Annotated in this window: 414 protein-coding genes, 7 tRNA genes, 1 other RNA gene and 2 riboswitches (2 of these 424 cut by a window edge); of the genes, 275 read left to right on the forward strand and 147 right to left on the reverse strand. The window is 63.4% G+C overall.

All coding sequences use genetic code 11. From position 1 onward, the window contains the following. The 3 genes in view from ACIPY2_RS00595 to ACIPY2_RS00605 are tightly spaced (at most 53 nt apart) and all read right to left on the reverse strand, a layout consistent with a single transcriptional unit that may run on beyond the window. Positions 1–181, reverse strand: the beginning of a protein-coding gene (locus ACIPY2_RS00595) for an ABC transporter substrate-binding protein (protein WP_400264467.1). The gene continues 1166 nt to the left of window position 1, outside the view; only the first 181 of its 1347 coding nucleotides appear in the window; the start codon lies at positions 179–181; its stop codon lies beyond the left edge, outside the window. Positions 182–234: 53 nt separating this feature from the next. Continuing rightward, entirely contained in the window at positions 235–1149 is a 915-nt protein-coding gene (locus ACIPY2_RS00600) for a carbohydrate ABC transporter permease (protein ID WP_400264468.1), read from the reverse strand. Next, complete coding sequence (locus ACIPY2_RS00605) at positions 1146–2123, reverse strand: carbohydrate ABC transporter permease (protein ID WP_400264469.1); 978 nt, start codon at positions 2121–2123, stop codon at positions 1146–1148. The genes ACIPY2_RS00600 and ACIPY2_RS00605 overlap by 4 nt, the downstream gene beginning before the upstream one ends. Positions 2124–2350: 227 nt before the next feature. On the opposite strand from ACIPY2_RS00605, the gene ACIPY2_RS00610 reads away from it, so the two are divergent. From ACIPY2_RS00610 to ACIPY2_RS00655, 10 genes are all read left to right on the forward strand, one after another. After that, entirely contained in the window at positions 2351–3295 is a 945-nt protein-coding gene (locus ACIPY2_RS00610) for a P1 family peptidase (RefSeq protein WP_400264470.1), read from the forward strand. Between the two features lie 196 nt (positions 3296–3491). Beyond that, entirely contained in the window at positions 3492–3713 is a 222-nt protein-coding gene (infA, locus tag ACIPY2_RS00615; RefSeq protein ID WP_011775571.1) for a translation initiation factor IF-1, read from the forward strand. 69 nt (positions 3714–3782) lie between these two features. After that, positions 3783–3896, forward strand: coding sequence for a 50S ribosomal protein L36 (gene rpmJ / locus ACIPY2_RS00620; protein ID WP_011775570.1), 114 nt, complete (start codon positions 3783–3785; stop codon positions 3894–3896). A gap of 196 nt (positions 3897–4092) precedes the next feature. After that, on the forward strand, positions 4093–4470 hold the full coding sequence (rpsM, locus tag ACIPY2_RS00625; RefSeq protein ID WP_021472434.1) for a 30S ribosomal protein S13: 378 nt from the start codon (positions 4093–4095) through the stop codon (positions 4468–4470). A 51-nt stretch (positions 4471–4521) separates the two neighbouring features. Then, positions 4522–4923: a 30S ribosomal protein S11 gene (rpsK, locus tag ACIPY2_RS00630; protein WP_021472435.1), complete on the forward strand. Its 402-nt coding sequence runs from the start codon at positions 4522–4524 to the stop codon at positions 4921–4923. Positions 4924–5069: 146 nt separating this feature from the next. Next, positions 5070–6080 carry a DNA-directed RNA polymerase subunit alpha gene (locus ACIPY2_RS00635; protein ID WP_347108054.1) on the forward strand — a complete coding sequence of 337 codons (1011 nt, stop codon included), beginning with the start codon at positions 5070–5072 and terminating at the stop codon, positions 6078–6080. A gap of 66 nt (positions 6081–6146) precedes the next feature. After that, positions 6147–6710: a 50S ribosomal protein L17 gene (rplQ, locus tag ACIPY2_RS00640; protein WP_400264471.1), complete on the forward strand. Its 564-nt coding sequence runs from the start codon at positions 6147–6149 to the stop codon at positions 6708–6710. An 18-nt stretch (positions 6711–6728) separates the two neighbouring features. After that, complete coding sequence (locus tag ACIPY2_RS00645; protein ID WP_400264472.1) at positions 6729–7619, forward strand: tRNA pseudouridine synthase A; 891 nt, start codon at positions 6729–6731, stop codon at positions 7617–7619. A gap of 72 nt (positions 7620–7691) precedes the next feature. Further along, positions 7692–8153: an SRPBCC domain-containing protein gene (locus tag ACIPY2_RS00650; protein ID WP_400264473.1), complete on the forward strand. Its 462-nt coding sequence runs from the start codon at positions 7692–7694 to the stop codon at positions 8151–8153. 97 nt (positions 8154–8250) lie between these two features. Next, positions 8251–9498, forward strand: coding sequence for a glycoside hydrolase family 26 protein (locus tag ACIPY2_RS00655; protein WP_400264474.1), 1248 nt, complete (start codon positions 8251–8253; stop codon positions 9496–9498). A 109-nt stretch (positions 9499–9607) separates the two neighbouring features. On the opposite strand, the gene ACIPY2_RS00660 is transcribed toward ACIPY2_RS00655, so the two are convergent. The 9 genes from ACIPY2_RS00660 to ACIPY2_RS00700 form a co-directional block, all read right to left on the reverse strand. Beyond that, on the reverse strand, positions 9608–10492 hold the full coding sequence (locus ACIPY2_RS00660) for a type II secretion system F family protein (RefSeq protein ID WP_400264475.1): 885 nt from the start codon (positions 10490–10492) through the stop codon (positions 9608–9610). A 12-nt stretch (positions 10493–10504) separates the two neighbouring features. Continuing rightward, positions 10505–11446 carry a type II secretion system F family protein gene (locus tag ACIPY2_RS00665; protein WP_400264476.1) on the reverse strand — a complete coding sequence of 314 codons (942 nt, stop codon included), beginning with the start codon at positions 11444–11446 and terminating at the stop codon, positions 10505–10507. Between the two features lie 2 nt (positions 11447–11448). After that, positions 11449–12891 carry a CpaF family protein gene (locus tag ACIPY2_RS00670; RefSeq protein WP_400264477.1) on the reverse strand — a complete coding sequence of 481 codons (1443 nt, stop codon included), beginning with the start codon at positions 12889–12891 and terminating at the stop codon, positions 11449–11451. Then, positions 12888–14087, reverse strand: coding sequence for a CpaE family protein (locus ACIPY2_RS00675; RefSeq protein WP_400264478.1), 1200 nt, complete (start codon positions 14085–14087; stop codon positions 12888–12890). The genes ACIPY2_RS00670 and ACIPY2_RS00675 overlap by 4 nt, the downstream gene beginning before the upstream one ends. Then, positions 14084–14851 (reverse strand): Flp pilus assembly protein CpaB, encoded by a 768-nt coding sequence (locus tag ACIPY2_RS00680; RefSeq protein WP_400264479.1) that lies wholly within the window; start codon positions 14849–14851, stop codon positions 14084–14086. Before ACIPY2_RS00680 ends, ACIPY2_RS00675 begins: the two co-directional genes overlap by 4 nt. 53 nt (positions 14852–14904) lie before the next feature. Further along, positions 14905–15945 carry a pilus assembly protein TadG-related protein gene (locus ACIPY2_RS00685; RefSeq protein WP_400264480.1) on the reverse strand — a complete coding sequence of 347 codons (1041 nt, stop codon included), beginning with the start codon at positions 15943–15945 and terminating at the stop codon, positions 14905–14907. Then, positions 15933–16340, reverse strand: coding sequence for a TadE/TadG family type IV pilus assembly protein (locus tag ACIPY2_RS00690; RefSeq protein ID WP_400264481.1), 408 nt, complete (start codon positions 16338–16340; stop codon positions 15933–15935). The genes ACIPY2_RS00685 and ACIPY2_RS00690 overlap by 13 nt, the downstream gene beginning before the upstream one ends. A 107-nt stretch (positions 16341–16447) precedes the next feature. Next, on the reverse strand, positions 16448–16642 hold the full coding sequence (locus ACIPY2_RS00695) for a Flp family type IVb pilin (protein WP_400264482.1): 195 nt from the start codon (positions 16640–16642) through the stop codon (positions 16448–16450). 344 nt (positions 16643–16986) lie between these two features. Then, positions 16987–17613, reverse strand: coding sequence for a prepilin peptidase (locus tag ACIPY2_RS00700; RefSeq protein WP_400265080.1), 627 nt, complete (start codon positions 17611–17613; stop codon positions 16987–16989). A gap of 315 nt (positions 17614–17928) precedes the next feature. Between ACIPY2_RS00700 and rplM the strand changes: the two genes are divergently transcribed. The 3 genes from rplM (at position 17929) to glmM (ending at position 20409) form a co-directional block, all read left to right on the forward strand. Further along, entirely contained in the window at positions 17929–18372 is a 444-nt protein-coding gene (rplM, locus tag ACIPY2_RS00705) for a 50S ribosomal protein L13 (RefSeq protein ID WP_347108042.1), read from the forward strand. A 38-nt stretch (positions 18373–18410) separates the two neighbouring features. Continuing rightward, a complete protein-coding gene (rpsI, locus tag ACIPY2_RS00710; RefSeq protein ID WP_400264483.1) occupies positions 18411–18917 on the forward strand; it encodes a 30S ribosomal protein S9 in 507 nt (168 codons plus the stop codon). Between the two features lie 127 nt (positions 18918–19044). Then, positions 19045–20409, forward strand: a complete 1365-nt coding sequence (glmM, locus tag ACIPY2_RS00715) for a phosphoglucosamine mutase (RefSeq protein WP_400264484.1) — start codon at positions 19045–19047, stop codon at positions 20407–20409. A gap of 61 nt (positions 20410–20470) precedes the next feature. On the opposite strand, the gene ACIPY2_RS00720 is transcribed toward glmM, so the two are convergent. Next, entirely contained in the window at positions 20471–21244 is a 774-nt protein-coding gene (locus ACIPY2_RS00720) for a D-alanyl-D-alanine carboxypeptidase family protein (protein WP_400265081.1), read from the reverse strand. 64 nt (positions 21245–21308) lie between these two features. After that, positions 21309–22280, reverse strand: a complete 972-nt coding sequence (gene coaA, locus ACIPY2_RS00725; RefSeq protein ID WP_400264485.1) for a type I pantothenate kinase — start codon at positions 22278–22280, stop codon at positions 21309–21311. Positions 22281–22419: 139 nt separating this feature from the next. On the opposite strand from coaA, the gene glmS reads away from it, so the two are divergent. The 8 genes from glmS to ACIPY2_RS00765 all read left to right on the forward strand — a co-directional run bounded on the left by glmS (position 22420) and on the right by ACIPY2_RS00765 (position 35072). Beyond that, positions 22420–24303, forward strand: coding sequence for a glutamine--fructose-6-phosphate transaminase (isomerizing) (gene glmS / locus ACIPY2_RS00730; RefSeq protein WP_400264486.1), 1884 nt, complete (start codon positions 22420–22422; stop codon positions 24301–24303). A gap of 4 nt (positions 24304–24307) precedes the next feature. After that, complete coding sequence (locus tag ACIPY2_RS00735; RefSeq protein WP_400264487.1) at positions 24308–24655, forward strand: holo-ACP synthase; 348 nt, start codon at positions 24308–24310, stop codon at positions 24653–24655. A gap of 20 nt (positions 24656–24675) precedes the next feature. Continuing rightward, on the forward strand, positions 24676–26220 hold the full coding sequence (locus ACIPY2_RS00740; RefSeq protein WP_400264488.1) for an NAD(P)H-hydrate epimerase: 1545 nt from the start codon (positions 24676–24678) through the stop codon (positions 26218–26220). A gap of 86 nt (positions 26221–26306) precedes the next feature. Continuing rightward, positions 26307–28565: a glycogen debranching protein GlgX gene (glgX, locus tag ACIPY2_RS00745; RefSeq protein WP_400264489.1), complete on the forward strand. Its 2259-nt coding sequence runs from the start codon at positions 26307–26309 to the stop codon at positions 28563–28565. Further along, positions 28562–30874, forward strand: a complete 2313-nt coding sequence (gene treY, locus ACIPY2_RS00750; protein WP_400264490.1) for a malto-oligosyltrehalose synthase — start codon at positions 28562–28564, stop codon at positions 30872–30874. Before glgX ends, treY begins: the two co-directional genes overlap by 4 nt. 59 nt (positions 30875–30933) lie before the next feature. After that, complete coding sequence (gene treZ / locus ACIPY2_RS00755) at positions 30934–32700, forward strand: malto-oligosyltrehalose trehalohydrolase (RefSeq protein WP_400265082.1); 1767 nt, start codon at positions 30934–30936, stop codon at positions 32698–32700. Between the two features lie 82 nt (positions 32701–32782). Continuing rightward, positions 32783–33820, forward strand: a complete 1038-nt coding sequence (gene mgrA / locus ACIPY2_RS00760; protein WP_400264491.1) for an L-glyceraldehyde 3-phosphate reductase — start codon at positions 32783–32785, stop codon at positions 33818–33820. A gap of 166 nt (positions 33821–33986) precedes the next feature. Further along, positions 33987–35072 (forward strand): inositol-3-phosphate synthase, encoded by a 1086-nt coding sequence (locus ACIPY2_RS00765; RefSeq protein WP_400264492.1) that lies wholly within the window; start codon positions 33987–33989, stop codon positions 35070–35072. A 233-nt stretch (positions 35073–35305) separates the two neighbouring features. Here the strand turns inward: ACIPY2_RS00765 and ACIPY2_RS00770 are convergent, their stop codons facing one another. Both ACIPY2_RS00770 and mshA read right to left on the reverse strand, forming a co-directional pair. Next, the gene (locus ACIPY2_RS00770) at positions 35306–36994 is read right to left on the reverse strand and encodes a formate--tetrahydrofolate ligase (RefSeq protein WP_400264493.1); all 1689 of its coding nucleotides are present in this window, start codon (positions 36992–36994) and stop codon (positions 35306–35308) included. A gap of 91 nt (positions 36995–37085) precedes the next feature. Continuing rightward, positions 37086–38330: a D-inositol-3-phosphate glycosyltransferase gene (mshA, locus tag ACIPY2_RS00775; protein WP_400264494.1), complete on the reverse strand. Its 1245-nt coding sequence runs from the start codon at positions 38328–38330 to the stop codon at positions 37086–37088. A gap of 133 nt (positions 38331–38463) precedes the next feature. Here mshA and ACIPY2_RS00780 point away from each other — a divergent pair, with 133 nt between their 5' ends. After that, a complete protein-coding gene (locus ACIPY2_RS00780) occupies positions 38464–38991 on the forward strand; it encodes a GNAT family N-acetyltransferase (protein ID WP_400265083.1) in 528 nt (175 codons plus the stop codon). Here ACIPY2_RS00780 and ACIPY2_RS00785 read toward each other — a convergent pair. Then, entirely contained in the window at positions 38972–40384 is a 1413-nt protein-coding gene (locus ACIPY2_RS00785; protein ID WP_400264495.1) for a 6-phospho-beta-glucosidase, read from the reverse strand. The genes ACIPY2_RS00780 and ACIPY2_RS00785 overlap by 20 nt on opposite strands. A 47-nt stretch (positions 40385–40431) precedes the next feature. Here ACIPY2_RS00785 and ACIPY2_RS00790 point away from each other — a divergent pair, with 47 nt between their 5' ends. The 6 genes from ACIPY2_RS00790 to tsaD all read left to right on the forward strand — a co-directional run bounded on the left by ACIPY2_RS00790 (position 40432) and on the right by tsaD (position 45713). Then, positions 40432–41526 (forward strand): carbohydrate kinase family protein, encoded by a 1095-nt coding sequence (locus ACIPY2_RS00790; protein WP_400264496.1) that lies wholly within the window; start codon positions 40432–40434, stop codon positions 41524–41526. A 63-nt stretch (positions 41527–41589) separates the two neighbouring features. Next, entirely contained in the window at positions 41590–42855 is a 1266-nt protein-coding gene (alr, locus tag ACIPY2_RS00795; RefSeq protein ID WP_400264497.1) for an alanine racemase, read from the forward strand. Next, positions 42852–43424 carry a tRNA (adenosine(37)-N6)-threonylcarbamoyltransferase complex ATPase subunit type 1 TsaE gene (gene tsaE, locus ACIPY2_RS00800; protein ID WP_400264498.1) on the forward strand — a complete coding sequence of 191 codons (573 nt, stop codon included), beginning with the start codon at positions 42852–42854 and terminating at the stop codon, positions 43422–43424. The genes alr and tsaE overlap by 4 nt, the downstream gene beginning before the upstream one ends. Further along, positions 43424–44095 carry a tRNA (adenosine(37)-N6)-threonylcarbamoyltransferase complex dimerization subunit type 1 TsaB gene (gene tsaB / locus ACIPY2_RS00805; protein ID WP_400264499.1) on the forward strand — a complete coding sequence of 224 codons (672 nt, stop codon included), beginning with the start codon at positions 43424–43426 and terminating at the stop codon, positions 44093–44095. Before tsaE ends, tsaB begins: the two co-directional genes overlap by 1 nt. Then, a complete protein-coding gene (gene rimI, locus ACIPY2_RS00810; protein WP_400264500.1) occupies positions 44095–44598 on the forward strand; it encodes a ribosomal protein S18-alanine N-acetyltransferase in 504 nt (167 codons plus the stop codon). Before tsaB ends, rimI begins: the two co-directional genes overlap by 1 nt. Continuing rightward, a complete protein-coding gene (gene tsaD, locus ACIPY2_RS00815; RefSeq protein WP_400264501.1) occupies positions 44595–45713 on the forward strand; it encodes a tRNA (adenosine(37)-N6)-threonylcarbamoyltransferase complex transferase subunit TsaD in 1119 nt (372 codons plus the stop codon). Before rimI ends, tsaD begins: the two co-directional genes overlap by 4 nt. A 13-nt stretch (positions 45714–45726) precedes the next feature. Here tsaD and ACIPY2_RS00820 read toward each other — a convergent pair whose 3' ends face one another. After that, positions 45727–46878: a glutamate--cysteine ligase gene (locus tag ACIPY2_RS00820; RefSeq protein ID WP_400264502.1), complete on the reverse strand. Its 1152-nt coding sequence runs from the start codon at positions 46876–46878 to the stop codon at positions 45727–45729. 333 nt (positions 46879–47211) lie between these two features. On the opposite strand from ACIPY2_RS00820, the gene ykgO reads away from it, so the two are divergent. Both ykgO and ACIPY2_RS00830 read left to right on the forward strand, forming a co-directional pair. Then, a complete protein-coding gene (ykgO, locus tag ACIPY2_RS00825; protein ID WP_124090477.1) occupies positions 47212–47334 on the forward strand; it encodes a type B 50S ribosomal protein L36 in 123 nt (40 codons plus the stop codon). Positions 47335–47411: 77 nt separating this feature from the next. Then, the gene (locus ACIPY2_RS00830) at positions 47412–48224 is read left to right on the forward strand and encodes a shikimate 5-dehydrogenase (RefSeq protein WP_400264503.1); all 813 of its coding nucleotides are present in this window, start codon (positions 47412–47414) and stop codon (positions 48222–48224) included. Between the two features lie 30 nt (positions 48225–48254). Here the strand turns inward: ACIPY2_RS00830 and ACIPY2_RS00835 are convergent, their stop codons facing one another. After that, on the reverse strand, positions 48255–49487 hold the full coding sequence (locus ACIPY2_RS00835; RefSeq protein WP_400264504.1) for an SAM-dependent methyltransferase: 1233 nt from the start codon (positions 49485–49487) through the stop codon (positions 48255–48257). A 67-nt stretch (positions 49488–49554) separates the two neighbouring features. On the opposite strand from ACIPY2_RS00835, the gene ACIPY2_RS00840 reads away from it, so the two are divergent. The 9 genes from ACIPY2_RS00840 (at position 49555) to ACIPY2_RS00880 (ending at position 63379) form a co-directional block, all read left to right on the forward strand. Then, positions 49555–49983, forward strand: a complete 429-nt coding sequence (locus ACIPY2_RS00840) for a hypothetical protein (RefSeq protein WP_400264505.1) — start codon at positions 49555–49557, stop codon at positions 49981–49983. Positions 49984–50179: 196 nt separating this feature from the next. Beyond that, on the forward strand, positions 50180–50476 hold the full coding sequence (groES, locus tag ACIPY2_RS00845) for a co-chaperone GroES (protein WP_011775524.1): 297 nt from the start codon (positions 50180–50182) through the stop codon (positions 50474–50476). 86 nt (positions 50477–50562) lie between these two features. Next, positions 50563–52176 (forward strand): chaperonin GroEL, encoded by a 1614-nt coding sequence (gene groL / locus ACIPY2_RS00850; protein ID WP_400264506.1) that lies wholly within the window; start codon positions 50563–50565, stop codon positions 52174–52176. Between the two features lie 168 nt (positions 52177–52344). Continuing rightward, positions 52345–53979, forward strand: coding sequence for a LuxR C-terminal-related transcriptional regulator (locus ACIPY2_RS00855; protein ID WP_400264507.1), 1635 nt, complete (start codon positions 52345–52347; stop codon positions 53977–53979). Positions 53980–54116: 137 nt separating this feature from the next. Next, complete coding sequence (locus ACIPY2_RS00860; protein WP_400264508.1) at positions 54117–55244, forward strand: flavin-containing monooxygenase; 1128 nt, start codon at positions 54117–54119, stop codon at positions 55242–55244. 265 nt (positions 55245–55509) lie between these two features. After that, entirely contained in the window at positions 55510–57573 is a 2064-nt protein-coding gene (locus ACIPY2_RS00865; RefSeq protein ID WP_400264509.1) for an acyltransferase family protein, read from the forward strand. Further along, positions 57570–59657, forward strand: coding sequence for an acyltransferase family protein (locus tag ACIPY2_RS00870; protein WP_400264510.1), 2088 nt, complete (start codon positions 57570–57572; stop codon positions 59655–59657). The genes ACIPY2_RS00865 and ACIPY2_RS00870 overlap by 4 nt, the downstream gene beginning before the upstream one ends. A gap of 213 nt (positions 59658–59870) precedes the next feature. Beyond that, the gene (gene guaB / locus ACIPY2_RS00875) at positions 59871–61379 is read left to right on the forward strand and encodes an IMP dehydrogenase (protein ID WP_347108021.1); all 1509 of its coding nucleotides are present in this window, start codon (positions 59871–59873) and stop codon (positions 61377–61379) included. A gap of 116 nt (positions 61380–61495) precedes the next feature. Continuing rightward, entirely contained in the window at positions 61496–63379 is a 1884-nt protein-coding gene (locus ACIPY2_RS00880) for an ABC transporter ATP-binding protein (protein ID WP_400264511.1), read from the forward strand. Here the strand turns inward: ACIPY2_RS00880 and ACIPY2_RS00885 are convergent. Then, on the reverse strand, positions 63376–64020 hold the full coding sequence (locus ACIPY2_RS00885; RefSeq protein ID WP_400264512.1) for a hypothetical protein: 645 nt from the start codon (positions 64018–64020) through the stop codon (positions 63376–63378). The genes ACIPY2_RS00880 and ACIPY2_RS00885 overlap by 4 nt on opposite strands. Positions 64021–64193: 173 nt before the next feature. On the opposite strand from ACIPY2_RS00885, the gene ACIPY2_RS00890 reads away from it, so the two are divergent. The 7 genes from ACIPY2_RS00890 (at position 64194) to ACIPY2_RS00920 (ending at position 75254) form a co-directional block, all read left to right on the forward strand. Further along, a complete protein-coding gene (locus ACIPY2_RS00890; protein ID WP_400264513.1) occupies positions 64194–65330 on the forward strand; it encodes a GuaB3 family IMP dehydrogenase-related protein in 1137 nt (378 codons plus the stop codon). 160 nt (positions 65331–65490) lie between these two features. Beyond that, complete coding sequence (locus ACIPY2_RS00895; RefSeq protein WP_400264514.1) at positions 65491–67245, forward strand: glycerol-3-phosphate dehydrogenase/oxidase; 1755 nt, start codon at positions 65491–65493, stop codon at positions 67243–67245. A 60-nt stretch (positions 67246–67305) separates the two neighbouring features. After that, positions 67306–67794, forward strand: a complete 489-nt coding sequence (locus ACIPY2_RS00900; protein ID WP_400264515.1) for a PTS sugar transporter subunit IIA — start codon at positions 67306–67308, stop codon at positions 67792–67794. A gap of 42 nt (positions 67795–67836) precedes the next feature. Next, positions 67837–68703, forward strand: coding sequence for an SURF1 family protein (locus ACIPY2_RS00905; protein ID WP_400264516.1), 867 nt, complete (start codon positions 67837–67839; stop codon positions 68701–68703). Continuing rightward, positions 68700–69200, forward strand: a complete 501-nt coding sequence (locus tag ACIPY2_RS00910) for a DUF3817 domain-containing protein (protein WP_400264517.1) — start codon at positions 68700–68702, stop codon at positions 69198–69200. The genes ACIPY2_RS00905 and ACIPY2_RS00910 overlap by 4 nt, the downstream gene beginning before the upstream one ends. 111 nt (positions 69201–69311) lie before the next feature. Then, positions 69312–70901, forward strand: a complete 1590-nt coding sequence (guaA, locus tag ACIPY2_RS00915) for a glutamine-hydrolyzing GMP synthase (protein ID WP_400264518.1) — start codon at positions 69312–69314, stop codon at positions 70899–70901. Between the two features lie 168 nt (positions 70902–71069). Beyond that, complete coding sequence (locus ACIPY2_RS00920) at positions 71070–75254, forward strand: DUF4011 domain-containing protein (protein ID WP_400264519.1); 4185 nt, start codon at positions 71070–71072, stop codon at positions 75252–75254. 53 nt (positions 75255–75307) lie between these two features. Here the strand turns inward: ACIPY2_RS00920 and ACIPY2_RS00925 are convergent, their stop codons facing one another. The 3 genes from ACIPY2_RS00925 to ACIPY2_RS00935 all read right to left on the reverse strand — a co-directional run bounded on the left by ACIPY2_RS00925 (position 75308) and on the right by ACIPY2_RS00935 (position 77134). After that, positions 75308–76045 (reverse strand): Flp pilus assembly protein CpaB, encoded by a 738-nt coding sequence (locus ACIPY2_RS00925; protein ID WP_400264520.1) that lies wholly within the window; start codon positions 76043–76045, stop codon positions 75308–75310. Positions 76046–76123: 78 nt separating this feature from the next. After that, positions 76124–76390: an FmdB family zinc ribbon protein gene (locus ACIPY2_RS00930; protein ID WP_400264521.1), complete on the reverse strand. Its 267-nt coding sequence runs from the start codon at positions 76388–76390 to the stop codon at positions 76124–76126. A gap of 144 nt (positions 76391–76534) precedes the next feature. Continuing rightward, complete coding sequence (locus tag ACIPY2_RS00935; protein WP_400264522.1) at positions 76535–77134, reverse strand: 5-formyltetrahydrofolate cyclo-ligase; 600 nt, start codon at positions 77132–77134, stop codon at positions 76535–76537. Between the two features lie 130 nt (positions 77135–77264). On the opposite strand from ACIPY2_RS00935, the gene galU reads away from it, so the two are divergent. From galU to ACIPY2_RS00960, 5 genes are all read left to right on the forward strand, one after another. After that, on the forward strand, positions 77265–78170 hold the full coding sequence (galU, locus tag ACIPY2_RS00940; protein ID WP_400264523.1) for a UTP--glucose-1-phosphate uridylyltransferase GalU: 906 nt from the start codon (positions 77265–77267) through the stop codon (positions 78168–78170). A gap of 5 nt (positions 78171–78175) precedes the next feature. Then, positions 78176–78802, forward strand: a complete 627-nt coding sequence (locus ACIPY2_RS00945; protein ID WP_400264524.1) for a GNAT family N-acetyltransferase — start codon at positions 78176–78178, stop codon at positions 78800–78802. 152 nt (positions 78803–78954) lie between these two features. Then, the gene (locus ACIPY2_RS00950; protein ID WP_400265084.1) at positions 78955–79833 is read left to right on the forward strand and encodes a hypothetical protein; all 879 of its coding nucleotides are present in this window, start codon (positions 78955–78957) and stop codon (positions 79831–79833) included. Positions 79834–79839: 6 nt separating this feature from the next. Further along, positions 79840–80640, forward strand: coding sequence for an SDR family oxidoreductase (locus ACIPY2_RS00955; RefSeq protein WP_400264525.1), 801 nt, complete (start codon positions 79840–79842; stop codon positions 80638–80640). Between the two features lie 37 nt (positions 80641–80677). Further along, positions 80678–80750, forward strand: a tRNA-Ala gene (locus ACIPY2_RS00960). 126 nt (positions 80751–80876) lie between these two features. Here the strand turns inward: ACIPY2_RS00960 and ACIPY2_RS00965 are convergent. Then, on the reverse strand, positions 80877–81959 hold the full coding sequence (locus ACIPY2_RS00965; RefSeq protein ID WP_400264526.1) for a glycerophosphodiester phosphodiesterase: 1083 nt from the start codon (positions 81957–81959) through the stop codon (positions 80877–80879). A 60-nt stretch (positions 81960–82019) separates the two neighbouring features. Then, positions 82020–83717 carry a phospholipase C gene (locus tag ACIPY2_RS00970; protein WP_400264527.1) on the reverse strand — a complete coding sequence of 566 codons (1698 nt, stop codon included), beginning with the start codon at positions 83715–83717 and terminating at the stop codon, positions 82020–82022. Between the two features lie 146 nt (positions 83718–83863). Here ACIPY2_RS00970 and ACIPY2_RS00975 point away from each other — a divergent pair, with 146 nt between their 5' ends. From ACIPY2_RS00975 to ACIPY2_RS01005, 7 genes are all read left to right on the forward strand, one after another. After that, on the forward strand, positions 83864–84304 hold the full coding sequence (locus tag ACIPY2_RS00975) for a VOC family protein (protein WP_400264528.1): 441 nt from the start codon (positions 83864–83866) through the stop codon (positions 84302–84304). A 102-nt stretch (positions 84305–84406) separates the two neighbouring features. Continuing rightward, on the forward strand, positions 84407–84943 hold the full coding sequence (locus ACIPY2_RS00980) for a PadR family transcriptional regulator (RefSeq protein WP_400264529.1): 537 nt from the start codon (positions 84407–84409) through the stop codon (positions 84941–84943). Between the two features lie 5 nt (positions 84944–84948). Beyond that, positions 84949–86655 (forward strand): ABC1 kinase family protein, encoded by a 1707-nt coding sequence (locus ACIPY2_RS00985; RefSeq protein ID WP_400264530.1) that lies wholly within the window; start codon positions 84949–84951, stop codon positions 86653–86655. A 35-nt stretch (positions 86656–86690) separates the two neighbouring features. Continuing rightward, positions 86691–87206 carry a universal stress protein gene (locus tag ACIPY2_RS00990; RefSeq protein WP_400264531.1) on the forward strand — a complete coding sequence of 172 codons (516 nt, stop codon included), beginning with the start codon at positions 86691–86693 and terminating at the stop codon, positions 87204–87206. Continuing rightward, positions 87203–87682: a fluoride efflux transporter FluC gene (locus ACIPY2_RS00995; protein WP_400264532.1), complete on the forward strand. Its 480-nt coding sequence runs from the start codon at positions 87203–87205 to the stop codon at positions 87680–87682. The genes ACIPY2_RS00990 and ACIPY2_RS00995 overlap by 4 nt, the downstream gene beginning before the upstream one ends. Further along, on the forward strand, positions 87679–88050 hold the full coding sequence (gene crcB / locus ACIPY2_RS01000; RefSeq protein WP_400264533.1) for a fluoride efflux transporter CrcB: 372 nt from the start codon (positions 87679–87681) through the stop codon (positions 88048–88050). The genes ACIPY2_RS00995 and crcB overlap by 4 nt, the downstream gene beginning before the upstream one ends. Before the next feature lie 78 nt (positions 88051–88128). Continuing rightward, positions 88129–88659: a ferritin gene (locus tag ACIPY2_RS01005; protein ID WP_400264534.1), complete on the forward strand. Its 531-nt coding sequence runs from the start codon at positions 88129–88131 to the stop codon at positions 88657–88659. 28 nt (positions 88660–88687) lie between these two features. Here the strand turns inward: ACIPY2_RS01005 and zapE are convergent, their stop codons facing one another. The 4 genes from zapE to ACIPY2_RS01025 are packed head-to-tail and all read right to left on the reverse strand — an operon-like array spanning position 88688 to position 91805. Beyond that, on the reverse strand, positions 88688–89857 hold the full coding sequence (gene zapE, locus ACIPY2_RS01010; protein WP_400264535.1) for a cell division protein ZapE: 1170 nt from the start codon (positions 89855–89857) through the stop codon (positions 88688–88690). After that, positions 89848–90843, reverse strand: a complete 996-nt coding sequence (gene corA, locus ACIPY2_RS01015; RefSeq protein ID WP_400264536.1) for a magnesium/cobalt transporter CorA — start codon at positions 90841–90843, stop codon at positions 89848–89850. The genes zapE and corA overlap by 10 nt, the downstream gene beginning before the upstream one ends. Before the next feature lie 10 nt (positions 90844–90853). Beyond that, entirely contained in the window at positions 90854–91279 is a 426-nt protein-coding gene (locus ACIPY2_RS01020; RefSeq protein ID WP_400264537.1) for a DUF1761 domain-containing protein, read from the reverse strand. Between the two features lie 10 nt (positions 91280–91289). Next, positions 91290–91805 (reverse strand): Lrp/AsnC family transcriptional regulator, encoded by a 516-nt coding sequence (locus ACIPY2_RS01025; RefSeq protein WP_400264538.1) that lies wholly within the window; start codon positions 91803–91805, stop codon positions 91290–91292. 171 nt (positions 91806–91976) lie between these two features. Between ACIPY2_RS01025 and ACIPY2_RS01030 the strand changes: the two genes are divergently transcribed. Beyond that, complete coding sequence (locus ACIPY2_RS01030) at positions 91977–93212, forward strand: MFS transporter (RefSeq protein WP_400264539.1); 1236 nt, start codon at positions 91977–91979, stop codon at positions 93210–93212. A gap of 27 nt (positions 93213–93239) precedes the next feature. Here the strand turns inward: ACIPY2_RS01030 and ACIPY2_RS01035 are convergent, their stop codons facing one another. Together ACIPY2_RS01035 and ACIPY2_RS01040 are read right to left on the reverse strand one after the other, a co-directional pair. Next, the gene (locus ACIPY2_RS01035) at positions 93240–93746 is read right to left on the reverse strand and encodes an Lrp/AsnC family transcriptional regulator (protein WP_400264540.1); all 507 of its coding nucleotides are present in this window, start codon (positions 93744–93746) and stop codon (positions 93240–93242) included. A 176-nt stretch (positions 93747–93922) separates the two neighbouring features. After that, positions 93923–95155, reverse strand: a complete 1233-nt coding sequence (locus tag ACIPY2_RS01040; protein WP_400264541.1) for an MFS transporter — start codon at positions 95153–95155, stop codon at positions 93923–93925. 106 nt (positions 95156–95261) lie between these two features. On the opposite strand from ACIPY2_RS01040, the gene ACIPY2_RS01045 reads away from it, so the two are divergent. Next, positions 95262–96236 (forward strand): LysR substrate-binding domain-containing protein, encoded by a 975-nt coding sequence (locus tag ACIPY2_RS01045; protein ID WP_400264542.1) that lies wholly within the window; start codon positions 95262–95264, stop codon positions 96234–96236. Here ACIPY2_RS01045 and ACIPY2_RS01050 read toward each other — a convergent pair. Then, positions 96211–97248: a nitronate monooxygenase gene (locus tag ACIPY2_RS01050; RefSeq protein WP_400264543.1), complete on the reverse strand. Its 1038-nt coding sequence runs from the start codon at positions 97246–97248 to the stop codon at positions 96211–96213. The two genes, ACIPY2_RS01045 and ACIPY2_RS01050, sit on opposite strands and share 26 nt — an antisense overlap. A gap of 39 nt (positions 97249–97287) precedes the next feature. On the opposite strand from ACIPY2_RS01050, the gene ACIPY2_RS01055 reads away from it, so the two are divergent. Then, positions 97288–98238, forward strand: a complete 951-nt coding sequence (locus ACIPY2_RS01055; RefSeq protein ID WP_400264544.1) for an N-acetylglucosamine kinase — start codon at positions 97288–97290, stop codon at positions 98236–98238. Between the two features lie 3 nt (positions 98239–98241). On the opposite strand, the gene ACIPY2_RS01060 is transcribed toward ACIPY2_RS01055, so the two are convergent. Next, positions 98242–99258 (reverse strand): pirin family protein, encoded by a 1017-nt coding sequence (locus tag ACIPY2_RS01060; protein WP_400264545.1) that lies wholly within the window; start codon positions 99256–99258, stop codon positions 98242–98244. 47 nt (positions 99259–99305) lie between these two features. Between ACIPY2_RS01060 and ACIPY2_RS01065 the strand changes: the two genes are divergently transcribed. From ACIPY2_RS01065 to ACIPY2_RS01105, 9 genes are all read left to right on the forward strand, one after another. Beyond that, the gene (locus ACIPY2_RS01065; protein WP_400264546.1) at positions 99306–101102 is read left to right on the forward strand and encodes a beta-galactosidase family protein; all 1797 of its coding nucleotides are present in this window, start codon (positions 99306–99308) and stop codon (positions 101100–101102) included. Positions 101103–101126: 24 nt separating this feature from the next. Beyond that, positions 101127–101588 carry an NUDIX hydrolase gene (locus ACIPY2_RS01070; RefSeq protein ID WP_400264547.1) on the forward strand — a complete coding sequence of 154 codons (462 nt, stop codon included), beginning with the start codon at positions 101127–101129 and terminating at the stop codon, positions 101586–101588. A gap of 208 nt (positions 101589–101796) precedes the next feature. Continuing rightward, positions 101797–102951 carry a ribosome small subunit-dependent GTPase A gene (gene rsgA, locus ACIPY2_RS01075; protein WP_400264548.1) on the forward strand — a complete coding sequence of 385 codons (1155 nt, stop codon included), beginning with the start codon at positions 101797–101799 and terminating at the stop codon, positions 102949–102951. Between the two features lie 158 nt (positions 102952–103109). After that, complete coding sequence (locus ACIPY2_RS01080) at positions 103110–104204, forward strand: ABC transporter ATP-binding protein (RefSeq protein ID WP_400264549.1); 1095 nt, start codon at positions 103110–103112, stop codon at positions 104202–104204. Beyond that, a complete protein-coding gene (locus ACIPY2_RS01085; RefSeq protein ID WP_400264550.1) occupies positions 104204–104932 on the forward strand; it encodes an ABC transporter permease in 729 nt (242 codons plus the stop codon). The genes ACIPY2_RS01080 and ACIPY2_RS01085 overlap by 1 nt, the downstream gene beginning before the upstream one ends. Then, positions 104929–105675, forward strand: a complete 747-nt coding sequence (locus ACIPY2_RS01090; RefSeq protein WP_400264551.1) for an ABC transporter permease — start codon at positions 104929–104931, stop codon at positions 105673–105675. Before ACIPY2_RS01085 ends, ACIPY2_RS01090 begins: the two co-directional genes overlap by 4 nt. Beyond that, the gene (locus tag ACIPY2_RS01095) at positions 105672–106631 is read left to right on the forward strand and encodes an ABC transporter substrate-binding protein (RefSeq protein ID WP_400264552.1); all 960 of its coding nucleotides are present in this window, start codon (positions 105672–105674) and stop codon (positions 106629–106631) included. Before ACIPY2_RS01090 ends, ACIPY2_RS01095 begins: the two co-directional genes overlap by 4 nt. Before the next feature lie 119 nt (positions 106632–106750). Beyond that, positions 106751–107971, forward strand: a complete 1221-nt coding sequence (locus ACIPY2_RS01100) for a pyridoxal phosphate-dependent aminotransferase (protein ID WP_400264553.1) — start codon at positions 106751–106753, stop codon at positions 107969–107971. Positions 107972–108022: 51 nt separating this feature from the next. Continuing rightward, positions 108023–108877: a polyphosphate kinase 2 family protein gene (locus ACIPY2_RS01105; RefSeq protein WP_400264554.1), complete on the forward strand. Its 855-nt coding sequence runs from the start codon at positions 108023–108025 to the stop codon at positions 108875–108877. Between the two features lie 56 nt (positions 108878–108933). On the opposite strand, the gene ACIPY2_RS01110 is transcribed toward ACIPY2_RS01105, so the two are convergent. Then, positions 108934–109173: an exodeoxyribonuclease VII small subunit gene (locus tag ACIPY2_RS01110; RefSeq protein ID WP_400264555.1), complete on the reverse strand. Its 240-nt coding sequence runs from the start codon at positions 109171–109173 to the stop codon at positions 108934–108936. A gap of 64 nt (positions 109174–109237) precedes the next feature. Then, positions 109238–110515, reverse strand: coding sequence for an exodeoxyribonuclease VII large subunit (gene xseA / locus ACIPY2_RS01115; protein ID WP_400264556.1), 1278 nt, complete (start codon positions 110513–110515; stop codon positions 109238–109240). A 168-nt stretch (positions 110516–110683) separates the two neighbouring features. Between xseA and ACIPY2_RS01120 the strand changes: the two genes are divergently transcribed. Together ACIPY2_RS01120 and ACIPY2_RS01125 are read left to right on the forward strand one after the other, a co-directional pair. Next, positions 110684–111559: a hypothetical protein gene (locus ACIPY2_RS01120; protein WP_400264557.1), complete on the forward strand. Its 876-nt coding sequence runs from the start codon at positions 110684–110686 to the stop codon at positions 111557–111559. A 9-nt stretch (positions 111560–111568) separates the two neighbouring features. Further along, entirely contained in the window at positions 111569–112654 is a 1086-nt protein-coding gene (locus ACIPY2_RS01125; RefSeq protein ID WP_400264558.1) for a 4-hydroxy-3-methylbut-2-enyl diphosphate reductase, read from the forward strand. A 99-nt stretch (positions 112655–112753) separates the two neighbouring features. Here the strand turns inward: ACIPY2_RS01125 and ACIPY2_RS01130 are convergent, their stop codons facing one another. Beyond that, positions 112754–113998 (reverse strand): DNA recombination protein RmuC, encoded by a 1245-nt coding sequence (locus tag ACIPY2_RS01130; protein ID WP_400264559.1) that lies wholly within the window; start codon positions 113996–113998, stop codon positions 112754–112756. Positions 113999–114112: 114 nt separating this feature from the next. Between ACIPY2_RS01130 and ychF the strand changes: the two genes are divergently transcribed. From ychF to ACIPY2_RS01155, 5 genes are all read left to right on the forward strand, one after another. Further along, positions 114113–115198, forward strand: a complete 1086-nt coding sequence (gene ychF, locus ACIPY2_RS01135) for a redox-regulated ATPase YchF (protein WP_400264560.1) — start codon at positions 114113–114115, stop codon at positions 115196–115198. Between the two features lie 315 nt (positions 115199–115513). Further along, on the forward strand, positions 115514–117196 hold the full coding sequence (locus ACIPY2_RS01140; RefSeq protein ID WP_400264561.1) for an ABC transporter substrate-binding protein: 1683 nt from the start codon (positions 115514–115516) through the stop codon (positions 117194–117196). Between the two features lie 127 nt (positions 117197–117323). After that, complete coding sequence (locus ACIPY2_RS01145; RefSeq protein WP_400264562.1) at positions 117324–118253, forward strand: ABC transporter permease; 930 nt, start codon at positions 117324–117326, stop codon at positions 118251–118253. Then, positions 118243–119187, forward strand: coding sequence for an ABC transporter permease (locus ACIPY2_RS01150; RefSeq protein WP_400264563.1), 945 nt, complete (start codon positions 118243–118245; stop codon positions 119185–119187). Before ACIPY2_RS01145 ends, ACIPY2_RS01150 begins: the two co-directional genes overlap by 11 nt. Positions 119188–119197: 10 nt before the next feature. After that, positions 119198–120907 carry a dipeptide ABC transporter ATP-binding protein gene (locus ACIPY2_RS01155; RefSeq protein WP_400264564.1) on the forward strand — a complete coding sequence of 570 codons (1710 nt, stop codon included), beginning with the start codon at positions 119198–119200 and terminating at the stop codon, positions 120905–120907. A gap of 153 nt (positions 120908–121060) precedes the next feature. Here ACIPY2_RS01155 and ACIPY2_RS01160 read toward each other — a convergent pair whose 3' ends face one another. Then, positions 121061–121771, reverse strand: a complete 711-nt coding sequence (locus ACIPY2_RS01160) for an SGNH/GDSL hydrolase family protein (protein ID WP_400264565.1) — start codon at positions 121769–121771, stop codon at positions 121061–121063. 404 nt (positions 121772–122175) lie between these two features. Here ACIPY2_RS01160 and typA point away from each other — a divergent pair, with 404 nt between their 5' ends. The 5 genes from typA (at position 122176) to ACIPY2_RS01185 (ending at position 127855) form a co-directional block, all read left to right on the forward strand. Further along, the gene (typA, locus tag ACIPY2_RS01165; RefSeq protein WP_400264566.1) at positions 122176–124092 is read left to right on the forward strand and encodes a translational GTPase TypA; all 1917 of its coding nucleotides are present in this window, start codon (positions 122176–122178) and stop codon (positions 124090–124092) included. A 25-nt stretch (positions 124093–124117) separates the two neighbouring features. Next, a complete protein-coding gene (locus tag ACIPY2_RS01170; RefSeq protein ID WP_400264567.1) occupies positions 124118–124534 on the forward strand; it encodes a hypothetical protein in 417 nt (138 codons plus the stop codon). Between the two features lie 316 nt (positions 124535–124850). Beyond that, positions 124851–125177 carry a ferredoxin gene (fdxA, locus tag ACIPY2_RS01175; RefSeq protein WP_018776555.1) on the forward strand — a complete coding sequence of 109 codons (327 nt, stop codon included), beginning with the start codon at positions 124851–124853 and terminating at the stop codon, positions 125175–125177. 14 nt (positions 125178–125191) lie between these two features. Then, positions 125192–126340 carry a succinyldiaminopimelate transaminase gene (gene dapC, locus ACIPY2_RS01180; RefSeq protein WP_400265085.1) on the forward strand — a complete coding sequence of 383 codons (1149 nt, stop codon included), beginning with the start codon at positions 125192–125194 and terminating at the stop codon, positions 126338–126340. Positions 126341–126571: 231 nt separating this feature from the next. Further along, positions 126572–127855 carry a citrate synthase gene (locus tag ACIPY2_RS01185; RefSeq protein ID WP_400264568.1) on the forward strand — a complete coding sequence of 428 codons (1284 nt, stop codon included), beginning with the start codon at positions 126572–126574 and terminating at the stop codon, positions 127853–127855. A 78-nt stretch (positions 127856–127933) separates the two neighbouring features. Here ACIPY2_RS01185 and galE read toward each other — a convergent pair whose 3' ends face one another. Beyond that, the gene (gene galE, locus ACIPY2_RS01190; protein WP_400264569.1) at positions 127934–128974 is read right to left on the reverse strand and encodes a UDP-glucose 4-epimerase GalE; all 1041 of its coding nucleotides are present in this window, start codon (positions 128972–128974) and stop codon (positions 127934–127936) included. A gap of 80 nt (positions 128975–129054) precedes the next feature. Here galE and ACIPY2_RS01195 point away from each other — a divergent pair, with 80 nt between their 5' ends. After that, positions 129055–129681: a TetR/AcrR family transcriptional regulator gene (locus tag ACIPY2_RS01195; RefSeq protein WP_400264570.1), complete on the forward strand. Its 627-nt coding sequence runs from the start codon at positions 129055–129057 to the stop codon at positions 129679–129681. Positions 129682–129772: 91 nt separating this feature from the next. Next, positions 129773–130384, forward strand: a complete 612-nt coding sequence (locus tag ACIPY2_RS01200; RefSeq protein ID WP_400264571.1) for a hypothetical protein — start codon at positions 129773–129775, stop codon at positions 130382–130384. A 4-nt stretch (positions 130385–130388) separates the two neighbouring features. On the opposite strand, the gene ACIPY2_RS01205 is transcribed toward ACIPY2_RS01200, so the two are convergent. Both ACIPY2_RS01205 and dapD read right to left on the reverse strand, forming a co-directional pair. Beyond that, on the reverse strand, positions 130389–131231 hold the full coding sequence (locus tag ACIPY2_RS01205; RefSeq protein WP_400264572.1) for a hypothetical protein: 843 nt from the start codon (positions 131229–131231) through the stop codon (positions 130389–130391). Positions 131232–131244: 13 nt separating this feature from the next. Beyond that, positions 131245–132270: a 2,3,4,5-tetrahydropyridine-2,6-dicarboxylate N-succinyltransferase gene (gene dapD / locus ACIPY2_RS01210; RefSeq protein WP_400264573.1), complete on the reverse strand. Its 1026-nt coding sequence runs from the start codon at positions 132268–132270 to the stop codon at positions 131245–131247. Between the two features lie 132 nt (positions 132271–132402). Between dapD and dapE the strand changes: the two genes are divergently transcribed. Continuing rightward, a complete protein-coding gene (dapE, locus tag ACIPY2_RS01215; protein WP_400264574.1) occupies positions 132403–133527 on the forward strand; it encodes a succinyl-diaminopimelate desuccinylase in 1125 nt (374 codons plus the stop codon). A 69-nt stretch (positions 133528–133596) separates the two neighbouring features. On the opposite strand, the gene ACIPY2_RS01220 is transcribed toward dapE, so the two are convergent. The 4 genes from ACIPY2_RS01220 to ACIPY2_RS01235 form a co-directional block, all read right to left on the reverse strand. Continuing rightward, positions 133597–134445: an amino acid ABC transporter permease gene (locus tag ACIPY2_RS01220; protein WP_400264575.1), complete on the reverse strand. Its 849-nt coding sequence runs from the start codon at positions 134443–134445 to the stop codon at positions 133597–133599. Continuing rightward, entirely contained in the window at positions 134442–135092 is a 651-nt protein-coding gene (locus ACIPY2_RS01225) for an amino acid ABC transporter permease (RefSeq protein ID WP_400264576.1), read from the reverse strand. Before ACIPY2_RS01225 ends, ACIPY2_RS01220 begins: the two co-directional genes overlap by 4 nt. Before the next feature lie 95 nt (positions 135093–135187). Then, the gene (locus tag ACIPY2_RS01230; RefSeq protein ID WP_400264577.1) at positions 135188–136066 is read right to left on the reverse strand and encodes a glutamate ABC transporter substrate-binding protein; all 879 of its coding nucleotides are present in this window, start codon (positions 136064–136066) and stop codon (positions 135188–135190) included. A gap of 77 nt (positions 136067–136143) precedes the next feature. Next, positions 136144–136899, reverse strand: coding sequence for an amino acid ABC transporter ATP-binding protein (locus ACIPY2_RS01235; RefSeq protein WP_400264578.1), 756 nt, complete (start codon positions 136897–136899; stop codon positions 136144–136146). 163 nt (positions 136900–137062) lie between these two features. Between ACIPY2_RS01235 and ACIPY2_RS01240 the strand changes: the two genes are divergently transcribed. The 4 genes from ACIPY2_RS01240 to ACIPY2_RS01255 all read left to right on the forward strand — a co-directional run bounded on the left by ACIPY2_RS01240 (position 137063) and on the right by ACIPY2_RS01255 (position 139864). Continuing rightward, positions 137063–137896 (forward strand): TIGR00730 family Rossman fold protein, encoded by an 834-nt coding sequence (locus ACIPY2_RS01240; protein WP_400264579.1) that lies wholly within the window; start codon positions 137063–137065, stop codon positions 137894–137896. A gap of 26 nt (positions 137897–137922) precedes the next feature. After that, positions 137923–138255: a DivIVA domain-containing protein gene (locus tag ACIPY2_RS01245; RefSeq protein ID WP_400264580.1), complete on the forward strand. Its 333-nt coding sequence runs from the start codon at positions 137923–137925 to the stop codon at positions 138253–138255. An 80-nt stretch (positions 138256–138335) separates the two neighbouring features. After that, the gene (locus ACIPY2_RS01250) at positions 138336–139514 is read left to right on the forward strand and encodes a hypothetical protein (RefSeq protein ID WP_400265086.1); all 1179 of its coding nucleotides are present in this window, start codon (positions 138336–138338) and stop codon (positions 139512–139514) included. Positions 139515–139696: 182 nt separating this feature from the next. Beyond that, positions 139697–139864: a DUF3117 domain-containing protein gene (locus ACIPY2_RS01255; protein ID WP_064721643.1), complete on the forward strand. Its 168-nt coding sequence runs from the start codon at positions 139697–139699 to the stop codon at positions 139862–139864. A gap of 107 nt (positions 139865–139971) precedes the next feature. Here the strand turns inward: ACIPY2_RS01255 and ACIPY2_RS01260 are convergent, their stop codons facing one another. Then, complete coding sequence (locus ACIPY2_RS01260) at positions 139972–140604, reverse strand: O-methyltransferase (RefSeq protein WP_400264581.1); 633 nt, start codon at positions 140602–140604, stop codon at positions 139972–139974. 247 nt (positions 140605–140851) lie between these two features. Here ACIPY2_RS01260 and sigE point away from each other — a divergent pair, with 247 nt between their 5' ends. From sigE to ACIPY2_RS01275, 3 genes are all read left to right on the forward strand, one after another. Then, positions 140852–141475, forward strand: a complete 624-nt coding sequence (gene sigE, locus ACIPY2_RS01265; protein ID WP_400264582.1) for an RNA polymerase sigma factor SigE — start codon at positions 140852–140854, stop codon at positions 141473–141475. Positions 141476–141593: 118 nt separating this feature from the next. Further along, positions 141594–142379 carry a hypothetical protein gene (locus ACIPY2_RS01270; protein WP_400264583.1) on the forward strand — a complete coding sequence of 262 codons (786 nt, stop codon included), beginning with the start codon at positions 141594–141596 and terminating at the stop codon, positions 142377–142379. Positions 142380–142410: 31 nt separating this feature from the next. Beyond that, the gene (locus ACIPY2_RS01275) at positions 142411–142806 is read left to right on the forward strand and encodes a Sec-independent protein translocase TatB (protein ID WP_400264584.1); all 396 of its coding nucleotides are present in this window, start codon (positions 142411–142413) and stop codon (positions 142804–142806) included. Positions 142807–142838: 32 nt separating this feature from the next. On the opposite strand, the gene ACIPY2_RS01280 is transcribed toward ACIPY2_RS01275, so the two are convergent. The 3 genes from ACIPY2_RS01280 to ACIPY2_RS01290 are packed head-to-tail and all read right to left on the reverse strand — an operon-like array spanning position 142839 to position 145971. After that, positions 142839–143966, reverse strand: coding sequence for an Mrp/NBP35 family ATP-binding protein (locus ACIPY2_RS01280; RefSeq protein WP_400264585.1), 1128 nt, complete (start codon positions 143964–143966; stop codon positions 142839–142841). 6 nt (positions 143967–143972) lie between these two features. After that, positions 143973–144704, reverse strand: a complete 732-nt coding sequence (locus tag ACIPY2_RS01285) for a DUF1003 domain-containing protein (RefSeq protein WP_400264586.1) — start codon at positions 144702–144704, stop codon at positions 143973–143975. Next, positions 144685–145971, reverse strand: a complete 1287-nt coding sequence (locus tag ACIPY2_RS01290) for a magnesium transporter MgtE N-terminal domain-containing protein (protein ID WP_400264587.1) — start codon at positions 145969–145971, stop codon at positions 144685–144687. Before ACIPY2_RS01290 ends, ACIPY2_RS01285 begins: the two co-directional genes overlap by 20 nt. Before the next feature lie 76 nt (positions 145972–146047). On the opposite strand from ACIPY2_RS01290, the gene ACIPY2_RS01295 reads away from it, so the two are divergent. Beyond that, entirely contained in the window at positions 146048–146839 is a 792-nt protein-coding gene (locus ACIPY2_RS01295) for a general stress protein (RefSeq protein ID WP_400264588.1), read from the forward strand. Positions 146840–146899: 60 nt separating this feature from the next. On the opposite strand, the gene ACIPY2_RS01300 is transcribed toward ACIPY2_RS01295, so the two are convergent. After that, the gene (locus tag ACIPY2_RS01300) at positions 146900–148480 is read right to left on the reverse strand and encodes an aminopeptidase P family protein (RefSeq protein WP_400265087.1); all 1581 of its coding nucleotides are present in this window, start codon (positions 148478–148480) and stop codon (positions 146900–146902) included. Positions 148481–148560: 80 nt separating this feature from the next. Here ACIPY2_RS01300 and ACIPY2_RS01305 point away from each other — a divergent pair, with 80 nt between their 5' ends. Both ACIPY2_RS01305 and ACIPY2_RS01310 read left to right on the forward strand, forming a co-directional pair. Further along, entirely contained in the window at positions 148561–149406 is an 846-nt protein-coding gene (locus tag ACIPY2_RS01305; protein ID WP_400264589.1) for a PHP domain-containing protein, read from the forward strand. Then, on the forward strand, positions 149406–150014 hold the full coding sequence (locus tag ACIPY2_RS01310) for a MarC family protein (RefSeq protein WP_400264590.1): 609 nt from the start codon (positions 149406–149408) through the stop codon (positions 150012–150014). The genes ACIPY2_RS01305 and ACIPY2_RS01310 overlap by 1 nt, the downstream gene beginning before the upstream one ends. Here the strand turns inward: ACIPY2_RS01310 and ACIPY2_RS01315 are convergent. The 3 genes from ACIPY2_RS01315 to ACIPY2_RS01325 all read right to left on the reverse strand — a co-directional run bounded on the left by ACIPY2_RS01315 (position 149952) and on the right by ACIPY2_RS01325 (position 154332). After that, entirely contained in the window at positions 149952–150893 is a 942-nt protein-coding gene (locus tag ACIPY2_RS01315) for a DNA-methyltransferase (RefSeq protein ID WP_400264591.1), read from the reverse strand. The genes ACIPY2_RS01310 and ACIPY2_RS01315 overlap by 63 nt on opposite strands. Before the next feature lie 9 nt (positions 150894–150902). Next, a complete protein-coding gene (locus tag ACIPY2_RS01320; RefSeq protein WP_400264592.1) occupies positions 150903–152582 on the reverse strand; it encodes a DEAD/DEAH box helicase in 1680 nt (559 codons plus the stop codon). Between the two features lie 277 nt (positions 152583–152859). Further along, positions 152860–154332 carry an RNB domain-containing ribonuclease gene (locus ACIPY2_RS01325; protein WP_400264593.1) on the reverse strand — a complete coding sequence of 491 codons (1473 nt, stop codon included), beginning with the start codon at positions 154330–154332 and terminating at the stop codon, positions 152860–152862. 41 nt (positions 154333–154373) lie between these two features. On the opposite strand from ACIPY2_RS01325, the gene ACIPY2_RS01330 reads away from it, so the two are divergent. Further along, on the forward strand, positions 154374–155039 hold the full coding sequence (locus tag ACIPY2_RS01330) for a ferritin-like fold-containing protein (RefSeq protein WP_400264594.1): 666 nt from the start codon (positions 154374–154376) through the stop codon (positions 155037–155039). Between the two features lie 35 nt (positions 155040–155074). Here the strand turns inward: ACIPY2_RS01330 and thiE are convergent, their stop codons facing one another. Continuing rightward, on the reverse strand, positions 155075–155737 hold the full coding sequence (gene thiE, locus ACIPY2_RS01335) for a thiamine phosphate synthase (protein WP_400264595.1): 663 nt from the start codon (positions 155735–155737) through the stop codon (positions 155075–155077). 27 nt (positions 155738–155764) lie between these two features. Beyond that, a riboswitch (TPP riboswitch) is annotated at positions 155765–155884 on the forward strand. Here thiE and thiO point away from each other — a divergent pair. From thiO to ACIPY2_RS01350, 3 genes are all read left to right on the forward strand, one after another. Then, the gene (thiO, locus tag ACIPY2_RS01340) at positions 155877–157130 is read left to right on the forward strand and encodes a glycine oxidase ThiO (protein WP_400264596.1); all 1254 of its coding nucleotides are present in this window, start codon (positions 155877–155879) and stop codon (positions 157128–157130) included. It overlaps the preceding riboswitch by 8 nt. After that, on the forward strand, positions 157127–157363 hold the full coding sequence (gene thiS / locus ACIPY2_RS01345; protein ID WP_400264597.1) for a sulfur carrier protein ThiS: 237 nt from the start codon (positions 157127–157129) through the stop codon (positions 157361–157363). Before thiO ends, thiS begins: the two co-directional genes overlap by 4 nt. A gap of 3 nt (positions 157364–157366) precedes the next feature. Beyond that, positions 157367–158164, forward strand: coding sequence for a thiazole synthase (locus ACIPY2_RS01350; protein ID WP_400264598.1), 798 nt, complete (start codon positions 157367–157369; stop codon positions 158162–158164). Positions 158165–158272: 108 nt separating this feature from the next. On the opposite strand, the gene ACIPY2_RS01355 is transcribed toward ACIPY2_RS01350, so the two are convergent. Genes ACIPY2_RS01355 through ACIPY2_RS01365 form a run of 3 tightly spaced genes read right to left on the reverse strand, consistent with a single transcriptional unit; the run spans position 158273 to position 159541 of the window. Continuing rightward, positions 158273–158575 (reverse strand): hypothetical protein, encoded by a 303-nt coding sequence (locus ACIPY2_RS01355; RefSeq protein WP_400264599.1) that lies wholly within the window; start codon positions 158573–158575, stop codon positions 158273–158275. 33 nt (positions 158576–158608) lie between these two features. Beyond that, on the reverse strand, positions 158609–158833 hold the full coding sequence (locus ACIPY2_RS01360) for a DUF3107 domain-containing protein (RefSeq protein WP_400264600.1): 225 nt from the start codon (positions 158831–158833) through the stop codon (positions 158609–158611). A gap of 51 nt (positions 158834–158884) precedes the next feature. Beyond that, positions 158885–159541 carry a TetR/AcrR family transcriptional regulator gene (locus ACIPY2_RS01365; protein ID WP_400264601.1) on the reverse strand — a complete coding sequence of 219 codons (657 nt, stop codon included), beginning with the start codon at positions 159539–159541 and terminating at the stop codon, positions 158885–158887. Between the two features lie 84 nt (positions 159542–159625). Here ACIPY2_RS01365 and moeB point away from each other — a divergent pair, with 84 nt between their 5' ends. Both moeB and ACIPY2_RS01375 read left to right on the forward strand, forming a co-directional pair. Further along, the gene (gene moeB, locus ACIPY2_RS01370) at positions 159626–160825 is read left to right on the forward strand and encodes a molybdopterin-synthase adenylyltransferase MoeB (protein ID WP_400264602.1); all 1200 of its coding nucleotides are present in this window, start codon (positions 159626–159628) and stop codon (positions 160823–160825) included. A 37-nt stretch (positions 160826–160862) separates the two neighbouring features. Further along, entirely contained in the window at positions 160863–161849 is a 987-nt protein-coding gene (locus ACIPY2_RS01375) for an SDR family NAD(P)-dependent oxidoreductase (RefSeq protein WP_400264603.1), read from the forward strand. A gap of 4 nt (positions 161850–161853) precedes the next feature. Here ACIPY2_RS01375 and ACIPY2_RS01380 read toward each other — a convergent pair whose 3' ends face one another. Beyond that, a complete protein-coding gene (locus tag ACIPY2_RS01380; RefSeq protein ID WP_400264604.1) occupies positions 161854–163176 on the reverse strand; it encodes a glutamyl-tRNA reductase in 1323 nt (440 codons plus the stop codon). Between the two features lie 158 nt (positions 163177–163334). On the opposite strand from ACIPY2_RS01380, the gene hemE reads away from it, so the two are divergent. The 10 genes from hemE to ACIPY2_RS01430 all read left to right on the forward strand — a co-directional run bounded on the left by hemE (position 163335) and on the right by ACIPY2_RS01430 (position 174709). Further along, positions 163335–164450 carry a uroporphyrinogen decarboxylase gene (gene hemE / locus ACIPY2_RS01385; protein WP_400264605.1) on the forward strand — a complete coding sequence of 372 codons (1116 nt, stop codon included), beginning with the start codon at positions 163335–163337 and terminating at the stop codon, positions 164448–164450. 77 nt (positions 164451–164527) lie between these two features. Further along, positions 164528–165943: a protoporphyrinogen oxidase gene (gene hemG / locus ACIPY2_RS01390; protein ID WP_400265088.1), complete on the forward strand. Its 1416-nt coding sequence runs from the start codon at positions 164528–164530 to the stop codon at positions 165941–165943. A gap of 72 nt (positions 165944–166015) precedes the next feature. Next, on the forward strand, positions 166016–166717 hold the full coding sequence (hemQ, locus tag ACIPY2_RS01395; RefSeq protein ID WP_400264606.1) for a hydrogen peroxide-dependent heme synthase: 702 nt from the start codon (positions 166016–166018) through the stop codon (positions 166715–166717). Then, positions 166714–167934, forward strand: coding sequence for a ferrochelatase (locus ACIPY2_RS01400; protein WP_400264607.1), 1221 nt, complete (start codon positions 166714–166716; stop codon positions 167932–167934). The genes hemQ and ACIPY2_RS01400 overlap by 4 nt, the downstream gene beginning before the upstream one ends. Beyond that, entirely contained in the window at positions 167931–168929 is a 999-nt protein-coding gene (hemC, locus tag ACIPY2_RS01405; protein WP_400264608.1) for a hydroxymethylbilane synthase, read from the forward strand. The genes ACIPY2_RS01400 and hemC overlap by 4 nt, the downstream gene beginning before the upstream one ends. Continuing rightward, the gene (locus ACIPY2_RS01410; protein WP_400264609.1) at positions 168916–169794 is read left to right on the forward strand and encodes a uroporphyrinogen-III synthase; all 879 of its coding nucleotides are present in this window, start codon (positions 168916–168918) and stop codon (positions 169792–169794) included. Before hemC ends, ACIPY2_RS01410 begins: the two co-directional genes overlap by 14 nt. After that, positions 169791–170771, forward strand: a complete 981-nt coding sequence (gene hemB / locus ACIPY2_RS01415) for a porphobilinogen synthase (protein ID WP_400264610.1) — start codon at positions 169791–169793, stop codon at positions 170769–170771. The genes ACIPY2_RS01410 and hemB overlap by 4 nt, the downstream gene beginning before the upstream one ends. Next, positions 170771–171886, forward strand: coding sequence for an LLM class flavin-dependent oxidoreductase (locus tag ACIPY2_RS01420; RefSeq protein ID WP_400264611.1), 1116 nt, complete (start codon positions 170771–170773; stop codon positions 171884–171886). The genes hemB and ACIPY2_RS01420 overlap by 1 nt, the downstream gene beginning before the upstream one ends. 63 nt (positions 171887–171949) lie before the next feature. Continuing rightward, on the forward strand, positions 171950–173269 hold the full coding sequence (hemL, locus tag ACIPY2_RS01425; RefSeq protein ID WP_400264612.1) for a glutamate-1-semialdehyde 2,1-aminomutase: 1320 nt from the start codon (positions 171950–171952) through the stop codon (positions 173267–173269). Between the two features lie 444 nt (positions 173270–173713). Beyond that, the gene (locus ACIPY2_RS01430; protein ID WP_400264613.1) at positions 173714–174709 is read left to right on the forward strand and encodes a glycoside hydrolase family 3 N-terminal domain-containing protein; all 996 of its coding nucleotides are present in this window, start codon (positions 173714–173716) and stop codon (positions 174707–174709) included. A 71-nt stretch (positions 174710–174780) separates the two neighbouring features. On the opposite strand, the gene ACIPY2_RS01435 is transcribed toward ACIPY2_RS01430, so the two are convergent. The 4 genes from ACIPY2_RS01435 to ACIPY2_RS01450 form a co-directional block, all read right to left on the reverse strand. Continuing rightward, positions 174781–175518 (reverse strand): amino acid ABC transporter ATP-binding protein, encoded by a 738-nt coding sequence (locus tag ACIPY2_RS01435; protein ID WP_400264614.1) that lies wholly within the window; start codon positions 175516–175518, stop codon positions 174781–174783. Beyond that, positions 175515–176279, reverse strand: coding sequence for an amino acid ABC transporter permease (locus tag ACIPY2_RS01440; protein ID WP_400264615.1), 765 nt, complete (start codon positions 176277–176279; stop codon positions 175515–175517). The genes ACIPY2_RS01435 and ACIPY2_RS01440 overlap by 4 nt, the downstream gene beginning before the upstream one ends. Positions 176280–176291: 12 nt before the next feature. Next, positions 176292–177245, reverse strand: a complete 954-nt coding sequence (locus ACIPY2_RS01445) for an ABC transporter substrate-binding protein (RefSeq protein ID WP_400264616.1) — start codon at positions 177243–177245, stop codon at positions 176292–176294. Positions 177246–177569: 324 nt separating this feature from the next. Continuing rightward, the gene (locus ACIPY2_RS01450) at positions 177570–178280 is read right to left on the reverse strand and encodes a 3'-5' exonuclease (protein ID WP_400264617.1); all 711 of its coding nucleotides are present in this window, start codon (positions 178278–178280) and stop codon (positions 177570–177572) included. Between the two features lie 65 nt (positions 178281–178345). Here ACIPY2_RS01450 and ACIPY2_RS01455 point away from each other — a divergent pair, with 65 nt between their 5' ends. The 3 genes from ACIPY2_RS01455 to ACIPY2_RS01465 are packed head-to-tail and all read left to right on the forward strand — an operon-like array spanning position 178346 to position 185576. Further along, on the forward strand, positions 178346–178762 hold the full coding sequence (locus tag ACIPY2_RS01455) for an MGMT family protein (protein ID WP_400264618.1): 417 nt from the start codon (positions 178346–178348) through the stop codon (positions 178760–178762). Next, the gene (locus tag ACIPY2_RS01460; protein ID WP_400264619.1) at positions 178759–182085 is read left to right on the forward strand and encodes an ATP-dependent helicase; all 3327 of its coding nucleotides are present in this window, start codon (positions 178759–178761) and stop codon (positions 182083–182085) included. The genes ACIPY2_RS01455 and ACIPY2_RS01460 overlap by 4 nt, the downstream gene beginning before the upstream one ends. Next, positions 182082–185576, forward strand: coding sequence for an ATP-dependent helicase (locus tag ACIPY2_RS01465; RefSeq protein ID WP_400264620.1), 3495 nt, complete (start codon positions 182082–182084; stop codon positions 185574–185576). Before ACIPY2_RS01460 ends, ACIPY2_RS01465 begins: the two co-directional genes overlap by 4 nt. A gap of 53 nt (positions 185577–185629) precedes the next feature. On the opposite strand, the gene ACIPY2_RS01470 is transcribed toward ACIPY2_RS01465, so the two are convergent. Beyond that, positions 185630–186904 (reverse strand): phosphotransferase, encoded by a 1275-nt coding sequence (locus ACIPY2_RS01470; RefSeq protein ID WP_400264621.1) that lies wholly within the window; start codon positions 186902–186904, stop codon positions 185630–185632. Between the two features lie 162 nt (positions 186905–187066). Here ACIPY2_RS01470 and nudC point away from each other — a divergent pair, with 162 nt between their 5' ends. Genes nudC through ACIPY2_RS01485 form a run of 3 tightly spaced genes read left to right on the forward strand, consistent with a single transcriptional unit; the run spans position 187067 to position 190760 of the window. Further along, entirely contained in the window at positions 187067–188062 is a 996-nt protein-coding gene (gene nudC / locus ACIPY2_RS01475) for an NAD(+) diphosphatase (protein ID WP_400264622.1), read from the forward strand. Between the two features lie 11 nt (positions 188063–188073). Next, positions 188074–190191 (forward strand): ATP-dependent DNA helicase UvrD2, encoded by a 2118-nt coding sequence (locus ACIPY2_RS01480; protein ID WP_400265089.1) that lies wholly within the window; start codon positions 188074–188076, stop codon positions 190189–190191. Next, the gene (locus ACIPY2_RS01485; RefSeq protein WP_400264623.1) at positions 190191–190760 is read left to right on the forward strand and encodes a YgjP-like metallopeptidase domain-containing protein; all 570 of its coding nucleotides are present in this window, start codon (positions 190191–190193) and stop codon (positions 190758–190760) included. Before ACIPY2_RS01480 ends, ACIPY2_RS01485 begins: the two co-directional genes overlap by 1 nt. Positions 190761–190818: 58 nt before the next feature. Here the strand turns inward: ACIPY2_RS01485 and ACIPY2_RS01490 are convergent, their stop codons facing one another. Further along, on the reverse strand, positions 190819–192240 hold the full coding sequence (locus ACIPY2_RS01490; protein WP_400264624.1) for a zinc-dependent metalloprotease: 1422 nt from the start codon (positions 192238–192240) through the stop codon (positions 190819–190821). 211 nt (positions 192241–192451) lie between these two features. On the opposite strand from ACIPY2_RS01490, the gene ACIPY2_RS01495 reads away from it, so the two are divergent. The 5 genes from ACIPY2_RS01495 (at position 192452) to ACIPY2_RS01515 (ending at position 198036) form a co-directional block, all read left to right on the forward strand. Further along, positions 192452–193588, forward strand: coding sequence for a PDZ domain-containing protein (locus tag ACIPY2_RS01495; RefSeq protein ID WP_400264625.1), 1137 nt, complete (start codon positions 192452–192454; stop codon positions 193586–193588). 130 nt (positions 193589–193718) lie between these two features. Next, positions 193719–196703 carry a UPF0182 family protein gene (locus ACIPY2_RS01500; RefSeq protein WP_400264626.1) on the forward strand — a complete coding sequence of 995 codons (2985 nt, stop codon included), beginning with the start codon at positions 193719–193721 and terminating at the stop codon, positions 196701–196703. 146 nt (positions 196704–196849) lie between these two features. Then, a tRNA-Met gene (locus tag ACIPY2_RS01505) sits at positions 196850–196923 on the forward strand. Between the two features lie 164 nt (positions 196924–197087). Continuing rightward, a tRNA-Met gene (locus ACIPY2_RS01510) sits at positions 197088–197161 on the forward strand. 113 nt (positions 197162–197274) lie between these two features. Further along, complete coding sequence (locus ACIPY2_RS01515; RefSeq protein WP_400264627.1) at positions 197275–198036, forward strand: GntR family transcriptional regulator; 762 nt, start codon at positions 197275–197277, stop codon at positions 198034–198036. Between the two features lie 106 nt (positions 198037–198142). Here the strand turns inward: ACIPY2_RS01515 and ACIPY2_RS01520 are convergent, their stop codons facing one another. Beyond that, positions 198143–198931 (reverse strand): PspA/IM30 family protein, encoded by a 789-nt coding sequence (locus ACIPY2_RS01520; protein WP_400264628.1) that lies wholly within the window; start codon positions 198929–198931, stop codon positions 198143–198145. 119 nt (positions 198932–199050) lie between these two features. Further along, complete coding sequence (locus ACIPY2_RS01525) at positions 199051–201099, reverse strand: TPM domain-containing protein (RefSeq protein WP_400264629.1); 2049 nt, start codon at positions 201097–201099, stop codon at positions 199051–199053. 333 nt (positions 201100–201432) lie between these two features. Here ACIPY2_RS01525 and ACIPY2_RS01530 point away from each other — a divergent pair, with 333 nt between their 5' ends. The 6 genes from ACIPY2_RS01530 (at position 201433) to ACIPY2_RS01555 (ending at position 208009) form a co-directional block, all read left to right on the forward strand. Beyond that, entirely contained in the window at positions 201433–203187 is a 1755-nt protein-coding gene (locus ACIPY2_RS01530) for a trypsin-like peptidase domain-containing protein (RefSeq protein WP_400264630.1), read from the forward strand. Positions 203188–203421: 234 nt separating this feature from the next. Next, the gene (locus ACIPY2_RS01535; protein WP_400264631.1) at positions 203422–204225 is read left to right on the forward strand and encodes an electron transfer flavoprotein subunit beta/FixA family protein; all 804 of its coding nucleotides are present in this window, start codon (positions 203422–203424) and stop codon (positions 204223–204225) included. A 14-nt stretch (positions 204226–204239) separates the two neighbouring features. Further along, a complete protein-coding gene (locus tag ACIPY2_RS01540; protein ID WP_400264632.1) occupies positions 204240–205193 on the forward strand; it encodes an electron transfer flavoprotein subunit alpha/FixB family protein in 954 nt (317 codons plus the stop codon). A gap of 5 nt (positions 205194–205198) precedes the next feature. Continuing rightward, positions 205199–205978, forward strand: a complete 780-nt coding sequence (locus ACIPY2_RS01545; protein ID WP_400264633.1) for a PIG-L deacetylase family protein — start codon at positions 205199–205201, stop codon at positions 205976–205978. A 73-nt stretch (positions 205979–206051) separates the two neighbouring features. Continuing rightward, on the forward strand, positions 206052–206597 hold the full coding sequence (locus ACIPY2_RS01550; protein ID WP_400264634.1) for a gluconokinase: 546 nt from the start codon (positions 206052–206054) through the stop codon (positions 206595–206597). Continuing rightward, positions 206594–208009 (forward strand): gluconate:H+ symporter, encoded by a 1416-nt coding sequence (locus ACIPY2_RS01555; RefSeq protein WP_400264635.1) that lies wholly within the window; start codon positions 206594–206596, stop codon positions 208007–208009. Before ACIPY2_RS01550 ends, ACIPY2_RS01555 begins: the two co-directional genes overlap by 4 nt. A gap of 81 nt (positions 208010–208090) precedes the next feature. On the opposite strand, the gene ACIPY2_RS01560 is transcribed toward ACIPY2_RS01555, so the two are convergent. From ACIPY2_RS01560 to ACIPY2_RS01575, 4 genes are all read right to left on the reverse strand, one after another. After that, on the reverse strand, positions 208091–208939 hold the full coding sequence (locus ACIPY2_RS01560; protein ID WP_400264636.1) for an anti-sigma factor domain-containing protein: 849 nt from the start codon (positions 208937–208939) through the stop codon (positions 208091–208093). A 1-nt stretch (position 208940) separates the two neighbouring features. Then, positions 208941–209546, reverse strand: coding sequence for an ECF RNA polymerase sigma factor SigK (gene sigK, locus ACIPY2_RS01565; protein ID WP_400264637.1), 606 nt, complete (start codon positions 209544–209546; stop codon positions 208941–208943). Between the two features lie 188 nt (positions 209547–209734). After that, positions 209735–210202: a tRNA (cytidine(34)-2'-O)-methyltransferase gene (locus tag ACIPY2_RS01570; protein ID WP_400264638.1), complete on the reverse strand. Its 468-nt coding sequence runs from the start codon at positions 210200–210202 to the stop codon at positions 209735–209737. Positions 210203–210238: 36 nt separating this feature from the next. Beyond that, positions 210239–211183, reverse strand: a complete 945-nt coding sequence (locus tag ACIPY2_RS01575) for a J domain-containing protein (RefSeq protein WP_400264639.1) — start codon at positions 211181–211183, stop codon at positions 210239–210241. Between the two features lie 122 nt (positions 211184–211305). Here ACIPY2_RS01575 and ACIPY2_RS01580 point away from each other — a divergent pair, with 122 nt between their 5' ends. After that, a complete protein-coding gene (locus ACIPY2_RS01580; RefSeq protein WP_400264640.1) occupies positions 211306–212247 on the forward strand; it encodes a diacylglycerol/lipid kinase family protein in 942 nt (313 codons plus the stop codon). A gap of 68 nt (positions 212248–212315) precedes the next feature. Then, positions 212316–212990 (forward strand): hypothetical protein, encoded by a 675-nt coding sequence (locus ACIPY2_RS01585; protein ID WP_400264641.1) that lies wholly within the window; start codon positions 212316–212318, stop codon positions 212988–212990. 59 nt (positions 212991–213049) lie between these two features. Here the strand turns inward: ACIPY2_RS01585 and ACIPY2_RS01590 are convergent, their stop codons facing one another. Then, positions 213050–213478: a hypothetical protein gene (locus tag ACIPY2_RS01590; RefSeq protein WP_400264642.1), complete on the reverse strand. Its 429-nt coding sequence runs from the start codon at positions 213476–213478 to the stop codon at positions 213050–213052. Between the two features lie 94 nt (positions 213479–213572). Here ACIPY2_RS01590 and ACIPY2_RS01595 point away from each other — a divergent pair, with 94 nt between their 5' ends. Beyond that, positions 213573–214253, forward strand: coding sequence for a helix-turn-helix transcriptional regulator (locus tag ACIPY2_RS01595; RefSeq protein ID WP_400264643.1), 681 nt, complete (start codon positions 213573–213575; stop codon positions 214251–214253). 27 nt (positions 214254–214280) lie between these two features. Beyond that, complete coding sequence (locus ACIPY2_RS01600) at positions 214281–215504, forward strand: cysteine desulfurase family protein (RefSeq protein ID WP_400264644.1); 1224 nt, start codon at positions 214281–214283, stop codon at positions 215502–215504. Here the strand turns inward: ACIPY2_RS01600 and ACIPY2_RS01605 are convergent. Further along, positions 215501–216757, reverse strand: coding sequence for an NAD(P)/FAD-dependent oxidoreductase (locus tag ACIPY2_RS01605; protein WP_400264645.1), 1257 nt, complete (start codon positions 216755–216757; stop codon positions 215501–215503). The genes ACIPY2_RS01600 and ACIPY2_RS01605 overlap by 4 nt on opposite strands. A gap of 176 nt (positions 216758–216933) precedes the next feature. Here ACIPY2_RS01605 and mnmA point away from each other — a divergent pair, with 176 nt between their 5' ends. Both mnmA and ACIPY2_RS01615 read left to right on the forward strand, forming a co-directional pair. Next, entirely contained in the window at positions 216934–218073 is a 1140-nt protein-coding gene (gene mnmA / locus ACIPY2_RS01610) for a tRNA 2-thiouridine(34) synthase MnmA (protein WP_400264646.1), read from the forward strand. 83 nt (positions 218074–218156) lie between these two features. Next, positions 218157–219788 carry a hypothetical protein gene (locus ACIPY2_RS01615; protein ID WP_400264647.1) on the forward strand — a complete coding sequence of 544 codons (1632 nt, stop codon included), beginning with the start codon at positions 218157–218159 and terminating at the stop codon, positions 219786–219788. Between the two features lie 15 nt (positions 219789–219803). Here ACIPY2_RS01615 and ACIPY2_RS01620 read toward each other — a convergent pair whose 3' ends face one another. Beyond that, positions 219804–220631, reverse strand: a complete 828-nt coding sequence (locus ACIPY2_RS01620; protein ID WP_400264648.1) for a caspase domain-containing protein — start codon at positions 220629–220631, stop codon at positions 219804–219806. Positions 220632–220941: 310 nt separating this feature from the next. On the opposite strand from ACIPY2_RS01620, the gene ACIPY2_RS01625 reads away from it, so the two are divergent. The 4 genes from ACIPY2_RS01625 (at position 220942) to ACIPY2_RS01640 (ending at position 226491) form a co-directional block, all read left to right on the forward strand. Continuing rightward, positions 220942–222570, forward strand: coding sequence for an ABC transporter substrate-binding protein (locus ACIPY2_RS01625; protein ID WP_400264649.1), 1629 nt, complete (start codon positions 220942–220944; stop codon positions 222568–222570). A gap of 125 nt (positions 222571–222695) precedes the next feature. Next, positions 222696–223787, forward strand: coding sequence for an ABC transporter permease (locus ACIPY2_RS01630; RefSeq protein ID WP_400264650.1), 1092 nt, complete (start codon positions 222696–222698; stop codon positions 223785–223787). A gap of 2 nt (positions 223788–223789) precedes the next feature. Next, on the forward strand, positions 223790–224788 hold the full coding sequence (locus ACIPY2_RS01635; RefSeq protein ID WP_400264651.1) for an ABC transporter permease: 999 nt from the start codon (positions 223790–223792) through the stop codon (positions 224786–224788). Continuing rightward, a complete protein-coding gene (locus ACIPY2_RS01640; protein ID WP_400264652.1) occupies positions 224785–226491 on the forward strand; it encodes an ABC transporter ATP-binding protein in 1707 nt (568 codons plus the stop codon). Before ACIPY2_RS01635 ends, ACIPY2_RS01640 begins: the two co-directional genes overlap by 4 nt. Positions 226492–226503: 12 nt before the next feature. Here the strand turns inward: ACIPY2_RS01640 and ACIPY2_RS01645 are convergent, their stop codons facing one another. Next, positions 226504–227160: an NADPH-dependent F420 reductase gene (locus ACIPY2_RS01645; RefSeq protein WP_400264653.1), complete on the reverse strand. Its 657-nt coding sequence runs from the start codon at positions 227158–227160 to the stop codon at positions 226504–226506. 149 nt (positions 227161–227309) lie between these two features. Between ACIPY2_RS01645 and ACIPY2_RS01650 the strand changes: the two genes are divergently transcribed. Together ACIPY2_RS01650 and ACIPY2_RS01655 are read left to right on the forward strand one after the other, a co-directional pair. Then, complete coding sequence (locus ACIPY2_RS01650) at positions 227310–227699, forward strand: chorismate mutase (RefSeq protein WP_400264654.1); 390 nt, start codon at positions 227310–227312, stop codon at positions 227697–227699. A gap of 2 nt (positions 227700–227701) precedes the next feature. Next, positions 227702–228724, forward strand: coding sequence for a hypothetical protein (locus tag ACIPY2_RS01655; protein ID WP_400264655.1), 1023 nt, complete (start codon positions 227702–227704; stop codon positions 228722–228724). Here the strand turns inward: ACIPY2_RS01655 and ACIPY2_RS01660 are convergent. The 6 genes from ACIPY2_RS01660 to ACIPY2_RS01685 all read right to left on the reverse strand — a co-directional run bounded on the left by ACIPY2_RS01660 (position 228721) and on the right by ACIPY2_RS01685 (position 234790). After that, a complete protein-coding gene (locus ACIPY2_RS01660; protein ID WP_400264656.1) occupies positions 228721–229422 on the reverse strand; it encodes a DUF4166 domain-containing protein in 702 nt (233 codons plus the stop codon). The genes ACIPY2_RS01655 and ACIPY2_RS01660 overlap by 4 nt on opposite strands. Before the next feature lie 14 nt (positions 229423–229436). Beyond that, the gene (locus tag ACIPY2_RS01665; protein WP_400264657.1) at positions 229437–230729 is read right to left on the reverse strand and encodes a DUF58 domain-containing protein; all 1293 of its coding nucleotides are present in this window, start codon (positions 230727–230729) and stop codon (positions 229437–229439) included. A gap of 53 nt (positions 230730–230782) precedes the next feature. After that, entirely contained in the window at positions 230783–231733 is a 951-nt protein-coding gene (locus ACIPY2_RS01670; RefSeq protein WP_400265090.1) for an AAA family ATPase, read from the reverse strand. 110 nt (positions 231734–231843) lie between these two features. Then, the gene (locus ACIPY2_RS01675) at positions 231844–233019 is read right to left on the reverse strand and encodes a DUF4350 domain-containing protein (protein ID WP_400264658.1); all 1176 of its coding nucleotides are present in this window, start codon (positions 233017–233019) and stop codon (positions 231844–231846) included. Further along, a complete protein-coding gene (locus tag ACIPY2_RS01680) occupies positions 233016–233705 on the reverse strand; it encodes a DUF4129 domain-containing protein (protein WP_400264659.1) in 690 nt (229 codons plus the stop codon). The genes ACIPY2_RS01675 and ACIPY2_RS01680 overlap by 4 nt, the downstream gene beginning before the upstream one ends. Beyond that, positions 233702–234790, reverse strand: coding sequence for a glycerophosphoryl diester phosphodiesterase membrane domain-containing protein (locus ACIPY2_RS01685; RefSeq protein ID WP_400264660.1), 1089 nt, complete (start codon positions 234788–234790; stop codon positions 233702–233704). The genes ACIPY2_RS01680 and ACIPY2_RS01685 overlap by 4 nt, the downstream gene beginning before the upstream one ends. 400 nt (positions 234791–235190) lie before the next feature. Here ACIPY2_RS01685 and mtrA point away from each other — a divergent pair, with 400 nt between their 5' ends. The 7 genes from mtrA to secA all read left to right on the forward strand — a co-directional run bounded on the left by mtrA (position 235191) and on the right by secA (position 245718). Then, positions 235191–235865, forward strand: a complete 675-nt coding sequence (gene mtrA, locus ACIPY2_RS01690) for an MtrAB system response regulator MtrA (protein ID WP_021471864.1) — start codon at positions 235191–235193, stop codon at positions 235863–235865. Next, the gene (gene mtrB / locus ACIPY2_RS01695; RefSeq protein ID WP_400264661.1) at positions 235837–237825 is read left to right on the forward strand and encodes an MtrAB system histidine kinase MtrB; all 1989 of its coding nucleotides are present in this window, start codon (positions 235837–235839) and stop codon (positions 237823–237825) included. Before mtrA ends, mtrB begins: the two co-directional genes overlap by 29 nt. Continuing rightward, a complete protein-coding gene (locus tag ACIPY2_RS01700; protein ID WP_400264662.1) occupies positions 237822–239537 on the forward strand; it encodes an LpqB family beta-propeller domain-containing protein in 1716 nt (571 codons plus the stop codon). Before mtrB ends, ACIPY2_RS01700 begins: the two co-directional genes overlap by 4 nt. Positions 239538–240026: 489 nt before the next feature. Beyond that, positions 240027–240752 carry a ComF family protein gene (locus ACIPY2_RS01705; protein ID WP_400264663.1) on the forward strand — a complete coding sequence of 242 codons (726 nt, stop codon included), beginning with the start codon at positions 240027–240029 and terminating at the stop codon, positions 240750–240752. 143 nt (positions 240753–240895) lie between these two features. Further along, on the forward strand, positions 240896–241624 hold the full coding sequence (hpf, locus tag ACIPY2_RS01710) for a ribosome hibernation-promoting factor, HPF/YfiA family (RefSeq protein WP_400264664.1): 729 nt from the start codon (positions 240896–240898) through the stop codon (positions 241622–241624). 29 nt (positions 241625–241653) lie between these two features. Further along, the gene (locus ACIPY2_RS01715; protein WP_400264665.1) at positions 241654–242934 is read left to right on the forward strand and encodes a winged helix-turn-helix domain-containing protein; all 1281 of its coding nucleotides are present in this window, start codon (positions 241654–241656) and stop codon (positions 242932–242934) included. A gap of 42 nt (positions 242935–242976) precedes the next feature. Further along, positions 242977–245718: a preprotein translocase subunit SecA gene (gene secA / locus ACIPY2_RS01720; protein ID WP_400264666.1), complete on the forward strand. Its 2742-nt coding sequence runs from the start codon at positions 242977–242979 to the stop codon at positions 245716–245718. A gap of 86 nt (positions 245719–245804) precedes the next feature. Here secA and ACIPY2_RS01725 read toward each other — a convergent pair whose 3' ends face one another. Both ACIPY2_RS01725 and ACIPY2_RS01730 read right to left on the reverse strand, forming a co-directional pair. Next, positions 245805–246227 carry an Rv3235 family protein gene (locus ACIPY2_RS01725; RefSeq protein ID WP_400264667.1) on the reverse strand — a complete coding sequence of 141 codons (423 nt, stop codon included), beginning with the start codon at positions 246225–246227 and terminating at the stop codon, positions 245805–245807. A 144-nt stretch (positions 246228–246371) separates the two neighbouring features. Beyond that, the gene (locus ACIPY2_RS01730; RefSeq protein ID WP_400264668.1) at positions 246372–247052 is read right to left on the reverse strand and encodes a LysM peptidoglycan-binding domain-containing protein; all 681 of its coding nucleotides are present in this window, start codon (positions 247050–247052) and stop codon (positions 246372–246374) included. A gap of 246 nt (positions 247053–247298) precedes the next feature. Here ACIPY2_RS01730 and ACIPY2_RS01735 point away from each other — a divergent pair, with 246 nt between their 5' ends. Continuing rightward, positions 247299–247811, forward strand: a complete 513-nt coding sequence (locus ACIPY2_RS01735) for a hypothetical protein (protein ID WP_400264669.1) — start codon at positions 247299–247301, stop codon at positions 247809–247811. 6 nt (positions 247812–247817) lie between these two features. Here the strand turns inward: ACIPY2_RS01735 and ACIPY2_RS01740 are convergent, their stop codons facing one another. After that, positions 247818–248033, reverse strand: coding sequence for a helix-turn-helix domain-containing protein (locus tag ACIPY2_RS01740; protein ID WP_400264670.1), 216 nt, complete (start codon positions 248031–248033; stop codon positions 247818–247820). A 148-nt stretch (positions 248034–248181) separates the two neighbouring features. On the opposite strand from ACIPY2_RS01740, the gene ACIPY2_RS01745 reads away from it, so the two are divergent. From ACIPY2_RS01745 to ACIPY2_RS01760, 4 genes are read left to right on the forward strand one after another with little or no spacing between them, the layout of a single operon-like run. After that, entirely contained in the window at positions 248182–248826 is a 645-nt protein-coding gene (locus ACIPY2_RS01745; RefSeq protein WP_400264671.1) for an SAF domain-containing protein, read from the forward strand. Next, a complete protein-coding gene (locus ACIPY2_RS01750) occupies positions 248823–250136 on the forward strand; it encodes a CpaE family protein (protein WP_400264672.1) in 1314 nt (437 codons plus the stop codon). The genes ACIPY2_RS01745 and ACIPY2_RS01750 overlap by 4 nt, the downstream gene beginning before the upstream one ends. Positions 250137–250193: 57 nt before the next feature. Beyond that, complete coding sequence (locus ACIPY2_RS01755) at positions 250194–255050, forward strand: NAD-glutamate dehydrogenase (RefSeq protein WP_400264673.1); 4857 nt, start codon at positions 250194–250196, stop codon at positions 255048–255050. A 30-nt stretch (positions 255051–255080) separates the two neighbouring features. Next, positions 255081–256550: a sensor histidine kinase gene (locus ACIPY2_RS01760; RefSeq protein WP_400264674.1), complete on the forward strand. Its 1470-nt coding sequence runs from the start codon at positions 255081–255083 to the stop codon at positions 256548–256550. Between the two features lie 81 nt (positions 256551–256631). On the opposite strand, the gene ACIPY2_RS01765 is transcribed toward ACIPY2_RS01760, so the two are convergent. Then, a complete protein-coding gene (locus ACIPY2_RS01765) occupies positions 256632–256880 on the reverse strand; it encodes a WhiB family transcriptional regulator (protein WP_003804966.1) in 249 nt (82 codons plus the stop codon). Positions 256881–257180: 300 nt separating this feature from the next. Between ACIPY2_RS01765 and ACIPY2_RS01770 the strand changes: the two genes are divergently transcribed. Then, positions 257181–257630 (forward strand): hypothetical protein, encoded by a 450-nt coding sequence (locus ACIPY2_RS01770; protein WP_400264675.1) that lies wholly within the window; start codon positions 257181–257183, stop codon positions 257628–257630. A 30-nt stretch (positions 257631–257660) separates the two neighbouring features. On the opposite strand, the gene ACIPY2_RS01775 is transcribed toward ACIPY2_RS01770, so the two are convergent. Then, entirely contained in the window at positions 257661–261764 is a 4104-nt protein-coding gene (locus ACIPY2_RS01775; RefSeq protein ID WP_400264676.1) for an FtsK/SpoIIIE domain-containing protein, read from the reverse strand. A 203-nt stretch (positions 261765–261967) separates the two neighbouring features. On the opposite strand from ACIPY2_RS01775, the gene ACIPY2_RS01780 reads away from it, so the two are divergent. From ACIPY2_RS01780 to ACIPY2_RS01825, 10 genes are all read left to right on the forward strand, one after another. Then, on the forward strand, positions 261968–262585 hold the full coding sequence (locus ACIPY2_RS01780; protein WP_400265091.1) for an acyltransferase: 618 nt from the start codon (positions 261968–261970) through the stop codon (positions 262583–262585). Further along, a complete protein-coding gene (locus tag ACIPY2_RS01785; RefSeq protein WP_400264677.1) occupies positions 262582–263673 on the forward strand; it encodes a DegT/DnrJ/EryC1/StrS family aminotransferase in 1092 nt (363 codons plus the stop codon). The genes ACIPY2_RS01780 and ACIPY2_RS01785 overlap by 4 nt, the downstream gene beginning before the upstream one ends. Then, positions 263673–264659: a Gfo/Idh/MocA family oxidoreductase gene (locus ACIPY2_RS01790; protein ID WP_400264678.1), complete on the forward strand. Its 987-nt coding sequence runs from the start codon at positions 263673–263675 to the stop codon at positions 264657–264659. The genes ACIPY2_RS01785 and ACIPY2_RS01790 overlap by 1 nt, the downstream gene beginning before the upstream one ends. Positions 264660–264843: 184 nt before the next feature. Beyond that, entirely contained in the window at positions 264844–266028 is a 1185-nt protein-coding gene (gene glf, locus ACIPY2_RS01795) for a UDP-galactopyranose mutase (RefSeq protein WP_400264679.1), read from the forward strand. Next, positions 266025–268037 carry a glycosyltransferase gene (locus ACIPY2_RS01800; protein WP_400264680.1) on the forward strand — a complete coding sequence of 671 codons (2013 nt, stop codon included), beginning with the start codon at positions 266025–266027 and terminating at the stop codon, positions 268035–268037. The genes glf and ACIPY2_RS01800 overlap by 4 nt, the downstream gene beginning before the upstream one ends. Positions 268038–268039: 2 nt before the next feature. Next, the gene (locus ACIPY2_RS01805) at positions 268040–268897 is read left to right on the forward strand and encodes an ABC transporter permease (protein ID WP_400264681.1); all 858 of its coding nucleotides are present in this window, start codon (positions 268040–268042) and stop codon (positions 268895–268897) included. After that, a complete protein-coding gene (locus ACIPY2_RS01810; RefSeq protein ID WP_400264682.1) occupies positions 268898–269629 on the forward strand; it encodes an ABC transporter ATP-binding protein in 732 nt (243 codons plus the stop codon). It abuts the gene before it with no gap. Positions 269630–269702: 73 nt separating this feature from the next. Further along, positions 269703–271817: a DUF6541 family protein gene (locus tag ACIPY2_RS01815; protein ID WP_400264683.1), complete on the forward strand. Its 2115-nt coding sequence runs from the start codon at positions 269703–269705 to the stop codon at positions 271815–271817. Positions 271818–271819: 2 nt separating this feature from the next. Next, positions 271820–272305, forward strand: coding sequence for a GtrA family protein (locus tag ACIPY2_RS01820; protein WP_400264684.1), 486 nt, complete (start codon positions 271820–271822; stop codon positions 272303–272305). A 3-nt stretch (positions 272306–272308) separates the two neighbouring features. Further along, the gene (locus ACIPY2_RS01825) at positions 272309–273265 is read left to right on the forward strand and encodes a glycosyltransferase family 2 protein (RefSeq protein WP_400264685.1); all 957 of its coding nucleotides are present in this window, start codon (positions 272309–272311) and stop codon (positions 273263–273265) included. A 96-nt stretch (positions 273266–273361) separates the two neighbouring features. On the opposite strand, the gene ACIPY2_RS01830 is transcribed toward ACIPY2_RS01825, so the two are convergent. Next, positions 273362–276808, reverse strand: coding sequence for a chitobiase/beta-hexosaminidase C-terminal domain-containing protein (locus ACIPY2_RS01830; protein ID WP_400264686.1), 3447 nt, complete (start codon positions 276806–276808; stop codon positions 273362–273364). A 210-nt stretch (positions 276809–277018) separates the two neighbouring features. Between ACIPY2_RS01830 and ACIPY2_RS01835 the strand changes: the two genes are divergently transcribed. Next, positions 277019–277819 (forward strand): hypothetical protein, encoded by an 801-nt coding sequence (locus ACIPY2_RS01835; protein ID WP_400264687.1) that lies wholly within the window; start codon positions 277019–277021, stop codon positions 277817–277819. A 116-nt stretch (positions 277820–277935) separates the two neighbouring features. Further along, on the forward strand, positions 277936–278442 hold the full coding sequence (locus ACIPY2_RS01840; protein ID WP_400264688.1) for a hypothetical protein: 507 nt from the start codon (positions 277936–277938) through the stop codon (positions 278440–278442). 70 nt (positions 278443–278512) lie between these two features. Here ACIPY2_RS01840 and ACIPY2_RS01845 read toward each other — a convergent pair whose 3' ends face one another. Further along, positions 278513–279859 carry a neutral/alkaline non-lysosomal ceramidase N-terminal domain-containing protein gene (locus ACIPY2_RS01845; protein WP_400264689.1) on the reverse strand — a complete coding sequence of 449 codons (1347 nt, stop codon included), beginning with the start codon at positions 279857–279859 and terminating at the stop codon, positions 278513–278515. 243 nt (positions 279860–280102) lie between these two features. Further along, positions 280103–282799: a GH25 family lysozyme gene (locus ACIPY2_RS01850; RefSeq protein WP_400264690.1), complete on the reverse strand. Its 2697-nt coding sequence runs from the start codon at positions 282797–282799 to the stop codon at positions 280103–280105. A gap of 289 nt (positions 282800–283088) precedes the next feature. Between ACIPY2_RS01850 and ACIPY2_RS01855 the strand changes: the two genes are divergently transcribed. The 14 genes from ACIPY2_RS01855 to ACIPY2_RS01920 all read left to right on the forward strand — a co-directional run bounded on the left by ACIPY2_RS01855 (position 283089) and on the right by ACIPY2_RS01920 (position 294508). Continuing rightward, entirely contained in the window at positions 283089–284312 is a 1224-nt protein-coding gene (locus ACIPY2_RS01855; RefSeq protein ID WP_400264691.1) for a CpaF family protein, read from the forward strand. Beyond that, entirely contained in the window at positions 284312–285169 is an 858-nt protein-coding gene (locus ACIPY2_RS01860) for a type II secretion system F family protein (protein WP_400264692.1), read from the forward strand. The genes ACIPY2_RS01855 and ACIPY2_RS01860 overlap by 1 nt, the downstream gene beginning before the upstream one ends. Continuing rightward, positions 285166–286107: a type II secretion system F family protein gene (locus tag ACIPY2_RS01865; RefSeq protein WP_400264693.1), complete on the forward strand. Its 942-nt coding sequence runs from the start codon at positions 285166–285168 to the stop codon at positions 286105–286107. The genes ACIPY2_RS01860 and ACIPY2_RS01865 overlap by 4 nt, the downstream gene beginning before the upstream one ends. Before the next feature lie 128 nt (positions 286108–286235). Next, the gene (locus ACIPY2_RS01870; protein WP_400265092.1) at positions 286236–286415 is read left to right on the forward strand and encodes a hypothetical protein; all 180 of its coding nucleotides are present in this window, start codon (positions 286236–286238) and stop codon (positions 286413–286415) included. A gap of 104 nt (positions 286416–286519) precedes the next feature. Next, entirely contained in the window at positions 286520–286864 is a 345-nt protein-coding gene (locus ACIPY2_RS01875; RefSeq protein WP_400264694.1) for a TadE family protein, read from the forward strand. Continuing rightward, positions 286861–287310 carry a hypothetical protein gene (locus ACIPY2_RS01880; protein WP_400264695.1) on the forward strand — a complete coding sequence of 150 codons (450 nt, stop codon included), beginning with the start codon at positions 286861–286863 and terminating at the stop codon, positions 287308–287310. Before ACIPY2_RS01875 ends, ACIPY2_RS01880 begins: the two co-directional genes overlap by 4 nt. Then, a complete protein-coding gene (locus tag ACIPY2_RS01885; RefSeq protein WP_400264696.1) occupies positions 287307–287795 on the forward strand; it encodes a pilus assembly protein TadG-related protein in 489 nt (162 codons plus the stop codon). Before ACIPY2_RS01880 ends, ACIPY2_RS01885 begins: the two co-directional genes overlap by 4 nt. 47 nt (positions 287796–287842) lie before the next feature. After that, complete coding sequence (prfB, locus tag ACIPY2_RS01890) at positions 287843–288958, forward strand: peptide chain release factor 2 (RefSeq protein ID WP_400264697.1); 1116 nt, start codon at positions 287843–287845, stop codon at positions 288956–288958. A 202-nt stretch (positions 288959–289160) separates the two neighbouring features. Further along, positions 289161–289925, forward strand: a complete 765-nt coding sequence (gene ftsE / locus ACIPY2_RS01895; protein ID WP_400264698.1) for a cell division ATP-binding protein FtsE — start codon at positions 289161–289163, stop codon at positions 289923–289925. After that, positions 289922–290836, forward strand: a complete 915-nt coding sequence (gene ftsX, locus ACIPY2_RS01900; RefSeq protein WP_400264699.1) for a permease-like cell division protein FtsX — start codon at positions 289922–289924, stop codon at positions 290834–290836. Before ftsE ends, ftsX begins: the two co-directional genes overlap by 4 nt. Positions 290837–290888: 52 nt before the next feature. Next, positions 290889–292301: a peptidoglycan DD-metalloendopeptidase family protein gene (locus ACIPY2_RS01905; protein ID WP_400264700.1), complete on the forward strand. Its 1413-nt coding sequence runs from the start codon at positions 290889–290891 to the stop codon at positions 292299–292301. Positions 292302–292407: 106 nt separating this feature from the next. After that, the gene (gene smpB / locus ACIPY2_RS01910; RefSeq protein WP_347107851.1) at positions 292408–292878 is read left to right on the forward strand and encodes an SsrA-binding protein SmpB; all 471 of its coding nucleotides are present in this window, start codon (positions 292408–292410) and stop codon (positions 292876–292878) included. A 90-nt stretch (positions 292879–292968) separates the two neighbouring features. Continuing rightward, positions 292969–293337: a transfer-messenger RNA gene (gene ssrA, locus ACIPY2_RS01915) on the forward strand. A 184-nt stretch (positions 293338–293521) separates the two neighbouring features. Then, a complete protein-coding gene (locus ACIPY2_RS01920) occupies positions 293522–294508 on the forward strand; it encodes a S1C family serine protease (RefSeq protein ID WP_400264701.1) in 987 nt (328 codons plus the stop codon). Here ACIPY2_RS01920 and ACIPY2_RS01925 read toward each other — a convergent pair. Further along, on the reverse strand, positions 294505–294834 hold the full coding sequence (locus tag ACIPY2_RS01925; RefSeq protein ID WP_400265093.1) for a hypothetical protein: 330 nt from the start codon (positions 294832–294834) through the stop codon (positions 294505–294507). The two genes, ACIPY2_RS01920 and ACIPY2_RS01925, sit on opposite strands and share 4 nt — an antisense overlap. 69 nt (positions 294835–294903) lie before the next feature. On the opposite strand from ACIPY2_RS01925, the gene ACIPY2_RS01930 reads away from it, so the two are divergent. Then, the gene (locus tag ACIPY2_RS01930) at positions 294904–296355 is read left to right on the forward strand and encodes an MFS transporter (protein ID WP_400264702.1); all 1452 of its coding nucleotides are present in this window, start codon (positions 294904–294906) and stop codon (positions 296353–296355) included. 34 nt (positions 296356–296389) lie between these two features. Here ACIPY2_RS01930 and ACIPY2_RS01935 read toward each other — a convergent pair whose 3' ends face one another. The 7 genes from ACIPY2_RS01935 to ACIPY2_RS01965 form a co-directional block, all read right to left on the reverse strand. Beyond that, positions 296390–297103, reverse strand: coding sequence for a metal-dependent transcriptional regulator (locus tag ACIPY2_RS01935; protein WP_400264703.1), 714 nt, complete (start codon positions 297101–297103; stop codon positions 296390–296392). A 27-nt stretch (positions 297104–297130) separates the two neighbouring features. Next, positions 297131–297922 (reverse strand): class I SAM-dependent methyltransferase, encoded by a 792-nt coding sequence (locus ACIPY2_RS01940; protein ID WP_400265094.1) that lies wholly within the window; start codon positions 297920–297922, stop codon positions 297131–297133. 103 nt (positions 297923–298025) lie between these two features. Next, complete coding sequence (locus tag ACIPY2_RS01945) at positions 298026–299420, reverse strand: aminotransferase class V-fold PLP-dependent enzyme (protein ID WP_400264704.1); 1395 nt, start codon at positions 299418–299420, stop codon at positions 298026–298028. Positions 299421–299451: 31 nt separating this feature from the next. Then, a riboswitch (SAM riboswitch) is annotated at positions 299452–299565 on the reverse strand. A gap of 145 nt (positions 299566–299710) precedes the next feature. Beyond that, positions 299711–300523, reverse strand: coding sequence for a histidinol-phosphatase (gene hisN / locus ACIPY2_RS01950; RefSeq protein ID WP_400264705.1), 813 nt, complete (start codon positions 300521–300523; stop codon positions 299711–299713). A gap of 55 nt (positions 300524–300578) precedes the next feature. Then, positions 300579–301694 carry a ribosome small subunit-dependent GTPase A gene (locus ACIPY2_RS01955; RefSeq protein ID WP_400264706.1) on the reverse strand — a complete coding sequence of 372 codons (1116 nt, stop codon included), beginning with the start codon at positions 301692–301694 and terminating at the stop codon, positions 300579–300581. Positions 301695–301696: 2 nt separating this feature from the next. Further along, positions 301697–303070, reverse strand: a complete 1374-nt coding sequence (aroA, locus tag ACIPY2_RS01960) for a 3-phosphoshikimate 1-carboxyvinyltransferase (protein ID WP_400264707.1) — start codon at positions 303068–303070, stop codon at positions 301697–301699. Between the two features lie 6 nt (positions 303071–303076). Further along, positions 303077–303592: a DoxX family membrane protein gene (locus tag ACIPY2_RS01965; RefSeq protein WP_400264708.1), complete on the reverse strand. Its 516-nt coding sequence runs from the start codon at positions 303590–303592 to the stop codon at positions 303077–303079. Positions 303593–303770: 178 nt separating this feature from the next. On the opposite strand from ACIPY2_RS01965, the gene ACIPY2_RS01970 reads away from it, so the two are divergent. Together ACIPY2_RS01970 and rsrA are read left to right on the forward strand one after the other, a co-directional pair. Beyond that, positions 303771–304568 (forward strand): sigma-70 family RNA polymerase sigma factor, encoded by a 798-nt coding sequence (locus ACIPY2_RS01970; protein ID WP_400264709.1) that lies wholly within the window; start codon positions 303771–303773, stop codon positions 304566–304568. Next, entirely contained in the window at positions 304565–304825 is a 261-nt protein-coding gene (gene rsrA / locus ACIPY2_RS01975) for a mycothiol system anti-sigma-R factor (protein WP_400264710.1), read from the forward strand. Before ACIPY2_RS01970 ends, rsrA begins: the two co-directional genes overlap by 4 nt. A gap of 77 nt (positions 304826–304902) precedes the next feature. Here rsrA and ACIPY2_RS01980 read toward each other — a convergent pair whose 3' ends face one another. The 5 genes from ACIPY2_RS01980 to ACIPY2_RS02000 all read right to left on the reverse strand — a co-directional run bounded on the left by ACIPY2_RS01980 (position 304903) and on the right by ACIPY2_RS02000 (position 311156). Further along, entirely contained in the window at positions 304903–304977 is a 75-nt protein-coding gene (locus ACIPY2_RS01980) for a 50S ribosomal protein bL37 (RefSeq protein WP_369299106.1), read from the reverse strand. A gap of 88 nt (positions 304978–305065) precedes the next feature. After that, positions 305066–305680: a PadR family transcriptional regulator gene (locus tag ACIPY2_RS01985; RefSeq protein WP_400264711.1), complete on the reverse strand. Its 615-nt coding sequence runs from the start codon at positions 305678–305680 to the stop codon at positions 305066–305068. After that, complete coding sequence (locus tag ACIPY2_RS01990; protein WP_400264712.1) at positions 305680–306528, reverse strand: DUF4097 family beta strand repeat-containing protein; 849 nt, start codon at positions 306526–306528, stop codon at positions 305680–305682. The genes ACIPY2_RS01985 and ACIPY2_RS01990 overlap by 1 nt, the downstream gene beginning before the upstream one ends. Positions 306529–306609: 81 nt before the next feature. Beyond that, positions 306610–307209 (reverse strand): GDSL-type esterase/lipase family protein, encoded by a 600-nt coding sequence (locus tag ACIPY2_RS01995; protein ID WP_400264713.1) that lies wholly within the window; start codon positions 307207–307209, stop codon positions 306610–306612. 137 nt (positions 307210–307346) lie between these two features. Beyond that, entirely contained in the window at positions 307347–311156 is a 3810-nt protein-coding gene (locus ACIPY2_RS02000; protein WP_400264714.1) for a multifunctional oxoglutarate decarboxylase/oxoglutarate dehydrogenase thiamine pyrophosphate-binding subunit/dihydrolipoyllysine-residue succinyltransferase subunit, read from the reverse strand. A gap of 480 nt (positions 311157–311636) precedes the next feature. On the opposite strand from ACIPY2_RS02000, the gene ACIPY2_RS02005 reads away from it, so the two are divergent. The 5 genes from ACIPY2_RS02005 (at position 311637) to ACIPY2_RS02025 (ending at position 316982) form a co-directional block, all read left to right on the forward strand. Then, positions 311637–312983 carry a hemolysin family protein gene (locus ACIPY2_RS02005; RefSeq protein WP_400264715.1) on the forward strand — a complete coding sequence of 449 codons (1347 nt, stop codon included), beginning with the start codon at positions 311637–311639 and terminating at the stop codon, positions 312981–312983. After that, positions 312980–314053, forward strand: a complete 1074-nt coding sequence (locus ACIPY2_RS02010) for a hemolysin family protein (protein ID WP_400264716.1) — start codon at positions 312980–312982, stop codon at positions 314051–314053. The genes ACIPY2_RS02005 and ACIPY2_RS02010 overlap by 4 nt, the downstream gene beginning before the upstream one ends. Before the next feature lie 129 nt (positions 314054–314182). Beyond that, a complete protein-coding gene (locus ACIPY2_RS02015) occupies positions 314183–315145 on the forward strand; it encodes a metal ABC transporter solute-binding protein, Zn/Mn family (RefSeq protein ID WP_400264717.1) in 963 nt (320 codons plus the stop codon). 131 nt (positions 315146–315276) lie between these two features. Then, a complete protein-coding gene (locus ACIPY2_RS02020) occupies positions 315277–316092 on the forward strand; it encodes a metal ABC transporter ATP-binding protein (RefSeq protein ID WP_400264718.1) in 816 nt (271 codons plus the stop codon). Continuing rightward, positions 316092–316982: a metal ABC transporter permease gene (locus ACIPY2_RS02025; RefSeq protein ID WP_400264719.1), complete on the forward strand. Its 891-nt coding sequence runs from the start codon at positions 316092–316094 to the stop codon at positions 316980–316982. Before ACIPY2_RS02020 ends, ACIPY2_RS02025 begins: the two co-directional genes overlap by 1 nt. Here the strand turns inward: ACIPY2_RS02025 and ACIPY2_RS02030 are convergent. Continuing rightward, positions 316979–317440 carry a Fur family transcriptional regulator gene (locus ACIPY2_RS02030; RefSeq protein ID WP_400264720.1) on the reverse strand — a complete coding sequence of 154 codons (462 nt, stop codon included), beginning with the start codon at positions 317438–317440 and terminating at the stop codon, positions 316979–316981. The genes ACIPY2_RS02025 and ACIPY2_RS02030 overlap by 4 nt on opposite strands. 93 nt (positions 317441–317533) lie before the next feature. On the opposite strand from ACIPY2_RS02030, the gene ACIPY2_RS02035 reads away from it, so the two are divergent. Further along, the gene (locus tag ACIPY2_RS02035) at positions 317534–318205 is read left to right on the forward strand and encodes an MBL fold metallo-hydrolase (protein WP_400264721.1); all 672 of its coding nucleotides are present in this window, start codon (positions 317534–317536) and stop codon (positions 318203–318205) included. Here ACIPY2_RS02035 and ACIPY2_RS02040 read toward each other — a convergent pair. After that, a complete protein-coding gene (locus ACIPY2_RS02040; protein WP_400264722.1) occupies positions 318202–319290 on the reverse strand; it encodes a PLP-dependent cysteine synthase family protein in 1089 nt (362 codons plus the stop codon). The genes ACIPY2_RS02035 and ACIPY2_RS02040 overlap by 4 nt on opposite strands. A gap of 89 nt (positions 319291–319379) precedes the next feature. Here ACIPY2_RS02040 and ACIPY2_RS02045 point away from each other — a divergent pair, with 89 nt between their 5' ends. The 3 genes from ACIPY2_RS02045 to ACIPY2_RS02055 are packed head-to-tail and all read left to right on the forward strand — an operon-like array spanning position 319380 to position 321849. After that, a complete protein-coding gene (locus ACIPY2_RS02045; protein WP_400264723.1) occupies positions 319380–320273 on the forward strand; it encodes a sulfurtransferase in 894 nt (297 codons plus the stop codon). Next, complete coding sequence (locus ACIPY2_RS02050) at positions 320270–321424, forward strand: NAD(P)-dependent alcohol dehydrogenase (RefSeq protein WP_400264724.1); 1155 nt, start codon at positions 320270–320272, stop codon at positions 321422–321424. The genes ACIPY2_RS02045 and ACIPY2_RS02050 overlap by 4 nt, the downstream gene beginning before the upstream one ends. Then, complete coding sequence (locus ACIPY2_RS02055) at positions 321421–321849, forward strand: HIT family protein (protein ID WP_400264725.1); 429 nt, start codon at positions 321421–321423, stop codon at positions 321847–321849. Before ACIPY2_RS02050 ends, ACIPY2_RS02055 begins: the two co-directional genes overlap by 4 nt. A gap of 54 nt (positions 321850–321903) precedes the next feature. Here ACIPY2_RS02055 and hrpA read toward each other — a convergent pair whose 3' ends face one another. The 3 genes from hrpA to ACIPY2_RS02070 form a co-directional block, all read right to left on the reverse strand. Continuing rightward, positions 321904–325878 (reverse strand): ATP-dependent RNA helicase HrpA, encoded by a 3975-nt coding sequence (gene hrpA, locus ACIPY2_RS02060; RefSeq protein WP_400264726.1) that lies wholly within the window; start codon positions 325876–325878, stop codon positions 321904–321906. 13 nt (positions 325879–325891) lie between these two features. Then, on the reverse strand, positions 325892–326884 hold the full coding sequence (locus ACIPY2_RS02065; RefSeq protein WP_400264727.1) for a helix-turn-helix transcriptional regulator: 993 nt from the start codon (positions 326882–326884) through the stop codon (positions 325892–325894). 188 nt (positions 326885–327072) lie between these two features. After that, entirely contained in the window at positions 327073–327243 is a 171-nt protein-coding gene (locus ACIPY2_RS02070) for a hypothetical protein (protein WP_400264728.1), read from the reverse strand. Positions 327244–327324: 81 nt separating this feature from the next. Between ACIPY2_RS02070 and ACIPY2_RS02075 the strand changes: the two genes are divergently transcribed. After that, a complete protein-coding gene (locus tag ACIPY2_RS02075; RefSeq protein ID WP_400264729.1) occupies positions 327325–328293 on the forward strand; it encodes a GlxA family transcriptional regulator in 969 nt (322 codons plus the stop codon). Positions 328294–328305: 12 nt separating this feature from the next. On the opposite strand, the gene ACIPY2_RS02080 is transcribed toward ACIPY2_RS02075, so the two are convergent. The 6 genes from ACIPY2_RS02080 to ACIPY2_RS02105 form a co-directional block, all read right to left on the reverse strand. Then, on the reverse strand, positions 328306–328605 hold the full coding sequence (locus ACIPY2_RS02080) for a protealysin inhibitor emfourin (protein ID WP_400264730.1): 300 nt from the start codon (positions 328603–328605) through the stop codon (positions 328306–328308). 77 nt (positions 328606–328682) lie between these two features. After that, the gene (locus tag ACIPY2_RS02085) at positions 328683–329699 is read right to left on the reverse strand and encodes a M4 family metallopeptidase (protein ID WP_400265095.1); all 1017 of its coding nucleotides are present in this window, start codon (positions 329697–329699) and stop codon (positions 328683–328685) included. A 210-nt stretch (positions 329700–329909) separates the two neighbouring features. After that, positions 329910–329982, reverse strand: a tRNA-Arg gene (locus ACIPY2_RS02090). Between the two features lie 108 nt (positions 329983–330090). Further along, entirely contained in the window at positions 330091–331593 is a 1503-nt protein-coding gene (locus tag ACIPY2_RS02095; RefSeq protein ID WP_400264731.1) for an oxidoreductase, read from the reverse strand. Next, positions 331590–332462: an FAD:protein FMN transferase gene (locus tag ACIPY2_RS02100; protein WP_400264732.1), complete on the reverse strand. Its 873-nt coding sequence runs from the start codon at positions 332460–332462 to the stop codon at positions 331590–331592. The genes ACIPY2_RS02095 and ACIPY2_RS02100 overlap by 4 nt, the downstream gene beginning before the upstream one ends. A 5-nt stretch (positions 332463–332467) precedes the next feature. Then, positions 332468–332947 carry a hypothetical protein gene (locus ACIPY2_RS02105; protein WP_400264733.1) on the reverse strand — a complete coding sequence of 160 codons (480 nt, stop codon included), beginning with the start codon at positions 332945–332947 and terminating at the stop codon, positions 332468–332470. A gap of 221 nt (positions 332948–333168) precedes the next feature. Here ACIPY2_RS02105 and argS point away from each other — a divergent pair, with 221 nt between their 5' ends. From argS to ACIPY2_RS02230, 25 genes are all read left to right on the forward strand, one after another. Continuing rightward, positions 333169–334833, forward strand: coding sequence for an arginine--tRNA ligase (gene argS / locus ACIPY2_RS02110; RefSeq protein ID WP_400264734.1), 1665 nt, complete (start codon positions 333169–333171; stop codon positions 334831–334833). Between the two features lie 4 nt (positions 334834–334837). After that, positions 334838–336310 (forward strand): diaminopimelate decarboxylase, encoded by a 1473-nt coding sequence (gene lysA, locus ACIPY2_RS02115; protein ID WP_400264735.1) that lies wholly within the window; start codon positions 334838–334840, stop codon positions 336308–336310. Further along, positions 336303–337619, forward strand: a complete 1317-nt coding sequence (locus ACIPY2_RS02120; protein ID WP_400264736.1) for a homoserine dehydrogenase — start codon at positions 336303–336305, stop codon at positions 337617–337619. The genes lysA and ACIPY2_RS02120 overlap by 8 nt, the downstream gene beginning before the upstream one ends. Next, entirely contained in the window at positions 337620–338723 is a 1104-nt protein-coding gene (thrC, locus tag ACIPY2_RS02125) for a threonine synthase (protein ID WP_400264737.1), read from the forward strand. A gap of 2 nt (positions 338724–338725) precedes the next feature. Then, a complete protein-coding gene (thrB, locus tag ACIPY2_RS02130; RefSeq protein ID WP_400264738.1) occupies positions 338726–339700 on the forward strand; it encodes a homoserine kinase in 975 nt (324 codons plus the stop codon). A 307-nt stretch (positions 339701–340007) separates the two neighbouring features. Then, positions 340008–342146: a transcription termination factor Rho gene (rho, locus tag ACIPY2_RS02135; RefSeq protein ID WP_400264739.1), complete on the forward strand. Its 2139-nt coding sequence runs from the start codon at positions 340008–340010 to the stop codon at positions 342144–342146. Positions 342147–342291: 145 nt separating this feature from the next. Continuing rightward, positions 342292–343365, forward strand: coding sequence for a peptide chain release factor 1 (gene prfA / locus ACIPY2_RS02140; RefSeq protein ID WP_400264740.1), 1074 nt, complete (start codon positions 342292–342294; stop codon positions 343363–343365). 18 nt (positions 343366–343383) lie between these two features. After that, positions 343384–344256, forward strand: a complete 873-nt coding sequence (gene prmC / locus ACIPY2_RS02145; protein ID WP_400264741.1) for a peptide chain release factor N(5)-glutamine methyltransferase — start codon at positions 343384–343386, stop codon at positions 344254–344256. A gap of 12 nt (positions 344257–344268) precedes the next feature. Continuing rightward, positions 344269–345024 (forward strand): L-threonylcarbamoyladenylate synthase, encoded by a 756-nt coding sequence (locus ACIPY2_RS02150; protein WP_400264742.1) that lies wholly within the window; start codon positions 344269–344271, stop codon positions 345022–345024. Next, a complete protein-coding gene (locus ACIPY2_RS02155; RefSeq protein ID WP_400264743.1) occupies positions 345021–345806 on the forward strand; it encodes a WecB/TagA/CpsF family glycosyltransferase in 786 nt (261 codons plus the stop codon). The genes ACIPY2_RS02150 and ACIPY2_RS02155 overlap by 4 nt, the downstream gene beginning before the upstream one ends. Next, complete coding sequence (locus tag ACIPY2_RS02160) at positions 345806–346759, forward strand: glycosyltransferase (RefSeq protein ID WP_400264744.1); 954 nt, start codon at positions 345806–345808, stop codon at positions 346757–346759. The genes ACIPY2_RS02155 and ACIPY2_RS02160 overlap by 1 nt, the downstream gene beginning before the upstream one ends. A 243-nt stretch (positions 346760–347002) precedes the next feature. Then, the gene (locus ACIPY2_RS02165; RefSeq protein WP_400264745.1) at positions 347003–348115 is read left to right on the forward strand and encodes an MraY family glycosyltransferase; all 1113 of its coding nucleotides are present in this window, start codon (positions 347003–347005) and stop codon (positions 348113–348115) included. A gap of 120 nt (positions 348116–348235) precedes the next feature. Continuing rightward, positions 348236–348727, forward strand: a complete 492-nt coding sequence (locus tag ACIPY2_RS02170) for a hypothetical protein (RefSeq protein WP_400264746.1) — start codon at positions 348236–348238, stop codon at positions 348725–348727. Continuing rightward, positions 348714–349049: a hypothetical protein gene (locus ACIPY2_RS02175; RefSeq protein ID WP_400264747.1), complete on the forward strand. Its 336-nt coding sequence runs from the start codon at positions 348714–348716 to the stop codon at positions 349047–349049. Before ACIPY2_RS02170 ends, ACIPY2_RS02175 begins: the two co-directional genes overlap by 14 nt. An 81-nt stretch (positions 349050–349130) precedes the next feature. Continuing rightward, positions 349131–349931, forward strand: coding sequence for a F0F1 ATP synthase subunit A (gene atpB, locus ACIPY2_RS02180; protein ID WP_387435862.1), 801 nt, complete (start codon positions 349131–349133; stop codon positions 349929–349931). A gap of 78 nt (positions 349932–350009) precedes the next feature. Next, a complete protein-coding gene (atpE, locus tag ACIPY2_RS02185; protein WP_009356484.1) occupies positions 350010–350213 on the forward strand; it encodes an ATP synthase F0 subunit C in 204 nt (67 codons plus the stop codon). 55 nt (positions 350214–350268) lie between these two features. Continuing rightward, on the forward strand, positions 350269–350817 hold the full coding sequence (locus tag ACIPY2_RS02190) for a F0F1 ATP synthase subunit B (RefSeq protein ID WP_387435864.1): 549 nt from the start codon (positions 350269–350271) through the stop codon (positions 350815–350817). Continuing rightward, positions 350817–351644: a F0F1 ATP synthase subunit delta gene (locus ACIPY2_RS02195; protein ID WP_400264748.1), complete on the forward strand. Its 828-nt coding sequence runs from the start codon at positions 350817–350819 to the stop codon at positions 351642–351644. Before ACIPY2_RS02190 ends, ACIPY2_RS02195 begins: the two co-directional genes overlap by 1 nt. A gap of 83 nt (positions 351645–351727) precedes the next feature. After that, positions 351728–353365 (forward strand): F0F1 ATP synthase subunit alpha, encoded by a 1638-nt coding sequence (atpA, locus tag ACIPY2_RS02200; protein WP_347111218.1) that lies wholly within the window; start codon positions 351728–351730, stop codon positions 353363–353365. Positions 353366–353441: 76 nt separating this feature from the next. Further along, the gene (locus tag ACIPY2_RS02205) at positions 353442–354332 is read left to right on the forward strand and encodes a F0F1 ATP synthase subunit gamma (RefSeq protein ID WP_400264749.1); all 891 of its coding nucleotides are present in this window, start codon (positions 353442–353444) and stop codon (positions 354330–354332) included. Positions 354333–354415: 83 nt separating this feature from the next. Beyond that, positions 354416–355867, forward strand: coding sequence for a F0F1 ATP synthase subunit beta (gene atpD / locus ACIPY2_RS02210; protein WP_264962128.1), 1452 nt, complete (start codon positions 354416–354418; stop codon positions 355865–355867). A gap of 1 nt (position 355868) precedes the next feature. Next, positions 355869–356153 (forward strand): F0F1 ATP synthase subunit epsilon, encoded by a 285-nt coding sequence (locus tag ACIPY2_RS02215; protein ID WP_216923952.1) that lies wholly within the window; start codon positions 355869–355871, stop codon positions 356151–356153. 10 nt (positions 356154–356163) lie between these two features. Beyond that, positions 356164–356595, forward strand: coding sequence for a DUF2550 domain-containing protein (locus tag ACIPY2_RS02220; RefSeq protein WP_387435871.1), 432 nt, complete (start codon positions 356164–356166; stop codon positions 356593–356595). A gap of 6 nt (positions 356596–356601) precedes the next feature. Beyond that, positions 356602–357900: an alpha/beta hydrolase gene (locus tag ACIPY2_RS02225; protein ID WP_400264750.1), complete on the forward strand. Its 1299-nt coding sequence runs from the start codon at positions 356602–356604 to the stop codon at positions 357898–357900. Beyond that, positions 357882–360398: a phosphatidylglycerol lysyltransferase domain-containing protein gene (locus ACIPY2_RS02230; RefSeq protein WP_400264751.1), complete on the forward strand. Its 2517-nt coding sequence runs from the start codon at positions 357882–357884 to the stop codon at positions 360396–360398. The genes ACIPY2_RS02225 and ACIPY2_RS02230 overlap by 19 nt, the downstream gene beginning before the upstream one ends. Positions 360399–360555: 157 nt before the next feature. Here the strand turns inward: ACIPY2_RS02230 and ACIPY2_RS02235 are convergent, their stop codons facing one another. From ACIPY2_RS02235 to nucS, 3 genes are all read right to left on the reverse strand, one after another. Continuing rightward, complete coding sequence (locus tag ACIPY2_RS02235) at positions 360556–360759, reverse strand: cold-shock protein (protein ID WP_018776337.1); 204 nt, start codon at positions 360757–360759, stop codon at positions 360556–360558. A gap of 277 nt (positions 360760–361036) precedes the next feature. Next, a complete protein-coding gene (locus ACIPY2_RS02240) occupies positions 361037–362284 on the reverse strand; it encodes an N-acetylglucosamine-6-phosphate deacetylase (RefSeq protein ID WP_400264752.1) in 1248 nt (415 codons plus the stop codon). Between the two features lie 47 nt (positions 362285–362331). Then, entirely contained in the window at positions 362332–363027 is a 696-nt protein-coding gene (gene nucS, locus ACIPY2_RS02245; RefSeq protein WP_400264753.1) for an endonuclease NucS, read from the reverse strand. A gap of 49 nt (positions 363028–363076) precedes the next feature. On the opposite strand from nucS, the gene ACIPY2_RS02250 reads away from it, so the two are divergent. Both ACIPY2_RS02250 and ACIPY2_RS02255 read left to right on the forward strand, forming a co-directional pair. After that, positions 363077–363409: an ATP/GTP-binding protein gene (locus tag ACIPY2_RS02250; protein WP_400264754.1), complete on the forward strand. Its 333-nt coding sequence runs from the start codon at positions 363077–363079 to the stop codon at positions 363407–363409. A gap of 19 nt (positions 363410–363428) precedes the next feature. Next, complete coding sequence (locus ACIPY2_RS02255) at positions 363429–364223, forward strand: alpha/beta hydrolase (RefSeq protein WP_400264755.1); 795 nt, start codon at positions 363429–363431, stop codon at positions 364221–364223. A gap of 78 nt (positions 364224–364301) precedes the next feature. Here ACIPY2_RS02255 and ACIPY2_RS02260 read toward each other — a convergent pair whose 3' ends face one another. Next, positions 364302–365594 carry an AI-2E family transporter gene (locus ACIPY2_RS02260; RefSeq protein ID WP_400264756.1) on the reverse strand — a complete coding sequence of 431 codons (1293 nt, stop codon included), beginning with the start codon at positions 365592–365594 and terminating at the stop codon, positions 364302–364304. 213 nt (positions 365595–365807) lie between these two features. Here ACIPY2_RS02260 and ACIPY2_RS02265 point away from each other — a divergent pair, with 213 nt between their 5' ends. From ACIPY2_RS02265 to ACIPY2_RS02300, 8 genes are all read left to right on the forward strand, one after another. Further along, entirely contained in the window at positions 365808–367574 is a 1767-nt protein-coding gene (locus ACIPY2_RS02265; RefSeq protein ID WP_400264757.1) for a hypothetical protein, read from the forward strand. Between the two features lie 36 nt (positions 367575–367610). After that, entirely contained in the window at positions 367611–368594 is a 984-nt protein-coding gene (locus tag ACIPY2_RS02270) for a co-chaperone YbbN (RefSeq protein ID WP_400264758.1), read from the forward strand. Beyond that, positions 368594–369694, forward strand: a complete 1101-nt coding sequence (locus ACIPY2_RS02275; protein ID WP_400264759.1) for an NADH:flavin oxidoreductase/NADH oxidase — start codon at positions 368594–368596, stop codon at positions 369692–369694. Before ACIPY2_RS02270 ends, ACIPY2_RS02275 begins: the two co-directional genes overlap by 1 nt. An 88-nt stretch (positions 369695–369782) precedes the next feature. Next, on the forward strand, positions 369783–370589 hold the full coding sequence (locus ACIPY2_RS02280) for an ABC transporter ATP-binding protein (protein ID WP_400265096.1): 807 nt from the start codon (positions 369783–369785) through the stop codon (positions 370587–370589). Continuing rightward, on the forward strand, positions 370571–372142 hold the full coding sequence (locus tag ACIPY2_RS02285) for a transporter (RefSeq protein ID WP_400264760.1): 1572 nt from the start codon (positions 370571–370573) through the stop codon (positions 372140–372142). The genes ACIPY2_RS02280 and ACIPY2_RS02285 overlap by 19 nt, the downstream gene beginning before the upstream one ends. Before the next feature lie 82 nt (positions 372143–372224). Further along, positions 372225–373007 carry a glucosamine-6-phosphate deaminase gene (nagB, locus tag ACIPY2_RS02290; RefSeq protein WP_400264761.1) on the forward strand — a complete coding sequence of 261 codons (783 nt, stop codon included), beginning with the start codon at positions 372225–372227 and terminating at the stop codon, positions 373005–373007. An 8-nt stretch (positions 373008–373015) separates the two neighbouring features. Beyond that, positions 373016–373354: a DUF3039 domain-containing protein gene (locus ACIPY2_RS02295; protein WP_400264762.1), complete on the forward strand. Its 339-nt coding sequence runs from the start codon at positions 373016–373018 to the stop codon at positions 373352–373354. Between the two features lie 115 nt (positions 373355–373469). Then, positions 373470–375242: a DEAD/DEAH box helicase gene (locus tag ACIPY2_RS02300; RefSeq protein WP_400264763.1), complete on the forward strand. Its 1773-nt coding sequence runs from the start codon at positions 373470–373472 to the stop codon at positions 375240–375242. Positions 375243–375432: 190 nt separating this feature from the next. Here ACIPY2_RS02300 and ACIPY2_RS02305 read toward each other — a convergent pair whose 3' ends face one another. Both ACIPY2_RS02305 and ACIPY2_RS02310 read right to left on the reverse strand, forming a co-directional pair. Next, a complete protein-coding gene (locus ACIPY2_RS02305) occupies positions 375433–376059 on the reverse strand; it encodes an isochorismatase family protein (RefSeq protein ID WP_400264764.1) in 627 nt (208 codons plus the stop codon). Continuing rightward, positions 376059–377387, reverse strand: a complete 1329-nt coding sequence (locus tag ACIPY2_RS02310) for a nicotinate phosphoribosyltransferase (RefSeq protein ID WP_400264765.1) — start codon at positions 377385–377387, stop codon at positions 376059–376061. The genes ACIPY2_RS02305 and ACIPY2_RS02310 overlap by 1 nt, the downstream gene beginning before the upstream one ends. A 37-nt stretch (positions 377388–377424) precedes the next feature. Here ACIPY2_RS02310 and clpS point away from each other — a divergent pair, with 37 nt between their 5' ends. The 6 genes from clpS (at position 377425) to rdgB (ending at position 381677) form a co-directional block, all read left to right on the forward strand. Then, positions 377425–377787: an ATP-dependent Clp protease adapter ClpS gene (gene clpS / locus ACIPY2_RS02315; protein ID WP_387435904.1), complete on the forward strand. Its 363-nt coding sequence runs from the start codon at positions 377425–377427 to the stop codon at positions 377785–377787. Beyond that, on the forward strand, positions 377780–378346 hold the full coding sequence (locus ACIPY2_RS02320) for a DUF2017 domain-containing protein (RefSeq protein WP_400264766.1): 567 nt from the start codon (positions 377780–377782) through the stop codon (positions 378344–378346). The genes clpS and ACIPY2_RS02320 overlap by 8 nt, the downstream gene beginning before the upstream one ends. 103 nt (positions 378347–378449) lie before the next feature. Next, a complete protein-coding gene (murI, locus tag ACIPY2_RS02325; RefSeq protein WP_400264767.1) occupies positions 378450–379445 on the forward strand; it encodes a glutamate racemase in 996 nt (331 codons plus the stop codon). Further along, entirely contained in the window at positions 379442–380239 is a 798-nt protein-coding gene (locus ACIPY2_RS02330; protein WP_400264768.1) for an MBL fold metallo-hydrolase, read from the forward strand. The genes murI and ACIPY2_RS02330 overlap by 4 nt, the downstream gene beginning before the upstream one ends. A gap of 35 nt (positions 380240–380274) precedes the next feature. Beyond that, on the forward strand, positions 380275–381033 hold the full coding sequence (rph, locus tag ACIPY2_RS02335) for a ribonuclease PH (RefSeq protein ID WP_347107797.1): 759 nt from the start codon (positions 380275–380277) through the stop codon (positions 381031–381033). Next, positions 381030–381677: an RdgB/HAM1 family non-canonical purine NTP pyrophosphatase gene (rdgB, locus tag ACIPY2_RS02340; protein ID WP_400264769.1), complete on the forward strand. Its 648-nt coding sequence runs from the start codon at positions 381030–381032 to the stop codon at positions 381675–381677. The genes rph and rdgB overlap by 4 nt, the downstream gene beginning before the upstream one ends. Before the next feature lie 73 nt (positions 381678–381750). Here rdgB and ACIPY2_RS02345 read toward each other — a convergent pair whose 3' ends face one another. After that, positions 381751–382515 (reverse strand): DedA family protein, encoded by a 765-nt coding sequence (locus ACIPY2_RS02345; protein WP_400265097.1) that lies wholly within the window; start codon positions 382513–382515, stop codon positions 381751–381753. Between the two features lie 189 nt (positions 382516–382704). On the opposite strand from ACIPY2_RS02345, the gene ACIPY2_RS02350 reads away from it, so the two are divergent. Next, positions 382705–383724, forward strand: coding sequence for an exonuclease domain-containing protein (locus ACIPY2_RS02350; protein WP_400264770.1), 1020 nt, complete (start codon positions 382705–382707; stop codon positions 383722–383724). A 13-nt stretch (positions 383725–383737) separates the two neighbouring features. Continuing rightward, positions 383738–384166: a DUF4395 domain-containing protein gene (locus tag ACIPY2_RS02355; RefSeq protein WP_400264771.1), complete on the forward strand. Its 429-nt coding sequence runs from the start codon at positions 383738–383740 to the stop codon at positions 384164–384166. On the opposite strand, the gene ACIPY2_RS02360 is transcribed toward ACIPY2_RS02355, so the two are convergent. Beyond that, entirely contained in the window at positions 384156–385223 is a 1068-nt protein-coding gene (locus ACIPY2_RS02360) for an ADP-ribosylglycohydrolase family protein (RefSeq protein WP_400264772.1), read from the reverse strand. The genes ACIPY2_RS02355 and ACIPY2_RS02360 overlap by 11 nt on opposite strands. A gap of 81 nt (positions 385224–385304) precedes the next feature. Between ACIPY2_RS02360 and ACIPY2_RS02365 the strand changes: the two genes are divergently transcribed. From ACIPY2_RS02365 to ACIPY2_RS02390, 6 genes are all read left to right on the forward strand, one after another. Next, the gene (locus ACIPY2_RS02365; protein WP_387435924.1) at positions 385305–385661 is read left to right on the forward strand and encodes a YidH family protein; all 357 of its coding nucleotides are present in this window, start codon (positions 385305–385307) and stop codon (positions 385659–385661) included. Positions 385662–385692: 31 nt separating this feature from the next. Then, positions 385693–386037, forward strand: a complete 345-nt coding sequence (locus tag ACIPY2_RS02370; RefSeq protein WP_400264773.1) for a DUF202 domain-containing protein — start codon at positions 385693–385695, stop codon at positions 386035–386037. Between the two features lie 112 nt (positions 386038–386149). Next, positions 386150–387028: an MIP/aquaporin family protein gene (locus ACIPY2_RS02375; RefSeq protein WP_400264774.1), complete on the forward strand. Its 879-nt coding sequence runs from the start codon at positions 386150–386152 to the stop codon at positions 387026–387028. Between the two features lie 71 nt (positions 387029–387099). Beyond that, complete coding sequence (locus ACIPY2_RS02380; protein WP_400264775.1) at positions 387100–388266, forward strand: exonuclease SbcCD subunit D; 1167 nt, start codon at positions 387100–387102, stop codon at positions 388264–388266. Continuing rightward, the gene (locus ACIPY2_RS02385; protein WP_400264776.1) at positions 388263–391289 is read left to right on the forward strand and encodes an AAA family ATPase; all 3027 of its coding nucleotides are present in this window, start codon (positions 388263–388265) and stop codon (positions 391287–391289) included. The genes ACIPY2_RS02380 and ACIPY2_RS02385 overlap by 4 nt, the downstream gene beginning before the upstream one ends. Positions 391290–391373: 84 nt before the next feature. Further along, on the forward strand, positions 391374–392732 hold the full coding sequence (locus ACIPY2_RS02390; RefSeq protein ID WP_400265098.1) for an MFS transporter: 1359 nt from the start codon (positions 391374–391376) through the stop codon (positions 392730–392732). Positions 392733–392742: 10 nt separating this feature from the next. Here ACIPY2_RS02390 and ACIPY2_RS02395 read toward each other — a convergent pair whose 3' ends face one another. Next, complete coding sequence (locus tag ACIPY2_RS02395; protein WP_400264777.1) at positions 392743–393354, reverse strand: TetR/AcrR family transcriptional regulator; 612 nt, start codon at positions 393352–393354, stop codon at positions 392743–392745. A gap of 218 nt (positions 393355–393572) precedes the next feature. Between ACIPY2_RS02395 and ACIPY2_RS02400 the strand changes: the two genes are divergently transcribed. From ACIPY2_RS02400 to ACIPY2_RS02425, 6 genes are read left to right on the forward strand one after another with little or no spacing between them, the layout of a single operon-like run. Then, complete coding sequence (locus tag ACIPY2_RS02400; protein WP_400264778.1) at positions 393573–395282, forward strand: amidohydrolase; 1710 nt, start codon at positions 393573–393575, stop codon at positions 395280–395282. A gap of 16 nt (positions 395283–395298) precedes the next feature. After that, entirely contained in the window at positions 395299–396291 is a 993-nt protein-coding gene (locus ACIPY2_RS02405; RefSeq protein ID WP_400264779.1) for an ABC transporter substrate-binding protein, read from the forward strand. Positions 396292–396318: 27 nt separating this feature from the next. Continuing rightward, a complete protein-coding gene (locus tag ACIPY2_RS02410; protein ID WP_400264780.1) occupies positions 396319–397095 on the forward strand; it encodes an ABC transporter permease in 777 nt (258 codons plus the stop codon). Further along, positions 397092–397871, forward strand: coding sequence for an ABC transporter permease (locus ACIPY2_RS02415; protein WP_400264781.1), 780 nt, complete (start codon positions 397092–397094; stop codon positions 397869–397871). Before ACIPY2_RS02410 ends, ACIPY2_RS02415 begins: the two co-directional genes overlap by 4 nt. Continuing rightward, positions 397868–398746, forward strand: coding sequence for an ABC transporter ATP-binding protein (locus tag ACIPY2_RS02420; RefSeq protein WP_400264782.1), 879 nt, complete (start codon positions 397868–397870; stop codon positions 398744–398746). Before ACIPY2_RS02415 ends, ACIPY2_RS02420 begins: the two co-directional genes overlap by 4 nt. Next, positions 398743–400353, forward strand: coding sequence for a sulfatase (locus ACIPY2_RS02425; RefSeq protein ID WP_400264783.1), 1611 nt, complete (start codon positions 398743–398745; stop codon positions 400351–400353). The genes ACIPY2_RS02420 and ACIPY2_RS02425 overlap by 4 nt, the downstream gene beginning before the upstream one ends. A 56-nt stretch (positions 400354–400409) precedes the next feature. Here ACIPY2_RS02425 and ACIPY2_RS02430 read toward each other — a convergent pair whose 3' ends face one another. Next, positions 400410–401369 (reverse strand): helix-turn-helix domain-containing protein, encoded by a 960-nt coding sequence (locus ACIPY2_RS02430; RefSeq protein WP_400264784.1) that lies wholly within the window; start codon positions 401367–401369, stop codon positions 400410–400412. Positions 401370–401602: 233 nt separating this feature from the next. Between ACIPY2_RS02430 and ACIPY2_RS02435 the strand changes: the two genes are divergently transcribed. Then, complete coding sequence (locus ACIPY2_RS02435) at positions 401603–403078, forward strand: APC family permease (protein ID WP_400264785.1); 1476 nt, start codon at positions 401603–401605, stop codon at positions 403076–403078. 58 nt (positions 403079–403136) lie between these two features. Here ACIPY2_RS02435 and ACIPY2_RS02440 read toward each other — a convergent pair whose 3' ends face one another. Together ACIPY2_RS02440 and ACIPY2_RS02445 are read right to left on the reverse strand one after the other, a co-directional pair. Then, positions 403137–403931, reverse strand: a complete 795-nt coding sequence (locus tag ACIPY2_RS02440; protein ID WP_400264786.1) for a MoaF C-terminal domain-containing protein — start codon at positions 403929–403931, stop codon at positions 403137–403139. A gap of 126 nt (positions 403932–404057) precedes the next feature. Continuing rightward, positions 404058–404804, reverse strand: coding sequence for an IclR family transcriptional regulator (locus ACIPY2_RS02445; protein WP_400264787.1), 747 nt, complete (start codon positions 404802–404804; stop codon positions 404058–404060). A 119-nt stretch (positions 404805–404923) separates the two neighbouring features. On the opposite strand from ACIPY2_RS02445, the gene ACIPY2_RS02450 reads away from it, so the two are divergent. Beyond that, positions 404924–406258 carry an MFS transporter gene (locus ACIPY2_RS02450; protein WP_400264788.1) on the forward strand — a complete coding sequence of 445 codons (1335 nt, stop codon included), beginning with the start codon at positions 404924–404926 and terminating at the stop codon, positions 406256–406258. Positions 406259–406354: 96 nt separating this feature from the next. On the opposite strand, the gene ACIPY2_RS02455 is transcribed toward ACIPY2_RS02450, so the two are convergent. After that, a complete protein-coding gene (locus tag ACIPY2_RS02455) occupies positions 406355–407017 on the reverse strand; it encodes a phosphoribosyltransferase (protein ID WP_400265099.1) in 663 nt (220 codons plus the stop codon). Between the two features lie 88 nt (positions 407018–407105). Between ACIPY2_RS02455 and ACIPY2_RS02460 the strand changes: the two genes are divergently transcribed. Further along, complete coding sequence (locus ACIPY2_RS02460) at positions 407106–407519, forward strand: MarR family transcriptional regulator (RefSeq protein ID WP_400264789.1); 414 nt, start codon at positions 407106–407108, stop codon at positions 407517–407519. A gap of 21 nt (positions 407520–407540) precedes the next feature. Here the strand turns inward: ACIPY2_RS02460 and ACIPY2_RS02465 are convergent, their stop codons facing one another. The 5 genes from ACIPY2_RS02465 to ACIPY2_RS02485 form a co-directional block, all read right to left on the reverse strand. Next, positions 407541–408368, reverse strand: coding sequence for an alpha/beta fold hydrolase (locus ACIPY2_RS02465; RefSeq protein WP_400264790.1), 828 nt, complete (start codon positions 408366–408368; stop codon positions 407541–407543). A 1-nt stretch (position 408369) separates the two neighbouring features. Beyond that, positions 408370–408699 carry a biotin/lipoyl-containing protein gene (locus tag ACIPY2_RS02470; protein WP_400264791.1) on the reverse strand — a complete coding sequence of 110 codons (330 nt, stop codon included), beginning with the start codon at positions 408697–408699 and terminating at the stop codon, positions 408370–408372. Then, entirely contained in the window at positions 408692–409717 is a 1026-nt protein-coding gene (locus ACIPY2_RS02475; RefSeq protein WP_400264792.1) for an alpha-ketoacid dehydrogenase subunit beta, read from the reverse strand. The genes ACIPY2_RS02470 and ACIPY2_RS02475 overlap by 8 nt, the downstream gene beginning before the upstream one ends. Next, positions 409710–410762, reverse strand: a complete 1053-nt coding sequence (locus ACIPY2_RS02480; protein ID WP_400264793.1) for a thiamine pyrophosphate-dependent enzyme — start codon at positions 410760–410762, stop codon at positions 409710–409712. Before ACIPY2_RS02480 ends, ACIPY2_RS02475 begins: the two co-directional genes overlap by 8 nt. 138 nt (positions 410763–410900) lie before the next feature. Then, the gene (locus ACIPY2_RS02485; protein WP_400264794.1) at positions 410901–412286 is read right to left on the reverse strand and encodes an amino acid permease; all 1386 of its coding nucleotides are present in this window, start codon (positions 412284–412286) and stop codon (positions 410901–410903) included. 174 nt (positions 412287–412460) lie between these two features. Here ACIPY2_RS02485 and ACIPY2_RS02490 point away from each other — a divergent pair, with 174 nt between their 5' ends. From ACIPY2_RS02490 to ACIPY2_RS02515, 6 genes are all read left to right on the forward strand, one after another. Beyond that, positions 412461–412934 carry an Lrp/AsnC family transcriptional regulator gene (locus ACIPY2_RS02490; protein WP_400264795.1) on the forward strand — a complete coding sequence of 158 codons (474 nt, stop codon included), beginning with the start codon at positions 412461–412463 and terminating at the stop codon, positions 412932–412934. 101 nt (positions 412935–413035) lie between these two features. Further along, complete coding sequence (locus tag ACIPY2_RS02495; RefSeq protein ID WP_400264796.1) at positions 413036–413755, forward strand: NrtR DNA-binding winged helix domain-containing protein; 720 nt, start codon at positions 413036–413038, stop codon at positions 413753–413755. Continuing rightward, complete coding sequence (nadA, locus tag ACIPY2_RS02500) at positions 413752–415059, forward strand: quinolinate synthase NadA (RefSeq protein WP_400264797.1); 1308 nt, start codon at positions 413752–413754, stop codon at positions 415057–415059. Before ACIPY2_RS02495 ends, nadA begins: the two co-directional genes overlap by 4 nt. A gap of 58 nt (positions 415060–415117) precedes the next feature. Further along, positions 415118–416812, forward strand: coding sequence for an L-aspartate oxidase (nadB, locus tag ACIPY2_RS02505; RefSeq protein ID WP_400264798.1), 1695 nt, complete (start codon positions 415118–415120; stop codon positions 416810–416812). Beyond that, positions 416805–417680 carry a carboxylating nicotinate-nucleotide diphosphorylase gene (nadC, locus tag ACIPY2_RS02510; protein WP_400264799.1) on the forward strand — a complete coding sequence of 292 codons (876 nt, stop codon included), beginning with the start codon at positions 416805–416807 and terminating at the stop codon, positions 417678–417680. Before nadB ends, nadC begins: the two co-directional genes overlap by 8 nt. An 11-nt stretch (positions 417681–417691) precedes the next feature. After that, positions 417692–418858, forward strand: a complete 1167-nt coding sequence (locus ACIPY2_RS02515; RefSeq protein ID WP_400264800.1) for a cysteine desulfurase family protein — start codon at positions 417692–417694, stop codon at positions 418856–418858. Positions 418859–418879: 21 nt separating this feature from the next. Here ACIPY2_RS02515 and ACIPY2_RS02520 read toward each other — a convergent pair whose 3' ends face one another. Both ACIPY2_RS02520 and ACIPY2_RS02525 read right to left on the reverse strand, forming a co-directional pair. Continuing rightward, complete coding sequence (locus ACIPY2_RS02520) at positions 418880–419377, reverse strand: GtrA family protein (RefSeq protein ID WP_400264801.1); 498 nt, start codon at positions 419375–419377, stop codon at positions 418880–418882. An 18-nt stretch (positions 419378–419395) separates the two neighbouring features. Then, positions 419396–420244, reverse strand: coding sequence for a fumarylacetoacetate hydrolase family protein (locus ACIPY2_RS02525; protein WP_400264802.1), 849 nt, complete (start codon positions 420242–420244; stop codon positions 419396–419398). A 106-nt stretch (positions 420245–420350) separates the two neighbouring features. Between ACIPY2_RS02525 and ACIPY2_RS02530 the strand changes: the two genes are divergently transcribed. Together ACIPY2_RS02530 and ACIPY2_RS02535 are read left to right on the forward strand one after the other, a co-directional pair. Further along, positions 420351–421559 carry an SLC13 family permease gene (locus ACIPY2_RS02530; RefSeq protein WP_400264803.1) on the forward strand — a complete coding sequence of 403 codons (1209 nt, stop codon included), beginning with the start codon at positions 420351–420353 and terminating at the stop codon, positions 421557–421559. 3 nt (positions 421560–421562) lie between these two features. Next, a complete protein-coding gene (locus ACIPY2_RS02535) occupies positions 421563–422147 on the forward strand; it encodes a PRC-barrel domain-containing protein (protein ID WP_400264804.1) in 585 nt (194 codons plus the stop codon). Positions 422148–422149: 2 nt separating this feature from the next. Here the strand turns inward: ACIPY2_RS02535 and ACIPY2_RS02540 are convergent, their stop codons facing one another. Then, a complete protein-coding gene (locus tag ACIPY2_RS02540) occupies positions 422150–422821 on the reverse strand; it encodes a DUF1684 domain-containing protein (RefSeq protein ID WP_400264805.1) in 672 nt (223 codons plus the stop codon). Between the two features lie 55 nt (positions 422822–422876). Between ACIPY2_RS02540 and ACIPY2_RS02545 the strand changes: the two genes are divergently transcribed. Further along, complete coding sequence (locus ACIPY2_RS02545; RefSeq protein ID WP_400264806.1) at positions 422877–423746, forward strand: hypothetical protein; 870 nt, start codon at positions 422877–422879, stop codon at positions 423744–423746. 70 nt (positions 423747–423816) lie between these two features. Then, positions 423817–424623, forward strand: a complete 807-nt coding sequence (locus ACIPY2_RS02550) for a transglutaminase family protein (protein ID WP_400264807.1) — start codon at positions 423817–423819, stop codon at positions 424621–424623. A gap of 30 nt (positions 424624–424653) precedes the next feature. Here the strand turns inward: ACIPY2_RS02550 and ACIPY2_RS02555 are convergent, their stop codons facing one another. From ACIPY2_RS02555 to bcp, 7 genes are all read right to left on the reverse strand, one after another. After that, on the reverse strand, positions 424654–425121 hold the full coding sequence (locus ACIPY2_RS02555; protein WP_400264808.1) for a MarR family winged helix-turn-helix transcriptional regulator: 468 nt from the start codon (positions 425119–425121) through the stop codon (positions 424654–424656). Then, positions 425121–426245 carry an LLM class flavin-dependent oxidoreductase gene (locus ACIPY2_RS02560; RefSeq protein ID WP_400264809.1) on the reverse strand — a complete coding sequence of 375 codons (1125 nt, stop codon included), beginning with the start codon at positions 426243–426245 and terminating at the stop codon, positions 425121–425123. The genes ACIPY2_RS02555 and ACIPY2_RS02560 overlap by 1 nt, the downstream gene beginning before the upstream one ends. Before the next feature lie 149 nt (positions 426246–426394). Beyond that, positions 426395–429598 (reverse strand): efflux RND transporter permease subunit, encoded by a 3204-nt coding sequence (locus ACIPY2_RS02565; RefSeq protein WP_400264810.1) that lies wholly within the window; start codon positions 429596–429598, stop codon positions 426395–426397. 70 nt (positions 429599–429668) lie between these two features. Then, positions 429669–431174 carry a malate:quinone oxidoreductase gene (locus ACIPY2_RS02570; protein WP_400264811.1) on the reverse strand — a complete coding sequence of 502 codons (1506 nt, stop codon included), beginning with the start codon at positions 431172–431174 and terminating at the stop codon, positions 429669–429671. Positions 431175–431253: 79 nt separating this feature from the next. Further along, positions 431254–432870, reverse strand: coding sequence for an ABC transporter substrate-binding protein (locus ACIPY2_RS02575; protein WP_400265100.1), 1617 nt, complete (start codon positions 432868–432870; stop codon positions 431254–431256). Between the two features lie 260 nt (positions 432871–433130). Then, positions 433131–433212 (reverse strand) — tRNA-Leu (locus tag ACIPY2_RS02580). 63 nt (positions 433213–433275) lie between these two features. Next, complete coding sequence (bcp, locus tag ACIPY2_RS02585; protein WP_400264812.1) at positions 433276–433749, reverse strand: thioredoxin-dependent thiol peroxidase; 474 nt, start codon at positions 433747–433749, stop codon at positions 433276–433278. Between the two features lie 85 nt (positions 433750–433834). On the opposite strand from bcp, the gene ACIPY2_RS02590 reads away from it, so the two are divergent. Then, on the forward strand, positions 433835–434287 hold the full coding sequence (locus ACIPY2_RS02590) for a MarR family winged helix-turn-helix transcriptional regulator (protein ID WP_400264813.1): 453 nt from the start codon (positions 433835–433837) through the stop codon (positions 434285–434287). A 91-nt stretch (positions 434288–434378) separates the two neighbouring features. Here ACIPY2_RS02590 and ACIPY2_RS02595 read toward each other — a convergent pair. The 4 genes from ACIPY2_RS02595 to ACIPY2_RS02610 form a co-directional block, all read right to left on the reverse strand. Further along, positions 434379–434454, reverse strand: a tRNA-Lys gene (locus ACIPY2_RS02595). A 190-nt stretch (positions 434455–434644) separates the two neighbouring features. Next, positions 434645–434720 (reverse strand) — tRNA-Lys (locus tag ACIPY2_RS02600). Positions 434721–434837: 117 nt separating this feature from the next. Beyond that, entirely contained in the window at positions 434838–435920 is a 1083-nt protein-coding gene (locus tag ACIPY2_RS02605) for a PQQ-dependent sugar dehydrogenase (protein WP_400264814.1), read from the reverse strand. Positions 435921–435955: 35 nt separating this feature from the next. Next, positions 435956–436912 (reverse strand): hypothetical protein, encoded by a 957-nt coding sequence (locus tag ACIPY2_RS02610; RefSeq protein ID WP_400264815.1) that lies wholly within the window; start codon positions 436910–436912, stop codon positions 435956–435958. 186 nt (positions 436913–437098) lie between these two features. On the opposite strand from ACIPY2_RS02610, the gene ilvD reads away from it, so the two are divergent. The 8 genes from ilvD (at position 437099) to metG (ending at position 449851) form a co-directional block, all read left to right on the forward strand. Beyond that, positions 437099–438820 (forward strand): dihydroxy-acid dehydratase, encoded by a 1722-nt coding sequence (ilvD, locus tag ACIPY2_RS02615; protein WP_400264816.1) that lies wholly within the window; start codon positions 437099–437101, stop codon positions 438818–438820. 288 nt (positions 438821–439108) lie between these two features. Continuing rightward, positions 439109–441010, forward strand: coding sequence for an acetolactate synthase large subunit (locus ACIPY2_RS02620; RefSeq protein WP_400264817.1), 1902 nt, complete (start codon positions 439109–439111; stop codon positions 441008–441010). 2 nt (positions 441011–441012) lie between these two features. Beyond that, on the forward strand, positions 441013–441525 hold the full coding sequence (gene ilvN, locus ACIPY2_RS02625) for an acetolactate synthase small subunit (RefSeq protein WP_021470923.1): 513 nt from the start codon (positions 441013–441015) through the stop codon (positions 441523–441525). A gap of 79 nt (positions 441526–441604) precedes the next feature. Further along, a complete protein-coding gene (gene ilvC / locus ACIPY2_RS02630; RefSeq protein ID WP_400264818.1) occupies positions 441605–442630 on the forward strand; it encodes a ketol-acid reductoisomerase in 1026 nt (341 codons plus the stop codon). Positions 442631–442879: 249 nt separating this feature from the next. Beyond that, positions 442880–444475, forward strand: coding sequence for a phosphoglycerate dehydrogenase (gene serA / locus ACIPY2_RS02635; RefSeq protein WP_400264819.1), 1596 nt, complete (start codon positions 442880–442882; stop codon positions 444473–444475). A 209-nt stretch (positions 444476–444684) separates the two neighbouring features. Then, positions 444685–447495: an FtsX-like permease family protein gene (locus ACIPY2_RS02640; protein WP_400264820.1), complete on the forward strand. Its 2811-nt coding sequence runs from the start codon at positions 444685–444687 to the stop codon at positions 447493–447495. Continuing rightward, positions 447492–448247, forward strand: a complete 756-nt coding sequence (locus ACIPY2_RS02645; protein WP_347107745.1) for an ATP-binding cassette domain-containing protein — start codon at positions 447492–447494, stop codon at positions 448245–448247. Before ACIPY2_RS02640 ends, ACIPY2_RS02645 begins: the two co-directional genes overlap by 4 nt. Positions 448248–448282: 35 nt before the next feature. After that, positions 448283–449851 (forward strand): methionine--tRNA ligase, encoded by a 1569-nt coding sequence (gene metG / locus ACIPY2_RS02650; RefSeq protein WP_400264821.1) that lies wholly within the window; start codon positions 448283–448285, stop codon positions 449849–449851. 95 nt (positions 449852–449946) lie between these two features. On the opposite strand, the gene ACIPY2_RS02655 is transcribed toward metG, so the two are convergent. The 4 genes from ACIPY2_RS02655 to ACIPY2_RS02670 form a co-directional block, all read right to left on the reverse strand. Then, positions 449947–452406, reverse strand: coding sequence for an ABC transporter permease (locus ACIPY2_RS02655; RefSeq protein WP_400264822.1), 2460 nt, complete (start codon positions 452404–452406; stop codon positions 449947–449949). A gap of 2 nt (positions 452407–452408) precedes the next feature. After that, complete coding sequence (locus ACIPY2_RS02660) at positions 452409–453203, reverse strand: ABC transporter ATP-binding protein (RefSeq protein WP_400264823.1); 795 nt, start codon at positions 453201–453203, stop codon at positions 452409–452411. Between the two features lie 103 nt (positions 453204–453306). After that, a complete protein-coding gene (locus tag ACIPY2_RS02665) occupies positions 453307–454020 on the reverse strand; it encodes a response regulator (protein WP_400264824.1) in 714 nt (237 codons plus the stop codon). A 3-nt stretch (positions 454021–454023) separates the two neighbouring features. Then, complete coding sequence (locus ACIPY2_RS02670) at positions 454024–455208, reverse strand: sensor histidine kinase (protein ID WP_400264825.1); 1185 nt, start codon at positions 455206–455208, stop codon at positions 454024–454026. Between the two features lie 121 nt (positions 455209–455329). Between ACIPY2_RS02670 and ACIPY2_RS02675 the strand changes: the two genes are divergently transcribed. The 6 genes from ACIPY2_RS02675 to ACIPY2_RS02700 form a co-directional block, all read left to right on the forward strand. Next, positions 455330–456382: a 3-isopropylmalate dehydrogenase gene (locus tag ACIPY2_RS02675; protein WP_400264826.1), complete on the forward strand. Its 1053-nt coding sequence runs from the start codon at positions 455330–455332 to the stop codon at positions 456380–456382. Between the two features lie 125 nt (positions 456383–456507). Next, positions 456508–457620 carry a branched-chain amino acid aminotransferase gene (locus tag ACIPY2_RS02680; RefSeq protein ID WP_400264827.1) on the forward strand — a complete coding sequence of 371 codons (1113 nt, stop codon included), beginning with the start codon at positions 456508–456510 and terminating at the stop codon, positions 457618–457620. 234 nt (positions 457621–457854) lie between these two features. Further along, positions 457855–458658 carry an MBL fold metallo-hydrolase gene (locus ACIPY2_RS02685; protein WP_400264828.1) on the forward strand — a complete coding sequence of 268 codons (804 nt, stop codon included), beginning with the start codon at positions 457855–457857 and terminating at the stop codon, positions 458656–458658. 31 nt (positions 458659–458689) lie between these two features. Next, positions 458690–459466: a fumarylacetoacetate hydrolase family protein gene (locus ACIPY2_RS02690; RefSeq protein WP_400264829.1), complete on the forward strand. Its 777-nt coding sequence runs from the start codon at positions 458690–458692 to the stop codon at positions 459464–459466. 136 nt (positions 459467–459602) lie between these two features. Next, on the forward strand, positions 459603–461123 hold the full coding sequence (gltX, locus tag ACIPY2_RS02695) for a glutamate--tRNA ligase (protein WP_400264830.1): 1521 nt from the start codon (positions 459603–459605) through the stop codon (positions 461121–461123). Between the two features lie 11 nt (positions 461124–461134). Further along, positions 461135–461373, forward strand: the beginning of a protein-coding gene (locus ACIPY2_RS02700) for an HAD family hydrolase (RefSeq protein WP_400264831.1). 490 nt of this gene lie beyond the right edge of the window; the window shows 239 of its 729 coding nt (coding positions 1–239); its start codon is at positions 461135–461137; its stop codon lies beyond the right edge, outside the window.

Below are 461373 nucleotides of genomic sequence, written 5' to 3' on the forward strand. Positions count from 1 at the left end.
GGTGGTTGGTCCAGAAATCGATGGAGGCGGCCGGCTTGACGCCGGTGAAGTCGACAGCCGCCGACTCTACGGTGGTTCCGGGGCCCGCCGTCGACGGTCCTCCGCAGGCGGCCAGCGCCGCTGCTCCGGCGCCCAGGCCTGCGAGGCCAAGGAAATGCCGGCGGTCAAGATTCGTGCCCATGATGCTTCCTCTCAATTACTTACTTCGATGCGAAACGGTGCGGTGGGAGATTGTTAGCCTGTGACGCTGCCTTGCGTGAGCCCGGCGACGATGTAGCGCTGCAGTGCGGCGAACACCAGGAGTATGGGGACGATCACCAGGACGGCGCCTGCCATGAGGATTCCCCAGCCGGAACCGTTGCCTTCGGAGTTCTGCAGCAGCGTCAGCCCCACCGGGAGGGTCATGGTTTCCGGGCGGTCGGTGATGATGAGCGGCCAGATGTAGTCGTTCCATTCGCTGACTACGGTCACGAGTGCCACCGTTGCCACCGAAGGCAAGGACACGGGCACGATGATCTGCCAGAGACGCCGCCAGTGACCGGCGCCATCGATCTCGGCGGCCTCAAGGATGGAGGGCGGGAGCGTCAGGAAATGTTGCCTGAGGAGGAACGTTCCGAACGCCGTCCCCAGGCCGGGGAGGACGATGCCCCACAGGGTGTTCTTGCCGCCCATGCCCGCGATCAGGATGTAGTTGGGCAGGATGGACACCTGGGCCGGCACCATCAGGGCCACCAGGATCAGCACGAAGATCACGTTCTTGAACGGGAAGCGTACGAACACCAGGGCGTAGGCCGTCAACACAGCCAGGACCACCTTGATGGTGGAGCCCACAGCGGTGACGATCAGGCTGTTGGCAAAGAACTGCGCGAACGGAACCGTCGTCATGGCTGTGGCGTAATTTTCCAGGTTCAGCGAGTCCGGCAGGATCTTCAGGTCCGTGGTGACGATCTCGCCCGGCTGCTTGAAGGAGCTCAGCAGCATCCACAGCAGGGGCAGGAAAACAACCAGCGTGGCGATGATGAGCGGCACGTACCCCGTTGCCAGTGTCCGGAGCAGATTGGTTCGGGAAAAGGGCCGCGGGACCGGCAACTCCGGCTCCTGCTGCGGTTGGGCCGGAAGTACGACGACGGCGGGAGACTGGGCGCTCATGAGTAGTGGACCTTCCGCTCAACAAAGCGAAGTTGGAGGACGGTGATGACCAACAGGATGGCAAAGAGGATCACGGAGATCGCGGCCGAATAGCCTGCCCGGTTGTAGGCCCCGAAGGCCTGGAGGTAGGCCTCGTAGATGAGCGTGCTGGTGCCGTTGCCCAACGGTGTCATGATCCGGATCAGGTCGAAGGCCTGCAGGGAACTGAGCATGGTGGTGATCAGCAGGAAGAACGTGGTGGGAGACAACAGCGGAACCGAAATGTTCAGGAAACGCCGGACGTTGTTGGCGCCGTCCAAGGACGCGGCCTCCATGACGTCGCGGGGGAGTGACTGGAGTCCGGCGAGGTAGACCACCGCGCAGTAGCCCAGGTTCTTCCAGACGTAGACGATGATGACCATCACCAAGGACAGCTGTGGATCGTTGATCCACTGGGGGCTTTGCTGTCCCAGGCCCCGCAGGACCCAGGCGAGTACGCCGTAGCCGGGGTCGAAGATGAACAGCCATACCAGGCCGACGCCCACTCCGGACAGCACATACGGCGCAAACACCGCGGAGCGGGCAAACGTGGTGCCCCTGACCTTCGAGTTCAAGGCCTGGGCCACGAGCAGGCCCAGGACCATGGAACCGCCCACGGTCACGAGCGTGAAGATGCCCGTGGTTCCGAGGACCTTGGGGGCGTCCTCTCCGGTGAAGAACGTGACGTAGTTCTGCAGGCCCACCACAGTGGCTGAAGCGGAGCCGAGGGTCCAGTCCAAGGTGGAGTAGTAGATGTTGTTCATCAAAGGCCAGTAGGTGAAGACGCCGATCAGGGCAAGGTTGGGCAATGCCATGGCAAGGAACACGAAGAAGTCCCTGCGGCTTCGTCCGGACCAGCGCTTGGTGATGTGGAGCCGTTCCGCTCGGGAGGGCGGCGGCTGCATTCCCGGTGCTGCGGCACTGTCCGTGCGGCTGTTTTCAAGTCTGGTAGTCATGGATCACTTACGTCGGGAGGCGAACTTTTTGATGCCGGGCCCTGATGCGGGGGCGGCGGAGACAGCCCTAGCTCACCACAATGGAGAGTTCCGAAAGCCCTTAAAGCGCCCCTCGAACTGATAGTTGGCTAACCTTTTTGGGCTTGTTTACGGGCCGTTCCCCAAGTGTTCGTATTTGAGGCCGGACTCCCGTTTGGCGCCTCGCGACCCAGGTGGAGAATGGAGCCATGAATTCGATCGCCGATGTTGCGGGCATACGGGTGGGACACGTTCAAAGGATTGGCGAGGGCTGGCTCAGCGGCGTGACCGTGGTCCTGCCGCCACCCGGGACCGTGGGCTCGGTGGACGTCCGCGGCGGCGGCCCGGGTACCCATGAGACAGATGCCCTCGAACCGACCACCCTCGTGTCCACCGTGGATGCCGTTGTGTTGACCGGTGGGAGTGCCTTCGGGCTGGTGTCCGCCCACGGAGCGCAGAGATGGTGCGAAGAGCAGGGGAGGGGCTTCGCCGTTCCGGGGACCGTTGTTCCGATCGTGCCGGCTGCAGCCATCTACGACCTCGGACGAGGTGGCGAGGTGCGCGCGCGACCCGACGCGGACATGGGTTACCAGGCAACTGCCGCGGCGTTCGCCTCAGGCGACCATGCCGCCGTCGTGCGTGGAAACGTTGGTGCCGGTACGGGCGCGGTCATTGCCCGCGGACAGTACAAAGGCGGTGTGGGTACCTCGTCAATCGAACTGGACGGTGGTGTTGTTGTCGGTGCCCTGGCGGTCGTGAATGCGCTGGGCAGTCCGGTGGGCCTGGTGCCCCAGCGGGACGCCGCTGCCGGGGAGCCCGCGCGCGGCCTGAACACGACGCTCGTGGTGATCGCCACGAATGCCATCCTGGATGTGGCTGAGTGCAAGCGGACCGCCAGCTCCGGGCACGCGGGATTGGCGCGGGCGCTGGATCCGTCCCATACCCTTGCGGACGGTGACACCGTGTTCGCCTTGGCGACCGGCGCCGTCGCCCTTGACCGCAGCAGCGAACAGGCGCGCCAGGTTTCGCTCATTACGCTCCAAAGCGCCGCGGCCGAAGCCGTCCGGCTCGCCATCCTGGATGGCGTAATGGCGGCGGAAAGCGTCACGACGGCGGCGGGCAACTTCCCTGCCTACGGGGACGCGGGGGAGTGACGAGCGGGGCCACGTGCGCTACCATGATCGGATTTAACTTTCGCGCCCGAGTGGCGTAGAGTTGCCTGTTGGTTGTCTGTACAGCCACGCCCTTTTTGGCGTGGTGGTTCCAAGAGGGCCAAAGCAAACAAAAAACGTCCGCTGGATCGCCGGTGCCTAACCGGAGGACTGCGGCAAACAACAGTTAGCGGAGGATATGGCCAAGAAGGACGGGGTCATTGAGATCGAGGGCGTTGTGACTGAGGCGCTGCCCAACGCGATGTTTCGTGTTGAGCTCACCAACAAGCACGTCGTTCTCGCGCACATCTCTGGGAAGATGCGTCAGCACTACATTCGTATCCTCCCCGAGGACCGTGTAGTGGTGGAGCTGAGCCCTTACGACCTCACACGTGGTCGTATCGTCTACCGCTACAAGTAAATTGCTGGGCGGCAGGGCATGTCCCGCGCCGCTCCAGCAGATCAACTGCAAAACACGCAAAGGAACGCCATGAAGGTCAAGCCGAGCGTCAAGCAGATCTGCGACAAGTGCAAAGTGATCCGCCGTAACGGCCGGGTCATGGTGATCTGCGAGAACCCGCGCCACAAGCAGCGCCAGGGCTAATTCCCCGCAAGGGAATCAGCGCCCGCAAGGGCAAACCTGGGTTGCTAACCCACGCAAGTAAATAAAGGCAGCACAAGCTGAGCTGGGACAGAAATACAGAGCCCGGACAGCGTACCCCCGGTCGGAGGCTGGGGCCGTACTGAAAGTGCGGGTGTACTGCCTACGACCTCCGGTTTATTCAAGGAGTACCGCCACTATGGCTCGTCTCGCTGGCGTAGACATTCCCCGCGAAAAGCGGTTGGAAATTGCGCTTACTTACATCTACGGCGTGGGCAAGACCCGTGCACACGAAACCCTGGCTGCCACCGGCATCAGCCCTGACGTCCGCGTCAAGGACCTGACCGACGCCGAACTGGTCCAGCTGCGTGACTACATTGAAGGCAACTACAAGGTTGAGGGTGACCTTCGCCGCGAGGTAGCCGCTGACATCCGCCGCAAGGTCGAGATCGGCAGCTACGAAGGCCTGCGCCACCGCAAGGGCCTGCCCGTACGCGGTCAGCGTACGAAGACCAACGCTCGTACCCGTAAGGGCCCGAAGCGCACCGTCGCCGGCAAGAAGAAGGCCGGACGTTAATCCCTCGGGATTGACCTGGTTTTCCCCCGATAACTTTCTGTAGGAGAAACAATGCCCCCGAAGACTCGTGGAGCGGTCCGTAAGCCGCGTCGCAAGGATAAGAAGAATATTGCGCTTGGACAGGCGCACATCAAGAGCACCTTTAACAACACCATCGTGTCCATCACGGACCCGACTGGCGCTGTGATCTCCTGGGCTTCCGCCGGTGAGGTTGGCTTCAAGGGCTCCCGTAAGTCCACCCCGTTCGCTGCCCAGATGGCTGCCGAAGCTGCTGCAAAGCGCGCTCAGGAGCACGGTCTGCGCAAGGTTGACGTTTTCGTCAAGGGACCGGGTTCGGGACGCGAAACCGCAATCCGTTCGCTCCAGGCTGCTGGCCTCGAGGTTGGCTCCATCCAGGACGTCACCCCCAGCGCCCACAACGGTTGCCGCCCGCCGAAGCGCCGCCGCGTCTAATTAGGTTCAACCTGCCTGACGGCCGGGCCTGCTGGTGAATGCTTTGCGTTCACCAGCATGGTCCGGCTGGCCAGGCTGGAAACCGAAGCCGATTTCCACCACCTGTGTTGCGTCATATAGCGGATGCTCGCCGAAAGGAAACCTAAGTGCTCATTGCACAGCGCCCCACCCTGTCTGAAGAAGTTGTAGCCGAGAACCGCTCCCGTTTCATCATTGAACCGCTGGAGCCGGGCTTCGGTTACACCCTCGGAAACTCCCTCCGCCGTACCCTGCTCTCCTCCATCCCCGGTGCTGCTGTAACCAGCATCCGGATCGATGGCGTGCTGCACGAGTTCACCACGGTTCCGGGTGTCAAGGAAGATGTCACCGAGATCATCCTGAACATCAAGAACCTTTCGGTTTCCTCCGAGCACGATGAGCCGGTTGTTGCGTACCTGCGCAAGCAGGGCCCCGGAGTCGTCACCGCTGCGGACATCGCTCCGCCGGCCGGCGTCGAATTCCACAACCCGGATCTGCACATTGCCACCCTGAACTCGAAGGGCAAGTTCGAACTCGAACTGACCATCGAGCGCGGCCGTGGCTACGTTTCGGCAGCTCAGAACAAGTCCGGCGACTCCGAGATCGGCCGTATCCCGGTCGACTCGATCTACTCGCCGGTCATGAAGGTAACTTTCCGCGTGGAAGCTACCCGTGTTGAGCAGCGCACCGACTTCGACAAGCTCATTGTCGACGTCGAGACCAAGCAGGCTATCGCTCCGCGCGACGCTGTTGCTTCTGCAGGCACCACCCTGGTGGAACTGTTCGGTCTGGCCCGTGAGCTGAACACCGCAGCTGAAGGTATCGAGATTGGCCCGTCGCCGACTGACGCTGCACTGGCAGCTGATATGGCTCTGCCGATCGAGGATCTGGACCTCACGGTCCGTTCCTACAACTGCCTCAAGCGTGAGGGCATCCACACCGTGGGTGAACTCGTTGCCCGCTCCGAGGCTGACCTGATGGACATCCGTAACTTCGGTGCCAAGTCCATCGACGAGGTCAAGGCAAAGCTCGTTGAACTGGGTCTGTCCCTCAAGGACTCCCCTCCCGGTTTCGATCTCGCAGCCCGCGCCGCAGCCATCGAAGAGGACGACGCCGCGTTCAGCGACGACGAGCTCTAAAAAGCAGATCTTGGCCGCCGGCTCCAGTGATGGAACCGGCCGGCCTCCACAACAGGAGAAATAACTATGCCTACCCCCACTAAGGGTCCGCGCCTCGGAGGCGGCCCGGCTCACGAGCGCCTGATGCTCGCGAACCTGGCAGCTTCGCTCTTCGAGCACAAGCGCATCACCACCACGGTTACCAAGGCTAAGCGCCTCAAGCCGTACGCAGAGCGTCTGGTCACGTTCGCCAAGCGCGGCGACCTCGCTTCCCGCCGTCGTGTCCTCGGCCTGATCAGCGACAAGGGCGTTGTCCACGAGCTGTTCACCGACATCGCCGGCGCTGTTGCCAACCGTGAAGGTGGCTACACCCGCATCACCAAGATCGGCAACCGCAAGGGCGACAACGCTCCCATGGCTGTCATCGAACTGGTTCTCGAGCCCGTTTCCCCCAAGCAGGCCGTAGTTGCTGAAGCAACCGCTGCTGCTGCCAAGGCTGCTCCGGCTGCCGAGGCTCCTGCTGAGGAAGAGGTTGTTGAGACCGAAGCTGCAGAGACCGAAGCTCCCGAGGCTGAAGAGGCTCCCGCCGCTGAAGCTGAGGCTGCTGAAGCTGAATCCGAAGAGGCTCCGGCCGAAGAGGACAAGAAGTAATTCAGTAGACTTGGGTCTATGAACGAACAAGAACCCGCTGCCCCCGTTTTGGAGGGCGGCGGGTTTTTGCGTATCCGGATGGATCTCTCGTACGACGGCGGCCCTTTCAGCGGTTGGGCCGTGCAGCCGGGCCTTGTGACAGTCCAGGGCGCGCTCGAGGAAGCGTTGGCTTTGTTGGTGCGCCGGCCTGTCCGCGTCACCGTTGCCGGGCGGACGGACGCCGGTGTCCACGCCCGCGGCCAGGTGGTCCACGTCGACTTCACCTCCGCCGAATGGTTCGGCCTCACGAGAGGGCACGACGTCGATCCTTCCGTTTCGCTGCTACGGCGCCTTCGGGGTGCGTTGAGCCGGGTTCTCGGTGACCTCACCGGGGCGATTGAAGTGCACGACGCCGGACTGGCGCCTGCCGGTTTCGACGCGCGGTTTTCTGCGCTCTGGCGCCGGTACAGCTACAGGATTGCCGACGGCGCTGAACGCTGGGACCCGGTGCTGCGAGGAATTACGCTGTGGCACAAGTCGCCGTTGGATGTCTCCCTGATGAACGCCGGTGCCTCGTTGTTGCTTGGTTTGCAGGACTTCCGTTCCTATTGCAAGCCGCGTGAGGGGGCCACGACCATTCGTGAGCTTCAAAAATTCTCTTTCTCGCGGGAGTCTGACGGCGTCATCGTCGCCACTGTGCAGGCCGATGCCTTCTGCCACAACATGGTCCGGTCCCTGGTCGGTTCCACTTTGCGTGTGGGGGAGGGGCTGGAACCGCCGGCGTGGCTGCACGAAAGGTTGCTGGCCCGGGCACGTGATCCCAAGTCCTTGCTCGCCGCCCCGCACCCGCTGGTGCTGGAGGAAGTAGCCTATCCCTCGGACGGAGAGCTGCTGGCCCGTGCCGAGCTGACCCGGGCCAAGCGCGAGTAGCTGTTTCCGGAAGATCGCCGTTGTGCCAAGATTCAGGAGACAAGTACCGGCAGCTTGAAAGGTGCGTAGGCCATGGTTGGCGAAGAACGGGCAGTGACCGAAAAACGGACGTTCAGCCGAACCACGTCCGTTGCCACGAACATTGAGGCGCCCCCACTCACGGTGTGGGAGATCCTCACGGATGCGCCGCGTTACCCGGAATGGAACACCACAGTGGTGTCCCTGACAGGAAATATCCAGCCTGGCGGAAAGCTCCAACTGGTCTCCGCGCTGGACCCTTCAAGGACCTTCAAACTCAAAGTCAAGGCATACGATCCGCCCAGCCGGCTCATCTGGGGTGACGCGCTGGGAACGCGGACGTACACGCTGACGCAGGTCGACGGCGGCCGGACCCGGTTTGAAATGGTGGAAAAGATCGGTGGTCCGGTTTTCCCCCTGTTCGCCTCCAAAATTCCTCCCTTTGATGCCACCTTTGAGCAATTTGCCGCCGACTTGAAAGCCGCGGCGGAAAGCAAAACAGAAGCCGGCCAGTGACGCCGAACGACAGACCCCTGGCCCCACCTATCTTCCAGCCAGCCATTGTCCCTAGGATAGGAACGAAACCGCTGGTCAGAAGGGCATGGTATTTGTTGTGGGGGAGCAACCCGTAGATAGCCGCGAGTCGAAGAGGCAGAACCGTGCCGAGCTGCGCAGGGCCTTTGTTCTTCCAATCGTGATCGGTTTGGCGGTGCTGGGGGTGGCCGGCGTGAACTTCGCCAACGAGTACAGCCAGCGGCAATCCCAAACAGCATCGGCTCTCCCTTCCTGTCAGGTGGTGCCGCGTTCCGCACTGCCGCCGGCGGACGGCGCATTGTTCGGTGTGAACCTTGATTGGCACAACAAGTCGCTGGCGACGTTCGCTGCTGACCTTGGCCATAAGCCGGCGGTCAGCGTCTCATTTACGGAATTCCCCCTGACGGCCAAGGACGAAGATGACCTGGCCCGGGCAGCCGAGCAGATCCGCGCGGATGGCCAGATGATGCTGCTGACCCTCGAACCCCATGATGGCCTGGGGACAGTTACAGATGCGACCGCCAGCGCCTTGGCAAAGGACCTCAACAAGTTCAATCAAGACGGTGTGCCGGTGATCGTGCGCTTTGCCCACGAGATGAACGGGTCCTGGTACCCGTGGTCGCAGCAACCGCAGAAGTACATTGCCGCTTTCAAGACACTCGCCACAGCCGTGCACACGGAAGCGCCGGGATCGGCCATGATGTGGGCGCCGAACTACGGTGGTGGATATCCCTTCGCTGGTGGGACTTATGAAGCGAAGCCTGGCACGGCAGAGTTCCTCGCCCTGGACACCAATGGCGACGGCATTATTACCATGCAGGATGACGCCTACGCCCCCTACTATCCGGGGGATGACGCCGTGGACTGGGTGGGGATGTCCCTTTACCACTGGGGCGCCAAGTACCCCTGGGGCGAGAACGAACTCCCCGAGGCAAACAAGTTTGCCGAGCAACTCACGGGCACCTACAACGGCGCCAACGGCGACGACACCCTGTTGCCGGACTTCTACGGCATCTACGGGACGCAGCACGGCAAGCCCGTCGCAATTCCTGAAACAGCGGCCCTCTTCGCCCCCGGCAACGGTGGAGAGCCCGAGTTGGCCATCAAGCAGGCGTGGTGGAACCAGCTCTTTGCCCCTGCCACTCACCGGCAATTCCCGCAGTTGAAGATGATCAACTGGTTCGAATGGGACAAGACCGAGGTTGAGGTCAAGGGCCGCGTGGACTGGACCATCACCAATACGCCCGCGATCAGGGAGGCCTTCACTGCCGCCTTGCCTGGCTGGTTCCGCTACGGCCCGGACCAAGCCTGCAAACCGCAAGGCTGACTGCCCGGTCCGGACATTGGAGGACCCCCTCCCGGCTCTGGGTACCGGAAGGGGGCCGTGGTGGCCGTCCGCGGTCTGGGATCCGCGAACGGCCGGTCTATTGCCGGCCTCAGACTCCGCTGAAGGCCTGAACGATCTTTATCGCGGCCGGACCCAGAAGGACTATGAACAGCACCGGAAAAATGCAGAAGAGCAAAGGGAAGAGCACCTTGACGGGCAGCTTCATCGCCTTTTCTTCAGCATTCTGCCGGCGCTTTACGCGGGCTTGCTTTGCCTGTGCACGCAGGACACTGGCGATGCCAATGCCGTATTTGTCTGCCTGGATGACGGCGAGGACAAAGCTCCGGATATCAGGCACCGAGCAACGTTCCGAAAGGGCTTCGTAGGCTTCACGGCGTGGTCTCCCCACTTGGATGTCTTGTAGGGTACGCATCAACTCGTGGGCGAGGGGTCCGGCACCTTGCATGGATGCTCTTTCCATGGCCGCCTCAAATCCCAGTCCGGCTTCCACCGAGATCAGCATCTGGTCCAGGGTGTTGGGGAACTCCAATTTGATGGCTTCCTGGCGTTTGATACCCGTGTTGTAGATCAAGAGGTCGGGAAGAAAGTACAGGAAGATCGTGAGGAAGAGTCCCAGTCCTACCAAGGTGGGAATGGGATTTCCGAGGAACAGCAGGAGGCCGATGATCGCGCCTGCCAAGGCCAACACAGGTTTGAGTGCAATCAGCTTAGTGAGGGGCATGGAACGCGGGCGTCCTGCCAAGGCAAGCCATTGGTCAAGTTTTGCTTCGTAGCTGCCGGGAGTGAGCTTTCGCGCGATGCCCAGCATCAGTGGTGGCCGCTGGATACTGGTTCCGCCGTTCTGGGCGAAGCCGGATCCCAGGTTGGTTTGAATGGCGACAATGCCTTTGCGGTCAATGGTGGCCAATGACCAGGCAAAGTAGCCAAGGGGGAGGATGATCACTGCAATGATGAGCCAAGCAATGGGAGTCATGGTGGTCCCTCCTTAGAATTTGATCTTGATGATGCGGCTCATCCAGAAACCGCCAATGATGAACAGGAGGGCGCTGCCGATCAGCATTGCGATGCCGATCGGGTGGGTGACAAGGACCTTCATATATCCGGGGTTGATGGCACCCATGAAGAGTGCCACGGCGATCGGCATGGCCATCAGGATGACCGCTGACATCTTGCCCTCAGCGCTTAGGGCCCGAACGTGGCCCTTGATCTCACTGCGTTCCCGGATGGTACCGGCTACCTGCTCAAGTACTTCGGCAAGATCGCCACCGACTTCACGGTTGATCTGCATGGCTTGGCCGATCCACCGGAAGTCCTCGCTGTCCATTCGGGTGGCGCATTCTTCGATTGCCATGCGCGGGTCCTTGCCGATCCTTACCTCGTTCACAATCCGGCCCAGTTCCTCGGAAGTGGGCAACTGTGCCTCCTGGGCAGCGGCTTCGAGGGAACGCATGATGCTGTGGCCCACCCGCAGCCCTCCAATGAGCATCTGGATGGTGTCAGTCAGCTGTGTTTCGAAGCGGGACCGACGTTTCTCGGTCTTCACCACCAGGAAGAGCTTGGCGCCAAAAGGCGTAGCAATGGCCAGGACAACGCCAATGAACAGGTTGACAAGGAGGCTGCCCAGAACGCCTGCCACCAAGGCCACAACGGCCACCATAACGGTGAAGTCTGCGGGCGCCTGTTTGATGCCCGCTCGGTAGAGAACTTCTCTGTTGAAGGGACCTCCCGAACGCCCGAGCGCGGAATCCACCGCTGCCACTGCTGTCTGGGAAACGCGGCCAAGTGTTGACTCATCGGCCACCGCGCCTGTTCGACGGCGTTCAATGGGAATGGATCCGTTGCGCGGTTTCAGCACGACGACGACCGTGACCGCCAAGGCGGCAAGGCAGAGTCCTATGGCCGCAATGAAAAGGACTTGATTCTCCATTTCTAACGCCGCCCAACAGGTGCCGGCCCCACGCCGAACACAGCCGGTGATACGTTGATGCCGAGTTCGGCAAAGCGATCAAGGAAGCGTGGCCGAATACCGGTCGGGAGCGCACGGCCCAGGAAGCGGCCTTGGGCGTCGATGCCCGCAGAATAGTCGAAAAGGAAGGCGTCCTGGAGGGTGACGACGTCGCCCTCCATCCCTTGGACTTCCGTCACATGGGTGACACGACGGCTTCCGTCACGGAGCCGGGTAACCTGCACAATCAGGTCCACTGCAGATGACACTTGTTCCCTGATGGCCCGCAGCGGAAGGTCCATTCCGGCCATGAGGACAAGGGTTTCCAAGCGGGCAATGGCGTCACGGGGCGAATTGGCGTGGACTGTGGACAATGATCCATCGTGACCGGTGTTCATGGCCTGGAGCATGTCCAGTGATTCGCCACCACGGACTTCGCCAACGATGATCCTGTCCGGCCTCATGCGGAGTGAGTTCCTGACCAGGTCCCGGATGCTGACAGCGCCCTTGCCTTCGATGTTGGCCGGGCGGCTCTCCAGCCGCACCACGTGCCGCTGCTGCAACTGCAGCTCGACGGCGTCCTCGATGGTCACGATGCGGTCGGATTCCGGAATGAAGGAAGAAAGCACATTCAGCAGGGTTGTCTTGCCGGTGCCGGTACCACCCGAAACGATGACGTTCAGGCGGGCTCGCACGCAGGCGCTGAGCAGGTCCGCCATTTCAGGGCTCATCGAGCCCCACTCGATGAGGTTGCGAACCGTCAGCGGAACGTGGCTGAACTTCCTGATGGTCAGCGACGGGCCATTGACGGCCAATGGCGGAATGATCGCGTTGACACGGGAACCGTCCTCCAGCCTGGCGTCGACGAGTGGCGAAGACTCATCAATGCGACGGCCGACCTTGGAGACGATGCGCTCAATGACCTTCCTCAGATGGTCGTCGGAACTGAACTGAAGGTCGGTTAGGGCCAGTTGTCCGTGCCGCTCAACATAGATCTGGTCGAAGCGGTTGACCATCACTTCCGTGATGGAGGGATCCTCGAGCAGCCTTTGCAGTGGGCCGAAGCCCATGACTTCATCGGCTATTTCGCGGATGAGACGGCGACGCTCCTCGGGGGAAAGCGGAACCTGTTCATCGTCGATCACGGATGAGAGCTCATCGACGGCGAACGTCCGCAGTTCTTCCTCGGACGTTGAGCTGTCCCCGAGCCTGTTGCCAATCCGCTCGAACAGAGCCGTGGCCGCCCTATGCTTCAGACCTGCGAGTGCATCCACAGCGGGGACGGAGGGAGCGCCACCCAGCAACGACGCCTGGCCGCCCTCGACTCCCGAACTATTGGTGCCGCCCAGTACTCCGCCGGCATGTCCATGCCCACCATCATTGGAATTCAGGGAGCCGTTCTTCGATAGCCTTTCAGACAATTTCATGACACAACCACCCGTCGGTGAAGTTTGTTCTGCGGAAGGGCATCAAGCTTGGGATCAAATCGCTCTACGAGCTTCTTCAGGCCTTTTGCAGCAGAATCCCGGGTTGTTCCTTGAAGCACTGGAATGCCCCGGTTCGTAGAAAACGGCAAGTTCCGGGAGCGGGGAATCACTGTGTCCACCGGAACTCCGATGGTGGCCTCTACGTCCTGAACCGAGATTCCGCTCTTGCGGTCAGCGAAGTTCAAGACAGTGTGCCTGCCTTGCGGCAGAAGTTGGAGTTCTTTGAGCACACTAAATGACTTCCGGAGTCCCCGGATACTTGGTACGTCCATCCCGCAGACCCAGACGCCATCCGTGGCTAGCTCCAAGGTGGCCAGGCAGTGCTCGCCGAGGCCTGGCGCAGTATCAACCACGACATACTTGAATTCGCTGGCGAGTTGGTTGATCAGCCGTGACACGTGATCTGCTGTGATGTAGTCCGACTCGGATGGCCTGCTGGGAGCGCACAAGGCGTAGATACCAGCCGGGTGGACTGTCAGGAACGCTTTGAGAACCATGGAGTCCTGCGCCGCGGAGCCATGGACAGCCTCCGTGATTGAGTGCTCCGGCTCAAGAAGCAGGCCGGACGCCACATCGCCGAACTGAAGGTCCAGGTCCACGATGACCACTCCCATGGGCGCTACCGCACCGAGGCCCACAGCCAGGTTGGTGGCCACCGTGGTCTTGCCGACTCCTCCCTTGGGGGACATCACGGCGATGACCCGGCCCCGTTCATGCCCGGACTCCGCGGCCGGCTGCATGCCGCGCCGCCGGCTGGCCGATGCCAGGCAGGCGCGTTCCAAGAGGACCCGGAGTTCGTTGACCTCGATTTCCGGGGAAATTACATCCCGGATGCCGGCGTGCATCGCACGTAGGACTGTGTCAGGCTCCGGTTCCGAAACCAGCAGGAGGCTGATCTCGGGGTACTGGAGATCGAAAACCGTGGCCAGCTTCAGCGCATCGTCATGATTGACACCCGGCCCCAGGATCATCACCTCAGGTGGAGCGCCCGTCAGTTCCTTGAAGACATCGTCGGTGCTTCCGTGCAGGACAGCGGGAGAAAGGGTCTGCAGGTCTCCATGCAGTGCACCGGTAATGGCTTGGCGTACACGACTCTCAAAGTCGCGAACAGCGGTGATGGCTACGAAGCGGCTCATTGGACCAGCCCTCCAAAGGTTGTTGTCGGGGGATCGCTCTTTGCGGTCTTGTCCGTTTGCTTGGACAGCCACAGAGTTCCGAATTCGGCACCAAAGACCATCTTGGAAGCGTTCGCATCGCTGAGAGCGACGGTTACATAGGCCGAGCCGTTGGGAAGTGCGACACCTTTGTCCGTGCCTGCCGATTTTTCTGCATCCGGAGCGGCCTGCTGGACGGCAGTCACCAGGACGTCGTGGTAGAGCAGCTCAGTGAAGTTTTTCCAGCCCGTCAGTCCCGGGGGGAGATTGGCTCCGGCAGGGACGTTGTCGTCCAGTTTGAAAGATGCAAAGACGGTGACTGTGTCACCGGCTTCGATGCGACCACCCAGGATCCGCTCGGGGGCGAGCACGAAGGTGGTCTCTTGAAGTCCGTCCGGGACGGGGACTGTGCCCGGAACAAGTTGGTTGGGATTGACGAGCTTGACTCCGAGCAGTTGTTCGCCGGGTTGAAGGTCGACGCTGGTGACCTTCCCGGACTGATCGTTGAGGGCGTTGATGGTGCCGGGTGCCACAGCGGACTGGGGCAAAGTCTCCGTCTTCACCTTGGAACCCAGGTCTTCGGCCTTGGTACCGGCCGGGATGCGCTCCTTGGCAACAAGGACGCTGACGGGATCGAGCCCTTGCTGTGCCCGCTTATCGGCCCCTTGAACGTAGGTGACCAATAAGACGGTGCCGATCACTGCCAACAGCAGTGCTGCAATGCCTCCCAGTAGGCGTGTTTTCACGGTGTAACTCCCTTCGGGATTTCTAACTTGACGTAGTCGGCATTGGCCGGCTGCTATTTGGTGAGTGAAACGACAGAGGCTCCATAGTTCGGGATGCCTCCGGTGACCTTCATCCCGTCTTCCAGAGAGACGAAACGGTCAAAGAAGCCCTGGAGGCCGCGGCAATTTCCGGTGCACTTCGGGGCGGCTGGATCTGCGACACCGCCGGTGCCGCTGAACCTGTATCCGGTGACTTGAAAGGCTGCGAACCCTATCAGCGTGTATTTGGCGTTGGACCCATTGCCCGTGGCGGTTTTGAAGAGCGGCACGAGTGCCGGTTTCTCCATAATGTGTGCAAGCACCGAGTCACAGGCTGCTGCGTTGGGGAAGTGGTTGCCCGGTTGGCCCTGGACTGTAGCGCTGAGGGAAATGTCTGTAGCGCATCCAGAGGTTGTCAGTAGCCAACCAAAACCGCCAGGTTCGTAGCCATTTTGCGCTGCGCAGCCAGGATATGCCGGGGCATTTTCGTCGTAACGCAGAAGTACGTGCGTGGGAATCGGATCGCCTGAAAAGTTGCCGGTCGAATTGAGCGACGCCAGTTGCGCCGGCGATAGGTACTTCTTGAACACACACTCACTGATGGTCCAGGGTAGAGTGCTGGCTTTGGACGGGGCACCCCAGCTCGCTTCGGCCGTGGCCCTTACGGTTGACGATTCGAAGCCCAAAACCTGTGCGAAGAACAGGGAGAAATGGTCCGCCCCACCTTCGCGGGCATTCGTGACAACCCTGACAGTGGTGGCCGACGGAAATGTCACGGTAGCTCCGCTGGAGCCGTCGTTCGCGTTCTTGTTGGCAAAGTCGTTGCCGGTGGCTGAACTGTTTCCACAGCTTCCGTTGGCGCAGTCCGTTGCAATTGCCAAGGCTCCGGCATCGGCGCCGTTCTGCAACTGCGCCTTCTCGGCATAAAGGGCGCCAACGTCGACGGCCAATGCACCAAATCCCAGAAGTGCCACCATGAGGCCAGCCACCATAATCGAGGCTGCACCGCGCTCGCTGCTTCCAGTTCCCGATCGCCCGGAACGCTGTCTGTGGTTGATTTCCACTAACCACCGCATCGCATGACCCCCTCCCCTTTGAGGTTCATCGGAAAGAGTCCGGGTGAACCGAAGAAGCCGGCATCAAGGAAGCCGGACATGGAATTCAACGAGACGCTGGTGGTTACTTTGACGTTGGAGCCGGGCTTGCAGCTTGAAGCGTTATCCGTGACGGTGACTCCGAGGCCGTTGAGGGACGGGGCCGCGCCAAGGGCGACCCCCTTCACGTTGAGGCCACCCTTGTCGTAGTTGACAGCCGCGTAGCGAGCACCCTCGCGGGCTGCCTGCGTCAGGGAAACCTGGACGTTCAAGACCCTGCCAAATTCGATGATCCCGACCAGGACCAGCAGTAGGAGCGGCAAAAGGATTGCCATTTCCACGGCTACTGCACCGCGCTCTTTGCTTCGTGATTTCACGACTGTCTCCCAGACCCAGATTGTTGAGGGGTTGAACAGTTCTTAAGCGGAAAGGCCGGCGGTTGTGGCCGAAGTTCGATCCACAGCCGCCGGCCGAGCAGTTTGATCTAGAGGCTGGCCGTAATGCCAGCGAACATGTCGCGAATAGCGGTGCCGAGGGGGCCGACAGCTACGACGACGACCACCGCGATGAGGGCGACCATGATGCCGTATTCAACCATCGTTGCGCCCTTCTCTTCTTTGGTGAAGCGGTCCTTGACGCCGGCGATGTACGAGGTAATGGTGAACATGAGAGCAGACATTGGAAAATTCCTTCCCAGAATGAATTTTGGTGAATTGAGTGAGTTGCAGTTATAGGTCCCGCAAATTATGTGAATTTGCTACGTCCCCCGAACTACCCCCGTATTTCCTTTAGCGGTTCGGGTTTCGATAAATCAAGAATTCACCCTGGGTGCGCAGCTGAACAATGCGTAGTCGTACTCGAATTCCTCTGCGCGTGATTAAGTGGCCACTCGCGGGGTGGCGGAGGAGTACTCAGTTTTGGGGTCGACGGGACCCGGTCACTACTTGGTTTTGGCAGTAGCCTTAGCTGTTCGAGCGCAAAAGAAGGCCGCGATGGAGCCAGGGGCAAACAGCTTAGGGAGTACTACTGAAGTACCAGGACCACACCCAGGACGGCTGCAAACATCGCCGGTCCATGGGCCGTTTCACGCGGTTTTTCAGAGGATCCCAGACGCAACATCAGCACCGTCAGCACCCCGCCCACCACGAACCCCAGCAGCCCGCCATAGAGTACTTGCTCCCAACCCAAGTACCCCAAGTACAGTCCGAGGGGCGCCGCGAGCTTCACATCGCCCATTCCGAGGCTCCTCGGCGAAATAATTCCCAAGATCAGGTACCCGGTGAACAGGATTGCCGCTCCCGCGAGGGCCCGGAGCAGCTCGAGCCATCCCGGATCCACCAATGCGGAGAGGCCCAGGAGCAGCAGGCCGCCACCAAGAAGGGCCAAAACGAGCCCGTTGGGAAGCAAATGCAGTGCGAAATCAATGCGCGAAAGCTGTACGCCCAAAAGTGCCAGTAAAAGATAGGCCGCCAATTCCGGTGAAAAGCCAAACCGCCACGCAAGCAAGCCGAAGAGCAGCGCGGTGACTGCCGCCGTCGTGATCCTTACGCTCAAGCCGGGCACGGAGCCGAGCCGCGGGAGCGATCTGCTGATGAGGAGCTCGCAGAGCGGACTCAGCAGCAAGCCGGCAAGCGCGAGCAGGAGCGGCATGGCAGGTCCCTCGGTCACGTGCACTCCTCATCGACAGTCCCCATTAACACAGTCGCCCCCATGGGCGGTAACCCCATTTTGACCCGGGGGTGCCGTGGAAGGTATTGTTTATAGTCGTTGTGCGTGTCCTAACTCGATGACACATGCCCACTCGGGGATCCAGTTGCAGGGTCAGTAACTCAGGTGGCATATCGAGGTTTTTGGATGACTGGTCTATAGAGCCCTCACCTCTGCTCCGGTAACGCATACATAGTAGGTGCACGTCTTACTGCGTGCCCTGAAACATGAACGCCAGAACAAGAACGAGGCCAAACCGTGCGTACGTACACCCCGAAGCCCGGCGATATCAACCGCCAGTGGCACGTCATTGACGCCACCGATGTTGTCCTTGGTCGTCTTGCCAGCCAGACCGCAACACTGCTGCGCGGAAAGCACAAGCCGACCTATGCGTCCCACATGGACATGGGCGACTTCGTCATCATCATCAACGCTGAGAAGGTCGCCCTCACCGGCGCCAAGCTGGAGCAGAAGCGCGCATACCGCCACTCCGGTTACCCGGGCGGCCTGACCTCCGTCAACTACGCCGAACTGCTGGAGAAGAACCCGGTTCGCGCTGTAGAGAAGGCCATCAAGGGCATGCTCCCCAAGAACTCCCTCGCCGCTCAGCAGCTGGGCAAGCTCAAGGTCTACGCAGGCTCCGAGCACCCGCACGCTGCACAGCAGCCGAAGACTTTCGAAATCACCCAGGTCGCCCAGTAGTCCTGGCCACCAACTAACTTTTTATTTCAAGGAGAACCGTGGCTCAGAACGAAGAACTGACCGCCGAAGCCGTCGAGGCTGAGGAAAACCTCACCAGCTACACCTCTGAAAGCGCACCCGTCGAGGACGCGCCCAAGAAGGAGCGCCCGGCACTGACCGTTGCCGGTGCAGCTGTTGGCCGCCGCAAGGAAGCCGTTGCACGCGTTCGCGTTGTACCGGGCTCCGGCAAGTGGATCATCAACGGCCGCGAGCTGGCCAACTACTTCCCGAACAAGCTGCACCAGCAGGATGTCAACGAACCGTTCCGCGTTCTTGACCTCGAAGGTGCATACGACGTTATCGCCCGTATCCACGGCGGTGGCCCCTCCGGCCAGGCTGGCGCATTGCGTCTCGGCATCGCCCGTTCCCTGAACGAGATCGACGTCGAGAACAACCGCCCCACCCTCAAGAAGGCTGGCTTCCTTACTCGTGACGCCCGCGTCATCGAGCGTAAGAAGGCCGGTCTCAAGAAGGCACGTAAGGCTCAGCAGTACTCCAAGCGCTAAACCGCGCTTCGAAGGAAGCCCGTTCCACTTATTGGTGGGGCGGGCTTCCGCCGTTTAACCGGTCCTTGTGACGCTCCCATACACGCGCTGGCCGGGCTCTGTGCCGTCGTCGTCTAAACTTGACCCGATGTCTAGATTATTTGGAACAGATGGCGTGCGCGGTCTCGCGAACGGATTGCTCACCGCCGAGCTGGCTATGCAGCTTGCCCAGGCCGCCGCCGTCGTACTTGGCCATGACCGCACTACCGACGGCAAACGGCCCCGCGCCGTGGTTGCCCGGGACCCGAGGGCGAGCGGCGAATTCCTCGCCGCGGCCGTTGAAGCGGGGCTCTCCAGCTCCGGCGTCGACGTCTATGACGCAGGCGTCCTGCCTACCCCGGCCGCTGCGTACCTGGTGGCAGACCTCGACGCCGATTTCGGCGTCATGCTTTCCGCCTCCCACAACCCGGCGCCGGACAACGGCATCAAGTTTTTCGCCCGCGGCGGCCAGAAGCTGCCCGACGACGTCGAGGATGCCATCGAAGCGCAGCTCGGCAAGGAACCGCAGCGTCCGATTGGCGGCGACGTGGGCCGCATCCAGCGGTTCTCGGATGCCGAGGACCGCTACATTGTCCACCTGCTCGGCACGCTTCCCCAGCGCCTCGACGGCCTGAAAGTAGTGCTGGACTGTGCCCACGGCGCAGCCAGCGGTTGCTCCCCGCAGGTGTTCAAGGACGCGGGCGCCGAGGTGGTTGTTATCGGTGCCGAACCGGATGGCCTCAACATCAACGAAGGCGTCGGGTCCACGCATTTGGGCCCGCTGAAGGAAGCCGTGGTGAAGTACGGAGCGGACCTGGGTGTTGCCCACGACGGCGACGCTGACCGCTGCCTGGCCGTGGACCACGAGGGCAACGAGGTGGACGGCGACCAGATCATGGCGATCCTGGCGCTGGCCCTCAACAAGGCAGGCAAGCTCAAGGACAACATCCTCGTAGCGACGGTCATGAGCAACCTCGGACTCAAGATCGCTCTCCGGGACGCCGGCATCACCATCCGCGAAACAGCCGTGGGCGACCGTTACGTCCTTGAAGAAATGCGCGACGGCGGCTACAACCTCGGCGGCGAACAGTCCGGCCACGTGATCTTCTCCGATTACGCCACCACGGGCGACGGTGTGCTCACGGGCCTCCAGCTGGCCGCACAGGTGGCGCTCACGGGCCGCAGCCTGCAGGAACTGGCCACCGCCATGACCAAGCTTCCGCAGCTCATGATCAACGTCAAGGGCGTGGATAAGGCCCGGGCAGCCACCGACGAAGGCGTGGCAGCGGCGGTTGCCGAAGCAGAAGCGGAACTCGGCGAGACCGGCCGCGTCCTGTTGCGCCCCTCCGGAACCGAAGCGCTGGTCCGCGTCATGGTGGAGGCTGCCGACATGGAAACCGCCGAGAGGATCTGCAAGGGCCTGGCTGCAGTGGTCAAGGAACGCCTGAGCGTGACCAGTGACATCGCTGTCTAGAACCGAACGTTAGGCAAGCGGCCCGCCCCCGTAAGGGAGCGGGCCGCAGCTGCTTAACGGGCTACAGGTAGTCGGGCGCCGGTTCCAGACCGAAATACTCCTCCAAGGTGGCAATGCCCTTGGCAGCCATGGCGGTGGCCGCTTCAATGCCGATGTACCTGAGGTGCCAGGACTCGTAGAAGTAGCCCGTGATCTCGTGGAACATCCAGGGGTACCGGACGATGAAGCCGAATTTATGGGCGTTGGCCTTGGCCCACACGGCAGCCGGCTGCTCGGCGAAGCACGGTTGGAAGCTGCACGCTCCGCCACCGTCCGAAATGTCGAAGGACCAGCCCGTCTGGTGCTCCGAATAGCCGGGGCGGGCGGAGGCCCGGTCGGCCGCTGCTTGCCCGCTGCTGGCCACGTATCCGTTGTACGTGGTGATCTGCGTGGTGTACGAGCGGTAGCCCGAGGCCAACGCCATGACGACGCCCTCCGCGGCGGCAGCGCCGAACATCTTTTCCGCGGCAGCCGCCGTCGTACTGTTCAAATGGCTTGCCTCGCCGCTGACGGCGAGCCGGATGGCGGGCTGGACCAGATCAGCGGGGATATAGTTCTGCGGGTTCAGCGGCCTGTGCTTGTTGACCACCACCCACGGGCTGGTTGGGTCTGTCAGGGAAAACTGCATTGCCGCGGTGCTCGACGGCGATGGGCTTGGTGGCGTACTCGTTGCCGCTGCCGCCGGGGTCACGCTCGGCGTCTCGGTCGGCGATGGGCTGGGGGACCCGGTCTGTGCTTCCGCAGCTGCAGGGGAGGGGTTGGCTTGGTCGGGGGTGCAGGCGGCCAGCGCGACCATGCCGACGCCTGCCGAGAGCAGGCCCGTGAAGGCGCGACGGCTGGGCAGTGGCACGGTCACCGGCTCAGACCTTCCGCAGGAGCATGCGACGTATGGAGTGGTCGGCGTCTTTGGTCAGGACCAGTTGGGCGCGTCCACGGGTGGGCAGCACGTTTTCTTCCAGGTTGGGCTCGTTGATGCGCTTCCAGATACCCCGGGCCGTTGACTCGGCGTCGTCGTCAGAGAGCGTGGCGTAGCGGTGGAAGTAGGACTCGGGTTGGGCGAACGCCGTGGAGCGGAGCTTGCGGAACCGGTCCACGTACCACTCCTCGATGTAGGAGGTCTTGGCATCCACGTAGATGGAGAAGTCGAAGAAGTCGCTCAGGGCCAGTCCCTGCTTCCCATCCATGCGGGGCCGGGCCGGGGCAAGGACATTGAGGCCTTCAACGATCAGTACGTCTGGCCGGCGTACCACTACTTCCTTCCCGGGCACGATGTCGTAGGTCACGTGGGAGTACCACGGAGCGCGCACTTCCTCGGCGCCGCCCTTGACCTCCGACACAAAACGCAACAACGCGCGGCGGTCGTAGGACTCCGGGAAACCCTTGCGTTCCAGCAGGTGTCGGCGCTTCAACTCGGCCAACGGGTAAAGGAATCCGTCGGTGGTGATGAGTTCCACGTTGGGTGTGCCGGGCCAGCGGCGGAGCATCTCCCGGAGCACGCGGGCAATGGTGGACTTGCCGACTGCCACGGATCCGGCGACGCCGATCACGAAAGGCGTCCGTTGCGTTTGCTCGCCGAGGAACGTGGTGGTGGCGGCGTGCAGTTGGTGCGAGGCTTCCACATACAGGTGCAAAAGCCGGGAAAGCGGGAGATATACCTCCCTGACTTCCTTCATGTCCAGGGGATCGCCGAGGCCGCGGAGGCGGAAGATGTCCTCTTCGTTAAGGGGCTGCTCCATCTGGGCGGCAAGCCGGGACCAGGTGTGGCGGTCCAGCTCAACGAAGGGAGAAGCGCCGTCGCCATTCGCTTCGGTGCGTTGCAAAGTCACGCTCACGATTCTGCCCTTCGCGGGGCGGAACAGGAAATGCGCGACGACGGAGAGATGAATTGTCCGTGACGCAGGTCTCGGCGGGATGCGTCGGAGGGAGGATGTCCCACGTCAGTTGTTTGACTGAGCCGGTAGGCTTGGACCCATGTGTGGAATCGTAGGCTATGTTGGCAATTCGTCTCGTAAGGCAGCTGGACACAGCGCCCTTGACGTCGTTGTGGAGGGGCTGCGTCGTCTTGAGTACCGCGGCTACGACTCCGCCGGCGTCGCAGTAGTGGCTGACGGGGAAATCTCGTCCCGCAAGAAGTCCGGAAAGCTGAGCAACCTTGTCAGCGAACTTGAAGCAAACCCGGTCCCTGAATCACTGACCGGCATTGGCCACACCCGCTGGGCCACGCACGGTGGGCCCACCGACGGCAATGCGCACCCGCACCTCTCCGACGGCGGACGCCTCGCGTTGATCCACAACGGAATCATCGAGAACTTCGCAGAGCTCAAGCAGGAACTGCTCGCCAAGGGCGTCACGTTCAAGTCCGAGACCGATACCGAAGTTGCTGCCGCCCTCCTGGGCGATATCTTCCGCAACGAACTGAACGGCGACGCCGGCAACCTCACCCAGGCGATGCGCCTGGCCTGCCAGCGCCTCGAAGGTGCCTTCACCCTCCTTGCCGTGCACGCGGACCAGCCCGACGTCGTCGTGGCAGCCCGCCGTAACTCCCCACTGGTTGTGGGCCTGGGCGAAGGCGAGAACTTTCTTGGTTCGGACGTCTCCGGCTTCATCGACTACACGCGCCGCGCCGTAGAACTTGGCCAGGACCAGATCGTCACCATCACCGCGGACTCCGTTGAAATCACCGACTTCTTCGGTGCCCCTGCCGAAGGCAAGGAATACCACGTTGACTGGGACCCGGCTTCTGCTGAAAAGGGTGGCTTCAACTCCTTCATGGAGAAGGAAATCCACGACCAGCCCGACGCCGTAGGCCAGACCCTCCTGGGCCGCTCCGACCTCAACGGCAAGCTGACGCTGGACGAGCTCCGCATCGACCCCGAGCTGCTCAAGCAGGTCAACAAGATCATCGTCCTCGCCTGCGGTACCGCAGCATACGCCGGCCTCGTCGCCAAGTACGCGATCGAGAACTGGTGCCGTATCCCCACCGAGGTGGAGCTCGCCCACGAGTTCCGCTACCGGGATCCGATCGTTGACGGCAACACGCTGGTGGTCTCCATCAGCCAGTCCGGTGAAACCATGGACACGCTCATGGCCGTCCGCTACGCCAGCGAACAGGGTGCCAAGACGATCTCCATCTGCAACACCAACGGTTCCACCATCCCGCGTGAATCCGACGCCGTGCTTTACACGCACGCCGGTCCGGAAATCGCCGTGGCATCCACCAAGGCATTCCTGGCCCAGATCACTGCCGCCTACCTGCTTGGCCTCTACCTGGCACAGCTGCGCGGCAACATCTTCAGCGGCCAGATCAAGGATGTGCTCGCTGACCTGGGCAAGATCCCGGCCAAGATCCAGCAGATCCTGGACACCGCAGGTCCCCTGCGTGAGCTCGCCCGCAGCATGAAGGACGAGAAATCCGTACTGTTCCTCGGCCGCCACGTCGGTTACCCGGTGGCCCTCGAAGGTGCCTTGAAGCTCAAGGAAATCGCCTACATCCACGCTGAAGGCTTCGCGGCAGGCGAGCTCAAGCACGGCCCGATCGCCCTGATCGACGACGGCCAGCCCGTCTTCGTGGTGGTTCCGTCCCCGCGTGGCCGCGACTCCCTGCACTCCAAGGTGGTCAGCAACATCCAGGAAGTCCGCGCACGTGGTGCCCGTACCCTGGTGATCGCCGAGGAAGGCGACGAGTCGGTCAAGGATTACGCAGAGCACGTGTTCTACGTTCCGGAGACGCCTACGCTCCTCATGCCGCTGCTCACCACGGTTCCGCTGCAGATCTTCGCAGCAGAGCTTGCGGGAGCAAAGGGTTACGACGTGGACCAGCCGCGTAACCTCGCCAAGAGCGTGACCGTAGAATAACCGCATGATTGTTGGCATTGGCGTAGACGTCGTAGATATCGAACGGTTTGGACGGCAGCTCGAACGGACTCCGGGTTTGAAGGAGCGCTTGTTCGTTCCGGCCGAGCGTGAGCTGAACACCCGGTCCCTGGCCGCCCGTTTCGCTGCGAAGGAAGCCGTGGCCAAGGTCCTGGGAGCCCCCGCCGGCATGAACTGGCAGGACTGCTGGATCGGCCTGGACGAGAACGGTCCCACGGTCCAGGTGAAAGGGACGGTCCTTGCCGTCGCCGAGGCCAAGGGCGTCAAGCGCTGGCACTTGTCCATCAGCCACGACGGCGGCATTGCTACGGCCACCGTTATCGCTGAGGGCTAGAGAGCGGCTACAACAGAACAATGATCAGCGCCTTCACCGGACAACAGATCAGGGATGCGGAACAACCGCTCCTGGACTCCGGTGAGGGCGCTGTTCTCATGCACAGGGCGGCCTACGGGCTGGCTACCGAAGTTGTCCGCAGGATCAGGAAGCGCCGCAAGGTTCCCGGCGCCACCGTCACCGTCCTGGTGGGCAAGGGCAATAACGGCGGTGATGGGCTGTTCGCGGCCTCCATGCTGGCCCGCCGCGGTATGCGCACGACGGCAGTACTCGCTTCCAAGGAGGCCCACCCCGAGGGTTTGGCTGCTTTCCGCGAGGCAGGGGGCCGGGTCCTGCACCTGGACGAGCACAATGCCGAGGAACTGGCCGTGGCGACGGCCGGCAGCGACGTCGTCATTGACGCCCTGCTGGGGACCGGTGCGCGCGGCGGCCTGCGGGATGCTTCGGCGGAGCTGGTCGCTTCCCTTCAGGAACTTGGCCCACGGTGCGTGGTTGCCTGTGATGTGCCCAGTGGTTTGGACGCCAACACTGGCGAGGTCCACTGGCCTGTCCTGCAAGCTGATCTCACAGTGACGTTTGGCGGCATGAAGGCCGGGTTGCTCGCCGATCCCGGAGAGGGCTGTGCGGGGCGCGTGGTCCTGGTGAAGATCGGTATTGAAGATTCGCTCCATGAGGCCGGGTTGCGCCGGCTGACCGAGGCGGACCTGGGGACTTTGCTGCCGAAACCCGGCAGGCGATCCCAAAAGTACTCCAGGGGTGTGCTGGGCGTGGTGGCCGGATCCCCGCGCTACGCGGGGGCGGCGGTCCTCTCCGTGCATGCGGCGGCGGTTTCGGGCGCGGGCATGGTCCGTTATCAGGGTCCGGAAGCTGCTGCCCGCCAAGTATTGGCCAGGACGCCCGAGGCTCTCTGGGAGACGGACAACCCGGGACGCGTGCAGGCGTGGCTGCTGGGTCCGGGGGTGGACGGTGAAGACCAGCAGCAGCGCGCCGGAAAGGCTGCCCGTTCCGCCTTGGAAGCCGGACTCCCCGTCGTGGCGGACGCCGGTGCCCTGAGCCTGTTGCCGGAGCGTTGCCCCCCGAACTGGATACTGACCCCGCACGCCGGAGAACTGGCAACGCTGCTCAGCTCCAACAGCGAGGTGGCCGTGACCCGCGATGACGTTGAATCGCGTCCCTTGCACTTTGTCCGGCTAGCCGCGGAGGAAACCGGCGCCACGGTGCTGCTGAAGGGCGCAACCACACTGGTGGCCTCGCCGTCGGGCGTTGTCTTCAGCCAGTCGGAAGGCACCCCTTGGATGGCTACCGCCGGCAGCGGCGACGTGTTGGCCGGGATCCTCGGCGCCCTGGTGGTGCAGTCAACAGAAGCACTGACGGACGACGACGGCGCTTACGCCGGTTTGGGCTTGGAACCGCAGGACCGCTGGGCTGCTGTGGCGGCCGTAGCGGCGAGCGTCCATGGCCGGGCGGGATCGGCCGCATCACGCGATTTCGAGGGAGGCCCCCTTACAGCCTCGGCCATCATGGAGAGCGTACCCCGCGTCATTGGTTCGCTGAGCGCGGAATGAGACCGCACAAAACCGTAAGGTTACTGTCTGTGTCGTGGTCATGAGTAGGCTTGCAACAGTTGTTCGCATCACCCAGAGGAGAACGCATGGAAGTCTGGCCTGGATCGGCTTACCCGCTCGGTGCCACCTTTGACGGTACCGGCACCAACTTTGCCCTGTTCAGCGAAAGGGCTGAACGGGTGGAACTATGCCTCTTCGACGACGACGGCGGCGAAGTCCGCGTGGATGTCACGGAAGTAGATGGCTACGTCTGGCACTGTTACCTGCCCCAGGTGCAGCCAGGACAGAAGTATGGCTACCGCGTTCACGGACCCTACGACCCCGATGCGGGTCAGCGCTTCAACCCGAACAAGCTGCTGCTGGACCCGTACGCCAAGGCAGTGCACCGCCAGATCGACTGGGATCCCTCCCTGTTCTCGTACAACCTGGGGGACCCCGATTCGCGCAACGACGAGGACTCGGCCGCCCACATGATGCTGGGCGTGGTCATCAACCCCTTCTTCGACTGGGACGGTGACAAGCTGCCGCGCATCCCGTACCACAAATCGGTGATCTACGAGGCCCACGTCAAGGGCCTCACGCAGCTCCACCCCGAGGTTCCGGAGGAGCAGCGCGGAACCTATGCCGGCGTCGCGCATCCGGCTGTCATCTCGCACCTGCAGAAGCTGGGCGTCACCGCCATCGAGCTCATGCCTGTACATCAGTTCGTGAATGACGGAATCCTCCAGGACAAGGGCCTCAACAACTACTGGGGCTACAACACCATCGGCTTCTTCGCCCCGCACAACAGCTACAGCTCCAAGGGCGATACCGGCCAGCAGGTACAGGACTTCAAAGCCATGGTCCGTTCCCTGCACAACGCCGGCATCGAGGTCATCCTGGATGTGGTGTACAACCACACCGCCGAAGGCAACCACCTCGGCCCCACGTTGTCCTTCAAGGGCATCGACAACTCGGCCTACTACCGCTTGGTGGAGGACGACCAGAAGTACTACATGGACTACACCGGCACGGGTAACTCGCTGAACGTCCGCAGCCCGCATTCCCTGCAGCTGCTCATGGACTCGTTGCGGTACTGGGTAACGGAAATGCACGTGGACGGTTTCCGGTTCGACCTCGCCTCCACGCTGGCCCGTGAGTTCTACGACGTCGATAAGCTCTCTACGTTCTTCGAACTGATCCAGCAGGATCCCGTGGTCTCCCAGGTGAAGCTCATCGCCGAGCCGTGGGACGTTGGGCCCGGCGGATACCAGGTGGGCAATTTCCCGCCGCAATGGACCGAATGGAACGGCAAATACCGCGATACGGTCCGTGACTTCTGGCGCGGTGAACCGTCTACGCTGGGCGAATTCGCTTCCCGCCTTACGGGTTCTGCCGACCTCTACGAGCACTCGGGCCGCCGTCCGTTCGCATCCATCAACTTCGTCACCGCCCACGATGGCTTCACGCTGATGGACCTCGTGTCCTACAACGAAAAGCACAACGAGGCCAACGGCGAGGACAACAACGACGGCGAGTCCCACAACCGTTCCTGGAACTGCGGCGTCGAAGGCCCCACGGACGATCCCACCGTCCTGGCCCTGCGCGCACGCCAGCAGCGCAACTTCATCGCCTCGCTCTTCCTGTCCCAAGGCGTGCCCATGCTGCTCCACGGCGACGAACTGGGGCGCACCCAGCAGGGCAACAACAACGGCTACTGCCAGGACTCCGAACTGACGTGGATCAACTGGGAGAACGTCGACCAGCCGCTGATCGAGTTCACGGCTGCCGTCAGTGCCCTCCGTGCCAAACACCCGAGCCTGCGCCGCAGCCGCTTCTTCGACGGACGGCCCGCCGTCCGTGGCGAGGGCGAGCGCTTGCCGGACATCGTGTGGCTGGACGCCGATGGCAGCACCATGACCCCGGAGGACTGGGACACCGCACTCGGCCGCTCCGTGGGCGTGTTCCTGAACGGCGACGGAATCCGGGGGCTGGACAACCAGGGACGCCGCATCACGGATGTGAACTTCCTGCTGTACTTCAATGCCGACGTCGACGAGGTCGGATTCAAGATTCCCTCCGAAGAATATGCCCCTGCCTGGGACGTCATGATTGATACCGGGGGAGAGGGCGCCGACGCCGATGTGGTCAAGCCCGACCAGATGCTGACGGTAGCCGGCAAGTCGTTGGTTGTGCTGCGGGCCCACACCGCTCCGGAAATCGAACCCGACCATTCCGTTGCCGCGTCGCTGGCAGCCCTGACCCAAAGCACCACGCCGGAAACCGCGTCGATCACGGCACCGGCGGTCACCTCGCTGACTTTGGACTACAAAGATGATGCCGCGGCAGGGGAGGGCGAGGAATGAAAACTCCCGTCTCCACCTATCGGCTGCAAATCCGTTCGGGGTTCACGCTCCAGGAGGCGGCGGAGCTGACGGGGTACCTCCGGAACCTCGGTATCGACTGGGTGTACCTTTCCCCGATCCTGACGGCCGAGGAAGGCTCGGACCACGGATACGACGTCACCGATCCTTCCACGGTGGATCCGTCCCGCGGGGGAGCGGAAGGCCTGGCTGCGTTGTCCAAGGCTGCCGGTGAGCAAGGCCTTGGTGTCCTGGCGGACATCGTTCCCAACCATATGGGTGTTGCAACTCCGGCGCAGAATGCCTGGTGGTGGCAGCTCCTCAAGGACGGCCGCGCGTCCAAGTACGCCGAAGCCTTCGACGTCGACTGGGACTTTGGCGGCGGAAAGATCCGCATCCCCGTCCTGGGCAGTGACGACGACGTCGATCAGCTCAAGCTGGCAGACGGCGAACTGCACTACTACGACCACCGCTTTCCATTGGCCGAAGGCACCTTTGCCGAAGGTGACAGCCCGCAGGACGTCCACGCCCGGCAGCACTACGAGCTCGTCGGGTGGCGGCGCGCCGATGCCGAGCTGAACTATCGGCGGTTCTTCGCCGTGAACACACTGGCCGGCCTTCGCGTTGAGGTTCCCTGGGTGTTTGACGAGTCGCACCAGGAGATAGTCCGCTGGTTCAACGAAGGGTTGGTGGACGGCCTCAGGATCGACCACCCGGACGGCCTGGCCGATCCCGAGGGGTACCTTGCGCGGCTTCGCGAAGCCACCGGCGGGGCCTACCTCCTGGTGGAGAAGATCCTTGAGCCCGGCGAGAAACTGCCGGAGACCTTCCAATGCGAAGGCACCACGGGGTACGACGCACTGGCTGACGTTGACCGCTTGTTCGTGGACCCGGCCGCGGAAGAGTTCCTGGACGATCTCGATGCCCGCCTGCGGAACGAGCCGGAAGCTGCTGACTACCACGCCATGATCCACGGCACCAAGAGGCGGATCGCGGACGGTATCCTGCGCTCGGAAATCCTCCGTTTGTCGCGGCTGGTACCGGAGACCTCCGCCCTGCCCAGGCTGGAGGTGGCCGATGCGCTCGCGGAGGTCATCTGCTGGTTCCCGATCTACCGGACTTACCTTCCGTATGGCCAGGAGATCCTTGAGGAAGCGATCGCTAATGCCGCAAAGCACCGGCCGGAATTGAAGTCCGTTCTGGAAGGACTCCAGCCGCTGCTTACTGACACCACAGGGGAACTCGCGCGCCGCTTCCAGCAGACCTCCGGCATGGTCATGGCCAAGGGTGTGGAAGACACTGCTTTCTTCCGCTACACCCGGCTGGGAACACTGACGGAAGTGGGAGCCGACCCTACCGAATTCGCGGTCTCTCCCGAGGAGTTCCACCAACGGATGACCCGCCGCCAAGCGGAAATTCCACTGTCCATGACCACGCTCAGCACGCACGACACCAAGCGGAGCGAGGACGCCCGGGCACGCATCTCCGTCATCTCGGAGTCGGTTCCGGAGTGGGAGCTGTTCCTGGGCACGGTCCAGGAACTTGCGAACATTCCCGATGGACCACTGGCGGCACTCGTCTGGCAGGCAATCGCAGGTGCCTGGCCTGCTGATCGCAGCCGCCTCCAGTCGTATGCGCTCAAGGCAGCTCGCGAAGCCGGCAACTCGACCAACTGGACCGACCCTGACCTGGACTTCGAGCGCCACCTTGCTGCCGCCGTCGACGCCGTTTTTGACGTCCCGGAGGTCGAGGCGGCGCTGGACAACTTCGTTGCTGAACTGGAGCCTTACGGCACGTCCAACTCCTTGTCCGCCAAGCTGGTCCAGTTGACCATGCCCGGCGTTCCGGATGTGTACCAAGGCACGGAGTTCCGAGACGGTTCGCTGACCGATCCGGACAACCGGCGGACGGTGGACTTCAAGGCCCGGATCGCCGCCCTCGCCGAGCTCGATGCCGGCGCCACGCCCGAATATACGGAAGAAGAAGCCAAGCTGTTGGTGGTTTCCCGGGCCCTCCGGCTCCGCCGGGACCACCCGGAACTGTTCGGCGGATACCGGCCGCTGGCAGCCTCGGGTGCGGCGGCAGCACACGTTGTGGCTTTCGACCGGGGTACGGAAAATCCCGGGGCCATCACCGTCGCCACCAGGTTGCCCAAGCGCTTGGCGCGCGACGGCGGCTGGCGGGACACGGTCATCGAGCTGCCGACTCACAGCCGCGACGAACTGACCGGTGCCACGTACGCCGCCGGGCCCGTGGAGTTGGCCAGGCTGCTGGAGCAGTATCCCGTGGCACTCTTGGTCCCTGTCGACTGAAGCGCCCGCCCGATTCCACCAACACAGACAACGCACTCTTTACAAGCACAGGGAGCATGATGCTGGAGCACGCTGCTGGAAAAGACCTTTTTGATGTTTGGGCACCGAACGCAAAGTCGGTGGAGCTGCTCGCGGACGGCCGCGAGTACGCGATGGAGCAGAACCACGACGGCGGCGCGCACGGTTGGTGGCGCGCGCCAGCCGGTGTCAGCGGCGAGGATGGCGTGGCCTACGGGTACGTCGTGGACGGTGAGGGACCCTTCCCCGATCCGCGCTCGCGGCGTCAGCCAGATGGCGTCCACGGCTTGTCCGCCACTTTCGACCCCTCGGCCCACGAGTGGCAGGACCAGGCTTGGAGGGGCCGGGAGCTCAAGGGTGCAGTGATTTACGAGCTGCATCTGGGGACGTTTACTCCTGAGGGAACGCTGGAAGCCGCCATCGGAAAGCTGGATTACCTGGTGGAGCTGGGTGTGGACTTCATCGAGCTACTTCCGGTCAACGCCTTCAACGGGGTCCACAACTGGGGATATGACGGCGTCCTTTGGTATGCCGTGCACGAGGCTTACGGGGGACCGGCGGCGTACCAGCGGTTCGTCGATGCGGCACACCAGGCGGGGCTTGGTGTCATCCAGGACGTGGTCTACAACCACCTTGGCCCCAGTGGCAACTACCTTCCCAAGTTCGGCCCCTACCTGAAATCGGGCGAGGGCAACACCTGGGGCGATTCGGTGAACCTCGACGGCCCTGCTTCGGACGACGTTCGGCGGTACATCCTGGAGAACGCGGCCATGTGGCTGCGGGACTACCATGTGGACGGACTGCGGCTGGATGCCGTCCATGCCCTTCGCGATGAACGCGCCGTGCACATCCTGGAGGAATTCGGAGCTCTCGGGGATGCCGTTGAGGAAGAGACCGGCATTCCGCGGACCATGATTGCCGAATCGGACCTCAACAACCCACGGCTGATCTACCCGCGCAAGGACAACGGCTACGGGCTGGAAGGGCAGTGGAGCGACGATTTCCACCACGCACTGCATGTGAACCTGAGCGGCGAAACCACGGGCTACTACGGTGACTTCGATTCGCTCGCGGTTCTCGCCAAGGTCCTGGAGCACGGCTTCCTGCATGATGGCAGCTACTCCAGCTTCAGGGAACGGCACCACGGGAGGCCGATCCGCCGGGACCTGGCGCATCCCTCCGCGCTGGTCGTCTGCTTGCAGAACCACGACCAGATCGGAAACCGGGCCATCGGCGACCGGCTCACGGCCTCTTTGTCCGAAGGTCGATTGGCCCTCGGGGCTGTCCTGACCATGACCTCCCCTTTTACTCCCATGCTCTTCATGGGCGAGGAATTCGCGGCCTCAACACCGTGGCAGTTCTTCACTTCGCACCCGGAGCCCGAGCTCGGCAAAGCTACGGCCGAGGGTCGGATCAAGGAGTTTGAACGGATGGGCTGGGATCCGGACGTGGTTCCGGACCCGCAGGACCCAGAGACGTTCCAGCGATCCAAACTGAAGTGGGAGGAACCCGAACAGGGCAAGCACGCACGCTTGCTGCAGCTGTACCGGGATTTAGCACAGCTGCGCCGCAATACGCCGGAGTTGGTGGACGGTGGTTTCGGTGAGACCTCCGTGGAGTTCGACGACGACGAGCACTGGCTTGAGCTGTCCCGCGGCGCCATCAAGGTGGTGTGCAATTTCGGCAGCGAGGCTTTGGAGACTCCGCTTGGGGGTTCCGTCCTCCTGGCTACTTCGCCGGAAGCAGCCCTCGACGGCGGGACGCTGACCCTCCCCGGTGAGAGCGCCGCCGTCGTACGCGTCAGCTAGCGCGGCAGGCCCCATCAGGTGACGGCGCCCACATATTGGACGGCGCCGTCACCTGTCCGAATGCGGTGGCAGGATGGTGCGTATGACTTATTCGGCCGCGGAAAACCGCTACGAAACCATGCCCTACCGCCGCGTCGGACGCAGCGGTCTCAAGCTTCCCGCCATCTCCTTGGGTCTTTGGCACAACTTCGGCGATGACAAGCGATTCGATGAACAGCGCGCCATCCTGCGCCGTGCCTTCGACCTGGGCGTCAACCACTTCGACCTCGCCAACAACTACGGGCCGCCGGACGGCTCGGCGGAGACAAACTTCGGCCGCCACCTGAAGGACGACTTCAAGCCCTACCGGGACGAACTCATCATCTCCACCAAGGCCGGTTACTACATGTGGCCAGGGCCTTACGGCGAGTGGGGTTCCCGGAAGTACCTCATCTCCAGCCTGGACCAGTCCCTCCAGCGGATGGGCCTGGACTATGTGGACATCTTCTACAGCCACCGCCCGGACCCCGAAACTCCGCTCGAGGAAACCATGGGTGCCCTGGACTACGCCGTGCGGTCCGGAAAAGCACTCTATGCGGGCATCTCCTCTTACACGCCGGAGCAGACCATTGAGGCAGCCCGCATCCTCAAGGAACTCGGCACCCCGTTGCTGATCCACCAGCCCAGCTACTCCATGCTGAACCGTTGGACGGAAGACGGCTCGCCCAACCTCTACGAGACCCTGGACCAGGTGGGGGCAGGCTCCATCGCTTTCTCTCCGCTGGCGCAGGGCATGCTCACCAACCGCTACCTCAACGGAGTCCCGGCGGATTCCCGGGCGGCCAAGGAACGGTTCTTGTCCGAGTCGGCACTCACGGAAGAGAGGCTGGACCGGGTCCGGGGCCTCAACGCTATTGCCGAGGGCCGCGGGCAGACGCTGGCACAGATGGCGATCGCCTGGATCCTGCGCGAGCAGCCCAAGGGTTCACCCGTCACTTCTGCGCTGGTGGGAGCATCGAGCGTAGCCCAGCTCGAAGACACGCTGAGTGCCATCAACAACCTTTCCTTTACGGATGACGAGCTCACCGCGATCGACGAATTCGCCGTGGAGTCTGACATCAACAGGTGGAAGCAAAAATAGCCTGACGGAATTAACACAGATGGGAGGGGCCAGCCGGGAATAACGGCGGCCCCTCTGCTGTTGGTTAGAATGCAAAAGTGCGCCGAATGGCGCTGTGCCAATCAGCCGCTCTCCGGGCTCAGCCGGAGCCTCGCCTGGCACCTGAGGTTTTTCCCAAAGGAGTTCCGTGTCTTCACATCCGATTCGTGTTGCCATTGTTGGCGTAGGAAACTGCGCTGCGTCGTTGGTCCAAGGTGTCGAGTACTACCGCGACGCCGACCCGAAGTCCACGATTCCCGGTCTGATGCACGTTGAGTTCGGTCCGTACCACGTCAACGATGTTGAGTTCGTTGCTGCTTTCGACGTCGACAGCAAGAAGGTTGGCCTGGACCTCGCCGACGCCATCGGCGCCAGCGAGAACAACACCATCAAGATCGCAGACGTTCCGGCCACAGGCGTGAAGGTCCAGCGCGGCCACACCCTGGACGGCTTGGGCAAGTACTACCGCGAGACCATTGTCGAGGCTCCGGAAGAAGCAGTGGACGTGGTTGCTGCACTCCGTGAAGCCAAGGTCGACGTCATGGTCTGCTACCTGCCCGTCGGATCGGAGCAGGCAGCAAAGTTCTACGCCCAGTGCGCCATCGACGCCGGTGTCGCCTTTGTGAACGCCCTCCCGGTCTTCATTGCAGGCACCAAGGAATGGGCCGACAAGTTCACCGAAGCCGGCATCCCGATTGTTGGCGACGACATCAAGAGCCAGATCGGCGCCACCATCACCCACCGTGTCATGGCCAAGCTTTTCGAAGACCGTGGCGTTACGCTGGACCGCACGTACCAGCTGAATGTTGGCGGCAACATGGACTTCAAGAACATGCTTGAGCGCGACCGCCTGGAATCGAAGAAGATTTCCAAGACCCAGGCCGTAACCTCCAACGTCGAGGCCGAGCTTCACGCAGACGACGTCCACATCGGCCCCTCCGACTACGTAGCCTGGCTCGACGACCGCAAGTGGGCATTCGTCCGTCTCGAAGGCCGCAACTTCGGCGACGCTCCCGTGTCCCTCGAATACAAGCTTGAGGTCTGGGACTCCCCGAACTCCGCCGGCGTGATCATCGACGCCATCCGTGCCGCCAAGATCGGCCTGGACCGCGGTATCGGTGGCCCGTTGCTCTCTGCCTCCAGCTACTTCATGAAGTCCCCGCCGGAGCAATTCAACGACGACATCGCCCGCGAGAAGGTCGAAGCCTTCATCCGCGGCGACATCGAGCGCTAAACCCCGCGTTACCCTGGCGCCCCCGCACCCTGCGTGCGGGGGCGTCAGCCATTTAAGCTTCCTCTCTCACGTCCTGCCGGTTTTTGGGGTTTCCTCTCTCACGTCCCGCCGCCCGCGGCCCGGGTGGTGCGAGAGGGATCGGGTTTTGGGGGTGGGTGGTGAAAGAGGGATCGGGTTTTGGGGTGGGTGGTGCGAGAGGGATCGGGTTTTGGGGGTGGGTGGTGAGAGAGGGATCAGAAGAGGCCCGTGGGGTTGCCGTCGGGGTCGACGTCCATGCGCATGGCCGCAGGTTCCTTGGGCAGGCCGGGCATGGTCATGACGGCGCCGGTCAAGGCCACGATAAACCCTGCGCCGGTCTTGGGAATCAGGTCCCGGACGTGGACGCGGAAGCCCTTGGGGGCTCCGAGCTGGGAGGCATCGTCCGTGAAGGAGTATTGCGTCTTGGCCATGCAGACGGGCAGGCCGCTCCACCCGTTCTTTTCGATATCGGCCAGCCGCCGCAGCGCGGGAACGGAGAACTCCACGCCGTCGGCGCCGTAAATTTCCTGGGCGATGGTCCGGATCTTGTCCTCCACAGGCAGATCAAGGGGGTAGAGGTGGTGGAAGTTCGACGGCGCGTCCAGCGCGGCTGCCACCTTCGCCGCGAGTTCGTCCCCGCCGTCGCCTCCACCGCCGCGGCCCCAGACGTCGGCGACGGCGGCCTGCACGCCTTCCGCTGCACACCATGCCAGCAGCCAGTCGAGTTCCTCGGCCGTGTCTGTGGCGAACTTGTTGATGGAGACCACCGGCGAGATCCCGAACTTGGCAACGTTGCCCACGTGGCGTTTGAGGTTTTCCACGCCAGCGGCCAAGGACTCAACGTTCGGGATGGACAGATCCTCCTTGGGGACCCCGCCCTGCATCTTGAGGGCGCGGATGGTGGCCACCACAACGACGGCGGAAGGCGCCACATCGGCGATCCGGGACTTGATGTCCATGTATTTCTCTGCCCCGAGATCGGCGCCGAAACCGGCTTCCGTAACCACGATGTCCGCCAACTGCTGGGCCGTTCGGGTGGCGATGAGCGAGTTGCAGCCGTGCGCGATGTTGGCAAACGGTCCCCCGTGCACCAAAGCCGGCGTGCCTGCGATGGTTTGCACCAGGTTGGGTTTGATGGCGTCCTTCAACAGCAGGGTGAGGGCACCTTCCACGCCGAGGTCTGCCACCGTGACGGGCTTGCGCTCATGGGTGTAGCCGAAGGTGATTTTGCCCAGGCGGCAGCGGAGATCGGCCAGGTCCGAAGCAAGACAGAAGACGGCCATGATTTCCGAGGCGACCGTGATGTCGAAGCCGTCCTGCCGAGGCACGCCTTGGGCGGGCCCGCCCAGGCCGATCACGACTTCCCGGAGGGCGCGGTCGTTCATGTCCAGTACACGTTTGAAAGTCATTCGCCGCGGATCGATACCCAGCTCGTTGCCTTGGAAGATGTGGTTGTCCACCAACGCCATCAGTGCGTTGTTGGCCGAGGTGATGGCGTGGAAATCACCCGTGAAGTGGAGGTTGATATCGTCCATGGGAAGCACTTGGGAATACCCGCCTCCCGTGGCACCGCCTTTCATGCCCAGGATCGGGCCCAGCGAAGGTTCCCGCAGTGCGATCATCACCTTGTGCCCGGCCCGGGCCAGGGAATCCGCCAGTCCGACGGTTGTTGTGGATTTACCTTCTCCGGCAGGAGTAGGGGACATCGCCGAGACCAGGACCACCTTGCCCGCAGGCTTGCCCTCGGGAAGGGTCAGTCGCGCCGGGTTGATCTTGGCTTTGAACGGACCGTAAAGTTCCAGGGCGTCGAGGTTTATGCCGGCACGTTCGGCAATCTCTTGGATCGGTTTGATGCTTGCGCGTTGGGCGATTTCAAGGTCCGACAAGACTTTGTTCTCAGACATCGTTGTCCTTTAACTGGGTACTTTCGCTGTGCGCGACAATCTATCAGCCACTCCGGCCATGCCTCGGGACGTGCCACCGTCCCGGGACGTGCTACCGCCCCGGAACCAGCAGGCCGGCCACCGACTCCCGGTAGCTTTCCAGGCTGATGGCTGCTGTCCGCTGCCAACCGAAGGACTCGGCGTAAGTTGCGGCGGCGCGGCCCATGTCCTCGCGCGTGCGGACGTCGTCGTACAGATCCTCGAGGGCATCCGCCCAGTCGGAAGGATCGTGCCCGTCCACGAGGATGCCGGTGCGGCCATCCGAAATTGCCCGCGAGAGGCCGCCAACATTGGTGGCCACCACGGGAGTACCGCACGCCTGTGCTTCCAACGCCACAAGTCCGAACGACTCGCTGAACGACGGCATTACCACCACGTCCGCCGACCTGAACCAGTCTGCCAACTCCGGGGCCACCACGGGCGGCCGGTGGGTGACGACGTCGCTAAGGCCCGAGTCTTCGATGATTTGTTGGAGGTTGAAATCCTTTGCTCCGCTCAGCGAACCGAGGATGGTCAGCTCCAAGTTGATGTCCGGGCGCCGCTTACGGAGAATGCCCGCAGCCCTGACGAACACCTGCGGGCCCTTGAGCCGTTGGATCCTGCCCGCGAAGACGAGGTGGAAACTCTCCGGGCGGACGTCGCGTTCCCGCCGGGCCTTCTGCCGGAACGCCGGGGTGAAGACCTTGAGGTCCACGCCGGGCGGGGCGACGTCGATCCGATCGATATCGGCGCCGTAATGCGCCACCAGTTCCTCCGCCTCGGCGGGAGTGTTGGCAATGAGCCGGGTGGCGCCGTCGACGATTCGCTGTTCGCCTTCCTCGCGACGGCGGGGTTCCGGGCGCTCGCCGGACTCCAGGACGAGGTTCTTGACCTTGGCCATGGTGTGCATGGTGTGGATCAGCGGAACGCCCCACAGCCCGGCGAGTTCAAGTCCGGCAACACCGGACACCCAGTAATGCGAATGGATGGCGTCGTAGCGGCCGTGCGGTTGTTGGTGGCGGATGCGGTCGATCTCTTCCACCATCTGGTGCAGCAGCGCGGGCAGCTCTTCCTTGGGCAGTTTGCGGCGGGGTCCTGCCATGACGTTGTGGACGCAGACGCCCGGGCCGGGATGCTCGACGGCGGGCTGCCCGGCTTTGGTGGCACGGGTGAAGATTTCCACTTCCACTCCGGCCTCCGCGAGTGCCATGGCCAGTGCCCGCACGTAGACGTTCATGCCGCCGGCGTCCCCGGCCCCGGGCTGTTCCATGGGGGAGGTGTGCAACGAAAGGAACGCGACACGACGGATCAACGCCACCGCTACCTCCTGCCCTTCTGAAACTGCCGGTGCAAAACCAGCCAATGCAATAACCGGCTTTCCTGCAGAAAACACTACTCCTGCCGTGCCCGTGCGGGCCGCCCTCGACCAAGCCGTGAACAAGGCTGCTAGCCTGTCCGCTGTGAGCCAAGACATCAAAAACATCGCCTACGACATCCGCCCCGCAACGTCCGACGATTGGCCCGGTATCTGGGCCGTGATGGAACCCGTGATCAGGGAAGGGGAGACCTTTACTTGGGACAGGGACACCGATGAGGAATCCGCCCGTGCAAAGTGGATGAAGGAAGCGCCTGGCCAGGCTTTCGTCGCCGTCCGCACCGAAGATGGGACGGTCCAGGGTACCGGCGAGTTCCATGCCAATCAGGCTGGCGGTGGAAGCCACGTGGCCAATGCCGGGTACATGGTGGGGGCAAAGTACTCGGGGCAGGGAATCGCCCGCGCCCTGTGCGCCTACTCGCTGAAGGAAGCCAAACAAGCAGGCTTCCGCTCAATGCAGTTCAACGCTGTGGTGGAGAGCAACGTCAGGGCGGTTTGGTTGTGGCAATCCATGGGTTTCCGCATCCTGGCCACCGTCCCTGAAGCCTTCAACCACCCGGAGATCGGCTACGTGGGCCTCCACGTCATGTACCGGGAACTCTAGCCCGGGACCACAGGCCTGACAGTTCGGGGAAGCCGGCTTCGTAGCCTTCCAGCAGTTTCCGCCCCAGGTCCGGTGAGCCCACCAGGGGATGGGCGGCGAATGCTTGCAGCGCGGCCTCCCGGCTTCCTTCCCGGACAGCCTGGATGGTGAGCCGCTCCACTTCCTTGACGTGACGCATAAGCGTGAGGAACTGGCCGCCCGGCCGTTCCTGCGGAAGCGGCAGCGCGCCGTCGGACGTCACCTCGCAAGGCACCTCGACGACGGCGTCCCGTGGCATGCCGGGCACGGCCACCTCGTCCGGGGATGCCCCGGCGACGGCGGCCACGGGGGAGTTGGGGACGTTGAGGATCAGTTGGGTAGTTTTCCCTGTGGAGGGAGTGCCGCCTGCAAGTGCCCGCATGACCGCGAGCGCCACGCGCTCGTAGCCTCCGCCGGCCAGGTCCTGTTCGTCCCGCTGTTCGCCTTCGGCACGCGATTCGGCGAGGTAGCCCTCTTCCCTGGACCGTCTGGCAGCTTCCCACTTGGCGTAGGCGTGGGATGACGCGGCGAGCTCCGGGTACAGCGAGCGTTGCTGGTGGTGGATGGACGCGCCGCGGGTCTCCGCCTGCCGACGAATGGCTGCGGTGGCGTGGTGGGTCTCGTAGAAGTAGTAAAGATATTCGTTCGGCAGGCAGCCGAGCAGTTGCAGCATGTGCTGGCCAAACAGCCGCCCTTCCTCCATGGAAGAAAGGGCATCGTGGCTGGACAGAAGATCCGGCAGCAGGTCCCTTCCCTCGGGCGCCAGCCGGTAAAGCCAACCGAGATGGTTCAACCCGTAGTAGCCCACGCCGTCGAGCCTCCCCTCCTGCAACGGAACGCCGACAGCGGCCGCGGCACGCTGCACCAAGCCGCCGGCGGAATCGCAGATCCCGATGACGCGCCGCCCCAAGACCGGGACCAGGGCTTCGGTGACCATCCCCGCGGGGTTGGTGAAGTTGATGAGCCAGGCGTCGGGGCAGAGGCGGCGCATCGCTTCGGCCAACTCCAGCATTCGCGGGATGGTCCGCAGTGCATAGGAGATGCCTCCGGCGCCCGTGGTCTCCTGGCCAAGCACACCAAGCTTCAGGGCCACGTCCTCGTCGATCACGCGGCCCGCCGTGCCACCTGGACGGATCGCGGCAAAGACCATGTCGGTTCCCCGGAGCGAGTCGTCCAGGTCCGTGGAAACCACGACGCCGGGACGGGAACCTTCTGCAGGCATGTCCCGCAGGACCGCGTGGATGGCGGCTAGCCGGGCGGGATCGACGTCGTACAGGACCAGCTCGTCGACGAGCCCGGCAAAGTACCCTGAGCACAGGGCACGGTACACGAGGGGAACCCGGAATCCGCCGCCGCCGGCGATCATGAGCCGCATGGTTCGAGTCTATGCAGCCGGCGGACGTGCAGCGTAGTGTGCCGTGCATGGATGCCATGCCCCAGCGTCGCTTCGATCCCCTCGCAGCCGTCCGGCCCGACGACGCGAACCAATGCGACCTGCTGCTCACGGGCACCGTATTCCAGGACATCATCTTCACGGGGCTTCCGCACTCACCTGAGCCCGGTACCGAAGTATGGAGCGAGGGCATGGGCAGTTGCCCCGGGGGAGTCGCGAACCAAGCGATCGCAGCCTCACGGCTGGGGCTTCGGACCAACCTTGCTGCGACCTTCGGCGATGACGGCTACGGCGACTACAACTGGCAGATCCTCGAATCCCAGGAGCACGTGGACCTCTCGCTTTCACGAAAAGTGCCGGGCTGGCATTCTCCCGTGACGGTGTCCATGTGCGTCAACCAGGACCGGTCCATGGTGACCCACGGCCACCCCGCTCCGGTCAACGCCTCCGAGCTGATCGGGGAGCCGCCCACTGCGCTCGCCGCAGTGGCTGACCTTGAAGAAGAACTGGAGCCATGGATGCTCGCGGCAGAGGCAGCCGGTACCAAGCTGTTCGGCGTGGTGGGTTGGGATCCCAACGGGGAATGGTCCCAGCGAAGGCTGGACCAACTCGAGCACTTCCACGCTTTCCTCCCCAATGCTCCCGAGGCCATGGCTTTCACGGGAAAGGCGGATCCCTGGGCCGCGCTCTATTCCTTGGCGGACCGCGTGCCCGTGGCCGTGGTGACCCTTGGAGCCCAGGGGGCCATGGCGGTGGACTCTGAAACGGGTGAGGAAGAGTGGGTGCCGTCCTTGCCCGTATCGGCTTCGGATCCCACGGGGGCAGGGGACTGCTTTGGTGCCGCCTTCATTGTGGGGAGCCTCGCGGGATGGAAACTGGGAGATCGGTTAAGGTTCGCGAACCTTTGTGCCTCGCTTGCCGTGCAGCAGGTCGGTGGTTCGCTGGCCGCTCCCGGCTGGGGCGACATCGCAGACTGGTGGCAGCGCGCCAACGCCAGGAAAGAGCGGCAGTCCAGCCAGTGGTTGCGACGCTTCGCTTTCCTTGAACCAATCGTCAAGGACATTCCCGCCGAGGCCCAGCGACGGGCGCGGGCCACCATCGCCCACCTCTCCGATGCCCAGTAGCAACAGTGCGTTCCACCCGCCTGCGGTTAACCCGAATTCACCCACGCCACTAGAATCTCTAGGGTGACTTACGAAGCAGCTGCAGATATCGGGATCGGGTCAAAGCCCTCAATAGCAAAGTCGGCCATGCTGGAACGCTCCGCCGTGATCGACCTCGAGGCAGTGCGGCACAACGTTCGTCAGTTCGTCGGAATCGCTTCCCCCGCCTCTGTCATGGCGGTTGTAAAAGCTGATGCCTACGGCCACGGAGCCGTGCAAGTGGCCCGGGCAGCCCTTGATGCCGGAGCATCCTGGCTTGGCGTGGCCCACATTTCCGAGGCGCTCGCCTTGCGCGCCGCGGGTATCGATGCCCCGCTGCTCGCCTGGCTGCACACCCGGGAAAGCAACTTCCAAGCCGCGGTCGCGGCCGGCATCGACGTCGGAATTTCCGGGTGGGAGCTGGACGCAGTGGTCGCGGCTGCCCGCGACCAGGAGCGCCCGGCGCGCGTGCACCTCAAAATCGATACCGGACTGGGCCGCAACGGCTGCACCATCGCGGACTGGGACCAGCTGGTGGGCCAGGCCATGGAGTACCAGGATGAAGGCCTGCTGCGTGTTGTGGGAATCTTCTCCCACCTGGCTGTGGCCGATGAGCCGCAGCGTCCCGAGACCGATGAGCAACTTGCCGTGTTCCGCGAAGCCATCGCCATGGCCGAAGACGCAGGCGTGGACACTGAGGTCCGGCACATCGCCAACACGCCGGCCACGCTTTCCCGCCCCGATTCCCATTTTGACCTGGTCCGTGTGGGCCTGGGCATTTACGGGCTTTCACCTTTCCAGGGCGCCAGCTCCGCGGAGCTCGGCCTGCACCCCGCCATGACCGTCCGAACCCTGCTTTCCAACTGTAAACAGGTCCCGGAAGGGCAAGGCGTCTCCTACGGGCTGAATTACCACACAACCACCCAAAGCACGTTGGGCCTTATCCCGCTCGGATATGCGGACGGCGTTCCGCGCGTGGCCACGGGTGGTCCGATCCGGGTGGCTGGCGTGAATTATCCTGTGGTGGGCCGGATCGCCATGGACCAGATGGTGATCGACCTCGGCCCGCTGTCCGCGGAGGAAGCCGGCAACCTGAAGGGCAGCGAGGCGGTCATGTTCGGTGACGGAGCCGACGGCGGACCCACTGCCGATGATTGGGCGGCGGCCGCAGGCACCATCAACTACGAGATCGTCACCCGCATCAGCCCCCGTGTTCCGCGCAGCTACGTCAACGAGGCGCCCGGCGCAGAAAAGCCCGGAACAGACGCCGCCGCAGCGGCCAGCGGAACGTCGAAAGCAGCCGCGCTGTGACCGGACCGCAGTGGGAGCGCAGGATCCAGGTCACGACGGCGGAACAGACCCACGCGCTCGCTGCTGCGCTCGGCGGGGTGCTTGAGGCCGGGGATCTGTTGATACTGACCGGTGAACTGGGGGCGGGCAAGACCACCTTCACCCAGGGGCTCGGCGAGGGACTGGGCGTACGTCCGGGCATCATCTCCCCCACTTTCGTTCTTGTTCGGATCCACCCCAACCTTGCCGAAGGCCCGCGTCCGGGCGGCCCGGACCTGGTCCACGTGGACGCCTACCGACTGGATTCGGCTGCCGAAGTGGACGATATCGACCTCGAGAACACCATGGACACCTCGGTGACGGTGGTGGAGTGGGGACGTGACCGCGTGGAGCACCTGGCCGAGAGCCGGCTCGAAGTCGATCTGCACAGGGCCGTGGGCGGAGACTCCGCCCACTTGGACAAAGCAGTCCTGGACTTCGAAACCGAGGACGACGACGAGCCCCGCACCATCGTGTTCCGCGGATTCGGCCCCCGTTGGTCCGAAGCACCGGGAATCCTTGGAACTGCGCTCCCTGAAGGGGGAAACTGATGCTGATCCTGGCCATTGACACCTCCGCCGTGGCAAGTGCGGCCCTCATTTCCGAGGACGCCATGGAAGGGGTGGTGGACTCCTTCGCCACGGCGGACACCCGCAGCCACGCCGAAGTCCTGGCCCCCGGAATCGAGAAACTCCTGGCCGGTTCCGGCGTAACCGGTGCGGACATCGACGCGATCGTCACCGGCGTTGGACCGGGGCCCTTCACGGGTCTCCGTTCCGGAATTGCTACGGCCCGGACGCTTGCCTTCGTCTGGAACAAGCCGCTGTACGGTCTGATGAGCCTCGATGCCATTGCGCTGGAAGTCGCGGAATCCACGTCGGCGGTTTCCGAATTCCTGGTGGCAACCGATGCACGGCGCAAGGAGGTTTACTGGGCCCGCTACTCCCTGGCTGAGGGGCAGTTGCCTGAACTCGTGGACGGACCGCACGTGGGCTTCGCCGCCGACCTTCCGGACCTCCCTGCCTTCGGTGCGGGGGCCGGGCTCTACCAGGACGTGCTGCGCGCCAACGAGGACTTCGCGGAAACCCAGCCGGACGCTGCAGCCCTGGGCCAGTTCGCGCTGGCCAAGCTCGCGGCCGGCCAGGCGTTGCTGGACTCCACGCCCCTCTACCTGAGGGAGTCCGACGCCCAGGTACCCGGACCCCGGAAACGTGCCCTGTGATGGATTCCTTCCCAAGACCTGCGATCGACGGTGTCTCCCTGCGGGACATGACCGAGGCGGACGTCGACGCCGTCGAGGCCCTGGAACGCCGCTTGTTCCCGGTGGATGCCTGGCCCCTGCAGATGTTCTTCGATGAGTTGTCCCAGCCGGAGACCCGCCGCTACATCGTGGCCGAGGCTGCAGGCGAGATCATCGCGTACGCCGGATTGATGTGCATCGAGCCAATCGCCGACGTCCAGACGATCGCCGTCGTACCCGAATTCGAAGGCAGGGGGATCGGCTCCGCGATCCTCACCGAACTCATCGCGGAGGCGCGGCGCCGCCGGGCCGCCGACGTCCTGCTGGAAGTGCGCGCTGACAATCCCCGGGCGCAGCACCTGTACCTGCGCTTTGGCTTCGAACAGATCCACGTCCGGCCGCGCTACTACAGGGACGGCACGGATGCCCTGATCATGCGCTTGCCGCTGAACGAGCCCAAACCTACAGAAGGAGTCCAGGCGTGAACCCTGCACTTCCCAAGCAACCACTGGTGCTGGGCATCGAATCGTCCTGTGATGAAACGGGCGTCGGGATTGTTCGCGGCACCACGCTTCTGACCAACACCGTGTCTTCCTCCATGGATGAACATGTACGGTTCGGCGGCGTGATCCCCGAGATTGCTTCGCGCGCCCACCTGGACGCCTTTGTGCCTACCCTCCAGGAGTCGTTGCATGAGGCAGGCGTGACCCTTCAAGACATCGATGCGATCGCCGTTACCTCGGGGCCCGGTCTTGCCGGCGCCCTCATGGTGGGCGTTTGCGCAGCCAAGGCGCTGGCCGTCGCTACCGGCAAGCCGTTGTACGCCATCAACCACTTGGTGGCGCACGTCGGCGTCGGACTGCTGGACAGGCAGAACGACGCCGGTGCTGCCGCCGGCCTGGGTGCGGACGGGCTGCCGGAGAACCTCGGAGCACTCTTGGTCTCGGGCGGCCATACCGAAATCCTGCGGATCAGGAGCATCACTGACGACGTGGAGCTCCTTGGCTCAACCATCGACGACGCCGCAGGCGAGGCCTACGACAAGGTGGCCCGCATCCTGGGACTTGGCTACCCGGGCGGACCTGCCATCGACAAGCTGGCCCGCCAGGGAAATCCGAAAGCCATCCGGTTCCCCCGCGGTCTCACCCAGCCCAAGTACATGGGTACGGCGGAGGAAAAGGGACCGCACCGCTACGACTGGTCCTTCAGCGGGCTGAAAACCGCCGTGGCCCGCTGCGTGGAGCAGTTCGAAGCGCGGGGCGAGGAAGTGCCGGTGGCGGACATCGCAGCTGCCTTCCAGGAAGCAGTGGTGGATGTCATCACGTCCAAGGCCGTGCTGGCGTGCAGGGAACACGGCATCACGGACCTCCTGCTGGGCGGTGGCGTGGCCGCCAACTCGCGGTTGCGGGAACTAACCGGCCAGCGCTGTGCTTCGGCGGGCATCAAGCTCCACGTTCCACCGCTGAACCTGTGCACGGACAATGGCGCCATGGTGGCCGCGCTTGGTGCGCAGTTGATCATGGCCGGTGTTGGACCGAGCGGCGTCTCGTTTGCCCCCGACTCGTCAATGCCGGTGACGACGGTATCCGTGCCCGCCTAGCAGAAGGCAGGGCTCAAGCGTCTGGGCCTTTGCGCATCTGCTGCACGAGGTCCATCACCACCGCTTGGAGGTCGCCGTCGTGTTCGGCGGCCACGCGGCGTTGGCGCTGGTAGCTCGCACCGCGTTCAATGATCTTCGCAACGTCCTTGAGCTCCTCGGAGCAACCGAGCTCGGCGGCTATCGGCTCCAGGCGCTCAAGTGTCTCTGTCAGATGCTCGGTGACGAGTTTTTCGTTGCCCTCGGCGTCGAGGATGATGATGGCTTCCATCCCGTAGCGGGCGGCCCGCCACTTGTTCTCCTGGACGTGCCAAGGCGGCATGGTTGGGATGGTCCCGCCGGCATCGAGGATGGTGGAGAACTCGTGGACCAGGCATTGTGTCAATGCTGCGATGGCTCCGACCTCCTCAAGCGTGGCCAAGCCGTCGCAGATGCGCATCTCGATGGTGCCCAGTGCGGCAACAGGCCGGATGTCCCAGCGGATCTCGGAGATCGCGTCGATGACACCCGTGGTGAACATGTCCTGCACATATGATTCGTACGCTTCCCAGGTGTCGAACTGGAACGGAAGTCCCGCCGTCGGAAGCTGTTGGAACATCAGTGCGCGCTGCGATGCGTAGCCTGTTTCCTCGCCGGCCCAGAAGGGGCTGGAAGCTGACAATGCCTGGAAATGCGGGAAGTAGTTGACCAGCCCGTCCAGGATCGGCAGCACCTTGTCCTTGCGGTCGATGCCCACGTGGACATGCACGCCGTAGATCACCATCTGGCGTCCCCACCATTGGGTACGTTCGATGAGCTTTGCGTACCGTTCCTTATCCGTTACGGGCTGGAGGAGGGGAGGGCTGAAGGGGTGGCTTCCGGCGCAGAACACCTCGACGCCCATGGTGTCGGTGACTTCGCGGACCGCCGCCAAGGAGCGGCTGAGATCCTCTTTGGCTTCCTCGACGGTCTCGCAGACGCCCGTCACCAGTTCAACGGTGTTGAGGAGGAGTTCGCGCTTGATATGCGGGTGTTCATCATCCTCGTTGAGGTCGGGGTGGTTGGCTGCAACGCCCCTGAGGACGTCGTTCGCTACGGAAACCAGTTCCCCTGTACGTGCGTTGACGAGCGCCAGCTCCCATTCCACACCCAGTGTCGATTGCCTGGATGGCGCAAAATCAATCTGCACGTAGTCCCCTCGTTGTCTTTGCCTTTGGCCGGACAGTGCCCCGCTGCGGGGCCGCCAGCGGTCGGATCAAGTCTAGTGCAGTGGTGCCTGTCGCCATGGCGCGCGGACCGGACATTAACGTCCGTGAATTGCTAATGAGAATGATTCTTAACTAGAATCGTGCCATGCACCTTTCCGTCATCAGTTCCCTCGAGCGCGAATGCCGCGAAGCCGCTGCGGCCAGGCTCGGTTGGACCCGACACCGGCGGAGATGGACGCGGAGCCGGCCATGTGGAACGACCCGTTTGAGCTGATTAAGCCCTTTAGAGCCTTCACCAACAAAAGGAGAACACCATGAAAGTCAGGAACTCGCTGCGAGCCCTCAAGAAGATCCCCGGTGCCCAGATCGTCCGGCGGCGCGGCCGCACCTTCGTTATCAACAAACTGAACCCGCGCATGAAGGCGCGCCAGGGCTAACGGTGTATTGAGGAAGGTCGGGAGAAGAAGTCTTACTTATTCTCCCGACCTGCCCGTCCGGGCTGTTTAATAAGAAGATGCCCATCTTGAACAAAGACATGTCCCTCTGCATCTCGCTTGCTGCCCGCCCCAGCAACATTGGGACCAGGTTCCACAACTATCTTTACGATCTGCTCGGCCTGAACTTTGTTTACAAGGCTTTCGCTCCCGCCGACATCACCTTGGCGGTGGCCGGTATCCGCGGACTTCCCATCCGGGGTGCCGCTGTCTCGATGCCCTACAAGGAAGCAGTCATCCCGCTGGTTGATGTGATGGATCCCTCCGCCAAGGCCATCGACTCCGTCAACACGATCGTGAATACCGGCGGTGTGCTGACCGCGTACAACACCGACTACATCGCCATCGCCCGACTCCTCAAGGACCATGAGGTGCCCAACACACACTCCGTCCTCCTGCGCGGGGCCGGTGGAATGGCCAAAGCTGTTGCGGCCGCGCTGCGCGACGCAGGCTTCACCAAGGTGACCATTGTGGCGCGAAATGAAACTACCGGCCTCGCTCTCGCGGGCCTCTACGGCTTCGGCTGGCAGGACGACGTCAACGGTTCCACCGCCGACCTCATCATCAACGTGACTCCGCTGGGCATGGCCGGAGCCGACGAAACCGCGCAGTCCTTCGATGACGCCACCGTTGCCGCCGCCCGGGTGGTGTTCGACGTCGTGGCACTGCCGTCCGAGACTCCGCTCATCGCAGCGGCCCGCGCCGCCGGCAAGCCCGTCATTACCGGTGCCGAGGTCATTGCCATCCAGGCCGAGGAGCAGTTCGTCCTCTACACAGGTGTGAGGCCAACGCCGGAGCAGGTCCGCGAAGCTTCGGAATTTTCACGGCGCTAGGCGGCCTCCGGTCACGGCCAGGACGTGCCGCTAGGAGCTGACCGGCTCCACCACAACAACCACCCGCTCCTCGCCGATCCTGGTGAGGACCAAGGTGGCTGTCTTCGCCTTTCCTGCTTTTCCGGCAGGTTTTCCGGGAAGCAGTTGCTTCCGAAGTTCCTCGGGCGTCACCGCAGTACCGCGCTTCTTGATGTCCAGCACCGTGATGCCGTTCGCCTTGACCCATGCCTTAAGGGCCTTGACGTTGTAAGGCATGACCTCGAGAACACGGTAGGCGCGCGCAAAGGGCGTGTCGTGGAGTTCCGGTGCGCAGACATAGGCGATGTGCTCGTCCACGAGGTGACCGCCGAGCCTCTCTGCTACGTCGGCCACGAGGCCCGCGCGGATGACGGCCCCGTCGGGTTCGTACAGGTAACCTTCCAAGGGCCCGACGGCGGCTACCGGACCGGCGTGGAAATCCTCGCCGCTGGTGATTTCGGCGGCTCCCTGGGGGCCGATCACCAGAGCCGCGCGCCGCACGCCGGGGCGGGCGACGCCGTTGAACCACAGGGTCACTTCGGTGACGTCGCCGGCCACGGAGACCCACTGGGCTTCACAGTTGGCCGGGACTGAGTCGTGGGGGATGCCGGGGCCCATCTTGACGCCAATGGCGCGCCCTGTGGCGGCGAGGCCCTCCACGAAGGATAGCGGGGGAGAGAATGCCTCCGGATCCCAGATCCGCTTGGTGCCGGACGTGGAAGTCGTGCGGCGGGCAGGGTCCAGCCACACGCCGTCGATGCCGTCCAGGTCCACGGAGGTGGCATCGGAGTGGACCACTCTGGCGTGGGGAAACGGCATGAGGTTGATCGTGGCGCAGGCGGCCGTTGTTTCGTCGAGTTCCACGGCTGTTACGGCGATGTCCATGGACGCCAGTGCCATCGAATCAGCGCCAAGCCCGCAGCCGAGATCGGCAACGTGGGATATTCCTGCCTTCACGAATCGCTCCGCGTGGCGGGCTGCGACATTGAGGCGGGTGGCCTGTTCCAGGCCTGCCTGGGTAAACAGCATTTGGTGTGCAAACTCGCCGAACTTGGCCTCGGCCTTGGTCCGCAGGCGCGACTGCGTCAGGACGGCGGCTACCAGCTCGGGGGAGTGGCCGGCCTTGCGCAGCGAGGCGTTGAGCGCCATGGCGTCGGCTTCACGGTACGGTCCAAGCGAGCCAAGAAGCTCCCACCCTTCCGTGGTGAACAAGGGCGCGAGGTGTTCCTGAGGAGCGTTGGGCATGCCATCCAGCCTAAACGTTTGCGCTCCGGGGCTGAGACCTGGCGGGCAGCCCGATAGGGTTGTTTTCATGGAAGACACCGCAGCTCCGCAGCCCTCCGACATCAACAACCCGGACGGGAACGATTCCCGTGTTCCGGGGGCCGAAGAGCATCCCGCCGGCCGGTCCATCTCCACGTATGCACGTCCGGCGCTCATAGCGGGTGCCGTCATCGCCGTTGTTTGCATCGGACTGCTGATTGTCATTTTCGCGCTGGATTCCTTCAACGCAGCGGCCTACTCCGTCACGGGCAAGAGCGTGAACGACGCCACGGAGGAGGCCCGGGATATCCGTGAGCTTTACAGCGGTGTCCGCGCCGGCGGTATCACCGGACTGGTGATTTCCGGCGTCGTAGCTGTTGCTGCCGCCGTCGTTCTTTACCTGAACCGGGGATCCGCGGCCGGGCGCGCGGAGGACGACGGCGACGACTACGACCTCGACGACCTCCGGGGCGAGTAACCCGGGTTCACCGAAAGACGAATTGTTGGCACTCACCTTGACCGAGTGCTAACGCCTTACATAGAGTCTTGTTAGCACTCTCCCCTTGAGGGTGCTAACCCACGCCAGGTAAGCTGCCGGCACCGCGACGACGGTTGCACGCCTCGGCACCCTTGTTCTTAGTCCATGAATCAGCTCATGAAAAGGAGAGATCCGAGTGTCGGTCTCGATTAAGCCTCTTGAGGATCGTATTGTTGTTCGCCCGCTCGAAGCAGAGCAGACCACGGCTTCCGGCCTGGTTATTCCGGACTCCGCACAGGAGAAGCCGCAGGAAGGCGAAGTTGTTGCAATCGGCCCCGGCCGCTTCGATGACAACGGCAACCGCGTGCCCGTGGACGTAGCTGTTGGCGACGTCGTCATCTACTCCAAGTACGGTGGAACCGAAGTCAAGACCGGTGGCAACGAGTACCTCGTTCTGTCCGCCCGCGACGTCCTCGCGATCGTCGTCAAGTAACTTGCCGGGATCCCGCACTGCAGGCGCCGTTGGAATACGTTCCGGCCGCCGGTGGTGCGGGTTTTCCGTTCTGAAAGGACATAACCATGGCAAAGCAGCTTGCGTTTAACGACGCTGCCCGCCGGTCCCTCGAGGCCGGTATCGACAAGCTCGCCAACACCGTCAAGGTGACGCTCGGCCCGCGCGGCCGCAACGTCGTCCTGGACAAGAAGTGGGGCGCCCCCACGATCACCAACGACGGCGTGACGATCGCCCGCGAAGTCGAATTGGACGATCCCTACGAGAACCTTGGCGCTCAGCTGGCCAAGGAAGTTGCCACCAAGACCAACGATGTTGCAGGCGACGGCACCACGACGGCCACCGTGCTTGCACAGGCCCTGGTCAAGGAAGGCCTGCGCAACGTCGCGGCCGGCGCTGCTCCCGGTGAGATCAAGCGCGGCATCGAGGTTTCCGTTGAAGCCGTCGCAGCCCGACTCCTGGAGAACGCCCGCGAAGTCGAAGGCACCCAAGTAGCCAACGTTGCAGCCATCTCCGCCCAGAGCGACGAGGTTGGCGAACTGTTGGCCGAGGCTTTCGGTAAGGTGGGCAAGGATGGCGTCATCACCATCGAAGAGTCCTCCACCACCCAGACCGAACTGGTCCTCACCGAGGGCATGCAGTTCGACAAGGGCTACCTTTCCCCGTACTTCGTCACCGACGCAGAGCGCCAGGAAGCCGTCCTCGAAGACGCGCTCATCCTGATCAACCAGGGCAAGATCTCCTCCCTGCAGGAATTCCTGCCGCTTCTGGAGAAGGCACTGCAGGCTTCCAAGCCGCTGTTCATCATTGCCGAAGACATCGAAGGCGAAGCCCTCTCCACGCTGATCGTCAACCGCATCCGCGGCACGCTCAATGTTGTGGCCGTCAAGGCACCGGGCTTCGGCGACCGCCGCAAGGCCATGCTCCAGGACATCGCCACGCTCACCGGTGCACAGGTTGTTTCCGCTGACCTCGGCCTGAGCCTGGACACTGTTGGCCTTGAGGTACTTGGTACGGCCCGCCGTATCACGGTCACCAAGGACAACACCACCATCGTGGACGGCGCCGGCACCGAGCAGGACGTGGCTGACCGCGTCGCACAGCTCCGGGCCGAGCTCACCCGGACGGATTCCGACTGGGACCGCGAGAAGCTGCAGGAACGCCTGGCCAAGCTGGCCGGCGGCATCGGCGTGATCAAGGTTGGCGCAGCCACCGAGGTTGAGCTCAAGGAAAAGAAGCACCGCATCGAGGACGCTGTTTCCTCCACGCGTGCCGCCCTTGAAGAAGGCATCGTTTCCGGTGGCGGTTCGGCCCTCATCCACGCCCTCAAGGCACTGGACGAGTCCCCGGCCGTCAAGGCGCTGGAAGGCGACGCGGCAGCTGCCGTGGGCATCGTCCGCCGTGCCTTGGTCCAGCCGCTGCGCTGGATCGCCCAGAACGCCGGTTTCGACGGCTTCGTTGTTGTGGCCAAGGTTTCCGAACTGGAAGCCAACCACGGTTTCAACGCCAAGTCCGGCGAGTACGAGGACCTGATCGCCGCTGGCGTGATCGACCCCGTCAAGGTCACCCGCTCCGCTCTCCGCAACGCTGCTTCGATCGCTGCCCTGGTTCTCACCACCGAGACCCTGGTTGCCGAGAAGCCGGCTGAGGAAGAAGACGCACACGCAGGCCACTCCCACTAAGGGCTTGCTCCAGAGAACCCCGGTCACACGCACGTGGCCGGGGTTCTTTGCTGCCCTGGCGCTTCCGCGCGGGGCTGCCCTTGCTGGCTTACGACGGCGGCGGTAACCTGACGCTGTTGTGGCAGCGTGGGTGAAGGGCAGCCTGCCGCACCGGCCGCAAGGTGGGCAATGGCAGTACCGTATACCGCTTTGGATCAAGGACGCTCGGCGTTCACGGAACGCCGCTGGAGCGACGCTTTGGAGTGCCTGGTTAGCGCCGACAAGCAGGGTGGACTGCCGCCGCAGGATCTTGAATTGCTTGCATCCGTCTCCATGCTGTTGGGGCGAAACAGCCAAGGCCTCGACTATCTGGGCCGCGCCCACGACGAATACCTGACCGTGGGCGACGCGGACGGTGGAGCACGCTGCGCTGCCTGGCTGGTCATGTTCCTCATGGACGCGGGGGAGAGGGCCCTCGGCAGCGGTTGGTTGGCTAGGGGCCGGCACCTGGTTGAGGGCCTGGAAGGAATGAACGCTGGGGAAGGCTACCTTCTCATCCCGGCAGCGCTCGGAACGCTCCGAAGCGGCGACCCGCAGGCCAGCCACGCCCTGTTCAGCAGGGCGCTCCAGATCGGAGAGGCACTGGAGGATACGGACCTCAAAGCCATGGCGCGGCTGGGGGTGGGCACGTCGCGGATGGCGCTTGGGCATCCGGAAGAAGGGCTGCGGCACCTGGACGAAGTCATGGTCTCCGTGACCGCAGGGGAAGTCTCACCGATTCCCACAGGGATCATTTACTGTGCCGTGTTGGGCAGTTGCCGGCTTGCACAGGATGTGGGCAGGGCACAGGAATGGACGTCTGCACTCGAGCGCTGGTGCGGGGAACGTCCGGACATGGTGATGTTCGGTGCCCAATGCCAGGCGTACCGGGCGGAGCTCCTGATCCTGCATGGAGCCTGGGACCAGGCCTTGGAAGTGGCGAAGTCGGCTGAAGGGCGAATCCGCAAGGGCGATCCGGACGCAACGTTCGGCGCCTGGTACCAGGAAGCTGAGGTTTTCCGCCTCCGGGGCCGATCCGAGGAGGCCGGCCGCGCTTACAAAGTCGCTGCCGGGACAGGCTTCGAACCGGAACCGGGCGTAGCGCTGCTCCAGCTCCAGGAGGGGAAGGCAGCCGAAGCGCAGGCCCGCATTCGGCGTGCTGTGGCTGGGGCCGACCCCGCCAACAAGCGGCGGTTGCTTCCCGCCGTCGTCGAAATTGAACTGGCGGCCGGGGACGCTGCGGCGGCGAGGACCGCCGTCGAGCAACTTACCCAGGGCCTGCATGCCGGAAGTCCTCCCCTTGAGCTGGCCTCCGCTGCCCAGGCGGAAGCCGCCATCCTCCTTGCCGAAGGCGAGCCGGCAGCAGCCCTCTCGACGGCGCGCCGCGCATGGCGTCTCTGGTACACACTCGAGGCCCCCTTCAACGCCGCCCGTTCCCGTGTACTTGCCGCCCGCGCGTGTGCGGCGTTGGGCGATCCGGACTCGGCCGCCATGGAGTTCGAAGCTGCGTTGGAGGTCTTCGCGGATCTCGGGGCGGCTCCGGCTGTCGCCCAAGTGCAGGTTCTGAGCCGCGCCGGCTCGGGGGACGATTCCCTGCTGACAACCCGCGAACTGGAGGTCCTGGGCCTGATTTCCTCAGGGCAGTCAAACAAATCGATTGCGAGGCAGCTGTTCCTCAGCGAAAAGACAGTGGCCCGCCATGTCAGCAACATCCTGGCCAAGCTCGGAGTACCTTCACGGGCGGCGGCGACGTCGTACGCCTTCGGGCACCACCTGATCCCTTGATGCCCGCTCACATCCCGCATCATGTGCAGTAATACCCATGGTCCTTCCTCGGGAAATGGGTAATTCTCCCGACGCGCCGTGCCACCCGGCGCCCATAGGTTTGCTGTATCGGTACACGCAACCAGGAGGACAGAGCCATGAATTACCAGGAGCACGAAGAGCTGGAAACGGTGATTGTGGGAGGTGGACAGGCCGGGCTGGCACTAGGCCACTATCTCGCCTCGCAGAACCGGGACTTCGTCATTCTGGACGAGAACTCCAGGACGGGACAGTCGTGGCGCGGCCGCTGGGACTCGCTGCGACTCTTCACTCCCGCCAAATACGACGGGCTTCCGGGGAAGCCTTTCCCAGGCGACCCCCTGGCATTCCCTACCAAGGACCAGCTGGCCGACTACCTTGAGGCCTACGTCCGTGAGTTCCGCCTTCCCGTTGTTTTGGGCGCCCGCGTCGACGAGGTGCGGCAAGACGGCGACGGCTTCTTAATCGCTTCGGGGGAGCGCAACTGGCGTGCCCGGAACGTCGTGATCGCGACCGGCGGATACCAAGTCCCCAAGAGGCCGGCCTTCGCCCAGGAGTTGAACCCTGCGATCGTGCAGCTGCACTCGAAGGACTATCGCAACCCGGGGCAGCTCCAGCCAGGCAATGTGCTGGTGGTGGGTCTGGGCAATTCGGGCGCGGAGATTGCCTTGGAGGCCAGTCGTACACACCCAACGTTCGTCTCGGGCAAAGCGAGCGGTGAACTTCCCGTACGCCATGGCCGCGCCGGCGCCCGCTTCTTCCTCCCCGTCATAAGGTTCCTTGGCCTGTACGTATTGACGCTGAATACTCCCATCGGCCGGAAAGCAGCTCCCGGATTCAAGGCGATGGCCGCACCGTTGATCAGGACGCGGAGCAAGGAATTGCGAGCAGCAGGCGTCCAACTGCTGCCCCGGGTTGCCGGTGTCACTGCAGGCTGTCCGGTGTTGGAAGACGGAACTTCTCTTGAGGTTTCAAACGTCATCTGGTGCACGGGGTATCAGGAGGACTATTCGCCACTCCAGCTTGAGCGGTCCGGATTGCCCCAGCATTATCGTGGGGTGGTGGAGTCTGTCCCCGGGCTCTACTTCCTGGGCCAGGAATTTCAGTTCGCCGCGGCCTCTGCCACACTTCCCGGCATTGGGCGGGATGCCCGCTACCTGGCAGCTGCCATGTCAGCACGCAAGCTTGGGAAGTCGTCAAGGGAAGCAGGGCAGCCGCAGCCGAATGCGGGACAGTTACCGGCGTGACTGCCGGCAATGTGACCATGGAATGCGTCACATCCGGCATGACTGGCCCCCGGCTAAGGCCACTTAGTATCGTTTCCCCGTGTCAGGCCCGCATTCTTCCGGAAGGGGCACAGCCGGCACACAGCTTGGACTGTGCTGATCCATAGCGAGAGGTGGGCTAATTGACCTGCCGGACGGGGTCCATCCAGCCCCCTTGACTGGGACACATGCGCTAAAACGCATATGATGGAACCTTTGTGAAAGAGCCTTTGAGGAATCGCCTAACGTGACTGCACCAACGATCCAACAGCCCGCCCGTCCCAACAGGCGGGCCGCAGGTCCCGTTGCAAAGTCCAAGTTCCGCCCTGAAATCCAAGGCCTCCGCTCGCTCGCAGTCCTCATGGTGGTCAGCTACCACATCTGGATCGGGCGGGTCTCAGGGGGAGTGGATGTCTTCCTGCTCATCTCCGCATTCCTGATGACCCTGCAGTTCACCGGACGCTATAAACAGCGGCGTTCCATGGATCTGGTCAAGCACTGGCTGCACCTGTTCCGGAGGCTGCTCCCGGCCGTTGTGGTAGTCATCCTCAGCACTCTCGCAGCTACATTCGTCTTCCTGCCACCTACCCGTTGGGTGGACGTCGTAAACCAGGCCTGGGCATCCCTTTTCTACTTCGAGAACTGGCTGCTGCAGACACTCGCCGTCAACTACTACGCAACGGACCACAGCCTGGCGAGCCCCGTGCAGCACTTCTGGTCCCTCTCCATCCAGGGCCAGATCTTCATTCTGTGGCCGGTCATTTTTGCCACCATGGCAGTGGTCTGCAGGAAGTACAACCTGCGCTACCGGGCGTCTTTGGCCTACATCTTCGCGATTATTTTTGTCGCTTCCCTGACCTACTCGATCATCTTTACGGCCAACAACCAGGCCGTGGCCTACTTCGACACCTTCGCCAGGTTGTGGGAATTTGCCTTGGGTACCTTGGTGGCGCTGATCCTTCCGGCGCTGGACTTCTCCAAGCCGGTGCGTGTGGTGATGGGTTGGGTCGGAGTCCTCGCCATGCTCAGTTGCGGGATCGTACTGCAGGTGCAGACCGCCTTCCCCGGCTTCGTAGCGTTGTGGCCAACCCTCGCTGCCGTGTTCGTCATTGTGGCCGGACAAACGGGCAGCCGCTTTGGCGTGGACCGAATCCTCAGCTCCAAATTCCTGGTCAAGCTGGGGGACAACTCCTATGCTCTTTACCTTTGGCACTGGCCCATCCTGGTGATCGCACTGGCGTGGAGCGGCAAGGAGCACGCCGGCTGGCTTTCGGGCACCGCCATCGTGGCTTTGGCCCTGGCTCTGGCATTCCTGACCACCAAGTTCGTGGAAAAGCCGTTCCGTGAATGGCAGTGGCCGGAAATGAAGAAATGGCGTGCAGCCGTTTCCATCGTGGCGTGCCTCGCCGTTGCATGTGCGCCGCTGCTGGGGTTCCAGTACAAGCAGTACCTGGACCAGAAGGCTGCCGAGACGCAGGCCTTCAATGACAATCCCGGTGCCCACGCCTTGCTTCCGGGCTATGTTGACCAGGTCAGCGAAGGCGCCAAGACCCTGCCCACCGCTGAACAACTTCCCGAGGACTGGGCCCATCTGGGCGCCTCGTGCGAGGGCGCAAGCAAACCGGACGACAATCTACTGGCCGAGAACTGTACCCAGAACGAAGTTGGCGACGACGCCACTAAGAGCATCGTGGTGCTCGGCGATTCGCACTCCCAGCAGTGGCTCGCCGCCCTTGGCCCGCTGGCCGAAGCAGAGCACTGGAAGGTCACGGCCCTCCTGCTTGGCGGATGCCACTTCATGCCTCACAACGGCGATGCTGACAGCCAGTGCAACGATTTCAACGCGGCGGCTTTCAAGTACGTGGCTTCCCATACTCCGGATGCCGTCTTCATGGTGGGTTCCATGGCGTCACCGTCGTCGCCGGACGAGAAACTCGTCTATGGCTTCGACCAGACGGTGACCAACTTCAACGACCTCGGCATCCAGGTGGTCGCGATTCGGGACAACCCCCGGTACGACTACAACGTGACTGAATGCGCCTTGGCCAAAGGCGTCGACAGCGCCGACTGCAAGTCGGACGAGCCTGATGTGGTGGCCGCCGAAAGCCCGTTCGCGGCCGTCCAAGGCACGTTCGGGAACGTTGCCTTCATGGATATGACAGATCTTCTGTGCGACGGCATTACCTGTCCGAGCGTGATCGGCAACGTCTTCGTGTACCTCGACGATAACCACTTGTCCAAGACGTATGTTGCCAGCATGGGTGACATGTTCGACGAGAGGTGGTTTGCCGCGACGGGGTGGGCACGATGACCGCCGCCAACAACGCGGGCACCTTGACCGCGCCTTCCACGAAGCAAGGCACGACGCCGGAACGCACCTTCCGTCCGGAGGTCCAGGGCTTGCGTGCCTTGGCCGTGCTGATGGTGGCCGCGTACCACATCTGGCTCGGCAGGGTCTCCGGCGGTGTTGACGTCTTCCTGCTCATTTCCGCGTTCCTGCTGACGCTGTCCTTCACGCGCAAGTTGGAGGCGGGAAAGCCCCTCCTGCTGCTGCGGCACTGGCTGCACGTCTTCAAGCGGTTGCTGCCCGCCGTCGTCGTGGTTTTGCTGGCGGTCCTGACGGCCACCTGGGCGTTTGTCCCGCAAAGCCGCTGGCCGGACGTGCTCGCCGAGGCCTGGGCGTCCCTGTTGTACCGGCAGAACTGGCAACTTGCCAAATCTGCCGTTGATTACTACGCGCAGGACCACTCCGGAGCGAGCCCGCTGCAGCACTTCTGGTCCCTGTCCGTCCAAGGGCAGGTCTTCATCCTTTGGCCGCTGGTATTCGCCGTGATCGCGATCCTGCAGCCATACCTTGCCAAACTGTTCCGCAACAGCAAGGCCGTCGCCCACAGGCAGTTGCTGTTCATGGCCTTCGGCCTGGTCTTCGCGGTTTCGCTGGTTTACTCGGTAGACCAGACGGCGCACAACCAGGAGTACGCCTACTTCGATACCCGCACGCGCCTCTGGGAGTTTGCGCTGGGTTCCTTGCTGGCGTTGTCGCTGCCGTACCTGAAACCCGGACGCAGGCTCCGGGTGTTCCTCGGCTGGGCAGGTCTTGCGGCCATGCTGTCTTGCGGGCTCATCCTCACCGTAGACCGCTCCTTCCCGGGATTCGTCGCGCTCTGGCCCACCCTGGCCGCAGCCGCAGTGATCGTGGCAGGGCAAAGCGGGAGCCGTTTTGGCGCGGACAGGTTGCTTGCCGCCAAGCCCTTGGTCCTGGTCGGCGATAACTCCTATGCCTTGTACCTGTGGCATTGGCCGGTACTGGTGTTCTTCCTCCTGGTCACGGAGACCACGGCTCCAAACCTGCTCCAGGGGCTGGCCATCATGGCTGTGTCCATGGTCCTGGCCATTGCCACCACGCGCTGGGTTGAGCGCCCCCTGCGCCGCTGGGAGTGGCCCAACGTGCGGTCCTGGCGGGCCGCCGTCGTCATTGCCTGCTGCGGCGCGCTGCTGGCGCTGCCCGTGACCGCCTGGCAGGGAGCCATCTCCGCCGAGGGCGCCGCGATCGCCGACCAGCCCATGGAGCTTACTCCCGGAGCCGCAGCGCTGGCACCGGAAAAAGCGGGCCAGCCCACCCCTGATGCCAAGATCATTCCGGCGCCGGCTGCCATGAAGGATGAGTGGGCGGACATCGATGGGTTGTGCACCGGCGACAACGTGCCGTCCGATCCCTTGCTGCAGGGTTGCCTGCAGAACGACGAACCGGATGTGGTCACCAAAAGGATTGTGGTCCTGGGCGACTCGCACGCGCAGCAGTACATGGCGGCGCTCGGCCCCATTGCCAAGGCGCATGGCTGGGAAGTGGTCACCCTCCTGAAGGGCAGCTGCCGGTTCGGTGCGGAATCTCCCGAGAGGGACGAGGAGTGCAACGCCTTCAACAAGGCCAGCGCCGCCTACGTCATGGAGCATAAGCCGGATGCTGTGTTTACGGTGGCGTCCCTGACTCACGTCACGGCACCGTTCGAGACCGAAGTCCCGGGCTACCTGGAGGGCATCAAGCCGTTCACGGATGCAGGCATTGAAGTGGTGGGAGTCCGCGACAACCCACGGTTTGCCATCAACATGCCTGAGTGCGTGCAGAAGAAGGGACCGGACTCACCGGACTGCAACCCGCCGCTGGAGGAATCCCTGGCTGCGTCCTCGCCCCTGGATGACTACGCCGGCAAGGTGGATCGCCTCTACCTCATGGACATGAGCGACTTCATTTGCGAGCAGGGAACCTGTCCGGCCGTGGTGGGCAACGTCTATGTCTATAAGGACGACAACCACCTCACCAAGACCTACGTACAAAGCATGATTCCCATGTTCGAGGAACGGTTGCTGGCAGCGACGGGCTGGTCGGCGAGCTAGCCCCACCTGCCGCTTGCGTATCAGGAGAAGCACGACGACGGCCTGCCGCCAGTGCTGTTGCTCACACTCGGTGGCCGCGGAATATGGCGACGGGCGCAGAGGTTCTAGTATTTATCCAACACTTCTGCACAGGCCAGTCCCGTAATGACGGGCTGGTCATCAGTTGCAACCCCTACCAGTTCCAGTCCCCACACCAAGGTAAGAGGCGCACTCATGACCCAGCCCGAACACGATCCCTTTGGCTTTGTTGGCCTGACCTACGACGACGTCCTGCTGCTTCCCGGTCACACCAACGTAATTCCCTCGGAGGCTGACACGTCCTCCCGGATTTCGAAGCGCATCACCGTGCAGACGCCTTTGTTGTCCGCCGCCATGGACACCGTCACCGAGTCCCGCATGGCCATCGCCATGGCGCGGCAGGGTGGCCTTGGCGTGGTCCACCGCAACCTTTCCATCGACGACCAGGCCGAGCACGTTGACCGGGTGAAGCGCAGCGAATCGGGCATGATCACCAACCCGGTGACCATCAACCCCGAAGCCACGCTCCAGGAGCTCGACGAGCTGTGTTCCCGCTACCGCGTCTCCGGCCTCCCCGTGGTGGACCCCGAGGGCCGGCTCCTGGGCATCGTCACCAACCGCGATACCCGTTTCATCCCGGAATCCGAGTTCCCCACGCGCCGCGTCAGCGATGCCATGACCAAGATGCCGCTGGTCACCGGCCACGTAGGCATCAGCCGTGAGGAAGCCTCCCACAAGCTGGCCACCAACAAGATCGAGAAGCTCCCGCTGGTTGATGACCAGGGCCGGCTCAAAGGCCTCATCACCACCAAGGACTTCACCAAGGCCGAGCAGTACCCGCTGGCCACCAAGGACGACGAGGGCCGCCTCCGCGTTGGTGCTGCCATCGGTTTCTTCGGCGACGGTTGGGAACGCGCCATGAAGCTCATCGACGCCGGTGTGGACGCGCTGTTCGTGGACACCGCCAACGGCCACTCGCAGGGTGTGCTGGACATGATCGCACGCCTCAAGTCCGATCCCGTGGCAGCACACGTGGACATCATCGGCGGCCAGGCCGCAACCCGCGAAGGTGCACAGGCACTGATCGACGCCGGAGCGGACGGCATCAAAGTCGGTGTTGGTCCGGGCTCCATCTGCACCACCCGCGTGGTGGCCGGTGTGGGCGTCCCGCAGATCACCGCAATCTACGAGTCCGCCAAGGCTGCCATCCCGGCCGGCGTTCCGCTCATTGCCGACGGCGGGCTGCAGTACTCGGGCGACATCGGCAAGGCCCTCGTGGCCGGCGCCGATACCGTGATGCTCGGCTCCTTGCTTGCAGGCTGCGAGGAGTCCCCGGGCGACCTCATCTTCGTCAACGGAAAGCAGTTCAAGAGCTACCGCGGCATGGGTTCCCTCGGTGCCATGCAGTCCCGCGGCAAGAACACGTCCTACTCCAAGGACCGTTACTTCCAGGCTGACGTTTCCGGCGATGACAAGCTCATCCCCGAAGGCATCGAAGGCCGTGTTGCCTACCGCGGACCGCTGGCATCGGTGGCCTACCAGCTGGTTGGCGGCCTGCGCCAGACCATGTTCTACACCGGCGCCCCGACGATCCCCGAGCTCAAGGCACGCGGCAAGTTCGTCCGCATCACTGCTGCCGGCCTGAAGGAATCGCACCCGCACGATATCCAGATGACCGTCGAGGCGCCCAACTACTCCCGGTAGTAGAAAGCCGTCTCCATCGAAAAGTCCCCGTGGTTTCCACGGGGACTTTTTCGTTGGGCACCTGCCCTGCTGTATGAGTGGCTCCTGCCGTCAGGGGGCAGGCATAGGCTGGGCACATGTCAGAACTGCCACCAGGGCCGACGCATCCGGAATCCGTCCGGGTGACCAAAGTGCCGCCCCGGAAGCTTGCCCTCCGCCCGTACGCCCGCGCCGTCGGGCAGGTCCTGAAGGTGAGCTTCAAAGCATCACCGGCCGCGGTGATTATGAAGGTGGCCGGTTCGTTGATCTCGGCCACCCTGCCGCTGGTCACCACTTACTTCGCCGCCCTCACCACCACTGCGCTGGCTGCTGGTTACGCGGGGGATCCGGCGGCCGGTCCGCGTGCCGTCCTGTATGTCATCATCACCGCCGCGCTGGGCTTGTTCTGGGGCGGATTCAGCAGCGTGGACCGCTACATCCAGCAACTGATGAGCTTTCGCGTCGGGGCGATCGTGGGGGACCTCATGTACCAAAGGTTCCTGGCACTCGAGTTCTGGCGCTATGACGACAAAGAAACCGTAGATCTCTACGACCGCGCCAAACGCTTCTCCGATTCCTACGCGAGGGTCCTTGACCGGATAGCGGCGATCTTCACGCAGCTCGTTTCCGTCATCCTGGCCATTGGTGCGTTGTTGCTGGTCAGCTGGTGGATCGCTGTGATCGTGCTGGTTGCGATCGTGCCGAGCGTGTACTTGCAGTTCAAACTCTCCCGCGAGCAGATCGCCCACTGGAACACGCAGGTTGATTCCCGGCGGCAGCGCAGGATGATCGAGCAGAACCTCCTGCGCCCGCAGCACATCGCGGAAATGCGGCTCTACGGAATCGTGGACTACCTCATGGACCTCCGCTCCCGGCTACGCGACGCGGACGAGCGCAGGCGCCTGGATTTCCAGAAACGGTACATCCCCAAACAGTTGGCGGCCGACGCGCTGCAGTACGGCGCGGAGGTGGTCTCGCTCATCTGGGTGGTGGGGCAAATCATCGCCCACGCCCAGCCGGTGGGGCAGTTCCTGTATGTCCAGCAGATCGTGAGCCGCGCGTTGTCCACCGCCAACAACCTCGTTTCCTCGCTCAGCTCGATCGACGAGGACCTCGCCAACCTCAAGGACTACGAACTGTTCATGGCCCTTCCAGTACCCACCGGTCATGAGCCACCCCTCGCCGAGCCGCCCAAGACCGTGGAAATGCGGGATATCCATTTCAGTTACACAGGCAGTGATATCGAGGTGATCAAAGGCATCTCATTGACCATCAAAGCTGGCCAACACATCGCGATCGTCGGGGAAAACGGCGCCGGGAAGTCGACCCTGATCCGCATCCTGGCGGGCCTCTACAGGCCGGACTCCGGCACAGTAGTGCTCGACGGCGTCGACCTCGCCTCTGTTGATGTGACCAGCTGGCACCGGCATCTGGCGGTCCTCAGCCAGGAGTTCCTCAAATACGAGTTCGCCACTGCCGCGGAGAACATCTACCTGGGCGATGTGGCAGAACCGCGTGACGATGTCCGTATCAGGAGGGCTGCGGCCGACGCGGAGGCCATGGACTTCATCAACAAGCTGCCCAACGGCTTGGAGAACCACGTCAGCAACTGGATGGAAGATCCGCGGGGACGCAAAGGCAGCGGCTTGTCCGGCGGACAGTGGCAGAGATTGGCAATGGCAAGGAACTTTTACCGGGACGCCTCATTCATGGTCATGGACGAGCCCACTTCCGCCATCGATGCGTTGGCGGAACACAGGATCTTCACCCGCCTGTTTGCGGACAGGAGCAGCACCATCATCGCCATCAGCCACCGCTTGGCGACTATCGAAAAGGCCGACGTCGTGTACATGCTTGAGGACGGCCGGATCGCCGAGCAGGGCACCCACAAAGAACTGGTAGCCCTGCGTGGAAGGTACTTCAGGATGTTCGAGTCCCAGCTCTCAGTGGATGAGACCAGCGGGGCGGCCCCTGAGGGTTAGAGCGGGCCGTATCCTGCGTTGCCGTAGGGATCACGCCACGTGGCGAGGTCCTGTTCCAGCAGCGCCCGGAAGCGGGGATCAGTTGCAGCCTTGCGTCGAAGGGATTCCCGCGAACGGCCCATGATGGTGGCGGGAATGATGATGCCAACCAGCAGGAGGCAGACCAGGAACGCCAGTACCAACCCCAGCGTCAGCAGCGCGGCAGAATCCTGCCACGTGGATGGTTTGGCGGTGAAGGCGAACACTCCCAGGAAGGCGAGCACGATGAAGCCGGCGAAGGAAAGCGCACCCCTTAAGCTCCCGGGCCCGCGATTGACCAGGGCCCGGCTTGTTTGAGGCAGCCGGTCCCGCACCCGCACGAAGGAGAATCCGCACAATACGGCGAGGGCCGCGCCGGGAAGGCCTAGGGCAGGAAGCAATACGAACGTGCCGAGCCGAGCGGCCAGGACTACGCCCAGAAGGACTAGGGCCGCGCCCACCCCGATTCCGGCCGCCCACGCACCCATATAGGCTCCCCGGGCGTCGGCGATTTCGCGCAGGCGGGAGCGCGCATTGGCCGGAGTGATGGCGGAGAGCTCCGGTGAAAGCCAGTAGTCCAGGGGGCGGTGTTGAATATCGGCTCCGTAGAATCCAGGCGCCATTGGTCCCCCTTGTTTGGTGTGCGTGTGCCTTTTTGAAGGCTATCGGACACATCCAGGACTCTGCCATGGGCACCCCTCTCTGTGTGGAAATAGCCCGTTCCGCAGGCTTTGTGAAGTGTTCACTTTCTTCGCCGGGTCGGGGGTTCCGGGAGGGGTCCAGTAAAGTAAGAGCCGTGACTTATGAGATTGAGATTGGCCGTGGCAAGCGTGGGCGTCGTGCCTACTCCCTGGACGACATTGCGATCGTTCCGAATCGCCGGACGCGTGACCCGAAGGACGTCTCTGTCTCTTGGCAGATCGACGCCTACAAGTTCGACACGCCCGTCATCGGCGCACCCATGGACTCCGTGATGTCACCCGAGACGGCCATCGCGCTCGGCCGCCTCGGCGGTCTTGGCGTGCTGGATCTCGAAGGTCTTTGGACCCGTTACGAGAACCCGCAGAAGGTCCTTGACGAGATCGCCGGCCTGGCCGATGAAACCGCGAGCCCGGCCGTTACGCGCCGCATGCAGGACCTGTACCAGGCCCCGGTCCAACCGGAACTGATCAGCTCCCGCCTGGCCGAGATCCGTGCCGCCGGTGTCACCGTCGCAGGCTCGCTCACCCCGCAGCGCACCCAGGAGCACTACAAGACCGTGGTGGCTGCCGGCGTCGATATCTTCGTGATCCGTGGAACCACCGTCTCGGCCGAACACGTCTCCAAGAACCACGAGCCGCTCAACCTCAAGCAGTTCATCTACGAACTCGACGTCCCCGTGATCGTGGGCGGCGCCGCCGGTTATACGCCTGCACTCCACCTGATGCGGACCGGCGCTGCCGGCGTCCTGGTTGGATTCGGCGGGGGTGCCACCACCACCACGCGCCGCGCGCTGGGCATCCACTCGCCCATGGCTTCGGCGATCTCCGACGTCGCGGCGGCCCGACGCGACTACATGGACGAGTCAGGCGGACGCTACGTCCACGTCATTGCCGACGGCGGCATGGGCAGCTCCGGCGATATCGTCAAAGCCATCGCCATGGGTGCGGACGCCGTCATGCTGGGCAGTGCCTTGGCACGCGCAGAAGAAGCACCGGGCCGCGGCTGGCATTGGGGTCCCGAGGCACACCACCTCGAGTCACCGCGTGGTGACCGCGTGAACGTCGGTACCGTCGGTCCGTTGGAGGAAGTCCTCTTCGGGCCGGGCCACCACACGGACGGCACGTCCAACCTCATCGGCGCGCTGCGCCGTTCGATGGCCACCACGGGTTACTCCGACCTCAAGGAGTTCCAACGCGTGGACGTCGTGGTCTCGCCCTACGCCGGCAACTAGCGCCTCAGCATCGGCAGGCCCCCGCAAGGTCCGGATCAATCCGGCCCTTGCGGGGGTTTTGTTTTTGAGTGACGTACCTTGCCGTTCCGGCACTGCCCACGACGCCGGGCAGCAAGTAGGGTAGTGGGACTACCAGCTGTTGCGTTTGAGGAGGAGTCCGATGAGCAATGCCGCAGGCGGCCCCCAGGTTAGTTCGCCCGGTGCACTGAGCCCGGAGTCGCGGGCCGCGTCGATTGAAGCCTTGAAAGCCACAGCCGAGCCCGGTAAGGAACTGGACATCCTCATAGTCGGTGGCGGCGTCGTGGGCGCCGGGGCGGCGCTGGATGCGGTGACGCGCGGACTTACTGTCGGCATCGTTGAGGCGCGCGACTGGGCCTCCGGTACGTCGTCGCGCTCGTCCAAGCTCATCCACGGTGGGTTGCGCTACCTCGAAATGCTCGATTTCTCCCTGGTACAGGAAGCCCTCCAGGAACGGGGACTCCTGATCCAGACCATCGCCCCGCACCTGGTCCGGCCCGTGCCCTTCCTGTACCCGCTGACCCGGAGGGTATGGGAGCGCCCATACGTCGGCGCCGGAATCATGCTGTACGACACGCTGGGCATTACCTCCGGCCATAGCCGCGGCGTACCCATGCACAAGCATCTCAGCAAGCGGGGCACACTGCGTGCCGCGCCGAGCCTGAAGGATGACGCCTTCGTGGGTTCCATCCGCTATTACGACGCCCAGGTGGACGATGCCCGGCTGGTGGTCAACGTGGTCCGGACTGCCGCCCATTACGGTGCCCACGCAGCCAACCGGGTGCGCGTTGTGGACTTCCTCCGTGAGGGGGAACGCGTGGTGGGCGCCAGGCTGGAAAACCAGGAGGATGGAAGCGTCTTTGACGTACGGGCCAAGCAGGTGGTCAATGCCACCGGCGTCTGGACCGACGAGACCCAGGCCATGGTCACTGATCGCGGGCAGCTCAAGGTCAGGGCCTCCAAGGGCATCCACCTGGTGGTCCCGCGTGACCGGTTCCAGTCCACGGTTGGCCTGATCCTCCGCACGGAGAAGTCGGTGCTGTTCGTCATCCCGTGGGGCCGCCACTGGATCATCGGCACCACCGATACCGACTGGAAGCTGGACAAGGCCCATCCGGCGGCTTCCAGCAAGGACATCGACTACGTCCTGGAACACGTCAACCGTGTGCTGAAGCGGCCACTGACGCGTGAAGATGTTGAAGGCGTCTACGCAGGTCTCCGGCCGCTCCTGGCCGGGGACAACGACTCCACTGCAAAGTTGTCCCGCGAGCACGTTGTGGCCCATCCGGTTCCCGGACTCGTGGTGGTGGCAGGCGGCAAGTACACCACGTACCGGGTCATGGCCAAGGACGCCGTGGATGAAGCAACCCGTGCCATGGACGAACGCGTTCCCTCCAGTTGCACGGACACCATCCCGCTCCTCGGCGCAGAAGGCTTCAAAGCGGCCTGGAACCGGCGCGCCCGTTCGGCAGAGGAAGCCGGCGTGCACGTGGCAAGGGTCGAACACCTGCTCAACCGCTACGGATCCATGGCATCGGAAGTCCTGGACCTCATCGCCGCGCAACCGGAACTGGCAGAACCGCTGCCGGGGGCGGATGACTACCTCGCAGCGGAGGTTGTGTACGCGACGACGCACGAGGGTGCGCGTCATGTTCACGACGTTTTGACGCGCAGGACCCGAATTTCGATCGAAGCGTGGGACCGGGGTGTGTCTGCCGTGCCGGTAGTGGCTAAGCTGATGGGAGAAATCCTTGGCTGGAGCGATGCCCAACGCGAAAGCGAAATCAAGCACTACCTCGCCCGTGTAAAGGCCGAAAGGCTCAGCCAGGAGCAGCCCGACGACGAGTCAGCGGATGCCGCGCGCATGGGAGTGGACGACATCATGCCCCTTCGCTGAGCTATCGCGGCAGCCGGCTGGGGAACTGCGGCTGAAAGGCCACACTGGAGGGAACAGGACTTGGCAGAACCACTTGACCGGTACGACGCGGAACTCACCACGCCCGAAACGGTCATCCTTGAGCTCGAGGCAACGGACAAGGCTGATGCCGCATCGCAATTGGCCAAACGGCTGCACGCGGCCGGGAGGATCTCCAACCTGGATGGATTCCTTGAGACGGTCAACTCGCGTGAGCACCAACTGGCCACTGGCCTGCCGGGCGGCATAGGCCTTCCGCATGCACGCAGCGAGTACGTTGACAGGATTTCCATCGCGGTGGGCATCACCAAGTTCGGCCATGCGCTGGACTTCGGAGCCAGCGACGGTCCTGCGACGGTCATTCTGCTCATCGCCACTCCGGCCAGCTCCTTCTCGGACCATCTGGAAGTGCTGGCCACCCTGGCCCGGTCCTTATCGAAGGAATCGTTCCGCGAATCCTTGCGACGCGCCAATGATCCCGAGGTGATCGCCGAGCTCATCAACTCGAGCCTGGTGTTCTTCGACCACTAGCCCGTTTCGTTGTTCTACAGCCGGACGAAGTACGGTTAAGGGGTGTTGAAAACTGCGTTGAAACCCCGCTGGATCGCAGGATTGGTCTTTGCGCTCCTGCTCTCCGGGGTATTTGTGCTGCTCAGCCAGTGGCAGCTCAGCCGTTCGACGCAGCATGATCCACCCGCGCCGTCCAGCATCGAGGAAGTCAAGCCCTTGGTGGACGTCCTTAAGCCGGGCCAGTTCTTCCCTGGATCGGTCCAGGACCAGATGGTCAGTGCCAGCGGAAGCTACGATCCCGCCAAGCAGGTCCTGGTGGAGGGAAGGCTTTACAACAACCAAAAGGGTTATTGGATCGTCTCGGCTTTCGCCGTGGACAACGCTCCCACACTGAAGGGCGCTGCCGCGACTCCCCGGACCTGGATTCCGGTAGCCCGCGGCTGGGTTGCCGATCCAGCCCAGGCCGACGCCCCGCCGTCGGGCTCCCTCACGCTGACCGGCCGCCTGCTGCCGTCTGAGGCCCCGGTACCAAACGTCGACGCCGGTCAAGGCCGCGCTTCCGCCGTAGCGGTCGCCGAACTCATCAACAAGTGGAACGTTTCCAGCTACCCAGGCTTTGTCGCCGCTACCTCGGAAGTCACCGCGTCCGGTCCCGTGCCGCAGAACGACGCCGTCAAGGCGCTGAACATCCCGGCGCAGCCGCCTGCCCAGCAGATCAACTGGCTGAACCTCTTCTATTCCGTGGAATGGGTGGTCTTCGCCGGATTCGCCCTCTACATCTGGTGGCGGATGGTCGCCGACGACTACCGCCGCGGCCTCGAAGGCGACGACGGGTACGACGACGATGAAGGGTCGGGCGGCGAGGCCGCCCCGGATCAACAAACAACTGAGCCAAAAAACAGTGAGCCAGAACAAAAGGTGCAGCCATGATTGAACCCAAACCGGCAATCCAGCCCGAACAGTCCGGATCCAAGCCCAAGAAACGGCGGTTCGGCGGAACGGAAGCCCAAATCCGTTCGGCATTGAAGTTCTACAAGGTCATGGCATACCTGACCGGCGCCATGCTCCTGCTCCTGTGCGCAGAGCTGATCGCACGTTACGGTTTCGGGGTTTCCTTGTACGCCGGCGGCACCAACGCCGTGACGGGACAGCCGTTCGGTTTCGGTTTCGCCGAGTCCGAGCCAAAGGGTGTGATCGGCGGCTTCAACATCTCCACCACCGTCCTGATCGTGCACGGCTGGATGTACGTGGTGTACCTCGTCTCCAACTTCCGCCTTTGGTCGCTCCTGCGGTGGCCGTTCTCCAAGCTGGTACTCCTGGCGCTCGGTGGAGTCATTCCGCTGATGTCGTTCATCGTTGAGAAGAAGTTCCACGCCCAGGTGGAGGCCGAACTGGCCGCCAACCCGCAAGCTTCCAAGCGCTACTGAGCTCCCGTTTGGGGCAGTCCTGTGTGAGATGCCTTACGACCGGCGCGGAATCAGGGCCTGAAGGCCGTCTCCGGTGTGCGCCGGGGCGGCCCGGCAAAGTAGTCTTGTTTGGTGACTACTCCCACCGCACCCCAGACTTCACAGAAGCCGGTGCTGGTTGTTGACTACGGTGCCCAGTACGCGCAGCTGATTGCCCGCCGCGTCCGTGAAGCCAATGTGTATTCGGAAATCGTTCCGCACACCTTCACCACCGAGCAGCTTCTGGCCAAGAACCCGGCAGCCATCATCCTGTCCGGCGGACCTTCCAGCGTCTACGCTGAAGGCGCCCCGTTCGTGGAGGCCGACCTCTTCGAGGCCGGCGTCCCGGTTTTCGGCATCTGCTACGGATTCCAGGCCATGGCCAATGCCCTTGGCGGCAAGGTGGCGCAGACCGGCCTCCGGGAGTACGGCGCTACGGAAGCTCTCCTTGTTGGCGACGCACGTTCCATCCTTGACGGTGTCCCGGCGTCCCAGAACACCTGGATGAGCCACGGCGATTCCGTCCATGAGGCACCCGAGGGCTTCGAAGTGCTGGCAACCACCGCGGGTGCACCCGTGGCTGCTTTCGCCAATGATGAGAAGCGCCTTTACGGTGTGCAGTGGCACCCTGAAGTAAAGCACTCAGTCCTCGGCCAGCATGTCCTCGAGAACTTCCTGTTCAAGGGCGCCGGCCTGACCCCCAACTGGACCACCGGGAACATCCTGGAGGAGCAGGTGGAGCGCATCCGCGAGCAGATCGGTGACTCCAAGGTTATTTGCGGCCTTTCCGGTGGCGTCGATTCAGCCGTCGCGGCAGCCCTTGTACAGCGTGCCGTGGGGGACCAGCTGACGTGTGTGTTCGTGGACCACGGCCTTCTCCGCGAAGGTGAAGCCGAGCAGGTGGAGCGCGACTTCGTTGCCGCCACCGGAGTGAACCTCTACGTTGCCAACGAGCAGGAGCGCTTCCTCTCCGCACTGGCCGGGGTCAGCGATCCCGAGACCAAGCGCAAGATCATCGGCCGGGAATTCATCCGCGCCTTCGAGGAGGCGGAGCGGGCCATCATCGCCCAGGCCGCTGCCGAGGGCGAGAAGATCAAGTTCCTGGTCCAGGGCACCCTCTACCCTGACGTCGTCGAATCCGGCGGAGGCGAGGGAGCTGCGAACATCAAGAGCCACCACAACGTAGGCGGCCTTCCCGAGGATCTGCAGTTTGAACTCGTTGAACCGCTGCGTGCGCTGTTCAAGGACGAGGTCCGTGCCGTAGGCGCGCAGCTCGGCCTGCCGCAGGAAATCGTTGGCCGCCAGCCGTTCCCGGGCCCGGGCCTGGGCATCCGCATCGTGGGCGAGGTTACCAAGGAACGCCTGGACCTCCTCCGCAAGGCCGACGCCATTGCCCGTGCCGAACTGACCGCTGCCGGTCTCGACAACGACGTTTGGCAGATGCCGGTAGTGCTGCTGGCGGACGTCCGCAGCGTTGGCGTTCAGGGTGACGGCCGTACTTACGGCCACCCGATCGTGCTCCGCCCGGTATCGTCCGAGGACGCCATGACGGCTGACTGGTCCCGCCTGCCCTACGATCTCCTGGCCCGGATTTCCAACCGCATCACCAACGAGGTGGACGGCGTGAACCGCGTGGTGCTGGACGTGACCAGCAAGCCCCCGGGAACCATCGAGTGGGAATAGCATTCTGAATGGCCGGTCTCCTTTGGGAGGCCGGCCATTCGTGCTTTGGTGCTGCAGTTTGGCCGGAAGGGGCGGTCGATTGCCCGTGTGCTGTGAAATGACGGCGAATTTCGCCTTGCCCAGTGTTGCGGAGCAAGGTAGGCGCCTATTCCCGCTACCCTCGAAAGTATGCCGGTATGGTCCAAGGCGTCTAAAGCTAGTACAGAAAAGAAGGCAGAAGTTGTGTCAGTAGGTCAAGGCCACGAAGAGGGCTCCGAAGAGCTCCGGAAATGGCTCTCTGGACTCAAGCCCGTCACCGGTGCGGACACGATGCTGCGTTTCGTCAAGACGCCAGAGGGTGCCATTGACCTGAGCAATGCCCATCCCTCGGGCCTCGCGCAGCTGCTCGCGGGCCGCCGGACACGGTTGTCCACGCTCATCCGCGACCGGCAGCAATACATGGTGGCGGCACGCGCTGCGCGGAACATCCGATCCAAGATTTTTGAACTGGGCAACGATCGCGGCATCGAGGCAGGGTACTTGTCCGCCGGGACCGTGGTCTGGACCTCGGCCGTGGGCGGCAAGCCACAGCGGGTCTCGGCGCCCGTCATGCTGACCTCCATCACCCTCACCGTCCGCCCGGGCGAGGATGACTTCGAACTTCAGCTCACCGAGCAGGCCCGTATGAACCCTGCATTGGTGCGGCACCTCAAGACCGTCCACGGTATTGTCTTCGACGTCAACGCCGTTGCGCGCATGGCTTACAACACGGCGCGGCTTGACCCGCAGCCGGTCCTGGACAGGCTCGCCACCCTCGTCCAGCCCATCCACGGTGCCGAGGTTGAATTCAACCTCCTTGTGACCACGCTCGCCGATCTTTCCGGCAACCTCGACGATCCCTGGATCAACATGAACAATCCCACGGTGGCCGCGCTCGCAGCGGCTGCCAACGGCCGTGATGTTGAGCCGGAACCTATCAAGGCCGGCCGTTTCCCGAGCCTGGATGATCGTGATCCGGCCGACGAACTCCTGCTCCTGGATGCCGACACTGACCAGCAGTACGTGGTGGACGCCGTCCGCGCGGGAGATTCGCTGGTTGTGAGCACGCCTCCCGGCAGCGGACAGACCCAAACGGCCATCAACACCATCGGTGCCCTGGTGGCCGAGGGAAAGTCTGTCCTCGTGGTGGGCGAACGCCAGTCCAGCCTGGCGGGCCTGTCCGCACACTTGGAGTCCCTTGGCCTGGACTCTATGCTGTTCAAGCCGGGCAACGGGACCACACCACAGCAGCTCAAGGGCCAGCTGGTGCGTGCCATCATGCGTAATGAGAAGGCCTTGGAGCCGCAGCTGGGCAACCTGCACCAGACGCTCACCGGGCACCGCCATGCCCTCCTTGACCACGTTGCGTCCCTCCACAACGTCCGCGAGCGTTGGGGATGCTCGCCGTATCAGGCCATGCAGTCCTTGGCCGAGCTCACTTCCATCCATCCGGCGCCCTCCACCACGGTGCGGCTGAAACGCAGCGTGCTGGATAACATCAAGGACCGCGAAGAACTTGCCGGACGCCTGCGCCGGGCTGCGGAACTTGGCAGCTTCAGCAGGGCTTCCACGTCCAGCCCTTGGTACGGTGCCAGGCTCGTCACCCGCAGGGAAACCGAGGAAGCCCAGCAACTCGCCCGGGTGGCAGAAGAGAAACTTCCCGTCCTCCGCGACCGCATGAAGCAGTTGGCGGATCACGCCGAGATCCGGCTGGGGGAGACGTTCACGGAGTGGGGCACCCAGCTTGAGTTGCTCATTGCCGTCCGGGAAAGCCTGGACAAGTTCACGCCGGACATCTTTGACCGGCCTGTCCATGACCTGATTTCCGCAACAGCCAGTTCCGCCTGGCGCCGTGAGCGCAACATCGAGATGCCGTCCATGCAGCGCTCCAGGCTCAGGCGCGTTGCCAAGGAATACGTCCGTCCGGGCGTCCACATCGCCGATCTCCACAGCTCACTGGTGCTGGTCCAGGAGCAGCGCGCCTTGTGGGCAGGCTACGCCACTACGCAGCGACACCCCGCAGTGCCTTCGGGCTTGGCCGACCTCGGTGCTTTGTACCGGGAGTTGGACGGGGAGCTGCGGCGGCTCGGTGATGCCCTCAAGCACACGACCGACGGCGGCGACCTTCACGAAGCTCCCTACGGGCATCTCATGGAGCGGCTTGAGCGGCTCGTGGCAGATACCGCGACCCTCGAGACGCTTCCCGAGCGCACGCTGCTGATCGAACAGATGCGCGAACACGGATTGGGCGAACTGCTCGCGGACCTTGCCGCACGGGAGGTGCCGGCCGAGTCGGTGGCAGCCGAGCTGGACCTTGCCTGGTGGCAGTCCGCCCTTGAAGCCATGATCAGCGGGGACGACTACCTCGCGATGTCCGACGGCGACTCGCTCCGCAAGCTGGAGGCGGAGTTCCGGCTCGCTGACCAAGCGCACATCGCCAGCGGGGCCGCCCGCTTGCGCTGGCAACTGGCCGGAAACTGGCGGCAGGCAATCGTCGAGCATCCCCGTCAAGCCGAATTGCTCCGTGCCCTGCTCAAGGACGGCCGCGTCACGCTGCCTGCACTGAGCGCCCAGGCCCCGGACCTCGTTCCGCTGCTGGTCCCCGTGTGGTCCGTCAGTCCGTACCTCCTCACGGGTGTCCTCCCTGCCGAACAGAGGTTCGACGCCGTCGTGATCATCGACGCCGAGTCAACATCGCTCCAGGCTGTCCTTCCAGCGATTGCACGTGCACGGCAGGTGATCGCCTTCGGTGACGCCAAGATCGCCAATGCGCGGACCTTCAGCGTGGCGGTTGAACCTCCTGTTGCGGGGACGGCCAGCCACGAGACCGTGGACAGCGCCTTCAAGGCCTTGGCCAGGGTCCTGCCGACGTGGCAGTTGAACTGGGTCTACCGGGCAGTGGACGAAGACCTCATCCTGCAGCTCAGCAAGAACTACTACGACGGCGGCCTGCGCAGGCTCCCGGACGGCAGTTCCGTGACGGGGCTGGACCGCTCCATCCTGGTGGAGTACATCCCGGATGGGACCGGACTTCCGGGCGCCGACCATGAGGGCGTGGAGTCCGTGACGGCGGAGGTCAACCGGGTTGTGGACCTGGTTTTCGAACACGCAACGCTCCGGCCCCGCACTTCCCTGGCAGTGGTGACCGCCAGCCTGCGCCACGCTGCCCGTATCGGCGAGGCCATCAGGCTGCAGTTGCCGAACCACCCGTTGCTGTCGGCGTTCTTCGGTGCCGGGCCGGAGTCCTTCCGGGTTGTTGACCTGGAACGCGCCCAGGGGCTGGTCAGGGACCACGTCATTTTCTCCCTCGGCTACGGCCGCACGCCGCATGGTCGTGCACTCCATTCATTTGGCCCGTTGTCGGTGGAGGGCGGAAGGAACCGTTTTGCCCTGGCGATGACGCGGGCCCGGCGCTCCATGCATGTCCTGAGCTGCTTCCGGCCCGAAGACCTCGACCTGGACCGCCTCTCCCACGGAGCCGTCGACTTCTATGAACTCCTGGACAGGGAGTTGTCCGGAAACAGCAACCTTGGAACTCCGGCCTCACGCGCGGTTGCCAGCGAACAGGCCCTGGGTGAGGATCCCCTCGTGGCGGATCTTGGGGAGAGGCTTCGCGCCAGGGGTGCCCGGGTCTGGCACCTTTATGACGGTGTCCTCGATATTGCCGCGGCGGCCGATCCCGTCCACACGATCGGGCGGGAGGGCGCGGAAATTCCGACTCCCGTTGCCATCGAATCGGATGGAACCGAACGCTACCGCCGCATGAGCGTGCGCGAACGCAGCCGCCTCAGGCCCCAGCTGCTGGAGCGAATGGGTTGGCGCTATATGTCCCTGTGGACCATCGAGGTGTTTACCGATCCGTCTTCCTGCGCCGATCGGATTGGTTCCTACCTCGGTTTGGAGAACCACGTTCCGCAAGCCACGGCGGCACCCCACCATGGCTTCCTTGACATGGACGTAGAACAATTGGAGGTGCGCGATGTCCAACAGTACGGACGCCCGGCTCTCGACCGGTCCCTGCTCGGTGGCCCGCGACCGGATCATGGAGACTTGGAAGAAGCAGCGGTGAACAAGCAGGAAAACGCCAAGGAAGAACCCAGCGAAGCGAAGGCCGCACCCACGGACGATGCCCCGAATCGCAGCCAGGGCGATGCCCCTGAAGCCGTGGAAGGTGTAGCTGAAACGTCCGAAGTAAAGCCAGCTGCGGCCAAGCCGGATTCAGCCGGGATACTGCCCAACAAGGCTTCCGAGGACGATCCGCGGCGTTGGGGCGACGAGTCGGGTTATGACCATGATCAATGGCTGAAGGAACAAAAGCCTCCGCACTGGGGCTGATTCCTCGGCCGCAGGAGCGGACAGCATCGACAATCATGTATGCGGGTCCGCCGTCAGCTTGGATTGACGAGTACAAAGAAAAGCTTGCCTTGCGTTGATGCGCCGGCAAGCTTTTCTGCTTGTTCGGGGTTGGCGGATACTACCACCAGCCCGTCCGTGTCAGTGGTGCCCAACCATTGGCCCGCTTTGCCCCCTTGTATGGACGTCCAGAGCACGGGCAGGGGACCGGCAAGGACATGGCTGGGGCGCTGCTCGTCGTAACTCCCCGTCCCGGTCAGGACAACGGTGACCAGCTGCCCTGGAGATAACAGCTGGATGGATGACGGGTCCGCCATCCGCAGCGGAACGGCTGCGGAGCCTGCCGGAGCTCCGGTGAGGAGGCCCGGGCCGAGGAGGTCCGTTTCCGTGGGGATTTGGCCCTTGGCCAGGGGGGAGGCGAGCTGGCGCCCCGCAAGGCTGGAGGCATCGTGGAGGGCCCCGGAAATTGCGACGTCGCGGGGGACGCCCATCATGACGAAATCCGATTCGGCAAGGCTGCTTCCCGCCGCGAGGTCCCGGGCGGCCACCAGAATACTGATGCGCTGTTCAGAGGCGGGCGTGAGTTGTTGAACTGCGATACCCGTAGCCAGGCAGAGCAGGAGAGCAACGGTCAGCCGACGGTGACGGGCTACAAGTGATGCAAGGTTTGTGCGTGGACGCCCGTTGCCCGACCTCCTGCCCTGCAGGAAGGCACTACGGGACGATGTGCGGCTGGCGCGGCCGAGCCGGAATGAAGGTAATTTCTGTGGCATGTCGCCACGCTAACCACCGGACCCGGCCGCAAAGCAGCGGCCGGAGACCCTATGTGGAAAACCTTCGTCGTTTATGGTCTAGCTGGCTGCCGCCGCGGGGGCGGGCGTTGCTGCCGGTGCAGGCGCAGCGGGGGCCGAGGGTGCAGCGGAAACCGTGCTGCCCTTGGTATCCCGGGAATCCGTGCGGTAGAAGCCCGAGCCCTTGAAAACCACGCCGACGCTGTTGAACTTCTTGCGAAGGGAACCCTTGCATTCCGGGCACTCCGTCAGGGAGCTGTCCGAAAAGGACTGGACGATGTCAAAGGCATGGTCACAGTCTTTGCAGGCGTATGCGTATGTGGGCACTGAATTCCTCCTTCAGGACAAAGTTCAGGTCCTGTAACGCCTCGGGAAACCATCTCCCATTAGCAGTCGCAGGGCCTGAGTGCCAATTCTATCATCCGGTTTTCCCGCACTCACTACGGATTGCGGGGAAGCTACTCCCCATAACTACCTTGAGAGCCGCACAATTCCCGACGGCGTCAATATCTCGGAAACCGGCTGGTCGAACTCCTCGGCGGGGATGCTGCCGGAAGGCAACACGTCGTCGTCGTACGTCACTGCAATGGTGCGGGGGCGCTTGCCCAGTACCTCAAGCCCCTGGAGGAACCGGTCGTAGTAGCCGCCGCCTTGGCCGATCCTGTTGCCGTCTCCGTCCACGGCCGTCGCCGGCATGAAGATGCCGGTGGCAGCCGCCGCCTCCTCCGTGCCGAACCGATCGCCCTCGGGTTCATCGATGGGGGCGTAAGTAGAACGAACGAACCGTGTATCGGGAGTCCAGTAGACCCACGTGAGGTGCCGCTCCGGTTCGCAGACGGGAAGCAGGACGCGGTGGCCGTCCCTATGCAAGGCTTCGATAAGGGGAAGCGTGGGCGGCTCGAATCCGACCCCCAGATACACCGCGAAGGTACCGGGTTCGCCGGCCGATATTTCCTTGGCCCACGCTGTTCCGTGACCCGCCAGCGCTGCGCCGGCGGCGGCAATCTGTTCCGGAGCCAGGGCTCGCCGGTGTTGGCGCCGGGTGCTCCGGATTTCTTCCTTTGTTGCCATGTTTTCCGTTCCTTCAGCCTTTGCCGGCGGCGGCAACACTGCCGTCCACCAGTCAGGACGCTGGCGATTTGTAGGCCCCGGCACGGCGGGGGTTTGCCTTTTGACGTGTTCCGTCCGTTACATTAGTCCGGTGACCCACCATAACAATGCCGTCCGTAAGGCCGTTATCCCCGCAGCGGGTCTTGGCACCCGATTCCTTCCCGCCACCAAGGCGATGCCGAAGGAGATGCTGCCCGTGGTTGACAAGCCAGCCATCCAGTATGTGGTCGAAGAAGCCGTGAAAGTAGGCTTGCACGACGTCCTGATGATCACCGGCCGCAGCAAGCGCGCCTTGGAGGATCACTTCGACCGCGTGCCGGCCCTCGAAGCAACCCTCGCCGAAAAGGGCGACACCACCAAGCTTGAGGCCATCCAGTCGGCCACGAACCTCGGCGACATCCACTACGTCCGCCAAGGTGATCCGAATGGCCTGGGCCACGCTGTGCTCCGTGCGAAGCAGCACGTTGGCCACGAACCCTTCGCTGTGCTCCTGGGCGATGACCTCATCGATCCCAAGGACGACCTCCTCAGCGAAATGATCGCCGTGCAGCAGAAGACCGGCGGATCCGTTGTTGCCCTCATCGAGGTGGAACCATCCAAGATCAGCGCCTACGGTTGCGCTGACGTGGAAGAGAACGGGGAAGAAGGCTACGTCCGTATCAAGCAGTTGGTTGAGAAGCCGTCCCCGGACGAAGCTCCCTCCAACCTCGCTGTCATTGGCCGTTATGTCCTCCACCCGGCCGTATTCGATGTCCTGGAGAAGACGGCTCCGGGCCGTGGCGGTGAAATCCAGCTGACCGATGCCCTTGAGGTGCTGGCTCGCGGAGAAGGCGAAGGCTATGGCGTTTACGGCGTGGTATTCCGTGGCCGCCGCTACGATACCGGCGACAAACTCAGCTATCTGAAGGCCTGCATCGAACTGGCCTGCGAGCGTGAGGACCTGGGCCCCGAGCTTCGCGAGTGGCTGCCGGACTTCACGGCTTCCCTCCCCAAGTAACTCCGGTGTACGGCTCTGCGATCTGGCCGGTGACGCTGGAAAGCGGAGACTTGGTGCTCCGGCCCATCCGTTACCGCGACAAGCGGGAATGGTCCGAGGTCCGTTCGCGGAACAGCGAATGGCTTGCGCCTTGGGAGGCGTCCAACCCTGCCCCGGGTGGGCGCCTTCCCAGCTACCGGCAGATGGTGGCATCCCTTAACGAGCAAGCCCGGCAATCCACTGCACTGCCCTTTCTCATCACTGAATGGACTCCCGGGTTCCGGGAACCGCGCATCGTTGGCCAGTTGACGGTGTCATCGATCGTCTGGGGTTCGGCCATGATGGCCACCCTTGGCTATTGGGTGGACAAGAGTCGGGCAGGGCATGGAATCGCTCCCACCGCGGTGGCCATGGCCACTGACCACTGTTTCCGGACACTTGGCCTGCACAGGATGGAAATCAATATCCGCCCTGAAAACGGTCCCAGCCTCCGGGTGGTGGAAAAGCTTGGATTCAGGGATGAGGGCTACCGCCAAAGGTACCTGCACATCAACGGTGAATGGGCGGATCACAGGTCCTTCGCCCTGACATCGGAGGAAGTGCCGCAGGGGTTGTTGCAGAGTTGGCTCGGGGGACGAACGGGCAGGTCATAGCGGCTTTTCAAGATCGGGACCAATCATTTGGGGACTCGCGGGCGACACACCGTGGGTAATGCCACGGCACCTGATGATTTGCTTCTACGGTTTTGAATGTGGACTTCCCTCTCAGCAGCTCGGTGATACTCGTTGTCACTGTCGCGCTCTGGATGGTGTGGGTGGCGCCGTACGTTCTCCGGAACAGGCGGCAACAAGTCCAAACGGCCACAGTGCCGGGAGACGCATTCGACGACGAACCCGACCAAACGCAGCCAGGGGTGGTACTGACATTGGCACCTCAGCAGGAGAAACCGATGGAGACCATGCAGAGCAAAGCACAGGCGTCCACCCAAGAGTCCCGCGTGGTTGAGACGTCTGTGCCCAAGCCCTCCGCGGGTACGCCTTTCACCATCCGCTACGCCCGGCTGACGCTCGCGCTGTCCGGTCTGGCGCTGTTGCTGACGGCCATCATCTCCGGTGTGCTCCGGCTTTTCGGCAGCGGGTCCGTCTGGCTTCCCTTGGTCTCATTAATCGGTGCCGTGATCGCCGTCGTCGTTCTTCGAAAGCTTGCCTTGCGGGACCTCCGTGAGCGCCGCGCCCGCCGTGCCGCGCAAGCAGCTCCGATCCCTACTCCGGCCCGCTACTTGCCCAAGGAACCAGCCGCCGAAGCCAAGGAGACTCCTGTTTTCGATGCCGAGGCTGCCTCCGGAGAGGCTGCGAGGCTGTCTGCCGCTGAACTTCGGCAGGCTGCCCTTGCGGTGGCCCTTGCCGCGGGAGATACCTCGGCCCAGGTCGCCGGCAAGGAAGAAAGCACTCCTTGGCAGCCGGTGGAAGTTCCCAAGCCCACGTATGTGGGTGCGGCGAAGGCGAACCGCCCGGCACCGCAGCCTTTGGACCTTCCTGAGGCACCCAAGCCGGTAGGCAAACCCGTCCTCAAGCAGGGGGCCGAACAGGCAGAGGCAGCAGCTGCTGCCAAGACCCGCACGCCCGCTAAGGGGCAGAGCGCACTCAGTAATCTGGACGACGTCCTCCAGCGTCGGCGCGCCTAGCCTGGCGTGGCGGTCTTCTGCGTTGCCGGCGGCACGGGCCAAGTGGGCCGAGAAGTGGTCCGGCTTGCCCTGCTGGACGGACACACGGTCAAAGTCCTCAGCCGCCATGTGCCTCGTCCAGGGTCGAAAAAGCACCACGACGGCGCCACTTACTTCCCCGGCGACGTCACCACAAGCGAGGGGCTGGCAGCAGCGGTAGCGGGTGCCGACGTCGTGATTGACTGCCTGGAGGGGCAGTTCGGCAAGGCCAGAAAGCTATTTGCCGACGGCGGTGCCCGCCTCCTCACCGCGGCACGCAGCGCCGGGGTCCCGAAGGCGGTGCTGCTGTCCATCATCAACTGTGACCAGAGCCGTTTCTCCTACTACGTTTCCAAGGCTGAAAAGGAACGTATTTACGCGTCGTCGGAGCTGGAAACCGTGGTGGTGCGGGCAACACAGTTCCACAGCCTTCTTGACATGCTTTTTGGCACCGGGGCCCGTGCACGCCTGATTCCCGTCTTCCGTGGCGTGCGGTTCCAGACCATCTCGCCGGCAGATGCGGCCCTTGCCGTGCTGGAAGAAGCTGTGGCACCGCCATCTTCGGAGCGCCACAGGGTGTTGACGCAGGGCGGCCCCGAGGTGCTTGGCATGCGGGAGATGGCGCAGTCCTGGAAGGCAGAAACGGGCGCCCGTGGTGCGGTAGTCGAAGTCCCGTTCCCGGGCTCGATGGGCCGCTACCTGCGGTCCGGTCTCAACCGGGCGCCTGAACAGAGGTATGGCACGGAGACGTTCGTGTCGTGGTTGGAAAAGAGCAGGAAAACTTTATAGCCTAGGGGCACTGGCCGAGCCGCGCAGGCACGGTCCGGGGGCTATAGCTCAGTTGGTAGAGCGCTTCGTTCGCATCGAAGAGGTCAGGAGTTCGAATCTCCTTAGCTCCACATAATCTCCTCGGGCAGGAATGCCCAGGAACACGGAAAAGGCGCGCGCATTGGCTGGGCGCGCCTTTTCTTTACCCTGTCAGCACTCGGAACCGTCCCAGTGCTTGAGGGCGTTCCTGACGGGGATTACTTCCCGGCAGACGCGCCCGGTTCCAGGGTGTATTGCTTGGGAAGCTTCAAGGACCGTTCCGCCATGACCTCGCGCAGCTTGTCCGGGTAGTCGGTGATGACGCCGTCCACGCCGTCGTCCATGAGCTTGCGCATCGTTGGCTTGTCGTCCACGGTCCATGGGATGACCTGCATGCCCTTGGCGTGGGCGCGGGTCACCATGTCGGCGTTTACGTAGGGGACGTAGCCGGGGTCCGTGACGGTGCCGTTTTGCGGCGTGCCGTGGACGGGGGAGATGGCGTCGAAGCCGAGGGAGGCCGCGGCGTCCACGAGGTCCCCGCCGAAGTCGTCCGCGTCGATGCCGCCGAGCCAGGGCGACTTGCCCGGCTGTCCGGCCTGGAGGAAGTCCTTGTTGGTCAGGGCCACGGTGCGGATGCCCGGCTGGCGTTCCTTCACCAGGCGCAGCGAGCCCCAGTCGAAGCTTTCGATGGAGACGCGTTCTGCCATGTGCGCTTTGTTGATTTCGCGCAGGGCCACCTCGACGAATTGTTCGCGCGGGGCGGTCTCCTCGGGTGCGCCGGCTTCGACCTTGGTTTCGATGTTGAATTTGACCTGGCTGGCCCGGTAGCGGTTGGCGAGGTCGAACACTTCGGCGAGGGTGGGCATCTTAGCGCCGGGGGAGGCCTGCTGTCCGGGGAACTGGGGCAGCGTCTGGGAGCCGCAGTCCAGGCTGCGGACCTGGTCGAAGGTGAGGTCCTTGATGTACTTACCCACGTACGGGTAGGACGGGTCGCCCGGGGTGACGGGGGCAGTGTCCTTGCACTTCTGGCCGCTGATCTTGCGGTCGTGGGTGATGACCTCGCGGCCGTCCTTGGTGATCTGGAGGTCCATCTCCAGGGTGGATACGCCGGTCTCGATGCCCTTGGCGAAGGAGGCCAGGGTTGATTCGACGGCGAGGCCGATGCCGCCGCGGTGGGCCTGCAGGTCGAAGTGGTTCTCGGTGCCGTTGGGGTTGGTATCGGCGGCGTGGGCCGGGAGGGTTGTTCCCAGGGCGAGGCCGGCGGTGATCGCAGCCGCGGTCAGCAGCTTTGTGTACTTCATGGGTTCTCCAAGGTAATTGTTCGATGGTTGGAACTTGTGGTGCTGGACAACGGGAGTTGCTTAGTTTCCGTTGTTGCTGTGTCCGTTGTGGGTGATCGAGGCGACGGCCCCGGTCTGCTCACTGAGCAGGATTTGGTCATTGCGTGCGTGGTGGAAATTGAACATGGCATTCATGGACCCGGCTGCGGCATCAGCCGAGGCGTCGCCGATGGTGCCGGTGTGCCAGTTGTCCTCGATGAAGCGAAGGATCGAGGCCTGGTCGGTCTCGTTGTGGTCCACGAAGTTCTTCTTCGAGTACGGGGAGATGACCACCAGCGGCTGGCGCGGGCCGGGCCCGCACCGGTCGGCGTATCCGCCGGCCACGGGAGTGCCGGCGGCGGCCGCGTTCTGGCACCAGGCGGCGTCGTCGGGGCTGTTGGAGGCGTTCTTCACCTTGGCGGCGACGTGGTCGTACCAACCGTCAGAGTCGTCGTAGGCAAGGACAATGGCGGTGTCCTCCCAGTTTTTCGACTGCTGGATCTCGTTGACCGTCTTGGTGATGAAGTTCTGCTCATCCACCGGGTCCGAGTAGGCGGCGTGTCCGTCCTGGTAGTTGGAAGCCTTCAGGAAGGAAACGGCGGGCATGTTGTCGCTGTTGACCACCTTGTTGAAGTCGGTCAGGTCGTACTGGTGGTTGGCCTGGCCGTTGTGGCCGATTTCCGCGTCGTTCGCCGGGGCCAGATGGTGCGGGTTGGCGGTGGAGGCGTAGTACTGGAAGGGCTGGTGGTGCGGGTTGTAGTCCGTGCTGGTGACGCCGGCGACGTTGTTGTGCGCGCTGGTGCAGGCGGCCGGGGTCGTCGCGGTTGCCGCGGTGGTGGGGGTGAATCCGCCCTGGAACCAGCCCCAGGACACACCCTTGTCGTTGAGCAGGTCGCCGATGTTCCTGCCGGTCATGCCGGCGAGGTTGTTGGCCTTGGCATGGCTGTTGTTGGAGCAGTCGTCGTAGACCGGGTCGGGGTCGTTGATCATGGTGCCGACGCCGTTGGCGTCCGGGACGCGGACCGTGTAGTCACTGGTGGTGGGTTTCACCGGTTGGCCGGCGGACGTGAATTCCTTGACGCCATGGGTCTGGCCGGAAACCAGGTTCAGCGCACCCGGGGTCGATGGCCCGAAGACCGTGCTGAAGTGGTTGTCGCTCATGGCGTAGTTCTGTGCGTAATTCCAGATCCCGGTGACCGTGTTGCCGTCGTAGTAGTCCATTGTCAGCCCGGGGCGCCCGTACTGGTTCGGCGCACATGCGTCCTTGCTGGTGAACTCCACGAACTTGTCCATCAAACCGCCGTCGTACGCCTTCTGCTCAGCGGTGTACTCGTGGTCCTGGTCGCAGGTGACCGCCTGCATCGGGGACAGGCGCGCAGGCTGGACCGAGTTCGGGTTGTTGGGTGCCAGCAGCCCCGCGTTGGCGAGGGTGTTGATGTCCTTGGGGGTGTCCTCGGACGCCTTGAAGGCCGCAGCGGCAGTGCCGGTACCCTGCTGGACCTCGCCCGGGGTGTTGGCCGCGTTCGGGTACGTGCCGAAGTAATGGTCGAAGGAGACGTTCTCCTGGAAAAGCACCACTACATGCTTGATCGGCGTAGCGGTGTTTCCCTCGGCGCCCACTGCCGTAGCGGGGGCGGCGCCGAAGCCTGCCAGCCCAACAGTCAGGGCTGAAGCAGCGAGAGCGGCCGCGCCTGTGGCAGCGGCCACGCGTTTGCGGGTAAAGGGTGCCTGAGAAGGCATGGGTATCCAATCGTTGGGGTGTGGATATGGGTTTGCCGTTGGGGATCTTCAACGGGTTCTGAAGTTACCGACTGGTAATTAACCAAAAGTGGCGGTCCGGTGAACGGCGGCTGTCGGTGCGGGGCGGCCTCGGCTAGCCTTGCCCCATGTCCTTCGTAAAGCGCTTTGACCATGTAGGCATCACCGTGGCCGACCTGGATCGTGCCATTGCCTTCTTTGAAAGCCTCGGCCTGCAAGTCGAGGGCAGGATGCACATGGAGGGTGGCTTCGTGGACACGGTGATCGGCATTCCCGACTCCCGCAGCGAAATCGCCACCCTGCGGGCACCTGATGGAGGCACCGGCGTCGAGTTGTCCAGCTTCACCCATCCGGACCATCAGGAGGGCTCGCCTGCAGCCATGTCCACGGAACTTGGCCTTCGCAATATCGCGTTTGAGGTCAATGACCTGGATGCTGCGCTGGAACGCTTGGCGGCGGATGGGTATGGGCTGGTGGGCGGCGTGGGCCAGTATGAAAACATCTGGCGGATGACCTACGTGCGCGGTCCCGAGGGAATCATCGTAGCGCTGGCCCAGCGGATCGACTGAAAGCCGTGGATCGACTGAAAAAGCACCCATTGTCGCCGAGCTGCGGCAGGTATATCGTTGGCTATCGTTCAGTATCGTTCGCGATCTTCCGAGGTGGGCAAAATGCGTGATTCATTCCCTGCAAGCGGGTTCATCGGAAACAATCTTGACGGCATGTGGCAGGCCGTGGAGGACTTCAGGTCCAGGTTCGAGAAACGCACCGGAACCCGCGCGGGCCGGGGCGAATTGCGCACAGCCATCCTGGCTTTGCTCGCCGAACGTCCCATGCACGGCTACCAGATCATCCGGGAAATCGAGGAGCGCAGCAACGGCAGCTGGAAGCCGAGCGCCGGATCTGTCTATCCCACGTTGCAATTGCTGGCTGACGAAGGATTCGTGGCTGCCGAGGAATCCAACGGCAGGAAGATCTACTCCTTGACAGAAGCCGGCCAGGAAGACGTTGCCGGTGCCGAGACATCCACCCTCTGGAACTCCTCGGATACCGGACGCGGGTTTTCCGCGTTGCCCAAGGCGGGCATTGAGCTGGCCCAGGCCGCAGCGCAAGTGGGTCGGTCCGGCACGCCGAAGCAAGTCCAGGATGCAGTTGCAGTGCTCGAAGAGGCCCGGCGCCGGATCTACACGATCCTCGCCCAGGACTAAAACGGGTGGCGTCGGTATGGGGAGGCCGGACAGCCGATGGGGCTGGCCCGGGGGATACCCGTGCCCGCTACCGACGCATTCTGCGCTTTGCCGCCTGGCACCTGGCCGTGACCTGGTGGTTCGAGCTGATGTTGCCGCGATTGGGCCTGCGCAGGATCTCTGACCGTAACCGGGCCCAGCGCATGCGCCACTTTGCACGGAGGTTCCATGCGCTGGCGGTGCAGCTAGGTGGCCTCATGATCAAAGTGGGCCAGTTCATGTCCTCCAGGCTGGACGTGCTGCCACCGGAGATTACGGCCGAGCTGGAGGGCCTCCAGGACGAGGTGCCTCCCGTTCCTTTCCATGCCATTAAGGCGTTGGCCGAACAGGAATTGGGTGCTCCCCTGGAAGCCGTGTTCGCCTCGGTTGACGAGTCGCCTATTGCCGCGGCCTCGCTGGGCCAGGCCCACAGGGCCAGGTTGTTGCCTCTGGACCAGGAAGAGACCGGGCTCGCGGGCGTTGTTTTCAAGGTGCAGCGCCCGGGCATCGACAAGATCGTCGATGTCGACTTGGCTGCGCTGCGCAAGGTTGGCGGCTGGCTGAACCGCATCCGCGTCGTAGCCCACCGTGCCGACGTCCCTGCGCTAATCAAGGAGTTCTCCCAGACCAGCCTTGAGGAGATCGACTACCTGAACGAGGCAGCGAATTCCGAGCGGTTCGCCGCCGACTTCGACGGTGACCGGAGGGTGGCCGTACCCGCCGTCGTCTGGGAGCGGACCAGCCGCCGGGTGCTGACCCTCGAAGATGTCACGGCCATCAAGATCACCGATGCCGGGGCCCTCCGGCAGGCCGGCATCGACCCTTCCCAGGTGGCCCCGGTGTTTGCCTCGGTCATGTTCGATCAACTTTTCACGAACGGGTTCTTCCACGCGGACCCGCATCCCGGGAACATTTTTGTCACCCCCACGGCTGATCCTGCGGCTGGGCATCCGTGGAAGCTGACCTTTATCGATTTTGGAATGATGGGAGAGGTTCCGCCCAAGACGCGCAGCGGGCTTCGCAAGCTACTGGTAGCGGCGGCAGCGAGGGATGGCAAAGGCTTGGTATCGGCAATCAACGACGTCGGCGTGCTGGTGCCGTCGGCGGACACCCGGAAGCTGGAACGTGCCATGACCCAGCTTTTCGCCCGGTTCGGCGGGATGGGCTTTGCTGAGCTGCGGGAAGTTGATCCCCGCGAGTTCCGCGATTTTGCGGTGGAGTTCGGGGACGTTGTCCGGTCCCTGCCTTTCCAGCTGCCCGAGAATTTCCTGCTCATCATTCGCGCCATGTCCCTGACTTCAGGCGTGTGCAGTTCCCTGGATCCCAAATTCAATCTGTGGGACTCGGTTGAGCCTTATGCTGCGCGGTTGCTCCGCGACGAGCGCGGCAACATGGCCAAGGACATCGCCGCCCAAGCCCTTGATGCCGCGACCCTTGCGGTGGGCCTTCCCAAACGCCTGGACGCTGTTCTCAGCAGGATCGACGACGGGTCCTTCGAAGCGGCGGACCCCAGGTTGGAACGTCAAATAGCGCGGCTTGTCCGGACAGGGCAGCGCGCAGTCGCCGCGCTCGTCTTCGGTGCGTTGCTGGTTGCCGGGGCGTTGGTCCGGCAGGACGATCTTGTGCTGAGCAACGTCCTGATGATTGCCTCCGTGGTGCCGCTGCTCGTCGGGTTGCGGCCGCGGCGCCGCTAGCGGGAACACGTGGGACGGCAACGTAGACTTGCCGTGTGACTGAGAGCCCCGCATATCACCGCGAAGAGACACGGATACTGCAGGGTCCTGTCCTGGTGGGCGTCGCTCCAGGCCAACGTGCGGTGGTGCTCGATCAGGCTGCCGCCCTCGCCTCGGCCGCAATGCTGCCGCTGGTCTGTGCCTTTGTGGACGTCACTGTCTATCCCGTTGACGGAACCACTGGTGGGCAGATGGCGCCAATTGATCCCGACGGCGTGGACGAGGACGCGGAACTTATTCCTCGTTCCTTGCAGGATGCGGTCTCCTCGCAATTGCAAAACAAGGGCATTGACTGGTCCCTCGTCCCGCTCGCGGGTGAACCCGCCCATGCCTTGGCGAGGCACGGAGCGGAGATCGGCGCGTCCTTGATTGTGGTCGGTGCCAGGGAACAGAAACTGGGTTCGGCCATCAAGGAGCTGACCGGTGGGTCAGTGGCCAGGCAGTTGCTGCACCGTCAGGACCGCCCGGTGCTGGTTGTGCCTGTGGATCCCCGGGTGCCGGACGAGCAATGACACCTGGAGACATCAAGCGTCCGGTCCATCTGCACTGGCGTTTCATTGGTCTCGTGGCCTTTGGCGGCGTCTTCGGAGCCCTGGCCCGCTACGGGTTGGGGCTGGCCATTCCCGCGCCGGACGCTTGGCCACTTCCCACCTTGATCATCAACCTCACCGGCGCTTTAGCCCTCGGAGCCCTGCTTGAGGGGCTTTCCAGAAGGGGGCCCGACACCGGCCGGCGCAGGGTTCTTCGCCTTGCCTTGGGCACGGGCTTCCTGGGTGCTTACACGACCTACAGCACGCTCGCTTTGGATGCCGTCCACCTGATCATGGCGGGCACCGTGCCGGGCTTTGCCTGGTATTTGGTGCTCAGCCTCTTCGGCGGGGCTGCGGCAACGACCACCGGTATCTGGCTCGGTGCGTGGCAGCACCGCAGGACTTCCATGGCCGACGCCGGCGCCGCACCAAGGCGTGATTCCAGGGGCGCCCGATGACGGTTCTCTTGCTGGCCCTTGCAGGCGGGTTGGGAGCCGCAACCCGGTTCGTGATCGACGGCCTCATCCGGGGCCGTTTCCGGACAGCAATCCCGTGGGCCACCATCACGATCAACGTTTCGGGTTCCCTGCTGCTCGGCTTCATTGGGGGCTTGGTGATGCGTGGGCATGCACCCGATTCCCTGCAGCTGATTCTGGGGTCAGGTTTCCTTGGGGGCTATACGACGTTCAGCACGGCGAGCCTGGAGACCATCAGGCTGGTCCAAAGCGGTCGCACCGGGCTCGCCGTGCTCAACGGGGTGGGTTCATTGGTCCTCAGCGTGGCTGCTGCCGCTGCCGGCGTCGGCATGGCCGGGCTCCTGCCCTGAACAAACAGCGGCTGAAGTGAACAACGACTTTCAAGCGCACAAGGGGTCGTCGCGGGTCCTGTCGGTAGGATCAGTGCCATGGCAAAGAAGACATTCAATGAGCTGTTGTCCGCCCAGGTCGCCAACGAGTTCGCGGCCTCCCAGCAATACATTGCAGTGGCCGTCTATTTCGACGGCGAAGACCTTCCCCAGCTTGCCCGGCACTTTTACCGCCAGTCCCTTGAAGAGCGGAACCACGCAATGATGATGGTCCAGTACATGCTGGACCGCAACGTGCATGTGGAGATTCCGGGTATCGGACCGGTCCGCAACAACTTCAGCAACGCCCGGGAACCCATTGAACTGGCCCTTGAACAGGAGAAAGAAGTTACCCGGAACATCGAGGAGATGTTCCGTGCCGCCCGGGCGGAGGGGGACGCCCTGGGCGAACAGTTCATGCTGTGGTTCCTCAAGGAACAGGTGGAGGAAGTGGCTTCGATGACTACTCTCCTCAACATCACCGAACGTGCGGAGAACCTCTTTGACATCGAGAACTACGTAGCCCGCGAAACTGTGGGCGATGGCGGCGTCGACGCCGGTGCCCCCTCAGCTGCAGGCGGCGCAATCTAAGCAGTTGCTTGGCGCACGCCGCCGGAGATCAGCTTCCGGCGGCGTCGTTGCCGCTGACAGCGCCGCCCTCTGAACGGCCAAGCAAGGAAAGCCGGCTCGCGATGCGTGCCAGGTCTGCGGGCTGGGCGCGGGCCGCACCGGCTTCATCCCAGTCCAAGGGTCCTTCGCCGATCAGGAACAGCCGCCTGTCTTGGTCGTGGAGTACATCCACGGCATTGCTGAAGCGTTGCCAGGCGGCCGCGGCCGAAGGATCTGAGTTGCCCGGAGAGGGCACGTCGTCCACCACCCACGTCTCGAAACCGGAGGCCAGGGCGAGGTAATCCGCGGTTGAGGTCAGTCCCTCGCACAGGGCAGCGAAACTGACCCAGAGCACGTCCGGATCGGAGTTCTTGACGACGATCGGCTGCGTGGTGGGTGTGATGATCCGGGCCGTGCCCGCAGGCGGCCGGAAGAGCCCCAGCTTGCCCAACTGGCTCGCAGTGCCGGGGGTGATGATGCGCCCGGAGCTGAAAGTCCCGGGCACCGCACCCGGTTTGGAACCTGCTGGAGGAAAGCGCCTGAAGTCCGTGGGTCCGCCGACCTCCACGATGTCCATCATGGACTTGATGGCCTGGATGGTGGGCAGGAAATGGTCGTGCCAGAGAGGATTGGGCAGGAGCTCGTCCGGAGCATAGTTGGAGGTCACGACCAGCGGCACACCATGCCGGGCGGCAGATTGCAGCAGTCGCGCAATGAACATGCCGTCCCCGACGTCGTGCACGTGGAACTCGTCGAAAAAGAGCACATCCACGTCGGCCAGGAGCGCATCGACAGACTGTTGGATGGCACTTGCATTGCCGTGGGCGAGCGGCGCATGCGCGCCTCGGTGCAGTGACCGGAAGAAGTCGTGGAAATGCACCCGACGCGTCCGAACGTGGAGCCGGTCATGGAAGCTGTCCATCAGCCAGGTTTTCCCGCGTCCCACAGGGCCGTGCAGGTAGATGCTCCTGGGCGGGCGCGGGGACAACCGGCGCGCCCGACGGCGGTGTGTCACCTCGGCGCCGAACCCCGCCAGCCGCTCGGCTGCCTCGCGCTGACCGGGCCCGAGGACGAAACCCGAGCTGCCGGCGTCGTGCTCAATGCCTGCCAGCAGGCCGGCACTGGTGCGCCGGACATCCTGCGCGCCGCTGCGACCGGGAAAGGCCGGCGTCACAACCATCCTTTGCGTTTGAAGATCAGGTACATGAGCAAAGCAGCGCCCACCATGAATCCAACCGCCATGGGATAGCCGAACTCCCAGTGCAGTTCGGGCATGAAATCGAAGTTCATCCCGTATACCCCGGCCACAAAGGAAGGGGCGAAGAAGATGGCCGCCCAGGAGGAGATTTTCTTCACCTGCTCGTTCTGCGCGGCGCTTGCCTCGTTCTGCCGGTTGGCCGTCAAGGTGCCATCCAGGGTGAGTGCGTTCTGCAAGAGGTCCCGGAAAGAGTTGGCCCGGGAAATCAAGTGTTTGACGTGGTCCTCAACGTCGCGGAGGGATCTTTGCAGTTCGATGTCCACGCCGTACTTTTCGAACCCCTTCTCGAGGAGCGTCATCATTTCGGGAAGGGGGTGGATGGCCCGCTGGAACTGGATGACTTCGCGGGCGAGTTCGTAGATCCTTCGGGAAACTGTGCTGTCACCGCTGAAGAGCTGGTCTTCGATCTCGTCGATGTCGTTTTCCAGTCCTGCCACCACAGGGGCGTAGTCGTCCACCACCTGGTCCAGCAGGGCGTAAAGGACGGCCTCCGGTCCGTGCCTCAAGAGGTCCGGACGGTCTTCAAGCCGGTGCCGTACGCGGGCGACGCCCGGGGTCTCCGCGTGCCGGATAGTCACCACAAAGTTGGGGCCGGTGAACACGTGGAGTTCGCCGAACTCCACGGTCTCGGACTCGTCCAGGTACCTGGCGGGCCGGAGGACCGTGAAGAGGCTGTGGTCGTAGCGCTCCAGCTTGGGCCGCTGGTGCGCTGAAACTGCGTCTTCCACAGCGAGTTCGTGCAGGCCGAATTCCTCCGCGACTCCGGCCATTTCTTCCTGCGTGGGCCGGTACAGTCCGATCCAGGCCATGCCCCCATGCTTTGAGAGCGTCTCGAAGGTCTGCTCCAGGCTTTCGGGGGTGGCAGTGCGTACGCCGTCCACATACACGGCGTTGTCAATGATGGTCACCAGCAGAACGCTACTGCATGGCCCCGATGATTGCCCCGGCGATTGCCAGGGCAACGACGTCGTGGCCCGAGTCGATCACGGTAACTGCGCTTGGACGCCCCGCGAAGCCGTTGTGGATGACATGGCCGCCTGCCCGGAACACGACGGCGACGATCAGCCCGAAGAGGGCTCCCGACCACCAGGTATCCAACTCCAGGGCGCTGGCAAGCACGGCAAGGAGCACACTGGTCAACGCGGAGGCAAGCATCATGGGGACCCAGATGCCGGGTCCGCCGTCGATGTTCTTGAGGTCCTCCTCGGTCTTGCCGATGGCCTGCATCCAACGGCGTCCGAGGACCGCCGGCATGTACCAAAGGAATCCCACCACCATGCTGGAGACGAACGCGAGCAGCACGGCGAGCCAGTTGACCTGGGCCAGGTGTGAAAGCCAATCCATGCTGAAAAGCCTAGGCGCCCTCGGCGGTGTTCGGCCGGTCCTGTTTGCCGCGTGTTGGGGTGTTTGCCATTCGGCCGATCAGGGGCTCCGTGCGATACGGAATGTGGGTATGCAGGGCCAGCACCGTTTCGGTGCGGATGACGCCCTTGGTGCGAAGGACGGAGCGGAGCGCCGACTGCAGGTTGTGGGTGTCCGTGGCTACCACCCGGCACCAGAGGTCTCCGCGCCCGGAGATCTCGTGGACTTCCAGAACCTGGGGAATGAGCCTCAATGCTCCGATAACACCGTCGAGTTCGCGGTGCGTCACCTCGATGGTGACAAAAGCGACGACGTCGTAGCCCACCTTCTCCAGGTCCACCTCCCGGCCGGCGGCCTGCAGCACGCCGGAACGCAGGAGCCGCTTGACCCTGCTTTGGGCGGTGTTGCGTGCGATACCCAGGGAGTCGCTGAGTTCGGCGATCTGTGCGCGCGGGTCCTTGATGAGCTCCAGCAGGATCCGCAGGTCCAAGGGGTCGAGGGTGTTCAAATGATCACTCCTGGTCACTCTGATGCAGCTTGTTTGAGTCTTTCGCTCAATCTTCTCACTCCAGTTCAACTTTGAGATCAGTTCTACGGCATTCTGTTGCCACAGATCACTTGGCCGCACCTGCCCGACCCACAAGGAACCGGGGGTTCGGCCCTCATGCGAAGGCAACAAATGACTGTCTTAAGCGAACTCCGCATGCGCCCGGCCACCGCAGGGCGCTGGGGATGGGATGCAGGTACCACGGCGAGGCTTGTCCTGGCGGGGGTGGTCATCTTCACCCTGTTGGTGGGGGCCAACCTTGCCACGCCGTTGTACCCGTTGCTGCAGGCCCGTTTGGGCTTGTCCTCCTTGGACGTCACCATTGCCTTCTCGAGCTACGTCCTTGCCCTGGTTGCCGTGCTCCTGGTGGCAGGTCACTGGTCGGACCACATAGGCCGGCGGGCGGCCCTGGTGCTGGCCGTGCTGGTGGGCCTGCTCGGGGGAGTGGTTTTTGCGAACGCCGACTCGCTGATGATGCTCTCTGCAGGCCGGGCGCTGCAGGGCGTAGCAGTGGGGCTGGCCACCGGCGCGAGCTCCGCGGCGCTGCGGGAATTGCTGCCAAAGCGGCCGGACTGGGCCTCCCGCTTCACGCTGCTGTCCTCAGCGGGCGGCGTGGCTGCCGGGCCGGTCATTGGAGGGCTTCTCTCCCTGCTACCTGACCCGACGAGGACGCCGTACTACGTGCATGCCGCCGTGCTCGTGGCTGCCCTCGTTCCTTTGTGGCTTCTGAAGGCGCGGCCGGCCATTGCTCCGGCACCCGGAAAGCCGGCCTTCAAGGTACTCGCGCCCAGGCGCCCAGCGGTGTCACGCGATGCCCGGGGAGCTTTCTGGATGGCGTCCTCGGTAGGTTTTTTGAGCTTCGCAGTCTTTGGTTTTTGCCTGTCACTGGCACCGGGATATTTCGCGGGAGTGGTCCACGCCGATTCCCGTCCCTTGATTGGATTGCTGGCCGGGATCACCCTGGGCGCGTCGGCTTTGAGTCAACTGGTGGGCGTACGCGGCAAGTACGCCGTTCCCGCTGCGCTCGCCGTATTGGGAGTCTCGGTTGTGCTGGTGGGACTGGCGGCCGCCTGGTCCAGTCCGCTCCTCCTGGTGGTGGCCAGCATCGCAGCAGGAGGGGGACAAGGCATCGCTTTCAGGCAGGTTTTCAACGAGGTGGCCGGCAAAGTTGAGGCTTCCCGCCATGCCCAGGTGATCAGCACCGTCTACGTCATCACGTATCTGGGGAGTGCAGTTCCGGTGATCGGACTGGGCTTCGCAGTCTCGGCAATCGGCTTGCAGGCCGCCGTCGCCTGCTTCACCACCGCATGCGGCGCAGCGGCACTGGCGCTTGCCGTGGTTTCACTGAGGAGGAGCCGCCGCGCCTGAGGCCGCCGCGGACAACCGGACGCCGCCTTAGTCGGGAAGCGGTCCCCGGTTGCCAGGGATGTGCTGGAAGACCATGGTCGTTTCCGTGTGGCCCACCACGGGGTCCGTAGCCAGGTTGTCGAGCAGCCAGTTGCGCAGGTCATCCGTATTGGCGACGGCGATATGCAGCAGGTAGTCCACGGAACCGGTGGTGTGGAACGTGGAGATCACGGCAGGCAGCTTGGGAACCCTGGCCGTGAAGCGGTCGATCTGGTCGCGGTCGTGGGCCCGCAGCCGGACTGCGATGAGGGCTTGGACCGAGCGGCCGATTGCGGGCAGGCTCAGAACCGCTTCGAAGCCCTCGATGATTCCGCGTTCGGACAGTGCCCGGGTCCGCATCAGCGCGGTGGACGGGGCAATCCCAACCAACTCCGCGAGTTGCTTGTTGGAGATGCGGGCATCGTCCACGAGTGCGGCAAGGATCCGTTCGTCAATCGCGTCCAACGGCTCGGCCTGTCCCGAAATGGATCGAATATTCTTCGCAGTGCTGCTCACGGATCCTCCTGAAATTGCAGTCCGTCCATCATAACGGTGAATTCCCTGCGGCTCCTTGGTGCATGGGCGGCTCTATCTGGTGCCGGTGCATGCCTTCAGCAGTTCGAGTGAGGACATTACCCGCGGGGCGTGCGAGCTGTGCCATGCCAATGATTGTAGGCGCCCCCGCGCCGGATTCAGCGGGGAACGGTCGCCCTTCCGTGGACGAGGGCGGTGACGGCCGCCGTCGTGATTCCCAAAGCGATAACCCCCATAGCCAAAGCCGCCCATCCGAAGGACTGGAAGGCGAGGCCGCCCGCCCAACCGATGACGCTCGAACCCAGGTAGTAGGACAAGTTGTACAGCGAAGCGGCTTGGGCCCTGCCCTCAGTGGCGATGGCTCCTGTCCAGCCCGAACCTACGCTGTGGGCGGCGAAGAAGCCGCCCGTGAAGATCACCAACCCAGCAAGCGTGGCAGTCATGTTGTCCGGCAGCGTGAGTGCAAGCCCGGCGGCCATCACCATTATTCCGGCCAGCAGCACGTTCCGGCGTCCGAACCGGGTGGTTAGTCCGGCAGCCCACCGGGACGTGACGGTTCCGGAAAGATAGGCGAGGAAGATCAAGCTGACCAGCGTGGCAGGCAGGGCGAAAGGTTCAGCGTGGAGCCTGAAGCCAAGGTAGTTGTAAACCGCTACGAACCCGCCCATGAGCAGGAATGCCTGCAGGTAGAGGGAAAACAACTTGGGATTGGCCGCGTGTCCACGCAGCGTGCGCCATGCTCCCCGGAGTCCCTGGGCGGGAGTCGGCTTGAAGCGGCGCTGTCGGGGCACGAGCACCAGGAACATGACGGCGGAGACCGTGGCCAGGAGTGATACGGCCAGCGTTGCGGCCCGCCAGCCCCAGAGTTCTCCGGCAGGTCCCGCCACCAGCCGACCGGCGAGTCCGCCCAAGGTTGTTCCAGCCACGTAGCTGCCGGCCGCCAGCGCTGTGTGGATCCTGGTGACTTCCTCGTTGAGGTAGGCGATGGCAATGGCGGGGATGCCGCCCAACGCCATCCCTTCCAGGGTTCGTAGTCCCAGCAGCACCGGGACGGTTGGCGCCAGCGGGACCAGGAGGCCCAGGGCCGTTGCCGCGCCGATGCCGAACGCCATGGCGCGGACCCGGCCGATGCGGTCTGCAACGAACGACCACGGCAGGACTGTTACCGCCAGGCCGACTGTAGCCAACGAGATGCTTAGCGCAGCTTCGGCGGCGGAGATGCGGAGGTCGGCGGCCATGAGGGGAAGGACGGCCTGGGTGGAATACAACTGGGCGAACGTAGCGACTCCGGCCAGGGCGAGCGCCGCCAGGATCCGCCGGTATCCGTTGGAGCCCTTGGCATGGCCGTCCCACGTGACGTCCTCGGCTACGGCTATCTGCGCTTTGCTCACCGGAACACGCTACGTCCGCTGCCATCCATGGTTCCAATGCATGATTTGCTATTAACCAATGCGTTCATGCATCAATCAGGCGGGCCGGCGCCACTAAGGAGTATTTATGGAACCCGACCACCAGCAGCTGGTGCAGCTCTTGCCGCTCCTGCCGGTTCTGGCCGAGCTCGGGCGGACGGAGCACATGACTGCGACGGCGGAAATACTTGGCGTACCGCAATCCACGGTGAGTCGGGCCGTAGCCAGGGCCAGCTCAATCGTTGGAATGGATCTGCTGGTGCGGGACGGGAGGGGTATCCGGCTGACCCACGCCGCGAAGACGCTCCTGCCCTATATCGAGGCAGCCTTGGAGGACTTCCAAGCCGGGCTGGACAGGGTGCGCCACGAGTCGGACGTGGTGCGGGGGAGGATCGCCGTGTCCTTCCAGCACACCTTCGGGGAAGCAACCTTGCCGTTGCTGATCAGCGCATTCCGGGGTCGGCACCCGAACACTGTGTTTGAACTCCGCCAAGGACCACGGGACGACTGCCTGGCGGAATTGGCCAGGGGTGAGGCCGACTTTGCCCTCACAGCGCCGATCGCCCCTGAAAGCAAGGGAATCCGGTCCTTTGCGTTGTACCGTGAACCCCTCCGTGCGGTCCTCCACTACCGGCATCCGCTGGCGGGCCGCAGACGCATAGGGCTCACGGAGTTGCGGCACGAACCCTATGTCACCCTTCCGGAGGGGGTTGGCCTTCGCGCGCTGGGGGAAGCCTTGCTCAGGGAGGCCGGCTTCCGCCCAAGGATCGCGTTTGAAGTCCAGGAATCCACCACCGTCCGTGGCTTGGTGTCGGCGGGCCTGGGCTACAGCATCCTGCCTCCCGCCGGGCCTGGTTCGGGCACGGGCCAGTTCCTCCCGGAAGCAGAATTGGGACTCGTGGAAATCCCCATCGAATCCGAGCTGGCCTTTCGGCAGATCGGCATGGCCTGGCGGGAACGCAGCTTCGAACCGGACGCCGTGCAGCGCTTCCGCGAACTGGTGGTTACTGAGGGCGAGGACTTGTTGGCCGAACTGGTCAGAGCCCGCTCAGGAAATCCCTGACGACGTCCGCCGCCGGTCCTGTACGGGCCGACTGCCAGGACGTGCCGGCCCACAGGTTCAGGCCCTGGGCGTCGCCGGCTGCTGACGCCGCGGCCCGGATGGGTGCCGTGAGGTGATGGATCGCCGGGTAGCCTTCGGGCGCATCCGCGTGGTCCAGCACAAACTCATTGACCAAGGACCTGGCCCACCGGCCCGTGAAGGCCCTGGTCATCGCTGTGTCAGTGAAATGCGGGTCACCGAGGGCATCCTTATGCGCTTGCCGTGCACCGCTTTCGTCAGTTCGGACCAGCGCCGTACCCACTTGGGCGGCGGATGCCCCGGCAGTGAGTACTTGCTTGAGCGCGTTGCCGTCACCGACCGCTCCCGCCGCGATGAGTGGAAGGTCGACGGCGGCACGCACCCGGGCGACGAGGTCCGCCGTCGTACCTTCAGTCCCCATTCCTGGCCCCGCGGCGCCCGTGGGCAGGAATGCCGCCGAGTGGGCACCGGCGGAGCTGTGCTGGACGACCAGTGCGTCAGGGCCCTGTTCCGCAGCCGCGCGGGCTTCCTCGACGCTGGTTACGCTGGCCAGCACCACGCTTCCAGCTTTTTGCAGTGCTTTGATGACCGATGCGCCGGCCAGGCCAAAGGCGAAGCTGACGAATTCCACGGGGTCGGCGAGGAGGGCATCGATTTTCCCTTGCCAGGCGTCGTCGTCATCCAGGCGCAGGGGAGGCACCTCCACGCCAAACCGTGCTGCTTCGCTTCCCAGTTCCGCCCGGTAGGCCTCAAGCGCGGCCCTGGCTTCCGGGCCGGGATTGAGCTGGGCCGGATCCGGGACGAACACGTTCATCCCGAACCGCAGGCCTGCCGACCGGGCCGCGGCGATCTCCGCAGCCATGGCCTCCGTGGCCTTGTACCCCGCAGCGAGGAAACCCAGGCCGCCGCCATCCTGCACCGCCCGTACCAAGGCGGTGGTGGAAGTGCCTCCTGCCATGGGCGCAGCTATGAACGGGCTATCAAACAAGGACATGCGGTTCCTCCTCCGGACGCTCCAAGCTAGTCTTTCACGGTGAACAATCTTGAGCCGGCACAGCATTCCCCTTCAACCCCGGCAGCCGGGGCACCGGAGACCCTCAGCGGTACGGTCATCGGTTTGGACATCGGCGGCACCAAGACCCGCGGCGTCAGGTTCGAGGACGGCGTACCCGTCCGGGACCAGAGCGCAGGCAGTTCAAACGTCCAGAACGTTACCCGCGAACAGGCCATGGCCAACCTTGCTGAGCTTTTTGCCGGCATCGGCGGGGGCCGCGTGGATGAGGTCTACGCAGGATCCGGTGGCATCGACACCGACGAAGACGCGCAGGCGCTCGCAGACCTGATTGCGCCGCACGCCCCTGGTGCCCGCATCACCGTGGTCCACGATTCCAGGCTCCTGTTGGCCGCCGGCGGGGCAAGCACCGGTGTTGCCGTGATCGCCGGGACGGGTTCTGCCGCCTGGGGTCGGAACAGTGCAGGAGAGGAAGCCCGCGCCGGGGGTTGGGGCTACCTCCTGGGTGACGAGGGCAGCGGGTACTGGCTGGGACGCGAGGCCGTCCGGCACAGTCTCCGCCGGATGAACCAAGGGCTGGAACCCGACCGCCTGAGCAAGGCCCTGCTCGAGTCGTGCGGGGTGGAGGAACCCGGAAAACTTATCGCCTTGTTCCACGACCCCCGGACCGGCCGCCGCTATTGGGCCCAGCAGGCACGGCTCGTGGTGGAAGCGGCCGACGCCGGAGATGAGGTCAGCATCGGCCTGGTCGACCAAGCCGGCCGCGATCTCGCCGACCTCGCATCACAGGCTGTGCGCCAGTTGGGCCTGGATGGGCCCGTTATCCTCGGCAGCGGACTTGGCATGAACGTCGCGCGACTCCAGGATGCCTTCAAGGCAAGGCTTGCCGAGGAAGGCATCGTGGATGTCCGCATCCTCCGGCAGGATCCGGTGTTCGGCGTCCCCCGGCTCGTGGCCGAACAGCGCGGCTGAGGGTCAGCCGCGGGTTCTCGGACGCAGCTTGACGCCTGGAAGCGGCGGGGCGGGGATCCGCCCCGCTTCCGCACCGGCGTCAGGGCCATGGCCGTGGACGAATCCGAAGCGGGAGGTGGCGGCAGCGGCGTCGTCGAGCAGTCCCTCCGCTTCCCACTCCTCGCGGGCCTTCTCAACTTCCTCGTGCGTGCGTCCAACAAAGTTCCACCACATCAGCAGGTCCTCACCGAACGGCTCACCGCCCAGCAGCATGATCCGCGTCTCCGGGGCTGCTTCCACGGTGAGTGATTCGCGTCCGGCGCCGAGATAGGCCAGTGGTCCGGGGCCGATGTCTTCACCATCGATGGCCACCTGGCCGTCCAACACCAGGACGGCGTGTTCAAAATCGGGCCGCAGGGGAAGGTCGAGTGTCCCTGATCCCGTGATGTCCGCCCCGACGATGGGGCTGAACATCGTGGCGGGGGAGAGCTTTCCGGCAAATTCGCCCACCATCACCGTGGCCGTGTAGCCGTCACCGGAGGCCACCGGAAGTTCGCGGTGCTGCTCGAAGGAAGGCTCGCGATGCCGGTGTTCGTCCGGGAGGGCCACCCACAACTGGAGCCCGCGGGACACCGGGACGTCTTCCGGAGCCACTTCTGCCGACGGCAGTACGGAGAACTCGGAATGCGAGATGCCGTGCCCGGCAGTCATGATATTGAGTTCTCCGGGCCGGACCACCACGTCGCTGCCCACGCTGTCACGGTGCCGGACGGCGCCCTCCAACGGCCACGTGACGGTCTGGAGGCCGCAGTGCGGGTGCGGCAGGACGCTCATGGCCACCCGGTCCGGGCCGAAGCTGTCAAGGAAACACCAGGCGCCAACGGTCGGGAGGCCGCGCTGGGGAAGGGTGCGGTACACGTTCATGGCGCGCACTCCGCCCAAGGGCACTTCCCGCTCCGGCCACAACTGGACGCACGGCCCCTGTCCTTCCGGGGCTGCCGGGCAAACCTGCTCGGAAGGGGCGGTATCCAGATTGGTCATGTCATCACCTGTGCATAAATGTTGGAAATTGAGCTAATCTGTTCCGTGTGAACAACGCCCTTTTGAGCTACCACGACGCCGTCCTCTACCGTTCGGGTGAACCGTACCGCATCCTCGCTGGAGCCATCCACTACTTCCGCGTGCACCCCGATCTGTGGCAGGACCGGCTGCGTCGCTTGAAGGCGATGGGCGCCAACACGGTGGATACCTATGTGGCATGGAACTTCCACCAGCCTAAGCGGCAGGAAGCCCCGGACTTCACCGGTTGGCGGGACCTGGGCAGGTTCATCGACCTTGCAGCGGAGGAGGGGCTGGAGGTGATCGTCCGTCCCGGTCCCTACATCTGCGCCGAATGGGACAACGGCGGTTTCCCCGCCTGGCTGACCGGCATTCCCGGCATTGGCCTGCGGTGCATGGATGAGGTTTTCACGTCCGCCGTCGAGGAGTGGTTCCACCACCTTCTGCCCATCATCGCCTCCCGGCAGGCTTCCAAGGGCGGACCCGTGGTGGCTGTCCAGATTGAAAACGAGTACGGCAGCTATGGCGACGATCATGACTACATCCGCTGGAACCGCCGGGTACTTGAGGAACAAGGCATCACGGAGTTGCTCTTCACGGCTGACGGCGGGACCGATTACTTCCTCGACGGCGGGTCCGTGGAGGGAACGTGGGCGACGGCCACGCTGGGAAGCCGCGGGGACGAAGCCATTGAAACGTGGAAGCGGCGGCGACCCGACGAGCCTTTCTTCAACGTGGAGTTCTGGGGCGGCTGGTTCGACCATTGGGGGGAGCACCACCACCGGCGCGATGCAGCCGATGCGGCCGCCGAGGCCCGGAAAATGCTGGATCTTGGAGGGTCGGTGTGTGTCTACATGGCGCACGGCGGCACCAACTTCGGGCTCGGCTCCGGCAGCAATCACGATGGCTCCAAGCTCCAGCCGACCGTCACGAGCTACGACTCCGATGCCCCGATCGCGGAGAACGGTGCACTGACGCCGAAATTCCATGCGTTCCGGACAGAGTTCTTCCGCGCCCAGGGCATTGTGGACCTGCCGGAAATACCCATTGAACTGTTGAACGACGCACCGGTCCTGCCCGCACAGTCCTTGCCGTTGTCACCCGGACGCGGGCTGTTGGAGCTGGTCCGGGACGCCGGCAAGCCGGTCACCAGCGTCAAGCCGCTCACCTTTGAGCAGTTGGGGCTCGACGGCGGCATGGTGCTCTATTCGGCCCGGGCCGTCCTGCCGGGACGCCCTGGCGCCCCCACGGAAAGCCGGATCAGGATCACCGGCCTCAACGATCGCGCCTACCTCTGGGTGGATGGTGAGTACGCCGGTGTCCTGGATGATCAAACCGGCGAGGAAGGATTGCCCGTCCAAGGCACGGGCGTCGCTGCAAACCTGGAGATCCTGGTGGAGAACCTGGGCCGCATCAATTACGGGCCGCTGACCGGTCACGGCAAGGGAATCCTCTGCGGTGTGCTCATCAACCAGCGCTACACGTTCCACTGGACGCAGACGCCGGTTGCCTTGGGTGAGTGGACGGAAGAGGACCTCCGGGAACTGTCCGGAGCCTCGTTCGAGGCCACGCAACCCGCGGACACGTACATCGCTTTGCCCGGCTCTACCAAGGGATTTGTGTGGCTCAACGGATTCCTGTTGGGCCGGTACTGGAACAAGGGTCCGCAGGCCACCCTATATGTCCCGGCGCCCCTGGTCCAGGCCGGTACCAACAGCATCAAGGTCCTCGAGCTCGGCGAGCCAGGGACCGTCGTCGAACTTCGGGACAGTCCGGACCTTGGTCCATCGGAAGCAGGGCCCATAGCAGCGGCCGAGTTGGCCTGAGCCCGCGGCAACTATGCTGGCTGGATGAGCCTCCAGTTCGATACCCGCCCTGCCGCCTACGCCGTCATCATCCGCGACGACAGGTTGCTGATGGCCTACTGGAAACAGGACGGCAAGGAAGGCTGGACGCTTCCGGGCGGCGGACTCGACATCGGCGAACACCCCGTGGACGGGTGCCGGCGGGAGGTCCTGGAGGAGACAGGCTACGAGGCCCGAATCGACCGCATGCTGGGCGTTGACGTGGGGCATTGGCCCGGTGAGGCACGGGACGGCTCCGGGCGGGATTTCCAAGCGTTGCGGCTTGTCTACGAGGCCACGATTGTCGGCGGGGAATTGACCCACGAGATCGACGGCAGCACTACCCATGCGGCGTGGATCCCGCTGGGAGACGTCGGCAAGCTCAACCGGGTTTCTTTGGTCGACATTGCCCTGGGCCTGTACCGGGATCGCCCGGAGGACGGAAAACCTGCAGGCAAAACTTCCTGAGCTCTGGCCTTCCATCCCGGGTCTGGCTACTCTAAAGAACGTTGCCGGCTTTTCTGATGCCGGCCCTGATGCCGGGGAGGTGGATTTGATGACTGCCATGGTCCTGCGCGCCTTGCACACTGTTGCGGCGCATCGTCACTCCACCAACCACGCCCCGGCAACTTCCTGCCACAGCTAGACGTCGCCCGGGCCCAGCAAAGGCTACCCATTGCGAAATCACGCTGAATCAAGCAACCCCGTTTTTCAATCCAATCTTCCATCAGGTCCCGTCGGGTACGGCTTCACCGCGAAGACTGCGGAGCTTTTCCACGATCACCCCCTTCCCGGTGCGCAGCAGCATCTGCCTGGCCGCGTGGTGCGCTTGGACCGGAACCGTGTGCTCGTCGCGTCGGCGGCCGGGCTCCAGCACCTGGCATATCCCACCCGGGGACCCTCGCCGGCCACAGGGGACTGGGTCTGGCTCGGCCGCAACGCCGCGGGGGAGGCCGCCGTCGTCGGCGTTCTTCCGCGACATTCGGCACTCAGCCGCAAGCGGGCCTTCGAGGCCTCCTCCGAAGAACAAATCCTGGGGGCCAACATCGACATCGTTGCGGTGGTGGTTCCCATGGACAGGCCCCTCACCCACAACAGGCTGGAGCGGACGCTCGTGGCGGCCTGGGATTCAGGCGCCACCCCCTTGGTGGTGATCACCAAAGCGGATCTTGCCGATCTTGCCGACGACGTGGTGGGAGAAGTCATGCTCCAGGCTGCCGGGGTGGAAGTCGTCACCACCTCCGCCGAACACGGCGACGGACTGGACGAACTCCTGCAGCACATTCCCGCCGGTGCCACCTTGGTGATGCTTGGGCCTTCCGGCGCCGGCAAATCCACGCTCATCAACGCCTTGGCCGGCCGCGAGCTGCAGGAGACCGGTGCCGTCCGCGCCGGTGACGGCAAAGGACGCCACACCACCACCTCGCGTGAACTCGTGCCCCTGCCCGGGGGAGCCGTGCTGATGGATACCCCGGGGGTCCGCGGATTCGGGCTCTTCGACGCCGTTGAGGGAATGGATGAGATGTTCGGCGACCTCGAGGAACTGTTCGGGAAGTGCCGTTTCAACGACTGTTCCCATCAGGCAGAGCCGGGCTGCGCAGTGCAGGAAGCATTGGCCGGCCAAAGCCTGGACGAACGACGCTGGAACAGCTACCTCAAACTGCAAAGGGAACTGGCTGCGTTGAACCGCAAGCATGACGCCGCAGCCCGCCGCGCATACCAGCGGGAGTGGCACCAAAAAGTGGTTTCGGCCGAACGCGGACAGCGTGCCGCCGAAAGGTATCGGCACGATCGGGCGGAGGAAAGGAGCAGCAAACGCAGGAAGAGGTGATTATTGCCGATTCATTACGGAACACGTGGCGTCGCTGACATGGCAAGGCGCGCTGACTACGCTGGGTGAAGATCGGCTTTACAGCCAATGTCAGCGTGCTTATGATCAGTTGGCTCTACCGTCCGAGGATGTCGAATTACAGATAGGTAAGCCCAGGTATGGCCGAAGCCATGATTGAGTTCCAGAGCGTGACCAAGCGGTACCAAGGGGGACAGCCCGCGGTTGACGCCCTGAGCATGTCCATCGACAAAGGCGCGATCACCGTCTTCGTCGGTCCCTCGGGCTGCGGTAAAACAACGTCGCTGCGCATGATAAACCGCATGGTGGAACCCAGCGAGGGCACCATTACTGTGGACGGCAAGGACGTCTCCCAGGTTCCGGCCGCCCAGCTCCGGCGTTCCATGGGTTACGTCATGCAGTCGGCGGGCCTGCTCCCGCACCGGTCAGTCCTGGACAACATCGCCACGGTTCCGCGGCTCAACGGCGTCCCCAAAGCGGCTGCGCGAAAACGCGCGGCGGAATTGCTCGACGTCGTTGGGCTGGCTTCGGCGCTCGGCAAACGGTATCCGTCTCAGTTGTCCGGAGGTCAGCAGCAGCGCGTGGGCGTCGCCCGCGCGCTCGCCGCCGATCCGCCCGTCCTGCTCATGGACGAGCCTTTCAGCGCGGTGGATCCCGTGGTGCGCGACGAATTGCAACGGGAACTGCTCCGGCTGCAGCGCGAACTGGCAAAGACCATCGTGTTCGTGACGCACGATATCGACGAGGCCACCGTTTTGGGCGACAAGGTGGCTGTTTTCGCGGTGGGCGGCAAGCTCGCCCAGTATGCGGCACCGGAAGAAATCCTTCGTGCTCCGGCCAACGATTTCGTCGCGTCGTTCGTAGGCCGAGACCGAGGATTCCGGCATTTGGCCTTCAACGCCGCCGACTCCGTCCAACTCCACCCGGTGGCCACCGTAAGCGCTGTTGACGGTCACCACGCCGGCCGTGAATCGGGGGAGTGGGCACTGGTGGTCGATGCCGATTCCCGGCCTCTCGGCTGGTCGTCGCCGCGCGACGGGGCCGGAATCATCCCTGGCGGATCCCTGTTCCGGAAGGGCGACACGCTCCGCCGCGCGCTTGATGCGGCGTTGTCCTCTCCGTCGGGGCTCGGCGTCGCAGTTGACGACGACGGACGGGTTGCCGGGGTCCTCAAGGCGCACGAAGTCCTGGCCCTCATCGAGGAAGTCCGCCGCAACAGGGAGGACGCCACCTGATGGAGTGGTTCCTGGCGAACAGCGGCATGGTCTTGGGCCTGGCGGGACAGCATCTGCTCCTCGCCGTCATCCCCATGGTCCTGGGATTGTTGATTTCGGTGCCGCTGGCCCAACTTGCCCGCCGCAACCGTACACTGCGGTCGGTGCTGGCCACGGTCACCTCCCTCCTTTACACCATTCCCTCCCTGGCGCTCTTCATCATTCTTCCCACGATTCTGGGAACCCGTATCCTGGATCCGCTCAACGTTGTGGTCGCGCTGACCATTTACGCCGTGGCCTTGCTGGTCCGGGCAGCCATGGACGCCTTCGACTCGGTGGACAACGATCTCCGCAACGCCGCCATAGCCATGGGCTTCAAACCGTTGGCCAGGTTCTTCCAAGTGGACCTTCCGCTTTCCCTTCCGGTGATGTTTGCGGGGTTGCGCGTGGTCTCGGTCAGCAACATTTCGCTGGTCAGCGTCGCGGCACTCCTGGGTGTCGGCAATTTGGGCATCCTCTTCACCGATGGCTTGCAACGCACGTTCGTGACCGAGGTGGTGGTAGGCATCCTCGCCATCCTTGTCCTTGCCCTGCTCATGGATGCGGTGCTGGTGGTTCTTGAGCGGCTCCTGACTCCATGGACCCGGGCAGCGGGCGGTAGTGGCCGCGATGATGCCGCCGTGGTGCTGACAGAACCCAAGGCAGGGCCTGCCGCTGCACTGAGGCCGGATCCGGGGGCGTCCGCATGAGCAATGTCTTCACCGATACGTTCGCCTGGTTGGCCGATCCCAAACACTGGTCCGGCAGCGGTGGCATTCCCACCCGGCTGTTGGAGCACCTTCAGTACAGCGGGTTGGTCCTCATTATCGCCGCCGTCATAGCTGTGCCCCTGGGGCTGTTCATCGGCCATACCGGCCGGGGCAAGGTAATTGCCGTGGCCGTGGCCGGCGCCTTGCGGGCCCTTCCCACCCTGGGCCTTCTGGTTCTTTTCGCCCTGCTGGCAGGCAGTGGCTTGATGCCTCCTGTGTGGGCCCTGGTCATCCTGACCGTCCCACCTCTGCTGGCCGGAACTTATGCAGGCATTTCAAGCGTCGACCCTGCTGTTGTGGACGGTGCCCGCGCTGTGGGGATGACCGAACTTCAGATCCTTTTCCGTGTGGAGCTGCCCAACGGCCTGCAGGTGATGTTTGGCGGCATCAGGACCGCCGTGCTTCAAGTCATTGCCACCGTGTCCGTGGTGGCCTACCTGCCGTTGGGCGGTTTGGGCCGCTACCTGTTCGATGGCCTGGTCCTTCAGGACTTCCCGCGGATGCTGGGTGGTTCCCTGTTGATCGCGGCCTTGGCCATCGCCGTCGACCTTATACTCGCCGCGGTGCAGAGGCTGGTCCTCTCGCCCGGCCTCGCACCAGATTCACGCCGTCGCCGGAAGGCGTCGGACGGTTCCAAAACCACAGCTCCCGCCGGGGCTGCCGTTCAAGGAGGTACACCATGAAAAACCCCGTCCCCATGACCCTTACGCGCCGTGGTCTCGGTGGCCTGGCAGCCGGCCTCGGTGTGGCCTTGGCACTGAGCGCCTGCGGTGGCAGTCCTCTGGCCACACCGTCAAGCTCGGCAGCCGGCGGGTCCGGCGGCGCGAGCGGTCCTTTGGTAGTGGGCTCGGCCGACTTCCCCGAAAGCCAGGTGATCGGCGAGATCTATGCCGGCGCCCTCAACGCCGCAGGGGTCACGGCCAGCACCAAGCCCAACATCGGCTCACGCGAAATCTACTTCAAGGCAGTCCAGGACGGCTCCGTTGACCTCGTGCCCGACTATTCGGGCAACCTCCTCTCCTACCTGAATGCCGACGCCACTGAGGTTTCGGCCGATGACGTATACAAGGCACTCCCAGGGAAGCTTCCTGAGGGCCTGGGGGTTCTGGACGCCGCCAAAGCAGAGGACAAGGACGCCATGGTGGTCACCAAGGCCACTGCCCAGAAGTACCAGCTGAAGTCCATTGAGGACCTGGCCAAGGTCTGCAAGGACTTCACCATGGCGGCTCCGGCCACCTTCGAAACACGTTCCTATGGTTTCCCGGGCCTGAAGAAGAACTACAACTGCGAGCTCAAGGGCCTTCAGCCGTTCAGCGACGGCGGTGGCAACCTCACCCTGCAGGCCCTGTTGCAGGACAAGGTGCAGGTGGCTGACATCTACACCACCACGCCGTCCATCGTGGACAACGATCTCGTGGTCCTCGAAGACCCCAAGAACAACTTCAAGGCCCAGCAGGTCCTGCCCCTCTACAACAAGTCCAAGATGACGGACAAGGCCAAGGAGGCGCTTAACAACGTTTCCAAGATCCTGACCACGGAGGATCTCATCAACCTCAACCGCTCCGTCAGCGGCGACCAGAAGCAAAGTGCCAAGGACGCTGCCGCCGCTTGGCTTAAGGACAAGGGCATCGTCAAGTAGCGCTTGACCAAACCCCGTACGACGGCGGTGACTGACCCTCGCGGGTCCGACACCGCCGTCGTTTGTTCTGTGAGGGACGTCTCAGCGGAAGTCCATGACCGCTGTGGCATATTTGAGGGATGGCGAATTTCAAGCAGTCCACCAAGCTTCATAATGTCCTCTACGACATCCGTGGACCGATTCTTCAGGCCGCCCAGCAGATGGAGGCGGAGGGCCACAGGATCCTCAAACTGAACATCGGAAACCCCGCACCTTTTGGTTTTGAAGCGCCTGACGCCATTTTGGTGGACATGATCCGCCACCTCCCCAACGCCCAGGGCTACAGCGATTCGCGCGGAATTTTTTCCGCCAGGACCGCCGTCTCGCAGTACTACCAAACCCGCGGCATCCAGAACATCCACGTTGATGACATCTACTTGGGCAATGGAGTCAGCGAACTGATCACCATGTCCCTCATGGCTTTGCTGGAGGACGGTGACGAGGTCCTCATCCCCACCCCGGACTACCCCCTGTGGACGGCATCGGTATCGCTGGCCGGCGGACGTCCTGTGCACTACCTCTCCGACGAGGAGTCGGGCTGGCAGCCGGATCTCGAGGATATGGAAGCCAAGATCACCCCGCGCACCAAGGGAATCGTGGTCATCAACCCGAACAACCCCACCGGAGCGGTCTACCCGGAAGAGACTCTGAAGAAGATCGTTGCCCTCGCCGAAAAGCATGGGCTGGTACTTTTTGCCGATGAGATCTACGAGAAGATCCTCTACGAAGACGCCGTCCACGTAAATCTCGCCGGGCTGACCGGGGATGACGTGCTGTGCCTGACGTTCAGCGGCTTATCCAAGGCTTACCGCGTTTGTGGCTACCGCGCAGGCTGGATGGCCATCTCCGGACCAAAGAAGGATGCCGCGGACTACCTGGAAGGCATCAACCTGCTGGCCAACATGCGCCTTTGTGCGAACGTTCCTGCCCAGCACGCCATCCAAACGGCACTTGGCGGATACCAAAGCATCAACGACCTCATCCTTCCCGGGGGCCGGCTTCTGGAGCAGCGGAACAAGGCTTACGATCTGCTCAACGCCATCCCCGGGGTCAGCACCCAACAGGCACGTGGTGCGCTCTACCTCTTCCCCAAGCTGGACCCTGAGGTTTACCACATCAGGGACGACGAGAAGTTCGTCCTGGATCTCCTGAAGGAGCAGAAGATCCTCGTCTCCCACGGACGCGCCTTCAACTGGGTACGTCCGGACCACTTCCGTATGGTCACGCTGCCCAATGTGAAGGACATCGAAGAAGCAATTGGGCGTATGGCGGACTTCCTGTCGAGGTATCCAGGCAACTAGCCTGAGATTCATGCCGCGCCACGGGGGCGCTGCCCGGCAGGAAGGCAAGCCATGGCTCGTCCAGTTGAGTTCACCAAGAGTCCGGCAGAAGCCCTGAGAGTGGATTCGGGATTCTCACTCGCAAGTGTCGATCCCGAATCCACCCCCGGATATCCGGGCGCGAAAACCGACGGCAAATCCCTGCTTGCAGCCCAGGACGACAGGTTGGCTGAACTGCAGGAGCAGCTCTTCGCCGGGGGAAAGTTCGGAAGCAACAAGCGGCTGCTCTTGATCCTCCAAGCAATGGATACCGCCGGCAAAGGTGGCGCTGTCAGCCATGTCGTGGGAGCAATGGATCCGCAGGGCGTGCATTTGACGGCCTTTAAGGCTCCCACGGAAGAAGAGAAAGCCCACGATTTCCTCTGGCGGATCGAGAAACAGGTCCCCGCCGCAGGCATGGTGGGGGTCTTCGATCGCTCCCACTATGAGGACGTTTTGATCCATCGGGTCCACGGCTGGGCCGACGCCGACGAACTGGAACGGCGCTATGAGGCCATCAACGAATTCGAGTCCCGGCTGGCGGAGCAAGGAACCACGATCGTCAAGGTCATGCTCAACATCAGCAAGGATGAGCAGAAGAAGAGGCTTCTGGCCCGTCTGGACGATCCAAGCAAGCACTGGAAGTACAGCCGGGGAGACCTCACCGAGCGGGCGTTTTGGGACGACTACATGGAGGCTTACAACATAGCCTTCGAGAAGACGTCAACGGAGATCGCCCCGTGGCACGTGGTTCCGGCGAACAAGAAATGGTATGCCCGGATCGCCGTCCAGGAGCTTCTCCTCGAGGCGCTGCGGGGAATGTCGCTGGCGTGGCCAAAAGCGGAGTTCGATGTTGCTGCCGAGCGTGCCCTGGTGGTCCAGTCCTGACGGGTTATGTCAGGACGTCGGCTGCATCCAGCCGTTGGTCGTAGGCAGGCCGGCAACTACTCCGTGCCCGAATCGTTGCTCGCCTCGCGTGCCGTGGCCAGGCGTTTGCGGGCACCTTCGAGCCAGTCCTCACAGCGCTTGGCCAAAGCCTCGCCGCGTTCCCAGAGGGCGAGCGATTCTTCCAGGCTGGCCCCGCCGGCTTCGAGGCGGCCCACGATGGCCACCAGTTGCTCGCGTGCTTCCTCGTAGCTCAGGGCGTCAAGGGGATCTGTTTCAGGGACAGCGTTTTCAGTCATGGTCTTCCTTTGGCAATTGTCGCGGCCGCTTCGGCCGGGTGTCGGTTTCGCGGCGTTTCAGGGCTTACCGTTCGGATATGCGTCCTTGGCCGGTGGAGGTTGCGCGGAAACTACCCTCCGCAACCCGGACGGCGAGGGCGGTTCCCTCGGGCGTCTGCTCCGGACTGCTGACGACCGTATGGCCCGCATGGTCCTCGCCGACGATTTGGACCACCGCGTAGCCCCGGTCCAATGTCTTCTGCGGCGAGAGCGCGCGGACCTGGGCACGCAGGTGATGCACTTGGTCCAAGGCTCGCACCACGGCCGTGCTCACGGCCGAGTGGGATCTTTGTTGCAGCCTGTCGATGTCCTCGGAGCGCACCGCCACCAAGGTTTCGGGTGCGGCCAACACGGGCCTGGACCTCAAAGCGTGGAGCCGGTCCGTCTCCCTGTCCACCATGCGGCTGATGGAACGCCGGAGGTGCTCGCGCGCCTGACGGACCGCAGCCAGCTCTTCGGTGACGTCCGGAACGATCCTCTTGGCTGCATCTGTCGGGGTGGAGGCCCGCAGATCGGCGACGTCATCCAGGATCGGCCTGTCAGCCTCGTGCCCGATGGCGCTCACCACAGGGGTGGTGGCGGCCGCGACAGCCCTGATCAGCTCTTCGTTACTGAAGGGCAGGAGGTCTTCGAGGGCGCCGCCTCCGCGGGCCAGGACGATGACGTCCACGTGCGGATCGGCATCCAGCTTCCTGAGTGCCCCGATAATCTGCGATACGGCGGTGTTGCCTTGGACGGCGACCTCGCGGACATCGAATTCGACCGCCGGCCAGCGCAAGGCCGCATTGCGGAGTACGTCCTTCTTGGCATCCGAATCCCGTCCGGTGATGAGACCGATCCTGTGGGGGAGGAGAGGCAGTTTCCGCTTCCGCGAGTCCGCGAACAGTCCTTCGGCCGCCAGTGCTTGGCGGAGGCGCTCGATTCTTGCGAGCAGGTCGCCGAGGCCAACCGGCCGGATGTCTTTGACCGACATGTTCAATCGTCCGGTCTTGACCCAGAAATCGGCTTTCACCAGTGCGACCACGCGAGAGCCGCGCTCCAAGGGAGTCTTTTGGCGGTCCAGGACTGTGGACCACACGGAAGCCGGCAAGGAGATCTCTGCATCGATATCCCGCAGGGTGAGGAAGGCATTGCCGCCCCGTCGGTTCATTTCGATGACCTGGCCTTCGATCCAGGCCGCAGGAGCACGCTCGATGTGGGCCTTGAGCTTGCGGGACAGCAGTTGAAGCGGCCAGGGGTTCTCCGGGCTCGTCTCAGCGGCGGTCCCGGGCAGGGTGGATTCCGATCTGGCTTCAGCTGACATCGGTGGCCCGGGCTTCTTCCTGCATGTGTTTGTCCTCGCTAGCTTCACGGGCCGCCGGTTGTCGGGCCGCCTTCCAACTCTATCCATAGCTTTAGCAGCGGAGTCCGACATTTTTCCGCCCATGTGGACAGTTCTAGGATGGTTGGGACTGCCCGACCAGCCCCGAGGATGTCCTTGCGTACTTTTGTTTCAGCCGTTGGCGTGATCCTTGCCCTGTTGCTTACCGCCGTTGCCGTGCCCGCCGCCTGGGTTGACGCGCACGTGGTCAAGGAGGACGGCTTTGTACGGATGGCAGGTGCACTGGGCAAGGACCCCGACTTCCAGAACAGGCTCGCCGCGGCGGCTGTGGGAACCTTCGAATCGTCCGTGCAGCTGCCTGAGCCGGTACGCAACCTCGCTGCCGAAGCCTTGAAGAATGCGGCGTCGGGCATGCAGTCGTGGAGCGACTATCCGCAGGCCTGGGAAGAAACAGTCAGGAACAGCCACAGGCTGAATTTCGGCACTGACCAGAAGGAGGAAGCAGGCACGCCCACGGGCCTTCTCCTGGACATAGCACCGCTGGTCAGGCTGATCCGGGACCACTTCGCGTCGTCCACAGGGGTCAGGCTGGACGTGCCGCAACAAAGTGTGGTCACGCTGGGACAGGCTTCCCAGCGGCAGCTCGTTGAACGGGTTGCTGCGTTTGCGCCCCTTTGGTGGGTAGCTGCCCTTGGCGCGGCGGCAGCTGCCCTGCTTGCCCTCACCGCCGCACGGCGTCGGCCGTCCGTCTTGGTTTTCCTTGGCCTCGGAGGTTTGGCGCTGGCCGCGTTGTGGACCACGACGACGGACTTCGCCGTTGGTGCCGTGGGGAACGTGTCGAGCGGTAACAGTGTGGCTGACCTGTTCAAGAACGAGTTCCTCGCCTCGGCCAAGGCAGGATTTGGTGAGTGGATCACGGTGGACATCTGGGTGGCCCTGGCGTTGCTTGCCGTTGGAATTGTTGCATGGCTGCTCACCGGGAGAGGCCGGTCACGTTCTGCGGACCGCCTCGGCACTGGCCGGTAACATTGAAGGATGACCAGCACAGCAGTCTCCATTCCGATGCCCACGGTGCCCCGCAGACGCCGATCGCCTGAAGAGGTCTTGGCTGCTGCTCCGGTGACCGGCACCAAGAAGGTCCTGCTTGCCGCGCCGCGAGGATACTGCGCGGGCGTGGACCGGGCAGTTATTGCCGTTGAGAAGGCGCTGGAGCACTACGGTCCTCCGGTCTACGTCCGGAAGCAGATCGTGCATAACGTGCACGTTGTCAGCTCCCTGGAGGAGAAGGGCGCCATCTTCGTTGATGAGACCGACGAGGTGCCTGAGGGCGCGTTGGTCATCTTCTCCGCCCACGGTGTTTCCCCGGCCGTGGTGCAATCCGCTGAGGACCGCGGCCTCCGTACCATCGACGCCACCTGCCCGCTGGTCACCAAAGTCCACCGCGAAGCAGTCCGCTTTGCGAAGGAAGACTACGACATCCTGCTGATCGGCCACGACGGCCATGAGGAAGTGGAAGGCACCGCCGGCGAAGCTCCGGACCACATCCAGATCATTAATGGTCCGCATGAGGTTGGAAAGGTGACCGTCCGGAACCCGGAAAAGACCATCTGGCTTTCCCAGACAACCCTGAGCGTTGACGAGACCATGGAGACCGTCCGCATGCTCAAGGAGAGGTTCCCCACCCTCCAGGACCCGCCCAGCGACGATATTTGCTACGCCACCACCAATCGCCAAGTAGCCATCAAGAAGATCGCTCCGCAGGCTGATCTGGTCATCGTCGTCGGTTCGGCAAACTCCTCGAACTCTGTCCGGCTTGTGGAAGTGGCCCTTGAATACGGTGCCCGAAAGTCGTACCGCGTGGACTTCGCCAACGAGGTGGACGAAAGTTGGTTTGAGGGTGTGGCCACCGTTGGCGTAACGTCCGGTGCATCCGTACCCGAGGTCCTGGTCCAAGACGTGTTGCGGCTCCTGGCGGACTACGGTTACGGCGAGGTCCAGGAAGTGGTCACGGCCGAGGAAGATCTGTTGTTCTCCCTTCCCAAGGAGTTGAGGGCCACGCTCAAGCAGGCTGGCGACGTCAGCCGTGCGCTGGGTGGACGTGGAAACCGGCCCACCTCCTAGCACTCCGTTCGAACCGGGTTCTCCGCGGACCCTGGTTTCTTTGACAAGCAAAACGGCCCGGCCGGTCTCAGTGAGACCGGCCGGGCCGTTTTGGCGTGCTCAGGCCGCGGATTCGCGATCCTCGGGCTCTTGGGGCTCCAGTGCCAGGAGTTCGGGTGCAGCGAGGGACCGGGGCACCGCCTCGACAGCGGGCGGCGCAGTCAGTCCGGCGTCGTCCATGGTGTTGAGTTTCCTCGCAGTGGGAAGAACGCGGGCCTCGAGGGTCCCGACCAGCGCGTTGTAGCGGTCCACGGAGGTCTTCAACGAACTTCCCAGCTTGCCCACGTTCTCGCCCAGCGTTCCCATGCGCTCGTACAACTGCTTGGCGAGCTCGAACAGTTCATGGGCGCTGTCCGTAAGCACATCCTGGCGCCAGGTGAAAGCCACGGACTTCAGCACAGCCAGCAACGTGCCAGGCGAGGCGAGGACTACATTCCTGGACAGGGCGTGCTCCAGCAATGCGGGATCCGCCTCCAGGGCCGAGGCCAGGATGGACTCCGCGGGAAGGAAGCAGATCACCAGCTCGGGGGAGTTGCCGGGGATATCCCAGTACTTCTTTGCCGCAAGAGCGTCGATGTGGGCCTTCAGGGCTTTGGCATGCTGGGTGAGGAGCGTCTTGGAATCCTGGCTGGCGGTTGCAGTGACTGATTCCCCGAGGGAGCCTTCGCCGTGGAGTTGCTCTTGGGCTGCAAGATAGGACGCCAAGGGCACCTTCGCGTCAACTACCAGTTGTTTTCCGCCGGGCAATTGGACCACCAGGTCCGGACGCATGGTGCTTTCGTTTCGGCCGGAGTGGACCTGCTCGTGGAAGTCAACGTGGCGAAGCATCCCGGAGGCTTCCACCACCCGGCGGAGCTGAACTTCGCCCCACTGGCCACGGGCGCTGTTGGAACGAAGGGCCGACGCCAGGGCGTGGGTGGAACGGAGGAGCTGTTCATCGGACAGGCGGGCGTCCTGAAGTTGCTGGGCCAACTGGCCGTATTGCTCCACCCGGTCACGCTCCAGGATCGAAACCTGCTGCTGGACCGCCGTGAGTTTCTCGGCAACGGGCGCCAAAGCCCGCAGTACGCTGCCGTCCGAGTTCCTGGCCTCGCTCAGCTCCCGGTTCTGGGCGAACAGCAGGCGCCGTTCGGCGTCGGCGGCTGCGAACTGCGCCGTCACCTCGGAAAGCCGTGCTGAAACGGCGTCGAAATCCGCTTCCAAACCAGTGCCCCGCCGTTGGAAGACAACGTACGAAATACCGAGCCCCAGTGCAGCGCCGATCAACAGCATCAGCAGGGCCAAAACCACTCCAAATCCATCCATGGAACAACCCTGTCACAGGGGTAGGACAATTTTGGGGCAAGGCAGGCCGTGAGGTCCGGCGCAGGGCGGACCAGGAAATGGAGCGGGCCGGGCCACCGGGTAGAATCAATGCTCGTGGCTCTTACTATTGGCATCGTCGGACTGCCCAACGTCGGCAAATCAACCCTCTTCAACGCACTGACCCGCAACCAGGTGCTCGCTGCGAACTATCCGTTCGCAACGATCGAACCGAATGTCGGCGTCGTGAACCTCCCGGATCCGCGCTTGGCCAAGCTGGCGGAAATCTTCGGTTCACAGCGGCTGCTGCCTGCTCCAGTGTCCTTCGTGGACATCGCCGGCATCGTCAAGGGTGCCTCGGAAGGCGAAGGCCTGGGCAACAAGTTCCTGGCCAACATCCGCGAAGCCGAGGCCATAGCCCAGGTTGTCCGCGTATTCGACGACCCCGACGTCGTCCACGTTGACGGCAAGGTCGATCCGCGCTCGGACATGGAAACCATCAACACCGAGCTGATCCTGGCGGACCTCCAGACCATTGAGAACGCCATTCCACGCATCGAAAAAGAAGTCAAGATCAAGAAGCGCGATGCTGCCGAACTGTCGGCCATCAAGGCCGCGCAAGCCGTGCTGGAACGCGGCGACACCATCTTCTCGTCGATCAAGAGCGACAAGCTGGAGATGGCGCACCTCAAGGAGTTGGGCCTCCTCACTGCCAAGCCGTTCATCTATGTCTTCAACGCCGACGAAGGCATTCTTGGCGATCCAGCCAAGCAGGACGAACTGCGTGAACTCGTTGCTCCCGCGGACGCCGTCTTCCTCGACGCCAAGCTCGAAGCCGACCTCGTGGAACTGGACGAGGAAGAAGCCCGCGAAATGCTGGAAATGAACGGCCAAACTGAATCCGGCCTGGACCAGTTGGCACGGGTTGGGTTCCACACACTCGGGCTGCAGACCTACCTCACGGCCGGTCCGAAGGAAACCCGGGCCTGGACCATCCGCCAAGGCGACACCGCGCCGCAGGCCGCCGGCGTGATCCACTCCGACTTCCAGCGGGGCTTCATCAAGGCTGAAGTTGTCTCTTTCGATGACCTCGTCGAGGCCGGTTCCATGGCCGAGGCCAAGTCGCGCGGCAAGGTCCGCATCGAAGGCAAGGAATACGTCATGGCCGACGGCGACGTGGTGGAGTTCCGCTTCAACGTCTAAATCTCCGAGAGCCAAACAAGCCCCGGTCCAGCTGACACGATCAGCAGGGCCGGGGTTCTTTTTGCCCAAAACGCCGCCTGTCCTGCTGTCAGACAGCGAATGCTACCACCCAGTAGGGTTTGACTTGAAATTCCCGCCAGATTAGGCAAGGAGAGGTTGCGGAACGGTTACAGTTTGGCCAGTTTGTTCCAACATCCGGACGCAATGTGGGTAGGCTTACACTCACATGTAGGCAACGTCACAGTAGGAATCTGTGCCCGCGCCCGGGGAATTTCGTACTTCCCCTGCCCAACTCCACAACTCATAGGAGGCGGAATGCGTTTCTCGCGCACTTCCAAAGCTCTAGGCGTAGCGGCGATCGTCGCCCTCGCCATGACCGGTTGCGGCGGCGGCTCCGGCAGCAACTCGAACAGCTCTGCCGCAGGCGACCCGAACAAGGTCATCACCGCATACAGCAACGAACCCCAGAACCCGCTGCTCCCGGCAAACACCAATGAGGTGTACGGCGGCCGCGTTGTCGAACTGTTGTTCGAAGGCCTTCGTTCCTACGACGCCAACGGCAAGCCGGTCAACGCTCTGGCCGAGTCCATCGACACCACGGACTCGCAGAACTGGACCATCAAGGTCAAGTCCGGTGCGAAGTTCACCAACGGCGAGCCCATCACGGCCAAGACGTTCGTTGATTCCTGGAACTTCGCTGCGCTGAGCACCAACCTCCAGAACAACGGCTTCTTCTTCGAGTCCATCGAAGGCTATGCCGATGTCAGCGCCGTCAACGAGACCACGGGTGCTGACGGCAAGAAGACCTCCACCCCAGCCCCCAAGGCCCAGACGATGTCCGGCCTGGCTGCCAAGGACGACCAGACCATTACGGTCAAGCTCGCCCAGCCTGAGGCCGACTGGTCCCTGCGTCTTGGTTACTCCGCCTTCTACCCGCTGCCTTCCGAGGCATTGAAGGATCCCAAGAAGTTCGGCGAGAACCCGGTAGGCAACGGCCCGTACAAGTTCGAAAAGGATGGCGCCTGGGTCCACGACCAGTCCATCTCCCTGGTCAAGAACGCTGATTACAGCGGTCCGCGTGCTGCCAAGAACGGCGGCGTGACCTTCAAGTTCTACACCGATCCGGGCCCGGCATACACCGACCTCCAGGCAGACAACCTTGACGTCACCGACGTCCTGCCGTCCAACGCCCTGAAGACCTACACCACTGACTTCCAGGACCGTAACTCCACCAAGCCGGTGGCCAACAACTCCACCCTGAACATCCCGGGTTACAACCCGAACTTCCAGGGTGAAGCCGGCAACCTGCGCCGCCAGGCACTGTCCCACGCCATCAACCGCGACGAGATCACCAAGGTGATCTTCAACGGCACCCGCACCCCGGCCACCGAGTTCACGGCTCCCGTGCTGGATGGCTACAACAACAACATCCCGGGCAGCGACGTCCTGAAGTTCGACGTCCAGAAGGCCAAGGACCTGTGGGCACAGGCTGAAAAGATCAAGCCGTACGACGCTTCCAAGCCCCTCCAGATCGCATCGAACACCGACGGCGGCAACAAGGAATGGATCGACGCCGTAGCCAACGGTTTCAAGAACAACCTCGGCATCCAGGCTGAAATCCAGCCGTTCGCGAAGTTCGCTGAGGTGCTGAACCTGCGCAAGTCCCAGTCCCTCCCGGGCCTGACCCGTGCCGGCTGGCAGGGTGACTACCCGTCGCTCTACAACTTCCTCGGCCCGGTGTGGGCAACCAACGCTTCTTCCAACTACGAGAAGTACTCGAACCCCGAGTTCGACAAGCTCCTCAAGGATGGCCTGGCATCGAAGACGCCTGAAGAAGCCAACGCCAAGTTCAACAAGGCACAGGAGGTCCTCTTCAAGGACCTGCCCGGCCTGCCGCTGTGGTACCAGAACCGTCCGATCGTGTGGAGCAACAACGTTGTGAAGGCCGAGACCGGCTGGAACGGCGGCATCCTCTACTACAACATCGAGGCCAAGTAATCCTCAGGATCTGAACTTGCCGTGAGGCATTGGGGGCCCGGCCATGGCGCCGGGCCCCCAATTGCTTGCCCCGGCAGGAAGGCAAACATGACACACCAACACCCGTCCAGAGAAAGGGGGGTGAACCGTGGTCCGCTACATTTTGCGTAGGCTCCTCCAGGTGATTCCCGTCTTCCTGGGAACCACACTCCTTGTCTACTACATGGTGTTCGCACTTCCCGGCGACCCCATTGCAGCTCTCTTCGGCGAACGCCAGCCCCCGCAGAGCGTCATCGACGCCCTCCGGGCCCAGTACAACCTCGACCAGCCGTTCTGGGTGCAGTACGGGATCTTCCTGAAGAACCTCTTCACCTTCAACCTCGGCGTTGACTTCACCCAGCAGCCCATCGCGGCGGCCCTCGCCCGGGCTTTCCCGGTGACCGCCATGCTGGCCATCGAAGCCCTCATTATCCAGGCCGTCTTCGGTATCGCATTCGGCGTTTTCGCCGGCCTGCGCAAGGGCAAGCTCTTCGACTCCACCGTCCTGGTGGCTTCGCTCATCGTGATCGCCGTACCGACGTTCGTGCTCGGCTTCGTTTTCCAGTTGGTCTTCGGCGTCCAGCTCGGCTGGGCCAAACCGACTGTCGGCGCCAATGCCGATTGGGGCAACCTGATCCTGCCGGCAGTGGTACTGGGACTGGTGTCTTTCGCCTACGTCCTTCGCCTTACCCGCGCATCCGTCAGCGAGAACATGAATGCGGACTATGTCCGGACGGCGACGGCAAAGGGTCTTTCCCGCCCCCGCGTTGTCATGGCCCACATCCTCAGGAACTCGTTGATCCCCGTGGTGACCTACCTCGGCGCCAACCTTGGCGGCCTCATGGGTGGCGCGATTGTCACTGAAGGCATCTTCAACGTCCCCGGAGTCGGCAACAAGCTGTTCCAGGCCATCCAGCGCAGCGAGGGTCCCACCGTCGTCGCGATCGTGAGCGTCCTTGTCCTCGTCTTCGTTGTCACCAACCTCCTGGTTGACCTCCTGTACGCCTGGCTTGACCCAAGGATCCGCTATGACCAGTAACACCGAACACTTCGTTGCTCCCGTCGAAGAGACGCCGCTTCAAGCGACCGACACAGTCAAGACGGAACAGGCACCCCTGAGCCTTTGGGCGGATGCGTGGCGGAAGCTGCGGCGTCGTCCGTTGTTCATCGTCTCCGCGCTGCTCATCCTTCTGCTGGCGACCGTTGCACTCTTCCCGGGCCTGTTTACCAGCGTGGCTCCGAACAGCGACTGCCAGTTGGCCAACTCGGAAGCCGGCCCCACCGCCGGTCATCCCATGGGCTTCACCCTCCAGGGCTGCGACGTCTACTCCCGCGTGATCCACGGTACGCAGGCTTCGCTCTCAGTGGGCATCCTCTCCGTCCTGTGCGTCATCATCATCGGCGTCACCCTTGGGGCGCTGGCCGGTTACTACGGCGGCTGGCTGGATGCCGTCCTGGCACGTCTCGGCGACATCTTCTTTGCACTGCCGATCATCCTCGGTGCTTTGGTCATCACCCAGCTGCCGCTGTTCCGTGAGAACCGCAGCGTCTGGACCGTGGTGTTGACGATCTCCCTGCTGGCCTGGCCGCAAATGGCCCGAATCACGCGAGGTGCCGTCATCGAAGTCCGCAATGCAGACTTCGTGACTGCGGCGCGCTCACTGGGCGTCTCCAAATTCGGTGCGCTGGTCAAGCACGCGCTGCCCAACGCGCTGGCACCGGTCATTGTGCTCGCAACGCTCGAGCTCGGCGTCTTCATCGTGCTGGAAGCCACGTTGTCCTTCCTGGGCGTGGGGCTTCCGACCAGCGTCATGTCCTGGGGCAATGACATCTCCGCAGCCAATGCGTCCATCCGCACCAACCCGGGCATCCTGCTTTACCCGGCTGCGGCCCTGTCCATCACCGTCCTGAGCTTCATCATGCTTGGCGACGCCGTACGCGATGCTCTTGATCCCAAGAGCCGTCAGCGCTAAGGAGGCGAACATGACTTCTGCCAACATCAGGATCGATGAAACCTCGGCAACGGTGCGGCCCATCCTCGAAATCAAGGACCTGGCCATCACCTTCAAGACCGGCTCCGGTGAAGTGAAGGCCGTCAAGAACGCCCACCTCAGCATCATGCCCGGCGAGACCGTCGCCATTGTGGGGGAGTCCGGTTCGGGAAAGTCGACGACGGCGCTGGCCGCCATCGGTCTGTTGCCGAACAACGGGCGCGTCTCGGCGGGACAGATCCTGCTCGACGGCGAGGACATCGCCCATGCGCCGGAGAAGCGGATGATCGAACTCCGCGGCAGCCACATCGGCATGGTCCCGCAGGACCCCATGTCCAACCTGAACCCGGTGTGGAAAATCGGGTACCAGGTCAGGGAAACCCTCAAGGCCAACGGCCGCCCGGACGGTCCGGAAGATGTTGCGCGGGCGCTGGCGGAAGCGGGTCTTCCCGATGCTGCCCGGCGAGCCAAGCAGTATCCGCACGAGTTCTCCGGTGGTATGCGTCAGCGTGCCTTGATCGCGATCGGCCTCAGTTGTCAGCCAAAGCTGCTGATTGCCGATGAGCCCACATCGGCCCTGGACGTTACCGTGCAGCGGAAGATCCTCGACCACCTGGACAAGATGACCACCGAGCTGGGCACGTCCGTGCTGCTCATCACGCACGATCTCGGCTTGGCCGCAGAGCGCGCCGACAAGGTGGTTGTGATGTACCAGGGCAACGTGGTTGAGGCCGGGCCTTCCCTTGAACTGCTCCGCAACCCGCAGCACCCGTACACCAAGCGCCTGGTGGAGTCGGCTCCGTCGTTGGCCTCGCGCCGCATCCAGGTGGCCAAGGAGCAGGGCGTCGAGGCGGGAGACCTGCTGGCACCCACCGCGGCCGGCGAACTCCGTGCAAAGGACGATGTCCTCCAGATCCGCGACCTCCGCAAGGTCTACAAGCTCCGCCAGGGGCTGGGCCAGGCCACGGACTTTGCCGCCGTCGACGGCGTGAGCTTCGACGTCAAGCGTGGCACCACCACCGCGATTGTTGGCGAGTCCGGTTCGGGCAAGTCCACGGTTGCAAAGATGGTCCTTCAGTTGGAGAGCCCCACCGAGGGCCAGATCATCTTCGACGGCGTGGACACTGCCGGCCTGAAAGGCAAGGAGCTCTTCAAATTCCGCAGGCGGGTGCAGCCGATCTTCCAGGACCCGTACGGTTCGCTGGATCCGATGTACAACATCTTCCGTACCATCGAGGAGCCGTTGCGGATCCACAAGATCGGCAATGCGGCGAGCCGGGAGAAGAAGGTCCGCGAACTGCTGGACCAGGTTGCCTTGCCGCAAACCACCATGCAGAGGTACCCGAACGAGCTTTCAGGCGGCCAGCGCCAGCGCATCGCCATTGCCCGTGCGCTCGCCCTGGATCCTGAAGTCATCATCTGTGATGAGGCAGTGTCCGCCTTGGACGTTTTGGTGCAGGCCCAGGTGCTGAACCTGCTGGCCGAGCTGCAGGACAACCTTGGGCTGACGTACCTGTTCATCACGCACGACCTCGCGGTGGTGCGGCAGATCGCAGACAACGTCTGCGTCATGGAGAAGGGCCAGCTCGTCGAAACCGGTACCACGGATGAGGTGTTCGAGAACCCGAAGCAGGACTACACCCAGGCCCTCCTGGATGCCATCCCTGGCGGTTCCCTGTTGCTGCCCCCGGCGGTGGCATAACCCGCCGTCGTACTTCACGGCAAGTGCTCTAAAGCGAAGAGCCGGTGGTCCCCGAAGAGGGAACCACCGGCTCTTGCCGTTAACTGCTGCGGGGCCCGCTATGCGCGCTTCCCACGACTGAAAGGGCGCAGAGCGGGCCCCGCAACGAATGTGCTATTCAGTGTCAGGTTTCGCCGTCAGACCCAGCGAGGCGAGCTCGCCGGCCAATACGCTGCCCAGCTTCTCGTGTCCGGAGGGCTTCATGTGCACGCCGTCCTGGAGGTCTTTCACGGCGTCGTACCGGGTCAACCAATCGCCGGCACTGACGAAGGGGACGTTGTTCTTGGCGGCGATCCTGCCAAGGAGCGCATCAACCTCGGTCCGTCGGCCGCCACCGTTGGCGGCACCCTTGGCCAGGGTGCCGATCATGGCCATCCGTGAACCGGGATAACGCTTCTTGAGCACGGCGAGGAGACGCTCGGCGTTGCTGGTGATCTGGTCGTCGGAGGCCTTTTGCGCGGCATCGTTGCCTCCGCCCTGGAGGACGATCAGCGGCGGCGTTCCGTAGGGCAGCACCCAGTCGCCGCGCTGCAGCGCATCGATGTAGTTGCCCGTCTTGGAGGTGGAGGCCACGAAGCCGGTTCCGCCCATGCCCGCCACGTAGAGCTTGTAACCGAGCGCGGCGATGCCGCGCTGCGGCCAGGAATCCTTGGGCTGCGATTGCGAGTCGCCGATGAGCACGGCCGTGTGCCGGACGTCGGCCAGGATAATTTCGTTGCGGTTGTTGACCGGGTTCCTGTAGAGGGAGCCCACCGGCAAATCCGGAGTGGGCGATGCTGAAGGCAGGCCCTGCGGTTTTTGGGCCGCAGCAGTAGCAGCTGCCACGGGGGCAGGTGAGCCTGATGAAATGGTGGGGGTTGGCGTGTTTGTTCCGCAGCCTACCGACAGAACGCCCACGGCGATCAACGGTGCGAACAAGCGGAACACGGCCGAAGCTTTTCGCATCGATGTTCTCCGAAGGGCACTGGTTCCTGCAGATATCATGGGGCATCGGAGCGGGAAAATCCAGCATCTTGATTGAACATTTAGCAAACACTGCGGAAGTGTGAGTACGGCCACTTTGGAAGGCTCCGGCTCTTGCTTTTTGGGAGCTCTAATGCTGGTGCGTTTAGAATAGCCATAGGTGCCCTGTGTCCCGGGGTCTTTTCGTTGTGTGTTCCGGTCAGGAAGATCAGGTATGCGCGCGGATGAAAACAGCTGACTTCACCACTGAAACGAGTCATAAACGCATGTCTGAAACTACCGTTAACACTGCGTCGCGGAGCGATCTGCGCAACGTCGCGATCGTCGCACACGTTGACCACGGCAAGACCACCCTGGTCGACGCCATGCTCAAGCAGACCAACTCCTTCGCCGCCCACGGCGAGGTTGAGGACCGTGTGATGGACTCCGGTGACCTGGAGCGCGAAAAGGGCATCACCATCCTCGCCAAGAACACCACGGTTGCCTACAACGGCCCGTCCTCCAACGGCGAGACCATCACCATCAACGTCATCGACACTCCCGGCCACGCCGACTTCGGTGGCGAGGTGGAGCGCGGCCTGTCCATGGTCGACGGCGTTGTCCTCCTGGTGGACTCCTCGGAAGGTCCCCTTCCCCAAACCCGCTTCGTGCTCCGCAAGGCCCTCGCCGCGCACCTGCCGGTGATCCTGCTGGTCAACAAGACCGACCGCCCTGACGCCCGCATCGACGAGGTCGTCCACGAGTCCATGGACCTCCTCCTCGGCCTCGCCTCCGACCTCGCGGACGAAGTTCCGGACCTGGACCTGGACAAGGTCCTTGAGGTTCCCGTTGTCTACGCGGCAGCCAAGGTTGGCCGCGCTTCACTGGAGCAGCCGGCCAACGGCTCTGCCCCGGAGAACGAGGACCTTGAGCCGCTGTTCAAGACCATCATTGAGCACATCCCGGCTCCGACGTACAACCCGGACGGCGTGCTGCAGGCACACGTGACCAACCTGGACGCTTCGCCGTTCCTCGGCCGCCTTGCCCTGCTCCGCATCTACAACGGCACGCTGCGCAAGGGCCAGCAGGTTGCCTGGGCCCGCCAGAACGGTGAGCTGAAGACCGTCAAGATCACCGAACTCCTGGCCACCAAGGCTCTCGAGCGCGTTCCGGCAGAGTCCGCCGGACCGGGTGAGATCGTGGCTGTTGCCGGTATCGAGGACATCACCATTGGTGAAACTCTGACGGACGTAGAGAACCCGCAGCCGCTCCCGCTGATCACCGTGGATGACCCTGCGATCTCCATGACCATCGGTGTCAACACCTCGCCGCTGGCCGGCAAGGTCAAAGGCGCCAAGGTCACGGCCCGCCAGGTGAAGGACCGCCTGGACAAGGAACTGATCGGTAACGTCTCCATCAAGGTTCTGCCCACCGAGCGTCCGGACGCCTGGGAAGTCCAGGGCCGTGGCGAGCTCGCGCTGGCCATCCTCGTCGAGCAGATGCGCCGTGAAGGCTTCGAACTGACTGTGGGCAAGCCGCAGGTAGTCACCAGGACCATCGATGGCAAGCTTCACGAGCCGATGGAACACATGACCATCGACGTTCCGGAAGAGTACCTCGGTGCCGTCACCCAGTTGATGGCTGCCCGCAAGGGCCGTATGACCAACATGGCCAACCACGGTACCGGCTGGTGCCGCATGGAATTCATTGTTCCTGCCCGTGGCCTGATCGGTTTCCGCACCCGGTTCCTCACGGACACACGTGGCGCCGGTATCGCAGCCTCCATCTCCGAAGGCTACGAGCCGTGGGCCGGCCCCATCGAATACCGCACCAACGGTTCGATGGTTGCCGACCGCGCCGGTGTTGTGACGCCTTTCGCCATGATCAACCTCCAGGAGCGCGGTTCCTTCTTCGTGAAGCCCACGTCCGAGGTTTACGAAGGCATGATTGTTGGCGAGAACTCCCGCGCCGACGACATGGACGTCAACATCACCAAGGAAAAGAAGCTCACCAACATGCGTGCAGCTTCTTCCGACTCCTTCGAGAACCTCACGCCGCCGCGCGAGCTCACCCTTGAAGAGTCCCTCGAATTCGCCCGCGAAGACGAGTGCGTTGAGGTGACCCCGGAAGACATCCGTATCCGCAAGGTCATCCTGGATTCCAACGAACGCGCCAAGGCGAACCGCGCCCGCGCAAAGGCGTAATGCCCCGGACATTGGGACAAAGCGTATGAAGAAGGGGGCCGCCGGCGCGGTCCGCGGCACTGCCGCGGGCCTGCTGGCGGCTCTTTTTGTTGCCCTTGCCGGTACCGCGCTGCATCGTCAGTCCGTGCTGGTTGCCGGCGTCGACGTTCCGTGGGGAGTCTGCGCGGCGTTGCTGTTGCTGGCCTCGGTCCAGCTGTGGCTTGCCGCCTGGTCTCGTTCGGTCATCCCGTCGGCGGTAGCCGGCCTTGGCGCTTATGCCGCCGTTGGAGTACTCTCCTCGGGCGGTCCGGACAAGGTACTGATCCTCGGTGACACGGTGGGTAACGCCTGGATTTTCGGCATAGCAGTAGTGACCCTGGTCATGCTCCTGGTTGCAGCCCGGCTTCGGGCGCGGTGGAACTCCGCCTCGGCGGCGGTGGCGGCACCTGCTTCGCGGCAATGACGCTTTCAAGCGGAATTTCGACGTCGGACGTCCGCGTGCGCACTGTACAACTGGTTCCGCTGGACTCCAGCAGGTAGCCAAGAGCGTCGGTGAGCCCGTCCTCCATCCTGTACCGGACCACCACCCGGGTCCCGGGTTGGGCGGTCATGAGGAACTGTCGGGGTGGCATGGCTGGGGGAGTCACCGATTCATACTATGTCTCGGGCTAGGTTGGCGTCGCAGCCCTGTTGGATAATAGGTTGGAAGTTCAGTGCCGGCACGTTGCCGGCCGTATTAACCCGGCCATCGCCGGGACAACCGTTGAGAGGTCTGGGACGTGACGTACGTAATCGCGCAGCCGTGTGTGGATGTCAAGGACAAGGCATGTATTGAAGAATGCCCTGTCGATTGCATTTACGAAGGTGAGCGTTCCCTCTACATCCACCCCGACGAATGCGTCGACTGTGGTGCCTGCGAACCCGTGTGCCCGGTGGAGGCCATCTACTACGAGGATGACACCCCGGAGGAGTGGGCCGACTACTACAAGGCCAACGTCGAATTCTTTGACGACCTTGGTTCCCCGGGCGGCGCTGCCAAGATCGGCAACACCGGCAAGGACCACCCGTTCATTGCCGCACTGCCGCCGCAGAACCAAGACCACTAAGGGTGGTTGCACCCTTGATTTCCGCTGCCCCGGCTTTCGGCCTTAACCTGCCCGACTACCCCTGGGAGGCCATGGCGCCGTACGTTGCAACGGCGTCCAAGCACCCGGGCGGGGCAGTGAACCTCTCCATCGGTACTCCCGTGGACCCGACTCCGGGCCTGATCCGTGACGCTTTGGCTGCTGCTTCGGATGCCCACGGTTACCCGACAGTGCACGGTACCGAGCAACTGCGCCAGGCCGTGGTGGACTGGTTCGCTGCTCGCCGGGGCGTCCCCGGACTGGACCCGCGCGACGTCATGCCCACCGTGGGTTCAAAAGAGTTGGTGGCCTGGCTGCCGTTCCTCCTTGGCCTGGGTAGCGGCGACGTCGTGGTGCGGCCTACCGTTGCGTACCCGACCTACGACATCGGAGCCACCCTCGCCGGTGCAACGGCAGTGGCTGCGGACAACCTGGATGAACTCGATGCCGCTACCCGCGCGAAGGTGCGGTTGGTTTGGATCAACTCCCCGGGCAACCCCACGGGAAGCGTTCGGAGCGTGGAGTCGCTGCGGGAAATCGTCGCCCAAGCCCGCGAACTCGGGGCGGTAGTTGCATCCGATGAGTGCTACGCCGAGCTTGGCTGGGGCGAATGGGACGCCCAGCGCGGCGGGGAAGCCGTCCCCAGCGTGCTGGACCCCCGCGTTACCGGCGGCTCCACGGACGGCCTGCTGAGCGTTTACTCATTGAGCAAGCAGTCCAACCTTGCCGGGTACCGTGCAGCGTTCGTTGCGGGGGACTCCTCGATCATGGCCAACCTCGTGAATAGCCGCAAGCACGCGGGCATGATCGTACCCTACCCCGTGCAGGAAGCCATGCGCGTTGCACTCGGCGATGCTGCGCACGTGCTCGCGCAGAAGGACCTTTACAGGGGCCGGCGCGAGCGTCTTGTCCCGGCGCTGGAGGGGTTCGGCCTGCAGATCCATGAGTCCAAGGCGGGTCTCTATCTCTGGTCTTCGGCCGGTGAGGCCACGTGGGATACCGTTGCCCGCTTTGCCGAACTCGGCATCGTGGTGGGACCGGGAGTCTTTTATGGCGACGCCGGCAATGGCTTCGTGAGGGTGGCCCTGACCGGAACCGACGAGCGCATCGACGCGGCGGTGGAACGGCTCAACACAGCCTCATAACAATGCTGTGACTTGCAGCACAAACCCCGTGTTTCCGCCAGTAACCGTACGGCACCGATTAGTTCCGGACGGTTACTGGCGGTAGCTTTTTAACTGACTATCAATGGTGGCCTTCAATAAGAAAGCACTCCGGCCGTTGGAGCCCTGCAACAGCGGGGCCGAATGCGGCGTCACCAGAAGTTTGGTTGGACAAGTTCTATAGAGGCCCAGAGGCCTCATGAAGGGGACTCCATGACTGAGACCACCAGCGCGATCCTGCGCCATGCCAACGGCGAACTCGAACTGCCGCGCATCAAGGTTGTAGAAGGAAACGAAGGCTATGACGTTTCCAAGCTGCTGAAGCAGACAGGCGCCGTTGCCTACGACCCCGGCTTTATGAACACCGCGGCCACCACTTCGGCCATCACCTACATCGACGGCGACGCCGGTATCCTGCGCTACCGCGGATACCCCATCGAGCAGCTCGCCCAGCACTCGAGCTTCCTCGAAGTTTCCTACCTGCTGATCTACGGCAACCTTCCCACTCCCACGGAACTGGAAGAGTTCGATCAGCGCATCCGCCGCCACACCCTGCTCCATGAGGAGCTGAAGGGCTTCTTCGGCGGCTTCCCGCGCGACGCACACCCGATGCCCGTGTTGTCCTCCGCTGTCTCTGCGCTGTCCACGTTCTACCAGGACTCGCTGGACCCGTTCAACGCAGAACACGTTGAAGTTTCCACCATCCGCCTGATGGCAAAGCTGCCCGTCATCGCGGCCTACGCGCACAAGAAGTCCATCGGCCAGCCCATGCTGTACCCGGACAACTCCATGAACATCGTGGAGAACTTCCTGCGCCTGAGCTTCGGCCTTCCTGCGGAGCAGTACGAAATGGACCCGGTGGTGGTCAAGGCCCTGGACCTCCTGCTCATCCTGCACGCGGACCACGAGCAGAACTGCTCCACCTCCACCGTTCGCCTGGTGGGTTCGTCCAACGCGAACCTCTTCGCTTCTGTTTCTGCCGGCATCAACGCCCTCTTCGGTCCCGCCCACGGCGGCGCCAACGAGGCCGTCCTGAAGATGCTGCGCCAGATTCAGGCCGAGGGCATCAAGCCCGAGGACTACATGGAGAAGGTCAAGAACAAGGAAGACGGCGTCCGCCTGATGGGCTTCGGACACCGTGTATACAAGAACTACGATCCCCGCGCCAAAATCATCAAGGCAACGGCACACGAAGTCCTTGGCAAGCTCGGCGGCAACGACGAACTGCTGGACATCGCCATGCGCCTCGAAGAGAAGGCCCTTGCGGACGACTACTTCATCCAGCGCAAGCTTTACCCGAACGTCGACTTCTACACCGGCCTCATCTACAAGGCCATGGGCTTCCCGGAGAAGATGTTCACGGTTCTCTTCGCCATCGGCCGCCTTCCGGGCTGGATTGCCCAGTGGCGTGAAATGATCAACGACCCCCAGACCAAGATCGGCCGCCCGCGGCAGCTCTACACGGGGGAGCCGGAGCGCAACTACCCGGCCAACTAGCACGGCTGTTACGACGTCGGCCGCCCACCTCGCGAGAGGTGGGCGGCCGACGTCGTTTTTTGCCTTGGTTTCGGGCGCCTATGCGTTGTTCGCAGCGGCCGGTTCGGCCGCGTTGTAGCCGTAGGGATTGTTCTTCTGCCAGCGCCAGTGGTCTTCGCACATTTGGTCCACGGTCTTGGTGGTGGACCAGCCGAGGTCGGCCAGGGCGGAGGAAGCGTCCGCCCAGAAAGCAGGGAGGTCGCCTGCGCGGCGTCCTGTGATTTCGTATGGGATCGGCTGACCGACGGCCTTTTCGAAGGAACGCAGGACCTCCAGCACCGACGAACCCCTGCCGGAGCCGAGGTTCCAGCGGCGGACGCCCGGTTTGGTGGCGATGTAGTTCAGGGCGGCTACGTGGCCTTCGGCGAGATCAACCACGTGGATGTAGTCGCGCTGGGCCGTGCCGTCCGGGGTGTCGTAGTCGCCTCCGAAGACCATGAGCTTCTCCCGGCGGCCCACGGCCACCTGCGCGATGAACGGAACAAGGTTGTTGGGGATGCCTTGGGGGTCCTCGCCGATGCGTCCTGAGGGATGGGCGCCGACGGGGTTGAAGTAGCGCAGGAGTGCTATGTGCCAGCGCTCGTCAGCGTTGCCGAGGTCGGAGAGGATGTCCTCGATCTGTTCCTTGGTGCGGCCGTACGGGTTGTTGGCCCCGATCTCCATTTTTTCGATATAGGGGATCGGATTGTGCTCGCCGTAAACCGTGGCCGACGAACTGAAAACGATCGAACGCACATTGTGCTTGTCCATGGCCCGGAGGAGGTTCAGGGTGCCCACGATGTTGTTGTAGTAGTAGGCCAGGGGCTCCTGGACAGACTCGCCAACAGCCTTGAGTCCCGCGAAGTGGATCACGGCGTCGATCTTGTGCTGGTCGAAGACGGCCTCGACGGCGGGCTCGTCCACCAAGTCCACTTTGTGGAAGGCAGCGGTCTTGCCGGTCAATTCAGAAACCCGGCGAAGTGACTCTTCGCTGGAGTTCACAAGGTTGTCGAGGACGACGACTTCGTGGCCGGCTTCCTGAAGGGACAGAACGGTGTGCGAACCGATGTAGCCGGTGCCACCTGTGACAAGAATTTTCATGGTGTCTACGCTAGCCGAAAATCGGGGCGCGCCGCTCAGTGTTGAGCAGCGTGGAAGCACGTCCGTGCTAGAAAATACTGGTGCCCAAAATTGTTGATGCCGAAGCCCGGCGCCAGGAAGTTGTCCAAGCTGTATTCCGCATCATTGCCGGTGACGGCCTGGAGAGGGCATCCCTCCGTGAAGTCGCAGATGAAGCGGGCCTGGCGGTGGGGTCGGTCCGGCACTACTTTTCCAGCAGTGACGAACTCCTGGTGTTCTCGTTCGCGACCGTGGTGGACCGCATCGCATTCCGGCTGGAATCGGCACTGAGGGAGGCGGAAGCAACGTCCCAGGGTACCGCCGAACGGCATTCCGCGGTGCTCAACCTGCTGGGACAATTCCTGCCCTTGGACGAGGAATCGGCCGTGGATGCTTGCGTCTGGATGGCATTCAGGCAAGCCGCCCGTATCAACGAGGCTTTCGCCGGCGAGGCGGAACGCAGCCACCGGACAGTGGCAGCGATTGTGGGCCGCCTGATTGTGCTCCTGAGCCCGGACGAGGCTGAATCACCCCACCACCTGGTCACCGAAGCCGAACGGCTGCTGGCTACGCTCGACGGCTTATGCATGCACGCCCTGCTCCAGCCGGACTGGATGACGGCACAGATGTGCAGCGATGTGCTGACCGCCCACCTGGCCGCCTTTGACGCCGTGCCGGCAGCCCGCTGACCCCCAAAGCAGAACCCCCGCGGCGTTAACGAACCGACCCTTCGGGAATAGACTGGGACATGTCGGGAACCTGCCCAAGGGAGGAATTCGGATGCATGAGTCAGGCGGCCCGGGTTGGCGCATCACCATGGACACGTCCGGGCCGATGCTCATCGCCCTGTACTTGCGCGACGTCGCTGGCCTCGACGGTGCCGGGAAACCTTTGCTTTCCCATGCCGCCCCGAAAGTCAGGCACGCCGACCATAGCCACCTGACTTCCGACGTCGGCGGCATGAGCGCCCTGAAGACCGAATGGGAAGCCTGGTGGGAAAAACTCGTTAAGTCCTATCCCAAGCCGGCCCTCGAATTGGCGCCGCCCAGCTTCAAAGCCTTCGGTAACTCGCCGGCCCTCCAGCGTGTGCTGCAAGCCCACTTTGGATCGGCGCTGGGCTGGGCAACGGACCGGATCGACGAGTACTCCGAGCTGGAGGCTGCCCGCGAGGCCAACGGTATGACCAGTGTCCTCAACGAGATGGTGGAGGACCGGCTGCTGGAAGTGGGCAGGAGTTCCCGGGACTTCGACCTCACCATCATTGAGCTGCCGTTGAACGAGCCCCGTGCCTGGTACCTCGAACCCAGCACAATGATCATGAGTCACCGGCTCCTGTCCCAGCCGGACGTGTTCCGCAGCTATGTCCAGCCGGTAGTGGAACTGCTCGCTTAGGCGCCTACGTGGCCGGAGCGGAAACCGTGATGGTCACCGTTTCCGATGGCGCCGCAGCGGGGACCCAGCCGTTGCGCTTTTCCCTGTTCCAGGTTTGGCCGGCCACGTCCACTTGCGTGATGGAGAGCTCTTTGGCATTGGCCACGGCCCAATGCCCCACGGCCCAAGCCCGCGTCCCCGTCACGTTGAGGCGAACCGACCGGCCCTCGACGCTGGCCGCCTGGGTGCCGAACGCCGTCGTCAGTGCTTTCACGACGGCGGAGGGGTCGCCTGCCGCGCCGGGCATGCGTAGTTCGCAGTCAAGCGCCGATTCGGAATGTCCGGTCAGGGCGGAAGCGAAAGCGCGGCCCATCGGTTCGTGCTGGGCGTAGGCCCGCGGGAAGGCGGAGCGCTGGACTGCCTGGGCGGCCTGGGTGACTTCCATGGATTCGTATCCCGGAATCTTTACCAGGCCATCGTAGAAGGCGTTCGCGGCGTAGACGGGATCCATGACCTGGGCTTCGGTGCCCCACCCCTGGGAGGGCCGCTGCTGGAAGAGGCCGCGGGAGTCCGGCCCGGCCTGGTCTCCGTAGTTGATGTTCCGCAGCTGTGATTCCTGCATTGCCGTTGCCAGGGCAATGCTGGCCGCGCGTGGAGGGAGCCCGCGGCGCACCGCGATGGCAGTGATGAGCGAAGCATTGGCGGCTTGGTCCGTGGCCAGTTCGTAGTGTTCCGTTCCGACCACAGCGACGCAGCGCTCCGAAACCAAGGTCTCGGAGCGCTGCAGTACTGCGACTATTGCGTAGACGGCGCCGGCCACCAGGGCCAAGGCCAACACCGCAACAACGGCGCGGCGCAAGCTGCGCATCGTTTGTCCCCTGTTAGTTGGCGTGCAGGGCCTCGTTCAGCTCAACGGTTTGTCCCTTGCGCGGAAGGACTTCCACCCCGCCCGTTGTGGAGTTGCGGCGGAAGAGCAGGTTGGGAACGCCGGAGAGTTCCACGGCCTTGATGATCTTGCTGGTGTCCTCGCCATTCTCGTCCTTGGGGCCGGGAACGCGGACGCGCGTACCTGCCGTGACGTACAGGCCGGCTTCGACGACGGAGTCGTCGCCGATGCTGATGCCCACGCCCGAGTTTGCACCGAGCAGGACACGCTCACCGAGGGCAATCTTTTCCTTGCCGCCACCGGAGAGGGTGCCCATGATGGAGGCGCCGCCACCCACGTCCGTGCCGTCACCGGCCACGACGCCGGCAGAGATGCGGCCTTCCACCATGGATGTGCCAAGGGTTCCGGCATTGAAGTTCACGAAGCCTTCATGCATCACCGTGGTGCCCTCGGCGAGGTGCGCACCCAGGCGGACGCGGTCGGCGTCGGCAATGCGTACACCCGTGGGGACCACGTAGTCCACCATGCGCGGGAACTTGTCCACGCCGTAGACCACCACGTTGCCGCGCTTGCGCAGGCGTGCCCGGGTGAGTTCGAAGCCTTCAACGGCCGCCGGTCCAAAGTTGGTCCACACAACGTTGGGAAGCTTGCCGAAGATGCCGTCGAGGTTGATGCTGTTCGGCTTGACCAGACGGTGGGAGAGGAGATGCAGGCGCAGATACGCGTCCGCGGTGTCCGCGGGGGCTGCGTCGAGGTCGATCTGCGCGAAGACCACCTTCTGCTCGGTGCCGCGGTCGGCGTCCTTGCCGTCTTCGGCGAGGGCCGTAAGGGTCGGATCTGCGTTTTCCACGTCGCGGAGTGTTTCAGCGGCCACGCCCAGGGCGGGGGCCGGGTACCAGACGTCCAGCACGGTGGCTTCCCCGGAGGCCGAGGTAGCGATCGTGGCAAGCCCGAATCCGTAGGCTGATCGGTCGGTGGCGGGCGCGTGCGAGGACACGGCAGAAGAAACAGTTTCAGTCATGGCCCCAAGTCTATCGATCCCTTGTATCCCCGCTGAAACCGTTCCACGGAGCGGGAGTCGCAATTCGGCTACCCTCCCGCAGCGTCCAGCCGCGTCCTACGAGCGGCGAGGGGGAGGGCCTAGAGTTGGAGGGTGACCCTGAACCCTGCACCTGCCCTCCTTGACCTGCGCCAGGACGTTGCTTTGCTGACGGCGGCCATTATCGACATCAACAGCGTCTCCGGGAACGAAACCCGGCTGGCAGACGCAGTGGAGTCCGCTTTGGGCGCCTTGGCCGACTACACCGTGGTGCGGGACGGCGACGCCATCATCGCGCGCACGGAATTGGGCAGGTCGGAGCGGGTGATCCTTGCCGGTCACCTGGATACTGTCCCGCTTCCCACGGTCCCCGGATCCCTGGGAACAGTGCCCGCTACCTGGCAGTCCGGCATTCCCGGTGAGGGGGTGCTGTTCGGTCGTGGAACCACTGACATGAAAGGCGGCGTGGCTGTTCAGCTGGCGCTGGCGGCCACGCTGTTCGACGACGGACACCAGCCGGACAAGGACGTCACCTTCGTGTTCTACGACCATGAGGAAGTGGAAGCGGTCAAGAGTGGTCTTGGCCGGCTGGTCCGCAACCACGGCGATCTTCTCGATGGCGACTTTGCCATCCTGCTCGAACCGACGGACGGCACCGTGGAAGGCGGCTGCAATGGCACCAGCCGGTTTGAAGCAACGACCTTCGGGGAAACCGCACACTCCGCGCGGGCCTGGATGGGAATCAACGCGATCCACGCCGCTGCGCCGATCCTTGAGCGCCTGGCTGCCTACGAGCCAAGGACCATCAACGTGGACGGCCTGGACTACCGTGAGAGCCTGAATGCCGTGAAGATCAAGGGCGGCACCGCAGGGAATGTCATACCTGACCGTTGCGTCGTGGAGATCAACTACCGCTTCGCTCCGGACAAGACTCCCGACCAGGCCGAAGCGCACGTCCGTGAACTCCTGGAGGGCTTCGACGTCGTGCGGACCGACGCCGCCGCAGGCGCCCGGCCGGGACTCAACCACCCTGCCGCTGCGTCCTTCGTTGCCGCCGTCGGAGCCGAGCCGAAGCCGAAATACGGTTGGACCGACGTCGCACGCTTCAGCGAGCTGGGCATCCCGGCGGTGAACTTCGGACCGGGCGATCCACTGCTGGCACATAAGGACAACGAGCACGTCGACGCCGATGCCATCCGGGAGTGCCTGCGTGCACTGCGGACGTGGCTGGGCCAGTAGGCACGTCGGGCAACGAAAAGGGCGGGTACCGGGTTTGAACCGGTAACCGCCCTTTTCGTGGCTGTGGTCCTATTTGGCAGTCGGAACTGCTCCGGCTGCGGTGGCCCTTGCCGTGCCGCCTGCGGCCTTCTTGGAGCCCCGGCGTTCAATCCAGATCGCAATCCGGGACACAGAGAGGTTGATCAGGATGTAGATGGCCGCACCCACGAAGAACGCAGGGAACAGGAAGTTCGGGCCAAGGAAGTCAGCCATGATCTGGATTTTCCGCAGCAGTTCCTCGTAACCGACGATGTAGCCGAGCGAGGTGTCCTTGAGGAGCACCACCAGCTGGGCCACCAACGACGGAAGCATGCGCCGGGTTGCCTGGGGAAACTCGATGATCATCCGTGACTGGAAGCTGCGGAGGCCAATGGCCAAACCGGCTTCACGCTGTCCCTTGGGAAGGGACTGGATGCCCGCACGCAGGATCTCCGCGAAGATGGCCGCGTTGTAGAGCACCAGGCCCGCAACGACAGCCACGAACTGTCCCGTCGCGAAGACCAGCAGTACAAACAACATCATGAGGACCACTGGCATGCCACGCAGGAATTCGAGGACAACCTGCGTTGGCACCCGGATCCAGGTGATCAGCGAAATCCGGAGCAGGCAGAGGGCAATCCCCAAGGGGAATGCGATAACAGCCGCCACCGCAGCAGCCATCAGCGTGGACACAATGCCTTGGCCTATCAGGTTCCAAACGTCCGGAGCCATGGGGCCGTAGAAGATCTCCCAGCGGTCGGCGTCGAAGATGCCCTGCTGGGCGAGGGTCATGACCGCGATGGCGAGGACGCCAAGGATGATCAGGATGCCGGCGGCGGAGCCGATGAGCGAGTAGAGGCGCGCCTTGGGGCCTGGGACGTCGTAGAGGACGGAAGTCATCGGGCAATCGCCACCTTTCGTTCAACAAAGTGCGCCAGAAGGCCCAAGGGAACCGTGATCAGCAGGTAGAAGAAAGCGACGCCCAGGAGGATCCAAAGGACTTGGTCGCCGTAGTCGTTGGAGAGCTTGCGGCCGTAACCGAAGAGTTCAAGGACAAAGAAGGCACCTGCCACGGACGAGTTCTTGACCAAGGCGATCACGATGTTGATCAATGGCGGAACAACGGTCCTGAGCGCTTGCGGGAGGACGATGAACCCAAGGACCTGGGTAAACGTCATGCCGATGCTTCGGGCTGCTTCGGCCTGGCCTACCGGGACACTGTTGACGCCGGAGCGGACGGCTTCGGCGACGAACGCTGCGGTGTAGGAACTGAGGGCGATGATGGCCGCCACTTCGAACTGGTCAAACTTGATTCCAAGCCTGGGCAGGACGATGGCGGAGAAGAAGAAGATGATCGTAAGCGGGGTGTTCCTGGCGACTTCCACGTAGAACATGCTGAACCCGCGCAATGCCGCGACAGGTGAAACCCTCATGGCGGCGAGGATGGTGCCCGCAACGAGGGCGATGACCCCCGAGATGACGGAGAGGTAGAGGGTCCGGAGAAATCCGTCCCAGTATTGGGGGAGGCTTGCTATGACGGCGTCCATGGCTTCCTTTGGCTGCAGCTAATCACGGAACAGGGTCCTGGTTCAGCAACTGCCGCCGCCCCTGATGGAGACGGCGGCAGTTGCCTGACCGGCGACTAGTAGCGGTTGACGGCAGGAAGCTCAGGCGTGGTCTTGATGACCTTGCCTGCAGTGGCTTCCCAGGCCTTCTTGTAGGTGCCGTCCTTCTGGAAGGACTCGAGCTGGTCGTTGATCCAGTTACGGAAGACCGTGTCGTCCTTCTTCAGGCCGATACCATAGGGCTCCTTGGTGAAGGTCTGGTCGGAGGCGAGCTTGAAGGCGTCCGGTTCCTTGTCCACGTAGCCGGCGAGGATGACGTTGTCAGTGGTTACCGCTACGACCTGCTTGTTGCGGAGGGGCTCCAGGCAAGCGGTGTAGGTAGCGGCGGGAACAACTTCGGCGCCATACTTTTCGGCAATGGTCTTGGCCGGGGTGGAGCCGGTCACGGAGCAGACCTTCTTGCCCTTGACGTCCTCCGGCTTGGTGATGGAGTTGTCGTCCTTGTTGACCAACAGGGCCTGGCCGGCCTCGTAGTAAGGACCTGCGAAGGAGACCTTTTCCTTGCGGGCGTCGTTGATGGTGTAGGTAGCGATGACCAAATCAACGCGGCCCTGCTCGATGAAGGATTCGCGGTTCTGCGAGACCGTTTCGACCCATTCGATCTTGTCTGCCGGAATGCCGAGCTTGGCGGCGATTGCCTTGCCGATTTCCACGTCGAAACCGACCGGCTTGCCATCCAGGCCCTTCTGGCCGAAGAGCGGCTGGTCGAACTTGGTGCCGATGGTGATCTTCTGGGCCTTGTTCAACTTCTCCATGCTGGTGCCGGCTTCAAAGCTCGCCGAGGCAACCGGGGGAGTCGTGGAACTGCCGCCACCGCCGCACGCGCTCAGCGAGATGGCCAGCGCAGCTGATGCTGCAACCAGGAGTGACTTCCTCCGGGTGAACAGAGACTTCATGACGTTCCTTTCATTGGTAGGCCGCTATACGGCCGGGTGCGTTTTCCTCGTCGCCTGGGTGCGGGCGGCAGAAGGAGCTAGTGGGTCAGGAGCTTGGACAGGAAGTCCTTGGCGCGGCTGCTTTGGGGATTCGTGAAGAATTCCTCAGGGGCAGCGTCTTCCACGATTTGGCCGTCAGCCATGAACACCACGCGGTCCGCCGCTTTGCGGGCAAAGCCCATCTCGTGCGTCACCACGATCATGGTCATGCCTTCCTTGGCCAGTTGGATCATGACGTCCAGGACCTCATTGATCATTTCCGGGTCAAGGGCGGAGGTGGGCTCATCGAAGAGCATCACCTTGGGCTTCATCGCCAGCGCACGGGCAATAGCCACGCGCTGCTGCTGGCCGCCGGAAAGCTGGGCAGGGAGCTTGGGAGCCTGATGCCCGACGCCCACGCGCTCCAGGAGGGCCATGGCTTCGCGTTCCGCAGTTCCCTTGGCGACCCCTTTGACCTTGATGGGTCCCAGGGTGACGTTCTCGAGGATCGTCTTGTGCGCGAAAAGGTTGAAGGACTGGAAGACCATTCCGACGTCGGCACGAAGGTGTGCGAGTTCCTTGCCTTCCTCGGGCAGCTTCTTTCCATCGATCGCGATCTCGCCGTCGTCGATCGTTTCCAAACGGTTGATGGCACGGCACAGCGTGGACTTACCCGAACCGGAGGGTCCGATGACCACCACAACCTCACCCTTCTTGACTTGAAGGTTGATGTCTTTGAGGACGTGCAATTGACCGTAGTGTTTGTTGACGCTGTTCAGGGAGACGAGCGCATCGCCGGACACTTGAGTAGTCATAGCTCGAATCTAGCGAACAACGAAGTAAATATGACTACGGTCACGGCAAGTTCTTTGAGATCGTGACTGAACAGAAACCTGCATTCCAGCGATATACCAGACTGCAATGCAATCAAGCGGGTCAAGGGGCATTGCTCGGATTCATAGGCGCTAGCCTTGGGCAATGAGTATCAGCCAGCACCCAGTTCCCAGCCCCGACGCCAATGGCCGCGTAGGAAGCAGCGCGCCTCTCACCTCTACCGTCGCGCCGGCCAAACATAAAGGCCCGCTGGAACTGCGCCGCAAACAGGCCGATACCGGGATGTCTGACCAGCATTTGCTCGATACCTCCGGGGCGGGCCAGTTCATCCATACGGATCCCTGGCGCGTGCTCCGCATCCAGAGCGAGTTCGTTGAGGGCTTTGGCGCACTGGCGGACATCGGGCCTGCAGTCAGCGTATTCGGCTCGGCACGCACGCGGCCGGGAACGGAGTACTACGAGATGGCGGTGGACGTTGGCCGCAAGCTCGCCGAGTCGGGAGTTGCCGTCATCACCGGAGGCGGCCCGGGCTCCATGGAAGCCGCCAACAAGGGGGCGGTGGAAGGCAACGGTGTCTCAGTCGGCCTGGGCATCGAGTTGCCGTTCGAACAGGGACTCAACCAGTGGGTGGACCTGGGGATCAACTTCCGCTACTTCTTTGCCCGCAAGACCATGTTCGTCAAGTATGCCCAGGGCTTCGTGGTCCTCCCGGGCGGGCTGGGAACCCTGGATGAACTCTTCGAAGCCATGGTGCTGGTCCAGACACGCAAGGTGACATCGTTCCCGATCGTCCTGCTCGGTGTCCGCTTCTGGGGACCCATGATCGAATGGATCCGGGACACTTTGGTGGCCGAGGGCATGGTGTCGGAGAAGGACCTGGACCTGATCCAGCTCGTCGACGATCCCGCTGACGCCGTTCACCGCGTCCTCCACGGCGAGCCGTTGCCCACGCCGACCGGCGAGCAACGCCCGGAGTAAGTTACTGCTTCTGGCACCATGGTGCTGTGAGTTTTTTCCTGGTATCTATCGCGATTGTCCTCGTGGGCGCGGCCCTGTACTTCGGTGCAGGGATCGTCCGTGGCCGTTCCCTGGGGGCGGGGCTCGATGATCCCACGCCCAACCTGCCTCCGGTCCTGTTGCCGGAGGAGGCCGGGGCGTCCGATATCGACGGACTGCGTTTCGCGCTGGGCCTGAGGGGATACCGCATGGACCAGGTGGACCAGGTCCTTGACGAGCTCAGGGACCAGCTTCAGGCCAAAGACCGGGAGATCGAACGGCTGAAGGGCCTGCTCCAATCGAAGCATGACGATGGTGGCGCGATCCGGACCGCTCCATGAGCGCTCCGGTTCCCTCCCCGCCGCGCTGGGAGGGTGCCACCGTCCGCATCGGCAGGGCAATCACTACCACCGGCTCCCGGATGGCGGCTTGGCCTTGGTGGCTGCAGGTCAGCCTGGTTTTCGTCGCTGCACGGCTGGTCAGCGCAGCCATTTTTGTTGCGGCCGCCATCCATCAGGGCACCAACCCATGGTTCCCGCCTGCCCCCGACTACTGGAACTTCATCACCATCTGGGACGGGCGCTGGTACCAGAAAGCTGCCGAAAGCGGCTACCCCTCGGTACTGCCGGTGGACCAGAACGGGGTGGTCAAGGAGAATACCTGGGCTTTCTACGCACTGTTCCCTTTCCTCGGACGTGGAGTCAGCGCCATTACGGGCTTGGGGACCCTGCCCTCGTTGACGCTCATCGCCATGGTGGCCGGGCTGGGTGCCGCGCTGGTGATCTACAGGCTTTTCCGGGAACTGGCCGGCAGGCGAACTGCCATGTGGGGCGTTGTTTTCGTCTCCACGTTTCCCATTGCTCCGATCCTCCAGGTTCCCTATGCGGAATCCCTGAACCTCCTGCTTCTGGCGGCGTCCCTGCTCCTGGTGGTTCGGCAGCAGTACCTGGCGGCCGTCCCGGTGGTCATCCTGATGTGCTTTTCGCGTCCCACGGGGGTCCCTTTTGCCGCGATGCTGGGGATGCTTCTTTTGTGGCGGCTGTGGCAGCGTTTCGGCCCCTCGCGTTCTTCAAGCGCGGCTGCGTCCAACGGCAAGCTCCTTTCCCTCGCCGGGCTGGTGGTCATCACGGGAATCGCCGCGCTCGCCTGGCCCGCGATCGCGTGGGTGGTTACGGGTGACCCCGCAGCGTACACCCGCACCGAAACGGCCTGGCGCGGGGACAGCCTCGTTCCGTTCAAGCCATGGTTTGATACAGGCCGGATGTTGTTCGGCCCCGTCCTGGGTGTCCTGGCGCCCTTCGTCTTCACCGGACTGTTCGTTCTTGTCATGATCTCCAAGCCCGTCAGGGCACTGGGAACCGAACTGCGCCTTTGGTGTGCTTCCTACATGGGGTACCTGCTGGTCTTCCTGCATCCTCAGACCAGCACTTTCCGGATGCTGCTGCCGCTCTTTCCCTTGGCGCTGGGTGCTGCAATGCTTTCCAAGTCCAGGGCTTACCGGGGCACCGTGGTGGTCATGTTCCTGCTGTTGCAGGTTGTCTGGGTGGTTTGGCTTTGGGCTTGGGCCCAATTGCCCGGAGGTGGCGATTATCCACCGTAATTAATCCAGTGATTCGCTACGGACGGGTAAGTACGGGATAATGGAAGACGAGCAAGGACAAAAGCACCTAAAAGTGCCCGGCCAAGGCGGCCTCCCAAGCGTTGCCGCCGGCTGCAATTGCGACGCGGATCCAGCCCGGCCGGGTTGGGCGTGACTTGGGACAAATGGAGGGGATTTTCCTAATGGCGGCTATGAAACCACGTACTGGCGACGGCCCTATGGAAGTGACCAAAGAGGGACGCAGCCTGATTATGCGTGTGCCGCTTGAAGGCGGTGGGCGGCTTGTGGTTGAGCTCAACGCCGCTGAGGCAGAGAACCTCAAGGAATGCCTGGTAGGCGTTACCGAATAGATTCAGCAGAGCAGGGCCCCGGCGAACCGGGGCCCTGCTTTTGTTTAAGGACCGGAGGTTTCATTGTCCGCCGGAGTCCAATTCAAGGGTAAGAATTACAAAAAACGCTATTTTTTGACGGCCACTAAAAGTCCGTCTCCCGTGGGCAACATTGCGGAGGCCAGTCGCTCGTCGTCGCGGATCGTTTTGCCTACCTGCCGAAGAACGGCCGTGGTCGAGTCGCGCGCTGCGGGGTTGGAAACGCGGTCCTTGTCCAGGGCGTCGTTGATGACCAGGGTTCCCTTGGGCTTGAGAAGCCGCACGGCCTGGTCCACATACTTGGGGAAGTTCGGCTTGTCGGCGTCGATAAACACGAGATCGTAGGCGTTGTCCGTCAAGCGCGGCAGGACGTCCCCGGCACGGCCGGAAATCGTGCGGATCCGGTTTGCCGGCGAACCCGACTCCAAGTAGGCCTCGCGGGCCGCCTTGAGGTGTTCGACGTCGACATCGATGGTGGTCAGCACGGCTTGCGGGCCAAGCCCGCGCAAGAGGCAGACACCGGAGACCCCGGCGCCGGAACCTACTTCCACCACGGTCTGCGCCTTTGATGCAGCGGCAAGCACCGTCAAAACAGCTCCCACGCCGGCGCTGACCGGCGTGACGCCGAGCTCGAATGAGCGTTCGCGGGCGCGCAACAAGACCTCGTCCTCAGCAGGCAGGTTTTCTGCATAGGACCAGCTGGTTGACTTGTCGGCACTCATGAAGGGTTCGCTTTCCGCGCGTAGGGGATTTGGTTACCAGACTACTGGGTTCAGCCGCCCATGCCCGGTGTTCAGGCCCTCTCCGGCTGTGTCCGCGAGGAAGTTGGCCGGATACAGTTCTGCCGTGCGGGGAAATTGCGCTTTCGGTCAGGAAATTCCCAGACAAACTTGGGATGATGTTGGTCCACTCATCCAAGCGATGGGTGGCACCGGATAACGGTGAACCACAGTTTGAGGGGAGTGGACGATGCCGGCATCGAATGCTGCGCCAGTCCAGACATCGGAAAGCCACGAGGCAGGTACTGATTGGGTCATGCCCAGTTGGGAGGAAGTGGTCGCCAACCACTCCGCAAAGGTCTACCGCCTTGCATACCGCCTGACAGGCAATAAGTTCGACGCCGAGGACCTCACCCAGGAGGTCTTTGTGCGGGTCTTCCGCTCGCTTGAGAACTTCAAGCCGGGCACCTTGGACGGCTGGCTCCACCGGATCACCACCAACCTCTTCCTGGACCAGGCGCGCCGTAAGAGCCGCATCCGCTTTGATGCCTTGGCCGAGGACGCGGAATCGCGCCTCCCGGGGCGTGAGCCCGGACCGGAACAGAGCTTCGAACACAATAACCTTGACCTCGATGTGCAGCGCGCCTTGGAGGAACTGCCGCCGGACTTCCGGGCAGCCGTGGTTTTGTGCGACCTTGAGGGGCTTTCCTACGACGAGGTGGCTGAGGCTTTGGGCGTGAAGCTGGGCACGGTTCGATCCCGGATACACCGTGGGCGGACCATGCTGCGGGAGAAACTGGCGCATCGCGATCCGCGCTCGGCCGCCACACGCAAGCCACGCCTGAAGATGCCCCGCATCGCCGGCATCCTCTAGGCAGTCAATGCCACCACGCGACGTACTTCCGGGACCCTCGTCCCGGCGAAGAATCATGGCAGGCAGGCATTCCCGCAATCCGGATCATCTTGAACGGTGCGTGGAATGCCGTGCTGCCTTGAGCCGTGAACGGCAGTACTTGGAACGCCTGCGCGACGCTGCCGTCCCCGAAGCCAGCCAGGACCTAACAGCAAGGCTATTGCAGCACACCCCGCGCCTGGCCAATGAGCATGCCCCGGAGTGGGCCAAACCAGGGGAAACCGCAAGCCCCACCTGGAGGGGGCTTCGCGTTGCCGGTGTTGCGGCCGGCACCCTCGTAGTGAGTGCAGGCGCCCTGGCTATTTCCGCTTATGCCGTGGCCGGCGATGTGGTACCGGGGGAGCGGCTTGCCGGCTCGGACGTTGCCGCAGCCTTTATCGGGGGACCCGCACAACTCATGTCGGCACCGGTTCCGGGTGCCGGACAAACCGTGGCGCTGAGCCCGGGACAGCTTGATTCACTGAGGGAGCAGGGGTGGGCCTGCCCCGAACTTTCAGGGCTGGGATTCCACGTCACCTCAGCCGAGGCGATTGTCCACGACGGCCACCCTGCCGTGGAACTGACGCTCGAGAGCAACGGCCATCACGCAACGGTTCTTGAGGAGCATTTGCCTGGCGCCGGCCAGTCGACCACCGCGCAACTTTCAGTCACGCAGGGGACCCCCTGGGGGGCCGTTTACCGCACCCCGGCGGGCGTTCTGAGCTACTCATCGGACCTCCCCGCAGAAGAGGCGGACGACGCCGTCCCGGAATTGGTCCGTGCGGCCGATGCCATGGCGACTGGTTCGGAAGTGCCAGCCCCGGAATCGTGGTCCGACCGGCTGCTGCGCGGCCTCAGGACCCTGCTCCGCCCCGCTGGTTTATGAGCGGCTTCACAGACAAGGTAATCTTCGTAGCGTGTTTGGAATCAACGGCCCGGAGTTCATCGTCCTTTTGATCATCGGCGTACTCGTCATCGGTCCGAGCCGTCTGCCCGAATACACCCAAAAGCTTGCCAACCTGGTGAAAGAAGTGCGTCGGATGGCTTCCGGGGCACGGGAACAGATTAAAGAAGAAGTCGGCATCGATATCGATGAAGTCGACTGGAAGAAGTACGATCCCCGCCAGTACGATCCCCGCCGGATCATCAAGGACGCGCTGTTCGAGGACGATTCCAAGCCACTGAGTGCAGGAGCGCCCGCGGCGGCAGCCACCGTCGCTGCTGCCGCTGATGCCAAACCTGCAGCTCCTGCGCGGGTTATTGAACGTCTCGCTGAGGGCGAAGCCGCACCTTTCGACACCGAAGCGACCTGAGCGTCCCGCTGCAGGGCCGGACCGGCCAAGCCTTAGCGGGGCTGTATTCCCAAGTTCATGCCTGCCAGCCCGCGGGGCCGGGCGGCCAGCTTTCCGGCGATCTCCTTCATGGCAAGTCCGGCTGAAGTGTCTTGCTCTGCAAGGACCACCGGCTGCCCTGCGTCTCCGCCTTCGCGGAGCCGGATGTCCAGCGGAATCTGTCCCAAGAGGGGCACATCGGCTCCAACCGCGGCACTCAGGCGTTCCGCCAGGACGGCGCCCCCGCCACTTCCGAAGAGTTCCATCCGGCCGCCGTCGGGCATTTCCAGGAAGGACATGTTCTCGATGACGCCGGCAACCTTCTGGCCGGTCTGGGTAGCGATGGTTCCGGCGCGTTCGGCTACGTCCGCTGCTGCCGCCTGCGGAGTGGTGACCACCAGGATCTCGGCGTTCGGCAGCAGCTGGGCCACGGAGATGGCGATATCGCCGGTTCCAGGGGGAAGGTCCAGGAAGAGGGCATCGAGGTCGCCGAAGTAGACGTCCGTGAGGAACTGTTCCAGGGCACGATGAAGCATGGGTCCCCGCCAGGCCACTGGCTGGTTGCCGGCTACGAACATGCCGATGGAAATAACCTTCACACCGTAAGCAACGGGCGGAAGGATCATGTCGTCAACCTGCGTGGGCTTTTGGGTTATGCCCATGAGCGCGGGGACGGAGAACCCGTGGACGTCGGCATCCACGATGCCCACCCGCTGCCCCTGGGCAGCAAGGGCGGTTGCCAGGTTGACCGTGACGGAGGATTTGCCAACACCGCCCTTGCCACTGGCAACGGCATAGACCTTGGTGAGCGATTCCGGCCTGGTAAACGGGATACCGCGCTGGCCGCCGGGCCCCCTGAGCTGCTCTTTGAGGGCGTTGCGCTGTTCGGGGGTCATCACTTTGAGCTCAACGTCTACCCCGGTCACGCCTCCCACCCGCGAGAGGGCCGCCGTGGCATCCCGTGTGATGGTCTCACGCAGCGGGCAACCGGCGATGGTCAACAGCACCGTGAGATGGACGGTCCCGTCGTCGCCGGCCGAGACGGACTCAACCATTCCGAGCTCGGTGATGGGGCGGCGAAGCTCGGGGTCGATCACTGTGGCCAGGGCAGCATTCAGCGATTCAAGGGATGCGGTGCTCATGAAAGGTCAGGCTCGGCTTTCGGGATGTTCAGGCGCTGCGGGCTTCGCGCTTGAGTGCTGCGGTCCGGTGCGTTGAGGACGGACCTTGGGGATTTGCTGGGTCCGTGGACCCCGGGATTTGTCGCGCTTGTCCTTGAGCTTCTCCTTGACCCTCTCGCGCGGGGACTCGCCGTCTTCCGTGGCGGTGTCGCCCTCGCGGAGTTCCTCCTGGGCATCGATGATGTCTTCCAGGAGGCTGCGGAGCTCCGCGCGGACGTAGTCGCGGGTGGCTACTTCCCTCAGGGCAATACGCAGCGAGGCCAGTTCCCTGGTGAGGTATTCGGTGTCGGAGAGGTTCCGCTCGGCGCGCTGACGGTCCTGCTGCAGCGATACCCGGTCACGGTCGTCCTGCCGGTTTTGGGCGAGCAGCAGCAGGGGAGCGGCGTAGGAGGCCTGCAATGACAACATCAGCGTCAAGAGGGTGAAGCCGAGCTCCATCCTGTCGAACTGCCACTCGGTGGGCGCGAACGTGTTCCAACCCAGCCAGAACACACAGAACACTGTCATGTAGACGAGGAACTGGGGCGTACCCATGAAGCGGGCAAACCCTTCCGTCGCGTTGCCGAAAGCGTCCGGGTTGGGGGACAACTTGGGGAGGATCCGTTTCCGCCCGCTCAGCGGGATGTCCAGGCTGCTGGCCCGGCGGTCCGAGGACTTGGTTGAACGTGCGGCGTTGATATCAGCCAATGCGGCCTCCAAGTTTCCTTACGGGGGCGTCGTCCTCGTGGGCGCGCCAGTCATCCGGCAACAGGTGATCCAGCACGTCATCAACAGTCACCGCCCCCACAAGACGGCCGTCGTCGTCGACGACGGGAAGCGAGTTGAGGTTGTACGTGGCCAGGGTCCGGGCTACTTCGCTGATGTGGGCCTGGTCAGAAAGGGGCTCGAGGTTTTTGTCGACGAGGTTGCCCAGGGGCTCCGGCGGCGGGAAGCGCAGGAGCTGCTGGATGTGCACCACCCCCAGGAAACGGCCGGTGGGCGTTTCCAAGGGCGGGCGGGCGATGAAGATCGACGAGGCGAGGGCCGGTGAAAGTTCTTCGCGGCGAACGTGCGCCAACGCTTCGGCAACCGTAGCCTCCGGCGGGAGGATGACTGGCACGGGAGTCATGAGGCCACCAGCGGTGTCTTCGTCGTACTCAAGGAGCCTGCGGACGTCTTCCGCTTCCTGGGGTTCCATCAATTGCAGGAGCTCTTCAGCCTGGGCCGAAGGGAGCTCGGCCAGGAGGTCGGCGGCGTCGTCCGGATCCATCTCTTCGAGGACGTCTGCGGCACGTTCCACATCCAGGGCGGACAGGATTTCCACTTGGTCGTCCTCAGGGAGTTCCTGCAGGACGTCGGCCAAGCGTTCGTCCTGCAGTTCGCTGGCAACCTCGAAACGGCGCTTGTCGCTCATTTCCTGAAGCGCTTCAGCGAAGTCGGCAGGCTTGAGGTCCTCGTGGGTGGCCACGAACTGGGTGGCGGCCTGGGGCTCGTTCCGGGCACCGGTTTGGGCGTCCGCCCAGTCGATGATGAGGGTCTCGTTGTTGCGGCGGAGCCTGCTTAGCGGCGAGAGGGAGTGGCCTCGGCGGACAAAAAGCTTGCTGACAAACCAGTCCTTGGACCGGTGCTGGTCCATGGCAATGTCTTCGATGGTGGCGTCGCCGCTGCCGTCGGCCAGGGTTACGCGGCGATCGAACATTTCGGCCACCACAAGAGTCTCCGCGCCGCGCTGTTCAAAGCGGCGCAGGTTCACCAAACCGGTGCAGATGATCTGGGTCTGGTCGATCGAGGTAATCCGGGTCATGGGCACAAAGACGCGCTTTTTGCCAGGCACCTCCACAACGATGCCCACCACGTGCGGGGCTCCCCGGGTGCCCCTGGAGAGCACCACGACATCGCGCAACCGGCCAAGACGGTCGCCCAAGGGGTCGAAGACGTCCAAGCCGAGCAAGCGCGCGACGAAGACGCGTGAGGGATGTGTGCTCATGTTTACAGGCTACCGAGTCTGCTCTCTTTTAGCTGAATTCCAGCCCCCATACATGTCCATGCGACACAATGGGGCTATGTCTAACATTTTTGGTGGTCCCAAAGCCGTTGAGGAATCCCGGAGCGTCCCCCAAGGAGACACTGTGGGTTCATACACCTCCTATCTGGATGCCCAGAAGGCGGTGGACTACCTTGCCGACCAGCAGTTCCCTGTGCAGTTGGTATCGATCGTTGGAAACGACCTCAAAATGGTGGAACGGGTTACCGGCCGTCTCAGCTATCCCCGGGTTGCGCTTTCAGGGGCTTTGAGCGGCATGTGGTTCGGCCTGTTCGTAGGCGTCATGCTCTCCTTCTTCACCCCGGGCGGTGGTCCTTTCTCGATCATCACGTCCGTGCTGATGGGCGCGGCGTTCTTCATGCTGTTCGGCATCGTGACCTATGCCATGCAACGCGGTAAGCGCGACTTCACGTCCACCAGCCAGGTGGTGGCCACCAACTACGACGTCATTGTGGCCTTTGAAGCAGCACACGAGGCCCGCCGCCTGCTCCAGCAGCTGCCCATGAACCCCTCGCAGGCCGCTGGCGCCCAGCCACGGAACTACAACCCGGAGAATGCGCCGTTCCAGCAGCCCGGCCAGGCGCCCGAACGTCCTTCCACGTGGAACGACCCCTACGGCCAGCGTGCGGCCCAGCCTGGCGAGCCGGAGCCGGCACCCACCAAGCAGGTGCAGAACCCGGCACCTTCTTCCGTCCGCTACCCCGACCTGCCGGACGGCCGTCCGCAGTATGGCGTCCGCGTCACTGAGGGGCAGAACGCCCCTGAACAAGGCGGACGGCAGAACGGACCAGACGAGTCCACCAAGCAGTAGGCATCGAAAAGGGAAGGCCACCGGATCCGGTGGCCTTCCCTTTTGCGTTGCGTTTTCCCGTTACAGCGACTTCTGGCTTTCCTGGTAGATCCCCGCCATCCATGACTCGACGTCGTCGGCCTTGCGCGGCAAAGCTGCGCTCAGGTTCACCGGGCCGTCGGCGGTCATGAGGATGTCGTCCTCGATGCGCACACCGATGCCGCGGTATTCCTCGGGGATGGCGAGGTCCTCTTCCTTGAAGTAGAGGCCGGGTTCGATGGTGAAGACCATGCCCTCGGCGAGCTCGCCGTCGAGGTAGAGCTCCCGCTTTGCCTGCGCGCAGTCGTGCACGTCCAGACCCAGGTGGTGGCTGGTGCCGTGCGGCATCCAACGGCGGTGCTGTTGCCCTTCGGGGCTGATGGCCTCCTCAACGGAAACGGGCAGGAGGCCCCACTCTGCCAGCCGTTCGGCAAGGACCGTTGTGGCGGCGGTGTGGATTTCCCGGAACTTCACGCCGGGGCGGGCTGCGGCGAAGCCGGCGTCGGCAGCGTCGAGTACTGCCTCGTAGACCTTGCGCTGCACATCGCTGAATGTGCCGTTGGCCGGCAGGGTACGCGTGACATCGGCGGTGTAAAGGGAATCAGCTTCCACGCCGGCGTCCAGCAGGAGCAGTTCGCCCGCGTTGACCTTTCCGGTGTTCCGGTTCCAGTGCAGCACGGTGGCGTTGTTTCCGGAGGCGGCGATGGTGTCGTAGCCCAGTTCGTTGCCCTCTTCGCGGGCCCTGGCAAAGAACGCGCCTTCCACCACGCGCTCGCCGCGCTTGTGGGTCAGTGCCCGCGGCAGGGCGCGGACGACGTCGGCGAAGCCTTCAACGGTTGCCGCGACGGCAATCCGCATCTGCTCGATTTCCCAATCGTCCTTGATGAGCCGGAGTTCGGACAGTGCTTCGCTGAGCTTCTCGTCCAAAGCGTCAAGTTCGCCCAAGTCCAGGTTTTCCGGATCCTTGGCCGTGTTGTAGCGGGCGGTGTCCACCAAGGCGTCGATGTTCTCGTCCACCTTGCGGACCAAGCGGATGGAAATGCCGCCGATCTCCGGTGCGCCCACGTTCTTGGTGATGGCCACCTCGAGTTCGGAGATGTGGGCGGTGGGGAGGCCCAGCCGGGCTTCGAACTCGGCAAGCGTCGGCCGTGCGCCGATCCAGAATTCGCCCGCGCGCGAATCGGCGTAGAACTGTTCCGTATCGCGTCCGGCGAGCGGGCGGAAGTAGAGGGTCGCAGCGTGGTGGCCGCCGTCGTCGCCCTTGCCTTCGGCCACCGGCTCGAGGATGAGCACGGCGTCGGGCTCGTGGTCCAGTCCCAGGCCGGTCAGGTGCGCAAACGCGGAGTGCGGACGGAATCGGTAGTCGCAGTCGTTCGAGCGGACCTTCAGCGGACCGGCAGGAATGACGAGCCGTTCACCTTTGAACAGTTCAGAGATGGCACGACGGCGGCGGGCGGCATGGTCAGCTACGGCGTCGCGTGCAGGGGTTACCTGCGGGGCGGGCGCCCAGTTGCCGGCCATGAATGCCTTGAAGGCATCGGAGGTGGGCCGCTGCGAGCGGTTGTTGACTCGCTCCTGCAGGGGCTGGGACACAGAGATCTGGGTGTTTTCGGCATCGTTCACCGTTACATCGTCCCACCAGTTCAGTGACGAGGCCAACGCCGCAACACAGTAAGCCGGTGCCGATCCCATAGGCTGGGAAAGTGAGGATTGACCTGCATGCGCACTCGAATGTTTCCGACGGAACCGAGACACCCGCCGGGGTGATCCATTCGGCCTTGAAAGCGGGCCTGGATGCCGTGGCGTTGACCGATCACGATTCGACGGACGGCTGGGAGCAGGCCGCCGCTGCGGCAAAAGGCAGCGGCTTGGCGTTCGTTCCCGGCATGGAGATTTCCTGCCGCACGGACAAGGGGATCAGCGTCCACCTCTTGAGCTATCTGCACGATCCCGCGCACCCGGGTTTGCTGGAGGAAATCAACAAATCCAGGGACGCGCGGCTGACCCGTGCCGAACGCATGGTCACGCTGCTTTCGGAGGATTACCCGCTTACCTGGGACGACGTCATCCACCATGTTGCCCCCGGGGCCACGGTTGGGCGTCCACATATCGCGGACGCACTCGTTGCCGCGGGCGTGGTGGCCGACCGCTCCGAAGCCTTCACCACCATCCTCACCTCCCATTCCCGATACTTCGTCCAGCACTACGCGCCTGATCCGGCGGTCGCCGTCGAACTTGTCCGGGCGGCAGGCGGCGTGCCCGTCTTTGCCCACCCCGTGGCCTCTTCACGAGGCCGGATCGTGGGCGACAAGACGTACCGGGAGATGATCGACGCCGGGTTGCTTGGCTTGGAAATCGATCACCGCGACAATCCTGAAGAAGGACGCGAATTCCTGCGCGCACTCGCGGCCGAACACGGCCTCCTGATTACCGGATCCTCTGACTATCACGGTACCGGCAAGCCGAACTTGTTGGGGGAGAACGTCACGGACCCCGCAGTGCTTGCCCGGATCGAAGAACTGGGCACGGGCAGCACGGTGGTCCGTTGATGGACCTGCAGTTGCTGGCTTCCGTGATTGTCACCCTGTTCGTCATCATGGACCCGCCCGGGACCGTGCCGATCTTCATGTCCCTCACAGCCCAAATGACGGCCAGGGACAGGAACCGCTCGGCGCTGCAGGCGCTGCTCGTGGCCACAGGGGTGATCGTCCTGTTTGCGATCTTCGGCCAGTCCATCCTGAACTACATGCACATTTCCCTGGCCGCGCTGCAGGGAGCGGGCGGTTTGCTCCTGGTGCTCATTGCCCTGCAGTTGCTGACCGGCAATACCAGCGGCGAAGAAAACGCGGCCAAGTACAAGAACGTGGCGTTTGTTCCCTTGGGGACGCCGCTCATGGCCGGACCGGGTGCGATCGTTGCCGTCATGGTGTTCGTGCAGCAGTCCACGGAGTTGTCCGACTACCTCGCGGTCGGCAGCGGTATTGCGGTGGTGCTTGCTTCGCTCTACTTGGCGATGCGCTTCGCGGGCATCGTCCAACGCGTGCTTGGCGAGAACGGCGTGGAACTGGTCACGAGGATCGCCGGCCTCCTGCTCTCAGCCATTGCTGTGCAGATGATCGCCGACGCTGTGCAGGCCTTCGTCAAGGGTGCTGCCTGACTCATCCAAGGCCACGGAACTGTCATGGAACACTGCCTTGGCGCCCAGCCGTTTGCGCATGACCTCGATGGCCTGCACGTTCTGGTCAACGCAGACAAACCTGCGGCCGAGCTTCGCTGCGACGGCACCGAGCGTGCCGGAGCCGGCAAAGAAATCCAGGCACCAGTCGCCCTTGCGGCTTGACGCTGCAACCACGCGCCGCACCAGGCCCTCGGGTTTCTGGGTGGGGTAGCCGGTCTTCTCGCGACCGGTAGGGGAGACGATTGTGTGCCACCAGACGTCCGTGGGAAGCTTTCCGCGTTCGCGTTTGGCCGGTGTCACCAAGCCCGGGGCCATGTACGGTTCGCGGTCCACTTCTTCGTTGTCGAAGTGGTACTTCGTGGGGTTCTTGACGTAGACCAGGATGTTGTCGTGCTTGGTTGGCCAGCGGTTTTTGGCCCTGGCGCCGTAGTCGTAAGCCCAGATGATCTCGTTGAGGAAGCATTCCCGGCCGAAGATCGCATCGAGCATGACCTTGGCATAATGCACCTCCCGGTAGTCCAAGTGCAGGTACAGGGTGCCGTCATCCGCCAACAGCCGCCACGCCTCAACGAGCTTGGGTTCCAGGAACGACCAATAGTCGCTGAAGGCGTCGTCGTAGCTGTGCAGAGCGCCCTTGATGGTGTCGTATGAGCGTCCTTTGAACCCGACCCGGTCACCGTCGCCGTCGGCGTTCCGGACCATGCGTGTTTCCTGGCGTCGCTGGACCCTGCCGGTGTTGAAGGGCGGATCCACGTAGATGAGTGTGAAGGCGCCGTCCGGCAGCGTGGGGAGGAAGTCCGCGTTGTCCGCGTGCACCACCAGGTTGCTGCCGTCCGGCGCCCAAACAGTTTCAGTCATCGGACGGTATTAGGCCTCGGTGTTGGAAGGCTCGGCGGCTACGGCGTCGCCGGAGACCACTTCACCGTTCCGGCGGCGCGTGCGGGTACGACGAGTCCGTGCGGGCTTCTCGGGTGCTTCAGCGCTTGCTGTCGGGGTGGAGGCGCCGTCTACGGGGGCCGCTTCGGCGTCGGACGTCCGACGGCGGCGGGTGCGGTTGCGACCGCCGTCGCCCTTCGTTTCGTTGCTTGAAGAGCTGCCGGACTTACCGGAACGGCTCCTGCCGCGGCCGCCGTCACGGCCCGACCCGCGGGAGCCCGAGTTCTTCTTGCCGGTCTCGCCCAGGTCTTCCAGGACCTCGGCGTCGACGCCGGCGAGGGTGCGCTTGTTGCGCGGCAGGCGACCCTTGGTTCCCTCGGGGATGTCGAGGTCCGTGTAGAGGTGCGGCGAGGAGGAGTAGGTTTCCACTGGTTCGGGAACGTTGAGTCCAAGAGCCTTGTTGATCAGGGCCCAGCGCGGTACGTCGTCCCAGTCAACGAAGGTCACGGCAGTGCCCTTGTTGCCTGCACGGCCGGTACGGCCGACGCGGTGCAGGTAGATCTTTTCGTCCTCGACGCATTGGTAGTTGATGACGTGGGTGACGTCCTCGACGTCGATGCCACGGGCAGCAACGTCGGTGGCAACCAGGACGTCCACCTTGTTGTTGCGGAAGGCGCGGAGAGCCTGCTCGCGCGCACCCTGGCCCAGGTCGCCGTGGATGGCCGCCGCCGCGAAGCCGCGGTCCACGAGTTCCTCGGCAACCTTCGCGGCAGTCCGCTTGGTCTTGGTGAAGATGATGGTGCGGCCACGGTCCTTGGCCTGGAGGATGCGGGCAACAACCTCGGTCTTGTCCATGCTGTGGGCACGGTAGATGAGCTGGCGGATATCGCGCTTGGTGAGGCCCTCGTCGTTGGGGTCGGCAGCGCGGATGTGCGTGGGCTGCGTCATGTAGCGGCGCGCCATGGCGATGACCGGCCCGGGCATCGTGGCGGAGAAGAGGAGGGTCTGGCGCACCGCCGGGGTACCGGCGATGAGGGTTTCGACATCCGGGAGGAAGCCGAGGTCCAACATCTCGTCTGCTTCGTCGAGGACCACCATCTTGACGTTCTTGAGGCTCAGGTGGCGCTGCTTGTAGAGGTCGATCAGTCGGCCGGGGGTGCCCACTACGATCTCGACACCCTTCTGCAGGGCTTCGATCTGGGGTTCGTAGGCGCGTCCACCGTAAATGGTGGCGATGCGCGCGTTGCGCTTGCGGGAAGCCGTCTGGAGGTCGTTGGCAACCTGGACTGCGAGTTCACGCGTAGGAACGATGATGAGTGCCTGGGGGGCGCCCTGGACCGCCAGCTTCGCGTAACCGGCGTCGTCGCGGCCTTCGATGCGCTGGAGGACCGGGATGCCGAAGCCAAGTGTCTTGCCCGTGCCGGTCTTGGCCTGGCCAATGATGTCGTGGCCGCCCAAGGCCACGGGAAGGGTCATGGCCTGGATGGGGAAGGGATGGGTGATTCCGGCGTCGGAGAGGGAATCCACGATGTCAGCGCGGACGTTGAAGTCCGCGAACGACTTTTCTTCGAGCTCGTGGGGCGTCTCGTCCGAGGTGATCGTTTCCTCGGGTTCGATGGATTCGGTTCCGGTGGAGTCCGTCAGGACTTCATGGGTGTGCAATTCACTCACAGGGAGTTTCCTTATTCATTTGGGCATTGGCGCTGCATGCTCAACGGCGGCGGCAAAGCCGTACCGGAGCAGAACGTGCGCACAAGCATTTCCAGTGGAAGCCGATCGCGGGCTATCTAAGTACTGGCACTGGGGACCAGCGGGCACATCTCAAGATCGCGTAGGGGCGGGCTTGTTGAGTTCAAAAATTAACTGAATCAACGACCGGGCATCCATTACTACACGCACAGTCTATCCTCTGGCAGCCCGAAACCCCGGATCGCCGCTGTGGTGGCCCTCAGCCAACCAGTTGGAAACGGATCTCCCTGGCGGCAATATCTGCCTTGACTAGCTTGACCCGGACTTCGGTTCCCGACTCAAGTTCCCCGTCACATCGGGCGGTGATGGCGGGCTCGGCAATCTGGATGGTGCCGTACGGTCCGTTGCCGTTGGACCCGCCGTTGCCGTTTCCGTTTGCCGGCTTGGAACCGGAGATCACTACGGCGTCGAACTCCTCGCCCACATGGTTTGCCACCAACGCGGCCTCGACGGTATCCAGGGCCAGCCGTTCCAGCTTGCCCGCCAGTTGGTCGGAGGAAGCCATGATTTCCGGAAGGGCAGGCAGGGCTTCGCGGGCCCAGGAGGGAATGTCCTTGCCATTGCTCAGTGCTTCGCAGATCACCAGGACAAACCGGTCGATCAGCCTGCGGAGGGGAGCCGTGGTGTGGGCATAGGGAGCTCCGATGGCCGACTGGATCACGTCCTCAGGCACCTCGCCGTCAAACGGTGTATAGCCTGCGCCGCGGAAGAGGGTACCTGCCGAATGGAGGATCGCCAGTTGTTTTGGATCCGAAGCATCGAGGGTCCGGAGGTATTCGCCGTAGGAGACTTCACCGTCCCAGGGTTTGCCCAGGGCCTGGGTCTGCCGCTTGAAATGCAGCAGCGAACGGTCATCCGGTTCGGGCATGGTCCGGAGGATTCCCACTTTGCCATCGAGCATCAGGCGCGCCGCGGCTATCCCGGTCATCAGGGAGATCTGGGCGTTCCAGTCCTCCACGGGCAGCGACGGTGCCGCCACGATCTTGTAGCCGCCACCCCCGGTGGCCTGGACGATCTCCTGTTCGGGCATGTTCAGGCTGGCACCACCCCGCTTCCGTTCCAGTTCCACACGCTTGAGGCCCACTTCCTTCAGCAGTTGGAGCACGGGCAGTGCAGCACCGGAATCGATCTGTTCCTGGGCGCCCTTGTAGCTGAGCTTGGCACGGCTGCGGACCGCAGCCCGTGCAACGGACACCGACGTCACATCGGCGTTTGGGTCGAGCTGGAATTCCCAGACGAACGCGGCGCAGTCCTGGTCCGCGAGAAGGCTTCCGGCGTGTTCACTGATGATTTCCGGGTGGAGGGGAATCCGTCCGTCCGGGGCGTAGAAAGTCTGCCCCCGGTGCCTGGTTTCGGCATCCAGCGCACCGCCCGGCAGCACGAAGGACGGCACGTCAGCGATCGCGTACAGCACCCTGTAGCCCTCGCCCGAACGTTCGATGAAGAGGGCCTGGTCCAGGTCCGTGGAGGTTGCGGGATCGATGGTCACAAAAGGAACGTCCGTCAGGTCCCGGTCAGGCAGGCCATGGCGTTCAACCGCGTCGCGTGCCTCCGCCACGGCTTCTGCCGGGTAGTCGCCGGGCAGCTCCAGTTCGGTCCTGAGGGCAGCCAGTGAGGCTGCGAGCTGGTCGGAAGAATCGTCGACGTTGGGCGCTATCCGGTGATGTGACACGAAAGTCAGACTAGCCCCAAAACGGCGGATAGTCTTGAAGGATGGGCACCTCGACAACCGGCAGGGTTCCGCAGGACCAGCTCGCAGGCGGACTGCTCGGTGCGATGGCCTACGGCGAGTTGTCGGCCTTCGGAAGGTTGTCCGCCGACTCGCTGCTGGCACCGACGCTGGGTGAAAGGGCCATGCTGGCCAAGATCGCCGTAGGCGCCTTCGGCAACTATGCGGCCATCGGAGCCAGGCTGGGGGAGATGGGACTCGATCCCGAAGACGCCATGCTGCCCTTCCAACAGTCCTTCGACCATTTTCACGAGCGGACAGCTTCCGGGGACTGGTTCGAATCGGTCATGAAGGCCTACGTCATAGACACTGTTTCCGCCGATTCTTACCGCACCTTGGCCGGATTCCTCGACGCCGGAACGCAGCAGTTTGTCCGCCAGGTAGCCTCGGCGGACCATGCCACCGAGGCTCTCAGGGTTCTGCTGGCACGGGCGTTGCGGGACGATCCGCGCCTGGCTTCGCGCCTGGCCCTCTGGGGGCGCCGTCTCGTGGCGGAAGCTTTCACGCAGGCCCAAAGGGTAGGGCAAGAGCATCCCCAGCTTGGACCCGTCCTGCGGGGCGACGACGCCCGCGCCTCACTGCGGAGCATCACCGCCGAGCTTGCTGAACGGCACGCCAAAAGGATGTCGGGGCTGGGCCTCAGCGCCTAGCCTGTCCTGTTTGTCGTCCCGTTGTCCGGGGTTGCTCAGGCGGCATCCAGCGCCTCAAGCAGGGACTTGGCTGCCGCCGTCGGATCCGCCGCTTCGGTGATGGCGCGAACCACCACGATGCGGCTGGCGCCCGCCGCCACCACCTGGTCCACGTTGCTGTGGTCGATGCCCCCGATGGCGAACCAGGGGAGTTGCCTACCCGATCGCTTTACGGCTTCCGCGGCATATGTGACCAACTCCAATCCCACGGCCGCGCGGCCCGGTTTGGTGGGCGTAGCCCACAGTGGACCGACGCAGAAGTAGTCCAAACCATCCGGCACCCGGGAGGCCGCCAGCGCGGAATCCACTTGCTCGGGCGAATGGGTGGAAAGGCCGATCGCCGATTCCGCGAGCAGCTCCCTTGCAGAGGGCAGCGGCAGGTCCTTTTGACCCACATGGAACACCGGTGCCCCGGAAATACGCGCAATATCGGCCCGGTCATTGACGGCCCACAGCTTTCCGTGCCGGCTGGCCACCTTCCCCAGGACCTCGAGGAGTTCCAGTTCTTCTGCGGCTTCGAGGGACTTGTCACGGAGTTGGATGATATCCACGCCGCCCTCGAATGCCGCGTCGACGAAGTCTTCGAAATCACCCTGCCGCCGGCGGGCATCGGTGCACAAGTAGAGGCGGGCAGTGGAAAGGAGGTCAGGCTCAATCATGGAAACCAGAGTAGTTCCTCTAAACTGGGCACGTACTGCGGGAGCCGTGACGCACGTCTTTGTGACCGTCCGGCTGAGAGGGCTTCAGCGCCGACCGCTTGACCTGATCCGGTTAATACCGGCGTAGGGAAGGAAACCAATGGCAGAAGCCATCCAAGCAGACGTAGCCATCATCGGCGCAGGCGTAGTCGGCCTGGGCATAGCCCACCAAGTCCGCGTGTCCGGCCGCTCCGTGGTCCTCATCGATCCCCGCCCGGCCGGTGGAGCGACCTTTGCCGCCGCGGGCATGCTGGCACCCGTCAGTGAGCTGCACTACCAAGAGGAAGACCTCTTGGAGCTGATGCTTGAATCCTCAAAGTTGTGGCCCGCTTTCGTGCAGGGCCTTCCGGGGTCGGTGCCTGAGTCCGGGTACCGCACGACGTCGACACTTGCCGTGGGTGCCGACGCTGCCGACCGTAGGGCGCTCGCAGATCTCCGCTCTGCACAGTTGGCAGCGGGGCTGGACGTTGAGCCGTTGCTCCTTCGGCAGGCCCGGGAGCGTGAGCCGCTCCTCAGCCCGCAGATTTCCTGCGCGTTCGACATCCCGGCGGACCACCAGGTGGACCCCCGCAGGCTTGCCTCCCGTATCCTCGCCGGGCTCGGCGCACACACAAATGATGACGCGACCTGGGTTCCCGGTGCCCGCGAGGGATTCCACCTTGCCGAGCCGGCGAGCAGGCTCGTTTGGGACAACCAACGCGTGGTCGGCGCGGAGCTCGGTTCCGGGCAAGTGGTCATGGCCGCCGAGACGATCGTTGCAAACGGTCTTGGCGCCGCCGCTCTTGGCAGCCTTCCGGAGGGTTTGGAACTTCCTCTGCGGCCGGTCTACGGGGACATCCTGAGGTTGCGGGTCCCCGATGGCCTTCGGCCCCTCGTGACTTCGACTGTTCGCGGTATAGTTCGCGGGGTACCCGTGTACATCGTCCCGCGGGAGGACGGAACAGTGGTCATCGGAGCCACGCAACGCGAAGACGCGCTCTCATCCGGTTCCAACGCCGTATCGGCGGGCGGGGTCTACCAGCTCTTGCGCGACGCCCAGGTTTTGGTGCCGGCCGTCGCCGAGCTTGAGCTGCTGGAAGCCACGGCCCGGGCCAGGCCCGGAACGCCGGACAACGCTCCGCTCTTGGGCCGGGTGGCCGGGCTCGACGGCGACGTCCAGGGCCTCGTCATCGCAACCGGTTTCTTCCGGCACGGCGTCCTCCTAACCCCGGTCGCGGCCGCAATCGTGGGATCGCTGATCAGCGGCAGGGCAGAGGCCCGCTGGGCCCGATTCCGGCCGGACCGCTTCCAGAACACAGCCTCCGCCCGCCACTCCTCTTCAACCACCAACGTCCGCAGCAAGGAAACCGCATGAACATCAAACTCAACGGCGCCGACCACGCAGTCGCGGAGGGCGCCTCGGTCAGTACGCTCATCACGGCGGTCACCGGCCGCGACCTGGACCACCGGGGACAGGCTGCCGACGGCGGGAAGCTGGGTGTCGCCGTCGCCCGCAATTCCGAGGTAGTGCCCAGGAGCCAGTGGGCGGCCACGAGCCTGGCCGACGGCGATGAAGTGGAACTCGTAACCGCAGTGCAGGGAGGCTGAACCATGACCACCACCAACATCGAAGCACGGACCGACGCGCTGGTCATTGACGGTGTGGAACTCACCTCCCGGCTCATCATGGGGACCGGCGGAGCACCGAGCCTGGATGGCTTGGGCGCAGCCCTGGTGGCGTCTGGCACCGAACTCACCACGGTAGCCATGCGACGGTACTCACCGGCCGAGACCGGATCGCTGTTCCAACTGCTGGTGGACAACAACATCCGTGTGCTGCCGAACACTGCCGGCTGCTTCACGGCCAAGGACGCCATTCTTACGGCTGAACTGGCGCGGGAAGCACTGGAGACCGACTGGGTGAAACTGGAGGTCATCGCGGATGAACACACGCTCCTGCCCGATGCCGTGGAGCTCGTGGACGCCACGGAGCAACTGGTCAACCGGGGCTTCAAGGTCTTTGCCTACACCAACGACGATCCCGTCCTTGCCCTGCGGCTGGAGAACCTCGGCGCAACGGCCGTCATGCCGCTTGGCGCCCCGATCGGAACCGGCCTGGGCATCCTGAATCCGCACAACATCGAAGTAATTGTTTCCCGGGCCTCCGTGCCGGTGGTGTTGGATGCCGGGATCGGGACGGCGTCGGACGCAGCCCTTGCCATGGAACTTGGCTGCGACGCCGTCCTGCTGGCAACTGCCGTCACGAGGGCCCAAAACCCGGTGCAAATGGCCGAAGCGTTCCGCCACGCCGTCATCGGCGGCCGGTTTGCCAGGCAGGCAGGACGCATTCCGCGACGCGAGCATGCCCTCGCGTCTTCAGCTATGGAAGGCCGCGCCGAGTTCCTCTGACGTATGGCGCTTAACTAACTGCGATCACTGTTTAACTGACTGTGACCACTGCCCGGAAGGGCGGTGGTCACAGTTCTTTCTTTGCTTTTCAGGGTTGCAACCCGGCTGCTAGAGGCGGAGGGCCTTGGTGAGCTCCGCTGTATCCCGGGCAGTGCGCGTCCTGCCGAGGAATACCACCACCCCCGCTGCCGCTGCCGTCCCCAAAACGATGGGGAGAACCCAGGGGATCCAGGTAAGACCCGGCTGGTAACCCAGCCCTGCGGCGATGAACACTATCCAGCTCAAGGCGCCAACGCCCACCGATATGCCAGCGGGCAGGGCGATCCCGTACTTGCCGTGGCGCTTGTCGTTTGCCCACACCAGGAATCCAGTGGCGAGGGTCGCAAAAACCATCACGACGAGTGAAAGCACGGGAACTCCTTAGCGGCAGTTGGAAAGACGGGGTCAGAGTGCGCCGAAGCCGACGCGGCGAACTTCTTCGGCGCCGATTTCAACGTATCCAAGCACGCTGCCCGGAACGATTACCTGACGGCCTTTCTCGTCGGTCAGCCGCAGCTCGGAACCCTTGGAAAGTGCGTCCGAAACAATCTTGGCCACGGCCTCTGCGTCGAGGGCGGATTCGAGCACGATTTCACGGCCGACGTTCTGAATGCCGATCTTTACTTCCACAGCGAGGCCTCCAAGCCAATCAGGAATTTACGTTTGTCCTTTATTTCTAGCCTAGGACTCTTTGGGGAATCGACTGATTCCGCGCCAAGCTAAACGATAGATCAGATCGCTGGCCACATCGAGGTCGAGGTTTCCGTCCGTTTCGAGCCAGTAGCGGGCGCTGACCTGGGCCATTCCGGCCAGGCCGCGGCCCAGCAGTTGGGCTTCAAGCGGGGGCAGCTTGGTATCCTCGGCAATGACGTGGGCCACGGCATCGGCAAAGGTCTTGTTGAACGTTTCCAGCCGTGAACTGACATCGGGGTCGTTGATGAGGTCCGATTCGAAGACCAAGCGGTGAGCTTGGTCGTCGTCGGCGATGAACTTGTAGTAGGCCCGCATGACGGCCTTGACGCGCTCTTTGTTGTCCGTCGTGGAGTTCAGGGCGGTCAGCATCAGTTGGGTCAGGGCCGCGAGGTGGCTGTCCAGCAGGGCCATGTACAGCTCCCGCTTGGAGGGGAAGTGCTGGTACAGCACGGGCTTGCTCACGTGGGCCGTCTCGGCGATCTCGTCCATCGCGGCTCCGTGGAAGCCGTTGGAAACAAAGACTTCCAGTGCGGCATTGAGCAATTGTGCCCGGCGCTCGTCCCGCGGCAACCTTGCAGAACGGGTGGAACCGGTCCGTTCCTGTTTTGCTGGTGCCCCATTGTTTGCCCGTGCGCCGTCAGCCACAGTCTGCCGCCTTTCCTTTGCAGTTATGACCACTGTACCGGTGGGTAATATGACCGGGCGGCATCGGCAGGCATACATTGGGGTATGGCCTCAATTCTTGCTGCTAACCCCGCGCCTGCGGTCCTGCCGCCCCTCGTTGAACCTGCCGCCGGACTGACGCAGGAAGAGGTGGAACGGTACTCCCGGCATCTCATCATTCCCGAAATCGGTGCCGTGGGCCAACGCAGGCTCAAGAATGCGAAAGTCCTCGTCATCGGTGCCGGGGGCCTGGGGTCGCCGGCGCTGCTCTATTTGGCCGCTGCCGGGGTAGGTACCTTGGGCATCATCGACGACGACGTGGTGGACCTGAGCAATTTGCAGCGCCAGGTAATCCACGGAGTACAAGACGTTGGTACGCCCAAAATCGAGTCGGCCCGCAAGGCCATCGCCGAGCTCAATCCACTGGTCAACGTAGTCCTGCACAATGAGCGGCTGGACTCAACGAACGCGCTCGAACTGTTTGCGGACTATGACCTCATCCTCGATGGCGCAGACAATTTCGCCACCCGGTACCTGGTCAACGATGCCGCGGCCATCCTCGGCAAGCCCTACGTGTGGGGCTCGATCTTCCGGTTCGACGGGCAGGTGAGCGTCTTCTGGGCAGGACACGGACCCACCTATCGGGACCTCTATCCGGAAGCGCCGCCTGCAGGTTCCGTCCCCTCCTGCGGCGAGGGCGGCGTCTTCGGCATGCTGTGCGCGGCGGTCGGCTCGCTCATGGTGACCGAAGCCGTCAAGTTGATCACCGGCGTCGGGCGTTCATTGCTTGGCCGCGTGGCGCTCTTCGACGCGCTCGGCGGCAGCTGGCGGGAAATCAAGGTGTCCAAGGACCCGGAAGCGGAGCCCATCACCGAACTGACCGACTATGAGGCCTTCTGCGGCGTAACGCCTCCGGCGGCAGCGGACCAGGCCCACACCGTCAGCGCCAAGGAACTGGCACGCATGCTGGAAGAACGGGCAGCGGGGGAGCGGGACTTCGACCTTGTGGACGTCCGTGAGTCCGGGGAGCACAGCATCGTCAACATTGAGGGTTCAGTGCTGATCCCCCAAGGCCGGATCCTTTCGGGAGAGGCGTGGGTGGACTTGCCACAGAACCGCGATATCGTGTTCCACTGCAAGGCCGGCACACGCTCGGCCGCCGTCCTGGCCGCGGCGCAAAAGGCCGGGTACGACCGCGTTAGCCACCTCGACGGCGGCATCCTTGCCTGGGTACGGGAGATCGAACCGGAGAAGCCCGTCTACTGACCGTTGCGGCGTGCTACGGCGTCTGGGAAGCTCAAGCATGAGCGAAGAACAGACCATTACCCCGCAAGAACCCCTGGACTCCGGTTTCGGCCATTGGTCAACGGCCATGGAAGTCGTTTCCGGAATCGACCTGAACGGCCGCAACGCCATTGTGACCGGTGGCTACTCAGGACTGGGCCTGGAAACCGTGCGTGCTCTTGTCTCGGCCGGTGCCAACGTGACCGTCCCGGCGCGACGACTGGAACATGCCCGTGAAGTACTGGGGCAGGCGGGGTTGGCCGGGGTGGAAACAGCGGAGCTTGATCTCGCGGACCAGGCAAGCGTCAAGGACTTCGCTGCGTCGTTCCTGGCGGGGCACCCCACCTTGGACATCCTCATCAACAACGCAGCCATCATGGCCAGCCCCGAGCAACGGGTTGGGCCAGGATGGGAATCGCAGTTCGCCACCAACCACCTCGGCCACTACGCGCTGGCAAATCTGCTGTGGCCTGCCCTCGCGGCTTCCGGGAGTGCCCGCGTGGTGTCCCTGTCCTCCACCGGCCACAAGCTTTCCCCTGTCCGCTTTGAAGACGTCAACTTCGAACAGGGCTATGACAAATGGAAGGCGTACGGTCAGGCCAAGTCCGCCAACGCGCTCTTCGCAGTGGAACTGGACCGGCTTGGGCAATCGGCGGGGGTGCGCGCTTTCGCGGTCCACCCGGGAGGCATCATGACCGAGTTGCAGCGGCACCTGCCCAGGGAAGAAATGGTGGCCGCCGGATGGATGGATGCCGAAGGTAACCTGCGCGAGGGATTCAAGACGCCTGAGCAGGGCGCGGCAACGTCAGTATGGGCAGCGACGTCTCCTGCGTTGGCAGGAAAAGGAGGCGTCTATTGCGAGGACTGCGATATCGCGAGGCCTACTGATCCTGAATCGCCACTGGCCCGATACCAAGGTGTGGATGCGCACGCGGTCAACAGGGCAGATGCGCAAAGGCTGTGGGAGCTTTCCGCCGAAATGACGGGGGTGAACGCTTTCGCCTGAGGTATCAGGCGGTTTCGGAGCGGAGCTGCTGGTGGTCAACCGGGCATTCATTGGCGGCAGGTGCTGCCTGCGGCTGTTCAACCTCGATGCCGTACAGGGCTTCAAGGGCTGCGACGTACTCCTCCTGCTGCCCCTTGGCTGCCAGCTCGCGGGCGCGGACCGTGGGGATATGCAGGAGTTGCTTGACCATACGGCGGAGGGCGAACTCCACCTCTTCGGCAGCGGCGGTGCAGCCGTGCCGGGCGCGGACTTTTTCCATTTCCGAGTCCAGCACGTTCATGGTGTGCCGGCGGAGTGCGACGATGGCGGAATCCACGGACCGTGACTCGCGTTCGGATTCGAAGGACTTGGCAGCATCACTGACGATTGCGCTCGCTTGGGAGAGGGATTCCGCTTGCTCCTGTGGCGCGGCGAGTCGGACGGACTCGAGGGTCAGGAGCTCCACGCCCTCCAGTTCACTGACGGCGGGATCGAAGTCATGCGTCAGTGCCAGATCGATGGCGATCAGCGGTTTGCCGGAGCCTGCCCTGACCTTGCGGAGTTCATCTGCCTCAACCCGGGTGTCCGAACCGCTGCAGCCAATCATGACGTCGGCTGCGGCCACGGCAGCGGCGAGGGTATCGGCGTCGAGTGCTGTGCCCCCGCGCGTGGCGACGAAACCTTCAGCGCGCCCTGACGATGAGTAAACAGAAATGTCGGTGCAACCGCGCTCGCGCAGCAGCGACATGGTGGCGCCTGCGTAGGCACCGGTGCCAAAGACGACGACTTTCCTGCTGGACCAGTCATCGTTGTCCGAGAGGTCCGTAGCGAGGTCCAGTGCCACCGAAACGATGGACAAGCCCCGTGATCCGAGTGCTGTCTGGGCTCCCACATCCTTGGCAGTTTTGGAAGCTGCCTGGAAGAGCCGGACGAGACCGGAACTGGCAGTCCCTTCCTGCTGGGCCGTGATCAGGGCGCGACGGACCTGTCCCGCGATTTCACGCTCACCCACGACCGCCGAATCAAGGCCGGCGCTTACTGCGAAAAGGTGCCGGGTTACGTCGGGCCCCGAATGGGTATTGAGCGAGCGCGAGACGAGCTGTTCGCTCAGGCCGCTTGCTTCGCTGATCTGCGAGACAAACGCAGCACGGGCTGCTTCGACGTCCGCGCCGTTGGCTGTTTCACCGTAGATTTCATAGCGGTTGCAGGTGGCCAGGACCACGGCGCCGGAGACAACAGGAGATTCGGCAAGGGCGGCAGAGGCAAGCCCGGATGAACCGTTGCTCAACTGAGCGACGGTCTCGAGGTCGATGTCGGCGTGTGTAGCCACCAATGAGAAAAGAACCACAGCAACCCAATCATAGCTTTTTCGTAGCCCGGTAGAACAATGTGCCGTGGTGGCAATCCCCACGTGCCGCAGTGATTCCCGCCACCCCGCGTCCGTGCGTCCCTTGCGTGACGGCCTGTCGTTATCTTTTGCCCCGGATTTTCGGCACAATCGAAAGCATGACTTCTAGCGCGGCAGCATCCAACAATACGGCCATCAACGCTCCGGCGGGCAAGCTTGGCCCGGATCACCCGTTGATTGACGGACGTACGTCGGACTCGCCGCTCATCACCGCCTACCGCGGCGGCAAGCCTTCCCGCAGGCCCGTGTGGTTCATGCGGCAGGCCGGCCGGTCGTTGCCGGAGTACCTCAAGGTTCGCGAGGGCGTAGCCATGCTGGACTCATGCCTGCGGCCTGAACTGGCCGCGGAAATCACCCTCCAGCCGGTACGCCGCCACGATGTGGACGCCGGCATTTTCTTCTCGGACATCGTGATTCCACTCAAGCTGGCCGGCGTCGGAGTGGACATTGTCCCTGGCGTCGGGCCGGTCCTTGACAAGCCTGTGCGGACCGCGGCCGACGTCGCCGCTTTGCCTGAACTCACGTGGGAATCCCTCGAGCCCATCCGCGAGGCTGTTCGCCTGACCGTTGCGGAACTGGGCAAGACGCCGCTCATCGGCTTCGCCGGTGCGCCGTTCACGCTCGCCGCGTACATGGTGGAAGGCCGTCCTTCCCGCGACCACCTCGGCCCGCGGACCATGATGCATGCAGATCCGGAAACCTGGCAGGCCCTCGCCAACTGGGCCGCAGACGCCTCCGGATTGTTCCTCCAGGCCCAACTGGAAGCAGGGGCATCGGCCGGACAACTTTTCGATTCCTGGGCCGGCTCCCTGGGACTGGCCGATTACTCCAAGTATGTCGCTCCGGCGTCGGCCAGGGCCCTGGACCACGTCCGCGGCCTTGGTGCGCCGTTGGTGCACTTCGGGACGGGGACTTCCGAGCTTTTGGTGGCCATGCGGGACGTCGGCGTGGACGTCGTCGGCGTTGACTACCGTCTTCCGCTTGATGAAGCGAACCGTCGCCTGGGCGGCACGGTTCCGTTGCAGGGAAACATCGACCCCGCACTGCTGTCGGCGCCGTGGGAGATTCTGGAAGCCCATGTCCGCGATGTCATTACTGCCGGCTCAAGCGCTCCCGGCCACGTCCTGAACCTCGGCCACGGGGTTCCTCCGGAAACGGACCCCACCGTCCTGACACGGGTGGTGGAACTTATCCACTCCATCGCGGCGGAGTAGTGCCCGTGCTCGGTCGACACCCGGAGGTTCGTCGACACCCGGAGGTTCGACACCCGGAGGTTCAAGGGCCGGAGGCCATCGTCGTGGGCGGAGGAGTGTCCGGGCTGGTTGCCGCCCGGGAACTCGCCATGGCCGGCGTCCGGGTCACGGTCCTTGAGGCGGGCAGTTCGTGGGGTGGCTGCGTGGGGGCGCACGTGGTCGGTGGTTTGTCTCTGGACAGTGGTGCCGAGTCTTTTGCCACCCGTAACACCGCCGTGGCTGACCTTGCGCGGGAGCTTGGCCTGGGTTCGGCGATAGTAGCCCCCCATCCCGGCGGGGCCTGGGTTCAACTGCCCGAAGGACCCCGCGAACTCCCGAAGACCGGGGTACTTGGTATTCCTGCGAATCCGTGGGACCCCGAAGTCAGGCGTTCCCTCGGACTGGCCGGTGCCCTCAGGGCTTCCCTGGATCGGTGGCTGCCCGTTTCGCTGGGTACCGCCGCGGAGGTCACCAGTGTGTCCCGACTCGTCCGCACACGGATGGGCAATCGGGTCCTACAGCGCCTCGTGGCTCCAGTCGTGGGCGGCGTACATTCCGCGGACCCCTCCTTGCTGGACGTTGACATGGTGGCGCCGGGCCTCCGTTCCGGCATACGGGACCAGGGCTCCCTTGCAGCCGCCGTGGCCGCCCAGCGGAAGGCCGCCAAGGGCGCAGGCGCCGGACCTGCCAAGGCGGGTTCCGCCGTCGCCGGTCTTCAAGGCGGCATGCACACCCTGGTGGCTGCCCTGGTGAAGGACCTGGCGGGCCGGGGGGTCCGGTTGCTGGCCGGACAGCGCGTGGACAGTATCCAACGTTCCAGCGATGGGTGGCGGATCATTGCCTCGGGCTCTGCCTACAACGCCGGCCAGGTGGTGGTGGCCCTCGATGGGCCCGCCGCCGTCGGGCTGCTGGAGGAGTCGTTGCCGGATCTATCGGCGTTGCGTCCTGCTCCCGGGCCGCTCGTCAGCCTTGTGACCCTGGTGGTGGACCTGCCGGAGCTTGACGTACGGCCGCGCGGCACCGGCATCCTGGTGGCCCCGGGAACCCCCGGCATCCGTGCCAAAGCGCTGACGCACGCGACGGCAAAGTGGGATTGGCTTGCCGACGAAGCGGGGCCGGGGACACACGTCCTGAGGCTCTCGTACGGTCGGCTGGAGGAGCCCGGCGCGGCAGACGTGGTGATGGACGACGACGGACTTCTTGCCGCCGCCCTGGAGGATGCGTCAAATCTTTTGACTGTGCCGGTGTCTGCGTCCGACGTCCTGGACTGGGACGTGGTCCGCTGGGAGGGCGCTTTGCCGTTCGCCGCCTTGGGTCACAAACAGCGGGTTGCTGATATCCGTCGCCGCTGCGAGGGGGTCGAAGGCTTGACACTTGTTGGTGGATGGTTGGCGGGCAACGGCCTGGCTGCGGTTGTGGCAGATACGAAGGCCCAGTTCGCAGCCCTTCACGTTCAAAAACCAACCACTACGTGATTTACATCACTTCTACGCCCTGTAGAACAAATCCGTTTCGACTTAGGAGCCAGCAAGGGGCAAACTTGAACCATGAGCCACACATCTGCCGAATCTGTCACTAAAACTTCCGAAAACGAAGAACAGTTCTACACGCTCTGGACCGTCTTCAAGCGCTCGGCGGACGTCCTGCGCAGCGGCGATGCCGCGCAGGAGTTCGAAGCCCTCGCCGAAAAGCTGGCCGAAAACGGTGTCGTCCTTCGTGGCAGCTATGACGTCTCGGCAATGCGGTCCGACGCTGACATCATGGTGTGGCTCCACGGTCCCAAGCCCGAAGCCCTGCAGTCGGCAGTCCGCTCCATCCGCCGCAGCAAGCTCTTTGCAGGTACCGAGATCGTTTGGTCGGCCATGGGTGTCCACCGCGAAGCCGAATTCGCCAAGAGCCACGTACCCGCTTATGCCCGCGGCGTCGAGCCCAGCACCTGGCTGTGCGTCTACCCGTTCGTCCGTTCCTACGAGTGGTACCTCCTGCCCGCGGAAGAGCGCGGCAAGATGCTTCGCGACCACGGCCTCCTGGGTCGAGACTTCCCGCAGGTCATCTCCAACACGGTTTCTTCGTTCGCCCTCGGTGACTGGGAATGGATTCTCGGCCTGGAAGCCCCGGAGCTCGTTGACCTCGTCGATTTGATGCGCCACCTGCGCGCAACGGACGCCCGCAACCACGTCCGTGAAGAGATTCCCTTCTACACCGGCCGCCGCGTGACGGCAGCCGAGATTGCCGAGGTCCTCGCATGAGCCTGTCGATTTCCACGGAACTGAACGAGGTCACTGAGCGCGGCCGCCAGGCACCCAAGCGGTACGACGCCGTACTGCTGGCATCCTTCGGCGGACCCGAAGGCCAGGAGGACGTCATTCCCTTCCTGCGCAACGTGACACGCGGCCGCGGAATCCCGGACGAGCGGCTCGAAGAGGTTTCCCACCACTACCGCGCCTTTGGCGGCATTAGTCCCATCAACCAGCAGAACCGCGAGTTGAAGGCCGCCATCGAGGGTGAACTGGCAAAACGGGGTATCGAGCTGCCGGTCCTTTGGGGCAACCGTAACTGGGATCCGTACATCGCGCCGGTCCTGCAGGATGCTTACGACGCCGGACACCGCCGGATCCTGATGCTCACCACCAGCATCTACTCCTGTTACTCGAGCTGCCGCCAGTACCGTGAGGACATTGGCGTTGCCCTGACGGAAACAGGCCTGGACGGAAAGCTGGAAGTGGACAAGATCCGCCAGTACTTCGACCACCCGGGCGTTGTGCAGCCGTTCCTGGAGGGGACTGCCGCCGGCTTGGAGGAGATCCGCGGCAAGCTCGCTGCGGCGGGCGAACAGGATCCCGATTCGCAGATCCGCGTCCTCTTTGCCACCCACTCCATCCCCACACGGGACGCCGAAGCTGCCGGCCGTTCGGAAGACGAACCCCGCGAATTCGCCGAGGGCTCGGCCTACGCCGCCCAGCACCTGGCGAATGCCCAGGCCATCATGGACGAAGTGGCCCCCAACGTAGCGTGGGACCTCGTCTACCAGTCCCGCTCAGGTGCTCCGCACATTCCGTGGCTTGAGCCGGACATCAACGACCACCTTGAGGAGATCGCTCCCGAGGGAGTCCGCGGAGTAGTCATTGTGCCGCTGGGCTTTGTCAGCGACCACATGGAGGTCGCCTGGGACCTGGACACCGAGGCCCTGGAAACCTGCAAGAACCTCGGCATCGAGGCGACGCGCGTTCCTACGCCCGGTACGCACGCAGCCTTCGTTTCCGGGCTCGTGGACCTGATCTCTGAACGCACCCTGGAAAACAACATTGCCGACCGGCCGCACGTGACGGACCTCGGCCCTTGGTACGACGTGTGCCGGCCCAACTGCTGCGAGAACTTCCGCGGAGCCAAGCCGGCCATCGCGGAGGTCGGTTCCACCGTTGGCATCGGCCACGACGCCTACCCTGCGACGGAGATCAGCAAGTGACCGTTCGCATCGGTACCAGGGCCAGCAAATTGGCCCTCACCCAGACCCGGCAGACAGCGGACCAACTGGCAGCTGTGGGTGGATTTCCGGTGGAGCTGGTACACATCCGCACCGAAGGCGACGTCAAGACCGGGTCCCTCTCCCAGATGGGTGGAACCGGGGTATTTGTTGCTGCTTTGCGTGATGCCTTGCTGGTGGAAAGCTGCGACGTGGCCGTGCATTCCCTCAAGGACCTCCCGACTGGATCTGCGCTCGGCCTGAGCATCGCGGCCACGCCCAAGCGCGTGGACGTCAGGGATGTTCTCTGTGCCCGCGATGGCCTCACGTTGGCGGAACTGCCGGGTGGAGCGAAAGTGGGCACAGGTTCTCCGCGGCGCGCAGCGCAACTGCGGGCTGCACGGCCGGACATCGAGGTGCTGGATATCCGCGGAAACGTGGACACCCGCCTCAACCGCGTGCCCGGCCTGCCGGGCAACACCGTTGAAGAAGTGGTGGAGGGTAAGTCCAACGATCTCGACGCCGTTGTACTCGCCGCTGCCGGGCTGGAACGAATGGACCGCCTGGACACGGTCACCGAGTTCTTCGAAACCTCCGTGATGCTTCCTGCTCCTGGCCAAGGTGCATTGGCCATCGAATGCCGCACCCCGGACGCCCCGCAGCGTGATGGCGCAACGGAGGACGGCAACGTGGTCCTGGCGCAGGCCCTCGCCGCGCTGAATGATGACGATACCCGGCTCGCCGTGACAGCGGAGCGTGCTGTGCTGGCCCGCCTCGAGGCCGGCTGTGCTGCTCCCGTGGGAGCTTACGCCTACCGCAAGGGAAGCATGCTGCACTTGGAGGCCGTCGTGTGCGCCGTGGACGGTACCCGAACCGTCCGCGAGAAGAAGGCCACTGATGGCTTGACTGAAGTGGGCGCCACGTTGCTCGGCATCGAGGTGGCAGAGCAACTGCTCGCCGCCGGTGCCGCGGAGATCGCGGACCTTGCTGCATCCTGATCAACCGGTTTCCGGAGGTTTGCAGGGTCGGCGCGTCCTGATCACCAGGAGCGCCGACCGTGCCGCCCCGCTTGCCTCGCTCCTGCGGAGCAAAGGGGCGGTGCCCCTGGTTCTTCCACTGATCGATTTCGAACGGGCGCAAGACCAGGCAGCGTTGGACTCTGAGCTGGACAAGCTCCAATCGGGCTTCTTTGATTGGCTGGTGGTCAGCAGCATCACCACCCTCCGCGTGCTGGCAGGGAAAGCCGCCGCGCGTGGAACCACAGTCGCGGGCCTGGTGCCGCAGTCCACGCGGGTGGCAACCATCGGTTCCTCGTCAAAAAGCGCCTTGGAAGCCGAGGGACTTGCCGTGGCGCTGGCTCCTGCTGATCTTCAATCCGCTGAAGGGCTCCTCGCCCTGTGGCAGGAGGCGGGGGTGCAGGTCCTCTTGCCCCAGGCAGACATCGCCGCCCCCGGCCTGCGGGAAGGGCTCGCTGCCAAAGGTGCCCGGCTCACAGTGGTCACCGCCTACCACACGGTCGACTACCCGGCCCGCGAGCACCGCCGGCTGACGGCGGAAGTGCATTCCGCCGTCGAACATTCCGACGCCACGATGCCGCCCGAACTGACGCCGTCGGACGCAACGGCGGCCCTCCGCGACGGCGCCCTCGACGCAATCGTTGCTGCGTCGCCGAGCGCGGCTCGACGCATCGCAGCAAGCCTCGTGCCTTTGGGTAACTGCCGACTTGTTGCGATTGGACGTCCGACGGCGGCCGAAGCGAACCGGCTGGGCCTGCCCGTGGCGGCTGTCGCCAAAGAACCAACCGCGGACGGCGTCGCAACCGCCTTGGAATCCGTATTCGCCTATGAAGGGAACATCCAATGAGCTTTCCAAGCCACCGCCCCCGCCGGCTGCGCACCACTCCGGCCATGCGCCGCCTCACTGCGGAGAACCGTTTGGATCCCGCCGACCTCATCCTCCCGGCCTTCATCCGGGAAGGCCTGAGCGAACCGAGCCCCATCACTTCCATGCCCGGTGTTGTCCAGCACACCACGGACACGTTGAAGCGGGCAGCGGCGGAAGCCGTTGAGCTGGGCGTTGGCGGCATCATGCTGTTCGGCGTACCGGAAGTCCGGGACGCTCGCGGCACGGCCTCCCTGGACCCGGAAGGTGTGCTGAACAAGGCCATCCGCGACGTCAAAGCCGAGGTCGGGGATGACCTGGTGATCATGGGCGACGTTTGCCTGGACGAATTCACCGATCACGGCCACTGCGGCGTGCTGGATGCCAACGGCTACGTGGACAACGACGCCACCCTGGAAATCTATGGCCGGATGGCTGTTGCCCAGGCCGAAGCGGGTGCGCACGTTTTGGGTCCCTCGGGCATGATGGACGGCCAGATCGCGGTCATCCGGCAAGCCCTTGAGGAAGCCGGACACAAGAACACGGCTGTGCTTGCCTACGCCGCCAAGTACGCCTCGGCGTTCTACGGTCCTTTCCGGGAAGCCGTCGATTCCCAGCTCAAGGGCGACCGCCGCACCTACCAAATGGACGCCGCCAACCGTCGTGAAGCCATTTTGGAGGTGGAACTGGACCTCGAAGAGGGTGCTGACATGGTCATGGTCAAGCCGGCCATGAGCTACCTGGACATCCTTGCCGATGTTGCCGCCATGAGTCCGGTCCCTGTCTCGGCCTACCAAATCTCGGGGGAGTACGCCATGATCGAAGCGGCGGCTGCGAACGGTTGGATCGATCGTCGCGGAGCCATTACAGAGTCCGTGCTGGGCATTAAGCGGGCCGGTGCCGACACCGTCCTGACGTACTGGGCTTCCGAACTGGCAGGCTGGCTGAAGGAGTCCTGATGACCCCTGTTTCTGATTCCCGCGAGGAGACCGCTCCCACGGACCCCACAGCTCCTGTGGGCCCGGACAGGATCCTGCTCGGGCTCAACACGTTCGGTGATGCCGGGCTCGACGACGACGGGAAACCCAAAGAGCACGCGCAGGTCCTGCGCGAACTGCTGGAGGAAGCAAAGCTGGCTGACGCCGTCGGACTTCATGCTTTTGGTGTCGGCGAGCACCACCGACGCGACTTCGCCGTGTCCGCACCGGAGGTCTTCCTCGGCGCGGCAGCGGCAGTGACTTCCCGGATCAGGTTGGGGACGGCGGTGACGGTCCTGAGTTCAGACGACCCCATCCGTGTCTTCCAGCGGTTTGCCACCGTGGATGCCCTGTCCAACGGGCGGGCTGAAGTGATGCTTGGCAGGGGCTCCTTTATTGAGTCATTTCCGTTGTTCGGCCTCGACCTGGCGGACTACGAGGTCCTCTTCGAAGAGAAACTGGACCTCTTCCACAAAGTACGCGCCCAAAAACCCGTGCACTGGGAGGGCCGGACCCGGCCGAACGTTAACGGACTTCAGGTCTATCCCCGGCTGCAGCACCACCTCCTCCCGGCGTGGATCGGGGTGGGTGGCACGCCGGGGTCCGTGCTGCGCTGCGCAGAGTATGGATACCCCATCATCTTCGCGATCATCGGGGGAGAACCCCGGCGGTTTGGGCCGTTGGTCAACCTGTACCGGGATGCAATGGCCAAGTACGGACACCCGATGCGCCAGATTGCTACGCACTCGCCCGGGTTCATCGCTGAAACGGATGAAGCCGCCCGGGAGGAACTGTTTCCGCACTGGCTGGAACAGCGTAACCGGATCGGCGCTGAGCGCGGCTGGGGCCCGGGCAACCGCGGGGAGTTCGACGCCATGTGTGGACCTGAAGGCGCCTTGTACGTCGGTTCACCGGAGACCGTGGCGCAGAAGATCGCACTGCTCAAGCGCAACCTCGGGGTGGACCGCTTTGACCTCAAGTACAGTAACGGCACCCTGCCGCACCGGTCCATGATGCGATGCATCGAGCTGTACGGCACGCAGGTCGCACCCCGGGTGGCTGAACTGCTGGCCGCCGGGTCCGACGACGCCAGCTAGGCCGTTCCGGTCACAGCGGGAGCCGGGCCTCGCGAGCACCTGATCACTGAGAGAATAGGAACCATGACTTCAAACACCCCTGTGTCCGACCAACTGTTCCACCGCGCCCAGGCGCTGATGCCGGGCGGTGTGAACTCGCCCGTGCGGGCCTTTGGCTCCGTTGGCGGCACTCCGAAGTTCATGGTCGCTGCCAAGGGCGCGTACCTTACTGACGCCGATGGTAAGGAATATGTGGACCTGGTCTGCTCGTGGGGTCCTGCCCTCCTGGGCCATGCCCACCCGGCAGTACTCGAAGCGGTCCATTCTGCGGTGGACCGCGGCCTTTCGTTCGGTGCTTCGACGCCGGACGAGGCCAACCTGGCGGCCATCGTCAAGGAGCGCGTTGCCGCCGTCGAACGGCTGCGGATGGTATCCACCGGCACAGAGGCCACCATGACGGCGGTCCGCCTGGCCCGTGGTTTCACGGGCCGCAACCTGATCATCAAGTTCGCTGGCTGCTATCACGGCCACCTCGACGGCCTCCTGGCTTCCGCCGGCTCCGGCGTTGCCACCCTTGCCCTTCCCGGCTCAGCCGGCGTGACCGCCGCTGCAGCCGCTGAAACCCTGGTACTGCCGTACAACGACCTTGCCGCCGTCGAGGAAGCGTTCGCTGCCCACGGCAGCCACATCGCCGCCGTCATCACCGAAGCGGCGCCGGCAAACATGGGTGTCGTGACCCCCGGCGAAGGTTTCAACGCAGGCCTCTCCCGCATCACCAAGGAACAAGGCGCCCTCCTGATCCTCGACGAGGTGCTGACCGGGTTCCGTACCGGCTATGCCGGCTACTGGGGCTTGACGGGCCGACAGGAAGGCTGGACTCCGGACCTGCTCACCTTCGGCAAGGTGATCGGCGGGGGAATGCCGACGGCGGCGCTCGGCGGACGTGCCGACGTCATGGACTACCTGGCTCCCCTGGGCCCCGTGTACCAGGCCGGTACCCTGTCCGGTAACCCAGTGGCCATGGCCGCCGGCGTGGCGACACTCACGCATGCCACCCCTGAGGTCTATGCCCACGTCGATGCCCGTTCCCTGGAGCTCTCAGAAGCACTTTCCTCGGCCCTCCGGGCTGAAGGAGTGGACCACTCCATCCAACGCGCCGGCAACCTCTTCTCGGTGGCCTTCGGCACCTCAGCCAATGGTGTCCAGAACTACGCTGACGCCCAGGCACAGGAAGCTTTCCGTTATGCACCGTTCTTCCACTCCATGCTGGACTCCGGAGTCTACCTGCCGCCCTCTGTGTTCGAGGCCTGGTTCCTCTCCGCGGCGCACGACGACGCTGCCATGAACCGGATCTTTGACGCACTTCCGCTGGCGGCAAAGGCCGCGGCTGCAGCAATCGCGTAGCGTCCAGCGCCCCACGTCGGGCTAACGGCCCGTCCCGTCAGTCACCGGCGCTCCGGCAGTTGCTTTCTGCAGCTCCCGGGGCGCCGTTGCTGTGAGAGGGGTAGGCTCGTAAGGGAAACCCCAACCCCAACGAATTTACGGTTTACCATGCGCACCACCCAGAGAATTTCATCGCTGGCGCGGACCATCGCGGTGGGAGGAGCCATCGCCGTCGTCGTCGCCGGTTGTACAGGCAGTGGAGGAAGCCCAGGGCCGTCGGAGACTTCCGGTCAAAACGGGGCCACCGGAACTTCTGCCGCCCCGAGTCCCTCAGCCGGTACACCTTCCGGCGCCACAACAACCCCACCTGCCTCAATGGCCCCTGCTCCGTTTCCATCGACGGCACCGACTCAAACCACTGATGCCGTTGCCCAACAGCTCGCGGCGTTAAGCATGGAACAGCGGGTGGGGCAATTATTCATGGTGGCAGCCAAAGCCACCGGGCCGGATCCCGCCACCATGACCGCCCTGGGCAATTACCACGTAGGAAATGTCTACCTCAGCGGCCGCAGCAAGGCCGGAGCCGCCGCAGCCGCCAACGTGGTGGCGTCCTTGAACGCCACCGTCTCGCCGGCAACCACCGGCAACCTTCCCTTGTTCGTCGCCACGGACCAGGAAGGTGGCAACGTGCAGGTACTCTCCGGGCCTGGATTTTCGGCAATACCGCCAGCCGTGGCACAGGCAGCACTCGGCCCTGACAAGCTGCGTTCCAGCGCGGCGTTGTGGGGCAGGGAACTGCGGAGCGCGGGCGTCAACGTGGACCTCGCCCCGGTACTGGACACCGTGAAGAGCCCTGACTTCGCACCCTCCAACGGGCCCATCGGCAAATTCCAGCGCCAGTACGGATACGACCCCGGGCAAGTCTCGGTGCTGGGTAATGCCTTTGCGCAAGGCCTGCGGGACGCAGGCGTGGCGCCCGCGGTGAAGCATTATCCCGGCCTCGGCCGGGTGGTGCCCAATACCGATGTGAGCAAGAACGTCCGCGATGCGGAGACTACCAGAACTGATCCAAACCTTGCCCCGTTCCGTGATGCAGTCCGCAACGGGCTGGACTTGGTGATGCTCTCCAGTGCCTACTACGACCGGATAGACCCAGCCAACATTGCCCCGTTCTCACCGGTCATCATGGACACCATGCTTCGCGGCGACGCCGGGTTCAAAGGAGTCATCCTCTCCGACGATCTCTGCAGTGCAGCCCAACTGGAACCCTGGAGCGACGCCGAACGGGCAGTGAATTTCTTCGGCGCGGGCGGAACCATGATGGTTTGCGCTGATCCCGCACGGATACCGGCGATGCACCAGGCGGTCACCAGGAAAGCCCAGGAGGATCCGGCTTTCAAGGCAAAAGTTGACGCCGCAGTAGTTACGGTTTTGAAAGCCAAGGCCGGACTCCATCCATGAAACGGCAAACCCCGCCTCAACAAGCCTTTTCAAGTGGGCCTGTCGGAGACGGGGTTTGCCGGATTTGGTGCTTAGAGAACGTCCGAGAGGAATCCCTGCAGGCGTTCGGTCCGCGGAGTGTTGAACAGCTGTTCCGGAGGACCGGATTCAACCACCACGCCGGCATCCATGAACGTCACGACATCCGAGACGTTCCTGGAGAAGCCCATTTCGTGGGTCACAACCACCATGGTCATTCCGCCCTTGGCCAAGTCCGTCATGAGTGCCAGGACACCCTTGACGAGCTCGGGGTCCAGGGCAGAGGTGGCTTCATCGAAGAACATGACTTCGGGTTTCATGGCAAGGGCGCGCGCGATCGCTACGCGCTGCTGCTGTCCACCGGAAAGGTTGGCAGGGCGCGAATCGGCCTTGTGCTTCAATCCCACGAGGTCCAATTGGCTCAACGCCTCTTCGCGGGCTTGGTCCTTGGACATGCCGCGAAGCTTGCGCAGCGCCAGGGTGATGTTCTCCGCAACGGTCTTGTGCGGAAACAGGTTGAACTGCTGGAACACCATGCCGATGCGGCGCCGGAGTTCATCCGGGTTGTCCTTCAGGACGGACTTTCCATCCAGCAGGATGTCTCCCTGGTCCGGCTCGATGAGCCGGTTCATGACCCGCAGCAAGGTGGACTTGCCGGAACCGGACGGCCCAATGACGGACGCAGTGGTGCCCTTTTCAACGTGCAGGTCGATGCCACGCAGGACGTGGTTGCTGCCGAAGGAAAGGTGGATGTTCTTTGCGGTCAGCGACCCTGAGGAGAACTCGCTCATGCCTGTGCTCCCTTCCCGACGACTGCAGCGGCGTCGTCCGGTTCTTTCTTTTCCGGCCGGCCTGAACGCAGGCGGGCGTCGATCCAGTTCACGAAATGCGTCAGCGGAATCGTGAGGACCAGGTAGAAGACGGCCGCGGCGACGTACGGGGAAAGGTTGCCCGTGGTCGCGGCGGCGTCCTTACCGATCTGGAAAATCTCCCTTTCGGTGGCCAGCAGGCCCAGCAGGAACACAAGGGAGGATTCCTTGATCAGGGCAATGAACTGGTTCACCAGAGCCGGAAGCACCCGCCGGATGCCTTGAGGGACGACCACCAGGCGCATGGACGCGCCGTAGCCGAACCCCAAGGCCCGTGAGGCTTCCAGTTGGCCTTTGTCTACGCTCTGGATGCCTGACCGGAAGATCTCGCCGATGTAGGCTCCGGACATCAGGGACAGCGCAGCGATCGCCATCGGGTACGGGCTGGTGGAGCCCGTAAGCTCGCGGATGATGGGCCCAAAACCGAACCCGATCACCAGGATGGTCAGCACCGGGGGGAGGCCGCGGAGGATATCCGTGTATACACGGGCTATCCACCGGGCCACTGGGTTCCGGGAAATCCCCATCAGGGCAAGCGCCATGCCCAGCAGTGTCCCGATGATTCCCGAGATAACTGCGAGCACCAGCGTGTTCGGCAGGCCAACAGCGAACATCTTGGGGATGACTTCGCCCATCGCCTCCCAGTCAAGGAAGGTGTCCGAAAGTTGCTTGAGGATGTCCATGGAACCCCCGGGTTACTTGGCAGGGAGCTGGACGGCCTTGCTGCCCGGCTTCCAACCCTGCGGGGTCTGCTCGGCCGCCGTCGGGCGGTCCTTGTACCACTCGGAGGTGAGCTTGGCCCAAGTACCGTCAGCGATCACAGCGTCCAGGCCCGAGTTCAGGGCGTCGATCAGCGGCTTGTTGTCCTTGTTCACGGCGTAAGCGGTGAAGTTCTGGGTGTTGACAACCTTCTCGGCGATCTTGGTGTTGTCGCCGTCCTTGACCTGGCCGGTGGCCTGCTGGGAAGGAGCAACCCAGGCATCAATCTGGCCGTTCTTCACGTTTCCGTAAACGGTGTTGTAGTCGGGGAAACGGACCGGTTCAAGCTTGAGGGTGTTGGTGACGTAGTCGTCCTGGACCGTGCCCTGGACGACGCCGATGCGAATGCCTTCCTTGAGGTCGGCAAAGCCGGTGACCTTTGCGTCGCTCTTGGTCACCACAGCCATGTAGCCGAAGTCGTAACCGTTGGTGAAGCCAACCGTCTTGCGACGGGCGTCCGTGGTGGAGATCGAGGAGGATCCGACGTCGAACTGCTTGTTTGCCACCTGTGAAAGGAGCGCCGAGAAGTCGGTGGAAGCGAACTCGACCTTCAGGCCGAGCTTGTCGCCGATGGCGCGCAGCAGTTCATTGTCGTAGCCGGTGAACTTGCCCGAAGGGTCAATGAAGATGTTCGGCGGAGCGTCGGACAGGGTGCCTACGCGCAGGGTGCCATCGGTGATGAGGCCCAGCTTGGACTTGTCGATCTTGTCGATCGGGGTGACATCCGCGGTGGTGTACTTGTCCAGCGTCTGCTGGTCGCTGCCAGCGAGGGCGTCCGTGGAAGCAGAGCTGCTGGGCTGGGACGAACCTCCACCGCAGGCTGCTAGGGAGATCACCAGTGCTGCTGCAACCGGGGCAGCAGCCAGCCACTTGGGGGCTTTGAATTTCATGAAGAAATCACTTTCATCGAAGGTCACGGAGACGTTACGCAGTGGGCGGGGAACGGGACAGCGCCACCATCGTGGGTGCCCTAGCAGACTTCAACCCGCCAAACTTAATTATGTCACCACGCCCACAGGTGGCCGCCAACCGAAGAAACGATTGCTTTCATATACTTAAGCCGAATATATGGCGCCCGTGGGAGTCTCTGGCTTCCATTATCCGCGGGCTGTGACCCCTTGGAAGAAATCGAAAGCGTTAACACGCCGCTCCCGGGGGTCCCAAAGACGTTGTGACTTGCGTCGCACGCCGTAACTTCCCGGCGCCGGGTGTGGTCAGAATCCGCCCCTGCTGGCGTCCTCGGGCGGGAGGACCGGCCACTCGCCTTCAATGACCGCTGTGGGCTTGCTCTTGCGCAGATACTGCTGGAAGTCGGCCGCTTGGGAAGCGGCCCAGTCCACCTGCAAATGGTGCAACTGCGAGGCAGGCATCTGCAACTTGGGAAACTTTCCAGCCATGGCATCGAGCACGCGGAGGGTGGCCAGCGCATCTGCGGCAGAGGTATGCGCGTTGTCCAGGCTGACGCCGTACTCTTCGCACAACGCCGTCAAAGTGCGCTTGCCCTTGCGGTACCGGTCCACCTGCTTGTTCATGACGTAAGGGTCAAGCACGGGGAAACGGCTCAGCTGCGGTACGCCGTGCCTGGCCGATTCCGCTGCCAAGACCGTGAAGTCGTAACTGGCATTGAAGGCAATGACCGGTGTGCCGTCGTCGAACAGTTCCTGGAGAACGGTGGCAACTTCCCGTGTGACCTCGGCGGCGGGACGCCCTTCAGCGCGGGCTTTCTCCGTGGTCACCCCGTGTACCTCGCTTGCCTCAAGCGGGATTTCGACGCCGGGGTCGGCCAGCCATTCGTGTTCCTTGATGAGTCCACCGTGGCTGTCCACTACGGTAATCGATGCCGTTACTATGCGGGCGGAGCGGGAATTCTTCCCGGTGGTCTCGAGGTCGAACGCTGCACGGGGAAGGGTATTCCAGGAACTCATGTTTTCAAGCTACCGGCTGGCCCCGACACTATAGGGCGCGACACTCCTGCGGCTACGCTGATCACATGCGGATGGAGTATGTGACGGCAGTGCTGGCCGTCGTGGACCTCATTCCGGCAGGTGCGGCGGTCTCTTACGGCGACGTAGCGGAACTCCTTGGGGCAGGGGGACCGCGGCAGGTCGGATCGGTGATGAGCCACTACGGAAGCGGGGTTCCTTGGTGGCGGGTCCTCAGGGCCAGCGGCGAGGCGCCTCCGGGCCACGAAGCTGAAGCCTTGCGGCAATATGTGGCTGAATCCACGCCGTTGCTCGGCGCCCATGAGGCGTTCCTGCGGACCGGCGAAGGCCGCTGGCGGGTCAACCTCGCCTCTGCGCGTTGGGCTCCGTCGGAGGAAGATTTCGACCGGCTTGATGTGATCTCCGACCAGTTGGAGCGTCAGCTCCATATTTTGTCGGTGCCCGATGATGAAATGACTGTGTGACCGCAACTGCCGCCAAGAACAGCCAAGCCCAAGCTGCGCTGCGCCTTCTTCCGCCGCGCGAGACCCACTTCCACGCGCCGCTGCTGTCTCCGGACCAGGAGGCTGTGGTGTCGTTGGTGCGGGGAAGCGGCCCAGTCCTGGTTCCTGGCGGTCCGGGAACCGGAAAGTCCACTGTCCTTGTCGAGTCGGCGGTCCGTCGCGTTTCGGAAGACGGCCTTGATCCGGAGAACGTCCTCATCGTCGCGCCGGGCCGGCACGCCGCTGCGGCATTGCGGGACACCTTTACGGGGCGCCTTGACCGCAGTTTGAGTACGACGCCGGCACGCACCTGGGCGTCCTACGCTTTCGATCTCATCCGGCGGGCCAAAGCGGAAGGCATCCTGCCGCTGCCGCGGCCGCCAAAGCTCCTTTCGGGACCCGAACAGGACCTCATCATCAAGGAGCTCCTCGAGGGCCACTCGGGTCCCGGCTTGGAGCTGCCCTGGCCCGAAGACCTTTCCGCAGCCTTGCCGACCCGCGGCTTCCGGCATGAAATCCGGCTGTTGTTCGACCGCATCATTGAATCCGGCCGCACCCCAGAAGACCTGGTTGCCCTGGCTTGGGAGTGCGGCCGACCGGACTGGATGGCTGCGGCCAGCCTGTACCGCGAGTACAGGGACGTCCTGGATCTCCGCATGCCGGAGGCGTTCGACCCCGCAGGAATCATCACCACCGCACGCCAGATCTTCCAGGATGCCCCTGCTTTCCTGGCTGCTGAACGGGAACGGTTGCAGCTCATCCTTGTGGACGACGCCCAGGAGTCCAACCCCGCCATATTCGAACTCCTCGCCGATATCGGGGAAGGTAAGGACATCTTGGTGACGTACTCGCCTGACACCGTCGTGCAGGGTTTCCGCGGTGCCCGTCCGGATCTTGTGGCAGACCTCCCCGCACTTCTTCGAGGCACCCGCGGCGATGTGCTGGTCAGGCCGTTGTCCACGACGCACCGTCACGCGCCGGAAATCGCGGAAGCCTGGACCAGGGTGGCGTCGCGCATTTCGCAGCGGGCGGGCGGCCAACTGGCCCGTCAGCTTGAACAACCGGTAAGTGCCACGTCGGCGCCTGCGGTTGCGGGCAGTGTGGAAGCACATATTCTGCCGTCCGCCGTCCACGAGTTGCGGTACATTGCCCAGCGCATCCTTGAAGCCAGGTTGCGCGATGGGCGGGATTTCACGGACATGGCGGTCATTGTCCGTAACGGCGGGCAGATCTCGCAGTTGCAGCGCTATCTGTCCGGACAGGGGATTCCCGTCCAGGTCCCCGTGGCGGACTCCGCCGTCCGGGACGAAGTGGCTGTGCGTCCCTTGCTCGAAGCCTTCTCGGTGGTCCTTGACCCGGCCAGGTTGACGCCGGAAACGGCCATTTCACTGCTGACGTCGCGTATCGGTGGAGCATCGGCAATTGAACTGCGCAGATTGCGCCAGTCGCTCCGTCGCGAGGAGCTGCAGGGCGGGGGCGGCAGGTCCAGCGATGCTTTGTTGGTGGAAGCACTCCTGCAGCCAGGGGCCCTCGCCACGTTGGGCGTCGAGGGTAGTGCCGCGCGGCGGTTGGCAAGGATGCTCGCGGCCGGAGCGGAGGCCGCCGGGCAGCCAGGTGCCAACGCCGAGTCGGTCCTTTGGGCGCTCTGGAACGCCACGGGACTGGCTTCGAGGTGGTCGGAGGCCGCTCTGGAAGGCGGCAATGCAGGAGCGCGGGCAGACCGTGACCTTGATGCGATGATGGCCCTCTTCCATACAGCGGAACGTTACGTGGACCAGTTGCCGGGTTCCGGGCCGGAGCAGTTCCTCGAGTACCTGATGAACCAGGAATTGCCCATGGATACCCTGGCGGCCAGGGCACAGTTGGAGGAGTGCGTTGAGCTGTTGACGCCGGCAAGCGCGGCCGGGCGCGAATGGCCGGTGGTGATTGTGGCGGGACTCCAGGAAGGTGTCTGGCCCAACACCCGCCTGCGGGGCGAGCTGCTGGGCAGCACGCTCTTTGCGGATGTAGTGGACCATGGCGTGGAGCATGCCCTCGGACGGGGTCCCTTGAGCAAACTGAGGGACATCCGTTACGACGAACTCCGCAGCTTCTCCACAGCTGTCTCCAGGGCCCGTGAGGTGCTGGTCTGCACGGCGGTCTCCTCCGAAGATGAACAGCCGTCGGCCTTCCTGGACTATGTAGCGCCGCTGCCGTCCGGCCACTATGCAAGGGAATACACCCCGGTTGACCGGCCCATGACCCTGCGTGCCCTGGTGGCCGAACTCCGCCAGTTCGCCCAGCTCGGCGAAGGGCCCGCTGCGGCGCCGGAGCTTGCCGATGGCGCGGTACATGTCCTGGCGCACTTGGCCACCGCCCAACCTCCGGTTCCCGGCGCGCACCCGGATACGTGGTGGGGCTTGGCCCCGTTGAGTTCGGATGCTGCCATCGTTCCTCCTGGCGGGACTGTCGGGGTGTCACCTTCCAAGGTGGAGGCAGTCCATAAGTCTCCCCTGGATTGGTTTGTCCAAGCGGCCGGGGGAGAGGCGGCGACTGACTTCGCTCGGAGCCTTGGCACATTGGTGCACAGCATCGCACAGGAACTTCCTGAAGCGTCTGGAGCTGAGTACGTTGCGGAGCTGGTCAGGCGGTGGCCGGCATTGGGGATGAAGGACAACTGGGAGGGCAAGCTGGATTTCCAGCGTGCCGAGTCCATGGTCCGCAAACTTGCCCAGTACGTCCTGTTGATGCGCAGTGAAGGCCGTAGTCTCCTGGCCGTGGAGCACGACTTCGAGGTCGCCCTTCCAGATATCGGGCCCGGCGCACCTGAAACCGAGGGTAACGGGTCCGGAATCCGCCACGCGGTGCTTCGCGGCCAGGTGGACCGGCTGGAAATCGATGCCGAAGGGCGGCTGGTGATCGTGGACCTCAAGACGGGAAAACGGCAGCCGGGCAAGGCCGATGTCGCCAGGCACCCCCAGCTTGGGGCATACCAGGCCGCCGTTCTCAGGGGCGCTTTCGGGGAGGCCGGAGCTGGAAAAGCCGGCGATGAACGCCCGGATGCTCCCTCGAGGGGCATGGCTCCGGGAGGGGCGGTGCTGGCGCAGTTGGGTACCAAAACCAAAACTCCTGTGGTCCAGCAACAGGATGCCCTCGCCGCAGACGACAACTGGGCCGAGCCGATGGTCAACGAAGCGGCGCGGCTCATGGCCGGATCAACATTTGAGGCGCGCCATGACCCGGGCAAAGGCGGGCACGGTGGCCACGGCTGCCGTCTGCCGGACATCTGCCCGCTGTGCGCCCGAGGAAAGCAGGTCACCGAATGACGATCGATCTCCTGGATGGTGCCGGGGTTGCAGGCTTCGGCGGGGTTGGTGAGGCAGAAGCGGCTCCGGAAGCCAGGTTTTCTCCCGCGGAGCTGGCAGGGATCCTGGGTGAAAAGAACCGCCCTACGCCGGAACAGTCAAGCATCATTGAGTCATCGCTGGCACCCCGGTTGGTCATCGCCGGTGCTGGTTCCGGCAAGACGGCCACCATGGCTGACCGCGTGGTGTGGCTCGTAGCCAACGGGTGGGTCAAGCCCGAGGAAGTGCTGGGCGTGACGTTTACACGCAAAGCCGCGGGTGAGCTTTCCAGCAGAATCCGGTCGAAGCTCGCAACGCTGCAGCGGATTGCTGCAGAGGATGATGGCACTATTGGTTTCCCGGATGGCGTCGGGGCCGCCGACGGTCTCGAGCCAAAGGTTTCCACCTACCATTCCTACGCCAGCGGAATCGTCTCCGATTATGGGCTGCGCCTGGGCATCGAACGCGATGTGGTGCTCCTTGGCGGCGCACAGTCATGGCAGCTTGCCAGCGAGGTCGTGGAAGCCTTTGACGGAAGCTTCGAACACTTCACTGCGGCCAAATCCACGTTGGTCAACGCCGTCATCCAACTCGCCGGGGAATGTGCAGAGCATCTCCGCGAACCGGACGAGGTTCGCGATTGGATTCTTGGGAAGGCCGTAACCTTCGAAGGGCTTCCCTATACCGCAGGGGCAAATAAGAATCCCACCCAGGGAGCAAAGGACCTCTCCGCCATGCTCCGCACGCGTGCGAGCGTGGCGGACATGGTCGTAAGGTACCAACAGGCAAAGCGGCAACGCGGCGTTCTGGACTTTGGAGATCTCGTGGCGTTGGCTGCGCGTATCGCGAGCGAGATCCCCTTGGCAGCGGTTACGGAGAGAGCCCGATACAAGGTCGTTTTGCTCGACGAGTTCCAGGACACGTCACACGCCCAACTCGTGTTGTTTTCGCGCTTGTTCGGCAAAGGCCATGCGGTGACGGCCGTGGGTGATCCGAACCAGTCCATATACGGTTTTCGTGGCGCATCGGCGGGACAACTGTTCCACTTCGTACAGGAATTTCCTGTGCGGCACAGCGACCCGGACTCCGGAAATGAGTCCTATAGCGTAGCCCCCACGTCATACCTGACCACTGCTTGGCGCAACGGACGCAACATCCTCGAGGCTGCGAACACGATCGCTGCGCCTCTGAACACGCAGGCGGCCTCCAACGGTCCGGCGGGAGACCGCGGTTCGTCCGGAGTCCAGGTTCCGCCCTTGGTGCCCAGCCCGGCGGCCGTGGACGGCAGCGTGGTAATCGGGCGCTTTGCAACCGACGAAGACGAGGCCGCGGCCATTGCCAAGGATGTTCGCATCTACCAGCGGACAATTTTTGAGGAGGAGAAGGACGGCGTCCCCGTCCGGCCCACCATGGCCGTGCTTTGCCGGCGCAGGGCCCAGATGGAATGCCTCCGAAAGGAGTTTGAACTCCAGGGCATCGACTATCAGATCGTGGGACTGGGTGGCTTGTTGGATACTCCGGAGATCGTGGATCTCGTTGCCACGCTGCGGGTACTTGCCGATCCCGGCCGTTCCGATGCTTTGATGCGCCTGCTGGCCGGAGCCAGGTGGCGAATTGGACCGGCCGACCTGATGGCTTTCAGCGATTGGTCCCGGTACCTCGCCCGCAGGCGGTTGAGTCCCGACGTCGGAACGGCTTTTCCTGACGAACATGAGGAGGCGGATCCCGTTGTCGAAAGCGACATCACGGATTCTGCCAGCCTGGTGGAGGCACTGGACTTCCTGCCGAGGGAGGGCTGGACTTCCGGGAACGGCAGGAGCATCAGCGCCGAAGGACTGCAGCGTTTGGGCAAGCTATCCATGGAATTACGCATGCTGCGTAGCTACATAGGGGACGATCTCACTACCTTGCTGGGCGAGGTTGAACGCGCCATGTTGCTGGACATCGAGGTTGCGGCCAAGCCGGGTACCAGCATCCACCAGGCGCGACGGAACCTGGACGCCTTCCAGGACGCCGCGGCGGGCTTCCTCCAGACCTCCCAGCGGATAGACCTGCTGGCTTTCCTCTCATGGCTGGAAGCTGCGGCTTCGGAAGAAGGAGGCCTGGACATTGCCCCCGTCGAAACAAACCGTGAGGCCGTCCAATTGCTGACGGTGCACGCATCCAAGGGTCTGGAATGGGACGTCGTCTTCGTTCCCGGACTCAACGCCGGATCCTTCCCCAGCAACAGGGACTCGCGATGGAGCAGCGGGGCGGCGGCTTTGCCGTGGCCGCTGCGCGGCGATCACGCGGACCTCCCGAAGTGGGACCTGGACCAGCCTGACCAAAAGGGCTGGCTGGATGCGGAGAAGGTCTTCAAATCCGACGTCCAGCACCACGGGGAGGCTGAAGAACGCAGGTTGGCATACGTGGCTTATACGCGGGCGAAGTTTGTGCTCTGGGCGTCCAGCGCAGCATGGAACGGGTCGCGGGCCGGAATCGCGGAGATGTCGGCTTTCCTGTCGGAGTTGGCCCCGCTCACGGGCAGGACCGGATCTGCCGGGGCCTATGACAAGGCTGCCGCCGTGGTCCACCCCGGTTCCGTGGAGGAGGAAGCCCTGCCGGACACGAGCCCCCTTACTGCCACTACGGAAGTTGCAGTCTTTCCGTATGACCCCCTCGAGGGTCCCCAGGACCCGCGAACTGGCGCCCGCCTGCGCCTGGTTCCTGGCCGCCGTGCCGGCATGGACAAAGCTGCCGCCAATGTCCTTGCCCTCATGAACCAACCGGAAACCTTGCTTTCAGCCCCGGACCTGACAGGCAAGCCCGGGCAATGGTTCGAGGAGGCGCAGCTGCTGCTGGAACGCCAACGGCGGTCCTCGTCGCAAAGCGGCGTGCACCTGCCCAGCCATATCTCAGCCTCGCTCTTTGTCGACCTCGGCGCGGATCCGGCCGCTGTCCTGGCCCACCTCCGTCGGCCGGTGCCGCGTGAACCCGGTATTTCGGCAAGGAAGGGTACTGCCTTCCACGCGTGGGTGGAGGACTATTTCGGCACCACCGGAATGCTTGACCTTGACGAAGCACCGGGTTCCGATTCCCATATCGACGAAGCCTATGGACTTGACGAGATGGTGCAGGCCTTCAAACATTCCGAATGGGCCCATCGTGCTCCGGCCTTCGTGGAAGTGCCCGTAGAGACAAAAATTGGTGATGTGGTGGTTCGTGGCCGCATCGACGCCGTCTTCCACGATGCAGATGGCCGCTGGCAACTGATCGACTGGAAAACAGGGCGCCGCCCGGCAGGAAAACAGTTGGCAACGCGGGCCGTTCAGCTGGCTGTCTACAGGTTGGCCTGGTCCCGGCTCAGGGGAGTGCCCTTGGAGGACGTCAGTGCTGCGTTCTACTACGTGGCCGAAGACGCCGTGGTAAAGCCCCATGATCTCGGCACGGCTGCAGATCTGGAAGAGATCATCGCCAAGGCACTCCAGGCCTAGCCGCCGCGGGACCCGGGTTGTCCGGTGGATGCTGGCTATTTCAGCTGGGCGGCCTAGGCCCTGTCCGGGGCATGGAGCGGCGTCACGTTGACCACCTTGATGGCCGCCGTCGAAGTCTCTTTCTGAGGACTGGCATCCTGACGGACGGGTGCCTCCGGTGATGCTTCCACGGCCGCTTCGTCCGGGTTCTCCGGGGTTTTGTCCGTGATGGCCGGAATAGAGGCCACGGAAACTGCCTGTGCATTGTTTCCATGGTCCGGAGCGGGTGTCGCAGTTGCGCCGTCGTCGGGAATCGCCACTACGGTCACTGCGGGCAGAGTGCCGCCGGAGGCGGAACCGGAGTCCGTAACGGGAGCGTCATCCTGCTCCGCGGCGGAGGAGGCTTCCTCGGCGCGGGCAGCTTCCTCTTGCCGGGCCTGTTCGTCGATGTCCTCAGCCAGCGAGCGGAGCATGCCTTCGGCCTCTGCAGTCATTTCCTGATGGCCCACCGCCATGGCTTTAACCAAGTACTGGGCCAGGGCGAATTCAGCCAGCAGCGCGGCCCGGCGGAGGAGGTGGGCGTCCGGAGTCTCGCGTCGAACCTGTGTATAACGCGCCAGCACGGCCTCAATAAAGGGGGCCTCGTTGGATGCGACCAGCCAGGCGAAATCATCCGCCGGGTCCCCGATGCGGAGATCTGTCCAGCCGGTGATGGCCGTGACTGCCTCGTGCTGCACCATCAGGTTGTCCTCGTGCAGGTCACCATGTACTACAGAGGGGTTGAAACGCCACAGGGCAACGTCTTCGAGGGCGTGCTCCCACCTTCGCAGGAGAGTGGCCGGAATTTTGCCGGTGGTGGCAGCCTGGTCCAGTTCGTTGAGCTTGCGCTGGCGGAACTCGTTGGCGGAGTAACTCGGGAGGTCGGCATTGTTGACCAGCGCCAAAGGCAGGTCGTGGATAGCGGCCAGGGCAGAACCGATTTCCCGGGCCAAATCCGGACTTCCCGCGGAGAGTTCGTCAATGGAGAGGGTGGAGCCCTGCAGATGGGCGTACACGAATGTTGTGAGATCGCCTTGCCTGACCGTCCCGGCAATGGTCGGGACATGGAAAGGCAGCTCCGCGCGGATGGCCGGGGCGAAGGCACGCAGGATCATGAATTCGGTTTCCAGCCGGGTGCTTGCTTCGGGGTGCCGTGGCGACCGGACGCGCCACCGTTTGCCTTCCGCGTCGAGCAGCAGCGCCGAGTCGAAGTCGGCGTCGTCGTCGGGGGACAAGGCTGTAGCCGTCGGCGCCAGGCCGGGCACCGCCGCGGTTGCTACAGCGGCCAGTTCTAGCGGTGTTCTTCTCACGTCTTCAACGGTAGATTGACTGTGGCCTGTGGCCATGATGCAGCCCGGCGAGTCTTGAGATCCGCAGTAAAACAAGGCAACGCAATCATTCGGAGGGGAGCACGCTTCCACAGTGCCCCCTGTCAAATGTTTTTTGCCGGTGCAAGTCAGTACGGTAGATACATGAGCTACACGGAGTCTGCAGCGCCGGCCAACCATCTGATGGAGACTGTTCTTCCAGTGCGCCCCGCCGTCGTGGATCGCGGTTCCGGTGTCCGGCTGAAGCCGGGGATGGTCGAGGACCTCATTGGCTCCGGTACGGCCAAGGCCATGGTTATCTCCCAGCGCAAGGCCCTGGTCACACCCCGGGGTCTTTGGTTTGGTGACGCCCGCACTCTGTGGCAGGACCTCTCCGGAGCCGGAGCCGGAGCCGGAGCCGCGACGGCGATATACCTCGGCACTACCCTCGTCCCGTCCTCGCTTCCCGAGGGCACGGCAGTGCTTCTCTTCACCGTCCCGGAGCCACTGGCCCCGGGAACCTCGTCTGTCCCGGAAGACGCCGAATGGGCAGGCTTCCGTGAGGTCGCGGGCCGCCTTGATGCCTGCGACACGGCCTTGTTCATAGAGGCAAGCGCCATCAGTAATTGGCACGCTACCCACACGCATTGCCCCCAGTGCGGTACTCCCACGCACGTTGAGGCCGGGGGCTGGGTACGGCGTTGCCCGGCGGATAATTCCGAACACTACCCCCGGACTGATCCCGCCATCATTGTCACCGTGGTTGGCCCCGACGGCCGGCTGCTGCTCGGCGGCGGCGGCCCGGCGGATGCCAGGAACTACTCCACCCTGGCTGGATTCGTTGAACCCGGAGAGTCGCTCGAGCAGGCAGTTGTCCGCGAGATAGGCGAGGAAGTGGGAGTTCGCGTCACTGCCTGCCAGTACCTTGGATCCCAGTCGTGGCCCTTTCCGGCCTCGCTGATGCTCGGCTTCACGGCCACCACCGACGATTCCGTGGCAAAGCCCGACGGCGTCGAAGTCACCCGGGCACGGTGGTTCAGCCGGGAAGAATTGCAGGCTGCCGTCCTGAGCGGGGAAATCACCATTTCCACCAGGTTGTCCATTGCACGGTCCCTCATCGAGCACTGGTACGGCGGAGTCATCGAAGATCTCCAACCGTGACTGAAAGCATCATGACTGCCGGACAATCCCTGGAAGAACGCATTCTTGGCGGCTTGGACGAAGAACAACGGGAAGCAGCCAGCACGCTCACCGGACCTTTGTGTGTCCTGGCGGGCGCCGGCACGGGCAAGACCCGGGCCATCACGCACCGCATTGCCTATGGCATCCACTCGGGTGTCTATTCGCCGCAGCGGCTGCTCGCGGTCACCTTCACCGCCAGGGCAGCAGCCGAAATGCGGAGCAGGCTACGTGACCTCGGGGTACCCAATGTCCAGGCCCGCACTTTCCATGCCGCCGCGCTGCGGCAGCTCCAGTTCTTTTGGCCCCAAGCCATTGGCGGCACTTTGCCGTCCCTGCTGGACCACAAGGCCAACCTCATCGCGGAAGCGTCGCGCAGGCTCCGACTCAGCACAGACCGTGCGTCAATCCGCGATCTCGCGGCAGAGATCGAGTGGGCCAAGGTCTCCATGCTGACGCCGGCCAACTACCTTGAGAACGCGCAGGGCAGGGGGACCCCCGGAGGATTCGATCTCACGGCCGTCTCGCGTGTCTTCCAGGCCTATGAAGACCTCAAAACGGACCGGAACGTCATCGACTTCGAGGATGTCCTGCTTATCACCGTGGGCATTCTCCAGGAGGACCCAAAGGTGGCCGCTACGGTCCGTGAACAGTACCGCCATTTTGTCGTGGACGAATACCAGGACGTTTCTCCGCTGCAACAGCGGCTGCTGGATCTTTGGCTTGGTGGCCGGGATGAGCTCTGCGTCGTGGGCGATGCCAGCCAGACTATCTACTCCTTCACAGGAGCATCTCCCCAGCATTTGCTCGGGTTCAAGGCACGGTACCCGGACGCCACTGTGGTCAAGCTGGTCCGGGACTACCGTTCCACCCCTCAAGTGGTGAAGCTTGCCAATGACCTCCTTTCTTCCCGCAGGAGCGGGGGGCCGGTGGCCGACGCCGCGTGGGCGCCGCCGCTCAGGCTCGTGGCACAGCGTCCCTCGGGACCGGAGCCACGGTTCCTGGAATGTCCTGATGATGAGGCCGAGGCCGCGGTTGTTGCAGGCAAGATCCAGGAATTACTGGACGGCGGCGTCAAAGCCAGCGAGATAGCTGTCCTCTTCCGCACCAACGGGCAATCGGAAGCCTATGAGCAAGCCCTCGCGTCGGCCGGTATCGGTTACCAGTTGCGCGGGGGAGAGCGTTTCTTTGCCCGCAAGGAAGTCCGCGACGCCATCCTCCAACTCCGGGCAGCCACGAGGGCCGTCTCGGAGGAAGCAGGGGAGCCCCTGGGCCAGATTGTCCGGGACATCATCTCCTCTTTGGGTTACACCGAGACCCCACCACACAGCGGCGGTGCTCTCCGTGAACGGTGGGAATCCCTCGCGGCGTTGGTGGCCTTGGCTGATGAACTGGCCACCAGCAGGGGCGAGTCCTTCTCGCTTGCAGAATTCGTCAACGAACTCCAGGAGCGTTCGGTTGCCCAGCATGCCCCCACCGTCCAAGGCGTGACCTTGGCGTCGCTCCATGCGGCAAAGGGCTTGGAATGGGATGCGGTTTTCCTGGTCGGGCTCAGCGAAGGTCTCATGCCCATCTCCTTTGCCGATTCTCCCGAGGACGTGGACGAAGAACGGCGGTTGCTTTACGTCGGCATTACCAGGGCCCGGGAGCACTTGAATCTGTCGTGGTCCACGGCCCGAACCCCGGGCGGGAGAGCCAACCGCAAACCGTCACGGTTCCTTGATGGGCTGCGCCCTGATTCAGTGGCCACATCCAAGGCCAGGAGCCGCGACTCTGCACCCAGGCGCAAAGCCGCTGCACCGGCGTCGTGCCGTGTCTGCGGAAGCATGCTGGCAACCGGAGCGGAACGTAAAGTCGGCCGCTGCAACCAGTGCCCCCCGACGTACGAAGAACAAACGTTCGAGGCCCTTCGGCTCTGGCGGCGGGAGGAAGCCCAGTCAGCTGACGTGCCCGCTTACGTGGTGTTCACAGACGCCACGCTCACGGCCATCGCGGAAGCCCGGCCGGAGTCGCTGGAGCAACTGGCCTCGCTTGCCGGCGTGGGTCCATCGAAGCTGGAACGCTACGGCGAGGCCGTTCTTGGGGTGCTGGCACAGAGCAGCGGTCAGTGATGGCTGACGAGATTCCCTTGCGCACTGATGATGGCGCTCCCGTCATCGTGCGCCGTTCAGCCCGTCGCCGCCGGACCGTGGCGGCGTTCTGGGAGGACGGCAATGCCGTGGTGGCCATTCCGGCCAGTTTCACCAAGTCGCAGGAACGCGAGTGGGTACGGCGGATGCTGGCCAAGTTGAAATCCCAGGGCGAGCGAAGGGGCCCGGGCTCCAACAAGAGAAAGCCCGCCACTGACCAAGCGCTCGAGCAGCAGGCAGCACACCTTTCGCGGACGTACCTCGGCGGCAGGGCTGTTCCTGCGTCTGTTCGTTGGGTTACCAACCAGAACTCCCGCTGGGGTTCGGCGACTCCGGCAGACGGCACAATCCGTCTCTCGCATAAGCTCCAGCCGATGCCCCAATGGGTGATCGACTACGTCTTGCTGCACGAGTTGGCACATCTGATCGTGTCAGGGCACACCGCGGACTTCTGGCGCCTTCTGGATGCCTACCCTGAAACGCAGCGCGCCAAGGCGTTCCTTGAAGGTGTTGCCTTCGCAACGGCCAGGGGGCTGACGGAGGGCCACTGAATCAACCCACGTGTTTGAACGGCCGCCGGTTTCATCACCTGGCGGCCGTTCAAGAGGGTTATTTCGTGCCGGAGTCCGGATCCTCATCGGATGTGGTTTCGTGCGGGTGGGATTCACCTTCTCCGTCCGCGGGGGAGTCGTAGCCTCCACTGAGCAGCTTCGCCAATGCGTCGTCTACTTCGCTGTCGCTGGCCTCCGCGAGGCGGCGGCGCTCCGAGAAGCCCTTCGGATCGTCAAGGTCCTCGCCGGTGGGCAGGAGATCGGGATGGTGCCAGATGGCGTCGCGTCCGGCAATTCCCCGCTCTTCCTTGAGCGTGGCCCACAAGGTTGCGGCATCACGGAGCCGGCGGGGGCGGAGTTCCAGGCCCACCAGGGACGAGAACGCGTGCTCCGCCGGGCCACCCGTGGCCCGGCGGCGCCGCACTGTTTCACGGAGTGCAGTTGCTGAGGGCAGGAGCTTTTCCGTGGCTTCGGCGGTCAGCTCGTCCACCCAGCCTTCAACCAGGGCCAAGGCTGTTTCAAGCTTCTCAAGGGCTGCGGTTTGCACGGGTGTTTGCTCCGGCGTGAAGACGCCCTGGGAGAGCGCTTCCTGGATGCCTTCGGGGTTGCTTGGATCCAGGTCCCTTGCGAGGTCTTCAATCCGGGAAATATCGATGTGGATTCCCCGGGCGTACGCCTCGATGGCCCCAAGAAGGTGCCCGCGAAGCCACGGAACCTGTACGAAGAGGCGGGCATGTGCGGCTTCACGGACGGCCAGGAAAAGCCGGACATCGTTCTCCGGGAGGCTCAGTCCTTCGCCGAACTTCGCTACGTTGGCCGGCAGCAAGGCCATCTCGAGGTCGGCGAGGGGAACCCCGATGTCCGTGGAACTGACGACCTCCGCGGAAAGGGCCCCGATGGCTTGGCCCAGCTGCATTCCGAAGATCGCGCCGCCCATGTTCTGCAGCATGGAGGACGCACCGCCCATCATGGACTTCATTTCCTCGGGAAGTTGCTGGCTCAGCGCATTGGAGAGCGCGTTGGCGATGCTGTTGGCCACGGGTTCGGTCAGCCGCTTCCACGTCCCCAAAGTGGCTTCTACCCACTCCGCCCGTGACCACGCCCGGCCGATGAGGCCGGTCGAAGGGAGATCGGTGACGGGATCAAGCCACAGTTCGGCCAACCGGAGGGCCTCGTCCACTTCGCGCTTCTGTATTGAATTGACGGACGGGTCCGAACCGGCGGCTGCTACCCGGCGCGCATTCTCGTGGGCGAGCTGCCAATTGACGGGGCCTTCGGAGGTGGAGCTCATCATGGCCTGGACCTGTGCGAACATCTGCTGCAGGAGCTGCGGATCGTTGGGCAGGCCGGCGGCCTTGGCCAGCTCGGCGGGGTCAATGTTGCCCATTCCCTGCCCGCCCATCAGGTTCTGCAGCATTTCAGCCAGCGGATCCTTGGGGGTTTCGTCGTCATTGGACGGATTGGTGGGGTTTGAAGACATGGTGCCGCCGATCGTCGAACTGGCTGGTGATCACTTTTACCGTACCGCGCGGCGGGTGGGCTGTCTGCCTGCGGTGTTCGCCGTTCGCTGTAGGCAAAGCAGGCCGCGGGCGTCTTGAGCGCGTACTGTGGATGCTTGGTATGTCCCCTCTGCCGCTGCCGGCGGCAGGAGCGAAAGTGCCGTCACGCAGTGCCGGCTTAGAGAGGCCTCAATGCTTACTTCGCCCAGTCCCGAGGGCTCGGTTGACCCGCGTCAAACGCCCGACGCCGAATCCTCCTCAGCACCTCCCGCACCTCCCGGTGGCAGCCGGTACATGATGATGGTCGTGTCCGGACTGCTGGCCTTGGGCCTTGGGGTCGGGGCCGCTGCGCTTCCGGTTCCATACGTCGTCGAGTCTGCGGGCCCGACGTTCAACACCTTGGGCCAGGACGGGGACAAACCGGTCATCACGATTTCCGGCCGGCAGTCTTTTCCTGCCAAAGGCAACTTGGACCTCACCACAGTAGTAATGTCAGGCGGTCCCAAGACTCCGGCGACAATTTTCGAAGTCTTCCGCGCGTGGCTGGACAAGTCCAAGGCGGTCTATCCCGAGGAATTGATCTACCCCAAGGGGACAACGGCGGAACAAACGGTCCAGCAGGGCGAAATTGCCATGGAAACCTCCCAGGAGAACGCCGTGGCTGCAGCACTCCGGGAGCTGGACATTCCTTTTGAGCAGCGACTCACCGTCGCGGGCCTCTCGGACGGTTCGCCGTCCCAGGGCAAGCTCAAGGAAGGCGACCGTCTGACGTCCATCAACGGCAAGGCCATTACGTCCATGAGCGTCATCCAGTCCGAGTTATCGGCCGGGGCCGGTGCGCCGGTCGCGGTGGTAGTTGATCGGAACGGGACTGCAGTGACGGAGACGGTCACACCCACCAAGAATGCCAACGACCGCTACGTCCTCGGTGTGCTCCTTTCCAGCGATTTCACCTTCCCGTTCGATGTAAAGATTTCGCTGGACAACGTCGGCGGGCCGAGCGCCGGAATGATGTTTGCGCTGGGCATTGTGGACAGCCTCACGCCCGGCGACATGACCGGGGGCCGGCACGTCGCCGGTACGGGCACCATTACACCCGACGGGGCAGTTGGCGCCATCGGCGGCATCGCGCAGAAAATGATCGGGGCCCGGCAACATGGAGCGACGATGTTCCTGGCGCCGGCGGCCAATTGTGCCGACGTCGTGGGCCATGTTCCGGATGGGCTGCAAGTGGTCAAAGTCGAAACGCTGGCCGACGCGACGGCCGCAGTCGAACGCCTTGGATCGGGCAAGGACACCTCTGGCCTTCCCACCTGCGCAAACAACTAGACTGGCGGTGGAACTTAGCTCCGCCGCCACTCGTGGCATATATGACGGCTTCGGCTTGCACCCAGCAGTGGATGTCGTCCAACACACGCACACCGACTGTTAACCGACGACCACCAATGAGGTACAGAGTTTGTCCCGTCCCGCCAGCTCCCGCCCGCCCGGAAGATCGCCGCTGAGACGAGGTGCCCTGACGCCGACGCTCATTGTCGTTGCCGTGGCGGTCGTCGGCTTCATTTTCTTCGCCAATGTGTGGACAGACGTCCTTTGGTACCAGCAGTTGGGCTTCTTCGAGGTCTATCTCCGAGAGAACCTTGCAAGGATCATCACGTTCCTCGTCGGTTTCGCCATGATGTTCGCCGCAGTGTTCTTTGCCATCAGGATCGCCTACCGCGCACGGCCTGTGTACGCCCCTGATGCTGAAGCCCGCGACAACCTGAACCGCTACCAGGTGCAGTTGGAGCCGGTCCGTCGCGTGGTCATGATTGGCCTGCCGATCCTTTTCGGCCTGTTTGCCGGCAGCGCTGCTGCGAGCCAGTGGCAGAAGGTACTCCTGTTCTTCAACCAGGAGCCCTTTGGCCAAAGCGATCCACTGTTCAACCTCGACATCAGCTTCTACCTCATGTCGTTGCCGTTCCTGGGCTTCGTTACGGGGTTCCTGATCAGCATCGCTGTGGTGGCCGGTATCGCGGGCATCCTGACCCATTACCTTTACGGCAGCATCCGGCTCATGGAGCGCGGTATCTTTACCTCCCGTGCGGCGCAAATCCACATTGCCGTAACCGGAGCGTTCTTCCTGGTGCTGCTGGGCGTGAATTTCTGGCTTGACCGCTACACCACGGTCCAGAGCTCCTCGGGCCGGTGGGCAGGTGCCCTGTACACCGATGTCAACGCTGTGGTTCCCACCAAGGCGATCCTTGCCGTAGCGGCCGGGCTTGTAGCCATCCTGTTCATTGTGGCTGCCGTTATTGGGCGCTGGCGTCTTCCGGTGATCGGCACGGCGATGCTGATCATCACTGCCATCCTCGCCGGTGGGGTCTACCCCTGGGTGATCCAGCAATTCCAAGTCCGGCCTTCGGAGAATACCCTTGAGCGGGACTTCATCAGCCGCAACATCAACATGACCCGGTCTGCGTACGGCTTGGACAAGATCGATGTGTCCGCGTACAACGCCACTACCACTGCCGCAAGCGGTGCTCTGGCGAAGGATGCGCAGACAGCGGCCAACATCCGCCTGCTGGACCCGAACCTGATCTCGTCGGCATTCTCCCAGTTGGAACAGTACCGTCCGTACTACCAGTTCCCGCAGACCCTGAATGTTGACCGGTACACCGTGGACGGGAAGGTGCAGGACACCGTTATTGCGGTCCGCGAACTCAACCCGGACGGCCTGAGTGCCAACCAGCAGACCTGGGTTAACCGGCACATCGTTTACACGCATGGTTACGGTGTGGTTGCAGCCAAGGGAAACAAGTTCACGGCTGACGGCAAGCCGGAATTCCTGCAGTCGGGAATCCCGTCGAGCGGAGTGTTGGGTAATGACACCAGCTACCAGCCCCGGATCTACTTCGGCGAAAACTCGCCGGAATACTCGATCGTCGGTGCCCCCGACGGCGCCCCGCATCGTGAGCAGGACCGCCCTGCCGGACGCGAAGGAAGCGGCGAGACCCAATACACGTTCACCGGAAACGGCGGCCCCAACGTGGGCAACTGGCTCAACCGCATCCTGTACTCCATCAAGTTCCAGTCCTCGGATCTGTTGTTGTCCGACGGTGTGAATGACAAATCCCAGATCCTCTATGACCGCAACCCCCGGGAGCGCGTCGAAAAGCTTGCTCCGTACCTGACGGTTGATGGCAACGCCTACCCGGCAGTGGTGGACGGACGCGTCAAGTGGATCGTCGATGGTTACACCACCAGCCAGTACTTCCCCTACTCCCAGCCCCAGCAACTCCAGAACGCGACGGCGGATTCGCAGACGAGTGCCGGCCGAACGGTGGCCCTGCCCAACAGTTCGGTCAACTACATCCGCAACTCCGTCAAGGCCACCGTTGATGCCTACGACGGTTCGGTCACTCTCTACGCCTGGGATGATCACGATCCGCTGCTCAAGGCCTGGCAGAAGGTCTTCCCGACCTCGCTGAAGCCATACTCGGAGATGTCCGGTGATCTCATGAGCCACGTTCGCTACCCTGAGGATCTCTTCAAGGTCCAGCGCGAGCTTCTTGGCCGCTACCACGTAACGGATGCTGACAGTTTCTACCAGAACAACGATGCGTGGAGCGTGCCCAACGATCCCACGGTCTCCGAGGCAGTGAAGCAGCCGCCGTTCTATATGTCGCTGCAGATGCCGGACCAGGACAAGCCCGCTTTCCAGCTGACGTCGTCCTTCATTCCCCAGACCGTCAACGGAAACGCGAGGAACATCCTTTACGGATTCCTGGCGGCAGATTCGGATGCCGGCAACGTCAAGGGGGTCAAGGCGGACAGCTACGGCAAGCTCAGGCTGCTGCAGCTGCCCACCGATACCCAGGTGCCCGGTCCGGGGCAGGCCCAGAACAAGTTCAACTCGGATCCGACCGTGTCGCAGGCGCTGAACCTCCTGCGCCAGGGTGCCTCGGATGTCTTGAACGGCAACCTGTTGACGCTTCCCGTTGGTGGGGGCTTGCTCTACGTCCAACCGGTCTACCTGAAATCCACCGGTGAAACGTCGTATCCAACGTTGCAGCGCGTGTTGGTTGCCTTCGGTGACAAGATCGGCTTCGCCCCCACACTGGACGAGGCATTGGACCAGCTGTTCGGCGGTAACTCCGGTGCCAAGGCCGGTGACGCCGACAACAACGGTCAGACACCATCCAGCCCGTCCGGAACCACAACTCCGCCGGACAATTCCACGGACGCCAAGGCGGACCTCAAGGCGGCCTTGGACGAAGCCAACAAGGCCATCGTCGACGGCCAGGCTGCCTTGGCCAAGGGCGACTTCGCGGGCTACGGATCCCAGCAAACCAAGCTGTCCGAGGCCCTGAAGAAGGCGCTCGACGCCGAAACCCGCCTGGGTGTCACTCCGGCGCCTACGGCCTCGCCAAGCGCCTCGCCGTCGCCGTCCCCGAGTAAGTAGTCCGGCCTCGGTCCGATGACCTTGCCGACATGACTGGTGCCCGCTCCTACAAGGAGCGGGCACCAGTCACTTAATGGTGGGGAGACACATGTTACGTCCCCAGGATTTGGTCTGCCATTCACCGGAAGGTAATGTTGTTGGTGCGACGCGGGGTGGAGCAGTTCGGTAGCTCGCTGGGCTCATAACCCAGAGGTCACAGGTTCAAATCCTGTCCCCGCAACTGGAGAAAAGGTCCGGATCAGTTTACTGGTCCGGACCTTTTGCTTGTCCGCCGCCGGGGTCAGGGCCCCGAAGGCGGAACGTTATAACTCATCGTGATCTGCAGCACTTTGGGGTGAAATGGTCATGAGCACCTCTTTCGGTAGGGTAAAGTTTATGGAGCGACGCGGGGTGGAGCAGTTCGGTAGCTCGCTGGGCTCATAACCCAGAGGTCACAGGTTCAAATCCTGTCCCCGCAACTGAAGAGAAGGTCCGGATCAGTTTCTGATCCGGACCTTCTGCTTTTCCGGGAGTTGCCGGGCTTCCGTGTAGCATCGACTTCCGAACACCGTGGTCAGCCAGGAAGGGCTCAATGGTCATCGATGACTTGAACGGGGGACCGGAGCGACGGGTCCTTCAGCGGGACAGCCCTGTGGCGGTGTATCAGCAGGTTGCCGAGGTCCTGACTGAGGAAGTAAGCCGCTTGGAACCAGGCTCCAGGATCCCCACCGAGGAGTCCCTCATGGACCAGTACGGGATCAGCCGGACCACCATCCGGAAGGCCATTGAAACTCTTGTTTCCAAGGGGCTGCTGGTCCGCAGGCAGGGCAAGGGGACATTCGTCATGGCCCAGCGTCCCGTCCGCATGCTCAACCGGCTGGCGCCCTTCATGGAGACGTTCACTGCCGCCGGCATGAAAACCGTCAAGGGCTTGATTGAGTACAAGTGGATGGAGAAGGACCGCTCGGTCCCGGCCAAGCTGGTATCGGAAGACAACCTTGTGCTGGTCATCCGCAGGTCGTATTCCAGCGCGGGTTGGCCCTATGCCATCGCCGAAATTTTCATTCCGTCCCACATCGGCCGCCATATCAGCCTTGCCGATGCAGAGAAGAACTCGATCTACCAGGTCATCCAGGACCGCACCCTGAAGCCACTCGAACGTGCGGAGATTACCGTAACCATGCAGGCGCCGCCGGACCATCTGGCCGACGCGCTGAACGTCAGGGGCTTCCCGGTGGTACCCCGACTCGAACGCACCACGCTCGGCCCCCACGGCGAAGTCCTGGAGTGCACCGTCACTTACTTTCACCCCAAGGGGTTCGAGATCCGGGCAGAGGTGGCGACGGAGGCTTGACCCGACGGGCAGGCGTGACGGCAAGCCCTTGAAGGGCGAGTCCTTAAACACTGCTGGCCGGATCCCGTGAAAGGGATCCGGCCAGCAGTGTGGAACGATTTACCGCTTAAAGCTTGTCGAAGTCAGCTTCGTCGATGGTGGCACCATTGGAAGCAGGCGCTCCGGCCCCAATGGCAGGCTTGCTCCCACCAGACTTGAGGGCCGCCAGGCGTGCCTCGATCTCGGTCTGCTCGCCCAGGTCTTCAAGCTGGTTGAACTGGGCGTCGAGGCTGGATGCGGCAAGTTCCTGCTGACCGAGTACCTTGGCCTCTTCGCGACGGATCTTCTCTTCGAAGCGGCCTACCTCGCTGGTGGGGTCCATGATGTCGATGCTCTTGAGGGCGTCGTGGACCTGGGATTGCGCGGCGGCAGTCTTGGAGCGGGCCACCAGTTCGTTGCGCTTCGCGGTGAGCTGGTTGAGCTTGTTCTTCATCTGGTCGAGACCGCTCTTGAGCTTGTCCACGACCTCTGTCTGCGAGGCGATGCTGGGCTCGGCCGCCCTGGCCTCGGACTCGGCGGTCATCTGGCGCTGGATCGCAACCTTGGCCAGGTTGTCGAACTTCTCAGCGTCCGCAGTGTCGCCGGACGCGCGGTATTCGTCGGCCTTGCGGGATGCTGCTAGGGCCTTGTTGCCCCAGTCTTGGGCGTTCTTGACGTCCTCGTTGTAGTCGGCCTGCAGCATGCGCAGGTTGCCAATGGTCTGTGCCACCGCCGACTCGGCCTCGGCGATGTTGTTCGTGTAGTCGCGGACCATCTGGTCCAGCATCTTCTGCGGGTCCTCGGCCTGGTCAAGCAAAGCGTTGACGTTTGCCTTGGCGAGTTGTGCGATCCGACCGAAAATGGACTGCTTAACCATGGTGTTGCCTTTCGTCCTGCTCAGTGGAACCCACTGAAATCAGTGATCAGTTGTTGTACCGCTTCTACATGGGGCCGAACCCCACCTAGTTTGTGCTGGCCGTGACCAGTCCGTGGCGCCTAGAAGCTGCCGGAGTCGCCGCCGCCGAAGTCTCCGCCGCCGCCCCAATCGCCGCCGCCTGAATCGCCACCAAAGAATCCGCCGCCTCCGCCGCCGTCGCTGTGGCCGCCGCCCCACCCGCCGTGGCCGCCATTGAGGATGGAGTTGATCAGGATGCCACCCAGGATCGCGCCGCCGAGGCCGCCGCCTCCGCCGCCCCCACCAAACATTCCGCCGCGACCGTAGCCCTGGTCCGCATAGCCGAAGTGGTCAACGTCAGCCTGCGCGAGTTGTGCCGCCTGGGCTGCCAGGGAGTGCGCCTGCTGGGCGTACGTCAGGGCAGTTACGGGGTCGTTCCGGGAGATGGACAAGGCGTAGTCCAAGTTGCGTTGGGCTTCTGCCAACCGGGTCCGGGCTTCAGTACCGACTCCGCCCCTACGCGCAGTGATGTAGTCGGAGGTGGCACTGATCTGTGACTGGGCCGCCATGATGGTCTGCTGCAAGGAGGCCTGGGCACGTCGTGCCTGTTCTTCCTGGTCGCGGATGCCGGACAATGACTGGTCGAGCGCCTGATGGGCCGTTTCCACGCGGTTGAGAGTGGCGATGGGATCGATCTTGCCGCTTTGGATTTCGGTCTTGACCTGTCCCAGGGCTGCCTCAACTCCGGCAACGGGGCCGGCAAGTTCGGGGTGCTGTCCCGACTGGATCATGGCCCGTGCCTGCGCCAGGTCCTGGCTGGTTTCAGCTACCGAGCGTTCCAGGGATGCGCGGGCTTCATCGAGGCTGCCTGCCGTTTTGGAGATGGCGTCCAGCAACACGTTGGTTTGGTGGAGGCTCTCTTCGGCCGCTCGAACGGCAACAGCGGCAAGGCTGTTCTCGCCCGAGGAGATCTTCTCCTGGGCAGTAGCCGCGGCATTTTGGACGAAGGCCAGCCGTTCCTTGGCCTGGCTGATGTTGTCGGAAACCTGGGTGAGTGCGGAATCTGCGTACTTGGCACGCAATTCTTTAAGGGACTTCTCGGCGTTGGCGATCTTTGCATCGGCTTCGCGTGCGCCGCCGGTTACCGTGGCAAGGGCCTGCGGAGCGTTCTTCTCAAGCTCCCGCAGGGAATCGAAATCGGCTTTCTGGTCCCTCAGGGAGGCCAAAGCGGCTTCTGAGCGCCGGATGATCTCACCCAGCCAGCTCCGCTGCTGCTCTTCGGTATCGGGGATATGGTCGTCCAGTTGCTGCTGCAACTTGAAGGACTCCGTCATGTGGCCCTTTGCTTCCTCCAGGGCCTTGGAGAAGTTGCCGATGGCTGCATCGCCGTATTGCGCCTGGGCAAATCCGAGCTCCTGTTCGCTCGACTTGATGGCATCATCTGCCTCAATGAGCAGGGACCCGCTCTTCTGCCGCAGCTCGGGGATGCTGAGACCGGCCAGGGGATCGAGCTGTTGCCCCTGCGGTCCATAGCTGGCGCTGGATGCCTGGCCGGTTTTCTTGCGACGGTTGCGGAGGTAGAGATAGGTGCCGGCACCGCCGGCCGCAACGACGCCGACGCCAACCAGCACTCCCACTCCGGCGTTGCCGCTGGGTACTGAACCGCTGCCGCCGCCGGCTGCATCGCCGATCGCGGCGGCTGTGTCAATGGCGGCCTGGGCGTAGTCCTTCTTGCCCGCGCCCAGATTCGCTGCAATCGCGTTCTGGGTGATGTTGGTCCGTTTGGGGTAGATCGAGGAAGCCGAATTCGGCGCAAAGTAGTACTGGCCTGAAGTCGAGATGGCAAGAATGACGTCGGCCGGACCCATCTTCTTCTTCGTGGCCACGGCCTGGCCCCACTGTGCCGGGTCGGAAGGGTTGTCAAAGGAGTTCACCGTGACCACGTACAGGTTGTACTTGTGGTCCTTCAACGTCTTTTGGATGGCGTCCTGGACTTCGCCTTTCCGGCTCCCCAGGACATTTGCATCATCGACGATGTTCTGGCCGGACGGGATCGTCACCGGATCCGCGGCCCACGCCGCGCCGGCCGGGAGGGCCAGCACTCCAGCCACGCCAACAATGGCGAGTACACGTTTCACTATTGACCGCATGTGCAACCCTTCAGCACGTCTGCGACTGGAACAGGTCGATCCAATCGTCACAGAATGCTCAGCGCCCCCACGCAGGTGTGTAAAGCCGCAGGTCGCTGTGGCAATTCCTTTTGATTCTATGGTGCACCCCAAACCCCGTCCACAGCGGTGAATATGCCACCAGCGAAATGGGGGAGAAAGCCCGGAACCCCGCGCGTTGAGGACTTGTTCCACCCCGCTTCGCGCCATTTTCTAGAAGCTTTGAGGGCTTTCAGGAAGCTCCCAGCGAACGTCCGAAATTGTTCCAGTAACAAGGGCCATAGTTAGTGGAGACGAGAACGGAAAGGAAGACCCATGACGGAGAACCCAGCGCAGGGCAACGCACCGGAGGACCGCCAGCCCGCCGAGCCGCGTGAACCGGCTGCAAGCAGCACCGATGCAACTCCCACCCAGGAGCAGCCCGCCTGGAACTCCGGGCAGGGAGGGAATGTCCAGGCTACGGCCCCCATGCCCGCTTTCCGACCAGGAGCCGAAAATGCGCAGGCACCGGATGCGGGCCAGGAAAACGCTCGCCCCGGGAACGGCCACCTTGAGAACCAGGCCGGTTCCGGTACGCCCGGGACGATGCCGGTTCAGCAGTTTCCGCAGCCGCACACCCCGGCCTACCAGCAGCAGAATGCCCAATACGGTGCGCACGGTCATCAGGGAGCCCAACAGGGTCCCAACTACCCCCAGCACCACCCGTTCTACGGGGCGGGGTCCAATCCGGGTGTACAAACCGGACAAGGGCCGCAAGGGCCGGCACAGCAAGGGCACGGCAACTTCAGCGCCCCGGGCCAGCAGTACGGTGTCCAGCATGGCCAGGCAGGTCAGCATAATCCCGGCCAGCAGTCCTCTGTCGCTACGAAGCGCAAGCCCGTTTTTGGCGTAGGGACGCTGGTGGCCAGCATCCTCGCGGCAGGACTCGTGGGCGGCGGCGTTGTGGCAGGAAGCAACGCCCTGTTGGACCACCCCGCTCCCGCCGCTTCAAGCAGCGGCCAGTCCAGCACGGTGATCGTCAACAACAAGGATGACGTCAACGTGATCACCGCCGCCGCAGCCAAGGCTTCGCCGAGCGTGGTCACCATCAAGGCGACCAGCGGGAGCGAAGGCGGCACGGGTTCTGGCGTCATCATCGATGACCAGGGCCACATCCTGACCAACACGCACGTGGTGACGCTGGACGGCGCAACGGCCAACGCGGCCATTGAAGTCCGCACAAACGACGGAAAGGTGCTGAAGGCCACCGTTGTAGGCACCGACCCCTTGTCCGACCTCGCGGTCATCAAGGTGCAGGACGCTTCCGGCCTGGTTCCAGCCACGTTGGGTGACTCTTCCAAGATCAACGTGGGGGACACCGCCGTCGCCATCGGTTCTCCCCTGGGGCTGACCGGCACGGTGACCGACGGCATCGTCTCCACCTTGAACCGCACCATCAGTGTTGCGTCATCAGCGGCCCCCAAGGAAGGTACCGACAATTCCCAAGGCGGTGACCAAGGCTTCCAGTTCGCACCTCCGGGTGGGGGACAGAGCCAAAATTCCAGCAACGAAGGCTCCATTTCCATCAACGTGATCCAAACGGATGCGGCTATCAACCCTGGCAACTCGGGCGGTGCCTTGGTTAACAGCAAGGGCGAGATCATCGGCGTGAACGTCGCAATCGCTTCGGCCGGCAGCAGTTCCGCAAGCTCCTCCAGCGGCAACATCGGCGTGGGCTTCAGCATCCCGATCAACCACGCCAAGCGTGTGGCGCAGGAGATTATCGATACCGGCAAGGCCAGCCACGGGCAGTTCGGCGTTTCAGTCCGCGCAAAGTCCTCCACCGGCAGTGATTCAGGCTTCTCCGTAGGTGCTGAGGTGGCAGCCGTGACCAACGGTTCAGCGGCCGCCAAGGCAGGGATCAAGGTTGGCGACGTCGTCACGAAGTTCGGTGACTACGCCATCAGCGACCCGAACCAACTGACCGCAGCGGTCCGCGAACAGGCCGCCGGAGCCAAGGTGAAGGTAACGATTGTCAGGAACGGCCAGTCGCAGGACCTGGACGTCACCTTGGACGCCGCGCAGCAGTAGCGTCACAGCACCAAAGCGCGACGGCGGGCCGCACCACTCAGGGGCGGCCCGCCGTCGCGCTGCGTCCAGCCCCGCGGCGAACGGGGTGACGCAACAGGCGTAACTCCGCGATGGTTTTTTACGGACAATATGCTTAGCTAGGGGAAGCCCACGTGTTGGGCGATTCACGGCCACGCTGCTGCGGTTGGCCGTCCACAAGCATGGAAGGCTGCTTCGAAGACAGTGGAAGAGACATTGAAGATTGTCGTTCTGGTCAAGCACGTCCCGGACGCGCAGTTTGACCGGCACATCAACGGACCCGGCAACACCACGGACCGCGACGAGAGCATCTTGTCGGAACTGGACGAATATGCCCTTGAAGCGGCATTGCAGCTGGCTGAGGAGCGGGGCGGGGCGAAGGCCGGCAACGAGGTCATCGCCTTGAGCATGGGCCCTGCCGGTGCCGTCAACGCCGTCAAGAAGTCACTTCAGATCGGCGCGTTTTCCGGCGTGCACCTGAGCGATGATGCTCTGGCAGGTTCGGATGCGGCCGCAACTTCCTTGGCGCTGGCCGCAGCCATCCGCCACCTCTCGGCAGACGGCCGCCCTGTGGACCTTGTGCTCACCGGCATGGCCTCAACAGACGGCGAAACCTCCATTGTCCCGGCGCAACTGGCTGAACGCCTCGGCTTGCCGCAGCTGACTTTTGCATCCACCCTTGAGGTCAACGGACGGACTGTGGTGGCCCGCCGTGACGCGGGAGCCTACTCGGAGACGCTGGAAGCGCAGCTCCCCGCGGTTGTTTCCGTGACGGACCAGATCAATGAGCCGCGCTACCCCAACTTCAAGGGCATCCTGGCGGCCAAAAAGAAGAAGATCGCGTCCCTCTCGCTTGCCGATATCGGAGTCGATCCGTCTCAGGTGGGCGCCGCGGGCTCATGGACTGTGGTGGAGTCCGCGGAGGCACGTCCGCCCCGGACTGCGGGCACGATCATTACCGACGAAGGCGATGCCGGCATTAAGCTGGTCGACTTCCTGGCCGCACAGAAGCTGCTCTAAGAGGGACTCCAACCATGGCAAATGCACTCGTTTTCATTGACAATCCCGGCGCTGCGCTCAAGAAGAGCAGCCTGGAGCTCCTGACCCTTGCACGGAAGCTCGGCGAGACCGCCGTGGCCGTCAACGGTGAACTGACCGGCGAAGCAGCTGAAACCGTTGGCGCCTATGGCGTGACCACTGTCCTCAAGCCCTCCACGGACAACCTTGGCGACTACCTCGCAGGTCCCAAGGCTGCCTTCCTCGCGGCGGCCGTCGCTGCGTCGGGCGCAACCTCGGTCCTCGTTGAGAACTCGCCAGAGGCGAAGGAAATCGCGGGCAGGCTCGGGATCAGACTCAATGCCGGGGTCATCACCGATGTGGTCGACATCGACGCCGACGGGACTGCGCACAAGTCGGTGCTTGCAGGCTCCTACAACACCGCTGCAAAGGCGACCACGCAGGTGGCCGTCTACTCGGTCAAGGCCAACGTCGTCGAACCGGAACCGGCTGCGGGCCCGGCGTCCCCCGAGAGCTCCACGGTTGAGGTGCCTGCAGACGCTGCGGCAGGCTCAGCGCGGATTGCATCACGGACCGAAAAGCCCGTCAGCGGTCGTCCGGACCTTAGCGAAGCCCGGATCGTGGTAGCCGGCGGCCGTGGGGTTGACGGTGACTTTGGTCCTCTCGAAGAGCTTGCCGACGCCTTGGGTGCGGCCGTGGGCGCATCGCGCGCGGCGACGGATGCCGGTTGGATCGGCCATGACGCCCAGGTCGGCCAGACCGGCGTCACGGTTTCTCCGCAGCTCTACATCTCCGCCGGTATCTCTGGTGCAATCCAGCAAAAGGCCGGAATGCAGACCTCCAAGGTCATTGTGGCGGTCAATAAGGACGCGGAGTCGCCCGTCTTCGAGATCGCGGACTTCGGGATCATCGGAGACCTCTTCAAAGTACTGCCCCAGGCAACCGAAGAGATCAAGAAGCGGAAAGGCTGATTTCTTTGACTCCTGGCGTTACGTCAGCAAAGAGCCCGTTCAACGCCTCCACGGAGCGCGTTGAGCGGGTGCTTTGCTTTACTGCCCATCCGGACGACATCGACTTCGGCGCCGCCGGGACCATTGCCGCGTGGACGGCTTCCGGAGTGCAGGTCAGCTACTGCATCATGACCGACGGCGATGCCGGCGGCTTCGATCCGGCGGACCGCGAGCGGATCATCGAGCTCCGTGCCGAGGAGCAAAGGAGTGCTGCCGCGCTGGTGGGCGTCAACGACATCCACTACCTCCACGAGCGGGACGGCTACCTGGAGCCGACACATGGCGTCATCAAGCAAGTTGTGAAGCTGATCCGTGAAGTCCGCCCGGACATCGTCCTGACCATGCATCCCGAGCGAAATTGGGACCGTCTGCAAAAGAGCCACCCGGACCACCTGGCGGCGGGGGAAGCAGTCACCCGGGCGGTATATCCCGCCGTCGAGAATCCCTTCGCCTATCCCGAACTGGCTGAGGCCGGGCTTGGCGCCTACAAGCTCCCATGGTTATGGTTTATCTCCAGTCCGGAGGCACTTGAGAACCACGCCGTCGACGTGACGGACCACATCGAAGCCAAACTCGATGCCATCCGGATCCATGCCAGCCAGCACCCGGACATCGCCCGGATGGAACGGGTGGTCCGGGACAACCTGCTGGCCAACGGGCGGCGCGCGGGCTTGCCTGAAGGCAGGAGCGCGGAGTATTTCCACGTGGTCTCCGTCAACGGAAGCAGTACCATCGCCGGTTTCTAGTATTGCCCTTGTGTAACCCCTGCCATATGCTTGACCTCGGTTAAATCATATTTATTGAGGAAGGCAGACTTTGATGGCGAAGACTGCACAGCAGCCCGTCCTGGTGATTATGGGAGTCTCCGGCTCGGGCAAGTCGACAGTGGCCGGCGTTCTCGCCGGCAAGCTCGGGTGGGACCTTGCCGAAGGCGACGACCTCCACCCTGAAGCGAATGTGGCCAAGATGCACTCGGGCCAAGCGCTGACGGACGAAGACCGTTGGCCTTGGCTTGGCATCATCTCCGACTGGATCAAGGAGCGCACCGCCAGCGGAACGCCGGCGATCATTACCTGCTCGGCCTTGAAGAAGAAATATCGCGACGTGCTCCGCGGCGACAATGTGGTCTTTGTCTTCCTTCAAGGAAGCAAGGACAAGATCTCGGACCGCCTGGCGTCGCGGCATGGCCACTTCATGCCTCCGTCCCTCCTGGAATCGCAGTTTGAAGCACTTGAGGAGCCTACCGGCGACGAGAACTACATCTCGCTCTGCGTCTCGGCATCTCCGGCGGAGGAAGCAGACGAAGTCATTGAGCGCCTGGGGCTCCGCCCGATCGGTGCCGGCGCAGAATCGACCGCCTCATGATGGCCGGCGCAGTGGCACTGCGCGTCGGGGCCGAGGCACAGCCGTGGACCGGACACGATACACAGCTGCTGGTTGTTGCGGCGTTGGGCATCGCGCTGATCGTGGTGCTCATTGCCAAGTTGAAGCTCCACCCGTTCCTTGCCCTGGTCCTCGGTTCGGCCTTTGTGGGCCTCGCGTCCGGCGTGGAGCTCGGGAAGGTCATCACCAACTTCGAGGACGGAGTGGGCGGTGTCCTGAAGGAAGTGGGACTCCTGATCGCACTAGGTGCGATGCTGGGCAAATTGCTCGCTGACTCCGGGGGAGCCAACCGTGTGGTGGACACCCTGATTGCGAAGGCCAGCGGTAACAAACTGGTCTGGATGATCACCCTGGTGGCCGTCATCATCGGCCTGCCTATGTTCTTCGAGATCGGGCTGGTGCTGTTGCTTCCGGTGATCGTGCTGGTAACGCAGCGATCCGGGATGAAGCTCATGCGCATTGCGATCCCGGCGCTGGCTGGCCTCTCGGTCCTGCATGGGCTGGTCCCTCCGCACCCGGGTCCGCTGATTGCGATCAGCGCGGTCAAGGCCGAACTCGGAACCACCCTGGCCCTCGGCCTCCTCGTCGCCGTTCCTACCGTCATCATCTGCGGTCCGTTGTTCTCACGGTTGGCAGCACGTTGGGTGCCGGTGGATGCTCCGGCCGTGGCGGGCGGCATCGACACCAAGCACACCACCGACCTCAGTGACGTCAAGCGCCAGCCCTCGTTCATCGTCACTCTGCTGACCATCATTTTCCCGGTGGTCCTGATGCTCCTGAAGGCGCTGGGCGGGATCATCTGGCCGGATGCCGCAACCGCACCTGCCATCCGGGTCTTCTTCGACTTTGTTGGGCAGCCCTTGGTGGCAATGACTTTGGCAGTGCTCGCGGCCATCGTGACTTTCGGATACGCCGTCGGCTTCACCGGCAGCAAGATCACGTCGAAGCTTGGCGACAGCCTGGGGCCGATTGCCGCGATCCTCCTCATTGTGGGCGCCGGCGGTGGCTTCAAGCAGACCCTCATTGGCGCAGGCGTAGGAGACGCCGTAAAGAAATGGGCCGAAGGTGCCAACATGTCGGTGCTGGTGCTCGGCTTCATTGTTGCTGTCGCGCTGCGTCTGGCCACGGGCTCGGCGACAGTGGCGACTGTCACCGCTGCGGGAATCGTGGCACCCCTGGCAGGGAGCTTGAGCCCGACGCACGCCGCACTTCTCGCCTTGGCGATCGGCGCGGGGTCGCTGTTCCTTTCGCACGTCAACGACGCTGGGTTCTGGCTGGTAAAGGAGCTTTTCGGCTTGACCGTGGGGCAGACCTTCAAAACCTGGTCTGTGATGGAAACCCTGATATCCCTGGTTGGATTCGGCTTCGTGATGCTCTTGTCACTGGTGTTATAGCCGGGTCATCTTCCGCAATGTAAGACGGCGGCCGTCCCCGTTTGGGGGCGGCCGCCGTCGGGCGTTCAGCGCATCAGGCCCTTATGCCGCGCCAAGCGGAACCACGAGCACGGGAGCTGAGGTTGGGGCTTTCGAGCCGCCGGCCGGTTCAACCGTAATGGCCACGGAGGAAGCAGACGACAAGCCCTTGACCACTGCCGGCTTGGACAGTGTTTCAGCGTCCATGGTTCCTTGGGGAACAGGGGCGGAACCATCCTTGGGTAACGTCCACAGTTGGTAGACCTTGCCGCTCGGAGCGGGCGCAACACCATCCATCAGGACAACGAACGAGTCCTTCGCAGACGATGCCGAGATCGTAGCCGTACCTCCGCCGGGGACGTCCGCAGTCTTCTTTTGGACGTCCTGTGCCTGAAGGACCTGGTTCACGGGGTCGCTTTGGCCCGCAACATACGAGCCGACTCCAATGCCGGCCACAGCTATGGCTGCGGCAGCCGCCGCACCGATGATCCAGGAACGTACACCGCCCAGGCGGCGGCGTTCGTCGCGCTTCATCCTGGCCTGCGACAACTCATCAACCAGCGGAGCCGGGGGGAGTTGGCCGGTTGGCTCCTGGACCTGCCCAACGGGTTCACTTGCGGCAGCATCCCTGGTGATCCGGTCCATGATGTTGTCAAAGAGGCCGGCCGGGGGTTCTGCAACAGGTGCGAAGCTGATCGCCAAGGTTTCCCTGGCCTGGCGGACGCGGTCGCGGAACTCCGGACCTTCGGGGGCGCTGCTGACGTAGTCGTCAATCAGCGCACGTTCGTCCTCCGTGACAGCGTCCAGCGCGTAGATCTCGGCGAGTTCCAGGACCCGCCCCTCTGCCAGGTCGGTTGCGACATCGTTCGCAAACATTTTGCGGATAAATCCTCCACCAGTGTTTTCAGTCATGTCAGCCCACCCCCAAACACATCTTCAGCCGCAGGAGGCCGTCCCGGATGCGGGACTTGATGGTGGGCACCGCCGCGCCGAGATGCTCGGCGACTTCCCGGTAGGTCAGCCCACCGTAGTATGCGAGGCGGACGGATTCCTGCTGCGTTTCGGTCAGGGTTCCGAGGCAGCGGCTGACGAGTTCGGCTTCAAGGTTGGTGTCCGCTTCTTCGGCTACCACGTCCCTGTCCGGATCCTGGCTGGCGGCACCGTAGCGGGCCTCCCGATCGGTTGCGGCCTGAACAGCACGAACGCGATCGATGGCGCGCCGGTGGGCGATGGTCATCAACCACGCGAGGGGTGTTCCGGCAGACCGGTCGAATTTCGCGGCACCCTGCCAGACCTGTACGAAGACTTCCTGCGTGGCATCCTCGCTGAGTTCCGGGTCAACCAACACCCGGCGGGCCATTCCGAAAACACGCCTGGAGGTAAGCCGGTAGAACTCGGCAAAGGCCTGCTGGTCGCCGCCGGCGACCAACTCGAGCAGGCCGGATAACTGTGAGTTCAGGTCTGTCGCCGGACCGGCGGCCTCAAAGACCGGGGGACCGGGATTGTTGGGGGTGTCCATCACTGTCCAGCATATGTCTTCGGGTTTCAAACCGGCAGGACGACGGTACGGTGTTGCGGGCGCAGTGGTCACGCGGTCCGTCACCGCCGCCCGTGTCTCCAGCACTCTCACTGAGGCTCCTCATCCATCGCCCTGCCGGAGTTTCTCTCCTGCATAGGGTATTCGGCGCCGCGGTCCCGGTGGATGGGCTAGAGTTTGGCTCCCGCAAAGCCGTTCTGCCGCCAAGCCTCGAAAACGGCGATGGACGCTGCATTGGCCAGGTTGAGGGACCGAAGCGAGGGGAGCATGGGTAGCCGGACCCTTGCCGTCACATGCGGGTCCTGCTTGAGCCAGGCCGGCAAGCCAACCGATTCAGGCCCGAACATGAGCACGTCGTTTTCTTTGTACTGGACATCCGTGTAGGTGGTATCGCCGTCGGAGGTAAAGGCGAACACCCTGTCCGGTTGCAGGGCTGCCCACGCGGCGTCGATGTCCTTGTGCACGGTGACTACGGCGAGGTCGTGGTAGTCCAGGCCTGCCCGCCTGAGCTTGGCATCGGAGAAATCGAAGCCAAGGGGTTCAACCAGATGGAGTTCGGCTCCGGTTATGGCGGCCAAGCGGATGGCGTTGCCCGTATTACCGGGAATTTCAGGAGTGTGGAAGAGGATGCGGAACACCGTTACATCCTAGCCACCCCAAGGGGTGCCAAGGACTCAGTGCATGCCCCTGAGCAGTCGCGCGAGGACAGGCACCACCACTGTATTGGGAGCCGGGCCGGAGCTGAGGAACTGTTTGAGCCCCCGTGCGAGCCCTGCGCCGTTCACTACTTCAATGCCGCCGTTGACGCCCTTGCCCCTTCCGTAGTGGTCGATCACGGGTTCGTGCAGGTTTCCATCCGGGCTGTGCAGCACCACCCAGCCTGTGACGTTGAGCTCCGGGAAGATGTCCTGCATGTGGCGCACAATATGGCTCAGCTGTGGTGGCGCGATGGTCCTGCCCCCATGGCGGAGCGACTGGCCGTCCCACGCATAGGCGCCCTTGGGCAGCAGCATCGAACCAACCAGGGCCAGCCGGTATCCGGAGAGTACGGCGTGGTCGATGTGGTTGTTGTCCGACGGGGACCGCAGCCCATTGATGAGCCGCGCCGCGGGGATAGGGGAGAGCACTTGTTTGCTGATGAGCTGAACAGTCCGGAGCTCGCGTTGAATGCGTGCTTCCGCGCCGAAAATTCCCCGTTTGCGCGGCTGGCCGTGGACCTGCCGGGAAGCTTCGGCCTCCGAAAGCAGGGGGACCTCGTTCGGATCATCGAACGCCGGAACGTAGACGGGAGGATCCCCGGCGGTATTCCGTGGCGCTTGAGGACGTTTGACTCCGGCGCTCGTGGCGGGCCCGGGGAAGCCGGCGCCCGAGTAGTCACCTGGCCTTGGCTGGGGCGGTACGGAGGCCCCGCTGGCGTAACGGCGGTCGTATTCAGCCCTGCGTTTCGGATCGATCAGGGTTTCGTAGGCCAGGGTGACGCGCCTGAAAGCCTCGGCTTCGCCACCGTGGTCCGGGTGGGCCTTTCTGGCCGCCCTGCGGTAGGCCTGCTTGATCTCCTTGTCAGTGGCCGTCACGGACACCCGAAGGACCTGGTAGTGCGAACTGCTGCCCTCGGCCAAGCACAGGCCCTTTCCTCGTTTTCCTTGTCCGCTCCGTTCGCGGGCGGTCGGGCCAGTTTATCCAGCCACCATATGAACGCTCTCATCCGGTGCGCAGGTTCCCGGCTGGCATAATTCGTGCTGTGATCCCTCCGGCCGATGAGCAGACCCGAAGCCTTGCAGAAACCTCCTGCCCGGCGAAGATCGCGCTCGCCGTTAATCCTTCGGCTTCGTTTGGCCGTTCTCGCGGAGCCGGGGACGAAGCCGCGGCCTTCTTTCGCGCCGCCGGTGTGGGCGTCGTCGTACTCCGTAGCGGATCCTATGCCGATCTGGAACAGCGTCTGGCATCCGTACTCGACACGGCCGTTGACGCCGTGGTGGTCGTTGGCGGGGATGGCATGGTCCATATGGGGGTCAATGCCGTGTGGGGCCGCAACGTTCCGTTGGGGATAGTGCCGGCCGGCACAGGCAACGATGTGGCCAGGCTGCTGGCTTTGCCATTGGACGACGTCCACGCTGCGTGCAGGAGAATACTGGCCGCCTTCCGAACGGGGGGCCGCACGATTGACACGGGCCGTGTGACGTCAGGTGACCGGACCTCCTTTTTCGCCGGCGTCCTCTCGGCGGGATTTGACGCTTCCGTCAATGAACGGGCCAACTCCTGGCGCCGGCCCAAGGGCAGGAGCCGTTATAACCTGGCCATGCTCCGCGAACTGATTTCCTTCCGGCCCATCGACTACGTGGTCACTGCGGATGGGCGGCAGTGGCGGCAGAAAGCAATGCTGATGTCGGTGGCCAACGGCCAATCCATCGGCGGCGGGATGAGAATTACTCCCGAGGCTTTACCCGATGATGGGTGGCTCGACCTGTTCGTCGTCCGTCCCTTGTCCAGGCTGCGCTTCCTGGCGGTCTTTCCCAAGGTCTACTCAGGGCGGCACATGGGCCACCCGGCGGTAAGGACGTACAGGGCCCGCAAGATCAGGCTGGAAGCGTCAGGCGTGGTGGCCTACGCCGACGGCGAGCGGGTGGCCGGTTTGCCGCTGGAGGTTGAGGTTGTTCCCGGCGGCCTCTGCGTCCTGGCTTGAGTCAGGGCAGCTAGACTCTCTCCGGGCAGAGCAGGCTGGTGAAGGAGCAGGCGAGTGAAGGGGCATCGGTGGCAGTGAACGTTCGACGACGGCTGGTTGCTTTTGGCCTGGCCGGCACCTTGGGCCTGGCGCTGGGAGGATGCAGCGTCAATGTGCCCGATCCCACCGCTCAGAAGCCGTCGCCGTCGGAATCGACACCCGCCACCCCCACCATCACTCCCGGCCACGATGCAGCGGCCGTCGCGGCAAAGGACCTGCCACTGGGAAGTGGTGCGAGCTTGGTGGCCGGTGAACCGGTGACGATCGCCAGCCGCTTGGAAGAAGTGCCCGGGTGGACCCTCACGCGTTCCGCGATGCAGGGAGAGAGTCGATACACGAAGTCCGATGGCTGTGTGGTGGACTCCCGGGTCAGTATCAACCAAGGTCCGCTGGTGGTGGCGGGCGACGATGCCGCCTCAACCAAAGCATTGTTCCAGTATCTGGATGCTGGAATCGACGTATCGAGGTTGAAGCCCGCTACCCTGCGCTGGGGGCAGGATACGGACCAGCCCCGGAGAACGGTTGAGTTGTTGGCGTTGAAGTCCCCGGCAGCGTCCGGGGGCAAGGCTGCCTTGGTCCTCGCCAGGCTGTTCAGTGGTCCGGCCTCGTCGGTCTTCGTGTCGATTGTCTGTGCGGATGACGCCGCACTGGCGAAGGCCACGGCTGATGTCCAGGCGCAACTGGTTGTAATTCCCCCTGCCTGACGTCGGGTGAGAGTCCATCGTCCAGCCTATGACCGGGGTGTTCCGTCCGGAGGTTGGACTTACTGAACGGTCCTACTGAAGGTCGTGGCCAGGCGGTTGAGTGCCAGTGCGCCCACCAAGAGACCGAAGTCGCGGAGCGCGACGTCAAAGTAGCTTCCCAGCACCAGGAGGTTGGCGATGATGCCCATGAGCCACGCTGCCACCACCACGGATCCGATCCGGGGCTTGAAGGCAACGAGGACTCCGGCAATGACTTCGATGATTCCCACCCCGTACATGAAAGTCTGTGCAGGGATAGGCACCACCGATGTGGCGACAGGTGCGAGGTAGTTGGTCCACTCAGTCAGCAGGTTGGTGAATTTGTCCAGCCCAAAGATTATCGGAGCCACGGTGAAGACGGTTCGCAACAGGAGATAAGCCTGACGAGTGGTTTGCACGCCGGTGGCCGCAGCAAGGGTCGGGGAGCGATGAGTGGTTGAAGGTTCCATGACCTGACTTCCTTTCTAAAATTGGGTACTTTAATTTTAGAATCGACCTACTCCTTAAGCAATGGGTCTTGTTTTTAGAGATATCCTTGATGCCATGGGTATGACCAGGCTCCCTTGGCTGAAAAGGCTTGCTGCTCTCTCGTCTTTGGAGGATGCGAGTCGGCGGCAGTTGTTCGCCTATGTACGCAGTGCCGGCGGCCCGGTGGGCCGCGACCAAGCGGCGGAGGCCATGGACATGCCACGGAGTACGGCTTCCTTCCACCTTGACCGGTTGGTGCGCGACGGCGTTTTGCTCGTCCTGTTCAAGAAGACCGGGAAAGGCGGCCCTGGATCAGGCCGTCCGGCGAAGTTCTACTTACCGGCGATGGACGAGGTGGCTGCTTCCGTTCCGGAGCGTCACTACGATTTGGCCGGGGACCTGATGGCGTCCGCAATCGATGCGTCCTCCAAGGGCGCCGGCCCTGTCCGCGAAACCCTCCTTGATGCTGCCCGGCGGAAGGGGCTGGGTCTGGGCAGGCCGGGTGACTTGCCTGGCGCCTTGAATGACCTCGGTTACACCCCGGAGCAGGACGAAAACGGTGGGTACCGCTTACTCAACTGCCCCTTCCACCGCTTGTCTTCGGATCACCGGGACGTTGTCTGCTCGATGAATGGCGCGCTCTTGCGGGGCGCAGCAGAGGCGTCGGGTGTTCCGGAGCAGTGTGTTGTTCCTGATTCCGGCCCGGGCCATTGTTGTGCCCGCATCACAGGCGAACTGCCGGGACAACCGACCTGAAAGTCCGGTCCTCGGTAGAATTGCGGGGTGTCCGTTTATCTTGACCACGCCGCCACCACCAGCATGTCGCCTGAAGCCCTGGCCGTCATGACGCGCGAGCTGGGCCGGACGGGGAATCCGTCCTCCCTGCACGGAGCGGGACGCCGGGCGCGGAGGGTGGTCGAGGATGCCAGGGAAACCTTGGCTGCGGCGGCGGGTTCACACCCCTCGGAAGTGATCTTCACCTCCGGCGGGACGGAAGCCGACAACCTTGCCGTGAAAGGTCTTTTCTGGGCCCGCAGGGACGCAGATCCGCGACGCACCCGCATCCTTTGTTCCGCCGTCGAACACCACGCGGTACTGGACACGGTCGAGTGGCTGGAACGTCACGAGGGCGCGGAAGTGGTTTGGCTGCCGGTTGACGAACAGGGTGTGGTCCGCCTTGATGTTGTTGAGCGCGAGCTGAAAAACGACCCGGGCTCGGTGGCGCTCGTGACCGTGATGTGGGCCAACAATGAGGTGGGAAGCCTCCAGCCGGTCCCGCGAATCGTCGAACTTGCAAAGGAGTACGGAATTCCTGTGCACTCGGACGCGGTTCAGGCCTTTGGCTCCGTGCCGTTGGACTTCCGCGCCTCGGGGCTTGCCGCGATGTCAGTATCGGGGCACAAGATCGGTGGTCCCGTGGGCGTGGGTGCCCTGTTCCTTGGCCGCTCGGTCAGCCTCACGCCTGTCCAACACGGCGGCGGCCAGGAGCGGGACGTCCGTTCGGGAACCCTGGACACCCCGGCCATCGCAGCATTCGCGGCGGCTGCTGCCACCGCGGCCGCAAACCTCCCTGCCGAGCAGCAGCGGCTAAGCGGGCTGCGGGACCGGCTTATCGCGGGAGTGCTTGACGCCGTTCCGGAAGCAATCCTGCGCGGGGCACCCGGAAACGGGCGGCTTCCGGGCAATGCGCATTTCACCTTTCCGGGATGCGAGGGCGATTCCCTTCTCTTCCTGCTTGACCTTGCGGGCGTGGAATCCTCGACGGGCTCGGCCTGTACCGCGGGAGTGCCCCGCCCCTCGCACGTCCTCCTGGCGATGGGCCTGGATGAGGACACTGCCCGGGGCGCGCAACGCTTTACGCTGGGCCATACCTCGACGGAGGAAGACGTTACGGCACTGCTGAAGGCCCTGCCCGAGGCGTGCGCCCGCGCTCGCCAGGCCGGAATGGCGGGGCATGAGTCGAGTATCCAGACCGCGGCTACCGAGGCCAGGAGCCAAGGCGGCTAGCTTGTGTGTCCCGCCTGCCCGGAAACGAGTTCTTCCAGGGGTACGGCAGGATCCAGGAGGCGGGACTCGTCCACCCGCCCGCGCCCGGTGATCAAGGCTTTGATGGCCTTCTGGACGCGCCGTTGGTTGACGCTCATCCCGGCCGCTACCCGATGGTCGTCCGTCAGCCAGAACGCTATGAAGCTGCCGTCGTCCAGTGATCCCCGGATCTTCGGTTCAAGCCCTGTGGCAAGGGAGGGGAACCCCGAATATTCCATGCTGAGGCTGAACTGATCGGTGTAGAAGTAAGGCACGGCATCCAGGACGGATTCCTGCCCGAGCATTGATCTTGCTGCCACCTTTCCGCCGTTCAGGGCGTTCGCCCAGTGTTCGCTGCGGTGGTGCTCGCCGGTGAACGGATGCAGTGCATTGGCGACGTCGCCGGCAGCGAAGACATCCGACGCACTGGTATGCAGGGAGGCATCGACCAGGATGCCGTTGCGGATCGTCAGGCCGGCGGCCTCGGCCAAAGCGGTGTCAGGCGCCACGCCGACGGCGATGACGACGAGGTCCGCCGGCAAGGAGACGTCCGTGTTGGTCCGCACGGCTGATACCCGGCCGTTTTTCCCTTCGATGGCCGCCGCGCTCGCGGGGAGCAGGAAGTTGACCCCCTGCTCCTCGTGGATGCGGCGGAAGTAGGCTCCAAGTACGGGCCCCACCGCTGTGCTGAGCGGGAGATCTTCGAGCCCCAGCAACGTGACGTGGTTGTTGTAGCTGCGGGCTGCTGCCGCCAATTCCATTCCGATCCAGCCTGAGCCCACCATGACCACGCGGTGCCCTCCGCCTTGCAGGAGCGACCGCAGCCTGGCGCTGTCCTCGAAGGTCCGGAAGGTAGTGACTCCTTCGAATTCCATCCCCTTCAGGGGGAGCCGCCTGGGCCGGGCGCCCGTTGCCAGCAGTAACTTCGCGTACGGAAGGGAAGTGCCGTCTGCCAAGGCAACTGCATGTCCCTCCACGTCCAGGGAAGCGACGGGAGTGCTCAAAAGGAGATCGACGCCGTTGTCCGCGTACCACTGTTCCGGGACCACGTGCAGGGCATCGTCGCCTTCTTTGCCGAGCAGGAATTCCTTGGAGAGCGGGGGCCTCAGGTATGGGATGCGTGGTTCTGCCGCCGCAAGGGTGATGGGTCCTTCGAAGCCCTCTGCCCGCAGGGTCTTCGCCGCGGTGGCTCCGGCCAGGCCGCCTCCAACTATGACCATTTGTTCAGTTGCCATGTCAGCTCCGATTCTAAAATGGGTGCTTTTGACTTTAGAAGTGATCGGAACGGCAGTCAAGGACTATTCGGGCGGTAATCCCTGATCGGCTAGAATGGATGGGCATGCCGAACGCCTCCCGTCGGATGCCCCAATCCTGAATCCCCGTGAAATCCCAAGACCCAGAGAAAGCCAGCATGCGAGTACTTGCAGCAATGAGCGGCGGAGTCGATTCCGCCGTAGCAGCCGCCCGGGCCGTCGAGGCCGGGCACGACGTCGTCGGAGTTCACCTGGCGCTGTCCCGCATGCCCGGCACCCTGCGCACGGGGAGCCGTGGCTGCTGCACCATCGAGGATTCCCGCGACGCGTGGCGTGCATGCGACGTGCTGGGCATCCCCTACTACGTCTGGGATTTCTCGGAACGCTTCAAGGAAGACGTCGTCCAGGACTTCATCGACGAGTATGCGGCCGGACGTACGCCGAACCCTTGCATGCGATGCAACGAACGCATCAAGTTCGCAGCCCTCCTGGAAAAGGCCATCGCCTTGGGCTTTGATGCCGTGTGCACCGGTCACTACGCAAAGGTCATCGAGGACGCCGACGGAAACCGGGAACTCCACCGCGCGGCCGACTGGGCCAAAGACCAGAGCTACGTGCTGGGTGTCCTGACCCACGAACAGCTGAAGCACTCCATGTTTCCCCTTGCCGACACGCCGTCCAAGGCAGAAGTGCGGGCGGAAGCCGAGCGCAGGGGACTGTCCGTGGCCAATAAGCCGGACAGCCACGACATCTGCTTCATCTCCGACGGCGACACCCGCGGGTGGCTCGCCGAGAAGATCGAGATGACCACCGGCGACATCGTGGACGAAACCGGGGCCAAGGTGGGCGAACATCCCGGCGCCAATGCGTTCACGGTGGGGCAGCGCCGTGGCCTGAAGCTGGGAACTCCCGCTGCCGACGGAAAGCCGCGGTTCGTCCTGGAGATCCGGCCCAAGGAAAACAAGGTTGTGGTGGGCCCGGAGGCGTTGCTCGCCATTGACGAGATCCGGGGTATCAAGGTCTCCTGGGCAGGGTTGCCCATAGCGGAAGTGGCGTCCGGCGAAGAATTCGGCTGCTACGCACAGGTCCGGGCCCATGGCGATCCCGTTCCCGCGACCGCGCGTGTGGAAGCGGTGACGGACGAGACCGGTGTGCAGCGCAACGAACTGGTGGTCACCCTGACCGATGCCCTCCGTGGCGTTGCGCCCGGACAGACAGTGGTGTTGTACCAGGGCACCCGTGTCCTGGGCCAGGCGACGATTGACGCCGCGCGTTCCCTTCAGCGGGTGGCGCTCTAGTCATTGCCTCCCCGTAGGCGGAACCCCATACTGGCCTAAGCAGCGCACCGCTGCGGTGTGTTGGGGTCCGCATTGGGACGGCGATGACTGTGGCATTTCCGAAGCAAAGCCCGGGGGACATCAAAGCCGGGCAGATGGTTTCCGTGACGGTCCTTGCAGAGGGCCCCATCGGCAGCGGCGGAGCCCCTCCGCTGACGGCCCAAGTGCGCATTCCAGTGGAGCGGTTGAGGCGGGGGCCCACGGGTCACCGCTACGCAATCCACATCCGGAAGTGGCGCGGCACCACTGTTTCCCCAGTAACCCTGACCAGCAAGGGCGATCCTTGGCAACTGGTCTCCGAACCACCGCCGCCGGATCTCCGCGAGTTGCTCGATGACACGCGTTTCCTTGCCCAGCACGTATACGGGGTTGCCATGGGCACCCTGGACATCTTCGAGTCAACGCTGGGACGCCGCATGCCGTGGAACCCCGAAGGCAGGGTGGTCCTGAAAGCCCGGGACCTGGTAACGGCCACCGACACCGGCTATGAACGCGGTACCAACATCATCCGGTTCGGTTCCGTGGACCGGATGGGCTACAAGGTGCCGACTGCCCTCTTTCGGGACATCGTTGCGCACGAAGTCACGCACGCGATCCTGGACGGATTCAGGCCGGCCTGGGCTGACCAGTTGGCCACTATCGAGCAACTGGCCTTGCATGAGGCGCTGGCAGACCTGGTGGCCATCCTCCAGGTGTTTTCCTCCCGCGAAGTGGTGTACAGGCAACTTCAAGCAGCGGCCGGCGGGTTCGAGGCGGGCCAGGTAGTGGATGACGCAGTCCTCATGCGGTCCCTCTTTGACTTCGCCCGTGATCTTTTTGCCCGGGGTCCACTGCGCGAGCCGTTTGTTGGCGCAGTCCCGGAAGACTGGCAGGAATTCACTGAACCCCATGCCCGTGGCGCCGTGGTGGTCGGGGCCGTCCTGCGCGCAGTTCAAAAACTGTGGTCCGAGAGGAATGCCCGATTCGGAGACAGCCAGAGCTTGCAGCAAAAAGCCGAATCCGGCTCAATCGTCGCAATGCGGATGCTGCGCATGGTGATCCGCGGACTTGCATATATGCCTCCGGTAGACGTGGGATGGCGCGACCTCCTCCGCGGGATCATCGCAGCAGACCTGGACATGGTGCCTGAAGATCCGCACGGCTACCGGGAAACCCTGCAGGCCGAATTTTCGGCAATCGGCATCCGACGGGTGTCCTTGAACAACATCAGTGGCGTCGGAAACTACCAGGGCCTCCGGTATCCGATCCGGCTTTCGGCGTTGGGGTCCGACCCGCAGGAAGTCCAAAGGTTCGTGTGGGAAAACCCCCGCCTCCTGGACGCTGCGCGGTTGGAACGCCGTACGCCGTTGAGTTCAACCCGGGTCCGCACCTCGGAGCGGGTCTCGCCGGACGGGTTCATCATCTCCGAGATCGGCGCCTCCTTCATTCAGACCGTCCGGATGAGCCGCCGGGAAGCGTACGTGCGGTTGGGGCTGAAGACGCGCCGGGACTTCGTGGACATCCGCGGCGGCGGCTTGTTGAGGTTCGACGCCGGTGGCCGGTTGGTCTATGCCGCGCTCAAGCCGGTGATGGACCGGGAAAGGCAAGCCTCCCAGTTTCGCTCGGACCTGCAGCGGGACATGGAAGAAGCTGCTTCATCGGGTGTCCGTACCAAATTCCACGGCACAGGAGAGTGAACCGCTGCCCGAAAGTCAGCTGCCCCACGCGGCCTTGCGGGCCGCCGTCGTGCCTTCCAGTTGTGCCACTTGGTCGAAGCCGCCGGCCTTGAGTCCTTTGCTGACCAGCTTCAGGAGACTAGCGCGGCCAACGGTGGCGTCACTGCGCACGGACTTGACGAAGTGATAAGTGAAGGCGCCGTTGTAGCGTCCGTCGATCAGGGCGTCGGCCGCGGTCTGGTCCGAGCGGCACGCGGCCATGAGTACCGGTTTGGACGACGTGGCCGCCTTGACCAGGTCGCGGAGTGTACGCGAGTCGTTGAATTCCGTGGTGATCACCGCCCGCGGGGTCGGCGCCGGGAGGAAGCGCGGGCGCCTGCCGGGCAGGAGGTCGAGTGACTTCAAGCCTGTGCCGCTGTGGCATGTATCCAGGACGACATCCATGAGGACGCCCTCGGGCAGCCGGGAAAAGGCGGCTGACAGTTCGTCGTCCGAGATCACGGTGGCAGGGTCCCAGGCGTCGCCGGTGTTGTTGATGTCGTAGCAGGCAAAGGCCTCATCCAGCCGGTCGGCCTCATCGCCGTTGGTGTCGGGTATTTGCGTGCCATGGCTGGAGAAAGTGAACACGAGGTGGTCTGCCGTCCCGGCAATGGATTTATCCACCAGGCTGTTGATTTCTGCCATAACGGCCTTCTTGGTGGCCTTCGCGTCCTTGAGGACGGTGATGTCCCCGGTCTGGAAACCGTACTGGTCGGCCAACAGCGTGGAGAGGTCGTCGGCGTCGTTGACGCAGCCTTGGAGCCAACTGGATTGGGGTAGGAACTTGAACTTGTTGATCCCTACGCATAGGGCTGCCTTGCTCATGTGGCTGTCCTTTCGGACTCGGTGCTGCACTGCCCAATTCGGCGGCCCCGCAAACCGCCGCCCGGATGCCGGCCATGATGCCGTGGCCAGGCTATTGCCAACTCGGAACAAAGATATTCCCGGGCATGCGCCGGGGCAATGGGCCTTAACGACTGAACGAAGCTACTTGTTGGTAAATTTTGTGTCTCGAATCACCAAATCGGACGTGCCCTGCCTTCGAAGTCTGGTTGAATCGTGGAATCAAATGTGTGCGCTGTCACAAATATCCGACCGGCGGCGCGCCGAATCCATCGAACAGAAGGTTCACCAGATGGCACTGAAGAAGAAGGCCCTGCACGGCGTTATCGCGCTTGCGGGCGTTTCCGCGCTCGCGTTGACGGCATGCACCGGGCCCTCGGGCGGAGGGTCCTCATCCGCACCGGCTGCGGCCGGCCCCATCGCCTACGGCACAACTGACAAAGTCACAGCCCTGGATCCCGCGGGTTCCTACGACAATGGTTCGTTCATGGTGATGAACCAGATCTACTCTTTCCTCCTGAACTCAAAGCCCGGGGGAGCCGAGCCCGTGCCCGACCTCGCGGAGTCGTCGTCGTTCACCTCCCCGACCGAGTACACCGTCAAACTGAAGCCCAATCTCAAATGGGCCAACGGGCACACCCTGGACTCCAAGGACGTCAAGTTCTCGTTTGACCGCCAGGTGGCCATTAACGATCCCGCCGGTCCGGCATCGCTGCTGACCAACATCCAAAGCGTCACCGCACCGGACGCGAACACCGTGGTGTTCAAGCTCAAGAACGCCAACGACCAGACGTTTGCCCAGATCCTCAGCAGTCCCGCTGCGCCGATCGTCGACGACGAAGTCTTCCCGGCCGACAAGCTCCTCTCTGACGACGACATCATCAAGGCCAAGGCGTTCTACGGCCAGTACACGATCGACAGCTACAAGAAGAACGAACTTGTCAGCTTCAAGGCCTTCCCGGACTACCAAGGGGTCCTCGGCAAGCCCGCCAATGACGAAGCAACCATCAAGTACTACGCCAGCCCGACCAACCTCAAGCTGGACATCCAGCAGGGCAACATCGATGTGGCGTTCAGGAGCCTGAGCGCCACCGACGTGGACGACCTCAAGAAGGACTCCAAGGTCAAGGTAGTCACCGGCCCCGGCGGCGAGATCCGGTACATCACCTTCAACTTCGACACCATGCCCTTCGGGGCCAAGTCTGCCGGCGCCGACCCCGCCAAGGCCACGGCCGTACGGCAGGCAATTGCCAACCTCGTAGACCGCCAGGCCATCGCCGACCAGGTCTACAAGGGCACCTACCTCCCGCTCTACTCCAACGTGCCCAACGGCTTCCTCGGCGCCAACCAGTCGTTCAAGGACGCCTACGGAGACAACGGCAAGCCGAGCATCGACAAGGCCAAGAAGGTCCTGGCCGACGCCGGCATCACGGACAAGGTCGCCTTGAACCTGCAGTACAACCCGGACCACTACGGCGGATCCTCCGGCGATGAGTACGCCATGGTCAAGGAACAGCTGGAGAAGTCCGGCCTCTTCACGGTAAACCTGCAGTCCACCGAATGGGTGACCTACAGCAAGGCCAGCCGCGCCGATGAGTACCCGCTCTTCCAGTTCGGCTGGTTCCCGGACTTCAGCGATGCCGACAACTACCTGACCCCCTTCTTCCCCGAGGGCGGCTTCCTGAAGAACCACTACAACAACCCGACGGTCAATGACCTGATCAGCAAGCAGCTCACTGAGGCCGACAAGTCGACGCGCGAAAAGGACATCCAGGATGTCCAGAACGCCCTGGCCAAGGACATCTCCACCCTGCCCTTGCTCCAGGGTGCGCAGGTTGCCGTTGCCGGAAGCGGCGTGAACGGCGTGGACAAGACGCTGGACGCATCGTTCAAGTTCCGCCTCGGAACGCTTTCCAAGTAACCCACCCCTGGGATGAGCAATGAGGCGGGACACTGATCCGGTGTCCCGCCTCCTTTGCTGACTCATCGCCGTCGGCAGGCACCAACCAGTCCCGCGCAATCCACGGGCAGGAACACAGGTAACACATGACAACACTCATCGACGTCCCCGAGGCTGAACCCGGCGTCGTCACTCCCAAAAGCAAGTCCAAGTCCGGGGGAGGGCTTGGCCGCTACATCGTGGTCAGGTTCTTCCTGATCATCCCCACGGTCTTCATCCTGGTGACCCTGGTCTTCTTCCTGATGCGGGTCATAGGTGATCCGATCACAGCCGCACAAGGCGGCCGGCTGCCTCCGGACGTCCTCGCCCAGCGGATCCACGACGCCGGTTATGACAGGCCCGTCCTGGTCCAGTACTTCGAGTACCTGGGGCAACTGGTCACAGGCAATTTCGGCACCACCATCACCGACCGCCGACCGGTGGTCGAGGTGCTGTTCACCTTTGGTGCCGCTACCTTGGAATTGAGCATCAACGCCCTCATCGTGGCGCTCGCCGTCGGCATCCCGTTCGGCCTCATCGCCGCCCAGCACAGGGACAAGGCCTCCGATGCCGTGCTGCGCCTGTTTGCCATTCTTTGCTATGCCACGCCGGTGTTCTTCTCCGGCCTTCTCCTCAAGCTGACATTTTCGGTGTGGCTTGGCTGGTTCCCCGTAGCCGGACGCGCCTCCACCCGTACGGAACTGACGATGAGCAACCTCGCTGCTCCGTCCGGGATCTACTGGCTGGACGCGCTGCGCAGTGGCAACTACACGGCACTGGGCGATGTGGCTGCGCACGCGGTCCTGCCTGCCATCGCCCTGGGTCTGCTGACGGCCGGGGTATTCCTGCGCCTGGTCCGAACCAATGTGATCGGAACACTCGGCAAAGACTACGTTGAAGCCGGACGCTCGCGAGGCGTCAGCGAATACCGGCTTGTCACCAAGCATGCCTACAAGCCCGCGCTGATCCCCATCATTACGGTCATGGGCCTGCAGATCGCCCTGATGCTGGGCGGCGCGATCCTGACCGAAACAACCTTTGAATGGAAAGGGCTCGGCTACCAACTGGTGCAGTACCTCAACGCCCGTGACTTCGTGGCAGTCCAGGGCATCGTCGTGCTCCTGGCCGTCATTGTCGCTGTCACCAACTTCATCGTTGACATCATCGCCGCCCTCATCGACCCCCGAGTGAGGTACTGACCATGAGCACTACTGAACTTTCAGCGCCCAAGCAGCCGCTGTTTTCGAGGCTTCCAGTTGTCTCGCACCTCAAGAAAAGCGTAGGGCTCCAGCGGGGAATGCTGGTGGCCGGAGTAATCCTGAGCGGGCTTTTTGTCCTGACCAGCATTCTCGCGCCGCTCCTCGCTCCTTACGGCTATTCCCAGCTCAGCGATGCGTCGGGATCGTTCCCCACCCAGCAGGCACCGAGCGCCAAGCACATCCTTGGTACCACGGTGGGCGGCTACGACGTCCTCTCCAGGGTCCTCTGGGGTTCCCAGACGGCTGTCACCGTCATTGTGGTTTCCGTGGCAATGTCGCTCTTCGTCGGCGTGGCGCTGGGTTTGCTCAGCGGCTACTTCGGTGGCTGGCTGGACCGGATCCTCGTGGTGGTTGCCGACGCCATCTATGCCTTCCCCACCTTGCTGCTGGCCATCGTTATCTCCATTGTGATCAGCCGCGGGCAGTCCAGCTTCTGGGGCGGTATTTTCTCGTGTGCCTTTTCGATCACGGTGGTCTTTGTTCCGCAATATTTCCGGGTGATCCGTGCAGAGACCATCAGACTGAAAGCAGAACCGTTCGTGGAGTCCGCAAAGGTCCTCGGCGCCTCAAGCCTGCGGATCATCGGCCGGCACATTTTCAAGAACGCCACCCGGACCCTGCCGCTCATGTTCACCTTGAACGCTTCGGAAGCCATTCTGACGCTTGCCGGGCTGGGCTTCCTCGGCTTCGGCATCGAGCCCACTTCTGCGGCGGAATGGGGCTTTGACCTCAACAAGGCCCTGGCCGATACATCGTCCGGGATCTGGTGGACCGGTGTGTTCCCGGGTTTGGCCATAGTCCTCACCGTCCTTGGACTCACGCTTGTTGGCGAAAGCATCAACGACCTCAACGACCCCCGTATCCGCGGCCGCAAACGCGCGGGCGGGGCCAGGCCGGGCGCGACCAAGCCGGTCACGCCGGAAGAAACGGGCAAGCCATGACCACCAACCTCGGCAACATCAACCACGCAGGACCGGATCCGGAATCCGTCCTTGCCATCGACCACCTCGAAGTCACGTTCGCCACCGACGGGGGCGACGTCCACGCCGTCAAAGACGTCAGCCTTGACGTGCGACCCGGCGAAGTAGTCGCGATTGTAGGCGAGTCCGGATCCGGCAAGACTGTCACCGCCAAAACCATTCTCGGACTGCTGCCGGAAACAGCCATCAGCGCCGGGGCCGTGGTGATCAACGGCAATAATGTCATCAGCCTCGGCAAGTCTGCCCTCCGCAAAATCCGGGGGCGGGACGTCGCCATGGTTTTCCAAGAACCCTCCACTGCCCTCAATCCCGTCTTCACCGTGGGCTGGCAGATCGCGGAAGGAATCCGCGCCCACGCGAAGGACGGCCACCGGGTTTCCGCCAAGGAAGCGAAGGCCCGGGCCACGGAAGCACTCAGGAAGGTAGGCATCCCTGAGCCGGAAACGCGGGTGGACTACTACCCGCACCAGTTCTCGGGTGGCCAAAAGCAAAGGGTGGTCATTGCAGCTGCCCTGGCCTTGAATCCCGGCTTGATTGTCGCCGACGAGCCGACCACTGCGCTTGACGTCACGGTGCAGGCAGAGATCCTGCAGTTGCTTCGCGAACTGCGGGACAACTACGGGACGTCGATCGTGCTTATCACCCACAACATGGGAGTCGTCGCAGACCTTGCAGACCGCGTTGTGGTCATGTACCAGGGGGACGTGGTGGAGGAAGCCTCTTCACGGGTGCTGTTCGCAGAACCCCGCGAAGAGTACACCCGGAAACTCCTTGCGGCAGTTCCCCACCTGGGCCGGAATTCCGCCTCCGAGGGTGCGCGCAGCCGGCTGCACCAAGATGGAAAGGTCTTGGTGGAAGCGAAGAACCTCACCATCGAATACCCTGGCCGTTTTGGGCGGCATGGTTTCAAGGCGGTCGACGACGTGAGCTTCACCGTCTCCGAGAACGAGGTGTTCGGCCTCGTTGGAGAGTCGGGGTCCGGCAAGTCCACCATCGGCCGGGCCATCGCAGGCCTGACCCGGGCAACCGGCGGCAGCCTGAAGGTCCTCGGTTACGAGATGCTCGATTTCAAGGAAAGGAGCTTCCGGCCGCTTCGGAAGGACATTGGCTTCGTCTTCCAGGACCCGGCAGCTTCCTTCAATCCGCACCTGACCATCGGGGAATGCGTGGCAGAGCCGCTGGTCATCCACACCAAGCCAAGCGCGGCGCAGGCGCGTAAACGCGTAGGCGAGCTGCTCGAATCGGTCCAGCTGCCGGCGTCGTACGCCCAGCGCTATCCGCACGAGCTGTCCGGCGGCCAGCGGCAGCGCGCCTCCCTGGCGAGGTCTTTGGCACTGAATCCCCGCCTGCTTATTGCCGATGAGCCAACGTCGGCGCTGGATGTATCGGTCCAAGCCAAGGTGCTGGACCTGTTCAAGGACATCCAGGAGGAGTACGGGTTTGCTTCCCTATTCATCAGCCATGACCTCGCTGTCGTGGACATGCTCTCGCACTGGGTTGGCGTCCTGTACAAGGGAAAGCTTGTGGAACAAGGTATCGGCAACCAGGTCATGGGGTCGCCGCAGCATGAATACACCAAGCGGCTGATCGCATCGCTTCCCGTACCGGATCCGGAAGAACAAGCACGACGACGGGAAGCCCACCGCGCGCTGCTAGGCGGCTGACCTGCCCTCGTACTATTCGGACACGATGCCGATGTTGAACATCTTCCCCTGTGGTTGTTGCATGAAAATGCGCAGCCACAGGGGAAGCCACATCTCCATCCCCCGCGCCGCATCAAGGTTGCCCAGGTCCCGGATGTGCTCCTGCGCCCAGCCGAACTCCTGCAGCAGGCCGGAAACGGTTGCCTTTGCTTCGGCATCATTGCCGGCCATGAAGAGATCGTGGGATCCGTGCAAACGTCCGGGTTCAACCATGACCGGGGCGCTCATGGTGTTCAGTGCTTTGACCACACGGACCTGCGGATAGGTGCGCTGGATGGTCTCGGCGATGCTGTCCGTATTGCAGACCGTCAGTGTTGGCGGGAATCCGTGGGAGCTGTCCAGCGGGTTGGAGACATCCACCAGGATCTTGCCGTCAAGGTTGGCTTGGCCGGCTTCGGCGAGGGCAGCCAGGCTGACCCTCCCAGGAGTTGCGTTCACAACCAGTTCCGCGGCTGCTGCAGCCTCGGCGAACGAACCTGCGCGTGCGAGTCCGCCGGCGTTTTCGGCCCACTCGGCTCCTTTGGGATTTCCTGTGACGCGGGATCCCATGGTGACCTCATGTCCCAAGGACACAAACTTTCCGGCCAGGGCGTGCCCCACCCGGCCTGTTCCGAGAACAGCGATTTTCATGCGGGCTCCTTTGCCGGACCGTCGTTGGTGGTGACCATTTTGCACCTGATCCGTCCCCCGCGACACGCTTTGCCGGCCCAGTGGCGGCCGAGTCCGCGCCACAGGTAACAACAGCGGGAGCTCCTGCCGGACACCCTAGACTGGAAACCATGACCGAGCAGAGCAACGCCATTCCCGATGACACCGAATCCTTCGACCCGGCAGCCAGTTCACTGTCAGGCCAAGTGGACCGCGGAATCATGGACGAATTGCTCTCCATCCGTTCCAGCATCGACAACATCGACGCCACTTTGGTGTTTCTCCTGGCCGAACGTTTCAAGGCCACCCAGAAGGTGGGGGTCCTCAAAGCCACCCACAAACTGCCGGCAGGCGATCCCGGGCGGGAAGCCGCGCAGATCGCCCGGCTCCGGAGGCTCGCCGAGGATGCACACCTTGATCCGGCCTTCGCGGAGAAGTTTTTGAACTTCATCATCAGCGAAGTCATCCGGCATCACGAGGCCATCGCCGAAAACCACCAGATCTCCAACCACCAGGCGTAGCCATGGCAGAAAGACGTCTTCGCGCCAGTGCCACAGGGTTGGGAAGCTGGCCGGGCCGGGACACTGCGGAGGCAATCCGGACCATCCGCGGCGAACTGGGCGATCCGCATGTGCCCTTCCTGCCGGAGCTTCCGGACCGTGGAGTCGGATCGGATCCTGTTGGACGGACGGGGAGTTTGCTGGTGGAACTGGCAATCGATGTCCAGCCCCACGGCTGGCGGTTGGTTGACCGTCCAGGCAAGGACCTTCAACGGGCACGCTCGCTGTTGGCCTCGGACATCAACGTCCTTGCCGATGTGGCAGGCGCCGAGGACGTCCCGGCCAAGGAACTGAAGATTCGGCTGATGGGACCCATGAGCCTGGCCGCCGGTTTGTACCTCCACAACGGAGAGCGGGCGCTGCTTGACTACGGCGCCCGCCGCGACATCGCCGGATCGCTCGCCGCAGGGGTATCCGAGCATCTGCACCGGGTGCGGGCAGCGGTTCCCGGAGCGGACATCGTGGTGCAACTCGACGAGCCGGACGTCGCCGCGGTCATGGCCGGAACCATTCCGACGGCGAGTGGTTACCGTACCCTGAGGTCGGTACCGCGTGAGGAAGTCACCTCAGCTTGGCGGCTTGTGCTGGAGGCCCTGAAGGAAGCCGGCGCGGTGGAAACCGTCATCGCAGTGCCGGAAATTGAAGCACCGATCGAACGCATCCTCTCGGCGGGAGCAGACGGGGTCGCGGTTCCCCTCAAAGCGCTGACCACGCGGCAGTGGGAGCAATTGGCCGCAGCCGTCGAGGCCGGCAAAAGCGTGTGGGCCGGGGCCCTTCCTACGGAAACACCGCTGCCCAGGACGGCCGCAATTGTGGAGAACATTTGGCGTCCATGGCGTCAACTGGGTCTTCCAGCGGCCTCCCTCTCATCGTTGCGCGTGACGCCGTCGGGTGGCCTGGACACCATGGTGCCTGCGGAGGCCAAGGCGGCTCTCACCAAACTGACACATGTTGCCGACGGCCTGGACCAGTTGGCCCAAGGCTAGACCCTCTCCTCCCACCGGTCGGGCCCGGCATAGCGGGGGAGACCGGCGCCGGTCCCGGCAAGGTACGGGGCCAGGCGGTAATCGAAGCGACCGGCATAGACCAGCACCAAGCCCAGCTGTGGTTGGATCACTTTTACTTGTATCCGGTGTTTGCCTTCGGCTTCGTCCCACCACTGCTCGGCGTACGCTTTTGCATCGAGTGCCGCAGGCAGGGGAAGACGCAGTGGTCCGAGGAACAACCTGCTGGCCTTGGACACGCCTCGCAGCCGTCCTTCCGGTGTGACGCTGACTTCGAGATCGGTGACCAGGCGCCGGTAGCGTCCCAGATGATCCACGAGGCGGTGTCCGCCGCCGGACACGGGAATGGCACTGGTCGTATCGTGGAACAACCGTGTACCTGACGGAAAATAAATCTCCCTGCGAGCGGTCAGGGCCGGACGGCCGAAGGGGTCGATGTGGGCGTGGTTCTCGATGCGGAACGCAATTCCTTCCCCGTACTCGGGAAAGAAGGCCTGCTCGTGTCCCGTGAGGGCAAGCAATGGCCGCAGCCACTTTTGCCTGCAGCCCACGACGTCGAAAACGCCCTGGCCGATTCCGTACATCCCGGAGCCAGGCGCAAGGGCGAAATAGTCCCGAAGTTCCGGGGCCAGCCGGTTGTACTCATCGCCGAGGGCAAGTTTATATACAGCTTCTGTCATGGTCTGAGCCCCTTCTAGAGTCGCCCGGCGGCCTTGAGCCGGATGTAGGTGTCTGCCAGTTGTGGAGGAAGTTCCAGCGGATCCGCGTCCACCACCTCGGCACCGAGTTGGCGCAGCCGGGCGGTCACCGATGCTCGTTCAAGCAGGGCACGTTCAGCCGCGGCCGCCCGGAACACTTCGCTTGCAGACGACCGTTCCTCCTTCATTGCTTCAAGGAGGGGGTCACGAACGGAGGCGACAACCACAAGGTGCTGGGCTGCCAGCTGCGCGACCATGGGGAGGAGCCCTTCTTCGGGAGCACCGCCGTCGAGCGCCGTCAGAATCACCACAAGCGAGCGGTGGGCGGACACTCCGCGCACTTGGGCCGGGATCTGGGTCCAGTCCAGTTCGATGAGTTCAGCGTCCAGCGGCGCCATGGCCTGGACCAACTGGCCAAGGAGATTGCCTTTCGACGCCGACTCCACCCTTGCCCTCAGCCGTCTGTCGTAAGCCAGGAAGTCCACCCTGTCACCGCCGCGTTCGGCAAGGACAGCCAACAGAAGCGCGGCCTCGATGCCTGTGTCCAGCCGAGGCTCGTCCTCGATCCGGGCGGCGGCGGTCCGGGAGGTGTCCAGCACGATCACCACTCGCCTGTCCCTTTCCGGACGCCACGTCCGGACCACCACGGACGTGCGCCGGGCGGTCGCCCGCCAGTCGATGGAGCGGACGTCATCGCCGCGGACATAGTCACGGAGCGAGTCGAACTCTGTTCCGGCGCCGCGGATCTGTACGGCCGCCTTACCGTCCAGCTCGCGAAGCTTGCGCAATTTAGAGGGGAGATGACGCTTGGAATGAAACGGCGGAAGTACCCGCAGCCTTCCCGGCAAGGGTCTGGTTCGCTGCCGGGCCGCCAGCTTCAAGGGCCCGTAGGAACGGATCGTGACTTGCTGGGTACCCAGGTCCCCGCGGCGGCGAGGCCTGAGGGACACGGTCATCCGGCGTCGCTCGCCCGCCGGGACGGTCACTGACTGGACTGGGTTCACCGCACCGGCCGAAGGCTGCCAGGCATCGCGGATCACAGCCCGCAGCTTCCGCTGTTCGCCGTTGGCCACGACGATGGCAGCCTCCGCTCCGCCTCCCAGTGTGACGTTGCCCGGCTGCACGCGCTCAAGTTCCGTCTTGGCCGGGGATGCAGCCAGGACCAGGTCGAGGACCACAAGGAGCAACAAAGCTGCCGCCACCAACGCCACCGTGGCCCACGCGGGAAACAGGACCAGGGGTGCCAATGCAGCGAAGGCAAGAAGGACGAAACGCCCGGTGATTGCCATTCAGGACGCCCTGCCCTGGGGCTGGGCAGCACAGGACAGCCCATGAAGTTCCCTCATCGCGGCACCGGCACCGAGGCCAATATGCTGCCCAGGACATGATCAACATTGATTCCGTCCATCTGTGCCTCCGGGCGGAGCCCCACCCGGTGCCGGAGGCATGGCAAGGCAAGCGCCTTGACATCGTCCGGAGTAACGAACGAACGTCCGGACAACCATGCCCATGCCTTGGAGGTGTTGAGCAGGGCCGTGGCGCCACGTGGCGAGACACCAAGCTGGAACGAGGGGGCCGAGCGGGTGGCGCGGACAATGTCCACGATGTATGCAAGGATCTCCGGTGCCACGGATGTTTGGGCCACTGCCGAACGTGCGCCGGCCAACTCTGCCGCGCCGGCAACAGGCCGGACACCCGCGCCGGCGAGGTCGCGGGGATCGAATCCGGCAGCGTGGCGCCTGATCACTTCGATTTCTTCTGCCCGGCCGGGCAACGGCATGGTGAGTTTCAAGAGAAAGCGGTCCAGCTGCGCTTCGGGCAGTGGGTATGTTCCCTCGTATTCAACCGGGTTTTGCGTTGCTGCCACGATGAACGGCTCGGGAAGCGGCCGTGATTCACCATCCACCGATACCTGCCGTTCTTCCATCGCCTCCAGCAGGGAAGCTTGGGTTTTTGGTGGCGTCCGGTTGATTTCGTCCGCGAGCAGGATATTCGTGAACACCGGGCCTTCCCTGAAGGTGAACTCAGAGGAGTGGGAGTCGTATACCAGGGAGCCCGTGACATCGCCGGGCATGAGGTCGGGGGTGAACTGGACGCGCTTGGTGTCCAGGCTGAGGGCGGTCGAGAGGGACCGGACAAGCAGGGTTTTGGCGACCCCCGGTACGCCCTCAAGCAGGACATGTCCGCCGCACAGAAGCGCTATCAGCATCCCCGTGACAGTCGGATCCTGGCCTACTACGGCCTTGGCTACCTCCTGGCGCACGTTCAGCAAGGACTGCCGGGCCGGGTCCATGCTTCCGTTGGAGTGCTCCGCGTAGCCCACTTGAACGCCTTGAACGCCGGGATCGCTGCCTTCGGCCGTAGCGCCTCCGCTGTAGGGGTTGCTCGTTCCGGTGTTGCTGGTCATTGGGCTATCGCCTCCTGTTCGATTCGGTCAATCTCTTGGGCCCAGAGGACCAGTTGTTGTTCGGACCGCGGATGGGAGTCCAATGCGGTTGACCTGAGTTCGGGAACCGGACGCCCCAGGTGCCTCTCCAGCGCCTCCACGACGGCGTCCGCAGAAGCCCCGGCTCCGAGGTTGAAGTGCTTTGCAAGGCGGGACAGAGCGCCCGCGCGCAGATTGTCCGCGGCCCTTTCCACTGCCCGTGAGTCCTGGTAAAGCCGGGCACGGCCCTCTGCCGTCTCGGCGGCTTTGACCACCACCGGCATCGGCTCATGTGCCAGCGGTCCCAGCCGGCGGCCGCGCCAGGCAATTGCAAGGATGGCCACGAGGGCGAGCCACGGCCCCGCTACTCCCACCCACGGCGGGGCAAGCTGTCCAAGTGTTGGTGTTGACTTGTCCGGCGCGATGTCCGCGATTCCGGGCAGGTACCAGACCAGATGGCCGTTGCTTCCGAGGGTACGGATGGAGAGGGCTGCATTTCCTTCATCCACCAGATGTTCGTTATCCAGCAATCCCGTGCTTCCGAGCACGATGACGCGCTTGTCCCCGGACGCCGCCACGAGTCCCGGACCATCGGGGCGTACCGGATAGCAGACATCCGGACCCGTAAAGACCGTACCCTCAGCCTTTACCGCACCGGCCGCACGGGCGTCGGGATTGGAACACTCCGGCTCCAGCAAGCGCACGGAACCGGGAACGACGCCGCTCGGGCGGATGTCCGGGGCCAGAGTGCGCAGGGTGCCGAATCGCGGAGCCACCACCACAATTCGTGCCGCGGAATCCTTCAGCTCCGCCAGTTGCTCACTTCCCAGGAACCCCCGGGCGTCGTAGAGAAACAGGGTCGAATCGCTGTGTTTGTCCAGCGCCTCCTGCGCCGAAGCCAGGTTGTCGGTGCTGGTGACCGTAACGCCGTGCTCCTCCAGGATGGTCGCCACGGCCATTGCCCCGTTGGGGGAAGGGTTGTTGGGAGACAACGGCTTGTTATCCCCGGTGGCTGCCTGCCGGTCCACAAGCACGTACGTCACCAGGGCCGCCAGCAGCAGGGCAAAGCCGATCCAGCCCGTATTGCGTCGGAGCCAGGATCCCTTTTTCCCGGTGGTGCCGCTCAGGGGAGAGGCGGTGCTTGTGGTGGTCATCGGGGAACCGCGAATCCCCGGCCCGCGGGGGCTGCGAATGAGGGGGCCACGGCGAGCAGGTCCGAATCCAAGCGGCGTATCGCCTCGAATTCCGGTTCTCCCGCGGACTGGTCGCCATAGAGGACGGCATCAAAGATCCGCGCGGCCTCAGAGAGCCGATCGCCGACGCCCGCGAACGCCTGGCCCAATTGGAGGGCGGCCTCATCAGCGGTCCTGCCCGCCCTCGCATCCAGGATGTCCCGCTCCTCCGCCGCCCGGACCACGGCACGGAACTGGTCGACGACGGCGCCGGGCCAGTCGCCGTCGTCGGCCGCCGCCTTGGCGCGTTGCCGGTAAGTGGCGGAATCGACAACGGGCTCCTTGCCGTAAACGCCCGGCGAGGCCGCTTTGCGCCTGGCGTTCAGCCTGGGGCGCACGAGGACGATTGCCGTGACGATGATGACCACGGCGAGGGCGATGATGATTGAAACGGCGGTACCGTTTCCGGTGCCGCCGTCGCCTCCGAGCGAGTTGAGCCACTCAAGGACGTCACGCCACGCCTGGTCGAGCCAACCCGGCTCAGCGTCCGGATATTTGCTTTTGGAAAGTTCCTCGGCCGCCCAACGACGGGCTTCGTCCCGATCGGGGAGCACCGGTGGTTCAAGCCCGGCAAGAAGCGGTAAGCCGTGGTGAATCAGTGCCGTCATGCTTGTGGCCACGGTCCACGCTGCTGCGGACCGGGCTGCTGGCCGCCATCGGATGGCCAGGGTGGGCCGTGAAGGGGCCACGGGCCAACTCCGGCAGTTCCGGAAGGTGCGCCCGGCACGCCGTCGGCATCCCCGCCCGTTTCCATCAAACGCATCAGTTCGACGTCCAAGCCGTCACGCCGCATCCGAAGATCCATGTAGATCAGAGCCGAGACGGAGGTCTGGAAGGAAAAGGTCACAGATCCCACCAGGACCCCCACCACTGTGGAGATGACAGTGGTCAAAAGAAGTGCCGAGCTGTTGGATGCCAGGTCAGCATGGGGTGAAACGAAGGATCCGATGCCGCCGGCGGCCAACGAGACCGGGATCTGTACGACGTTGGCGATGATGCCCACCATGAGGTTGACCACCAGTGTGATGCCGAATATCCGCCACCAACTGTTCTTTGTCAGTTGCCACGAGCGAAGCAGGCCGTCATAGATTCCCAGGCGTTCAACCACGATCGCCGCCGGCGCGAACATGAGTTTCAACGCGATCCAAAGGTAGGCCGCCAGGGCTCCGAGCCATAGTGGTGCGACTATCGCAAACGCGATCGGACCCATGCTCATCAGCAGTACCACTGCTATGCCAACCACAGCCCCTATTGCGAGGAGACCTCCGAAGGTCAACAGTGAGGCCGCGCCCAGCAGTCGCCACATCCGCCCGGCTGCCAGTTTCCACATCTGCTTGAATCCTGTCCGCCTGTTGAGGACGGAGCGGGAAACAGGGACCACCAGGACCCCCTGCAGCACTGAGCCAAGAAACCCGGTCAGGACTGCGATGCCCAAGGTGCCGGCCATCAGCCCCAGCAGGGGGCCCATGATGACATTCAGTTCGGCCCGTGACTGGACCGAGTCCAACGACTCTGCGGTTTGCAGCATCGCCACCGAGACGAAGCCCAGCAGCACCTGGCTTACTGCCTGGAAGATCAGTGCGGACCCCACCATGGCTGCGGCATTGCGGCGGATGGTCTGGAAGGCGCCGTCGAGGATCTCGCCGAACTGCAGGGGCCGCAGGGGAATGATGCCGGGCTTGGGCGGAGCCACGTAAACCGGTTGTGCGTGGAAGGGGCCCCCTTGCCATCCGGCAGGTCCATGGCCTTGCCATGGAGGAGGCGGGGCGGGGGGTAGCGGCCACGCCGGTTGGCCGCCCCACTGCGGCTGGCCTCCCCAGTTTGGCTGGGTGCCGCCGTCCGGCCGCTGGCCGTGCTCTGGTTGTGACACGAATTCCTCCCCATCAGACCCGGCCCGCCGATCTTCGACGTCCCCCAACGGACCTTCGACCCCAGCCTATAGTCCCGTGTGCCGAGGGTCATAGCCTCTGTTTCCGATGCGTCCGGAATGCCCCCTTGCCTGCCGTGCAGTACGGTGGAAGGGCCCTGTGGGACGCCATGCCGTGCGCCCCGGCCAACAGGACAAAGGCTTGTCGATAAGGGAATATATAACTATGAAGGCACGCATTCTGGTAGTTGACGACGACGAAGCGCTCGCGGAAATGATTGGCATCGTCCTGCGAAATGACGGCTTCGAGCCTGTCTTCTGCGCAGACGGCGGCCAGGCCCTCGATGTGTTTCGCTCGTCAAAGCCGGACCTGGTGCTCCTCGACCTCATGCTTCCGGGGTCCGACGGTATCGAGGTGTGCAGGCAAATTCGCGGCGAGTCGGATGTGCCGATTGTCATGCTCACCGCCAAGTCGGATACCTCCGACGTCGTCCGGGGCCTTGAATCGGGAGCGGACGATTACGTTCCCAAGCCGTTCAAACCTGCCGAACTTGTTGCCCGCGTCAGGGCCCGCCTCCGCCCGGGGGAGCAGAAAGCCCCCGAGACGCTGCGGATCGCCGATGTCACCATCGACGTCGCGGGTCACATGGTTACCCGCGGGGGAGAGCGCATTTCGCTGACTCCGCTCGAGTTCGATCTCCTTGTGGCGCTGGCCCGCAAACCGTGGCAGGTGTTCACCCGGGAATTGCTGCTTGAGCAGGTCTGGGGCTACCGCCATGCGGCGGACACCCGCTTGGTGAACGTCCATGTCCAGCGGCTCCGCTCCAAGATTGAACGGGATCCGGAAGCGCCGGAGGTCGTATTGACGGTGCGTGGTGTCGGATATAAAGCAGGTTCCTGAGTCACCCGCCGGCAGGACGGGGAAGGAACAAGCGGAGCAGGGTGCCGCAAGTCCTGATACAGCCGGGAGTGTGACACGGGCCCCGGACGTCCAGACGCCGGCAAGGACCTCCCCGACACCCCAACGGTCGGCCGACAGGCTCCGTTGGTTGATGTCGCGCGCCCGGATTTGGACCAGGCGCGGATTGATCTTGGTTCTGCGGGTATCGCGACTGGTTGTCGTCGGCGTGCGCCACATCAGGCCGGGCCTGCGCTTCATCTGGCGATCCCTGCTCAAGCGGTGGCGCCGGTCGCTGGAGTTCAGGACTGTCCTGACCACCCTCTTGCTGGCCATTACTTCCTTCGCCATTGTTGGCGCGTACCTTTCCAACCAGATCGCCAACAACCTTTTCCAGGAACGGCTGGCGCAGGCCGAATCCGAGTCCCGTTACAACGTCAAGCAAGTCCAGGACACGTTCGACGGCGCGCAGGTCACCGACCAGTCGAGCGTCATCACGCTGGTCTATGACACTTTGACGGCTGTGGAAGGACGTGGCTCGGTCATCCAACGGCGCTACGTCTTCGAAGCGGTGCCCGAACAAACCAAACCCCGCAACCGTTGGGTCGAGTCCCGGGCATCGGACCAGCTCACGGTCCGGGTGATCCCGCCCGAACTCCGCAAAGCTGTCCAGGACGGCGGAAAGCAACAGTTCTGGGCTTCCATGCAGTTCCCCGTGGGCAACGAAGACCGCCCCGGAATTGCCGTGGGAAACAAGGTGACCTTCAACGGCACCATGTACGAGCTCTACCTCATCTACGACCTCAATACCGCGCAGAAAACGCTGGATGAGATCCAGAACGTGTTGTGGGCGGGCGGCGCAGCGCTGGTTCTCATGATCGGTGCCATCGCCTGGTACGTAACCCGGAACGTCGTGAGTCCGGTCAGCCACGCCGCCGTCGTTTCCGAGAAACTGGCCGCAGGCCAGCTCCAGGAACGCATGGTGGTCAAGGGAGAAGACGAAGTGGCTCGTCTGGGGGCGTCCTTCAACCACATGGCGGCCAGCCTCCAGGAGCAGATCACCCAGCTAGCCACGCTCTCCCAGATGCAGCAGCGCTTCGTTTCCGATGTCTCCCATGAGCTCCGGACTCCCTTGACCACGGTACGGATGGCCGCCGAAGTCCTGTTCGATGCCCGTGATGACTTCGATCCCATGAACAAGAGATCCGCAGAGCTCCTGTACAACCAAGTGGAGCGCTTCCAGTCGCTGTTGTCGGATCTGCTGGAAATTTCGCGGTTTGATGCCGGCGCTGCGGTTCTCGACGCCGAGCCGCAGGACATCTTCCAAGTGCTTGCGCAGGTCATGGACAGCGCCGCGCCGGTGGCCGCCGAGTACGGCTCGGAAGTCCGGCTGAATGCGCGGGAAAAGAGCATCATCGTTGAAATGGATTCCCGGCGGATCGAGCGCATCCTGCGGAACCTGGTGCTGAACGCCTTGGAGCACGGGGAAGGGAAACCCATCCATATCTCGGTCGCAGCAAACCAGGATTCCGTTGCCGTAGCCGTCAGGGATTACGGAATCGGGATGAGCCCCGCGGAAGCGGCGCGTGTGTTCGACCGGTTCTGGCGCGCGGATCCTGCCCGCGCCCGAACCACAGGCGGCAGTGGGCTTGGACTGTCCATCGCGGCCGAGGACACCAAGCTCCACAACGGCTGGCTGCAGGCATGGGGGCGCAAAGGCGTCGGGTCCAACTTCCGCCTGACGCTGCCGCTGCGGCAGGGCGGGAGCATCCTCAAATCGCCGCTGCAGTTGGAGCCCGCCGAGTTGGCCTTGCCGGGTACGGGTAATGAACGGCAGATGCTTGTCCTTGGCACGGGGAGCGAACGCCCCGCGGCCGCCGAGTCCCGCAAAGCCCTTGAATCCGCAGATACCGGGCAAACATTGGATACCTCGCCGGAGACCCGCGACGGAGGTGCGGGATGAGGGTCCACGTTCCCCGTTTGCGTGCGTTGGTCGCGCTGCTTGCTGTGGTGATGGTCCTCCTTTCGGCCTGCGCCCAGATCCCGAGGTCCGGCCCCGTGGGCAAGAGCAAGGACGAGAGCGCAGGAAACTCCAACGCACCGGTGTTCTTCCCCGCTGCTCCGCGTGCGGGCGCAAGCCCTGAAGCTGTCATCGAAGATTTCTACATGGCAGGCAGCGGATACGAGGACGACTACCCGGTTGCCAGGCAATACCTGACCCAAGCCCAGTCGGTGACGTGGAAGCCGGACAAGCGAGCCCTCGTTTTCCGCGAAGCGCAGGTGGTCAAGACCGCCGTCGAAAACGAGTATGTCTACGAACTGGACCTGGCCTATTCGGTCGACGCGGACGGGATCGCCACCCAATATCCACCAGGGACCAAGGAATCCATACCGGTTTCACTGGACCAAGTGGAGGGGGAGTGGCGCATCTCCAAGGTCCCTGACGGCACTGCCATTCCAGAGGAGACCTTCAAAGTCATCTACGGCGCCTACCCGATCTACTTCTACGACCCCACTTTCACCTATGCCGTGCCTGATTACCGGTGGTTCATCAAGAAGAAGACGGTTAAGTCCATGACCAGCGCCTTGCTGGCCGGTCCGGCACCCTACCTTCGTGGCGCCGTTGTCAGCGCTTTTCCTTCGGGCATGAAGCTCGCCCGTGAGTCCGTCCCCGTAGTCAGTGGTGCGGCCCAGGTGGACCTCTCGGCCAAGGAACTCTTCGATGCCTCGGCCGAGGACCGGCAACGGATGCAGAACCAGCTGGCACTGACCTTCAGGAGCCAGCCTGATGTGATCAACGTGCAGCTTCGCGCGGATCAGGATTTGGTACGGGTTGACGACGACGGCTCGGTGCTGCCCCCGGTGGTGGACAAGAGCGTGCCTGCCAGGCAAATCGCCGTGAACAACGGTGACCTGGTCCGCTACGAAAACAATCGCGTATCGCCGCTACCGGATATCCAATCGGTGGCAGGGCTCGGACCACATGCGCCGGCAGAGTCACCTGTTTCCCAGACAGTCGCCTTCCTCAACGGCGACCGGACAACCCTTTATTCGATTGAGCCGGGCCAACCCGCCCGTCAGCTGACCACCCGGAGTACCCTCACCGGTCCATCGTTCAGTCCGCACGACTGGGTATGGACCGCCGGGCCGGGAGCAAGCGGGGCTACGGAAGTCGTGGCGTTCAAACCGACGGGGGTTGCACCCGGAATGGCCATTCCCAACGTGACGGTTTCGCCCGTTTGGTTGTCCGGACGGACCGTGAAGGATTTCAGGGTGTCCCGGGAAGGCACCAGGGCTCTCGTTATCTCTGAAGCCAACGGTAAAACGGCCGTCCAGGTCGCAGGTATCGTCCGGAACCCGGATGGAACTCCCAAGGACCTGACAGCCCCGATTACCCTCCTGACCAGCTCGTCCCCGGACCAGGGCGTTTGGGTGAACGGTTCCACGGTGGCGGTCATGGCGTCCTCTGCCACAGGCACCGTGGTGCCGGAATTGCTGTCCCTTTCCTCTGGTGATCCCCAGCAACTGGCACCATGGGACGGTCTCACCGGCCTCAGTGCAGGCAATGGTTCCGAGCAGATCTACGGGCAGTCCGCCGCAGGTATTTTCCAGCGTGTCGGAAACGGCTGGGAGCTGCAGCTGAAGGGGCCAACGGAGCCGGCCTTCCCCGGGTGATGAGTCGGGGGTGCCACGGCCGGCCCCCCAGGGTTTCCGCAAAGCTGCTTGTCCACATAACTGCCAGAGCGCGTTCCGGGCTCCGTGGCTGCCGGGCAATCTTGGAACATGCCGAAACAGCCTCCCGCCCGTCCAACTGCGGACGGGACAACCATTGCCGGATTACGATTCGGCAGCCCGACCGACCCGGTTGCCTTGGCCCCCTCGGTGACCTTGGCCCGCCCGGTGACACGGGGTTCCAGACGCCATGATCCCGATCTTGATGCAGCGGAACCCCGTGATCCGCCAAGACGCGGGCAGTATCGCAGTGCCGGCCTGCGTTTACTCGCGGAACTATCGCGGACGCTTACTGCCCTGCTGAACCTGTTGGTTCCAGTGGAGTGCGTTTGTTGCGGCGCGGAGGACGCTGTCTTGTGCAGTGCCTGTGCAGGCCGGCTACGGGCTCTTTGCAAAACGCCGTTCAGGGCCGAACAGGAGTCCCCCGTCCTCGTGGATGTCGACGGAACACCCAGAGTAGGCGTGGTTGCTGCCGGCCTGTACAGGGAGGAACTCGCCCAAGCGTTGTTGTCTTTCAAGCACCTTGGCCAATGGCGGCTTGCTGCAGTGCTGGCACCCTGCCTCGCCCAGGCCATAAGCGCTGCTCTCGGTCCGGCAACGGACGTTTGCCTCGTTCCTGTTCCAAGCAGTGGCGGCGCATTCCGCAAACGCGGCTTCAGTCCTGTGTACATCCTGCTCGCCACCATCAGGCGACGCCGGTTGCTCCCACATTGCCGTGGGAGCAACCCCTTGCGAAAGAAGATGAATCTGCTTGCCGGAGGATCCGTGCGCCAGGCCGTGATGGAACTCCTGTTCCGTGCCGTCGGCGCGATCACTGGTGGTTCAGGCACTGGTGATTCACGCCAGGGAAGAACAACGGGACAAAAGGGCCTTGGCCGCGGGGCCAGGGCGAAACGGGTAGCGGGGTCCATGCGGGTGTCGTACTTTTGGAAAGCGCAATTGCGGGGCCGCAGGTGCCTGATAGTCGATGATGTCCTCACCACGGGCGCCACCTTGGCCGAAGCGGCGAGGGCTGTGCGGATGGCCGGAGGCGTCGTCTGCGGGGCGGTTGTCCTGGCGGCCACGAGGCCACCAGCCTACGCCTCCCGTCCAGCCGAAGACGAGCCCGCGCAGACGGTTAAGACGCAATCAAAAAATAAGTTGCCAAAGGATGAATAACTCGTGCCGATGAACTAACGTCGGTTGTGGGTACCAAGAACAGATGTACCTGTCGATAGCGGCTCGGAAAGGGGCTCGACTGTCCGTCAGACCGGCCCCAAACAGCGTCGTTGTCGTGTCACCTGAGTAATTTGGAGGGCACCATGGAGTTCATGATCAGCGGACGAAATCTGACAGTTTCTGACCGCTTTCGCGAATACGCAGGCGAGAAGATCTCGAAGATTGAATCGCTTGGGGACAAGGTCCAGCGGGTCGACGCCAAGGTTTCCAAGGAGACCAACCCGCGTCAGACACCCGGCCAGCTCACTGTTGAAGTGACCGTTCTGGGCCGGGGCCCCGTAATCCGTGCCGAGGCCACAGCCGCTGACAAATTTGCTGCCTTCGATCTCGCCTACAACAAGCTGCTGGAGCGGCTGCGTCGCGCGAAGGACAGGAAGAAGGTGCACCACGGACGCCACACGCCCAAGGCTGTGAGGGAAGCAACGGCTTCGCTTGAACCTGCCAGCACCACCGAACCCATCTACGCCGAATCAAGCAACCACCAGGAACCGGCCGCCGAGTCAGATGAGCGCTCGCCCTACGAGATCGAAAACGATATCCCTGCAGGCGATTCCCCGGTGCTCATCCGAAGGAAGGTATTTCCCGCAGCGTCCCTCACACTCGATGATGCGGTGGACAACATGGAACTCGTGGGCCACAACTTCTACCTGTTCCTGGACAAGGAAACCAATGCTCCGTCCGTTGTATACCGGCGCAGCGGTTGGACCTATGGTGTGATTACCCTTGACTCGACGTGCGAGCCAGGTGAGGAACCGGTCGAGGAAAAAATCCATGCGTACCGTTCCGATGACCAAGCCGCCAACGCGAGGTAAGGTGCGGTTGCCCTGACGAAAGGACTTCCATGAACGCTTCGCTGAGCCTGTCCCAGGCGAGGCGGATCGCATTGGCAGCCCAAGGACTTTCAAAAGCCCGGCCCTCCGGTCCCGTAACAGCACGGGCGGTGGGCCGGACTTTTGCCCGGTTGAACTTGGTCCAGATCGACTCCGTCAATGTTTTGGCAAGAAGTCATTACCTTCCCTTTTTCTCCAGGCTGGGTAATTACAACCCCGCGATCCTTCAGGCCATGGCGGGCAAGTCTCCGCGGAAGATGATGGAGTACTGGGCGCACGAGGCCAGTTTCATCAGGCCGGAGCACTTCCCGGACTTGTTGCTGTGGCAAAAACGCCTCTGGGTTGGCGCACATCGCATGGATCCGACCCTGCGTTTGGAAATGGAACAACGCATCATGGCCGCCTTGGCTTCCGGCCCGCCGATGACTGCTGCGGAGCTCACATCTAAACTCGGCCATGACGAGGTCCAAGGCCGTGACAACTGGGGATGGAACTGGAACGTGGTCAAACGGGTCCTCGAGCATTTGTTCGAGGAGGGTCGGGTTTCCGCGGCGTCGAGAACCACGCAGTTCGAGCGGAAATACACCCTGACAGCACGTGTTTTCAAGGGCGAACCCTTACCGGCCACCGATGCTGACGGATCGATGGACCGCCTCATCGAGGCCGCAGCCCGGGCCCATGGAGTCGGAACAATCCGCTGTTTTGCCGATTACTTCCGCACTCCCGTGAGGGCCGGTGCAGCGTCGGTACAGCGGCTTGTTCATGCGGGGCGGCTGGAGCCGGTCACAGTGCAGGGCTGGGACCGGGAAACATACCGCCACGTTGAATCCAAGGTCCCCCGCAAAGCTGAGGGGCGGGCGCTGCTGAGTCCGTTCGATTCACTCGTGTTTGAACGCCGCCGCCTCGAGGAGCTCTTTGGATTCCACTACCGCATCGAGATCTATACCCCTGCCCCCAAACGGCGCTTTGGCTACTACGTGTTGCCGTTTCTGCTGCGGGAGTCGATCGTAGCCCGAGTCGACCTCAAAGCGGACCGGGCCAACGGCCGACTCCTGGTCAGGGCTGCCCACGGCGAGCCGGAAGCGCCTGCAGATACCGCCGTCGAACTTGCTGCCGAACTCCAGCTCATGGCCGAATGGCTGGGACTTGTGGAAATCGTGGTGGAGCCGGTGGGAGACCTCGCATCCCCGCTGGCGGAAGCAGTTGCAGCCTCGGCACATCCACTGGTCTGCGCGGACGATCCGCTGACAGGGAAACCTGACAACGTGGTGTTGGTCTCTCCCGTAGACTGAAACAGCCAGAATTCGGCAGCATGAGACTGGGAGCAATTTCACGTGGCATCACTAATCGAAAAACTTCTCCGCACGGGTGACAAAAAAACCCTGAAGCAACTGCGGAACTATGCCGATTCCATCAATGCCCTTGAAGACTCCTTCAAGACGTTCTCAGATGCCGAACTTCGTGAGGAAACAGACCGTCTCCGCAGCCGGCACCAAGACGGCGAGTCACTCAACGACCTCCTTCCCGAGGCATTTGCCGCAGTCCGCGAGGCTTCATCAAGGACCCTGGGAATGCGTCATTTTGACGTTCAGCTCATGGGTGGCGCCGCGCTCCATCTGGGCAACATCGCAGAGATGAAAACCGGTGAAGGCAAGACCCTCGTGGCAACCGCACCTGCGTTCCTCAACGCGCTCACGGGCAAGGGCGTACACGTGGTCACCGTGAATGACTACCTCGCCGAATATCAATCGGAACTCATGGGACGCGTGTACCGTTTCCTGGGCCTCACGAGCGGCTGCATCCTGGCGAACCAGGACCCTGCCGTCCGCCGTGAACAGTACGCCGCCGACATCACGTACGGAACCAACAACGAATTCGGGTTCGACTACCTGCGCGACAACATGGCATGGGACGCCAGCGAACTGGTTCAGCGCGGACACAATTTTGCCATTGTGGATGAGGTCGACTCGATCCTGATCGACGAGGCCCGCACCCCGCTCATCATCTCCGGTCCCGCGCAGGGCGACACCAACCGCTGGTACAGCGAGTTCGCCAAGGTTGTCCTCCGCCTGCAGCCTGAGGTCGACTATGAGGTCGACGAGAAGAAGCGCACGGTTGGCGTCCTTGAGGCCGGCATTGAGAAGGTCGAGGACTACCTTGGTATCCAGAACCTCTACGAATCCGCCAACACCCCCCTCATTGGGTTCCTCAACAACGCCATCAAGGCCAAAGAGCTGTTCAAGCGGGACAAGGACTACGTCATTCTCGACGGAGAAGTCCTGATTGTCGACGAACACACCGGCCGTATCCTTGCTGGCCGTCGCTACAACGAAGGCATGCACCAGGCGATCGAAGCCAAGGAAAACGTCGAGATCAAGGCCGAAAACCAGACGCTCGCCACCGTGACGCTGCAGAACTACTTCCGCATGTATTCCAAGCTCTCGGGCATGACGGGTACCGCTGAAACCGAGGCGGCGGAGTTCATGAGCACGTACAAACTCGGCGTCGTTCCCATTCCCACCAACAGGGACATGCAGCGCATCGACCAGTCCGACCTCGTGTACAAGAATGAGGTCGTCAAGTTCGACGCCGTGGTCAAGGACATCGCGGAGCGCCACGAGAAAGGCCAGCCGGTCCTGGTCGGCACCACCAGTGTCGAGAAGAGTGAATACCTCTCCAAGCTTCTGGCCAAGGAAGGTATCCGCCACGAGGTCCTCAACGCAAAGAACCATGCCCGTGAAGCATCGATCGTGGCCCAAGCCGGGCGCAAGGGTGCCGTGACGGTTGCAACCAACATGGCCGGCCGTGGTACCGACATCATGCTGGGCGGCAATGCCGAATTCACGGCCATTGCAGAACTCGCCAAGCGAGGGCTCGACCCGGAAGAGAATTCCGAAGAATACGAGGCCGCCTGGCCTGCGGCCCTTGCCGCAGCCAAGCAGGCGGTCAAAGATGAGCACGAAGAAGTGCTGGACCTTGGCGGGCTTTATGTCCTGGGTACAGAACGCCACGAGTCCCGGCGCATCGACAACCAGCTTCGGGGACGTTCCGGTCGTCAGGGTGACCCTGGAGAGTCGCGTTTCTACCTTTCGTTGACCGATGACCTCATGCGGCTCTTCAACTCGGGTGCGGCCGAGCGCCTGATGAACAGCTCCGTGCCGGACGATGTTGCTCTGGAGTCCAAGCTGGTCTCGCGCGCCATCGCCTCAGCCCAGGGCCAGGTGGAAGCCCGTAACGCAGAACAGCGCAAGAACGTCCTGAAGTACGACGACGTTTTGAACCGCCAGCGCGAAGCAATTTATGGGGACCGGCGCCGGATCCTTGAGGGTGATGATCTCCACGAGAAGGTCCAGTACTTCCTGGAAGACACGATCAACGCCCTCATCGATGCTGCCACTGCTGAAGGAACGGGGGACGACTGGGACTTCAACCAGTTGTGGTCCAACCTCAAGACGCTTTACCCGGCCACCATTACCCCGCAAGACATCATCGACGAAGCGGGCGGAAAGTCGAAGGTTACAGCCGACTTCCTCCGCGAGGAGATCCTTTCGGACGCCCGGCTCGTGTACCAGGCCCGTGAAGAAGCCATTGGTTCTGAAAGCATGAGGGAGCTCGAGCGTCGCGTCGTTCTCTCCGTGCTGGGACGCAAATGGCAGGAGCACCTCTATGAGATGGACTATCTCAAAGAGGGGATTGGTCTGCGCGCAATGGCCCAGCGCGATCCCCTAGTGGAGTACCAGCGTGAAGGCTTCGTCATGTTCCAGAGCATGATGGAGGCCATCCGCGAAGAGAGCATCGGCTTCTTGTACAACCTGGAAGTAGAAGTCACACCCGCTGAAGACGTGGTTGTTGCCGACGACTCTGCAAGCGGAACGCACACCGAACACCACGATCCACAGATCCGCGCGGCCGGCCTGGAAGCGCCGGAAAAGCCGGCTCAGCTGCAATACACTGCTCCGGGCGAGGACGGCGGAACTCAAACACGCATCGAGGGAAGGTCTTCCGGCCGTTCGGGAAACCCCGCCAAGGCCGCCTCGCAGGAACCCCGCCGGTCCGCAAAGAAGAAGCGCCGCTAACGTTCCGAAAAGCTGTATGGCTACAGGGCCCGTTCTGTCTCATCCGAGCAGGTCGGGCCCTATCCATGCCCCGCGCGACCGGGTTGCTATCCGATCACGAGGGCTGTGACTTGCCAACTCTCCTCCCTGCGTTCCAAACGCAGGGCGATCGCACGGCACCTCTGCTCTTCGGCTACTACCACCGTCGCCTCACAAACGTGATCCGAAATCCGACAGGCTCGGACTGACCGCACCATCGGGCTCATATGCACACGCCGAGCCCGATGAGAACGGGCAGTGTGTTCGCGTGTCAGCGCTGTTCGATGCTGCAGCGCAAGGTAGCAGTCCGGATCCAGTGATCGCGCCAACTGCTGGATGGGCCGGGTGCCGGCGAGGACCTCTACGGCCGCCTGGGCTATGCTCCGGGCCACAAGCCGGACGTCAATGTCCCGAGCGCTTGCTCCCTGAGTTGCCCCGCCTTGTTTTGGTACGCGCCTTCTTATCGGCATGCGGGCCGCGGTCATCGTCATGTCTATCCTCAGAAGTTGGCTTTCCGGGCCAGGGCGGGGGATAGCCTGGCGGAAATTGCTTTTTCTGGGATGACGCGTGGTGCTCTTTGGTAAAAGTAACCGGTCCCTGAGTGGACGGAGTTCCCTCGGTTTGTTCTGTTGGCCTCAGCCGGGTGGTGGTTGCAGGACTTGGCCGGGACGGAGGAGCGACGGATCGTCTCCGATGAGCGCTTTGTTCGCGGCATACCACTTGGGCCAGTTAAGTGCCACATCGACGTCGTTGGCAAATGGTCCTGACCGACGGGCAGCGATTGACCAAAGAGTGTCGCCTGCCACCACTACCTCCGGGGCTTCGCCGGCAGGGACGGGAGTGGTGGTGCGGCCGGCTCGCCGGCTGAGCAATCCAGGCTCCGTTAGCGGAGCAGCCGGAGTCCACTCAGGGACGACCCCGCCGGGTGCTGCTTTCCACGACGGGTCGGCTGCCGCTGCAGTGTTGGTCGAAGCAAAGTGCCAAGCGGGTTCAGGTGCGTCGCCCCGGGCAGCTGGTGCGGACAGGACGTTGACGCAAAGAAGGGCGAAGACAATCCGGAGCATGAACGCCGGACTGCCCTTGGCGACGATCCCGGCTCGAACCCTCCTGCCCGACCGTTGGAGGACAGCAGCAGCGAACGCTGCCGCAAGAGACAGGAACCACCAAGCGATGATCGCCATGCCAAGGAGGCTGCCAACGACTGCCAGGAGGCGGTCAAAGGTGGCTGCCTGGGTCACAGCCCCTAGGGGAGCCCCGGATCCCGCTGCCAACCGGCCCAGGACAGCCAGCAAGAGGCCGAGAACGGGAACTGACACAATCAAGGCCGTATCGCGCCTTGACGCGGAATGCGTTCGGTCCATTGATCCCCTGCCTCGGATTGCATCGTTTGACATCATTTGATGAACTTTGCTCATTCTGAACACATTCGACATCATTTGTCCAATTTGCGACGCGACGAGGCTCCTTGCTTGGCGCGGCTTCGCTGTTGAGCCTACTCTGAGCATATGAGATGGGACTCTCTATTCAACGATCTCGGAGCGCAATTCGCTTCAAATCGGCAATTGGCACAGGAAGCAGAGATCACCGAACGTGCCCGGGTTGAAGCATCCCAAGTGATGTTGGCCGACAGGCTGCGGGGAGCGCTCGGCTCAGAGGCCGTATTTGTCTTGGGTACGGGCATGAGGGTTTCAGGGAGATTGGGGTGTGTGGGCCGCGACTGGTTCGTGCTGGCCGAAGGCATGCGGCAATGGCTGGTGCCGATGGAGTCGCTCGGCTACGTCGAGGCGCTGGGGCGGCCGGTCCACAAAACCGAAAACGTCGGCGTCGCCTCACTTCCGCTTCCCGGTGCAATCCGCCGTTTGGCCAGGGACAGGGCAGAAGTGGCTGTCCATGTGGCGACAGGGCAGGATCGAGGCCGGGTCCTCGAAGGCGTGATCGACGGCGTGGGACACGATTTCCTGGACCTGGCTGTGACCAGGGGTGAAACCAGGCGACGTGAAGCGGTGGCTCTAGTGGCTACCGTGCCGTTCGCTTCACTTGAGGCCGTTTGTTCAATCGGTCCGCGGGATTATTGAGCTGGTTCAGGCGCTCTTTGACTTCGATTTCCCGATCATGCGGCTGGCCTCCGCATACCGTTCTTCGATGTACTGTTCGAGCATTTTCTCCTCAATTCGCCACTGACCGCGGCCGCCGACCTGGATGGCCTTAAGCTCTCCACTGCGAACCAAGGCATAGGCCTGGGGTGAGTTGATCTGTAGTTGTTCGGCGACGTCCGCCAGAGTCAGGAAACGGGGCATAAGGCCATTTTGCCACCGCTTTACACTCCTTGGTGCAGTTATCCACAGTTTCTTACCTTTTGCTGTTACTGGCTTTGGTTACCGGTGGGCTTGGCCAAGAATGAATGTTGGTTACTGAAGGCGAAATCCGGCAGGGGGAACGGGCAACATGGAAAAAAGGTCGCCACAGGAAGGTGCCAGGCTCAAGCGGCCGTCATGGAAAGACCCCCGGTTGCTCATTGGGGTTCTATTGGTACTGCTCTCGGTATCGGGCGTCATCGCCGTGGTTGGATCGGCGGACAAAACCACCGAGGTCTACGCCGCCAAGGACGGGATAGCTGTAGGTCAGGTCATCACTCCGGCCGACTTGGCCGTGGTGAAAGTCCGCCTGGATGACGTCGAACCTGCGTACCTCACTGTTGCCGACGGCTTGACGACGGACAAAGTTGCCCTGCAGCGGATCGAGAAAAACCAACTGGTTCCGCAGAAGAGCCTTGGTCAGGCGGATGCGCTGAACCGCAAGCCTGTAGCCGTACCGGTGGAAGGGGAGCTGCCTCCGCAGGTAGTCCAGGGAGCGAAGGTGGACGTGTGGGTGGCCATGCCGGACGCCGCACGTGGATACAAGGAGCCGGCCTTGCTTTTGCCAGGCGCGGAAATCGCGCAAGTAACTCCGGGATCAAGCACCCTGGGATCTGCCAAAGCTACTGTTGTCCTGGTTCTCGTCACCGACCAACAGATGCCCGGATTGCTTGGGGCGCAGGCCAACGCGGCGAAGATCTCCGTTGTCTGGAACCCCTCGGGCCGTGGACAGTGAGTATCCCCGTAATCACCTTCGGTCCCGCACAGGACAAGCTGGTGAGTGGCCTCGAGCGCTTGCATGGTCCGGTCACGGTGGTTCGTCGCTGCTCTGAATTGACGGAATTGATGGCAGCCTGCCAAAGCGGACTCGCCCGGGCAGCGGTGGTGGCTGATGGCACCGACGGACTTACGGCGTCCTTGGTGGCCCGACTGGACGCTGTGGGAGTCACTGTCATTGCCCTGACTGACGAGCCTGACGAGGCGGCCCGCTTGAAGGCTGTCGGGGTGGCCGTCGCCCCCGCCGGAATCGAAGCGGATAGCTTGGCGGCGGCCATCTCCGAGACTGTCCAGGAGCGAAATGAACGGACCGGCCCGGTATCTCAAGCTGAATTCTCCGGGGTGGGCGCCGGGGACTTTCCCGTCAAACAAGCATCGTCACCGGCCGAGGAGTTCCCGGCGGCGGTGAACGTCGGGAAGGTCATCGCAGTCTGGGGCCCCGCGGGTGCGCCGGGTCGAACCATGCTTGCGGTCAATATTGCTGCCGAGTTGGCTGCGGCGGGCAGTTCCGTCTTGCTCGTGGATGCCGACAGCTACGGTGCCAGTGCGGCGGCGGCGTTGGGATTGCTGGACGAGGCGGCAGGTCTGGCGCAGGCTTGCCGCATGGCGGACCAAGGCGTCCTCACGCCTGACGCCCTTCGGAAGGCGGCGGTGGACGTACATACAAAACATGGCTCTTTTCAGTTTCTGAGTGGCATAACACGGGCTGACCGATGGACGGAACTCAGGCCGATCGCGTTGTCTGTCGTGCTGGAACGAGCCGTCCAAACGAGGCAGGTTGTGGTGATCGACGTCGGATTTTGTCTGGAATCCGATGAAGAACTCAGCTATGACACCTTGGCGCCCCGTAGGAACGGGGCCACGCTCAGGTGCCTTGAACTCGCGGACGAAGTTATCGCCGTGGGAGCGGCCGACGCAGTTGGCGTCCCGCGATTGGTGAGAGGCCTTGCCGAACTCGAGGCAGCCGTACCCGATGCAAACGTCCGCGTCGTCATGAACAAGGTGAGGCAATCGTCGGCAGGACGGTCTCCACGTCACCAGTTGTCCGAAGCATGGGAGCGCTTCGGACCCGCCAAGGGCATCGACACCTACCTTCCGGCGGATTTCGAGGCCTGTGATGCTGCGTTGCTTTCCGGATCAGTTCTGTTGGAATGCTCGCCGGATTCGGCGCTTCGGAAAGGAATCGCCGGACTGGTCTGTGCATGGGGCCAGCAAAAACGCGAATCTCCTGGTCGATCATCCAGAGCTTTGGCCTTCCTTAAGCGCTAGGCTCGCAATGTGGGCTGCAGAGTCGCAGCAATCAACATGTGATGGAGGCGTTTGTAAATGTCGTCAGGATCCAGTGTGGAGGATCGGTCCGATGCAGCAGTTGTCCGTGAGGGGTTCTACGGCGATTACTACGAGCACCTGGCCGAGGAGGACGCGCGGGGCTACTCTTCGGAGCTGCTGATCTCCAGGGCGGACAAGCACAAGCAGATTGCGGCATCGCGCAAGCCGGGAAACGCAATTGTCGAGATCGCCACGGAAGCCGACCGCAGTGTCGTTTATATCGTCACCGACGACATGCCGTTCCTTGTGGACTCGGTCAACGCCGAGCTCGTCCGGCAGAACTGTGCCATCCGCCTGGTGATGCACCCTCTCTTTGTGGTTACCAGGGACCGTGTATCCGGAGCTCTGGTGCAAGCTTCCCGGGTTCCCTCCAACATCGGAATTTCCAGCGGTGATACGGCAGCGCTCCCCAGCGTGGCACACCTGCTCGGAGACGGCGACAACTCCTCGCACATGGAGTCCTGGATTGCGGTGGAAGTCGACCGCATCAGCGAAGATGCCCGGGACGAACTTGTTGCAGGGCTGCAGCGGGTCCTTGGCGATGTCCGGGCTGCCGTTGAAGACTGGCCCAAGATGCGAAGCAAGGCCTTGGAGATCGCTGAGGCTCTCGGCACCGTTTCCCACCCTGAGCAGATTGCCGAACTGCGGCAGGCCCAGGATCTTCTGCGGTGGCTGGACAACGGCAACTTCACGTTCCTCGGCTACCGCGAATATGACCTCATCAATGACAACGGCGAGGATGTCCTGGAACTTCGCGAGGAGAGCGGACTGGGCTTGCTGCGCGCGGGAGACGCCACGCGCCAAATCCAGCACCTGACCGATGCAGGCCGAAAGCGTGCCCGGGAGAAGCGCGCGTTGGTCATCACAAAGGCCAACTCGCGTTCGACGGTGCACCGGCCTGCGTACCTGGATTACATCGGCGTCAAGAGCTTCGACGCCGCTGGCAACGTCAATGGGGAACGCAGGTTCATCGGCCTGTTTGCCACCAGCGCCTACACCGGCTCGGTGCGCAGTATCCCGATCGTGCGCGACAAGGTGGACGCGGTCCTCCGCAACGCAGGATTCCCCACCGACTCCCACTCCGGCAAGGACCTCCTCGGCATTCTCGAGACATATCCGCGCGATGAGCTGTTCCAGATTGAAATTCCGGATCTCGCAGCCACTGCGATGGGCATTCAACGGCTGCAAGAGCGACGCCGGACCAAACTGTTCCTCCGGCCGGACATTTACGGCCGGTTCATGTCGGCAGTGGTATACCTGCCCCGGGACCGCTACACCACCAGCGTCCGGCTCCGCATTGAGCAGGAACTCCGTGAGACCTTCCAGGCTGAAAGCATCGACTACGAGGCCCGGATTACGGAATCTGCTTTGGCCCGCGTCTTCTTCCGCATCAGGCTGCCCCGCACCGCGGAACTCGCAGAGGTCAACGTACCCGAGCTCGAACACCGGTTGATGCGGGCCTCGCGTTCATGGAGCGAAGGCATCGCCGAGGTGCTTCGCGAGAACCAGCCTGCCGAGACTGCAGAAGTCCTTTCAGCACTCTGGGCCGAAGCTTTTCCAGCCGGATATCGCGTCGACTACGAAGTAGAGGATGCGCTTGAGGACATCGAGCGTTTCGAAAAGTATGGCGCCGAGGCCGAGCGGGCAGGGGAAACGTCCAGGGAACTTCGCCCCGGCGTCCACGTATACCTGCCTGAAGGTGCAGGAGAGTCTTTGGAAGAGGACGCTCGCGTCAAGCTGTACCTCATGGAGCCCAAGAGCCTCAGCCAGATTTTGCCCTACTTCCACAACCTTGGGCTGGAGGTCCTGGACGAACGGCCTTTCGAAATCGAAACGGCTGATCACCGCGACTTCTTCCTTTACGACCTCGGGCTGAAATATCCGGCGGGAATTGACCCCCTCGCAACAGGTGACTTGTTGGCCGACTCCTTCGGAGCGGCCGTCACCGGAGCAGTCGAGTCAGACAACTTTGACCGTTTGGTTCTCCGTGAGGGGATGCACTGGCGGCAGGTCGTTGTCTTGCGGGCTTACGCCAAATACATGCGACAGATGGGTAATACCAACTCGTTCGGATTTATCGCCGATACGCTGCTCGCCAACCCCGATGTCGCCCGTGGCCTGACCTCATTGTTTGCTGCGAGGTTCGACCCGGCGGTTGAAGAAGCGCAGCGCTCGGAGCGTCAAGGTGCCGCCAGGGCTGCGCTTTCGAAGGCGATCGATGAAGTTGCCACCTTGGATGCCGACCGCGTCCTGCGCACCTTCGTCAACCTTATTGAATCGACCCTCCGCACCAACTTCTTCCAGAACAAGGGCTACCTCAGCTTCAAGCTGGACCCCACCTCCATTGAGGGCCTGCCGTTCCCGCGCCCGATGTACGAGATCTGGGTATACTCCCCGCGGGTCGAGGGCGTGCACCTCCGTTTCGGCAAGGTAGCGCGCGGTGGCCTCCGCTGGTCGGACCGCCGAGAGGATTTCCGGACCGAGATCCTTGGCCTGGTCAAGGCACAGACCGTCAAGAACGCCGTGATCGTACCCACGGGTGCAAAGGGCGGCTTTTTCGCAAAGAAGCTGCCCAACCCCGCCGTTGACCGTGGGGCCTGGATGGCCGAGGGAATCGAAAGCTACAAAACATTTATCCGTGGTCTGCTGGACATCACCGACAACCTGGTGACCTCACCGGACGGTGAGCGGCTCGTCCCGCCGTCGGACGTTGTCCGGCACGATGGTGACGACTCATACCTGGTGGTGGCGGCGGACAAGGGAACCGCGACGTTCTCCGACACGGCCAACGGGCTCGCCGCCGAATACGGTTTCTGGCTGGGCGATGCCTTCGCATCGGGCGGGTCAGTGGGCTACGACCACAAGGCGATGGGCATCACCGCCCGTGGCGCTTGGGAATCCGTAAAACGGCACTTCAGTGAACTCGACCTGGACACCCAGTCCGAAGAGTTCACGGTTGTAGGCGTCGGCGACATGTCGGGCGACGTTTTCGGCAACGGGATGCTGCTGTCCCGCCACATCAAGCTCGTTGCGGCGTTCGACCACCGGCACATCTTCCTGGACCCGGCTCCGGACGCTGCGGCCTCCTTCGCCGAAAGGCAGCGGCTCTTCGAACTGCCGCGGTCTTCCTGGGACGATTACGACCGTTCACTCATCAGCGAGGGCGGCGGAGTTTACGCACGCCAGGCCAAGACCATCCCGGTTTCAGAGCAGGTTCGCCAATCATTGGGCCTTCCCGACGGCACGACGCAGCTGAGTCCACCTGAATTGCTTCGCGCGATCCTTTTGGCCCCGGCCGACCTCCTTTACAACGGCGGCATCGGGACCTACGTGAAGGCAAGCACCGAGACGAATGCCTCCGTGGGCGACAAAGCCAACGACGCAATCCGCGTCGACGGAAAGGACCTTCGGGTCAAGGTGGTGGGTGAGGGTGGAAACCTGGGCCTCACCCAGCGTGGTCGCATCGAGGCAGCCCTGCAGGGCGTCATCCTTAATACGGATGCCATCGACAACTCGGCTGGAGTGGATTGCTCCGACCATGAGGTCAACATCAAGATCTTCGTCGATCGCATGGTGGCCGCCGGCAAGCTCGAGGCCTCCGAACGTGCGGAGTTCCTCGCTGACATGACCGAGGAAGTTGGCCGGTTGGTCCTCCAGGACAACATCGACCAGAACATCCTCCTCCTGAACGACCGGACCCGCGTTGCGGAATGGAGCCCCAGCTACGAACGGCTGATGGACTGGCTTGAGAAGTCGGCAGACCTTAAACGCGATCTGGAAGCGTTGCCCTCAACCGAGACCCTGCGGCAACGCCTCGAACAGGGCCAGGGACTGACGTCGCCTGAGCTCTCTGTGCTGGCCGCTTACGCGAAGATCGAGCTGGGTGCCGCCCTCCGGGACAGCAACCTGGCTGATGACCCGTGGTTCAAGGACACCATCCGCCAGTATTTCCCGAAGCAGTTGCGTGAGAAGTTCGACGCCGAGCTGGACACCCACCCGCTGCGGCGCGAGATCATCGCCACAGTGGTGGCCAACGACATCATCAACCTCGGCGGCATCACCTTTGCTTTCAGGGCCATTGAGGAGACATCCGCCAACGAAGTGGCCGTGGCGAAGGCGTTCGTCGCCCTGCGTGAGATCTACGATCTTGATTCCATGGTTGAAGACCTCAATGCCCTTCCGGCATCGTTCCCGACCGAGCACTGGAGCGAGGTCCACCTGGACATCCGCCGTCTCTTGGACAGGGCCGTTCGCTGGGTTCTGGGGCAGGGGATTGCTTCGCGGCCCATTGCCGAAGTGGTGGACTCCTTCAAACCGATGATGGAGCCGCTGCGCGCCAGGCTGTTGGATTACCTGCGTGGAGACGACAAGACCCGCATCACGGGCTGGTTGGAGAAGGCACGTAGTTGGGAGCTCCCCGAGCATCTGGCGCACCGGTGGGCGGAACTCTTTGAGAGCTATGCACTTCTGGACATCGCCCGGATCGCCCAGGCCCGGACCACCAGCGTCGAAGACGTGGCCAACGTCTACTACACGGTGTTTAACCGGTTCCATGTTGATTCGCTGCTGGAGCGTATCAGTGCGCTGCCGCGCGACGACCGTTGGCAGGCGCTGGCGCGCGCGGCCCTTCGGGACGACCTCTACTCCACGGTCGCGGATATGACGACGTCGGTACTGGAGTCGACTGCCGACGGAACCGTTGCCGAGGAGAGGCTCAAGGCGTGGGAAGGACAGAACGCCGAACAGCTTGGACGTGCCAAGACCATGTTCGATGAAGTGAATTCCCTTGAGGCCGACGACATGGCTTCCCTGTCGGTAGCATTAAGGCTCTTGAGGTCAATCGTCCGACGCTAGCAATGTGCCCGCGTCGTAAATGGAGGTGCAGTGGCAATCTTTACAGACCCCATCAGGGAACACGCTGATTTCGGGCCTGGGGATGCCGAATGGCTGCACCTCCTGGTCGGTGACTGGCAAATGGTCGCCGACCTTGCGTTCGCGGATCTTGCTTTGTGGTTTCCGCATCCCGAACTCGGATACATCGCCCTCGCCCACGTACGTCCGTCGACATCCCACACGGTGTTCCATGCGGACTTCGTGGGCGAGGGCATCCGTTCGGATCTTCGGCCGCTGGTGGAGAAGGCTTGGAACAGCCGCTCGATTGAGCGTTCCAGCGAAACCAGTTGGAGCAGCGAGATGGCGCTTCGCGTCGAAGCAGTTCCCATGGTCCGCAACGGCAGGACCCTGGCGGTGGTGACCTCGCACATGGATCTGTCCAGTTCGCGGATGCCGTCACGGCTCGAACTGACATACCGGCAATGCGCCTACGACCTCCTCCGCATGGGGACCTTGGGGCTGTGGCCCGATTTCGCATCTCCGACGGGTTCCCGGCGGGGCGCGCCCCGGGTTGGCGATGGGCTTATCCGCTTGGACGCCGACGGCGTGGTGCAATATGCCAGCCCGAATGGTGTTTCCGCCTTCCGCCGCCTGGGTGAAGTGGAGTCGCTTGAAGGCAGGTCGCTTGCCGAGGTGACTGCGGGATTGTTGAAAGACCGCAGGATGGTCGATGAAACCCTGCCGCTTGTGGTGACCGGCCGGATGCCTTGGCGCAGTGAAATCGAATCGCGGGGCGTCAGCCTGTCTTTGCGTGCCATTCCGCTTCGCGATGAGCAGCACCGTTTCGGTGCACTGGTCCTGTGCAGGGATGTTTCGGAGCTGAGGCGCCGTGAGATGGAATTGGTCACGAAGGACGCGACCATTCGCGAAATACACCACAGGGTGAAGAACAATCTTCAGACGGTTGCCGCCCTGCTGCGAATGCAGTCCCGGCGTATGGTCAGCGACGAGGCGAAACAGGGGTTGGAGCAGGCTATGCGTCGTGTGGCGACTATTGCCCTGGTCCACGAAACACTTTCGCAAGGCCTGACACAGAGTGTCGACTTCGATGAACTCATTGGCCGTCAGTTCAGGCTCTCTGCCGAGGTGGCTTCCCCGTCGCAGCATGTCCGCACCGAACGTTCCGGCATGTTCGGGGAACTGCCCAGCGACTTCGCCACGCCACTGGCTTTGGTGATTAACGAATTGGTGACGAACGCAGTGGAACACGGACTTGAGGGACGCACGGGCACAGTGTGGTTGCTTGCTGATCGGGCCCCGGGCGACGGCAATGACGAGTTCCTGACCGTGACGATTGCGGATGATGGCGTCGGCCTGCCCGATGGTCAGTACGCCGAAGGGTTGGGCCTTCAGATCGTAAGGACCCTCGTGACCAGTGAACTGGGAGGGACCATCCAATGGAGCCCGCGGGATGGTGGGGGCACCGCTGTGGAAATTGTCCTGAATCTGGCCAGGGCCTGACTGTTTCCGGAAACAGAAACGGAAGGCCGCAGACCATATGGTCTGCGGCCTCCCGTTGTATTTCGGTTGGTTGGGCCGCCGTTAAGACGCGCGGCGCGCCCGGGCTGCGCGGCGTTTGAGGGCACGGCGCTCATCTTCGCTCATGCCGCCCCAGACGCCGGCGTCCTGGCCGGATTCCAGCGCCCACTGCAAACACGTGTCCACTACGGGGCACCGACGGCAGACGCTCTTGGCTTCTTCGATCTGCAGAAGTGCTGGTCCCGTGTTACCGACTGGGAAGAAGAGCTCCGGGTCCTTGTCGAGGCAGGCTGCGCGATTACGCCAATCCATGCTGATCAGTCACTCCATTCGTGAGAACTAGGTGGGCCCCTTTTGTGAAAACATTCACGAGAGGCTCCAAAGGAAAGGGGCCCGCATGGGCCCCCTTGGTCGTCTGAGTCAAGCGTTTCATGTTAACGCCATGTAAACAAGGGGTTTTAGTCCTCGAAATGCCCGGAATCCGTGAGCGATGCATCACATCATCAACCATTGCCCTCACTGCTCAATGACTATGTCCGGTAGTGTGCCAGTGTGTCAAGACCTCCTGTTAACCCTGCCCAGCCATCCTCCGGAAGCGATGGAAACGATGACGTGAAACCCCTGGTTGGGGGCAAGGAAAGCAGGGAGTGGAACGCAACGATCAGTGCAAGGCCGGCAGGGATAGCAGTGATCTCCCTCGTTGTGGCCCTGGAAGCGTTGGCGCTTCTGTGCGCCGCCGGTTGGTACGCATTCGAGCTCCTGACCGGAGCGCCCGTGCTGACCTTTTGGGGTGCTGTGTTTACGTTGGGGCTCCTGCTCGCCTTTTCCGCCTGGTTGTTCGCCGTGGGCCACTTCCTCTTCCGCGGTTACCGCTGGACCCGCGCAGCCGCGCTGGTCGCCCAGTTGTTTGTGCTGACTATTGGTTTTCCGACGATGTCGGGTGGGCTGGTCCTTCCGGGCCTTGCCATGATTGTGCCCGCACTCGTCGCCCTGGTTCTGCTGTTTCAACGCAAAGTTATTTCGTATGCCTCAAGAACCGGCGGGACGCAAGGAGCCATTTAGCGAATCTCCAAAGCCTGCCGGGCCGGCCGGTTACTTAGGGCTTGGCGGATGGCCGCAGTAGGCCGCTTGGAAGTTCGCCTGCGTGTTACCGGCGACGGCCACGCCGCGGCCGGGAAGCGGGGACGAACCGGCGTGCACCCGGAGGCCGAAGACATCGCCATCCAATGGACCCTGCGGATTCAGGATCAGGCCCATTCTGGTTGTTTGCACATCCTCTGCCAGTGGGAGTCGGCGGAGAAGGGCCGGTCCGGCAGTGGCCGTCATGACCACTGTGGTTTTGGACGCAGCCAACTGTCCGATGGCATGCCGGGCTGTGGAATCAAGGGAGTCGGCGTCATCGATGAGGCAGACGGTCCTTGCTCCTGGTGCCATGCCCCCAGCCTCCTCGGCCACTGCCTGCCAAAAGGCCCCGGGTTCTGCGTTTCGGCCTGGACGTATCCAGGCAACACCGGGGTTGAGTGACTCAAGCGTGTCCAGCAGGCAAGTCTTGCCTGAACCTGGGCCGCCCACGATGAGGGAAACACCGCCAAAGCGGAGAGGGAGCCTTACAGGAGTTGCCGCGTCGCCACCAAGGCCTATCCATGCCAGTGGTGGAGCATCGGACCTGTCTTCAACAACGTCGGCATCAATTACAGCGGAGGCCAGGAAGTCCTCCCTGGTGAGGTAGGTAGGAAGAGGCCGGACCAAGAACGGCGGCTCGAGCCTGCCATCAGGATTGCTGGCTGGTTCGAGAGGTTCTCGTGGAGCCGAGCGGAACTGCGTTACGGCTGGCTGGTCCGAAACGAACGTGCCATAGGCGACGGCGCGGCCCGCATACGGTGCTGTTTCGGGCATGCGTGGCCAATGGAACCGTGCCTCGTCGGAAGCTCCCAGAGGGAAGAATGCACGATTTGGTATGGATGCAAAGAAGCGTGAACCCACGAGCTCGCGTTCTCCGCAGACCAGGACAGTTACCCCTAACGGTGTGCCGTCCCTGATGATGTCCCGGAACATATCTTCCGCCCAGGCAAAGGGTCCCTTCCTCAGCGCCGATACCCAGGTGCACCAACCGGTGACGATCAGAACAAGACGGGGGCCTTCCTGCTTGGCCCCGGCGTGGCCTCGCCTTCCGGCCATTTCTTCGCTGATCCTTTCCAACACCCTTACGGCCAGCGGAAGCTGATCAAGGCCAACAGTGGCGCCGTAGCCTTCACTCGTCCCCAAGGCACCCAATATTCCTGTTGCATCAAGCAGGTACAGATGATGCCGGCCAGGGTGGACGGCAAGCTGGGCGGCGACCGCCAGGAAGCAGCCCGGCATGCCGCTGGCCTGGCCGCCGATCATGGCAAGGTGCCCGTGCCCTTCGGGCGACCAGTCGAGAGTCCTGACTGTCTGTTCCTCGGGCCTGTCAAGTAGTCCGAGCGCCAGGGCGCCCGAGGCCAATGGCGTTTGGTTCGCGGGCAGGTCTTGGCGCTCCCGCTGGGGCTCGGAGGAGGACGGCAGTTCGAAATCCCAAGGTATGTGGGCCGGCAATGGAGGAGCTATGGGTTGCCGCGGCGGACGTCCGCCGATGCTGCTCCAAGCTGTCCGCACTGCAGAAACCAAGCGCTCCACGCCCGCCCCCGGCCGCCCAGGGGGAACTTCACCCTCTTGCACGCCCGATTCCAACGCTTCTTCGACCGACCTGACGCGGCTAAGGCTGGTCCGATCCTTCCGGGGATGCGATGGACCTGAGTCCGCCCCGGCGAGGAACGCTGATTGAAACTCCTCCGGTTTCCCGGAAGCCCTGACAAGGAACGCACGCCCCGGCTGGTCAACTCCTATCGCAGCGGCTGCTTTGGAGTTGATGACATCCATGGACTCGGCGTCCGACTGAACGCGAAGGGCGATGCTGGACGTGACGTTTGCCCTGATGTCCGCAGTCACGGCTCCCTGTGGCCGTTGTGTGGCCATGACAAGATGAATGCCAAGGGACCGGCCTATGGTGGCTATCCGCATCAGTTCAGCGAGTGCCGCGGGGGCTTGGTCAACCAGCATCCGGAATTCATCGATCACCACCATCATGTACGGGACCACCGGGAGTGTCCCGCCTCGGGACTGTTGATAATCGCGCAATCCCGCTGCACCGGCAGCGGCAAACAATTCCTCACGGCGCCGTACTTCGCTGCGAAGGGACGTTAGCGCGCGGCTGAAATCGTGGCTGGCCAGATCCGTGAGCAGCCCAACTGTGTGGGGCAATTCCCGCAAGGGCCCTAGACCCGAACCGCCTTTAAAATCAATCAACAGGAACACCAGCTGGTCGGGTGAGTATGTGGACGCCAGCGAAGCAACCATGGTTCTCAGCAGTTCGGATTTTCCGGATCCGGTGGTCCCGGCGACAAGTAAGTGGGGGCCATCCACAAGAAAGTCGAAGGCATGAGGACCGTTTGCATTTCTGCCCAGCAAAGCCTCAAGACGTAGTGGTCTTTCATTGCTGTTCCAGCGTCGAACGAGGCCGCGTGGACCCGTCGGCAGCATCTCTTCCAAGGAGCAATGACGAGGGATTGCCCCATGTCCCGTGCATTCGGACGATGAATCGCTGGAAACCACGCGGCAGAACCGGTCGAAAACCCTTTCGGGAACTTGGTCCGGAATGAATTCCTGCGGGCCGAGGGGCGTCTGCAACCGGGCAGAAACGCCGGACGAGTCCACTTCCACAGCCCAGAGGGCTTCCGCCGACTCAATCCCGAGGTATCGGAGGACTTGCCACCCTGCCCTCTTGGCAGCTTCCAGCAGCGCGTCGGCACCCTCGGTGGTCGCGAACGCGGGATCCAACACGATGATCCTTCCCCTGCCCTTTGTCCACATCCCCTCCAGGACAGTAAGTGCAGGTCCTGCGCCCGCGGCCAAGGTGCAGTTACGCAGAAACCTCGCGCTTGTGGGGAGATGCTCCGTGGCTCCGACGAGGATGACGGGGCTCTCCGCGGCCGACGGAAAAGCCGCCAACTGCATGAGCATGAAGCGCACCAGTCCCGCCACGTGCTCAGGCCTTCCGACGACGGCGATGCAAGGGGGAGCCGGGTCCAGGGCTACAGGAGACGACTCGATGGCCGGAAGAGTGAAGGACGGGTCTTCCGGGGCCAAACGGATATTGGCAGGGACGGACGACGTGCCAAGCCGGAGCCAGACCCCTTCCGGATCCTTCACATCGCGTCCAGTGCGCGCCGAGACGGCCGCGGTGCCTCCGTAGCCGAACATTCCATGCGTTCGCAGGGCATGGAGAAGGATGCCTGCCGCGGATGGCGCGCTTCGTCGTCGTCGTTCATCATCTTGCTGAACTGCTGCCCGCAGCGTTTCCTGGAATTCCCGGCGCACTTTCTGTCCGGCGAGGGCGGGAATCAACATACTGGCGGCAGAAGCAGCCGTGAGCGCGAGGAACGTCCACATGCCGGTCGCGACGGCAAGGCCAACGCTGGCCAGCAAGGGCAACAGAGCCATGGCCGCCACGACCCATCTCTTGCTTCCGGACAGCGTGGGCCGCTTAACTTCGATGGCTTCGGTAACTGATCTGCCGGCATCCGACGAAAGTGCCGGGGATGATCCCGTTGTTGCCATGATCGAAAGCGTTGAATTTCCGCACCTGATCGCCGAGGACGTAGTGACAGCGCCGCCCCGTAGTCGCTTTTCGTCAACGAGAACCAGCGTCCGGGCCGTTCTAGGGGCGAGTTCAAGCGCCGTTTCGGACACATTGATCAGGGCGTGGGCGCGCGACAGGTCCGGATCCGGAATGCGGATTTCTCCAACGTCCCGGCCCAGGCGGTGGAGTCCGCGTTCCAAGGGAAAGATGGTGCCCGCGGCCGGCCCGGAATGCGCCAGCAAGAGCAACGCCGGGGGAGCAGGGCTTAGGGATACAGTGTCCCCGAAGACTTTAGCATCGGTACCCTCTACTGCCCCTAGGTCTACCAGCACGGCGCCGGTGACGAGCGGCGGGACCCCGACCGTCAGGCCGCAGACGTCCTGGCCGGATACCGCCAAGCGGCCGACTCCCCGGGTAGCTTCGAGCATGGCGGCCAGCTGTAGTCCCGACCTTCCGGCCGTGATGTCTATGGTGAGTTCCTCCGGATCCGAAGCGACCTTTGCCATGGGTCCACGAACCAGCGTGCATTCGAGCGCCATGTGCCAGATCCTTTCGTCAGGTCAGGAGAACCCAGGTCAGTCCAAGTCAGGAGAAGACCCCTCGGTCTTGACGCTACGTCCCTTGGTGGCGGCGACGCTGCACCATCCGGCGCATATGTGGACAACGCCGGCCTGCCATGGCCGCGATGTTGCCTTGCCGCGGGTGCATGGCGTCTCGGCTAAGATGAATCTCGTTGTCGCGTGTGCTCAATGAGGAAGGACCTTCACCGGTGATAGTGGTTGCTGAGAGCGCCGATGTTTCAGACGAGGCGGTAATTGGTGATGGATCCAAGATCTGGCATCTGGCCCAAGTCCGCGAAAAGGCCGAGCTGGGTGAGAACTGCATCGTAGGACGCGGAGCCTATGTAGGCACCGGCGTCAAGATGGGCGACAACTGCAAAGTACAGAATTACGCCCTTGTCTACGAACCCGCAGAACTTGAGGCCGGCGTGTTTATTGGCCCCGCCGTCGTACTGACCAATGACACCTACCCACGCGCCGTCAGCCCCGATGGCAGCCTCAAGAGCGCCCACGACTGGGAACCGGTTGGTGTGACGATCCGGGAAGGCGCTTCAATCGGCGCGCGGGCGGTATGCGTTGCCCCGGTGACCATCGGCCGCTGGGCCACGGTTGCGGCCGGTGCTGTTGTTGCCAAGGACGTACCGGATTTCGCGCTGATGGTTGGTGTGCCTGCCAAGCGGCACGGTTGGGTCGGCAAAGCCGGGTTCCCCCTGCAGCGCAGTGGTGAGCATTGGGTCTGTCCCGAAACAGGTGCGACGTATGTTGAACAGAACGAAACTCTTCGAGAGGTAGAGGCATGAGCCCCGAATTCATTCCCCCCGCCAAGCCCATCATCGGCGACGATGAGGCCAAGGCTGTCCAGGCAGTTCTGGCCTCCGGGCAACTGGCCCAGGGCTCAGAGGTCGCGTCCTTCGAGCAGGAGTTCTCCCAGGTCCTCCTCGACGGCCGTGCAGCGGTCGCGGTCAACTCCGGCACGTCGGGCCTTCACCTGGGCCTGTTGGCCGCAGGAATCGGAGCGGGCGACGAAGTCATCGTTCCCTCCTTCACCTTTGCCGCCACTGCGAACTCGGTGGCCCTGACCGGCGCCACGCCAGTCTTTGCGGATGTCGATCCCGACTACTACACGCTTGATCCTGCCTCCGTAGAGTCGAAAATTACCGACCGCACGGCTGCCATCATGCCGGTGCACCTCTACGGTCACCCGTTCGACGTAGACGGGATCGGCGCCCTCGCTGAAAAGCACGGCGTCAAGGTCTTCGAAGACGCCGCCCAGGCCCATGGTGCCGCGGTCAACGGACGCAAAGTCGGAACCTTTGGCGACTTTGCCATGTTCAGCCTCTACCCGACCAAGAACATGACTTCCGGTGAGGGTGGCATGGTGAGCACGGGCCTGGCCGACGTCGAACGCCGCCTCCGCCTCCTCCGTAACCAGGGTATGGAACGGCAATACGAGAATGAGCTGGTTGGTTTCAACTGCCGCATGACCAACATCCATGCGGCCATCGGCCGGGTGCAGCTGACCAAGGTCGAAGCCTGGACCAAAACCCGGCAGGAGAATGCTGCGTTCTTCGATGCCAACATCGAGGGTGTAGTAACCCCGAAGGTCCGTGAAGGCTGCGAGCACGTTTACCACCAGTACACCATCCGGATTGGCGAGGACCGCGACGGATTCGCCAAGGCCCTCCGCGAGGAGTACCAGGTCGGTTGCGGCGTCTACTACCCGATCCCCAACCACCAGCTCGCGCCCTTCCAGACCGCCGACGAACTTCCCGTCACCGGAGAAGCGGCCAGCCACGTGCTTTCCATTCCGGTGCACCCGTCCCTGAGCCAGGACGATCTCGAGCGCATCGTCTCGGCAGTCAACGCTGTGGCAAAGGCGGGAAGCTAGTGGCAAACCTCCGCGCAGGGCTTATTGGACTGGGCATGATGGGCCGCCACCATGCCCGCGTGATCCGTGAGCTTGAAGGCGTCGATCTCGTTGCCGTGGCGGACTCCTACGGAGATCCCCACAATGTTGCGGACGGTTTGACAGTCCACAACACCGTGGAAGAACTGATCGCCCAGGGTATCGATATGGCCGTAGCCGCGGTTCCGACGATTCTCCACGAGGAAGTCGCCCTGCAGCTTGCTGAAGCAGGTGTGCATTGCCTGGTGGAAAAGCCGATCGCAAACGACTCGGAATCGGGCCGGCGCATTGCCGAAGCCTTCGAATCCAAGGGTCTCATCGGGGCAGTTGGCCACATCGAACGCTTCAACCCGTCCCTCCAGAGCCTTCGTGAACGGCTTGGCAACGGTGATCTGGGGGAGGTCTACCAGATCAGCACCCGCCGCCAGGGTCCCTTCCCGGCGCGCATCGCCGACGTCGGCGTGGTCAAGGATCTTGCCACCCATGACATCGACCTGACGGCCTGGCTGGCCCAGAGCAACTTCGCCAACGTCGTGGCACACACTACCTCGCGAAGCGGACGTGAGCACGAGGACATGGTCACGGCCATCGGGCACCTCAAGAGCGGGGTAGTGACCAACCACATAGTCAACTGGTTGTCGCCCATGAAAGAGCGCACAACCGTTGTCCTGGGAGAGCGTGGCGCCTTCATTGCGGATACGATCTCGGCGGATCTGACCTTCGTCGAAAACGGTACGTTCCAGACGGACTGGGATTCCATCGCCGCTTTCCGCGGGGTCTCCGAGGGATCGTCCACTCGCTTTGCCTTGGCCAAGCGGGAGCCCTTGAAAATGGAACACGAAGCGTTCCGCGACGCAGTTCTCGGCAAGTCCTTGAACATCGTCACCATGGCCGAGGGCCTGGAAACCTTGAGGGTCGCAGAGGCGGTTTTGGATTCCGCCAAGACGGGTTCCGTCATAGCCCTTTAGCTTGAATGCCCGTCCGCGGGTAGTGGGGGAGGCCGGCGATCGCCGGCCTCCCTTTGACGTTCAGGTGCCTCCCTGGCAGGTGTCAGGCTCTTCCGTGGATACGGGGAACCATGGCCTTGTCGGGTAGCCTTGACCAGTAGACGTGGGCACTTCTGTGCCCGCACGCCAATACACAGGAGAGTTTGTGAACGCTGATCTCGTCGTCGTCGGCTCGGGTTTCTTTGGCCTGACCATTGCAGAACGCGCCGCTACCGAGTTGGGGCTGAAGGTCGCGGTGCTTGATCGCCGCCACCATATTGGAGGAAACGCCTACAGCGAAAACGAAGAAAAGACGGGGATCGAGGTTCACCGCTACGGCGCCCACCTCTTCCACACCTCAAACGAACGCGTTTGGAATTACGTCAACAACTTCACCAAGTTCACCAGCTACCAGCACAAGGTCTACACCAGCCATAAAGGCGAGGTGTACCCCATGCCGATCAACCTCGGCACCATCAACCAGTTCTTCCGTTCGGCAATGAGCCCGTCCGAAGCCAAGGCCTTGATTACCGAGCAGGCCGGCGAGCTGGCCGGTACCGATCCGCAGAACCTCAACGACAAGGGCATCCAGCTGATCGGCCGCCCCTTGTATGAAGCCTTCATCAAGCACTACACCGGCAAGCAGTGGCAGACGGATCCGAAGGACTTGCCGGCAGAGATCATCTCGCGGCTTCCCGTGCGGTACAACTACGACAACCGCTACTTCAACGACACGTATGAGGGCCTCCCGGTGGACGGTTACACGGCCTGGATCGAGCGGATGGCCGACCACCCGAACATCGAGGTCATCCTCAACACGGACTTCTTTGACGACGGTGAATTTGGCCGCTCCTCCGTGCTCGGCCAGGTTCCGGTCATCTACACCGGCCCCGTGGACCGCTACTTCGACTACGCGGAGGGCGACCTTTCATGGCGGACGATCGACCTTGAAGAAGAGGTGCTGCCGATCGAGGACTTCCAAGGTTGCGCCGTGATGAACTATCCCGATGCGGACGCCGCGTTCACCCGTATCCATGAGTTCCGGCACTTCCACCCGGAGCGGGACTACACCAAGGACGCGACCGTCATCATGCGTGAATTCTCGCGTTTCGCGGAAAAGGGCGACGAGCCCTATTACCCGGTAAACACTTCGGATGACCGCAGCAAATTGCTCGCGTACCGCGATCTGGCCCGCGGCGAGAAATCCGTACTCTTCGGTGGCCGTCTCGGAACCTACAAGTACTTGGACATGCACATGGCCATTGGCTCGGCATTGTCCATGTTCGACAACAAGATCAAGCCGCACTTCACGGGCGGCGCAAAGCTGGAAAGCGGTGGAGTGGACGCATGACCGCCACCAGGAACGAAAGCCAGGAGACCGACATGACGGCCACCCAAGCAGAAACCAAACAGGCAGCCGGGGACCAGGACCTTCGAATTGTCCAGCGCGTGGTCTTCCCAGCGAACCGTGACCTCGACACCCTGCCCCTGTATGTCGACCCCGACACCAACAAGGTGCGGAAGCAGGACGAAAACGGAACCGCCGTTGTCCAGGCTGTGGGCATGGCACGGAAACTGCACCCCGAAGACATCCTGGACCGCGGTTCGGTCCAGGTCCGCAGGGGCGAGCGACTGTCCTTCGGGTCGTACTTCAATGCCTTCCCGGCCAGTTACTGGCGTAAATGGACCGTGGCCAACAAGACGGTCCTCCACATTGAAACCGAAGGCGAAGGCACCGTCATTGTCTATCGCTCCAACGCAAGGGGAGCTTCGCAGCGCGTCGACTCCATCCTGGTCGAAGGCAATGCGGCCAACGACTTTGAGCTGACCCTGGCTCCGTTTGGCGACGGCGGCTGGTATTGGTTCGACCTTATTGCCGGCGGCGACGGCATGACGTTGAAGAAGGCACACTGGGCTGTTCCTTCCGACGGCCGCTCCCAGGGCAAGGTGACCCTCGGTGTGACTACGTTCAACCGCGCCGATTACTGCCTGGAAACCATCAAGTCCATCGATGCAGATGCCGGTCTCCGCGAAATCCTGGCCGAACTCATCATTGTGGACCAGGGAAACAAGAAGGTTGCGGACGAAGACGGCTTCGATACCGTCGCGGCGTCCATGGGCGAGCAGTTGCGCATCATCAACCAGGGCAACCTGGGCGGCTCGGGTGGTTTTGCCCGGAACATGTACGAGACCCTTGTTTCCGATAAGAGCGACTACGTGATGCTGCTCGACGACGACATCGAACTGGAAACCGAAGGCGTACTGCGGGCGGTTGCCTTTGCGGACATGTGCCGCAAACCGACAATCGTCGGCGGCCACATGTTCGATATGTACAACAAGTCCGTGCTGCATGCCTACGCCGAAGTAGTGAACTTCTACCGCTTCCTGTGGGGCCCCGTGGAAGGCCTGGGCAACCATGACTTCTCCGCGGAGGGACTTCGCTCGACGCCGTTGCTCCACCGCCGCTGGGACGCCGACTACAACGGCTGGTGGATGTGCCTCATCCCCAAGACGGTCGTGGAGAACATTGGCCTCTCGCTTCCCGTTTTCATCAAGTGGGACGACGCCGAATACTCGCTCCGCGCCAGGGCCGCAGGCTTCCCGACAGTCACGCTTCCCGGAGCTGCGGTCTGGCATGTTTCCTGGGCAGACAAGGATGATTCCGTCGACTGGCAGGCGTACTACCACGAGCGCAATCGCCTGATTGCCACGCTGCTGCATTCACCGTTCCCCAAGGGTGGCCGCATTTTCCGTGAGAGCCTGAACACGGACATCAAACACCTGGTCTCCATGCAGTACTACCCCGAGCAGGCCCGCATCATGGCACTTCGGGATGTGCTCGAAGGCCCGGGCAAGCTTCATGAGCAGTTGCCGTCCACGATGCCCAAGCTCCGGGCAATGCGCGACGACTTTGTGGATTCCCAGATCAAAACCGACCCCGGAGCCTTCCCGGAGGTTTACCGGAAGCGTCCGCCGAAGAAGCCGCAGACCTACAAGCAGCCCGGTGCCCTGGGCTTGCTCCCGTGGGCGGTCAAGACGGTCCTCAAGCAGACGATTGCCCCCGTCCGCGAGTCTGCCGGAACCAACCCCGAAGCACACGTCGCCCACCAGGACGGCAAGTGGTGGAGCCTGGCGCACCTCGACAGTGCCGTGGTCTCAAACGCTGACGGCACCGGTGCCTCCTGGTACCGGCGCGATCCCAAGCTGGTCCGTCGGATGCTGGTCGAAACCGCCCAGCTCCATGCGCAGCTGTTCTCGAACTGGGAAACGCTGCGTGCGCAGTACCGTGAGGCACTTCCGGAGATTACTTCCATGGATTCATGGCGGGAAACCTTCGAAGCTTCGGAGCCCCAACAGTAGCGATGGCCGACTCGACTGATACATATGCTGTTCCCGGGGTTGGTGCCGGGCTCCTGGATGTCTTCAGGCGCCGGTACCTCCTCAAGCTGATTGTCCGCAAGGAACTGCGCGTCAGATACCGGGGCTCCGTGCTGGGCCTTGCCTGGTCCTACGTCAAGCCCCTGGTTCAGTACCTGGTGCTTTTCATGGCTTTGGGCATCGTGCTGCGGGTCGGGGACCAGATCCCGAATTACGCCCTGTACATGTTCTCCGGCGTCATCGTGGTGAACTTCTTCACCGAAGCATTTTCCAATGCCACGCGTTCCATTGTGTGGAATGCGGCGCTGGTGAAAAAGATCTACCTCCCGCGTGAGCTGTTTCCTGTGGCGTCCGTCTGGGTGGCGGCGGTGCACTTCCTGCCCCAACTGGTGGTGCTGTTGGCTGCCGCGCTGCTCAACGGTTGGCATCCGGACGCAATGCAACTGTTCGGAGCAGCCCTTGGGTTCGTGATTGTCGCTGTGACGGCAACCGGGCTTGGTTTGCTGGCAGGAGCCATCAACGTTTTCTTCCGGGACGCCGAGAACATCGTGGACATGCTCATGATGGTCGTTACGTGGACTTCTCCGGTTCTCTACGACTGGACCATGATTCGACGACTTGCCCCGGACTGGGCGCTGACGCTCTACCAACTGAACCCGGTGACTGTCGCCGTCGAGCTGTTCCACTGGGCTTTCTGGTACCCGACCGTCACCAAGCCCGTGGAACTGCCCCCGCACCTTCTCATGACCGGATTCGCCGGACTGGGAATGGCCGCGCTGTTCCTTATTATCGGCCAGCTGGTGTTCCGCCGGCTTGAAGGCCACTTTGCGCAGGAGGTCTGAGTGGGCGCCGCCATCATAGTCAAGAACCTGAAGAAAACCTTCAACCTCCGTCACTCGCATTCCCTCAAAGAGACGCTGGTCTGGTTGGTCAAGGGCCGCAAGGGTGAACTGACCAAGAAGTTCGATGCCCTGCACGACGTCAGCTTCGAGATCCAGCCCGGTGAAACGGTGGCCCTGCTGGGATTCAATGGCTCAGGCAAGTCCACACTGTTGAAGCTCATTTCCGGAGTCATCCTTCCTGACAAGGGCACGGTCCGCACCAAGGGCCGGGTGGCAGGACTCATCGAGGTTGGCGCTGGATTCCATCCGGATCTCTCGGGACGCGAAAATGTGTTCCTCAACGCCGCCATCCTCGGAATGACCGAAGAAGAGATCAATTCGAAGTTCGACGAGATCGTGGCTTTCTCGGAGATCGAGCAGTTCATCGACACCGAAGTGAAGTTCTATTCGTCAGGTATGTTCCTGCGCCTGGCCTTTGCCGTGGCTGTACATACCCAGCCGGACATCTTCCTCGTGGACGAAATACTGGCTGTGGGAGACGAGCCGTTCCAACGCAAGTGCCTGGCAAAAATCAAGCAACTCTCGGATGAAGGCCGCACCTTGGTTGTTGTCAGCCATGATCTGGACATGATCTCGCGGATTTGTGACAGGGGAGTGGTGCTGTCATCCGGTACCGTCCAGTTCGAGGGACCTGCCGACCAAGCCGTAGCTTGGTTGAGGGAACGCAACTAACCGGCCAGCAATTGCATTAAGTCGTCTGTCAACGGATGGCTGGTGGAAGCATCTAAGAAAGGCGACCGTAGGAATGGGTATCGGCCCTCTGCTGTTGTGTGTACTCCTGATTGTCCTGTTGTGGTGGGGTCCAGGCTGGCTGCTCGGGGAAGCGTTGGGCGTCCGGCGGACGATATTGCCGGTGGTTGCGCCCTTGTTGGGGATGGGGGCCCTGACAGTCATCGGAGTCATGGGGCATTCCCTGGGCCTGAGCTGGCAGTTGTTGCCGGTGGCGGCCGTCCTGTTGGTGTTGGCCGGATTGCTTTTCGCGCTGAGGCTTTTCCTGCAGCGCCGTTACCCGGACAGATTCGGCGCCACCAAGCCCAGCCACACGGGGATCTTTGGCAAGCACCACATTTCCGGCGCCTGGTGGATCCTTGTCGCCGGGCTCGTGGCCGGCGGAGCAGTGGCTGCGGTGTCATGGACAGTTGGCACCGAGGGCCTGTTGGGTATCAACCAGGACTGGGACATTCCCTGGCACGCCAACATGATCCGTTTGATTTCGGTGAACCACGAGTGGGACCCCGGTATTGCCGGTAACTTCGCCTACTACGACACCTCGATTGCGGATGCCCCGATCCGGAGCTATCCGATAGCGTTCCACGCGCTCCTGTCTTTGGTCTGGCCGTTCACCGGCGTCAGCATCCCGGTTTTCCTTAATGTCTTCGTGATGGTGATGATGGCCGTGCAGCTTCCGCTGAGCACCATGGCCCTCACCATGTTGGTGACCCGTCGCCCCATTGCGGTTGCCGCAGCCGGCGCAGTATCCGGATGGTTCACCGTCTATCCGTACGACCTCTTGTGGCGCGGACCGCTGATTCCGTTTTTCGCGGGGATGTTATTGGTAGGTCCCTTCGCCTTCCTGGCTATCAAGGGCGCCCTTGAACGCAGGAAATTCTGGATTCCCGGAATAGCTTTCGGCGCGGTAGGACTCATTGCCGTCCACCCGTCGCTGGCCTTTGTCGTCCTCCCGCTGCTGGTTTTCTGGTTCATCTCCGCGGCGATCCGCAGGAAGGGCCGCATTCTCGGCATTACCGTCTACCTGGCCGTTGCAGGGGTACTTGCGGCAATCCTGGGGCTGCCGATCATTCAGCAGATGCTCAAGGAGTCCGAGCGTGTCTCCAAGATGATGTGGGCCCCGGACACGGACCGCAACGGCGCGATCCAGAACATCATCTTCCTGCATCACGGATCCATCGCGATGCCGATCCTCACTGTTTTGGTGGCCTTGGGCTGCCTGGCAGCGGTTCTTCGCATCCGTATGTGGTGGTATTTCGGTCCGGTCCTGGCCTTTGCCTTCCTGTCGGTTTACACCATGGGAAGCGACAGTCCACGGTTCCTGAACCTGACGGCTCCTTTCTACGACGATCAGTGGCGAATTTTCGGCATCCTCGTGATGTTGCTTGTTCCGCTCGCGGGCCTCGGCGTGGCCCAAGCCGCGGAAGCCGTCGAATGGTTGGTCGCGCGGATCCGCCGTCGGCGGTCGTCTGAAACCGACGCCGACGGTGACGCACGACGGCGCCCGCGTCGCCTTGTCACTGTTGGGGCTGCATTCGTTGTCCTGCTCGTGGCCGGGATCGCCGCCACTCCGTACTTCAAGCAGAACGCCGAGCGAATCAACATCAACACCAAGGTGGACGGAGCCACACTCAGCAGTTCGGAAGTGGACCTGCTCAGCAAGATGGACCAATACGTCCCGCAGGATGCGACTGTTCTCAATGACTCCTGCGACGGTTCCGTGTGGATGTACGCCCTCGGCAACCGCATGCCCATGATCCGCCACTTCGAGGTGTTGCCCACCAACCGCCAACTCCTGGTTCTGCAGAAGCTTCCGGAACTTGCCACGGACCAGGCGGCGCGGGAAGCGGCTTCCGAACTTGGCATTGAATGGGTGTACATCGCTGATGGCCGTATCCGTGCCTGGGACGAACCGAAGCCAGGACTCACCCAGCCCGATTCCATTCCTTACCTGAAGCTGGTGACGCGTGAAGGGAACGCTGCGCTTTACCACATCGACTGGGCTGAGTTGCCTGGCGGCAAGGCAGCGTTCGACGCGGCTGCCAAGGACCGCGTCCAGCTCGATGGCGTTCCGGGTATCCTCGAAAACCGAAACCCTGACGGCATCGCCCCGCTCGGAAGGATTTGCTGACCATGAAGGCTTTCATCACCAAATTCCTGTCTTCCAGTCTTTTCCGGTTCCTGCTGATCGGTGGCCTCAGCTTCCTGGTAGACCTTGGCCTGCTGGCCCTGTGTTACCAGGTCTTTGGTTGGCCCCTCTGGCTGGCCACCGGTGCAGGATTCTGGGGCAGCTTCTTCTTTAACTACTTCCTCCAGAGGCATTTCGCTTTCGGCGGCGGCGGCACTGCCATCGGCGGAGTGCTGCGTTACTCCGGGTTGCTGGCGTTCAACACGCTCGCGGTCATGGGGATAGTTGAACTCTTCCAATTCCTTGGAGCCGGATATGTAGCCGGTAAAGTGGTGGCGACTGCCGTGACCATGGGCTGGAACTACTTCATTTACAAGCACTGGGTCTTCCCGCAGAAAAAGCATGCCAAGGACGCCAGTCATCAAACCGACGGCGCGTCGGGCAGCGATGCGCCCCCACAGAACCTCACACCAAAGAGCAGCGAAGGATAAGCGATGTATCGAGGCGTTCGAATTGCCGCGGTAGTACCGGCCTACAAAGAAGAGAACCATATCGCGCAGGTCATCCAGACCATGCCTGAATTTGTCGATCACATCGTTATTGTCGATGACTGCAGCCCGGACGATACGTCCGGCGCGGCCCGCCGGGCTGACGACGGACGGGTCACCCTCATCCGCCACGAAGTCAACCAGGGGGTTGGCGGAGCCGTGCTGACGGCACACAAGGCGGCCATGGAGCTGGGTGCCGACATCAACGTGGTCATGGCCGGAGACGCCCAGATGGACCCGGACTACCTTCCCCAGTTGCTGGACCCGGTGGTTGATGGTTATGGGTTTGCCAAGGCGAACCGGTTCTTCTCCGGCGAATCCTTCGCCGGCATGCCGGGATACCGCATTTTCGGCAACATCGTGTTGTCCTTCATGACCAAGCTGGCCTCGGGCTACTGGCACATTTTCGATCCGCAGAACGGGTACACGGCAATCCGCACGGAGGTCCTTCGCAGGCTTCCCATGAACAAGGTCGCAGCCCGCTACAGCTTTGAGAACGATCTGCTGATCCACCTGAACATTCTCGATGTTCCGATCGTGGACGTCCCGATTCCGGCGGTCTACGGCAACGAAGTCTCCAGCATCAAGCTGCGCAAAGTCATTCCTGAGCTTCTGGCCATGTTGTTCGGTGGCTTCTGGCGCCGTGTTTGGTGGAAGTACATGGTGTGGTCCTTCTCGGCGGTAGCACTGCTGCTTATTGCGGGTCTGGCGCTCATCGTCATGGGCCTGGGGGTCGGAGCCTGGGTGCTTGCTGCCAGTGTGGGTTCACCCACTGCGGGGTCGGTGATGCTGGCTGTAGTGCCCTTTGTGCTGGGTGTTCAGATGTTGTTGGTGTCATTGCAACTGGATATCCAGGCGAGCCCCGACAGGCCAACGATGCATCCCATGAAGGAACGTGCATAGAGAAGATTGGCAAACGGCCCGGACGCAGAGACTACGTCCGGGCCGTTTTTTGGTGGCATAGGGCAGGTAGCCCCGTCCCGCCCTATGCGGTCTTGGTCAGGGGAGCGAGGTGAAACCTCCCCAACCCCAGCCCACCTGGCTGCGTGGAAGCCATCCCGACGTTCCGTTGCCCGGGTAGAGGAAGAGGTTGCCTCCGGAGTCCCTGGCGAGGACGTCGTTCTTCCCGTCACCGTTGAAGTCGCCGGGACCGAGGATTGCCGTCATCGAGGCCCAGCCGCTTCCTACTTGTACCCTGCTGAGCCAGCCGCCGGTGCCGTTGCCCGGGTAGAGCCACAGGATGCCGGAGGTGTCCCGGGCGAGAACGTCGGTCTTCCCGTCACCGTTGAAGTCTCCGGTGCTAAGGATGGCATTCATGGCGTTCCATCCGGTTCCTACCTGGGATATGGTGCCGAATCCGCCGGTGCCATTTCCCCTGTACAGCCAGAGTGCGCCTGCCGAGTCCCTGGCAAGGAGGTCGGCTTTGCCGTCTCCGCTGAAGTCGCCGGGTGCCAGGATCAACGTCATGCCGTTCCATCCCGTGCCGGCCTGAACCCGGGGGGCCAAGCCGCCGGAACCGTTGCCCGGGTACAGCCAGAGGACACCGTTGGTATCCCGGGCCAGGACATCGCTGCGGCCGTCGCCGTTGAAGTCCTTGGTAGGCACGATGGCGGTGAGCGTGTTCCAGCCGGTTCCCAGAGACTTCTGCGTTAGCCAGCCGCCGGATCCGTTGCCCGGGTAGAGCCACAGAGTGCCGCCGTTGTCACGGGCGATCACGTCGTTCTTGGCGTCACCTGTGTAGTCCTTCCACGTATTGGCCGGCGGTGTCGTCACGGTGTAAGCCTGGGAGACGACCGCTGAGCTGTTGTTGGCAGCGTCCACCGCGAAGTACTTCAGCGTCATCGCCGCGGTGAGCGTGATGGGAGCCGAATACTTGTTGGCTGCAGTCGCCGTGGGTGTTGTCCCGTTGGTGGTGAAGTAGATGCTGGCGCCTGCCTCGTTGGCCGTCAACGTGATCTGCTGGCCCGAGGGGTAGGCCCCGGCAGCGGGCGAAGCCGTGACAACAGGCGGTGTCGTATCGAGCACCGTGTAAGCCGTCGACGTTGCGGCCGAGGCGTTGCCGTAGGCATCAATGGCGATGACCTTCACGGTGGTGTTTCCGGTCAGGGCAAACGGTGCGGAGTAGGCCTTGGTGCTGCCCGTCGCAGTAGTGCCCGGAGCGGAACCATCCGTTGTGTAGTAGATGGTGCTGCCTGACTCGTTGGCCGTCAAAGTGACCAACTGGCCGGACGGGTAGGCCCCGGCCGCCGGCGAAACGGTGACAACGGGAGGGGTGTTGTCCAGCACGTAGCTCTGCGTTGCGACTGCCGAGGAGTTGCCGGCCGTGTCCCTGGCAAAATACTGCAGCGTCATGGACGTCAACGGGATCGGTCCGGAGTACACCGGGCTTGACGCGGTCGGCGTCGAACCGTCCGTTGTGACAAAGATGCTCGCCGCCTCGTTGGCCGACAAAGTGATGGACTTGCCCGGACCATAGGTCCCGCCGACGGGGTCGACCGAAACCACTGGAGCTGTGGTGTCCGGAGCGGATACCGTGACTGTCCGCGTGGCCGTGGATGTGTTGCCGGCCTGGTCGCGGGCCTCCACGGTAAAGGTCACGGATCCGTTGGGCAGTGCGGAGTACGCCTTTGGCGAGGTGCATTCAGTGAAGGCGTTGTTGCCGAGCTTGCACCGGTAACCGGCAATATCTGCCGATGTTGAGGAGAACGTGAATGACGGCGAAGCTGTCACTGTTGCTCCTTCTGCCGGTGCGGTGATGCTCACCTGTGGCGCAGTGAGGTCGGCCGTCACGGTCACGGAGGCAACGCCGCTGATGTTGCCCGCCATGTCTGCCGCCCGTACCCGGATAATATGCTGACCGGCGGTAGCCAGGGTCAATGTCTGGGCGTTGGCGCAAGCCGTGAAGGTGGTGGTGGAGTCGATAGAGCAGGAAAGTACCGAGTCCGCATCTGAGGTGACGCCGAGGACGGGCGAACCATTCACCGTTGCTCCGGCGGCCGGCGATGTGATCACCGGTGTTGCGGGGGCCGTCAGGTCCACCGTGAAGGAGCGCGAAACCGGAGTTCCGGAAGGTGCTGCCCTTACGGAGAAGGTGTAGGCCCCGGCAGCCAGTGCTGTTGCGGGCGTAAATGTTCCGCCGGTGCAGGTCTGCCACACCGGTGCCGCCGTGCTCAGCTGCAGGCTGCACTCAAGGGCTCCACCGGGAGGAGTGGAAGCGACGGTGAAGGTCGGCGTCGAATCGTTGGTGAAGGCCGGGTTGGCAGCCTGGGTCCCGTCTGCCGCGGTCGGGCCACTGACGATGGAGGGCACCACACCGCCAAGGCTCTGAAGACGTCCCTGCTGGGTTGGCCTGGCCGGGTCCAGTTGGCCGGGGTCGTCCATGACCAGCACTTTGCCGTCCCGCATGGAGAGTCCGCCGATCTTGCTGAAACCGAGGGCCCACTGCGTGTCCACCTTGTCGTTGCTCAGGTCGATCCGGGAGATCGTGTCCTTGCCCACGTCCGCCGTGGTTGTTCCACCGCCTGTTCCGGTATAGAGGACCAGGGGCGTCTGCCAGTCGTAGTAGATCGCAGTCGGCTTGCCCACGTTGTAAATCGGGGCGGGTACGTAATTGGTCAGGACGCCGTCATCGGGAGCAGTGAATACCGTCAACCCGGCCGTTTCGGCAACGTAGACCACCACATTACCGGCACTGTTGCGGTGCGTGGCGGCGAGCCCCAAGGCACTCGAGTTGACCGAAGCAATCGATTCGATGCTTGGGTGAAGCGCCGTGGGGTCGGCGATTTTGATGATGGACCTGGCATTTGCGAAAGAGAGGTAGATGTTGCCGTCGGGGCCATCGCTGACGGCGTTGGGCCGGAGGTCGCCGTCAAAAATGGTCAGCTGGCTCTTGTAATCGAAAGCGCTGGTTCCAGCGTTCCAGACCGCCCGGTAAACTGCCGAGCTTCCGACGGCGGCATCCGGGATAAAGGCGATTTCGTCGCCGCTGCCTGGATTCGCCGGAGTCGGGTCGATGATTGCGGGCGTTCCTGCCAGGGCCGGTCCGGTCTTGTGACCGGTCAGGGTGCCGCCGAGGCAAGTGCTCGTTTCAAGTCCTCCGGCAGTGGCGCCTGAGGCTTCGGTAACACGGCAGAAGCCTGCGCGTGCATCCGAAACCCATATCCGGCCCTTTGGATCCACAAGGGATCCGGCGGCCTTGGTGAGTCCGACGGCGACAGTTTGTCGGGATTGGTCAGCTGCGGCGGTGCCTGCGGTCAACAACCCGGTAAGTGCCGCTGTTGCCAGGCTTGCCGCCGCGATGACAGCTGTTGCTTTGTTGCCGTTCCACCCTGCGGCCGGCCGTGCCGAGGCAGAGTGCTTGGGCGTTCCATGAGAGGTTCTTGAGCGACCGGTGAGGGCAAGGCATGCCAAACCAAGCTGAAGAACACTGCGTCTGCGCGTGTCCACCGAGGGATCCCCACTTCATTCGGATGCTCCCCAGCTCCGCATGTGTTGGTTATTCGCCCCACGCCGTTCCCGGCTGCGTCTTAGACCATCTTCGACTCAATTTTCACATTTGTCACTAGTGGATTCCTGTGTGTTCCGGCGTTGCCCGGCTTCGGGTCCCGCGTATTGACCGTTCATGCGTAGCCGATCACGATTGGAGTGGAGGTCCCAATGCGGAAGTTCTTACCCTTCTACGCGGTAGTGGCATTGCTGTTCGCGGGGTGCGTGGCACCTTCGCCGCAGCCTTCCCCCGGCCTGCCTTCGTCAGGTCCTGCGGGCAGCAGCGCGACGGCGTCTCCCAGCCTGCCGCCGTCGTCCGTTCCCTTCAGTGAGGCTCCTGGCAAGGAGGACCCGGGACCTGGCGAAGACGACGCCGGCCGCTTCGCGTACAAGTGCAGCAGCCTGGACGCTTCACCGGAAGTGCAGTTGTCGAGCCTGGCAGAGGTCTGGGCGGCGCCCAACTACACACGCATGGCTTCCTGCGACGTCAGCTATGCCGGGCCGCAGCCGTTCCAGCCCACAGAACGTGAACTGGAGGCCATCACGACGGCGACAGGACAGGATGCCGGAGCGGAAAAAGGGCTTGCAGCCCTCTTGGAGGTACAGAGGCTATGCACACGGGTCAGCAATGAGGCTGCGGCGGACGGGTTCGGCGGGGCAAGCAAGGAAACGCTGGTGGCGGCGGCCCAGTTTTGCCCTGACTCTCCGCAGGGCAAAATCATCGCGGCATGGGCCGACGGCAGCAGGGTCGGCGACGGCGAGCACGCGGTGGGAGACCGGATGCAGCCGGGCGGCTACCGGTTGGTGAAGCCGGCAGCGTCCCCGGGGGAGTGCTCATGGACCATAACTGCCTCCGACGGTGGGAGTGTGGTGGCCCGGGGTGGCAGCGAAGCAGCGGGCCAAACGGTGGATCTTACGAGCGGGCAAAACTTTACTAGTGACAAATGCGGAATTTGGGGGAAGATGTACTAAGACGCAGCCGGAGACGGCGTGGGGCGAATAACCAATGCATGCGGAGCTGGGGAGCATCCGAATGAAGTGGGGATCCCTCGGTGGACATGCGCAGGCGCAGTGTTCTTCAGCTTGGTGTGGCAACAATTGCCCTGGCCGGTTGCTCAGGAACCAAAGTAGAAACGTCCCAAACCTCCGCCCTTGACGTGGCGCCGGCCGTTGCGAAAGACGACCAAGTGGCCAGGGAGAGACCGGAACCGTTGGTGCGGTACCAGTTCACTTGCCTTGCCGCGGACGGCAGCCTTATCGGCAAGTTCTCAAGCTTGGAAGAGGTTTGGGCCTCCACTCGCTACATGCACATTTCGGATTGCCAGGTGGCCTACGTCGGTTCGGGGCCGCACGTGCTCACTCCCGAAGAGACCGCTGCCGTCAACGCCGCAGTGGCAGCTGGTGCGCCGGGAGGGCAGGCCTCTGAACTGTGCCTTCGGATCATCCGGGCCTCCACCCGGACGGATCCGCGCAACCTTGCCGCCGCGTTGGCCGCCTACGGGGTTCCTGTTGTGAAAGGGTCCCTTACCTTGGCGCCGTTGGCGCCGCAGGCAGCCATCTTCACGAGGTGGCTGAAGACTGCCGTGGTGTCATAGCCATAGCCTGCGCATTGCAAACAATGGCGCGGCCCCTTTCGGGTCCGCGCCATTTCGGCTGCCTTGGATTTTAGGCCAAGAGGGAATTCATGGCATTGATCAGCGTCGTTTCCACACCATTTGTTCCCGCCTTGAAATGTGCAATGTGACCATAGACAGTCATGGAACCACCGGCAATTCCCGGATAATCCGGTTCCCAACCGCCCTCATAGCTTCCCAGTGGCATTGACGGCGGGAAAAATTCATTGCTGGGAATGTAGCAACAGGATTCGTTCGCGTAACCGCCCACGATGATTCCGTTGGTGCCGCCGTTCCGGTTTCTGAAATAGGCGGCATATCCGCTGACCAGTTCACCGCCGATCATGGCGATCTTCAATTCGGGGCTGCCACTGAACTTCCATACCTGGAAGGGCGAAGGCACGGACGTGGCGTAGCTGTTGCTGTCGATGCGGCCGATCATCACCTGGGCGTGCCGCTGATACCACTGGGGTTGTCCGTTGGGATTGGGCAGCCGTGATACATAGGCAGCGCGCACCGCGGCGAGGTTTGCCGCCGTGGCAGTGATGTCCAGCGGCAACTGGACCTCCTGGTACCTCGTGACGAGGGGGCCTCCCAAGGCGCGGCCGGCCGTCTGCATGTTGTTATTGACGGTGGCGCCCAGGGCATCGCCGTGCTGATCCCGCAGTTCCCAGCTTCGGACGCCTCCCGGATCCTGGTCGCCGGCAGGGCCCTGGATGAACATGGCGAAACAATTGGGGTTTCGGTTCTCGATGTAGTTGCAGGCGCCCGCGGCGAAATCGCCGTCGAAAAGCGTGCGCAACCCCGCGCTGATGGGGTGGCAACCGTAACTGAAGATTACGGCCGCAGGCGTGCCGTTGCTTCGCCTCGCTACGAGGATCGGTACCGCCGTTTCGGTATAAGGGAGGCCCACCCGGTTTGCCGAGAAGTTTTGGGTGGAGACCTTGTAGTCAAAGGTGACATCCGTTTCGGCCGCGTCCAGGGCTTCCTGCGCGAGGTCGACCACGGTGTCTTCGAGGTCGGCGCTGTAGGACCTGATCAGGCCGAGATCCGAGAGGCCGTAGGCCATGTAGGGGTGCAGCGTGTCTATCAGGGCGGGCCCGTTGTGAGTGTGCGTCGACTGGATGAGGATGTCGCTGGTTGACCAGTTTGCGAGGGCCAGGATCCGGTTCCTGATACGTTGGTGCATGGCACGCGGCAAGGCGAGCACGTCCAGGCTGATGATGATCTGCGGGTTGGCGTCTTCCCAGATCAGGATGGCGCGCGCGTAAAGCGGCTCGAACGGCGAACTGCTGGTCGCCTCCCGGCCGCCGTCAGTGGTCCCGTATCCCGCCATATACGGATTGGTGCTCAGGGACGGCGTAATGTCTGCGATGGCAGTTCCAACTCTAAACGCCATAAAAGATCACTCCTTGATTGCACGCTGCGGGTTGAGCTTCGTTTGCCCCCAAACAAAGTCCGTTCCCCGATTGCGCTGAACAGCCAATACGTGAGACCACCTTCATTAGACCATGTGATCCCGCAATATTGGGTGGTTCGAAGTGAGAATTATCGGCGCGATGGATGCAGCCCCAAGCACAAAGAGCGGAGGGTCCGTTGACTGGAAACTCCCAATCAACGGACCCTCCGCCGGTACTGCTCCCTATCGTGCTGAAGGTTCGAGGATTGTCAGTCCGTTCCAGCCGGTACCAATTGTTGACGGCGTGCCCCAGGAACTGTTTGAGCCCACTGGGTAGTAACGCAGATCGCCGGTGGTGGTCCGCGCAATGATGCCGGTTGAACCGGGCGCGGAGAAACTGCGGATGGAACCGAAACTGGAGATGATGTCCCAGCCGGTACCGACCACACGCGGTATCTCTGCGATGAAGCTGCCCGTCCCGTTGCTCCGGTACAGCTTTAGGTCGCCGCTCCTTGTTTTTGCCAGGAGGCCGGCATTGGAATCCTTATCGAAATCGATCTGGGCAATGTCCAAGCCGGTCCAACCGACACCGATCGAGACGCCCGTAGATACTGTCTTGCCCACGGGGTTGGCGAAGTAGTACAGGCGTCCGGTGGCATCGTAGCCAACGATTCCGGGATTGGCGTCCGATTTTTTCCAGGTCCCGACCGTGAGCGTCCAGTTCTTCCAGTTGCTGCCGAGCGATATGGGTGCTCCGAAGCCGCTGCCGGTTCTGCCCGGGTAGACGTTCAGCCTGCCGTCGGACCACTGGGCAACGATGTCCAGGGCGCCATCGCCGTTCCAGTCCGTGACGAAACCGGCTTGGAGGCCCGCCCATCCGGTGCCAATGAGGTCCTGGGGAAGCAGCGCCGTGGAACCGGTGCCTGGGTAGCGGTAGAGGTTGGCGTCCGGCCGTACGGCCAGGACATCTTCCTCGTCAATGCCCAGCGTCGTTTCGACGTCCAGTGCAGCGCCACTGATAAGGGTGGCGTCGTCCCAGCCGAGGCCGATGAGGCTTCGGCTGCCCCAGGAGCCGGAATTTGCAGGGTAGTAGTAAAGATCGCCATTGGCCGCGCGGGCATGGAGGCCTTGCGAAGCCGCGCCGCTGAAGTTCGTTGCGGAACTGACGGCGGTCATGCCGTCCCAACCCGAGCCGATGACCCGGGCGGGCTCGTTGATGAACGTCCCCAGACCGTTGGAGCGGTACAACCGGAGTGTGCCGTCTGACGTTCGGGTGACCATGTCCTGGTTGCCGTCGCCGTCGAAATCGATCTGGTTCAGTTGGTGTCCGCTGAACCCGGTTCCGATCCGGACCCCGCCGCTGAGCGCGCCGCCGCCAGTATTGGAATAGCGGTACAGGTTGCCCAGGTAATCCTGGCCAATAACGCCGGGGTAGGCGTCCTTGTAGTTCCACCAGCCAACTGTCAGCGACATTTCCTGCCAGCCTGAACCCACTTGGACCGGGGCATAGAAACCACCGCCCGGGGCTCCCCGGAAGACCTTGAGGGTTCCATCGGACCACTGGGCGAGGATGTCCTGGACTCCGTCTTGGTTCCAGTCGACGACATACAGGGACTTGGCCCCGGACCATCCGGAACCGATGGTCACCGGGCCGGTGATCCTGCCGTTCCCGTCGGCGGGAAAGTTATCCAGTCGTCCGGCCGCATTCGTTGCAAGAACATCCGCGCCTGATGTGATGGAGGGGTTCGACGGGTAGGAGGCGCCCCGGGCGAAGGTCCTCAACTGGTCGTAGCTGCCGTTGAAGATATTCGAGTCGCCTTCGAACGGCCCGGTGCTGCTGAACTGCCACATGCTGAAGTTGCCCCAACTGGCCGGCAGGGTGCCGGGGGAGTTGGTGGGGTTGGACCAATAGGAGGCGATCCACAGCGGGTAGCTGCCGAACGTCGAATTGCCGACGCAGGTATTCCACCAGTCCGTGGTGCTGTAGATGACTGGGAAACGTCCGGTCAGTGCTTTGACGGTGTTGCCGAAATCGGCAGCCCACTGGCCGAGCTGGGCCTTGGACATGTTGTAGCACGTGTTGCCGAAATAGAAACCGTTGATGGTGCGCCCAGCGTACGGGTTGTACTCAATATCCAGGACCGGCGGGAGCGTATAGCCATCGGCTGTCCAGCCACCGCCATTGGCCACAAAGTACCTGGCTTGGTCGGCGCCCGAGGACCAGTTCGGGATCGCGAAGTGGTACGCGCCCCTGACCATCCCTGCGTTGCGTGAGCCGTCGTACTGCTGTGCGTAATTCTCGTTGACGTAGTAATTTCCCTCGGAGGCCTTGACGTACGCCCATCGGGACCCTTGCGCCCACTGGCCCTGCCAGTCGACGTTGCCTTGGTGGGCGCTGACGTCCTGTCCCTGCACTCCGACGGAAGGCTGCCAGTGTCCCGGATCGGCGGCCATGGGGACCACGGTGCCAACTGCCCTTGCACCTGCCTGGCCGGCGGTTCCGGCGTCCTTCTTGGCTGCAATTACCCGTGGCGACCTTTGCCCCATTTCGGCGCCACCGGCCGGCATAGCCGCGCGCATCGCCGACTTCATGGCTTCAGCGTCTGCTTTGTTGCCGGTTGCGGACGGAGTGGCTTGTTGGGCCGTGGCATCCCGGCTTGGGGCCGGGCTTCCTGTCGGGGAAGGCTCGACGACGGCGGGCGGGGTCCACGTGCCGTTCGCGGCCTGGGCGCCCTGCGACGAGGGCGCGGTTGAACCGATGGGCGGGTACTCATGCTTTTGCTGGGTTCCCTGTTCCGCCGGGGGCGCCGGGCGGGGGCCGGGACCTTGGGCCCAAGCGGGAGTGACCAGGAAAGTGCCGGCGATGATGGCAATGGAGAGCCCGATTCCGGCCCTCGCCAATGGCATGCGGCGGTACGACCGTTCTGAGTTACTTGTCATATCCATTTTCCGGCCCTGCACCGCGGCTCAGCGGTGCATGGTGTATGGCTTGCGGACAAGCTCCGGGGCGGGCGCCTGCGCATGGGACCAAAGGCCAGCTCCTAACGGGCATTACCCTAACACCTCGGAAACTGGAGTTACTAGTGGGGCTGATGCTTCTTCTGAGGCAGATGTTCCAGATTTATCCACACCTTGGCCTAACGTGCTTTGCTGCCTCGCGCCGCTGGCCTAGCGTGAGTAACTCGAGATGCGCCTCTCGTTTCACTTTTTCCGGGTCATTGGGGGTCCTATGGATGCGTTAAAAATCGTCGAGGGGGAGGTTCGGGAACTCATCCGCAGACGCGGCCTGGACCCCCTGGAACAAGCCACCGACGTTCGGCGGCTGGTCGAGGCAGCCGTTCACGACTACGACGAACGGGCCCTCATTGGGCCATTGCCGCCATTAGGCCGTCTGGACGAGGCCCGGCGGCACATTTTCGACGCCGTTGCCGGATTTGGCCCGCTTCAGCCACTGTTGGACGATCCGGGGATTGAGGAGGTCTGGATCAACGCGCCCCATGAGGTGTTCGTGGCACGCAATGGTGAGTCGGAACTGACCGCCCTCAGCCTGAGCGAACAGCAAGTACGGGACCTCGTGGAAAGAATGCTCAAAAGTTCAGGCCGGCGGTTGGACCTATCGTCGCCCTTCGTGGACGCCGCCCTCCCTGACGGGTCACGCCTTCATGTGGCGATCCCGGACGTGACTCGTAGGCACTGGGCGGTGAATATCCGTAAGTTCATCGCCCGGGCCAGCCGGCTGGAACACCTCGTGGAACTGGGGAGCCTTACACAGCAATCGGCGCGCTTCCTCGCCGCCGCCGTAGCCAGCGGCCTCAACATCCTTGTCTCGGGGGCAACGCAAGCTGGAAAGACCACCATGTTGAACTGCCTGGCAGCAGGCATAGGTTCGCGCGAGCGGGTAATCACCGTTGAGGAGATCTTCGAACTCCAACTGCCGTTGCGGGACGTCGTCGCACTGCAATGCCGTCAGCCCAACTTGGAAGGCGAGGGCGAAATCCCCCTCCGACGGCTCGTCAAGGAGGCGCTTCGCATGCGCCCGGACCGATTGGTGGTCGGGGAAGTCCGCGAAGCGGAAAGCCTGGACATGTTGATCGCCCTGAACTCCGGACTTCCCGGGATGTGCACAGTGCACGCGAACTCCGCGCACGACGCCGTGACGAAGATCTGCACCCTGCCGTTGCTCGCAGGGTCCAATATCGCCAGCGCTTTTGTGGTTCCCACCGTGGCTTCCTGCATAGACCTGGTGATTCATTGCAGCCGCAATTCAACCGGCCGGAGGCAAGTAACTGAAATTCTGTCCTTGGGACGACGCGTGGAGAACGGAGTGATCGAATCCTCGCCCGTGTTCCAGATGCATGAGGGGCAACTCCAGCCGAAGGGACATGCCTTGCCCGCCGTCGGAAAGTTTGCCAAGGCAGGCTTCGACGTTGCCAGCCTTCTGGAGCTTCGCTGATGGGGCCTTTGCTTGGAGCCCTCTGCGGAACCGGATTCTTCCTGGTCTGGTGGTCAACTTGGGATGAACCGCAGCGGGAGAGGGACAAACAGCGCGGACCCGGGCGATTGGAACTCCTGCTTCTGGCCGCTGGTATAGAAAAAGTCTCGGGATTGGGATTGTTACTTTGCTGCGGCGGTGTGGGGCTCTTCGTCGTACTCGCTTCTTTTGTGGTTACGGGCTCCTTGCCCGTGGCAGGGTGCTTTGGGCTTCTAGCTTCATGGCTGCCCGCAGCAATCGTCCGGCGACGGGCAAAGAAGCGCCGCACCGCGTTGCGATCGGTCTGGCCGGAGGTGGTGGATCATCTCCGCTCGGGCATCCGTGCCGGACTTTCCTTGCCGGACGCACTGATCCAGTTGGGCTACAAGGGCCCAGCGGAGCTGCGGCACGCGTTTCTCGACTTTGCCTCGGACTACAGGTCAGGCGGACGGTTCGACACGGCTTTGACCAACCTTAAAGGCCGACTTGCAGATCCCGTAGCCGACCGGATCATCGAAGCACTTCGCATGACCCGGGAAGTGGGTGGCTCCGACCTTGGCCGGATGCTGGGGACACTCGCCGCCTTCTTGCGCGAGACTTCCCGAACGCGGGGTGAACTTGAAGCAAGACAATCCTGGACCGTCAACGGGGCGCGCTTGGCTGTCGCTGCTCCGTGGATTGTCCTGGCGGTCATGTCCGGAAGGCCTGAGGCCATGATGGCATACAGCTCAGCAACCGGAGCCGCAGTTCTGTTGGGCGGGCTGGGCGTCTCTGGTGCGTGCTACGCAGTCATGCTGCGTATCGGGGCCTTGCCGGAAGACCAACGGGTTCTCAGATGAATGTCACCACGGCTTATGCGCTGCTTTTGGGGCTGCTGTTGGGTTCGGGTGCGTGGTTGGTCGTCGCGAGGTTGCCGTTCATGCGGCCCCTTCGTTTCACGGATCGCGTTGAATCACAGCTGAAATCCCATGATCTTGGGTCCAGGTTGCTCCGGGTGCCCACCCGGAATCTGACGCCGTTCGGGCCGCTGGAGCGGATTCTCCGTCCGGTACTGCGTGACGCACTCAGCCGGCTCAACCGCTTCAGCCCAGCTGGAACCGCCTTGGAAAAGAGGCTCGCGCGGGCTGGGTCCGGGAAGGCGGTACTGGATTTCAGGGCCGAACAGATGATGTGGTCTGCGGTCGCATTCATCCTAGGGCTGGCCGGCGTTGGAGCGATGGCAGCCGCCGGCACGTTCAACGCCGTGTTTTCGCTCGGTGCAGTGTGTGCGAGCACTTTGACGGGCTATCTTCTCCGTGACTTTGTGCTGGCGCAGAGAATCAAGCGCCGTGAATCGGCCATGTTGTCCGAGTTTCCGGGCCTGGCTGAACTGATGGCCCTCGCCGTCGCGGCCGGGGAGAGCGCTTTGGGGGCACTCGACAGGATTTGCCGAACCTCACGAGGGCATCTGGCCGCGGAGTTTGCGATCGTGCTCTCCGATACCCGGTCCGGTAAGCCTCTTGTGGAGGCACTGCAGGCTTTTTCAGGACGTACGGAATTGCCGCCCCTGGTCCGGTTTGTGGACGGACTCGTGGTGGCTGTTGAACGCGGCACCCCGCTGGCGGACGTGCTGCGGGCGCAGGCGGCTGACGCGCGGGACGCAGCGAAGAGGGAGCTGATGGAAGCCGCGGGCCGAAAGGAGATCGGCATGATGGTCCCGCTGGTCTTCGGAGTTCTGCCGCTCACTGTCATCTTTGCGGCCTTTCCCGCCGTTGCAGCCCTCCAAATAGGACTTTGAACGGGTCAGCGCGTCTGCAGCGGATGCGGTGACGACCACTCACACGATGAATCGAGGAAATCATGAAGACGAACATGTTACGCAGCCATTTTCCGGCGGCCACGTCACCAAGCATAGGGGTACGCCTGATGGCTTGGGCTGGAAGGGCCGTCCCGCCTTTTCAGGAGCGCGAACGCGGTGACGTCCCCGGATGGGTGATGATCACACTTATGTCGGCCGTGCTTGTCGCCGGCTTGCTGGCCATTGCGGCCCCGGCACTCTCCGATCTCTTCAACCAAGCCATGGCAAGAGTGAGCAGCCAGCCGTGAGCTGGTTACGAACTTTCCTGCAACGCGTGATCGGCGCACGGGTCGCTTTGCCTCGTGCCTGGGCAGGACGCCGTATTCCGTCGTCCAGGGAGCGGGGGTCTGCTGTGGTTGATTTCGTTCTGGTGGGTGGCCTCCTGACTATCCTCTTCATGTCCGTGATCCAACTGATGCTGGTTCTGCACGTCCGGAACACCCTCATTGATGCTGCCGGGTCGGGCGCACGCTACGGCACCTTGGCCGACCGCTCTGCTGCCGATGCAAAGGACAGGACGGGGGAGCTGATCAGCTCGGCCCTCGGGAGCGACTTCACTACCGAGATCAATATAGAGGAAGCGGATTCCGGAGGGATCCCAACATTGCAGGTTACGGTGATAGCTCCGTTGCCCGTGGTCGGTCTTATCGGACCCGGCAGGGCAATGGAAGTTACCGGGCATGCGCTCCTGCCATGACCCGTACAGCAGGCACTACGCGTGATGCCGATGTTTCCGAGCGGGGCAGCGCCGCGGTGGAGTTCGTTGTCCTAAGCCTGATGCTTTTGCTCCCGCTTGTGTACTTCGTCGTCACCATCGGACAAATCCAAGCGGGGATGTTCGCGGCTGTGGCCGCGGCCGACTATGCCGCGAAGGTGTATGTGGCAGGCCATGATCCCGTCGAAGCCCGGGCAAGGGCAGAACAGTCGGCAGTGCTGGCGCTGAAAGACCATGGCTTCCCGCCGGAGTCGGCTTCCATGGACGTTTCCTGCGACCGCGCAGACTGTTTGTCTGCCGGAGCAACAGTGACCGTGACCGTGCGGCTCACGGTCGGGCTACCCATGGTGCCTTTTGGGGATTCACTCCAACTGGATGCGGCGGTGCTGCATTCCACGTCCTCGCAGAAGGTGGGGCGCTTCCGGTGACTGCATGGCATACGCGTTCCGTAAGTCCGCCGCCACGTATGGGTCCTGCGGACGGGCGGGGTGAGCAAGGCCAGATACTGGTCCTGACTCTCGGGTTCGTTGTTCTCGCCTTGCTCACTGCGACGGTGGTGATGGCCATAACCGGGCTGTATTTGGAGCACAAGAAATTGTTGTCGCTGGCTGATGGCGCGGCGCTCGCAGCGGCCGATACGTACATGGCCGATGACATTGGCGACGGGACGAGGCCTTGGCCGGCGTTGGTCGACGACAGGGTCAAGGGCACTGCGAATGCATTCCTGCAATCTGCCGGTGCTTTCTCTGCCCACGATCGTTTGGCCATCGGCGCGGGCACCGGTAATGCCCCTGGCGGTACGGCTGTTGTGGAGTTGACTGCAGTTGTCCACCCACCGGTGATCAGTTTCCTCCTGCCGGACGGAATCGTGGTGGAAGCCAGGTCCACGGCACGTTCGCGCCTGACGCAATGAGGCGCTCAGACGGGGTAGAGCCGGCGATAGCGTACGCTGGAATGACCATGGCTGAGATTGACTTTCCCGCAGAAATCCGCGAGCTTCGCGCAACTTACAGTTCCATCGAGAATGTCAGCGACATCGATGCCTTGAAGGCTGAGATCGCCGATCTGAGTGAGCAGGCCGGCGCTCCGGATCTTTGGGACGACCCGGCATCGGCCCAGGTGGTCACCTCCAGGCTCTCCCACCGGCAGTCCGAACTGGAACGCCTCAGCAAGTTGGCCGCCCGCATCGACGACCTTGAGGTGCTGGTGGAGTTGGCCCAGGACGAGGGCGACCAGGATTCGCTGGCGGAGGCCGAGAAGGAGCTGTCCTCGATCCGCAAGGCGCTCGCAGACCTCGAAGTCGTAACCCTGTTGTCAGGCGAATATGACGAGCGGGAAGCTGTGGTCACGATCCGTGCAGGAGCCGGTGGCGTCGATGCTGCAGACTTCGCGGAGATGCTGCTGCGCATGTACTTGCGTTGGGCCGAAAGGCACGGCTACCCGACCACTGTCATGGATACGTCCTACGCCGAAGAAGCGGGTTTGAAGTCGGCCACGTTTGAGGTCAAGGCACCCTACGCCTTCGGCACATTGAGCGTCGAGGCCGGGACGCACCGCTTGGTCCGCATCAGCCCGTTCGACAACCAGGGCCGCCGGCAGACATCCTTTGCGGCTGTTGAAGTCATACCCCTGATTGAGCAGACGGACTCCATTGAGATTCCCGACAATGAGATCCGCGTGGACGTGTTCAGGTCTTCCGGTCCCGGCGGACAGTCGGTCAACACCACCGACTCGGCGGTCCGGCTCACCCACATTCCTTCCGGAATCGTGGTCTCCATGCAGAACGAAAAGTCCCAGCTCCAGAACCGTGCCGCAGCCTTGCGGGTTCTGCAGTCACGTCTCCTGCTCCTTAAGAAGGAGCAGGAGGACGCCGAGAAGAAGGCGCTGGCGGGAGACGTCAAGGCCTCCTGGGGCGACCAGATGCGGTCCTATGTACTCAATCCGTACCAGATGGTCAAGGACCTGCGGACCGAACACGAAGTAGGAAACACATCCGCGGTGCTGGACGGTGACATCGATGACTTTATCGACGCCGGTATCCGCTGGCGCACCAGCAACCGCAACGCGGCAGGGTAGCAGCCAAAGCCGGGAGATCCTTTCCCGTCCCCGCAGCGGGAACAGGGCACGCTTTTGGCGACACGCCACGGAAAGCCCAGGGCTAGCCGCGATCCCGTGCGTATAGTCGAGGGGCCGGTGCTCTCACTTCCCCCACCGAAAGCCCGTGCTCCGGCTGTTGGACTGGGCCAATATGTCATGTCCGGCGGGGTTTTAAAGGGCCATGATCAGATTTGAGAATGTCACCAAGGTCTATGAGCAGAATGCCCGACCGGCGCTCGACGCTGTGAGCCTTGAGATCAACCGCGGCGAGTTCACCTTCCTCGTTGGAGCTTCAGGCTCGGGTAAGTCGACCTTCCTGCGGCTGATCCTGAAAGAAGACAAGGCCTCTTCCGGGTCCGTGTACGTAGCCGGCCAGAACGTGGCCAATATTTCGAGCTGGCGCGTGCCCAAGCTGCGCCGCGGTATCGGAGTGGTATTCCAGGACTTCCGCCTGCTGCCCCAGAAAAATGTGTTTGCCAACGTGGCGTTTGCCATGCAGGTGATCGGTAAGAGCCGCTCCATTATCCGTGAGACTGTGCCCGAGGTACTCAAGACGGTGGGCCTGGAAGGCAAGGAACGCCGCATGCCCCACGAGCTTTCGGGCGGTGAGCAGCAGCGTGTGGCGATTGCCCGTGCCGTCGTCAACCGTCCCGGGATCCTCCTTGCGGACGAGCCCACCGGAAACCTGGATCCCATCACATCCATGGGAATCATGGGGGTCTTGGACAAGATCAACCAGAACGGAACCACTGTTGTCATGGCGACGCACGACGACGACATCGTGAACGAGATGCGCCGCCGGGTGGTGGAACTCCAGAACGGCAAGGTCATCCGCGACGAAGCGAAAGCCCTGTACACCTCCATGATTCCGGTTGTTGGCGAGTCACGCCGGTTGCGGGATGCGAGCGACGAAGAAATCACCCGCGCGCAGGGGGCACAGCTGTGAGGTTCCTTTTCATTCTTGGGGAAATCGGGAGCGGCTTGCGCCGGAACCTGTCAATGGTGATTTCCGTGGTGCTCGTGACGTTCGTTTCGCTCACCTTCGTGGGGGCCGCCGGCATGCTGCAGATGCAGATCAACCAGATGAAGGGCTACTGGTACGACAAAGTCCAGGTGGCAGTGTTCCTGTGCAACGACGGATCGACAACCGTCGGCTGCGCGTCGGGGCCTGCGACCAAGGAACAGCAAGCCAACATCCAGGCCATGCTTGAGTCGCCGTCGGTCAAGCAGTACATCAACGATTTCCAGTTCGAATCGCAGGCAGAGGCCTATAAGCATTTCAAGGAGCAGTTCTCCAACTCTCCAATCGTCGACTCGGTGTCCGAAGACCAGTTGCCGGCGTCTTTCCGGATCAACATGAAGAATCCGGAGAAGTACCAGATCATCAGCGAGACGTTTTCCTCCCAGCCGGGGGTTGAAACGGTCAGCGACCAGAGGCAGGTCCTGGAACGGATTTTCTCCTGGATGAATGGCGCTTCCGTCGTTGCCGTCGGCGTCGCAGCGGTGATGATCTTTTGCGCGGTGCTCCTCATCACCACCACGATCCGCCTTTCGGCGTACAGCCGACGGCGTGAAACAGGAATCATGCGGCTGGTGGGGGCATCCAAGGCCGTCATTCAGTTGCCCTTCATCCTGGAAGGCGTGATTGCCGCCGTCGTGGGTGCGTTGCTGGCTTCCCTGACGCTCTGGCTGATGGCGCATTTCTGGCTGAACGGGGATCTGTCACGGCAGTTCCTGAACACTCCCTTTATATCTTCAACCCAGGTACTGGTCCTGGCCCCGGTGCTTATTGCACTCGGCGGTGGCCTGGCCGGGATATCCTCGTTGTTGACCCTCCGCCGGTACTTGAAGGTTTAGCGATGAGCAGGCGGACACCAAGCAGCAGGCGGGCAACCGAAAAGGACTCACGATGAGCACGTTGGACCGGAACACCCTTCGGCGGCGCCTGGCGTCCGGCCAGGCCAGGATTCTCGGTGCCGTCCTTGCCGTGGGCCTGGCTGCCGGCATCCTCACCGGCGCCCCTGCCGCCCAGGCCGACAACCTCGATGACCAGCAGGCCGCCCTTGAAGCCGAGTCTGCGCGGGTGCAGGCCTCGCTGGAGTTCGTGGACGCCAAAATCGCCAAGGCCGCCGGGGACTTGGTGATCTACCAGGGCCGGCTTCCCGGAGCGCAGCAAGCCCTCCTCGAAGCGCAAGGACGGGTAGCCAGCGCTGTGAAGGAAGTGGAGGCTTTGGCTGCCAGGGTGGAGTTGGCCCAACAGAACAAAGCCAAAATTACTGAGCAGTTGGAAAGCGACAAGCAGAAGATCACCGATACCAAGAAGCTCATCGGCCAGATCGCGTCCCAGGCGTACAAGTCCGGCGGCGTGCCTACGAACATCGCTCTCCTGTTCGGCTCCGACGAGTCGGGAAACCTCACGGAGTCCATGGACCTTGCCGACCAGGCAATGCGCAGCCAGAACGCGGCCATGACCAAGCTGACCCAGCAGAACGCCACCAACGTCAACTCCCAGGCGCGGCTTGCTGCCGTCGAGGCAGAGATCCAGGACCTGAAGTCCAAAGCGGATGCTGCGCTGGAGAAGGAAAAGGCTGCGCGCGATGATGCGGCGAACAAGAAAGCCGAAGTCGACAAGCTGATTGAAGACACCACCCGGCTGAACGGGCAGTTGCAGGCAGCCAAGCCGGGCATCGAAGCCGACCTTGCACGCGTCAAGTCGGAGCAGGACTCGGTCGCCAACGAGATAGCCGAGCGTGACCGCAAGTTGCGCGAGGCTTGGGAAGCCGAGCAACGTCGGCTCGCGGCCGAAGCAGCCGCTGCTGCCGCGGCTGCTGCCGCTGCCCAGAATAAACCGGCCCCGCCGGCGGCGCCGTATGTGCCACCGGTAGGATCGCCGTCGGCTTTTGGACTGCGGCATCCCTTCGCCAGCTACGTGCCCATCACCTCCGGTTTTGGTTGGCGCGCTACGCCACCGGGAACCATCGATTTCTACGGTACCGGCGGTTACATGCACACCGGCATCGACTTCGGTGCCCCATGCGGAACGCCCGTTTATGCAGCTGCCGCAGGTACCGTCTTCAATTCCGGCTGGAACTCGGCCGACGGCGGCGGCTGGCGGGTCAAGTTGTCCCATGGCGTGGTGCAGGGCAACTCCCTGACGACCATCTATTACCACAACAGCAGCATCGTGGTGGCAAACGGACAGCAAGTCTCCCAAGGCCAACTCATTGCGTACTCGGGAAGCACCGGTAACTCCACAGGATGCCACGCGCACTTCGAGACGTGGCTCAATGGGGTAGCCGTGGACCCGATGACCTTGCTCTAGCCGTTATCCCCTCAGCGAACCCGCCGTGAGGTGGTGCGCTGGCAGCAATGCCACTGGCGTACACTGATTGGCATCCGCAACCGACCAAGCAACCAGGAGTTCTACCGTGCCTAAGGAAAGTGGCCGAAAGGTAGTGGCCACCAATCGGAAGGCCCGGCATGACTACCATGTCCTCGACACCTATGAAGCCGGAATCGCGCTCATGGGTACCGAGGTGAAGTCCCTCCGGGAAGGCCACGCCTCCATGGTTGATGGCTTTTGCACCTTCTACAACGATGAGCTGTGGATGGAGGGCATACATATCCCCGAGTACAACCAGGGGAGTTGGACCAACCATGCCGCGCGACGTCGTCGGAAGCTCTTGTTGCACCGCGAGGAACTGGACAAGATCTCGCACAAGATCCGCGAATCGGGTTTCACCGTTGTACCGCTGCAGTTGTATTTCCTGGATGGGCGCGCGAAAGTCGAAATCGCGATCGCGCGGGGCAAGAAGGACTACGACAAGCGCCAGACACTGCGTGAGCAGCAGGACAAGCGTGAGTCGCTCCGCGAGCTTAGGGAACGCAACAGGCGCTAGGCGTGTCCCGGAATAGTCCGGGTAGAAGATGCGTTATGATTGATAGTCCGGTGGAGCTACCAAATGTCCGCTGGTTTGGTAACAAAATACGGGGATGATCGGTTTCGACGATGTTAGTCGCGACAGGTGAAGCGGGCCGAGGATGCAGAATTATCTCGTAAACGCTGTCTGCAAACCAATAAGTGCCGAATCTAAGCGCACTGACTTCGCTCTCGCTGCCTAAGCAGTAAGACAGTCCGTCAGCCCGGGGTTGCTATCGCCCCGGTTCCTGGCGTCATTTAGATAGCCACTGCTGTTTGCCTTCGTCATTGAGGTAAACGGGACTTTTAGATGACTGGGCCCGGATCAGCCACCTGTTCGCAGGATGGCTGGGGCCGAGAAAATCCGACGCGAACTGCGCCCGGAGAAGCCCTGACAACACGACATCGGACGGGGGTTCAATTCCCCCCATCTCCACCCCTTGAAAGCCCTCGGACTCAGTCCGGGGGCTTTCTTTGTTAATGCCCGCGTTCGGTGCCCTGGGCGTTCACCGTCGGCGTAGGAAAAGCCGGACTACGCGACCCGCTGCCGCGGTTGTAGTGGATATCACTTAACCGACAGACACAGAACACGTGGATGGCACAGTGGCAGCAGGAGGCATGAAATGAGCATCGGGCCGGAGCCGGCATTCCCCGATGAAGGAATGCAACAGGACGATGAGGAAGTCCTGGACACCTATTCCCAAACGGTGATCCGCGTGGCGGACTCCGTGACACAGCATGTTGCTGCGATCGAGATGACGAGCACAGGCCGCAACGGTCGACTCAGGGTAGGCAGCGGGTCGGCGGTGGTGTTCACTGCCGACGGCTACATGCTGACGAACGCGCATGTTGTGGCCGGCATTCAGTCCGGAAGGGCTGTTTTCGCCAACGGCAAGCACAGCGACGTGGAGTTGGTGGGAGCAGACCCGCTGTCCGACCTTGCGGTGGTTCGAGGACTTGGAAGCACGCCTGCACCAGCCACCCTGGGGAATGCGGACTCACTGCGGGTGGGCCAGTTGGTGATCGCCGTCGGCAATCCCTTGGGCCTGGCGGGGTCGGTGACCGCCGGTGTGGTGAGCGGCCTCGGCCGTTCCATACCCGTGAGGGCGGGGGAGCACCGCCGGGTGATCGAGGACGTCATCCAGACAGACGCTGCCTTGAACCCGGGGAACTCGGGTGGTGCGTTGGCGGATACCCGGGGCCGTATCGTCGGAATCAACACCGCGGTGGCGGGCCTTGGCCTTGGCCTGGCTGTCCCTATCAACAGGACGACTCAGCGCATCATCGCATCGCTTTTGCGGGACGGTCGCGTACGCAGGGCGTACCTCGGCCTGGTGAGCACCCCGATTCCCTTGGACGCCAGCGCCGTGGTGCGGACTGGCCAGAAGGAAGGGTTGCGGGTGGTGGAAGTCATCGCAGGTTCCCCGGCAGAATCGAGCGGCCTTCAGCCTGGCGACCTTGTGCTACGGGCCCAAGGGAGGGCCGTTTCAAGCGCCGAGAGCCTGCAGAAACTCCTGTTCGCGGAGGCGATCGGCGTGCCGTTCCCGTTGACGGTCTTGAGGGAGGGCAGGACACTGCAGCTAACCGCGGTCCCGGAGGAAATGGGCTAGCCTGCCTGACCGGGCACGTCGACGACGCCGACAAACCGGCTGCCGATGCCCTCATATTCGGTCCGGACCTCGCCGAGGAAAAGTTCAGGCAGTTCGCGTGTCCGGTGATGTCCGCAGTAAACGAAGGAGAATTCCGGCCACCACTTCTTGGGCCGGACAGCCTCCGAGTAGCCACAAACCGCACATTCCAGATGGACCCAGACGGGTCGCTTCCCGGTTCGGTTGGCGCGTGACTGCACCAGCCAAGGTGGCGGGTTGTCCTGGAGTTCGCGCAACTCCGCCTCCGGAAGCCGTGACGGGATGCCGTGACGCTGGGCCATTTCCATGGAGATATCAAGGGCCAAGGCGGCGTCACGTCTGCTAATCACCACTCAACGATACGGCAAGCGTAGGCTGTGCACATGACGGACCAAGCATCGCTGGCGCCCAGCACCCCATTGCAGCGCCGCGTCCTTGTTGTCGCCATTGTGGCTTCCTTCATCGCCATTCTTGACGGCTTTGTGGTGAACCTTGCGCTTCCTGCGATCGGCCGGGAGCTCGGTGGCGGCCTGGTAATCCAGCAATGGGTGTTCGACGCCTATTTGCTGACACTCGGCGCCCTGATCCTGGTGGCAGGCTCCCTTTCGGACCACTTCGGCAGGGCGAGGATCCTTGAGTGGGGACTGGCTGGATTCGCCTTGACGTCGGTCATGTGTGGACTGGCCTGGAACGGTGAAGTCCTGGTGGTCTCACGGGCACTGCAGGGAATAGCCGGCGCGCTGCTGGTGCCCAGTTCCCTGGCCATGATCGTGACGTCGTTCTCGGGGCCTGCGCAGTCCAAAGCCATCGGTCAGTGGTCCGGGTGGACGAGTGCCGCGGCAATTGTTGCGCCGCTGATCGGGGGAGTGTCCGTGGACCTGTTGTCGTGGCGGGTCATTTTCTTCATCAATGTCATACCCGCGGCCGCCATCTGGCCGATGCTTGCGAAGCTGCGCTCATCCGACGCTGCGAGGGACAAGAGCAAACGAATCGACTATGCCGGCGCTGTCCTTGCCATGATCGGGCTGGGTGGGCCCGTCTTCGCGTTCATCGAACAGGGGCGGGTTGGTTGGGGCAGCCCGCAGGTTTGGTTCCCTCTGGTCGCCGGTGCCGTAGCGCTGGCATTCTTCCTCGTTCACGAAAACAGGACGCCGGAACCCATGCTGCCGCTGCGGCTCTTCGCCATCCGGAACTTCGGGTGGGGCAACCTCTCCACGCTCGCCATCTACGGGGCGATTTCCCTGGGCTTCTTCGCCCTCGGCATCTACCTTCAGCAAGTGGGCGGCTTGGGGGCCACGGTGGCCGGGATCGCCCTCCTGCCGGGCACCGTGATCCTGATGCTCTGTGCATCCTATTTCGGTGGCCTGGCCGGAAAGTATGGTCCCCGGTGGTTCATGACCGCAGGTCCGCTGCTGTGTGCCATCGGTTTCCTGATGTCTTTGTCCATCCAGGAACCCCTCAACTACTGGACCCAGGTTCTTCCCGGCCAAGTGGTCTTCGGCGTTGGCCTGGCCACTTTGGTGGCACCCCTGACCGCGGCCATCCTGGGTGCCGTCCCTCCGGATGAGGCTGGTATCGGCTCCGCGGTCAACAACGCAGTGGCGCGGATTGCGGGCTTGATCTGCATAGCCTTTGCGGGTTTGATCGTTGGTCCGGTCTTCACGAGGGAAGGGCTGTACAACGCACTGCTGGTCACGGCGGCCCTGTTCGCGCTGGGAGCGGTGACTTCCGCCGTCGGGATCCGCAACCAGGTTGGGGAAGCAGCAGGCACCGCGGGTGAACGGGGCGGACTGCACGACGACGGCGGCCCGGCCGGGCAGCACGCCTGACGGCGCGCGCCTGACCGCTCGAATGGCGGCCGGGTCACTGGCCCGAGAGAACGCAGCCTTCGTGCGCTTCTGTGCTTTGCACCCAAAGGGCTGACGTAATCTCATCGGCGAGATCGAACTCGCGGCGCTGTGGACCGCTTCCTATCCGGACCACCAGTGCACCGCCAAATGGCCTCCGGCCCACTACTTCCACGCGCGCGTCCAGCGTGATTTCTTCGGCGGCGAGGTAGCGCAACAGGTCCGGGTTCTCGTCGCTGATGCGTGTGATCCGTCCTGAGTGCCCTTGGTCCAGTTCGATCATCCGGTAGGCGTGCGGCAACTCGACGGAACCATCGGAAGAGGGAATCGGATCACCGTGCGGGTCCCGGAGGGGGTGTCCGAGCTTGGCGGACATCCGCTCAATGAAGGTGTCCGAAACAGCGTGTTCAAGCATCTCGGCCTCGTCGTGGACTTCATCCCAGCGGTATCCCAGTTCTTCAACAAGATACGTCTCGATCAGGCGATGCCTGCGGACCATGGCCAGTGCCAGGCGCATGCCGTCGGGTGTCAGGCGGATGGCGCTGTAGGGTTGGTGGTCCACCAAGCCCTGGTCCTTGAGTTTGCGCACCATCTCGGACACCGACGAGTTGGCGACCCCGAGGCGCTGCGCAAGCTGGGAGGACGTAATGGGCTTGTCCTGCCACTCCGTGAAGGAGTAGATGACCTTGACGTAGTCCTCAATGGAGGAGGAGGGCGTACCGGTCTTCACAGCTCAAGCCTACAGTGGCAGGCGGATTCAGGCTTTGCGGGCCCGCCACGTCTGCGTCACGTATGGCAGGCCGAGCTCCTGGCCGGGGGCATGGCCGAGGTGTTCGTAGATGTACCACTCGAGGTTCGCCAGCACTTTGGCGCGGGTGGCCTCGCTTGCGCGGAGGTAGTAGCTGCGTGACTTGGTGAGTTCCATGATGTCCCGGGGCGTCAGGGGGTCTTCCCATTCGGTCACGTGAGACTCCAGACTGGTGAATTCCGGACCGATGGAAGGCCGGAAACCCGGTTTGTGGACATCGCCGGCATGCATGATGCGTGAAAGGCGGTGGACCCACGGTATTGAAGTGTCGAGTTGGTTCCAGATCAAGCCGAGGACGCCTTGCGGGCGAAGGATACGGGCGATTTCCGTGCTCGCTTTGAGGGGATCGCACCAGTGCCAGGCCTGGGCGACGCTGACGACGTCGTAAGCCGACTCTGCCAGCCCGGTCACCTCAGCGGTACCTTCCAAGGCCAGCTCCACCTCGGGGCAGGCCTTGCGTAATTGTGCGAGCATGTCGGCCGAGGGGTCCACGGCGGCTACGTGCAGTCCGCGGTCGATCAGGAGTCTGGTGAATTTTCCCGTGCCGGCTCCGAGGTCGGCAGCAGCTTCGGCTCGCGCAGGCAGGAGCCAGTCCACCGAGTCTGCCGGGTATCCCGGGCGCACGCGGTCGTAATGCTCGCCGCCGTCCTGGAAACTCTGCCCAAGTTCCCGCCGCCGATGTGCGTGCAATTTGGGCCCCCCGGGGCGGTGGCTTGCTTTTGACGCGCCACGGGAATGCATGGACAAGCACAGCTCCTTCAGGGTAAATCCAGGGGATTGACCCTACGAATTTACCGCAAGGAAGTGCGGGGAAGGCTCACCGGAGGTCGGCTTGGACGCTTGCCTAGTCCACCGTGCAGGGGGCAGCGCCGGCGGTACCGGGCGTGTTGGGCGCCCACTCCGGATAGCTGCGGTGGTCGTTGGCCGGAACCCAGCGGCCCTCGTCCACCACGTAGTCCCAACCGAGGCCTGTGCTCTTGAGCTCCCGGATGCCTTTGAGCAGCCTGGTTGCGTCTTCCAAGCGGGAGCCAACCCCGAAGCTGGCGCGCAGCGAACCCGAAGGAAGCCCGAGCCTCTTGAGGAGGGGGTGCGCGCAGAAGCGGCCATCCCGGAGGCCCACGCCGTGTTCCGCCGCGAGATAGGCAGCCACGAGTCCGGCGTCGAATCCTTCGACCGAAAAGTTGACCACGCCGATCGTGTCCGTCGAGTCGCTGAAGATCCGGTGCACTGTGACACCCTCGATGGCCTCCAGGCCTTCCACGAGGTAGGTGCGGATGGCGCTTTCATGCTGGTGCCACGCCTGCTGGTCGAGCCCGGCAAGGACCTGGGTTGCGCGGGCCAGTGTTGCTGCTCCCAACACGTTGGGGGAGCCGCCCTCGTGCCGGGCCGGACCGGTGGCCCAGCTGACGGAATCGAGCCGGGCCTCACGGACTGCGCCGCCACCGGCGAGGTGCGGCGTACCGGCGTCGAGCCAGTCGGGACGGCCAACCACAACGCCTGCACCGAAGGGCGCATACAGCTTGTGGCCGGAGAAGACGATGTAGTCGACGTCGGCTTCGGCGATGTTGATGCGGCGGTGCGGTGCGAGCTGGGCTGCATCTACAACAATCCGCGCTCCGAATTCGTGGGCCAGGGACGCCAGCTCGGCAATGGGCAGGATTTCACCGGTGACGTTGGAAGCACCTGTCACCGCCAACAGGGAGACGCCGCCCTGGGCCAGCTCGTTACGGAGGTTTGCGATGGTGGTGGCCAAGGTGGGTGCCGCGACAACGCTGCGGTGGGGAACACCCTGCCATGGCAGCAGGTTGGCGTGGTGTTCGATGTCCAAGTAGAGGACCTCGCCGGTGGGCTCGCCATTGAGGTGCGGCAGGCAGCCTGCCAGCAGGTTCAGCGAGTCAGTGGTGTTGCGGGTGAAGATCACTGAATCATCCGGGCGGCCGCCGACGAAGTCGCGGACGATGTTCCGGGAGTTCTCATAAACGGAGGTGCTGATCTGCGAGGCAAAACCCGCGCCGCGGTGAACGCTCGCGTAGTAGGGCAGGACCTCGTTCAGGTACGCCGAGACGATGGTCAGCGCCGGCGCGGAGGCGCCGTAATCGAGGTTGGCGTAGCGGACGTGGCCGCCCTGGATCAGCGGAGCCTGGAGTTCCGCGCCGGTTACGGCTGCGAGGGGCCGGACCGCGGGGCCTTCCTCCGCGATGGAAGGCAGGGTGGTGGAATCGAACGTAACTGTGCTCATGTGACCTCACTCAGGAGGGACCCCTCGAGGGGATCCGCGCTTGCCGTATCCGTTCCGGACCGGCCTGGTCGTCACCCGGGGCACCCCACCGCGAATGGAGGGTTGCCGGCCAGCAAACCGGGGTTTAGCGCTGGCACTCGTGACCTGTAAAAGAGATTAAGGCACCCCGCACGCCCGGCACAAAGCCGTCCAGTTTATTAAGCGGATTGTTACGCGAGGGGCGCAAATGGCGCTTTTGGCGAATAAAGTGCGGCGGACACCCCACAAGAAGGGCGCCCGCCGCCGATTATTCAGAGAAGATCGTCAATGCCCGGATTGAGTCTCTTAAGGACTTCCGAGTGCAGGATCGAGTTGGTCGCCAGGGCGTTTCCGCCGAACGGGCCGTCTTCTCCTTCCAGCGAGGTGAACCGGCCACCCGCCTCGGTGACGATCGGCACGAGCGCAGCCATGTCGTACAGGTTCAATTCGGGTTCGCAGGCGATGTCCACCGCCCCTTCCGCAACCAGGCAATACGACCAGAAATCGCCATAGGCCCTGGTCCGCCAAATATCCTCTGTGAGCCCCAGGAATTCATCGAGGTTTCCGCGTTCCTTCCAGCCGGACAGGCTTGAAAAGGACAGGGAGGCATCTGCCAGCTGCGAGACGTTGGATACTTTCAGCCGGGTGGCGGAGGCGAGCGAACGCCCGGTGTAGGCGCCCATCCCCTTCGCGGCCCACCAGCGCTTGCCCAGGGCCGGGGCGCTGACGACGCCCACCACTGGTTCGCCTTCGTCAACGAGCGCGATGAGCGTGGCCCACACCGGCACGCCCCTGACAAAGTTCTTGGTGCCGTCGATGGGGTCGATGATCCAGCGGCGGGAACCGTGCCCGCTGCTGCCGAACTCTTCGCCGAGTACGGCGTCGCGGGGGCGCGAACGCGATAACTGGCCGCGGATGGCTTCCTCTGCGGCTTTGTCGGCATCCGTGACGGGGGTCAGGTCCGGTTTGGTTTCGATCTGCAGGTCCAGGGCCTTGAAGCGGTCCATCGTCTGTGCGTCCACAGAGTCTGCAAGGACGTGGGCCAGCCTCAGGTCATCGTTGTAGCTGGAAACGGATTGGGTCATGCCACCAAACTATCGTGAAACGTTCGCACGGCCGGGACGTGTTGCCGCCCGGCCTTCAGTTCACGGTGCCAAGTTCCTTGGTTTCCTTTGCTTCGAGGCGTGGATCGGCCCCCAGCAAACGCCTCAGCGAGGCAAGCCTGGCCACGCCGGAAGGACCCGCGTGTCCCTCAATGACCCAGGCATCCAAGCCGCAGTTGATGGCATTGGCATCATGTTTGCACCCGCGGTCGCAGGCTGCCGTGCCAGGTTCAAGGTCCGGGAAGGAGTGCAGGATCCGGTCCGGATCCACGTGCGCGAGCCCGAATGAGCGGATGCCGGGCGTATCGATGATCCAACTGCCGGCGGGTGCATCGGCCAACTTCAGTGCCAGTGCGGACGAGGAGGTGTGCCGTCCGCGGCCGGTGACCGCGTTGACACCGCCGGTGGCGCGTTCAGCGCCGGTAAGCGCGTTGACCATGGTGGACTTGCCAACCCCGGAATGCCCCAGCATCACGGTGACTTTCCCGTCGAGGTGGGACCTCAGACGCGAGACCGCATCACTATCCAGTCGGGCGGACAGGCCGTCGTCGGAACGCGCGTCAATCCCGGAAGCCTCTGCGTCTGCTGTTCGGCTGATGATGATCGGGAAGTCGAGGCTGAGGTAATTGGACAGGAGCTCGGCCGGATCCCTGACGTCCGCCTTGGTTACGAGCAGGAGGGGCTCGATTCCGGCGTCGTAGGCCGCCACCAAGGCGCGGTCGATGAAGCCGGTGCGGGGCTCGGGGTTTGCGGCAGCAACCACCACCACAAGTTGGTCCGCATTGGCCACGACCACGCGCTCAATCGGGTCGGTGTCATCCGCGCTCCTGCGCAGGAGCGTCCGGCGCTCCTCCACCCGCACCAGGCGTGCCAAGGTGTCGGGTCCGCCGGAGACGTCGCCCACCAAGGCTACGAAGTCGCCGGGTACGACCGGAGTCCTGCGGAGCTCCCTTGCGCGGGCGGCGATGACAATTCTCTCATTGTCGGAGTCCTCGCCCACGATCGCGGTGTAGCGGCCGCGGTCCACGGTGATGATCCTGCCTATGACGGCGTCATCGTGGCTGGGGCGGTCCTTCGTCCTTGGCCTGGAGCCTTTCTTGTTGGGACGGATCCGTACATCCGATTCGTCCCAGGAGCGTGCGTCGCGTCCCATGGTCAGAGGCTGCTCCCGGCCGGAGCTGCCGCGCGCTGTCCCAGCATCGCGTTCCACATCTCCGGGAATTCCGGCATGGTTTTGGACGTGGTGGCGATGTCCTCCACCTCCACGCCTTCGACCGCGAGTCCGAGGATTGCGCCGGCAGTGGCCATGCGATGGTCTGCGTAGCTGTGGACCACGCCGCCGTGCAGCTTGGCGGGGCGAATGATGAGGCCGTCCGCAGTTTCTTCAGCGTCGCCGCCGAGCCGGTTGATTTCAGCTACGAGGGCGGCCAGGCGGTCGGTCTCATGGCCGCGCAGGTGGGCGATGCCCGTCAGCCGGGATGGGCCCGAGGCCAAAGCGCAGAGGGCTGCAACGGTGGGAGCAAGTTCGCTGGTTTCGTCGAAATCGGCGCCCTTGATTTCCGGGCCTCCGGTGACGGTGAGGGTCCCGTTCTCCAAAGATACTGTGGCGCCCATGTCAGCGAGGATGCTCCGCCAGAGGTCTCCTACCTGTGTGGTCTCCACCGGCCAGTTGGGGACGCGTACTGTTCCGCCGGTGGCCAGTGCCGCTGCGAGGAAGGGGCCGGCATTCGACAAGTCCTGCTCGATGCGCTGGTCGAAGGCACGGATGGGACCCGGAGCCACGCGCCAGTGGTTGGGCACGGAGTCGTCAACGACTACCCCGACGCTGCGCAGGACTGCGACAGTCATGTTGATGTGGTCAAGGCTGGGGACCGGTTTGCCCACGTGTTCCAGGTGCAGTCCCTCGGTGAAGCGGGCACCGACCAACAGCAAAGCTGAGACAAACTGCGAAGACGCGCTCGCGTCGATCACCAGATGGCCGCCGCGGACCTCGCCGGTGCCCTGAACGGCAAATGGCAGGGACGACGGCGTCCTGCCGCCTTCGCTGCCCACCGGCACGCCTAGGGCGACCAAAGCCTCGATGATGGTGCCCATGGGCCGTTTACGCGCATGCGGATCGCCGTCGAAAACCGTCGTCCCTTGGCGAAGGGCGGCAAGTGGCGGAACGAAACGCATCACGGTCCCTGCGAGTCCGCAGTCGATGGCCGTGCTGTGTTCAGGGGCGGCTGGATCCATCGGAATGATCTCCAAGTCCGGTCCGTAGTCGCCGTCGCCGTCCACCTCGCTGACCGTTGCCCCCAATTGCCGCAGGGCCTGCACCATGAGGACGGAATCCCTGGAGTGCAGGGGAGCGCGGAGTCTTGACGGGCCGTCTGCCAACGCCGCCAGCACCAGGAAACGGTTGGTCAGCGACTTGGAACCCGGTACGGTCACCGTGGCGTCCACCGGTTCCTTCGCGAAGGGGGCCGGCCAGAGGGGGAGTGTGGCGGCGTTGTCCGTGCCGGTGTTTGCTGCGGTGGTACCAGTCATGCTTCCTTATGCTCCAACTGCGTTGTCTACGGCCTTGCGAACTGCTTTGTCTGCTTTTTTGAACTGCTTGCCTGTGACCTTCCTGGCGTCAGCGGCCAGGTGCTCTGCGCGCCAGGCGAGGCTCGGCCGGCCGGCAGTGTCCACGGAGGCAAGCAGGACGCCTCCAGTGAGGGAAATGTTCTTGAGCAGTTGTGCCCGGCGGGCGCTCCGGCCTTCCTTGGTGCTGATATCAGCCGAGCGCCACTCCACATAGGTGTTCAAGGCAGAAGTCAAGGCCAACACGGTCGCCGCGAGGCGCGAAAGCTTACCGAGCCCCAGCAGGGCGCCGGCTCCCAACTGGGCGCCCCCGATGACGCGGGCCAGGACTTTCTCGTCGGTCTTGAAGGGAAGCGACTCGGAGGCCCGGCGGAGCACCGGCGACAATTGCTGTGCAGTGTCATCCGCGTTCTTCAGTTTATCCAGCCCTGTGATGACGAAGCTGGATGCGAGCATCGGCCGCGCGAGAAAACGGATTACAGACATGTCTTGCCTCCTGGATGGCTTGCCACAAGATTTATCGACGTTGTGTTCAAGGGGTGCAGTCTGCTCTAGTCTTGCACCTTTGCGGAATATTTACCCACCGAAGGCTGTTGTGAACATCATGCGCGGTGAAGGCCGGGCTGCGGCAGGGTGTTGCCGCTACGGGAACGGAGTAGGTTTTTTGACCCTGGTTAAGGACCGCCCGGATTTACTGGGGCCTGTGGAGCCGGCGCAGCCGGATTCCCTGCAGCTGACAGTAGACTTGGCATCGATGAGCACCATTGAACCGGCCGCAGCGGCCATGGACCAGGCAGCCGGACCGAACGACGATGCCGAGCCTTCGGCCGACGTCGACCTTTCCACCGAAAGCTCCGAACAGCGGCGGCTGCGCTTCGAGCGCGACGCGATGCAGTATGTCGACCAGCTGTATTCGGCGGCCATGCGCATGGCCCGGAACCCCTCGGATGCCGAAGACCTCGTCCAGGAGGCCTACACCAAAGCCTTCTCCGCCTTCCACCAGTACAAGCCCGGGACAAACCTCAAGGCCTGGCTGTACAGGATCCTTACCAACACCTACATCAACCTGTACAGGAAGCGTCAGCGCGAGCCGCTGCAGTCCAACTCGGACACGATCGAGGACTGGCAGCTGGCGAAGGCTGAGTCGCATACCTCGGCTGGTCTCCGTTCTGCGGAGGCTGAGGCCTTGGATCACCTTCCCGACTCGGATGTAAAGAATGCGCTGCAGTCCATACCGGAAGAATTCCGGCTGGCCGTCTACTTCGCGGACGTCGAAGGCTACGCGTACAAGCAGATTTCCGAGATCATGAATACCCCGATCGGCACCGTCATGTCGCGTTTGCACCGCGGCCGGAAGATGCTGCGGGACATGCTGGCGGACTACGCCGCCGAACGGGGTTTCAAAGCCCAGACAGAAGACCAGGCCTCGGCCGGGAGCAACAATCAGGAGAAAGAGAAATGAGCGACTGCCAGGGATTGGGCGATTGCGACGATACGCGCATGCAGCGTATTTACGAGTACCTCGACGGCGCACTGACCCGGGAGGACCTCAGCGAGATCAAGCAGCACTTGGACGGTTGCGAGGAATGCTCTGAGCAGTATGACCTCGAATGCCTGATCCGCACCATGGTCAAGCGTTCGTGCACGGAGTCCGCTCCGGAAAACCTCAAGAACTCCATCTTGGACAGGATCCACGCCATTAAGCCTGTGGAAGCCTGAGCCGAACGCGAAGGGCCCCGGAAACCTGAGGTTTCCGGGGCCCTTGCTGTTTAAGCCTTGACCGCTAAGCCTTGGGCTTAGGTGTTGGGGCGCTTGCCGTGGTTCGCGCCGCCGCGCTTACGGTCACGACGCTTACGTGCACGCTTGCTCATAGCTGGCCTCCTTACATGTTTGATACTCAATAGAGCTGCCCTCCAGTTTCGCACATCCGGGCATGGCCTCGCGAACCGGCAGGGATTGTCAGCTGCGTAGCGAATTCCTGATCGAGATGCGCGCCTGGTCCAGGACGGTACGCACGGTTTCGAGCGTGACCGGTGTCAGGGACTGCGATGCGCCGTGTTTACGGAGTTCCACGCGGACGTCGTCCCGGAATGATTGGACCAGGAGCTCGGCTTCCTTAAGCATGCGTTGGCCTTCCGGGGAGTAGCTGGACGTCCGTTCGGTGGGCGGGGCTGTCCGCGCGTTGCTGCGCGCGGCTTCTGCGGTCGCGGCCAGGTCGGCCCTGAGTCCTTGCATGTTGCTGCGGATGTCGGCCCTGAGATCATCGGCCAGCCGCCGCACCGAGGCCGAGATGTTGTCCTCGACGTCGGCAAGTTCCTCCCGGCGCCGGTCCAGTTCGGCGCGGCCCGCCTCCGTGATGGAGTACTTGGTGCGCCTGCCCTCGGATTCAGTGGCAACGAGGCCTTCTACTTCAAGTTTGGCCAGCCTGGGATAGATGGTGCCGGCGCTTGGGGAGTACGTGCCGCCGAAGCGGTCGCCCAAAGCCTTGATCAGTTCGTAGCCGTGCTTTGGCGCGGCTTCGAGAAGGGCCAGAAGATACAGCCGGAGTGCTCCGTGCGCGAAGACGGGTGGCATCACAGCCCCGCTTCGCCGGGGACGTGGCTTTCGTTGCCGTTCGCGGGCGCGGGGGCATGCATCACGAATGTCTTGCCTGAGACCGTGTTGGTCCTGAACAGCATGAGTTTGTGGTCGGGGCCCACGATGGTGTGCACGTTGCTGCCCGGCTGGGAATACAACTGGTCATCGATGATTACCGAACCGCTGGCGGATTTCGCCACGACGTCAAGGCCGACATCGTGGGGGAGCCTGACGGTCAGGTCGCCGGAGACGGAGTTGGCACCAAAATCGTTCGTGTAATCCTGGAGGTCGAAGCTGAGGTCCCCGCTGACCGTCGTCGCACGGACGTTCGACAAGGTGCCCGAGGCGGTGACTTCACCCGAGACGCTCTTGGCGGTCAGGACGCCGTCGTGGTTCCTCGCGATGACCTCGCCGCTGACGGTGTTGACGTGGAGTTCGCCTGCCGTTCCATCGGCCATGACGGATCCGGAGACGGTGTTCAGTCGCGTGTTGCCGCTGATGCCCGAGACCAGGCCGTCACCGCTGACGGTGCCGGCCTCGACGTCGACGCCGGGCGGCAGAGCGATACCGACAACAACCGAGTTGGTGCTGTTGTTGTTGACGGTCCCCATCAGGTTACGGAACCATCCCTGCGGACCCTGGAGTTGATGCCGCACCTCGAGGCGTCCGTTGACCAGCGTGACCGTCAGGGGATCGCCGGTGATCTCGCTGATCTCGATGCGGACAAAAGGTTCGTCGTGGGTGACCACGTCGAAGCGGCCCTTCACGATCCCCAGTTTGAGCGAGCGGACGTCGTCCACGTCTATTGTCTGCGGGCCGGTCACGGTCCATAACTCGTCTGACATGATGCCTCCGTTGTCGAGATATATCGCGTTTGATGTAAACACGATATATCTCGATTAGGGGCGTGGCAAGGGGTGTTCGGATTACTCCGGTTGGGCGATGTTAAGCCACTGGAACCAGCCACGGTGCAGTACGAGCCACGCAATCAATCCGTAGCCGGCCTGTCCCGGGGTGCCCCCATTGGCTGCGAGGTCCGTCCTCCACTGCTCATGGTTGAGCAAGGGGGAGAAAGTGTCCACGTAGTGGTGGTTCCTCCTTGTCGTGACATCGGCGAAGGCCGTATTGAGTTCAGCGAGGCGCTTGTTCCGTGCCGGGTCCAGCGTGGGCGGCGGGCCGACGACGAACACTTCAACGCCGCTGTGCGACGCGCCGTCAAGGATGTTGGCCAGGTTCAACCGGCTGCGGGCGGTCGACAGCCCGAACTCCAGGTCGCGGCCGGAAAGCCCGATGACCAGCCGGTTCTCGTGGGTATCGCTGAACCGCCGGCCGGCCTCGTCCTGCCACCGGGCGGCCAGGCCCTCGGTTCCTTCCATGGGGCAGGGGAGCGAAAAGCTTTCCACTGTGACGGCATCCTGGGGTGTGCGGGCCAGCACGCGGCCAAGCCAACCGAGGGCCCGGGGATCGCCCAGTCCAGCCAGCAGTTCATCTCCAACAGCTGCGACACGCAGCTTCCTGTCTTCCACGGTTACCTCTTCACACTCGTTACGGTCCATGCACGGCTTACGGATCAGCGCCGGTTAATGAACCGGGTATCTGTCCCATTAAACAGAACTGCCCGGCCTGGGGCGTGTTTATCGCTCCTCAGGCCGGGCAGTTTCGTTTACTTGCGTTCGAATGCCTGCTTGATCAGGGCATCCTGTTCAGCGGCGTGGCGCTTCATGGAACCGGCCGCCGTGGAAGCCGATGCCGGGCGCGACACGAGGCGGATCCTGCGGTCCAGTTCCGGCGCCAGGTTCAAGCCCATGAACGGCCACGGTCCCTGGTTGGCCGGCTCGTCCTGCGCCCAAATGATGTCCGCGTTGGGGTACTTGGCGAGCTCTGCCTCGATCTCTGCCTTGGGCAGCGGGTAGAGCTGCTCAACACGGATAATCGCGGTGGAAGTATCGCCGGACTTCTGCCGGTTGGACAGGAGATCGTAGTACAACCGTCCCGAGACCAGGATGACGCGGTCAACGTTGGCGGGCTGGACTTCGTGCTCGCCGATGACCGGCTTGAAGCCGCCAGTGGTGAAATCCTCGACGGCGGAAGCGGCACCCTTGAGGCGGAGCAGCTGCTTCGGCGTGAAGATGATCAACGGCTTGCGCGGGCGGCTGTAGGCCTGGCGGCGTAGCAGGTGGAAGTGCGAAGCAGCAGTCGTCGGGTTGGCGACGATCATGTTGTCCTCGGCACAAAGCTGCAGGAAGCGCTCGATGCGGGCGGAAGAGTGGTCCGGTCCCTGTCCTTCGTAGCCGTGCGGCAGCATCAGGACGAGCGAGGAGCGCTGGCCCCACTTCTGCTCGGCCGAAGAGATGAACTCGTCGATGATCGTCTGGGCACCGTTGACGAAGTCGCCGAACTGGGCTTCCCAGAGGACCAACGCGTCCGGACGCTCCACCGAGTATCCGTATTCGAAGCCCATGGCAGCGTACTCGGACAGCAGGGAGTCATAGATCCACAGCTTGGCCTGGTTGTCCGAGAGGTTGCCCAAGGGCAGCCACTCGTTGCCGTTGGCGCGGTCGTGGAAGACGGCGTGGCGCTGTACAAAGGTTCCACGGCGGGAGTCCTGGCCGGCGAGACGCACAGGTACGCCCTCCATGATCAGGGATCCAAAGGCTGCGATTTCGCCGAAGCCCCAGTCGATGCCGCCTTCGCGGGACATCTGTTCGCGCTTCTCCAGGAGCTGCTTGAGCTTGGAGTGGACTGTGAAGCCTTCCGGAATCTCCAGGTGGGCCTTGCCGATGCGGGCGAGGGTTTCCGCGGAGATGGCGGTGGATGCCGGCGAGTTGGTGCCGAAGTCGGCCTGCTGGGCAATCGGGCGTTCGATGTCCGAAACCGCTGCGGAATCCGCAGTGATGATCGGGATCGGGGAGGTCTGCGCAGCGTGGGTCTCGGCGAAGACCCGCTCCAGGCGTTCTTGGTAGTCGCGGAGCAGTTGCTCGGCTTCCTCTTCGGTGATGTCGCCACGGCCGATGAGGGACTCGGTGTACAGCTTGCGAACCGAACGCTTCGCCTCGATCAGGTTGTACATCAGCGGCTGGGTCATCGAGGGGTCGTCGCCCTCGTTGTGGCCACGACGGCGGTAGCAGACCATGTCGATGACGACGTCCTTGTGGAACCGCTGGCGGAACTCGTAGGCGAGCTGCGCAATACGCACCACGGCCTCGGGGTCGTCGCCGTTCACGTGGAAGACCGGTGCCTGGATCATCTTGGCGACGTCCGTGGAGTACGTGGACGAACGCGAGGACGAAGGTGCGGTGGTGAAACCGACCTGGTTGTTCACGATCACGTGGATGGTGCCACCCGTACGGTAGCCGCGCAGCTGGGAAAGGTTTAGCGTTTCCGCCACCACGCCCTGGCCGGCGAATGCTGCGTCACCGTGGACCATGATCGGAAGCACGGGGAAGGATTCGCCCTGGTCCAGGCGGTCCTGCTTGGCGCGGACGATGCCTTCGAGGACGGAGTCCACGGCTTCGAGGTGGGACGGGTTCGCGGCCAGGTAGACCTTGGTCTGCTTGCCGTTGTCGGACGTGAAGGTTCCCTCGGTGCCAAGGTGGTACTTGACGTCGCCCGAGCCCTGGACGGAGCGCGGGTCCTGGGTGCCTTCGAACTCGCGGAACACCTGGGCGTAGGTCTTGCCTGCGATGTTGGTCAGCACGTTGAGGCGGCCACGGTGGGCCATACCGATCGCGACCTCGTCCAGGCCGTCGTCGGCTGCGTCGGAGATGATGGCGTCCAGCAGCGGGATCAGCGATTCGCCGCCTTCGAGGGAGAAGCGCTTCTGGCCCACGAACTTGGTCTGCAGGAAGGTCTCGAAAGCTTCGGCTGCGTTCAGCTTGGAAACGATCCGCAACTGCTCTTCGCGGCTCGGCTTCGAGTAGGGGTGCTCCAGCTGGTCCTGGAACCACTTGCGCTCGGCCGGTTCCTGAATGTGCATGTACTCGATGCCCGTGGTGCGGCAGTACGCGTCACGCAGCACACCGAGGATGTCGCGGAACTTCAGCATCGGCTTGCCGCCGAAACCGCCGGTGGGCCACTCGCGGTCCAGGTCCCACAGCGTCAGGCCATAGGTCAGTACATCGAGGTCCGGGTGCTTGCGCTGGACGTACTCCAGGGGATCGGTGTCCGCCATGAGGTGGCCACGCACGCGGTAGGAGTGGATCAGCTGCTGGATGCGGGCAACCTTGTTGATCTCGTCAGCCGGATCCACCTGAAGGTCGGGGCTCCAGCGAACGGGCTCGTACGGGATGCGGAGGGCTTCGAAGATTTCGTCGTAGAAGTTCTGCGCACCGAGCAGGAGTTGGTGGACGAGCTTCAGGAACTCGCCGCTGCCTGCACCCTGGATCACGCGGTGGTCGTAGGTGGAGGTCAGCGTGAGGATCTTGCTGATGGCGTTCTGGGCGATGATCTTCTCGCTCGCGCCCTGGAACTCTGCCGGGTAGTCAAGGGCGCCGACGCCGATGATGGCGGCCTGGCCCTTGGAGAGGCGCGGGACGGAGTGGACCGTGCCGATGCCGCCCGGGTTGGTGAGTGAGACGGTAGTGCCCGCGTGGTCGTCAGCAGTGAGCTTGCCGTTGCGGGCGCGCTTGATGAGGTCCTCGTAGGTGTGCCAGAACTCCGCGAAGTCCATGGTCTCGGCCTTTTTGATGTTGGGAACCATCAGGAGGCGGGTGCCGTCAGGCTTGGGCATGTCGATGGCAATGCCGAAGTTGACGTGGGCCGGCTGGACTGCGCTGGGCTTTCCGTCGATCTCGTCGTAGTAGACGTTCATCGACGGGAACTGGGACAGCGCCCGGACAACTGCGTAGCCGATGAGGTGGGTGAAGGAGACCTTGCCGCCGCGGGCACGGGCGAGGTTCGAGTTGATGACGACGCGGTTGTCAATCAGCAGCTTGGCGGGAATTGCACGGACACTGGTGGCGGTGGGGACCTCCAGGCTGGTGACCATGTTCGAGGCGATGGCCTTTGCCGGTCCGCGAAGCACGGAGACGACGTCTTCCTCGGGCGCTGTGGGGGCCTTGGTGCTCTTGGGCAGCTGGGCGGGAATGGGCTGGGCTGCGTTGCCGCCGGTGGGCTTCTTTGCCCCGTCCTTGGCAACTGTGGCCGGTTCCTTCTTCGCCGGTGCAGGTGCCGCAGCCGGTGCGGCGGCGGCCGGTGCAGCCGTGGGAGCCGGCGGTGCGGCCGGCGCCGATGCCGGAGCCGCTGCGGCAGGAGCTACCACGGGAAGTACTTGGGTTGGGGGATTGGCAGCCGTTGCGGCTGCGGAGTTTCCGTTGGAAGAAGTGCCGTCACCGGTCTCAAAGGATTCAAAAAGCGGCCACCACTTGGCGTCGACCGAATTCTTGTCCTGCTGATACCGCTCGTACAGTTCGTCAACGAGCCACTCGTTTCCGCCAAATTCCTCTGGTAGACGGTGGCTGGGCTGCTCTGGCACTTGAAATACGCCTCTTCCATGAGTGTTGATTTCCCGCTGGCCATGTTGCTTTTCCACAACGATGCACCAGGGTCCGGGTCCCGCGAACTCAGACCTTTGCCAGTCTAGTTAGGATCGTTGGTTAACTGCCAATAGTGGTGACCTAAATCATGTTATGCCCGCAAGCGCCTACGCAATGAAGCCTCCAATGCTCCAGGGAGCGGATGGGATGCCGGGCCGTCCCTGTAAACTGAAGGTCTTATGGACAGTAAATCCAGGTGCCGGCCTGGGCGCTGCGGGGGGAGCCTTAAGGGCAACTCCTTTGAGCCAGCCCGGAGAGCCGGCAACACCCGTTCACGTGCCCATCATGGTCCGGCGGTTTCCGTCGGTGGCCGAGCGGATCAAAGGTCCGCCGTATCTGACCAGCCTCCGCCTGGCCCCTTCTCCGATCGAGGTGCGAAGGCCCCACTTCCGGTTCCCCGTCTTGGAGGGATGCTGTAAGTGGAATGGCTACTCCTGCTGGGCGGCTTTGCCCTGATTCTGGGAACCGGATTCTTTGTGGCAGTCGAGTTCTCGCTGGTTGCCCTGGACCAGGCGAGCGTGCAGCGCGCCGTGGACAACGGTGACCAGGCCGCCGTACCCCTCCTCAAGTGCCTTAAGTCCTTATCCACACAGCTTTCCAGTTGCCAGTTGGGCATCACGCTAACCACTTTGCTGACGGGCTTCGTGATGGAGCCCTCCGTGGGGCAGCTGCTTTCCGGGCCCCTGGGGCTGCTGGGCCTCGCGCCGGAAGCTGCCCGTTCCATCGCACTGGTGGTGGCCATGATCCTGGCAACGCTTCTTTCCATGCTCTTAGGCGAGCTCGTTCCGAAGAATATGGCCATTGCCCTGGCCTTTCCGCTGGGCAAGCGGCTGGCGCGGCCCCAGCTGATCTTCACGTCGGTGTTCAAGCCGGCCATCATCGTCCTGAACGGCTTTTCCAATAAGGTCCTGAATCTCTTCGGGCTTGAGGCAAAGGAAGAAATATCCGGAGCCCGCACCCCGGCAGAGCTGGCATCGCTGGTGCGGCGTTCAGCGGAGCTTGGAACCCTTGATGCGGGAACGGCGAACTTCGTGGCGCGCACGCTCAACTTTTCGGGTCGGACGGCGGCCGACGTCATGACGCCGCGCATCCGGATGGAAACCATCGATGCGGACCAGCCCGTGACTGACATCCTCGATGCGGCCCGCCGCACGGGTTATTCGCGTTTCCCTGTGATCGGTGATTCGGCCGACGATATCCGCGGGGTGGTGCACATTAAGAAAGCCGTAGCGGTTCCGGCTGAACGTCGGGCGAAACTCGAGGCCGGGGCGATCATGACCGAAGTCCTCCGCGTCCCGGAGACGATCCATCTCGATTCCTTGCTTACGGAATTGCGCGAAGGGAACCTTCAGCTGGCGGTGGTGCTGGATGAGTACGGCGGGACTGCCGGTATTGCCACGCTTGAGGACCTCGTCGAAGAGATCGTCGGTGAAGTGTCCGACGAGCACGACAAAGTGAGGCCGGGCGTACTGCAGAGCGCCTCCGGTGATTGGTACTTTCCCGGCCTCTTGAGGCCGGATGAAGTGTCGGAGCAGATTCCAGGGTTGCAGGTTCCCGATGAGTCCGCTTATGAAACGGTGGGCGGCTACGTCATGAGCAAGCTTGGCCGCATCGCGCAGGTGGGTGACGTGGTGGACGCCGGTGGCGGCACGCTCACGGTCACGAGGATGGACGGCCGGAGGATTGACCGGATCTGCTTCCACCGCGTGGAAGAGGACCCCGTGGCCGAGGGCCGGGGCGACTCCCACGAGGCAGGTGCCCTATGAGTGACTGGGCAGGAATCGCCTGGCTGGTTGTGCTGCTGATCGGCAACGCGTTTTTTGTGGGTGCCGAATTCGCCGTGATGTCCGCCCGCCGCAGCCAGATCGAGCCCTTGGCGGAGGCAGGGTCGACGCGGGCCCGGACCACGCTCACGGCCATGGAGAACGTGTCCCTGATGCTTGCCTGCGCACAGTTGGGTATTACTGTGTGTTCCCTCCTGATCCTGCAGGTTGCGGAACCTGCAATCCACCACCTTCTGGCTGAACCGTTGGAATTGGTAGGCGTTCCGGTGGAGTTGGCCGACGTGGTGGCGTTCGTCATCGCCCTGCTGTTCGTGACGTTCCTGCATGTCACGTTCGGGGAGATGGTCCCGAAGAATATTTCCGTCTCGGTTGCCGACAAGGCCGCGTTGCTGCTCGCGCCCCCGCTGGTGTTCATTGCCCGGGTGGTCAAGCCGGTTATCTGGACGCTGAACTGGCTGGCGAACCATATCCTTCGCTTGATGCGGATCGAACCCAAGGATGAGGTTTCCTCGTCCTTCACTCTTGAAGAGGTGCAGTCGATCGTTCAGGAGTCCACCCGGCACGGCCTGGTGGACGATGAAGCGGGCCTGTTGACCGGTGCCTTGGAGTTTTCGGAACATACGGCCTCGCACATCATGGTTCCGCTGGAAAAGCTGGTGGTGCTCCGGACGGCCTCCACGCCGGTGGACCTGGAGAAAGCGGTCAGCCGGACGGGCTTCTCGCGTTTTCCGATGGTGGACGACGACGGCGAACTCGCCGGCTACCTGCATGTCAAGGACATCCTTTCCATCCCGGACGAGGGCCGAAAGCACCCGATTGCGGAGGGGCGGATCCGCTCCATGGCCAATCTGTCGCCCGAGGACGAGATCGAGCGCGCCATGTCCGTCATGCAGCGTACGGGTTCCCACCTGGCGAGGGTGGTGGGGCCGGGAGGGAATACGCAGGGAGTCCTGTTCCTTGAAGATGTCATCGAGCAATTGGTGGGAGAGATCCGCGATGCCACCCAGGCCACGGGCATTCGACGCCTTGGTGGTCCCGGCTCGGAGCAGTAGGGCCGATCCCGCTCAAGCGCGCCGGGGCCTAAGACGTAGCCCTAAATAGGAATCATTCCCATTTAGGGCTACTCTGAAGCCGTACGCTTGTTGTGTTTGATTCTCATTTTGAGTAGATCCGAGGTTTCCGTGCGACGTTACGCCGCCCGCCTGTCCATGGCCGCTTTCACCGCAGTAGCCGCCATATCCCTGTCCTCCTGCGCCGGAGCGGCCGGGTCCGGTTCGCCGTCGTCGTCCGGGGCCCTGGAAGTGGTGACCTCCACCAATGTCTACGGCGATATCGTGAAGACGGTGGGCGGCGACAAAGTAAACGTCTCCTCCATCATTTCCAAGACCAGCCAGGATCCCCACTCCTACGAGGCAAGCGCCCAGGACAAGCTCGTGGTTTCCAAAGCCAAGCTCGTGGTGGAGAACGGCGGAGGCTACGACGGATTCCTGCACAAGCTGGCCGACGACACCAACGTCGGCCACGACAACATGATCAGCGCCGTGGAGGTTTCCGGCCTGGCGCCCGCGGATGCAAACCACAGCGAAGACTCGCACGCGACGGATGGCCACGACCACAGTCACGGCGACTTCAATGAGCACGTGTGGTACAGCTTGGACTCCATGGGCAAGCTCGCAGACGCCGTGGCAACCAAGCTCGGCAGCCTGGACAGTGCGTCGGCAGAGACCTTCAAGAGCAACGCCGGGGCCTTCAAGTCCAAACTGGCCGAACTCGCAGGCAAGCTCAGCGCCCTCAAGTCCGCCAACGACGGAGCCCCGGTAGCCATTACCGAGCCGGTTCCGCTGTATCTCCTGGAAAGCGCCGGCCTGGTCAACAAAACCCCGGAAGCGTACAGCGCCGCAATCGAGGAAGGCACCGATGTCCCGGCTTCCGTCCTCAAGGAGACCACGGACATGGTGGCACATGTCCGTTTGCTCGCCTATAACGAGCAGACGGAAGGGCCGCAGACCGAGTCCGTCAAGAAGGCCGCGGAAGCCTCCGGCGTTCCGGTGGTCAACTTCACTGAGACTCTGCCGGAGGGCAAGGACTACCTCCAATGGATGACGGCCAATGTGGATTCCATCTCCTCGGCCTTGAAGAAGTAGTACCGGGTTGCCGATAAGGGCTCCGCAAGCGTCCTAAGATGTTCAGGATGGCTGCGGGGTCCGCGGCTGCCGTCAGCCAGCACCACCCACAACTGCGCCAATCGGACGTGCGCATGGATCGAGGATAACTTTTGACACCGGTAGTGAGCCTCCGCGGAGCCAGCCTGCAGTTCGGCAAGAGGACACTCTGGAGGGACCTTGACCTCGACATCCATCCGGGCGAATTTTTTGCAGTGCTGGGTCCGAACGGCAGCGGCAAAACCAGTTTCCTGAAAGTCCTCCTGGGGCTGCAGGAACTTCACTCCGGAACAGTGACCCTGGACGGGCGTCCGGTGGAACGGGGCAGCCGAAACATCGGTTACATCCCGCAGCAGAAATCCTTCGCGCCGGACACACCATTGCGGGCAAGGGACCTGGTGGGCCTTGGAATCGACGGGCATCGCTGGGGCCTGCGCATAGGGAACCGCAAGGTCAACGAGCGTATTGACGGCTTGCTGGAACTCGTCGGTGCCTCCGATTACGCCAAGGTTCCCGTAGGCCAATTGTCCGGAGGTGAACAGCAGAGGCTTCGGGTTGCGCAGGCGCTGGCCGCGGAGCCCCGGGTTCTGCTCTGCGACGAGCCTTTGCTCTCCCTGGACCTGCACCACCAGCAGGGCGTGAGCTCGCTGATCAACGAGCAATGCCACCAGAGAAACAGCGCAGTGGTGTTCGTGACCCACGAGATCAATCCGGTGATCGACTACGTGGACCGCGTCCTCTACCTGGCCGGCGGGCGGTTCCGCGTTGGAACTCCCGAAGAAGTCATGACCACCGAAGTCTTGTCGGACCTCTACAACGGCCACGTGGAAGTCATCCGCGCCAACGGAAGGATCGTCGTCGTCGGGCTTCCCGACGCGACCACCCACTTCCATGACGATGCCCACGCAACTGCCGGGGAGGAGCTCTGATGGACCTCAACAGCATGTTCCACACCATCTTCAACTTCGAGAACTACAGCGATCTCCTTGTCCTGGTGCAGAACTCCATCTGGGCCGGCGCCGTCCTTGGCCTCCTGGGCGGCCTGGTGGGCACGTTCGTCATGAAGCGGGACCTCGCTTTCGCCGTCCATGGGATTTCCGAGCTCTCCTTCGCCGGCGCAGCGTTTGCCCTGCTGGTGGGCGCTGACATCATCATGGGTTCGCTGGTGGGCTCGGTAGCGGCCGCCGTGCTGTTGGGTTTCATGGGCGTCAGGGCCCGGGACAAGAACTCCATCATCGGTGTGATCATGCCGTTTGGCCTGGGCCTCGGCATCCTTTTCCTCGCCCTGTATGAGGGCCGGGCAGCCAACAAGTTCGGTTTGCTGACCGGGCAGATCGTTTCGGTGGACACGGTGCAGCTCCAGGCCCTCGCCGGCACCGCCGTGGTGGTCATGCTTGCACTGGCGGCCATTTGGCGGCCGTTGAGCTTTGCCAGCGTTGATCCTGACATGGCCGAGGCCAGGGGAGTGCCCGTCCGTGGGCTTGCCATCGGCTTCATGGTGCTGCTGGGCGTCAGCGTGGCGCTTTCGATCCAAATTGTGGGGGCCTTGCTGGTACTCGCTTTGCTGATCACCCCCGCCGCCGCGGCATTGCGGGTGACGACTTCGCCGAAGCTGGTTGTGCTGCTTAGTGTCCTGTTTGCCATCACGGCCACGGTGGGCGGCATTCTCCTGGCCCTGGGCAGCCGCATCCCCATCAGCCCCTACGTCACCACGTTGTCCTTCCTGATCTACGTGGTCTGTAGGATCGTTGGAAGGGTGGGGGCCAATCGCGGCCTCAACGGCCGGGTTTCGCGGGACCAGCCCGCAGCAGCCCTCTAAAGTTTTCCAGCCGCTTTCTTGGCCGTGCACTCCGGGCATAGCCCGAAGATCTCCACCGTGTGCGCAACCTCGGTGAAGCCATGTTCGGAAGCTGTACGGGCTGCCCAGGTTTCGACGGCGGGCGCTTCCACTTCCACGGCCTTCCCGCAGTTGCGGCACAGCAAGTGGTGGTGGTGCCCGGTGACGGCGCAGCGCCGGTAGACGGCTTCTCCGTCGCCGTTGCGCAGAACGTCGATCAGGCCGTCGTCGGCCAGAGACTGCAGGATCCGGTACGCAGTCGCGAGCGAAACCGAGATGCCCTTGTTCTGCAGGAGCCGGTACAGCTCCTGGGTGCTGACAAAGTCGTCCAATTCGTCCAAGGCCGCGCTGACTGCCAGGCGCTGTTTGGTGACGCGCTGCTCCTTCACGCCTCCGGCTGCGGACGTGCCACTTATGGCGGAACTCGTGCCCTGTGGCATTGAAAGACCCACTTCCCCTGGTTGCTGGCAAAGTCCAATTTTACCAGCCGGGCCTGCTTGGATCGGGCCTGCGGGGGACCCTAGGCTGTGACCATGAAGCTCACAAAGTATACGCACGCCTGTGTCCGGCTGGAAAAGGATGGCAAGGTCCTGGTGATCGATCCGGGTACGTTCTCCGAGTCCAAGGAAGCCCTTGAAGGCGCCCATGCCGTCCTGATTACGCATGAACACGCGGACCACATTGACCAGCCAGTGGTGCTTGAAGCATTGCAGGCAAACCCAGCACTCGTTCTGTATGCACCGGGTGGCGTGGCAAACACCCTGCAGGAAGCTGTCGGCGAATCAGCAGGCGGCGACGTGTCCGGGCGCATCCACTCAGTGGATCCGGGTTCTGCCTTGGACGTGGCCGGCTTCGGGGTGCGGACCTTCGGAGGTCAGCACGCCCTGATCCATGCCCAGATCCCCGTGGTGCACAACATCGGTTACCTGGTTGATGAAAACGTGTTCCACCCGGGAGATTCCTTTGTTGTTCCCGATGGGATCGCGGTCAAGACACTTCTGGTTCCCACCCACGCGCCCTGGTCCAAGGTGGGGGAAGTGGTGGACTTCGTCATCTCAGTCCGTGCCCCCAAGGCGTATCCAGTGCACGACGCGCTGCTGAACGACCTCGGCCGTGGACTGGTGGAAGGCCACGTCACCAGGATCGGCGCCCGGTACGGAACGGAATACCGCAGCCTCAAGTCCCGGGAGTCCGTGGAGGTCTAGGCCGGGCTGTTCCAGTTCCCGGTCTCGTGGAAAGACCCAAGAACGGCTTCGTACGGGGCAGGGTCCAGGCCCTGCGTCGCCAGCCACCGGGCGTCGTAGTAGCTGCGGGTGTACCGGTCCCCGGCGTCGCACATCAACGAAACGATGCTGCCCTGGCGGCCATCGGCGACCATGCGTGCCACGAGCTGCCAGACGCCCCAGAGGTTGGTGCCCGTGGATGGTCCCGCGAGCAGGCCCGTGAGTTTCTTCAGGTGCCGCATGGCGGCCACGGAAGCGGCGTCCGGAACCTGGATCATGTGGTCGATGACGGCAGGGACAAAGCTGGGTTCCACCCGTGGGCGGCCGATTCCCTCGATCCGGGAGGGCAGGCCTGTGGCGGGGCTTTCTCCGGCATCGCGCCACGCAGGGAAGAAAGCCGAGTTTTCAGGATCGACCACGGCCAGCTTGGTGGAGTGCCGGTTGTAGCGCAGATAGCGGCCGATCGTCGCGCTGGTTCCGCCCGTACCTGCTCCGACCACGATCCACTCGGGAACCGGGTGGCGTTCGAGTGCCAACTGCTCGAAAATCGACTCCGCGATGTTGTTGTTGCCGCGCCAGTCCGTGGCCCGCTCGGCAAAAGTGAATTGGTCCATGTAGTAGCCACCGGACGTGCGCGCGGTTTGTTCTGCCACGGCATATACCTCTGAAGCGTGGTCCACCAGAAGGCACGCGCCGCCGAATTCTTCGATCAGCGCGATCTTCTCCGGGCTGGTGGTCTTGGTCATGACGGCGATGAACGGCAGCCCGATCAGCCGGGCAAAGTAGGCCTCGGATACCGCAGTGCTGCCGCTGGATGCCTCCACAATGGTGGTGCCCTCGGTAATCCAGCCGTTGACCAGGCCGTAAAGGAACAGGGACCGGGCAAGGCGGTGCTTGAGGCTGCCTGAGCGGTGCGTGGACTCGTCCTTGAGGTAGAGATCAACGCCCCAGTGCTCGGGCAACGGGACCGCATAAAGGTGGGTGTCCGCGGACCTGTTGTTTTCCGCCTCGATCTTGCGGATGGCTTCGTGGGCCCACGCCCGGTCCTGGATGCACGAATTGCTCACCGGACAAGCCTACCGGCGTCCGCCCACGCGTCCGGACCGCCGACTAGGCTGGGAAAGGCAACCCAATCCACGGCAAACGAGGAGAATCAATGGCGATCCTTTTGGACGCGACCGAGCTGCAGCGCCGCATCGCGGCAGGGGAGCGGACCGTGCTCCTGGACGTCCGCTGGGTCCTGGGCCGGACCGACGGGCACGACGAGTATCTCGCAGGGCACCTTCCGGGGGCCGTCTTCGTGGACCTTCCCACGGAGCTTGCCGACCATGCCGAACCCGAACGGGGCCGGCACCCCCTGCCGTCTGCAGCCCGCTTCCAGGAGTCGGCGCGGCGATGGGGAATCAACGACGGCGACACCGTAGTGGCGTACGACAACAGCGGCAGCATGGCAGCGGCCAGGGCCTGGTGGATGCTGCGGAATGCGGGCGTGGAGTCCGTTTACCTGCTCGACGGCGGCCTGCCGGCCTGGCGTGCGGCCGGCTACCCGGTGGAGACCGGAGAGGTGACGCCCGTCGTCGGAAATGTCACCCTCGGTAAGGGCAACATGCCCACGATCACCGAACAGGAAGCGGGCTTGTGGCACCGGGAAGGCGTACTCCTGGATGCCCGGGCCGGGGAACGCTATCGGGGTGAAATCGAACCGATCGATCCACGGGCGGGCCACATTCCCGGAGCCGTAAGCGCTCCAACTACGGCGAACGTCACGGATGCAGGGACATTCCTGCAAACCGATGCCTTGCGTCAGCGGTTCCTGGACCTGGGAGTCGATGCGGGCTCGAACGTTGCGGTCTACTGTGGTTCGGGCGTGACCGCAGCTCACCAGATTGCCGCCCTGGAGATTGCCGGTTTCAAGGCGGCACTGTACCCCGGTTCGTTCTCGCAGTGGTCCAACAATCGTGGCAACCCGGTCGAGGTGGGCGGGGCGCCGTTCAGCGGCGACCGGCAAAGTGGCACCGGCAGCCCGGCTGGGAGTAGCGTCAAAGCATGACCCCTGGACGCCCTGTGCCCCCGCCCCTTGCCAAACCGATCCTTCCCGAAGCAGTCCTTTCGGGTGCCGAAGGCACGACCCTCGCCGCTGCCTATGGGGCAACATCGCCGGACAGTGGCTTGGTGCCCCTGACGATCGCCAGGCGCGCACCCAAGGCTGACGACGTAGAGATCGCCATTGAGTTTTGCGGACTGTGCCATTCGGACGTCCACGCGACCCGGGGTGAATGGCGCATCCCTCCCTATCCGTTGGTGCCGGGCCACGAGATCGTGGGCAGGGTGACGCGCGTAGGCAGTGCCGTGCAGGACTTCGCTCCGGGTGACCGCGTTGGTGTCGGATGCCTGGTGGACTCCTGCCGGGAATGCGACAGCTGCCTCGAAGGCCTCGAACAGTACTGCGAGCGGGGCAACGTCGGTACCTACGGAGCCAAGGACCCCCGGAACGGCGATGCCATCACGCAAGGCGGCTATTCGACGTCGGTTGTAGTGGACCGCCGGTTCGTCCTGCGGATTCCAGAGGCCTTGGATCCCGCCGCAGCGGCCCCACTGCTCTGCGCCGGCATCACCACGTACTCGCCACTGCGCTATTTCGAAGTGGAAGAGGGCGACGCCGTCGGCGTGGTGGGATTGGGCGGCCTGGGACACATGGCCGTCAAGATTGCCAAGGCGATGGGGGCCGAAGTCACAGTGTTCACCACCTCGGAGTCCAAGTTCGAGGCCGCCCGTGAACTTGGTGCGGACCACGTGGTCCTGTCCAAGGACGCCGAAGCGATGGAAGCGGCCGACCGCAGCATCGACGTCATCATCGATACCGTCGCCGCGCCCCATGACCTTAATCCCTACTTCCGCACCCTTCGCTTGGAGGGTGCGCTGTTCCAGCTGGGCCTGCCGGCAGAAGACATGCCGCCCGTCAGCCCCGGCCAGCTCATCCGGCGACGCCTCGCGTACGCGGGTTCACTGATCGGTGGCATCGCGGAGACCCAGGAAATGCTGGATTTCTGCGCGGAGCATTCAGTGGCGAGCGACATCGAGATCGTCGGGGCCGGAGAACTCAACCAGGCCTACGACCGCATGGTGGCCGGCGATGTGAAATACCGCTTCGTCCTGGACGCCTCCACCCTCCAGGAACCCGCAGACAGGGCTGATGCATGAGCACGTTGTTCACGAAAATCATCAACGGGGAGATTCCGGGCCGTTTTGTCTGGAAGGACCCGGACGTTGTGGCCTTCCTGACCATCGCGCCCATCACCTCCGGCCACACCTTGGTGGTGCCACGCGAAGAGGTGGATTCCTGGACCCATGCCAGCCCGGAACTGCTGGGAAAGGTGATGGACGTGGCCCAGAAGATCGGCAAGGTGCAGGAGGGGCTCTTCGAGGCCAAGCGGGTAGGCGTGCTCATGGAGGGCTTCGAGGTGGACCACCTGCACGTGCACGTGTGGCCCGCCTATTCCATGGCTGATTTTGAGGTGCACAACGTAGACCACAACCCCGATCCGGCCATCATGGATGCCACGGCCGTGAAGCTGCGCGCCGCCCTGCGGGCAGCGGGCCACGGTGACGTGGTGCCCGAAGACTGAGTCTGTCCCTGCTTTAACCCGGTGGTGCTGAAACCGCGCCACCGGGTTGGTCGTTTAAGCAGGGGCGAGAGCCTGGTTCAACGCCGTCCTGATGCGCTTTTCGGAAACAGAGTAGGCGGTGCCAAGCTCCACGGCGAACAAACTGACCCGTAGCTCCTCGATCATCCAGCGCACGTGGGTTAAGTCCGGTCCGGCCCCACGCCCGGGGAGGAGCGCGGAAACGGCGTCGTCGTAGTCGTCCTCCAGCCCTTGGACCACAGCCATGTTCAGGGCGTCGCGCTGGACGTTGCCCGGAAGCTTCTCCAGTCGTTTCTCAATGGCCTGCAGATAACGCGGCACTTGGCTCAGCTGGGCGTAGCCCGTCTGTGCCACGAAACCAGGGAAGACAAGTTGCTCCAATTGGCTCTTCATGTCATTCAGGGCACTGATGAGGGCCAGGCTGGCGTTGGCTTTGAGCTGCTTCTGGATACGGCGGGTACTGGAAAGGATGCGTTCGACGACGGCCGTCACCGTGAAGACCGTATCGATCAGTTCAGCCCGGACCGCCTCGTACAACGCGTCGAAGGAGGCTTTGTCCCATGGCAGTTCGGCTGGTGTCAGCTTGTCGATTGCGGCCAACGCGCAATCTGCGATCAGGGCGGCTACAGAGCCGTGGGGATTCTGGCTGAACGTCAGTTTCTCCGTGTTGCTCAAGTGTTCCAGCACGTACCTGTCGGGGGAGGGGATGCGCAACGCCAGCAGCCGGATGACACCGCTGCGCATCGCTGCTTCCTGTTCCTGCCGTGTCTGGAACACCCGCAGGGCCACGGATTTCCCCTCGTCCACCAGTGCCGGGAAGCCGGTCACTGCGTGGCCCTTGACCGTACGCGTAACCTGGCGTTCAACCGTACCGACGTCCCACTGGGTGATGCCCGTGCGTTCCGCCACCGTGCCGTCGCCCGCCGCGGGCGCCGCGGCCGCCTCCTGCTTCCGTGGCGACGAACCGCCGGGTTTGCCCTGCCCGTTCTTGGCTCTTTGGGTTGTGGCAGGCGTGGCACCGAGGGACTCCGCAATGGCCCGCCGGGTGGCCGGGGCGAGCGTTTCCTGAAGCTCGGTAAGGTTCTTGCCCTCCCCGAGGACTTTCCCGCGGCTGTCCACCACCTTAAAACTCACACGCAGGTGCGCAGGGACGGCATCCCAGTTCCAGGAACCGGGGGGAATGATATGGCCGCGGAGGCGCCTGAGCACCAGTTCCAGCGAAGTTTCCAGGGAGTCGGACGCGGGATCGAAGTCCGCTTCCAGCGCCGCGGTGGCTTGGCGGGCGACGTCGGGAGCGGGCACAAAATTCTTCCTGACCTGCTTGGGCAGGGACTTGATCAATGCCGTGACCAGGTCGACCCGCTGGCCCGGGATCTGCCAGCGGAAGGGAGCATCTTCCATTTGGTTCAGGAACAGGACCGGCACTTCCGCGGTGACGCCGTCAGAAGGGTTGGGTGCCGAGCCAGGTGCCACGGGGTGGAACTCATAACTCAGTGGAAGCTCGAAGCCCTTGTGGAGCCAGACCTTGGGATACGCCGAATCATCCAGGTCCTCTGCGTCCTCGCTCATGAGCAGGGACTGGTCGAAATCAAGCAGAGCGGGATCGGACTGGCGGGCTTCCTTCCACCATTTGTCGAAGTGCCGCTCGGAGACTACGTCCTTTCCAACCCGTGCGTCATAGAAATCGAACAGCGCCTGATCGTCAACCAGGATGTCGCGGCGACGCATTCGGGTCTCGAGTTCCTCGATCTCCTGCAGGAGCGCACGGTTGCGGTGGAAGAACTTATGCTGTGTGCGCCATTCACCCTCCACCAGGGCATGCCGGATGAAGAGTTCCCTGGAAAGCTCGGGATCGATGCGCCCGTAGTTGATCCGACGGTTGGGAATGATGGGAACGCCATAGAGCGTCACCTTTTCATGCGCCAGGACGGCACCTTGGCGCGAGGACCAGTGGGGCTCGCTGTAGGAGCGCTTCACAAGGTCGGGCGCCACTTGCTCCGCCCACAGCGGATCGAACTTCGCTGCCACCCTGGCCCACAGGCGGCTGGTCTCGACCAGTTCGGCCGCCATGACGAACGGCGGAGACTTCTTGAACAGGGCCGAACCGGGGAAGATCGCGAAGCGCGTACCTCGGGCGCCGGCGTACTCGCGCTTCCGCTCGTCGAGGATGCCGATGTGGCTCAGCAGCCCGGAGAGCAGGCTGATGTGGATACCCTCGTGAAGGCCCACCGGATCGGCCTCGCGTTTGTTGTCCAGGGTGATCCCCAAGGGCTTGGCCAACTGGCGAAGCTGCGTGAACAGATCCTGCCATTCGCGGATCCTGAGGTAATTGATGAACTCCGTCCGGCACAAGCGCCGGAATTGGGTGGAGGAGAGCTCCCGTTGCTTCTCCTGAACGTAGTTCCAAAGGTTCAGGTAGCCGGTGAAATCTGAGTTCTCGTCCCGGAAACGCGCGTGCTTTTCGGAGGCAAGTTGCTGCTTGTCCGTCGGGCGTTCGCGGGGGTCCTGGATGGTGAGTGCCGCAGCCAGGATCATGACCTCGCGTACACAACCGCGTTTACCGGCCTCCACGATCATGCGGCCCAGCCTCGGGTCTACCGGTAATTGCGCAAGTTTGTGCCCGACGGCGGTCAAACCGCTGCCGCCGCGGGGCTGGCTTCTGCTGTTGCTGCCGCCGGCAGCTCCGGTTTCCGTCTTCTGTGCTTGCGGAGCGCTGAGGGCGCCAAGTTCGCGGAGGAGAGTGACGCCGTCGTTGATTGCCCGCGATTCCGGCGGTTCCACAAAGGGGAAGTTCTCCACGTCCTTGGGCCCGCGGGCCACGCCCATGGCCGTCATCTGCAGGATGACGGCGGCGAGATTGGTTCGCAGGATTTCGGGATCGGTAAATTGCGGCCGGGACTCGAAGTCTTCTTCAGAGTAAAGCCGGATGGCGATGCCTTCGGAGACGCGGCCGCACCGCCCGGAGCGTTGGTTCGCTGATGCCTGGGACACCCGCTCGATGGGCAGCCGCTGTACCTTGGTCCGGTGTGAATAGCGGGAAATGCGTGCTGTTCCGGTGTCCACGACGTATTTGATGCCGGGAACGGTGAGGGAGGTCTCAGCCACGTTGGTGGCCAGGATGATGCGGCGCTGGCCGCCGGGGTTGAATACCCGGTGCTGCTCCTGCAGGCTCAATCTTGCGTAGAGGGGGAGGACCTCGGTGCCGGCGAGCCTCCGGTTGGCCTTGATGCGTCCGTTCAGGGCTTCGGCGGCGTCGCGGATCTCGCGTTCACCGGAGAAGAAAACCAGGATGTCGCCCGGGGCTTCCTTGGCGAGTTCGTCCACGGCGTCACACACGGCATCAAGGGGATCGCGGTCCTCTTCGAGCTCGTCATCGGAGCTGTCTTCGTCGGGATCGGCCGGCTGGGACAGCGGACGGTAACGGATCTCCACGGGGTACGTCCGGCCGGAAACTTCGATGATCGGGGCAGGTGAGTCTTCGGTGCCAAAGTGCTTTGCGAACCGCTCAGGATCGATCGTGGCCGAGGTGATGATGACCTTCAGGTCCGGCCGCTGGGGCAGGATCCGCTTCAGGTAGCCCAGGATGAAGTCGATGTTAAGGCTGCGTTCATGGGCTTCGTCAATGATGATGGTGCTGTATTTGCGCAGCAGCTTGTCGCGTTGGATCTCCGCGAGCAGGATGCCGTCGGTCATGAGCTTGATCTTGGTGGCTGCGCTGACTTCGCCGGTGAACCGGACCTGGAAGCCGACTTCTTCGCCGATTTGGACACCAAGCTCCGCGGCGATCCGTTCGGCCACAGTCCTGGCTGCGAGGCGGCGGGGCTGGGTGTGGCCGATCAGGCCTTTTTCCCCGAGGCCCAGTTCCAGGCACATCTTGGGGATCTGGGTTGTCTTGCCGGACCCGGTCTCGCCGGCAATGATGGTCACCTGGTTTGCGGCGATGGCCGCCATCAGATCCTCGCGGCGTTCGGAGACCGGCAGCTCGGCAGGGTAAGAGATATGAAGTGTCATGGCTGATGCCAGTCTACTGCCGGGTACCGTCCTGATCAGCGGCGCCCGTCACATCCCCGGCGGCCGTGCTCAGCCTTCTGGACAGCTGGAGCGCGAAAGCCTTGAACTCTGCAGGCCCGATGATTTCGAATTCCATGTCCAAGGCGGCCAGTTGCGCGGCGGGAGCAGCAAGGTTGTCCCAACCGGCGCGCAGGATGGTCAACGAAGGCCCTTCCGCAGTGAGTGAGGCCAGATGGGGCCCGACGACGGCGGCTACCTCGGCGAGGGGCGCGCGCAGCCGCACCACGACGTCGAACCGGTACGGCGACCGGGTGATCGATTGCCGGACATACTCGGCAATGTCCTCCGCCGGCAACGGGCGCGGCTCATACTTCCTGCGTTCGCCCGGCAAGGAGACGATCCGGTCCGCACGGAACGTCCGCCAGTCTTCGCGGTCTACGTCCCAGGCAACCAGGTACCACCTCCGGCCGGTGTCAACCAGCCTGTAGGGTTCCACGAGCCGCCGTTCGGGGGCGGTGTCCAATTTGGCGTAGTCGAAAGTGACCTGCCTGCGGTCGGAGATCGCTGCGGACAGGGCGGTCAGTTGCTGGGGGTCCACCGACGCCGCGTTGCTGGGAAGGGTGGTCACGGCGGCTTTCAACATGGCGAACTTCGGTCGCAGGCGCGAGGGCAGCACTTGCTCAAGCTTGGCCAGTGCACGGACCGAGGCCTCGCCGATTCCTGCCACGGGTCCGGCGGCGACCGCGTTCAATCCCAGAGCGACGGCCAAGGCTTCGTTGTCGTCCAGGAGAAGTGGCGGGAGTTGGGCGCCTGCGCCAAGTTGGTAACCGCCGGCGATCCCGGGGGAGGCATGAATGGGATAGCCAAGGTTCCGGAGCTTGTCGATATCCCGGCGGACAGTACGTTCGGTTACCCCCATCCGCTCAGCCAAGGCAGGTCCTGTCCATTCCCTGCGCACCTGCAGCAGTGACAGGAGCTGGAGCAGCCGGGCAGAGGTTTGGATCATGCCAGTGAATCTAGCCGACCGCCTACTGCCCGCGCACATAGGGGCGCCGCGCACATAGGGGCGCCGCGCACATAGGGGCGCCGCGCACATAGGGGCGCCCGCCCGTTCAAAGAGTCCTGCAGTACTCAGTGGACAGACGGGCGCCGTGCGGAGAGTGCGGCTGTGCGTATCCAGGGACTGGCCGCCGGTCAGTAGATCCGTGGGTTCCAGTAGGGGCTGCTGGGGGCGTCGAACGCGCTCCACGGTTCCTTGGAATTGATGGGCGGGTTGTGCCCGCGGCCATCCTTGAGAAGGGCTGTGATGGTTGCTGCGACGGCGGTGATGAGGACTATGAAGAGGATGATTCCGAAGATTTCCATGCCTCCATCCTTCTCCCGACGCTGGGTAAGAAACAGTGGCAGAAATGCCCCAAATGAATAAATTTCTGCCACACTGGAAGCATGCTCAAATCAGTAGCCGTCATAGTGGTTCCCGAGTTTTCCATCTTCGAGTTCGGCACCGCGTTCGAGGTGTTCGGCATTGACCGGACGGACCGTGGATCGGGGGTCCCGGCCTTCGATTTCCGGGTATGCGCCCCTGAGCCAGGCGAGGTTCGGATGAAGTCAGGGCTTTCCCTGAACGTCACCCTCGGGCTTGAAGCGACGCAGGATGCCGACCTGGTGATCATGGCTCCCTTCGGCCGGGACCAGGAAGTCCCGGAAGCGGTCTACGAGGCACTCCGGGCAGCCCACGCCCGCGGCGCTTGGGTGATGTCCATCTGCTCCGGCGCCTTTGCCTTGGCGCGGGCCGGTCTGTTGGAAGGGCGGCGCTGCACCACTCACTGGCATTATTCCCAGGACCTTGCCACGCGCTATCCTGGCGTGATCGTCGATGAAAACGTCCTGTACGTCCAGGACGGAAATATCATCACGAGTGCCGGAACCGCGGCCGGGATCGATGCCTGCCTGCATCTTGTGCGGGTGGAGCTGGGGGCCAATGTGGCCGCCGCCATCGCCCGCGACATGGTGGTACCGCCGCACCGTGACGGCGGACAGGCACAATTCATCGACCGGCCCATGCCGACGTGCGGATCGGCGCCCATGGAGGCCCTCCTGCGCTGGATGGTTCAACATCTGGACCAGGAGCACAGCGTGAACGACCTCGCTGCGCGACTGCACATGTCACCGCGGACATTCGCTCGGCGGTTCCGGGCGGAAACGGGTGCCACCCCCGCGGCGTGGCTGAACTCCCAGCGGGTACTTCGGGCACAGGAACTGCTTGAAACCACCGAGCTGAACATCGATGAGATTGCGCGGGAGGCCGGGTTTGGGCACTCCGTGCTCCTGCGCCACCACTTCACCAAAGTGCTGGACACCAGCCCGCAGAGTTACCGCCGCGCCTTCCGCGGCCAGCTGGCAGAGGCCATTTAGCCGGACGCGTCCCTAGCGACGTCCGGCGGGCCGGCCCCGCGACTCGGCTCCTTCGGCCTTGGCGCACTCCACCAGTTGCTGCCAAGGGCCCGTGACGTCGCGTTCGGGCAAGGTGGCGCGGTGTTGGCCTGCCCTGATCGAGTACATGAACCGGTCGGGTTCGTTGGCAGCTGAGCGGCTCTTCGCCTCGTCCCAAGGGCAGGCTTCAACGATGGGAAGCCAGCGCTCCTTCTGGTCCGCGGACACGGCTTCCACGCTCCAAACGCGGGTCATGGCGGCAATGCCCCCGCTGCGTTGGACCGTGATCTTCATGCCCGGCTGCTTCCCGTTCCATCTTCAACACCAACCGCCGTGCGACTGCCGGAAGCCGCGCAGCCCCGCCGGCTGGACTAAACCTTGACCTTCACAGTGTCCCATGCCTTGCGTACGGCGTCATGCTCCGCGGAGCCTGCCCCGAACAGTTCCTCGGCGGTGGCGAGCGTGGTGCGTGCGAACTTGCCGAAGGTGCAGGCCGGTGGCAGGGACCCGCTGGTCAGCGTCCCGTACCAGATCTGGCCCGGAGCCTCCCAGGCGTTGCCGCCAAGCTCTGAGGATACGAGGTAGAAGGCCCTGTTGGGTATGCCGGAGTTGATGTGGACGCCGCCGTTATCCGCACTCGTCCGGACGTAGGTGTCCATGGAATCGGGCTGCGGGTCCTTGCCCAGTACGTCGTCGTCGTATGCCGTGCCGGGGGCCTTCATTGAACGCAGGGCCGCGCCTTGCACCTTGTCCGTGAAAAGGCCCTCGCCGATCAGCCAGGAGGCCTGCGCGGCGTTTTCCTTTTTCAAGTACTGCTCCACCAGCACGCCGAAGACGTCGGACATTGATTCGTTAAGCGCGCCGGCCTGGTTGCGGTAGGCAAGGCCGGCAGTGAACTGTGTGACTCCGTGGGCGAGTTCATGGCCGATGACGCTCACCGACTTGGTGAACCGCTGGAATACCTCGCCGTCGCCGTCGCCAAAAACCATCTGTTGGCCGTCCCAAAAGGCGTTGTCATACAAATGGCCGTAGTGGACGCTGGCGTCCAAGGGGAGGCCTGAACCATCAATGGAGTCGCGGCTGAAAACTTCCGCGTAGAGCCTGTGGGTGCTCCCAAGGCCGTCGTAGGCCTCGTCCGCCGTGATGTCACCCGTGGGCTCGGCGCCTTCTTTGCGCACGAGCTTCCCGGGGAGGTTCTCGGAAGTTTCGGCGTCGTAAATGGTGCGCTTTGGCGGTCCGGGCTGCGCTTGGCGCGCACTCGGGGCCGGGACCGGCGTTGGGGCGGACCGCACCGACTGGATCTCCTTGATATGGACCAGGGATTCCTTGGCTGCCAAGGCGACCGCCCGGAGGCGTGGTTCATCCTGGGCAGCGAGCCTGCGAAGCATGTATGGCGGGACGATGGAACAAATCACGGCAAACCCCTTTTTGCTGGAAGCGGACTGGCTCTGGTGGACCGGCAACTGAAATCAGACTAGGAGCCGGGGCCGACATTTTTCAGTCCGCGGTGCGGCAAGCCTCAAACTGATAGCAGGGCCTTGGGTTTGGCCGACAACAAAAAAGTACCCCGCCAGTTGGACTGGCGGGGTACTTTGCTGTGCCCTCGATAGGATTCGAACCTACGGCCTTCTGCTCCGGAGGCAGACGCTCTATCCCCTGAGCTACGAGGGCAACGGGGATTCCCTCCGTTGCCGGTGGGACGTCCTAGAGCTTAGCAGCCCGCGCGGCGCAAAGGAAAACGGGCGCCGGGCAGGCGCGTGGCCGGTAGCCCGTGGAGGGTCAGTACCCCGCGAACGAATCCACGCGCACCTTTCGCGCCCCGGCCCCGCGCGCTGCTGCACGCAGGGAATCCACGCTCGCCGGTGAGCCGGAGACGTAGACCTCCCGCTCCGGGATATCGGGTACCAACTCGCCAAGGCGCCGTGCGTCGATGCGGCCGGTACCGGCGTCGTGCATGAACGCCGGCGGAGTGGATCCGTCCGCAAGCCGCGCGATAACGCGCGCTCCCGAGGCTTCCAGCTGCCCGCATGCAGCGAGTTCGTCCCGGCTTTCGGCGAGGTAGAGCAGCACGATGTCCCGCGGTCGGGATTCTGACGCCAGATGCGACAGGAACGGGGTAACGCCGATTCCCGCAGCTATGAGCAGGACAGGCCTGCCGGGGTCGCGAGGGAGAAGAAAGTCGCCGCCCACCGAGGTAGCGGTCACTTTGTCCCCGGGTTCCAGTGAAAGCAGGGCCTTCTTGGCGGCAGACAAAGGCCCGGCCGTACCGACGCCGAAGGTCACCTCCGGCGCTCCCGGAGCGCTGGTGATGCTGAAGACCCGGCGGCGGCCTTTTCCGTCCGAACGCCGGTGTGGAAGATTCAGCTCCATGAACTGGCCGGCAGCAAAGCGGACGGGTCGCTTGGGCTCGAACCGGAGCTCGCGGCTGTCCGGAGTCAATTGGCGCGAGCCTTTGAACGTCAGTTCCACCCTGCCCCGTTGGCCAAGGAAGAAGGCCAGCAGGTTGCCTAGCAAAAGTGCCAGTTCAGGTGAGTTGGCCACGAACCCCAGATTGTAGGGAACCGCAAAGACAACACCCACGACGGCGGCGAGCCCCAGTTGCTGCCAGCGGCGTGGCGGCAGGGTCAGGGGCTCGGTAAGCATGAAGCCCACAAAGAACAGCAGCGGACGCTGCGCGAGGGGCTGCCACAAGGCCTGCCCCACGGTCATTCCACGGCCCAGCAGTTCCGTGAAGACGATTCCGGTGGCCACCACGAGGAACACGGCGGCCATCAGCATCTTGCGGGTCCGGTAAAGAACGGCAAGGACGCCCGGAACCAGGAGCCACAGCATCGCCGGAGTTGCAGCCCACCACGTGGCGATATTGAGGCCCGTCAGGCCCGTGATGAAGGCACCGGCGGCCGCCGGGTTGAAGATGTGCCGGCCGCGGAAGGCCAATGCGTACTTTGAAACGCTGGCCAGGACGCACGCCAGGGCAACACCGGCTATATCCGTGGCCGCGAACGAGGGCCAGAACAGGAAGTACAGCAGCAACCCCGTGATGAGCGAGGACTCCGAATGCGGCCGCGTCCGGAACACGAGTGCCAGCAGGCGGCTGCTCGCATATGTCAGGCCGACGCACAGCATCAGATGCACCAGCATCTGCGGGAGCCCGAACGTCAGCCACCCCAGGACATTGAGGATCATGCTGTAAGCCGCCAGGATGCCAAGGACCCAAAGGATCAACCGGTACATGGTGAACCGGCCCAGCCAGGTATCGAGCCGCGATTTGACCGCAATCATCTGAACAGTCTCCCCTCAAAGGCGGCGGAAAACGTGGCGGCGCCATCCGAGAAAACACGCAGCCAGGAAAAATCGAACGCGGTTTCCAATTGTTCGGGCTCCACCATGAACAATGCTGTTGCCAAAGCGTCGGCTTCCATGGCGTTGGCAGCCATGGTCCAGGTGGCCACCGTCGTGCGGATTGGCTGCCCGGTGGTTCCGTCAAGGACATGGTGGAGGCCGTCACCCCATGCCCGCCTGTTCGCGGCGGAGGCACACAGCGCGGCGTTGTCCAGTTCCACCACCCCTATGGCTTGCTGCGGATTGTAGGGATGCTCGAGGGCCACCTTGACCGGTTGTCCGCCTGCATGCAGCATGTCGCCGCTGGCATCGACCAGGAAATCCGGATGGCCGGTACCGGCGAGGACACTTCCGAGAAGATCCACGAGCTGGCCCTTTCCCGCCGCCCCGACATCGAGGACCACCGGTTCACGCGCCGTCAGGGTTGTTCCGGCCCACTCAAGAACGTCCTCCCACCGCGGCGCTGCCACGGGCATTCCGGCGGGAACCAGGGAGTATGCGGAATCGTAGCCGAGACGGTCCAGGCTGCTGCCGATCAAGGGCGTCATTGCGCCCCTGCTGAGGCGGTAAAGGATGTCGTACAGCTCACCCAAACCCGCCGCGTGGGTGGGCAGCGTGATGCTTCCCGGCGCGGCGGCCAGTCCTGACACCAGGGAATCGGGCTTGAATCGCGAGTAGGTATGGTCGTAATCCGCCACCGTGTCCAGCACTTGGCCGCGGACTCCGGGCGCCAAAGGGTGCGGAGTCGAAATTTCCCAGTGAGTGCCGATGCCTTCAAAGCTGAAGGAGTTCCAGCCCGGGTGCGGCATGGCTGCTACTTGGCCTGGGACTTGATTTGCTGCAAGGCGTCGTTGAAGCCGCCGGAGGTCAGCGAGGAACCGGCCACCTTGGAGACGTTGAGCTCATCAATGTCCTTGCCGACGATCTGGGCGGCAATGCCGCTGGCGAACTCGCCTTGGAACTTCCTGGTGTTCGGATTGGACGGATGCGTGGTGATGTTGACCGCCGTGACTTTGTCCGCGGCAAGTGTCAACTGCACTCCTACCGTCTCTTGGCCGTTCGGGGAAGTGTAGGTCCCGTCAGCGCTGTATGTGCCGTCCTTGTAGGTCGACCCTGTAGCCGCACCGCCCGACAAAGCGGCGGACGATGTGGGGCTGGTGGTGGAGGCCTGTCCGCCGTTCTGGGTGGCGGGGGTTTGGGTGGGTGCTTCCGCCGCGGGTGCGCAGGCGGCCGTTCCCATGATGGACAGGCCGGCGAACCCGGCGTAGAGGCTCTTGCGGAGTGGCGTAGTCATGTTCTGCTCGTTTCAACCGGGACAAGATCGTTCGGGTGTGTTTGGGTTCTGCACTGTGGATGGCGCCAGGGCCACCTCTTACGTCATCAACAACGTCGAAATCAGCGTAATGGTTCACGCTGTGCCGGCACGACGCCTTTACTGTGCCGTTCCTGTGAGCGGTTACCCACATAGCTGGCGTTAAATTCCGCGTCTTTGCGGGCCCCCGGTAGGCTGGATGCGTGACTCCCGAAGAACTCTCTGCTGCCATATCCACTTGCCTGAAGGACGCCGTCGCTGCCGGCGAAATCGCCTTGGCGGAAACTGCCGTCCCCAACGACGTCCGCGTGGAGCGACCCAAGAACCGGGATCACGGCGACTGGGCCACCAACATCGCCCTGCAGCTCGCCAAGCAGGCCGGCACCAACCCGCGCGAATTCGCCGGGATCCTGAGTAGTCGACTGAAGGAAATCCCCGGGGTCGCGGGCGTGGAAATTGCCGGACCCGGCTTCCTTAACATCACAGTGGAAGCCGCTGCCGCAGGTGCGCTCGCCAAGGCGATCGTCGAGTCCGGCGCCGCATACGGCACCAACCAGGCGCTCGCAGGCCACATCATCAACATGGAATTCGTCTCGGCCAACCCCACCGGCCCCCTGCACATCGGGCACACCCGGTGGGCAGCCCTGGGCGACGCCATTGCCAGGGTCCTGCGCGCTTCAGGAGCCGATGTCACTGCCGAGTACTACATCAACGACGCCGGTTCGCAGATGAACGTCTTCGCCAACTCTGTGCTCTCCCGGCTGCACGGCCGCGGCGTTCCCGAGGGCGGCTACCCGGGCGAATACATCCTGGAACTTGGGGACGAAGTGCTGAAGGCGCATCCGGATATCCGGGAGCTGACGGACGAAGCCGCCCTGCCGGTCATCCGCGCGGCTGCCTATGAGGCGCAGATGGTGGACATCAAGAACACCCTGGCCGATTTCGGCGTTGAGTTCGACGTCTACTTCTCCGAAAAGGAACTGCACGACGCCGGTGCCATCGAAGCGGCCGTCGCACGCCTCCGGGAGCAGGGCCATGTGTTCGACGACGGCGGTGCTGTCTGGCTCCGCACCACGGACTTTGGCGACGACAAGGACCGCGTAATGATCCGCGCCAACGGCGAACCGACGTACTTCGCTGCCGACGCCGCGTACTACCTCTCCAAGAAGGACCGCGGCTTCATCGAGAAGATCTACCTTCTCGGCGCAGACCACCACGGCTACATCAACCGCCTCAAGGCCATTGCCGCGTGCGCGGGAGATGACCCGGAAGCAAACATCGAGGTCCTGATCGGCCAGCTGGTTTCCGTCAACGGCGCCAAGCTTTCCAAGCGCGCCGGCAACATCATCGAGCTCAAGGACCTCATTTCCTGGCTGGGCAAGGATGCAGTCCGTTACTCGCTGGCCCGGTTCCCGGCCGATTCCCCCTTGACCCTCGACCCGGAGCTGCTGAAAAAGAACAGCAACGAGAACCCCGTGTTCTACGTGCAGTACGCCCATGCCCGCTCGCGTGGAACTGCCAGGAATGCGGCCGAGGCTGGTGTTGACCGCCAGGTCAACGGGGAAGACGCTTTCGATGCCTCGCTGTTGGACCACCCCACGGAAAACGAGTTGCTCTCCTACTTGGGCAGCTACCCGTCGATCGTGGCCAAGGCAGCCGAACTGCGCGAACCCCACCGCGTGGCCCGCCACCTTGAAGTCATTGCCGGCGCCTACCACCGCTGGTACGACGCCTGCCGTGTCTCGCCACAGGGCGGCGAGCCGGTGCAGGACGTCAACCGGACCCGTCTGTGGCTCAATGACGCCACGAGCCAGGTGCTGGCCAACGGACTCGAACTGCTGGGCGTCTCGGCGCCGGAACGGATGTAAGGCCATGACCACGGAGACTTCAAACGTGTCACCCCTTGCCCCGGAGTGGCTTGCCGTGCCCGAGGACCTGAACGTCCTGCAGGCGCCTATGTGGGCGGCAGGCGTGGACCGGAACGCCGACGGCGAGGTCGCCATCGACGGCGTGGCGGTCACCCAACTGAAGGAACAGTTCGGAACGCCGCTCTTCGTCATGAGCGAAACAGACTTCCGCCTCCGCGCACGGAGCTTCAAGGACGCCTTCGACGCCGCCTTCGCAGATATCTGCGGGGGAGTAGACGTCTACTACGCAGGCAAGTCCTTCCTGTGCACCGCCGTCGCCCAATGGGTCACGGAGGAAGGTCTCCGTTTGGATACCTGCTCCGGTGGTGAACTGGCGGTCGCTGCAAGGGCCGGGGTTCCGGGCGGCAACTTGAGCCTGCACGGCAACAACAAGTCCGACGCCGAGATCAACCGCGCGCTGGACATGCTGGTGGGCCGCATTGTGGTGGACAGCCTCGACGAGCTCGAACGCGTGGCCAGGATTGCTTCCAGCCGTGGAGAGACCGCAAAGGTCATGCTGCGCCTCACGCCGGGTGTACACGCGCACACCCACGAGTTCATTGCCACGGCGCACGAGGACCAGAAATTCGGGTTGTCAATGGCCGGGGATTCCACGGCCCAACAGGGACTGTCCGCCGCAGAGGAAGCCGTAGCCGCAGCGGCGTCCTACCCCGGCATCGAGCTCCTTGGCCTGCACTGCCACATCGGCTCCCAGATTTTCGAGCCCGACGGTTTCGAGCTGGCTGCCCAAAAACTCCTCGGATTCCAAGCCGCTATGCAGGCCAAGTACTCCATCGTCCTGCCGGAACTTGACCTTGGCGGCGGTTATGGAATTGCCTACACGCCGGTGGACACTCCGAGGCCGCCGGCCGAGATCGCGGACGCAATGGCCGCCGTCGTCCGTTCCACTTGCGCTGAACTTGGTATTGAGCCGCCCCGCATTTCCATCGAACCCGGCCGGGCCATCGTCGGCAGCACCACCTTCACCCTCTACGAGGTTGGAACCCGGAAGACTGTCCGGGTGGACGTGGAATCCGCGGCCGGAGACCAGGAAAACGTTACGTATCCCCGCCGGTATGTGTCGGTGGATGGCGGAATGAGCGACAACGCCCGTCCGGTGCTCTATGACGCGGATTATTCGGCCATTCTGGCTTCCCGGGCCTCCGTTGCCGATCCGCAGCTGTCCCGCGTAGTGGGCAAACATTGCGAGAGCGGCGACATAGTTGTTAGAGATGTATATCTGCCCGCGGATGTGGCAGCCGGTGATTTGCTCGCAGTACCGGGTACCGGCGCCTACTGCTGGGCCCTCTCCAGCAATTACAACTACCTGGCCCGGCCTGGCGTTGTCGCTGTGCGCGACGGAGCCGCCAGGCTCATTGTCCGCGGGGAAACCGAAGAAGATCTCTTGAACCGCGACATGGGAGTGGCGAATGTCTGAAGTGCGAAACCTGAAGGTGGCCCTGCTGGGCTGTGGCAACGTTGGGGCCCAGGTCGCGCGGATTCTCATTGACGACGCCGACGCCCTGGCCGCCCGCAGCGGTGCGCGCCTGGAATTGTCAGGTATTGCCGTGCGGAACATAGATACTCCCCGCGACGTCGAATTGCCCCGCGAACTCTTCACTACGGACGCCGAAACGCTGGTCAAGGATGCCGACCTCGTGATCGAGCTCATGGGCGGGATCGAACCGGCGCGTTCATTGATCCTCACGGCCATCCAGAATGGTGCCTGCGTGGTCACGGGCAACAAGGCGCTCCTGGCGCAGGACGGCCCCACGCTGTACGAGGAAGCTGACAAAGCAGGCGTGCAGCTTTCCTACGAAGCCGCAGTCGCAGGAGCCATCCCGATCCTCCGACCGATCCGGGACAGCCTCTCCGGAGACCGCATCACGCGCGTGCTCGGAATCGTCAACGGCACCACCAACTTCATCCTTGACCAAATGGACACCACCGGTGCCCAATTCGCAGACGCCTTGGCAGAGGCGCAGCGCCTCGGGTACGCGGAAGCAGACCCGACAGCCGACGTCGAAGGCCACGATGCCGCCGCGAAGGCCGCGATCCTTGCCTCGCTGTCCTTCCACACACGCTTTTCGCTGGACGACGTCTACTGCGAGGGCATCACCAGGGTCAGTGCCGAGGACATCGCTTCGGCCAAAGAAGCCGGGTTCGTCATCAAGCTCCTGGCGATCGCGGAGAAGATCGAGTCATCGGACAACGGCAGCGGCATCTCCGTGCGCGTCCATCCGACGCTCCTGCCGCGGGAACACCCCTTGGCAGCCGTCCGCGGTGCATTCAACGCGGTGTTCATCGAAGCGGAGAATGCCGGCGAACTGATGTTCTACGGCCAGGGTGCCGGCGGTACCCCCACCGCTTCAGCCGTCCTCGGTGACCTGGTTTCAGCCGCCCGCCGATTGGTCCTTGGTGGCCCGGGGCGTACTGAAACGACCACCGGCCACGTGCAGGCGCTGCCCGTCGCGGCCTCAAACACCAGCTACTACATCGGTCTCGATGTCGCCGACCAGGCAGGTGTGCTGGCCCGCATTGCCCATATTTTTGCGGAGAACGGCGTCTCCATCGAGATCATGCGCCAGACGATCCACCGGGATGCCGAATCCAAGGTCGAATCGGCCGAGCTGAAAATCGTGACGCACCGTGCATCCGAAGCTGCACTCGCAGCAACCGTCGAGGCCGTAAAGGGCCTGGACGTCATTAATTCTGTGACATCCGTACTGCGGGTAGAAGGGGTCTAAGTGGCTCACCAATGGCGCGGAGTAATCCGCGAATACGCTGATCGTTTGCCTGTAACGGAAGCCACGAAGGTCATCACCCTCGGTGAAGGCGGTACGCCGCTGGTCCACGCGCAGAAGCTTTCCGAGCTGACGGGTTCCGAGGTCTACCTCAAGGTCGAAGGCATGAACCCGACCGGTTCCTTCAAGGACCGCGGCATGACCATGGCCATGACGGCCGCAGTCGAGGCCGGTGCCAAAGCCGTTGTTTGTGCTTCCACAGGCAACACGTCTGCCTCGGCTGCCGCCTATGCAACCGCCGCGGGCCTTAAGTGCGCCGTACTGGTGCCCGAAGGCAAGATCTCCATGGGCAAGCTCAGCCAGGCCATCGCACACGGGGCCACCCTGCTGCAGGTGGACGGCAACTTCGACAACTGCCTGGATATCGCCCGCAAGCTCGGTGAGTCCTACCCGGTGTTCCTGGTCAACTCCGTCAACCCCGCCCGCATCCAGGGCCAGAAGACGGGTGCCTTCGAAGTGGTGGACTCCTTGGGCGATGCTCCGGATATCCACGTGCTGCCGGTGGGCAATGCGGGCAACATCAGCGCCTACTGGAAGGGCTACAAGGAATATTCCGCTCCCTTCGAGACGGCAAACGGCACACTTCCCGCAGTTGCCACCAAGACTCCGGTCATGTGGGGCTTCCAGGCTGCAGGTGCTGCCCCGTTCGTCGCAGGCCACCCCATCACGGAGCCCGATACGATCGCCACGGCCATCCGCATCGGCAACCCCGCGTCGTGGGAGACCGCAGTGGCTGCCCGCGACGAGTCGGGCGGCTTGATCGAGGCCGTGACCGATGACGAAATCCTTGCAGCCCACCGCTGGCTGTCTTCCAAGGAAGGCGTCTTCGTTGAGCCCGGCTCCGCTGCCGGCGTCGCGGGCTTGATCAAGAAGCATGCCGCCGGCCAGGTTCCTTCCGGCAAGACGATCGTCATCACCGTCACCGGCCACGGCCTGAAGGATCCGCAGTGGGCGCTCCGCACCGAGGACGGCAGTGACGTCCAGCCTGTCAAGGTGCCGAACGACGTCGTCACTGTCGCAGCAGAACTGGGACTGGAAGAAAAGTAAGAGTGGAAACAACGCAGCCCACCGTGACTGATCGTGCAGAGGTCGCGGCTGGCCAGCGCCTGACGGTCAGGGTGCCCGGTACGAGTGCCAACCTTGGCCCCGGCTATGACAGCCTTGGCCTGGCCTTGTCCATCTATGACACCCTGACCGTGGAAACCCTCGCCTCCGGAGAGCTTGAGTTCGAGCTCTCCGGAGAGGGGGCCGAAACACTTCCCCGGGATGCCACCCACTTGGTGGTCCGGGCAATCGACCTCGCCCTGGATCGCCTCGGTTTCAAGCGCAACGGGTTGAAGATCATTGCCGAGAACGTCAACCCACACGGCCGCGGCCTGGGTTCTTCAGCGTCCGCCGTGGTTGCCGCCGTCACGGCCGCGAATTTCCTGGTTCCGGAAGAGGCCCGGCAGGACCGTGAGTGGATCCTGCAGCTCACCAGTGAAATCGAAGGCCACCCGGACAACGTCGCACCTGCGATTTTCGGCGGATTGGCGCTGTCATGGCAGGACAGCGAGCAGTACAGCAGCACCCGTGCGGACGTGGCTGCCTCGGTGGTTCCCGTCGTTGCTGTCCCTGATTATGAGCTCTCCACGGAAACGGCCCGGGGACTCCTCCCGGCTTCCATTGGCCACCACGCGGCAGCGATGAACTCCGGGCGTGCGGCGTTGCTTGTCCATGCGTTGACCATCCAGCCGGAATTCCTGCTGCCGGGCACCGAGGACTACCTTCACCAGAGCTACCGGGCCGAGGCCATGCGGCCCAGTGCCAACTTGATCGCTTCCCTTCGTTCCGCAGGTTTTGCGGCCGTCGTTTCAGGAGCCGGGCCTACGGTCATGGTCCTGGCCAACGGCACTGCCGAGGCTGCCGTCGTCACGGAGCACATCAACGCTTTTACGTCGGCCAACACACCGGACGTGGCTTGGCGCGTGATGACGCTGGCTGTGGACGTTGAAGGTGCTAGAGTGGAAGTGCACCGGCGGTAAAGCCGCGGGCAGTTCCCTGATTTTGGATCTCGGTGGTTTCGCCGTACCTTTCGTCAACTGTGCCAACGTCTGGCGGTGCCGTCTCCTTCCGGCCTGTCTCAGGTGCCGCAGAACTCTCTCTGTTCCCTGAAAAGTCAGTCGGCTGTCCGGGCAACTGGATCCAGTGAAGACGATCAGTATCCGGCCCTGTTGGCCACAATCCATCAGGCACGGCCGAAATCAATGGTTGCAGATCTGAACTGCAATCCAGAACAAATCATCGCGTCCGGCTCTCGCTTCGGACGCCGTCGAGGGGGAAGGATCCTTCGTGACAGAAACCACTGAGCTGGCATCAGCTGTGGACACCACGTCTTCTGCTGCCGATTCGTCAACGGCAGCAACCACCAAGAGCAGCGGCCTCGCAGGCCTTAAGCTCGCCCAGCTCCAGGCTCTCGCGAGCCAGCTGGGCATTTCCGGGGGATCGCGCATGCGCAAGGGGGACCTGGTCAACGCCATTTCCGCCCACCGTGCAGGAACGCCGGCCGCCAAGGCACCGGCGAAGGCTACCGCCAAGGCGGCTGTGGCCAAGGAAGCCCCCGTTGCTGAGCAGCAGACGGCATCAGCCGCTGTTGCTGCCCCGGAAACCGCGGCCCAGGAAGCACCTCGCCGTGGGCGAGGCCGCAGCCGTCGCGCCACCAGCGATGGCGTCATTGCCGCCGCTGAAGCCGCAGCCGAGGTTGCAGCAGCGCCGGCTTCCGAAGCCGCTGCCCCCGAGGCTGCACCAGCCGCTACCGAAGCAGCCGAAGCTCCTGCCGAGCGCCGCCAGCCCCGGACACGCAACCGTCGTCGTGGGGACGCTGCCGCCGAAACTGCTGAAGCACCGGCAACCGAACAGCGGACCGAACAGCCGAACAGCGACCAGCGCAGCAATGAGCAGCGCGAGGCCCGCAATGAGCGGACCGAACAGCGTAACAGCGAGCAGCGCGCCACCGAACAGCAGCGCGAAAGCCGCGGCGAGCGTGCAGAGCAGCGCGAGCAGGCTGATTCCGAGCAGCCGCAGCGCGAACGCCGCGACAACTCCCGCAACAACCGCCGGGACGAGAACGACGGCGAAGACGGCGGCAACCGCCGGAACCGCCGGAACCGCCGCGATCGCAACGACCAGAATGACCGTGGCGATCGTCGTGGCGGCCAGGACAACCGCGAGGGCAACACCCGCAGCGACCGTTTCCGCGACCGCAACGAGCGTCGTCGTGGACGCAGCCAGGGACCTGACGTGGACGACGTCGAGGTCACCGAGGACGACGTCCTGCTGCCGGTGGCGGGTATCCTCGACGTCCTGGAGAACTACGCGTTCATCCGTACTTCGGGCTACCTTCCCGGCGCGAACGATGTCTACGTCTCCCTGGCCCAGGTCAAGAAGTACAACCTGCGCAAGGGCGACGCCGTGGTCGGCGCAATCCGCGCCCCCCGCGAAGGCGAAGACCGCAACCAGCAGTCGTCCCGCCAGAAGTTCAACGCCTTGGTCCGCGTCACCTCCGTCAACGGCAAAACGCCGGAGGAGCTCAAGGACCGCGTCGAGTTCGCAAAGCTCGTCCCGCTCTACCCGTCCGAGCGCCTGCGGCTCGAAACGGACCCCAAGAAGATCGGCCCGCGTGTCATCGACCTCGTGGCTCCGATCGGCAAGGGCCAGCGTGGCCTGATTGTCTCCCCGCCGAAGGCCGGCAAGACGCTCATCCTGCAGTCCATCGCCAACGCGATCACCACCAACAACCCTGAGGTCCACCTCATGATGGTGCTGGTTGACGAACGCCCCGAAGAAGTCACGGACATGCAGCGCACCGTCAAGGGTGAGGTCATTGCCTCCACCTTCGACCGTCCCGCGGATGACCACACCACCGTCGCCGAACTCTCCATCGAGCGCGCCAAGCGTCTTGTGGAAATGGGCATGGACGTGGTGGTCCTCCTGGACTCCATGACCCGCCTGGGCCGTGCCTACAACCTGGCAGCACCGGCCTCGGGCCGCATCCTGTCCGGTGGTGTGGACTCCGCAGCCCTGTACCCGCCGAAGCGCTTCTTCGGTGCTGCCCGGAACATCGAAAACGGCGGCTCGCTCACCATCCTGGCCACGGCCCTGGTGGAGACCGGTTCCAAGATGGACGAGGTCATCTTCGAAGAGTTCAAGGGCACCGGAAACATGGAACTGCGCCTGTCCCGCCAGTTGGCCGACAAGCGCATCTTCCCGGCCGTGGATGTCAACGCCTCCGGCACGCGCCGCGAAGAGAACCTGCTTTCGGCCGAAGAAGTCAAGATCATGTGGAAGCTGCGCCGCGTCCTTTCCGGCCTTGAGCAGCAGCAGAGCCTTGAACTGCTGACCAACAAAATCCGGGAAACGCAAAGCAACGTCGAGTTCCTCATGCAGGTCCAGAAGACGACGCTTGGAGCAAAGTCGGACAACGACAAGTAGCTGCTCTGGCGAGCCGCTGATTCTGCTGCCCCTGCGCGGGGCGGCAGAATCAGCGGCTCGTTCCGTTTTCGGCCCAGCCGGGTTGGGCTGTCAGTAACCACACGCCGCAGTTATTAGACTTGTACGAGTCGAAAGAGGTTTGAAAATGTTTGAGTCCGTCCAGGGATTGCTTGATGAGCATGCTGCCATTCAGGCACAGCTGAGTGATCCTGCCGTTTACGCCGACCAGTCCTTGGCCCGCAAGTTGGGACGCCGCTCCGCCCAGCTTCAGGGCATCGTGGAGGCGTACAACAAGTGGCGCGGGCTCAACGACGACCTGGAGGCTGCCAAGGAGATGGCGGCCGAGGATCCTGATTTCGCGGCCGAAGTCGAGACGCTCGAGGAACAGATTCCGGCTGCCCAGGAGAAGCTGCGCCGCCTCCTGATCCCACGCGATCCCGATGACGCGCGCAACGTGATCCTTGAAGTCAAGGGCGGTGAAGGCGGCGACGAGGCTGCCCTGTTCGCGGGCGATCTCCTGCGGATGTACATGCGCTACGCGGAATCGCGCGGGTGGAAGACTGAGATGATCTCCGCCACCGAATCGGATCTTGGCGGATACAAGGACGTCTCTGTTGCCATCAAGGGCAGCTCGAACGACCCCGCTGAGGGTGTTTTTGCGCGTTTGAAGTTCGAAGGTGGCGTACATCGCGTGCAGCGCGTTCCCGTGACCGAATCCCAGGGCCGCATCCACACGTCCGCTGCCGGTGTCCTGGTGCTTCCGGAAGTTGATGAGCCCGAGGAGCTCGAGATCAACCAGAACGACCTGAAGATCGATGTCTACCGTTCCTCGGGACCGGGCGGCCAGTCCGTGAACACCACCGACTCGGCGGTCCGCATCACCCACCTGCCCACGGGCATCGTGGTGGCCATGCAGAACGAGAAGTCGCAGCTCCAGAACCGCGAAGCCGGGATGCGCGTGTTGCGGGCAAGGCTCCTTGCCCACCAGCAGGAACAGATCGATGCCGCGAACTCCGAACAGCGCAAGTCGCAGATCCGGACCATGGACCGTTCAGAGCGCATCCGTACGTACAACTTCCCGGAAAACCGAATTGCCGACCACCGTACCGGCTACAAGGCCTACAACCTTGACGCCGTGATGAACGGCGACCTGGAACCGGTGATCCAGTCGGCCATCGAAATGGATGAGCAGTCGCGGCTTGATGCCATCGGCGACTGACTGCCGGTAGCCAACCCCATGACGTTTTACCCGGGCCAAAGCCTCGCGGACGCCGTCCGCGAGGCTGCCGCCGTTCTGTCCGAAGCCGGCGTTCCCACCCCGCGGGTCGACGCCGAACTCCTCGCCGACCACCTGTTGGGCGTGGGGCTGGGACGACTCCGCGCGATGCTTCTTGGCGACTCACCGGCCCCCGAGGGTTACGCGGAGTTGGTGTCCGAACGGGCCGGGCGCGTGCCGCTGCAGCACATCACCGGAGTCGCCTACTTCCGCCACCTGGAACTGCGCGTGGGTCCAGGTGTCTTCATACCGCGGCCCGAGACGGAGTCCGTGGTCCAGTTGGTGATCGACCACATCGCCGGAATGCCCAGTCCGAAGGTTGTGGACCTGGGGACCGGTTCGGGAGCCATCGCCGGTTCCATTGCCCATGAGCTCCCGGGTTCTGAGGTCTTCGCGGTTGAATTCAGTTCGCTCGCCCACGCGTGGGCGGCAAAAAACCTGGAGCCTTTGGGCGTCACGCTTCTTCAAGGCGACCTGCGCAATGCGTTGCCGGAGCATGACGGCACTTTCGACGTCGTCGTCAGCAACCCGCCCTACATTCCCGCCGAAGCCATCCCGAACGAGCCGGAAGTCGCGCTGCACGATCCTCCCGAAGCGCTGTACGGCGGGGGAGCGGACGGGATGGAACTCCCGACGGCGGCGGCCGCGTCTGCGGCCCGGCTGCTGAAACCGGGGGGCTTCTTTGTGATGGAACACGCCGAGGTACAGGCTGAGTGGATCGCCGCCCACTTGCGCCGGACAGGCCATTGGACAGATATAGCAACGCACTATGATCTGAACGGCAAGGAACGTGCCACCAGTGCACTGCTGGCCAAGACCGCTCCCGATGAGTGAAAGAATAGCGCTGTGACCACAACCTACAACTGCACTTCCGAAGACCAGCGGACTGAGGGACTCCAACACGCACAGCGTGCCATCAGTGAGAAGAAGTGCATCGTGATGCCAACGGACACTGTTTACGGCATCGCGGCTGATGCCTTCTCGCCGTTAGCCGTCACGATGCTCCTGGCTTCGAAGGGCCGGAGCCGGCAGATGCCGCCGCCTGTCCTGATCCCCCGCATCAATGCGCTGGACGGGCTGGCCACCGAAGTTCCGGCCGACGCCCGTGCATTGGCCCAGGCGTTCTGGCCCGGCGGACTGACCCTGATCCTGCATGCGCAGCCGTCGCTGGACTGGGATCTCGGGGACACCAAGGGCACCGTTGCCCTGCGCATGCCCGATGACGCCATTGCCTTGGAACTGCTCGGCCTGACCGGACCGTTGGCGGTGTCCTCGGCCAACCGCACGGGTCAGGAAGCTGCCCAGACCGCATCAGAGGCCAGGTTGCAGCTCGCCGAGTCCGTGGAGGTCTACCTCGAAGGCGGCTTCCGTCCTGTGGAGGGCACCATGGGCGTTCCCTCCACGATTGTGGATGCTACTTCCACGCCCTTCAAAGTGGTTCGGCAGGGCGCGATCCCGCTGGAACGCCTGCGCGAGGTGGTCCCGTCCGTGCTGGGATTCGGCGAAGAGGCCGCACCGGAATCCCCGGCCGACGTTCCGGAAGGCGAGCCGGTGCAAGAAGCGCCTTCGTCCGACGTGCCGCGTCCAGCCCAACCCGAATGAACCCGGAGCGCCAGCGCGTCCCCGTCCTCGACGTCGACGCTACTCCGCTGCGCGTGGACGGTGTCATTGAGGTTCTTGGAGACCTCATTGCCTCCGGTACCGCCAGCACGGTCCTCGGCCACAACCTGCACAGTGTTACGCTTTTCCACTCCTGCGCGGGCTTCCGTTCCCTCTATGACCGCAGTGCAGTAGTACTTCTGGACGGAGCCCCGGTGGCCATGCTGTGGGGCCTTGCCCATCAGCGGCAGCTGAAACCCCTGGGCCAGGGAACCATGGCGTACCGCTTGGGATCCATGGACTGGATTCCCGCGCTTGGGTCCGTGCCAGGCCTTGACCGCATTGCCGTGGTGGGGGCGGGGCGCGAAGCAAACACCAAGGCTGTGGCACGTCTGCGGGAAATTGTTCCTGGTGCCACAGTCGACGGGATGCCGGGGGAAAGTTGGGACGAGTCCCTTGAAAATGCTGTGGTCACATGGCTCGGCGAATTCCGCCCGCAGCTCGTCCTGCTCGGCCTTGGCATGCCGCTCCAGGAGACAGTCCTGCAAAAGCGGCTGCCGGAGTTGCCTCCTGCGGTGTACTGCGCCGTGGGCGGAGCCATCGAGCAGGTTGCCGGCGTGCAGAAACTTGCGCCGCGATGGCTCGGCCGTTTGGGTCTGGAGTGGGCTTGGCGCCTCGTACTCCACCCCGGGCGCGTGGCTTACCGAGTATTTATTGAACCGTGGAAGCTGGCCGGTCTGTTGATCGGCCGGCGAATCCAGTCATCCCGGAGCAAAGGGAAGTAATGTCTAAACCCGTTGTGGTCGCCGTCGTGGTGACCTATAACCGGCGCGAACTCCTTGAGACGACACTGGAGGGCATAGCCGCGGGCACTCAGGTGCCTGACGCCGTCGTAATTGTGGACAATGCCTCAACCGACGCAACGGCTGAGTTCCTGCGCAACTACGTCGGTCCGCTGGTCACCGACGTGGTGACGCTGAACGCCAACGTTGGCGGTGCCGGTGGTTTTGTAGTCGGTATGGAGCGTGCGCTGCTGGACCACGCTGCGGACTACGTGTGGATCATGGACGACGACACCGAACCGCAGCCGGCCGCACTGGGTGAAGCCCTTGATGTCTCGGAGGCTTACACCCGGGAGACGGGGGAGGCTCCCGCGTTCATAGCCAGCCGAGTGGTCTGGACGGACGGCCGGGATCATCCAATGAACCGGATGCGGCCCCGGATTGGCGCAAGCGCGGAAGCGCGCAGCACCGCGGCGCGCTTGGGAGCTACGCAGATTCGCAGCGCCTCGTTCGTGTCCGTGCTGGTCAGGGCCGAGGAGATCAGGAAGCATGGGCTGCCGATCGCCGACTACTTCATCTGGAACGACGATCTCGAGTTCACTGCCCGGATCTCCAGGCACGGAACGGCCCTTTCAACCAATGCCTCGGTGGCGAACCACCACACCAAGGTCTTCGGCGACGCCGGCGCCGATCCGGGCCCGCGCTTCTATTACGAGGTCCGGAACAAGCTCTGGGTCTACACACGGTCCAACGCCCTGGCTCCTTGGGAAAAGGTCCTGTTCACCGGCGCGTCGGTGCGCAACTGGACAAAGACCATCGCAGCATCACCGAACCGCAAGGTCCTGGTGTCCGGCCTGTTGAAGGGGCTCCGGGACAGCTTCCGGCCCCCGCGCTCCAACACGCGGGTGCTGGCGGGAATCTACGCCCTGCGTGAGGTTCGCGAAGCGGCAAAGTAGCAGCGAAGCAGCCGCGCGGGAGGCAAAAGACGGCCTTCCCGCGGCTGCGTCACGCCGGTGGCTCTGTCCATTGGCATTAGTATCGACACTAGAGTCCACAGAAAACCAGCAACATTCGGCACAGCCGGTGCGGGCATGGCAACGGAGTAGTTCCATTTATCCAAAGACAGCATTCCAAACACCGACCTGCCCCGAGCCTCCCAATTTTCCAGCCGCCACGGCCCTGCGTACCGGAGCCGCATCATGATCATGTACCTGCTGATGGCGCTCACGGCTGCCGTGGTGTCCTACACGGGAACGTGGGGCGCCCGGGTACTCGGCAACAAGCTCCGCTTGTACCGGCCCATCAGAAGCCGGGACATGCACTCCGCGCTGATTTCGAAGCTTGGCGGCCTTGGCATCTTCGCGGGCTTCTTCGTTGCGTTGGTGGTAGCCGGCAATTCCTTCTTCGTTAAGGACATCTTCAGGCACAACGACGCGCCTTGGGGAATCCTGGCCGGTGCCGTGGTGATTGTCGCCGTAGGGGTGGCTGACGACATCCTCGACATCCGTTGGTGGATCAAGCTCCTGGGACAGGCGGCCGCTGCCGTTATTGTGGCCATCTGGGGCGTGCGGATGTCCGTGGTTCCGTTCATCCCCGAGCCGATCCTTATCCAGTCCGAGATTGTCCAGATCGTCCTGACCGCCGGATTGATCGTTACCACCATGAACGCGGTCAACTTCATTGACGGCCTGGACGGACTGGCCGCAGGGGTGGCAACGATCGGCGGCGGCGCGTTCTTCCTGACGGCGTACTGGGTCCACCGGAACAACCCGTCAACTGACAACTCGGACCTCGCCACACTGCTCATGGCCATCCTGGTTGGCAGTTGTATCGGTTTCCTTCCGCACAACTGGTTTCCCGCCAAGATCTTCATGGGCGACTCCGGGGCCATGCTGATCGGTCTCCTCATGGCCGCGGCCGGCGTGGTGGCGACGGGACAGATCGGATCCGGGCTCTACGACCGCGCCAACGGTATTCCAACCGTCATTCCGATTCTTCTGCCGTTCGCCGTACTGTCGCTCCCGCTCCTTGACTTCGGCATGGCGGTGGTCCGCAGGACCGCTCGAGGCCAGTCACCGTGGTCGGCGGACCGCGGGCACCTCCACCACAAGTTGGTGGACCTCGGATACTCGCACCGCACCGCCGTTGTGATGCTCTACGTCTGGACGTGCATCCTGGCGTTCGGTGGCGTTGCGTTTGCCGTCTTTCCCTGGCAGTTTGTGTTGATCGTGGACTTGGCCGCCGCGTTGGTCATGGCCGCTGTCACTGCCTGGCCCTACTTCAGCAGGAAGACCGCGCAGCCGGGGGAGTAGCACGTGACGCCCGGTTATCGCCACAGTTCTATCTCGTGTAGAATTCTTGGTGCGGACAGTCACTCGCCCGTAACCCCACTTTGAGAATATGGCTCCCCTGCCACGAGGATTGGTATCCCCATGACATCCAACGCCGAATCCGGACGCCCGTCCGGCAGACGTGGTGACGGATTGTTTGGGCGGATCTCCTCCCTTTGGCTGCGGTTGCTGGTTCTCAGCCTCCTGGCCGCGGCAGCAGCCGCGGCAATCACCAGCGTGATCGCGGCATTGGCCGACGGCGGCCTGGGTTCACTGTCGACGGCGGCCGGCGCACTGCTGGTCATCCTCTTCTTTGCCATCAGCCTCCTCGTGGGCCATTTTGTCGGCAGGAACAACCCGTCCGGTGCAATCGGCCTCTTTGTTGCGACGTATTTCGTCAAAGTGGTCGGCTTTGCCGTAGTGCTGTTCGCGCTCGGTCGTCCGGACTGGCTGAACGGCCGCTGGTTCCTTATTGGTGCCGTGGTCAGTGTTGTGGCCTGGCAGACGGCGGAACTCTACGGTTTCAGCAAGGCCCGGCTCCAGATCTACAACGACCCTGCGGACCGGAAGGGGGGACCGGATGGCCTTGCGTAAGCGCAAATCGCACCCGGCAGCTCCGACCGATGGTTCCCGTGATGCCGACGACGCCGCAGAAGCGCGGAACGATGGCGGATACAACGCCGGCCTCGCAGTCTTCAGCTACATCATTGGCGGGATCATTGTCTGGAGTTTGATAGGCTGGGGACTGGATAATCTGTGGGGGACCCGCTGGATTGTGCTCCTTGGCGCTCTGCTTGGAGCCGCAGGAGGGTTCTATCTTTCCCATATGCACGGCCTCACCAAGCAAAGCACTTCCGCCGGAGAGAACAACGCAGACAGCGGTCCGTCCAAGGACGGGGACAGTAATGCCAAATAATTTCACATGGAATGGGGATGCGTCGAACGTGTCCGCGTTCCGCCCAATGCCCAATGATGGACACAGCAGAGAGGAAACGCGTTGATCGCGCTTGCGCTCCCAGCCCAGGATTCGGGGTCCTTCACCCCACCCGGAATCGAAGAAATGCACCTGCCGGCAATCCTGCCCTGGGGTGCTGCGGACGGCTTCTCCAAGCAAATGCTGCTGGTGATCCTGTCGGTCGTCATTATCGCCGGCTTCTTTGTGGCCGCCGCCCGGAAGCAGCAGCTGGTCCCCGGCAAGCTGCAGTTTGCCGGCGAGATGGCCTACGGCTTCGTCCGTAACAGCATCGCCAAGGACATCATTGGCGGCAAGGACTTCATCAAGTATGTTCCTTTGCTGTTCAGCCTGTTCTTCTTCATCCTGGTGAACAACATCTACGGTGCCATCCCGGTTATCCAGCTCCCGAGCTTCTCGCACGTTGGCGGAGCCTATGTGCTCGCCGGCATCGTGTACTTCACCTGGATCATCATCGGCATCAAGAAGAACGGCCTGCGCTACTTCAAGCTCGCCACCGTTCCCTCCGGTGTTCCGTGGTACATCCTGCCGATCGTTGTTCCGATCGAAATCATCTCCAACTTCCTGGTCCGCCCCGTGACGCACAGCCTCCGTCTGTTCGCGACGATGCTGGCCGGCCACCTGATCGTCATGCTCGCCGGATCCGGTATCGAGTTCCTGGTCATGCAGGAAAACGTCCTGCTCAAGGGAACCTCGGTCCTCGTACTTGTCGGCGCCATCGCCATGTACATGCTCGAGGCCCTGATCATGGCCCTGCAGGCTTACGTGTTCACCTTGCTGACCGCGATCTACATCGAAGGCGCCCTGCACGCCGACAGCCACTAAGGCACCCAGACTTCCCCTTGAGGGGATTGAAGTAAACCAAACAACCTGCCACACGGGTGGCATCTTGAAAGGAAAAAAATGGAAGGCAATCTCAACCTCGTAGGTTACGGTCTGTCCGCAATCGGCGGTGGTATCGGTGTTGGTCTCGTGTTCGCGGCCTACATCAACGGTGTTGCTCGTCAGCCGGAAGCTCAGCGCGTGCTGCAGCCGATCGCGTTCCTTGGTCTGGCCCTGACCGAAGCTCTTGCCATCCTCGGCCTCGTTTTCGCTTTCGTTCTCTAGTTTCGACTTCAGAACACAGCGATTTCCGCAACCGAGTAGATAGGACGGGTGAAACATGAATCAGCTGATCATCTCAGCCGCCACTGAAGGGGCAAACCCGCTCGTTCCCAACGTTTGGGAAATGGGCGTTGTCCTGGTCGGCTTTGCTGTCCTCCTGTTCATCGTGGTCAAGTTTGTTGTCCCGATGTTCGAGAAGACGTTCGCAGAGCGCGCCGAAGCAATTGAAGGTGGCATCGCGAAGGCCGAACAGGCCCAGGCAGAGGCTTCTGCAGCACTCGAAGAGTACAAGCAGCAGCTCACCGATGCCCGTGCCGAGGCCAACCGCATCCGCGAAGAAGCACGTGCCGAGGGCGCCCAGATCCTTGCGGACCTGAAGGCCAAGGCAGCTGCTGAATCTGCACGCATCACCGAGCAGGCACACGCCGCCATCGAGTCCGAGCGCCAGGCAGCTGTTGTCTCGCTCCGCTCCGAGGTAGGCACGCTGGCCACCACGCTGGCTGGCCGCATCGTCGGTGAAGCACTGAACGACGACGAACGCTCTGCGCGCGTTGTGGACCGCTTCCTGGCTGATCTGGAGACCCAGAACGCAGGTGCAGCTAAGTAATGGCAGGAATATCGAGCGAATCGCTGACCACAGCACTGGCAGACCTGGAAGCAAAGCTTCCTTTGGCCTCGCTGCAGTTGGCTAAGGACCTCTTCGGAATCCTGGGAACGGTGGACAGCTCGGCTGGCTTGCGCCGCGCCCTGACTGATCCTTCCCGCAGCGGGGACGAGAAGTCGGCGCTGGTCAAGCAGCTCGTTGGCGGAAAAGTCTCCGCTGATGCTGCTGAGATTGCAGCCGGACTGGCCAGCTTGCGCTGGGCTTCCGCACGCGATATCGGCGATGCACTCGAGACGCTTGCCGCCACGGTCGTCATTGCGGTAGCTGAAAACAAGTCGGCCGTTTCTGCCTCCGGTATTACGGGGCTGGAAGAGCTGGAAAACGATCTGTTTGCTTTCAACCAGGTCGTTGCTTCCAGCCACGAAGTGCAGCGGGCTTTGTCTGAGCCGCAGGCATCGGGTGCTGCCAAGACTGCCCTTGTCGAGAAACTGGTTCCTGGCATCAGCGAGGAAGCAAAGGTTCTCATTGGCCAGGCGGTCTCGCAGCCGCGCGGTGTCAAGCCGAGCAAGCTTGTCGAGTCCTTCGCGAAGCTTGCAGCCAAGCGCCAGCAGCGCTGGATTGCGACTGTCAGCGTTACCCGTCCGTTGACGGAAACGCAGGCCAGCCGACTGCAGGCCGGGCTGAACGCCCTCTACGGCCGCGAACTCAAGGTCAATGTCACAGTTGACCCCACCCTGATCGGTGGAGTCCGCGTACAGGTAGGCGACGAAGTGCTTGACGCTTCGGTCATCGCCCGCCTGGGCGAACTCCGCCGGCAGCTCGCTGTCTAGAGAAGACAAAGCACAACTAACTGATATAAACCCGGTCATCGTGAGCAACGATGATCACGAAAACAGGAGAGCAGGGACTGCAGATGGCCGAATTGACCATCAACGCCGACGACGTCCGTAATGCGTTGAACGAGTTCGCGGCGTCCTACGAACCCGGTAACGCAGAGCGCGTAGAGGTTGGTCGCGTGACCACCGCAAGTGACGGCATCGCCCGTGTTGAGGGTCTTCCCTCGGTCATGGCGAACGAGCTGCTTCGCTTCGAGGATGGCACGCTGGGCCTCGCCCAGAACCTTGACGTCCGCGAAATCGGTGTCATTATCCTCGGTGACTTCACCGGAATCGAAGAAGGCCAGGAAGTCCACCGCACCGGTGAAATCCTGTCCGTGCCCGTAGGCGACGCCTTCCTGGGCCGCGTGGTTGACCCCCTGGGCCAGCCCATCGACGACCTCGGCGAGATCAAGGCCGAGACCACCCGCGCACTGGAGCTCCAGGCTCCCGGCGTAACCGAGCGCAAGTCTGTTCACGAGCCGATGCAGACCGGCCTCAAGGCCATCGACGCCATGATCCCGATCGGCCGTGGCCAGCGCCAGCTGATCATTGGTGACCGCCAGACCGGCAAGACGGCAATCGCCGTCGACACCATCATCAACCAGAAGGCCAACTGGGCTTCTGGGGATGTCAACAAGCAGGTTCGCTGCGTGTACGTCGGTGTTGGCCAGAAGGCCTCCACCATTGCTGCAGTGCGCCAGACCCTTGAAGACCACGGTGCGCTTGAGTACACCACGATCGTGGCCTCCCCGGCATCCGACCCCGCGGGCTTCAAGTACCTGGCACCGTACGCCGGTTCGGCCATCGGCCAGCACTGGATGTACGGCGGCAAGCACGTCCTGGTGATCTTTGATGACCTGTCCAAGCAGGCCGAAGCCTACCGCGCTGTGTCCCTGCTGCTGCGTCGTCCGCCGGGACGCGAAGCCTACCCGGGTGACGTCTTCTACTTGCACTCCCGCCTGCTGGAGCGTTGCGCAAAGCTCTCCGACGAGCTCGGCGCGGGTTCGATGACCGGTCTGCCGATCGTCGAAACCAAGGCAAACGACGTTTCCGCCTACATCCCCACCAACGTGATCTCCATCACTGATGGTCAGATCTTCCTCCAGTCGGACCTCTTCAACGCCAACCAGCGTCCTGCTGTTGACGTCGGCGTGTCCGTCTCCCGCGTTGGTGGCGCGGCACAGGTCAAGTCCATGAAGAAGGTCTCCGGTACCTTGAAGCTGGACCTGGCACAGTACCGCGACATGCAGGCATTCGCGATGTTCGCCTCGGACCTCGACGCCGCATCCCGCCAGCAGCTGACCCGTGGCGCACGCCTGATGGAACTGCTCAAGCAGGGCCAGTACTCGCCGTTCCCGGTCGAGAACCAGGTTGTTTCCATCTGGGCCGGTACCAACGGCTACCTGGACGACGTTCCGGTTGAGGACATCAGCCGCTTCGAGTCCGAGTTCCTGGAGCACTTGAAGCACCAGTCCTCCATCCTGACCACGCTGGCCCAGACCAACGTCCTGGATGACGACACCGCAGCAGCGCTGAAGGAAGCCATTGTTTCCTTCAAGAAGGGCTTCTTCGGCGAAGGCGACAACCGACTGGTTGGCGCCGGACACGAAGAGCACGAAGCGATCTCGGGCGGCGACGTCGACCAGGAAAAGATCGTCAAGCAGAAGCGCTAGTTTCGATGACCTGCCCTGCCGGGGTCCGGAAGGACCCCGGCAGGGCAGCAAGTCGGGAACTTAGGAAAGGATAAGTATGGGAGCCCAGATTCGGGTCTACCGTCAGAAGATCAGCTCGACGACGTCGATGCGCAAGATCTTCAAGGCGATGGAACTGATCGCTACCTCGCGCATCGGTAAGGCCCGCGCCCGCGTAGCAGCTTCACTGCCTTACGCGAACGCCATCACCCGTGCCGTTTCTGCTGTCGCGACTCAGAGCGAAATCGACCACCCGCTGACCACCGAGCCGGAGCAGATCCGCCGCGCCGCCGTCCTGATCGTCACCTCGGACCGTGGCCTTGCGGGGTCGTACTCCGCGAGCGTGCTCAAGCAGGCCGAAGGCCTCACCGAGCTTCTTCGCGCAGAAGGCAAGGAAGTCAAGTCGTACCTGGTTGGCCGCAAGGCACAGGCGTACTTCGAATTCCGCAACCGTGGCTACACCCGTGTTTGGACGGGCGGCACGGATGCACCGGAATTCGCAACGGCCCGGGAAATCGGCGCTGCACTCCTCGAAGACTTCGCCACCAGCTATGAAGAGGGAGGCGTGGATGAAATCCACGTCGTCTACACCCGCTTCAAGTCCATGGTGACGCAGGAGCCGACGGTCATCCGTCTGCTTCCGCTTGAGGTCGTGGAAGAGGAAGCAGCATCGGAGAACGAGCTGTTGCCGCTGTATGAGTTTGAGCCGGAAACGGAGCAGGTCCTCGACGCCCTGCTGCCGCGTTACATCGAATCCCGCATCTTCGCAGCAATGCTTCAGGCAGCAGCTTCCGAGCTCGCAGCCCGCCAGCGTGCCATGAAGTCGGCCGGTGACAACGCGACCGAACTGATCAAGAAGTACACGCGCCTTCGCAACACGGCCCGCCAGGCCGAAATTACGCAGGAGCTTTCCGAGATCGTGGCCGGCGCCGACGCACTCGCGTCCTAGCCGCCGCGGATCCGGCTTGAAGCCGCACCTGCAACAAACAGATAAACTTAACCCCACGCCATCTACTGAGTGAAGTGAGAGAGATGACTGCCACTGCTACCGAACACGTAGCAACGGCCGGCGCCACCGGCCGCATTGCCCGTGTTATTGGTCCGGTTGTCGACGTCGAATTCCCGGCTGACGCAATCCCCGAGATTTACAACGCGCTGACCACCGAGGTGACCCTCAACGGCCAGACCAAGACCATCACGTTCGAGACCTCCCAGCACCTGGGTGACAACCTCGTCCGCGCCATCTCCCTGCAGGCCACCGACGGCCTCGTCCGCGGCACCACCGTGCAGGACTCGGGCGCCCCGATCTCCGTGCCCGTTGGCGACGGCGTCAAGGGACACATCTTCAACGTCCTCGGCAAGCCGCTGGACGTTGACGAGTCCGAGATCAAGGCCGACGCTTACTGGCCGATCCACCGCAAGGCTCCGTCCTTCGCATCGCTCGAGGGCTCCACGGAGATGCTCGAGACCGGTATCAAGGTCATCGACCTCCTCACCCCGTACATCAAGGGTGGAAAGATCGGTCTGTTCGGTGGCGCCGGTGTTGGCAAGACCGTTCTGATCCAGGAAATGATCACCCGTGTTGCCCGTAACTTCGGTGGTACCTCGGTATTCGCCGGTGTTGGCGAGCGTACGCGTGAAGGCAACGACCTCTGGGTTGAAATGGAAGAGGCAGGCGTCCTCAAGGACACCGCCCTTGTGTTCGGTCAGATGGACGAGCCGCCGGGAACGCGTCTGCGCGTGGCCCTCTCGGCGCTGACCATGGCGGAGTACTTCCGCGATGTGCAGAACCAGGACGTGCTGCTCTTCATCGACAACATCTTCCGCTTCACCCAGGCTGGTTCGGAAGTTTCCACGCTGCTCGGCCGCATGCCGTCCGCCGTGGGCTACCAGCCGAACCTGGCTGACGAGATGGGTCTGCTGCAGGAGCGCATTACCTCCACCAAGGGCCACTCCATCACGTCGATGCAGGCAATCTACGTCCCTGCTGACGACTACACCGACCCGGCACCGGCAACGACCTTCGCACACCTCGACGCGACCACGGAACTTTCCCGTGAAATCGCCTCCCGTGGTTTGTACCCGGCCGTTGACCCGCTGACGTCCACGTCGCGTATCCTGGACCCCCAGTACATCGGCAAGGACCACTACAACACGGCTGTCCGTGTGAAGCAGATCCTGCAGAAGAACAAGGAACTCCAGGACATCATCGCCATCCTCGGTGTTGACGAACTGTCCGAAGAGGACAAGATCGTCGTGTCGCGTGCACGCCGCATCCAGCAGTTCCTGTCCCAGAACACCTACACCGCCAAGCAGTTCACCGGCGTCGAGGGCTCCACCGTTTCCATCAAGGACACGGTTGAAGGCTTCACCGCCATCTGCGACGGCGAGCTGGACCACATTGCAGAGCAGGCGTTCTTCAACGTCGGTGGCCTGGATGACGTCGAGCGCAACTGGGCCAAGATCCAGGAACAGACCAAGTAATATGGCTGAGCTTGAGGTTGAGATTGTCGCAGCGGACCACTTTGTGTGGTCCGGCGCGGCCAAGATGGTGAAGGCCCGCACCAGTGATGGTGAAATCGGAATCCTGCCGGGCCACTCGCCCCTCCTGGCCATCCTGGCCGAGGGCGAGCTGGCAATCCAGCCGGTTTCCGGTGACCGGATCGCGGTAGTGGTCGACGGCGGATTCTTCTCCGTTGACAACGATCGCGTGGTCATTGTTGCTGACAACGCCCAGTTGGGCGAAGCGGCTACAGCGGGGATCCGATAGCAAGACCTTGATGGACGATTCCCTTATTCCGTTCATCGCCCTGGCAACGGCGTTTGCGTTGCTAATTTTTACACTGTGCCTTTTCGGGGTGCGCCGCTTCAATCTGCGGCGTGCCCTGGGCACGGTTGACGCCTCCATTTGCATGGCTGGAAACAGCTGGCAGATGGGGGTTTGTCGTTATCAGGACAATGAACTCGAGTGGTTCCGCTTGATGTCGCTCAGCGTGATCCCTAAATACAGGTTCAAGCGGAGTTCCCTTGAACTTCTTGGCAGGCGGAAACCAACCGAGGACGAACTGGTTCGGGTGCAACCAGGCGTAGTTGTGGTCGAGCTTCAGTATGAAGGCCGGAAGTTCATGCTCGCCATGAAGTTCGAGGCCTACGCCGGGCTTTCCTCCTGGCTCGAGGCCGGTCCGGTCATCGGCGTCGGTACTTGGCGTTAAGCGTAGATGGACTTTCTCTCGGACGTCAGCCTGGTGGACGGCCCCTTCTTTTGGTTCGCTGTTGCTTGCGGCGTAACAGGGGCGGCCGTCCTTTTGTGGCGCCGCCGGCGTTCCTGGCCGATCGTGGTTGCGGCTTCGGCAGCCATGGCTGTCGGCATTGTCGCACTGGTCCATTGGATCCTTATCGATGTGATGGCCGTCTTCTCGGAGAACCTTCCCTTCGAGACGCTGCTCTGGTCAACGGCCGCAGTCGCAGCGGTCCTCCTGTGCGTCGTGCGGCTGTTCCGGACGGGCTGGCGGGGTCGCCTTGGCAGCATTGCGGCAATGCTCGGCGTGGTGCTGCTGTGCGTGGTCCAGGTCAATTCCTACTTCGGCCTTAACAACACCGTGGCCGACCTGTTGGGGACGGCCGTGGCGCGGATCCAGCCCCTTGAGCCCGGGCTGCAGCGTGCGGCCGAAGGCAAAGCCGGGGTGCAGCCTTCCGAGTGGAAGGCGCCGGATGACATGCCCCGTTCAGGCACCCTTCGACGAGCGACGATCCCCGGCACCGCCTCCGGGTTCTCGGCCCGGGAGGCCTACATTTACCTGCCGCCGGCTTACCTGACGTCCAAACGCCCCAGCCTTCCCGTGCTGGTGCTCTTTGCCGGCCAACCCGGAGGCCCTGCGGATTGGCTGACCGGGGGTCAGCTGAGGTCACAGCTGGACAAGTTCGCTGAGGCGCACGCCGGCCTCGCGCCTGTCACGGTGCTGGTGGATCCCAACGGTACGGGCAGCGCCAACACGATGTGCATGGACAGCCGGATTGCTCCCGCGGACACCTATCTGTCACAAGACGTGCCGAACTGGATCAGCAAAACCCTCGCGGTTTCAACAGACCATACAAAGTGGGCGGTCGGCGGTTTCTCCTTCGGTGGCACCTGCGCTGTGCAGATGGGCACGGCCCATCCGGACTTGTTCGGGTCCTCGGTTGGCTTCTCTGCCGAGCAGGAACCGGCGCTGGCCAAGGATCGGAAAAAGACAGTTGCGGACTCCTTCGACGGCGACGTGGCGGCCTTTGAGGCGAGGACCCCTTTGACCTTGATGAAGGAACACCGGTTCCCCGGCAACGGGATGTATTTGACGGCGGGTGCTACGGACAATGAGTTCATTGGCTATATGAAGGTTCTCGCGGAGGCTGCCCGTGAAGCGGGCTTCACGGTCGAAGACCACATCATCGCCCATTCCGGCCACTCATGGGACACTGTGGTCCGTGGCATGCCGGGGGCTTTGGACTTCCTCGCCAACCGATGGGGGTTGGCCAAATGAGCCTGGCCCTTAGGGGGTTCGTGCAGCCGGCGCTAAGGCAGGCTGCGAGGCATTTGCGTGCTACCCCCTTCACTTCGGCGGTGCTCGGCCTTTTCATTGTGGTTTCCATCGTTTCGGGGAGCTTCTTTTCCGGACCGCCGGAACAATGGCTTCCGGTAGCCGGTGTGACACTTCGAGGTTTGAAGGCCGGTGAGTGGTGGTCCATATGGACGTCGCTGTTCTTCACTACGAACGTCCTGGCCTTTGTCCTGGTTGCCCTGATGATCCTCTTCCTCCTCGGCCTGGCCGAACGGCACTTTGGCTTCGCGAAGACGGCAGGTGTCTTCTTTGGAAGCCAGTTCGCCTGTGTCACGGCTTTCCTCTTGGTGACCCAGATTGCCCAGTATGCGGAGGACGGCTGGATTTCCCGCATGGTGGAGACCCGCCTGATCGGCCCGTACGGGGCTTTGATCGCCACAGCACTCGCCGCCACTGCCAAGCTTCCAACCCTGTGGCAACGGCGGCTGCGTACGGTGGCGCTTTCCCTGACCTTGCTGCTGGTGCTGTACGTTGGTCATCCCGAGACGCTCGTGGGGCTGTTGGGGGCCCTGATCGGACTCGCGGCAGCCTGGTGGCAGCAGAGCACCATGGGCCATCTTCACCTGCACCGGTCCACCGGCCGTGAAGTCCGGAACCTCCTATCCCTGACCATGGCCATTTTCGCCGTCGGGCCCATCCTGACCGCGGTGGCCAAGAGTCCATCCGGTCCGCTTGCCCTGCTGCGGGACGTCATCCTCAATCCTTTGCCCACCCTGAGCCAGTTGGAAGGGAACTGCGGCGGCACCATCGATGTGACGTGCCTCGAACTGGTCCGGCAGGGCTATAACGGGCCGTTCGGCCTGGCGTTGGCTGTGGTCCCTGTATTGCTGCTCCTGATTTGCGCTGACGGTATGCGGCGGGGCAGGCGGCTCGCGCTGGGGATCGCAATAAGTGTCCAGGTTGTGGTGGTCGCGTTGTCAGCTGTCTACCTGGGTTTGTTCGCCGGCATACCGGCCACATCCGGCCGGCCTCGCGTGGCCATGATGAACTCTGCCGTGGCCCACCTGATTCCTTTGGTTCTGGTGCCCCTGATCCTTGCGGTTTTGCTGTTCGCCTACCGGGGCCACTTCCGAGTGGAATCCTCAACGGGGTTGCGGCGTCGCGTCTTTTGGTTGGTGGGCTTGACGGGTGGCGGACTTGCGCTGACTTACAGTGCCGTTTGGTTCGCTTCCGGGGGCATGGCGCGCGACGGCGGCGTGTTGGGTCTGGGTTCGGAGCTCGCCCGCCAGTACCTCCCGGTGCCGCTGCCCGGCGTCTATCGCAAGGTCTTCGCAGATCGCGACGCTTTTGAAGTCTTTCTCTTTTCCTATTCGGGAACGGCCTTCTGGTTGGTTTCCCTGGTGGGAGTGTGGATCCTCCTGATCAGGGGCCATCATTCCGGCGGGCTGGACCACCAGTCGCGTGAGCATGCCCGCGCCCTCGTGAAGCAAGGTGGCGACTCTTTGTCCTGGATGGCGCTGTGGGAACCGAACAAGTACTGGTTCACTGCCGACGGCGCCGGGGGAGTGGCCTACCAGCAGCATGGCCATGTGGCCCTGACGCTCGCCGGGCCCATTGGAGCTGAAGCGCAACACGCGGTCACCACCAGGGGCTTTCTCCAACATTGCTCGGAAAATGCCATGATCCCCTGCCTCTACTCCTGCACGGAAGAGTTGTGGCCGGAGTTGCAGTCCCGTGGTTTCCGCAGGGTCGCGGTTGCACAGGAGACCCGGTTGCGGATCCGGGGATTGGAGTTCCGCGGCAAGGAATGGCAAAACGTACGCACCGCCCTCAACAGGGCGGGCAAGATGGGGGTCACCGCCATCTGGGGCAGCTACGGCGAATTGCCGCACGCCCTGCGGACACAGATCGGGGAAGTCTCGGAGGAATGGGCGGCTCAAAAGCGCGTGCCTGAGATGGGGTTCACCCTGGGTGGCTTGGATGAACTGGCGGACCCGGAGGTGCTGTGCTGTGTTGCTGCTGATGCTGACGGGCTCGTGTACGGAGTCACCAGCTGGCTGCCGGTCCATAAGGAAGGTCAGGTTGTCAGTTGGACCCTGGACTTCATGCGGCGCCGGGGCGACGCTTTCCCGGGTGTCATGGAGTTCCTCATTGCATCCGCTGTGCTGCATCTGCGGGACTCTGTTGAGGTGATTTCACTCTCCGGTTCACCGCTCGCCAGGGACAAGGATGAAGAGGATCAGCGGCCCGAGGGGCTGGCAGGAATCCTGGACCTTGTGGGGCAGGCGCTGGAACCCGTTTATGGCTTCCGTTCGCTCGCTTCCTTCAAGTCCCGGTTCCAACCGGACTACCGGACCCTCTACATGTATTACCAGGATCCTTTGCACCTTCCCGCAATGGGCCGGGCTTTGAGCCGGGCCTACCTGCCCGGTTTATCCGTACGGCATTCCGCGAGGCTCTTGCGCACCTTGGTTGGTTGAATTGTCAACGCTTCAATCGCCATGGGATTTCGCAATTCTTCACGGTTTGTAACAGCGGTTGTCGAAATATCAGACATATTGATCGGCAACGCGTTCTTTTAAACAGCTTGGCCCCGGCTTTTACGCCGGGGCCAAGCTGTTGTTGATTCACGTCAAACTAGACGACGGTAACGCCGGTAGCCTGGGGACCCTTGGCACCCTGGCCGATCTCGAACTGAACGCGCTGGTTCTCGTCGAGGGTCTTGAAGCCACCGGTCTGGATTTCGGAGTAGTGAACGAAGACGTCACCGTCCGAGTCGTCCGGGGTAATGAAGCCGAAGCCCTTTTCAGCGTTGAACCACTTGACGGTTCCGAGTGCCATGTATTTCTCCTCTTTATGGAACACCAGTCCGATACACCGCGTACCGGCTTTGTTACTCCGCGAGAAGATCCGGATTCCGCCCGGGCCGGGCCCGATTGGTTTCGCAGGAGCTTCACGCTCGCAACTCGTCTTGCGAGCATGAAAACCACCTACACAAAGACTGCTACAACACTTTCATGTGCCGTGCCGGAGGTCAACGGTCTTTTAGGCAATTCGGGAAAATTTTCGGTAAAAAGAAGGTAACGCGGACACCGGAATTCACATTGGCTGCTTTGTCCTATGACAACCATTCACCATTTCGCATGACTCCCGTGAGTCCGAGTTCCTGGTCGGCGGTGACCACATCGGCGCGCAAGCCGCGTCGGAGTCCTCCGATTTCATCGGAAAGCCCAAGGACAGCCGCGGGCACGGCCGTGGCAGAGCACACGGCATCGGGAAGGTCGACGCCGGCCGCTACGGTATTGCGGACAACCTCCAGCAGCGTTGCGGTGCCGCCGGCGATGGAACCCGTGGCGTCGAGCGTGGCGACTCCGTTGCTGACGGTCACGGGGGAGGGGCCGAGCATGTAGCTGCCGTCGGACAAGCCGGCCGCCGCCATGGAGTCCGTCACCAAGAGAATGTTCGACGCGCCTACCAGCTGGAAGACGGTGGCTACGGTACGTGGATCCAGGTGGGTGTCGTCGCCGATCAATTCCACCACTGCCTTGCCCTCCTGCGCCATGCGCAGGCAGGCAGCCACCGGGCCAGGGGCACGATGATGCATGGGAGGCATGCCGTTGAAAAGGTGTGTCACCGTGGGAAGCGAGCTGACGCCGTCGAACCCCGCAGACTCGAGTCCCTCCCGGGCCGCCGCCAACGACGCAGCTGCCGTGGCGTCGTCGCAGTCCGTGTGGCCCAGCGAAGGGGTGACGCCGTGGGAAGTCATCAGGTCCACCAGCGCGGCCGCGCCGGGAAGTTCCGGCGCGTAGGTCATGGTGGCCAGTTTTCCGGCCGAAGCGGCCACCAGTTCGTCCATCAGTTCCAGGTCCGGTTCCAGCAGGAAAGCGGGGTTCTGGGCGCCGCAGCGGGCATGTGAAAGGAACGGACCTTCAAGGTGGATGCCTGCCACCAAGCCCTCGTCGGCGAGCTTGACGTAGAGTTCGATGCCGCGGAGCAGGTCTTCCCGCGGAGCGGTGACCATGCTTGCGAGCAATGTGGTGGTCCCTGAACGGTGCAGGAAGTCAACGGCCTTCCGGGCGGATGCTTCGTCTCCGCCAGGGAAGTCGCCGCCGTTGCCGCCGTGGCAGTGGACGTCCACCAGGCCGGGCAGGAGGAAATGTCCCGTGGGAACCCCGTGCTTAATGGCGCTGTGAAAACCCGGGAAATCGTCTGCGTTGAATTCTGCCGCCGGCCCGGCGTAGGCGATTCGGTCACCTTCAATGGCCAGCAGGCCTCCTTCCACCACTGAGCCGTCGGTGACGAGCGTGCCGGTGAGGATCTGGTGGCTGGGCGCGGAAGGGGAGACGGTACGGTCTGCGGCAGTCATGGTTTCGATTCTAGTGGCCTGCGGCACAGCACCGGGAGGACTGCCTGTCAGAAGAGCCGCGACTCGCTGTCATCCACCCCGCGCATGGCATCGTAATCCAACGTGACGCAGTCAATGCCGCGGTCGTTGGCGAGGACCTTGGCCTGTGGCTTGATCTGCTGCGCAGCGAAGATCCCACGGACGGGCGCCAAGAGGGGATCGCGGTTGAGGAGTTCAAGGTAGCGGGTCAGCTGCTCGACGCCGTCAATATCGCCACGGCGCTTCAGCTCGATGGCAACGGTGGCTCCGCTGGCATCCCTGGCGAGGATGTCCACCGGCCCGATGGCAGTGAAATATTCCCGGCGGATCAGCGAGTAGCCGGCGCCGAGGGTTTCGATCTGCTCGGCGAGGAGACGCTGCAGGTCTGCCTCCACTCCGTCCTTGATAAGTCCGGGATCCACACCGAGTTCATGCGAGGTGTCGTGCAGGTGTTCGTAAATGTTGATGATGAGCCGGTCATCGGTCTTGGCGGACTGTACCGTCCACTGTTCCACCACGCCTTCCTCCACTTCGGTGTCCTCGGCGGCGGTCACCCTGAGCGTGGCGGGCGGGCTCATCCAGTTCAGCGGCTTGTAGGAACCTCCATCGGAATGCACCAGCACCGAGCCGTCGGCCTTGACGAGCAGGAGCCGGGTGGCGAGCGGGAGATGGGCCTTGAGGCGGCCAACATAATCAACAGAACAACGGGCTATGACGAGTCGCACCCGCCCAACATTACCGCGTACCGGCCTTCCGCTGGGGCAGAATGGAAGCATGCCACGATCCAACCGCCCACGCCGCAACGCGTCCGGTACGCGTTCCAACAAGTGGTTGGCGGACGGTCCGGAGCTGGACTTGGAAAGGGCCCGTGCGGGGATCGCAAGGCGGGAGAGTGCTCCCGATGGAGACTGGATGGTCCGTACCATGACCGCCCGCAAAGCCGAGAAACAGTACATTTGCCCGGGGTGCAACACGGCGATCCTGCCGGGGATCGCCCACTTGGTGGTCTGGTCCGACGACCACATCTTCGGCGACGCAGCCGGACTGGCCGAACGACGCCACTGGCACACCAACTGCTGGACCTCACGGACTTACCGCTACCGCTGAGTCCCTTAGGCTTGGTGGCATGACTTTCGATCCGTCCACGCTCGTTTTCACCGCCCAGGATTCTCCCTCGGAGATCCGGGCCTCCACAGTGCTGCCGGCCCGGCGCGAAAACGTGGAGTTCACCACCGAAGACGGCAAAGTCCTGGCAGGGGAGCTTGCACTCCCCGAAACCGGAGAGATCGTGGCGACGCTCATCACCCTCCACCCATTGCCCACCCACGGTGGATTCATGGATTCCCACGTCTACAGAAAAGCTTCCTACCGGCTCCCCGCCCTGGCCGGAATCGCCGTCCTGCGGTTCAACACCCGTGGGACCCAGTCACCGCGCGGAACCAGCGAGGGCCAATTCGAAGAAGGCATCGGAGAGCGCTACGACGTCGAAGCGGCTGTGAACTTCGCGGTCGAACGCGGGTTGCCCAACCGCTGGCTCGTGGGTTGGTCTTTTGGTACCGAACTTGCACTGATGTACGGGGCGGTGGAACCTGTCGCTTCCAAGATCGAGGGGGCCGTCCTGCTCTCGCCGCCGCTGCATCGCGCAACCGATGTTCATTTGAAGGAATGGGCAGCCTCCGGCAAGCCCCTTACCGTGCTGGTTCCGGAGCACGACGACTATCTGCAGCCCGCCGAAGCGGCCGCCCGGTTCAGCCTGGTGCCCCAGGCCCGGCTGGTAGGCGTCGACGGCGCCAAGCACCTTTGGGTCGGCGAAAAGTACGCGGCCCGCGTGCTGGATGAGATCGTCGACGACGTCACGGAAACCGGCGCGGGAGCGGACGGACTTCCCCGCGTCTGGGCTGGACAGGTCGCTACCGCATAGTCGGGCAGCGAACGATAGCCGGGCAGCGAACGCTCAGCCCGGCTCCGGGGCCGCGAACTCCTGGCCCGGCTCCAGTGGCTAGTGGCGGTCCTGGCGGACGATGAACACTTCCTTGATCAGCAGCATGATGGCCGCCGCTGTCGGTATGGCGATCAGGGCGCCGAGGACACCGAGCAGGCTTCCCCCGGCGATCACGGAGATGACCGCCACTGCGCCCGGAACCGCGACGGCGCGCTGCATGATGCGCGGCGAGATGAAGTAGGCCTCGAACTGCAGGTAGGCAAAGTAAGCGATGGCGTAGATGACGGCCGTCTGCCAACCGGCGGTCAGGGCCACGAGGATCACCACGATGGCGGCGATCATTCCGCCGACGAGCGGAATGAAGGCAAGCAACGCAACGACAAAGGCGAGCAGCACGCTGAAGGGGACGCCAAGGATCGTCATGACGATGAACGCGAAGACCGCGTTCAGGAGGGCCACGCAGGCCTGGCCGATCACGTAGTTGCCCACCGAATCCGTGATTGCCTCGGACAGTGCTTCCACACGGGGGCGGCGGGAGCGCGGAGCCAGGCGATAGGCCCACCTCTTCATGGAGGGCAGCGCCGCGAGGAAGTAGAGGCTAAGGACCAGGACAATCAGGGTGCCGAAGAGGCCATTTGCCACGGAAGACCCGAAGCCCACCACCCCGCCGAAGATTCCGCCCACGGCCTCTGAATTCTGGCCGAATTTATCCAGTTCCTGGGTGATGCGGTCCCGCAGGCCGAACTGGCTGTCCACGTTCCGAAAGAAATCGGAGTTGAGGAAGTCGCGGATCCAGTCCGGCGCTTGCCGCACGATGTCCGATACCTGGTTCACGATGGTCGGGATCAGGGTGGCGAAGAAGCCGGCCACGGCGAGCACCAAAACTGAAACCGAGATCAGGATGCCTGCAGGACGCGGGATGCGCCGGGATTCCAACCACCTGACCACGGGGTCCAGGCCCAGGGCGATGAACAAGGCGGTCAGGATCCACAAGAGCAGTTGGCTTGTGTTGCTGGCGATGTAGAACACCAGCAGCGCAACGCCCACGCCCGCGGTACCCATGAAACCGACGTACAGCGGGTGCTGGGATGACATCCGGGGCCCGGGGGCGCCGAATCCGCGATCGTCCTCGCCGCGGGAGCCTTCCACCGTGACGTCCGTCTCATTCTCCGGCGGCATCTCGAACCTGACGCGCATGCGGGCGCCGGGTATGGGCTGCCGGAGCCGGCGGGCCACTGCGGCCAGGCGTCCGGTGCGGACCGGAACCGTCACGGAAGTCCCATCGGCGGGGGCATCGGCCGCGGCCTGGCCCGGCTCATCGAGGGGACGGGGCTCCAAGTGGTCTTTCACGCGGTTCTGCTGCCTTTTCGTTGTGGTGGCATGGGGTGCAACACTTTAAACAAGGGTGATATCCGCCCGGATATCATGATCATCGCCACACTATCAGGAGCCCGTAATTGCGCTTTGACGGCGCCGTGACGGGGATCGGGGCGTGTCCGGGCGTTGCAGCCGATCTGACTCTTTGATAACAAAACGGTTACCCTTGAATTTCAACGACCGCTGATGATAGGTGATCCTGTGCGCTTGAAGACTGCAGCCTTGCTGGTGCTGCTGGGCCTGCTGACGATGCTGGCCGGCATTGGCCAGCTGACTTTCTGGGCTCCCTCCGAGACCGTGACGGCCTCGGTACCCAGTGACACTAAAGCTGCCCCGTTGACGGTGATCGACCAAAAGTTGATCGCTCTCCACGAGGGTCCGGTGAAGATCAAGATCCAAGGTGAAGGCAACTTCATCGTCGCCACCGGGCGTCCCGACGACGTCAACGCCTGGGTCGGAAAGACTGCCCACAACACGGTGACCGGCGTTTCCCAGGACCAGAAGTCCCTGGAAGTCTCCCCAGCCGATGGCGAAGCGACCGCGCCAAGCCCGGCGGGTTCGGACCTCTGGGTCAACACCGAGGACGGCAACGGCGAACTCGACTACACCTGGAACCCGCCTGCCGGCGGTGATTGGTCACTGCTGCTCGCCAGCGACGGCACCAAGCCGGCGCCGTCGTCGATCTCCATGACTTTCCCCAACAACGCCACCACCCCTTGGGCTGTGCCGCTCATTGTGCTGGGCATCATCATCATCCTCGCCGGCGCTGCCTTGCCGTTCGTCGCCAAGGCGCTCAGCAACCGCCGCAAGGACGGCGACAACAACGGAGGCAGTGGAGCGGGTTCCGACGAAGGGACCACGGCGCTCCCGGTTCAGCCTGCCGCTGACGACGCCGCCCATCGACCGGCTAAGGGCACCGACGGTTCGGCACTCCGTATCCCGGCTGTTGCTGCCGCCTTGGTGGCGGTCCTGGTTGGCGGGACGGCTGTTGCTGCCCAAGCGACACCGGCTCCGGCCACCAATTCGGGCACACCGAGCCCCTCCGCCTCCGGCGCGGCCGGCGGCCAGCCCGTCATGCTCGAATCGCAGCTGCAGCGCATCCTGGAGCAGGTAGCCAGCACCGTGGATGCCGCCGATGCTGCAAAGGATGCAGCAAAGCTGGCTCCGCGGGTGGACAAGATGGAATTGCAGGTCCGCACCGCCAACTACAAGATCCGTACAGCGGTCTCCGCGTACGAGCCCCGCATGCCGGTGCGCGCCACCAAGCTCCAAAGCAGTGTTATCAGCACCAAGCGTGACTGGCCGCGGACCGTATTCGCCCTCACCCAGGGCGATGGCAACGTGGTTCCCCAGGTTCTGACACTCGTGCAGCTTTCGCCCCGCGAGAACTACAAGCTGTGGGGGACCGCACCGCTCCAGCCCGGAACCAACTTCCCGTCCTTCCCGGTTCCGCGTGACGGCACCAAGCCGGCCGCAGCCGACGACAAGACCGGTTTGGCCTACAGCGGCAACGAGGCGTTGGGCATCCTCGGTGAAATGCTGACGACGCCCGACTCTCCGAACCGGAGCAAACTCGCGGACGGCCAGTCGTCGCCATACATTGCCGGTGCCCTTGCGTATCAGGCCGATACGGTCAAGAACGGGACGAGCGCCAACTTCAAGTTCGCCCATACTCCGGTCACCAACCAGACGGTTGTGTTGCGCACGGCCGATGGCGGGGCCTTGGTTGTGGGACGCCTGGACTTCTCCTTCGAGGGAACTCCGAAGGCTGCCGGAGACAAGCTCGTCCTCGAAGACGACTCCGCTGTCTTCGCCGGTGGCAAGGAGACCACCACAGGAATGAGCCTGAACTTCGCCGAGTCTGTTGCCGTCTACATTCCGCCGGCAGGGTCGTCCGATCCGATGAAGCTCGTGGCAGCCACCCGCGGGCTGGTGGGAGCAAGCTTCAAGTAGGCAGATGCCGCGCAGGCAGCGGCTAGAGTGGACGGTATGAGTTCGCCCGGATACCGACCCACTCCAGCCGCTGCCAGCCAGCTCAACCTTCGTGGCGCCGTCGACCTCTCGTCGTTGCGCCGCCCGCCTGCACCGCCGCAATCTCCTCCGCCGGCCACCGGTACCGGTCAAACCGCCGATGGGCAGCAATCAGGCGGTCCTTCACTTCGCGTGGATGCAACCGAAAGCAACTTCCAGGACCTGGTGCAGTTGTCAGGCCAGATTCCAGTGCTGTTCGTTCTTTGGTCCACCTATGCCGTTGAGTCTTCCGGCGTCCTTGATGCCGCGCAGCGCGTGGTGGAGAGCTACGGCGGACGCCTCGTCCTGGCCGCCGCGGACGTCGACTCCTTCCCCCAACTGGCCCAGGCCTTCCAGGTCCAGGCAGTTCCCACCGCCGTAGCCGTGATTAAGGGACAGCCCGTGCCGCTGTTCCAAGGTCCGGCGGATGATGCACAGATCCGCGGCCTCGTCGATGAGCTCCTCCAGGTCGCGGCTGCGAATGGCGTGACCGGCAGCATCGGCGATGCCTCCCAGGCGGGGGATGGCGAACCTGCCCCGCTGCCGCCGCTGCATCAGGCGGCCATCGACGCGATCGAAGCCGGCGACTACGCCGGAGCAGCAGCGGCCTACAAGCAGGCCCTTCTGGAACAACCTGCCGATTCCGATGCCAAGGCAGGCCTGGCCCAAGTGGAACTGATGTCCCGTTTGGAAAAACTCTCCGCGCCGGAAGCCGAAAGCCTCAGGGAACTGGCTGCCCGGGAGCCCGACAACCTCGAGGCCCAGCTGGGAGTGGCCGACCTCGATGTCTCCGGAGGCCACATCGAGGATGGTTTCAACCGGATCATCGCGTTCATTGGCCGCAACTTCGGGCCGGAACGGGAGACAGCACGCGTCCGCCTCTTGGAACTGTTTGAAGTAGTGGGAACCACGGATGAGCGTGTGGCCAAGGCGCGCCAAGGACTGGCAAGGGTTCTGTTCTAGTGCCCTCGGCTCTGTTCAGCCCCCTTCAGCTGCGTTCGCTCACTATTCCGCACCGCGGGTGGGTTTCCCCGATGTGCCAGTACAGTTGCACCCCCGAAACGGGCGAAGGTGTCCCCAACGACTGGCATTTGATGCACCTCGGCTCCTTTGCTGCCGGTGGCGCCGCCCTGATCATGACCGAGGCGGCCGCCGTAAATCCGGTGGGGCGGATCAGCCCCCGCGATGCCGGAATCTACTCAGATCAACAAGCCGGGTCGTGGGAACGGATCGTGCAATTCGTGCACCGCCACGGCGCCGTCGACTGCAAAATCGGGGCGCAGTTGGCGCACGCAGGGCGTAAGGCCTCCACGTACTGGCCGTTCTCCGGCAAGTCCGGATCCGTACCTGCAACCGACGGCGGTTGGGACACACTGGGGCCCACGGACGGCGCCTTCGACGGCTACGCTGCTCCCTCGGCCATGACCGAAGAGCAAATCCTTGGTGTCGTGGCGGACTTTGCCCAAGCGGCCGAACGTGCGGTGGCCGTGGGTTTCGACACCGTCGAGATCCACGGCGCCCACGGATACTTGTTGCACCAGTTCCAAAGCCCGCTCATCAACACCCGCAGCGACCGCTGGGGAGGAGATGAGGAGGGGCGAAACCGCCTGATGTTGACGGTGGTGGATGCCGTGCGCGCCGTTATTCCGGATTCAATGCCGCTGCTGCTGAGAATCTCCGCGACGGACTGGGCCGACGGGGGAGTGGACGTGGAAGCGTCCGTCCGGCTCGCCGCCGCCGCGGCCGCCCGCGGTGTGGACCTGGTGGATGTGTCCAGCGGGGGTGCAGTCGCCCACCAATCCATCAAGGCCGCGCCGGGCTACCAAGCCGGATTCGCCGAACGCGTGAAGCACGACGCCGGTGTCCCCACCGGTGCCGTGGGCCTCCTCACCAGTCCGGCCCAGGCTGAGGACATAGTGGCGAACGGACGCGCCGATGCTGTGTTCATGGCCCGGGCAGCGTTGCGGGATCCACACTGGTGGTTGCGGGCTGCCTACGAGCTGGGCCACGACATCAACTGGGTTCCGCAGTACGAACGGGCCATTCCCCGCCACGGTTTCTAGGTCCGGCGCCGTCGTGGCGGGGCGAGGCTAGGCTGGAGCCATGACCGAACCAGACCATCAGGCCACCGGCCAGCCCTTGCCCGAATCCATGCCGCCCATGGCCTCCCGGCTACCGCCGTCCGGCGAGCATGCAGGGATGCCGGTTGCAGCCCTGTCCATCCGGGGACTCGCCAAGCGCTTTGGTGAGAAGATCGCCGTCGACGGCATCAACCTGGAGGTTCCGCCCGGTTCGTTCTTTGGCATGGTGGGTCCGAACGGTGCGGGCAAGACCACCACGCTGTCGATGGCCACCGGCTTGTTGCGTCCGGACTTCGGGACGGCCCTGGTGCACGGCGTGGACATCTGGACCCGTCCTTTGGAGGCCAAGAAACTGATGGGCGTATTGCCCGACGGCGTTCGCCTTTTCGACCGCCTGACGGGCGAGCAACTGGTCACTTATGCCGGCTTGCTGCGGGGAATGGAACGGGACGTGGTGGTATCGCGCGTTGCCGAACTCCTGGCGGCCTTCGATCTTGAAGCTGACGCCGGTTCACTGGTGGTGGACTACTCGGCAGGCATGACCAAGAAGATAGCCCTGGCATCGGCGCTGATCCATGCGCCGCGGCTGCTGGTTCTGGATGAGCCCTTTGAAGCGGTGGACCCGGTGTCTGCCGCCAATATCCGGGGAATCCTGGAGGCCTATGTTTCCTCGGGCGGCACGGTCATTGTGTCGAGCCACGTCATGGACCTGGTCCAGCGCATGTGCAGCCACGTAGCCGTCGTCGCCGGTGGACGGATCCTGGCCGCGGGTTCGGTGGACGAGGTGCGGGCGGGCACTTCGCTTGAGGAACGCTTTGTCCAGCTGGTAGGCGGCGGTCATCGGACAGAGGGGCTGGAATGGTTGCGCACCTTCTGAGACTCAAATGGCGGTTGCTCCTTAACGGCTTCAAGCGAAGCCCTCTCCAATTGGTCGGAATCGGCCTGGGGCTGCTTTACACGCTGGGGATGCTCACCCTCCTGGTGACGGGGCTGATCGCGCTGCGGTGGGTCGACGCCGAGATTGCCCACACCGTGGTGGTGCTCGGCGGGGCGGCGGCGGTCATAGGGTGGGGCGTCATTCCGCTGATTGCATCGGCCGCCGATATGACGCTGGATCCTTCGCGGTTCACCACCTTTGCCATCCCTCCCCGGGAGCTCTTGGCAGGACTGGCCCTGGCAGGCTTTATCGGCATTCCCGGTCTTGCCACTTTGCTGGCTTCCCTTGGAACGGTTGGCACCTGGTCCCGTGGCTTTCCGTCCGCAGCGGGCGCATTGCTCGGGGCCTTGCTGGGTGCGTTGACCTGCGTGGTGCTGTCCAAGGTGGTTACCACAGCCACGGCCGGCCTGGCAGCTTCCCGCCGGTTCAAAGACGTGAGCAGCCTGGTGGTTTTTGTGCCGCTGGTGCTGCTTGGTCCCATCATGGCGGGCATTGCGGAAGGCATCCGCGGGAGCGGGGACTACCTGCAACAACTGGCCGGCGCTGTGTCCTGGACGCCGCTTGGAGCGGCTTGGTCCTTGGGCGGCGACTTGGAACGGGGCCACGCAGGTGCCGCCGTTGTCAAGGCAGTGATAGCCGTGGCCACCGTAGCCGTGCTGTTCCTGTTCTGGCATCTCTTGCTGCAACGCGCGTTGGTCACTCCGCCCTATTCCGGGGGCTCCGCGAAAAAGGGCGGCAAGCTTGGGCTGTTTGCCCTCCTGCCGGGAACCCCGGCAGGAGCGGTGGCCGCCAGGGCCTTGGTCTATTGGTTGAAGGACCCCAGGTATGCGGGATCCTTGGTGGTGGTTCCGCTCCTTCCGGTGATCTTCTCCTTTGGCGCTAACCAGAGCGGCAGTTACGGGCTGCTCATGATACTGGGCCCCTTGACCGCATTCATGATGGCGTGGTCCATTTCGGCGGACATCTCCTATGACAACACTGCCTTCGCCCTCCATCTTGCTTCCGGCGTGCGGGGCGTTGACGACCGCGTGGGCCGTGCCGCCGCATGCCTCGCGATTTCGTTGCCATTGGTCCTTGTTTTCACTGCCGGGCCCCTGTTCATCACGGGGGATTGGGCCTGGTTGCCCAACCTGCTTGGCCTGTCCCTGGGGACGTTGTTCACCGGCCTGGGCTTGTCCTCCGTGATTTCGGCCCGTTACAACGTTGCCGTTCCGCTGCCCGGCGACAGCCCGTTCAAGAAGCCCCCGGGCAATGTTGCCCAGACCCTCGCGGTTCAGGGCGTCGGCATGTTGGCTCTAACCGTTCTCCTCCTCCCGGAGCTGGCCCTTGTCATAGTCCAGTTGGTAAGTGGCGGACCGGAGGCCGGATGGATCAATCTTGTGGTGGGTCCTTTGCTAGGCGGTGTGCTGCTGGTGGTGGGCGTGCGGCTGGGAGGCAAATGGCTGGATGCGCGAGGTCCCGAGATGTATGCCCAATTGAGCGTGAACCGCTGAAGACGTAACACCCTGCCCACAGTTGTGGGACATGGGATATCCTCAGAGTTAAGAAGTCAACCGACGTAGAAAGGCCGTGACGATGGAAGTTGTCATTCTCCCTGGCACCAAGCAGATCGGCGCCCTCGCCGCAGACGCCATTGAGGCGCTTGTCAGGCGCAAGCCCAATGCGGTGCTGGGCTTGGCTACCGGCTCCTCGCCACTGCCGATCTACGACGAACTCGCCAGGCGTTACGACGCCGGCGGACTTGATTTCAGCGAGGCCCACGGATTCGCCCTGGACGAATATGTCGGCTTGGAGCCTGGACATCCCGAGTCGTACCGCGAGGTCATCAGGCGTGAGTTCACCAACAGGGTGAACATCAAGCCGGAAAACGTCCACGGGCCCAACGGCGCCGCCGAGGACCTTGAAGCGGCCTGCCAGGCATATGAGGACGCTATCAAGGCCGTGGGTGGAGTGGACCTCCAGATCCTGGGGGTGGGAACGGACGGCCACATCGGCTTCAATGAGCCCGGTTCGTCGTTGGCTTCCCGGACACGCATCAAAACGCTGATCGAGCAAACCCGGAAGGACAATGCCCGCTTTTTCGACAGCATCGATGATGTACCGCACCACGTGGTTACCCAGGGCCTCGGCACCATCATGGACGCCAAGCACGTGATCCTGGTTGCTACCGGAGCGCAGAAAGCCCAGGCTGTGCGCGATTTCGTCGAGGGCCCCGTGGCGGCGATTTGCGCGGCGTCCGTGCTGCAAATGCACCCGCACGCCACGATCCTGGTGGATGAAGCGGCGGCTTCCTCGCTGAAGTTGGCCGACTACTACCGCCACACCTACGACAACAAGCCGGAGTGGCAGGGCCTGTAGACGGTAAGATGGATGCCATGACTACGCTGCCTCCGGATCCATTCGAAAACGACCCCATGCGCGAGCTTTCCGGAGCCGGAACGTCCACTGCCACCATTGAGCGCGAAGAGACGCGCCAGGAAGTGGAACCCGGCGATCGTGAGCGTTTTGCGCACTACGTCCGCAAGGAAAAGATCATGGAATCCGCGATGACCGGGGAGCCGGTCATTGCGCTGTGCGGCAAGGTCTGGACACCGGGACGCGATCCCCAAAAATTCCCCGTGTGCCCGGAATGCAAGGAGATCTACGAAGGCCTCCGTCCCGGCAATGACGGTGGAAAAGACGGCGGCCCGGGCAACTCCAAGTAGTGGGTGGGAAGAAGAAACAGGCCCTTGTTGATCCTTTCCGCGTAGCGGTCTGCTGCCGCGTGCCGGGAGAAATACCGGAACCGCTGGCCGCTGCCACCTGCTTGGGGGACTTCGCATGACTGAAACACTTTTTGGTGGCCCATCCCTGCCTCCGGCGTACCCGGAACGTGCAGCCTGGGGCACGGCTCCGAAGCTTCGCGCGTGGCAGCAGGAGGCTTTGGACCTTTACATGAGCCGGGCGCCGAAGGACTTCCTGGCCGTGGCAACGCCCGGCGCCGGAAAGACCACCTTCGCGCTCCGCATTGCCTCCACCCTGCTGGACAGCGGCGTGGTGAACCGGGTGACGATCGTCGCTCCCACGGATCACCTCAAGAGGCAATGGGCAGACGCGGCAGCCCGCGTGGGAATTGCGATCGATCCCAACTTCAAGAACTCCGACGGCCAGCACGGCCGCGGGTTCGTTGGGGTGGCGGTGACCTATGCGCAGGTGGCCAGCAAACCCATGCTGCACCGGGCCAAGACGGAAGCTGCCCGGACCCTGGTGATCCTTGACGAGATCCACCACGGCGGTGAAGCGCTCTCCTGGGGTGACGGACTCCGCGAGGCCTTTGATCCTGCCGCAAGGCGCCTCTCCTTGACGGGTACGCCGTTCCGTTCGGACACCTCGCCGATTCCGTTCGTCGAGTACGCCGAGGACAGGGACGGCGTCCGCCGGTCCAAGGCCGATTACACCTACGGTTACGGCAATGCCCTGCGGGACCACGTTGTCCGTCCCGTGCTCTTCATGGCGTATTCGGGTCAGATGCGTTGGCGTACCAGCGCAGGTGACGAAATGGCGGCTTCCCTCGGGGAGGCCGCAGTGACGAAGGACATTACCTCCCAGGCGTGGCGTACCGCTTTGAATCCGGCCGGCGAATGGATTCCTGCCGTGCTCGCGGCCGCTGACAAGCGCTTGAGCGAAGTCCGCCGCACCGTGCCCGATGCCGGTGCCCTGGTGATCGCCACCGACCACGAGGACGCGCGTGCCTATGCCGGGCAGCTGAAGAAGATCACGGGGGAGTCGCCCACGGTGATCCTCTCCGATGATTCGAAGGCCTCCAACAAGATCGAGGAATTCTCCGCGGGGGAGAAGCGCTGGATGGTGGCTGTCCGCATGGTGTCCGAGGGCGTGGACGTTCCGCGTCTTGCTGTGGGCGTCTACGCAACGTCCACTTCCACGCCGTTGTTCTTCGCCCAGGCCGTCGGCCGTTTTGTCCGTGCGCGCAAGAGGGGCGAAACGGCGTCGGTCTTCCTGCCTTCCGTACCTCCGCTGATGGCGCTTGCCAACACCATGGAGGCCGAACGCGACCACGCCCTGGACCGTCCCGAGAAGGATGAGGACGGACTCTTCAACCCGGAAGAGAACCTCATGGCGGAGGCCAATCGCGAAGACAAGGCCTCGGATGAGCTCACCAAGGGCAAGTTCGAAGCCCTGGATTCGCAGGCGTCCTTTGACCGTGTCCTGTTCGACGGCGGTGAATTCGGTACCGGAGCAGACATCGGGTCCGACGAAGAGCTGGACTTTCTGGGCATCCCCGGCCTCCTGGATGCCGACCAGGTTGGCATGCTGCTCCGCCAACGCCAGCACGAGCAGCAATCGCGGAAGAAGCGGAAAGCCCCGGCCGCCGAGGCAGCCCCAACGGTGCCGGACCATCGGATGCTGATGGACCTGCGCAACGAGCTCGCCAAGAACGTTTCTGCTTGGTCCGCCCGGACGGGAACGCCCCATGGCGTGGTCCACACCAAGCTCCGTGAGGTGTGTGGCGGTCCCGCCGTGGCCCAGGCAAACGAAGAGCAACTGCAGGCGCGGTTGCGCAAACTCCAGGACTGGTTCATCGGCCGCAAGTAGCGCGCTGCCCTTGCGTTCCTCTCTCACATCCCGGCGTGTTTGGGCGGTTCCTCTCTCACTGTGGCCTCCAACGACGAAACGCCCTCCCGAAAAGGAGGGCGTTTCGTCGTTTGTTGTTTACCTCGTACTCCCGTTCCGGGGCGGGATGTGAGAGAGCGTTTAGGGAACCGGGGCGGGACGTGAGAGAGCGTCAGTCGCGTTCGACTTCGACGCCGGCGGCCTCCAGTTCGTCGTATACGCCCTCAAGGTCTTCGGCGATTCCGGCGGTGAGTTCGGCGATGACCGTTGTGGTGTACCCGGCCTGCACGGCGTCGAGCGCGGTTGCCTTGACGCAGTAGTCCGTTGCCAGGCCTACCACCACTACTTCCTCGACGTCGTGGCTTTGCAGCCAGTCATCGAGGCCGATTGCGTCCTCATCGAGCACCTCGGTCACGGTGGCACCGGCCTTCAGGTCGCCGGTCGGAACGTCGTCCTCGGGCGCGAGGACTCCTTCGAAGCCGGAGTATGCCGCCGTGTATTGGCCCTTGCGGAAGTAGGCCTGGATGAACTCGGGATCGAGATCCTCATGGAGTTCGGCGCCCCTGGTCCGGGCGCGGCAGTGCGGCGGCCAGGAGTCCACCATGTCCGGCTCGTCGGAGAAGTGGCTGCCTGGTTCTATGTGCCAGTCCTGCGTGGCCACGATGTGGTCGAAGTGCTGCTGGTTTGCATCGACGTAATCGCTGATGGCTCCGGCTACTGCGGCGCCGCCTTCGACGGCCAGCGTTCCGCCCTCGCAGAAGTCGTTTTGCACGTCGACAATGATCAAAGCCCTGGACATCAGTCCTCCTCGTAAATGGTGGGGATCGCCGGTTCGCCGCGCTGGAGGCGGTTCACGACGGCGGGCAGTTCGGCCATGCTGGCTGCGTGGCGTTCCTTTGCCCGGACCACCCCTTCGGGCCCGGTCCAGCCGGGCAGGAGTTCGCCGTTCTTGATGAACTGCTGCAGTAGCGAGCGGTCGTTGCCGTCGTCCTCGGGACGGTGCCCAATGCCCACTACTTCATGGGTGGCTTTGCCGCGTTCGTTGAGCTTCCGCAGCGCGTACTTCCGGCCTCCAACGCTCGCCTTGTTCTTGGCTGCTTTCGCTACCGAAATGAACTCGCCGGAGTCGTTGGTCCGGCTGACCAGTTTGTAGACCATGCTTGCCGTGGGGGCGCCTGAGCCGGTGACCAGCGAGGTGCCCACTCCGTAGGAGTCCACCGGCGCGGACTGCAGCGCCGCGATGGCGAACTCGTCAAGATCCGAGGTGACCACAATGCGCGTATTGACATTGCCGAGGTCGTCCAGGAGTTGCCGGACCCACTGAGCCTGGGCCACGAGGTCCCCGGAGTCCAACCGGACGGCGCCGAGCTTGTCTCCGGCCAGTTCGACGGCGGTCCGCACCGCCTTCTCGACGTCGTACGTATCCACCAGAAGCGAGGTTCCCGGGCCGAAAGCGGCGATCTGTGCCTCGAATGCTTCGCGTTCGGTGTCGTGGAGGAGCGTAAAGGAGTGCGCCGCGGTCCCGACGGTCCTGATCCCATAGCGGCGGCCGGCTTCGAGGTTCGAGGTGCTGGCGAAGCCGGCAATCACGGCGGCGCGTGCTGCCGCCGTCGCCGATTCCTCCTGGGTGCGCCGGGAGCCCATCTCGATGCAGGGGCGGTTACCTGCTGCCGAGGTCATGCGGGACGCGGCGGAGGCAATGGCGCTGTCGTGATTGAGGACGGACAGGATGTACGTCTCCAGGATGCAGGCTTCCGCGAAAGTGGATTCCACGATGAGGATGGGAGAATTGGGGAAGTAGGCATCGCCTTCCGCATAACCCCAGATGTCACCGTTGAATTTGTAATCGGCGAGGTAATCCAGGGTTTCCTGGTTCACCACCTTGTTTTTCGCGAGGAATTCGAGTTCGGCATCCCCGAACCTGAAATCGGCGATGCCCTGAAGGAGCCTTCCGGTTCCCCCCACCACGCCGTAACGCCGCCCGTCCGGCAGGCGCCGGGCAAAGGCTTCGAAGACGGAACGGCGGTGCGCGGCGCCCGAATGGAGGGCAGCCTGAAGCATCGTCAATTCGTAATGGTCTGTGTACAAGGAAGTTGCGGGATGGTCCCAGGACGTGGCTCTACTCACGAATTCACTCTAGTGCGAGCCGCCATAGAATGGACAGATGACCCCTAGCGTTGCGTTTGGCACGGACATCGACGAGCGGACGGAAGCTGCAGAGCTGACCTCCACCGATGTCCTGACCGCCCCGGACATCCCCTGGAACCTGGTGATCTGGAATGATCCCGTGAACCTCATGAGCTACGTCAGCTATGTATTCCAGAGTTACTTCGGCTACTCGGAATCCAAGGCCCACAAACTCATGATGGAAGTCCACCGGAAGGGCCGGTCCATCGTGGCGCACGGCAGCAAGGAACAAGTGGAGCAGCACGCCGTGGCAATGCACGGCTTCGGATTGTGGGCCACTGTGGAGAAGGCCGCGAGCGGCAACCAGACACCCGGGAAGGGCGGCCGCCAGAGTGGCTAAGGCATTCAAATACGGACTTAAGGGCATCACCGGCTATCTGGAACCGGCCGAACGGGATCTCCTCAGAGGGCTCCTGAACGATGTCATCTCCATGCTCGAGTCCGAAGCCCGGGAGAACGAGGACCCCCTGGCCGCCCTCATCGGCCTGGACATGGACGTCAGGAAGCCCAGCGACCGTGCGCTCCTGCGGCTGTTGCCCAACGTGGTCAAGGACGACGACGAGGCCTCCTTGGAGTTCCGGCAGCTGACCGAACGCTCCGTCCGCGAGAGCAAGATCGGCGCGCTGCGGGCAACGGCCATGGGATTGGACAAGGACGATCTTGTGCTGAGCCCCGACGACGCCAAACGGTGGTCCATGGCCCTCAACGATGTCCGCTTGGTCCTTGCCGAGCGCCTTGATATCAGGGATGAGGCCGACGCCGACCATATCCACAGCATGCAGGATTGGAGCCAGGCCGAGGACGTGGAGAGCTATCTGGCACTGGTCTACAACTTCACCACCTGGCTGCAGGAATCACTGGTGCAGTCGATGCTGGCGGCCCGGGGAGCAAAATCCTGATCGGAACCGCTGCGGCCGCGCACCACCGTGTGACAAATCAGACACGACGGTGGAGACGCAGCTAATAGCCGCAAACCAAGCGAAGCCTTATTCTCGAATAATCATGACAACAGCCGCGGCCAACTCAACAGGCATCTCCAATGAACTCATGGGCGCACGTCCCATCGGAGTCTTCGATTCCGGCGTTGGAGGATTGACGGTAGCCCGCTCCATCATCGACCAACTGCCCAATGAGTCCATTCTGTACGTGGGCGACACCGCAAACGGGCCGTATGGGCCGTTGCCCATCGCCGAGGTGCGGGCCAACGCCCTGGGGGTCATGGACGAACTGGTGGATTCCGGCGTCAAGCTCCTGACCATTGCCTGCAACTCCGCCTCCGCTGCCGTGTTGCGTGATGCCCGGGAGCGCTACACGGCACGGTACGGGATTCCCGTCATCGAAGTGATCCAGCCTGCCGTGCGGCGCGCGGTTTCGGCCACGCGCTCCGGTCGCATCGGCGTCATGGGCACGTCAGCCACCGTCGGCTCCCGGGCGTACGAGGATACTTTTGCTGCGGCACCGGACCTTGCCATCACCTCGGTGGCCTGTCCGTCATTCGTGAGCTTCGTTGAGGCCGGGATCACCACCGGGCCGGAGTTGCTTGCTGCGGCCAACGAATACCTTGAGCCGCTGAAACACGCAGGCGTGGATACCGTGGTCCTGGGTTGTACGCACTACCCGCTGTTGACCGGCGTTATTTCGTTCGTGATGGGGGAGGACGTGACCCTTGTCTCCAGCGCCGAAGAGACCGCCAAGGATGTTTATCGCGCCCTCGCCAACGGTGGCATCCAGCGCACCGATTCCAGCGCTCCAAGCCACGAGTTCATCGCCACGGGAGACGCTGCCCAGTTCGAAACCCTTGCCCGCCGGTTCCTGGGGCCCGAGGTCCTGTCCGTTAAGCATGTAGACCACGTGTCAGCCCAATACCCCACGGGCAGCCTGGCCCGGATCACGCCCGAAATGCTGGCGGCAGCGCGTGCCGGCGGCGGCATCTCGCGCCGTTCCTATTTTGTGGAGCCGGGCACCGAAAACCTGGCCGGTCCGGAGCGTAACCTGTGAAGCTGACCATTGTGGGCTGCACCGGCTCGTTTCCCGGTCCCGGGTCACCGGCGTCGTGCTATCTGGTGACCGCCCACGACGGTGAGCGCGAGTGGAAGATTGTCATGGACCTGGGCAGTGGAGCTTTGGGGGCCATCCAGCGCTATACGGACCTCGAGGACATCGACGCGATCTTCCTGACCCACCTGCACCCGGACCACTGCATGGATCTTTGTGGCCTGCATGTGGCGGTGCGCTGGAAGCCCGGCGGCTGGGGCAGGGACCGACTTCCTGTCTGGGGTCCGGCTGCGACTGCCGACAGGATGGCGACGGCCTACGGGTTGGACCTGGATCCCGGGATGCATGAGGAATTCGATTTCACCAACTGGGCCGAGCAGAAGCCAGTCACTGTGGGGCCGTTCACCGTCACGCCCTTCGGCGTCAACCACCCGGTGGAAGAGGCCTATGCACTGCGAGTTACGGCCACCGAGCCTGGCAAGGACGGCACCCCGGTTACCAAGGTCCTTACCTACTCCGGCGATACGGACTCCTGCCAGGGACTGGAAGACGCAGCCCAGGGTGCGGACCTCTTCCTGTGCGAAGCGGCTTTTGAAGAGGGCCGTGACGATGCCATCAAGGATGTCCACCTGACCGGAAAACGTGCAGGCGAGGCGGCCACCAAGGCCGGTGCCAAGCGGCTGCTGCTCACCCATATCCCCGTGTGGACCTCGCAGACCAAGGTGATGTCCGAGGCGAAGCCTGTCTTCCCCGGTGACGTGGCGGTAGCCGTGGCAGGGGTCCACTACACGATCTAGCCCGGCCGGGTCCCGGTCCTCGATAAGCTTGGGACATGACTTCAGAAGCAACTGCCACACCCGTCATCCGCGCCGACGGCCGGACTCCCGATCAACTACGGCCCATCAGCATCACCAGGGGCTGGTCCAAGCAGGCCGAAGGCTCTGCCCTCATTGAATTCGGAAACACCCGGGTGCTGTGCACTGCTTCCCTGACCGAGGGCGTTCCGCGCTGGCTCAAGGGTGAAGGCCGCGGCTGGGTCACTGCCGAATACGCCATGCTGCCCCGCGCCACCAATACGCGTTCCGACCGCGAATCCGTCAAGGGCAAGATCGGCGGGCGTACTCACGAGATCTCCCGGCTGATCGGACGGTCGCTGCGCTCCATCATCGATACCAAGGCCCTCGGCGAGAACACGATCGTCCTTGACTGCGACGTCCTGCAGGCCGACGGCGGCACCCGTACTGCCGCCATCACCGGCGCCTATGTGGCGCTCGCCGAAGCGATCCGTTTTGCCCGCGAGAACAAACTGATCTCCCGCAATGCCGAACCCTTGGTGGACACCATCGCAGCCGTGTCCGTGGGCATCATCGACGGCGTTCCGATGCTGGACCTGCCGTACGTGGAAGATGTACGAGCAGAGACCGATATGAACGTGGTGGTCACCGGCTCCGGGAAGTTCGTGGAGGTACAAGGTACAGCCGAGGGCGCTCCCTTCGACCGGGATGAGCTCAACGCGTTGCTGGACCTCGCCTTGATCGGCACCGGGCAGCTGGCTGCCATCCAGCGCGAGACCCTGGCGGAGGCCCCGTGAGCGGCAGCGCAGCATCGAACGGCGCCCGCCTGGTCCTGGCCACCCACAACAAGGGCAAGCTGAAGGAACTCCGGGAACTCCTGCGCGGCCAGGTTGCCGGCCTCGACGTCGACACGCAGGTGGTGGACGCGGCCGCTGCCGGTGCTCCGGACGTTGCGGAAACGGGCGTGACGTTCGCCGAGAACTCGCTCCTGAAGGCGCGTGCCGTGGCCGAAGCCACCGGATTGATCGCGATTGCCGACGACTCCGGCCTCGCTGTGGACGTCCTCGGCGGCGCACCGGGAATCTTTTCCGCGCGGTGGTCCGGCAAGCACGGCGACGACGTGGCGAACCTTCAGTTGCTCCTGGCCCAGCTGTCCGATGTGCCGGACGCCGCCCGTGGTGCTGCCTTCATCTGCGCGGCAGCTCTGGCCGTGCCGGCCGAGGACGGCATAGCCCACGAGACCGTGGAGTACGGGCAACTGGAAGGGACTTTGCTGCGGGAACCCCGCGGTGAGGGCGGGTTCGGCTACGATCCCGTGCTGCAGCCCAAAGGCATGGACCGCAGCTGTGCCGAGTTGAGCTTCGAGGAAAAGAACGCGATCAGCCACCGTGGCCAGGCTTTCCGTGCCTTGCTGCCGGCGATCGTGAAGGCACTTTCCTGAGCTCGGACCCGACAGCACCGTAGAACGCAAAAGGCGCCCCGCAGCAGCGGGGCGCCTTTTCTGTCAGTGAGTCCTAGTGCTCGCCATGCTTTTCGGGTTCGTGCTCGTCAATGAACTCCTCCACAGGGTCGGTGCCCTGCGCTGCGGCCTTGCGCTTGGCCAGGATGCCGCGGAGTACCTCAATGGCAACGGGGATCACCGAGATCAGGACGATCACGATGAAGATGATGTCCAGGTTGTCGCGCACCCACGGCACGCGGTCGCCCAGCAGGTATCCCAGCAGGGTGACGCCGCCGCCCCAGAGCACTGCGCCGATGACGTTGAAGAGGAAGAATTTCCGCTTGTCCATCTGGGCTACACCCACGATGACGGGGACGAACGTGCGGATGATCGGGACGAAACGGGCCAGGATGAGGGCCTTACCGCCGTGCTTCTCGAAGAATGCGTGGGCACTCTCGACGTTTTCCTTCTTGAACAGCCGGGAATCAGGCCTGTTGAAGATTGCCGGACCTGCTTTGGAACCGATGAGGTAGCCGGTCTGGTTGCCGATGATGGCGGAAACGATGATGAGGGCCGCCAATCCCCAGATATTGAACTTGATGGTGTCCGTAGCCACCAGGAGGCCTGCGGTGAAGAGCATGGAGTCACCCGGCAGGAAGAAACCCACCAGAAGGCCCGTCTCGGCGAAAACGATGCCGCAAACCAGCAGCACCACCCAAGGGGCCAAGCCGGGGTCGGCCAGGAAGATCTGGGGGTTCAGCCAGTCAGGCAAGAAGGAGGCCATGGGCGGCCGCACCGGTCCCGCGCCCCCAAAGGTGGATACGGCAAAGTCGCTCAAAGCAGAAAGGATCACCGGTTAAGCCTACTGGACCGGCGCCGTCGGAACTTCCCGGGAGGCTGGTGAAAGCCTGTGAGTTGCCGGCTCGTTAGCCGTGCCCATGTAGCTTTGGCCACAGTCGGCGCGGGTGGGGCCGCCCCGCCGTTGCAAACGGCCGGCGGCGGTCTTTTCCGCCTGTACCCTTGACCAGTGGCATTGGACTTTACGGCGATCGACTTCGAAACAGCCAACGGCTTCAGGGGGTCGCCCTGCTCGGTCGGGCTCAGCAAGGTCCGTAACGGCGTGGTGGTGGAAGAGGCCTCATGGCTGATGCGCCCACCGGAGCACCACGACCACTTCGAGTTCCACAACACCCGCATCCACGGAATCAGGGCAGAAGACGTTGTGGGGAAGCCTCGTTTTGGCGAACTGTTTCCCGAGATCGGGGCCTTTATCGGGGAGGACGTGCTGGCAGCGCACAATGCCGCCTTCGACCTCGGTGTGATCCGATCAGGCTTGGAGGTCTCGGGGCTGCCCGGCCCGGCCTACGAGTACGTCTGCACCGTGATGTTGTCCAGGCGTTGCTACTCACTGGTCTCCAACTCACTTCCGTACGCGGCCGAGGAGGCCGGCGTTCCCCTGGTCAACCACCATGACGCCGCGGAAGACGCCCGCGCCTGCGCGGGAATCCTGGTGGACATCGCCCGGCGGAACAACGCCAACAGCATCGCCGAGCTTTACCTCTCCCTGGGAATCGCGCTGCCGAGGCAACAGGCTTTCGACCCGGCTCAAGGCCTTTCGAAGGCGACCCTGGCCGCACTCGCGGGAAAGGTCCCGGGGCCCCGGGACGGTAACGGCCGGCCGGGGGCAGGGGATGGCGCCGCCACCCGCGGTTGGTCTGCGTGGCCCGAAGAAGGTCCCAATCCACTGCCGAATCCCGGAGCTGAACCCGGTCATCCGCTGTTCGGCCAGACCGTGGTGTTCACCGGGGATTTGGCCATAACCCGCCCCGAGGCTAAATCACGGGCCGCCGACATGGGGGCACGGCCCGAAAGCCGGGTGACCGCCCGCACTACCGTCCTGGTGGTGGGCGATGGATTCGTCGCCGGAGACCTGCGCGCGGGGCGCCTGACGGGTAAGGCCAAGCGCGTCCTGGAACTGCACGCCAAGGGCCAGCAAATCGAAGTGGTCTCCGAAGGCGAATTCCTGCAGATGGTAGGCGGCAGCTGAGACCCGGCCGCCGGTGGCCCTGGCTGTGGTGACCCTCGTGACCGGCTGGGGCTGGGGCCTGGTGTTGCTGGCAACCGGTTTCTGGCTGCGCGTACTCTTCGGCCCGCGTATTTCCCCCTTCGCCCTGTTGTCAGTCAAAGTCCTTGCAACGCGCCTGGGCGGGGCCAAGCTCGTCGCCGGTCCTCCCAAGCGCTTCGCCCAAGGTATCGGAGCCGCCTTGACGACTGCCGCCGTCGTGCTTTTCTTTGCCGGCCTCCCGCTGGGAGCCTGGATCCTGCTGGGTCTCCTGATCGTGGCGGCATCGCTGGAATCCTTTGTTGGCTTCTGCCTCGGATGCGCGATTTTCGGATTCCTGCAGGACCGCGGGCTGATTCCTGACGACATCTGCGAAGCCTGCAGCAACTTTGCGCTCCGCCAGCCGCAGGCCGGCGTCAGCCGGTAGTCACCGCGAGCAGGCGCGAGGCCATGCCGCGGATCACCTCGGGACCTTCGAGGGCTTCCAGCCATTCCATCGGCAGGCATTCTTCCCCGTACAGGGCTCCGAGGATGTTCCCTGCGATGGAACCCGTGGAATCGCTGTCCCCGCTGTGGTTGACGGCAAGGACGACGGCCTTCCGGAAATGCTCTTCAGGGCTGCCTCCCGCCGTGGCAAGCGCAGCGTAAAGCCCGACGGCGAGGGCCTCCTCGGCGACCCACCCCTCGCCGAGAGCCGCCGTCAGTTCGTCGGGACCCAGTAGGGTGCCATCGGCGGAAAGCCGCAGGGCCTCGTGCAGGCGCTCCATAAGTTCCGGCGCCTTGGTGGGAAGGGCTTCCACATGCTGGAGCGCCCTCGTGGCGGCGGAACGGACATCGTGGCCGGCAATCACATGGTGGATCAGGAGGCTGAAGGCTGCCGCGCTCAGGCGTGCCGACGGGTGACCGTGGGTCAGTGATGCGGCATCCATGCTCAGCTTGGCCACGGCTTGCGGAGGGATGTGGGGGACCAGTCCAAAGGGGGCCGAGCGCATCACTGTTCCGCAGCCTTTGGAGTCAGGGTTGACGGGCCGGGCGGCGGTACCCATCTCGCCGGAGGCCAGGCCGCTGAGGCACGCATTGCCGGGCGCACGCCGGTGACGCAGGACTTCCTGCCCATCGATCCATCGCGGCTGCGGAACCGGGGCGGCGGAAGACGCCGCAACATCCTGGGTCGCCAACCATCGCAGGTAAGCCAGCCAGAGGCAGGCGATCTCGTCCGCGGCGACGCCGTCGTTGGCCCATTCGAGGGCTTCCACGAGCCCGTCCACGGTGTAGAGCGTCATCTGGGTGTCGTCGGAGAAGTGGCTGCCGCCGTCGAGCTGAGCAAAGGACGTGAGGCCCCCCGCCCCGAACTTGGCGTGGATGGCGCCGATGGCGTCGAACTCCACCGCGTAGCCGAGGGAGTCGCCCAAGGCGCCGCCCAACAAGGTGGCGTGGACACGGGATTCGAAGGAGGGTGCGGGGGAGGAGGCTTCTACGCTCATGCCAGTAATTTACCGTGCCCGTGCACGGGCGCTGATATGGTGGGGAAGCTGCTCAGCCCTAGGAAACCTGGAGAAACAAACGTGCGTGAACCGGCTTGGCGACGGACCGGCAAGACCCCCGACTACAGGTTTTCGCTGGCCAACGAACGCACCTTCCTTGCTTGGATCCGGACGTCGCTGGCCCTCCTGGCCGGTGCCGTAGCGATCGACCAGTTGGCGCCGAACATCGCACCGCAGCCCGTGCGCTTGGTCCTGTGCGTCCTGCTGTCCGTGATCGGAGCCGGGCTGGCGGTCCTTTCCTACCGCCGCTGGGGCCAAATGGAAGCAGCAATGCGGAACGACCAGGCCCTGCCGTTTTCCAGGGTGATGCTTTTCATGACCATTGTGGTTGCCGTAGCGGCGTTCGCCTTCGCCGTGCTGATTTTGGTGGCCAGGTGACAGCGGCAGCTTCCCTGGCCGGCACCGCGCCGTGAGTGCGGAAATCCGTGATCCCGGGCTGCAGCCGGAGCGGACAACACTCGCTTGGCGGCGGACGCTGATTTCACTGGTGGTAGTGGACCTGTTCATTTGGCGCCGCTGGTTGTCTGCCGCGCCCGCTCCGCACCCCGCCGGGTGGCCGGGGCTGGATTTTGAGGGCATATGCGCGCTTATGGCCGCGGCGGCCACGGTCGTCTGGGGCTGTGCCGTGTGGATCCGCTCGCGGGAACTCCACACGGGCAACATTGCCGCGCCAGCGTGGCTGATGATGCTCAGTACCATCGCAGTGGTGGCACTGGGCGCCTCAGCAATCGCGGCCATCGCATTGGGCGGGTAGGCTCAGTGAAGCGCCGCAGCACGGTATGCCTTGATTGGTCCCCAGCTGTTCCCCAGATTCAGCTGGCAGGATATTCAAGGTTTTGCCCCCTACCGTAAGGAACCCTCCCGCCATGTCTTCGCCCGTCCCCGCCCCCGCAGAGCATTCGCCCGGATTGATAGCCCGGCTGGGAGCGGAAGCGTTGGGAACGATGTTCCTGGTGCTGGTGGCTGCGGGAACGAAGATTTTCTCGACCCAGCAGGGCGGGCCGGCAACGGCGCTCGCAACCGGCTTGGCTGTTGCCGCGGCCATGATCGCGTTTGGATACGTTTCCGGGGGACACTTCAACCCGGCCATCACGCTGGGAAACCTTATCGCAGGCCGCATCCGTGCCGTCGCTGCGCTGGCCTATGTCATCGCCCAGGTTCTGGGTGCGGTCATCGGCGCAGCCCTGGTCTATTTCGTGGTGCTGGCCTCGCCGGTGCTCAGCGATTCCCGCGCCGCCCTGGGCACCGCCGCCGCAGGCTTTGGTGAACACTCTGCCGCCCAGACGCAGATGGCAGGTGTCCTTCTTCTTGAAGTGATTGGTACTGCCTTACTGGTGGGCGTCTTCCTTGGTGCCACCGCGGGGCGCCGGGCCTTGCCGGTCCTGGCACCCTTCGCGGTGGGCCTTGCCACAGCGGTACTTCTCCAGTTCGGCGAAGTGCTCGGCAACCTCCCCTTCAACCCCGCACGTGCCACCGGACAGGCGTTCTTCAGCCCCGCCTGGGCCCTTGACGGCCTCTGGCTGTTCTGGGTGGCGCCGCTGCTGGGTGCGGCCCTTGCCGGCTTTGTTTTCCGTGGCTTCAGTGATGCCGGCGCCCGTGCGCTCCAGCCGGAGGAACCCGAAGCGGTGACGGCTCAGGCGGACGACGCCGGGGAAGCCGTTCCGGCGGAGGCTCCTGGCCAATCGGCCCGCCAGGCGCTTGCGGCAGACGACGCCCGCGATTTCTTCGACGGCAAGAAGGGCTAGGAACCGGACGGGTTCGACGCCGGACGGCTTGCCTACCCTTTTTTGTCGGTGCCCACCGTTAGCTTGAAAATATGCGGTTACTTCATACCTCGGACTGGCACCTTGGCCGGTCGTTCCACGGTGTCGGGATGCTTGACGCGCAGCGCAGCTTCGTGGACCAGCTGGTCTCCTTCGTCGCCTCGGAGTCCGTTGACGTCGTCCTGATCGCGGGCGATGTCTACGATCGCGCGTTGCCCGGACTCGACGTCGTGAAATTGCTGGATGAGGCGCTGGTACGCATCACCGACGCCGGGGCCACAGTGGTCCTGACCAGCGGCAACCATGATTCCGCCATCCGGTTGGGCTTCGCTTCGCGGTTGTTGGAACGCGGTGGAGTGCACTTGCGGACCCGTATCGAGGACCTGGATGTTCCGGTACTCCTTCCACACGTGGACTCCGGAGCCACGGTGGCGATTTACGGCATCCCTTACCTGGAGCCGCGCCTCGTGGCAGAGCGCTTGGGAGTGGATGAGGCCAACCACTTCGACGTGACCAAGGAAGCCACGGAACGGATCCGGCGTGATGTGGAAAGCCGCAGGACTGCAGGGCCGGTGCTCCCCGTGGTGCTGGCACACACCTTCGCCAGTGGTGGAATCACCTCGGACAGCGAACGCGATCTCAGCATCGGCGGGCTCGGCGCCGTTCCGCTGGACCTTTTCGAAGACTTTGCCTACACGGCTCTGGGCCATTTGCACGGCAAGCAGGAACTGGCGCCCCATGTCCGCTACTCCGGCTCGCCACTGGCGTACTCCTTCTCCGAGGCCAGGCACCGCAAGGGAGCGTGGCTCGTGGAGTTCGGCAAGAACGGGGCACCGGATGTCAAAGAGGTCCTGTGGGAGGCTCCCCGGGAGCTCGCGATCCTCCGGGGCACGCTGGCTGAACTCCTGGAGTCGCCGGATCACGCCTGGGCGGAGACCGCCTTTTGCCAAGTCACCCTGACTGACGCGCGGCGTCCGGCCCAGGCCATGGAGCAGCTACGCACCAGGTTTCCCGACACCCTGGTCCTTTCCTTTGACCCGGAGGGGGTTGAGGCCAAAGAGATCTCCACCTACAGCAGTAGGCTTGCCGCTGCCGAGGACGATCTCGGAATCTGCTGCGGCTTCCTTGAACACGTCCGGGGCCGCGCCCCCGAAGAAGCGGAGCAGTCCGCACTCCGGGAAGCCCTCGAAGCCGCGCGTTTGGAGGAGGCAGAGCTGTGAGGATCCACCGGCTGGAAATCGAGGCATTCGGACCCTTCGCCGATGCCCAGCACATTGATTTTGACCACCTCGCTTCCCAAGGCCTTTTCCTGCTGAACGGTGCCACAGGGGCCGGTAAGACCAGCATCCTGGATGCCATTTGCTTTGCCTTGTACGGAGCTGTCCCGGGAGCCCGGCAGGAAGGCAAGCGCCTCCGGAGCGATCACGCCGCGCCAACGGCCGAACCGCGGGTTGTTTGTGAATTTTCCGCGCGGGGCCGCCGATTTGAAGTGACGCGCTCGCCTGCCTGGGATCGTCCAAGTGCACGAGGTCGGAACGGGTTCACCACCCAGCAAGCGAAGACGTTGTTGCGCGAGCGGGTTGCGGGTGCTTGGAAGGAAAAATCCTCCCGGAACGATGAGGTAGGCGCCGAACTCTCGGATGTCCTGGGTATGGACCGGGAACAGTTCACCAGGGTGGTCATGCTGCCCCAGGGAGACTTTGCTGCGTTCCTGCGGTCCAAAGCCAATGACCGGCTGGAACTGCTGCAGAAGCTTTTTGGGACCGAGCGTTTCGAAGCGGTCGAAAAGCAGGTGGGGCGACTCGCCGGCGAGGCCGCCCGGGCAGTCGAGGACAACGCAGCGGGGCTCAAACTGCTGTTGGACAGGGCAGCTTCTGAATGGGACAACCTCGGACTGGACCACGCAGGACCTGATGGGGGCGCCGAGGCTCCCGCATCGGATGCCGCGGCAGCTCCGGAAGAATGGCTCGCAGATTTGGAAACGGCGGTTCAAGCCGAGCGGGACCGGAGGGAAGCACAGGCCGCCGCCGCTGAGGCAGAGGCCGGCCGCCTGGCGGAAAAGCTCCATGCGGACCGGGACAAGGCCCGCCGCCACGCGCGACTCGCCTCAGCCATGCAACGCCGCGTCCTTCTTGAGCTCGCGGCGCCCAGGGCGTTGGAAGACAAGGAACGGCTTGGGCGGCACCGCCGTGCGGCCGTCCTGAAGGGACACCTTGATGCGGCCGCGAACGCGGCCCGGAAACACAGTGACGCACTCTTCGCAGTGGAAGAAAGCCGTGCTCGGCTCTTTGAAGCAGGCCTGGACAACGCAAACCCGGCGGCGGCGCTCGAATCCACCAAAACGGCCGTTGCGCTGGTCGAGGCCCGCGTCTCGGATGAGCAACGTATGGAGGACATCGCCGCCAGGATCGCGCAGAAGCTCGGCGAACAGGCAACGGCCAACGCTGCTGCGCAGCAGGCACAGCAGGCATTGGATGCCTTGGCAGATGAGGAATCCGCCGTTCGGGCGGACATCGAGCCGCTCGAACCGCAGGCAGCCAAGGCCGACGACGCTGAACGTGCGGCTGCGGACGCCTTTGAGCTGGTGGAGTTGGTGTCCCGTTATGCCCGGGCGGCAGGGGAACGCGACGCCGCCGAGGCTCGTCACGCTGAGGCCCGGGCGGCATCGCAGGACTGCCGCCAAGAGTGGCTGGATCTCAGGGAAGCGCGCTTGGCCAACGCTGCCGGGGAACTGGCGGCAGCCCTGATGGATGGCGAACCATGCGCAGTATGTGGCAGCCCGGAGCATCCTCATCCGGCCGTCGCCGCGCAAACGGCCCTGTCCATCGCCCACGACGAAGAGCAGGCAAGCATCCGGCTGGAGGCCAGCGAACAAGTCCTGGTAAGGACGGCTGGGGACCTGTCGTCCGCAGAGCAGTTGCTGGCCGGGTTGGCTGCCCAGGGCGGTGCCGTGGACGCGGTCGAGGCACAGGACCGCTTGGAGCTCGCCAAGGCGGAAGCGGTGGCCGCACGGGCAGCGGCCCGGCGCCTCGCCTCCTTGCAGGGGAGGCAGGATGAACTTCGCCGCCGCATGGAGGTCCTCCGCGAAGAGCATGCCGCCTCCGTTGCGGCCGCAGGTCAAGCTGGTTCGCTGGCGGAGCTCCTCCAGGAACAGCATGCCGGGTTGGAATCTGAACTGGCCGGGCTGAAGTTGGACTTCTCAACTTTGCGCGCGCGGCTGGCTGCGTTAGTGGAAGAACGGAATCTCCTGCAAGCGGCAGTGGAGGCCGGGCAGCAGGCGGTTCAGGCCAAACGCTCCAGCGAGGACGCTGTTGCAGCCCTGGACAAGGCGCTGCCGGAAGCCGGTTTCGCTTCTTCCGAGGAAGCCCGCCGGGAACTTCTTCCTGCATCCGACGTCGTGGCGTTGGAGAAGTCGCTCAGCGACTTCGACCACGAGGCCGCCCGGCTTGATGAACTGTTCGCTGCAGAAGACCTTGTCCTGGCGGGGAAGGAAGCGGCCGCCGGGGAGCTCCCGCCGGCAGAACCGGAGTTGGCCGCGGCGGAAACGCAGGCCGCGCTGGCTGCCAAATCCGCAAGGGACCTTGTTCTCTCGGCCAGCATGGCAGGAAAAGCCGTCCTCACTCTCAGCCGGATCCGGTCTGACTATGTGGAGCTTGCCGGCACCGGGAAGGAACCCCGCGAACGGGCACGCGTCCTCGCAGGCCTGGCTGACACGCTGCGCGGTGCCGGGGAGAACACTTACCGAATGAGCCTGAACAGCTACGTCTTGGCCGCGCGGCTGGAACAAGTGGCCGCCGCGGCGTCGGAGCGTTTGGTGACCATGAGCGATGGCCGGTACACGCTGCACCACAGCGATGCAAAGGCGGCGAGGGGCGCCAAGTCCGGACTGGGCCTCGAAGTGGTTGATGAGTGGACCGGTCAGCGGCGCGATACCTCTACGTTGTCCGGCGGTGAATCATTCATGGCCTCGTTGTCGCTGGCTCTTGGTCTGGCGGACGTCGTGCAGCAGGAGGCCGGGGGCGTGGACATCGAAACGCTCTTCGTGGACGAAGGCTTTGGAAGCCTGGATGAGCAGGCGCTGGAACAAGTCATGGATGCCTTGGAAGGATTGCGGGCCGGCGGCCGGGTGGTGGGACTGGTCAGTCACGTTGCAGAGATGAAGCAACGCATCACCAGCCAACTCCAGGTGGTCAAGGGCCGCCACGGCTCCACAGTGAAGGTCGTGGAAGCCGCGCCCGCCTGAGCGGCATCCGATAGACTTGGTTCGTTACCGGGTCGCGCGCATCGGGAGGAGGGACGATGCGCAAACTTTAGCGAACCCGGAATGATGGAAAAATCCTCTTTGGCTTCCCAGCCGATCTCTGCTCCCAAGAACCCCTCCACCTCCCGCCCAACACGCTTGCCGGGCCGTTTCGCCCGCCTGCCGGAGCTCGCCGGGCCGGGCTTCCTGCCCTTGGGACTTTTTGCCCGGCTTCCTTTGGCCATGCTCACGGTGGGAACCCTGACACTGGTGACTGCGGTGAGCCACTCCTACGCGATCGGCGGTATGGCTGCGGGCGCGGTCGGGATCGGTTCAGCGGTCGGCGCGCCGGTGCTGGGCTCCCTGGCGGACCGCGCGGGCCAGCGCTCCGTGCTGCTGGCTGCCTCCGTGATCAACACCCTGGCTGTTGCCGGACTCTTGGCCGCGGCCTACCTGACACCTTCCTACGGCTCGCCCGTTGAAGCACTCGCTGTTCTGGTCGCTGCCTTCATTGCCGGTGCGAGCTGTCCCCAAGTTGGACCCATGGCCCGCGTGAGATGGATGGCCCTGACCACCCGGAACCTGGCCTCTAAAAACGCCGGCCACCGGAGCGTCGCAGCCAACCGCGCAGACCTGGACACGGCGCTGTCCTACGAAGGCACAGCCGACGAACTCACCTTCGTTCTGGGACCCGCCCTCGTGGGGCTCCTGGCAAGCCTGGTAGCCCCGTGGCTTCCCCTTGCCCTTGCGGCGCTCATGACCATAACCCTGGTACCCGCCTTCGCCGTTCACCCCAGCCACCATGCGGTGGTTCCGCACCCACGAAAGCCGCGTTCCGCCGTCGTTGACTCGGACCCGCACGAGCGCCGCGGACGCTGGTCCATGGCCGTGGTGGCAGTTCCGGTGTTGGCCATGGTCTGCATGGGCACCTTTTTCGGTGCGACGCAGAACGGATTGAGTGCCTTTGGCGCTGAGTTTGCCACCGCGGAACTTGCCGGGCTTTTGTACGCGGTCATGGGTCTCAGCTCAGCCGTGGCGGCGTTGTCGGTAGCGTTCTGGCCGCAGCGCTTTGGACTTGCTGCGCGTTGGGTAACGGCGGCGTTGGCGATGTCCGCCTTGTCGCTGTTGCTGCTGCTTCCGACTGGGATCTGGACGATGGTGGTGGCCCTGCTGGTGCTAGGTATTCCTGTGGGTCCGGTAATGGTCACCGTGTTCAGCATCGGCGGCGTGGTTGCCCCGACCGGACGTATGGCTACTGTCATGACCGCCTTGGCAAGCGGCATCGTGGCGGGGACGGCGCTGGGGGCCTACCTGGGTGGCCAGCTGGCCCAGGCCCAGGGGTATGGGGGAGCTTTCCTGGTGTCCATGGCAGCGGCGCTTGGCTTGTTGCTGCTGGGGCTCGTGACCTGGTTGGCCATGCGTCGCAAAGGCGTGAGCCCGGCCTGAAATACGGGCTTCAGTTATAGTCCAACCCGGCCGCCAAGGAACGGGCCATGAGTTCCACCAGCCGAAGGGACCGGTCCTCGTCGGGATCGGCCAGGTGCTGCATGCTGATGCCGTCGATGCCGGAGATGAACAGCCGGGTGATGTCTTCCAGGTTGTGGGGGAGCGGCTCTCCGGAGGCCTCGGCTGCGCTGCGGAACAAGTCCAACGTGGAATTGACCCAGCCGTCATACATCGACCGGTTCATGAGGAGCGCCTGGGGCTGGTCCACCGCTTCCACCCGGTACCTCCTGAGCAGCAATTCGAAGGTGGTCACCTGCTCGTGCGGGTTCTCCAGCATTCGGCTCCAGATGCGGCGCGCGTGCGCGCCGATCATGTGGCGCAGGCCCAGCCCGGGGTCCGCCACAGGCTCCAGTGCCTTGGCGTAGTCCCTGCTCAGGAAGTTGTAGACCTCTTCCAGCAGTTCGTCCTTGTTGCGGAAGCAGTAGTGGAGGGCCGCCAGGGGAGCGTCGGCCTCGCTCGCTATCCGACGCGTCGTGGCAGAAGCGAGCCCGTCCTGGGCAATGACCCGTGCTGCAGCTTCAACGAACTGCAATCGCCGTTCCTCGGCGGGAACCCTTGCCATCCGCTTCCCTCTCCTTATGTGCAGACCGGTCGTGCCGGTCCCATCGATCCTAGGCGGTGTCGGCCCAGGCTTGCTTCCGGCGCCGCCGCGGAGGTTGGAAATGACCTCCAAAAGAAATTTTAGCCGGAAACCTAGTCAACTGACCTAGTCAGTTGACATACTTCTTCCAGGAACGTTGCCTGCATCACATTTGGGATGCAGAAACCTGAGGAGATCCGATGCAGGAATTCGCCGATCTGGTGATCGTCAACGCAGAGGTCCATGTCATGGACCCCGGCGATCCCGGACGAATGTCCGATGCACTCGCCGTCAAGGACGGGGTGGTGGCAGGCCTTGGCCGGGAGGACGCGGACGCGTTGACCGGTCCGTCCACGGTGGTTGTGGACGGCGGTGGTGGTGCCCTGGTTCCGGGCATCAATGACGCGCATCTCCACTTTGTCTCCGCGGCCATGGCTTCCTACGGATACGTCCGACTGGACGCCACAGCGGCACCCGACTGGTCCGCCGTCGTGGAAGTCATCGAGGCAGCACCCGTTGGCGCTGACGGCTGGATCCGTGCCCATGGCTGGGACGAGGTGGCGCTCGGACCCGCAACTAACCAGGTGCTTGACGCCCGGCCCGGCGTTCCCGTGGTGGCCTTCGACAAAACCGGCCATCAGTTGCTGGCCAATCGCGAGGCCCTGCGCTGCGCCGGCGTTACTGAAACGACCGAAGACGTGGATGGTGGAGTGGTGGTCCGGGCCCGGGACGGCAGCCCCACCGGGCTGCTCCAGGATGGCGCCATGGAACTGGTCTCCCGTGCCCTGCCGCCAGTACCGGAGGAGACCCTCCGCCCGGCGTTGCTGCGCATGCAGGAACTACTGCATTCGCTCGGCATCACTTCGGTGACCGATCCGGGGCTGGGCCCCGCGAGTGCCGGTCTCATGGATGGAGCCGGCTCGACGGCGGCCCTGGGCTTGCTGGGCGATCTCGCGGCTGCGGAACTGCTCACCCTGCGGGTCAACGTCCTCATGTTGTTCGCGGGGACGGGTGGCGCAACCGCCCGGGCTGTGGAGGACGGCCTGCGCAGCGGGCTCGCCGGGGCCTATTCAGCCAGGGGTATCGACGCCCGGCAATTGCGGATCGCCGGAGTCAAGGTCTTCGCCGACGGAATCCCGCGCAGTGGAACGGCCTGGATGAGCGAACCATATGGCAAGGCCTGCACCCACGGGCGGCTGGTAATCCAGGGCGGCAGTGACGCGGAGAGGGTTGGCGAACTGCGCCGGATCCTCGGCTGTATCGACGCCGCCGGGCTGCAAGCCGGTATCCATGCCACCGGTGACGCCGCCACAACCGCGGCTGTGGAGGCCATCCTTGCGGCGGGCAACAGGACGAACGATGCGCGGCACTACATCATCCACGGCGCCTTCAGCGATTCCGCAACCCTCGCCACCATGGCGGAGAACGGCATCGGCTACAGCACCAATCCGCTCATCCGGTCCGAGGCAGGCGACATCATGCGCGCTGTCCTGGGCGAAGACCGCTTCGCCCGGCACCAGCCCCTCCGTTCGGCCCTCGATGCAGGAGTTTCCTTCAACCTTGCCTCCGATGCGCCGGTCACCAGTCCCGACTGGCGCCGCACGATCGTGGCGGCCGTCCGAAGGGGAACAGCCTCGGCACCTGGTGATCCGGCCGACCCGGAGAGGATCACCGGTTTGCAGGCGCTTGCCTCCATGACCAGCAACGCAGCATGGCAGGACCATGCAGACCACTTCAAAGGTTCCCTGCTGCCTGGCATGGCGGCGGACCTTTGCCTTCTGTCGGATCCATGGCCCGGGGACGGGGAGATCGAAGCACTCCTCGATAACGGGATCCGTCTCACTGTGGCCGGTGGGCGAGTCGTCCATCAGTCCTCCACCCAATTCTCCAGTTCTTCCAACCGTTCGTGACTCAAGGAGCACCCCTATGAAACGCACCATTCCGTTGGCGCTTGCTGCCATCCTGTCAATGTCCCTTGCTGCGTGCGGCACCTCGTCCGGGCCGTCGGCGACGGCCGCGGCCGACGGGACAACCACCCTCAAGGTCGGGACCATCGGCATCGGTTCCGATGCTGGAATCAAACTGGCGATCGACAAGGGCTACTTCAAGGAACAGGGACTCAACGTGGAGCTCTCTGTCATTGCCAACCCGCCCGCCGGCATTGCCGCCGCCCAAAGCGGCCAGCTCGACCTCACCTACACGCCGTCCATTCCGCTGCTCAACGCACTGAGCCAGAACGTGCCCCTCAAGGTGGTTGCGGCTGCTGACGGGTACAAGGACGGTGCCAGCCAGGGTTCAGAATTGAACCGCGTTGACGATACCGGACTGCTGGTTCAAAAGACCTCAACGGTCTCGCGGCCCAAGGACCTGGAGGGCAAGAACGTCAGCGTTCCGGCCCGCAAGGCCCAGCTTGAGGTCACGGTCAGCAAACTCATCAAGGACGACGGCGGCGATCCCGCCAAAGTGAACTGGATGGTCCTGGACCCTTCCTCCGCACTTCAGTCCTTGAACTCCGGGCGTGTTGACGCGGCGTCGCTCATTGCGCCGTTCACGTCCAAGGCGGTCGCAGACGGCAACCGCCTGCTGGCTTCGCCGGGGGTCAGGTTCTTCGAGGAAGGAGCCATCGGCCTTTGGGTTTCCGGGGCCAACACGGTCAAGGGCAAGCAGAAGGCCCTTGAGGGATTCAGGACTGCCATTTACAAGGCCAATGCCTACGCTAACGCCCACACTGACGAGGCCCAGCAAGTGAGTGCCGAGATCACCAAGACTCCCTTGGACGTGGTGAAGTCCGGGGCCGTGAACTACTGGCCGGAAGACGTCCGCATCCAGGACATCGAGCGGGTCAACAAGAACCTCGCCGATCTCGGTTTCCTCAGCGCACCGGTGAAGCTGCCCGGCGATCTCATCCTGGGAAAGTAGGTCCTGGCTGACGATGGGAGACTCACCATGAAATCGTCCATTCGGCCCCTGGCCTTCAGCGCCGCGGGCATTGCAGCGGCACTGGTTGCCTGGCAGGTGGCGGCGGCGGAGCACGTGGCCGGAAATGCCCTGCCGCAGGCCACCACGGTGTTCGTTGCCTTGGCAGGGATCCTGGGAACGGCCACGTTCTGGTCCGCGCTGGGGTCCACAATCGGCATTGCCCTCTTTGCCCTTGCACTGTCCGCCGCGGCGGGCATAGTCGTTGGGTTGCTCGTGGGCAGCTTCGAGACAATCCGCTACGCAACCCTCGCGGTCCTGGAGTTCCTTAAGCCCGTACCGCCCATTGTCGTGCTGCCGCTGGCGGTGCTGGTCTTGGGCCCGACCGCCGAAATGTCCCTTTTCCTGGTGGTGTTCGGCTGCTTCCTGCCGATTGTCATGCAGACGGTCGACGGCGTGCAGGGAACCGATCCGGTGGCCCGCGATACAGCGCGAAGCTACGGGATGTCCGGCGCCGAAATCCTGTTCCGCGTGGTCCTCCCCAGCGCGCTGCCGTACATCGGAACCGCCATGCGGGTAGCCGCCCCTGCCGCGTTGGTGGTCACCGTGGTGGCCGGCCTGCTCGGCGGAGGACCAGGGCTGGGCCAGAGCATTTACCAAGCCCAGGCCGGCGGTGACTACGCAGCGCTTTACGGATTGGTGATTGTCCTGGGCGTCCTCGGCTTGTTGTTCCAAGGTGCCGCGCGGCTGGCCGAACGCCGCGTCCTGCACTGGCATGAGTCCTACCGGGAAGTGGTGCCAGCATGAAAACGCTGACTATACGGCGCTGGTTGGTGGGCGCCGGGACCCCGGTGCTCCTGTTCGCGGCCTGGTGGCTTTCGTCCGCCGGATCCATCGATCCGTTCTTCCCGCCCCTGCAGGACATACTGGTGCGGTTCCAGCAACTTTGGCTCTTTGACCACTTCCAGTCCGATGTGCTCCTCAGCCTTGGAAACCTCTTCGTCGGATTCATGATCGCGGCTGTCTGCGGGGTTGCCTTGGGATTCGCCACCGCCCTGGTCCCGCCCGTCCGCTGGATGGTGGACCCGCTGATCCACTTCCTGCGGGGGATTCCACCGGTGGCCCTGGTGCCCATCTTCATTTCCCTCATCGGGTTCGGAACCCAAATGCGGGTCACCAGCATTGCCTTGGCCGCACTGTTCCCCACCATGATCGCCACGGTGGACGGCATCCGCGGAGTGGGAAACGACCTCAAGGACGTGGCACGCGTTTATCGGCTGACCCGGAAGGAAAGGCTGCTCAACGTCCTCCTTCCCGCAGCAGCGCCGCAGATCTTCTCGGGCCTCCAGGTGAGCCTTCAGGTGGCGTTCATTGTGATGATCGCCAGCGAAATGCTGGGCAGCTCCCAGGGAATCGGAGCCATGACGCTCCTGGCCCAGCAGAGCTTCATGACGGCCGACATGTGGGCCGGCATCCTGCTCCTGGGTGTCATCGGCTTCGTGGTCAACGTGGTCTTTGCCTTGATCAAGCGCAGGGCCTTGTCCTGGTACATCGGTTCCAGGGCCACGGCGCGTGCAGCATGAGCACCCGGCAGTCACCCACACTTCCCCTCCACAACAGAAAGTCCGTCATGCCACAGCAACCAGAAGCCGCCCAGCAGCCCGAAACCCGGCAACCTGAAACCCCCGCCATCCCACGGCTTGACGTTACCCACCTGGCCAAGACCTACGGAAGCGGCGAGAAGGCCCGAACGGTCATCGAAGACCTCACCTTCACCGTCGACGCAGGCGAGATCGTCTGCATCGTGGGTCCCTCGGGCGTCGGCAAAACGACGCTGCTCAAGTGCCTCGCCGGCCTGCACCCCGCCAGCAGCGGGCGCGCTGCCATCGACGGACGGACCATCAGCGGGCCACCGCCTGAGATGGCGCTGGTCTTCCAGGACTACAACCGTTCCCTTATGCCTTGGTTGACTGTCCGCAAGAACCTGGTCCTGCCCTTGAAGCACCTCAAGCTGCCCGCGGCGGAACTGAAGGAGCGCTGCGACAGTGCGTTGGCCGCCGTCGGGCTTTCCCATGCGGACAACCAGTACCCGTGGCAACTGTCCGGCGGCATGCAGCAGCGTGTGGCGATCGCCAGGGCACTGGCCTACCGCCCGGAGATCCTGATCATGGATGAACCGTTCGCTTCCGTGGATGCGCAGACCCGGTTCGACCTTGAGGACCTGTGCCTGAAAATCCGCAAGGACTTCAACATGACCATCCTTGTGGTCACCCACGATATCGATGAAGCTGTGTACCTCGCAGATCGCGTGGTGGTCCTCGGCTCCCGCCCGGCGCGCGTGCACCGGATCGTCGACGTCGACCTGCCATCACCCCGGGACCAGATCACCACGCGATCGTTGCCGGCATTCGCGCAGCAACGCACCGACGTACTGTCCATGATCAAGAGGCCCGCATGACGGCCGCCAAACAGGACGGCGTGCAGCGCCGGCCCAACGTCCTGTTCTTCATCGCGGACCAACTGAGGGCGGACCATCTGGGCTTCGGCGGGAACGCGACGGTCCACACACCCAACCTCGATGCTCTCGCGGCAAAAAGCATGGTGTTCACCAACGCGACGGTGGCCAACCCGACGTGCATGCCAAACCGGGCAAGCCTGATGACAGGGCGCTGGCCCTCGGCCCATGGGACCCGCTGCAACGGCATCACCCTTGACCCCTTCACGCAGACGGTTCCGGGCTCGTTGGCCTCGGCCGGTTACCGGACCGTGGGCGTGGGCAAGCTGCATCACCAGAACATGGGCTGGGAGTTCGAGCCGCACCAGGCGGAGGAGATCAAGGCGACTGACCCCATGCTCCTGGACAGTGCCGTGGGGGACGCGCACACCCGAAACCTTCCGCCAGGCTGGGATCAGTGGGAGAACCGGGAAGCCCATGACCTGCGCTTCATCGCCCTGCCGTCGGACTATTACGGCTACGGGCACGTGGACCTGGTAATCGGCCACGGAGACCGGCCGGGAGGCCACTACGTGCATTGGGCGCGTGAACGGGGTGTGGATCCTGAAAAACTGGGCGGCCCTGAACAGTCAGCGAGCGCCTACAACGGCTGGGACCAGGTGTACCAGACGGCCATCCCCGCCGAGGTGCACCCCACGAGCTACGTGAGCGAGAAGGCCATTGAACACCTCAAGGACGCAGCGGGCCAGGACCAGCCTTTCTTCATGTTCGTTTCCTTCCCGGATCCGCACCATCCGTTCTCGCCGCCGGAAGGGTATTCGGATTTGTACGATCCCGAGGCTTTGCCCCTGCCCCTTGGCTTCGAACAGGACCATGCGCGTTCGCCGGAGCACATCCGGACCATGATCGACCACCGGGGAACACCGAACCCTGATCCGACCATGACATGGGCTGCCACGCCGGAGCAGTACCGTCATGCCGCCGCTGCCCAGTACGGACTGATCACCATGATGGATGAGCACATTGGCCGGGTACTGGGCGAGTTGGACAGGCAAGGGCTCGCTGAGGACACGATCATTGTGTTCACCAGCGACCATGGCGATCTGTTTGGCGATCACGGGCTCATGCTCAAGCACTTCGTGCACTACCGTGCAGTGACCAATGTGCCGCTGGTTGTCCATGTCCCGGAGGGCATGACCGGTCGAAGCGATGCCCTCGTTTCCAGCGCCGACCTGGCGCCCACTTTGCTGGAACTCAGCGGCTCCACCCCTTACCGCGGTCTCCAGGGACGCTCATTGGTGCCGCTGCTGCGTGGCGCGGCCTGCCGGCACAGGGACGCGTTGCTCGTGGAGGAAGAGCAGCCTTTTGGCTTGGACGGCTTGCCCGGACCGGTCCGGATGAGGACGGTCATCACCGCGGAAGGGCGGCTGACCCGGTACTTCGGCACGGACATCGTGGAGCTCTACGACCACCGTTCGGATCCGGGCGAGCTGGTGAACCTGGCAGGGGATCCATCCGCGGCCGGGCTGGAAGACAGGCTGCTGCGGGCCATGGTGGAGGAGATGGCCGCCTTGGCTGATGAGGGGACGGCGCCTACAGCGGCTGCGTAGCCGTTAACAGCGCTGATGTTCGACGGTGGGAACTCCCGACGGCGCTCACCGGAACCTCAGTGGCTGCTGCGGTAGCCGGTGGGGGAGTTCCCGAAGGCGGCGCGGAAGATCCGGCTGAAGTGGGCGGCGTCGGTGAACCCCCACCGGGCCGCTATGGCCGTGACGGCCCGGTCGGCCAGGACGGGATCCAGCAGGTCACGCCGGCAACGTTCCAGCCGGCGCTGCCGGATGGAAGCGGCAACGGTGGTCCCGATTTCCTGGAACAGGTCATGCAGGTGCCGCGTGGAGATGTAGTGGGCTGCGGCAATGGTTCCGGGGGAGAGCTCCGGATCCCCGAGGTTGGCTTCGATGTAGTCGTGGATCCGTCCAAGGAGCAGCAGGTGGGGGTCGCGCCCGGTCTCGATCAGTTGGTCAAGCTCCCCGTTGAACAAGGTGGTGACCAGGTCCAAGGCGTTGTGGACCAGCCGCAGCCCGTTGGAGCCGGACAATGCTTCGAGGTTGTCTGCGAGCCTGACCAGGAACGGGCTGATCAGCTCACCCAGGCCTTCGTCACCGGGAATCCGCAGGGCCGTCACGTGGCCCATGGCTTCGACCGGCAGGTCCAGCAGCACATGCGGGAACATCAGCACCAAAGTGCGGAAGTCGTCGTCGAACGTCAATTGGTACGGGCGGGAGGTGTCGTAGATGGAAAGGTCGCCGGGGTTCAGTACCGCCTGGCGCGAGTCCTGGACCAGTCGGCCGGTACCCGAGAGCTGGATGCTGAGCTTGAAGTACCGTCCGCTGGACAGGGCAATCAATTCAGGCGTCCGCAGCACGGTATGGGGACCGGCAGTGACCTCCACAACGGAGATCTGCCCCAGCACCCGTGCCCGCATGGTTCCGTGGAAGTTTGCTCCCCGCGGCCCCTTGGCCAGCAGCGGCACAAAGGATGCGGATATAGCCCGGCTCCATTCCTGGAACGAATCCGCGACGACGGTTTCTACGGTTGCGGGCCCGGTATCAGCCGCGACGGTCATCCAATTCCCTTTCGAAGGCCCGCCGTGCCGCTGGGTGCTGGTAGTGGTTGCCGCCAGCCGGACGTGAGCTTGCCCACGATTCTACACCGCGGCCACATGGCGCCCGGGCTTGCGTGGACAGACAAACACCTTGCCGTGTGAGACAAGTCACGCGCTGCCCTTGCGTTGGAAGATTGCGGAATGACCGACACTTACCGCGCCATCTCCCGCGGTACCGAGGCAGGAGCACACTTATGAGCGTGGACAATCCCGTGAAGGGCCGGACCGCCGGAACCGCCACCACCAAGAAGCGGCTGGGCGTGCCCGCCGTGACCTTCATGATCATTGCGGCATCGGCGCCGTTGACCGTACTGGCGGGCGGCGTGACCACCACCTTCGCCGTCACCGGCGTCATAGGTGTGCCGTTGTCCTTCCTCATCCTCGGTGCGATCCTCGCCTTGTTCGCCGTGGGCTACGCCGCGATGAGCCGGTACGTCACCAACGCCGGTGCCTTCTACGCCTACATCGCCCAAGGGATTTCCCGGCCCGCAGGCGTCGGCGCCTCGCTGGTGGCACTCATGGCGTACAACCTCATGCAGGTAGGTATCTACGGACTCTTCGGGTTTACTGTGTCATCACTTTTGTCCGCCCGGCTGGGAATCAGCGTTCCCTGGTGGATCCCGGTCCTGGTGTGCATCGCCATTGTTGGATGGCTCGGCGTCAACCGTGTGGACCTGTCCGCCAAAGTGCTGGGGATCCTGGTGGCGTTGGAGTTCCTCGTGGTCATTGCCTATGACGTCATGAGCCTTGCCGTGGCGCCCGAGGGTGTCAGCTCGGCCGGCTTCAGCCCGGAAACCCTGTTCGTGCCGGGGATCGGCGCAGTCTTCTCCTTCGGCATCGCGGCCTTCATGGGATTCGAATCGGCTGCCATCTACGGGGAGGAGTCCAAGGACCCCAAGCGCACAGTGGCCCGCGCAACCTTCGCGGCGGTGGGAATCATCGCGGTCTTCTACGCCGTTTCCGCCTGGGCCATGACCATCGGAGCAGGGCCTTCGGCCGTCATCGAAACCGCGGCCGCAAACGGTCCGGACATGATCTTCGCATTCCTGGGAAGCAACGGCGGCGTGGTGCTGAGCGACATCGCCCAGGTGCTCTTTGTGACGAGTCTCTTTGCGGCCCTGGTCAGCTTCCACAACGCCGTTGCCCGCTACTTCTTCTCCTTGGGCCGCGAACAGGTCCTGCCACCGGCGCTCGCCGCAGTCCGTCCGGGCAGTGGAGCACCCTTTGCCGGTTCGCTGGCCCAGACGGTGATCGCCGTCGTCGTCACCGTTGCCTTCGCGATCGCAGGAAGCGGTTCCGAACTCGGCGAACTGTACCCGGTCCTGACCATGTTCACCTGGCTGACGAACAGCGGCGCGATGGGGCTGGTGCTGCTGATGACCGTGGTTTCGCTGGCGGTGATCGGTTTCTTCCGCAAGGACCGGCACGGGACCGGCCCGTGGGTGCGGGTTGTGGCTCCGGGCCTCGGCTTTGTCCTCCTGGCCGTGGTCTTCGTGCTGATCCTGGCCAACTTCAACGTCCTGCTGGGGCAAACGGAATCCACGGCGGCAACGTTCATCCTGCCGCTGGTTGTGCTGGTGCCAGGTGCGGCGGGCGTGCTTTGGGGCCTGCGGCTGCGGCGCTCGCGGCCGGCCTTGTACGCCCGGATCGGCCACGGCTCGGAAGACTGAGTTCGGCAACAAGAAGGCGTCCCCGGCAGTTTTGCCGGGGACGCTTCTTTGTTGGAGGTCAGCTGGCCGGGTCGAGTTCCGGGCTGTGCTGGCTGACGCTGACCAGGCGCCCGTGCGCACCGAACGTGAAATGTACGGGTTCCGTGCCGGCCTCGTTCCAGCCGAAAAGGCTTCCGTGCGAGCGGATCGCGCCGATGTCCCTGTGGTCCGCGATGGTCACGGACCCGCAGGGGATCACTTTTTCGCGCCACGTAAAGACGAAGATGCCGGGCCTGATCTTGAAGACCGTGTTGGAGTCGGTATCCGCCAGTCCGCGCTCCGGACCCGCCAGGCACTGCCATGTGTACCACGTGGGGCTGAGGTACACGTGTTCGTACGCATGGACCGGGCTGTAGACCCATTCCACGCGTCGGCCGATCAAGCCGGTGCTTTCAACGATGGCATCCCCGCTCGTCGCGAAGCCCTGCAGGGTTCCCGGGCGGAAGTCATGTTCAACGGCGGTGGCCCCTGCAGTCGCCCGTCCCAGGAGTGCGCCGATGTACAGGGCGCGGCCGTTGGCCAGGTCCAGGATGAGCGAGACTGCAACTTCCGATTCCACCGGGCTGTGCCATTGTGCGTAGTACAGCTCTTCGGCCACCAGGAAAGCCTCATAGGCTGAGGTGCCGGAGCGGCCGGCGGCAGCCCAGGTGACTTCTTCGTCGTCGAAACTGAAAGTCATGGGACCGCCGTCGCCGATCACCGTGAACTGCTTCCCGGCAAGGTCCGGCACGGTGGGCGCCTTGTTTGCGTCAAAGCCGGGGGCCAGGCCATCCAGGGGCAACCAGTTGGAAGTGTCAAGAAGATTCAGGCTCATGGGTTTCCTTCAGAAGCTCGATCGGGGATCAGGCCAAGCGGTCCTGTCCTGCTTTCGAGTATTCGTAAAACCGCACCCACGGTCTTGTGTCCGGGGGCACACTCCTTGGCGTGGAATGAACGGAATCTAGGCGAGTTGGCTTTCAATCCGGGCTGCGCTTGCCGCCAGTGCTTTCCCCACGGCTTCGGCGTCCTGGTCCAGCCGGATGTAGACGACGGCGATAGCCGCCGGCCGTCCGCCCGGGACGTGGATCGGGGCAGCCAGGGAAGACAACCCGGCGATGACTTCGTCATGGCTGGTTGCGTACCCTACGCGCCGGGCCTCATGGGCCTCGGGGCGATACGGCACGCCCGGGCCAACTTGCTGCCAGCGCTCCTCTGTCATGGTGGACTGGATGGCGATCCCGGGGGCGCCGCTGCTGATGGGGTGGCGGGTTCCGGGGTGCTGGGCCAGGGCTGCGCCGGAGTGGCGGGGTTCCACCGTAACCAGCGTGACGCATTCCTGATGGTCCCAGACGGCCACGAACGCCGTCATGTGGAGCGTGTTGGCCAGCTGCGTGAGTTCGGGAAGCGCGGCGGTTTGGAGGTTGCGGGAGACTCCACGGGCCAGGACCGCCAACCCGGCTCCGGGCTGGACCCGTCCCGAGTCATCGCGGAAGACCAGCGAGTGGTCTTCAAGGGTGCGCAGGATGCGGTAGGCGATGGAGCGGTGCACGCCCAGGGCTTCGGCGAGTTCGGCGATGGTGAGCGGCTGTTCTGCTGCGGCAAGGATTTCCAGTGCGCGGACTCCCCGTGACAGGGTCTGCGACGGCGGAGCCTGGCTTGCCGCTTCCGCCGGGCCTTTGACGTCGCTGCGGGGATTCATGCCAACCATCCTATGTCCACGGGGTCTGTGCTTCGGGTCACAGCATGTAGTACATTTTTCTAACTGACCGTTCTGTCGGTTAATGCAAGTCAAGCGCCGACCAGTCACTCACACCCACTGGAGTTCCAATGACCGCAACTTCCTCCGTCGATTCCCTCTCGGGTCCCAGCAGTAAGCGCGAAGAGCGCCGGGTCCTGGCGGGAACCCTCGTGGGCACCACCATCGAGTGGTACGACTTCTTCATCTTTGCCCAGCTCACAGCAACGCTGCTCTCACCGCTGTTCCTCACTCCGTTGGAGAAGTCCAACCCTGGCGTAGCGCAGATTCTCTCCTTCGCCACCATTGGCATCAGCTTCCTCTTCCGCCCGCTCGGTGCCACCATCGCAGGCCACCTCGGTGACAGGGTGGGCCGCAAGGCAGTGCTGGTCATGACCCTCGTCATGATGGGAGCGGCCACGGCACTGATCGGCCTGTTGCCCACCTACGACGCCATCGGATTGTGGGCTCCGGTGCTCCTGATCACCCTGCGCGTCATCCAGGGCTTCTCGGCCGGCGGCGAGTGGGGCGGAGCAGCCCTCATGGCCGTGGAGCACGCCCCGCTCAGCAAGCGCGGATTGTTCGGCGCCTACCCGCAGATCGGCGTGCCCATCGGCATGATCCTGGCCACCGGCCTGCTGTTCTTCCTCCAGTCGGGGATGTCCAAGGAAGAATTCGCGGCTTGGGGATGGCGCGTTCCCTTCCTGTTGTCGGTAGTCCTGATCGTGGTTGGGTACCTCATCCGCCGGGCCGTCGGCGAAAGCCCGGTCTTCAAGGAAATCGCCCAGCGCAAGGCGGAGAGCAAAGCGCCCCTGGGTGAGCTTTTCCGCCACAACACCAAGGAAGTCGTCCTGGCGGCACTCATCTTCATCGCCAACAACGCCGCGGGTTACCTGCTGATCGCCTTCTTCATCTCCTACGCAACCAAGGCCTTGAAGATGCCCACTCCGCAGATCCTCTTGGCCACCACGGTTGCCTCCTTCGGCTGGCTCATCTTCACCATGGTCGGCGGCTGGCTTTCGGACAAGATCGGCCGCGTGAAGACCTTCCTGCTGGGCTACGCACTCGTGTTCGTTTGGATGATCCCCCTCTTTGCCTTGATCGACAGCAAGAACATTCTGCTCTACGGCGTTGCCCTGTTCGTGCTGACGATCGGCCTGGGACTTTCCTACGGGCCCATGTCCGCCATGTACGCCGAAATGTTCCCGCCGCAGGTTCGCTACTCCGGTATCTCCATCGGCTACGCCCTCGGCGCCATCCTGGGCGGCGCTTTCGCTCCCACCATCGCGCAGGCCTTGCTGGATGGGACCAAATGGTCTGGCTCGGTTGGCATCTACATCATGGCCCTCTGCGTCATCTCCGCGGTCGGCGTGATCCTTGCCAAGGAAACCAAGGGCCGTCCGCTCGGTTTCAGCACCCACCACTAGGAGAACCCACCACCAGGGGAATCCTTCACTGAAGGCACCCGGCAAAGGAGGCGCGGCCGCAACTGCGCCTCCTTTGTGCTGTCGGGGCCCAACGACCTAACCCGGCTGCTTGGCGCTTTTCAGCAGTTCCATGACATCGTGGTCGGTCAGTTGCTCAAAGTGCTGGTAGAACGCACCGACGGCGTGGAACTTGCCCGGTATATGCAGAGCCAACATGAAGTCGCACACCCTTGCCAGGGAAGTTGCGGCCTCGAGCGATGCCACCGGGACGGCGGCAATGACCGTGGCGGCGCCGGCCGCACGGACGCTTTCGACGGCGGCCCGCATGGTGGCGCCCGTGGCAAGACCGTCGTCCACCAGGATGGCTGTCTTGCCACGCAGGTCCAGGGCAATGCCCGGGTACCCGGCGGCCCGCCGTCGTAATTCCTTCCGCTCGGACGCCTCCACCGCATCAAGGGCGGCCTGGTTGATTCCGCGGGCCAGGAGATGCTCCTTGAGCGGCTTGTTGACCAGCCGCACAACGTCACCCTGGCACCATGCGAGGGCTCCGAAGGCGGTTTCGGCCCGGCCGGGAATTCCGAGCTTCCGGACCAGCACGGCACCGAACGGCAGGTAGAGTTCGGCAGCCGCTGCCGCTGCCAGGGGAACACCGCCGCGGGCGAGCCCAAGGACCACCGTGTCCGGCCGTTCCCGGAACTGGGGGAGTCCTTCTGCCAGGCGTAGCCCGGCTTCCGCCCGGTCCTTGAAACGCATGCCCATGAGCTCCTGTTTTCCTGTCGTCCGGCGCTCCTTCAAGCCTACAGTTCAATCCTTGCCGGGGGGCTGCCTCCACTGGAAGCATGGCCTTGTGAACAAGCCGATCGGATATTGGATCAAACGCCTTGATGCCGCGTTGGAAGTCCAGTTGGACACCACCCTGGCCCGGCTGAAACTCAGCCGGCGCCAGTGGCAGACCCTCAACACGCTTGCCGAAGCAACCATGCTGCCCGACGAACTCGAAGAAGCGGTCCGACCGTTCTGGGGCACCGACGTCCGGCTGCGGGAACGGGAACTGGCATCCATGGTGGGGCGCGGGCTGATCACGATGATCGACGAGCGCCTCACCTTGAGTGAACGCGGGCGGGAGACCTACCACCAGGCCCAACGACTCGTTGAGGAGGCCCGCCTTGATCTGTCCATGGGCATTGGCATTGACGAGTACGCCATGGCCGTCAGCGTCCTGGAACGAATGAGCCTCAACGCTGAAGGGCTGGCGCGCTGAACGGCTGGCCCGCTGACTTGGCTACACGCCAAGGAATTCCACTGCGGCGTCCTTGAATGCCCTGCTGGTGATGACGTTGGTGTGGGTCCGCCCGGGAACCACCAGGGTTTCCACCATTGCGCCCCGCTTGGAGGCCAGCTCAGCCAGTTGCGGCATGGTGGCCGCCCGCTCGTCCTTCTCGCCGGCAACCAGCAACAACGGTACGTGCGGTGCTGCCTCGGCAGGATCGAACGGCTCGCCTTTGATGGCCTCGATGAGGGACAACATGGCAAAGAGGTTGTTGCTGGGCAGCATTTGGGCCATCTTCAGGAGGCCTGCCGTGGACTCGTCCCCGATGGCGGTGCCGTCGGCGAGGTAGCGCTGTGCAGCGGCGAGGTCGAAGGCCGCCAGCGGGTCGGCCGCGCTGGGTCCGCCCAGGACAACGCGATGCACCAGGTCCGGTTGGGTAGCGGCAAATTCCCAGGCCAGCCGCGAACCGAGCGAGTACCCGATGACGTCCAGGCCGGTGGCGGAATTGCCCTCCTGCAGCGGCCGTGCTCCGGCATCGAAGACGATCTGCAGGAGGTCGGCGCGGATGCGGCTGGGCGTGTAGGAATCGAGGTCCTCGGGGGAGTGGCTCCGGCCATGGCCGGGCAGATCCACGGTGATGACCCGGCGTCCGGCTTCCTGGAGCGTGCTGATCCATCCGGAGTCGCCCCAGTTCAGCTTGCTCGAGGAGGAGAAGCCATGGATCAGCAGCACGGGCCGCAGCCCGGCGTCGGCGGCAGGTTCATGGACTTCGACGAACAGTCCGGGATCGGTGCCTTCGACGGTGTGTCGCTGTTCCACGGTGTGCCTGCCGGTCATCATGTCAGTCCTCATCGAGTACGGCGCTCAGGCGGACCCGGCGCTTGGGTGCTTCGTCCTTCGGAACAGTGCCCACGATCCCGGCGGTGTCATCCGGTACCTCGAACACGATCAGCGGCTCGCCAACGTTGATTGTTTCGCCCGGCTCCCCGTGAATACGCACCACTTTACCCGCCTGCGGGCTGGGCAATTCGAGGGCGGACTTGCTGGTTTCCAGTTCCACCAACGGCTGGTTGCGCTCTACCTGCTGGCCAGGTTGCACCAGCCAGTCCAGGACGGTTGCTTCGATGAGGCCCTCGCCAAGATCGGGCAGGGGGAAGGAAATTTCAGCCACGCTTGTACTCCAGTACTCGTTGGATCCCGTAAAGGATGCGGTCCACGTTGGGGATGTATTCGTCCTCCAGGTCGCCGGAGGGGTAGGGCACGTCGAACCCGGTGACACGCTCCACCGGGGCCTTCAACGTTGCGAAGCACTGCTGCGTGATCAGCTGGGCCACTTCGGCGCCAAGTCCCGAGGTCAGCGGGGCTTCATGGACCACGACGGCGCGACGCGTCTTGGAGACGGACGTCGCCAAAGCTTCGGCATCGATGGGCTTGAGCCATCGCAGGTCAAGCACTTCCACGTCGATCCCGTCCTCGGCCGCCAGTTCGGCAACCTGCAGGCAACGGGCCACCATCGCACCCCAGGCTACGAGGGTCAGGTGCCGGCCTTCCCGCGCCACCCGTGCCCCGGTGAGGTTGCCGCCGTCGTTGGCGTCCACCGGCCCCTTCTGCCAGTAGCGCGACTTCGGTTCCATGAAGATCACCGGATCCGGCCGGGAGGCAGCGTATTTGAGGAGGTGGTAGGCGTCATGCGGGTTCGAGGGCGAAACCACTTTGAGCCCCGGGACGTGTGCGAACAAGGCCTCAAGGCTTTCCCCATGGTGCTCGGGTGCCCGGATGCCGCCAAAGCTGGGAACGCGGAGCGTGATCGGCATGGGCAGGGTTCCGCGGCTGCGGTAGTTCATCCGGCCGATCTGGCACACGATCTGGTTGATCGCGGGGTAGGCGAAACCGTCGAACTGGACCTCGGGGATGGGGTGGAATCCGGCCATCGCCAATCCCACGGACATGCCCAGGATTCCGGATTCGGCCAGCGGCGTATCGAAGACGCGCTCTTCCCCGTGCTTGGCCTGGAGGCCGTCCGTGATCCGGAAGACGCCGCCGAGACGGCCGCAGTCCTCGCCGAACACCAGTGCCTTAGGATTCCCGGACAATACCTGGTCCAGCGCCCGGTTGAGGGACTGCTGCATGGACAGCTGCTCAATGCCTGCCTGGGCGGAAGTGCTGGTTTCGGTGAGCGTTTCAGACATGGTCGGACTCCTTGCGCCACGCAGTGGCCTGGGATTGCAGGGTAGGCGTCGGCTCTTGGAAGACCAGGCTGAACATTTCGGCGCCCGGCCGTGGGCCGAGATCGGCGATGCCCTCCCGGATGGCGGCTTCCTCCGCTTCTGCCAAGCGCTGCGCTTCGTCGAAGAATGCTTGGTCCGCCACGCCGTCGGCGAGCAATTGCTGCCGGAAGCGCTCCAGTGGATCATCGCCGGCGTCTATCCGCTCCTGGTCCAGCGTGCGGTAGCGGCCGGGGTCGTCGGCTGTCGAGTGCGGCCCGCGGCGGTAGGTCATGGCCTCGATGATGACGGGTCCGTTGCCCGCGCGGCAGTGCGCGAAGGCCGAACGCGTGGCCTCGTAGACGGCTACGACGTCGTTGCCGTCCACCTGCATGGCGGGCATCCCGTAGCCGGCCGCCCTGGCCGCCACGGATCCTCCTGCCACCTGCCGCTCAGTGGGGACGGAGATGGCCCATCCGTTGTTCTGGATGAAGAACACCACAGGTGCCTTCATGACGGCCGCGAAGTTCATGGCTTCATGTACGTCGCCCTGGGAGGAAGCGCCGTCGCCAAAGTACGTCATCGCCACGCCCAACTCCCCGGCGGGCTTGCCGGAGAGGGTTTGTCCGTGCGCCCATCCGACGGCGTGCAGGACCGAGCCCGCTACGACGGCCTGGATAGGAGCGAAGCGGGACTCCAGGGGGTTGTACATGCCGCCGTGCCAGGTTGCCTTGTGCGTGGCCATGTAGCCCACCATGTCCAGCCCCATGGCCCGCGCGACGCCCATCTCGCGGTAGGTGGGAAAAACGAAATCGCGCGTACGGTCCACGGCGTATCCGCTGCCAACCTGTGCCGCTTCCTGGCCGAGCTCCGGGGCGTAGCCGGGAATGATTCCCTGACGCTGCCAGGCGACGGCGGCGGTATCCAAATGCCGGACCGCGGCCATGAGGGTGTACAGCTCGCGCAATTGGTGGTGCGTGAGCGGAGCCGCGTCATCGTCGACGTCGGCAATCACTGGTGTGGTTGTCATGGCTGTGACTGTAATCACCCGGATGAACGGTGCGCAATCAGCCAAGCTTGAGGGGAACACTTTGTACAAAATGGTTAAGAAAAGAGGCTCTTCGCAGTACAAACTGCGAAGAGCCTCTGTGATCTGCCGTGCAAGTGGCTACCGCGCCGACTGGCCCACTTTGCCGCCCTTTGCGCGGGCGTTGAGGAAGCAGCCCAGCGCGATCACCAGGATGAGTGCGGCGGTGCCAAAGAGCTGGCCGGCACTTTCCGGGTTGGCGAATCCGACGGCGAGAATGACGCCCAGGAGCGCGAGGCCCACGATGGTCAGCACCGGGAATCCCTTCATGCGCAACGGGAGCTCGGTTCCTTCCCTGTCAGCCCGGCGACGAAGGATCAGCTGCGAAACGAGTGCCACGCCCCAAACCACCAGGCAGGTGGAGCCCACCAGGTTCAGGAGCGCGGGCAGCACGCGGTCAGGGAACAGCAGCTCCAGCACGGTGGCGATGAATCCGAAGGCAACGGAAATTCCGACGGCGGCAACCGGTACCTTGGAGCCGCTGAGGCGCGACAGGAAGCGGGGAGCCTCGCCCCGCTCAGACAGTGAGAACACCATGCGGGAGGCGCCGTAGAGGTTGGCGTTCAATGCCGAGAGCAGCGCTACGACGGCCACGAGGGTGATCGCGGCTCCGGCGCCCGGAATCCCGGCCAGGTCAAGGACGCCGGCAAACGGGGACTTCAGGCCCTCCGAACCCACCGGAAGGACTGCTGCGATGACAAAGACCGAGCCGATGTAGAAGACGAGGATGCGCCAGACCACTGTGCGGACGGCCTTGCCCACGCTGCGGGCGGGGTTCTCGGTCTCGGCTGCGGCCACGCTGACGATCTCGGTTCCGCCAAATGCGAAGATCACAACGAAGAGCGCCGCGGCAATGCCCCCAATGCCGTTGGGTGCGAAGTCCCCGAAAGTGTGGAGGCCGGGAGAGGCAACGTTGGGCAGCCACCCGAACAGGAGTGCGGCACCGATCAGGAGGAAGATCACGATCGCTGCCACTTTGAGGATGGCAAACCAGAACTCGAATTCACCGAAGTTGCGCACGCCCACCAGGTTGATGCCGGTAAAGACCACCATGAAGACCAAGGCAAGGACCCAAACAGGGATGACGGGCCACACGGAGAAAAGCAATCCGGCCGCCCCCAGGGCCTCGGCCGCAATCACCACCACAAGCTGGAGCCACCAGAGCCAGCCGACGGTCCCGCCTGCGGTCTTGCCGAGGGCTTTCTCGGCGTAGACGGAGAAAGCGCCGCTGTTGGGGTTGGCTGCTGCCATTTCGCCCAAGGCCCACATCACCAGGATGATCAGGGTTCCTGCCACCAGGTAGGAGATCAGGACTGCGGGGCCTGCCGCCTGGACGCCTGCACCCGAGCCGAGGAACAGGCCGGCTCCGATCGCGCTGCCAAGGCCCATCATGGTGAGCTGGCGCGGTTTCAGGGAGTGGCCAAGGCCTGAGGTTGGTGCAGGAGCCGCGATGGACTTCGTTGTCATACGTGTCTACCTTCTATGGATTTCATACGGGTGGTGGTGCCTGCTTCTTGGGCCGGGCACGCAGGGCGTCGACGACGCAGCAAGAGCCGTGGAATAATTCTCGCAGTTTGTAAGATACATCACTTTTTGCTGTGGCGAAGTGATGGGTATGACTCCCCGGGGACAGGAACTTTGATGCTGGTCGATGCTCTTGATGCAAAAATTGTACGTTTCTTCACGGATTCGCCGCGATCTTCCGTGCTGGAAGCGTCGCGGGTGCTGAAGGTGGCGCGGGCTACGGTGCAATCGCGCATAGACCGGATGATCGAGAACGGCGTCATTGGTTCCTGGGTGCCGCAGCCCGATCCGGCAAACTTCGGCTTTCCCGTGGTGGCCTTTTGCTCCGTCACCATCACGCAGGAAATCGGACACGACGCGATCATCGAGAGCCTCAGTGCCATTCCTGAAATCATCGAAGTGCACACGGTAACGGGCAATTCGGACCTCATGGTTAGGATCGCGGCACGTTCCAACCCGGATATGCAGCGCGTTCTCGATGCCATGATCGCCACCAAATCCGTGGTCCGCTGCTCCTCCGTGATAGTGCTCAACAGCCACATTCAGGGACGCACCCTGCCGTTGATGGAGGCGGCAGCCAAGTCCATGTGACGAAAAGCATTTTGTCTGCGCGGGATCGAGTCGTACCATTAGTTCTAGTCAATCTGACTTTAACTGGAACCGAACAGCGGTTCCGACGGCGATGAAGCGAGGTGAACGCCGTGAACGTCAACTCCGCCAACGTCGCCGAGCGGCGGCTCGCACCGCCGTCGTTGGCTATTTCCACGGTGATCTTCGCACTGCGACCCAGCGAGAAGTCCGGCCGCCCCACGCTCTGGCTGCCGTTGGTCCGCCGCATACGGGAACCCTTCAAGGACCAGTGGGCGTTGCCCGGGGGGCCGCTGGCGCACGATGAATCCCTCCAGGACGCTGCTTCCCGGAACCTCCGCGAAACCACGGGCCTGGCGCCCCAGTACCTGGAGCAGCTCTACGCGTTCGGCGGCCTCCACCGGTCGCCAAGCCAGCGTGTGGTCTCGATCGTCTATTGGGCCTTGGTCCAGCCAACGGAAGCGGCGCTCGCGGACGAATCGGAAAACGTGCGCTGGTTCCGGGCCGACAGGCTCGGCGAGCTCGCCTTCGACCACAACGCGATCGTGGACTACGCCCTTTGGCGTCTCCGCAACAAAATGGCCTACGGCTCCATCGCCTACCACCTGCTGGGCGAATTCTTCACGCTGGCCCAGGTCCGGGAGGTCTACGAAGCCGTCTTGGACCGCCAGCTTGATCCGGCGAATTTCCGACGCCAGATCAAATCGACACCGGATATCGAAGAAACCGGTGAATACCTGCAGGGCGGAAAACACCGCCCGCCACGCCTCTACCGCTTCACTGGAACACCCGGCCTTGGGCCAGACAACAGGAGTACACCATGAGCAGCGTCAACACTGCCGTCCAGCTGATCACCCGCGAAGAAGCCGAGAAAGGTTTGTCCCGGGCGGGCGCCACCTGCAGCCCGGCGCTGGCCAAGGGACCGTGGGAATACGACCTCGCCGAGGCCCTGGCGGGCGTCCCGGCCTACGGCCCGGGTGCTTCCAGCAGCGACGTCGCTCCGAAGGCAACGCCCCGGCAGGGCCAGCTGCCTGAGGAATACAAGCTCGCCTCCGAAGCCGAGCTGGACCGTCGCATCCGTGCAGCCAAGGAGACGCTCGGCGACCGCGCCGTGATCCTGGGCCACTTCTACCAGCGTGACGAAGTTGTCCAGTACGCCGACTTCGTGGGTGATTCCTTCCAACTGGCCAACGCGGCCCTCACCAAGCCGGATGCTGAAGCCATCATCTTCTGCGGCGTGCACTTCATGGCCGAGACGGCTGACATTCTCTCCACGCCCGAACAGGCAGTCATCCTGCCCAACCTTGCCGCAGGCTGCTCCATGGCGGACATGGCGGACGAAGACTCCGTGGAAGAGTGCTGGGAGCAGCTCGAGGAGATCTTCGGAACGGACGTCGATGAGCAAGGCCGTGTCCCGGTCATCCCCGTCACTTACATGAACTCCTCAGCGGCGCTCAAGGCGTTCTGCGGACGCAACGGCGGAATCGTCTGCACGTCCTCCAACGCCAAAGTGGTGCTGGAATGGGCGTTCGAACGTGGCCAGCGCGTCCTGTTCTTCCCCGACCAGCACCTGGGACGCAACACCGCAAAGGCACTTGGTGTCCCGCTGGACCAGATGCCCCTGTGGAACCCGCGCAAGGAACTGGGCGGCAACGACGAGCAGACGCTCCTGGATTCCCGCGTCATCCTGTGGCACGGCTTCTGCTCCGTGCACAAACGGTTCAACGTAGGCCAGATCGAGAAGGCGCGGCAGGACTTCCCGGGGGTCAACGTAATCGTCCACCCTGAGTGCCCCATGGAAGTAGTGGACGCCGCGGACTCGGCAGGTTCAACGGACTTCATCAAGAAGGCCATCGCGGCCGCCACGGAACCCACCACGTTCGCCATCGGCACCGAAATCAACATGGTGAACCGGCTTGCAGCGGAGAATCCGCAGCACACCATCTTCTGCCTCGACCCCGTTATTTGCCCGTGCTCCACGATGTACCGCATCCACCCCGGCTACCTCGCCTGGGTGCTTGAGGAACTCGTTGCAGGACGCATCGTCAACCGCATCACCGTGGACGACGCCGTGCAGGACAACGCCAAGATTGCGCTGGAGCGCATGCTGGCCGCCAAGCCCGCATAAACCCGGATAAAGAGGCACACCATCCCCGGTTAGCCGGGCCAGCCGAATCGAGCACCACATGACCTCGACCCCCATCGCGTCGAACCCTGCAGGCCACGCCGGAAACCGTCGCCTGATCGTCGTCGGAAGCGGGATAGCCGGACTTTACGCCGCGCTGTTGGCCGCCGAAGCCGGGGCCGACGTCACGCTGCTGACCAAGGGCGGACTGGCGGACAGCAACACGTGGTTCGCCCAGGGCGGCATCTCCGCCGTCCTGGACGAACCGGCCCCCGGTGATACCGTGGCTGCCCACATCGCCGACACCTTGAAGGCCGGAGCAGGCCACTGTGACCCCGACGCCGTCCGGGTACTGTGCACCGAAGCGCGCCGGGACATCGCGGGCCTGGTCCGTTTTGGCGTGCGTTTCGACATGGACGACGACGGCGACCCCGCCTTGGGGCTCGAAGCCGCCCACTCTGCTCCGCGCATTCTGCACGCCGGCGGCGACGCCACGGGAGCCAGGGTGGCGGAGGCGCTCATCCGCAGCGTCCTGGCATTCGAGGCTTCGGGCCGGATCAGCCTGGTCAGCCACACGCAGGTCACCTCCCTGCTGACGGGCAATGTGGCTGCCGATGACAGGATCACCGGCGTGGCCTGCCTCCGGGACGGTCGGGAAACGGTTTTGGATGCAGACGCCGTTTTGCTCGCCACTGGAGGGGCGGGCCAGTTATTCGCCCAAACCACCAACCCCTCAGTGGCCACCGCAGACGGGCTGGCCCTGGCTTGGCGTGCAGGCGCTGCCGTGGCAGACCTTGAGTTCTTCCAGTTCCACCCCACGTGCATGGTGTTCCCGGCGGAAACCCCCGGGGCCGATCCGCTCCTCATTTCAGAGGCGGTCCGCGGTGAGGGAGCGATCCTCGTCGATGCCAACGGCCAGCGGTTCATGCCGGACTACCACCCCGATGCCGAACTCGCTCCGAGGGACGTCGTCTCCCGCTCCATCGCCCTCCACCTTGCTGCCCTCAACGATCCGAATGGACACGTATTCCTTGACGCCACGGTTCTTGAGAAGGAGCGTGGCGCAGGGTTCCTGGAGAAGAGGTTCCCGACCATCAGCCAACGCACGCGTGAAGCAGGCATCGACTGGACCAACCAGCCGGTTCCCGTGGCGCCGGCGGCCCACTACTGGATGGGCGGGGTGGTGACGGACCTGTCCGGACGAACTACTGTTCCCGGACTGTATGCCGCAGGGGAGGTTGCCTGCACGGGCGTTCAGGGCGCAAACCGGCTTGCCAGCAATTCCTTGCTTGAAGGTCTCGTGTTCGGGCGGCGGGCTGTTGAAGCGTTCCTGTTGGCGTCCGATGCGGGGCAGAGCATGCCCATCGCCAGCACGGCGCTTTCGGGGCCTCCAGCACCACCGAAGTCCCTCACCGCTGCGCAACGCCCAGCATTCTCCCGTGCTGCCCTCCAGCAGCTCATGGCCGCCAAGGCCGGCGTGCTCCGGAACGGGGTATTGCTTGCCGAAGCGGAAGCCACACTGGACGCGTGGGCTGAGGAGGTCCTGCCGGTGGCCGGGGCTGCTTCGCTCGATCCCCGCGAGCACGAGGACGCCAACCTGCTCCTGGCTGCACAACTCCTTGTCCACGCGGCACGGGAGAGGAAAAGCTCCCTGGGGGCGCACTACCGAAGCGACAGCGAAAGCCAGCCTGCCGCCGTCGACGATTTTGACCAGCGTTACACCATGAGCCGGAAAGCGAGCCTCATCCATGACTAGCCTGACCCTCCCCGCGGCCGCAGTCCGCGACATCCTGGAAAGGGCCTTCGCCGAAGACGCCCCCAACGGGGACATCACCTCCCAGCTGCTCATTCCGGCCGATGCCCGCGCCACAGCGGTCCTCAACGCACGCGTTCCCGGCGTCTTCAGCGGCGGCACGGTGTTCCGCGACGCAATGAAACTCATCGACACTGGCACTGACGTCCGGTTGCTGCTGGCCGACGGCGAAACGTTCGACGCCGGAACGCACCTGGCCCGGGTCAGCGGCAACGCGCGGTCGGTACTGCTGGCCGAACGGGTTGGGCTCAACCTGGTCCAGCGCATGAGTGCCATCGCCACCCGGACGGCGGAATTCGTGCAGCTCGTTGAGGGAACGCGCGCCAGGATCACCGATACCCGCAAGACCACACCCGGCCTCCGAGTCCTTGAGCGCTATGCCGTGCGCTGCGGCGGGGGAGCCAACCACCGCTACAGTCTCTCCGACGCCGTCCTCGCCAAGGACAACCACCTGGCCGTCATGACCGGCGGTGATTCCGCAAAACTCACCGAACTCCTGGTCGCCGCCAAAGCACAGCTCGGGCACACTACCCACTTTGAAGTCGAAGTGGACCGCGCAGAGCAGATCGAGCCGGTCCTCGCTGCCGGAGTGGACACCATCATGCTGGACAACTTCACGCCCGAGCAGTTGCGCGCAGGCGTCAAGCAGGTGGACGGGAGGGCGATCGTGGAGGCCAGCGGCAACGTGAACCTCGGTACCGTGGCCGAAATCGCGGCAACGGGAGTCGACGTCATCTCGGTGGGCGGACTGACGCACAGTGTCGCAGCCCTGGACCTGGGGCTGGACGTGGAGCTGGACCTCAAAGCTTAGGACAGTCCCGGATGATCTTCCTTGACGCAGCCGCCACCACCCCCGTACGCCGCGAGGTGCTGGAAGCGATGTGGCCTTACCTCAGCGGCGAATTCGGCAACCCCTCAAGCCACCACAGCCTGGGCGAGGCAGCGGCGTCGGCGCTCGCCGGAGCCAGGGCCGGCGTCGCCAAGGTCCTGAACTGCCGTTCCGGCGAGGTGACCTTCACCTCCGGCGGCACGGAGGCGGACAACCTCGCCGTCAAGGGCATCGCCCTGGCCCGGCAGGCCTCGGATCCTGCCTTGAACCGGGTGGTGATCAGCGCCATCGAACATCCTGCCGTGGAAGAGTCCGCCCGTTACCTGGAGCGCGTCCATGGCTTCGCCGTAGACGTGGTCCCGGTGGATGGCAACGGACGGGTCACTGTAGATGCCCTGCAGGGAGTCCTGGGGCCAGGGACAGCCTTGGTCAGCATCATGTACGCCAACAACGAGGTAGGGACAGTCCAGCCGGTGGCCGAACTTGCGGCAGCCGCGCACGAACTGGGCATTCCCTTCCACACCGACGCCGTCCAAGCCGCGGGGTGGTTGCCTTTGGACGTCAAAGTCCTGGGAGTGGACGCACTGAGCCTCTCCGGCCACAAGCTCGGCGCCCCGAAGGGTTCCGGTGTGCTGTTCGCCAAGGGCCGGCTCCGGATCGAACCGCTGGTCCACGGCGGTGGCCAGGAACGCGGGCGGCGTTCGGGTACGGAGAACGTGGCAGGAGCAGTTGCGCTGTCCATGGCCCTGACCCTGAGCCACGCCGAGCAGGCGTCGATGGCTGAGCGTGTCTCCGGCCTGCGGGACCGGTTCATTTCCGCTGTCCAGGGGTCCGTTCCGGAAGCCATGCTCACGGGCCATCCCTGGGAGCGACTGCCCTCGGTTGCCTCGTTCTGCTTCCCGGGAACCAGCGGCGAGTCGGTGTTGCTGGAACTGGAACGCCTTGACGTTGTATGTTCCAGCGGGTCAGCCTGTGCAGCGGGCTCGGACGCGCCTTCGCCGGTGCTCCTGGCACTTGGCATAGCTCCTGAGACGGCGCAGACGGCCGTCCGCTTCAGCTTCACCTCTGCCATCATCGAAACGGAGCTTGAGCAGGCGGCCGCGGCCGTGGCAACCGCCGTCGGACGTGTCCGGAACCTGGCGACCCCGCAACGAGGTTAGCTGGCCCTGGCGCCTGGCTGGTCAGACGTGCCGGGCACGGCGGAAGATCCAGTGGCGCAGGAGGGTGAAGCGCACCGCGGTGGCCAGGAATCCTGACAGCGTGGTGGTCCAAAGTTCCTCTCCGACCGTGGCATCGGGGCGGAAGAGGTGCAGCACACCGAGGCTTCCGCCCGTAATGATCAGTGCGACGGCGATCACGATGATGCCGTTCAAGTGGTCCTGGGTCCGCTTCCTGCTGCCCGTGATTTTGAAGGTCAGCCGCCGGTTCAGCGCCGTGTTCATCAACGATGTGAGGATCAGCGCTATGGCGTTGGCCAATTGGGGATCGATCCAGGGCCGCAGCAAGGCGTAGATGGCCAGGGAACTCGCCGTACAGATGACGCCTACGCCCGTGAAACGGATGAGTTGGCGCACCACGGGGTATTTGAGGATGCCTTTGTGGCGCCGACGTTCAGGCCGTACGGCTGCATTCGGGGAGGGAGAGCGGGACAATCCTGTGCTGCCAGTGGTTGTCTCCATGGGCTTAAGCCTGACACATCAAGCAGCCGGGTCCTCCCAGCCGGCCGCCTCCACAGGGTTCCGCAGCGCTCCGATGCCCTCTACGCGGCATTCCACAACGTCGCCCGGCAAAATCCTTGCGCACTCGGCCGGGAAGCCCGTCAGCACGAGGTCGCCCGGATGGAGCGTCATGAAGGACGTCAGGTAAACCATGATTTCGTCCACTTTCCAGCCCAGCTCCGCCGAACTGGCCGGGCGCAGCTCCTTGCCGTTGTGCACGATTCCGATCGCGAGGTCCGAGTCATCGAGCCCGGTGACAATCCACGGACCTGCGGGGGTGAACGTGTCCTGGCTTTTGGCGCTGATCCAAAGTTCGTCGGTCTTCTGCAGGTCCCGTGCGGAAACATCGTTGCCGATGGTGAACCCAAGAATGGCGGATCTGGCCGTCTCCATGGTCAAGGCCCGAGCGGTCCTGCCAACGACGACGGTCAGCTCAGCTTCCGGGTCGACGTGACCAACGTTCGGGCTTAGCAGGATGGCTTCGTCCGGACCGATCACGCTGGTTGCGGCCTTATGGAATGCCTGGGGCGGCAGGTCCCGGCCGGGTTGGCCGGTGTTGTGTGCCATGCCCAGGACGTTCGCCGGCACGGACGGAGCCAGGAAAATGAACGCATCCTGGTCCACGGTGCTGCCGGTCTCCCAACCGGGCCTCGCAGGGCTGGCGGCGTTGGCCCGGGAACCTGGGAAAGGTGTGTCGATCAACGTCCAGTGGCGTCCTGCTGCCGATTCGAACTCAGCGGCATCGTTGGCCGCGAAGAACTGTTCGTCGGGGGACTGCGGTTCGAGGGGCCTGATGCGTGCAATGCGGCGGGGGAGCGTGGAGGTCATGAAGACATCCTACGTCCTCCCCATAGCTTGGAAGGCCCGATTTACGCCCCAAGACCTGCCAATGGAACGCAGAGTGGACCCAACAAAGCGCTATACAATTCCGTTCATGCGTCTGGCGATCATTGGGGCGGTCCTGCTGGTTGCTGGAGCCGTTGCCGTGGCTACGGGGATACTGCCGTGGTCCGAAGTTGGTGTCCTGGTTGAGCGGGTGGCTCCCATCATGGGGTTCGTCGTCGGTATGACGGTGGTTACTGAACTGGCTAGCGAAGCCGGGGTCTTCCAATGGGTTGCCGGCCGGTTGCGGCACTGGGGGCGCGGCCGGAGCGTCCTGCTCTGGCTTCTCCTGGCCCTGTTTGCGGTCCTCAGCACCATCTTCTTGTCCCTTGACACCACCGCGGTGTTGTTGACGCCGGTGGTGGTGACGGTGACCCGCCGTGCCGGACTGCCTGTACTGCCCTTCGCCTTGGCCACTGTCTGGCTTGCAAACACTGCCAGCCTGCTCCTCCCGGTTTCGAACCTCACCAACCTCCTCGCGCAACACAACCTCGGCGGCATCACTCCCGCGCAATTCGCAGGGCTCATGTGGGCGCCATCGATCGTCGCCATCGTGGTGCCTTTGCTGTTCATCGCGGTCGTCTTCCGCGGCGACCTCCGCAAGAGCTACGCGCGGATCCCGGTCTCCAGGATCAAGCCCGACGGCGGTACCTCCGGAGCGGCAGGTGGCCCGCCGGCAGACCGGGTACTTCTGGTGGGGACTGCTGCGGTTCTGGCAATCCTCCTGCCGGCCTTGGTGTCCGGGATTCCGCTGTGGATCTCTGCCGGAGCTGCGGCCGGGGTGTTGCTCATTCTGTTCGCCGTACGGCGGCCTGGCGTGCTGAACCCGAAGCTGGTTCCGTGGTCCTTGCTGTTGTTCACGTCCGGGCTCTTCCTGGTGGTGGAGGCAACACGGTACGTCGGACTCCCGGAATTGCTCGGGCGTTTCGCGGGCCAGGGAGAGGGCCTTGGCGATTTGCTGCGGCTGGCCGCCACCGGAGCCCTGGGTTCCAACGTGGTCAATAATCTCCCCGCCTACCTGCTGGCAGAACCCCTGGCCGATTCGCCGCTGCGCACGGGGGCGTTACTCATAGGCGTCAATGCGGGTCCCCTGATTGCTCCGTGGGCTTCATTGGCCACGCTGCTCTGGCACGACAGGTTGGCCAGGATGAACGTCCTCATCAGCTGGAAGGGCTACGCGGTGTTCGGGCTCATTGTTGCCCCCTTGACCGTAGTTGCCGCAGTCGCGGTATTGGCGTTGACTGCCGGAGGGACACAATGAAGCATGCTTAGTCTTCAGGACCTTGACCAGATAGTCCTCAACGGCGGGATCGTGGTGGACTCCGCCGGAGACAGGATCGGCTCGGTCGAACAGGTCTTCCTCAACAGCGACTCCGGGGATCCGGCTTTCGTCACAGTGCGGACCGGCTTTTTCGGACTGTCCGAGTCGTTTGCCCCGCTGGACGGGGCAACCGTGGAGGAAGCCGTCATTACCCTCGCCGTCACCAAGGATTTGGTAGCCAAGGCGCCCAGAATGGACAACAACCTGGGTTCCCTGACCGAAAGCCAGGAAAAAGCGCTTTACGAATATTTCGGTGTGGACACAACCGGGGCGGAGGAACGTGAGGATGGCACAACCGAGGCGGAGGCCGGTTCGGAACTGCCCGCCGCCGGCGGGCAGGAAGCTCCCCGGCGCGCGCTTCCGGGGCCGCCTCCGCCCCACCTGCGAAGACACGTACCGGGCGCCGGAACACCCCTGCCGCCTGGCCCGCCGCCACCAGGTCCGGGAGAGCTGCCCGGGCCCGGTGGGCCACCTGGCCGGGGCAGGCCGCCCGCACCGGGGATGCCGCCTGGGCCCGGGCCGGGCTGATTTCAGGCGGGCAAGTACAACTCGCCCACCGGCACCTCAGCCGCGAGGCGGTTTGCGGGCCCTGCAAGCGGGCAAGCCCACGCCTCGTTGTAGGCGCAGGACGGGTTATAGGCGAAATTGAAATCGAGGATGAATTCCGCGTCACTGCCCGTCCGCCGCACGCCGTGGAAGGCGCCCTTTATGGTGTCCAGGAGATAGCGTCCGGCGCCGTAGCTTCCGCCTTCCTTGCCGGCGGTCGCATCGCGGAACGGCACAAAGATGCCGCCGCCGTAACTGCGCAGGCGCCAAGCGGCCAGCGAACCCAGCCCCGGCAATTCAAAGGTTCCGATCCGAACGAACGGAACCAGCCCGTCGGTCCCTGTCCTGACGTTCAGCTCTTCGCCCGCACCCTCGGGAAGCAACGGCGCGTAGAAGCGGTAGGAAGGATCGTAATCGGCTGTCCTGAGCCCGGAGAAGGAAGCTTTCATCTTCTCCGTCAGGGCTGACGCCGGGTGCGTGGCGAACAGCCGGTCACGCTCCTGCCGCCAGTAGTTGTGTGCATCGAAGGGATCCTTGGCTGCCAACTGCCGTACCCGGTCATACAGTGCGAATGTCCGCAGCCGCCAGTCGGCGACGTCCAGCGCGGACATAGTGGGGATGTCGTCCTCAAATTCCTCTGGTTGATCCAATTCCATGTGTTCAGCCTAGTCCTGCGCGTGTCGTCGAACGCCCGCCGATAGGCTTGCTTGCATGACGGGCCGTACATCATCCGCCACCGTTCCCGGCAGGCTCGCCGCCCTGTGCCTCGCTGCGGCCGTCCTGGTGGGCGGCACGGCCTGCAATGCCCAGGGCGATGGCAACCGGAACAAAGGCGCCCAGGTCACGGACACAGCCACTGCCCGGCCGAATGCCTCGGAATCGGGCACCGCGCCGGCGTCACAGTCAGCGGATGGGACCTCACCTTCACCGTCAACGGATGGCAGTAGCCCTGGAGGGACACCCGGCTCTGCGGATCCAGCCACGCCGTCTGCTGCAGCCACCGCCCTTTCCTGGAAGTCATACTCGGATCCGGAGAAGAAAGTCAGCTTCGACGTCCCGCAGGAATGGATCGTACAGTCCGTGACGCCCGACGCCGGTACCCTGCCCGGGGCCTTGAAAGTGGAAGTGAAGGATGCCTCGGGGCGGTATATCGCCACCTTGCAGACAGGACTGCCGGCCGCCGATGCCGCGGATTGTCCCGCAGGCCAGAGCCATCCGTACGTCGTGGTCAGCAGCGTTCCCATTGACGTTGCCCATTCCGGGGGACCCGGCACCATAGAACCGCGTGTGGTGTTCCGGGTAGTGCAGGGTTACAGGTTCTTTGGTTCCTTTGGCATCACGAATGTGGTGGCCGGTGCCGATGGGCAGGCCTGCGAACTGAGGAACCGCGTTGAAGGACCCGCAGGCAAGGGCGACTTCTCTTTCGGGGACGTTGCCGTGCTGCATGCCTTCGCGGCGGATGAAAAGGTGGCACCCGCCAAAGCCTTCGACACGCTGGACCTTGCCGCAAAGTATGTCGCGCAGGGGACTGAATTCGCCAACGTCCAGCGGATGCTACTGTCTCTGAAGGTCAATTTGTAGTCCTGCTGTTGGCCCATCAAATGCTCGGCGGCCTGTGGGGGCTGTCCCGCCGCAACCATTCCGGAGATCAATGGAACGCAACGTTGCTGCCAAGCTCGTTTTCAAGACCGCACCGAACACCAAGGTGGCCATGGCCATCGCTGTGGCAAACAATTCCGGCTACGGCTCCCTGGTCGAAACGCTGTCCATCACCACTGACGGTGTAGCCGTCCCCTTCACCGAGCTCACGGACCATCATGGGGGCCGCTTCCAGTACATGGAGTTCGCTGAGCCTACCGAGGTGACCGTCGACTACGAGGCAACGGTCGATGGCAGGGGGATGCCGGATACTTCCGAACGGATGGAGTTGATCCGATACGTCCGGCCAAGCCGCTACGCCGAATCGGACAGGCTGCTGCCGACGTCCTACGCCGAGTTCGGCGGCCTGCAGGGGCCTGAGCTGCTGGAAGCCGTGCGCAATTGGGTCAACGGCGAGCTGCGTTATGTCAGCGGTTCCTCGCGGGGCACCGACGGGGCTGTGGAGACCCTGCTGCACCGGCGCGGTGTGTGCCGGGACTTCGCGCACCTTGCCATCGCCCTGCTCCGCTCCAAGGACGTACCGGCCCGGTTGGCGGCCGTGTACGCCCCGGGCCTGAGCCCCATGGACTTCCATGCGGTGGCAGAAGCCTGGATCAATGATGCCTGGCACGTCATCGACCCAACGGGCCTGGCGCCCCGGGAGTCGATGCTCCGCATTACTGCCGGCAGGGACTCTTCGGATACGGCGTTCCTGTCCACGGTAGGCGGGAGCCTCTCGCTGAAGAGCCTGAAAGTCAGTGCAGAGGTTAACGGCGAACTGCCCGGGGAAGACCCCGGGCAGCTCGTAGCCCTCGGCTAGCCAATCCGCTTGCCCGGCCGCGTGGGCCCGCTAGTGGCCTGCCACCGAAGCTCGGAGTTTCTCGGTGAGGCGCAGGAGCTCGCGCTGTTCTTCTGCCGTGAGGGCCGGCGCTACCAGGTGGGCAATGTCGCGTACGTGCTCGCGGCCGATCGTCTTCTGCAACTCACGCCCCGCCTCGGTGAGTGACAGCAGGACTCCGCGGCCGTCGTCGGGCGCTGTTGTCCGCTCCACGAGGCCCCGCTTCTCCAGACGGTCAACCAAACGGCTCAGGCTGGACTGGCTCAGCAGTACCTTGTCGTTGATTTCGTTCAGGCGAAGCTGTCCCGAAGGGCAACGGGACAAGGTGAACAGGACGTCGTACTCCTTGACGGGCAGCTTTTTGAAAGCCGGACCGGACTGGAGCTTCCGCATCACCGCCACCTGGGACCGGAAGAGCGATTCCCAGGTTTCGGCGGCCAGGCGGACGGCGGACGAAGCCGTGCCTGTTGGACCGGACATCAGGACTCCTGTCCCGCAGCCCCGGCCGTCGCCGTTTCGCTGACATTGGCCTCGAGGGCCTTTGCCACGCGCGAAGCGTGCGTCGGGGCGTCCGGCACGTGCGCCGGCTTGCGTGACTCGTACTCCTTGCGCAGGACCGGCAGGACTTCCTCGCCGAAGAGATCCAGTTGTTCCAGGACGGTCTTCAGTGGAAGGCCGGCGTGGTCGATCAGGAACAGCTGGCGCTGGTAGTCGCCGAAGAACTCACGGAAGGTGAGAGTCTTCTCGATGACCTCCTGCGGGCTGCCCACGGTCAAAGGAGTCTGCGAGGTGAAGTCTTCCAAGGATGGTCCGTGGCCGTATACGGGAGCGTTGTCGAAGTAAGGACGGAATTCCTTGACGGCATCCTGGGAGTTCTTCCTCATGAAGAACTGTCCGCCCAGGCCAACGATCGCCTGGTCTGCCTTGCCGTGGCCGTAGTGCTCAAAGCGTTCGCGGTAGAGCCCGATCAGCTGCTGGTAGTGCTCCTTGGGCCAGAAGATGTTGTTGGCGAAGAATCCGTCACCGTAGTACGCAGCCACTTCCGCGATCTGGGGGGTGCGGATGGAGCCGTGCCAGACGAAGGGGGCCACGCCGTCGAGGGGGCGCGGGGTGGACGTGAAATTCTGCAGCGGCGTGCGGAACTTGCCGGACCAGTTGACGGTGTCCTCGTCCCACAGCTTGCGGAGCAGGCTGTAGTTTTCGATCGCCAGTTCGATTCCGTCCTGGATGTTCTTGCCGAACCACGGGTACACGGGGGCCGTGTTGCCGCGGCCAAGGACCAGGTCCACCCTGCCGTCGGACAGGTGCTGGAGCATCGCGAAGTCCTCCGCGATTTTGACGGGATCGTTGGTGGTGATCAGCGTGGTGGCCGTGGAGAGCGTGATGCGCTCGGTCTGTGCCGCGATGTAGGCCAACGTGGTGGTGGGGGAGGAGGAGAAGAACGGCCGGTTGTGGTGCTCGCCCAGGGCGTAGACATCCATGCCGATCTCTTCGACCTTCTTGGCGATGGCAACGGACGCCTTGATGCGTTCGTTTTCGGTGGGCGTGCGGCCCGTGGTGGGGTCAGTCGTGATATCGCTGACGCTGAATACGCCGATCTGCATGATGTGCCTTTCTCCCTGCCCGAGGTCCCGGGCTCTGCTCAACAGTGTACCTGAAACTAGATGCATTTGCATGTATCAATGCCTGTAACAGGGCAGGGCCGGGAAATGTTCCCGGCCCTGCGTGGCTGTGGCTTCCTCGGAAAGTAGGGCTATTCCGCGGGGTTGTGTGCCGCCCGGCGACCCGTCACGCGCGGTACGGCGCCCGTGGTCCAGTCGGCGAACCCGTCGCCGCCGCCATGAGCGGAGACCTCCGGCTTCTGCAGGAGCGCCTTCTGCAACTGCTTCCTCTCACGACGGCCCTCGACCAGCTTGTAGAGAACCGGGACCAGGACCAGTGTCAGCGCCGTGGAGGAAACCAGGCCGCCGATGACCACGATCGCCAGCGGCTGCGAGATGAAACCGCCACCGCCCGTGAGTCCCAGGGCCATGGGCGTCAAGGCAAAGACCGTAGCCAGCGCCGTCATGAGGATCGGCCTAAGTCGTTGCCGCGCCCCGTGCGTGATGGCGTCCGCCACGGACATTCCGGGACGGCCGTCGTGCGGCTTCCGGTATTGGTTGATGAGGTCGATCAGCACGATCGCGTTGGTCACCACAATGCCCACGAGCATCAGCATGCCGATCAGGGAGGGCAGCCCCAACGGAACGCCGGTCAGCAACAGCAGCCCCACGGCACCCGTCGCGGCGAAGGGCACCGAGACCAGAAGAATCAACGGTTGGACCAGGGACTTGAAGGCCGCCACCATAATGACGTAGACGATGGCGATCGCCGCCAGCAGCGCCAACCCCAACTGGCGGAACGAATCTGCCTGCTGGGTGGTGGCGCCGCCGATCGCGGCTGTGACGCCTGCCGGCAGCTGAACGGACTTCAGCCGCTCCTGCACAGCGCTGCTGACGCTGCCCAGGTTGGATCCCGACGGCGTCACGGTCACCTTCGCGGTGCGCTGGCCGTTGCTGCTGGTGATGGACACCGGCGTGTCGACCTGCTCGACGGCGGCAATCGTCTCAAGCGGGACGGGACCCCGCGACGTGGGAAGTTGGAGTGCCTTGATGGCCGCGATGCTGGTGAAGCGTGTTCCCTTGCCGATCTGCACCGGGAAGTCATTGGTATTGATGCGCACCGTACCAGCAGGGACCGGGCTGACCGTCGAGGCGAGGAACGCGCCTACCTGTTCCTCGGTCAATCCGGCGGCGACTGCCTTGGCACGGTCCACGCGCACCTGGACCACCGGTTGGCTCGAGGCAAGGTTGGTGGACACCTCGGTACTGCCCGGAACCCCGTCCATCGCCTTGACCATGGCATCGCTGGCTGCCTGCAGATCGGCGGAGTTGGCGGCCTTGATGGTGATGTCAACAGTGGAGGACGTTCCGAATCCACCCTGCTGCGAGCCCACGGTGATCTTGCCGGGCAGGCCTTCAAGCTTGGCCCGCACATCGTCTTGGAGCTTCTTCTGGTTTGCTTTCTCGTCAGTGACAATCGTGAACGTGGAGTTGGATGCGCCGGTGGACGTCAGGGCGGCAAAGCCTGTCTGGGCATTGCCCGAGGTTACCTGGACGTCCTTGATGCCCTCCATGCCTCGGAGTGCATCCTCAATCTTTGCTGCCTCGTTGCTGGTGGCTTCCAGGCTCGTGCCTGCGGGCAGCACCTGGCGCACTGTCATGCTGTTCTCACCAGAGCGGCCCAGAAGGTCCGTGGCAAGCAGGGGAGAGACCGCCACTGTGGCCAGGAGGATGACCACCGCGGCCGAAAGCGTGATGACAGGATGTTTTTGGGTCTTGGCAAGGATGGGCAGGTAGCCGCGCTGCAAGCGGGATTTCCGCTCCGCTTCGCGGGCCTTGTCCGCGGCGGCGCGCGCAGCTTCGGTCCCGCCTGCTTCCTGCGCCTTCGGAGCTGCCAGGAACCAGTAGGCCAGGACGGGCACGATGGTCAGCGAGACCAACAATGACGACAGGAGCGCGATGGTCACTGTCAATGCGAAGGGCCTGAACAGTTCCCCTGCGAGGTCGCCTACGAATGCGATCGGCAGGAAGACTGCCACCGTGGTCAGTGTCGAGGCTGTAATAGCACCCGCGACTTCCCGGATCGAGGTGACAATCGCGGCAAGCTTGTACTCGCCGTAACTCAGGTGGCGCTTGATGTTCTCTATGACCACGATCGAATCGTCAACCACGCGGCCGATCGCGATGGTCAGCGCGCCAAGAGTGAGGATGTTCAGCGAGTATCCGGTGGCCGAGATGCCGATGAACGTGATCAACAGCGAAAGCGGGATGGAAACGGCCGTCACCAGAGTGGACCTGACGGACATCAGGAAGACGAGGATCACCGCCACAGCGAAGCCCAGGCCCAGCAGGCCTTCGGTGGTGAGGTCCTTGATGGATTTTTCGATGAACGGCGCTTGGTCGAAAACGGGGGTGAACACGGCGTTGTTGCCGAGCTCAGCCTCCATGGGTGCTATGGCGTCGCGTACGGCATGTGAAATCGCCACGGTATCGCCTTCAGGCTTTTTCGTCACGGAGAGGGCGAGCGTTGGCTTGCCGTTGGTCCGGGTGATGGAGGTGGGCTCGTTGTCCTCGATGCTGACATCGGCCACGGCTCCGATGGTTGCCGCATTTTTGGCGCCGGCCAGCGGCAGGCCCTTGATGACGTCAACCGAGTCCACGGGGCTGCCCAGCTGGAGCGACAGGGTCTTGCCCTGGTCCTCGACGGTCCCTACTGGAACAAGTGTGCCGTTGTTCTTCAGTGCGGCGCTGATGGACTGCACGTTTGTGCCGGTGGTGGCAAGGTCAGCCGGGCGGGGTTGGATCAGGATGTGCTGCGTAGCCCCGCCCGTCACATCGGCGCCCCGGACGCCGTCGATCTTCTGCAGCCGCGGAACGCTGAGGCGTTGGAGGTCGGCGTTGAGCTCGCTCAGCGGCTTGTCGGATGAAACGGCCAGGAACACGATGGGAAAGTCGCTGATGTTGCCGGCGATGGATTGGGGCTCGACGTCGGCGGGCAGTACCCGCTTGGCGTTGGAGATGGCCCGGTCGATCTGGTTTCGCGCCCGGTCCAGGTTGGAACCGTAGGTGAAGACCATGGTGATCTGCGAGACGCCGTTGCGGGAGGTCGACGTCGTGGACTCCAGCCCCTCGACGCTGTTCAACGCGGTTTCCAGCGGTCGGCTGAGTTGCTTGTCCACAACCTCCGGGGAGGCGCCCGGCATGGAGGTGACCACCGTGATCTGCGGGAACTCGATGGAGGGAATGAGTTCCTGCTTCAGCGAGCCCATGGTGATCACGCCGAACACCGCCGCAAAGACGGTGATCAGCGCGATCAGGGCCCGGTTTCCCAGGGACAACGTGGCCAAGCGGAACATTGCAAAGTCTCCTGAGATCTACGGAGTATTCGATTGGCGGGAACAGGTTCCCGTGGGGCCTATGCGGAGATCAGCTCCGGAGGGCCGGTGCGCTGTCCAGCTGCAAGGACCGTGCGGTGCTTGCCTCAAGTTCAGCGGCAAGCTCCGGGTTTTCGTTGAGCTTCACGCCGTAGCCCGGCATCATGTCCTTGAGCTTGGACTGCCAGCCCTTGAAGTTCTTCGGGAAGGACTTCTGCAGGAGCTCGATCATGATCGGTACTGCGGTGGATGCTCCGGGGGATGCGCCAAGCAGGGCACCGATTGAGCCATCGCGCGAAGCAATGACCTCGGTGCCGAACTGCAGGATGCCGCCCTTTTGCGGGTGCTTCTTGATGATCTGTACACGCTGTCCGGCCGTGATGAGTTCCCAATCGCCGCCGGCGGCTTCGGGGTAGTACTCGCGGAGGGATTCCACCTTGGCCTCGTGGCGCTTGGCTACTTCCTTGATGAGGTAGGCGGTGAGGTCCATGTTGTCCTTGGCCACTGCCAGCATAGGGATGATGTTTCCCGGACGGATGGACAAGGGAAGATCCAGGTAGCTGGAGGTCTTCAGGAAGTTGGTGGAGAAACCTGCGTACGGTCCGAACAGGAGCGAACGCTTGCCGTCCACAAAACGGGTGTCCAAGTGGGGCACGGACATGGGCGGTGCGCCAACAGAAGCCTGTCCGTAAACCTTGGCACTGTGCTGCGAGGTGATGGATTCATCGGTGCAGCGGAAGAACTGGCCGGAAACCGGGAAACCGCCGTAGCCCTTGCTTTCCGGGATGCCCGAGGCTTGCAGGAGGTGCAAGGCACCGCCACCGGCGCCAACGAAGACGAACTTGGCGTGGATGCGCCCGTGCTCGCCGGACTTGCGGTGCTTGAGGGAGAGGTCCCAACCGCCGCCGGAGGCCCTGTCCACGTTGGTGACGTCATGGCCGTAGTTGACCTCGGCGCCGCTGCTTTGCAAGTAACCGGTCAGTTCGCGGGTCAGCGCGCCGAAATCGACGTCGGTGCCTTCGGCTGCGCGGGTTGCCGCGACTCGCTGCTTCCGGTCCCGTCCTTTGACGATCAACGGCGCCCACTTGGCAATCTGCGCCTGGTCCTCGGTGTATTCCATGCTGCGGAACAGCGTGTTGGGCTTGAGCGCCTCATAGCGGGTCTTCAGGAAGTCCGCATGGTCGTCGCCGATGACGAAGCTCATGTGCGGAACCGTGTTGATGAATCCCTTCGGCGAGCCGATGACCTTGCTGTCCACAAGGTGGGACCAGAACTGGCGGGAAAGCTGGAACTGCTCGTTGATGTGGATGGCCTTGGAAGGATCCACCGAGCCGTCCTTGGCTGCAGGGGAGTAGTTCAGCTCGCAGAGCGCGGCGTGTCCGGTGCCGGCGTTGTTCCACGGGCCCGAGCTTTCCAGGCCTGCTTCGTCGAGGCGTTCGAACAGGGAGATGGTCCAGGTGGGTTCAAGCTGCTTGATGAACGCACCGAGGGTGGCACTCATGATTCCGCCGCCAATAAGGACGACGTCGGCATGTTGAGTCTTGGAAATGAAGGTCACAATCAATCTCCGATAGCGGCGGCACTGGCTGTCACAGAATATCCCCGTGCGGTCCCAATACTGAAATTGCCGGGGTTCGTCAAGACTTTAGGCGGACGTTTGTAAAAACTTCATTGAGGACCGGTGAAGCCGGGTAGCTTTCCACCTTGTTGGACAGGGCGAGTGCCGAGATGGGGAAGGCGATCGGCACAGCCGGGACGGACGAGGCGATCGCCGCGTTGATCGATTGGTATTCGGTGTTCCGTCCGTCACCGTTGGGCAGGGCGCGGGCGCGTTCGATCTTGTGGAAGACCTCGGCGTCCGAGTAGCCGAACTCGGCGCGCGTTTCACCAAAAAGCGGTCCCAGGAAGTTGTCGGCATCGGCATAGGAACCGTTCCAGCCAAGCAAGTGAAAGGCATGGTCGCCGGGGGACTGGACTTTCTGGAGGTAGCCGTCTTCCCAATCGATGGGAACAGGCTTGATGTTGATCCCTACCGCAACGAGCTGGCGGCTGATCTCGGCGTAGATCTTTTCCGGGGTAGGCAGGTAGGCCCGGGTTGCGTTCAAGGGGTAGTAGAACTTCAGTTCCTCGCCGTTGTAGCCGGCTTTCTTCAGCAGTTCCTTGGCCTTGTCCGGGTTATAGCCCAAAGAAGGAGCGTTGTTGTTGAAGCCGCTGAGCTTGGGCGGGACAAACTGGGTTGCCTGTGCCGTGTTGTCGATGAAGAACCGCCGGATCAGCGTTTCCTTATCGATTGACATCTCGATTGCCTGGCGGACCTCGAGCTTGTCCAACGGCGCCACTGCCTGGTTGATTCCCAGGTACATCACGGAGAAGGGGTCGCGCTGGATGATCTGGACACCCTTTTTGACCAATTGGTCGAACGTGCTTGGCGTCACGAGGTCGTAGGCATCGATCTTGCCGTCCAGCAGCGCCTGCTGCCTTGTCTCCGCGCGGTCGTAGGGAATGAAATTGATCGTGGCGATCTGGCCACGGTTGCCCCAGTACGCCGCGTTGGTGCTGAGAGTGACCTTTTGATCGTCCCAGGAGTCGAACTTGTACGGTCCGGTGCCCACCGGATGGTTTGCATAAGCCGAGATGGCCTGGCCGTTCTTGACGGTGTCCAGGACGTTGGCCTTCTGCGCTGCCAAGGCTGTCGGGGACGAGATCGCAAACGCCGGGAGAGTGAGTGCCTGGAGGAATCCCGTGAACGGGCGGGTCAGGTTGATCTGCACCTTGCTGGCCGAGACCGCCTTGCAGTCCTTGAAGATGGAGAACACGGGCTCGTCGGAGTAAGCCTTGAAGACGCTCTGGAACTGGATTCCCGGAGCCTGCTTGCGAAGGTCGGCCGGGAAGGTGAACCAGCGGTTGAAGTTTGCGCAGACGGCGGCAGCATCGAAGGGTGTGCCATCGTGGAATGTGACTTTTTCACGGAGGGTGAAGTCATAGGTGAGGCCGTTGTTGCTGTCATTCCACTCTGTGGCCAACAGGGCAGTGGTCTGTCCGGTTGACCCGTCCACCCCTACCAAACCTTCGAGGACCTGGCGCGTCACCCTGTAGGCTTCCGAATCCGAGGTCATCGCGGGGTCCAGGCCCAAGGGCATGGAGGCGGTGCCGAAGTTGAAGGTCGCCGTGGGCGTTGAGGGTGTGGCACTACCGGCAGACGAGGACGGCGCGGGTCCGGCGGTTCCCGTGCAGGCGGCCAATCCCAAGGCCATGACCACGGCTGCGCATTGGATTGCCAGGCGCCGCATCTTTCTGCTTGCCACTCTTGTCCCCTCAAGCCGGTCGGAAGTGTTTTTGGTCGGCTTGGGCCAGACCGCGTTCCAGTCTAGTTGAACGTCCTGTGGGCCCCGTCAGGTTCCTCCGGGAACATGCCCAGGGAGCACGTTCCCCGTTCCCGGAGAAAACCCCCGGTTCAGGGAACCGGGGGTTTTCAGCATTCGTGGGTAATTCCGTTGTGCGGGTACTTCCACTGTGCGCAAGGGGGGACTTGAACCCCCACGCCCGAAGGCACAGGAACCTAAATCCTGCGTGTCTGCCAATTTCACCACTCGCGCTGGCTGGCTTGGCCGGTCCCCTGGGGAGGGCATCGGCCGGATGCCCGGCCTCCAGTGTACCCGTTAGTTTTCGAGCTTGAGGTCTCGCCGCAACTTGGCCACGTGGCCGGTTGCCCGGACGTTGTACTGGGCCAGGGAGACCTTTCCTTCGGGATCCACCACGATCGTGGACCGGATCAATCCCATGTATGTGCGTCCATAGTTCTTCTTCTCGCCCCAGGCAGCGTAGGCCTCGGCCACCGTGTGGTCTTCGTCCGACAACAGTGGAAAGGTCAGTTCCTCTTCTTCGGCGAACTTTGCAAGCGCGGGGACGGGATCCGGGGAAACTCCCAGTACCTCGTAACCGGCCCCCTGCAGCGAGGCAAGGGAATCGCGGAAGTCGCAGGCCTGCTTGGTGCATCCCGGAGTGGACGCTGCCGGGTAGAAGTAGACGATGGTTTTCTTACCCCGGAAGTCCGAGAGTCGGACGGACTTGCCGTCCTTGTCCTGAAGTGTGAAGTCCGGGGCAGGGTCTCCAGGAATGAGTCGTTCCGCCAAAATTTGCTCCTTGATAACGTGGGCGATTCCTCAGTTTAGTGTGCAGAAGCCACGGCTTCACCGGTCGCGCGCATATACTGGCGGCATGCCTGATATGGAGAGATGGCCCACGACGCGACTGCTTTCGACCGCTGCGCGGCTCGTGGAAATCTCGTGGAATGAAAAATTAAAGTCGATCGGCCTGACCCATGCAGGCGTTATTGCCATGCAGGTCCTTGCTGCCAAAGGGCCCATCACGCAGGCCGCGCTGGCCGAAGTTGCGCGCGTGAAAGCCCAGACAATGGGCACCACCTTGGCCAGGCTGGAGCTGCACGGGCACGTTACCCGGCACCGCAGCGACTCGGACCGCCGCAGTCATGTGGTGACCCTCACGGAAGCTGGGATTTCCGCGCTTTCCGAAGCCGTAAAGCTTGAGCAGGATGTCCTGGCCCCTGTTGCCGTTGATACGGCCCGGCTCCGGGACGAACTCCGGATCGTGGTCCGCGGGCTCATTGGCGCCCCGGCCGTCGAGGAACCCAGCGAAGAAGCAAACCCCTGATTTCCGTTCCGTCTCCGGGCCCGCAAGGGCCCGGTTACTCAGGGCATAACAAAAGGCTCCGAACCGTCAATGACGGTCGGAGCCTTTTCTTTGGTGCACCCCCCGGGACTCGAACCCGGAACCCATTGATTAAGAGTCAATTGCTCTGCCAGTTGAGCTAGAGGTGCAGCTGTTGTTCGGGTCTTTCGGGTAATTCTTTTCCCTGTTGACCTCCGCAACGACAGATAACTCTACACCACATTTCGGGCGCAGATGACCAGAATTGCAAAAGAGTGACGCAAGCCATGCCCAGGTTTTTGCGAGGCGAGCGGAGACATAAAAAAGGCCTTGAAGCGAAGTAGCTTCAAGGCCTTTCCTTGGTGCACCCCCCGGGACTCGAACCCGGAACCCATTGATTAAGAGTCAATTGCTCTGCCAGTTGAGCTAGAGGTGCAGCTGTTGATTTCAATCAACCCAGGGCTTTTATTTCCTTGGCGATCTCCGCAACGACAAGTAACTCTACACGACTTTGGCACTTGTGTGAAATCGGCGCCATGGGCCGGAGGAGGGGTCACTCGGCACGCCGCAGAATCAGCGCGAAATCGGGGTTCCTGTTGTTACTAAGAACCCAAAGGGTGCCATCCGGTGCCTTGGCGACGTCCCTCAGTCGGCCAAACTGATTGGTGTAGAAAGCCACGGGTTTGGACGCAGTTTCGCCGTCGAGTGCAACAGTCCAGAGACGCTGGCCGCGCAGCGCTCCCGTATAGGCCACTCCGTCAAATATTTCCAAGCCGCTCGGCGAGGCATCCGCCGTCGACCGCCATACGATCTTGGCGTCGATAAAACCTTCGCGGCCCGGCGCCCCGGTGACGGTCGGCCAACCGTAGTTCCCGCCGGGGACTATGAGGTTCAGTTCGTCGTCAACGTCAGGACCGAACTCTGTGGCCCACAGACGGCCCCCGGCGTCCCACGCCAGTCCTTGGACGTTCCTATGCCCGTAGCTGTAGACGGGGTTGTCGCCAAAGGGATTGCCCGGAGCGGCTTTCCCGTCCGCCGTCAGCCGAAGGATCTTTCCACCCAAGGCACTGGTGTCCTGCGGTTGCTCACGGCGCTGGGAGTCGCCGGTGCCGGCGTAGAGGTAGCCGTCCGGACCGAAGCGGATCCTTCCGCCGTTGTGGGTGGTGGCCTTGGGAATGCCGGAAAACAACACCTCCGGAGTGCCCAGCGCCAGGCTTCCGGAGCCATCCGGCGCGAGCTTCATCCGTGCGATGCGGTTGTCCGTCGCCGAGGTGAAGTAGGCGTAAAGCCAGCGATCGGTAGTGAACCGCGGTGAAAGTGCCAGGCCCAGCAGCCCGCCTTCACCGCCAGGCACGACGCCGGACACCTCACCTATAGTGGTGGCCTTTCCGTCCCGGATTCCCTTGAGGAGCGCCGTATCGCGCTCCGAAACCACAGCTGTGCCGTCCGGCAGGAACACCACCGACCACGGAATCTGCAGTCCGGCGTCGAGCTTGCCCACCACCTCGAGCCGGCCCGCTGAGGTCCCGGAGGTGCCTGGGTCTGATGGGACGCCTGTGCAGGCCGCCACGCCAAGGGCCACCGAGCACAGCAGGAACGCCGCCCTCGCCGCCCAAGCTCCGGCCAATCCGCGCATCCTCAGCCCGCCGACCGTGCCGATTGCGGGCCGGTCTAGTGGCGGCCCCGGCGGGGTGGCCGGAAACCTGCCGCTTCCGCGTGGGCGGCCGATTCGAACCAAACGTCCGCCGGAGCGTCGGCGTAACCGCTGTTGTCCTCGTCGTGGTAGGTCATGGTGGCGGCGTCGCCCTTAACCGGGTAGCCCTCGGGGGCCGCGCCGTCGGATGCCGCGCCGACGGAGCCTGCCCCGTACGGGTGTTCAGCGGCCAGATGGCCTGCTGCTGTGGCCGGGGATTGGCCCTGTTCTTCGGCGGATTCTCCGGCGGTTCCTTCGGCAGCCGTTTCTGCCGCAGCTGTTTCCGCGCCGGGCAGCGTGGGGGAGTGCGGATCGGTGTACTCGTGATGGTGGGTGGGCGTACCTGCGGCATCCGTCCATGAGGCCTCCCACTCGGCCCTGTCCGCTGCGGCCCTCTCCGGTGCGCCGTCGGCGCGCGTCACGTCGTCGGCAGTAACGCCCCCGGCATCCGTCTCCGTTGCCGCACTGGCGCCGGCCGCCGGCGCCTGCGGCCGGCTCGACTCCCAGTCGTCCACGTCGCCCCCGCCCGCTGTATCCACCTTGGTATTGGTGTCCACCACGGGCTCATCCACCACGGGTTCGTCAAGCACGGGGGAGCTGATCTCAGGTTCATTGGCCACCACGGGTTGCTGATTTGCAGCATCGGGTACCTCCGCGGCGCGTTCCTCTTCTTCCGCGCGACGGGCTTCCGCTTCTTCAACGGCTGTGTCCTCCGCGACGGGGCCGCTGCCTTCGGCGGCTTCCCTGCCCAAATTGGTGACCCCGGCCAGTCCGGCTACACCGGCCGCTGCGGCTGCGGTCTCCGGTACGGACGAGGTGAAGCCGGGTTCAGTGGCAGCAGGTGGTGCGGTTGTCGTATTCCTTCTCCGGCTGGCAAGCCACCAGACAATTGCGACGATCAGAACAATAACGATGACACCAATCAGCCATTCCATGGTGTTGCCCTTCTGCTAACCGGGTTTGCAGTGCTTCCAGTGAGTGGTGTTCCCGACGTTACGTGGCTGTTTATGGGCTGTCCAGCACTTCTGCCGGCACCGGCCGCGCCGGAAATATTCGGTATTTTGGCTTTTTCCCGCTTTGCGCCGGTTCCCTGCAGGGTGGTGGCACATAGACTTTGGGTCATGAGTGAGACCACCCGGATTTCCACAGACAATGCGCCGGACATCAAACCCCGCAGCAGGGTTGTCACTGACGGCATTCACGCAGCTCCCGCACGCGGAATGTTCCGTGCCGTGGGCATGGGAGACGACGATTTCGCAAAGCCGCAAATCGGCGTCGCAAGTTCCTGGAACGAGATCACGCCCTGCAATCTTTCCCTCAACAGGCTTGCCCAAGGCGCCAAGGAAGGCGTTCACGCAGGCGGTGGATTCCCGATGCAGTTCGGAACCATTTCCGTTTCCGACGGGATCTCCATGGGCCACGAGGGTATGCACTTCTCCCTTGTCTCGCGCGAGGTCATCGCCGACTCCGTGGAAACGGTGATGCAAGCCGAACGCATCGATGGCTCGGTACTGCTGGCCGGCTGCGACAAGTCCCTCCCCGGCATGCTCATGGCTGCTGCGCGGCTCGACCTCGCCAGCGTGTTCCTCTACGCGGGCTCCATCATGCCCGGCTGGGTCAAGTTGGAGGACGGCTCGGAGAAGGAAGTCACGTTGATTGACGCCTTCGAGGCCGTAGGCGCATGCGCCGCCGGGAAAATGAGCCGCGAGGACCTGGACCGCATCGAAAAGGCCATCTGCCCGGGCGAAGGCGCGTGTGGCGGCATGTACACGGCCAACACCATGGCCTGTATCGGCGAAGCCTTGGGAATGTCACTTCCCGGATCCGCCGCCCCGCCATCGGCAGACCGCCGTCGTGATGACTTTGCCCGCAAGTCCGGCGAAGCGGTGGTGAACCTGCTGCGCCTTGGAATCACCGCGCGGGACATCATGACCAAGAAGGCCTTTGAGAATGCCATCGCGGTGACCATGGCGTTTGGTGGTTCCACGAATGCCGTCCTCCACCTGCTTGCGATCGCCCGCGAGGCGAATGTGGAATTGACGCTCGCTGACTTCAACCGCATCGGCGACAAGATTCCGCACCTCGGCGACCTCAAGCCGTTTGGCCGCTATGTCATGACCGACGTCGACAGGATCGGCGGCGTGCCGGTCATCATGAAAGCACTGCTCGACGCCGGGCTGCTGCACGGCGACTGCCTCACGGTGACGGGCAAGACCCTCGCCGAGAACCTCGCCTCGATCAACCCGCCGGACCTGGACGGCAAGATCCTGCGTGCACTGGACAACCCCATCCACAAGACCGGAGGGATCACGATTCTCCACGGTTCCTTGGCTCCGGAGGGTGCGGTGGTGAAGAGCGCCGGCTTCGATGCCGATGTCTTTGAGGGAACCGCCCGGGTGTTCGAACGTGAGCAGGGTGCGTTGGATGCTTTGGACAACGGCGAAATCCACAAGGGCGACGTCGTGGTGATCCGCTATGAAGGTCCCAAGGGCGGTCCCGGCATGCGCGAGATGCTGGCCATCACCGGTGCCATCAAGGGTGCGGGCCTCGGGAAAGACGTCCTGCTCCTGACGGACGGCCGCTTCTCGGGAGGCACCACCGGTTTGTGCATCGGCCACGTTGCGCCTGAAGCGGTCGACGGCGGTCCCATCGCCTTCGTGAAGGACGGCGACCGCATCCGCGTGGACATCGCAGCCCGTTCGTTCGACCTCCTGGTTGATGAAGCGGAGCTGGAAGCCCGCAAGGAAGGCTGGCAGCCGCTTCCTGCCAAGTTCACCAAGGGCGTCCTCGCCAAGTACGCCAAGCTCGTCCACAGTGCCTCCACGGGCGCTTACTGCGGGTAGTTACCGCTTTGGACTCCGCCGCCCTTTTGGGCGGCGGAGTCCGGAACTTGGACATCGATGTCCAAATAGTGGGATACGATTGTGCTCGATTGACACGTATCTCACTTTGAGGGAACACTGAACGCATGATCTCATTCGTTACCGTCGGCGTCGTCGTCCTTACCAAGCGCGTGGCATAGCCCGACTGGTAACGAACTGTCACGCGCAAACCCCTCGAAGAGCCGGAAGGCTGAGGGGTTTTTTTATTTGCAAGACCCACCATTTGAAGATCCACTAAGGAAGAGTCCGATGAGCAAAGGATCGCCGATCAGCCCCTCGCTGATGGCTGCAAAGTCCGCTGGAGCCCCTAAAGCTCCGGAAAAGGTCGACCGTACGGCTGACACCGTCGTCGACGCTGCTGCACCTCTCTCTCCTGTACTTGGGCCGAACAACGTTGTACCCCCAACGGTGATGACCGGCTCGCAAGCAATTGTCCGTTCGCTCGAAGAACTCGGCGTGGACGATATTTTCGGTTTGCCCGGTGGCGCGATCCTGCCCACCTACGACCCCTTGATGGCCTCCAGCATGAATCACATCCTGGTCCGTCACGAACAGGGAGCCGGCCACGCCGCGCAAGGCTACGCCATGGTTACCGGACGGGTTGGCGTCTGCATCGCCACCTCGGGCCCCGGTGCCACCAACCTCGTCACCGCCATCATGGATGCCCATATGGACTCCGTACCGATGGTTGCCATCACTGGCCAGGTTTCCAGCGGGGTCATCGGTACCGATGCCTTCCAGGAAGCCGACATCGTGGGCATCACCATGCCCATCACCAAGCACTCGTTCCTGGTGACCGACCCCAACGACATCCCGCATGTCATGGCAGAAGCCTTCCACCTGGCTTCCACCGGACGTCCGGGCCCGGTGCTCGTGGACATCGCCAAGGACGCCCAGGTTGGCCAGATGACCTTCTCCTGGCCGCCGAAGGTGGACCTTCCCGGTTACCGCCCGGTGGTCCGTGGACACAACAAGCAGGTTCGTGAGGCGGCCAAGCTGATCGCTGCCTCGAGCAAGCCTGTCCTTTATGTAGGTGGAGGCGTGGTCAAGGGCCACGCTTCGGCCGAACTGATGGAGCTGGCCTTGGCAACGGGCGCTCCGGTGGTCACCACACTGATGGCGCGCGGAGCTTTCCCCGACTCGCACCCGCAGCACGTGGGCATGCCCGGCATGCACGGCTCGGTTTCGGCCGTGACGGCGCTCCAGCAGGCAGACCTGCTGATCACCCTGGGCGCGCGCTTCGATGACCGCGTCACGGGCGTGCTCAAGACCTTCGCCCCGTTCGCCAAAGTGATCCACGCGGACATCGATCCTGCGGAGATCTCCAAGAACCGCACGGCCGATGTGCCGATCGTAGGTTCGGTCAAGGAGATCATTCCGGAGCTGACCGAGGCCGTGAAGGCCCAGTTTGAGCAAAGCGGAACGCCGGACCTCGACTCGTGGTGGGCCTTCCTGGGCAACCTGCGCGATACCTACCCCTTGGGCTGGACCGAGCCGGAAGACGGCCTGTCTGCGCCGCAACGTGTCATCAAGCGCATCGGTGAGCTGACCGGTCCTGAAGGCATCTATGTTGCCGGCGTCGGCCAGCATCAGATGTGGGCTGCGCAGTTCATCAACTATGAGCGCCCGCATGCTTGGCTCAACTCCGGCGGCGCAGGCACCATGGGCTACTCCGTGCCGGCGGCGATGGGCGCCAAGGTCGGCGAGCCGGACCGCGTGGTTTGGGCCATCGACGGCGACGGCTGCTTCCAGATGACCAACCAGGAACTGGCTACCTGCGCCATCAACAACATCCCAATCAAGGTAGCCATCATCAACAACTCGTCGCTGGGCATGGTCCGTCAATGGCAGACCCTCTTCTACGAGGGCCGCTACTCCAACACGGACCTCAACACCGGCCACGACACCATCCGTATCCCGGACTTCGTCAAGCTGGCAGACGCCTACGGTTGCGCCGCACTCCGTTGCGAGCGTGACGAGGACATCGACGCCACCATCCAGAAGGCCCTCGAAATCAACGACCGCCCCGTGGTCATCGACTTCGTCGTGAGCCCCAACTCGATGGTCTGGCCGATGGTGCCCGCAGGCGTCAGCAATGACCAGATCCAGGTTGCCCGAAACATGACCCCGGAATGGGAAGAGGAGGACTAGGCATGACCCGCCACACACTGTCCGTTCTGGTAGAAGACAAGCCCGGCGTGCTGACCCGCGTGGCCAGCCTCTTTGCCCGGCGTGCATTCAACATCAACTCCCTGGCTGTGGGACCCACCGAGGTTCCCGGCATGTCCCGCATGACTGTGGTCGTCGACGCCGACGGCGACTTGATCGAGCAGGTCACCAAGCAGCTCAACAAGTTGGTCAACGTGATCAAGATTGTTGAGCTGACTTCAGAATCTTCCGTACAACGCGACCACATCCTGGTCAAGGTACGTGCGGATGCCGCAACACGTCTGCAGGTTACCCAGGCTGCAGACCTGTTCCGTGCCGCCGTCGTCGATGTGTCTACCGACTCGTTGGTGATAGAGGCAACCGGTACCCCGGAAAAGCTCGCAGCACTGCTTTCAGTGCTTGAGCCGTTCGGCATCCGCGAAATTGTGCAGTCCGGCACCTTGGCCGTTGGACGGGGATCCCGCTCCATGAGTGACAGGGCGCTTCGCTCCGCGTGAGCCATGCCCGCGCGGGCAACGCCCAATACCGCAGCACCACCATCAATATCGAGAAATCCACTCAAGAGGAGTTACGCAAGTGACTGAAATGTTCTACGACGACGACGCAGACCTGTCGATCATCCAGGGTCGCAAGGTTGCCATTGTCGGCTATGGCTCCCAGGGCCACGCCCACGCGCTCAACCTGCGCGATTCCGGCGTCGAGGTTGTCATCGCGCTCAAGGACGGGTCGAAGTCGACCGCCAAGGCACAGGACGCAGGCTTCACGGTCAAGAACGTTGCCGACGCCGCCGAATGGGCCGACGTCATCATGATCCTCGCGCCGGACCAGCACCAGCGTGCGATCTACAACGACTCCATCAAGGACAAGCTGACCGAGGGCAAGGCCCTCGCCTTCGCCCACGGCTTCAACATCCGTTTCGGCTACATCGAGGCTCCGGCCGGTGTCGACGTCATCCTGATCGCTCCGAAGGCACCGGGCCACACCGTGCGCCGCGAATTCGAAGCCGGACGTGGCATCCCGGACATCATCGCCGTCGAGCAGGACGCTTCCGGTTCCGCTTGGGACCTGGCCAAGTCCTACGCCAAGGCAATCGGCGGCACGCGCGCCGGTGTCATCAAGACCACCTTCACCGAAGAGACCGAAACCGACCTGTTCGGTGAGCAGGCGGTTCTCTGCGGCGGCGTTTCCCAGCTGGTCCAGTACGGCTTCGAAACCCTGACCGAGGCCGGCTACCAGCCGCAGATCGCCTACTTCGAGGTTCTTCACGAGCTCAAGCTCATCGTTGACCTCATGTGGGAGGGCGGCATCGCCAAGCAGCGCTGGAGCGTTTCCGACACCGCTGAGTACGGCGACTACGTCTCCGGCCCCCGCGTCATCACCCCCGAGGTGAAGGAAAACATGAAGGCTGTCCTCGCGGACATCCAGAACGGTGCCTTCGCCAAGCGCTTCATCGACGACCAGGACAACGGCGCCGTCGAGTTCAAGGAACTCCGCGCCAAGGCTGAGAAGCACCCGATCGAAGAAGTTGGCCGCGAGCTGCGTTCGCTCTTCTCCTGGCAGCAGCAGGACGAGGACTACGTCGAAGGCTCGGCTGCACGCTGATTTCTTCGATGCAATGCCCGTCCGGCACTTCAGCCGGGCGGGCATTGTCCGTTTCATGCGTCTTTCGATTCCCTTCGAAGGACTGTGAACTTCTTCACAACCGGCGTGTCCGGCCCGTAACATCCCTGAGCGGGCGCCGGAATCGAGGTCCCGATTCGATATTCTGGGCCTGTCCGGCGTCGTGCCCGGGCCCCGCATCCGCTCCTTGTCCAGTACTGTTCCCAAGTTGTCCAAAGTAAGGTGCCACCCGTGTCAGCCACCAAACCCGTCGTCCTCCTCGCCGAGGAACTCTCGCCCGCCACGATCGAGGCGCTGGGCCCGGATTTCGAAATCCGCCAGACCGACGGCGCCGACCGCTCCCAACTGCTGTCCGCCATTGCCGACGTCGATGCCATCCTGGTCCGTTCGGCCACGCAGGTTGACGCCGAAGCCATCGCCGCCGCCAAGAACCTCAAGGTCATTGCCCGAGCAGGCGTAGGGCTGGACAACGTGGACATCAAGTCCGCAACCCAGGCAGGCGTCATGGTGGTCAACGCGCCCACCTCCAACATCGTCTCTGCCGCCGAACTCACCGTGGGGCACATCCTGAGCCTGGCCCGCCATATTCCCCAGGCAAGCTCCGCCCTCAAGAACGGCGAATGGAAGCGTTCCAAGTACACGGGTATTGAACTGTTCGAGAAAAAGATCGGCATCATCGGCCTGGGCCGCATCGGCGCCTTGGTAGCGGCACGCCTCCAAGGCTTCGACACCGAAATCCTGGCGTACGACCCCTACATCACTTCCGCCCGGGCCGCCCAGCTCGGCGTCAAGCTCGTCACGCTCGATGAACTCCTGGAAAATGCGGACTTCATCACCATCCATATGCCCAAGACGCCCGAAACCGTGGGCATGCTGGGCGCCGACGCCTTCCGCAAGATGAAGGAGTCCGCGTACGTCATCAACGTTGCCCGCGGCGGACTGGTGGATGAGGAAGCGCTGTACACCGCGTTGAAGGAAGGCCAGATCGCCGGCGCCGGCGTGGACGTCTTCGTCAAGGAGCCCAGCACCGACCTGCCGTTCTTCGAACTCGACAACGTGGTGGTGACTCCCCACCTTGGCGCCTCCACCGACGAGGCCCAGGAGAAGGCCGGCGTGTCCGTGGCCAAGTCCGTGCGTCTCGCCCTTGCCGGTGAGCTCGTGCCGGACGCCGTCAACGTGGCCGGCGGCGTCATCGCCAGCGACATCCGTCCCGGCATCCCGCTGATCGAAAAGCTTGGGCGAATCTTCACCGCCCTCACCCACGCTTCGCTGACCCAGATCGATGTGGAGGTTGCCGGCGAGATCGCGGCACTTGACGTCAAGGTCCTTGAGCTGGCTGCCCTGAAGGGCGTCTTCGCCGACGTCGTGACCGAGCAGGTTTCCTACGTCAACGCGCCCGTGATCGCCGAGCAGCGCGGCATCAACACGCGCCTGATCACCACTCCTGACGCAGAGGACTACCGCAACGTCCTGACCATCCGAGGAGCCCTCAGCGACGGTTCCCAGATCTCCGTGGCAGGTACCCTCACCGGGCCCAAGCAGGTGGAGAAACTGGTGGGCGTCAACGGCTACGACGTCGAGATTCCGATCAGCGAACACCTGGTTGTGGTGGCCTATGCCGACCGCCCCGGCGTTATCGGCACCATCGGCCACATCCTGGGCATGAACAACATCAACATCGGCGGCATGCAGGTGGCGCGGCAGACTGAGGGGGGCCAGGTCCTGGCCCTCCTGACGATCGACAGCTCCGTCCCGCAGCAGGTCCTGGAAGCAATCAAGGCAGGCATCGGCGCCGACATGGTCCGCGAAGTCGACCTCGAGGACTAGGCGTCATCCTATTAGCTGATTTTGGCGTGCCGGGGACACGCCTCTGACGCGCCGGAGTGGCCGGTCTGCTTACAATGGCTGGGTCCGGAATTCGGACCCGGCAGCAGGCCGGCCACTACTTTTTGCACATACAGCGCGGGATTCCTTTGTGTTTTTGAGGGGTCGCGGCCCATGTGTGCGCGCCCGCAATCAAGGTCTCAGGGAGCCCAATGAACGCCGTCCAAAGGTTCATCAGAAGCCGTGTGCTGCTGCTGACCGCGGCCATTTTGATCGTCGCGATGTGCTTGTCAGTCCTCGTCCAGAGCCAGTCGCAGGCGGCTCTGAACCGGACCGTGGATGAGAACTCGCGCGGTCTCTACGACATCCTGGTCCAGGCCAAGCCTGACCAGGCGAAGGACGGCGGGGGCGGTGCGCTGATCCAGCCGGAGATTGCCAACGGCCAGGGAGGAATCAGCTTCGACCAGCTGGACAAGATCCGCTCCATGGGCCAGACGGCCGTCGCGGCGCCCATCAGCCTGGTTTCCCGGGTTTCGCAGAACCTTGAGGCACCGCGGCTGAACGCCATGGACTACCTCGGCTACAACGCCGGCCTCGCAGGTGCCGTAACCGCCGGTGACCCCTCCGCCATGGACTCCAGCAAGTGGCCCGCCGCAGAATCGGTCCTGTCCGCAACTCCCAAGAAGTACCGGCTTACCGCCACGGCGACGAGCTCCGACGGCGTCAACCAGCAGACCCTGTTCAAGACCAGCGCCGAGGGCACGCTGGGCAAGGGCCGGTTGGTCCAGGAGCAGACCACCGGCGGCAGCAATGTCCGCATCGCCGGACCCGACGGCGAAACCGGCATCAAGTTCCCGGCTCCGGCCTTGGGCTCCGAGCACAACCTGTTCAACCTTTCGGTGGCCCTGCCGTTGGCCCCTGAGGTGACCGAGTCCGTCGTCGCCGTCGACCCGGCCGCCGAAAGGGCGCTTTTGGGTTCCGCCGGAGACTTCCTGGCACCGCTTCAAAAGGCGCCGCCCGCCGATGCCCGCAACGCCGGGGCAATCGGCCGGCACTTCGAAAGTCTCTTCACCACGGGCCTGAGCATGCAGCAACTTGAAGAAGGCCCCGACTTCCTTGGCGTGAAGCTGAAGTACTGGGCCCCGCTGATGACCCAGTACCAGCAGGCCAAGCGCGACGGCCTCCTGACGGACGACTCCCAGGCCATCCCGCTCATCGTCCGCTCGGGCACCTCTCTGGACCTCCAGTACTCCGTCAAGATCGAAGAGATCGACTCCAGCGGCAAGGTGGTCAACGACGTCGGCACCGTGACGCGTTCGCTGGACAAGGACTACCTGCCGTTCGTCTCCAAGTCTCCCTTCGCCCTCGAGTGGCCGGGATCCACCGACCACAGCAAGCTGCTGGGCAGCACAGCCTCCTTCGGCCAGGGCCTTTATGACCCCGCTACCTGGAGCACGGCTTTTGCCGCCGCGCCGAAGTACAAGGACGGCGATGCAGCCGCGAACGGTGCCACGGACAAGACCGCTACGCCGGGGGACTGGGTGACCGTCAACCGCCTTCCGGAGAAGTCTTCGTTCGGCGCGGCTGTGGACCAGACCCAGCGCAAGCCTGTTGATGAGCGCTCCTACCGCGAGGACCTCGCCACCGGAAAGAAGCCTGCCACCCCCATGCCAATGGTCTACGGCACCTTCAACCCGGCTGACGTCCAGGCCGCGGCCGGCGATGTGAACAAGCTCCCGCTCGGTGGCTACGATCCCGCGCCCATGACCCTGGCAAAGGATGCCCAAGGCAAGGATGCCAATAACACCCAGCTCAAGCCTTCCTTGAGCGCCACCGGCCTCGTCAGCCAATCCGCGGGTGCCATCACGGACTACTACGGCCTTGCGGCTGCACGCGGTTACGACTCCAATGCCAACGTCATTGACGCCATCCGGGTCCGTGCCAGCGCCACGGGCAACTGGAAGCAGGCACAGCCGGAAGTTGAGAAACTGGCTACCCAGATCCGGGAACTGGGCCTTGAAGCGACCGTGGTGGCGGGCTCGGCCCGTGAAGATGCCAACATCTTCGTGCCCGGCTACAGCAAGGATGATTCCGGCAAAGAGTCCCCGCTCGGCACCGTCCAGCAGTCGTGGGTACGCCAGGACGCTGCCGACGCCGTTTCCGGATCGCTGACCGGTACCAACGTCACGCTCCTCTTCCTGACCCTGCTCGGCGCCACCCTGCTGACCGGCGCCTCGACCGTCAGCTACATCCGCCAACGCAGGAGCGAAGCGGGAATCCTCCGCGCGATGGGCTGGACCCAGAAGCGCATCAGGTCCTGGGTCCTGGAAGAATTCGCCGTGGGAGCTGCCGCCCTGGCGGCAGCAGGTATCATCCTGAGCCTCCTTAGCTGGAACCTCGCCACCGTGATTGTTTCGGTGACGATGCTGATCATCTACGCCGGTGCTGCCCTCCTCGCGGCCCAGCAGTTGCGCCACCGCGTAGTGGTGGACCAGGAACCGCAGCACGACGATCGCCTCGTGACCGTGGATTCGCCGTTGACATTCGCCAACAGGCAACTCACTACCAACCGGTTCAACTCGATCTCTTTGGCCGTGGCTGTAGGTGTCTTCGGCGCCGCTGTGGGTGCACTGATTGCCCTGCTGATAGATATTCCCCGCGCCGCGGGCGCCAGCGCGCTCAGTGGCCTTGCCGCGGCGAGCGTGGCGCTGCCCAGTGTCATCCTGGCAGTGTTCGGCGTCCTGGTCGGCTTGCTGCTGACATTGGTCACCGGCCGCTTCGAACTGCACGCCAAGCGCGAATACCTTGGCACCTTGCGTGCCATGGGCTGGAACCCTGACATGCTGGGCCAGGTCCGGTTCTTCGAAAACGCCCTGGTGGGCACAGTGGCACTTCCCCTGGGCGTCCTCGGCGCACTGGGACTGGGCCTCCTCCTGGCACCCTATGCTGCCCTGTGGGCCGGGCTGGCTGGTCTGCTGGCCGTAATTTGCTGGATTCCGATTGCAACGAAAGTAGTCAAATGACCGAGACTCCCAACCCCGAGCTGACGGCGACCCCGGAATCCACGGAAGAGTCGCTGCAAACCCGTGCCAACACGATCGTGAAGGCCGCAGACCATGCCACCCCCTTGGAGCTCAGCCGCGTCACCATCCACTACGGTGGCGACAAGGGCGGTGCCGAGGAGGTCGACGTCGTCGATGACTTCAACCTGACCCTCCACGCGGGTGAAATGCACTGCATCGCCGGCCGTAGCGGCTCCGGCAAGACCAGTATCCTGACCGTGAGTGCCGGACTGACGCTGCCGACGTCGGGCAAGGTCTTTTGGGAGGGCCATTCGCTGGAGGCGATGGGCGACGACGAAATCGCCGACCGCCGCCGGGCGCTCATCGGGTACGTCGACCAGGGCGGTGCCTTGATTGACGGCATGAGCGCGCTGGAGAACGTCCTCCTGCCGGCCGTGCCTGATGGTGAGGTGGAACAGCGGACCGAAATGGCCAAGGACCTTTTGGACCTGGTAGGCCTGGGCCGCCGCATGCGTCACCGCCCCGCCCAGCTCTCCGGTGGTGAGCGCCAGCGTGTCGCGATCGCCCGCGCACTGATCCTCGGTACCCGCGTCCTGGTGGTCGATGAGCCCACGGCCAGCCTTGACCGCGCGGCCGCCAACCGCATCATCGGAATCCTGAAGGACACCACCAGCGATGGCATCGCGGTACTCGTGGCGTCACACGACCATGAACTGGTCCGGCTCAGCGATACGCTGACCGAGCTTAACTAGCTTCTCCACACCGAAAATAAAGGTAACTTCTTAGAGTGACGTCTGCAGAGAAATCCCCGTTCTACATCACCACGGCCATCAGCTACCCCAACGGCGTGCCGCACATCGGGCATGCCTATGAGGTCATCGCCACTGATGCCATGGCGCGCTTCAAGCGCCTGGACGGACATGAAGTCTTCTTCATGACGGGTACGGATGAGCACGGACTCAAGATGCAGCAGTCCGCCGAGAAGGAAGGCCTCACGGCGAAGGAACTCGCTGACCGCAATTCGGCCGCCTTCAAGCAGATGAGCCAGGACCTGGGCATCTCCCATGACCGCTTCATCCGTACGACGGACGCTGACCACTATGCGGCCTCGCAGGCCATCTGGAAAAAGATGGAAGCCAATGGCGATATCTACCTTTCCAAGTACGAGGGGTGGTACTCCGTCCGCGACGAGGCCTACTACGTCGAGGACGATACCGTGGTGAAGGAGGACGGCCTCCGCTATTCCAAGGAAACGGACACTCTGGTGACGTGGACGGCGGAGGAGAGCTACTTCTTCCGGCTTTCCGCCTACCAGGAAAAGTTGCTTGCCCTCTACGAGGAGCAGCCGGAGTTCGGCGCCCCGCAGTCCCGTTTCAACGAGGTCATCAGCTTTGTGAAGCGCGGCCTCGAGGACCTCTCGATCAGCCGCACCACCTTTGACTGGGGCGTTCCCGTGCCGGGCGACGAGAAGCACGTCATGTACGTGTGGGTGGACGCGCTTACCAACTACCTCACCGGTGCAGGCTACCCGGACGTCGAGTCGGAGTCCTTCAAGAAGTTCTGGCCAGCCGACGTGCATGTCATCGGCAAGGACATCTCGCGTTTCCACGCCATCTACTGGCCGGCGTTCCTCATGAGTGCAGGGCTCGAATTGCCCAAGCGCGTCATGATCCACGGCTTCCTCACCAACAACGGCGTGAAGATGTCCAAGTCGCTCGGCAACGTGGTGGCTCCGCAGGACTTCGTGGAGCGCTACGGCTTGGACCAGTGCCGTTTCTTCTTCCTGCGCGAGGTTCCGTTCGGTGCGGACGGCAGCTACAACCATGAAGCCATTGTCGGTCGAATGAACTCGGACCTGGCCAACAATTTCGGCAACCTGGCCCAGCGGTCCTTGTCCATGGTGGCCAAGAACTGCGAAGGCAAGGTCCCGGTTCCCGGCGAATTCAGCGCTGAGGACCAGGAATTGCTGGCCAAGGCCGGTTCGTTGCTGGAAACTGCCCGGGGTGCGTTCGAGAAGCAGGAATTCAGCCGTGCCCTCGAGGCCATCTGGACGGTGCTGGGAGATACCAACGCCTACTTCGCCGAGCAGGCTCCATGGGTGTTGCGCAAGACCGACGTCGAGCGCATGAATACGGTCCTGTACGTCACCTTGGAGGTAGTCCGGATCGTGGCGATCCTCGCCCAGCCGGTCATGCCGTCGTCGTCCGCCAAGCTGCTTGAGGTCCTTGGCCAGCCGGAAGGCGAGGCCCGCCAGTTTGCTGCCATCGCCACGCCGATTGTGCCCGGCACGGAGCTTCCCGCTCCTGTTCCCGTGTTCCCGCGCTACGAGGAACCTGCCGAACCCTCTCTCACCTGACGCCCCGAAACGGCGAACGCTCTCTCACCTCCTTCCGGTCAAACCGGGGAAGGTGAGAGAGCGTTTCGGTTTAAGGGGTGTTAGGTGAGAGAGCGTCAGGCGGTAGCGAGGCCCTCCACGGGTGACAACCGAGCCGCGCGTCGGGCCGGGAGCACCGACGCCAGCAACCCGGCCACCACGGCAACACCGAACACAGCCGCAAGTTGGAGCCACGGAACCGACGGAACGACGTCGGCCATGCCGCCCAGCGTCGCCTGGGCGCCGAGCCAGCCGTAGACAATACCCATCCCGGAGCCGAGGAGAGCCGCCACTCCGGCGACCAGCACGGCCTCGATCGCGAGCATCCCGCGGAGTTGCCCCGTGGTCAGACCCAAGGCCCGGAGGAGCGAGTTTTCGCGTGTCCGTTCCATGACGGACAGGGACAGGGTGTTGGCCACGCCGATCAGAGCGATGACCACAGCGATCCCGAGCAAGCCTGTCACCACCAGGAGCAGGACGTCGATGATGCTGTTGAACGTGGCCCGCTCAATGGCCGAGCCGCTCACCGTGCGCTCCGGCACTCCCAGGATTGACGCGACTTCCTTCTGCAGTGCCTGCACCTGCTCGCCGGATACCGAGTCGTCCAACTTCACCCAAACCATGGAGGGTGCCCCGGCCAAAGCCCCGCCGGGGATGGCGGATTTCTCCACGAAGGGCGGCACGTGCCGGGTCCTCAGGACCTTGGCATCGAGCGAGGTGGTACCTGCGGTTGTGGTGATGTTCGCCTTGCCCGGTGTCGAATCCTCCGGAAGGTAGACCATTCCCGCAGCCGGTTGCAGCTTGGCGTCCCGCAGCACGGAGGACGCTTCCGTTCCGTCGATTGCGTAGACGGTGCCGCCGCCGTCGGGCGTGGCTGAATCGGCGAGCCGGCCGACGGGTTGCAGCAGCACTGCAGCGCTCACACCGTCCAAGGACGCGAGGCGGCTTACGGCGTCCGTGACGCCGGGACCGTCCGTTTGCGTCGCCAGGTCTATGGGGTAGGTTTCCGAGAGCGTGCTGTTGAAGGCCTGGCGTGCCGTGGAAGCTCCGGTCATCATCAGGGAAACCAAGGTGACACCGATCAAGAGTGCCGCAGCAGTCGCCGAGGTCCGGGCCGGGTTACGCGTGGCGTTGACGGCCGCGAGCATTCCGGGCACCCCCGCGGGCGCAGCCAGGCGCCCGGCCCAAGCTACCACCGTGGGGATGAAGAGGGTGGAACAGAGCAGGATGCCGACGAAGGACACAGCCCCACCCAGCAACGCCACCGGCAGGGACACCTTGACGCTGCCGAAGACCAGCAAAGCCGTTCCGCCGAGCAGGGCCGCCACGCCCAACGCGAGGCGGACCTTTCCGCGTCGGTTCTTGACGGTCGCTTCGTCCGCGGGGCGGAGGGCCGCGAGGGGAGCGACGGCGGTGGCCGCCTTTGCGGGCACCAACGCCGCGACGACGGTCAGCAACGTTCCGGCCAGCAGCCCGGCGATGATGGCCGACGGCGGCACAGCCAGCGTGGCGAACGACTGTTCGGGTTGGGTCCTGGCCCAGGCGACAAGCCCCGACATGAGCCCGATGGCTGCCACAACACCGAGCGCTGAAGCTGCCAGTCCCACAACGAGCGCCTCGACCATCACCGAAGCCCTGATTTGTGATCGGCCTGCCCCCAGGCAACGCAGCAAGGCAAGTTCCCTGGTGCGCTGTGCGATGAGGACGGAGAACGTGTTTGCCACAACCAGTGTTGACACGAGGACGGCGACGCCCGCGAAGGCAAGCAGGACGATGGTCAGCTGGTCCTGGCCGGCGCTCAGCATCGCAACGGTGGAGGTGACCTTTTCCTGTGCCGTTTCCAGCACGGGTGTGTCGGCTCCAGCGGCCTCCATCCGGCGCGCGATGTAGTCCTTGGCGGCCGCTGTGTCTTCGCCGGGCTTGAGCGTGAACTGCATTCCGCTGTAGCCGGCTCCACTGTCCTGTACCGCATTGAGTACCGCCGTGCCGGCGATAATTTGGGCGGCGGAAGCGGAGAAGGGATCGTTGGTGGATTGCACCAGGCCGGAGATGGTCACTTTGGCGTTCTTGACCGGCCCGCCACCGTGCAGCTCAAGCGTGCTGCCGGGAGTGAGGCCCAGATGCTTGGCCGTCTTGATGTCGATGACGGCATCATAGGGATTGGCGGGCATCGAACCCGAGGACAAGACGGCGCTTTCCAGCGCAGCGGGTGCGGTGTTCCGCAGGCGACCATGCTGTTCGCCGCCCCCGGCCGCGAAGGTCACATACGTGGAACGCTCCGGATAACTCTCCTCCACGGCGGGCGAAGAAGCGGCAGCATCCACGGCTGCCTGGCTGAAAGGCTCCCCGTTCCTGGACGTGGCAACGAGGTCGGCATGGCGATAGGCCTCGCCGATGCTCGCACCCAGCGAGGCATTGGTGCTAGCACCGACCATGAGCGTGGCGGACAGGAACATGACGGACAGCATCACGGCCAGGCCGATTGCCACGAAACGGCGGTAATGGGTGGTTAGTTGGGACCAGGCGACGCGCAGCATGCTTAGGCTCCCAGCTTGCCAAGGGCAGCCAGCACAGCCTCGGCCGTGGGCTGGTGGATCTCGCCCACGAGGCCACCATCGCTCATCAGCACCACCCGGTCCGCGTAGCTTGCGGCCACTGGATCATGGGTCACCATAATGATGCTCTGCCCCATTTCCTGGCTGCTCCGGCGCAACAGGGCGAGGACTTCGCCGCCGGCTTTCGAATCCAGGTTGCCCGTGGGCTCGTCACCGAACACGACGTCGGGGCGCGTCAACAGGGCACGGGCAACGGCAACGCGCTGCTGCTGGCCACCGGACAACTCGTGGGGGCGGTGCTTCAATCTGTCCTTCAACCCAAGGGTGTTGACCACCGTCGCCAGCCATCCGGCGTCGGGCGCTGTTCCGGCCAGGGCCAGCGGAAGGGTGATGTTTTGCTCCGCCGTCAGCGTGGGCACCAGGTTGAAGGCCTGGAACACGAAGCCGATCCGTTCGCGCCTCAGTGCCGTCAATTCACGGTCGTTGAGTCCGGTAAGTTCGGTGCCCCCGAGCAGGATCCGCCCACTGTCCGCCGTGTCCAGTCCGGCCAGGCAGTGCATGAGCGTGGACTTGCCCGAGCCGGACGGTCCCATGATGGCGGTGAACTTCCCGGCGTCGAATCGGACCGACACGTTGTCCAGTGCCGTGACGCCGGTATCGGCCCGGCCGTAGCGCTTGGTCAGGGCAAAGGCCTCGACGGCGGCAGGTCCCTGGGCGGCCGCTGTGTGGATCGGCCGTTCCGGAATAGATGGGTGAGGGGCGGACGTGAAAGTTGTCATGCTTCCACGCTATTTTCCGGGGGCAGGGCAGTGGATCGCCCCGGAGGCCCATTCCGTCGGCTGCGGAGTCATACCTGGGTCTGACCGTCAGGCGCCGGGAGGATTACATCCCCGGCGAAACCGCTCCGGTTTCATAGGCGATTACCACAATCTGCACGCGGTCACGTGCACCCAGCTTGGCGAGGATGTGCCCGACGTGTGTCTTGACCGTTGCCTCGGAGAGGAACAGTCCGGCAGCTATCTCGGGGTTGGAACGGCCCTGGGCGATCAGGAGGAAGACCTCGTGCTCACGGGCCGTGAGGGATTCCACGGCGGCTGCGTGCTCGCTCCGCTCTGCCGTGGGTTCCCGGAGCAAAGGAGCCACGTGGTCCAGCAGGCGGCGTGTGGTGGAGGGTGCTATGACTGCGTCGCCGCGGTAGACGGTGCGGATCGCCTCAAGAAGCTCCTCGGGAGGGGCATCCTTGAGCAGGAAGCCGCTCGCGCCCGCGCGGATGGCTGCCAGGGCATATTCGTCGAGATCGAAAGTGGTCAGGACCACGATCTTGATCTCGGCACGTTGGGACCCGGGTGGCTGGGCCGCGGCCTGCTCCAGGATCCGCCGGGTAGCCTCGATGCCGTCCATGCCCGGCATGCGGACATCCATCAGGACCACGTCGGCAGTGGTGGCGCTGAGGGCCTGCACTGCCTCTATGCCGTTCCCTGCTTCAGCCACTACCTCAAGATCGGGCTGGGAGTTGATGAGCATGCCGAAGCCCGAGCGGACCAGTTGTTGGTCGTCGACGAGGGCAACCCTGATGGGTTGGTGTGCTTCCGGCATGGTTCAGGCCTCCGAATAGGGAATGAATGCGGACACAAGGAATCCGCCACCCTGTTCGGGGCCCGCGGACAAGGAACCATCGTAGAGGGAAATGCGTTCAGCCATGCCCCTTAGCCCGTTGCCCCCTTCGGCAGCCGGAGGGTCCGCGGCAGCACCGCGCCCGTCGTCGGCGATGTCCAGTTGCAGTCCGCGGCTTTGCCATGACAGCACCACGCGTGCAGTGGCCTTGGGCCCGCCATGCTTGATGACGTTGGTGAGGGCTTCCTGGATAGTGCGGTACGCGGTCAGTTCCGCCCCGGCTGGGAGGGCCCGGCGCGGCGTTCCCCGCTGTTCGAAAGAAAGCTGCAGGCTTGCGGCCCGGAATCCGAGGAGGAGTTCGTCCAGGTCGGACAACCGTGGTTGAGGCCGGGTAGAGGAGTCATCGTCAGAGCGCAGCACTCCCAGCAGCCTTCGCATTTCGCTGAGCGAGTCGCGGCCCGTTGCGGCGATGGTGGCGAGGGTCTCGATAGCGAGCTCGGGCTTGGTGGCCGCAGCGTACCGGGCACCGTCGGCCTGGGTGATGATGACGGATAGGGAATGGGCCACGATGTCGTGCATCTCGCGGGCGATGTGCGAGCGTTCGTCGGCGGCCGCCAGCTGCCGCTCCTGCTGCTGCTCGATTTCCAGGCGTCGGGTCCGGTCTTCGAGGGCCCGGAGCTGGAGCCGCCTCACCCGGGTGAGATCGCCCAGCGTCCAGCTGACCAAAACCAGCATCCAGATGAGGACTGTATAAAGGGCGCCGATAGTGAGGCCAAGAATCCCGGATTCCGCAGAACCGGAGTACTCCCGCGTGGTAAGCATGACCCCGCCGAGGAGCCCGAGCAGCAATACGGTTCGACTCGCCCAGGCAGGTCCGTAGGCCGCCGTCGCATAGATGATGAGCGGTACGGCAATTTGGCCGGCTACTGGTTCGGCTCCTGCCGCCCACTGGACAAGGCAGACCAAAACCACGACGCCGGCCGCCGCCACGGGCCGCGTCCGTCGCCAGGCGAGGGGCAAAAGCAGGCCGCACGAGAGGAAAAAGAGGAACGGCCTTCCGGCGAGCAGGTACACAGGCCCGAAGAGGAGCAGCAGGATGATGGTTGCCGCCAGATCCACCTTGAAGCGGTTGATCCGGAACCATTCGTAGAGCGCGTGCCTTCTATCCACGCTAAGACTCTATGGTGCCGGTCGGGCCACGGACATCATGCCGTGGTTGGAGATTCTCGGCGAGTGTTCAACAAGTGAGACGATTTTGACCAGCATGTGGATTCTGCGGCTAGATGGTCATATGAGCGCATCGTCCATCAATCTCGCTGTCATCCCCGGTGACGGCATTGGCCCCGAGGTCATTGCCGAAGCTGTCAAGGTCCTCGAAAAGGCTGTCGCCGCCGAAGGTGTCACCCTTGAGCAGACCCACTACAAGCTTGGCGCGCAGCACTGGCTTGAGACCGGCGAGACCCTACCGGACGAGGTCCTTGAGGACCTGCGCACCCGCGATGCCATTCTCTTCGGTGCCGTTGGCGCCGCCCCCGGCGATACCCGGATCCCTTCCGGAATCATCGAACGCGAAATGCTCCTCAAGCTCCGCTTCAGCCTGGACCACTACGTCAACCTGCGCCCGTCCCGACTCTACGGAACCGTCGGCAGCCCCTTGGCCAATCCGGGGGAGATCGACTTCATCGTGGTCCGCGAAGGAACCGAGGGGCCGTACGTGGGCAACGGCGGCACCTTGCGCGGTGGAACCCCCCACGAAGTTGCCACGGAGGTCTCCCTCAACACCGCCCACGGTGTGGAGCGCGTCGTCCGCGATGCCTTCCGACGGGCCAACGAGCGTCCCCGGAAGCACGTCACCCTGGTGCACAAGCACAACGTCCTGGTCTTTGCCGGGCACTTGTGGAAGCGCACGGTCGAAGCGGTGGCCAAGGAATTTCCCGAGGTCACCCACGACTACCTGCACATCGACGCGGCCACGATCTTCCTGGTCACGGACCCGTCCCGCTTCGATGTCATCGTCACCGACAACCTGTTCGGCGACATCCTGACCGACCTCGCTGCTGCCGTGACCGGCGGGATCGGCCTGGCCGCATCAGGAAACATCAACATGGACCGCACCTCACCGTCCATGTTCGAACCCGTCCATGGCTCCGCGCCGGACATCGCAGGCCAGCAGAAGGCGGACCCCACTGCTGCGATCCTGTCTGCAGTGCTGTTGCTGGACCACCTTGGCTACACCTCGGCGGCCCGCAAGATCGAAGCGGCAGTAATTGCCGACGTCGAAAGCCGCACCGGCGAACCGCGCAGCACCGCTGCAATCGGTGACGCCATTGCGGCCGCACTTTAGGCCCAATACTCAGGCGTAAGCTTGTCTTGAATTATTTACCTGCTTCCTTGGTCCATCGCTGAACCCACCCCTATTTCAGGGGAATCCGCGGTTCGCACTGCCAGGTAGCTGACTGTGGAGGAAACATGACTCAGACTGCCCATGGCGTCGAATTCAGCCAGCAGCTTTCGGCCAACCCGAAGTCTGTTGAGGAGCGTGCAGCCATCCTGGCGAACCCGGGATTTGGCGACTACTTCACCGACCACACCGCCGTCGTCGACTACAAGGTCGACGCCGAAGGCAAGGGCGGATGGCAGAACGCGCGCATTGAACCGTACGGACCCATCTCCCTGGACCCTTCGGCCGCGGTGCTTCACTACGGCCAGGAAATCTTCGAGGGCCTGAAGGCCTACCGCCACGCCGACGGTTCGGTGTGGACCTTCCGTCCGGAAGCCAACGCCGCCCGCCTCAACAAGTCGGCCCGCCGCCTGGCCCTGCCGGAACTGCCCGAGGAATACTTCCTGGGCGCTATCCGCGAATTGGTCCAGGCGGACCAGGAATGGGTTCCTTCCGGCGACGGCGAAGCGCTGTACCTGCGTCCCTTCATGATCGCCACGGAAGCATTCCTCGGCGTGCGTGCTGCCCGTGAAGTGTCCTTCCGGGTGATCGCGTCCCCTGCGGGCAACTACTTCGGTGGCGAACTCAAACCGGTGTCCATCTGGATCTCCCGCGAGTACGCCCGCGCCGGCCGCGGAGGAACCGGAGCCGCCAAGTGCGGTGGAAACTACGCGGCATCACTGATCGCGCAGCAGGAAGCCGAAGCCAACGGCTGCAAGCAGGTTCTCTTCCTGGACCACTTCAATGACGACGCCGTTGAGGAACTCGGCGGCATGAACGTGTTCTTCGTGTTCAAGGACGGTTCGCTCGCTACCCCGGCACTCAGCGGGACCATCCTGGAAGGCGTCACCCGTTCGTCGGTCATCCAGGTGGCCAAGGACATGGGCCGTGAAGTTTCCGAGCGCAAGATCACGCTGGACGAATGGCGTGACGGTGTTGCTTCCGGCGAAATCACCGAGGTCTTCGCTTGCGGCACCGCCGCCGTGATCACCCCGATCGGTGTCCTGAAGGACGCGACGGAGTTCATCGGCTCCGAGGATGCCAAGGCCGGCGAAACCACCATGGCCATCCGCGAGCAACTCCTTGGCATCCAGACCGGCACGGTCGAGGACCGCCACGGCTGGCTGACCCGCCTGGTCTAGCCACCGCTGTTCCAACCCGACGACGGCCCCCGCCCCCGGTGACTCCAGTCACCAGGGGGGGCCGCCGTCGTCCCCCGGTTCCTCTCTCACTTCCCGTCGGGTTTCGACGGTTCCTCTCTCACTTCCCGTCGGGTTTCGACGGTTCCTCTCCCGCTCGCCAACCGGATGTGCGAGAGGGATCGGATAGGTGGGGTGGGATGTGAGAGAGGAACGCTTGGGTGCAAAGATGGTCTGGTGACTTCCCACCAGCCAAGCGGCCCCGACCGGTCCGATAGCCCACTCCAGCGCAGCAGCGAGCTGACGCGCTTCAGGCTTGCCCCCAACCCGGGGCCCATGAGCCTTGACGGCACCAACTCCTATGTCATCGGCGCTCCGGGCTCACAACATGTCGCAATCGTCGATCCAGGGCCGGAAGACGGTCCGCATCTCGCCGCACTGGCTGCGTCCGGCAAGGTCGACGTCGTCCTGATAACCCACCGGCACGCCGACCACACGGAGGCATCGGCGCGGTTCCATGAGTTGACCGGCGCCCCTGTCCGTGCGGCCTTGGCCGAATACTGCCATGGGGGAGAGCCGCTCACGGACAACGAGGTGATCCACGCTGGCGGGGTAGAGATCCGGGTCCTGGCAACGCCGGGCCACACCTCTGACTCGCTGTGCTTCCACCTTCCGGAGGACGGCCCGAAGGGTTCCGTCCTGACGGGGGACACCATCCTGGGCCGCGGCACGACTGTCCTCGATTATCCTGACGGCCGGCTGGGGGACTACTTGGCGAGCTTGGACCGGCTCGAGGCCCTGGGCGCGGCAGCCCTCCTCCCGGCACATGGCCCGGTGCTCCCTGCGCTTGATGCCAAGTGCCGTGAATACCGGGAGCACCGGGAGCAGCGCCTCGAGCAGATCCGTTCCGCACTCGCCCTAGTGGGGGAGCATGCCACGATCGCCCAGGTCACCGACGTCGTCTATGCCGACGTCGATCCTTCCGTCCGCTGGGCGGCCGAGACATCGGTGGCAGCCCAACTGGATTACCTGCGCGGCTGAAAGCGCTTCGCCGGACGGTAGGCTTGGGCGCATGCGTATCGCCCGGTTTGTAGTTGATTCTGATCCCCTTTACGGCGTCGTGGACGGCGAGCCCGGCAGTGAGGAAATCACTGTCATCAACGGCGACCCGTTCTTCAACGGTGTCGAACCCACCCACGTTAAGCACAAGCTTGAGGACGTCAGGCTCCTGGCGCCGATCATTCCGCGCAGCAAGGTGATCGGCGTGGGCCGCAACTTTGCCGAGCACGCGGCCGAGCTGGGTAACGAGGTTCCCCAGTACCCCCTGCTCTTCATCAAGCCAAACACTGCCGTGATCGGGCCAAACGATCCGATCGTCTTGCCGGAATTCTCGGAGGAGATCTCTTTCGAGGCCGAACTGTGCGTAGTGATCGGCCGGATCTGCAAGGACGTGCCGGAGGAGCGCGCGGATGACGTGATCTTCGGCTACACCTGCGGCAACGACCTCACTGCCCGCGACGTCCAGAAGACCGATCTGCAGTGGGCCCGCGCCAAGGGTTTTGACACCTCGGCTCCCTTGGGTCCCTGGATCGAAACGGAACTGGACCCGGACGACGTCGCCATCCAGGCCCGGCTCAATGGCGAACTCCGGCAGGACGGCAACACCACGCAGATGATCCGTGGCGTGCGCGAACTGGTTTCGATCGTTTCGCACGCCTTCACCCTGCTGCCGGGCGACGTCATCATGACCGGAACGCCCGCGGGCGTGGGCCTGATCTCGGAAGGCGACCGCATTGAAGTGGAGGTCGAAGGCATCGGACGCCTCTCCAACCAGGCCGTAAGGCGCTAACGCCGACGCCAGGTCGCATCCGGTCAGGTCCAAAGCACGACGCCGGCACTCGCCCTTTTGTACGAACGGCGAGTGCCGGCGTCGTGCGCTTCCAGCGGGAAAACGAAGGGGCGCCGCGCGGTAAAGTTGAAGCACTATGACTACTGCTTCTGCGTCGAACGCTGCCTCCAGCGCCATCCCTGCCGTCAACGCCGAGACCCCGGTCCGCGTCCGTTTCTGCCCGTCTCCAACGGGCACGCCACACGTCGGCCTGATCCGCACCGCCCTCTTCAACTGGGCCTACGCCCGGCACACCGGCGGCAAGCTGATCTTCCGGATCGAGGACACCGACTCGGCCCGCGACAGCGAGGAGAGCTACCACCAGTTGCTCGATGCCCTCAAGTGGCTGGGCATCGACTGGGACGAGGGCGTGGAAGTGGGCGGACCGCATGAGCCGTACCGCCAGTCGCAGCGCGGGGACATCTACCAGGATGTCATCGCCAAGCTCAAGGCCGGGGGGCACGTCTATGAGTCCTACTCAACTCCTGACGAGATCGAAGCCCGCCACAAGGCTGCCGGCCGCGATCCCAAGCTCGGCTACGACGGCTTCGACCGCCACCTGACCGAGGAGCAGCTCGCCCAGTTCAAGGCAGAGGGCCGTGAGGCAGTCCTGCGCCTGCGGATGCCGGATGAAGACATCACGTTCACGGACCTGGTGCGCGGCGAGATCACGTTCAAGGCCGGCTCGGTTCCGGACTTCGCGGTGGTCCGTGCCAATGGTGCGCCGCTCTACACCTTGGTGAACCCGGTGGACGATGCCCTCATGGGAATCACGCACGTACTGCGCGGCGAAGACCTCCTGAGCTCCACGCCACGCCAGATCGCCCTTTACCGCGCCCTGTACGCGATCGGGGTAGCCGAATACATGCCGGAATTCGGCCACCTTCCCTATGTCATGGGCCAGGGCAACAAGAAGCTGTCCAAGCGTGACCCGGAATCCAGCCTCTTCCTGCACCGCGAACGCGGTTTCATCCCGGAGGGGCTCCTGAACTACCTTTCGCTGCTGGGCTGGTCCTTGAGCGCGGATGAGGACATCTTCACGGTGGAGCAGTTGGTGGCCAACTTCGATATCCACGATGTCCTGGGCAACCCGGCGCGTTTCGACCTGAAGAAAGCAGAGGCGATCAACGGTACCCACGTCCGCATGCTTGCTCCCGAGGTGTTCGAGGAGCGGCTGGTCCCGTACCTCCGCGCAGCAGGTTTCGTCGGCGAAATCCTGACACCGCGCCAGGAGGAGATCCTTCGCGAAGCGGCGCCGCTGGTCCAGGAGCGCATCGCGTTGTTGGGTGAAGCACCGGAGATGCTGGCCTTCCTCTTCAAGGCCGATGACGCAATCGACGTGGCCGAGGATGCCCTGAAGGGGCTTCCGGCAAACCTGGAGGAAGTCCTCGACGCTGCCCTTGCCGCCCTGGAGCCCATCGAGGAGTGGACTGCGGAGAACATCCAGTCGGCACTCAAGCAGGCCTTGGTGGAAGACCTCGGCATCAAGCCGCGTGCTGCCTTCGGCCCTGTGCGTACGGCCATCTCCGGCCGCCGCATTTCGCCGCCGCTTTTCGAGTCCATGGTGATCCTGGGCAAGGATTCCTCACTGGCGCGCGTGCGCGCTTTCCGCGGCTAAAGGGCACCGGCATGGCGATTGCAAGTTCCTTCGGCACCATCCGCGGTGTGCTCTTTGACATCGATGACACCCTGGTGGACCTTGAGTACGCCATGACCACGGCTTTGCGTGATGTCAGTGAACATCTCCTGCCCGGCCTGGACCAGGCCGGGTGGGTGAAGTTCGGGCGTATTTTTACGCGCGAAACCACCCATTTCTACGACCGTTACCTTGCCGGTGAGCTGACCTTCAACGAACAGCGCCTGCTGCG

It is taken from the genome of Paenarthrobacter sp. NPDC089675 (assembly GCF_044749185.1).
GTDB lineage: Bacteria > Actinomycetota > Actinomycetes > Actinomycetales > Micrococcaceae > Arthrobacter.

Excerpts from the sequence above, each read along its gene's own strand:
- ACIPY2_RS00600 (WP_400264468.1), bottom strand. The coding sequence starts at position 1,149 with ATGAGCGCCCAGTCTCCCGCCGTCGTCGTACTTCCGGCCCAACCGCAG.
- ACIPY2_RS00605 (WP_400264469.1), bottom strand. The coding sequence starts at position 2,123 with ATGACTACCAGACTTGAAAACAGCCGCACGGACAGTGCCGCAGCACCG.
- ACIPY2_RS00610 (WP_400264470.1), top strand. The coding sequence starts at position 2,351 with ATGAATTCGATCGCCGATGTTGCGGGCATACGGGTGGGACACGTTCAA.
- infA (WP_011775571.1), top strand. The coding sequence starts at position 3,492 with ATGGCCAAGAAGGACGGGGTCATTGAGATCGAGGGCGTTGTGACTGAG.
- rpmJ (WP_011775570.1), top strand. The coding sequence starts at position 3,783 with ATGAAGGTCAAGCCGAGCGTCAAGCAGATCTGCGACAAGTGCAAAGTG.
- rpsM (WP_021472434.1), top strand. The coding sequence starts at position 4,093 with ATGGCTCGTCTCGCTGGCGTAGACATTCCCCGCGAAAAGCGGTTGGAA.
- rpsK (WP_021472435.1), top strand. The coding sequence starts at position 4,522 with ATGCCCCCGAAGACTCGTGGAGCGGTCCGTAAGCCGCGTCGCAAGGAT.
- rplQ (WP_400264471.1), top strand. The coding sequence starts at position 6,147 with ATGCCTACCCCCACTAAGGGTCCGCGCCTCGGAGGCGGCCCGGCTCAC.
- ACIPY2_RS00645 (WP_400264472.1), top strand. The coding sequence starts at position 6,729 with ATGAACGAACAAGAACCCGCTGCCCCCGTTTTGGAGGGCGGCGGGTTT.
- ACIPY2_RS00650 (WP_400264473.1), top strand. The coding sequence starts at position 7,692 with ATGGTTGGCGAAGAACGGGCAGTGACCGAAAAACGGACGTTCAGCCGA.
- ACIPY2_RS00660 (WP_400264475.1), bottom strand. The coding sequence starts at position 10,492 with ATGACTCCCATTGCTTGGCTCATCATTGCAGTGATCATCCTCCCCCTT.
- ACIPY2_RS00665 (WP_400264476.1), bottom strand. The coding sequence starts at position 11,446 with ATGGAGAATCAAGTCCTTTTCATTGCGGCCATAGGACTCTGCCTTGCC.
- ACIPY2_RS00670 (WP_400264477.1), bottom strand. The coding sequence starts at position 12,891 with ATGAAATTGTCTGAAAGGCTATCGAAGAACGGCTCCCTGAATTCCAAT.
- ACIPY2_RS00675 (WP_400264478.1), bottom strand. The coding sequence starts at position 14,087 with ATGAGCCGCTTCGTAGCCATCACCGCTGTTCGCGACTTTGAGAGTCGT.
- ACIPY2_RS00685 (WP_400264480.1), bottom strand. The coding sequence starts at position 15,945 with ATGCGGTGGTTAGTGGAAATCAACCACAGACAGCGTTCCGGGCGATCG.
- ACIPY2_RS00695 (WP_400264482.1), bottom strand. The coding sequence starts at position 16,642 with ATGTCTGCTCTCATGTTCACCATTACCTCGTACATCGCCGGCGTCAAG.
- ACIPY2_RS00700 (WP_400265080.1), bottom strand. The coding sequence starts at position 17,613 with ATGCCGCTCCTGCTCGCGCTTGCCGGCTTGCTGCTGAGTCCGCTCTGC.
- glmM (WP_400264484.1), top strand. The coding sequence starts at position 19,045 with ATGTCTAGATTATTTGGAACAGATGGCGTGCGCGGTCTCGCGAACGGA.
- ACIPY2_RS00720 (WP_400265081.1), bottom strand. The coding sequence starts at position 21,244 with ATGGTCGCGCTGGCCGCCTGCACCCCCGACCAAGCCAACCCCTCCCCT.
- glmS (WP_400264486.1), top strand. The coding sequence starts at position 22,420 with ATGTGTGGAATCGTAGGCTATGTTGGCAATTCGTCTCGTAAGGCAGCT.
- ACIPY2_RS00735 (WP_400264487.1), top strand. The coding sequence starts at position 24,308 with ATGATTGTTGGCATTGGCGTAGACGTCGTAGATATCGAACGGTTTGGA.
- ACIPY2_RS00740 (WP_400264488.1), top strand. The coding sequence starts at position 24,676 with ATGATCAGCGCCTTCACCGGACAACAGATCAGGGATGCGGAACAACCG.
- glgX (WP_400264489.1), top strand. The coding sequence starts at position 26,307 with ATGGAAGTCTGGCCTGGATCGGCTTACCCGCTCGGTGCCACCTTTGAC.
- treY (WP_400264490.1), top strand. The coding sequence starts at position 28,562 with ATGAAAACTCCCGTCTCCACCTATCGGCTGCAAATCCGTTCGGGGTTC.
- treZ (WP_400265082.1), top strand. The coding sequence starts at position 30,934 with ATGCTGGAGCACGCTGCTGGAAAAGACCTTTTTGATGTTTGGGCACCG.
- mgrA (WP_400264491.1), top strand. The coding sequence starts at position 32,783 with ATGACTTATTCGGCCGCGGAAAACCGCTACGAAACCATGCCCTACCGC.
- ACIPY2_RS00770 (WP_400264493.1), bottom strand. The coding sequence starts at position 36,994 with ATGTCTGAGAACAAAGTCTTGTCGGACCTTGAAATCGCCCAACGCGCA.
- ACIPY2_RS00785 (WP_400264495.1), bottom strand. The coding sequence starts at position 40,384 with ATGCGGCTCATGATCGCCGGCGGCGGCGGATTCCGGGTTCCCCTCGTG.
- ACIPY2_RS00790 (WP_400264496.1), top strand. The coding sequence starts at position 40,432 with ATGGATGCCATGCCCCAGCGTCGCTTCGATCCCCTCGCAGCCGTCCGG.
- tsaB (WP_400264499.1), top strand. The coding sequence starts at position 43,424 with ATGCTGATCCTGGCCATTGACACCTCCGCCGTGGCAAGTGCGGCCCTC.
- rimI (WP_400264500.1), top strand. The coding sequence starts at position 44,095 with ATGGATTCCTTCCCAAGACCTGCGATCGACGGTGTCTCCCTGCGGGAC.
- ykgO (WP_124090477.1), top strand. The coding sequence starts at position 47,212 with ATGAAAGTCAGGAACTCGCTGCGAGCCCTCAAGAAGATCCCCGGTGCC.
- ACIPY2_RS00830 (WP_400264503.1), top strand. The coding sequence starts at position 47,412 with ATGCCCATCTTGAACAAAGACATGTCCCTCTGCATCTCGCTTGCTGCC.
- ACIPY2_RS00835 (WP_400264504.1), bottom strand. The coding sequence starts at position 49,487 with ATGCCCAACGCTCCTCAGGAACACCTCGCGCCCTTGTTCACCACGGAA.
- ACIPY2_RS00840 (WP_400264505.1), top strand. The coding sequence starts at position 49,555 with ATGGAAGACACCGCAGCTCCGCAGCCCTCCGACATCAACAACCCGGAC.
- groL (WP_400264506.1), top strand. The coding sequence starts at position 50,563 with ATGGCAAAGCAGCTTGCGTTTAACGACGCTGCCCGCCGGTCCCTCGAG.
- ACIPY2_RS00855 (WP_400264507.1), top strand. The coding sequence starts at position 52,345 with ATGGCAGTACCGTATACCGCTTTGGATCAAGGACGCTCGGCGTTCACG.
- ACIPY2_RS00860 (WP_400264508.1), top strand. The coding sequence starts at position 54,117 with ATGAATTACCAGGAGCACGAAGAGCTGGAAACGGTGATTGTGGGAGGT.
- ACIPY2_RS00870 (WP_400264510.1), top strand. The coding sequence starts at position 57,570 with ATGACCGCCGCCAACAACGCGGGCACCTTGACCGCGCCTTCCACGAAG.
- guaB (WP_347108021.1), top strand. The coding sequence starts at position 59,871 with ATGACCCAGCCCGAACACGATCCCTTTGGCTTTGTTGGCCTGACCTAC.
- ACIPY2_RS00880 (WP_400264511.1), top strand. The coding sequence starts at position 61,496 with ATGTCAGAACTGCCACCAGGGCCGACGCATCCGGAATCCGTCCGGGTG.
- ACIPY2_RS00885 (WP_400264512.1), bottom strand. The coding sequence starts at position 64,020 with ATGGCGCCTGGATTCTACGGAGCCGATATTCAACACCGCCCCCTGGAC.
- ACIPY2_RS00895 (WP_400264514.1), top strand. The coding sequence starts at position 65,491 with ATGAGCAATGCCGCAGGCGGCCCCCAGGTTAGTTCGCCCGGTGCACTG.
- ACIPY2_RS00910 (WP_400264517.1), top strand. The coding sequence starts at position 68,700 with ATGATTGAACCCAAACCGGCAATCCAGCCCGAACAGTCCGGATCCAAG.
- ACIPY2_RS00920 (WP_400264519.1), top strand. The coding sequence starts at position 71,070 with ATGCCGGTATGGTCCAAGGCGTCTAAAGCTAGTACAGAAAAGAAGGCA.
- ACIPY2_RS00925 (WP_400264520.1), bottom strand. The coding sequence starts at position 76,045 with ATGCCACAGAAATTACCTTCATTCCGGCTCGGCCGCGCCAGCCGCACA.
- ACIPY2_RS00935 (WP_400264522.1), bottom strand. The coding sequence starts at position 77,134 with ATGGCAACAAAGGAAGAAATCCGGAGCACCCGGCGCCAACACCGGCGA.
- ACIPY2_RS00950 (WP_400265084.1), top strand. The coding sequence starts at position 78,955 with ATGGTGTGGGTGGCGCCGTACGTTCTCCGGAACAGGCGGCAACAAGTC.
- ACIPY2_RS00965 (WP_400264526.1), bottom strand. The coding sequence starts at position 81,959 with ATGAAGTACACAAAGCTGCTGACCGCGGCTGCGATCACCGCCGGCCTC.
- ACIPY2_RS00970 (WP_400264527.1), bottom strand. The coding sequence starts at position 83,717 with ATGCCTTCTCAGGCACCCTTTACCCGCAAACGCGTGGCCGCTGCCACA.
- ACIPY2_RS00975 (WP_400264528.1), top strand. The coding sequence starts at position 83,864 with ATGTCCTTCGTAAAGCGCTTTGACCATGTAGGCATCACCGTGGCCGAC.
- ACIPY2_RS00980 (WP_400264529.1), top strand. The coding sequence starts at position 84,407 with ATGCGTGATTCATTCCCTGCAAGCGGGTTCATCGGAAACAATCTTGAC.
- ACIPY2_RS00995 (WP_400264532.1), top strand. The coding sequence starts at position 87,203 with ATGACACCTGGAGACATCAAGCGTCCGGTCCATCTGCACTGGCGTTTC.
- crcB (WP_400264533.1), top strand. The coding sequence starts at position 87,679 with ATGACGGTTCTCTTGCTGGCCCTTGCAGGCGGGTTGGGAGCCGCAACC.
- ACIPY2_RS01005 (WP_400264534.1), top strand. The coding sequence starts at position 88,129 with ATGGCAAAGAAGACATTCAATGAGCTGTTGTCCGCCCAGGTCGCCAAC.
- zapE (WP_400264535.1), bottom strand. The coding sequence starts at position 89,857 with ATGGTTGTGACGCCGGCCTTTCCCGGTCGCAGCGGCGCGCAGGATGTC.
- ACIPY2_RS01020 (WP_400264537.1), bottom strand. The coding sequence starts at position 91,279 with ATGGATTGGCTTTCACACCTGGCCCAGGTCAACTGGCTCGCCGTGCTG.
- ACIPY2_RS01030 (WP_400264539.1), top strand. The coding sequence starts at position 91,977 with ATGACTGTCTTAAGCGAACTCCGCATGCGCCCGGCCACCGCAGGGCGC.
- ACIPY2_RS01045 (WP_400264542.1), top strand. The coding sequence starts at position 95,262 with ATGGAACCCGACCACCAGCAGCTGGTGCAGCTCTTGCCGCTCCTGCCG.
- ACIPY2_RS01050 (WP_400264543.1), bottom strand. The coding sequence starts at position 97,248 with ATGTCCTTGTTTGATAGCCCGTTCATAGCTGCGCCCATGGCAGGAGGC.
- ACIPY2_RS01060 (WP_400264545.1), bottom strand. The coding sequence starts at position 99,258 with ATGACCAATCTGGATACCGCCCCTTCCGAGCAGGTTTGCCCGGCAGCC.
- ACIPY2_RS01070 (WP_400264547.1), top strand. The coding sequence starts at position 101,127 with ATGAGCCTCCAGTTCGATACCCGCCCTGCCGCCTACGCCGTCATCATC.
- ACIPY2_RS01080 (WP_400264549.1), top strand. The coding sequence starts at position 103,110 with ATGGCCGAAGCCATGATTGAGTTCCAGAGCGTGACCAAGCGGTACCAA.
- ACIPY2_RS01085 (WP_400264550.1), top strand. The coding sequence starts at position 104,204 with ATGGAGTGGTTCCTGGCGAACAGCGGCATGGTCTTGGGCCTGGCGGGA.
- ACIPY2_RS01090 (WP_400264551.1), top strand. The coding sequence starts at position 104,929 with ATGAGCAATGTCTTCACCGATACGTTCGCCTGGTTGGCCGATCCCAAA.
- ACIPY2_RS01095 (WP_400264552.1), top strand. The coding sequence starts at position 105,672 with ATGAAAAACCCCGTCCCCATGACCCTTACGCGCCGTGGTCTCGGTGGC.
- ACIPY2_RS01100 (WP_400264553.1), top strand. The coding sequence starts at position 106,751 with ATGGCGAATTTCAAGCAGTCCACCAAGCTTCATAATGTCCTCTACGAC.
- ACIPY2_RS01105 (WP_400264554.1), top strand. The coding sequence starts at position 108,023 with ATGGCTCGTCCAGTTGAGTTCACCAAGAGTCCGGCAGAAGCCCTGAGA.
- ACIPY2_RS01110 (WP_400264555.1), bottom strand. The coding sequence starts at position 109,173 with ATGACTGAAAACGCTGTCCCTGAAACAGATCCCCTTGACGCCCTGAGC.
- xseA (WP_400264556.1), bottom strand. The coding sequence starts at position 110,515 with ATGTCAGCTGAAGCCAGATCGGAATCCACCCTGCCCGGGACCGCCGCT.
- ACIPY2_RS01120 (WP_400264557.1), top strand. The coding sequence starts at position 110,684 with ATGTCCTTGCGTACTTTTGTTTCAGCCGTTGGCGTGATCCTTGCCCTG.
- ACIPY2_RS01125 (WP_400264558.1), top strand. The coding sequence starts at position 111,569 with ATGACCAGCACAGCAGTCTCCATTCCGATGCCCACGGTGCCCCGCAGA.
- ACIPY2_RS01130 (WP_400264559.1), bottom strand. The coding sequence starts at position 113,998 with ATGGATGGATTTGGAGTGGTTTTGGCCCTGCTGATGCTGTTGATCGGC.
- ACIPY2_RS01140 (WP_400264561.1), top strand. The coding sequence starts at position 115,514 with ATGCGTTTCTCGCGCACTTCCAAAGCTCTAGGCGTAGCGGCGATCGTC.
- ACIPY2_RS01150 (WP_400264563.1), top strand. The coding sequence starts at position 118,243 with ATGACCAGTAACACCGAACACTTCGTTGCTCCCGTCGAAGAGACGCCG.
- ACIPY2_RS01155 (WP_400264564.1), top strand. The coding sequence starts at position 119,198 with ATGACTTCTGCCAACATCAGGATCGATGAAACCTCGGCAACGGTGCGG.
- typA (WP_400264566.1), top strand. The coding sequence starts at position 122,176 with ATGTCTGAAACTACCGTTAACACTGCGTCGCGGAGCGATCTGCGCAAC.
- ACIPY2_RS01170 (WP_400264567.1), top strand. The coding sequence starts at position 124,118 with ATGAAGAAGGGGGCCGCCGGCGCGGTCCGCGGCACTGCCGCGGGCCTG.
- ACIPY2_RS01185 (WP_400264568.1), top strand. The coding sequence starts at position 126,572 with ATGACTGAGACCACCAGCGCGATCCTGCGCCATGCCAACGGCGAACTC.
- galE (WP_400264569.1), bottom strand. The coding sequence starts at position 128,974 with ATGAAAATTCTTGTCACAGGTGGCACCGGCTACATCGGTTCGCACACC.
- ACIPY2_RS01200 (WP_400264571.1), top strand. The coding sequence starts at position 129,773 with ATGCATGAGTCAGGCGGCCCGGGTTGGCGCATCACCATGGACACGTCC.
- ACIPY2_RS01205 (WP_400264572.1), bottom strand. The coding sequence starts at position 131,231 with ATGCGCAGCTTGCGCCGCGCCGTTGTTGCGGTGTTGGCCTTGGCCCTG.
- dapD (WP_400264573.1), bottom strand. The coding sequence starts at position 132,270 with ATGACTGAAACTGTTTCTTCTGCCGTGTCCTCGCACGCGCCCGCCACC.
- ACIPY2_RS01220 (WP_400264575.1), bottom strand. The coding sequence starts at position 134,445 with ATGACTTCCGTCCTCTACGACGTCCCAGGCCCCAAGGCGCGCCTCTAC.
- ACIPY2_RS01225 (WP_400264576.1), bottom strand. The coding sequence starts at position 135,092 with ATGGACGCCGTCATAGCAAGCCTCCCCCAATACTGGGACGGATTTCTC.
- ACIPY2_RS01230 (WP_400264577.1), bottom strand. The coding sequence starts at position 136,066 with ATGAAGTCTCTGTTCACCCGGAGGAAGTCACTCCTGGTTGCAGCATCA.
- ACIPY2_RS01235 (WP_400264578.1), bottom strand. The coding sequence starts at position 136,899 with ATGACTACTCAAGTGTCCGGCGATGCGCTCGTCTCCCTGAACAGCGTC.
- ACIPY2_RS01240 (WP_400264579.1), top strand. The coding sequence starts at position 137,063 with ATGAGTATCAGCCAGCACCCAGTTCCCAGCCCCGACGCCAATGGCCGC.
- ACIPY2_RS01250 (WP_400265086.1), top strand. The coding sequence starts at position 138,336 with ATGGCGGCTTGGCCTTGGTGGCTGCAGGTCAGCCTGGTTTTCGTCGCT.
- ACIPY2_RS01255 (WP_064721643.1), top strand. The coding sequence starts at position 139,697 with ATGGCGGCTATGAAACCACGTACTGGCGACGGCCCTATGGAAGTGACC.
- ACIPY2_RS01260 (WP_400264581.1), bottom strand. The coding sequence starts at position 140,604 with ATGAGTGCCGACAAGTCAACCAGCTGGTCCTATGCAGAAAACCTGCCT.
- sigE (WP_400264582.1), top strand. The coding sequence starts at position 140,852 with ATGCCGGCATCGAATGCTGCGCCAGTCCAGACATCGGAAAGCCACGAG.
- ACIPY2_RS01280 (WP_400264585.1), bottom strand. The coding sequence starts at position 143,966 with ATGAGCACCGCATCCCTTGAATCGCTGAATGCTGCCCTGGCCACAGTG.
- ACIPY2_RS01290 (WP_400264587.1), bottom strand. The coding sequence starts at position 145,971 with ATGAGCACACATCCCTCACGCGTCTTCGTCGCGCGCTTGCTCGGCTTG.
- ACIPY2_RS01295 (WP_400264588.1), top strand. The coding sequence starts at position 146,048 with ATGTCTAACATTTTTGGTGGTCCCAAAGCCGTTGAGGAATCCCGGAGC.
- ACIPY2_RS01310 (WP_400264590.1), top strand. The coding sequence starts at position 149,406 with ATGGACCTGCAGTTGCTGGCTTCCGTGATTGTCACCCTGTTCGTCATC.
- ACIPY2_RS01315 (WP_400264591.1), bottom strand. The coding sequence starts at position 150,893 with ATGACTGAAACTGTTTGGGCGCCGGACGGCAGCAACCTGGTGGTGCAC.
- ACIPY2_RS01330 (WP_400264594.1), top strand. The coding sequence starts at position 154,374 with ATGGGCACCTCGACAACCGGCAGGGTTCCGCAGGACCAGCTCGCAGGC.
- thiE (WP_400264595.1), bottom strand. The coding sequence starts at position 155,737 with ATGATTGAGCCTGACCTCCTTTCCACTGCCCGCCTCTACTTGTGCACC.
- thiO (WP_400264596.1), top strand. The coding sequence starts at position 155,877 with ATGGCAGAAGCCATCCAAGCAGACGTAGCCATCATCGGCGCAGGCGTA.
- thiS (WP_400264597.1), top strand. The coding sequence starts at position 157,127 with ATGAACATCAAACTCAACGGCGCCGACCACGCAGTCGCGGAGGGCGCC.
- ACIPY2_RS01350 (WP_400264598.1), top strand. The coding sequence starts at position 157,367 with ATGACCACCACCAACATCGAAGCACGGACCGACGCGCTGGTCATTGAC.
- moeB (WP_400264602.1), top strand. The coding sequence starts at position 159,626 with ATGGCCTCAATTCTTGCTGCTAACCCCGCGCCTGCGGTCCTGCCGCCC.
- ACIPY2_RS01375 (WP_400264603.1), top strand. The coding sequence starts at position 160,863 with ATGAGCGAAGAACAGACCATTACCCCGCAAGAACCCCTGGACTCCGGT.
- hemE (WP_400264605.1), top strand. The coding sequence starts at position 163,335 with ATGACTTCTAGCGCGGCAGCATCCAACAATACGGCCATCAACGCTCCG.
- hemQ (WP_400264606.1), top strand. The coding sequence starts at position 166,016 with ATGAGCCACACATCTGCCGAATCTGTCACTAAAACTTCCGAAAACGAA.
- ACIPY2_RS01400 (WP_400264607.1), top strand. The coding sequence starts at position 166,714 with ATGAGCCTGTCGATTTCCACGGAACTGAACGAGGTCACTGAGCGCGGC.
- hemB (WP_400264610.1), top strand. The coding sequence starts at position 169,791 with ATGAGCTTTCCAAGCCACCGCCCCCGCCGGCTGCGCACCACTCCGGCC.
- ACIPY2_RS01420 (WP_400264611.1), top strand. The coding sequence starts at position 170,771 with ATGACCCCTGTTTCTGATTCCCGCGAGGAGACCGCTCCCACGGACCCC.
- hemL (WP_400264612.1), top strand. The coding sequence starts at position 171,950 with ATGACTTCAAACACCCCTGTGTCCGACCAACTGTTCCACCGCGCCCAG.
- ACIPY2_RS01435 (WP_400264614.1), bottom strand. The coding sequence starts at position 175,518 with ATGAGCGAGTTCTCCTCAGGGTCGCTGACCGCAAAGAACATCCACCTT.
- ACIPY2_RS01440 (WP_400264615.1), bottom strand. The coding sequence starts at position 176,279 with ATGGACATCCTCAAGCAACTTTCGGACACCTTCCTTGACTGGGAGGCG.
- ACIPY2_RS01445 (WP_400264616.1), bottom strand. The coding sequence starts at position 177,245 with ATGAAATTCAAAGCCCCCAAGTGGCTGGCTGCTGCCCCGGTTGCAGCA.
- ACIPY2_RS01450 (WP_400264617.1), bottom strand. The coding sequence starts at position 178,280 with ATGAGTTCCTGGAATACCCTTCCCCGTGCAGCGTTCGACCTCGAGACC.
- ACIPY2_RS01455 (WP_400264618.1), top strand. The coding sequence starts at position 178,346 with ATGCGGATGGAGTATGTGACGGCAGTGCTGGCCGTCGTGGACCTCATT.
- ACIPY2_RS01465 (WP_400264620.1), top strand. The coding sequence starts at position 182,082 with ATGACGATCGATCTCCTGGATGGTGCCGGGGTTGCAGGCTTCGGCGGG.
- nudC (WP_400264622.1), top strand. The coding sequence starts at position 187,067 with ATGAGCTACACGGAGTCTGCAGCGCCGGCCAACCATCTGATGGAGACT.
- ACIPY2_RS01480 (WP_400265089.1), top strand. The coding sequence starts at position 188,074 with ATGACTGCCGGACAATCCCTGGAAGAACGCATTCTTGGCGGCTTGGAC.
- ACIPY2_RS01485 (WP_400264623.1), top strand. The coding sequence starts at position 190,191 with ATGGCTGACGAGATTCCCTTGCGCACTGATGATGGCGCTCCCGTCATC.
- ACIPY2_RS01490 (WP_400264624.1), bottom strand. The coding sequence starts at position 192,240 with ATGTCTTCAAACCCCACCAATCCGTCCAATGACGACGAAACCCCCAAG.
- ACIPY2_RS01495 (WP_400264625.1), top strand. The coding sequence starts at position 192,452 with ATGCTTACTTCGCCCAGTCCCGAGGGCTCGGTTGACCCGCGTCAAACG.
- ACIPY2_RS01515 (WP_400264627.1), top strand. The coding sequence starts at position 197,275 with ATGGTCATCGATGACTTGAACGGGGGACCGGAGCGACGGGTCCTTCAG.
- ACIPY2_RS01520 (WP_400264628.1), bottom strand. The coding sequence starts at position 198,931 with ATGGTTAAGCAGTCCATTTTCGGTCGGATCGCACAACTCGCCAAGGCA.
- ACIPY2_RS01525 (WP_400264629.1), bottom strand. The coding sequence starts at position 201,099 with ATGCGGTCAATAGTGAAACGTGTACTCGCCATTGTTGGCGTGGCTGGA.
- ACIPY2_RS01530 (WP_400264630.1), top strand. The coding sequence starts at position 201,433 with ATGACGGAGAACCCAGCGCAGGGCAACGCACCGGAGGACCGCCAGCCC.
- ACIPY2_RS01540 (WP_400264632.1), top strand. The coding sequence starts at position 204,240 with ATGGCAAATGCACTCGTTTTCATTGACAATCCCGGCGCTGCGCTCAAG.
- ACIPY2_RS01550 (WP_400264634.1), top strand. The coding sequence starts at position 206,052 with ATGGCGAAGACTGCACAGCAGCCCGTCCTGGTGATTATGGGAGTCTCC.
- ACIPY2_RS01555 (WP_400264635.1), top strand. The coding sequence starts at position 206,594 with ATGATGGCCGGCGCAGTGGCACTGCGCGTCGGGGCCGAGGCACAGCCG.
- ACIPY2_RS01560 (WP_400264636.1), bottom strand. The coding sequence starts at position 208,939 with ATGACTGAAAACACTGGTGGAGGATTTATCCGCAAAATGTTTGCGAAC.
- sigK (WP_400264637.1), bottom strand. The coding sequence starts at position 209,546 with ATGGACACCCCCAACAATCCCGGTCCCCCGGTCTTTGAGGCCGCCGGT.
- ACIPY2_RS01590 (WP_400264642.1), bottom strand. The coding sequence starts at position 213,478 with ATGGAACCTTCAACCACTCATCGCTCCCCGACCCTTGCTGCGGCCACC.
- ACIPY2_RS01595 (WP_400264643.1), top strand. The coding sequence starts at position 213,573 with ATGGGTATGACCAGGCTCCCTTGGCTGAAAAGGCTTGCTGCTCTCTCG.
- ACIPY2_RS01605 (WP_400264645.1), bottom strand. The coding sequence starts at position 216,757 with ATGGCAACTGAACAAATGGTCATAGTTGGAGGCGGCCTGGCCGGAGCC.
- mnmA (WP_400264646.1), top strand. The coding sequence starts at position 216,934 with ATGCGAGTACTTGCAGCAATGAGCGGCGGAGTCGATTCCGCCGTAGCA.
- ACIPY2_RS01615 (WP_400264647.1), top strand. The coding sequence starts at position 218,157 with ATGACTGTGGCATTTCCGAAGCAAAGCCCGGGGGACATCAAAGCCGGG.
- ACIPY2_RS01620 (WP_400264648.1), bottom strand. The coding sequence starts at position 220,631 with ATGAGCAAGGCAGCCCTATGCGTAGGGATCAACAAGTTCAAGTTCCTA.
- ACIPY2_RS01625 (WP_400264649.1), top strand. The coding sequence starts at position 220,942 with ATGGCACTGAAGAAGAAGGCCCTGCACGGCGTTATCGCGCTTGCGGGC.
- ACIPY2_RS01630 (WP_400264650.1), top strand. The coding sequence starts at position 222,696 with ATGACAACACTCATCGACGTCCCCGAGGCTGAACCCGGCGTCGTCACT.
- ACIPY2_RS01635 (WP_400264651.1), top strand. The coding sequence starts at position 223,790 with ATGAGCACTACTGAACTTTCAGCGCCCAAGCAGCCGCTGTTTTCGAGG.
- ACIPY2_RS01640 (WP_400264652.1), top strand. The coding sequence starts at position 224,785 with ATGACCACCAACCTCGGCAACATCAACCACGCAGGACCGGATCCGGAA.
- ACIPY2_RS01645 (WP_400264653.1), bottom strand. The coding sequence starts at position 227,160 with ATGAAAATCGCTGTTCTCGGAACAGGCCGGGTGGGGCACGCCCTGGCC.
- ACIPY2_RS01650 (WP_400264654.1), top strand. The coding sequence starts at position 227,310 with ATGACCGAGCAGAGCAACGCCATTCCCGATGACACCGAATCCTTCGAC.
- ACIPY2_RS01655 (WP_400264655.1), top strand. The coding sequence starts at position 227,702 with ATGGCAGAAAGACGTCTTCGCGCCAGTGCCACAGGGTTGGGAAGCTGG.
- ACIPY2_RS01660 (WP_400264656.1), bottom strand. The coding sequence starts at position 229,422 with ATGACAGAAGCTGTATATAAACTTGCCCTCGGCGATGAGTACAACCGG.
- ACIPY2_RS01665 (WP_400264657.1), bottom strand. The coding sequence starts at position 230,729 with ATGGCAATCACCGGGCGTTTCGTCCTTCTTGCCTTCGCTGCATTGGCA.
- ACIPY2_RS01670 (WP_400265090.1), bottom strand. The coding sequence starts at position 231,733 with ATGGACCCGGCCCGGCAGTCCTTGCTGAACGTGCGCCAGGAGGTAGCC.
- ACIPY2_RS01675 (WP_400264658.1), bottom strand. The coding sequence starts at position 233,019 with ATGACCACCACAAGCACCGCCTCTCCCCTGAGCGGCACCACCGGGAAA.
- ACIPY2_RS01680 (WP_400264659.1), bottom strand. The coding sequence starts at position 233,705 with ATGACGGCACTGATTCACCACGGCTTACCGCTTCTTGCCGGGCTTGAA.
- mtrA (WP_021471864.1), top strand. The coding sequence starts at position 235,191 with ATGAAGGCACGCATTCTGGTAGTTGACGACGACGAAGCGCTCGCGGAA.
- ACIPY2_RS01700 (WP_400264662.1), top strand. The coding sequence starts at position 237,822 with ATGAGGGTCCACGTTCCCCGTTTGCGTGCGTTGGTCGCGCTGCTTGCT.
- hpf (WP_400264664.1), top strand. The coding sequence starts at position 240,896 with ATGGAGTTCATGATCAGCGGACGAAATCTGACAGTTTCTGACCGCTTT.
- ACIPY2_RS01715 (WP_400264665.1), top strand. The coding sequence starts at position 241,654 with ATGAACGCTTCGCTGAGCCTGTCCCAGGCGAGGCGGATCGCATTGGCA.
- ACIPY2_RS01725 (WP_400264667.1), bottom strand. The coding sequence starts at position 246,227 with ATGACGATGACCGCGGCCCGCATGCCGATAAGAAGGCGCGTACCAAAA.
- ACIPY2_RS01740 (WP_400264670.1), bottom strand. The coding sequence starts at position 248,033 with ATGCCCCGTTTCCTGACTCTGGCGGACGTCGCCGAACAACTACAGATC.
- ACIPY2_RS01745 (WP_400264671.1), top strand. The coding sequence starts at position 248,182 with ATGGAAAAAAGGTCGCCACAGGAAGGTGCCAGGCTCAAGCGGCCGTCA.
- ACIPY2_RS01755 (WP_400264673.1), top strand. The coding sequence starts at position 250,194 with ATGTCGTCAGGATCCAGTGTGGAGGATCGGTCCGATGCAGCAGTTGTC.
- ACIPY2_RS01765 (WP_003804966.1), bottom strand. The coding sequence starts at position 256,880 with ATGGATTGGCGTAATCGCGCAGCCTGCCTCGACAAGGACCCGGAGCTC.
- ACIPY2_RS01775 (WP_400264676.1), bottom strand. The coding sequence starts at position 261,764 with ATGGCGCTCGAATGCACGCTGGTTCGTGGACCCATGGCAAAGGTCGCT.
- ACIPY2_RS01785 (WP_400264677.1), top strand. The coding sequence starts at position 262,582 with ATGAGCCCCGAATTCATTCCCCCCGCCAAGCCCATCATCGGCGACGAT.
- ACIPY2_RS01800 (WP_400264680.1), top strand. The coding sequence starts at position 266,025 with ATGACCGCCACCAGGAACGAAAGCCAGGAGACCGACATGACGGCCACC.
- ACIPY2_RS01805 (WP_400264681.1), top strand. The coding sequence starts at position 268,040 with ATGGCCGACTCGACTGATACATATGCTGTTCCCGGGGTTGGTGCCGGG.
- ACIPY2_RS01815 (WP_400264683.1), top strand. The coding sequence starts at position 269,703 with ATGGGTATCGGCCCTCTGCTGTTGTGTGTACTCCTGATTGTCCTGTTG.
- ACIPY2_RS01820 (WP_400264684.1), top strand. The coding sequence starts at position 271,820 with ATGAAGGCTTTCATCACCAAATTCCTGTCTTCCAGTCTTTTCCGGTTC.
- ACIPY2_RS01825 (WP_400264685.1), top strand. The coding sequence starts at position 272,309 with ATGTATCGAGGCGTTCGAATTGCCGCGGTAGTACCGGCCTACAAAGAA.
- ACIPY2_RS01835 (WP_400264687.1), top strand. The coding sequence starts at position 277,019 with ATGCGGAAGTTCTTACCCTTCTACGCGGTAGTGGCATTGCTGTTCGCG.
- ACIPY2_RS01845 (WP_400264689.1), bottom strand. The coding sequence starts at position 279,859 with ATGGCGTTTAGAGTTGGAACTGCCATCGCAGACATTACGCCGTCCCTG.
- ACIPY2_RS01850 (WP_400264690.1), bottom strand. The coding sequence starts at position 282,799 with ATGACAAGTAACTCAGAACGGTCGTACCGCCGCATGCCATTGGCGAGG.
- ACIPY2_RS01855 (WP_400264691.1), top strand. The coding sequence starts at position 283,089 with ATGGATGCGTTAAAAATCGTCGAGGGGGAGGTTCGGGAACTCATCCGC.
- ACIPY2_RS01860 (WP_400264692.1), top strand. The coding sequence starts at position 284,312 with ATGGGGCCTTTGCTTGGAGCCCTCTGCGGAACCGGATTCTTCCTGGTC.
- ACIPY2_RS01865 (WP_400264693.1), top strand. The coding sequence starts at position 285,166 with ATGAATGTCACCACGGCTTATGCGCTGCTTTTGGGGCTGCTGTTGGGT.
- ACIPY2_RS01870 (WP_400265092.1), top strand. The coding sequence starts at position 286,236 with ATGGCTTGGGCTGGAAGGGCCGTCCCGCCTTTTCAGGAGCGCGAACGC.
- ACIPY2_RS01880 (WP_400264695.1), top strand. The coding sequence starts at position 286,861 with ATGACCCGTACAGCAGGCACTACGCGTGATGCCGATGTTTCCGAGCGG.
- prfB (WP_400264697.1), top strand. The coding sequence starts at position 287,843 with ATGGCTGAGATTGACTTTCCCGCAGAAATCCGCGAGCTTCGCGCAACT.
- ftsE (WP_400264698.1), top strand. The coding sequence starts at position 289,161 with ATGATCAGATTTGAGAATGTCACCAAGGTCTATGAGCAGAATGCCCGA.
- ACIPY2_RS01905 (WP_400264700.1), top strand. The coding sequence starts at position 290,889 with ATGAGCACGTTGGACCGGAACACCCTTCGGCGGCGCCTGGCGTCCGGC.
- ACIPY2_RS01920 (WP_400264701.1), top strand. The coding sequence starts at position 293,522 with ATGAGCATCGGGCCGGAGCCGGCATTCCCCGATGAAGGAATGCAACAG.
- ACIPY2_RS01925 (WP_400265093.1), bottom strand. The coding sequence starts at position 294,834 with ATGGAAATGGCCCAGCGTCACGGCATCCCGTCACGGCTTCCGGAGGCG.
- ACIPY2_RS01940 (WP_400265094.1), bottom strand. The coding sequence starts at position 297,922 with ATGCATTCCCGTGGCGCGTCAAAAGCAAGCCACCGCCCCGGGGGGCCC.
- ACIPY2_RS01945 (WP_400264704.1), bottom strand. The coding sequence starts at position 299,420 with ATGAGCACAGTTACGTTCGATTCCACCACCCTGCCTTCCATCGCGGAG.
- hisN (WP_400264705.1), bottom strand. The coding sequence starts at position 300,523 with ATGACCCAATCCGTTTCCAGCTACAACGATGACCTGAGGCTGGCCCAC.
- ACIPY2_RS01955 (WP_400264706.1), bottom strand. The coding sequence starts at position 301,694 with ATGGGACGCGACGCACGCTCCTGGGACGAATCGGATGTACGGATCCGT.
- aroA (WP_400264707.1), bottom strand. The coding sequence starts at position 303,070 with ATGACTGGTACCACCGCAGCAAACACCGGCACGGACAACGCCGCCACA.
- ACIPY2_RS01965 (WP_400264708.1), bottom strand. The coding sequence starts at position 303,592 with ATGTCTGTAATCCGTTTTCTCGCGCGGCCGATGCTCGCATCCAGCTTC.
- rsrA (WP_400264710.1), top strand. The coding sequence starts at position 304,565 with ATGAGCGACTGCCAGGGATTGGGCGATTGCGACGATACGCGCATGCAG.
- ACIPY2_RS01985 (WP_400264711.1), bottom strand. The coding sequence starts at position 305,680 with ATGCCACCCGTCTTCGCGCACGGAGCACTCCGGCTGTATCTTCTGGCC.
- ACIPY2_RS01990 (WP_400264712.1), bottom strand. The coding sequence starts at position 306,528 with ATGTCAGACGAGTTATGGACCGTGACCGGCCCGCAGACAATAGACGTG.
- ACIPY2_RS02010 (WP_400264716.1), top strand. The coding sequence starts at position 312,980 with ATGAGTGACTGGGCAGGAATCGCCTGGCTGGTTGTGCTGCTGATCGGC.
- ACIPY2_RS02025 (WP_400264719.1), top strand. The coding sequence starts at position 316,092 with ATGGACCTCAACAGCATGTTCCACACCATCTTCAACTTCGAGAACTAC.
- ACIPY2_RS02030 (WP_400264720.1), bottom strand. The coding sequence starts at position 317,440 with ATGCCACAGGGCACGAGTTCCGCCATAAGTGGCACGTCCGCAGCCGGA.
- ACIPY2_RS02035 (WP_400264721.1), top strand. The coding sequence starts at position 317,534 with ATGAAGCTCACAAAGTATACGCACGCCTGTGTCCGGCTGGAAAAGGAT.
- ACIPY2_RS02045 (WP_400264723.1), top strand. The coding sequence starts at position 319,380 with ATGGCGATCCTTTTGGACGCGACCGAGCTGCAGCGCCGCATCGCGGCA.
- ACIPY2_RS02050 (WP_400264724.1), top strand. The coding sequence starts at position 320,270 with ATGACCCCTGGACGCCCTGTGCCCCCGCCCCTTGCCAAACCGATCCTT.
- ACIPY2_RS02055 (WP_400264725.1), top strand. The coding sequence starts at position 321,421 with ATGAGCACGTTGTTCACGAAAATCATCAACGGGGAGATTCCGGGCCGT.
- hrpA (WP_400264726.1), bottom strand. The coding sequence starts at position 325,878 with ATGACACTTCATATCTCTTACCCTGCCGAGCTGCCGGTCTCCGAACGC.
- ACIPY2_RS02065 (WP_400264727.1), bottom strand. The coding sequence starts at position 326,884 with ATGATCCAAACCTCTGCCCGGCTGCTCCAGCTCCTGTCACTGCTGCAG.
- ACIPY2_RS02070 (WP_400264728.1), bottom strand. The coding sequence starts at position 327,243 with ATGGAAATCTTCGGAATCATCCTCTTCATAGTCCTCATCACCGCCGTC.
- ACIPY2_RS02075 (WP_400264729.1), top strand. The coding sequence starts at position 327,325 with ATGCTCAAATCAGTAGCCGTCATAGTGGTTCCCGAGTTTTCCATCTTC.
- ACIPY2_RS02080 (WP_400264730.1), bottom strand. The coding sequence starts at position 328,605 with ATGAAGATCACGGTCCAACGCAGCGGGGGCATTGCCGCCATGACCCGC.
- ACIPY2_RS02085 (WP_400265095.1), bottom strand. The coding sequence starts at position 329,699 with ATGCTTCGCAGGCTCGCTGCCCAGGATGAACCACGCCTCCGGGCGGTC.
- ACIPY2_RS02095 (WP_400264731.1), bottom strand. The coding sequence starts at position 331,593 with ATGATTGCGGTCAAATCGCGGCTCGATACCTGGCTGGGCCGGTTCACC.
- ACIPY2_RS02100 (WP_400264732.1), bottom strand. The coding sequence starts at position 332,462 with ATGCCGCACCCGGGCTGGAACTCCTTCAGCTTTGAAGGCATCGGCACT.
- ACIPY2_RS02105 (WP_400264733.1), bottom strand. The coding sequence starts at position 332,947 with ATGACTACGCCACTCCGCAAGAGCCTCTACGCCGGGTTCGCCGGCCTG.
- lysA (WP_400264735.1), top strand. The coding sequence starts at position 334,838 with ATGACCACGGAGACTTCAAACGTGTCACCCCTTGCCCCGGAGTGGCTT.
- ACIPY2_RS02120 (WP_400264736.1), top strand. The coding sequence starts at position 336,303 with ATGTCTGAAGTGCGAAACCTGAAGGTGGCCCTGCTGGGCTGTGGCAAC.
- prfA (WP_400264740.1), top strand. The coding sequence starts at position 342,292 with ATGTTTGAGTCCGTCCAGGGATTGCTTGATGAGCATGCTGCCATTCAG.
- prmC (WP_400264741.1), top strand. The coding sequence starts at position 343,384 with ATGACGTTTTACCCGGGCCAAAGCCTCGCGGACGCCGTCCGCGAGGCT.
- ACIPY2_RS02155 (WP_400264743.1), top strand. The coding sequence starts at position 345,021 with ATGAACCCGGAGCGCCAGCGCGTCCCCGTCCTCGACGTCGACGCTACT.
- ACIPY2_RS02160 (WP_400264744.1), top strand. The coding sequence starts at position 345,806 with ATGTCTAAACCCGTTGTGGTCGCCGTCGTGGTGACCTATAACCGGCGC.
- ACIPY2_RS02165 (WP_400264745.1), top strand. The coding sequence starts at position 347,003 with ATGATCATGTACCTGCTGATGGCGCTCACGGCTGCCGTGGTGTCCTAC.
- ACIPY2_RS02170 (WP_400264746.1), top strand. The coding sequence starts at position 348,236 with ATGACATCCAACGCCGAATCCGGACGCCCGTCCGGCAGACGTGGTGAC.
- ACIPY2_RS02175 (WP_400264747.1), top strand. The coding sequence starts at position 348,714 with ATGGCCTTGCGTAAGCGCAAATCGCACCCGGCAGCTCCGACCGATGGT.
- atpE (WP_009356484.1), top strand. The coding sequence starts at position 350,010 with ATGGAAGGCAATCTCAACCTCGTAGGTTACGGTCTGTCCGCAATCGGC.
- ACIPY2_RS02190 (WP_387435864.1), top strand. The coding sequence starts at position 350,269 with ATGAATCAGCTGATCATCTCAGCCGCCACTGAAGGGGCAAACCCGCTC.
- ACIPY2_RS02195 (WP_400264748.1), top strand. The coding sequence starts at position 350,817 with ATGGCAGGAATATCGAGCGAATCGCTGACCACAGCACTGGCAGACCTG.
- atpA (WP_347111218.1), top strand. The coding sequence starts at position 351,728 with ATGGCCGAATTGACCATCAACGCCGACGACGTCCGTAATGCGTTGAAC.
- ACIPY2_RS02205 (WP_400264749.1), top strand. The coding sequence starts at position 353,442 with ATGGGAGCCCAGATTCGGGTCTACCGTCAGAAGATCAGCTCGACGACG.
- atpD (WP_264962128.1), top strand. The coding sequence starts at position 354,416 with ATGACTGCCACTGCTACCGAACACGTAGCAACGGCCGGCGCCACCGGC.
- ACIPY2_RS02215 (WP_216923952.1), top strand. The coding sequence starts at position 355,869 with ATGGCTGAGCTTGAGGTTGAGATTGTCGCAGCGGACCACTTTGTGTGG.
- ACIPY2_RS02220 (WP_387435871.1), top strand. The coding sequence starts at position 356,164 with ATGGACGATTCCCTTATTCCGTTCATCGCCCTGGCAACGGCGTTTGCG.
- ACIPY2_RS02225 (WP_400264750.1), top strand. The coding sequence starts at position 356,602 with ATGGACTTTCTCTCGGACGTCAGCCTGGTGGACGGCCCCTTCTTTTGG.
- ACIPY2_RS02230 (WP_400264751.1), top strand. The coding sequence starts at position 357,882 with ATGGGGGTTGGCCAAATGAGCCTGGCCCTTAGGGGGTTCGTGCAGCCG.
- ACIPY2_RS02235 (WP_018776337.1), bottom strand. The coding sequence starts at position 360,759 with ATGGCACTCGGAACCGTCAAGTGGTTCAACGCTGAAAAGGGCTTCGGC.
- ACIPY2_RS02240 (WP_400264752.1), bottom strand. The coding sequence starts at position 362,284 with ATGACTGCCGCAGACCGTACCGTCTCCCCTTCCGCGCCCAGCCACCAG.
- ACIPY2_RS02250 (WP_400264754.1), top strand. The coding sequence starts at position 363,077 with ATGCCACGATCCAACCGCCCACGCCGCAACGCGTCCGGTACGCGTTCC.
- ACIPY2_RS02255 (WP_400264755.1), top strand. The coding sequence starts at position 363,429 with ATGACTTTCGATCCGTCCACGCTCGTTTTCACCGCCCAGGATTCTCCC.
- ACIPY2_RS02265 (WP_400264757.1), top strand. The coding sequence starts at position 365,808 with ATGATAGGTGATCCTGTGCGCTTGAAGACTGCAGCCTTGCTGGTGCTG.
- ACIPY2_RS02270 (WP_400264758.1), top strand. The coding sequence starts at position 367,611 with ATGAGTTCGCCCGGATACCGACCCACTCCAGCCGCTGCCAGCCAGCTC.
- ACIPY2_RS02280 (WP_400265096.1), top strand. The coding sequence starts at position 369,783 with ATGCCGCCCATGGCCTCCCGGCTACCGCCGTCCGGCGAGCATGCAGGG.
- ACIPY2_RS02285 (WP_400264760.1), top strand. The coding sequence starts at position 370,571 with ATGGTTGCGCACCTTCTGAGACTCAAATGGCGGTTGCTCCTTAACGGC.
- nagB (WP_400264761.1), top strand. The coding sequence starts at position 372,225 with ATGGAAGTTGTCATTCTCCCTGGCACCAAGCAGATCGGCGCCCTCGCC.
- ACIPY2_RS02295 (WP_400264762.1), top strand. The coding sequence starts at position 373,016 with ATGGATGCCATGACTACGCTGCCTCCGGATCCATTCGAAAACGACCCC.
- ACIPY2_RS02300 (WP_400264763.1), top strand. The coding sequence starts at position 373,470 with ATGACTGAAACACTTTTTGGTGGCCCATCCCTGCCTCCGGCGTACCCG.
- ACIPY2_RS02305 (WP_400264764.1), bottom strand. The coding sequence starts at position 376,059 with ATGTCCAGGGCTTTGATCATTGTCGACGTGCAAAACGACTTCTGCGAG.
- clpS (WP_387435904.1), top strand. The coding sequence starts at position 377,425 with ATGACCCCTAGCGTTGCGTTTGGCACGGACATCGACGAGCGGACGGAA.
- murI (WP_400264767.1), top strand. The coding sequence starts at position 378,450 with ATGACAACAGCCGCGGCCAACTCAACAGGCATCTCCAATGAACTCATG.
- rph (WP_347107797.1), top strand. The coding sequence starts at position 380,275 with ATGACTTCAGAAGCAACTGCCACACCCGTCATCCGCGCCGACGGCCGG.
- ACIPY2_RS02360 (WP_400264772.1), bottom strand. The coding sequence starts at position 385,223 with ATGAGCGTAGAAGCCTCCTCCCCCGCACCCTCCTTCGAATCCCGTGTC.
- ACIPY2_RS02375 (WP_400264774.1), top strand. The coding sequence starts at position 386,150 with ATGTCTTCGCCCGTCCCCGCCCCCGCAGAGCATTCGCCCGGATTGATA.
- ACIPY2_RS02380 (WP_400264775.1), top strand. The coding sequence starts at position 387,100 with ATGCGGTTACTTCATACCTCGGACTGGCACCTTGGCCGGTCGTTCCAC.
- ACIPY2_RS02390 (WP_400265098.1), top strand. The coding sequence starts at position 391,374 with ATGGAAAAATCCTCTTTGGCTTCCCAGCCGATCTCTGCTCCCAAGAAC.
- ACIPY2_RS02395 (WP_400264777.1), bottom strand. The coding sequence starts at position 393,354 with ATGGCAAGGGTTCCCGCCGAGGAACGGCGATTGCAGTTCGTTGAAGCT.
- ACIPY2_RS02400 (WP_400264778.1), top strand. The coding sequence starts at position 393,573 with ATGCAGGAATTCGCCGATCTGGTGATCGTCAACGCAGAGGTCCATGTC.
- ACIPY2_RS02405 (WP_400264779.1), top strand. The coding sequence starts at position 395,299 with ATGAAACGCACCATTCCGTTGGCGCTTGCTGCCATCCTGTCAATGTCC.
- ACIPY2_RS02410 (WP_400264780.1), top strand. The coding sequence starts at position 396,319 with ATGAAATCGTCCATTCGGCCCCTGGCCTTCAGCGCCGCGGGCATTGCA.
- ACIPY2_RS02415 (WP_400264781.1), top strand. The coding sequence starts at position 397,092 with ATGAAAACGCTGACTATACGGCGCTGGTTGGTGGGCGCCGGGACCCCG.
- ACIPY2_RS02420 (WP_400264782.1), top strand. The coding sequence starts at position 397,868 with ATGAGCACCCGGCAGTCACCCACACTTCCCCTCCACAACAGAAAGTCC.
- ACIPY2_RS02425 (WP_400264783.1), top strand. The coding sequence starts at position 398,743 with ATGACGGCCGCCAAACAGGACGGCGTGCAGCGCCGGCCCAACGTCCTG.
- ACIPY2_RS02430 (WP_400264784.1), bottom strand. The coding sequence starts at position 401,369 with ATGACCGTCGCGGCTGATACCGGGCCCGCAACCGTAGAAACCGTCGTC.
- ACIPY2_RS02435 (WP_400264785.1), top strand. The coding sequence starts at position 401,603 with ATGAGCGTGGACAATCCCGTGAAGGGCCGGACCGCCGGAACCGCCACC.
- ACIPY2_RS02440 (WP_400264786.1), bottom strand. The coding sequence starts at position 403,931 with ATGAGCCTGAATCTTCTTGACACTTCCAACTGGTTGCCCCTGGATGGC.
- ACIPY2_RS02445 (WP_400264787.1), bottom strand. The coding sequence starts at position 404,804 with ATGGTTGGCATGAATCCCCGCAGCGACGTCAAAGGCCCGGCGGAAGCG.
- ACIPY2_RS02450 (WP_400264788.1), top strand. The coding sequence starts at position 404,924 with ATGACCGCAACTTCCTCCGTCGATTCCCTCTCGGGTCCCAGCAGTAAG.
- ACIPY2_RS02455 (WP_400265099.1), bottom strand. The coding sequence starts at position 407,017 with ATGGGCATGCGTTTCAAGGACCGGGCGGAAGCCGGGCTACGCCTGGCA.
- ACIPY2_RS02465 (WP_400264790.1), bottom strand. The coding sequence starts at position 408,368 with ATGATGACCGGCAGGCACACCGTGGAACAGCGACACACCGTCGAAGGC.
- ACIPY2_RS02475 (WP_400264792.1), bottom strand. The coding sequence starts at position 409,717 with ATGTCTGAAACGCTCACCGAAACCAGCACTTCCGCCCAGGCAGGCATT.
- ACIPY2_RS02480 (WP_400264793.1), bottom strand. The coding sequence starts at position 410,762 with ATGACAACCACACCAGTGATTGCCGACGTCGACGATGACGCGGCTCCG.
- ACIPY2_RS02485 (WP_400264794.1), bottom strand. The coding sequence starts at position 412,286 with ATGACAACGAAGTCCATCGCGGCTCCTGCACCAACCTCAGGCCTTGGC.
- ACIPY2_RS02490 (WP_400264795.1), top strand. The coding sequence starts at position 412,461 with ATGCTGGTCGATGCTCTTGATGCAAAAATTGTACGTTTCTTCACGGAT.
- nadA (WP_400264797.1), top strand. The coding sequence starts at position 413,752 with ATGAGCAGCGTCAACACTGCCGTCCAGCTGATCACCCGCGAAGAAGCC.
- nadB (WP_400264798.1), top strand. The coding sequence starts at position 415,118 with ATGACCTCGACCCCCATCGCGTCGAACCCTGCAGGCCACGCCGGAAAC.
- nadC (WP_400264799.1), top strand. The coding sequence starts at position 416,805 with ATGACTAGCCTGACCCTCCCCGCGGCCGCAGTCCGCGACATCCTGGAA.
- ACIPY2_RS02515 (WP_400264800.1), top strand. The coding sequence starts at position 417,692 with ATGATCTTCCTTGACGCAGCCGCCACCACCCCCGTACGCCGCGAGGTG.
- ACIPY2_RS02520 (WP_400264801.1), bottom strand. The coding sequence starts at position 419,377 with ATGGAGACAACCACTGGCAGCACAGGATTGTCCCGCTCTCCCTCCCCG.
- ACIPY2_RS02525 (WP_400264802.1), bottom strand. The coding sequence starts at position 420,244 with ATGACCTCCACGCTCCCCCGCCGCATTGCACGCATCAGGCCCCTCGAA.
- ACIPY2_RS02530 (WP_400264803.1), top strand. The coding sequence starts at position 420,351 with ATGCGTCTGGCGATCATTGGGGCGGTCCTGCTGGTTGCTGGAGCCGTT.
- ACIPY2_RS02535 (WP_400264804.1), top strand. The coding sequence starts at position 421,563 with ATGCTTAGTCTTCAGGACCTTGACCAGATAGTCCTCAACGGCGGGATC.
- ACIPY2_RS02540 (WP_400264805.1), bottom strand. The coding sequence starts at position 422,821 with ATGGAATTGGATCAACCAGAGGAATTTGAGGACGACATCCCCACTATG.
- ACIPY2_RS02545 (WP_400264806.1), top strand. The coding sequence starts at position 422,877 with ATGACGGGCCGTACATCATCCGCCACCGTTCCCGGCAGGCTCGCCGCC.
- ACIPY2_RS02550 (WP_400264807.1), top strand. The coding sequence starts at position 423,817 with ATGGAACGCAACGTTGCTGCCAAGCTCGTTTTCAAGACCGCACCGAAC.
- ACIPY2_RS02555 (WP_400264808.1), bottom strand. The coding sequence starts at position 425,121 with ATGTCCGGTCCAACAGGCACGGCTTCGTCCGCCGTCCGCCTGGCCGCC.
- ACIPY2_RS02560 (WP_400264809.1), bottom strand. The coding sequence starts at position 426,245 with ATGCAGATCGGCGTATTCAGCGTCAGCGATATCACGACTGACCCCACC.
- ACIPY2_RS02565 (WP_400264810.1), bottom strand. The coding sequence starts at position 429,598 with ATGTTCCGCTTGGCCACGTTGTCCCTGGGAAACCGGGCCCTGATCGCG.
- ACIPY2_RS02575 (WP_400265100.1), bottom strand. The coding sequence starts at position 432,870 with ATGGCCTTGGGATTGGCCGCCTGCACGGGAACCGCCGGACCCGCGCCG.
- ACIPY2_RS02590 (WP_400264813.1), top strand. The coding sequence starts at position 433,835 with ATGCCTGATATGGAGAGATGGCCCACGACGCGACTGCTTTCGACCGCT.
- ACIPY2_RS02605 (WP_400264814.1), bottom strand. The coding sequence starts at position 435,920 with ATGCGCGGATTGGCCGGAGCTTGGGCGGCGAGGGCGGCGTTCCTGCTG.
- ACIPY2_RS02610 (WP_400264815.1), bottom strand. The coding sequence starts at position 436,912 with ATGGAATGGCTGATTGGTGTCATCGTTATTGTTCTGATCGTCGCAATT.
- ilvD (WP_400264816.1), top strand. The coding sequence starts at position 437,099 with ATGAGTGAGACCACCCGGATTTCCACAGACAATGCGCCGGACATCAAA.
- ACIPY2_RS02620 (WP_400264817.1), top strand. The coding sequence starts at position 439,109 with ATGAGCAAAGGATCGCCGATCAGCCCCTCGCTGATGGCTGCAAAGTCC.
- ilvN (WP_021470923.1), top strand. The coding sequence starts at position 441,013 with ATGACCCGCCACACACTGTCCGTTCTGGTAGAAGACAAGCCCGGCGTG.
- ACIPY2_RS02640 (WP_400264820.1), top strand. The coding sequence starts at position 444,685 with ATGAACGCCGTCCAAAGGTTCATCAGAAGCCGTGTGCTGCTGCTGACC.
- ACIPY2_RS02645 (WP_347107745.1), top strand. The coding sequence starts at position 447,492 with ATGACCGAGACTCCCAACCCCGAGCTGACGGCGACCCCGGAATCCACG.
- ACIPY2_RS02655 (WP_400264822.1), bottom strand. The coding sequence starts at position 452,406 with ATGCTGCGCGTCGCCTGGTCCCAACTAACCACCCATTACCGCCGTTTC.
- ACIPY2_RS02660 (WP_400264823.1), bottom strand. The coding sequence starts at position 453,203 with ATGACAACTTTCACGTCCGCCCCTCACCCATCTATTCCGGAACGGCCG.
- ACIPY2_RS02665 (WP_400264824.1), bottom strand. The coding sequence starts at position 454,020 with ATGCCGGAAGCACACCAACCCATCAGGGTTGCCCTCGTCGACGACCAA.
- ACIPY2_RS02675 (WP_400264826.1), top strand. The coding sequence starts at position 455,330 with ATGAGCGCATCGTCCATCAATCTCGCTGTCATCCCCGGTGACGGCATT.
- ACIPY2_RS02680 (WP_400264827.1), top strand. The coding sequence starts at position 456,508 with ATGACTCAGACTGCCCATGGCGTCGAATTCAGCCAGCAGCTTTCGGCC.
- ACIPY2_RS02690 (WP_400264829.1), top strand. The coding sequence starts at position 458,690 with ATGCGTATCGCCCGGTTTGTAGTTGATTCTGATCCCCTTTACGGCGTC.
- gltX (WP_400264830.1), top strand. The coding sequence starts at position 459,603 with ATGACTACTGCTTCTGCGTCGAACGCTGCCTCCAGCGCCATCCCTGCC.